This window comes from Clostridium sp. 'White wine YQ' (genome assembly GCF_028728205.1).
Lineage (GTDB): Bacteria > Bacillota > Clostridia > Clostridiales > Clostridiaceae > Clostridium_T.
Map to the genome: position 1 here is coordinate 922,742 of NZ_JAQYUU010000001.1, position 461,373 is coordinate 1,384,114.

The 461,373-nt window shown below is 29.5% G+C and carries 491 protein-coding genes, 2 tRNA genes, 4 pseudogenes, 1 riboswitch and 2 other annotated features (2 of these 500 only partly in view); of the genes and pseudogenes, 300 read left to right on the forward strand and 197 right to left on the reverse strand.

The genetic code is table 11. The features are described from left to right. On the reverse strand, positions 1–411 hold the 5' portion of the coding sequence (locus PTZ02_RS04530) for a DUF2935 domain-containing protein (protein WP_274226628.1). 531 nt of this gene lie to the left of the window's left edge; the window shows 411 of its 942 coding nt (coding positions 1–411); its start codon is at positions 409–411; the stop codon falls past the left edge of the window. Positions 412–647: 236 nt separating this feature from the next. On the opposite strand from PTZ02_RS04530, the gene PTZ02_RS04535 reads away from it, so the two are divergent. From PTZ02_RS04535 to PTZ02_RS04595, 13 genes are all read left to right on the forward strand, one after another. Beyond that, positions 648–887, forward strand: a complete 240-nt coding sequence (locus PTZ02_RS04535) for a CDGSH iron-sulfur domain-containing protein (RefSeq protein WP_274226629.1) — start codon at positions 648–650, stop codon at positions 885–887. A 254-nt stretch (positions 888–1,141) separates the two neighbouring features. Beyond that, positions 1,142–1,522, forward strand: coding sequence for an ArsR/SmtB family transcription factor (locus tag PTZ02_RS04540; RefSeq protein WP_274226630.1), 381 nt, complete (start codon positions 1,142–1,144; stop codon positions 1,520–1,522). Positions 1,523–1,533: 11 nt separating this feature from the next. Continuing rightward, on the forward strand, positions 1,534–2,589 hold the full coding sequence (gene arsB, locus PTZ02_RS04545; protein ID WP_274226631.1) for an ACR3 family arsenite efflux transporter: 1,056 nt from the start codon (positions 1,534–1,536) through the stop codon (positions 2,587–2,589). Positions 2,590–2,753: 164 nt separating this feature from the next. Further along, positions 2,754–3,611, forward strand: coding sequence for an isocitrate lyase/PEP mutase family protein (locus PTZ02_RS04550; protein ID WP_274226632.1), 858 nt, complete (start codon positions 2,754–2,756; stop codon positions 3,609–3,611). 28 nt (positions 3,612–3,639) lie between these two features. Next, complete coding sequence (locus PTZ02_RS04555; RefSeq protein WP_274226633.1) at positions 3,640–4,140, forward strand: GNAT family N-acetyltransferase; 501 nt, start codon at positions 3,640–3,642, stop codon at positions 4,138–4,140. 233 nt (positions 4,141–4,373) lie between these two features. Next, the gene (locus tag PTZ02_RS04560; RefSeq protein WP_274226634.1) at positions 4,374–4,703 is read left to right on the forward strand and encodes an ArsR/SmtB family transcription factor; all 330 of its coding nucleotides are present in this window, start codon (positions 4,374–4,376) and stop codon (positions 4,701–4,703) included. Positions 4,704–4,730: 27 nt separating this feature from the next. Then, the gene (arsD, locus tag PTZ02_RS04565; RefSeq protein WP_274226635.1) at positions 4,731–5,117 is read left to right on the forward strand and encodes an arsenite efflux transporter metallochaperone ArsD; all 387 of its coding nucleotides are present in this window, start codon (positions 4,731–4,733) and stop codon (positions 5,115–5,117) included. Positions 5,118–5,138: 21 nt separating this feature from the next. Further along, the gene (gene arsA, locus PTZ02_RS04570; RefSeq protein WP_274226636.1) at positions 5,139–6,884 is read left to right on the forward strand and encodes an arsenical pump-driving ATPase; all 1,746 of its coding nucleotides are present in this window, start codon (positions 5,139–5,141) and stop codon (positions 6,882–6,884) included. A 104-nt stretch (positions 6,885–6,988) separates the two neighbouring features. Beyond that, complete coding sequence (locus tag PTZ02_RS04575; protein ID WP_274226637.1) at positions 6,989–7,195, forward strand: DUF4177 domain-containing protein; 207 nt, start codon at positions 6,989–6,991, stop codon at positions 7,193–7,195. 51 nt (positions 7,196–7,246) lie between these two features. Then, a complete protein-coding gene (locus PTZ02_RS04580) occupies positions 7,247–7,666 on the forward strand; it encodes an arsenate reductase ArsC (protein WP_274226638.1) in 420 nt (139 codons plus the stop codon). A 178-nt stretch (positions 7,667–7,844) separates the two neighbouring features. Beyond that, a complete protein-coding gene (locus tag PTZ02_RS04585) occupies positions 7,845–8,096 on the forward strand; it encodes a kinase to dihydroxyacetone kinase (RefSeq protein WP_274226639.1) in 252 nt (83 codons plus the stop codon). Between the two features lie 51 nt (positions 8,097–8,147). Next, positions 8,148–8,405 carry a zinc ribbon domain-containing protein gene (locus PTZ02_RS04590; protein ID WP_274226640.1) on the forward strand — a complete coding sequence of 86 codons (258 nt, stop codon included), beginning with the start codon at positions 8,148–8,150 and terminating at the stop codon, positions 8,403–8,405. Between the two features lie 159 nt (positions 8,406–8,564). After that, positions 8,565–9,212: a hemerythrin domain-containing protein gene (locus PTZ02_RS04595; protein ID WP_337992983.1), complete on the forward strand. Its 648-nt coding sequence runs from the start codon at positions 8,565–8,567 to the stop codon at positions 9,210–9,212. A 184-nt stretch (positions 9,213–9,396) separates the two neighbouring features. Here PTZ02_RS04595 and PTZ02_RS04600 read toward each other — a convergent pair whose 3' ends face one another. Then, on the reverse strand, positions 9,397–10,002 hold the full coding sequence (locus PTZ02_RS04600; protein WP_274226642.1) for an NUDIX hydrolase N-terminal domain-containing protein: 606 nt from the start codon (positions 10,000–10,002) through the stop codon (positions 9,397–9,399). 377 nt (positions 10,003–10,379) lie between these two features. Between PTZ02_RS04600 and PTZ02_RS04605 the strand changes: the two genes are divergently transcribed. From PTZ02_RS04605 to PTZ02_RS04615, 3 genes are read left to right on the forward strand one after another with little or no spacing between them, the layout of a single operon-like run. Further along, positions 10,380–11,027: a TetR/AcrR family transcriptional regulator gene (locus PTZ02_RS04605; protein WP_274226643.1), complete on the forward strand. Its 648-nt coding sequence runs from the start codon at positions 10,380–10,382 to the stop codon at positions 11,025–11,027. A 25-nt stretch (positions 11,028–11,052) separates the two neighbouring features. Further along, positions 11,053–11,751, forward strand: coding sequence for an ABC transporter ATP-binding protein (locus PTZ02_RS04610; protein WP_274226644.1), 699 nt, complete (start codon positions 11,053–11,055; stop codon positions 11,749–11,751). Beyond that, a complete protein-coding gene (locus tag PTZ02_RS04615; protein WP_274226645.1) occupies positions 11,751–13,994 on the forward strand; it encodes an ABC transporter permease in 2,244 nt (747 codons plus the stop codon). Before PTZ02_RS04610 ends, PTZ02_RS04615 begins: the two co-directional genes overlap by 1 nt. 43 nt (positions 13,995–14,037) lie before the next feature. Here the strand turns inward: PTZ02_RS04615 and PTZ02_RS04620 are convergent, their stop codons facing one another. Continuing rightward, the gene (locus PTZ02_RS04620) at positions 14,038–14,688 is read right to left on the reverse strand and encodes a response regulator transcription factor (protein WP_274226646.1); all 651 of its coding nucleotides are present in this window, start codon (positions 14,686–14,688) and stop codon (positions 14,038–14,040) included. Beyond that, the gene (locus PTZ02_RS04625; RefSeq protein WP_274226647.1) at positions 14,681–15,853 is read right to left on the reverse strand and encodes a sensor histidine kinase; all 1,173 of its coding nucleotides are present in this window, start codon (positions 15,851–15,853) and stop codon (positions 14,681–14,683) included. Before PTZ02_RS04625 ends, PTZ02_RS04620 begins: the two co-directional genes overlap by 8 nt. 169 nt (positions 15,854–16,022) lie before the next feature. Here PTZ02_RS04625 and PTZ02_RS04630 point away from each other — a divergent pair, with 169 nt between their 5' ends. Further along, positions 16,023–16,610 (forward strand): VC0807 family protein, encoded by a 588-nt coding sequence (locus PTZ02_RS04630; RefSeq protein ID WP_274226648.1) that lies wholly within the window; start codon positions 16,023–16,025, stop codon positions 16,608–16,610. Positions 16,611–16,614: 4 nt separating this feature from the next. Here the strand turns inward: PTZ02_RS04630 and PTZ02_RS04635 are convergent, their stop codons facing one another. Then, positions 16,615–17,358: a cytochrome b5 domain-containing protein gene (locus tag PTZ02_RS04635; protein WP_274226649.1), complete on the reverse strand. Its 744-nt coding sequence runs from the start codon at positions 17,356–17,358 to the stop codon at positions 16,615–16,617. 269 nt (positions 17,359–17,627) lie between these two features. Between PTZ02_RS04635 and PTZ02_RS04640 the strand changes: the two genes are divergently transcribed. The 13 genes from PTZ02_RS04640 (at position 17,628) to PTZ02_RS04700 (ending at position 29,362) form a co-directional block, all read left to right on the forward strand. Beyond that, on the forward strand, positions 17,628–18,029 hold the full coding sequence (locus PTZ02_RS04640; RefSeq protein WP_274226650.1) for a DUF6608 family protein: 402 nt from the start codon (positions 17,628–17,630) through the stop codon (positions 18,027–18,029). A 201-nt stretch (positions 18,030–18,230) separates the two neighbouring features. After that, on the forward strand, positions 18,231–19,049 hold the full coding sequence (locus PTZ02_RS04645; protein ID WP_274228062.1) for a hydrogenase small subunit: 819 nt from the start codon (positions 18,231–18,233) through the stop codon (positions 19,047–19,049). Positions 19,050–19,071: 22 nt separating this feature from the next. Beyond that, positions 19,072–20,478, forward strand: coding sequence for a nickel-dependent hydrogenase large subunit (locus PTZ02_RS04650; RefSeq protein ID WP_274226651.1), 1,407 nt, complete (start codon positions 19,072–19,074; stop codon positions 20,476–20,478). Further along, positions 20,475–20,915 (forward strand): hydrogenase maturation protease, encoded by a 441-nt coding sequence (locus tag PTZ02_RS04655; protein ID WP_274226652.1) that lies wholly within the window; start codon positions 20,475–20,477, stop codon positions 20,913–20,915. Before PTZ02_RS04650 ends, PTZ02_RS04655 begins: the two co-directional genes overlap by 4 nt. Beyond that, the gene (gene hypF, locus PTZ02_RS04660) at positions 20,897–23,185 is read left to right on the forward strand and encodes a carbamoyltransferase HypF (protein ID WP_274226653.1); all 2,289 of its coding nucleotides are present in this window, start codon (positions 20,897–20,899) and stop codon (positions 23,183–23,185) included. Before PTZ02_RS04655 ends, hypF begins: the two co-directional genes overlap by 19 nt. Further along, on the forward strand, positions 23,178–23,519 hold the full coding sequence (gene hypA / locus PTZ02_RS04665) for a hydrogenase maturation nickel metallochaperone HypA (RefSeq protein ID WP_274226654.1): 342 nt from the start codon (positions 23,178–23,180) through the stop codon (positions 23,517–23,519). Before hypF ends, hypA begins: the two co-directional genes overlap by 8 nt. A gap of 5 nt (positions 23,520–23,524) precedes the next feature. After that, positions 23,525–24,205: a hydrogenase nickel incorporation protein HypB gene (gene hypB, locus PTZ02_RS04670; RefSeq protein ID WP_274226655.1), complete on the forward strand. Its 681-nt coding sequence runs from the start codon at positions 23,525–23,527 to the stop codon at positions 24,203–24,205. A 38-nt stretch (positions 24,206–24,243) separates the two neighbouring features. After that, positions 24,244–24,471 carry a HypC/HybG/HupF family hydrogenase formation chaperone gene (locus tag PTZ02_RS04675; protein ID WP_274226656.1) on the forward strand — a complete coding sequence of 76 codons (228 nt, stop codon included), beginning with the start codon at positions 24,244–24,246 and terminating at the stop codon, positions 24,469–24,471. After that, positions 24,455–25,534, forward strand: a complete 1,080-nt coding sequence (gene hypD, locus PTZ02_RS04680) for a hydrogenase formation protein HypD (RefSeq protein ID WP_274226657.1) — start codon at positions 24,455–24,457, stop codon at positions 25,532–25,534. Before PTZ02_RS04675 ends, hypD begins: the two co-directional genes overlap by 17 nt. 13 nt (positions 25,535–25,547) lie before the next feature. Beyond that, on the forward strand, positions 25,548–26,552 hold the full coding sequence (gene hypE, locus PTZ02_RS04685) for a hydrogenase expression/formation protein HypE (protein ID WP_274226658.1): 1,005 nt from the start codon (positions 25,548–25,550) through the stop codon (positions 26,550–26,552). Positions 26,553–26,794: 242 nt separating this feature from the next. After that, positions 26,795–26,959 (forward strand): hypothetical protein, encoded by a 165-nt coding sequence (locus PTZ02_RS04690; protein WP_274226659.1) that lies wholly within the window; start codon positions 26,795–26,797, stop codon positions 26,957–26,959. Between the two features lie 135 nt (positions 26,960–27,094). Next, positions 27,095–28,252: a DUF362 domain-containing protein gene (locus PTZ02_RS04695; protein WP_274226660.1), complete on the forward strand. Its 1,158-nt coding sequence runs from the start codon at positions 27,095–27,097 to the stop codon at positions 28,250–28,252. Positions 28,253–28,582: 330 nt separating this feature from the next. Beyond that, positions 28,583–29,362 (forward strand): helix-turn-helix domain-containing protein, encoded by a 780-nt coding sequence (locus PTZ02_RS04700; RefSeq protein ID WP_274226661.1) that lies wholly within the window; start codon positions 28,583–28,585, stop codon positions 29,360–29,362. A gap of 90 nt (positions 29,363–29,452) precedes the next feature. Here the strand turns inward: PTZ02_RS04700 and PTZ02_RS04705 are convergent, their stop codons facing one another. Beyond that, on the reverse strand, positions 29,453–30,109 hold the full coding sequence (locus tag PTZ02_RS04705; RefSeq protein WP_274226662.1) for a hypothetical protein: 657 nt from the start codon (positions 30,107–30,109) through the stop codon (positions 29,453–29,455). Between the two features lie 170 nt (positions 30,110–30,279). On the opposite strand from PTZ02_RS04705, the gene PTZ02_RS04710 reads away from it, so the two are divergent. From PTZ02_RS04710 to PTZ02_RS04740, 7 genes are all read left to right on the forward strand, one after another. Then, positions 30,280–30,693, forward strand: a complete 414-nt coding sequence (locus PTZ02_RS04710; RefSeq protein ID WP_274226663.1) for a hypothetical protein — start codon at positions 30,280–30,282, stop codon at positions 30,691–30,693. A 10-nt stretch (positions 30,694–30,703) separates the two neighbouring features. Next, positions 30,704–31,426 carry an HAD-IA family hydrolase gene (locus PTZ02_RS04715; RefSeq protein ID WP_274226664.1) on the forward strand — a complete coding sequence of 241 codons (723 nt, stop codon included), beginning with the start codon at positions 30,704–30,706 and terminating at the stop codon, positions 31,424–31,426. A 33-nt stretch (positions 31,427–31,459) separates the two neighbouring features. Then, complete coding sequence (locus PTZ02_RS04720) at positions 31,460–32,077, forward strand: NUDIX hydrolase N-terminal domain-containing protein (protein WP_274226665.1); 618 nt, start codon at positions 31,460–31,462, stop codon at positions 32,075–32,077. Between the two features lie 139 nt (positions 32,078–32,216). After that, positions 32,217–32,414, forward strand: coding sequence for a helix-turn-helix transcriptional regulator (locus PTZ02_RS04725; protein WP_274226666.1), 198 nt, complete (start codon positions 32,217–32,219; stop codon positions 32,412–32,414). Positions 32,415–32,417: 3 nt separating this feature from the next. Next, positions 32,418–32,861, forward strand: coding sequence for a hypothetical protein (locus PTZ02_RS04730; protein ID WP_274226667.1), 444 nt, complete (start codon positions 32,418–32,420; stop codon positions 32,859–32,861). A gap of 66 nt (positions 32,862–32,927) precedes the next feature. Beyond that, the gene (locus PTZ02_RS04735) at positions 32,928–33,068 is read left to right on the forward strand and encodes a hypothetical protein (protein WP_202767099.1); all 141 of its coding nucleotides are present in this window, start codon (positions 32,928–32,930) and stop codon (positions 33,066–33,068) included. A gap of 142 nt (positions 33,069–33,210) precedes the next feature. Beyond that, positions 33,211–35,166, forward strand: coding sequence for an elongation factor G (locus PTZ02_RS04740; RefSeq protein ID WP_274226668.1), 1,956 nt, complete (start codon positions 33,211–33,213; stop codon positions 35,164–35,166). 70 nt (positions 35,167–35,236) lie between these two features. Here the strand turns inward: PTZ02_RS04740 and PTZ02_RS04745 are convergent, their stop codons facing one another. Then, positions 35,237–36,100, reverse strand: coding sequence for a Cof-type HAD-IIB family hydrolase (locus PTZ02_RS04745; RefSeq protein ID WP_274226669.1), 864 nt, complete (start codon positions 36,098–36,100; stop codon positions 35,237–35,239). Between the two features lie 214 nt (positions 36,101–36,314). On the opposite strand from PTZ02_RS04745, the gene PTZ02_RS04750 reads away from it, so the two are divergent. From PTZ02_RS04750 to PTZ02_RS04790, 9 genes are all read left to right on the forward strand, one after another. Continuing rightward, positions 36,315–37,196 carry a GNAT family N-acetyltransferase gene (locus tag PTZ02_RS04750; RefSeq protein ID WP_274226670.1) on the forward strand — a complete coding sequence of 294 codons (882 nt, stop codon included), beginning with the start codon at positions 36,315–36,317 and terminating at the stop codon, positions 37,194–37,196. 58 nt (positions 37,197–37,254) lie between these two features. Further along, positions 37,255–37,437: a HEAT repeat domain-containing protein gene (locus tag PTZ02_RS04755; protein WP_274226671.1), complete on the forward strand. Its 183-nt coding sequence runs from the start codon at positions 37,255–37,257 to the stop codon at positions 37,435–37,437. Positions 37,438–37,440: 3 nt separating this feature from the next. Continuing rightward, a complete protein-coding gene (locus PTZ02_RS04760; RefSeq protein WP_274226672.1) occupies positions 37,441–38,031 on the forward strand; it encodes a DUF1349 domain-containing protein in 591 nt (196 codons plus the stop codon). A gap of 21 nt (positions 38,032–38,052) precedes the next feature. Further along, positions 38,053–38,367 carry a DUF3795 domain-containing protein gene (locus PTZ02_RS04765; protein WP_274226673.1) on the forward strand — a complete coding sequence of 105 codons (315 nt, stop codon included), beginning with the start codon at positions 38,053–38,055 and terminating at the stop codon, positions 38,365–38,367. Between the two features lie 14 nt (positions 38,368–38,381). Further along, entirely contained in the window at positions 38,382–39,224 is an 843-nt protein-coding gene (locus PTZ02_RS04770) for an MBL fold metallo-hydrolase (RefSeq protein ID WP_274226674.1), read from the forward strand. 258 nt (positions 39,225–39,482) lie between these two features. Beyond that, complete coding sequence (locus PTZ02_RS04775; protein ID WP_274226675.1) at positions 39,483–39,797, forward strand: PadR family transcriptional regulator; 315 nt, start codon at positions 39,483–39,485, stop codon at positions 39,795–39,797. A 16-nt stretch (positions 39,798–39,813) separates the two neighbouring features. Beyond that, entirely contained in the window at positions 39,814–40,425 is a 612-nt protein-coding gene (locus PTZ02_RS04780; protein ID WP_274226676.1) for a DUF2812 domain-containing protein, read from the forward strand. Between the two features lie 121 nt (positions 40,426–40,546). After that, positions 40,547–40,723, forward strand: a complete 177-nt coding sequence (locus PTZ02_RS04785; RefSeq protein ID WP_274226677.1) for a hypothetical protein — start codon at positions 40,547–40,549, stop codon at positions 40,721–40,723. Positions 40,724–40,828: 105 nt separating this feature from the next. Continuing rightward, positions 40,829–41,431, forward strand: a complete 603-nt coding sequence (locus PTZ02_RS04790) for a histidine phosphatase family protein (protein WP_274226678.1) — start codon at positions 40,829–40,831, stop codon at positions 41,429–41,431. Between the two features lie 70 nt (positions 41,432–41,501). On the opposite strand, the gene PTZ02_RS04795 is transcribed toward PTZ02_RS04790, so the two are convergent. Beyond that, complete coding sequence (locus PTZ02_RS04795; protein WP_274226679.1) at positions 41,502–42,383, reverse strand: MerR family transcriptional regulator; 882 nt, start codon at positions 42,381–42,383, stop codon at positions 41,502–41,504. A 234-nt stretch (positions 42,384–42,617) separates the two neighbouring features. Here PTZ02_RS04795 and PTZ02_RS04800 point away from each other — a divergent pair, with 234 nt between their 5' ends. The 11 genes from PTZ02_RS04800 to PTZ02_RS04850 all read left to right on the forward strand — a co-directional run bounded on the left by PTZ02_RS04800 (position 42,618) and on the right by PTZ02_RS04850 (position 50,423). Next, positions 42,618–43,298, forward strand: a complete 681-nt coding sequence (locus PTZ02_RS04800) for a DUF5680 domain-containing protein (RefSeq protein WP_274226680.1) — start codon at positions 42,618–42,620, stop codon at positions 43,296–43,298. A gap of 39 nt (positions 43,299–43,337) precedes the next feature. Continuing rightward, positions 43,338–43,709 (forward strand): nuclear transport factor 2 family protein, encoded by a 372-nt coding sequence (locus PTZ02_RS04805; RefSeq protein WP_274226681.1) that lies wholly within the window; start codon positions 43,338–43,340, stop codon positions 43,707–43,709. Positions 43,710–43,805: 96 nt separating this feature from the next. Next, entirely contained in the window at positions 43,806–44,258 is a 453-nt protein-coding gene (locus PTZ02_RS04810; RefSeq protein WP_274226682.1) for a hypothetical protein, read from the forward strand. Positions 44,259–44,282: 24 nt separating this feature from the next. Then, positions 44,283–44,822 (forward strand): GNAT family N-acetyltransferase, encoded by a 540-nt coding sequence (locus PTZ02_RS04815; protein ID WP_274226683.1) that lies wholly within the window; start codon positions 44,283–44,285, stop codon positions 44,820–44,822. Positions 44,823–45,114: 292 nt separating this feature from the next. Continuing rightward, complete coding sequence (locus PTZ02_RS04820) at positions 45,115–45,915, forward strand: MerR family transcriptional regulator (protein WP_274226684.1); 801 nt, start codon at positions 45,115–45,117, stop codon at positions 45,913–45,915. Positions 45,916–45,918: 3 nt separating this feature from the next. Continuing rightward, positions 45,919–46,560, forward strand: coding sequence for a GyrI-like domain-containing protein (locus PTZ02_RS04825; RefSeq protein WP_274226685.1), 642 nt, complete (start codon positions 45,919–45,921; stop codon positions 46,558–46,560). 119 nt (positions 46,561–46,679) lie between these two features. Further along, the gene (locus PTZ02_RS04830; RefSeq protein ID WP_274226686.1) at positions 46,680–47,582 is read left to right on the forward strand and encodes a 3'-5' exoribonuclease YhaM family protein; all 903 of its coding nucleotides are present in this window, start codon (positions 46,680–46,682) and stop codon (positions 47,580–47,582) included. Positions 47,583–47,604: 22 nt separating this feature from the next. Then, entirely contained in the window at positions 47,605–47,883 is a 279-nt protein-coding gene (locus PTZ02_RS04835; protein ID WP_274226687.1) for a DUF503 domain-containing protein, read from the forward strand. A gap of 138 nt (positions 47,884–48,021) precedes the next feature. Then, complete coding sequence (locus PTZ02_RS04840) at positions 48,022–48,897, forward strand: N-acetylmuramoyl-L-alanine amidase family protein (protein WP_274226688.1); 876 nt, start codon at positions 48,022–48,024, stop codon at positions 48,895–48,897. 161 nt (positions 48,898–49,058) lie between these two features. Then, the gene (locus PTZ02_RS04845; protein ID WP_274226689.1) at positions 49,059–49,385 is read left to right on the forward strand and encodes a PadR family transcriptional regulator; all 327 of its coding nucleotides are present in this window, start codon (positions 49,059–49,061) and stop codon (positions 49,383–49,385) included. A gap of 12 nt (positions 49,386–49,397) precedes the next feature. Beyond that, positions 49,398–50,423 (forward strand): DUF1048 domain-containing protein, encoded by a 1,026-nt coding sequence (locus PTZ02_RS04850; protein WP_274226690.1) that lies wholly within the window; start codon positions 49,398–49,400, stop codon positions 50,421–50,423. A 91-nt stretch (positions 50,424–50,514) separates the two neighbouring features. On the opposite strand, the gene PTZ02_RS04855 is transcribed toward PTZ02_RS04850, so the two are convergent. Then, positions 50,515–51,327: a hypothetical protein gene (locus PTZ02_RS04855; protein WP_274226691.1), complete on the reverse strand. Its 813-nt coding sequence runs from the start codon at positions 51,325–51,327 to the stop codon at positions 50,515–50,517. Positions 51,328–51,576: 249 nt separating this feature from the next. Here PTZ02_RS04855 and PTZ02_RS04860 point away from each other — a divergent pair, with 249 nt between their 5' ends. From PTZ02_RS04860 to PTZ02_RS04880, 5 genes are all read left to right on the forward strand, one after another. Beyond that, entirely contained in the window at positions 51,577–52,332 is a 756-nt protein-coding gene (locus tag PTZ02_RS04860) for a L,D-transpeptidase (RefSeq protein ID WP_274226692.1), read from the forward strand. 113 nt (positions 52,333–52,445) lie between these two features. Beyond that, positions 52,446–53,141 carry a response regulator transcription factor gene (locus PTZ02_RS04865; RefSeq protein ID WP_274226693.1) on the forward strand — a complete coding sequence of 232 codons (696 nt, stop codon included), beginning with the start codon at positions 52,446–52,448 and terminating at the stop codon, positions 53,139–53,141. Positions 53,142–53,154: 13 nt separating this feature from the next. Beyond that, a complete protein-coding gene (locus tag PTZ02_RS04870; protein ID WP_274226694.1) occupies positions 53,155–54,609 on the forward strand; it encodes a HAMP domain-containing sensor histidine kinase in 1,455 nt (484 codons plus the stop codon). Then, positions 54,602–55,759, forward strand: a complete 1,158-nt coding sequence (locus tag PTZ02_RS04875; RefSeq protein WP_274226695.1) for a hypothetical protein — start codon at positions 54,602–54,604, stop codon at positions 55,757–55,759. The genes PTZ02_RS04870 and PTZ02_RS04875 overlap by 8 nt, the downstream gene beginning before the upstream one ends. A gap of 146 nt (positions 55,760–55,905) precedes the next feature. Further along, positions 55,906–56,781, forward strand: coding sequence for a DegV family protein (locus PTZ02_RS04880; RefSeq protein WP_274226696.1), 876 nt, complete (start codon positions 55,906–55,908; stop codon positions 56,779–56,781). A gap of 50 nt (positions 56,782–56,831) precedes the next feature. On the opposite strand, the gene PTZ02_RS04885 is transcribed toward PTZ02_RS04880, so the two are convergent. Next, positions 56,832–57,275: an Lrp/AsnC family transcriptional regulator gene (locus PTZ02_RS04885; protein WP_274226697.1), complete on the reverse strand. Its 444-nt coding sequence runs from the start codon at positions 57,273–57,275 to the stop codon at positions 56,832–56,834. Positions 57,276–57,626: 351 nt separating this feature from the next. Between PTZ02_RS04885 and PTZ02_RS04890 the strand changes: the two genes are divergently transcribed. The 3 genes from PTZ02_RS04890 (at position 57,627) to PTZ02_RS04900 (ending at position 60,461) form a co-directional block, all read left to right on the forward strand. Beyond that, positions 57,627–59,048: an aspartate ammonia-lyase gene (locus PTZ02_RS04890; RefSeq protein WP_274226698.1), complete on the forward strand. Its 1,422-nt coding sequence runs from the start codon at positions 57,627–57,629 to the stop codon at positions 59,046–59,048. A 332-nt stretch (positions 59,049–59,380) separates the two neighbouring features. Next, on the forward strand, positions 59,381–60,010 hold the full coding sequence (locus PTZ02_RS04895; protein WP_274226699.1) for a class I SAM-dependent methyltransferase: 630 nt from the start codon (positions 59,381–59,383) through the stop codon (positions 60,008–60,010). Between the two features lie 22 nt (positions 60,011–60,032). Then, a complete protein-coding gene (locus PTZ02_RS04900) occupies positions 60,033–60,461 on the forward strand; it encodes a GNAT family N-acetyltransferase (RefSeq protein ID WP_274226700.1) in 429 nt (142 codons plus the stop codon). A gap of 119 nt (positions 60,462–60,580) precedes the next feature. Here the strand turns inward: PTZ02_RS04900 and PTZ02_RS04905 are convergent, their stop codons facing one another. Both PTZ02_RS04905 and PTZ02_RS04910 read right to left on the reverse strand, forming a co-directional pair. Then, positions 60,581–62,254: an ABC transporter ATP-binding protein gene (locus tag PTZ02_RS04905; protein ID WP_274226701.1), complete on the reverse strand. Its 1,674-nt coding sequence runs from the start codon at positions 62,252–62,254 to the stop codon at positions 60,581–60,583. Further along, positions 62,251–63,984 carry an ABC transporter ATP-binding protein gene (locus tag PTZ02_RS04910; RefSeq protein WP_274226702.1) on the reverse strand — a complete coding sequence of 578 codons (1,734 nt, stop codon included), beginning with the start codon at positions 63,982–63,984 and terminating at the stop codon, positions 62,251–62,253. The genes PTZ02_RS04905 and PTZ02_RS04910 overlap by 4 nt, the downstream gene beginning before the upstream one ends. 184 nt (positions 63,985–64,168) lie before the next feature. Between PTZ02_RS04910 and PTZ02_RS04915 the strand changes: the two genes are divergently transcribed. The 4 genes from PTZ02_RS04915 to PTZ02_RS04930 all read left to right on the forward strand — a co-directional run bounded on the left by PTZ02_RS04915 (position 64,169) and on the right by PTZ02_RS04930 (position 69,588). Then, a complete protein-coding gene (locus tag PTZ02_RS04915; protein WP_274226703.1) occupies positions 64,169–65,131 on the forward strand; it encodes a tocopherol cyclase family protein in 963 nt (320 codons plus the stop codon). A 107-nt stretch (positions 65,132–65,238) separates the two neighbouring features. Then, positions 65,239–66,477 (forward strand): hypothetical protein, encoded by a 1,239-nt coding sequence (locus tag PTZ02_RS04920; RefSeq protein WP_274226704.1) that lies wholly within the window; start codon positions 65,239–65,241, stop codon positions 66,475–66,477. Positions 66,478–66,929: 452 nt separating this feature from the next. Further along, positions 66,930–67,976 (forward strand): MerR family transcriptional regulator, encoded by a 1,047-nt coding sequence (locus PTZ02_RS04925; RefSeq protein WP_443112610.1) that lies wholly within the window; start codon positions 66,930–66,932, stop codon positions 67,974–67,976. A gap of 142 nt (positions 67,977–68,118) precedes the next feature. After that, positions 68,119–69,588, forward strand: coding sequence for a family 1 glycosylhydrolase (locus PTZ02_RS04930; RefSeq protein WP_274226706.1), 1,470 nt, complete (start codon positions 68,119–68,121; stop codon positions 69,586–69,588). 61 nt (positions 69,589–69,649) lie between these two features. Here the strand turns inward: PTZ02_RS04930 and PTZ02_RS04935 are convergent, their stop codons facing one another. Further along, positions 69,650–70,024, reverse strand: a complete 375-nt coding sequence (locus tag PTZ02_RS04935) for a YsnF/AvaK domain-containing protein (protein ID WP_274226707.1) — start codon at positions 70,022–70,024, stop codon at positions 69,650–69,652. 6 nt (positions 70,025–70,030) lie between these two features. Beyond that, positions 70,031–70,498, reverse strand: a complete 468-nt coding sequence (locus PTZ02_RS04940; protein WP_274226708.1) for a YsnF/AvaK domain-containing protein — start codon at positions 70,496–70,498, stop codon at positions 70,031–70,033. A gap of 171 nt (positions 70,499–70,669) precedes the next feature. Here PTZ02_RS04940 and PTZ02_RS04945 point away from each other — a divergent pair, with 171 nt between their 5' ends. Continuing rightward, on the forward strand, positions 70,670–71,170 hold the full coding sequence (locus PTZ02_RS04945) for a nitroreductase family protein (protein WP_274226709.1): 501 nt from the start codon (positions 70,670–70,672) through the stop codon (positions 71,168–71,170). 47 nt (positions 71,171–71,217) lie between these two features. Here the strand turns inward: PTZ02_RS04945 and PTZ02_RS04950 are convergent, their stop codons facing one another. From PTZ02_RS04950 to PTZ02_RS04960, 3 genes are all read right to left on the reverse strand, one after another. Then, complete coding sequence (locus tag PTZ02_RS04950; protein ID WP_274226710.1) at positions 71,218–72,489, reverse strand: ferredoxin reductase family protein; 1,272 nt, start codon at positions 72,487–72,489, stop codon at positions 71,218–71,220. Between the two features lie 75 nt (positions 72,490–72,564). Continuing rightward, complete coding sequence (locus PTZ02_RS04955; RefSeq protein ID WP_274226711.1) at positions 72,565–74,103, reverse strand: sensor histidine kinase; 1,539 nt, start codon at positions 74,101–74,103, stop codon at positions 72,565–72,567. Then, positions 74,100–74,789 carry a response regulator transcription factor gene (locus PTZ02_RS04960; protein WP_274226712.1) on the reverse strand — a complete coding sequence of 230 codons (690 nt, stop codon included), beginning with the start codon at positions 74,787–74,789 and terminating at the stop codon, positions 74,100–74,102. Before PTZ02_RS04960 ends, PTZ02_RS04955 begins: the two co-directional genes overlap by 4 nt. A gap of 193 nt (positions 74,790–74,982) precedes the next feature. On the opposite strand from PTZ02_RS04960, the gene PTZ02_RS04965 reads away from it, so the two are divergent. The 13 genes from PTZ02_RS04965 to PTZ02_RS05025 all read left to right on the forward strand — a co-directional run bounded on the left by PTZ02_RS04965 (position 74,983) and on the right by PTZ02_RS05025 (position 88,794). After that, a complete protein-coding gene (locus PTZ02_RS04965; RefSeq protein WP_274226713.1) occupies positions 74,983–75,960 on the forward strand; it encodes an FAD:protein FMN transferase in 978 nt (325 codons plus the stop codon). Between the two features lie 63 nt (positions 75,961–76,023). Further along, on the forward strand, positions 76,024–77,634 hold the full coding sequence (locus PTZ02_RS04970) for an FMN-binding protein (RefSeq protein ID WP_274226714.1): 1,611 nt from the start codon (positions 76,024–76,026) through the stop codon (positions 77,632–77,634). Positions 77,635–77,669: 35 nt separating this feature from the next. After that, a complete protein-coding gene (locus PTZ02_RS04975; protein WP_274226715.1) occupies positions 77,670–78,257 on the forward strand; it encodes a CDP-alcohol phosphatidyltransferase family protein in 588 nt (195 codons plus the stop codon). A 139-nt stretch (positions 78,258–78,396) separates the two neighbouring features. Next, entirely contained in the window at positions 78,397–79,305 is a 909-nt protein-coding gene (locus PTZ02_RS04980) for a hypothetical protein (protein WP_274226716.1), read from the forward strand. Positions 79,306–79,495: 190 nt separating this feature from the next. Then, on the forward strand, positions 79,496–80,662 hold the full coding sequence (locus PTZ02_RS04985; RefSeq protein ID WP_274226717.1) for an AI-2E family transporter: 1,167 nt from the start codon (positions 79,496–79,498) through the stop codon (positions 80,660–80,662). Positions 80,663–80,793: 131 nt separating this feature from the next. After that, positions 80,794–81,408, forward strand: a complete 615-nt coding sequence (locus PTZ02_RS04990) for a nucleotidyltransferase family protein (RefSeq protein ID WP_274226718.1) — start codon at positions 80,794–80,796, stop codon at positions 81,406–81,408. Positions 81,409–81,437: 29 nt separating this feature from the next. Further along, a complete protein-coding gene (locus tag PTZ02_RS04995) occupies positions 81,438–81,875 on the forward strand; it encodes a hypothetical protein (protein WP_274226719.1) in 438 nt (145 codons plus the stop codon). 155 nt (positions 81,876–82,030) lie between these two features. Beyond that, positions 82,031–84,142, forward strand: a complete 2,112-nt coding sequence (locus PTZ02_RS05000) for a bifunctional diguanylate cyclase/phosphodiesterase (protein WP_274226720.1) — start codon at positions 82,031–82,033, stop codon at positions 84,140–84,142. 129 nt (positions 84,143–84,271) lie between these two features. Beyond that, on the forward strand, positions 84,272–84,877 hold the full coding sequence (locus PTZ02_RS05005; RefSeq protein WP_274226721.1) for a hypothetical protein: 606 nt from the start codon (positions 84,272–84,274) through the stop codon (positions 84,875–84,877). 175 nt (positions 84,878–85,052) lie between these two features. Further along, positions 85,053–86,084, forward strand: a complete 1,032-nt coding sequence (locus PTZ02_RS05010) for an ROK family protein (protein ID WP_274226722.1) — start codon at positions 85,053–85,055, stop codon at positions 86,082–86,084. 15 nt (positions 86,085–86,099) lie between these two features. Then, positions 86,100–86,987, forward strand: a complete 888-nt coding sequence (locus PTZ02_RS05015; RefSeq protein ID WP_274226723.1) for a PHP domain-containing protein — start codon at positions 86,100–86,102, stop codon at positions 86,985–86,987. 25 nt (positions 86,988–87,012) lie between these two features. Next, positions 87,013–87,627: a sugar O-acetyltransferase gene (locus PTZ02_RS05020; RefSeq protein ID WP_274226724.1), complete on the forward strand. Its 615-nt coding sequence runs from the start codon at positions 87,013–87,015 to the stop codon at positions 87,625–87,627. A 93-nt stretch (positions 87,628–87,720) separates the two neighbouring features. After that, a complete protein-coding gene (locus tag PTZ02_RS05025) occupies positions 87,721–88,794 on the forward strand; it encodes a glycosyltransferase (protein WP_274226725.1) in 1,074 nt (357 codons plus the stop codon). Between the two features lie 34 nt (positions 88,795–88,828). Here the strand turns inward: PTZ02_RS05025 and PTZ02_RS05030 are convergent, their stop codons facing one another. Next, positions 88,829–89,467 carry a TetR/AcrR family transcriptional regulator gene (locus PTZ02_RS05030; protein WP_274226726.1) on the reverse strand — a complete coding sequence of 213 codons (639 nt, stop codon included), beginning with the start codon at positions 89,465–89,467 and terminating at the stop codon, positions 88,829–88,831. A gap of 143 nt (positions 89,468–89,610) precedes the next feature. On the opposite strand from PTZ02_RS05030, the gene PTZ02_RS05035 reads away from it, so the two are divergent. The 4 genes from PTZ02_RS05035 to PTZ02_RS05050 all read left to right on the forward strand — a co-directional run bounded on the left by PTZ02_RS05035 (position 89,611) and on the right by PTZ02_RS05050 (position 94,202). Beyond that, positions 89,611–91,275, forward strand: a complete 1,665-nt coding sequence (locus PTZ02_RS05035) for a DHA2 family efflux MFS transporter permease subunit (protein ID WP_274226727.1) — start codon at positions 89,611–89,613, stop codon at positions 91,273–91,275. Positions 91,276–91,409: 134 nt separating this feature from the next. Beyond that, the gene (locus PTZ02_RS05040; RefSeq protein ID WP_274226728.1) at positions 91,410–91,889 is read left to right on the forward strand and encodes a cupin domain-containing protein; all 480 of its coding nucleotides are present in this window, start codon (positions 91,410–91,412) and stop codon (positions 91,887–91,889) included. Between the two features lie 89 nt (positions 91,890–91,978). Next, complete coding sequence (locus PTZ02_RS05045) at positions 91,979–93,028, forward strand: sugar ABC transporter substrate-binding protein (protein WP_274226729.1); 1,050 nt, start codon at positions 91,979–91,981, stop codon at positions 93,026–93,028. 139 nt (positions 93,029–93,167) lie between these two features. Then, the gene (locus PTZ02_RS05050) at positions 93,168–94,202 is read left to right on the forward strand and encodes a sugar ABC transporter substrate-binding protein (RefSeq protein WP_274226730.1); all 1,035 of its coding nucleotides are present in this window, start codon (positions 93,168–93,170) and stop codon (positions 94,200–94,202) included. A gap of 60 nt (positions 94,203–94,262) precedes the next feature. Here the strand turns inward: PTZ02_RS05050 and fabF are convergent, their stop codons facing one another. Next, on the reverse strand, positions 94,263–95,498 hold the full coding sequence (gene fabF, locus PTZ02_RS05055; RefSeq protein ID WP_274226731.1) for a beta-ketoacyl-ACP synthase II: 1,236 nt from the start codon (positions 95,496–95,498) through the stop codon (positions 94,263–94,265). A gap of 123 nt (positions 95,499–95,621) precedes the next feature. Between fabF and PTZ02_RS05060 the strand changes: the two genes are divergently transcribed. Then, on the forward strand, positions 95,622–96,497 hold the full coding sequence (locus tag PTZ02_RS05060) for an AraC family transcriptional regulator (protein ID WP_274226732.1): 876 nt from the start codon (positions 95,622–95,624) through the stop codon (positions 96,495–96,497). Between the two features lie 229 nt (positions 96,498–96,726). On the opposite strand, the gene PTZ02_RS05065 is transcribed toward PTZ02_RS05060, so the two are convergent. Further along, positions 96,727–97,023 (reverse strand): hypothetical protein, encoded by a 297-nt coding sequence (locus tag PTZ02_RS05065; protein WP_274226733.1) that lies wholly within the window; start codon positions 97,021–97,023, stop codon positions 96,727–96,729. A gap of 170 nt (positions 97,024–97,193) precedes the next feature. Here PTZ02_RS05065 and sigK point away from each other — a divergent pair, with 170 nt between their 5' ends. The 21 genes from sigK (at position 97,194) to PTZ02_RS05170 (ending at position 118,089) form a co-directional block, all read left to right on the forward strand. Beyond that, the gene (sigK, locus tag PTZ02_RS05070; RefSeq protein ID WP_274226734.1) at positions 97,194–97,889 is read left to right on the forward strand and encodes an RNA polymerase sporulation sigma factor SigK; all 696 of its coding nucleotides are present in this window, start codon (positions 97,194–97,196) and stop codon (positions 97,887–97,889) included. 188 nt (positions 97,890–98,077) lie between these two features. Continuing rightward, the gene (locus PTZ02_RS05075) at positions 98,078–99,133 is read left to right on the forward strand and encodes a type IV pilus twitching motility protein PilT (RefSeq protein ID WP_274226735.1); all 1,056 of its coding nucleotides are present in this window, start codon (positions 98,078–98,080) and stop codon (positions 99,131–99,133) included. A 195-nt stretch (positions 99,134–99,328) separates the two neighbouring features. Further along, on the forward strand, positions 99,329–100,603 hold the full coding sequence (locus PTZ02_RS05080; RefSeq protein ID WP_274226736.1) for a glycosyltransferase family 2 protein: 1,275 nt from the start codon (positions 99,329–99,331) through the stop codon (positions 100,601–100,603). Positions 100,604–100,741: 138 nt separating this feature from the next. Then, on the forward strand, positions 100,742–101,968 hold the full coding sequence (locus PTZ02_RS05085) for a cell division FtsA domain-containing protein (protein ID WP_274226737.1): 1,227 nt from the start codon (positions 100,742–100,744) through the stop codon (positions 101,966–101,968). A gap of 14 nt (positions 101,969–101,982) precedes the next feature. Then, positions 101,983–103,089 (forward strand): cell division protein FtsZ, encoded by a 1,107-nt coding sequence (ftsZ, locus tag PTZ02_RS05090; RefSeq protein WP_274226738.1) that lies wholly within the window; start codon positions 101,983–101,985, stop codon positions 103,087–103,089. Positions 103,090–103,247: 158 nt separating this feature from the next. Beyond that, complete coding sequence (locus PTZ02_RS05095; RefSeq protein ID WP_274226739.1) at positions 103,248–104,051, forward strand: sigma-E processing peptidase SpoIIGA; 804 nt, start codon at positions 103,248–103,250, stop codon at positions 104,049–104,051. A gap of 13 nt (positions 104,052–104,064) precedes the next feature. Further along, positions 104,065–104,772, forward strand: a complete 708-nt coding sequence (gene sigE / locus PTZ02_RS05100) for an RNA polymerase sporulation sigma factor SigE (RefSeq protein WP_274226740.1) — start codon at positions 104,065–104,067, stop codon at positions 104,770–104,772. A 78-nt stretch (positions 104,773–104,850) separates the two neighbouring features. Then, positions 104,851–105,624: an RNA polymerase sporulation sigma factor SigG gene (sigG, locus tag PTZ02_RS05105; RefSeq protein ID WP_274226741.1), complete on the forward strand. Its 774-nt coding sequence runs from the start codon at positions 104,851–104,853 to the stop codon at positions 105,622–105,624. Between the two features lie 165 nt (positions 105,625–105,789). Then, on the forward strand, positions 105,790–106,050 hold the full coding sequence (locus PTZ02_RS05110) for a YlmC/YmxH family sporulation protein (protein ID WP_202766171.1): 261 nt from the start codon (positions 105,790–105,792) through the stop codon (positions 106,048–106,050). 59 nt (positions 106,051–106,109) lie between these two features. Then, entirely contained in the window at positions 106,110–106,565 is a 456-nt protein-coding gene (gene nrdR / locus PTZ02_RS05115) for a transcriptional regulator NrdR (protein ID WP_274226742.1), read from the forward strand. Positions 106,566–106,751: 186 nt separating this feature from the next. Further along, complete coding sequence (gene pgeF / locus PTZ02_RS05120; RefSeq protein WP_274226743.1) at positions 106,752–107,465, forward strand: peptidoglycan editing factor PgeF; 714 nt, start codon at positions 106,752–106,754, stop codon at positions 107,463–107,465. A 15-nt stretch (positions 107,466–107,480) separates the two neighbouring features. After that, the gene (locus PTZ02_RS05125) at positions 107,481–108,179 is read left to right on the forward strand and encodes a response regulator transcription factor (RefSeq protein WP_274226744.1); all 699 of its coding nucleotides are present in this window, start codon (positions 107,481–107,483) and stop codon (positions 108,177–108,179) included. A gap of 2 nt (positions 108,180–108,181) precedes the next feature. Continuing rightward, complete coding sequence (pnpS, locus tag PTZ02_RS05130) at positions 108,182–109,879, forward strand: two-component system histidine kinase PnpS (RefSeq protein WP_274226745.1); 1,698 nt, start codon at positions 108,182–108,184, stop codon at positions 109,877–109,879. Positions 109,880–110,107: 228 nt separating this feature from the next. Then, positions 110,108–110,998: a phosphate ABC transporter substrate-binding protein gene (locus tag PTZ02_RS05135; RefSeq protein ID WP_274226746.1), complete on the forward strand. Its 891-nt coding sequence runs from the start codon at positions 110,108–110,110 to the stop codon at positions 110,996–110,998. Positions 110,999–111,068: 70 nt separating this feature from the next. After that, entirely contained in the window at positions 111,069–111,959 is an 891-nt protein-coding gene (gene pstC, locus PTZ02_RS05140; protein ID WP_274226747.1) for a phosphate ABC transporter permease subunit PstC, read from the forward strand. Between the two features lies 1 nt (position 111,960). Continuing rightward, positions 111,961–112,845, forward strand: coding sequence for a phosphate ABC transporter permease PstA (gene pstA / locus PTZ02_RS05145; RefSeq protein ID WP_274226748.1), 885 nt, complete (start codon positions 111,961–111,963; stop codon positions 112,843–112,845). 12 nt (positions 112,846–112,857) lie between these two features. After that, the gene (pstB, locus tag PTZ02_RS05150; protein WP_274226749.1) at positions 112,858–113,607 is read left to right on the forward strand and encodes a phosphate ABC transporter ATP-binding protein PstB; all 750 of its coding nucleotides are present in this window, start codon (positions 112,858–112,860) and stop codon (positions 113,605–113,607) included. A 24-nt stretch (positions 113,608–113,631) separates the two neighbouring features. Continuing rightward, positions 113,632–114,288: a phosphate signaling complex protein PhoU gene (gene phoU / locus PTZ02_RS05155; protein WP_274226750.1), complete on the forward strand. Its 657-nt coding sequence runs from the start codon at positions 113,632–113,634 to the stop codon at positions 114,286–114,288. A 152-nt stretch (positions 114,289–114,440) separates the two neighbouring features. Further along, complete coding sequence (locus PTZ02_RS05160; RefSeq protein WP_274226751.1) at positions 114,441–115,775, forward strand: DUF512 domain-containing protein; 1,335 nt, start codon at positions 114,441–114,443, stop codon at positions 115,773–115,775. Positions 115,776–115,777: 2 nt separating this feature from the next. Next, the gene (gene der, locus PTZ02_RS05165; protein WP_274226752.1) at positions 115,778–117,094 is read left to right on the forward strand and encodes a ribosome biogenesis GTPase Der; all 1,317 of its coding nucleotides are present in this window, start codon (positions 115,778–115,780) and stop codon (positions 117,092–117,094) included. Between the two features lie 2 nt (positions 117,095–117,096). Next, a complete protein-coding gene (locus PTZ02_RS05170; protein WP_274226753.1) occupies positions 117,097–118,089 on the forward strand; it encodes an NAD(P)H-dependent glycerol-3-phosphate dehydrogenase in 993 nt (330 codons plus the stop codon). 50 nt (positions 118,090–118,139) lie between these two features. Here the strand turns inward: PTZ02_RS05170 and PTZ02_RS05175 are convergent, their stop codons facing one another. Further along, entirely contained in the window at positions 118,140–118,586 is a 447-nt protein-coding gene (locus PTZ02_RS05175; protein WP_274226754.1) for a GNAT family N-acetyltransferase, read from the reverse strand. Between the two features lie 216 nt (positions 118,587–118,802). On the opposite strand from PTZ02_RS05175, the gene spoIVA reads away from it, so the two are divergent. From spoIVA to PTZ02_RS05190, 3 genes are all read left to right on the forward strand, one after another. Continuing rightward, positions 118,803–120,281: a stage IV sporulation protein A gene (spoIVA, locus tag PTZ02_RS05180; protein ID WP_274226755.1), complete on the forward strand. Its 1,479-nt coding sequence runs from the start codon at positions 118,803–118,805 to the stop codon at positions 120,279–120,281. A 76-nt stretch (positions 120,282–120,357) separates the two neighbouring features. After that, complete coding sequence (locus PTZ02_RS05185) at positions 120,358–120,483, forward strand: hypothetical protein (RefSeq protein ID WP_274226756.1); 126 nt, start codon at positions 120,358–120,360, stop codon at positions 120,481–120,483. Positions 120,484–120,538: 55 nt separating this feature from the next. Continuing rightward, positions 120,539–120,614: transfer RNA gene (locus tag PTZ02_RS05190), tRNA-Pro, on the forward strand. A 96-nt stretch (positions 120,615–120,710) separates the two neighbouring features. Here the strand turns inward: PTZ02_RS05190 and PTZ02_RS05195 are convergent. The 7 genes from PTZ02_RS05195 to PTZ02_RS05225 form a co-directional block, all read right to left on the reverse strand. After that, a complete protein-coding gene (locus PTZ02_RS05195) occupies positions 120,711–121,820 on the reverse strand; it encodes a site-specific integrase (RefSeq protein ID WP_274226757.1) in 1,110 nt (369 codons plus the stop codon). Further along, positions 121,810–122,322: an ImmA/IrrE family metallo-endopeptidase gene (locus PTZ02_RS05200; protein ID WP_274226758.1), complete on the reverse strand. Its 513-nt coding sequence runs from the start codon at positions 122,320–122,322 to the stop codon at positions 121,810–121,812. Before PTZ02_RS05200 ends, PTZ02_RS05195 begins: the two co-directional genes overlap by 11 nt. A gap of 309 nt (positions 122,323–122,631) precedes the next feature. Continuing rightward, positions 122,632–123,354 carry a hypothetical protein gene (locus tag PTZ02_RS05205; protein ID WP_274226759.1) on the reverse strand — a complete coding sequence of 241 codons (723 nt, stop codon included), beginning with the start codon at positions 123,352–123,354 and terminating at the stop codon, positions 122,632–122,634. Between the two features lie 227 nt (positions 123,355–123,581). Beyond that, the gene (locus PTZ02_RS05210; RefSeq protein WP_274226760.1) at positions 123,582–124,280 is read right to left on the reverse strand and encodes a hypothetical protein; all 699 of its coding nucleotides are present in this window, start codon (positions 124,278–124,280) and stop codon (positions 123,582–123,584) included. Between the two features lie 12 nt (positions 124,281–124,292). After that, positions 124,293–125,015 carry a hypothetical protein gene (locus PTZ02_RS05215; protein ID WP_274226761.1) on the reverse strand — a complete coding sequence of 241 codons (723 nt, stop codon included), beginning with the start codon at positions 125,013–125,015 and terminating at the stop codon, positions 124,293–124,295. Positions 125,016–125,110: 95 nt separating this feature from the next. Further along, positions 125,111–126,196 (reverse strand): DUF4236 domain-containing protein, encoded by a 1,086-nt coding sequence (locus tag PTZ02_RS05220; RefSeq protein WP_274226762.1) that lies wholly within the window; start codon positions 126,194–126,196, stop codon positions 125,111–125,113. A gap of 92 nt (positions 126,197–126,288) precedes the next feature. Beyond that, entirely contained in the window at positions 126,289–126,648 is a 360-nt protein-coding gene (locus PTZ02_RS05225; RefSeq protein WP_274226763.1) for a helix-turn-helix domain-containing protein, read from the reverse strand. A 150-nt stretch (positions 126,649–126,798) separates the two neighbouring features. Between PTZ02_RS05225 and PTZ02_RS05230 the strand changes: the two genes are divergently transcribed. The 38 genes from PTZ02_RS05230 (at position 126,799) to PTZ02_RS05415 (ending at position 155,146) form a co-directional block, all read left to right on the forward strand. Next, positions 126,799–126,990 (forward strand): helix-turn-helix transcriptional regulator, encoded by a 192-nt coding sequence (locus PTZ02_RS05230; protein ID WP_274226764.1) that lies wholly within the window; start codon positions 126,799–126,801, stop codon positions 126,988–126,990. 51 nt (positions 126,991–127,041) lie between these two features. Then, the gene (locus PTZ02_RS05235) at positions 127,042–127,326 is read left to right on the forward strand and encodes a helix-turn-helix domain-containing protein (protein ID WP_274226765.1); all 285 of its coding nucleotides are present in this window, start codon (positions 127,042–127,044) and stop codon (positions 127,324–127,326) included. 103 nt (positions 127,327–127,429) lie between these two features. Beyond that, the gene (locus tag PTZ02_RS05240) at positions 127,430–127,870 is read left to right on the forward strand and encodes a helix-turn-helix domain-containing protein (RefSeq protein ID WP_274226766.1); all 441 of its coding nucleotides are present in this window, start codon (positions 127,430–127,432) and stop codon (positions 127,868–127,870) included. A gap of 33 nt (positions 127,871–127,903) precedes the next feature. Continuing rightward, positions 127,904–128,047, forward strand: a complete 144-nt coding sequence (locus PTZ02_RS05245) for an aspartyl-phosphate phosphatase Spo0E family protein (RefSeq protein WP_274226767.1) — start codon at positions 127,904–127,906, stop codon at positions 128,045–128,047. After that, positions 128,044–128,346: a hypothetical protein gene (locus tag PTZ02_RS05250; protein ID WP_274226768.1), complete on the forward strand. Its 303-nt coding sequence runs from the start codon at positions 128,044–128,046 to the stop codon at positions 128,344–128,346. Before PTZ02_RS05245 ends, PTZ02_RS05250 begins: the two co-directional genes overlap by 4 nt. Next, positions 128,347–130,293 carry an AAA family ATPase gene (locus tag PTZ02_RS05255; protein WP_274226769.1) on the forward strand — a complete coding sequence of 649 codons (1,947 nt, stop codon included), beginning with the start codon at positions 128,347–128,349 and terminating at the stop codon, positions 130,291–130,293. A 2-nt stretch (positions 130,294–130,295) separates the two neighbouring features. Then, positions 130,296–131,198 carry a recombinase RecT gene (locus PTZ02_RS05260; protein WP_274226770.1) on the forward strand — a complete coding sequence of 301 codons (903 nt, stop codon included), beginning with the start codon at positions 130,296–130,298 and terminating at the stop codon, positions 131,196–131,198. A gap of 2 nt (positions 131,199–131,200) precedes the next feature. After that, positions 131,201–131,947 carry an MBL fold metallo-hydrolase gene (locus PTZ02_RS05265; protein WP_274226771.1) on the forward strand — a complete coding sequence of 249 codons (747 nt, stop codon included), beginning with the start codon at positions 131,201–131,203 and terminating at the stop codon, positions 131,945–131,947. 9 nt (positions 131,948–131,956) lie between these two features. Beyond that, on the forward strand, positions 131,957–132,691 hold the full coding sequence (locus PTZ02_RS05270; RefSeq protein WP_274226772.1) for a DnaA N-terminal domain-containing protein: 735 nt from the start codon (positions 131,957–131,959) through the stop codon (positions 132,689–132,691). 24 nt (positions 132,692–132,715) lie between these two features. Then, a complete protein-coding gene (locus PTZ02_RS05275) occupies positions 132,716–133,141 on the forward strand; it encodes a DUF1064 domain-containing protein (protein WP_274226773.1) in 426 nt (141 codons plus the stop codon). Then, positions 133,132–133,767: a putative metallopeptidase gene (locus PTZ02_RS05280; RefSeq protein ID WP_274226774.1), complete on the forward strand. Its 636-nt coding sequence runs from the start codon at positions 133,132–133,134 to the stop codon at positions 133,765–133,767. The genes PTZ02_RS05275 and PTZ02_RS05280 overlap by 10 nt, the downstream gene beginning before the upstream one ends. Before the next feature lie 119 nt (positions 133,768–133,886). After that, the gene (locus PTZ02_RS05285) at positions 133,887–134,729 is read left to right on the forward strand and encodes a hypothetical protein (protein ID WP_274226775.1); all 843 of its coding nucleotides are present in this window, start codon (positions 133,887–133,889) and stop codon (positions 134,727–134,729) included. 194 nt (positions 134,730–134,923) lie between these two features. Continuing rightward, the gene (locus tag PTZ02_RS05290; RefSeq protein WP_274226776.1) at positions 134,924–135,577 is read left to right on the forward strand and encodes a hypothetical protein; all 654 of its coding nucleotides are present in this window, start codon (positions 134,924–134,926) and stop codon (positions 135,575–135,577) included. Between the two features lie 181 nt (positions 135,578–135,758). Further along, complete coding sequence (locus PTZ02_RS05295; RefSeq protein WP_274226777.1) at positions 135,759–136,322, forward strand: hypothetical protein; 564 nt, start codon at positions 135,759–135,761, stop codon at positions 136,320–136,322. 140 nt (positions 136,323–136,462) lie between these two features. Then, the gene (locus PTZ02_RS05300; protein ID WP_274226778.1) at positions 136,463–136,720 is read left to right on the forward strand and encodes a hypothetical protein; all 258 of its coding nucleotides are present in this window, start codon (positions 136,463–136,465) and stop codon (positions 136,718–136,720) included. A gap of 300 nt (positions 136,721–137,020) precedes the next feature. Then, positions 137,021–137,776, forward strand: a complete 756-nt coding sequence (locus PTZ02_RS05305; protein ID WP_274228063.1) for a DNA adenine methylase — start codon at positions 137,021–137,023, stop codon at positions 137,774–137,776. Positions 137,777–137,860: 84 nt separating this feature from the next. Further along, complete coding sequence (locus PTZ02_RS05310; RefSeq protein WP_274226779.1) at positions 137,861–138,592, forward strand: hypothetical protein; 732 nt, start codon at positions 137,861–137,863, stop codon at positions 138,590–138,592. 84 nt (positions 138,593–138,676) lie between these two features. Next, complete coding sequence (locus PTZ02_RS05315) at positions 138,677–139,387, forward strand: hypothetical protein (protein WP_274226780.1); 711 nt, start codon at positions 138,677–138,679, stop codon at positions 139,385–139,387. A gap of 102 nt (positions 139,388–139,489) precedes the next feature. Further along, positions 139,490–139,819, forward strand: coding sequence for a YjcQ family protein (locus PTZ02_RS05320; RefSeq protein WP_274226781.1), 330 nt, complete (start codon positions 139,490–139,492; stop codon positions 139,817–139,819). A gap of 68 nt (positions 139,820–139,887) precedes the next feature. Then, positions 139,888–140,754, forward strand: a complete 867-nt coding sequence (locus PTZ02_RS05325) for a terminase small subunit (protein ID WP_274226782.1) — start codon at positions 139,888–139,890, stop codon at positions 140,752–140,754. Continuing rightward, a complete protein-coding gene (locus tag PTZ02_RS05330; protein WP_274226783.1) occupies positions 140,751–142,004 on the forward strand; it encodes a PBSX family phage terminase large subunit in 1,254 nt (417 codons plus the stop codon). The genes PTZ02_RS05325 and PTZ02_RS05330 overlap by 4 nt, the downstream gene beginning before the upstream one ends. Positions 142,005–142,021: 17 nt before the next feature. Next, positions 142,022–143,464 carry a phage portal protein gene (locus PTZ02_RS05335; RefSeq protein WP_274226784.1) on the forward strand — a complete coding sequence of 481 codons (1,443 nt, stop codon included), beginning with the start codon at positions 142,022–142,024 and terminating at the stop codon, positions 143,462–143,464. A gap of 10 nt (positions 143,465–143,474) precedes the next feature. After that, positions 143,475–145,103 (forward strand): phage minor capsid protein, encoded by a 1,629-nt coding sequence (locus PTZ02_RS05340; RefSeq protein ID WP_274226785.1) that lies wholly within the window; start codon positions 143,475–143,477, stop codon positions 145,101–145,103. Between the two features lie 4 nt (positions 145,104–145,107). Then, positions 145,108–145,296 (forward strand): hypothetical protein, encoded by a 189-nt coding sequence (locus PTZ02_RS05345; protein ID WP_274226786.1) that lies wholly within the window; start codon positions 145,108–145,110, stop codon positions 145,294–145,296. 153 nt (positions 145,297–145,449) lie between these two features. Next, the gene (locus PTZ02_RS05350) at positions 145,450–145,917 is read left to right on the forward strand and encodes a hypothetical protein (protein ID WP_274226787.1); all 468 of its coding nucleotides are present in this window, start codon (positions 145,450–145,452) and stop codon (positions 145,915–145,917) included. A 331-nt stretch (positions 145,918–146,248) separates the two neighbouring features. Then, a complete protein-coding gene (locus PTZ02_RS05355) occupies positions 146,249–146,845 on the forward strand; it encodes a phage scaffolding protein (RefSeq protein ID WP_274226788.1) in 597 nt (198 codons plus the stop codon). A 26-nt stretch (positions 146,846–146,871) separates the two neighbouring features. After that, positions 146,872–147,771, forward strand: a complete 900-nt coding sequence (locus PTZ02_RS05360) for a capsid protein (protein ID WP_274226789.1) — start codon at positions 146,872–146,874, stop codon at positions 147,769–147,771. Positions 147,772–147,786: 15 nt separating this feature from the next. After that, positions 147,787–148,089 carry a hypothetical protein gene (locus tag PTZ02_RS05365; protein ID WP_274226790.1) on the forward strand — a complete coding sequence of 101 codons (303 nt, stop codon included), beginning with the start codon at positions 147,787–147,789 and terminating at the stop codon, positions 148,087–148,089. A gap of 12 nt (positions 148,090–148,101) precedes the next feature. Further along, complete coding sequence (locus PTZ02_RS05370; RefSeq protein ID WP_274226791.1) at positions 148,102–148,452, forward strand: hypothetical protein; 351 nt, start codon at positions 148,102–148,104, stop codon at positions 148,450–148,452. 5 nt (positions 148,453–148,457) lie between these two features. Further along, a complete protein-coding gene (locus PTZ02_RS05375) occupies positions 148,458–148,883 on the forward strand; it encodes a DUF6751 family protein (protein WP_274226792.1) in 426 nt (141 codons plus the stop codon). Further along, the gene (locus tag PTZ02_RS05380; protein ID WP_274226793.1) at positions 148,884–149,213 is read left to right on the forward strand and encodes a minor capsid protein; all 330 of its coding nucleotides are present in this window, start codon (positions 148,884–148,886) and stop codon (positions 149,211–149,213) included. Continuing rightward, positions 149,210–149,650 carry a chloramphenicol resistance protein gene (locus tag PTZ02_RS05385; RefSeq protein WP_274226794.1) on the forward strand — a complete coding sequence of 147 codons (441 nt, stop codon included), beginning with the start codon at positions 149,210–149,212 and terminating at the stop codon, positions 149,648–149,650. Before PTZ02_RS05380 ends, PTZ02_RS05385 begins: the two co-directional genes overlap by 4 nt. A 15-nt stretch (positions 149,651–149,665) precedes the next feature. Beyond that, positions 149,666–150,148 (forward strand): hypothetical protein, encoded by a 483-nt coding sequence (locus PTZ02_RS05390; RefSeq protein ID WP_274226795.1) that lies wholly within the window; start codon positions 149,666–149,668, stop codon positions 150,146–150,148. A gap of 11 nt (positions 150,149–150,159) precedes the next feature. Next, complete coding sequence (locus tag PTZ02_RS05395) at positions 150,160–150,510, forward strand: DUF6673 family protein (RefSeq protein ID WP_274226796.1); 351 nt, start codon at positions 150,160–150,162, stop codon at positions 150,508–150,510. Continuing rightward, the gene (locus PTZ02_RS05400; RefSeq protein WP_274226797.1) at positions 150,510–151,106 is read left to right on the forward strand and encodes a bacteriophage Gp15 family protein; all 597 of its coding nucleotides are present in this window, start codon (positions 150,510–150,512) and stop codon (positions 151,104–151,106) included. Before PTZ02_RS05395 ends, PTZ02_RS05400 begins: the two co-directional genes overlap by 1 nt. Positions 151,107–151,163: 57 nt before the next feature. Further along, complete coding sequence (locus PTZ02_RS05405) at positions 151,164–151,664, forward strand: hypothetical protein (RefSeq protein WP_443112611.1); 501 nt, start codon at positions 151,164–151,166, stop codon at positions 151,662–151,664. Positions 151,665–151,713: 49 nt separating this feature from the next. Beyond that, on the forward strand, positions 151,714–154,446 hold the full coding sequence (locus tag PTZ02_RS05410; RefSeq protein ID WP_274226799.1) for a phage tail tape measure protein: 2,733 nt from the start codon (positions 151,714–151,716) through the stop codon (positions 154,444–154,446). Positions 154,447–154,450: 4 nt separating this feature from the next. Then, positions 154,451–155,146: a phage distal tail protein gene (locus tag PTZ02_RS05415; RefSeq protein ID WP_274226800.1), complete on the forward strand. Its 696-nt coding sequence runs from the start codon at positions 154,451–154,453 to the stop codon at positions 155,144–155,146. A 148-nt stretch (positions 155,147–155,294) separates the two neighbouring features. Here PTZ02_RS05415 and PTZ02_RS05420 read toward each other — a convergent pair whose 3' ends face one another. Continuing rightward, positions 155,295–155,528 carry a hypothetical protein gene (locus PTZ02_RS05420; RefSeq protein ID WP_274226801.1) on the reverse strand — a complete coding sequence of 78 codons (234 nt, stop codon included), beginning with the start codon at positions 155,526–155,528 and terminating at the stop codon, positions 155,295–155,297. Between the two features lie 100 nt (positions 155,529–155,628). Between PTZ02_RS05420 and PTZ02_RS05425 the strand changes: the two genes are divergently transcribed. The 16 genes from PTZ02_RS05425 (at position 155,629) to PTZ02_RS05500 (ending at position 174,786) form a co-directional block, all read left to right on the forward strand. Further along, positions 155,629–156,012, forward strand: coding sequence for a hypothetical protein (locus PTZ02_RS05425; RefSeq protein WP_274226802.1), 384 nt, complete (start codon positions 155,629–155,631; stop codon positions 156,010–156,012). A gap of 32 nt (positions 156,013–156,044) precedes the next feature. Continuing rightward, positions 156,045–159,782: a phage tail spike protein gene (locus PTZ02_RS05430; protein ID WP_274226803.1), complete on the forward strand. Its 3,738-nt coding sequence runs from the start codon at positions 156,045–156,047 to the stop codon at positions 159,780–159,782. A 12-nt stretch (positions 159,783–159,794) separates the two neighbouring features. Beyond that, the gene (locus tag PTZ02_RS05435; RefSeq protein WP_274226804.1) at positions 159,795–160,100 is read left to right on the forward strand and encodes a hypothetical protein; all 306 of its coding nucleotides are present in this window, start codon (positions 159,795–159,797) and stop codon (positions 160,098–160,100) included. Between the two features lie 227 nt (positions 160,101–160,327). Then, on the forward strand, positions 160,328–160,588 hold the full coding sequence (locus PTZ02_RS05440) for a hypothetical protein (protein ID WP_274226805.1): 261 nt from the start codon (positions 160,328–160,330) through the stop codon (positions 160,586–160,588). A gap of 171 nt (positions 160,589–160,759) precedes the next feature. Continuing rightward, the gene (locus tag PTZ02_RS05445) at positions 160,760–161,218 is read left to right on the forward strand and encodes a phage holin family protein (protein WP_274226806.1); all 459 of its coding nucleotides are present in this window, start codon (positions 160,760–160,762) and stop codon (positions 161,216–161,218) included. Between the two features lie 32 nt (positions 161,219–161,250). Next, the gene (locus PTZ02_RS05450; protein ID WP_274226807.1) at positions 161,251–162,144 is read left to right on the forward strand and encodes a peptidoglycan recognition protein family protein; all 894 of its coding nucleotides are present in this window, start codon (positions 161,251–161,253) and stop codon (positions 162,142–162,144) included. 143 nt (positions 162,145–162,287) lie between these two features. Then, entirely contained in the window at positions 162,288–163,223 is a 936-nt protein-coding gene (locus PTZ02_RS05455; protein ID WP_274226808.1) for a hypothetical protein, read from the forward strand. A gap of 336 nt (positions 163,224–163,559) precedes the next feature. Then, positions 163,560–163,940, forward strand: a complete 381-nt coding sequence (locus PTZ02_RS05460) for a hypothetical protein (protein ID WP_274226809.1) — start codon at positions 163,560–163,562, stop codon at positions 163,938–163,940. A 26-nt stretch (positions 163,941–163,966) separates the two neighbouring features. Continuing rightward, positions 163,967–164,392 (forward strand): hypothetical protein, encoded by a 426-nt coding sequence (locus PTZ02_RS05465; RefSeq protein ID WP_274226810.1) that lies wholly within the window; start codon positions 163,967–163,969, stop codon positions 164,390–164,392. Positions 164,393–164,594: 202 nt separating this feature from the next. Then, on the forward strand, positions 164,595–165,680 hold the full coding sequence (locus tag PTZ02_RS05470) for a hypothetical protein (protein WP_274226811.1): 1,086 nt from the start codon (positions 164,595–164,597) through the stop codon (positions 165,678–165,680). 614 nt (positions 165,681–166,294) lie between these two features. Beyond that, positions 166,295–166,468 carry a hypothetical protein gene (locus PTZ02_RS05475; protein ID WP_274226812.1) on the forward strand — a complete coding sequence of 58 codons (174 nt, stop codon included), beginning with the start codon at positions 166,295–166,297 and terminating at the stop codon, positions 166,466–166,468. Positions 166,469–166,933: 465 nt separating this feature from the next. Next, the gene (locus PTZ02_RS05480) at positions 166,934–168,337 is read left to right on the forward strand and encodes an MBL fold metallo-hydrolase (RefSeq protein ID WP_274226813.1); all 1,404 of its coding nucleotides are present in this window, start codon (positions 166,934–166,936) and stop codon (positions 168,335–168,337) included. Between the two features lie 152 nt (positions 168,338–168,489). Beyond that, positions 168,490–169,122: an SHOCT domain-containing protein gene (locus tag PTZ02_RS05485; RefSeq protein WP_274226814.1), complete on the forward strand. Its 633-nt coding sequence runs from the start codon at positions 168,490–168,492 to the stop codon at positions 169,120–169,122. 480 nt (positions 169,123–169,602) lie between these two features. Continuing rightward, on the forward strand, positions 169,603–172,074 hold the full coding sequence (locus PTZ02_RS05490; protein ID WP_274226815.1) for a hypothetical protein: 2,472 nt from the start codon (positions 169,603–169,605) through the stop codon (positions 172,072–172,074). After that, complete coding sequence (locus tag PTZ02_RS05495; RefSeq protein WP_274226816.1) at positions 172,067–173,482, forward strand: HNH endonuclease; 1,416 nt, start codon at positions 172,067–172,069, stop codon at positions 173,480–173,482. Before PTZ02_RS05490 ends, PTZ02_RS05495 begins: the two co-directional genes overlap by 8 nt. A gap of 473 nt (positions 173,483–173,955) precedes the next feature. Continuing rightward, on the forward strand, positions 173,956–174,786 hold the full coding sequence (locus tag PTZ02_RS05500; RefSeq protein ID WP_274226817.1) for a histidinol-phosphatase HisJ family protein: 831 nt from the start codon (positions 173,956–173,958) through the stop codon (positions 174,784–174,786). A 259-nt stretch (positions 174,787–175,045) separates the two neighbouring features. On the opposite strand, the gene PTZ02_RS05505 is transcribed toward PTZ02_RS05500, so the two are convergent. Further along, positions 175,046–175,375: a hypothetical protein gene (locus tag PTZ02_RS05505; RefSeq protein WP_274226818.1), complete on the reverse strand. Its 330-nt coding sequence runs from the start codon at positions 175,373–175,375 to the stop codon at positions 175,046–175,048. Positions 175,376–175,522: 147 nt separating this feature from the next. Here PTZ02_RS05505 and murI point away from each other — a divergent pair, with 147 nt between their 5' ends. Together murI and sugE are read left to right on the forward strand one after the other, a co-directional pair. Further along, positions 175,523–176,305 (forward strand): glutamate racemase, encoded by a 783-nt coding sequence (gene murI / locus PTZ02_RS05510; RefSeq protein WP_274226819.1) that lies wholly within the window; start codon positions 175,523–175,525, stop codon positions 176,303–176,305. A gap of 210 nt (positions 176,306–176,515) precedes the next feature. Continuing rightward, positions 176,516–176,620, forward strand: a riboswitch (guanidine-I (ykkC/yxkD leader). Positions 176,621–176,676: 56 nt separating this feature from the next. Next, the gene (sugE, locus tag PTZ02_RS05515; RefSeq protein WP_274226820.1) at positions 176,677–176,997 is read left to right on the forward strand and encodes a quaternary ammonium compound efflux SMR transporter SugE; all 321 of its coding nucleotides are present in this window, start codon (positions 176,677–176,679) and stop codon (positions 176,995–176,997) included. A gap of 137 nt (positions 176,998–177,134) precedes the next feature. Here sugE and PTZ02_RS05520 read toward each other — a convergent pair whose 3' ends face one another. Continuing rightward, the gene (locus tag PTZ02_RS05520) at positions 177,135–177,452 is read right to left on the reverse strand and encodes a hypothetical protein (protein WP_274226821.1); all 318 of its coding nucleotides are present in this window, start codon (positions 177,450–177,452) and stop codon (positions 177,135–177,137) included. 23 nt (positions 177,453–177,475) lie between these two features. Next, positions 177,476–177,796, reverse strand: coding sequence for a hypothetical protein (locus tag PTZ02_RS05525; protein WP_274226822.1), 321 nt, complete (start codon positions 177,794–177,796; stop codon positions 177,476–177,478). Between the two features lie 168 nt (positions 177,797–177,964). Here PTZ02_RS05525 and PTZ02_RS05530 point away from each other — a divergent pair, with 168 nt between their 5' ends. Together PTZ02_RS05530 and PTZ02_RS05535 are read left to right on the forward strand one after the other, a co-directional pair. After that, the gene (locus PTZ02_RS05530; protein ID WP_274226823.1) at positions 177,965–178,516 is read left to right on the forward strand and encodes a GNAT family N-acetyltransferase; all 552 of its coding nucleotides are present in this window, start codon (positions 177,965–177,967) and stop codon (positions 178,514–178,516) included. Positions 178,517–178,747: 231 nt separating this feature from the next. Further along, positions 178,748–178,957, forward strand: a complete 210-nt coding sequence (locus PTZ02_RS05535; RefSeq protein ID WP_274226824.1) for a hypothetical protein — start codon at positions 178,748–178,750, stop codon at positions 178,955–178,957. A 39-nt stretch (positions 178,958–178,996) separates the two neighbouring features. Here the strand turns inward: PTZ02_RS05535 and PTZ02_RS05540 are convergent, their stop codons facing one another. Next, positions 178,997–179,404: a hypothetical protein gene (locus PTZ02_RS05540; protein ID WP_274226825.1), complete on the reverse strand. Its 408-nt coding sequence runs from the start codon at positions 179,402–179,404 to the stop codon at positions 178,997–178,999. Positions 179,405–179,492: 88 nt separating this feature from the next. Beyond that, positions 179,493–180,260, reverse strand: coding sequence for a potassium channel family protein (locus PTZ02_RS05545; protein WP_274226826.1), 768 nt, complete (start codon positions 180,258–180,260; stop codon positions 179,493–179,495). Positions 180,261–180,470: 210 nt separating this feature from the next. On the opposite strand from PTZ02_RS05545, the gene PTZ02_RS05550 reads away from it, so the two are divergent. Continuing rightward, positions 180,471–181,541, forward strand: a complete 1,071-nt coding sequence (locus PTZ02_RS05550; protein WP_274226827.1) for a GGDEF domain-containing protein — start codon at positions 180,471–180,473, stop codon at positions 181,539–181,541. 53 nt (positions 181,542–181,594) lie between these two features. Here the strand turns inward: PTZ02_RS05550 and PTZ02_RS05555 are convergent, their stop codons facing one another. Continuing rightward, the gene (locus PTZ02_RS05555) at positions 181,595–182,176 is read right to left on the reverse strand and encodes a hypothetical protein (RefSeq protein WP_274226828.1); all 582 of its coding nucleotides are present in this window, start codon (positions 182,174–182,176) and stop codon (positions 181,595–181,597) included. A 208-nt stretch (positions 182,177–182,384) separates the two neighbouring features. On the opposite strand from PTZ02_RS05555, the gene PTZ02_RS05560 reads away from it, so the two are divergent. Both PTZ02_RS05560 and PTZ02_RS05565 read left to right on the forward strand, forming a co-directional pair. Further along, positions 182,385–182,990 carry a hypothetical protein gene (locus PTZ02_RS05560; RefSeq protein ID WP_274226829.1) on the forward strand — a complete coding sequence of 202 codons (606 nt, stop codon included), beginning with the start codon at positions 182,385–182,387 and terminating at the stop codon, positions 182,988–182,990. 71 nt (positions 182,991–183,061) lie between these two features. Next, complete coding sequence (locus PTZ02_RS05565) at positions 183,062–184,270, forward strand: EAL and HDOD domain-containing protein (protein WP_274226830.1); 1,209 nt, start codon at positions 183,062–183,064, stop codon at positions 184,268–184,270. 60 nt (positions 184,271–184,330) lie between these two features. Here the strand turns inward: PTZ02_RS05565 and PTZ02_RS05570 are convergent, their stop codons facing one another. After that, positions 184,331–184,633, reverse strand: coding sequence for a hypothetical protein (locus tag PTZ02_RS05570; protein WP_274226831.1), 303 nt, complete (start codon positions 184,631–184,633; stop codon positions 184,331–184,333). A gap of 151 nt (positions 184,634–184,784) precedes the next feature. Between PTZ02_RS05570 and PTZ02_RS05575 the strand changes: the two genes are divergently transcribed. From PTZ02_RS05575 to spoVM, 18 genes are all read left to right on the forward strand, one after another. After that, complete coding sequence (locus PTZ02_RS05575) at positions 184,785–185,759, forward strand: asparaginase (protein WP_274226832.1); 975 nt, start codon at positions 184,785–184,787, stop codon at positions 185,757–185,759. A gap of 92 nt (positions 185,760–185,851) precedes the next feature. Beyond that, the gene (locus tag PTZ02_RS05580) at positions 185,852–186,733 is read left to right on the forward strand and encodes a YicC/YloC family endoribonuclease (RefSeq protein WP_274226833.1); all 882 of its coding nucleotides are present in this window, start codon (positions 185,852–185,854) and stop codon (positions 186,731–186,733) included. 14 nt (positions 186,734–186,747) lie between these two features. After that, the gene (remA, locus tag PTZ02_RS05585; RefSeq protein ID WP_202766202.1) at positions 186,748–187,017 is read left to right on the forward strand and encodes an extracellular matrix/biofilm regulator RemA; all 270 of its coding nucleotides are present in this window, start codon (positions 186,748–186,750) and stop codon (positions 187,015–187,017) included. After that, complete coding sequence (gene gmk / locus PTZ02_RS05590; RefSeq protein ID WP_274226834.1) at positions 187,017–187,655, forward strand: guanylate kinase; 639 nt, start codon at positions 187,017–187,019, stop codon at positions 187,653–187,655. The genes remA and gmk overlap by 1 nt, the downstream gene beginning before the upstream one ends. Beyond that, complete coding sequence (gene rpoZ / locus PTZ02_RS05595) at positions 187,636–187,854, forward strand: DNA-directed RNA polymerase subunit omega (RefSeq protein WP_274226835.1); 219 nt, start codon at positions 187,636–187,638, stop codon at positions 187,852–187,854. The genes gmk and rpoZ overlap by 20 nt, the downstream gene beginning before the upstream one ends. 1 nt (position 187,855) lies before the next feature. After that, positions 187,856–189,052, forward strand: a complete 1,197-nt coding sequence (coaBC, locus tag PTZ02_RS05600; protein ID WP_274226836.1) for a bifunctional phosphopantothenoylcysteine decarboxylase/phosphopantothenate--cysteine ligase CoaBC — start codon at positions 187,856–187,858, stop codon at positions 189,050–189,052. Positions 189,053–189,101: 49 nt separating this feature from the next. Continuing rightward, entirely contained in the window at positions 189,102–191,303 is a 2,202-nt protein-coding gene (gene priA / locus PTZ02_RS05605; RefSeq protein WP_274228064.1) for a primosomal protein N', read from the forward strand. A 9-nt stretch (positions 191,304–191,312) separates the two neighbouring features. Continuing rightward, on the forward strand, positions 191,313–191,753 hold the full coding sequence (gene def / locus PTZ02_RS05610; RefSeq protein WP_274226837.1) for a peptide deformylase: 441 nt from the start codon (positions 191,313–191,315) through the stop codon (positions 191,751–191,753). Between the two features lie 15 nt (positions 191,754–191,768). Beyond that, positions 191,769–192,704 carry a methionyl-tRNA formyltransferase gene (gene fmt, locus PTZ02_RS05615; protein WP_274226838.1) on the forward strand — a complete coding sequence of 312 codons (936 nt, stop codon included), beginning with the start codon at positions 191,769–191,771 and terminating at the stop codon, positions 192,702–192,704. Between the two features lie 11 nt (positions 192,705–192,715). Then, positions 192,716–193,399: a zinc metallopeptidase gene (locus PTZ02_RS05620; RefSeq protein WP_274226839.1), complete on the forward strand. Its 684-nt coding sequence runs from the start codon at positions 192,716–192,718 to the stop codon at positions 193,397–193,399. Between the two features lie 7 nt (positions 193,400–193,406). After that, a complete protein-coding gene (gene rsmB, locus PTZ02_RS05625; RefSeq protein ID WP_274226840.1) occupies positions 193,407–194,729 on the forward strand; it encodes a 16S rRNA (cytosine(967)-C(5))-methyltransferase RsmB in 1,323 nt (440 codons plus the stop codon). A gap of 2 nt (positions 194,730–194,731) precedes the next feature. Continuing rightward, a complete protein-coding gene (rlmN, locus tag PTZ02_RS05630) occupies positions 194,732–195,766 on the forward strand; it encodes a 23S rRNA (adenine(2503)-C(2))-methyltransferase RlmN (RefSeq protein WP_274226841.1) in 1,035 nt (344 codons plus the stop codon). Between the two features lie 11 nt (positions 195,767–195,777). Continuing rightward, entirely contained in the window at positions 195,778–196,494 is a 717-nt protein-coding gene (locus PTZ02_RS05635) for a Stp1/IreP family PP2C-type Ser/Thr phosphatase (protein WP_274226842.1), read from the forward strand. A gap of 1 nt (position 196,495) precedes the next feature. Beyond that, positions 196,496–198,229, forward strand: coding sequence for a Stk1 family PASTA domain-containing Ser/Thr kinase (gene pknB, locus PTZ02_RS05640; protein ID WP_274226843.1), 1,734 nt, complete (start codon positions 196,496–196,498; stop codon positions 198,227–198,229). Positions 198,230–198,426: 197 nt separating this feature from the next. Continuing rightward, on the forward strand, positions 198,427–199,290 hold the full coding sequence (gene rsgA / locus PTZ02_RS05645) for a ribosome small subunit-dependent GTPase A (RefSeq protein ID WP_274226844.1): 864 nt from the start codon (positions 198,427–198,429) through the stop codon (positions 199,288–199,290). After that, positions 199,284–199,934, forward strand: a complete 651-nt coding sequence (gene rpe / locus PTZ02_RS05650) for a ribulose-phosphate 3-epimerase (protein WP_274226845.1) — start codon at positions 199,284–199,286, stop codon at positions 199,932–199,934. The genes rsgA and rpe overlap by 7 nt, the downstream gene beginning before the upstream one ends. A gap of 1 nt (position 199,935) precedes the next feature. Further along, positions 199,936–200,571 (forward strand): thiamine diphosphokinase, encoded by a 636-nt coding sequence (locus PTZ02_RS05655; protein ID WP_274226846.1) that lies wholly within the window; start codon positions 199,936–199,938, stop codon positions 200,569–200,571. Positions 200,572–200,629: 58 nt separating this feature from the next. Then, entirely contained in the window at positions 200,630–200,701 is a 72-nt protein-coding gene (gene spoVM, locus PTZ02_RS19685) for a stage V sporulation protein SpoVM (RefSeq protein ID WP_373689038.1), read from the forward strand. Between the two features lie 136 nt (positions 200,702–200,837). On the opposite strand, the gene rpmB is transcribed toward spoVM, so the two are convergent. Further along, positions 200,838–201,029, reverse strand: coding sequence for a 50S ribosomal protein L28 (gene rpmB / locus PTZ02_RS05660; RefSeq protein WP_202766216.1), 192 nt, complete (start codon positions 201,027–201,029; stop codon positions 200,838–200,840). A 195-nt stretch (positions 201,030–201,224) separates the two neighbouring features. Between rpmB and PTZ02_RS05665 the strand changes: the two genes are divergently transcribed. The 6 genes from PTZ02_RS05665 (at position 201,225) to PTZ02_RS05690 (ending at position 207,098) form a co-directional block, all read left to right on the forward strand. Further along, complete coding sequence (locus tag PTZ02_RS05665) at positions 201,225–201,572, forward strand: Asp23/Gls24 family envelope stress response protein (protein WP_274226847.1); 348 nt, start codon at positions 201,225–201,227, stop codon at positions 201,570–201,572. Between the two features lie 13 nt (positions 201,573–201,585). Then, positions 201,586–203,214 carry a DAK2 domain-containing protein gene (locus tag PTZ02_RS05670; protein ID WP_274226848.1) on the forward strand — a complete coding sequence of 543 codons (1,629 nt, stop codon included), beginning with the start codon at positions 201,586–201,588 and terminating at the stop codon, positions 203,212–203,214. Between the two features lie 191 nt (positions 203,215–203,405). Continuing rightward, entirely contained in the window at positions 203,406–205,439 is a 2,034-nt protein-coding gene (gene recG / locus PTZ02_RS05675; protein ID WP_274226849.1) for an ATP-dependent DNA helicase RecG, read from the forward strand. Positions 205,440–205,505: 66 nt separating this feature from the next. Continuing rightward, on the forward strand, positions 205,506–206,063 hold the full coding sequence (gene rsmD / locus PTZ02_RS05680; RefSeq protein ID WP_274226850.1) for a 16S rRNA (guanine(966)-N(2))-methyltransferase RsmD: 558 nt from the start codon (positions 205,506–205,508) through the stop codon (positions 206,061–206,063). A 1-nt stretch (position 206,064) separates the two neighbouring features. Next, positions 206,065–206,547 (forward strand): pantetheine-phosphate adenylyltransferase, encoded by a 483-nt coding sequence (coaD, locus tag PTZ02_RS05685; RefSeq protein ID WP_274226851.1) that lies wholly within the window; start codon positions 206,065–206,067, stop codon positions 206,545–206,547. 11 nt (positions 206,548–206,558) lie between these two features. Further along, positions 206,559–207,098: an ATPase gene (locus PTZ02_RS05690; protein WP_274226852.1), complete on the forward strand. Its 540-nt coding sequence runs from the start codon at positions 206,559–206,561 to the stop codon at positions 207,096–207,098. On the opposite strand, the gene ylbJ is transcribed toward PTZ02_RS05690, so the two are convergent. Continuing rightward, entirely contained in the window at positions 207,082–208,122 is a 1,041-nt protein-coding gene (gene ylbJ / locus PTZ02_RS05695) for a sporulation integral membrane protein YlbJ (protein WP_274226853.1), read from the reverse strand. The two genes, PTZ02_RS05690 and ylbJ, sit on opposite strands and share 17 nt — an antisense overlap. 87 nt (positions 208,123–208,209) lie before the next feature. Continuing rightward, positions 208,210–209,442, reverse strand: coding sequence for a nucleotidyltransferase (locus PTZ02_RS05700; RefSeq protein ID WP_274226854.1), 1,233 nt, complete (start codon positions 209,440–209,442; stop codon positions 208,210–208,212). A gap of 205 nt (positions 209,443–209,647) precedes the next feature. Here PTZ02_RS05700 and pta point away from each other — a divergent pair, with 205 nt between their 5' ends. The 19 genes from pta (at position 209,648) to PTZ02_RS05795 (ending at position 227,132) form a co-directional block, all read left to right on the forward strand. Next, on the forward strand, positions 209,648–210,649 hold the full coding sequence (pta, locus tag PTZ02_RS05705) for a phosphate acetyltransferase (protein ID WP_274226855.1): 1,002 nt from the start codon (positions 209,648–209,650) through the stop codon (positions 210,647–210,649). Positions 210,650–210,671: 22 nt separating this feature from the next. After that, the gene (locus PTZ02_RS05710) at positions 210,672–211,862 is read left to right on the forward strand and encodes an acetate/propionate family kinase (protein WP_274226856.1); all 1,191 of its coding nucleotides are present in this window, start codon (positions 210,672–210,674) and stop codon (positions 211,860–211,862) included. 163 nt (positions 211,863–212,025) lie between these two features. Continuing rightward, a complete protein-coding gene (locus PTZ02_RS05715; RefSeq protein WP_274226857.1) occupies positions 212,026–212,523 on the forward strand; it encodes a YceD family protein in 498 nt (165 codons plus the stop codon). Between the two features lie 12 nt (positions 212,524–212,535). Then, positions 212,536–212,718, forward strand: a complete 183-nt coding sequence (gene rpmF / locus PTZ02_RS05720; protein WP_202766228.1) for a 50S ribosomal protein L32 — start codon at positions 212,536–212,538, stop codon at positions 212,716–212,718. A 164-nt stretch (positions 212,719–212,882) separates the two neighbouring features. Continuing rightward, on the forward strand, positions 212,883–213,881 hold the full coding sequence (gene plsX / locus PTZ02_RS05725) for a phosphate acyltransferase PlsX (protein ID WP_274226858.1): 999 nt from the start codon (positions 212,883–212,885) through the stop codon (positions 213,879–213,881). Positions 213,882–213,984: 103 nt separating this feature from the next. Further along, positions 213,985–214,215, forward strand: a complete 231-nt coding sequence (acpP, locus tag PTZ02_RS05730; RefSeq protein WP_202766230.1) for an acyl carrier protein — start codon at positions 213,985–213,987, stop codon at positions 214,213–214,215. Positions 214,216–214,498: 283 nt separating this feature from the next. After that, complete coding sequence (rnc, locus tag PTZ02_RS05735; RefSeq protein ID WP_274226859.1) at positions 214,499–215,188, forward strand: ribonuclease III; 690 nt, start codon at positions 214,499–214,501, stop codon at positions 215,186–215,188. After that, the gene (locus tag PTZ02_RS05740) at positions 215,181–216,224 is read left to right on the forward strand and encodes an elongator complex protein 3 (RefSeq protein ID WP_274226860.1); all 1,044 of its coding nucleotides are present in this window, start codon (positions 215,181–215,183) and stop codon (positions 216,222–216,224) included. The genes rnc and PTZ02_RS05740 overlap by 8 nt, the downstream gene beginning before the upstream one ends. Before the next feature lie 429 nt (positions 216,225–216,653). Beyond that, positions 216,654–220,211 carry a chromosome segregation protein SMC gene (gene smc / locus PTZ02_RS05745; RefSeq protein ID WP_274226861.1) on the forward strand — a complete coding sequence of 1,186 codons (3,558 nt, stop codon included), beginning with the start codon at positions 216,654–216,656 and terminating at the stop codon, positions 220,209–220,211. Between the two features lie 14 nt (positions 220,212–220,225). After that, on the forward strand, positions 220,226–221,134 hold the full coding sequence (gene ftsY / locus PTZ02_RS05750; RefSeq protein ID WP_274226862.1) for a signal recognition particle-docking protein FtsY: 909 nt from the start codon (positions 220,226–220,228) through the stop codon (positions 221,132–221,134). 149 nt (positions 221,135–221,283) lie between these two features. After that, positions 221,284–221,622 (forward strand): putative DNA-binding protein, encoded by a 339-nt coding sequence (locus tag PTZ02_RS05755; RefSeq protein ID WP_274226863.1) that lies wholly within the window; start codon positions 221,284–221,286, stop codon positions 221,620–221,622. 10 nt (positions 221,623–221,632) lie between these two features. After that, positions 221,633–222,982, forward strand: a complete 1,350-nt coding sequence (ffh, locus tag PTZ02_RS05760; protein WP_274226864.1) for a signal recognition particle protein — start codon at positions 221,633–221,635, stop codon at positions 222,980–222,982. A gap of 43 nt (positions 222,983–223,025) precedes the next feature. Beyond that, on the forward strand, positions 223,026–223,274 hold the full coding sequence (rpsP, locus tag PTZ02_RS05765; RefSeq protein WP_202766237.1) for a 30S ribosomal protein S16: 249 nt from the start codon (positions 223,026–223,028) through the stop codon (positions 223,272–223,274). A gap of 45 nt (positions 223,275–223,319) precedes the next feature. Next, positions 223,320–223,547 (forward strand): KH domain-containing protein, encoded by a 228-nt coding sequence (locus PTZ02_RS05770; RefSeq protein WP_202766238.1) that lies wholly within the window; start codon positions 223,320–223,322, stop codon positions 223,545–223,547. Positions 223,548–223,717: 170 nt separating this feature from the next. Next, on the forward strand, positions 223,718–224,215 hold the full coding sequence (gene rimM, locus PTZ02_RS05775) for a ribosome maturation factor RimM (protein ID WP_274226865.1): 498 nt from the start codon (positions 223,718–223,720) through the stop codon (positions 224,213–224,215). Then, on the forward strand, positions 224,205–224,915 hold the full coding sequence (gene trmD / locus PTZ02_RS05780; RefSeq protein WP_274226866.1) for a tRNA (guanosine(37)-N1)-methyltransferase TrmD: 711 nt from the start codon (positions 224,205–224,207) through the stop codon (positions 224,913–224,915). The genes rimM and trmD overlap by 11 nt, the downstream gene beginning before the upstream one ends. 124 nt (positions 224,916–225,039) lie before the next feature. Continuing rightward, complete coding sequence (rplS, locus tag PTZ02_RS05785; RefSeq protein WP_274226867.1) at positions 225,040–225,387, forward strand: 50S ribosomal protein L19; 348 nt, start codon at positions 225,040–225,042, stop codon at positions 225,385–225,387. 75 nt (positions 225,388–225,462) lie between these two features. Beyond that, entirely contained in the window at positions 225,463–226,308 is an 846-nt protein-coding gene (gene ylqF, locus PTZ02_RS05790) for a ribosome biogenesis GTPase YlqF (protein WP_274226868.1), read from the forward strand. Positions 226,309–226,319: 11 nt separating this feature from the next. Then, positions 226,320–227,132, forward strand: coding sequence for a ribonuclease HII (locus PTZ02_RS05795; protein ID WP_274226869.1), 813 nt, complete (start codon positions 226,320–226,322; stop codon positions 227,130–227,132). Positions 227,133–227,169: 37 nt separating this feature from the next. On the opposite strand, the gene PTZ02_RS05800 is transcribed toward PTZ02_RS05795, so the two are convergent. Further along, the gene (locus PTZ02_RS05800) at positions 227,170–227,535 is read right to left on the reverse strand and encodes a YraN family protein (RefSeq protein WP_274226870.1); all 366 of its coding nucleotides are present in this window, start codon (positions 227,533–227,535) and stop codon (positions 227,170–227,172) included. A 90-nt stretch (positions 227,536–227,625) separates the two neighbouring features. On the opposite strand from PTZ02_RS05800, the gene PTZ02_RS05805 reads away from it, so the two are divergent. The 39 genes from PTZ02_RS05805 (at position 227,626) to PTZ02_RS05995 (ending at position 271,476) form a co-directional block, all read left to right on the forward strand. After that, positions 227,626–229,140 (forward strand): YifB family Mg chelatase-like AAA ATPase, encoded by a 1,515-nt coding sequence (locus tag PTZ02_RS05805; protein WP_274226871.1) that lies wholly within the window; start codon positions 227,626–227,628, stop codon positions 229,138–229,140. Further along, a complete protein-coding gene (dprA, locus tag PTZ02_RS05810) occupies positions 229,137–230,210 on the forward strand; it encodes a DNA-processing protein DprA (protein WP_274226872.1) in 1,074 nt (357 codons plus the stop codon). Before PTZ02_RS05805 ends, dprA begins: the two co-directional genes overlap by 4 nt. A gap of 40 nt (positions 230,211–230,250) precedes the next feature. Then, a complete protein-coding gene (topA, locus tag PTZ02_RS05815) occupies positions 230,251–232,341 on the forward strand; it encodes a type I DNA topoisomerase (RefSeq protein ID WP_274226873.1) in 2,091 nt (696 codons plus the stop codon). 144 nt (positions 232,342–232,485) lie between these two features. Beyond that, on the forward strand, positions 232,486–233,262 hold the full coding sequence (gene codY, locus PTZ02_RS05820; RefSeq protein ID WP_274226874.1) for a GTP-sensing pleiotropic transcriptional regulator CodY: 777 nt from the start codon (positions 232,486–232,488) through the stop codon (positions 233,260–233,262). Between the two features lie 232 nt (positions 233,263–233,494). Further along, the gene (gene rpsB, locus PTZ02_RS05825; RefSeq protein ID WP_202766249.1) at positions 233,495–234,196 is read left to right on the forward strand and encodes a 30S ribosomal protein S2; all 702 of its coding nucleotides are present in this window, start codon (positions 233,495–233,497) and stop codon (positions 234,194–234,196) included. Positions 234,197–234,269: 73 nt separating this feature from the next. Further along, on the forward strand, positions 234,270–235,184 hold the full coding sequence (gene tsf, locus PTZ02_RS05830) for a translation elongation factor Ts (RefSeq protein ID WP_274226875.1): 915 nt from the start codon (positions 234,270–234,272) through the stop codon (positions 235,182–235,184). Between the two features lie 61 nt (positions 235,185–235,245). Then, positions 235,246–235,953 (forward strand): UMP kinase, encoded by a 708-nt coding sequence (gene pyrH / locus PTZ02_RS05835; protein ID WP_238882576.1) that lies wholly within the window; start codon positions 235,246–235,248, stop codon positions 235,951–235,953. Between the two features lie 20 nt (positions 235,954–235,973). Further along, positions 235,974–236,531, forward strand: a complete 558-nt coding sequence (gene frr, locus PTZ02_RS05840; protein ID WP_274226876.1) for a ribosome recycling factor — start codon at positions 235,974–235,976, stop codon at positions 236,529–236,531. A 68-nt stretch (positions 236,532–236,599) separates the two neighbouring features. Next, complete coding sequence (locus PTZ02_RS05845; protein WP_274226877.1) at positions 236,600–237,367, forward strand: isoprenyl transferase; 768 nt, start codon at positions 236,600–236,602, stop codon at positions 237,365–237,367. A gap of 13 nt (positions 237,368–237,380) precedes the next feature. Further along, positions 237,381–238,175: a phosphatidate cytidylyltransferase gene (locus PTZ02_RS05850; protein WP_274226878.1), complete on the forward strand. Its 795-nt coding sequence runs from the start codon at positions 237,381–237,383 to the stop codon at positions 238,173–238,175. Positions 238,176–238,377: 202 nt separating this feature from the next. Further along, positions 238,378–239,532 (forward strand): 1-deoxy-D-xylulose-5-phosphate reductoisomerase, encoded by a 1,155-nt coding sequence (locus PTZ02_RS05855; RefSeq protein ID WP_274226879.1) that lies wholly within the window; start codon positions 238,378–238,380, stop codon positions 239,530–239,532. A gap of 11 nt (positions 239,533–239,543) precedes the next feature. Next, positions 239,544–240,575, forward strand: a complete 1,032-nt coding sequence (gene rseP / locus PTZ02_RS05860; RefSeq protein ID WP_274226880.1) for an RIP metalloprotease RseP — start codon at positions 239,544–239,546, stop codon at positions 240,573–240,575. A 12-nt stretch (positions 240,576–240,587) separates the two neighbouring features. Continuing rightward, positions 240,588–241,637 (forward strand): flavodoxin-dependent (E)-4-hydroxy-3-methylbut-2-enyl-diphosphate synthase, encoded by a 1,050-nt coding sequence (gene ispG / locus PTZ02_RS05865; RefSeq protein ID WP_274226881.1) that lies wholly within the window; start codon positions 240,588–240,590, stop codon positions 241,635–241,637. Positions 241,638–241,691: 54 nt separating this feature from the next. Beyond that, a complete protein-coding gene (locus PTZ02_RS05870) occupies positions 241,692–246,017 on the forward strand; it encodes a PolC-type DNA polymerase III (protein ID WP_443112612.1) in 4,326 nt (1,441 codons plus the stop codon). Positions 246,018–246,272: 255 nt separating this feature from the next. Continuing rightward, positions 246,273–246,728, forward strand: a complete 456-nt coding sequence (rimP, locus tag PTZ02_RS05875) for a ribosome maturation factor RimP (protein WP_274226882.1) — start codon at positions 246,273–246,275, stop codon at positions 246,726–246,728. A 19-nt stretch (positions 246,729–246,747) separates the two neighbouring features. Continuing rightward, positions 246,748–247,800, forward strand: coding sequence for a transcription termination factor NusA (nusA, locus tag PTZ02_RS05880; protein WP_274226883.1), 1,053 nt, complete (start codon positions 246,748–246,750; stop codon positions 247,798–247,800). Positions 247,801–247,822: 22 nt separating this feature from the next. Then, the gene (rnpM, locus tag PTZ02_RS05885; RefSeq protein ID WP_274226884.1) at positions 247,823–248,092 is read left to right on the forward strand and encodes an RNase P modulator RnpM; all 270 of its coding nucleotides are present in this window, start codon (positions 247,823–247,825) and stop codon (positions 248,090–248,092) included. Then, complete coding sequence (locus PTZ02_RS05890; RefSeq protein WP_207753582.1) at positions 248,082–248,396, forward strand: ribosomal L7Ae/L30e/S12e/Gadd45 family protein; 315 nt, start codon at positions 248,082–248,084, stop codon at positions 248,394–248,396. Before rnpM ends, PTZ02_RS05890 begins: the two co-directional genes overlap by 11 nt. Positions 248,397–248,419: 23 nt before the next feature. After that, positions 248,420–250,501 (forward strand): translation initiation factor IF-2, encoded by a 2,082-nt coding sequence (infB, locus tag PTZ02_RS05895; RefSeq protein WP_274226885.1) that lies wholly within the window; start codon positions 248,420–248,422, stop codon positions 250,499–250,501. Between the two features lie 12 nt (positions 250,502–250,513). Next, complete coding sequence (gene rbfA / locus PTZ02_RS05900; RefSeq protein WP_202766263.1) at positions 250,514–250,864, forward strand: 30S ribosome-binding factor RbfA; 351 nt, start codon at positions 250,514–250,516, stop codon at positions 250,862–250,864. Next, positions 250,861–251,805 carry a DHH family phosphoesterase gene (locus PTZ02_RS05905; protein ID WP_274228066.1) on the forward strand — a complete coding sequence of 315 codons (945 nt, stop codon included), beginning with the start codon at positions 250,861–250,863 and terminating at the stop codon, positions 251,803–251,805. Before rbfA ends, PTZ02_RS05905 begins: the two co-directional genes overlap by 4 nt. Further along, entirely contained in the window at positions 251,805–252,683 is an 879-nt protein-coding gene (gene truB / locus PTZ02_RS05910) for a tRNA pseudouridine(55) synthase TruB (RefSeq protein WP_274226886.1), read from the forward strand. The genes PTZ02_RS05905 and truB overlap by 1 nt, the downstream gene beginning before the upstream one ends. Before the next feature lie 19 nt (positions 252,684–252,702). Beyond that, the gene (locus PTZ02_RS05915; protein WP_274226887.1) at positions 252,703–253,632 is read left to right on the forward strand and encodes a bifunctional riboflavin kinase/FAD synthetase; all 930 of its coding nucleotides are present in this window, start codon (positions 252,703–252,705) and stop codon (positions 253,630–253,632) included. 120 nt (positions 253,633–253,752) lie between these two features. After that, positions 253,753–254,016 carry a 30S ribosomal protein S15 gene (rpsO, locus tag PTZ02_RS05920; protein ID WP_202766266.1) on the forward strand — a complete coding sequence of 88 codons (264 nt, stop codon included), beginning with the start codon at positions 253,753–253,755 and terminating at the stop codon, positions 254,014–254,016. Positions 254,017–254,106: 90 nt separating this feature from the next. After that, positions 254,107–256,212, forward strand: coding sequence for a polyribonucleotide nucleotidyltransferase (locus PTZ02_RS05925; protein WP_274226888.1), 2,106 nt, complete (start codon positions 254,107–254,109; stop codon positions 256,210–256,212). 48 nt (positions 256,213–256,260) lie between these two features. Next, positions 256,261–257,559, forward strand: coding sequence for a M16 family metallopeptidase (locus PTZ02_RS05930; protein WP_274226889.1), 1,299 nt, complete (start codon positions 256,261–256,263; stop codon positions 257,557–257,559). A gap of 88 nt (positions 257,560–257,647) precedes the next feature. Continuing rightward, positions 257,648–257,923, forward strand: coding sequence for a YlmC/YmxH family sporulation protein (locus tag PTZ02_RS05935; RefSeq protein WP_202766269.1), 276 nt, complete (start codon positions 257,648–257,650; stop codon positions 257,921–257,923). 21 nt (positions 257,924–257,944) lie between these two features. Further along, entirely contained in the window at positions 257,945–259,141 is a 1,197-nt protein-coding gene (gene dapG, locus PTZ02_RS05940) for an aspartate kinase (protein ID WP_274226890.1), read from the forward strand. Between the two features lie 109 nt (positions 259,142–259,250). Beyond that, complete coding sequence (locus tag PTZ02_RS05945) at positions 259,251–259,988, forward strand: ClpP family protease (protein WP_274226891.1); 738 nt, start codon at positions 259,251–259,253, stop codon at positions 259,986–259,988. 95 nt (positions 259,989–260,083) lie between these two features. After that, positions 260,084–262,411 (forward strand): FtsK/SpoIIIE family DNA translocase, encoded by a 2,328-nt coding sequence (locus PTZ02_RS05950; RefSeq protein WP_274226892.1) that lies wholly within the window; start codon positions 260,084–260,086, stop codon positions 262,409–262,411. Positions 262,412–262,489: 78 nt separating this feature from the next. Continuing rightward, the gene (gene rimO / locus PTZ02_RS05955; protein ID WP_274226893.1) at positions 262,490–263,824 is read left to right on the forward strand and encodes a 30S ribosomal protein S12 methylthiotransferase RimO; all 1,335 of its coding nucleotides are present in this window, start codon (positions 262,490–262,492) and stop codon (positions 263,822–263,824) included. Next, a complete protein-coding gene (pgsA, locus tag PTZ02_RS05960; RefSeq protein WP_274226894.1) occupies positions 263,808–264,395 on the forward strand; it encodes a CDP-diacylglycerol--glycerol-3-phosphate 3-phosphatidyltransferase in 588 nt (195 codons plus the stop codon). Before rimO ends, pgsA begins: the two co-directional genes overlap by 17 nt. Before the next feature lie 176 nt (positions 264,396–264,571). Beyond that, the gene (gene recA, locus PTZ02_RS05965; RefSeq protein WP_274226895.1) at positions 264,572–265,642 is read left to right on the forward strand and encodes a recombinase RecA; all 1,071 of its coding nucleotides are present in this window, start codon (positions 264,572–264,574) and stop codon (positions 265,640–265,642) included. Between the two features lie 144 nt (positions 265,643–265,786). After that, complete coding sequence (locus PTZ02_RS05970) at positions 265,787–266,746, forward strand: hypothetical protein (protein WP_274226896.1); 960 nt, start codon at positions 265,787–265,789, stop codon at positions 266,744–266,746. A 215-nt stretch (positions 266,747–266,961) separates the two neighbouring features. Next, positions 266,962–268,500, forward strand: a complete 1,539-nt coding sequence (gene rny, locus PTZ02_RS05975) for a ribonuclease Y (protein ID WP_274226897.1) — start codon at positions 266,962–266,964, stop codon at positions 268,498–268,500. A gap of 182 nt (positions 268,501–268,682) precedes the next feature. Further along, positions 268,683–268,943 (forward strand): stage V sporulation protein S, encoded by a 261-nt coding sequence (locus tag PTZ02_RS05980; RefSeq protein ID WP_202766278.1) that lies wholly within the window; start codon positions 268,683–268,685, stop codon positions 268,941–268,943. 144 nt (positions 268,944–269,087) lie between these two features. Continuing rightward, positions 269,088–269,927 (forward strand): PHP domain-containing protein, encoded by an 840-nt coding sequence (locus PTZ02_RS05985; protein ID WP_274226898.1) that lies wholly within the window; start codon positions 269,088–269,090, stop codon positions 269,925–269,927. Further along, a complete protein-coding gene (locus PTZ02_RS05990) occupies positions 269,924–271,117 on the forward strand; it encodes a pyridoxal phosphate-dependent aminotransferase (protein WP_274226899.1) in 1,194 nt (397 codons plus the stop codon). Before PTZ02_RS05985 ends, PTZ02_RS05990 begins: the two co-directional genes overlap by 4 nt. 98 nt (positions 271,118–271,215) lie before the next feature. After that, positions 271,216–271,476, forward strand: a complete 261-nt coding sequence (locus tag PTZ02_RS05995) for an HPr family phosphocarrier protein (protein ID WP_202766281.1) — start codon at positions 271,216–271,218, stop codon at positions 271,474–271,476. A 33-nt stretch (positions 271,477–271,509) separates the two neighbouring features. Here the strand turns inward: PTZ02_RS05995 and PTZ02_RS06000 are convergent, their stop codons facing one another. Continuing rightward, the gene (locus tag PTZ02_RS06000; RefSeq protein ID WP_274226900.1) at positions 271,510–271,728 is read right to left on the reverse strand and encodes a DUF378 domain-containing protein; all 219 of its coding nucleotides are present in this window, start codon (positions 271,726–271,728) and stop codon (positions 271,510–271,512) included. A gap of 143 nt (positions 271,729–271,871) precedes the next feature. On the opposite strand from PTZ02_RS06000, the gene purB reads away from it, so the two are divergent. The 9 genes and pseudogenes from purB (at position 271,872) to PTZ02_RS06045 (ending at position 281,855) form a co-directional block, all read left to right on the forward strand. Continuing rightward, positions 271,872–273,302, forward strand: a complete 1,431-nt coding sequence (purB, locus tag PTZ02_RS06005; RefSeq protein WP_274226901.1) for an adenylosuccinate lyase — start codon at positions 271,872–271,874, stop codon at positions 273,300–273,302. A 256-nt stretch (positions 273,303–273,558) separates the two neighbouring features. Beyond that, a complete protein-coding gene (locus tag PTZ02_RS06010; protein WP_274226902.1) occupies positions 273,559–274,119 on the forward strand; it encodes a recombinase family protein in 561 nt (186 codons plus the stop codon). A 219-nt stretch (positions 274,120–274,338) separates the two neighbouring features. Further along, the gene (locus PTZ02_RS06015) at positions 274,339–274,476 is read left to right on the forward strand and encodes a hypothetical protein (RefSeq protein WP_274226903.1); all 138 of its coding nucleotides are present in this window, start codon (positions 274,339–274,341) and stop codon (positions 274,474–274,476) included. 208 nt (positions 274,477–274,684) lie between these two features. Beyond that, entirely contained in the window at positions 274,685–275,452 is a 768-nt protein-coding gene (locus PTZ02_RS06020; protein WP_274226904.1) for a DUF2089 family protein, read from the forward strand. A gap of 20 nt (positions 275,453–275,472) precedes the next feature. Continuing rightward, positions 275,473–275,904 (forward strand): hypothetical protein, encoded by a 432-nt coding sequence (locus tag PTZ02_RS06025; RefSeq protein WP_274226905.1) that lies wholly within the window; start codon positions 275,473–275,475, stop codon positions 275,902–275,904. A gap of 42 nt (positions 275,905–275,946) precedes the next feature. Continuing rightward, positions 275,947–277,350: pseudogene (locus PTZ02_RS06030) on the forward strand (DUF262 domain-containing protein). A gap of 21 nt (positions 277,351–277,371) precedes the next feature. Further along, complete coding sequence (locus tag PTZ02_RS06035) at positions 277,372–277,707, forward strand: HNH endonuclease family protein (protein ID WP_274228067.1); 336 nt, start codon at positions 277,372–277,374, stop codon at positions 277,705–277,707. Between the two features lie 126 nt (positions 277,708–277,833). Then, complete coding sequence (locus tag PTZ02_RS06040; protein WP_274226906.1) at positions 277,834–280,143, forward strand: GTPase domain-containing protein; 2,310 nt, start codon at positions 277,834–277,836, stop codon at positions 280,141–280,143. Further along, positions 280,143–281,855: a GTPase gene (locus PTZ02_RS06045; protein WP_274226907.1), complete on the forward strand. Its 1,713-nt coding sequence runs from the start codon at positions 280,143–280,145 to the stop codon at positions 281,853–281,855. Before PTZ02_RS06040 ends, PTZ02_RS06045 begins: the two co-directional genes overlap by 1 nt. A gap of 747 nt (positions 281,856–282,602) precedes the next feature. On the opposite strand, the gene PTZ02_RS06050 is transcribed toward PTZ02_RS06045, so the two are convergent. Next, on the reverse strand, positions 282,603–282,956 hold the full coding sequence (locus tag PTZ02_RS06050; protein WP_274226908.1) for a DUF1413 domain-containing protein: 354 nt from the start codon (positions 282,954–282,956) through the stop codon (positions 282,603–282,605). 277 nt (positions 282,957–283,233) lie between these two features. On the opposite strand from PTZ02_RS06050, the gene PTZ02_RS19690 reads away from it, so the two are divergent. The 9 genes and pseudogenes from PTZ02_RS19690 (at position 283,234) to PTZ02_RS06090 (ending at position 290,783) form a co-directional block, all read left to right on the forward strand. Continuing rightward, complete coding sequence (locus PTZ02_RS19690; protein ID WP_443112613.1) at positions 283,234–283,329, forward strand: DUF7768 domain-containing protein; 96 nt, start codon at positions 283,234–283,236, stop codon at positions 283,327–283,329. A 654-nt stretch (positions 283,330–283,983) separates the two neighbouring features. Further along, entirely contained in the window at positions 283,984–284,310 is a 327-nt protein-coding gene (locus tag PTZ02_RS06055) for a hypothetical protein (protein ID WP_274226909.1), read from the forward strand. Positions 284,311–284,980: 670 nt separating this feature from the next. Next, positions 284,981–285,397 carry a hypothetical protein gene (locus PTZ02_RS06060; RefSeq protein ID WP_274226910.1) on the forward strand — a complete coding sequence of 139 codons (417 nt, stop codon included), beginning with the start codon at positions 284,981–284,983 and terminating at the stop codon, positions 285,395–285,397. A gap of 14 nt (positions 285,398–285,411) precedes the next feature. Further along, positions 285,412–285,900 carry a hypothetical protein gene (locus tag PTZ02_RS06065; protein ID WP_274226911.1) on the forward strand — a complete coding sequence of 163 codons (489 nt, stop codon included), beginning with the start codon at positions 285,412–285,414 and terminating at the stop codon, positions 285,898–285,900. A 64-nt stretch (positions 285,901–285,964) separates the two neighbouring features. Then, positions 285,965–286,651: pseudogene (locus PTZ02_RS06070) on the forward strand (phage portal protein); the annotation flags it as partial. A 400-nt stretch (positions 286,652–287,051) separates the two neighbouring features. Continuing rightward, entirely contained in the window at positions 287,052–288,338 is a 1,287-nt protein-coding gene (locus tag PTZ02_RS06075; protein WP_274226912.1) for a B12-binding domain-containing radical SAM protein, read from the forward strand. A 45-nt stretch (positions 288,339–288,383) separates the two neighbouring features. Next, on the forward strand, positions 288,384–289,004 hold the full coding sequence (locus tag PTZ02_RS06080) for an HD domain-containing protein (protein WP_274226913.1): 621 nt from the start codon (positions 288,384–288,386) through the stop codon (positions 289,002–289,004). A gap of 15 nt (positions 289,005–289,019) precedes the next feature. Further along, on the forward strand, positions 289,020–289,829 hold the full coding sequence (locus tag PTZ02_RS06085; protein ID WP_274226914.1) for a phosphotransferase: 810 nt from the start codon (positions 289,020–289,022) through the stop codon (positions 289,827–289,829). Between the two features lie 93 nt (positions 289,830–289,922). Continuing rightward, entirely contained in the window at positions 289,923–290,783 is an 861-nt protein-coding gene (locus tag PTZ02_RS06090; RefSeq protein ID WP_274226915.1) for an alpha/beta hydrolase, read from the forward strand. 196 nt (positions 290,784–290,979) lie between these two features. Here the strand turns inward: PTZ02_RS06090 and PTZ02_RS06095 are convergent, their stop codons facing one another. Beyond that, a complete protein-coding gene (locus tag PTZ02_RS06095) occupies positions 290,980–291,858 on the reverse strand; it encodes a hypothetical protein (RefSeq protein ID WP_274226916.1) in 879 nt (292 codons plus the stop codon). 377 nt (positions 291,859–292,235) lie between these two features. Between PTZ02_RS06095 and PTZ02_RS06100 the strand changes: the two genes are divergently transcribed. Further along, positions 292,236–293,228, forward strand: coding sequence for a tyrosine recombinase XerC (locus tag PTZ02_RS06100; protein WP_274226917.1), 993 nt, complete (start codon positions 292,236–292,238; stop codon positions 293,226–293,228). Positions 293,229–293,363: 135 nt separating this feature from the next. Here the strand turns inward: PTZ02_RS06100 and PTZ02_RS06105 are convergent, their stop codons facing one another. Further along, complete coding sequence (locus PTZ02_RS06105) at positions 293,364–293,795, reverse strand: hypothetical protein (protein WP_274226918.1); 432 nt, start codon at positions 293,793–293,795, stop codon at positions 293,364–293,366. Between the two features lie 141 nt (positions 293,796–293,936). On the opposite strand from PTZ02_RS06105, the gene lexA reads away from it, so the two are divergent. After that, a complete protein-coding gene (gene lexA / locus PTZ02_RS06110; protein ID WP_274226919.1) occupies positions 293,937–294,536 on the forward strand; it encodes a transcriptional repressor LexA in 600 nt (199 codons plus the stop codon). A gap of 32 nt (positions 294,537–294,568) precedes the next feature. Here lexA and PTZ02_RS06115 read toward each other — a convergent pair whose 3' ends face one another. The 6 genes from PTZ02_RS06115 to miaB all read right to left on the reverse strand — a co-directional run bounded on the left by PTZ02_RS06115 (position 294,569) and on the right by miaB (position 303,142). Further along, entirely contained in the window at positions 294,569–295,855 is a 1,287-nt protein-coding gene (locus PTZ02_RS06115; RefSeq protein WP_274226920.1) for a methionine gamma-lyase family protein, read from the reverse strand. A 71-nt stretch (positions 295,856–295,926) separates the two neighbouring features. Next, a complete protein-coding gene (gene hfq / locus PTZ02_RS06120; RefSeq protein ID WP_202766298.1) occupies positions 295,927–296,163 on the reverse strand; it encodes an RNA chaperone Hfq in 237 nt (78 codons plus the stop codon). 52 nt (positions 296,164–296,215) lie between these two features. Next, entirely contained in the window at positions 296,216–297,142 is a 927-nt protein-coding gene (gene miaA / locus PTZ02_RS06125) for a tRNA (adenosine(37)-N6)-dimethylallyltransferase MiaA (protein ID WP_274226921.1), read from the reverse strand. 9 nt (positions 297,143–297,151) lie between these two features. After that, on the reverse strand, positions 297,152–299,047 hold the full coding sequence (mutL, locus tag PTZ02_RS06130) for a DNA mismatch repair endonuclease MutL (protein ID WP_274226922.1): 1,896 nt from the start codon (positions 299,045–299,047) through the stop codon (positions 297,152–297,154). A gap of 22 nt (positions 299,048–299,069) precedes the next feature. Then, the gene (gene mutS / locus PTZ02_RS06135; RefSeq protein WP_274226923.1) at positions 299,070–301,709 is read right to left on the reverse strand and encodes a DNA mismatch repair protein MutS; all 2,640 of its coding nucleotides are present in this window, start codon (positions 301,707–301,709) and stop codon (positions 299,070–299,072) included. Between the two features lie 98 nt (positions 301,710–301,807). Beyond that, positions 301,808–303,142: a tRNA (N6-isopentenyl adenosine(37)-C2)-methylthiotransferase MiaB gene (gene miaB, locus PTZ02_RS06140; protein ID WP_274226924.1), complete on the reverse strand. Its 1,335-nt coding sequence runs from the start codon at positions 303,140–303,142 to the stop codon at positions 301,808–301,810. A 179-nt stretch (positions 303,143–303,321) separates the two neighbouring features. Between miaB and PTZ02_RS06145 the strand changes: the two genes are divergently transcribed. Next, positions 303,322–303,486 carry a hypothetical protein gene (locus PTZ02_RS06145; RefSeq protein WP_274226925.1) on the forward strand — a complete coding sequence of 55 codons (165 nt, stop codon included), beginning with the start codon at positions 303,322–303,324 and terminating at the stop codon, positions 303,484–303,486. Between the two features lie 248 nt (positions 303,487–303,734). Then, positions 303,735–304,655, forward strand: a complete 921-nt coding sequence (locus PTZ02_RS06150; protein WP_274226926.1) for a hypothetical protein — start codon at positions 303,735–303,737, stop codon at positions 304,653–304,655. 28 nt (positions 304,656–304,683) lie between these two features. On the opposite strand, the gene PTZ02_RS06155 is transcribed toward PTZ02_RS06150, so the two are convergent. The 8 genes from PTZ02_RS06155 to PTZ02_RS06190 all read right to left on the reverse strand — a co-directional run bounded on the left by PTZ02_RS06155 (position 304,684) and on the right by PTZ02_RS06190 (position 312,903). Beyond that, positions 304,684–305,520, reverse strand: coding sequence for a GNAT family N-acetyltransferase (locus PTZ02_RS06155; protein ID WP_274228068.1), 837 nt, complete (start codon positions 305,518–305,520; stop codon positions 304,684–304,686). Between the two features lie 50 nt (positions 305,521–305,570). Then, on the reverse strand, positions 305,571–306,563 hold the full coding sequence (locus PTZ02_RS06160) for a hypothetical protein (protein WP_274226927.1): 993 nt from the start codon (positions 306,561–306,563) through the stop codon (positions 305,571–305,573). A gap of 110 nt (positions 306,564–306,673) precedes the next feature. Continuing rightward, positions 306,674–308,569 carry a bifunctional 4-hydroxy-3-methylbut-2-enyl diphosphate reductase/30S ribosomal protein S1 gene (locus tag PTZ02_RS06165; RefSeq protein ID WP_274226928.1) on the reverse strand — a complete coding sequence of 632 codons (1,896 nt, stop codon included), beginning with the start codon at positions 308,567–308,569 and terminating at the stop codon, positions 306,674–306,676. Positions 308,570–308,626: 57 nt separating this feature from the next. Continuing rightward, positions 308,627–309,271, reverse strand: coding sequence for a (d)CMP kinase (cmk, locus tag PTZ02_RS06170; protein WP_274226929.1), 645 nt, complete (start codon positions 309,269–309,271; stop codon positions 308,627–308,629). Positions 309,272–309,342: 71 nt separating this feature from the next. Beyond that, positions 309,343–310,566, reverse strand: coding sequence for an NAD(P)/FAD-dependent oxidoreductase (locus PTZ02_RS06175; RefSeq protein WP_274226930.1), 1,224 nt, complete (start codon positions 310,564–310,566; stop codon positions 309,343–309,345). A 79-nt stretch (positions 310,567–310,645) separates the two neighbouring features. Next, positions 310,646–311,548, reverse strand: coding sequence for a MurR/RpiR family transcriptional regulator (locus tag PTZ02_RS06180; protein WP_274226931.1), 903 nt, complete (start codon positions 311,546–311,548; stop codon positions 310,646–310,648). Positions 311,549–311,638: 90 nt separating this feature from the next. Next, positions 311,639–312,181, reverse strand: coding sequence for a tRNA (mnm(5)s(2)U34)-methyltransferase (locus PTZ02_RS06185; protein WP_274226932.1), 543 nt, complete (start codon positions 312,179–312,181; stop codon positions 311,639–311,641). Positions 312,182–312,192: 11 nt separating this feature from the next. Next, on the reverse strand, positions 312,193–312,903 hold the full coding sequence (locus PTZ02_RS06190; protein WP_274228069.1) for a pseudouridine synthase: 711 nt from the start codon (positions 312,901–312,903) through the stop codon (positions 312,193–312,195). Positions 312,904–313,054: 151 nt separating this feature from the next. Between PTZ02_RS06190 and PTZ02_RS06195 the strand changes: the two genes are divergently transcribed. Beyond that, a complete protein-coding gene (locus tag PTZ02_RS06195; RefSeq protein ID WP_274226933.1) occupies positions 313,055–313,870 on the forward strand; it encodes a TIM barrel protein in 816 nt (271 codons plus the stop codon). Between the two features lie 35 nt (positions 313,871–313,905). Here the strand turns inward: PTZ02_RS06195 and PTZ02_RS06200 are convergent, their stop codons facing one another. Further along, entirely contained in the window at positions 313,906–314,130 is a 225-nt protein-coding gene (locus PTZ02_RS06200) for a hypothetical protein (protein ID WP_274226934.1), read from the reverse strand. Positions 314,131–314,277: 147 nt separating this feature from the next. Between PTZ02_RS06200 and PTZ02_RS06205 the strand changes: the two genes are divergently transcribed. Next, on the forward strand, positions 314,278–314,661 hold the full coding sequence (locus PTZ02_RS06205) for a PadR family transcriptional regulator (RefSeq protein ID WP_274226935.1): 384 nt from the start codon (positions 314,278–314,280) through the stop codon (positions 314,659–314,661). A 45-nt stretch (positions 314,662–314,706) separates the two neighbouring features. Here PTZ02_RS06205 and PTZ02_RS06210 read toward each other — a convergent pair whose 3' ends face one another. Both PTZ02_RS06210 and PTZ02_RS06215 read right to left on the reverse strand, forming a co-directional pair. Next, positions 314,707–315,546 (reverse strand): DUF4037 domain-containing protein, encoded by an 840-nt coding sequence (locus PTZ02_RS06210; RefSeq protein ID WP_274226936.1) that lies wholly within the window; start codon positions 315,544–315,546, stop codon positions 314,707–314,709. 136 nt (positions 315,547–315,682) lie between these two features. Further along, complete coding sequence (locus PTZ02_RS06215; RefSeq protein ID WP_274226937.1) at positions 315,683–316,177, reverse strand: hypothetical protein; 495 nt, start codon at positions 316,175–316,177, stop codon at positions 315,683–315,685. Between the two features lie 172 nt (positions 316,178–316,349). Between PTZ02_RS06215 and PTZ02_RS06220 the strand changes: the two genes are divergently transcribed. Beyond that, complete coding sequence (locus PTZ02_RS06220) at positions 316,350–317,342, forward strand: sulfide/dihydroorotate dehydrogenase-like FAD/NAD-binding protein (protein ID WP_274226938.1); 993 nt, start codon at positions 316,350–316,352, stop codon at positions 317,340–317,342. Then, positions 317,339–318,616 carry an FAD-dependent oxidoreductase gene (locus PTZ02_RS06225; protein ID WP_274226939.1) on the forward strand — a complete coding sequence of 426 codons (1,278 nt, stop codon included), beginning with the start codon at positions 317,339–317,341 and terminating at the stop codon, positions 318,614–318,616. The genes PTZ02_RS06220 and PTZ02_RS06225 overlap by 4 nt, the downstream gene beginning before the upstream one ends. Positions 318,617–318,717: 101 nt before the next feature. Here PTZ02_RS06225 and PTZ02_RS06230 read toward each other — a convergent pair. The 19 genes and pseudogenes from PTZ02_RS06230 to PTZ02_RS06320 all read right to left on the reverse strand — a co-directional run. Further along, positions 318,718–319,004: pseudogene (locus PTZ02_RS06230) on the reverse strand (replication initiation factor domain-containing protein); the annotation flags it as partial. 288 nt (positions 319,005–319,292) lie between these two features. Then, entirely contained in the window at positions 319,293–320,084 is a 792-nt protein-coding gene (locus PTZ02_RS06235) for a hypothetical protein (RefSeq protein WP_274226940.1), read from the reverse strand. 52 nt (positions 320,085–320,136) lie between these two features. Continuing rightward, a pseudogene (locus PTZ02_RS06240) lies at positions 320,137–320,518 on the reverse strand (YdcP family protein). A 20-nt stretch (positions 320,519–320,538) separates the two neighbouring features. Further along, positions 320,539–320,697: a DUF961 family protein gene (locus PTZ02_RS19695; RefSeq protein ID WP_443112620.1), complete on the reverse strand. Its 159-nt coding sequence runs from the start codon at positions 320,695–320,697 to the stop codon at positions 320,539–320,541. A 622-nt stretch (positions 320,698–321,319) separates the two neighbouring features. Further along, positions 321,320–323,005, reverse strand: a complete 1,686-nt coding sequence (locus PTZ02_RS06250; RefSeq protein ID WP_274226941.1) for an SAVED domain-containing protein — start codon at positions 323,003–323,005, stop codon at positions 321,320–321,322. 327 nt (positions 323,006–323,332) lie between these two features. Then, positions 323,333–323,851, reverse strand: a complete 519-nt coding sequence (locus tag PTZ02_RS06255) for a Mov34/MPN/PAD-1 family protein (RefSeq protein WP_274226942.1) — start codon at positions 323,849–323,851, stop codon at positions 323,333–323,335. Beyond that, the gene (locus PTZ02_RS06260; RefSeq protein ID WP_274226943.1) at positions 323,832–325,478 is read right to left on the reverse strand and encodes a ThiF family adenylyltransferase; all 1,647 of its coding nucleotides are present in this window, start codon (positions 325,476–325,478) and stop codon (positions 323,832–323,834) included. The genes PTZ02_RS06255 and PTZ02_RS06260 overlap by 20 nt, the downstream gene beginning before the upstream one ends. Then, positions 325,456–326,514 carry a cyclic GMP-AMP synthase DncV-like nucleotidyltransferase gene (locus PTZ02_RS06265; RefSeq protein ID WP_274226944.1) on the reverse strand — a complete coding sequence of 353 codons (1,059 nt, stop codon included), beginning with the start codon at positions 326,512–326,514 and terminating at the stop codon, positions 325,456–325,458. Before PTZ02_RS06265 ends, PTZ02_RS06260 begins: the two co-directional genes overlap by 23 nt. Before the next feature lie 752 nt (positions 326,515–327,266). Next, complete coding sequence (locus PTZ02_RS06270) at positions 327,267–328,460, reverse strand: sugar efflux transporter (protein WP_274226945.1); 1,194 nt, start codon at positions 328,458–328,460, stop codon at positions 327,267–327,269. 65 nt (positions 328,461–328,525) lie between these two features. Next, positions 328,526–329,575 (reverse strand): ROK family protein, encoded by a 1,050-nt coding sequence (locus tag PTZ02_RS06275; protein ID WP_274226946.1) that lies wholly within the window; start codon positions 329,573–329,575, stop codon positions 328,526–328,528. 94 nt (positions 329,576–329,669) lie between these two features. After that, positions 329,670–329,987, reverse strand: a complete 318-nt coding sequence (locus PTZ02_RS06280) for a DUF1540 domain-containing protein (RefSeq protein WP_274226947.1) — start codon at positions 329,985–329,987, stop codon at positions 329,670–329,672. 36 nt (positions 329,988–330,023) lie between these two features. Beyond that, positions 330,024–330,569: an NADH peroxidase gene (locus tag PTZ02_RS06285; protein ID WP_274226948.1), complete on the reverse strand. Its 546-nt coding sequence runs from the start codon at positions 330,567–330,569 to the stop codon at positions 330,024–330,026. Between the two features lie 102 nt (positions 330,570–330,671). Continuing rightward, positions 330,672–331,244, reverse strand: a complete 573-nt coding sequence (locus PTZ02_RS06290; protein ID WP_274226949.1) for a hypothetical protein — start codon at positions 331,242–331,244, stop codon at positions 330,672–330,674. Positions 331,245–331,428: 184 nt separating this feature from the next. After that, a complete protein-coding gene (locus PTZ02_RS06295) occupies positions 331,429–332,295 on the reverse strand; it encodes an oligosaccharide flippase family protein (RefSeq protein WP_274226950.1) in 867 nt (288 codons plus the stop codon). Between the two features lie 106 nt (positions 332,296–332,401). Next, positions 332,402–332,800: a metal-dependent hydrolase gene (locus PTZ02_RS06300; RefSeq protein WP_274226951.1), complete on the reverse strand. Its 399-nt coding sequence runs from the start codon at positions 332,798–332,800 to the stop codon at positions 332,402–332,404. A 110-nt stretch (positions 332,801–332,910) separates the two neighbouring features. Next, entirely contained in the window at positions 332,911–333,798 is an 888-nt protein-coding gene (locus PTZ02_RS06305; protein ID WP_274226952.1) for a helix-turn-helix transcriptional regulator, read from the reverse strand. 208 nt (positions 333,799–334,006) lie between these two features. Then, the gene (locus PTZ02_RS06310) at positions 334,007–334,711 is read right to left on the reverse strand and encodes a hypothetical protein (protein ID WP_274226953.1); all 705 of its coding nucleotides are present in this window, start codon (positions 334,709–334,711) and stop codon (positions 334,007–334,009) included. 140 nt (positions 334,712–334,851) lie between these two features. After that, positions 334,852–335,874, reverse strand: coding sequence for a branched-chain amino acid aminotransferase (locus tag PTZ02_RS06315; protein ID WP_274228070.1), 1,023 nt, complete (start codon positions 335,872–335,874; stop codon positions 334,852–334,854). A gap of 296 nt (positions 335,875–336,170) precedes the next feature. Next, positions 336,171–337,256 (reverse strand): D-alanyl-D-alanine carboxypeptidase family protein, encoded by a 1,086-nt coding sequence (locus tag PTZ02_RS06320; protein WP_274226954.1) that lies wholly within the window; start codon positions 337,254–337,256, stop codon positions 336,171–336,173. 112 nt (positions 337,257–337,368) lie between these two features. Between PTZ02_RS06320 and PTZ02_RS06325 the strand changes: the two genes are divergently transcribed. Both PTZ02_RS06325 and ytfJ read left to right on the forward strand, forming a co-directional pair. Then, positions 337,369–337,920 (forward strand): DUF2953 domain-containing protein, encoded by a 552-nt coding sequence (locus PTZ02_RS06325; RefSeq protein WP_274226955.1) that lies wholly within the window; start codon positions 337,369–337,371, stop codon positions 337,918–337,920. After that, on the forward strand, positions 337,910–338,335 hold the full coding sequence (gene ytfJ / locus PTZ02_RS06330) for a GerW family sporulation protein (protein ID WP_274226956.1): 426 nt from the start codon (positions 337,910–337,912) through the stop codon (positions 338,333–338,335). Before PTZ02_RS06325 ends, ytfJ begins: the two co-directional genes overlap by 11 nt. An 80-nt stretch (positions 338,336–338,415) precedes the next feature. On the opposite strand, the gene scpB is transcribed toward ytfJ, so the two are convergent. From scpB to PTZ02_RS06345, 3 genes are all read right to left on the reverse strand, one after another. Then, positions 338,416–339,024, reverse strand: a complete 609-nt coding sequence (gene scpB / locus PTZ02_RS06335; protein ID WP_274226957.1) for an SMC-Scp complex subunit ScpB — start codon at positions 339,022–339,024, stop codon at positions 338,416–338,418. Further along, entirely contained in the window at positions 339,017–339,769 is a 753-nt protein-coding gene (locus PTZ02_RS06340; protein ID WP_274226958.1) for a segregation/condensation protein A, read from the reverse strand. Before PTZ02_RS06340 ends, scpB begins: the two co-directional genes overlap by 8 nt. A gap of 104 nt (positions 339,770–339,873) precedes the next feature. After that, on the reverse strand, positions 339,874–340,380 hold the full coding sequence (locus tag PTZ02_RS06345; protein WP_274228071.1) for an AAA family ATPase: 507 nt from the start codon (positions 340,378–340,380) through the stop codon (positions 339,874–339,876). A 187-nt stretch (positions 340,381–340,567) separates the two neighbouring features. Here PTZ02_RS06345 and PTZ02_RS06350 point away from each other — a divergent pair, with 187 nt between their 5' ends. Both PTZ02_RS06350 and PTZ02_RS06355 read left to right on the forward strand, forming a co-directional pair. Next, positions 340,568–341,287 (forward strand): DUF2161 domain-containing phosphodiesterase, encoded by a 720-nt coding sequence (locus PTZ02_RS06350; protein WP_274226959.1) that lies wholly within the window; start codon positions 340,568–340,570, stop codon positions 341,285–341,287. 60 nt (positions 341,288–341,347) lie between these two features. After that, complete coding sequence (locus PTZ02_RS06355; protein WP_274226960.1) at positions 341,348–342,712, forward strand: MATE family efflux transporter; 1,365 nt, start codon at positions 341,348–341,350, stop codon at positions 342,710–342,712. 45 nt (positions 342,713–342,757) lie between these two features. Here the strand turns inward: PTZ02_RS06355 and PTZ02_RS06360 are convergent, their stop codons facing one another. From PTZ02_RS06360 to PTZ02_RS06390, 7 genes are all read right to left on the reverse strand, one after another. Beyond that, positions 342,758–343,663 (reverse strand): sensor histidine kinase, encoded by a 906-nt coding sequence (locus tag PTZ02_RS06360; protein WP_274226961.1) that lies wholly within the window; start codon positions 343,661–343,663, stop codon positions 342,758–342,760. Positions 343,664–343,688: 25 nt separating this feature from the next. Then, positions 343,689–344,570: an ABC transporter permease subunit gene (locus PTZ02_RS06365; RefSeq protein WP_274226962.1), complete on the reverse strand. Its 882-nt coding sequence runs from the start codon at positions 344,568–344,570 to the stop codon at positions 343,689–343,691. Then, positions 344,563–345,486: an ABC transporter ATP-binding protein gene (locus PTZ02_RS06370; RefSeq protein WP_274226963.1), complete on the reverse strand. Its 924-nt coding sequence runs from the start codon at positions 345,484–345,486 to the stop codon at positions 344,563–344,565. The genes PTZ02_RS06365 and PTZ02_RS06370 overlap by 8 nt, the downstream gene beginning before the upstream one ends. Positions 345,487–345,571: 85 nt before the next feature. Then, positions 345,572–346,267, reverse strand: coding sequence for a response regulator transcription factor (locus PTZ02_RS06375; protein ID WP_274226964.1), 696 nt, complete (start codon positions 346,265–346,267; stop codon positions 345,572–345,574). A 116-nt stretch (positions 346,268–346,383) separates the two neighbouring features. Continuing rightward, positions 346,384–347,043 (reverse strand): ABC-2 transporter permease, encoded by a 660-nt coding sequence (locus tag PTZ02_RS06380; protein ID WP_274226965.1) that lies wholly within the window; start codon positions 347,041–347,043, stop codon positions 346,384–346,386. After that, entirely contained in the window at positions 347,043–347,903 is an 861-nt protein-coding gene (locus PTZ02_RS06385) for an ABC transporter ATP-binding protein (RefSeq protein ID WP_274226966.1), read from the reverse strand. Before PTZ02_RS06385 ends, PTZ02_RS06380 begins: the two co-directional genes overlap by 1 nt. 5 nt (positions 347,904–347,908) lie before the next feature. Beyond that, positions 347,909–348,280, reverse strand: coding sequence for a GntR family transcriptional regulator (locus PTZ02_RS06390; protein WP_274226967.1), 372 nt, complete (start codon positions 348,278–348,280; stop codon positions 347,909–347,911). A 256-nt stretch (positions 348,281–348,536) separates the two neighbouring features. Here PTZ02_RS06390 and PTZ02_RS06395 point away from each other — a divergent pair, with 256 nt between their 5' ends. Then, positions 348,537–348,683, forward strand: coding sequence for a hypothetical protein (locus tag PTZ02_RS06395; RefSeq protein ID WP_274226968.1), 147 nt, complete (start codon positions 348,537–348,539; stop codon positions 348,681–348,683). A gap of 479 nt (positions 348,684–349,162) precedes the next feature. On the opposite strand, the gene PTZ02_RS06400 is transcribed toward PTZ02_RS06395, so the two are convergent. From PTZ02_RS06400 to PTZ02_RS06425, 6 genes are all read right to left on the reverse strand, one after another. After that, entirely contained in the window at positions 349,163–349,351 is a 189-nt protein-coding gene (locus PTZ02_RS06400) for a hypothetical protein (protein WP_274226969.1), read from the reverse strand. 90 nt (positions 349,352–349,441) lie between these two features. Beyond that, positions 349,442–349,711, reverse strand: coding sequence for a hypothetical protein (locus PTZ02_RS06405; protein WP_274226970.1), 270 nt, complete (start codon positions 349,709–349,711; stop codon positions 349,442–349,444). A 182-nt stretch (positions 349,712–349,893) separates the two neighbouring features. After that, positions 349,894–350,763, reverse strand: coding sequence for a cation diffusion facilitator family transporter (locus tag PTZ02_RS06410; protein ID WP_274226971.1), 870 nt, complete (start codon positions 350,761–350,763; stop codon positions 349,894–349,896). Positions 350,764–350,848: 85 nt separating this feature from the next. Further along, a complete protein-coding gene (locus PTZ02_RS06415; protein ID WP_274226972.1) occupies positions 350,849–351,133 on the reverse strand; it encodes a DUF4491 family protein in 285 nt (94 codons plus the stop codon). A 30-nt stretch (positions 351,134–351,163) separates the two neighbouring features. Beyond that, positions 351,164–351,844 (reverse strand): SIMPL domain-containing protein, encoded by a 681-nt coding sequence (locus PTZ02_RS06420; protein ID WP_274226973.1) that lies wholly within the window; start codon positions 351,842–351,844, stop codon positions 351,164–351,166. 125 nt (positions 351,845–351,969) lie between these two features. After that, positions 351,970–352,656 carry a pseudouridine synthase gene (locus PTZ02_RS06425; RefSeq protein WP_274226974.1) on the reverse strand — a complete coding sequence of 229 codons (687 nt, stop codon included), beginning with the start codon at positions 352,654–352,656 and terminating at the stop codon, positions 351,970–351,972. Between the two features lie 154 nt (positions 352,657–352,810). Here PTZ02_RS06425 and PTZ02_RS06430 point away from each other — a divergent pair, with 154 nt between their 5' ends. Then, complete coding sequence (locus PTZ02_RS06430) at positions 352,811–353,464, forward strand: hypothetical protein (protein ID WP_274226975.1); 654 nt, start codon at positions 352,811–352,813, stop codon at positions 353,462–353,464. A gap of 58 nt (positions 353,465–353,522) precedes the next feature. Here PTZ02_RS06430 and PTZ02_RS06435 read toward each other — a convergent pair whose 3' ends face one another. Continuing rightward, on the reverse strand, positions 353,523–354,287 hold the full coding sequence (locus PTZ02_RS06435; protein ID WP_274226976.1) for a MerR family transcriptional regulator: 765 nt from the start codon (positions 354,285–354,287) through the stop codon (positions 353,523–353,525). Between the two features lie 206 nt (positions 354,288–354,493). Between PTZ02_RS06435 and PTZ02_RS06440 the strand changes: the two genes are divergently transcribed. The 3 genes from PTZ02_RS06440 (at position 354,494) to PTZ02_RS06450 (ending at position 358,751) form a co-directional block, all read left to right on the forward strand. Further along, entirely contained in the window at positions 354,494–356,209 is a 1,716-nt protein-coding gene (locus tag PTZ02_RS06440; protein WP_274226977.1) for a putative bifunctional diguanylate cyclase/phosphodiesterase, read from the forward strand. A gap of 44 nt (positions 356,210–356,253) precedes the next feature. Further along, entirely contained in the window at positions 356,254–357,477 is a 1,224-nt protein-coding gene (locus PTZ02_RS06445) for an NAD(P)/FAD-dependent oxidoreductase (RefSeq protein WP_274226978.1), read from the forward strand. 80 nt (positions 357,478–357,557) lie between these two features. Beyond that, complete coding sequence (locus PTZ02_RS06450; RefSeq protein ID WP_274226979.1) at positions 357,558–358,751, forward strand: MBL fold metallo-hydrolase; 1,194 nt, start codon at positions 357,558–357,560, stop codon at positions 358,749–358,751. A gap of 34 nt (positions 358,752–358,785) precedes the next feature. On the opposite strand, the gene PTZ02_RS06455 is transcribed toward PTZ02_RS06450, so the two are convergent. The 8 genes from PTZ02_RS06455 to PTZ02_RS06490 form a co-directional block, all read right to left on the reverse strand. Beyond that, a complete protein-coding gene (locus tag PTZ02_RS06455; protein ID WP_274228072.1) occupies positions 358,786–359,166 on the reverse strand; it encodes a ribosomal maturation YjgA family protein in 381 nt (126 codons plus the stop codon). A 21-nt stretch (positions 359,167–359,187) separates the two neighbouring features. Next, positions 359,188–360,054: an SDR family oxidoreductase gene (locus tag PTZ02_RS06460; protein ID WP_274226980.1), complete on the reverse strand. Its 867-nt coding sequence runs from the start codon at positions 360,052–360,054 to the stop codon at positions 359,188–359,190. A gap of 54 nt (positions 360,055–360,108) precedes the next feature. Beyond that, positions 360,109–360,519, reverse strand: coding sequence for an FMN-binding protein (locus PTZ02_RS06465; protein WP_274226981.1), 411 nt, complete (start codon positions 360,517–360,519; stop codon positions 360,109–360,111). 95 nt (positions 360,520–360,614) lie between these two features. Further along, a complete protein-coding gene (locus tag PTZ02_RS06470; protein WP_274226982.1) occupies positions 360,615–361,403 on the reverse strand; it encodes a flavodoxin family protein in 789 nt (262 codons plus the stop codon). 54 nt (positions 361,404–361,457) lie between these two features. Continuing rightward, on the reverse strand, positions 361,458–362,423 hold the full coding sequence (locus tag PTZ02_RS06475; protein ID WP_274226983.1) for a homocysteine S-methyltransferase family protein: 966 nt from the start codon (positions 362,421–362,423) through the stop codon (positions 361,458–361,460). 132 nt (positions 362,424–362,555) lie between these two features. Next, positions 362,556–364,184, reverse strand: a complete 1,629-nt coding sequence (glgP, locus tag PTZ02_RS06480; RefSeq protein ID WP_274226984.1) for an alpha-glucan family phosphorylase — start codon at positions 364,182–364,184, stop codon at positions 362,556–362,558. Between the two features lie 412 nt (positions 364,185–364,596). Further along, complete coding sequence (locus tag PTZ02_RS06485; RefSeq protein ID WP_274226985.1) at positions 364,597–365,151, reverse strand: hemerythrin domain-containing protein; 555 nt, start codon at positions 365,149–365,151, stop codon at positions 364,597–364,599. Positions 365,152–365,161: 10 nt separating this feature from the next. Further along, a complete protein-coding gene (locus PTZ02_RS06490) occupies positions 365,162–366,118 on the reverse strand; it encodes a methyl-accepting chemotaxis protein (protein WP_274226986.1) in 957 nt (318 codons plus the stop codon). 237 nt (positions 366,119–366,355) lie between these two features. On the opposite strand from PTZ02_RS06490, the gene PTZ02_RS06495 reads away from it, so the two are divergent. Further along, positions 366,356–367,567 carry an NAD(P)/FAD-dependent oxidoreductase gene (locus PTZ02_RS06495; protein ID WP_274226987.1) on the forward strand — a complete coding sequence of 404 codons (1,212 nt, stop codon included), beginning with the start codon at positions 366,356–366,358 and terminating at the stop codon, positions 367,565–367,567. A 46-nt stretch (positions 367,568–367,613) separates the two neighbouring features. Here the strand turns inward: PTZ02_RS06495 and PTZ02_RS06500 are convergent, their stop codons facing one another. The 4 genes from PTZ02_RS06500 to PTZ02_RS06515 form a co-directional block, all read right to left on the reverse strand. After that, positions 367,614–369,173, reverse strand: coding sequence for an FAD-dependent oxidoreductase (locus tag PTZ02_RS06500; protein ID WP_274226988.1), 1,560 nt, complete (start codon positions 369,171–369,173; stop codon positions 367,614–367,616). 123 nt (positions 369,174–369,296) lie between these two features. After that, positions 369,297–369,452, reverse strand: coding sequence for a DUF5670 family protein (locus PTZ02_RS06505; RefSeq protein ID WP_274226989.1), 156 nt, complete (start codon positions 369,450–369,452; stop codon positions 369,297–369,299). A 43-nt stretch (positions 369,453–369,495) separates the two neighbouring features. After that, the gene (locus PTZ02_RS06510; RefSeq protein ID WP_274226990.1) at positions 369,496–370,155 is read right to left on the reverse strand and encodes a manganese catalase family protein; all 660 of its coding nucleotides are present in this window, start codon (positions 370,153–370,155) and stop codon (positions 369,496–369,498) included. Positions 370,156–370,385: 230 nt separating this feature from the next. After that, positions 370,386–370,814 carry a hypothetical protein gene (locus tag PTZ02_RS06515; protein WP_274226991.1) on the reverse strand — a complete coding sequence of 143 codons (429 nt, stop codon included), beginning with the start codon at positions 370,812–370,814 and terminating at the stop codon, positions 370,386–370,388. 201 nt (positions 370,815–371,015) lie between these two features. Here PTZ02_RS06515 and PTZ02_RS06520 point away from each other — a divergent pair, with 201 nt between their 5' ends. After that, complete coding sequence (locus PTZ02_RS06520; protein ID WP_274226992.1) at positions 371,016–371,657, forward strand: HAD family hydrolase; 642 nt, start codon at positions 371,016–371,018, stop codon at positions 371,655–371,657. A 163-nt stretch (positions 371,658–371,820) separates the two neighbouring features. On the opposite strand, the gene PTZ02_RS06525 is transcribed toward PTZ02_RS06520, so the two are convergent. From PTZ02_RS06525 to PTZ02_RS06725, 41 genes are all read right to left on the reverse strand, one after another. Next, positions 371,821–373,329: a carbohydrate-binding protein gene (locus PTZ02_RS06525; protein WP_274226993.1), complete on the reverse strand. Its 1,509-nt coding sequence runs from the start codon at positions 373,327–373,329 to the stop codon at positions 371,821–371,823. A 198-nt stretch (positions 373,330–373,527) separates the two neighbouring features. Further along, positions 373,528–374,700, reverse strand: coding sequence for a D-alanyl-D-alanine carboxypeptidase family protein (locus PTZ02_RS06530; protein ID WP_274226994.1), 1,173 nt, complete (start codon positions 374,698–374,700; stop codon positions 373,528–373,530). Positions 374,701–374,804: 104 nt separating this feature from the next. Further along, positions 374,805–376,112 (reverse strand): pyrimidine-nucleoside phosphorylase, encoded by a 1,308-nt coding sequence (locus tag PTZ02_RS06535; protein WP_274226995.1) that lies wholly within the window; start codon positions 376,110–376,112, stop codon positions 374,805–374,807. 70 nt (positions 376,113–376,182) lie between these two features. Then, positions 376,183–377,061, reverse strand: a complete 879-nt coding sequence (locus tag PTZ02_RS06540; protein ID WP_202766374.1) for a tyrosine-type recombinase/integrase — start codon at positions 377,059–377,061, stop codon at positions 376,183–376,185. 143 nt (positions 377,062–377,204) lie between these two features. Further along, a complete protein-coding gene (gene spoIIM, locus PTZ02_RS06545; RefSeq protein ID WP_274226996.1) occupies positions 377,205–377,834 on the reverse strand; it encodes a stage II sporulation protein M in 630 nt (209 codons plus the stop codon). 302 nt (positions 377,835–378,136) lie between these two features. Next, positions 378,137–378,661: an NUDIX hydrolase gene (locus PTZ02_RS06550; RefSeq protein ID WP_274226997.1), complete on the reverse strand. Its 525-nt coding sequence runs from the start codon at positions 378,659–378,661 to the stop codon at positions 378,137–378,139. Between the two features lie 181 nt (positions 378,662–378,842). Then, on the reverse strand, positions 378,843–379,061 hold the full coding sequence (locus PTZ02_RS06555) for a hypothetical protein (RefSeq protein ID WP_274226998.1): 219 nt from the start codon (positions 379,059–379,061) through the stop codon (positions 378,843–378,845). Between the two features lie 77 nt (positions 379,062–379,138). Further along, positions 379,139–379,606 (reverse strand): hypothetical protein, encoded by a 468-nt coding sequence (locus PTZ02_RS06560; RefSeq protein ID WP_274226999.1) that lies wholly within the window; start codon positions 379,604–379,606, stop codon positions 379,139–379,141. A 427-nt stretch (positions 379,607–380,033) separates the two neighbouring features. Then, positions 380,034–380,849, reverse strand: a complete 816-nt coding sequence (gene spo0A, locus PTZ02_RS06565; protein WP_274227000.1) for a sporulation transcription factor Spo0A — start codon at positions 380,847–380,849, stop codon at positions 380,034–380,036. A gap of 257 nt (positions 380,850–381,106) precedes the next feature. Continuing rightward, the gene (gene spoIVB / locus PTZ02_RS06570; RefSeq protein WP_274227001.1) at positions 381,107–382,279 is read right to left on the reverse strand and encodes a SpoIVB peptidase; all 1,173 of its coding nucleotides are present in this window, start codon (positions 382,277–382,279) and stop codon (positions 381,107–381,109) included. Positions 382,280–382,446: 167 nt separating this feature from the next. After that, a complete protein-coding gene (gene recN, locus PTZ02_RS06575) occupies positions 382,447–384,147 on the reverse strand; it encodes a DNA repair protein RecN (RefSeq protein WP_274227002.1) in 1,701 nt (566 codons plus the stop codon). A gap of 18 nt (positions 384,148–384,165) precedes the next feature. After that, positions 384,166–384,618 (reverse strand): arginine repressor, encoded by a 453-nt coding sequence (locus tag PTZ02_RS06580; protein WP_238882780.1) that lies wholly within the window; start codon positions 384,616–384,618, stop codon positions 384,166–384,168. Then, positions 384,608–385,471, reverse strand: coding sequence for an NAD(+)/NADH kinase (locus PTZ02_RS06585; protein ID WP_274227003.1), 864 nt, complete (start codon positions 385,469–385,471; stop codon positions 384,608–384,610). Before PTZ02_RS06585 ends, PTZ02_RS06580 begins: the two co-directional genes overlap by 11 nt. A gap of 17 nt (positions 385,472–385,488) precedes the next feature. Then, a complete protein-coding gene (locus PTZ02_RS06590) occupies positions 385,489–386,298 on the reverse strand; it encodes a TlyA family RNA methyltransferase (protein ID WP_274227004.1) in 810 nt (269 codons plus the stop codon). Between the two features lie 10 nt (positions 386,299–386,308). Further along, positions 386,309–388,168: a 1-deoxy-D-xylulose-5-phosphate synthase gene (gene dxs / locus PTZ02_RS06595; protein ID WP_274227005.1), complete on the reverse strand. Its 1,860-nt coding sequence runs from the start codon at positions 388,166–388,168 to the stop codon at positions 386,309–386,311. Positions 388,169–388,184: 16 nt separating this feature from the next. Next, positions 388,185–389,054 (reverse strand): polyprenyl synthetase family protein, encoded by an 870-nt coding sequence (locus tag PTZ02_RS06600; RefSeq protein WP_274227006.1) that lies wholly within the window; start codon positions 389,052–389,054, stop codon positions 388,185–388,187. A 2-nt stretch (positions 389,055–389,056) separates the two neighbouring features. Next, a complete protein-coding gene (gene xseB, locus PTZ02_RS06605) occupies positions 389,057–389,269 on the reverse strand; it encodes an exodeoxyribonuclease VII small subunit (protein WP_274227007.1) in 213 nt (70 codons plus the stop codon). Positions 389,270–389,282: 13 nt separating this feature from the next. Continuing rightward, positions 389,283–390,488 carry an exodeoxyribonuclease VII large subunit gene (gene xseA / locus PTZ02_RS06610; RefSeq protein WP_274227008.1) on the reverse strand — a complete coding sequence of 402 codons (1,206 nt, stop codon included), beginning with the start codon at positions 390,486–390,488 and terminating at the stop codon, positions 389,283–389,285. A 1-nt stretch (position 390,489) separates the two neighbouring features. Further along, positions 390,490–391,326: a tetrahydrofolate dehydrogenase/cyclohydrolase catalytic domain-containing protein gene (locus PTZ02_RS06615; protein ID WP_274227009.1), complete on the reverse strand. Its 837-nt coding sequence runs from the start codon at positions 391,324–391,326 to the stop codon at positions 390,490–390,492. A 20-nt stretch (positions 391,327–391,346) separates the two neighbouring features. Then, positions 391,347–391,751, reverse strand: a complete 405-nt coding sequence (gene nusB, locus PTZ02_RS06620; protein WP_274227010.1) for a transcription antitermination factor NusB — start codon at positions 391,749–391,751, stop codon at positions 391,347–391,349. A gap of 110 nt (positions 391,752–391,861) precedes the next feature. Beyond that, positions 391,862–392,242, reverse strand: a complete 381-nt coding sequence (locus tag PTZ02_RS06625; RefSeq protein ID WP_274227011.1) for an Asp23/Gls24 family envelope stress response protein — start codon at positions 392,240–392,242, stop codon at positions 391,862–391,864. Positions 392,243–392,316: 74 nt separating this feature from the next. Then, the gene (locus PTZ02_RS06630; protein ID WP_274227012.1) at positions 392,317–392,826 is read right to left on the reverse strand and encodes a SpoIIIAH-like family protein; all 510 of its coding nucleotides are present in this window, start codon (positions 392,824–392,826) and stop codon (positions 392,317–392,319) included. 41 nt (positions 392,827–392,867) lie between these two features. Beyond that, positions 392,868–393,464, reverse strand: a complete 597-nt coding sequence (spoIIIAG, locus tag PTZ02_RS06635) for a stage III sporulation protein AG (RefSeq protein ID WP_274227013.1) — start codon at positions 393,462–393,464, stop codon at positions 392,868–392,870. A 10-nt stretch (positions 393,465–393,474) separates the two neighbouring features. After that, complete coding sequence (gene spoIIIAF, locus PTZ02_RS06640; RefSeq protein WP_274227014.1) at positions 393,475–394,047, reverse strand: stage III sporulation protein AF; 573 nt, start codon at positions 394,045–394,047, stop codon at positions 393,475–393,477. A 1-nt stretch (position 394,048) separates the two neighbouring features. Beyond that, positions 394,049–395,212: a stage III sporulation protein AE gene (gene spoIIIAE, locus PTZ02_RS06645; RefSeq protein WP_274227015.1), complete on the reverse strand. Its 1,164-nt coding sequence runs from the start codon at positions 395,210–395,212 to the stop codon at positions 394,049–394,051. Between the two features lie 9 nt (positions 395,213–395,221). Then, entirely contained in the window at positions 395,222–395,605 is a 384-nt protein-coding gene (gene spoIIIAD, locus PTZ02_RS06650; protein ID WP_274227016.1) for a stage III sporulation protein AD, read from the reverse strand. A gap of 8 nt (positions 395,606–395,613) precedes the next feature. Then, positions 395,614–395,811, reverse strand: a complete 198-nt coding sequence (gene spoIIIAC, locus PTZ02_RS06655; protein WP_274227017.1) for a stage III sporulation protein AC — start codon at positions 395,809–395,811, stop codon at positions 395,614–395,616. A gap of 13 nt (positions 395,812–395,824) precedes the next feature. Next, the gene (spoIIIAB, locus tag PTZ02_RS06660; protein WP_274227018.1) at positions 395,825–396,343 is read right to left on the reverse strand and encodes a stage III sporulation protein SpoIIIAB; all 519 of its coding nucleotides are present in this window, start codon (positions 396,341–396,343) and stop codon (positions 395,825–395,827) included. After that, positions 396,344–397,246: a stage III sporulation protein AA gene (gene spoIIIAA, locus PTZ02_RS06665; RefSeq protein ID WP_274227019.1), complete on the reverse strand. Its 903-nt coding sequence runs from the start codon at positions 397,244–397,246 to the stop codon at positions 396,344–396,346. Positions 397,247–397,412: 166 nt separating this feature from the next. After that, on the reverse strand, positions 397,413–397,772 hold the full coding sequence (locus tag PTZ02_RS06670) for a CD1247 N-terminal domain-containing protein (RefSeq protein ID WP_238882800.1): 360 nt from the start codon (positions 397,770–397,772) through the stop codon (positions 397,413–397,415). 60 nt (positions 397,773–397,832) lie between these two features. Continuing rightward, positions 397,833–398,390, reverse strand: a complete 558-nt coding sequence (efp, locus tag PTZ02_RS06675) for an elongation factor P (RefSeq protein WP_202766400.1) — start codon at positions 398,388–398,390, stop codon at positions 397,833–397,835. Positions 398,391–398,553: 163 nt separating this feature from the next. Next, positions 398,554–398,931, reverse strand: coding sequence for a hypothetical protein (locus PTZ02_RS06680; RefSeq protein ID WP_274227020.1), 378 nt, complete (start codon positions 398,929–398,931; stop codon positions 398,554–398,556). Further along, positions 398,931–399,341: a hypothetical protein gene (locus PTZ02_RS06685; protein WP_274227021.1), complete on the reverse strand. Its 411-nt coding sequence runs from the start codon at positions 399,339–399,341 to the stop codon at positions 398,931–398,933. The genes PTZ02_RS06680 and PTZ02_RS06685 overlap by 1 nt, the downstream gene beginning before the upstream one ends. Then, positions 399,338–399,964 carry a hypothetical protein gene (locus PTZ02_RS06690; protein WP_274227022.1) on the reverse strand — a complete coding sequence of 209 codons (627 nt, stop codon included), beginning with the start codon at positions 399,962–399,964 and terminating at the stop codon, positions 399,338–399,340. The genes PTZ02_RS06685 and PTZ02_RS06690 overlap by 4 nt, the downstream gene beginning before the upstream one ends. A 1-nt stretch (position 399,965) precedes the next feature. Beyond that, positions 399,966–400,337: a hypothetical protein gene (locus tag PTZ02_RS06695; RefSeq protein WP_274227023.1), complete on the reverse strand. Its 372-nt coding sequence runs from the start codon at positions 400,335–400,337 to the stop codon at positions 399,966–399,968. Positions 400,338–400,374: 37 nt separating this feature from the next. Next, positions 400,375–400,836 (reverse strand): hypothetical protein, encoded by a 462-nt coding sequence (locus PTZ02_RS06700; protein WP_274227024.1) that lies wholly within the window; start codon positions 400,834–400,836, stop codon positions 400,375–400,377. Further along, the gene (locus PTZ02_RS06705; protein ID WP_274227025.1) at positions 400,812–401,255 is read right to left on the reverse strand and encodes a hypothetical protein; all 444 of its coding nucleotides are present in this window, start codon (positions 401,253–401,255) and stop codon (positions 400,812–400,814) included. Before PTZ02_RS06705 ends, PTZ02_RS06700 begins: the two co-directional genes overlap by 25 nt. After that, complete coding sequence (locus PTZ02_RS06710) at positions 401,245–401,676, reverse strand: type II secretion system protein (RefSeq protein WP_274227026.1); 432 nt, start codon at positions 401,674–401,676, stop codon at positions 401,245–401,247. The genes PTZ02_RS06705 and PTZ02_RS06710 overlap by 11 nt, the downstream gene beginning before the upstream one ends. Continuing rightward, positions 401,673–402,707, reverse strand: coding sequence for a type II secretion system F family protein (locus PTZ02_RS06715; RefSeq protein ID WP_274227027.1), 1,035 nt, complete (start codon positions 402,705–402,707; stop codon positions 401,673–401,675). The genes PTZ02_RS06710 and PTZ02_RS06715 overlap by 4 nt, the downstream gene beginning before the upstream one ends. Further along, positions 402,697–404,100 carry a GspE/PulE family protein gene (locus tag PTZ02_RS06720; protein ID WP_274227028.1) on the reverse strand — a complete coding sequence of 468 codons (1,404 nt, stop codon included), beginning with the start codon at positions 404,098–404,100 and terminating at the stop codon, positions 402,697–402,699. The genes PTZ02_RS06715 and PTZ02_RS06720 overlap by 11 nt, the downstream gene beginning before the upstream one ends. A gap of 69 nt (positions 404,101–404,169) precedes the next feature. After that, on the reverse strand, positions 404,170–405,204 hold the full coding sequence (locus PTZ02_RS06725) for a hypothetical protein (RefSeq protein WP_274227029.1): 1,035 nt from the start codon (positions 405,202–405,204) through the stop codon (positions 404,170–404,172). A gap of 163 nt (positions 405,205–405,367) precedes the next feature. Between PTZ02_RS06725 and PTZ02_RS06730 the strand changes: the two genes are divergently transcribed. Then, a complete protein-coding gene (locus PTZ02_RS06730) occupies positions 405,368–407,089 on the forward strand; it encodes an Rqc2 family fibronectin-binding protein (RefSeq protein WP_274227030.1) in 1,722 nt (573 codons plus the stop codon). 44 nt (positions 407,090–407,133) lie between these two features. Here PTZ02_RS06730 and PTZ02_RS06735 read toward each other — a convergent pair whose 3' ends face one another. The 22 genes from PTZ02_RS06735 to ychF all read right to left on the reverse strand — a co-directional run bounded on the left by PTZ02_RS06735 (position 407,134) and on the right by ychF (position 427,059). Next, positions 407,134–408,249 (reverse strand): THUMP domain-containing class I SAM-dependent RNA methyltransferase, encoded by a 1,116-nt coding sequence (locus PTZ02_RS06735; protein WP_274227031.1) that lies wholly within the window; start codon positions 408,247–408,249, stop codon positions 407,134–407,136. Positions 408,250–408,263: 14 nt separating this feature from the next. Then, positions 408,264–408,800, reverse strand: coding sequence for a bifunctional pyr operon transcriptional regulator/uracil phosphoribosyltransferase PyrR (gene pyrR / locus PTZ02_RS06740; protein WP_274227032.1), 537 nt, complete (start codon positions 408,798–408,800; stop codon positions 408,264–408,266). An 8-nt stretch (positions 408,801–408,808) separates the two neighbouring features. Further along, positions 408,809–409,717: an RluA family pseudouridine synthase gene (locus PTZ02_RS06745; RefSeq protein WP_274227033.1), complete on the reverse strand. Its 909-nt coding sequence runs from the start codon at positions 409,715–409,717 to the stop codon at positions 408,809–408,811. Between the two features lie 26 nt (positions 409,718–409,743). Beyond that, positions 409,744–410,361 (reverse strand): TraR/DksA C4-type zinc finger protein, encoded by a 618-nt coding sequence (locus PTZ02_RS06750; protein WP_274227034.1) that lies wholly within the window; start codon positions 410,359–410,361, stop codon positions 409,744–409,746. A 242-nt stretch (positions 410,362–410,603) separates the two neighbouring features. After that, a complete protein-coding gene (locus PTZ02_RS06755; protein ID WP_274227035.1) occupies positions 410,604–411,200 on the reverse strand; it encodes a DivIVA domain-containing protein in 597 nt (198 codons plus the stop codon). A gap of 16 nt (positions 411,201–411,216) precedes the next feature. Continuing rightward, positions 411,217–411,984, reverse strand: coding sequence for a YlmH family RNA-binding protein (locus PTZ02_RS06760; protein ID WP_274227036.1), 768 nt, complete (start codon positions 411,982–411,984; stop codon positions 411,217–411,219). A gap of 3 nt (positions 411,985–411,987) precedes the next feature. Then, positions 411,988–412,239, reverse strand: coding sequence for a YggT family protein (locus PTZ02_RS06765; RefSeq protein WP_274227037.1), 252 nt, complete (start codon positions 412,237–412,239; stop codon positions 411,988–411,990). Between the two features lie 73 nt (positions 412,240–412,312). Continuing rightward, complete coding sequence (locus tag PTZ02_RS06770; protein ID WP_202766419.1) at positions 412,313–412,762, reverse strand: cell division protein SepF; 450 nt, start codon at positions 412,760–412,762, stop codon at positions 412,313–412,315. A gap of 14 nt (positions 412,763–412,776) precedes the next feature. Next, the gene (locus PTZ02_RS06775; protein WP_274227038.1) at positions 412,777–413,436 is read right to left on the reverse strand and encodes a YggS family pyridoxal phosphate-dependent enzyme; all 660 of its coding nucleotides are present in this window, start codon (positions 413,434–413,436) and stop codon (positions 412,777–412,779) included. Positions 413,437–413,744: 308 nt separating this feature from the next. Further along, the gene (locus PTZ02_RS06780) at positions 413,745–414,482 is read right to left on the reverse strand and encodes a DUF881 domain-containing protein (protein WP_274227039.1); all 738 of its coding nucleotides are present in this window, start codon (positions 414,480–414,482) and stop codon (positions 413,745–413,747) included. 13 nt (positions 414,483–414,495) lie between these two features. Then, the gene (locus PTZ02_RS06785; protein ID WP_202766422.1) at positions 414,496–414,834 is read right to left on the reverse strand and encodes a small basic family protein; all 339 of its coding nucleotides are present in this window, start codon (positions 414,832–414,834) and stop codon (positions 414,496–414,498) included. A gap of 12 nt (positions 414,835–414,846) precedes the next feature. After that, positions 414,847–415,569 (reverse strand): DUF881 domain-containing protein, encoded by a 723-nt coding sequence (locus PTZ02_RS06790; RefSeq protein WP_274227040.1) that lies wholly within the window; start codon positions 415,567–415,569, stop codon positions 414,847–414,849. A gap of 10 nt (positions 415,570–415,579) precedes the next feature. Continuing rightward, positions 415,580–416,335, reverse strand: a complete 756-nt coding sequence (locus PTZ02_RS06795; RefSeq protein WP_274227041.1) for a cell division protein FtsQ/DivIB — start codon at positions 416,333–416,335, stop codon at positions 415,580–415,582. Between the two features lie 110 nt (positions 416,336–416,445). Continuing rightward, positions 416,446–417,567, reverse strand: a complete 1,122-nt coding sequence (gene spoVE, locus PTZ02_RS06800) for a stage V sporulation protein E (protein WP_274227042.1) — start codon at positions 417,565–417,567, stop codon at positions 416,446–416,448. Positions 417,568–417,587: 20 nt separating this feature from the next. Beyond that, on the reverse strand, positions 417,588–418,559 hold the full coding sequence (mraY, locus tag PTZ02_RS06805) for a phospho-N-acetylmuramoyl-pentapeptide-transferase (protein ID WP_274227043.1): 972 nt from the start codon (positions 418,557–418,559) through the stop codon (positions 417,588–417,590). 24 nt (positions 418,560–418,583) lie between these two features. Further along, a complete protein-coding gene (locus PTZ02_RS06810) occupies positions 418,584–419,936 on the reverse strand; it encodes a UDP-N-acetylmuramoyl-tripeptide--D-alanyl-D-alanine ligase (protein WP_274227044.1) in 1,353 nt (450 codons plus the stop codon). A gap of 9 nt (positions 419,937–419,945) precedes the next feature. After that, complete coding sequence (locus PTZ02_RS06815) at positions 419,946–421,403, reverse strand: UDP-N-acetylmuramoyl-L-alanyl-D-glutamate--2,6-diaminopimelate ligase (RefSeq protein WP_274227045.1); 1,458 nt, start codon at positions 421,401–421,403, stop codon at positions 419,946–419,948. Positions 421,404–421,488: 85 nt separating this feature from the next. After that, the gene (locus PTZ02_RS06820) at positions 421,489–423,645 is read right to left on the reverse strand and encodes a stage V sporulation protein D (RefSeq protein WP_274228073.1); all 2,157 of its coding nucleotides are present in this window, start codon (positions 423,643–423,645) and stop codon (positions 421,489–421,491) included. 84 nt (positions 423,646–423,729) lie between these two features. Then, positions 423,730–424,224: a cell division protein FtsL gene (locus PTZ02_RS06825; RefSeq protein WP_274227046.1), complete on the reverse strand. Its 495-nt coding sequence runs from the start codon at positions 424,222–424,224 to the stop codon at positions 423,730–423,732. A gap of 26 nt (positions 424,225–424,250) precedes the next feature. Further along, positions 424,251–425,183, reverse strand: coding sequence for a 16S rRNA (cytosine(1402)-N(4))-methyltransferase RsmH (rsmH, locus tag PTZ02_RS06830; RefSeq protein WP_274227047.1), 933 nt, complete (start codon positions 425,181–425,183; stop codon positions 424,251–424,253). An 11-nt stretch (positions 425,184–425,194) separates the two neighbouring features. Continuing rightward, positions 425,195–425,623, reverse strand: coding sequence for a division/cell wall cluster transcriptional repressor MraZ (gene mraZ / locus PTZ02_RS06835; protein WP_202766431.1), 429 nt, complete (start codon positions 425,621–425,623; stop codon positions 425,195–425,197). 338 nt (positions 425,624–425,961) lie between these two features. After that, entirely contained in the window at positions 425,962–427,059 is a 1,098-nt protein-coding gene (ychF, locus tag PTZ02_RS06840) for a redox-regulated ATPase YchF (protein ID WP_274227048.1), read from the reverse strand. A gap of 143 nt (positions 427,060–427,202) precedes the next feature. Here ychF and pdaA point away from each other — a divergent pair, with 143 nt between their 5' ends. Then, positions 427,203–427,976 (forward strand): delta-lactam-biosynthetic de-N-acetylase, encoded by a 774-nt coding sequence (gene pdaA, locus PTZ02_RS06845; RefSeq protein ID WP_274227049.1) that lies wholly within the window; start codon positions 427,203–427,205, stop codon positions 427,974–427,976. Positions 427,977–427,997: 21 nt separating this feature from the next. Here pdaA and PTZ02_RS06850 read toward each other — a convergent pair whose 3' ends face one another. From PTZ02_RS06850 to PTZ02_RS06890, 9 genes are all read right to left on the reverse strand, one after another. After that, positions 427,998–428,642: a cyclodeaminase/cyclohydrolase family protein gene (locus PTZ02_RS06850; protein ID WP_274227050.1), complete on the reverse strand. Its 645-nt coding sequence runs from the start codon at positions 428,640–428,642 to the stop codon at positions 427,998–428,000. 33 nt (positions 428,643–428,675) lie between these two features. Beyond that, on the reverse strand, positions 428,676–429,929 hold the full coding sequence (locus PTZ02_RS06855) for an O-antigen ligase family protein (protein WP_274227051.1): 1,254 nt from the start codon (positions 429,927–429,929) through the stop codon (positions 428,676–428,678). Continuing rightward, a complete protein-coding gene (locus PTZ02_RS06860; protein ID WP_274227052.1) occupies positions 429,929–431,062 on the reverse strand; it encodes a glycosyltransferase in 1,134 nt (377 codons plus the stop codon). Before PTZ02_RS06860 ends, PTZ02_RS06855 begins: the two co-directional genes overlap by 1 nt. A 3-nt stretch (positions 431,063–431,065) precedes the next feature. Beyond that, positions 431,066–432,340: a glycosyltransferase gene (locus tag PTZ02_RS06865; protein WP_274227053.1), complete on the reverse strand. Its 1,275-nt coding sequence runs from the start codon at positions 432,338–432,340 to the stop codon at positions 431,066–431,068. Then, positions 432,340–433,869 carry a murein biosynthesis integral membrane protein MurJ gene (murJ, locus tag PTZ02_RS06870; protein WP_274227054.1) on the reverse strand — a complete coding sequence of 510 codons (1,530 nt, stop codon included), beginning with the start codon at positions 433,867–433,869 and terminating at the stop codon, positions 432,340–432,342. Before murJ ends, PTZ02_RS06865 begins: the two co-directional genes overlap by 1 nt. Then, positions 433,866–434,588, reverse strand: coding sequence for a WecB/TagA/CpsF family glycosyltransferase (locus tag PTZ02_RS06875; RefSeq protein WP_274227055.1), 723 nt, complete (start codon positions 434,586–434,588; stop codon positions 433,866–433,868). Before PTZ02_RS06875 ends, murJ begins: the two co-directional genes overlap by 4 nt. Positions 434,589–434,650: 62 nt before the next feature. Beyond that, a complete protein-coding gene (locus tag PTZ02_RS06880; RefSeq protein ID WP_274227056.1) occupies positions 434,651–435,748 on the reverse strand; it encodes a tetratricopeptide repeat protein in 1,098 nt (365 codons plus the stop codon). A gap of 64 nt (positions 435,749–435,812) precedes the next feature. Further along, entirely contained in the window at positions 435,813–437,546 is a 1,734-nt protein-coding gene (locus PTZ02_RS06885) for a phospho-sugar mutase (protein ID WP_274227057.1), read from the reverse strand. 252 nt (positions 437,547–437,798) lie between these two features. Beyond that, the gene (locus tag PTZ02_RS06890) at positions 437,799–438,389 is read right to left on the reverse strand and encodes a 50S ribosomal protein L25 (RefSeq protein ID WP_274227058.1); all 591 of its coding nucleotides are present in this window, start codon (positions 438,387–438,389) and stop codon (positions 437,799–437,801) included. 137 nt (positions 438,390–438,526) lie between these two features. Here PTZ02_RS06890 and PTZ02_RS06895 point away from each other — a divergent pair, with 137 nt between their 5' ends. After that, positions 438,527–439,990 (forward strand): aminotransferase class I/II-fold pyridoxal phosphate-dependent enzyme, encoded by a 1,464-nt coding sequence (locus PTZ02_RS06895; RefSeq protein WP_274227059.1) that lies wholly within the window; start codon positions 438,527–438,529, stop codon positions 439,988–439,990. Between the two features lie 44 nt (positions 439,991–440,034). Here PTZ02_RS06895 and PTZ02_RS06900 read toward each other — a convergent pair whose 3' ends face one another. The 11 genes from PTZ02_RS06900 to ytxC all read right to left on the reverse strand — a co-directional run bounded on the left by PTZ02_RS06900 (position 440,035) and on the right by ytxC (position 453,197). After that, positions 440,035–440,478 (reverse strand): DUF523 domain-containing protein, encoded by a 444-nt coding sequence (locus tag PTZ02_RS06900; RefSeq protein WP_274227060.1) that lies wholly within the window; start codon positions 440,476–440,478, stop codon positions 440,035–440,037. A gap of 31 nt (positions 440,479–440,509) precedes the next feature. After that, complete coding sequence (locus tag PTZ02_RS06905) at positions 440,510–442,867, reverse strand: endonuclease MutS2 (protein WP_274227061.1); 2,358 nt, start codon at positions 442,865–442,867, stop codon at positions 440,510–440,512. An 11-nt stretch (positions 442,868–442,878) separates the two neighbouring features. Next, positions 442,879–445,212, reverse strand: a complete 2,334-nt coding sequence (locus tag PTZ02_RS06910; protein WP_274227062.1) for a U32 family peptidase — start codon at positions 445,210–445,212, stop codon at positions 442,879–442,881. Positions 445,213–445,362: 150 nt separating this feature from the next. Further along, on the reverse strand, positions 445,363–445,908 hold the full coding sequence (gene zapA / locus PTZ02_RS06915) for a cell division protein ZapA (protein ID WP_274227063.1): 546 nt from the start codon (positions 445,906–445,908) through the stop codon (positions 445,363–445,365). A gap of 320 nt (positions 445,909–446,228) precedes the next feature. Further along, the gene (pheT, locus tag PTZ02_RS06920) at positions 446,229–448,613 is read right to left on the reverse strand and encodes a phenylalanine--tRNA ligase subunit beta (protein ID WP_274227064.1); all 2,385 of its coding nucleotides are present in this window, start codon (positions 448,611–448,613) and stop codon (positions 446,229–446,231) included. Positions 448,614–448,632: 19 nt separating this feature from the next. Next, on the reverse strand, positions 448,633–449,652 hold the full coding sequence (pheS, locus tag PTZ02_RS06925) for a phenylalanine--tRNA ligase subunit alpha (RefSeq protein WP_274227065.1): 1,020 nt from the start codon (positions 449,650–449,652) through the stop codon (positions 448,633–448,635). 88 nt (positions 449,653–449,740) lie between these two features. Continuing rightward, positions 449,741–449,992, reverse strand: a binding site (T-box leader). A 38-nt stretch (positions 449,993–450,030) separates the two neighbouring features. Further along, on the reverse strand, positions 450,031–450,822 hold the full coding sequence (locus PTZ02_RS06930; protein ID WP_274227066.1) for a TrmH family RNA methyltransferase: 792 nt from the start codon (positions 450,820–450,822) through the stop codon (positions 450,031–450,033). Between the two features lie 175 nt (positions 450,823–450,997). Next, the gene (gene rplT, locus PTZ02_RS06935) at positions 450,998–451,357 is read right to left on the reverse strand and encodes a 50S ribosomal protein L20 (protein ID WP_202766452.1); all 360 of its coding nucleotides are present in this window, start codon (positions 451,355–451,357) and stop codon (positions 450,998–451,000) included. Between the two features lie 27 nt (positions 451,358–451,384). Then, the gene (gene rpmI / locus PTZ02_RS06940; RefSeq protein ID WP_202766453.1) at positions 451,385–451,582 is read right to left on the reverse strand and encodes a 50S ribosomal protein L35; all 198 of its coding nucleotides are present in this window, start codon (positions 451,580–451,582) and stop codon (positions 451,385–451,387) included. A 19-nt stretch (positions 451,583–451,601) separates the two neighbouring features. Next, the gene (gene infC, locus PTZ02_RS06945) at positions 451,602–452,165 is read right to left on the reverse strand and encodes a translation initiation factor IF-3 (RefSeq protein WP_274227067.1); all 564 of its coding nucleotides are present in this window, start codon (positions 452,163–452,165) and stop codon (positions 451,602–451,604) included. Continuing rightward, positions 452,145–452,263 (reverse strand) — a sequence feature (ribosomal protein L20 leader region). (Overlaps the previous gene by 21 nt.) Before the next feature lie 40 nt (positions 452,264–452,303). Continuing rightward, complete coding sequence (gene ytxC / locus PTZ02_RS06950; RefSeq protein ID WP_274227068.1) at positions 452,304–453,197, reverse strand: putative sporulation protein YtxC; 894 nt, start codon at positions 453,195–453,197, stop codon at positions 452,304–452,306. Positions 453,198–453,340: 143 nt separating this feature from the next. Here ytxC and PTZ02_RS06955 point away from each other — a divergent pair, with 143 nt between their 5' ends. After that, the gene (locus PTZ02_RS06955) at positions 453,341–454,048 is read left to right on the forward strand and encodes a DUF6873 family GME fold protein (protein WP_274227069.1); all 708 of its coding nucleotides are present in this window, start codon (positions 453,341–453,343) and stop codon (positions 454,046–454,048) included. A gap of 121 nt (positions 454,049–454,169) precedes the next feature. Next, positions 454,170–454,243: transfer RNA gene (locus PTZ02_RS06960), tRNA-Cys, on the forward strand. A gap of 49 nt (positions 454,244–454,292) precedes the next feature. Here the strand turns inward: PTZ02_RS06960 and hslO are convergent. The 3 genes from hslO to PTZ02_RS06975 all read right to left on the reverse strand — a co-directional run bounded on the left by hslO (position 454,293) and on the right by PTZ02_RS06975 (position 456,247). Continuing rightward, positions 454,293–455,183 (reverse strand): Hsp33 family molecular chaperone HslO, encoded by an 891-nt coding sequence (gene hslO / locus PTZ02_RS06965; protein ID WP_274227070.1) that lies wholly within the window; start codon positions 455,181–455,183, stop codon positions 454,293–454,295. A gap of 12 nt (positions 455,184–455,195) precedes the next feature. Further along, positions 455,196–455,933: a class I SAM-dependent DNA methyltransferase gene (locus PTZ02_RS06970; RefSeq protein WP_274227071.1), complete on the reverse strand. Its 738-nt coding sequence runs from the start codon at positions 455,931–455,933 to the stop codon at positions 455,196–455,198. A gap of 62 nt (positions 455,934–455,995) precedes the next feature. Continuing rightward, positions 455,996–456,247: a small, acid-soluble spore protein, alpha/beta type gene (locus PTZ02_RS06975; RefSeq protein ID WP_274227072.1), complete on the reverse strand. Its 252-nt coding sequence runs from the start codon at positions 456,245–456,247 to the stop codon at positions 455,996–455,998. Positions 456,248–456,416: 169 nt separating this feature from the next. Here PTZ02_RS06975 and PTZ02_RS06980 point away from each other — a divergent pair, with 169 nt between their 5' ends. The 3 genes from PTZ02_RS06980 to dapB all read left to right on the forward strand — a co-directional run bounded on the left by PTZ02_RS06980 (position 456,417) and on the right by dapB (position 459,176). After that, complete coding sequence (locus PTZ02_RS06980) at positions 456,417–457,406, forward strand: aspartate-semialdehyde dehydrogenase (protein ID WP_274227073.1); 990 nt, start codon at positions 456,417–456,419, stop codon at positions 457,404–457,406. Between the two features lie 116 nt (positions 457,407–457,522). Next, positions 457,523–458,404 (forward strand): 4-hydroxy-tetrahydrodipicolinate synthase, encoded by an 882-nt coding sequence (gene dapA / locus PTZ02_RS06985; protein ID WP_274227074.1) that lies wholly within the window; start codon positions 457,523–457,525, stop codon positions 458,402–458,404. A gap of 10 nt (positions 458,405–458,414) precedes the next feature. After that, positions 458,415–459,176: a 4-hydroxy-tetrahydrodipicolinate reductase gene (gene dapB / locus PTZ02_RS06990; RefSeq protein ID WP_274227075.1), complete on the forward strand. Its 762-nt coding sequence runs from the start codon at positions 458,415–458,417 to the stop codon at positions 459,174–459,176. Between the two features lie 76 nt (positions 459,177–459,252). On the opposite strand, the gene PTZ02_RS06995 is transcribed toward dapB, so the two are convergent. Continuing rightward, positions 459,253–460,899 (reverse strand): peptide ABC transporter substrate-binding protein, encoded by a 1,647-nt coding sequence (locus tag PTZ02_RS06995; protein WP_274227076.1) that lies wholly within the window; start codon positions 460,897–460,899, stop codon positions 459,253–459,255. 52 nt (positions 460,900–460,951) lie between these two features. Further along, positions 460,952–461,373, reverse strand: the end of a protein-coding gene (locus PTZ02_RS07000; protein ID WP_274227077.1) for an ABC transporter ATP-binding protein. 553 nt of this gene lie beyond the right edge of the window; 422 of the gene's 975 nt are visible here — the last part of the coding sequence; its start codon lies beyond the right edge, outside the window; its stop codon occupies positions 460,952–460,954.

Consider the following 461,373-nt stretch of genomic DNA (forward strand, 5'->3'; position numbering starts at 1 on the left):
TAAAGCACTAACTAGTGACATAATTCTTTGGTTTAGCATATACACTCTTTGCTCAAGCTCAGATTTATTAATCATTATGTGGCCCGAAGCTAATCTGCTTTCAGCTTCAGTTATGCCAAGTGGAATATTTACTCCGGTATAATATGATGAGGCCATTTCAGCTTTCAATGTATAAGGTGTGAATACTTCACCAGATTGCAATACTTCAGGACTTACAACGCCATTTGAAAGGGATATAGCTTCAGATAAAAGTCTATCAAATCCCATACGAAAGTTATCTGCTTGTGAAATATAACCGGAACTAGTTGGTGTGAAATTAATTTGTAAAAAGAAGGAATGTTCTTTCATAATACGAGCAAAAAAAAGATGCAATTCGAGTGATTGCCTTATGAAGTCATCTCTAGACAACATATTTATATCTCCTAAAAATTAATTGAATTCACTATATATTATTAATAAGTTTGTGATGTGCTACTAATTTTGAGGAGTAAGGTCTGCCTCTATTGTGAACATGTTGAAGTATCCAGAAATAGAAAGTATATAGGAATGAGTAACAACATAAATAGAGTATAAAATATAAACCGATACATAAAATAAAATGAAGTAATTCTTGTAGAATATATTTAACCAGATAAGGAGAGATAAGTATGGATAAACCTGTTGTTGCAGGAAAAGCACCTATTCCTGTTGATTTGAAAAAAGGTGAAACTTATTATTATTGTACTTGTGGTAAAAGTGATAACCAACCATTTTGTAATGGAAACCATAAGGGTACTTCATTTGAACCACTAGCATTTACTGCTGAAAAAGATGAGACTGCATATCTTTGTGCTTGTAAGCACACTGGCAATCCACCATATTGTGACGGTTCGCACAAAAATCTTTAATAAAAATAAACTTTTAAGTTGCACTTCTAAATTTCAATGGAGTGCAATTTTTTTATGGGCATTTTAGGAATAAATTAATAATAATTAATACAATATTTCTTAAAATGTGCATTAGAGGAACTCATTGAAAAGTTCATCTAAAATATTGTGTATTATGTACACTGTTTCTTAAAAGAACCTAAAAATAAAGGTTGCAAATTCAATAGGATTGTCATATGATTAAAAGCGAATATAATCATATGAGAGGTGAAAGAATGGATTTAGTACAAGTGATGAAAGCATTATCAGATGAGACACGCATAAGAATATTAAATATTCTTAAAGACGAAGAACTCTGTGTTTGTGAGATTGAAGTTATACTAAATATCAACCAATCAAATGCGTCAAGGCACTTAAATAAGCTAACTAATGCTAAAATATTAGATTACTATAAAGTTACTAAGTATGTGTACTACAAAATAAATGAAGAAACAATAAAGGAATATCCTTTTATAAATGAAATCATTAGAACCCATGCAGCTAAAATGAATAAGTGTAATGATGACCATGAAAGACTTAAGAAATATAGAGAGAGTGGATTAAGTTGTGATGATTTAAAAGAAGGTAAAGTTGACTTTAATAATTATGCAAAATAGGAGTGATTTAAATGAGTAATAAAACATCAAGGTTATCTTGGTTAGATCGTTATTTAACGTTATGGATATTTCTTGCTATGGCAATAGGTATTCTTTTAGGTTGGGGTGTGCCTAGTTTATCAGAAGGGTTATCTAAGTTATCAGTTGGTACTACATCTATTCCAATTGCAATAGGGTTAATTGTTATGATGTATCCACCACTTGCAAAAGTAAACTACAAAGAACTAGGAAAAGTGTTTAGAAATCCAAAAGTTCTAGGATTATCAATAGTACAGAACTGGATTATAGGACCAATACTAATGTTTGTTCTAGCAGTAGTCTTTTTAAAGGGATATCCTGCATATATGACAGGCCTAATATTAATAGGACTAGCAAGATGTATTGCCATGGTCATTGTTTGGAATAGTTTAGCTGATGGAGATACAGAATATGCAGCTGCACTTGTAGCGTTTAATTCAATATTTCAAGTAATATTTTATTCAATATACTCCTATATTTTTATAACAGTTTTACCAACATTGATAGGCTTAACTGGTTATAAAGTAGACATTTCAATGGGAGAAGTAGCATCTTCTGTAGCAATTTATCTTGGAGTACCATTTGCACTTGGTATGTTAACAAGACTTTTCTTAGAGCCTAAAATGGGTAAGGAATGGTATACCAAAAAGTTTGTACCTAAAATAAGTCCATTAGCTTTAATTGCATTATTATTTACAATCATAGTAATGTTTACTTATAAGGGAAAGTATATTGTAGAATTACCTTTGGATGTTATAAGAATCGCAATACCACTTATGATTTATTTTGCAATAATGTTTTCAGTTTCTTTCTATATCAGTTATAAGTCAGGTATAGACTATAAGAAAACAACAACCTTGTCATTTACTGCAGCTAGTAATAATTTTGAACTTGCTATAGCTGTAGCAGTTGCAGTTTTTGGAATAGAATCAAAGGAAGCATTTACAGCTGTAATAGGACCACTTGTGGAAGTTCCAGTAATGATTGGACTTGTAAATGTAGCATTAGCATGGAGAAGAAAGTATTTTAGTTCTAAGAAAGAAGCATAATTAATATTAAAAGCGGAAAGACACATTCTCAAAATATTGAGAGTGTGTCTTTTTATATATAATTTATTTTCATATGATGGATTTGTGTTAAAATAATAGATATGAACACTGACGCAATTTAAAGAACTTGTATACGAAAATTTCAGTCTAGAATGAGGTGTAAAATGGATAGGGATAGAGTTTTAAAAGAACTATTAAATTCAGGAAATACAATTATAATGCCAGATGCCTATGATGGTATTTCAGCAAAAATAATTGAGTATGCGGGATTCCCAGCTGTTCAATGTTCTGGATATAGTTTTTCTATTGCAAAAGGTTATATGAGTGAAGAGGATATTGATTTAAAGAGGAATTTGAAAATTACAAAGGAAATTGTTGACGCAGTAAACATTCCAGTTATTGCAGATGCAGAAGATGGCTATGGTGATGGGGAATATTTTAGTAATGTAATAGAAGAATTTATAGGTGTTGGGGTATCAGGAATAAACATAGAAGATTTAAATCATCAAATGTTAGGAGACACTTTAAAAATATATAATGAAAGTGTAATGCTAGAGAAGATAGACACGGTTAAGAAGATAAAAAAAGAACTTAGCAAAAATGATTTTATATTAAATGCTAGAACTGATGCATTAAAGGCTTATGATAACAGAGAAAAAGCTATTAAAGTTGCAATAGAAAGGGCTAATAAATATATAAAAGCTGGTGCAGATATATGTTTTGTAGCATATGTAAAAACTCTTGATGAAATAAAGCTTCTTGCTAAAGAAATAGACGGGCCTATAAGCATAGCTGCAGGTCTCCCATATAACATACAAGAATTTTCAATAAATGATTGCATAGATTTAGGAATATCAAGAGTAAGTTTGCCGACATTTATGATTCTTAATTCAATAGAATATATGTCTAAAAAGCTTATTCACGTAAAAAAAACAGGGTCCTTTTTAGAGACAGTTAATGATAATACTTTATTATCAAATTTAAATACGTTAGACGACATCATAGGAATAAAAAAATATTAAAGTTTAAAAAAATTGGGGAGGAAATATCATGGAAATAAAAATTAGAAGTATGGTAGAACAAGACTGGAGATGTGTAGCAACAATATATCAGCAAGGTATGGACACAAATATTTCAACCTTTCAAACTGAGTGTCCATCTTATGAAGAATGGGATAAAGGACATGTTAAGAGTTGTCGTTTGGTTGCAGTAGATGGAGAGCAAGTTATTGGTTGGGCTGCATTATCTGCAGTTTCAAGTAGATGTGTATATGCAGGGGTAGGAGAATTAAGTATATATGTAGATAATAATTACAAAGGAAAAGGAGTAGGTTCGAAATTACTTTCAAGCTTAATAGCTGAGTCAGAAAATCATGAATTCTGGACAATTCAATCAGGTATTATGGAGGAAAATGAGGCAAGCTTGAATTTACATAAGAAATGTGGATTTAGAGAGATTGGATATAGAGAAAAAGTAGGAAAAGATAGGCATGGAAAATGGAGAAACACAATTTTAATGGAAAAACGAAGCTCCTTAGATAAATATAATTAAATAATATATAGATGATTATGAAAGTATATAAGAAATCCTTCTTATATACTTTTTAAATTTGGAGTGAGTTTAATAGTAAATATGAAGAAACAAATAGAGAATTACTGAATATAATATTGATATGCATATATATTGTGTTAATAAATGTTAAATATATATAAGACTTATTGACACTATATAGATGGATGTCTATGATTAATATATAGATAGTTATCTATATAAGAGGTGATTTAATGGATAAAAATTATGAAATAAATGCAAAAATTTTTAAAGCCTTATCTGACCCCAATAGATTAGAAATTTTAGATATTCTTTCTTGCGGAGAGAAATGTGCTTGTGATATATTAGAGAACTTTGAATTTACTCAACCTACATTGTCACATCATATGAAGGTTTTAATTGATTGCGATCTTGTTAAATGTAGAAAAGAAGGATTATGGAGTCATTATGCACTTGATAATACAAAGGCCAATAAGCTTATATTGTATTTAATGAACATTATAACTGAAACAGATGATTGTATATGCAAAAATGTAACTAAAAAAGGGAATTGCGAAAAATAGAATAAATGATTAAAGGAGTTGTATCTTATGAAAAAAATGATAATTTTTGATCCAGCTATGTGTTGCTCAACAGGAGTTTGTGGTCCAGGAGTAGATCCGGAGCTTTTAAGAGTGTCAACTGTATTAAATAACTTAAAGAGTAATGGAGTTATGGTTGAAAGATATAATCTAACAAGCAATCCGCAAGCATTTGTAGACAATAAAGTTATAAATGAATTGTTAAATAGCGATGGAGTAGATATTCTTCCAGTAATTATTGTAGAAGATAAGGTAGTTAAAACAAAAGGATATCCAACTAATGAAGAATTTTGTTCTCTTTTAGATATACCAGAAGATTATCTTAAGGTTGCAATAAAAAAAGCTACACTTAATGTTAAACCCAAGAGTTGCGGATGCAAGGGTGGATGTTGCTAATAGGCGAAGGGATGTGTAAATATGGCTACGCCATTTAATTTAAATGAGTTGGAATTAACTAAATATTTATTCTTTACCGGAAAAGGTGGGGTTGGAAAAACTTCAACTGCCTGTGCAACAGCTATGACCTTAGCCGATAGAGGAAAAAGAATAATGCTTGTAAGTACAGATCCAGCATCAAATTTACAGGATGTTTTTAATACTGAGCTTAATAATAAAGGAACTCAAATAAAGGAAGTGCCTAATCTTGTTGTTGCAAATTTTAATCCAGAAGATGCGGCTAAAGAATATAGGGAGAGTGTAGTTGGACCCTATAGAGGAAAGCTTCCCGATGTAGTAATAAAAAATATGGAGGAACAACTTTCAGGCTCTTGCACAGTTGAAATAGCAGCATTTAATGAGTTTTCAAATTTTATCACAGATGAAAAGATTCAAAAGGATTATGACTATGTAATATTTGACACTGCACCTACAGGTCATACCCTTAGAATGCTACAACTACCTTCAGCCTGGAGTAATTTTATAAATGATAGTAAACATGGAGCTTCATGTTTAGGTCAACTAGCAGGATTAGAAGAGAGAAAAGAGATTTATAAAAATGCAGTTAAAGCATTAGCTAATAAAGATTTAACAACATTGATTTTAGTGTCAAGACCAGAAGCTTCTCCACTAAAAGAAGCAGAGAGAGCATCTAAAGAGTTACAAGAAATAGGTGTGAATAATCAGCTATTAATTATTAATGGTGTGCTTCAAAATCATGATGATATGCTATCGACTGCATTATATGAAAAGCAGCAAAGAGCTTTAAATGAAATGCCTAAATATTTAACTAATCTTAAGACTTTTGAAATACCATTAAGACCTTATAATATAACAGGACTTGAAAATGTAAGGGCTTTTTTAAAAGAAGATAATGTAAAGCAAAGTGAAGAAAATTTAAATGTTGATGAGATTCCTAGACTAAAGGCTGTCATAGATGATTTATATAATTCTAATAAAAAAGTTATATTTACAATGGGAAAAGGTGGAGTAGGTAAAACCACAATAGCAGCAACTATTGCATTAGGATTAACAGAAAAAGGTGAAAAGGTGCATCTTACAACTACTGATCCAGCTGCACATTTGAAATTTGTTTTAGATGAAAGTTATGGTATAACTATAAGTAATATAGATGAGAAGAAAGAGTTAGAAAAATATAGAGAAGAAGTATTAAGCAAGGCAAGAGAAACTATGAGTGAAGAAGATTTAGAATATGTAGAAGAAGACTTAAGATCTCCTTGTACTCAGGAAATTGCTGTATTTAGAGCTTTTGCAGAAATAGTTGAAAAGTCGGAAAATGAAATAGTTGTAATTGATACTGCACCTACAGGTCATACTCTACTTTTGCTAGATTCAACTCAAAGCTATAATAAAGAAATACAGCGTTCTCAAGGTGATATACCAGAATCTGTTATAAAGCTTTTACCTAAACTTAAAAATTCAGATGAAACAGAAGTTGTTATAGTAACATTAGCTGAAACAACACCAGTTTATGAAGCTTTAAGATTAGACGAAGACCTAAAACGTGCAGGTATTAATAGTAAGTGGTGGGTTATTAACTCAAGTTTATATGCAACAAAAACCACCAACAAAATTCTAAAAGCAAAGGCGAGTAATGAAGTTCAATGGATTAATAAAGTGAATGAAATATCAAGTGGTAATTTTGCAGTTATTGAATGGAAGGCTGAAGATGTAAAAGGAAAAGAACTTTTAAATATAATAGACTGAAAATAATAAATAAAGGATAAGGACAAAATATTAATTGTTTAATAGAGTTAAGAACAGCTTTTGGTGACCTTAATCTCACAAATAATTAATAAAGAGGTGAACTTATGAATACTGAATGGAAATATAAAGTATTTACAGTAGATAAATTTATTAGTTTAGATAATGATTTATCCTTAGAAGAAGAGTTAAATAAATATGGAGAAGAAGGTTGGGAGCTTGTAGGAATTATACAAAAACCAATTACTTCACTAGGAAAGCCATCTAAGCTTAATGATAATTCAATTATATTTAAAAAAGCTTCTAAAAACTAAACAAAAACAACTAGATGAAAAGTAATTAAATTAGGAAGGTGTGTTATTTTTATGAATAAACCAAAAGTTGCCTTTATATGTGTACACAATTCTTGTAGATCACAGATGGCAGAAGCATTAGGAAAATTGTTTGCAGGGGATGTATTTGAATCATACTCAGCTGGAACAGAATTAAAGGATCAGATTAATCAAGATGCAGTTAGAATAATAAAAGATCTATATGGTGTAGACATGAATGAAAATCACAGATCGAAATTATTAACTGATATTCCAGACGTTGATATTGTAGTAAAGATGGGATGCAACGTAGTTTGTCCATTCTTACCAGCAAAGCTTACTGAGGATTGGGGATTAGATGATCCAACAGGCAAAAGTGATGAAGAATTCATAAAGATAGCCACAACAATTAAAGAAAAAGTTGAAGATTTAAAAAGTAGAATTTTAAATAATGAGATTGAGGGAATAAAGTAATTGAAAAAATAGTTAGAATTATGAATATAGTTCAAGAACATTCTCTATTAAATCTTTATCATTTGTAAAAGGTCGCACATGGTTTGCGACCTTTTTTATATAAAATTATATGGAAATTCTGAAAAAAGATATATATAATATAGTATATAGGAAGAATTACTTTTAAAGGAGAATAATTATGATTGAATATAAGTTTGATACACAGTTATTAATCGAAGGAGAAAATTTATCAGAAGATGATATAAATGAATATATAACAAAAAACATAGAAGGTGATTGTTTACTTGCAGTTGGAGATGAGGAATTAATAAAGATACATTTTCATACCAATACTCCATGGAAAGTTCTTGAATATTGCTCTTCATTAGGAGATATCCATGATATTGTTATAGAAAATATGGAAAGACAAGCCAATGGACTAAAGGGTTAATTTATAATTAATTTAGTATAATATTAAGTTATAACGAAAGGAATGAGGAAGATGACAGAAGTAACAATGTGTCAAAGCTGTGGTTTACCTTTTAATGAAGAACACGCACATTTCATATCAAAAGAACCAGATGGAAGTAAAAGTATTTACTGTACAAATTGCTATAAAGACGGAAAATTTATTGATCCCAATATGTCCATGGAAGATATGATTGAGCTAATTGTTCCTGTTTTAGGAAAAGCAATTGGAGAAGAAGAGGCAAGAAAAGAGATGACAGCTTTACTACCAACACTTAAACGTTGGAAGTAAGCATAAGCTACTTATAACTAAATACCAAATATAAAAAACAATCCATTAATTAAATTTGTTGGATTGTTTTTTTATTGATATCAATTAGTACTCCTTTTGTTATCAAATATAAATTTTAAAACATATATTAAACCAATGAGTATTTATTAATAAAAGGAAGTGATTGAAACGAGTTCAAATATCACGGAAAATAAAGAAATTGAGATTTACCCTACAGAAGACTTAATGCGTGAGCACGGTGTCATGCATCGTATGCTATTAATTTATAATGATGCATTGAAATATTTAAGAGGACAAAAAATGAATAGCGGAGTTAATATTTACACTATTATTTATAATACTGCTATGATAGCACAACATTTCATTGAAGATTATCATCAAAAACTAGAGGAACAATATGTTTTTCCGAAACTTTCAAGTAATTCTAAGTATAGCGAGCTTATAAATACACTTTTAAATCAACATAATGCAGCACGTAAATTAACAAATAATATAATTTATTCGTCAACAAAAAATACCTGTTATTTTGAAAATGACCTTCAATTGATTCGATTGTTATCACTATATATAAATATGTATGACCCTCATTCTGCACGTGAAGATACAGTTATTTTTCCAGCTTTTCATGAGTTAGTAAATCCTGAAGAATTTAAAGAACTTGGAGATCTATTTGAGAAAATAGAAGAGCAGAAATTTGGGGAGGATGGCTTTGAACGTATAGTTAGTGAGGTTACAAACATTGAAAAAGTATTAGGAATTTATAATTTAGATCAATTTACACCTATAGAAGTAAACTATATAATTTAAACAATTTCTAGTTAAGTAGACAGTTGAAAGAATAAACTCTTTTTATCTGTCTATTTTTTATTTAGCATTTCCCTCATTTGTTCCGTAGTCAGACCAAGATTATCTATCTTTAACACAACTATCAGAATTAATTATCTTACAAATGGTTACAATACAAATATATTTTTGATAACTCCTAAAATTATCATACATTGATGTTCTTATTATATTCATTTAAGAACTCTTTCGCTTTCTGAGCCATATCAAGATGGTCTCTATGCCATTCAGTTATCTTATTAAAGTCATGGAATCCAATCTCTATACTTTCAAATGATGCTTTTAAGCTTCCATCTATTACCTCGCAATAAAACAATATATGATATGATGTATGAGGTTGTCCGAAATCTCCTGGTATCCTCGTAAATATGTCTATGATTTCCTTAACTTCTACATTAAGCCCTGTTTCTTCATAAATCTCTCTTTTTATTGATTGTTGAGGGCTTTCACCTGTTTCAGTCCAACCGCCAGGAATGCCCCACAATTTATCGTCAGCACGTCTTTCTAAAAGAAATTTTCCTTCTTGTGAAATAATTACTCCATTTACGCCAACCTTAGGAGTTATATAACCTAACTCTTTTTTAAATCGTTCAACAATTATTTTCTCGTCAATATTACATATCTGAGAATATTCATTTGATGCTAATTCAAGTAATTTTTCGTATCTTTCATGGTCATATGGGTCTTTTGCATAACACAATCCAAGTTGTGCTATTGAGCGAATTTGTTCTAAAAGTAATAATATATTATCCATATTTCCCAACCTCCATACAATTTCTAAAAATTAAAACTCCGACGCAAAATTTTACTATTGTTCATTAGATTATAGTTTTTAATAGCACTTATTATAACATAATTTACAAAATATCACATTTGCTATACATACATTGGCTCTCTATTTTTCAAATCTTTTATTTTGATATATAAATGTGTTACATTGCTTTCAACTATAAAGGTCTTAGTCTTTATTTTAAATATTTATATTGACAATGTGACTCAAAAGTCATATTATATGACTAAGAGGTCACATGACTCATGAGTCACAAGGAGGGATGATAGTAATCAATAAAAATAAATTGATTGCTTAAGATAATAAGTAAATAGAGAAAATAACAATGAGGTGGTGCTAATATGCCAAAGGATACTTTTTTAAATTTACCTCTTGAGAAACAAGAGAAGATAATGAGAGCAGCAATAAATGAATTTATAAGTAATGGATTTGAAAAAGGGAATATAGGAACCATTGCAAAAAATGCTGGAGTAGCTAAAGGTAGCATGTATCAGTATTTTGAAAATAAACGAGAATTGTTTATGTTTTCAGTAAAGTGGTCAATAGAATTTCTAGTAAAAAAGTACAGTACCTATATGACACTTGGAAATAAAGAAATTAATTTATTTGAATTCCTTTATGCTAATGCTAAGGATGTATGGGTTCAAATGAGAGAAGAAAGAGAATTAGTTATATTCATTCAAGACGTATTTTTAGGAAAATATAGCGGGTTAACTGATGAATCAATGGAATATATGATGAAACTTTCAAATGAATATCTCTTAAAATTAATCAAAGATGGACAAAATAATGGTTCTATAAGAACTGATATAGACGATAATATTCTTACTCTTTTTATAACAGGAGTATCCTTTAAGATTAAGGAACACATGATGAGTAAGGCAAGAAGTCTTGGAGAAGATATTGTAGATGAAGATTTTTCTAAAAATGAAAGAGACATAAAGGCAATGATAGAGCTTCTAAAAAATGGAATGGGAAGTAAAAAATAAGACAAAATACACAGGGGGAATTTATATGTTTATTAAAGTTGAAAACTTAAAAAAGAGCTACAAAAGTGGAGATGTAACAACTCAAGTATTAAAGGGCGTAGGCCTTGAGCTTAATAAAGGTGAGATAGGAGTAATACTTGGACCATCAGGTTCTGGTAAGTCAACACTACTTAATATAATTGGCGGAATCGATAGAAGTGATTCAGGAGTAGTTAAAATTGAGGATACAGAAGTAACATCCTTATCAGATAACAAACTTACAGACTATAGAAGAGACAAAGTGGGATTTATATTTCAATTTTATAACCTTATTCCTAATCTTACAGTTGGTGAAAACATAGAAGTAGTTTCTAATATAAGCGATTCACCCCTTGAAGTTGATGAGGTATTAAAGGCTGTTGGAATGTTAGATAAAAAATATAGATTTCCAAAAGAACTAAGTGGTGGAGAACAGCAAAGAGTTTCAATAGCAAGAGCTGTGGTTAAGAATCCAAAGCTTTTATTATGTGATGAACCAACAGGAGCTCTTGATTTTACAACTTCAAGGGAAATATTAAAGCTGCTTCAAAAGGTTAATAAAGAATTTGGAACAACTGTACTTATGATTACCCATAATACCGCTATTAGTGCAATGGCAAATAGAGTATTTAAGGTGAGAAGTGGCGAGATAGTAGAAGATAAAGTAAATGAAACAATTATGCCAGCAGAAAGGATTGAGTGGTAATGATTATTAACAAGAAAATTAAGAAAACCATTCTAGAAAGTAAATCGCAGTATTTTGGATCCTTGGCACTCATTATTATAAGTTGTATTTTCTTTACTATGTTTAATTTGCTTTCAGTTAATATGGAAACTACCTTATCATCTTTTGGAAAAGAATATGTGCAAGAAGATTCAAACTTCATGGTAGATAAAAAAATAAATAATATTTCAGAAATAGAAGCTAAATTTAATATGAAGATAGAAGAGGGTAAAACCTTTGATTATGCAGTATCAAAAGATAAGGTGCTGAGGCTATTTTCAGAGAATACAAAGGTAAATACACCAGCAATTATTGAAGGAAATGCTTTAAGTGGTAATGATATTTTACTAGATCCTGCTTATGCAAAAGCAAATAAACTTAAGGTTGGAGATAGCATAAAGATATATGATAAAGAATATAAAATATCAGGATTTATGTCTTTGCCAAACTATATATATCCATTAAAATCAGAAACTGATCTTTTAACAGATGCAAATAATTTTGGAGTTGGTGTAATAAATAAAGATGAATTTAGCGCTTTAGATAGAGGTAATATTTTTTATTCAATAAAGTTTAATGGAGACACAAGTAATATAGATGATAGAATATCGGAGTTTAAGGATTACTTGAAAGGTCAAAATACTACCGTATTAAGTTGGACAAATACTTCAACTAATCCAAGAGTAACTTATGTGACTGCAAAATTACAAGGAATAAATCAAATGAGTTCCTCTATGCCTATAGTTATTTTAACTCTAACTTGCGTGTTAACTGGTATTGTAATGTGGAGATTAGTTAAAAGAGAAGCTTCCATAATTGGAACTCTCTATGCGCTAGGTTATAAGAAGAAACAAATTCAAAGTCACTATTTAAGATATCCATTAATTATTTCATTAATAGGAGGTATCGTTGGAACAATACTTGGAGCAGTTTTACTAAGACCGATGCTGAATTTTATGCTTTCATATTTTAATATGCCAGTAGGAGCCATTAACTATGATATTAAATACTTAGTTATAAGTGTATTATTACCAATAATATTCTTAGTAGTTTCAGGATATTTAGTAGTTAATAAATCTCTAAAAAGTTCACCACTAGAACTAATGAGGGGTGGAAGTGAAAAGAAAAAGGTTAGTTTCATTGAAAAGAATTTAAAATTAGATAGATTTAAGTTCTCTACAAAATTTAAAATAAGAGAACAGCTTAGAAGTATTGCAAGAAGTGGATTTTTATTACTTGGAGTTACACTTGCAACCATGTTACTGTTATTTGGATTTGCAGCAAAGAGTTCTCTAGATAAGTTGGTAAATGAAGGAATGGAGGATACCTTTAAGTATAACTATAGTTATGTGTTTAATTCATTACAGAAGGATAATCCTAAATCTGGAGAAGCTTTTTCTGAGATACCTTTTTCACTAAAATCAAATAGCAAAGTGGATGTAACAGTATATGGTGTAAGTAATAACTCACAATATGTTACTTTTAATGATAAGTCAGGAAGTAGGCTAAGTACGGATAAAGTAATTATTACAAGAGGATTAGCAGATAAACTAAATGTAAAAGAAAATGACAGTATTAAAGTAATAAGTAAATTAGATTCAAAAGAATATACTATAACAATAGACAGCATTGCAGAATCTTATGTTGGAAACTATGTATATATGCCGCTAAGTGAATTCAATACTATGCTAAAACTTCCAGAGAATAGTTACATGGGGCTATGGAGCACTGAAAAGCTTGACATTCCTCAGGATAAATTATTAACTACAGTAACAAAGGATGATATAAAAAATGCCTTTGATGCAATGACAGCACCTATTCAAGGTGTGGTTGGAACTATGGCGTTTATATCCTTTATAATTGGATTGATAGTTATTTATGTTGTAACTTCTATGATAATAGAAGAAAACAAAGAAAATATATCTCTTATGAAGATCCTAGGTTACAGAAAGAAAGAAGTATATTCTATGATTTTAAATAGTTCTGTATTTTTAGTAATCCTAGGTTACATTTTGGGAATACCATTACTTATAGTTTCACTAAATGCTATGTTTAAATCACTTACTAAAGAAATGAGTATATCACTTCCAATTTCAATAAATTATATTTATCTTGTAGTAGGTTTTGTAGTTATTTATGCTACTTATGAAATTTCAAAAGCCTTAAGTAAGAGAAAACTTAATAAAATTGCAATGGATGAGATATTAAAATCTAGATTAGAATAAAGAAAAAAAGAAGCAGAGACTATGACATAGTTAGTCTCTGCTTTTAGTTATATTGCTTTATATAAAGAGCTAATTCTGTTCTACTACTTAGCTCAAGTTTTTCAAGTATTCTTGTCACATAATTCTTTACTGTTCCTTCAGTTAAAAAGAGTATTTCACAAATGGATTTATTACTTTTTCCATCAGAAACCAACTTAGCTACTTCTAACTCTCTTGGAGTTAAGCTATCAAGTTTATTATCTTCTTTATCATATACATCATTAATAGAATGAGAAGTATTAGCTAATGCATTAACCACTTTATTAGCAACATCATGATTTAAAAGAATATTTCCATTATAGACTGTTTTTATAGCACCAATTATATCATCAGAACCGGAATCTTTTAATATATACCCATCTGCACCATTTTTTAAGCCTTTAAATATGTATTCATCCTCATTAAACGTAGTCAGTATAATTACTTTAATCTTTGGATATTTTTCTTTTATATATCTTGTAGCTTCAACTCCATCCATAATAGGCATCCTAATATCCATTAGTATAACATCTGGTGTTTTTTCAGATAAATTATTAAGTAACTCTTGTCCGTTAGAAGCTTCTCCAATAATATTTATCTCTCTATCAAGACTAAGTATCATCTTAATACCTTCTCTTACTATTTGTTGATCATCAGTAATTATCACCTTAATCATTATTATCCTCCTTAAATACAGGAATTTCAGCCTTTGTTAAGAAACCTGAGTTTTTGTTGCTACAAAAATTAATAGATCCACCTAATGCTAAAATTCTTTTTTCAATTCCATTTAAGCCATTTGATTTTATAATATTATCACTACCTAAACCATTATCCTTAATAATTAGGTTAACAAATTCATCATTCAAAGCTACTTCTATGTTAAAGAAGTTTGCTTTTCCATGCTTTATGCCGTTAGTTAGGCTTTCTCTGATAGTTTTATAAATGCATAGTTTAATATCAGGCTTCAAAGCCTCTAAAAGAGGATTCATAATAAAGTCAATTTTTATATCTTCAAGTAATTTGAAACTATCAATAAGTTCATTAATTGAATTTTTTAAATCCTCAATATTTCTTTCTTCTTTCATGGTATCAACAATAGTTCTTAAGGTAGCAGTACTATTTTTAGCAAGATTTTTTGCCTTTAAAATTATATCTTTAGATTTTTCAGGCTCAGAATCAAATATTTTTTCAGCAAACTCAAGATGCATTGTAAGTGCCATAAGAGAGTGACCAAGTGAATCATGTAACTCTTGAGCCATTCTTTCTCTTTCTTTTGCGACAGATAATTCTTCAACCTTTAAGGAATATTCTTTAAGTTTATTATTAGATTCAATTAATTCCACATTTAATTTTTTTGTTGCTTCTCTTTCTCCTCTAACACTATGAGATAAATATAGTGTACAAATAATTCCAAGATAGGTTAGGAACCCAGAACCGAAAGATTTTAAAAAATCATTTGTACTTAGGTTATTATTAGCTAAAATAGAGGAAGTTAAAAACGAAACTGCATGAAATATTAATAGTGGGACTTTGCTCTTAAATGGAGTATATAATATCTCAAGTACATAAATAAACATAAAAATATTAGTTTGAAAGCTATTTAAAAAGTATTTTAATAGTGAGACTAATAGTATTGATAACATTAGTGAAATTATATACCAAAGTGTACTGTTCTTAATAAGGTTTCTAATCAGATCATTTATTAGCAGAATAGTGCATATAGAGAGAAATGTAGTTATTGGGATATTCAGAGTATCATATCTTCGAAAAGCATTAGATAAAAGAAATATCATTAAAAAGAATTTTATAATGACTAGATATTTTTTGCTATATGTAAACATTAAATTTCTCCTTAGTTTAAGCTAGAATGTAATAATTGTATTATATCACTCAAGAGGAAAATTAATATATTACTTTAGTAACATAGCTTATGATTACTTAAGTGACTATGAAGAAAGTTGAGATGATAATATACTTAACACAGAAAATAAAACAAAGGATGTGTTAAGTATGGAAGCAAAGAAAAAATTAATTAAGAATTTAGGTATTAATATGATAGTTCCGTTTATTCTATATATGGTATTAAGCAAGGTATTTACTACTGAGACCATACCACTTACAATTGCATCAGCGTTTCCAATAATAAGAACTATAATTTTATTTCTTTGGAAGGGAAAAATAGATTGGATAGGAATATTTGTTGCTTTTGGATTCATAATAGCAGTGATTTCCTCAACAATTCTTGGTGGAGCTTCTTTACCACTTAAGTTAGTTCATCCAATGATTTTCAGTATAATAGGGATAGCATTTATAATTTCTGTTTTAATTGGAAAGCCCTTACTAGTGTTTATACTTAAATTTGTAAACAAGGGTAAGAATGAACATATAAGCAGTAAAATTGCTCATAAAAAATTTAGCCTTATGACTGGAGTTTTTGGTGGAATTTTTCTGGTTGGCTCTATAATTCACATTGTTTTAGCCATTATATTACCAACCAGTATTTATCTTGTTATTTCTCATTTTATAAGTTGGGGCACTATTGCAGCTCTAATTATAAGTGGAAAGCTTATAACTAAGATGATTACAGAGAAGATATAAATTATTATGATTTAAGTATTCCTACCTTAGGAAGTTTTGATAAGATTGGTGGGGTACTATGGCACTTTTCAAAATGTAAAGTTAAATCCATACCTGCTGATAAACCAAAATGAGTGCCTCCACCCCAGGAGGCTTCACTACTTAAATCATATACAATTCCATTAACAGCTACATATGCTGGATTTCCATTAGAACCATCATATCTTGAGAGCTCTTCTATGGTAAATTCTTTAACCTGTCTCAATCTTTTTCTATTAGATAAATTTCTTTCTAAGTTAAGGTAAAGTATATAGTCATACTTCGAAAGGTGAATAATGCAATCAGTTAACGCTTCGAGCATCATATCTTTATAATACTTATCAGTTAAACCAGCTAAAATATTTCTATATCTATATATTTTTTCAATCTCATTAAGTCTAGCTTTTTTTATTTGAGGGATATACGCTTCAGAATAGGTACAGTCAGAGCTTCTTAACCTAGAAGCACTTTGTTTTTTATAAAAAGCATATATTTCTCGTAAGAATCCATCATGTTTTAAATTGTCATTTCTTATGGATATAATTATAGATTTTTCTTCTTCAGTTGGAGCTAATGCCATTAAATAATTAAAGGCTATTTCGTCTTCCTGCTGATTCTCCAGGGATTTTTCAATTATTAAAAGAGCATCTTCCATAGAGTTATAGGGTTTTCCTATTTCATTAAGACTTAAATGATTATATGGGTCACTTAAGGGCATAAAATAATTCATTAAATCCTCCAATATTTAATTGTTTATTTATATTTAGATGAAAATAAAAGTTATGTATATGTTGGTATAACACGATAAGTTAAAATGTATTATAAATATATTATTTTGAAGAGGGAGCTATTACAAACTTAATTACATTATTCCTTAGAATTGTGAACATTAATGATTTAGTTTTGTTTACTCTAACATTTTTGGGAAAATATTGTAACATATGATATGATAATATTACGTTAATTTCAAGAAATGTAATTTTCATGAGGAGTGATGCTATGAAAAAATTAGTTAATTTATCTATTTTGTTTACAGTAATTTTCACATTGGTAACACTAGTTAGTTCTATTTATCAACTATTTAGTGGACAAGCAACTGATACCAATGCCCATATATTAATAAGGGCGTTATTCACCTTTGTCGGAGTAGGCTTTTATGGTATGTTTAGTTATATAAATATCAAAAATACTTTTGTAAAAATAACTGTGCAGTATGCAATCTCCATTCTATTTATATTTTTAATTGTATGGGGAATTGGATTCTTAGGAGAACTTTCTAAGACAGCTTACAGAGATGCTTTTTTAAATTGGAGTTTTATATTTTTAGCTGTAGTTGTGGTGCAGAGCATAGTTAATAAATTACGTAATAAAAAGAAGTTAGATATAGAAAATAATAATTAAATTAAATTAAATTTCCTGAAAAGAAAAGGCTCAGCAATTATTGCTGAGTTTTTTTGTTGCAGTTACATACATTTAAAAAGAATAAGTGGAATAGGTAAAACATAAATATAATAAGACGTTAGCTATTAAAATGGAGGAAATAAATTGGAGTGTACTGGCTTTTATTCTTTACTTAAGGATAAAGAGAATGACTCATATAGAATAGTTGCTAATGCAATAAATGATATTAAAGAAGCAAGAAAAGAAAAAATAAATGCTATATGGTTCGAGGCTACTGGGTGTTCAGGTAATATAATCTCTTTCTTAAATGCCGCAGATCCTGATGTGGAGTATCTTTTAAGTCAAATAATTAATTTAACATACAATAATAGCATAATGGCAGAGGAAGGTAGAAACGCATTTGATGAATTTCTAAAAACTTTAGATACGGAATTTATTTTGCTTGTAGATGGTGCAATTTCCTTAAAAAATAATGGGAAGTATACTATTTTAGCTAAGTACAATGGCAATGAAATCACAGCATATGAAGCAGTAAAGATGGCAGGCGCGAAGGCTAAATATGTACTAGCAGTTGGAACTTGTGCGTCTCACGGAGGCATGTCTGGAGCAAGACCTAATCCTTCAGAATGCGTAAGTCTTTCAAAGGCTTTAGGAAGAAATGTTATTAATTTGCCAGGCTGTCCATGTAATCCAGCATGGGTTGTTGGAACACTAGCTCATTTAATAACAAAGGGAGTACCAGAGCTAGATGAATTTAATAGACCAAAGCTATTTTACGGAATAACAATTCATGATACTTGTACAAGAAGGGGATATTTTGATAAGCAAATATTTGCTGAAAAACCAGGAGATGAAACTTGTATGTTTAAACTAGGCTGCAGAGGGCCGGTAACTAAAACTAATTGCCCAATAGAAAAATGGAATGGACACATAAACTGGCCTATTGGAGACAATACCCCTTGTATTGGTTGTGCACACAATACCTTCCCAGATGGAATGGAACCCTTTATTAGATATTAATTTAAAAGGAGTATAAGTATAAATGAGTACCACCATATCAATTAATCCTATAACTCGAATAAGTGGTTTTATGGAGATAGAAGTTAAGCTTGAAAATAACAAGGTAGTAGATGCTAAAAGCAGTGGCCTTTTATTTAGAGGCTTTGAAAAGATGATGATAGGCAAATCGCCTTTTGATGCAATATATTTTACAGAAAGAATATGTGGAATTTGTTCAACTGCACACGCAGTATCATCAAGTTTGGCATTAGAAGATGCATTTAAAGTATCTGTAAATGAAAATGATAGAATGCTTAGAGATATAATTCACGGTATGGAATTTATGCAAAATCATATAAGACATTTTTACCTCTATACACTTCCAGATTTTGTTGTAACACCAGATATTCAGCCAATAAGCTCAAAAACTAATTATGATTTAAGATTACCAGAGGAATTAAATAAAGAAATATCAGAACATTACTTAGAAGCCATAAGGATTAGTCGTTTAGCTCATAAAGGATGTGCAACCTTAGGGGGAAAAGCACCACATACTCACGGGATATTTTTAGGCGGTGTAACTGAAGGAATGGATGCAATAAGATATATAAGGCTAAAAGAGCTAATTAGTGAAATTAAAAATTTTATAACTAATAAGATGATTCCAGATGTTTATATAATAGGTGATTACTATAAAGACTATTACTCATTAGGTTATGGATATAAAAATTTAATGACTTATGGACTTTATGATAAATACAGCGAAAAAGAACTAACTTATGTAAAGTCGTCTGTACTTATAGATGGAAATAAGGGTGAATTTCAAGAAGGTAAAATAACTGAGAATATTTATAATTCTTGGTACAGTGGAGAAAGTATTCAAAATGATATGTTTCTAGAAAAAACAGAAGATGATATGAATAAAGAAAATGCTTATAGCTTTGTGAAATCTCCTAGGTATGAAGACAAACCGATGGAAGTAGGACCACTTGCAAGAATGATATTAAGTGGGAGTTATGAGAATAGGATATCTACCATGGATAGAACTATTGCTAGAGTATTAGAAGCAAAAAAGATGATAGAGATACTAGAAAAGCTTCTAGAAAGAGTTAATTATAATGAAGTTTCTCAAAAGAAATACATTGTACCAGACAGCTCTAAAGGCAGAGGATTAACTGATACTACTAGAGGGGCATTAGGACATTGGTTATCCATAGATAATAAACAAATAAGTCATTATAACATAATTACTCCAAGTGCATGGAACTGTTCTCCTACTGACTCAAAGGGAGTAAAAGGTGTAATTGAAAAAGCACTTATTGGAACAGAAATTCAAAATCCGAAGGAACCAGCTGAGATTGGAAGGATAGTAAGATCATTTGATCCATGTATTTCTTGTGCAACTCATGTAATAAGCGATAGGATGAGCCCTTTGGAAATAATAATATGAGTACAAAATTAATTGCAATAGGTAACAGATTAATGGGGGATGATTCTATAGCTATTAAGGTTACAGAAGCCCTATATGAAAGCTTAATTAAATTAGGATTGAATGTAATAATAGGGGAAACAGATTTTGAATTTTGTATAGCTGAGATTAATGAAGAAGATTTTATTATAGTTTTAGATGCAACTAAACTAGGACTTAAAGCTGGTGAAATCACACTCTATGATTTAAAAAATATAGAAAGTAAGAAGAATTCATTTACTCAGCATGGGTATAGTTTTGTAGATGCATTAATGAATTATTCAAAAAGGATTAATGGAAAATTCATTGGAATAGAAGGAAGCAGCTTTGATTTCTCATTAGAATTATCAAATGAATTAGAAAATAGATTTCAGGATATATGTAAGAAGGTTTTAAGGATATGCAAAGACTTTATATAGTAGTCAAAGGTCGGGTTCAAGGAGTAGGTTTTAGGCCATTTATTTATAGACTTGCTAATAAATATAACTTAAAAGGTTGGGTTAAGAATAGTTCACAAGGCGTACTTATAGATATAGAGGGGGATAAGAATCTAATTAAAGCCTTCCTTGAAGATCTTGAGAAGGAAAAGCCTCAAATTTCAAGTATCGAAGAGATAATTTTAGAAGAAAGAGGACCTAATAATTATCATTCCTTTGAAATAAAAGAAAGTGTAGAGGAAGTAAGTAAGGTTACATTTATTCCCCCTGATATAGCTCTCTGCAATAAATGTTTAAAAGATATTAAAGATCCAAGAAATAGGAGATATAAATATCCATTTACTAACTGCACAAATTGTGGCCCTAGGTTTTCAATAATAAAAAAAATACCATATGACAGAAATTCAACAACAATGAAAAAGTTCAAAATGTGTGGGAGTTGTGAAATTGAATATAAGAATCCAGTAAGCAGGAGATTTCACGCTGAGCCTAATGCTTGCAAAGTGTGTGGACCTAAATTGTTGGTTACAGATAGTGAAGGGAAAATTATAAATAATATAGATCCTATTGAATTTACAAAAGAAAAATTAAAAGAAGGAGCAATTTTTGCTATTAAAGGAATAGGAGGCTTTCATTTAGTATGCGATGCAAAAGATAAAAGAGCTATTAAAAATTTAAGAGATAGAAAGAGAAGACCGTATAAACCTTTAGCTGTCATGTTTAGGGATATTTATACAGCAAAGAAGTACTGTTATATTAATAAAATTGAGGAAGAAATTTTAACTGGTGATAAGAAACCAATAGTAATACTTAATAAAATCATTGGAGAGAAAATTTCAGAAGAAATAGCTCCAAATCAAAAAACACTTGGAGTAATGTTTCCATATACACCAGTTCATGAATTGCTATTTGATAAAGAGCTTGAAGTGTTAGTAATGACAAGCGGGAATATCAGTAGTATGCCTATAGAATATAAGAATGAAAATGCAATAAATAATCTAAAGCATATAGTAGATTATTTTTTATTAAATAATAGAGACATATATATATCAATTGATGATTCTATAGTTAAAGTTGTAGAAAATCAAACCATGGTATTAAGAAGTGGACGAGGATATGTTCCTATTCCATATAAAAGAGTAGGGAATAGAGAAATTTTAGCTTTGGGTTCAAATATGAAAAACACCTTTTGTATTTCAAAAGAAGGTTATTTATATTTAAGTCAGCATAATGGAGATATAGAAAATTTAGAGTCTTATGATAACTACGGAAAAAATTTAGAGCACTTTAAAAATATCTTCTCCTTTAATCCAAAGTTTTTGGCTTATGATTCTCATCCAACTTATATGGTTAATAGATATATAGATCTATATGACATTCCCAAAATAAAGGTTCAACATCATCATGCTCATATAGCTAGTTGTATGGGGGAAAATAAAATTGAAGGTAAAGTTATAGGTGTAGCTTTTGATGGTACAGGCTACGGATTGGATGGAAACCTTTGGGGTGGAGAATTTATGATATGCGACTTAGATAACTTTACTAGAGCTGCACATATGAAATATAGAGTTATGCCAGGTGGAGAAATGGCAATAAAGGAACCATGGAGAATGGGAGTCTCATATATATATAGCGCTTATAAAGAGCTAAAAGATGAAGGGGAAGGACTTAATATAATTAGAAGCCTATACGGAGATAAAGGAGAGTTTATTGTAGATTTAATAAAAGCTAATATTAACTGCCATAAAACATCAAGTATGGGACGCTTATTTGATGCCATAGCTAGCATTATAGAGATAAATCATATATCAACATATGAGGGACAGGCAGCATGTGAATTAGAAGCCTTAATTAAATTTACGAATAGTGAAAGTTATAGTTTTAAAATAGCTAAAAATGAAAACTATATTATTGATATGGATGAAATAATATTGGGTATATTACAAGATAAAAGCAAAGGGCTTAAAGCAAATGTAATATCACAAAAGTTTCATAATACAGTTGTAAAAATTACAGTTGATATGTGTATTTTGTTGCGTTCTGAATATAAGTTAAACAGAGTTATGCTAAGTGGTGGGGTATTTCAAAATGGATATATACTATCAAATATAATAAAGGAATTAAAAGTATGTGATTTTGAAGTTCATTCAAATAAACTTATTCCAATTAATGATGAGGGGATATCTTTTGGTGAGATTATGATAGCTAATTCAATTATTAATAAGAAGGAACAAGGAGAAATTAATGCATGAAGTTTCCATAATGGAAAGTACTTTAGAAATAGTTAAAAGCATAGCAAAAGAAAATAACTTAATAAGAGTTACGAATATAAAGCTTGAAATAGGTACGTTAACTGGAGTGATGGAAGAGGCTTTAAATTTTGCATTTAGTTGTTTAAAGCAAGATACAGTTGCAAAGGAAGCTAAGCTGGAAATTTACTATACTCAAGCAAAAGGGAAATGTAATAGATGTAATAAAGTTTTTGATATAGATCATTTAAATAAGCTTTGCCCTGAGTGTAAAAATTTTTGCACTTCAATAATAACAGGGTATGAGCTTAATATAAATTCCATTGAAGGAGAATAAACCTTATGAGCAAGATAAAAGTTTTAACTAACATATTTAAAGCAAATGAAGAGCTTGGGTCAGCAAATAGGGAAAAGTTTAGAGAAAAAGGTATATTTGCAATAAATTTAATGAGTTCTCCAGGTTCAGGTAAAACTTCAATTCTAGAAAGCTTAATTAGAAAAATGAAAGACGACTTTAATATAGCCGTTATAGAAGGAGATATATATACTGCAAAGGATGCAGAAAGAATTGATGCCTTAGGAGTACAAACCATTCAAATTAATACTCAAGGAGCTTGTCACTTAGACTCATCAATGATTAAAGAAGCACTCGATGAGCTAGATTTAGAGCCTGTAGATTTATTAATAATTGAAAATGTAGGCAATTTAGTATGTCCAGCGGAGTTTGAAGTAGGAGAAGATGTTAAAATTTCGGTGTTAAGTATTCCAGAAGGTAGTGATAAACCATCAAAGTACCCTCTGATGTTTGAAAAAAGTAGTGCTATTATACTAAATAAAATTGATTTATTACAGTTTACTAACTTCAATAAAGAGGAGTTTTATAGTGATATAAATTCATTAAATGCAAATGTAAAAGTATTTGAAACATCTTGTATAAGGAATGAGGGTATAGATGAAATATGTAAATGGGTAAGAGAGAGGATAGAGGATAAAAAACATTTTTATGATATTTATAAGGCCTAAAATAATGGTGTCCATTAATATTCGTAGGGGGAAAGCTAATGTGTCTCGGTGTTCCAGGTAAAATAATTTCTAGAAATGGTACTAGAGGAATGGCATTAATAGGGGGAGTTCAAAGAGAGGTATTCTTGCAATTAGTGCCAGAAGCCAAGTTAGGTGAATATGTACTAGTTCATGCAGGTTGCGCACTTGCAATAATAGATGAAGGAGAAGCAGAGAGTACACTATGTTTACTTAAGGAGTTATCTGAAAATGAAGTTCATAGATGAATATAGAAATCTAGAATACGCTGGAGTATTAATTAAAGAAATTGAAAAATTAAGTAATAAAGATATAACCATAATGGAAGTATGCGGAACTCATACCATGTCAATATTTAAGTATGGGATAAAAGACATTTTACCTAAAAACATAAAAATAATTTCAGGCCCTGGTTGTCCTGTATGTGTTACTCCTGAAAGCTATATCGATATAGCTATAAATCTATCAAAAAGAGAAGATGTAATTATTGCAACTTTTGGGGATATGCTAAGAGTTCCAGGAAAAGAAGGTACATTGTTAAATAGAAAATCCATAGATAATAATATTAGAATAATATATTCGTCAATGGATGCAATTAATATTGCAATAAAAAATCCTAATAAGAAAGTAGTATTTTTATCTTTAGGATTTGAAGCAACTATACCTATGGCTGCAATAACAGCTATTGAGGTTAAAAATAGAAAAATAAATAATTTTCTTTTCTTAACGTCTCATAGAAAAATGCCTCCAATAATTGAAAAGTTATCAAAAGATCCAGAACTTAAGACCAATGGTTACTTACTTCCAGGTCATGTTTGTGCCATTACTGGTATTAAAGAATTTGAAACTTTAAGCAGCAAATATAAAATTCCAGGTGTAGTTACAGGTTTTGAACCTATTGATATTTTACAAGGCATCAAAAAATTAATTGAAATTATAAATAAAAATGAGACTAGCGTAATAAATGAATATAAACGAGTAGTTAGGGAAAATGGAAATGAAAATGCAAAAAAATATATAAATAAAGTATTTAAAATTTCTGATGGTGAGTGGAGAGGGATAGGAAAAGTATTAGAAAGTGAATTTGTTCTAAAAGATGAATATGAGGCATATGATGCAATTAGGTATTTCAAAATAAACATAAAAAGAAATAATGAAATATCTATGTGCAGATGTGGAGAAATATTAACAGGAAAAATCACTCCAAAGATGTGTCCATTATTCAGAAAGGTTTGTACACCAGAAAATCCAGTAGGTGCCTGTATGGTTTCTACAGAGGGGACATGCTCTGCATATTATAAGTACAGTTAGGAGAGATGTAAAAGTGGAGAAAATTACACTAATTCATGGTGAAGGTGGCAAACAATCAAATAACTTAATTAAGGAATTATTTATAAAGCATTTTAATAATAAGACATTAAAAGAAATGGGAGACGCAGCATGTTTAACCCTAAGTTCAAAAAAAATAGCTTTCACTACTGATTCTTATGTTGTAAATCCTATATTTTTTAGCGGTGGTAACATAGGAAAACTTGCTTTATGTGGAACAATAAATGATCTTGCAGTAAGTGGAGCAAAACCAGTATACATTACAGCTGGATTTATAATAGAAGATGGATTTCCATATAAAGATTTAGAAGAAATAGTAAGTTCTATGGGGACAGAGGCTAAAAAAGCTGGAGTTCAAATCGTTGCTGGAGATACAAAAGTTGTAGAAAATGGTTTAGCTGATGGGATCTATATAAATACTTCGGGTATTGGAATTATAGAAGAAGACATAAATATAAACGCAAAAAATGTAACATCAGGGGATGTAATCATATTAAGTGGAACATTAGGAGATCACGGCACAACAATATGCTGTGAAAGAAATAATTTTGCAATAAAGGGAAATATAAAAAGTGATTGTGCAGCATTAAATTCTCTAGTAGAAGAGATGATTAATGTGTGTCCTAAAATTCATATGATGAGAGATGCAACAAGAGGTGGACTTGCAGCAGTATTAAATGAAATAGCAGAAATGAGTAATACTGAAATTACTATATATGAAAATAATATTCCAATAAGCGAAGGTGTAAAAGGAGTTTGTTACTTATTAGGATTGGATCCATTATACTTAGCAAATGAGGGAAAGTTGTGTGCAATTTTGCCCAAGGAACATAGTGAAACTGTACTAGAAGTTATGAAAAAACATCCTTTAGGGAAAGAGGCTGCAATTATTGGTGAGATAGCTGAAGGAAAGAAAGGAAAAGTATATCTAAAGACTATAATTGGAGGCACAAGGATTATAGATATGCCATCAGGAATACAGTTACCTAGAATATGTTAAAGACTCAAATTGAATAAAAAATTAACGTAAGGTAATACTAAATCTTGAATTGATACTTAGTTGTATTTAGTAAGTTACGTTTAATTTATTTTATGTCTGTAGCTTTAAAGGGTTTTTTATAGGAAACTTAACTTATTCTTACATAAATAAGTTATTAGTTAAACTTAAAACCCTTTATATAAATAGTAACTAAAATATTTGATGCAGCTAAGCATTCCTATGAACTAAAGGAGGAAGCTTTAATGAGTGATGAAAAGATTTTAAAAAAAGGCGAACATGAGAAAGCTATGGTTAGAGCTAAAGATATGCTTGATAAAGGTGTAGGAATTACAGAAATCATTGAAGAAACTCACTTAAGTGAAGAAAATGTTATGAAGGCAATGAAAAAGCTTGAAGCAAAATCTTAAAATATTTGTAATCTATGAGTATTAATAAGTTTAAGAGTAAAGTCTTAAACTTATTTTTTTATTTTGAAATTAATATAAACTTCTTATTTTTTGGAAAAAAGTGGTATAATCGGTATTAAAGGGGAGTGGTATAATATGGAAAAGGTTGCGCTTTTAAAGTGTACTGAATATGATGTAGATATTATTGAGAAAAAACTTAGAGAGGGTTTTGAACTTTTAGGTGGAGAAACATTCCTAAAAACACTTATACCTAAAGATAGTAAAGTGCTTCTAAAACCTAATTTATTAAGTGTTATTGAAAAGGGGTCACCAGTTATAACCCATTATGCTTTTTTTGAAGCAGTTATTAGAATAGTTAAGGAATATAGCAATAATATAGTTTTTGGAGATTCACCAGGTTCTGAAGATACTAGAAAAGCTGCAGAAAATTCCGGGCTAATGGAAGTGGCTAATAAATATGGAGTAGAGTTTGTGGATTTTAATGAGGAAGTTCATGTCGAACTTGAAAATCCAATTATGTACAAGTATTGGAATATAGCTAAAGCACCATATGAGGCTGATGTAGTTATTACTCTTCCAAAACTAAAAACTCACGCAATGATGTATTATACTGGAGCAGTTAAGAATCAATTTGGTTGTATTCCAGGTAGAAAAAAAGCAGAGTGGCATACAAAGTTGCCTGAACCAATAAAATTCAGTAAGATGCTATTGGATTTAAATTCAGTTGTTAAAACAAGTTTTGCAATACTTGACGGAATAATAGCTATGGAAGGAAATGGACCTAGAAACGGTACGCCTAAAAAAATGGATACTATAATAATGGGGAAATGTCTTTCAGCAGTAGATTCTACAGCCGTAAGACTAATTGGTTATGATATGGTATTGGAAGTACCTTTTTTAAATGTAGCTCATGAAACTAAATGGGGAGCAGTACTTCCAGAAGAAATTGAGGTATTAGGTGAGAAAATTGAAAAAATGAGATGCAAGAATTTTAAACTATCTCGTAATGCAAAGGTGGTTAATTTTTTGACACCAACATTAAACAATTTAGTTTCCTCACTAACTGCACCTAATCCAGTATTAGTTGAAGATAAATGCGTAGGATGCAAAAAATGCGATGAAGTATGTCCAGAAAGACCAAAAGTAATAACCTTTGTTGAAAAAGATAAGAAATTAAGACCTAAGTGGAATTACAGCAGCTGTATTAGATGCTTTTGTTGTCAGGAACTTTGTCCAAAAGGAGCAATTGAAACAAAGCATAAAGCTATAAGTAAAAGATTTGGTGTGAAATAGTTGCTGATTTTATTAGGTTAAAAACAAAAAATACCTATGAAAGTATACTGGCCCATGCATTCCTCAGTATATTTGGAAGATAGTTAATATTAAAAAGTTCTTTGGTAAAACCAAAGAGCTTTTTTAGTATACCCTAAATTAGGATAAGTTTCACGATATAGTGAAAAGAAAACGATAATAATAGTTAGAGGGTGAAAATGAGGGGTGATTTGATAATTAGACAGTATTTGAACCAAAGGAAAGTTATTTAATAATTGCAAGTTGTTAGGGGAAAACATATAATTAAATTGTCACTAGATAGTGAACAAGTAATAAGGGGTGAATTAAGTTATGAGTAATATCTGCATTATAACAATGGAGAATAGAAGACTTTATCCTGCTCAGGTTTATGAAACTAAAGATAACCAATTAGAGGTGCCGCTTTTAAGTATTGATGCTATTTATAATTTATTATACAAAAGAGAAAGTATATTGGTTTTAGCTAATCAGTATGATCAAATGGGAATGAAATTAGAGAACTTTAACGGACATTTAGAAAAGTCAGATATAAAAGCAATATTTATGATAAATGATGAAGAAAATATAAGAAAGATTAATGAAGTAATGACCTTATCAGAAGCAGCAAAAAAGTGGGGGCTATCTGATGGCTCTACAATTAGAAAAGCTATAGAAAGAGGCAAATTTGAACAAGATGAAATAAAGCAGGCTGGTGATGTATGGATTACTACCTATTCTGCTATGGAAAAAGTATTTGGAAATGTAAAAAGTGAAGAAAATGAGTTCATCATCTATGATGATTTAGAAAGTTGTATCTATAAACTTTATAATAAGGATGGTGCATTGGACTATCTTAAAGATGAAGAACTTGAAAGAAGAACAAAGGAAAATGATCATTTATATCAATATATAAAGGGAGTATTCGTTAGGGCTTTAGATGCCATAAAAAAAGGCCGTAAGGTGATAATTAAAAATAGCAGAAATAACAAGATAAAGCAGATAATGTGTACTGAAAAAGAGTTTTTTAGCTATATAGAACTCCTTCCACATTTAAGAATGATGTCAATGAAAAGAAATGAACAATTGATAGATGAACTTAAAAATAGTAAATGATAATAAAAGTACCGTAAATTTTTTTACGGTACTTTTTATATAATTATTTAATACTAGGTAAATGACAATTTGAATGGATTTCTCAAGTCATTAATAAATAAAGAATCTAAAAAATGGATCAAATTTATACATTGGATATTGATAGTTATATGACATACTATTTTGGGTATTATATGGCATAGTATTTTGGGTATTACATGGCATATTATTTTGAGTATTATATGGCATAGCATTTTGGGTATTATATGGCATAGCATTTTGGGTAGTATATGGCATATCACTCTGGGTATTGTATGGCATATCATTTTGAGTATTATACGGCATATCATTTTGGGTAATATATGGATTGTAATTATACATTGGGTTAAGGTTTTGGTGTTCATGAGACTGTTCATATGGGTGAGATTCATATTCAAAAGCATAAATTTCATAATTAATTTCTTGATGAGTATGGTCCTCTTTATGATGCTCTTTTTCGTGATCCTCTTTTTGATGCTTCTCGCAATGCTCTTCTTTGGATTTTTTATGTCTTAAATCCTCTGATTCAGTATTAGACTCTTCTATTGCAGCATCAGGGTCTTTAAAAAACTCCTCATCATAGTGAGTCCTAGCCATAAAATATGGATTGGGTATAAATGGCATTTGAGTAAAATCAGGATACTGATTTATGCTTCTTGGGAAATAGATATTTTCAGAATTAGGGTCATACACATTTTCATTATTTTCAATTAAATTATCAGCTTGCATTTTATACTCCATTAAAATATTTACTACACTAAATGATATATGAGAAATTAAATAAAAGGTGAATAATAAAGATTTTATGTATAATTAAATAAATTCATTTAAAGTGATATAAAAACTTATTTGTATTATAATATACTAGAAGGTAAAAATTAGGATTAAAGGATGAAATTATGAAGAAAGTTATATCAATTATGATAATACTAATGATTATTACACAAGGCATAGTTTTATATATGTTTTTTAGTGATAAACTAGCAAGTTATCATGAATATATTGTAAATATCATTTGGATAGGTTCAGCAATACTGGGAGCTCTTTTTGGAATTTTATATTTTAGGGTAAATAAAGAAATTAAAATACCAATAAATACAGCGTCAATAATAGCAATAGCAGGTATATTAGCATTTCCATTTCTACTTTTTAGATATTGGCTAGTTGTATTGGGCTTATTTATATTGGCATTGAGTTTACATTTTTATAAGTATAGAGAAAATAAATTCACCATTTTTCCAGTATTATCAACAATAATAGGTGTGTATTCAGGAGGTCTATATTTCTTAATGAGAGGGATAACTTCTATGTAGGTGAATTTTTATGAATAATAATATAAAAGCAATTTTATTAGATTCTGGGAGAGTATTAAATAGCCCAATAACTGGAAGTTGGTCTATTTCGCCCAATTTTTATAAATATATTAATAAGAAAAAGTTTAACTCGCCTTTTCTAAAAAATAAAAATAATGCAATGGAAAAAGCTTGGACATATATAAATTCACAAAAATTAGTTGTTACAGAAGAAGAGGAGTTCAAACTCTTCCTAAAATTCTTTGAAATACTTTCTAGTGAATTACCAGAGCTTGAATTAAGTAATGAAAAAGTTCAATTATTAGCAATGGATTTTGTATATAACTATGATAAATACAAGTTTTATGATGATGTTTTTAAGGTGATACCATTGTTGAGTAAAAGTTATAAATTAGCTGTAATTTCTGATGCATGGCCCTCATTAGAAAATGTATTTAGACAAGCTAGTTTAAGAAATTATTTTTCTTCATTTATTATTTCTTCTAAAATAGGAGTTACCAAGCCAAATGAATTAATGTTTAAATGCGCATTAGAAGAATTAGGTGTTAAACCAGAAGAAGCACTTTTTATTGATGACAATCCCTATAATTGTGATGGAGCAAGTAAGCTCGGTATTAAGACAGTTTTACTTAATAGAGAAAAATTGCTATTGTTAAGAAACAAAGTGATTATTAGAAGTAAACATAAAGTAATCAGAAATTTATATGATTTATTAAAGTTATTAGAAAAGTAACTTTAAAAATTTAGACAAAAGGGAGGAATAAATATGGAGCCAAAGTGGCTAACTTGGGCTAAAGAACTTCAATTAATTGCACAAGCAGGATTAACATATTCAACAAATAAGTTTGATATTGAAAGATTTCAGCAAATAAGAAATTTATCAATTGAGATACTAAGTGAATATACTGAAATTAGTAATGAGAAGATAAAAGATTTATTTTGTAATGAAGTCGGTTACCAAACGCCTAAAGTAGAAATAAGAGGTGCAATATTTAAGGATGATAAAATTTTATTAGTTAAGGAAAGTATTGATGGATGTTGGTCAATGCCTGGAGGCTGGGCGGAAGTTAACTTATCCATTAAAGAGAATGTAGCAAAAGAAGCTATGGAGGAAGCAGGAGTTAAAGTTATACCACAAAAATTAATAGCAGTTCTAGAAAGAAGTAAACACTATGAAGAGCCATTTCCATATGGCGTATATAAAGCGTTTGTACTATGTGAACTTATTGATGGTGAATTTAAAAAGAATATTGAAACAGAAGCTAGTGACTTTTTTGAGTTAGCTAATTTGCCAGATTTATCTTTAGGTAGAAATACTAAAAAGCAAATAGAGATGTGCTTTGAGGCCCATAAAAATAAAGACTTTATAACAATATTTGATTAAGAATATTTAAGCAGTATGAATTTATTTCATGCTGCTTAATTTTTACACTAATATTAAAATATATATTAATAAATGTAATATATATTTGACACAAGGTAATATATATTATAATATTATATATAGAAAGGACGGTGAGCAGATGGCAAAAAACTTGAGAATAAAAGCTGCTAGGGCAGCAATTGATATGACACAAAAGGACTTGGCAGAATCAGTTGGTATCACAAGACAAACTATGAATGCAATTGAAAAAGGTGATTATAATCCAACAATTAAATTATGCATTGCTATTTGCAAAGTCTTAGGTAAGAAATTAGATGATTTATTTTGGGAGGAATAGTTTATGAGAGATAATTGTGAATTTGATGAGAGACAATTGTGGGTTAGAGGAAATGTGTTTAAACATGTTGTAATTATCCTAGCTGTATCACTTTTACTAGATGCATTTTTAAAAAGTTCAGATATTTACTGGGCTGATGAAATGTACTCAAATATCATAATATTAATGTTCGCAATTATGGTAGGATCTGTAGAGATGATTCTTCAGGATGTATACTTGGGCAAAAGAAATAATCATAAAATTATTATTGGATTGATGGGCATAAGTGGAACAATAGCTTTTGTAATGTCAATATTTGAATTACTAAGTGGGAAAAGCAAATTTTTATTAAATGGTCAATTAACTAATGTAGGTTCAGGGTTAATAACAGATATATTTATATTAACCATTGCAATAACTTATATAATAAAATCAGTTTATAATAAAAAACTAGAATTAGAAGAATAACTTGAAATTATAAATATCAATTTACATGTGCATAATAACTCTATAACAACTAAAGGAGTGATTATTATGGCAGTAAATAAAAACCGTAAACCAGATAAAAGTAGATCACAATTTGAAAGGGTTGAATATGACATACCAACAGATGAAGTTCAAACAAATACTTCACATACAGCAAATAAACCACAACCTAAGTTTGTTAAAAAATAATATCATATTTTTTTAATGCCGTATATTCTTAAATAGGAGATACGGCATTTTTATTTAAACTTATTATTGATTATATTAAATATAATTGTAAAATTAATTATATCGATAGAAAATTAGTTTGTACCATATAATGGAGGACGCAATGAATAAGACAATAGGCATATTAGCTCATGTTGATGCAGGAAAAACAACTTTGGCAGAGCAAATACTTTATCATACAAAAAGTATTAGAAATAGAGGAAGAGTAGATCATAAAAATACTTTGCTAGATAATCATAATATAGAAAAGGATAGGGGAATTACGGTATTTTCTGACCAAGCCTTATTTAATTATAATGATTCAACATATTTTTTAATTGATACTCCAGGACATATTGATTTTTCACCTGAAATGGAGAGAGCTATTAATGCAATGGATTATGGAATTATTATATTAAGTGGAGTTGAAGGAGTACAAGGACATACAGAAACAGTATGGCAATTACTAAGAAAGTATAACAAGCCAACCATTTTTTTCATAAATAAAATAGATAGAACCTCAGCAAATACTGAAAGGGTTATAGAAGAAATTAAGAATAATTTAACGAAAGATGTGATTTTCATTTCAAAGGAATTTACTAAAAAGCCTTTAAATGAAGAAGTTATAGAATTTATAGCAGAGCGAGATGAAAAGCTACTTGAACTATATTTAAATGGTGATATTGAGGAAGCTTTATGGATAGATTCTCTTAAAAAGATGATTAATGAGAATAAAATATTCCCATGTTTTTGTGGTTCAGCTTTACAAGATATAGGAATTGAAGAATTTATATATGCTTTAGATAAGCTTACCTATACTCAATATAATGAAAATGATGAATTTGGTGGACAAGTATATAAAATTAGATATGACGAGCAAGGAAATAAAGTAACTTATATTAAAGCATTAACTGGTAATTTAAAGGTTAGAGATGAAGTAAAAGTACAGTCATCAAGAGAAGAATTCACTGAAAAGATTACACAAATAAGATTGTATAATGGTAATAAATTTAAACCGGTTGATAATATATCAGCAGGAGAAGTTTTTGGAGTTATTGGACTAAACGAAGCTAAGGTTGGTGACGGGGTAGGGAACTATTTTGAAGAAGTAAATTATGAAATGATACCAACCTTAAAATCTAAAGTGATTTTTGATAAGTCTTTAAATATAAAAGATGTGTTAAATAATTTTAGAATTTTAGAAGCTGAAGACCCTTCTTTAAATGTTGAGTGGAACGAGAAATTGCAAGAAATACAAGTTAATATAATGGGTGTAATTCAATTAGAAGTCTTAAAACAGTTATTAGAAGAGAGATTTAGGCTTAATGTTGAATTTGGGCCATGTGAGATTTTGTATAAGGAAACCATATTAACTGAAGGAATAGGATATGGCCATTTTGAACCCTTAAAGCATTATGCTGAAGTTCACTTAAAGCTTGAATCAGCTGTAAGAAATAGCGGAATAATCTTTGAAAATCAATGTCATGCTGATGACATGACAATAGGTCACCAAAATTTAGTGAGAACTCATATATTCGAAAGGGAACACCATGGCATACTAACAGGATCACCTTTAACAGATGTAAAAATAACTTTATTAACTGGAAGAACTCATAATAAGCATACATCTGGTGGAGACTTTAGAGAAGCCACCTATAGAGCATTAAGGCAAGGTTTAGAAAGTTGTAAAAATATACTCTTAGAGCCATTCTATAGATTTAAAATTGAAGCACATATAGATAATATGGGAAGACTACTATCAGATATAGAAAAGTTAAATGGAAGCTTTGAAACACCAGAAATTAATAATGAAAAAGTAATTATTATAGGAAGAGGCCCAGTTGCAACTTTTATGAATTATGGAACTGATTTTGTGGCTATTACAAAAGGAAAAGGGAAATTAAACTTCATATTTGATGGATATGATATTTGCCATAATGAGAATGAAGTAATTGAAAAAATAGGTTATAACAGAAATGCTGATATAGAATATACTTCAACTTCGGTATTTTGTTCAAAGGGTCAATCATTCTTGGTTGATGGAAGTGAAGCAAAAGATTATATGCATTGTTTAAAATAAAGATTTTGTTAATAAAAAACTGTTCATGAAATAATCTTCGTGAACAGTTTTAGTATTTTAATGCGATAATTTAAATTGCTGTCTCTAAATCTAAATTCTCAAAGTACTTACTTAATGTATAGGCAATACCATCTTCTTCATTAGATAAAGTTACTTCATCGGCAATATCTTTTAAATCATCTACCGCATTAGCCATAGCCACACCTATACCAGCATATTTAACCATTGAGGCATCATTATGACCATCACCAAAAGCTATCATCTCTTCTTTTTTATATCCCATAGGAGTTAGCACGGTATCTAAAGCCTTTGCCTTATCAATTCCTTCCGCAGTAAATTCAAAGTAAAAAGGTGCTGTGAATACACAGCATAAAGAATCTATAAATGGTTCCATCATTTCTTTATAATGCTCTTTAAGATAATCAGGGTCTCCAGCAGTTAATATTTTATTTAAAGGATAGTCAGCAAATGCTGCTAAGTCATCTTTCTCGCACAATTTGAATTTCCCTCCGCGAGATTCATATTGAATTATGTTAATAGAAGTACCATTGTTATTTATTTGATTGTTAAAAACATCATTAACATACATATAATCGCCTTTGTCAATCATAGGTCTAACATCAAATTTTTTCATATGCTCAAGCACCGCTTGTCCTTGTTCAATACTCATGGTTTCATTAAATAAAACTTCGCTTGTCTCACAATCAACAACCTTAGCTCCGTTAAAAGAAACAAGAATGCCATGATTTTCATCCATTTTTAATTCTTTAGCAAAATCCATTAATCCTGATGTAGGTCTGCCAGAGGCTAGAATCAGTATAGCTCCAGATTTTTGAGCTTTAATTAGAGCTTCTTTTGTCTTTTTAGTTATTTCTTTTTTACTATTTGTTAATGTACCGTCTACATCCATAATAATTACTTTTATATTACTCATATGTATCCCCCCTACCATTTTATTTGATTATATAGATTCTATTTTTAGAAATAAATAGGGGGAGCAAAGAATGAAAAGAATTTATCAAAAATAATTAAGTTTATAAATTAATTGTGAAATAAGCTTATCAAATGCTCGTGCATCATGAATTTGTAATTAAAGGAATATTTTGCTATGATTTAATAGAAAAGCTTTCTTTTGAAAAGGAGTAAATATGAGTGATTTTAGATATGAAGTTCGAGAGCTAAAACTAATTGAATTAAAGGATGCCAGAGAGCTTATCAAAAAAGTTTTTATGAAATTTGAAGCTCCTGATTTCCCAGAAGAAGGAGTAGAAACATTTATAAAATTTATTGAATCAGATTCATTAAAAGATGAATTTCAAAATGAATCCTTAAGATTCTTGGGATGCTTTGATAATAACAAAATAATTGGAGTTATTGGAACAAGGAAAGTAAATCATATATGTTTGCTTTTTGTAGATAGCGAATATCATAAACAAGGAATTGGTAAAAAACTATTTCAAAAGGTTAAAGAATCTATACAAGAAATAAAAATTACTGTAAATTCTTCACCGTATGCAGTTGGTTTCTACCATTCACTTGGATTTAAGGATAAGGATGTTGAACAATTAGTTGATGGAATTAGATTTACTCCAATGGAATACTTTAGAGAGAAAGAAATGAATAATAAAACAATATACTTTGCGACAAAAGCATTGATTATTAAAGATAATAAATTTATATCTGTTCACAAATCATCGGTGGATCATGATTTATATGAACTACCGGGTGGTAGGTTAGAATATGGAGAAACACCAGAGGAAACGTTAGATAGAGAAATAAGAGAAGAGCTTAGTTTAGAGGTAAATATTATAAAGATCCTTGATACTTGGTCATATATTACAGATGATTTTGAGATAGCTGGAATTATCTATTTATGTACAATTAAGGATGGAATATTAGCCTTATCAAATGAGCATGACAAATATGAGTGGTTACCTTTTAAAAAAGAATCTACTAAGTATATGAATTGTATATTTGAAGATAGGATGAACAAATGGGACTTTGAATCTATTTTAAAAGAGGTTCAATAACTCAATTATATGTTTTTGTAATAATCTACCAGAGAACAATGCATTAGAATAACTAATAATGGTTTTAGAAAAATATAGGGATTATGAAATTATAAGGTGGAAAGTAGTTAGGGCTTTTGAAAGCTATAAAACTGAAAATGCTATAAAAATTCTAAAAGAAATTATGAAAAACGATAATAATGAAATTATAAAAAATGTGGCAAAAAGATCTCTAGATATTATAAATAATTATATGAGGTGAAGTATGTTTAAATTTGATTTAAATAATTGTTTCTGGATTAATGAACCTCAAAAATATAAATTTAATAAGGATAGGATTATTATTACAACAGATCCTAATACAGATTTTTGGCAAAGAACTTATTATGGCTTTAGGAATGATAATTCTCCAGCATTATTAATTAAAACAGAAGAAAAATACTTTTCATTTACTGTAAGGACATATTTCAATAGTAAGAAGTTGTTTGATCAATGCGGAGTCATTATTTATCAAAACTCAGACAACTGGTTTAAGGCTTCAATTGAGTATGAGAATGAAGAATATCAAAGACTAGGTAGTGTAGTTACTAATAATGGATATTCTGATTGGGCAACTACTGATATCGATGGAAATATAAAAACAATGTATTACAGGTTAAGTCGTAGAGAAAGTGATTTTTGCATTGAAAATTCATATGATGGTAAAGTATTTAAGCAAATGAGAATTTTTCATTTGTTTGAGGGAAGTAAAGAAATTAACATTGGAATATATGCTTGTAGTCCTTCAGATTCAAGTTTTGAAGCAGTATTTTCTGAATTAAATATAAGTGAATGTTTATGGGAAGAACATAAATAAACTAAAATAGGGAGTAAGGTTATGGACAAAGATTTGATAGGAATGTGTGGTACTTATTGCGGAGTTTGCGAGTGGAAGGAAAAGACAAATTGCCCAGGTTGTCAAAAAAGTAAAGGACAACCTTTCTGGGGAAAATGTTCAATTGCAAGTTGTTCAATAGAAAAAGGCTTTAATCATTGTGGTCACTGTACAAGTGTACCTTGTGAAAAGCTAATAGATGCGTATAACGATGAAGAACATGGTGATAACGGTGAAAGATTAATAAATTTAAAAAATTGGGCAGAGGGTAAGGATATGTTTTTAAAGTTAAGAACAATTAATACAAAAGACAGGTAATAGGAGGAATACAGATGAATTTTACAATCTTAGGTAGTGGAGGATGTGTAGCATTGCCAAAACCTTTATGTCAGTGTAGGGTGTGCCAAGAAGCAAGAACAAAGGGAAAACCATATTCAAGATATGGCTGTAGTGTATATCTTGAGGATATAGAATTATTAGTTGATACGCCTGAGGATATAGTCCATGCCCTTAATTATTGTAATATTAAAGAGGTAAATAAAGTGTTATTTAGCCATATGGATCCTGATCATGTGCTTGGAATGAGAGTGTTTGAGCATTTAAGACTTAATTGGTTTGAAGTAGCAGAGAAGAAGGAATGCTCAAACTCTATAATGGTACTTGCTATGAAACATGTGATGGAAGATATAAATTCTATAAAATCTAAGTATGGTTCATATTTAGATTACTATGAAAAAGTCAGAAACTTAATTAAAAGAGAAGTTATAGAAGAGTATATATACTTAGAGCAAATTAAATTGACATTTATTAAAGCTGGTGCTGCAACAGTTTTTGTCTTTGAAGAGAAGAATAAAAAAGTTATATATGCACCATGTGATGTTAAGCCATTTCCTATAAATAATATATTTATGAATGCTGATGTTATGATAATTGGAAATACAATTGTTGGAGATGAGCTTAAGGATGGCTACATATTGAATAATGAGAGCAATATATTTAGTGAACTTTTTAGAATGAATGAAATTGAAGATCTAAAAAAACAATATAAAATAAAGAAAGTTATTATAACACATCTTGAAGAAGATTGGGGTAAGTCATATGATGACTATTTAAATTTGCAAGAACAATATGATGGAATACTATTTGCATATGATGGGATGAAAGTTGAAGTATAGTATATTTAGGCAGAGACGGTAGTCTCTGTTTTTTATTCTTTGGGAATTTATAAGATTTTAAGTTTGTGGATAACATTATAAGTTTCCTATAAAAAACCTATGGGCTCCCTTAAAGAGTAAAAAAAGAATTAGTTACCTTGACTATTTTTCATACCAAAATAAATCATTATATCCAAATGTTGACAATATACAGTTTGACTGTATATAATATAACTATACAGTTAAAATGTATAGTTTAACTTACTATTTGGAGGAACTATGAATAGAGATAAAAACCTACCATTAACAGAAACAACTTATTACATTCTTTTAGCCTTAATAGAGCCTTCACATGGATATATTATTATGCAGAAGATTGAAGAATTAAGTAATGAACAAGTAAAGATAGCTGCTGGTACCCTTTATGGAGCTTTAGAAAATTTACAAAAGCAAAAGCTTATAGAATCAGTTAAAAGTGATGATAGCAGACGAAAGGTTTATGTAATAACAGATAGGGGAAAAGAAATATTAAAGCTTGACTATGAAAGAATGAGCAGAATGCTTAGTGCAACAAAAGAATTGATGAAACTGTAATTAAGGGGGTATTGATGTGAAAAAAATAAAGTTTTTTATTGATTATGATAAAGAAGAAAAATGGTTAAATGATATGGCTAAAAAAGGTTATGAATTAGAGGATGTAATATTTACGTATAAATTTAGAAAAGTTAAGCCAGAGAATGCAATCATAAGAATTGATTTTAGAAAGTTTAAAAATCAAGAAGATTTCATTGACTATTCCACATTATTTGAAGATAGTGGTTGGAAGCATATAGCTGGTAGTAAATTTTATGGAGCTCAGTATTTTAAGAAAGTGAGTGAAAATAGCCAAGAAGATATTTTCTCAGATGCTATGTCTAAGGCAGGAAAATATAAAAGGTTATCAAATATGTGGGCATCATTAGCTATTGCATACCTGCCTTTTTTAGGATTTTTAATTTCTTTTAGGTCTATTAATGTTAATGCAATGATGAATCCTAAGCTATTATACCTAACTCCAGGACTTTGGGAAATGAGTGGTTTTAACTTTTGGAGACATTTCTTATTTGAAACACCCTTTGCAATTTCAAGAGGCTTTATTTGGTTATTAATACCTTTCATAATAATTATATATGTTGTTTGTGCTGTAAAAGCTGAACTTTTATATAGAAAAAAAGCAATGTAGATTATGAGGTGGATTAGCTTGAAAGTAAACAAATTAAATGTTTATTTCCAATAATGAATATAAAATATTAAAACATCCAAACTATTAAAAGTATATTTTAATAAAGTATGGAGTGATTTAAATGGCTGGAACATTATTTAACGAATTGAGTATTCACGAGAATCAGAATAAAAAAGAATTAGATAAAGATTTAAAGATTCTTGAGGAAAATGTTAGGGTTCTAGATGCAACCGGCGACATGTTAAGTGGAATAGTAGACATAAAACAAAATAATTATAGTTTTAAGAATAAGTCCTAGGAAAAAGGACTTATTTTTTTATAAAAATAATGTAATGAGAATATTTTTAATTAATTTAAATAATATGTAATAGGTTACAAAATATATAGGTTGTGGGGGATTAAAATGAGGATTTTTATAGTTAGACATGCGAGTAAAGAGTTTGGAGATTATTATAGTGATAAACTTAAGCATCAGGATTCACCTTTAAGTGATGAAGGAGTAGAAAAAGCTAAAAGATTAGTAGACTATTTTAAATATGAGAAAGTTGATAAAATTATTGCAAGCGAATATTTAAGAGCTTTTCAAACAGCTAAATATGTTGCAGAAAATAAAGGATTAGAAATAATAAGAGATAAAAGATTAAATGAAATAGATAATGGAATAATTGAATCCTTGAGTGATGAAGAAATAATAGAAAAATATCCGGATTTCTGGAATGACTTTTTTACATACGCAAAAGATGTGAGATTTCCTGAGGGAGAAACAGGAGAAGAGGTAAAGAAAAGGCAAGATGAACTTTTAGAGGAACTTAAAAAGGATAATAAAAATGTTCTTTTAGTTAGTCATGAAGGGTATATAAGGCTATTAATGTGTAATTTATTACAACTTCCAGTTTATAAAAGGCATCTGTTTAAGGTTGAGATGTGCGGAATTATGGAATTCGAGTTCGATAAAAGGTTAAATTCATGGAGAGTAATTAGATTTAATCAAAGTTTAGATATATAATTTTAAGCCTCATTAAGCTAAAAAAATAATCTTATTAGCTTAATGAGGCTATTTTAATAAATAAAGTCAATTAATTATTTTCAGAATAGAATTTAAAAGCTTCTCCAACAAACTTTGATGTGCCAGAACCATATTTTTTTTCAAAGATTTCTATATATACAGGATTTGAGGAGTAAAGATCAGCCATTAGCCCCCAGTAGTTCTCTCCCATATCCATATTTAAGAATTTATATTGTTCTATATTCATTTGATTTATTTCTTCTACAATTTGTTGAATTTCCTTAGATTTAGGATCTTTATTTAAATCAGAAATTAGTCTATTGAATAGTTCTGAAGATTTTTGAGTATATTCTTCTGAATAATCTTTTTTAAAATCTTCAATCTTCTCCATTATACTTGAAAAGTTATCAAGATTATTCTTCATAGCCTCTGTATACTTTTCTATACTTCCATATTGCTTTATTGCCATCTTTGCAATATTTTCTTCATTAGTTTTACATAGATCTATAAATTTACTAAACTCTTCTTTACTGCCGTGATACTTTATTATTTCATCCTCATGTTCATTCTTAAATTCTTCTAATACGCTAAGATATTGACTCATATCGAATTCTTTAAAACTCATTGCATTCTCTCCTCTTATTCGCTTATTTATAAGCTCTATTAAATCATTTAGTCTATCACGTTTTAAAATAAGCAGTTCTTTTTGATTTTTAAGAGCTTGTTTTTTATCAAAATTGGGATTAGACATGATATCTTTAATTTCTTTTAAAGAAATATCAAGTTCTTTGAAAAACAGAATTTGATGCAAGGTATCAAGAGTTTCATCATCGTATAGCCTATAACCTGAATCTGTAACTTTACTTGGCTTTAATAATCCTATTTCATCATAATAGTGTAGTGCACGTACACTTACTCCTGTTAAGTCTGATACTTCTTTAACTGTTCGCATAAATAACCTCCAATTTTGATTTGAGAGTTAGTTATTATCTAACGCTTGCCGGCAATGAATTTTTGACAATAAATTCTAGCTCTAATATAATATTACGCTATAACGTAATGTCAGAGTCAATAATTTTTTAATGATATAATATATTTAAATTGCAACTATTAGTTGTCAAGAATGTTAGTGTTAGGTGATAGGCATATATTTACTATTTTTGTATACTTATCTTGAGGTGATAAAATGAGTTTTGGAGCAAAGTTACAAGAACTTAGGAAAGAGAAAGGGTTATCCCAAGAACTATTATCTGAATATATTGGTGTTTCTAGACAAGCAGTTGCAAAATGGGAAATAGGTCAATCATATCCTGATATTGAGAAATTAATTTCTATAAGTGATATATTTAAAGTAAGTATTGATAAATTGGTTAAAAGTAGTGATGACCCATGTGGCTTAAGAGAAGATAGTTCACAAGAAATTAAGAAAAATGAAAAAGTTATAGAGTTTTTATGTAAAGCTAAAAAGAAAACATATGCAGGTAGAGGAGCTGAAGTTGAGCCTTCAAGACCAAGCTCACATGACTTACGTTATATAGAAGGAAATTTTAAATATATTGATACTTATTTAGGAGGAAGAAATTTTGCAGGTGAGGAAGCAATATGGCAAGAGGATGTTCCAATTTGGTCAATGAATTATATTGGACGAGTCTTATCAGAAGAATTTTCAGGAGGATTTCTAAAAGAAGTATTGTCTAACGTAAATAATAAATATCCTTATAGAGGACCACTAGTATATGAAAATGGAGAATATAAGTATCATGCAATAATAAATGGAGAATTTAGTTGGTTTCAAGGATATGAAGAAATTTATTATAATCATAAAAAAGTATATGAATGTTTTTTTCATGGTGGAAATATTATATAATTTTGTAAACTAAATAAGATATTTTAGGAGGTTTAATTAGTGGAGAAGTTAAAGAATCATATTTTAGAATTAGAAAAAGAATTACTTAAACCTAACATAAGACAATCTCCTGAGAAAATTAGTATGTTATTATCAGAGAATTTTATTGAATTTTGCAGCTCAGGTTATATTTATAAATATAAAAAAGGTGAAGCAATAGAAGATAATATAAGTCAAAAAGAATTAAAGTGGGAAATTATAAATTTTGATATTTCTATTCTTAGTGAGGATAGTGTACTAGCAACATATAAATTAATTAAGCATGATGAGATTGCTGAGAAGAAATACTCACTTAGAAGTTCTATTTGGAAAAGTATAAATGGTAAGTGGAAGATGATTTTTCATCAAGGAACTTTAATAACTAATATTTGATTTAAAAGGAAATATTTGAAAGAAAAAATAATTTCATATATAATAAAATAAACTTCATAAGAAGTTTATTTTATTATATAAAGGGCGTAAATTAATATGAAGAAAAAAGTTATTATTAGTATTTTTTCTATATTAACCTTGGCTGGATTAATTTCAGCATATGTTATATATGACTATGTTAAAGAGCGAAATATATATAAAAATATAATTAAAGCAAATTGGAAAATAATTTTACCTAAAGAGTATGATGAAATTTATGAAAAAGATGAAGGTCCAAGCTTTCTTGGTGATGGAGATAGATATCATATATTTCAATATAATGATATTAAACAAATTGATTCATCTTTAGAGTGGAAAAGTGAAAAAAATGAATCAATTGAAGCAGGTTCAGAAGAAATACTTAAGAACTTAAAAGTATCAAAAGAATACTATCCTAATTTTGAAAGCAGTTACAAATATTATTGGAAGATAAAAGATGATAATTCTAAGATATATTTTATATTCGATAGAGATAAGAAAGAAGTATATGTATTAGAACATTTTCAATAGAATTATATCAAAGGGGGAAATAAAATGAAAACATTAGAAACAGAGAGACTTATATTAAGGGACTGGAAAGAAGAAGATTTTTTAGATTTATACGAATACGCATGTGATGATAGGGTAGGACCTGTAGCAGGATGGCCAGTTCATAAAGATATAGAAGAGAGTAAGGCAATCATCAAGAGATTTATTAATGATAATGAATCTTATGCAATAGTATTAAAAGCAGAGAATAAAGTAATTGGTGGAACAGGACTACATAATAAAACTCCAGATGAAACACTTAAGGATTTAAAACAAAGAGAAATTGGATATGTACTAAATCCTAAATATTGGGGACATGAATACATTCCTGAAGCGGTAAAGGCACTCCTTAAATATGGATTTGAAGAATTAAATTTAGACTTGATATGGTGTGGACATTATGATTTTAATATGAAATCTAAACGAGTAATTGAAAAGTGTGGATTTAATTTTAGATTTAATCGTGATGTAAAATTAGCTTTATTTGAAAATAGAGTTGAAAATGAGTTATTCTATAATATTTATAGAGATGAATATTTTAAATAAAAATAAATTGAAATCAGTTTGTCATAATAATGACATATTTAATATTTATAATATAAACATAATAAGTTTTCTTTTTTACGAATCTCCTTTTTAAAGGCACTCACAATTGTGGGTGCTTTTTTATTTTATAGGAATTGCAGCGACTATTTTTTATTTTGGAAAAATTATGAGTTTTAAGGTAAGATAGAAATATATTTAAAATTAATATTGACTCTCCAGTGTGGAGGATAGTTTATACTTACTTTAAGATAATTAATCCTGTATTGGTTATCTATATAGAAGAGGTGAATAAATGTACAAGATAGGCGAATTTTCTAAAATAACAAGTTTAACAGTAAAAACACTTAGATATTATGATGAAAAAAATATCTTAAAACCATCCTATAGGAATGAAGAAAATGACTACAGATTTTATAGTGAAGAGGATTTTAAGAAAGCTGAGCTTATAATACTTCTTCGCAAATTTGAATTTTCAATTTCAGAAATAAATGATTTGCTAATAAATTACGAAACAGCTTCTGATCTCCCATATTTTCTTGAAGAAAAAAAGAAAATGATAGAGAAAAGAATTGAAGAAGAAAAAAGCCTATTAAAAAAGATTGACCTCTATGTTAAACCTAATAATAGGGAGGTATTTATGAACTATATTATAGAAAAAAAGGATATTGAACCAATCATAATTGCATCTATTAGATATAAGGGGAAATATAAAGATGTTGGGAAATATATAGGAAAACTATATAAGATAGTTAAGAGTAATGTAAATGGTGCTCCATTTAACTGTTATTACGATGATGAGTATAAAGAAGAAGCTGATATTGAGCTATGCCTTCCAACTTCTAAATTAGTTAGTAATAATGAGATAAGTTCAAGACAATTGCCTAAGATAAAAGCTTTATGTACAACACATATTGGCGATTATGAAAATTTGAATATGGCTTATAAGGCTCTGCTTGATTTCGCGAAAGAAAATAAATTAAAATGCTTAACACCATCAAGAGAAATATATGTAAAGGGACCTGGAATGATATTTAAAGGTAATCCTAATAAATATATAACCGAAATAATCATTCCTATAGAAGAGGAGGAATAATTAATGGCAGAGAATAAATTAGATTATAAAAAGGAATTCAAAGACTTATATTCACCAAAGATTGTACCAGGTTTAATAGATGTTCCAGAGATGAAATTCATAATGGTTGACGGTAAGGGAAATCCTAATGATAAAGATGGAGAATATCAAAAAGCAGTAGAAATAATATATGCCCTTTCATATACAATAAAAATGAGCAAAATGGGCAGTTTAAAACCTGAAGGATATTTTGAGTATGTAGTACCGCCGCTCGAAGGGTTATGGTGGAGAGAAGACTCAGAGATGGATTTTACTGAAAAAGATAAGTTCCATTGGACATCTATGATTAGACAACCTGAATTTGTAACTGAGGAAGTTTTTAATTGGGCTTGTAATGAAGTTAAAAGAAAGAAACCGCACATTCAAGTTGATAAAGCAAGATTTAGTTCTTTTAAAGAAGGTTTATGTGTGCAGATTATGCATATAGGATCTTATGATAATGAGGTAGAATCTATTAAAAAATTTGAAGAATTTATTAATAATAATTCACTGAAAAATGATTTTAACTTAAATAGAAAACATCATGAAATATATATATCAAATTATCTAAAAACACCAGCTGAGAAATTAAAGACAGTTATTAGACATCCCGTAGCAAAGATTTAACTTATAATTATACCTATGCTAAGCATAATTAGCATAGGTATTTTATATTATAAAAAGCTATAGTAAAAATAATTCTACACATACTACCATTAGAAACTGTTTATATCTAGGAGGGAAAAATGACTACAAAAAAGAAATATTTAAGTGAAATAAAAACTGGAAGCAATATGAAAATAGAGCTTATGGTAAATAGAATTATTGCAAGGGAAGCATCAAGGGTTATATGTATTATGTCTGATAAAACTGGCGATATTAAAGCAACAATTCCAAATAGAAGAGATGATATTAAAGAAGGCAAAGTATTAGAAATTGAAGGAATAAAAGATGGAACCTTAGAAGTCAAGAAATATGAATTCATTTCGGAATTTGACTATTCAGATTTTCTGCCAACCGTAAAAAGACCTATTGAGGAGATAATGGATGAGATTGAACTCTATACGGATGAATATATAATATCTCCAGAGGCTAAAGCTTTAAATGATTATTTTTTTAAGGATGAAGATTTTTTAGATAAGTTTAGAAGAGGAATAGGTGGAGTTTCAATGCACCATAATTATATAGGAGGGCTTGCTGAGCATACTTTAGGTGTAATGCAATTAACAGCAATGCTATGTGAAAAATATGAATGTAGAAGAAAAGAAACAGCAGTACTTGCAGCAAAACTTCATGATATTGGGAAGATATACGAATTATATTATGATGGACCATTTAAATATACTTTAAGAGGAGAATTAGAAGGTCATATTGTAATTGGTGTTGAATTAATAGATAAGGCAATAAGTGAAAATTCTTCAATATACACAGATGACTTTGTAAATAGAATAAAAGGATGCGTAGTACAACACCATGGAAAATTAGAGTTTGGCTCACCAAGAGAAATGAAAATGGAAGAATCATATATACTTAATTTTGCTGATTCCATAGATGCAACAATGAACAAAATATCACAATTAAAGGAGAAAACTGAGCCAGGTAATTGGTCAGAATTTGATAGGAAAATTTCAATGAAATTATATTTATAATAATGAAAAGTGGTGGGAGTTAATGAGAGTATTATTATTAAGAATTACACTTAGAGCATCATGGGTACATTCCCTAAAGGAAAAAAGAATGATTGTAAAGAGTGTAACTCAAAGACTTAAAAATAAATTTAATATTTCAGTTGCAGAAATAGATGAACAAGATGTACATCAAACTATTGTTATAGGGATTGCAGGTGTATGCGGTAGTTCATCTCAAATGGATTCAACAATGGAAAATATCATATCTTTTATCGAAGAAAACACAGATGCAGAAATAATAAATATCGAGAGAGAAGACTAAGTAATAACTTGTAATGAACCCTCAATCTATAAATTTTAGTTTGGGTATAATAAAATCTATATGATTATTTGAAAAACTCAATTATAATAAATTTATCAAATAATCATATAGAATGTTAATAATAGGAGAAAGAGAATAATGAAAAAACCTATAGCTTATTTAATTATTATAGCGATGACATTTACTTTTTTAGGTTGTAGTAAGGCAAAGGAGGAGACTCCTAAAAAACAAGAAGATACTGTACAAGCAACCCAAAAGGATACAACTGAAGAAAAGGTACAAGCACCTATAGTTGAAAGTACTAATGAAGATAGTAAAAGTAATGATAATAAAAATACCGAAGAAATTAAAAATAATAATGTTGAGGTAGCCAGCAATAAAAATGTAACTCAAAAGAAAAAAGTGGTTATTGACCCCGGACACGGAATAGGTGGAAATAAAGGAATGGAGAAGACATCTCCTGATTCAAATGTGATGAAAATTAAGGATCCTGGGGGAGCACAAGGAATAAATTCTAGAATCCCAGAGTATGTAGTTGCAATGCAGATTGCGTTAAAGTTAAAGACAAAATTAGAGAATAGTGGAATAGAAGTTGTTATGACTAAAACTGACAATAACCAAGATCCAGGAAATATAGATAGAGCAGAAGTTGGAAATAATAATAATGCAGATTTAGTAATAAGAATACATTGCGATTCAGCAGATGATTCTAGTGCAAATGGTGCTACAATGCTTGTACCTGCAGCAGTGGGATATGCAAAAAATATTAAAGATGTGAGTAAAAAAGATGGCGGGATAATACTAAGTGAACTAATAAAATTTGCGGGAATGAAGAATAGAGGTATATCTGAAAGAAGTGACCTTACAGGATTTAATTGGTCAAAAGTACCAGTTGTTTTAGTTGAAGCTGGATTTATGTCAAATCCTAATGAAGATAGATTGCTTAGTAGTGGTGAATATCAGGACAAAATAGCATCAGGATTATCTAGCGGGATTATAAAAGCTTTAAATTAGAAAAAAAAGTTGTACAAGCTACTATGTGAAGATAAGTATTTATAAAAGATGGAATCTCATTTTAATTTGAGATTCTATTTTTTTACACACTACTTGACAATGCTTAGTAGAGTGGTAAAATATAGTTACTACTATTGTTTGCATAGTAGGGAGGGATAAAGATGGATGAGTCACAATTACTAAAAGGAATATTAGAAGGTAATGTCCTTAGTATTATTTCAAGAGGAGAAACCTATGGGTACGAGATATTACTAGTTCTCAATAAATATGGATTTAAGGATATATATGAAGGTACATTATATCCAATATTAACTAGAATGGAGAAAAAGGGTATTATAAGCTGCAATATTAGGAAATCACCTTTAGGACCTAAGAGAAAGTATTATACAATTACAAGTTTAGGCGAAAGGTATTATGAAGATTTTATAAAAGTATTCAATGATATAACTTTTAAAACAAATGAAATTATTAATGCAGAGAATTTGTAAGGGGAAGATATTGTGAAAAGTGATAAAAATAATATTAGTGATATTGATAATTATAAAGACTATATCAATCAATTAGAAAATGAATATAAAATTCAATTTAATAAAGTTGAGGCATATATAAATATATCATCAAAATTAAAATATCAAGAAAAGAACAGTTGTTTATTACAAGTGATGGATAGTTTCTTATCAGCTCAAGAAGTAGGAAAGAATGTACTTGAAATAACAGGAGATAACTTGAAAAGTTACTGTGATAATATGATTTATGGAGAAAGTATTTATATCTACAAGGTTTCAAGAATATGTTCAACATTACTAAGCTCAGTTTACTTTGTTGCGTTTGTTCATTTATTTATAAGCTTTTGTAATAGAATATTCAATCGTGAAAATACAAGTATCTTTTCCGAAATGCGTTTTGGCTTAGGAGAAATAGTATTAATGCTAGGAATAATAATTTCACCAATACTTACTGATTTAATAACAAAAAAGTTTTTTGAAAATCCTAAGCTTTGTAAAAGAATTGGTAATTTGGTATCTTTCCTTATGATACTTATACCTATTACAGTGTACACATTTATTAATGAAACTTTTGATATCTATGGAGTAATAATAACTTTTAATAATTCAATATTGATACTCTTATATTTAACACTAATAAATTTTGTTGTATGGTCAATTACTCGTATAACTAATAACGAAAAATTAGAAAGTAGAAAAGAGAAATATATAGAATTCTTAAGTAAAGATTATAATAAATATATAAATAAATGTAATAATAAAAACAGAAATCCGTTAGATTGGAATAGCTATTTAATAAAAAAGAAAAAGCAAAATTCAATTTATACTAAACTTTATCTTATATATGGTATTATATTTTTGATTCTTTCTCTATTGATAGGGAAAGCAATGATTGAAGCAGGAAAGTTGGATTTCTTAGGTATAATTTTTATAACTTTTATTTCTCTATTATTTGTTATTATGTTTGGAGTAGTAATGGAGGGAATTAATAGAAATAAAATGTTTTCTGAATTTGAATAGAATTTATGGAGAATTTCTATATAGGAGATTCTTTAAACGAATAATAATTTAGAAGGATAAATAAAAAAAGGCTTAAAAAGCCTTTTTTTATTTATCCCACAGCATTTGCATCATACTTATATTCTGGTAGCTGATTTAGTTTTACTCCTGAAGTGTCAAATAGATTTCCTGCAGATTCAATATATTTAAATTCATATAGGGTAGTATCTTGAAGCTCAAATTTATCATTTTTTAATATATATGTTTCGATCCTTGTAGGAAGACCAGTATTTTCATCTAGGTATGCCACTTGTTTCATTTGAACTTTAGAATATGCTTGTGATTTATCTAAAGCTGGTTTTTTTTCTAATCCCATAAAAGATTTAGATACTTCTTTTAATGTTATTCCATCTTGAGTAATATTTCCTTCAGAAGTCCATTCAGATGACGCATATTGAGCTCTAATTGCTGTAAAAGAATTATTTTTTGAATATAATGAATTATTATATTCTGCGCCTTTTTCATCAACTGGTATATAATCTCCACTTGTAGCATTTCCATTAGAATCTCTTTGAAGGGTAATTATACTTCTTCCTTTATCCTTAGTATAAGAACTTGTGTAAAAATTAACTTTACCGTCATTCTTTGATATGTTATCCATTCTTGAGTTTAAAGTATTTGGATCCATCCAGGACTCGAAAATTAAGCCTTCTGAACCATCATCTCTTAATGAAGCAGTTTTAGTATATTCTATTTTGCCAGCTTTATTATCTGGATCCTTTGTGATATCAGAATATGCAGAAACTTTAGTTTCTATTGAAGGCTTCTCTTGAGGATTAACATTTTTGTTTGAAAATGCATATGCACTTACAGAAGTTCCTAAAAGTGTTGCGGCTAATGTAGCTGTAATTATGACTTTTTTCATAAAACTTTCTCTCCTTTTTTAGTATGTAAGATTAGCTAGTATTTCTAATCTCAGTACTTATTATAAAGATTAAATGTTTCATACTTTATGTCATTTGTATCAGACTTGTAAATTATAATAATTTATCTCTTGAAAATATCATTTAACAACATTGATACAATCTCGAAACAATCAATAGAAGATTAGAAACATGCAGCAAATATAATTACTCCTATAGAAAATATATTTTTCATTAGGAGGTTTATATTTATGAAAAAGAAAGTAGTTATGTTTCTTATAATTATATGTGCATTAGGAATTGGCTATAAGTTCACAAAAAATTCTGAAATAAATAGTAAAAAAAGCAAGGATACTGTAGAATATTTAAAAGAATTAACAGGGAATGGTAATATAAATACTAATAAGGACGTTAATGAATCATTTAGCTCATCAGAAGAAGAAATTACAGAAGAAACAACTCAGGTCAATAAAGAAATAAAAAATGAATCGCTTAATAATCAATCTACAAATAAAAGCAACATATTAGGAGAAAGTCAAAAAGATATGTCAAATATAAGTTCTCAAGGCAAAAAAAATAGTTTTCCAACTGATGACCCAATAAGAGCAATTCCCAACAATGGGCACTATACTGTAAAAGTAAAAATAAATGAACAAAAAATATATGTGTATAATGGAACGACTCTTATAAGAGCAATGTCATGTTCTACAGGTATAGAAGAAAGAAATTACGATACACCTTTAGGTCACTATAAAATAAATGGTTATTTTGGTCAATCATTCTTTAGCAATAAATATAATGAAGGGGCAAGGTATTGGGTAGGCTTTATTGGTTCACAATATTTATTTCATTCTGTGCCAACAGGAGCAAATGGTCAGATTATTACTTCGGAAGCGGAGAAAATCGGGAAAAAAGCTTCTCATGGTTGCATAAGAATGTCTGTTAATGATGCTTACTGGTTTTATGAGACTATTCCACAAGGTTCTGATGTAGTTATAGAAAATTAATTATGAGCCCGTCAGTTCACCTTTTTTTGGCATTTGTATCAAGGTTGTAAAATTTATTAATATTATTATTAAATCATATAAAATAAGTTATTATAAAAGAAGGAGGGTGAATTATGGAACAGAAAAAAATACTAATTATAGAAGATGAAGACTACATATCAGATTTATTGTCATACTCCTTGAGAAAAGAAGGATTTATAACAGAGATAGCTGAAAATGGAGAAATAGGAATGAAATTAATAGCTGAATATAAGCCGGATCTATTAATTTTAGATTTAATGCTTCCAGATATAAGCGGATTTGAAATATGTAAGAGGGTATCAAAGGAATATACAATACCTGTAGTAATGCTAACTGCAAAATCAGATACTATTGATAAAATATTAGGAATTGAGCTAGGTGCTGATGACTATATTACAAAACCCTTCGATATTAGGGAAGTTGTTGTTAGAATAAAGGCCATTTTTAGAAGAATAGGACAAATTTCAGAATCAACAGTTACAAATAAATTTGAAGTGATTAAGTTATCATCTGATACTGAAATATACAAAGATAAAAGAGAAGTTATAAAAGATAATTATAGAGTTGATCTTACTAATAAAGAGTTTGATTTATTATTGTTTTTAGCGGAGAACAGAGGTAGGGTTTTTTCGAGAGCAGAATTACTAGATAGAGTATGGGGTTTTGAATTTGTAGGGGATACAAGAACAGTGGATATTCATGTTCAAAGATTAAGAAAGAAACTTGATAAAAATAAAGGTATATCAATAATAGAAACAGTTTTTGGTGTAGGCTATAAACTGGTTTAACTAAGGTGATAATATGAAATATTCAATTCAAAACAAAATACTGTTGTGGTTCTCTATTATAATTTTTATAGGTCTATCTTCTATTATCTTTGCTTCTTATAAAATTACTGAGCAAAATACTGAGCGTATAATACAAAATGATATGATTACAGTTAAGAAAAATTTAGATCTATATTTGAAACAATATTCTTTAATCAGAAATATTGAATATAATGAGACCAAATTTTTAGATATTGCAGATGATGTTTCAAAAGAACTGAGTTCGGAAGTAGGAAGCAACGTGGACATTTATAATGCTTCAGGAGAGAAAATTTCAAATTTTTTAACCCAAGATAAGTTGAAAAGTGATGATATTTCAAAAGCAATTAAGGGTGAAATAGCATATTCAATTAACTATAGTGGAGGTAAAGTCATAGTTAGTTTATCCTATCCAATTGAAAAAGATAATAAGGCAATTGGAATTATAAGATACACTAAAGATTATTCAGAACTTTATGCATATAATAGCAGGTTTAAAAATATAATTAATATTTTTGCAGGTATTATATTCATTATAGTATTTATAGCGTCAATTATAATATCAAAGCAAATTGCAAAGCCTATAATTGAATTAACTAAAAGCTCAGAAGAGGTGTCTAAAGGAAATTTTGATATAAATATAAATATAAATTCAAGAGATGAAATAGGTGAGTTATCTAAAAGATTTAAAATAATGATAGATAGGATTAAAGAACAAATTAACATTATAAAGAAGGAAAGGGATAATTTAAAAGAAGCTCAAAGACAAAACAAAACCTTTTTTGACAATGTTACTCATGAGTTAAAAACACCTTTAACAACTATATTAGGATATGCTCAGATTATTAAAGAAAATGAATTTACTGATAAAGAATTTTTTGATAAGGGAACATCCTATATAATAAATGAAAGTAAAAGACTAAATGATATGGTAGTAGAAATACTAGAACTTTCAACTACAACTTCAAAGGAAATGATTTATGATTTTGAAAGAGTAGACTTATCAAAAAGTATTAAAAATACCTGCGAAGAAATGAACATTAAAGCAAGAAAATACAATATTAATGTTGTTGCACATGTTGAAGAAAATTTAATCATAAATGGGGACAGTTCTAAAGTTAAAGAAGTTTTTGTAAATTTAATCGATAATTCTATAAAATATGGTAATGTAAATTCAATAATTGTAGTTGAAGCTAAACATAAAGAAAATGATATTTACATAAGCCTAAGGGATAGTGGAGAAGGAATATCAGAAGAACATATTAATAATTTATTTGAACCTTTTTATAGAATTTCCAAGAAAAAATCAAGAGAAAAAGGTAGCGCAGGTTTAGGGCTATCTATTGTAAAAAATATAGTTGAAAATCATGGAGGAAGTATAAAGATTAATAGTGAGGTAGGAATAGGTACTGAAGTTATAATTATATTAAAGGGTGAAATAAATGAATGAGATAAGAACTGAAAGAAAGCTCAAAAAATATATTATAAGAATATTTATATTGTTGATATTTACGTCATCCTTCTATTTTTTAAACTATATATATACATTAGGAAGTAGAAATTCAAGAACAATAGTATTAGATAAGAAATCATTTGTAGGAACAGATGGTGATGAAATAAATAAAAAATTACAAGTGGGAAATGTATCTTCATATGATGCAGATTATATAATTATGGAACCTAAAATAGCTGAAAATAATAAAATTGTTTTTAAAACCTTAAGCGGAAATAGTTATATAGGAATTAGTATTTTTGATATGGAAAGTAAAAAAAATAATACAATACTAGCAAAGTATGATAGCAATATAAATAATTTATATGAAACAAATGATACAAATAAAGTGGTATATATTGAAAAGAGTGAGAGCAATGGTGAAACTAGAACTTATCTACAGGATATTTATACAAATAGAATAGATAAAATTTATGAAGGTGCATTAACTTCAGCTTTGTTCATAGATGATAATAGAATAGTGGGAATTGCAGATAATTCTATTATTATTAAGGAATTAAATACAGGTAAAGAAGAGAAACTAATGAATTTTGATGATAGTACAACTAATATGCTATATAAGAATTATAAAAACACTTACAACTTATTTATGACTAAGGATAGAAAAATTTTATATGCTATAGAACAAGGAATACGAAAAGAGAATGAAACTTATTTAAGCATAAAGGCAATAAATATCGATAGTAAAGAGATAACAGAATTAAAAATAAAAGGTTCTGTTTATAACGTTATTCCATTAAATGATGGAAACTTTATTTTTAGTGGAAGTGTAGATGGTAATAGTGGAATTTTTATTTATAATATGGCAAACAGCACATACAAGATTTTAAAGTCTGGAAATATATATGAAGTAAAACTAACGAAAGATGAGGATAAAATTTCATATATTTCTAGCGATGTTTCATCTAATAACAATGAGGTGCATGTAGCATTATTTGATAAAGATAAAATAGAATTAGATACTATGATTTATAGAAATGCACAATATGGAAATGAAATTCTATGGACAAATGAAGGAAATAATTTATTTTATATCAATTCAAATAATGGAAAGTCAAGAATATATAGATTTTCAATAAATAAATAGGTACTATTTCAGTGCCTATTTATTATATTTTCTAGAAAAACCAGAATATAATAATATGCTTAGTAATTGGACAAGAAATTAAATGATAACTATAATTATAATATATAAGGTATAATATATTAATTTATAAAAAGGTGATGATTTCAGTGGTTAAATTTATTGTGGACAGCACCTGTGACTTACCAGAAGATTTGATTATAAAAAACAATATTAGCATAATACCCTTAAAAGTACTTATTGATGATAAAGACTATTTAGATAAAAAGACAATAAATGTGGATGAGGTGTATTCCGCAATGAGAAGAGGAATTTTACCTAAAACATCTCAACCTAATCCAAAAGATATGTATGATACTTTTGAAGAATGCTGCCATAAAGGTGAGGATTTTATATTTTTATCTTTTTCCTCAGCACTTTCTGGAACATATAAATTAGCTAAAACTATAGTTCTAGAATTAAAGGAGAGATACCCCAAAATAAACATGGAAGTTATTGATTCTAAAAGTGGTTCGACAGCCATTGGATTAATCATTCTTGAAGCTATAAAATTCACTCAAGAAAGTGGCTATGATTTTAATGAAATAGTAGGGAGGATAAGGAGGCTAGTTACTCACATAGAACATGTTTTTACCATTACGGATCTAAATTGGCTAATTAAAGGGGGGCGTATTGGCAAAACACAAGGAGTTATTGGTAATATTTTAGAAATAAAACCTATTTTGAATGTAAATAATGGTGAAATGGAGCTAATTCAAAAGGTTAGGGGAAAGAAGAAAGCACTACATAGAATGGTGGATATTTTGGAAGAACGGGCTGGCAACTATAAAGAACAAATTATAGGCGTGAGTCATGCAGACGATTTTGAAACTGCAGAAGAACTTGTAAATATGATAAAAATAAAATTAGGATATAAACAATTTATAATTAATAAGATAGGAAGTGTATTAGGAAGCCATTTAGGTATAGGTGGAGTAGGAATATTTTTCTTTAATGAAGAAGGATTAGATAAAAGAAGTAATTAATAATAAAAGCAGAAGTCTAGATAGCTATAATCAAGATTTCTGCTTTGAATTTATCTAATATTAGAAATATCTATACCTCTATGTTCAACAGGTGTTGAGAAAACAATTTGAGTTTCAGTATGTCCATACTTTTGTAAATCACCAATAAAAGAATCTAACTCTAATGTTGTATGATAAGCTACCTTGATGAGCATAGAATATTTGCCTGTTACACAATTACACTCAAGGACATTTGGGCACGAAGCAATAAATGGGTAGAATTCAGGTTTTTGTTTTGGAGACATTTCTAAATTAATAAAGGCCTTAATATTATACCCTAATTTTAATGGGTCTAATTGTGCTGAGTAACCAGTTATTATTCCAGCCTCCTCAAGTTTAAAAATACGTGCTGATACTGCTGGTGTCGATAAAAACACCTCGTTAGCTAAATGTTTAAGTGAATAACGTGCATTTTCTTGTAAAAGTTCTATTAGTTTTAAATCTATTTCATCCATATTTATTGCTTAAGAGAGTTGAAATTTAAATTCAATTCTACTTAAACTAATCTCCCTTCTAAAATAAGATTACTACATTTATATATTATACTTAATATAATTAAGTTTTGCATCTGAATTTAAATAATAAATACAGCGTTTTAGTTTATAATATTAAGCTTAATGCCATAAAATGAGAAAAAAAGCTTCTTAATAAAATAAACTAATACTAGATAAAAAATAATTTTAATTAAGTAAAGCATGTCTTTTTTTATCTTTTATTAGCAAATTCACTATAAGGATTTACATTGAGAAAAAACAGTGTTAATCTCCAATTGGTAGGAATAATAAGAGATTAGAGGAGATTTTTACATGAAGACAAGAATAGAATATGATTCCATAGGAAATATGAAAGTTCCGGCTGATGCATATTATGGAATCCAGACACTTAGAGCAAATAATAATTTTAAGATTACTAATAAAACAATTCATCCGTTATTTATAGTTAGTTTAGCCCAAATTAAAAAAGCCGCAGCTATTACAAATAGAGATTCAAAAAAATTAGAGAAAAATATAGCAAATGCAATTATAAATGCTTGCGACGAAATTATTGAAGGGAAACTTCATAATCAGTTTATTGTAGATCCTATCCAAGGAGGGGCTGGTACTTCTGCAAATATGAATGCAAATGAAGTTATTGCAAATAGAGCTATAGAGATACTTGGAGGAGAAAAAGGAAATTATAGTGTTGTGCATCCAAATGATCATGTTAATATGGCCCAGTCTACAAATGATGTATTTCCATCGGCAGGAAAGCTTACAGTATTGAAGATGTTGCCTAAAGCTATTTTAGAGCTTCAACGTTTGTATGAAGCGACTAAATTAAAAGCTATAGAATTTGATAGTGTAATAAAGATGGGTAGAACTCAGCTTCAAGATGCCGTGCCAATAAGATTAGGACAATCATTTAATGCTTATGCTTCAATGATAAAACGTGATATTGATAGATTAAATAAAGTAAAAGAAGAGATGCTTATATTAAATATTGGAGCCACTGCAATTGGAACTTCAGTTAACGCAAGTTCTGAATATCTAAATAATATAATTAAGAATCTACAGATAGTAACAGGAGTAAAAGTATTCCAAGCAGAGGATTTAATCGACGCAACACAGAATTTAGACGGGTTTGTAACTATATCAGGAACCTTAAAAAGTTGTGCAGTTAACTTATCTAAGATGTCAAATGATTTAAGACTACTTTCAAGTGGTCCTAAAACAGGCTTAGGTGAAATTAACTTGCCAGCCAAACAAAATGGTTCATCAATAATGCCAGGTAAGATAAACCCAGTAATACCAGAGGTAGTTTCACAGGTAGCTTATAATATAATAGGTAATGACTTTACTATTACAATGGCTGCAGAGGCAGGACAGCTAGAATTAAATGCATTTGAACCTGTACTATTTTATAACTTATTTGAATCGATTGAAACTTTACAAAATGCAACAATAACTTTTATCGATAACTGTATCAGCGGAATAACTGCGAATAAAGAGAGATGTGAAGAATTGCTTAATAATAGTGTTGGAATAGTAACTGCTCTTTGTCCATATGTTGGATATAAAAAAGCATCAGAGCTTGCAAAGGAAGCCCTAATTACAGGAATGCCTATTAAAGAAATAATAATGGCTAAAGGAGTTTTAACATCTGAACAATTAAAAGAAGTATTAAATCCATTTACTATGACAGAAGTAGAAAGAACATCAAGTGTTAAAGTTAATAAGCACGCAGTGTAAGTTATTTTAGTAGTTTCCTAAAAACTTAGGAAACTACTATTTTTTCCTATAATGATTAATCAAGGATACTTTCTTCTGAATAACTCAAACTATTATATAAATATAGAAACTTTGAAACCTCATTATCAGATATTTTGTAACAAGTATTATCAATAGTTATTGCACTGCTAAGAACTCCATATTAAATCAAAAGGATACTATACTTAAAAATTAGGTATATATTTAGTATAATTAATTTACAAGCATTGGCAAATTTGAGATATAATTATAAGATGAAGTTTTATAGCGACTCTGCCTAAAGGGCTGAGTTTATACTATATGGAGGTGATCAAATGCACGTTAATAATAAAGCAATTAAGTTTGATAAGATGGTAAGAGAACGCGAAGATGATGAACTTGGCTTATTTGAGAAATATGATGAAATTCTATCTGAAATAAGAAATAAAATCACTAATTCTAAAGCAAAAAAGGTATTAGATATAGGTTGTGGAACGGGAAATTTATGTGGGGATTTAAGTGATGACATTTACATATTAGGGCTTGATCAGAGCTTAGAAATGATTTCACTTGCAAAAAAGAAATATGCAAACATGGACTTTAAAATAGGAAGTTTTCTAGACAAGCCATTTGTAGAACATGATTTTGATATTGTTGTAACTACATATGCCTTTCATAGTCTAAATGATGAAGAGAAGAAAGAAGCAATTAATAATATGTTAGGATTCCTAAAAGATAATGGAAAAATTATTATTGTTGATTTTATGTTTAAAAATGATTTGGAAAAAGAGGCACGTAAGAAAGAATTATTAGATAAGAAAAGAGAGGACCTATGGGAAGTTATAGATTATAAATACTATACAAATGTTGAAGAATTTAAAAAATATATTCAAGATTTAGGATATAAATTTAAGTGTGAGCATAAAGTGAATTTCACTTGGATTGTAAAAATTGAGAAAAAATAAGTTTTATAAAGGGGGATTATTTATGGAGGAGAGGGGCAGTTTAATTAAAAAACTTGATATAAAGGATTATGAAGAAATATATGAAATGTGGAATAGAATTCCTGGAATTGGGCTAAGTGATGCGGATTCTAAAGGTGCTATATCCTGTTATCTTGAGAGAAATCCTAATTTATCATATGTATATTTTATTGATGATAGAATAGTAGGTACTATACTTTGCGGTCATGATGGAAGAAGGGGATATATTCATCATGCCTGTGTATTACCTGAACATCAAGGGAATGGTATAGGTAAGGCTTTGGTTAATAAGGCACTTGATGAACTTAAAAAACAAGGAATAAATAAGTGTCATCTCTTTGCATTAGGGGATAATGAATTAGGAAAAGAATTCTGGAGTAAAGTAGGTTGGACAAAAAGAAATGATATAGTTACATTTTCCAAAAATATTTAAAATGAATTTATTTAAAAGAGAGTTTATCCTAAAACTAGAATAAACTCTCTTTTAAATTCCAAAAACTTAACTAGCAACATTTTGGAGTTCGTATAACTTCTTATATATTCCATCAATTTTTAGTAACTCTTCATGACATCCATTTCAATTATCTTTCCATTCTCCATAACAATAATTTCATCAGCGTTAATAATGGTTGAAAGTCTGTGAGCAACTACTAAAATGGTTTTCCCTTTCATTAATTCATTTAGAGCCCTCTGGATTTCCCCTTCAGACTTAAGGTCGAGAGCGGAAGTAGCTTCATCTAACAGAAGTATAGGTGAATTTTTGAGGAATGCTCTTGCTATTGAAATTCTTTGTCTTTGACCACCTGATAGTCTGGAACCATCTTCTCCCACAAGAGTATCATACCCATTAGGAAGCGACATTATAAAATCATGAGCGTAAGCTCTTCTAGCAGCATCAATAATCTCTTCTTTTGTAGCTTTCATATTTCCATATAATATATTTTCATATATAGAACAATCAAAAAGCATACTTTCTTGAGGTACATAGGAAATTAGTTTTCTAAGTGAGATTAAATCATACTCTTTAACAGGTATCCCTAATATATCCATACTTCCAGAATAGGTAACAAACTGCATAACTGTTTTAATTACTGTTGATTTACCGGAACCACTTTGTCCAACTAATGCAACTGTTTTACCTTTTTCAATATTATAGCTAAAATTATCTACAACATTTTTTTCTCTATAATTTACAGAAAGATTTTTAAAAGAGATCATTATATCATTACCATTAATAGGCTTTAAAGATCCAAAATCATTTCTATGGTCTTTTTTACTAAATACTTCGTATATACGCTCAATACCAGATATTTGCTTTGGAACATCTGTAGCAGAAGTTATCAAACTATTTGCTAAGAATCTTATTGCATAAGTGTATCTACTTACAAACATAACGTTTGGTAAGGCTATTATTCCTAATGTAACTAAATAACATCCTAGTATTATAGGGAAAGTTGAAAATGCATGCGAAAAGATATTAACAATTGACATATATTTAAATCTTAAAACTTGTTCTTCTTTTTTTGCTTCTAAAACCTGTGAAGATAAGTTTTCTATTTGTTTTTCCATTATATTTTCAAGCATGAATAATTTAACAACCATTGCACTAACTAGTGTATCTTGAAATTTTTCATTAAGAATGGCAAGTCTACTTTGTATTTTTTGCCCAACTTTATGAAATCTTTCAGTGAAAATAAAGTTTAGAAAACAAATAGGAATTAGTGTAACCACATAAAATAGTCCTATTTGAGGACTTACAGTAAATACAAGAATTAAATAAGAAAGCCCTTGTATTAGTGGAATTAATACATTATCAACGGAACTGTTTAATACATCGCAAGCTGTATCTACATCTTGATTTAATCGAGATAACTTTCTTCCACTATGTTCATCATCTTCTTCTATTTTTAAGTAACAAGATTTTTGAATAAATTCACCTTTAACTGTAGCTTTAAGTAGAGCATTAGAGTAGGTATTGCAATAGGATGTCAAACTTTTACCAATGGTATCTACAAGCATGGCAATTATATAAAAAACAACTGTTAGGTAAAGATCTTTTATGTCCTTGCTTATGAAGCATTGAAATAGTTGTTTAAAAGATAGAGCTTCAAATAGTTTTTCACTAAAATTAAAAATTAGTGGGGCAATCCTACTGAAAATCCATCTTAAGCGGAATTCTTTAGTGAAGGAAAACATCCAGTTTAATAGCATTATATTGTTTTTCATGCAGTTTCCTCCTCTTGATTATTTTCAAATTGCTTTTTATAAAGATTGTAATAATATCCTTGCTTAAGAACTAAATCTTCGTGTGAACCTTTTTCCTTAAGGGTACCTTTGTCAAATACATATATTAAATTAGCATTTATAATAGTTGAAAGTCTATGAGCTACTATAATTACTGTTTTACCATTCATAAGCTTATCAAGGGTATATTGAATATTTTTCTCAGATTCTGAGTCTAGTGCAGATGTAGGTTCATCTAGAATTAAAATATTTGCATTTTTAAGGAAAGCTCTAGCAATTGAAATTCTCTGACGTTGTCCACCAGACATATAAATACCTTTTTCACCAACAAGGGTTTTATATTTATTAGGCTGTTCCATTATAAAGTCATGTATATCTGCTTTTTTGCAAGCTTCAATTACTTCTTCATCTGAAGCATCTGGCTTACCGTAGCGTACATTCTCAATTACTGAAACAGGGAATAAATAAGACTCTTGAGAAACAATAGCTATTTGGTTTCTAATTGATGGTATATTTTCTTCTTTTATCTTAAAACCAGCAACTTCTGCATCACCAGAGGGTATATCATACATACCTGAGATTTCTTTAACTAAAGTACTTTTACCAGATCCGCTGGCACCTACAAAAGCAACAACTTCATTCTTGTTAATTTTTAAGTTAATACTGTCTAAGATTTTATGATTTTCGCTATATGAAAAAGATAAGTTAGATATATTTATAATTGGGTTATCTAATGATTCTTTTGCTTTAATCTCAAAAAGTTTTTCATCTTCATAAGCATAAATACCCATTAATCTTCTTGCCATAGCTTCACTATTTCTATAGGAGATAATATATCTTTGAAGATCATAAAGAACATTTGATACAAATCCAAAAGTGAAGGTGAATGTTAGATATTCTCCAGAAGTAAGCATATTATTTATGCTCATAATACCTGCTAATATAATAACTGCGATATTAGGACCATAATCAATTAAGGATCCAATAGCATAAACTTTAGCACTTGCAATTCCAACCTTCTTTTCAGCTTTTATAAAATCTTTGGAAGTCTCATTAAACTTTCTACTCATAATATCTTCTAGAGTAAAAGCTTTTAATGTCATCATACCCATTAAAATATTATGTGCTAAGGAATTCATCTTACCTGAAAACTTTCTTGAATCGTAGGATGCTTTTTCGACGATAGAACTAGTTTTGAAGATAATGTAGGATACTATAGGTATAAAAATGAAGCCAACTAATGTAAGCTTTAAACTAATATATAAACATACAAATAGACCAGTAGTAAAAACAAAGAAGTCCTGGAAAAGATTAATAAATGTATCGCTCCAAAATGCACCTATTCCATTTAAGTCACTCATTGTCCTAGAAAGTATATCACCAGTTGAAGCCTCATCATAAACTTTGTATTTTAAGTGAGAAATTTTTTGACTTAATGAATTTCTTAGATTAAACATTCCAATTTCAGAGAACCTAGCTACAGTATATTTGCTAACTATTCCTAATACATATTCAATAAGAGTTATAAGAAAAATAATAAATATTGCTGATTTAACTGAGCTTAAGCTTGTACCAGCAGCATCTAAAACTTTTCCAAAATATATACTCTCTATTACATATATAACTCCTAAGGAACCCATAATTAGTAATGATATAGTAAATAGAAACTGAGGGAGTTTTGCTTTTTTTGTTATTAAAAATAATTGACTCATACATTATGATTCCTTTCTAAAATACAATTAGCCTTATCAGAACATTATACCATAATTATGCAATTAATTTGAATAATTTTACATTAAGGCGATTTATATAATCAAAACAAGTGATATAAAAGCATAAAGGATTTATTTAATCAAATAATAAACATTATACTCAGTTTAAAAGGAGATTATTATAATGTTTAGAAAGATAAATAATCCAATAATTTTTCAAGGAAGTTATAAAAAAAAGCATTATTTCGAAGGTTGGTATTTTAAACAAATTTCCAGAGATGGGAAGTTTGTAATATGTATTATACCGGGAGTTAGTTTATTTCATAATGATTATCATAGCTTTATTCAATATATATTTATACGACTAGATAAAAAAAGAATAATAAGATCTGGGTATATAAGATATCCACTAAATGCTTTTAAGTTTAGGGATACACCATTTATGATTCAAATTGGAGATAATGTTTTTACTGAGTCAATTATTTCATTAAATATGAAAGATAAAAAAATAAAGATTCAAGGCACCTTAAAATTGGGAGCACTAACTGAAATAGAGAAATCAATTTTAAACCCTAATATAATGGGATACTTTGCTTATATACCAAAGATGGAATGTTATCATGGAATAATTAGCATGAATCATAAACTAAATGGAATATTAGCAGTAAATAGAAAAATAATAGATTTCACAAAAGGAAAAGGATATATAGAAAAAGATTGGGGAACGTCTTTCCCCAAAGAGTATATCTGGATACAATGCAATAATTTTAAAAATCAGACTACAAGCTTTATATGTTCCATAGCAAACATTCCTTTTTTGCATACATCATTTAATGGGCTTATATGTAATATATGTATAAATGGAGTAGAGTATAGATTTGCAACTTATAATAATAGTAAGGCTAAAATAGAAAGGATTACAAAAAGTAAAATAAATATTTCAATAGAAAATAATAAGGCGTTATTAAAGGTTGAAGCAAGCTTAAGCTCAACTGGTGTTCTGATAGCACCACAGAAGGGAAAAATGGATAAAAATATCAATGAGGAGTTATTAGGGAAATTAAAATTACAACTTTTTGATAAAAAGAATAACTCAAATTATATTGACTTTGGGACTTTAGCAGGAATTGAAGTAGTTGGATATTGAAAGAATGAGTAACTTTTACAATAATCTTAAAGATTAATTGAATTAATACGATAATATTCATGAGTATTTCCATAATAGTTATATTTTGGTACAAGGGAGAGAGGATTATGAATATTACCAATATAGATTCAATAAATTCGTTTATAACAAGTTATGAGAAAACTAATGATAAATATGATAATAAAACAGAAGATATAAATATAGCAAACACACGAAATAATAGTGATTATGTAGATTTTAGTATTAACTATTCCGATGATGAAGTAGCTTCAGTTTTAAATAATATTAGCAATGCTTATGATAGTGAAGATATTTTTGGAACAAATAAAACTATATTTAACTCTATGGATAAGTATGGAGAAATACTAAATGGAATAAATAATAATACTAATTTTGATGATAATACTAAAACTCAATTAACAAAAATCTTGGATAACTCTTTTGATTTTTATACTGATAGACAAGTAGCACAATTTACTGGTGAGGTTTCAGGACTTTTAAATAAAGCATATTATCAAGTGATATCTTATTTAGAAAATGGTAAAGACATCGGAATCAAAGGAGATAAATTAATAAATGGAGAAGAATTTCAGAAAAATCTTAAAGATATGATTCTTTCTGCAAAAAATTTTTATAGAAATAACGCAAATGCTACTAAAGATGATTTAGAGAAATTTTTAGGAGAGAAATATGCTCATACTAGTAGGGTAGAAAGTTTAAGTTATAGTGATATTAAAGAATTAGATAAAGCCATGAATACAATTAATAACAGCAATTTAGATCCAAGTAAATTATCTAGAGAGGAATATAAAAAGAAAAAAGAGGAAGCCACAAATGTAGCATTAGTAGGTTTAAAGGAGGATGGAGCTTCTTCAATTTTAATAGATACATTTGAAAAAGCTATAAAACAAAATAAAGGTAGTAATGCTAGAATCGATATATATAACAAACTAAATGATGGGTTTGATAAGCAGCTAAAAGAACTAAATAAATTGAAAACTAAGTATGAAGAAATGCTTAAAAGTATAAAAGAAGCAAAAGAAAAAATGGAAGAACAATATCAAAAGGCACTAGAAAAATTAAAGCATGATATTTTTGAAATGTATAAGATGAAGATATCATTGAATCAGGTTACTAAAAAAGATGATCCGGTTGAAGATTTAACTAAGCAGCATGCTGAAACTATGAAAGACCTTGAAAAAGAAAAAGTAGAAGTCGATAAAGATTTAAAAGACATAAATAAAAGTATTAAAGACATCACAAAGGAATATGATAGTTTCAATGAAAATCCAAGTTCTTATATAGATAAATATATAGAAAAAGAATTAAGAGGGAAAATAGAATAAAAGTAAAAAGTCACTAAAGTAGGTTACAAAGAATACTATTTTAGTGGCTTTTTATAATGTAGTTTATTTGCTTAATGTATAGCTAATCTTTTGGTTTCCAAAGCTTATAGCATTGGGAACTGCATTTGGATTATTTTCAAAATCGAAGAATATGTCAACCAAATACTGAGACTTTTGGAATGCTAAGTCTCCCTTATCTTGTACTACAAAGCTACTTTTATTTCCATAACCAGGTAGATATAGAGAACTAGTAGTAGTAATTATAGAACCAAAAGGAAAAACTGGTGCAGAGTAAGCATTCGTTTTATTAGATGGATGTACAGCACAAGTTGTATATGTAGTAGGAGAAACACCAGAGGAAGTTATTCCACCTACATATTAAACCCAAAATATAGTTGACTTTAACCTTAGGCAAAGGTTTAAAATGGAAGTTGAAAGGGGAGATGTCAGCTTTGAATACAGAATATAGCATAAAAAAGGTAGCAAAGTTATTTAATATTTCATCAAATAAAATAAGATTTTACGAAGAAAAAGGATTATTAAGCCCAAAAAGAGATCATGAAAATGAATATAGAAAATTTAATGACCAGGACATTATAAAGTTGCAGGCAATATTATTATATAGATCTATGGGGATTCCAATTGACCAAATCAAGGAGCTGTTAAGCAATAACAATAAGATGAATTTTTTAAATCATTTTAACAATCAATGGCAAGTAGTAAATAATGAAATACAAAGATTAAATGTAATAAGAGAGTCACTTGAAGAAGTATTAGATAATATTTATGAAAGTAAGACAAATGAAATAACTACAGAATTCTTAGAAATAATTGAAAAAGGAAATAAAATAAATAATATTAAGGATAGTTGGAAGGATAGATGGGATTTTAATGATTGGGCTAAAAGATATGATGACTTTATAAAAGAAGATAAAGGAAATTTAAATATATATAAGAATTACGAACTAATACTTGAAGATGTATATAATAAAGCGATTAATACAGAGCATATCATTAAAAATATATTAGAAATAGGCGTCGGAACAGGGAATTTAGCTAGTAAATTCTTAAATAAAGATATTAATATTATTGGAATTGATCAATCAAGAGAAATGTTAGCAGTAGCTAAAGAGAAGTTTCCTAGATTGAAAGTAAGATTAGGAGAGTTCTTAAAAATACCATATTGTGATAAATTTTTTGATGTAATAGTTTCTACTTATGCATTTCATCATCTTAATAATCAAGAAAAATGCATAGCCATAGTAGAAATGCTTAGAGTGTTAAAGGACAATGGCAAGATTGTTATTGGAGATTTGATGTTTAGAGATGACAAAGAAGAGAAGGAAGTGTTAAAAAACTTAGATTATAGAGAAATTGAAATCATAAAAGATGAATATTATTCCCATATAGACTTTTTAGAAAAAGAATTTATAAAATATGATAGAAAACTAAGCTATACAAAAGTTGATAATCTAAACTATATTATTGAAGTAAAATAATTTTTAATATGTTGAAAATATCAATTTAAAATATGCTAAAATAAAGATATAGACTTTTTAATCTAATGATATAATAACCTTAGGTTAAAGGTTGAACAAAAGAAGTTCATAATCACATAAAGTTTAGGGAGGAGAGAAATATATGGGATTTCCAAAAAACTTTTTATGGGGTGGCGCAACAGCTGCGAATCAATATGAAGGAGGGTATAATTTAGGTGGAAGAGGGCTTGCAACTTCAGATATTATAACTGAAGGAAGCTTGAATATACCTAGAAAGGCTTCTATTAGACTCATAGACGGAACAGTTACTTCGATTGGTCGTCATGATCCTATACCAGAAGGGGCAGTAGGATGTATTGATGACAATTACTATTATCCAAGTCATGTGGCTACAGATTTTTATCATCATTATAAAGAAGATATAGCACTATTAGCTGAAATGGGCTTTAAGTGCTTTAGAATGTCAATAAGTTGGTCTAGAATTTTTCCTAAGGGTGATGAAACAACACCAAATGAAGAAGGATTAAAATTCTATGATGATGTATTTGATGAATGTTTAAAATATGGTATTGAACCAGTGGTTACTATTTGTCATTTTGATATACCTAAATATTTAGCAGACGAAATGGATGGATGGTTAGATAGAAGAGTAGTAGATTATTTTACAAACTATTGTGAGGCAATATTTAAACGATACAAAAACAAGGTAAAATACTGGATGACCTTTAATGAAATAAATTTACTAAATGGGTATGCTACTTTAGGCACAAGGAAAACTGATGATCAAACACGTTTCCAAGCTATACATCACCTATTTGTTGCAAGTGCTAAAGCAGTTAAATTAGGGCATGAAATCAATCCTGATTTTAAGATTGGAATGATGGTTGCTTATATACTTTCATATCCTGAAACCTGCAAACCAGAAGATGTTCAAGAAGATTTATTTGCATCACGTGATTTAAAATACTTCTTCTGTGATGTTCAATGTAGAGGATATTATCCAGCATATAAACTAAAAGAGTTTGAAAGAAAAGGTATTATAATCGAAAAAGAACAAGGCGATGATGAAATTCTTAAAGAGGGTGTAGTCGATTATATTGGATTTAGCTATTACAATTCTTCAGTTTCTAGCGCGAGAAAGGATACTGAAACTACAGAAGGAAATGTAATTAGAGTAATGAAAAATAAATATCTTAAAGAGTCAGATTGGGGATGGCCAATAGATCCACTTGGAGTACGTACTTCATTAAATTACTTATATGATAGATATGAATTACCATTATTTATTGTAGAAAATGGTTTAGGAGCAAGTGATACGGTTGAAGAAGATGGCTTAATAAATGATGATTATAGAATTGAATATTTAAGAGATCATATAGCTGAGATGAAAAAGGCAATCGAATTAGATGGTGTTGATTTAATAGGTTATACTCCATGGGGGTGTATTGATCTTGTTTCAGCTGGAACTGGTGAAATGAAAAAACGTTATGGATTTGTATATGTTGACATGGACGATAAAGGAAAGGGTACCTTAAATAGAAGTAGAAAAAAATCTTTCTATTGGTACAAAAAAGTAATTTCAACAAATGGTGAAGATATTAGTTTAGAATAGAAAATTTAAAGAAAAAAGATAATGTATTTGAACTACATTATCTTTTTTACTTTATATAAAGTTATTTACTATAAATTATTTTTTCATTAACGTTTGAATCTATTTTAACATCTTCTTTTCTTATTTTTTCATCAACATTTACTATGTCTTGAATCTCTTTTACATAAACAGAAACCTCTTCCAAAGCAACTGGATGTTTAACAATTTCTAAGTCTTCTTGCCTTATTGGAATTCTAATAACATCGGAAGTGTTATTACTTTTATCGCTTTTAATTTTTTCTATTACTAACACTTCTTTTTTTAAAGAAACAGTAATATTTTTCTCTTCCGAAATTATTTCACTATGAATTTTCACTTCGCCATTTTTTACCCACTTCTTTACGATGTCAAGTTGTTCTTGGTGAAGCTGCATTATCTCTTCATTATAATTATCCATTATATTTTAATAAAATCCTCTTGTTTCTTCATCTGTTTGTGCATCTTCAGAAGCTAGGGTAGCAGAACCATCTTTATCTATGCGAGCTTCTTCCTTTTTTAGTGTTTCATTTATAGTTTTTGTATCTTCTATTTCACGTTTATGAGCTGAAACCTCTCCAGTTACAACTGTATGCTTTTCAACATCCACTTTTTCTTCACTCACTGGAATATGTATAGTTTCTCCAGAAGAAATAGGTGCATCTGATGGCTCATGGTTAAGAGCTTTTCTTTCTATAACAACTTCTTCGTGCATAACTGGCACATCAACATGCTTTTCTTCTTCAACAACCTCTTTACTTAAAGTCACTTCACCTGTTTTTACTTTATTTTTAGTAACATCTAATTCTTCTTGTCTAAGCTCAAGCTTTCCATCTCTTTTTTCATCATTACTATTTTCTTTAGTTCCAAATAAGTCATCTAAAAACTTGCCCATTATAATTACCTCCTGTAGTAAATTTATAAAACTACTTCAATAATAGGATGTCCAATTGTATTTGATATATACTTGGTTAATATTGGATAAGTTTTTAAAAAATAAATTTCAAAATAAAAAGCTATTAAAGTGCAAATAATATTTTAGATAAATAAAATTAGAGGTGATAAAATGGAAGTCATTAATAAAAGACGAAGCATAAGAGCATATAGAGATACAAAAGTACAAAAAGAAAAGATAGAAAGACTATTAAGGGCAGCTATGCAGGCACCATCATCATATAACCAGCAAGAGTGGGAATTTCTTGTAGTTGAAAATAAAGATACTTTAAAAAAACTAGAAGGTATGAGTTCCTATTCTAAGCCAGTTGGAGATGCACCACTAGCAATTATAGTATGTGCAAATAAAGATAATATGAAGTCTGCTGAATGCTGGGAACAGGATTTAGGAGCTGTGACTCAAAATATTTTGTTAGAAGCAGTAGAACTTGGGTTAGGTGGATTATGGTTAGCATGTGCACCGGTAGAAGAGAGAATGAACTATGTTAAGGAGATGTTCTACTTACCTAAGAGCATACTTCCATACTCAGTAGTTGCCATAGGATATCCTCTTGAAGAACCTAAATTTGTAGATAGATATAATGAGAGTAAAGTGCATTATGAAAAATGGTAATAAAGTAAAAAAGATCAGAAACATTGTCTCTGGTCTTTTTATTTTAATTATTTAAATTGAAAATGCTCATAGTGAAAGTTTGATATATTCATACTACTATTTTTAAATTGTTTCATTAAGCCTTCTCTCATTGGCTTTGGGCCACAAAAATATACATCAAAGGGTGCGTTTATTGTTACAAGTTCACTAATTTCTTTAACAGTTAAGAACCCTTTTTCTTTTGAATTAAATAAATATAATCTCACATTACTTAAATTTGAAGTTAATTCTTGTAATTCTTTTACATATGGTGCATCATCTTCGCTATTGTAAGCATAAAAGAAGTCTATGGAAAAATCCTCTGGTACCTCTTCTTGAGCAAAACTCCTAAAAGGAGTTATTCCAATACCACCTGCTATCCAAATTTGATTCTTAGCTCCACTCTTAAAATCAAATTTGCCATATGGACCTGAAACACTAAACTCATCACCAATTTTAAGAGTTTCAATCAATCTTTTAGTATCGTCACCTAAGGCTTTAATTGTAAATTGAATTTCCCCTTTTTTATGAGCCTCACTTAAAGTAAATGGATGGGAAGTAAAGTTAATATCACTATTTATTGCTTTTAGGAATGCAAACTGTCCTGGCTTATATTCTAAATCTTTACCTAGAGCACTTCCTGTTATTTCTAGGGTTCCTATAGCAACAGTTCTTAGCTTTTTAACCTTATATTTATATTTGAAAGATTTTTTCTCATAAATAAAGATACTATAAACTGCTGAAATAATCCCAATAAGGTTTATAAGATTCATCCAAAGACTAAAGAAATCTAAAGAAAAAGTAGGGTAGTTTGAACTACCATAATAGTGATAAATACCCAAAGAATAAGGAATAATCATTAACTTATGAATCACTTTCCACCGTTCATAATTTAACTTTTTAGCTACAAGAGCAACTAGTATAAGTGCTACGAATAAGTATAAACTAAAACTTCCATACATTGCATAGGGATCTTTGGGAATTCTAATTCCGGAAGTTCTTTGTAGCTTTTTCCCTATATCAATTGTCTCATTGTGAACTAATATAAGAATTAGTGAAAAAATACTTAAATATTTATGATATAAGTATGATTTATCTAACCCATTAAACATGTATTCAGCAAATTTATGGCGAGTAGAAATAAAATTAATTAAGCAGAAGAACACCATAACTATTGCAGCAATTAATTCAGAATATTGAGTTATTGCTGGGATATCTCTAGTAGGTTTAATAAAAACCCATGAAATATATGTTATTATAATGCTTATCATTATAATTATTAATCCTTTTTGTTTTTTCATTTTTAACACCTTCAATCATTTTAAATTAGCTGACAGTAAGGCATTTTTAATATTAGTTTAAAATCTTAAAAAAATTTATGAAGAGCTTACTTTTAAATAGATAGTAAAAGTAGTTCCTTTATTTAACTCACTGTCAACTTTAATACTACCGTTATTTGAATCAATTATAGATTTAACAATAGATAGTCCTAACCCATAACCACCATGTTTACGTGATCTATGAGATTCACTTCTAAAAAATCTATCGAATATTTCTGTTAGGTGCTCCTTAGGTATTCCAGTACCATTATCTGAAATTTGAAGTTTTAAGTATTCTCCTGTAGCACCATTAACAGAACTTGTACTTATAGTAATAACCCCACTTATTTCATCCGTATGTTGTACAGCATTTTGTACCAAATTAAATATAACTTGTTTAATTTGATTTTTATTAGTGTCAACAAATAAATCTTTATCTAATTGCAGATCAATTGATCTGTTACCAGACAAGATTTGAAGCTGAGGGAATACTTCCTGAATTGTTTCATTTATATTTTCTCTTTTTATTTCCACTTTAACTTTTTGATCAAGTTTAGTTAGTAATAATAAGTCATTTACTAATTTGGTAAGTCTATCGCTTTCTATTAAAATACTATTTAAGGCTAAATCTAACTGCTTTTCATTTTTTGCAGCGCCTCTTAATAAAACTTCTACAAACCCATGAATAGATGTAAGAGGAGTCCTTAATTCATGTGAAGCGTCTGAAACAAACTGTCTCATTTTTTCTCGTATAATTTGTTCTTGCTCAAAAGAAATTTCAATTCGTTCAAGCATATCATTAAAGGAATTTGAGAGCGTATCAATTTCAGCCTGCCCAGTATTTATAGGTAATCTCACATCTAATTGTTTAGCATTAATTTTACCTACTGTATCGGTAACATTATATAAGGGTTTTAAAGTGTACTTGAAAATAGTAACTCCAAGTAGCGAACCTATAAATAATACAAGTATTGAAGCTCCCACATAAATGTATATCTGGTGGAGCAGTATTTCTTGTACTTGCTTTGCTGAAGTACTTAGTTGAATCAAGCCAACAGGTGAATCCAGGCTTCCTACTTTACGCCATATAACGATTTGTAGATTGTTATCTTGATCATTAACTAAGCTATAACCTTCAAGATTTCCATTCATATGCAGTAATTTTAAATAATAATTACTTGAAAGATTAGGAATAGAAATTGGAACCTGATCATGTTCTTTTATATCGCCTGCATCTTGTAGAATATCTGAACTATTATGTCCATTTCCATCTTTGGTTTTACTGTCACCAGCTACAATATTACCTTTTGAATCAATAACGGCAACTGTAGTATAGTTATCTATAATTTTATCTATTATTTCTGAACTAAATGCTTTCAAAGAATCTGAAGATTGTATCTCACTTAATTTTTTTGTGTCAATATTATGAATTCTTGCTTCTAATACTTGCTCTTTACTTTTATAGAGATATTGCTTCATTGTAAAATATTGATATGCTCCAATAACTAATAGTAAAAAAAATAGAATTAGTAAAAAGCGCGATAAAAGCTTAAAACGTAAACTTTTAGTGTTAGGAAATTTAAAATTTATTTTCATTGTATCGCCACCTTATAACCAGCTCCTCGAACTGTGCGAATTATATTGTGATCTTTGTCTCCAATTTTATCTCTTAGGTATCTAATATATACCTCTACAATATTCATTTCTCCATTGAAATCAAATCCCCAAACATTTTCTAGAATAGTAGATTTACTAAGTACAAGACCATTATTTATTAGTAGGTATTTAAGTAAATTATATTCAGTGGGTGATAATTCAAGTAGTTTATCTTTATAGCAAATTTCATGAGCACCATTGTCTATAGAAAAGTCGCCTATTGATAGAAGATCAGCTAATTCAGGAAAACTATTTCTAAGTCTAACATTTATCCTTGCTAGAAGTTCTTTAAAGCTAAAGGGTTTAATCATATAGTCATCAGCACCTAAATCCAATCCTTTAACCCTATCATCTACATCATCTCTTGCAGTTAACATTATGATAGATGTTTTTATAAATTTTTTGATTTCTAAGCAAACTTCGTATCCATTAATACCAGGAAGCATTATATCTAAAATAATAATCTGAGGACTCACTTCTTTAGCTAATTTTATAGCTTCATTTCCATCAAAGGCTATATGAACTGTAAATCCTTCAGCTTCTAATCCCATTTTTATAAACTCAACAATACTTTCTTCATCATCAACTATTAGAATATTTATTTGTTTATTAAAAAGTGAAGGCATAATTTTTTCTCCTTTTGTTTGTTATTAAATTAAGTTTTAAATAAAAATACAAAAATTTCAATAGATTTCTGATAACTTTTTTATAATTCTAAAAATTTTAACAGGATTCTCAGCTTATTCTAAGGTTTCTCTCAGTTTAGTTTAAGCTAGCATGTTTATAATTTACATTGATGATAGGAAGGAGGTTTTAAATTTGTTATGGTTCAAAAAGAGTAAAGATAATATTCCTATTATTAAGTGTTCATATATGCTTGGCACAATAATTAACTTAAAAGTATATGGAGAAAATGCCGAAAAAGGTATCGACAAAAGCTTAAAAAGAATACAAGAGATAGACGATAAGATGTCGGTTTTTAAAGAAGATAGTGAAGTTTCAAAAATAAATAAAAATGCTGGAGTATATATGCAAAAGGTAAGCAAGGATACTTACTATGTTCTTGAAACTTCATTAAAATACTCAGATATGTCTAAGGGTACTTTTGATCCAACAATTAGGCCTTTGGTTGATATTTGGGGGTTCGGTAGAGGAATACAGGAAGTTCCTAATAAAGAGAAAATAGAAAAAGCCCTGAAACTTGTTAATTATAAGGACATTAGTATTAATAAAGATGAAAAATCTATTGGGCTTAATAACAAGGATCAATCAATAGACTTAGGAGCAGTTGCAAAAGGGTTTGCTGCAGATGAAACAAGAGATATTTTATTAAAAAATAAGGTGAAGAGTGCAGTTATAGATTTAGGGGGGAATATCTTTACACTTGGCAGTAACTTAGATGGAGATACATGGAGGATAGGAATACAAGATCCAGTAAAACCAACAGGAACATATATGGGGGTAATTTCTGTTAGAAATAAATCCATAGTTACATCAGGAAATTATGAAAGATTTTTTATATCTGGAGGGAAAAGATATCATCATATTTTAGACCCCAAAACAGGTTTTCCTTCTGAAAATGGAGTAATAAGCGTAACTATCGTCTCAGATAATTCCATTGATGGCGATGCGCTCTCAACCTGTGCATATGTTATGGGATTAGAGGAAGGGTATAAATTAATTCAATCTATACCAAATGTTGATGCGATATTTATAACCGAAGATAAGAAAATTTATATTACTGATGGTATCAAGAACAACTTTAAATTAGTTAATATGGAGTATATAGTAGCTTAGTTAAATTTATTTACGAAGAAATAGAATTTATTACACTATTCATAACAAACAGGGAGGAACAAAATGGCTAATTTAAGTAAAAAGATATATAAAATTCAAATAGCAAGAAAGATTGTACAAATCATTGGGTTAATACTTTTTCCGGGAGTATTTATTTTAACTTTTAGTGAAATAAGGGACATATATCAAGGAATAATAAGTGGAAATTTTAGTTTTATACAAATGATTGGAAAGTCTGTGGAAGTAATTACAGTAATTCCAATAACAATATTTTTGGGTAGATTTTTTTGCGGTTGGTTATGCGCTTTTGGAACTTTAAATGATTTTCTTTATCTAATCTCAAATAAGGTATTTAAGTTAAGGTTTAGAGTAAATGAAACCGTAGATACTGTATTAAAAACAATAAAATACTTGATACTACTTTTTATTGTCTATTTCATTTGGACTGAAAAAAGCACTTTATTTGAATCATCTAGTCCTTGGGATGCATTTGCTCAATTGCCTCAGTTTAGTGATGCAATATCACAGTATACAATAGGTTCAATAATTCTTCTTTTAATCATAATTGGCTCATTATTTATTGAAAGGTTTTTTTGCAGGTATCTTTGTCCACTAGGAGCAATTTTTACTTTTACATCTAAATTGAGAATATTCGACATTTCAAAGAAAAGAGATAAATGTGGAAAGTGTAGAATATGTACAAATAATTGTTCAATGGGAATACCCATGTATGAAAGTGACAAAATAAGAAGCGGTGAATGTATTAATTGCTTTAAATGCTTAGATGTTTGCCCAAGGAAAAATACAAAAGCTGAAATATGTGGTGAAAATGTAAGCCCAGCATTAGCTGCTTGTGTAGCAATAGGAGGGTTAACAGTACTATATGCGGGTGGAAATGCATTGAGTAAAACTATAGAAAATACATCAATAACACAAAGTCAGAAAAATAATATAACTAGTAGCTTAAAAACAAATAATCAATCTAAAAAATACAAGGATGGAACCTATATTGGGACTGGAAGTGGTTATAGACCAAGACTTCAAGTTGCTGTTACTATTAAAGATGGCAAAATATCTAATATTGAAATAGGCTCTAATAATGAAACTCCTAGATTTGCAGCTAGACCCTTTAACATAGTTCCTAGTGAAATAATTGAAGCTCAATCTACAGATGTTGATGGAGTATCAGGAGCAACAAGAAGCAGTAATGGAATTAAAGAAGCAGTGGAAGATGCATTAAGTCAGGCAGAAGATACATCAACTACAGTAGATACTAATATACAAAATAATAACGAAACTACAAATAATAGTTCAACAAATGATACAAGCTCTGTTTCAAATAATAAAAATACAAACTCAAACGCTCAAACAGGTGGAAATAATTCTACTCAAAATAGTCAATCACAATATAAGGATGGAGTGTATGAAGGAACAGGAAGAGGTTATAGACCAAACCTTCAAGTATCAGTAACAATACAAAATGGTAAAATTTCATCAGTTGAAATAGGAGACAATAATGAAACACCAAGATTTGCTGAAAGAGTATTTGAAAATTTACCTAGTGAAATTGTTAATGCACAATCAACTGATGTAGATGGGGTATCAGGAGCAACAAGAAGTAGTAACGGAATTAAAGCAGCAGTAGAAGATGCATTAAGTAAAGCGAAGATATAGTACTAAATTGAAAAAAATAATTGGAGATGGAAAAAATGAAAAAATCACTTTCAAAATTGCCTAACATTATAACTAGTTTAAGGATATTACTATCAATTGCATTTGCATATTTAATTTTAAATCAAAGTACAGATTTAAATAAAAATTTTGAAGCAATTAGCTTAATATTTTTAGGTATCTGTTTCTCAGATTTTATAGATGGTAAAATAGCACGAAAGACAGGAAATACTACTGTACTTGGAGCTAAACTCGATGTTTTTGCTGATTTATTTTACATGACACTTTCTTATTCAGCATTAATAATGGCAGAAAAGATTCACTTATGGTTTTTAGGTTTTATATTGATTAAATTCTTAGAATTCACAGTGACATCTAATTTTATGAGAAATTATAATAAGGAGTCAGAGAATCTATTTGTTTTTGATAAGTTAGGAAGAATTACTGCTGGTAGTTTTTATATAATTCCTGGAATTACATGTTTGTTAAGTTTTATAGCTCCTTATTATGGACAAAGCCTAATTAAGTATTTACTTTATCTAACATTAATAGCTGGAATTTATTCTTCAAGCCTTAGAATAAAAAAATGTTTAGAGGTTAAAAACATAAATGTTTTAGAAACATAAAATAGTCATAAATGGAAAATTTAGCATATCAGTATATGCTACTCCTCTAAAAATGTGACACAAATCTTCCCTTAAAACATATTATATATTAAGCAACGAATGATAAAAAAATAATTCACAATACAAGGGGAAGATGAAAATGAGTCAAGAGGATGAAATAGTTAGAATATGTAATCAAGAGTATTCAAAAATCATTGACTATGACAATATTGTTGGATTAGCTAATGGTACAAAAGTAGTTGGTGGAAAAAACACTGGCGAAAAGTGTATTGCAGTTTTTGTTAAAGAAAAACTACCCATTATCGATTTAGATCCATCAAAAATAATTCCAAAAACAATTAATGGTATACCAACAGACGTAGTTCAAGTTGGTGAAATAAAGGCTTTGGGATTAACTCAAAGAATAAGACCTGCAATGGGTGGATATAGTGTTGGAGTTGTAGGAATCACTGCTGGTACCATTGGTTGTGCAGCTTTTAACGGATATGGACTTGGAACTCAGCACTATATTTTGAGCAATAATCATGTATTAGCTGATGAAAATAGGGCACCTTTAGGGTCTCCAATTGTTCAACCAGGACCAATAGATGGTGGAGTAATTCCAGGAGATATTATAGGGAATCTAGTAGATTTTGAACCTATTAGGTTTATTTCTATAACTAGAATACCTATTAACATTGTAGATTGTGCAATAGCTTTATGTCCTAATGAAAATATATCTTCTGAAATTATGTGGCAAGGGTATATTAATGGAACAGCCAACCCCGTTGTAGGTCTTGCAGTAAAGAAAACAGGTAGAACAACTGGTTTTACTATTGGAAATATCTTATATACTAATGCAACAGTCTTAGTAGGTTATGATACTGGAGATGCTTTATTTGTAAACCAGATAATTACAAATAATATGTCAATGGGTGGAGATTCAGGAAGTCTTTTATTGGATAAAGAAAATAATGCAGTTGGGTTATTATTTGCAGGAAGTTCAGAGTTTACAGTTTATAATCCAATAGCAAATGTATTAAGAGTTTTAAATGTAAATTTAGCATAATATTAGGACAAGCATTTCATTAAATTAAAGAAAAGGCTACTATTACAAGATAAAATGTAATAGTAGCTATATTTATAGTATCATGATAAAATGAGTTTTTCTTTACCATTTAGTATAATTTTATTATAATATTAATTATAAGATAAATTTAACTTTAAATATTTATAACTAATTAGGAAGGCAGGTTAAGATGAAATTAGATAAGAGATTATTACAATATTGTTTATATGCTGCAGGAACTGTACTTCTAATTTATATGTGTATTTCAACTTTTAATAACTTAGGAAGTATTTTTTTATTAGTTTCAGATACATTATCAAAAGCAATTAATTTAGTAAAACCATTAATTATTGCTTTAGTAATTACATACTTAATAAAACCAGGTGTACATGCCATTGAAGGATTTTTAGAGAGTAGGAAAATCTTAAAAAAAGCTTCTTCAAGAAGGACAATTGGTATCTTGATTATGTATACCTTAGTCTTAGCAGTTTTCTTAGGTATTATCTCTGGAATATATGTGATGGTAGGAGGAAAACTTTCAAATAATACAACCATAGCAAACATGACAATTTATCTAACAGAGCATTTGAATAATTCTACTTTATCTGTAAACTCTGTAACAGAAAAATTAGAAAGTCTAAATATTTCAATTCCAGATGATTTAAATAGCAAAATAGCTCAAGTTGTTAGTTCAGTTCAATCTTACGTTTCAACAAGCATAGGAAGTATAACAAATTTTATAGTTAACTTAGGTGGAAACATTGCTACATTTTTTATTGCATTAGTATTGAGTATCTATTTAATTAAGGATTCTGAATATTTTAGTGATTTGTGGAATAAGACATTCAATCTTATATTTAAGAAAAGTAATGCAGGCCATAAACTCAAAGAAATATTTAATATAATTGATAATACATTTAATAATTACATTAGAGGCCAACTTTTAGAGGCTTGTATGGTAGGGATTTTATCCACAATAGTTTTATATTTTATAGGAATTGATTATGCAATTGTAATAGGGATAATTGCAGGTATTTGTAATATGATTCCGTACGTAGGTCCACTTGTAGGTACTGTTCTTGCCGTGGTTATGGCATTACTTAGTGGAGAACCAATAACAGCATTGTATGCAGTTATTGGAATGCTTGTGGTTCAACAATTAGATAATAATTTACTAGCACCTAAGATTGTTGGAGATAGCGTTGGATTACATCCTGTGTTTACTATGCTAGCAATACTTATTGGAGGTAATGTTGGTGGATTAATAGGAATGCTAATAGCAGTACCTGTTGCAGCCTCAATAAAAATTTTATTAAGCATGTGGTATTCATCATATATGAAAAAAGCACAAGAATAATTAAATAAATTAGTAATTAGAAAGTCTTGCAATTTAGTAAGACTTTTTAATTTATTTGTGAATAAAATAAACTAAGTTACTATGGTATAATAAGGTATAAATTATAAAAAAATACAGAGGTGAAGCATAAAGTGGAATGTAATGTACTTAAAGCATATAACTTAGATTTAAGTGTGCAATTAGATGCTTTAGAAAAAATACTTTATTCAAGTGATGTTATAAAAACTATAATAGAAAGGGCAGAAGAGTTAGATATAGAAAACTATTATATAGGGGCGGGGTGCATAGCTCAAACTGTTTGGAATTATCTATCAAATAAGTCTTTGTCATATGGAATAAAAGATTATGATTTTGTATATTTTGATAGTAAAAACTTGAATATCGAATATGAAAACAAAGTAATTAATAAGATAAGAAACTTATATACTGATATAGATATAGAAATAGACATTAAAAATCAAGCAAGAGTTCATCTTTGGTACATGAGCCATTTTGGTTATGATATTGCACCGTATAAAAGTCTTGAAGCTGCAATAAATACATGGCCGACTACGGCTACTGCAATTGGCGTAAGAAAAGACAAAAATAATAAACTTAAGGTTTATGCACCATATGGATTAAATGATTTATTTGGTAAGGTTATAAGAGCTAATAAAGCTCAGATAACTAAAGAAATTTATGAAGATAAAGTAGAGAAATGGATAGAAAAGTGGCCAGATCTAAAGGTAATACCATGGGAAAAATAAGTTATTAGAAAATTGTAGGAGGATTGAATATGAAAATAGTATATAGGTTTCTACTTGCTTTACATTTGTTTGTAGGTATTGGTGCAATGGCAGGAGGTTTAGCTGCAATACTTAATCCGCAATCACCAATGGGAGTTCCAACAGAGGCATTAAAATACTCGCCATTCACTGATTTCTTAATTCCAGGACTAACCTTGTTTACTGTAATTGGGTTAGGAAATATATTATGTGTAGCATTATTCTTGTTTAAAACAAAAGTGCAAGGATATATAAGTGGTGTTATAAGCTTTGCATTAATATTTTGGATAATAATTCAATGTATAATGTTAAATGATGTTGTTTTTCTTCATGTATTATTTTTTGGAATAGGAGTTGTACAAGCTTTTTTGTCTCTAGCAATTTTATTTGAGAGACGTCAATTTCCTACCAATATATTAATTGATCTTTACAGTAAACTTCATAAGTAATTACTAATTCCATTGAGAAATCTCAATGGCTTTTTTTTCACTTATTTACATATTACATATTTAAAGTAATCTAGGAAATCATAAATTATAATTAAGTAAATTCTAAATAAATATGCTTCATACTAACTATTAATTATAAAGTGGTGATGATATTTATGACAGTATTTAACAAAATCAGGGGATATGTGAGAAGTAATTCTAAAGAGAAAAATGATATAAATTATTACCTAAATGAAAATTATAAAATAAATCCTTTTACAGAATCGCTAAGAATATCAATTATATATGGAGTAGCTGGAGTATTGTGGATAGTTTTATCTGATCAGGTAGCAAGTATTATAGTTTCAAATATTACAGATTATAAAATTGTCGCAATGTATAAGGGATGGATTTATGTAATAGTAACAACACTTTTAATTCTATTATTAATCCAGCGAAGATTAACGCTATTTAAAAAAGCTATTGAAAAAATTTATAGCAATATGGATGAAATTAATGAAGCAAATGAAGAACTTATAGTGCTTGAAGATGAATTAATGGAGCAAAACGAACAGTTGAAGAAAAGTCAAAACTTATTAGCAATTAGTGAGCAACGTTATGAATTAGCAGTAGAAGGTGCTGACTGTGGTATTTGGGATTGGGATATTGAAAATGGAAAGTACTATTTTTCAGATAAATGGAAGTATTACTTGGGATATAGTAAGAATGAAATAGAAAATAATTTTGATGCGTGGGTGTCACTTATTCACTCAAGTGAAAGAGAATCTGTTGTTGAAAAAATAAATGAGTATATTTCTTCACAAGAAGGTTCTTATGAAAGTGTATATAGGATGAAAGATAAGAGTGGACAATATCGATGGATACTAAGTAAAGGAAAAGCAATATGGTCAGAAACAGGAAGACCAATAAGGATTGCAGGTTCTCATACTGATATAACAGTACATATAATAAATGAAAATAGACTTAAGTTCTTAGCACACTATGATTCCTTAACAAAATTGCCAAATAGGTTGTTTTTTGAAGAAAAGGTTAATGAAATAATCAAGTGTAATAGTGAAAACAATAGGTTTGCATTAATATATATGGATGTTGATAATTTTAAAAATATTAATGATACATTAGGACATGAAACGGGAGATTTATTATTAAAACACATTTCGGATATATTAATAAAAGAAATTAAAGAACCAAGTTTTGCAGCGAGACTAGGGGGCGATGAATTCGCTATAATATTTAGAAATATTATAGATAAAGATGAAGTTAGTAATAAAATAATTAATTTAATGAAGTATTTAAAAAAACCATGGTTTTATAATAAACAAAAGTTTTTTATTTCATATAGTATTGGTATTGCCTTCTATCCTGAAAATGGGGATACATTATCTAAATTACTTAAAAATGCTGATATTGCTATGTATAATATAAAGAAAAATTCAAAGGATAATCTGTGCTTTTATACTGAATCAATGAAAGAAAAGGAGACAGCATATGTAGAGATGGTAAATGACTTGATGAGGGCTGTAGAAAATAAGGAGTTTAAGTTAGTTTATCAGCCTATTGTTGATTTAAGTACATATGAAATAGTTGCAGTTGAAGCATTAATTAGATGGAATCATCCCCAAAAAGGAATGATTTCTCCTATGGAATTTATACATATAGCCGAAGAAACCGGGCTTATATTTAATATTGGTAGGTGGGCCTTTGAAACTGCAATTAATCAAAAAAAAGAGTGGGAAAATGAGGGTTTTCATAATATATTAATGTCAGTAAATATTTCAGGGAAGAGAGTTGCTAGCAAGAATTTAATTGAATATATAATAAAAGTAGTAACTGAAGCTGGCATAAGATTTGATGAAATTCAGCTTGAGATTACTGAAACGGCAATAATGCAAGATATTGAAATATCTACTGAGATATTTAAGAAATTAAGGGAAAAAGGAATTAAAATTGCACTTGATGATTTTGGAACTGGATATTCATCAATTACCTATTTGCAGAAATTGCCTATTGATGTAGTGAAAGTAGATAAGCGGTTTATTGAATCAATCTCAAAATCTAAAGAAGATAATATAATATTGGAAACAATAATAAAGCTTACACATGACCTAAACCTCAAACTTGTAGCTGAGGGGATAGAAACAGAAGAACAGTTAGAATTTTTAAAAATGAGAAAATGCAACTTCGGTCAAGGATATTTATTTAAAAAGCCAGTTGATAAAGAGGAAATCAAAAAGATGTTCATTATTTCAGAACTAGTTCATAGCTGATGATAAAATCTAAATTTATTTTGTTATACTATAAACTTATGAGAAATAATTACAATTTTGGAGAAAAGTGTTCCATTAATGATAAATAACTCATAAAATATACAAAGTTAATTGCAAGGGGAGATGTAAATGAGTTGTTTATGTATACCAAAGAGAAATATTAAATGCAAGCCTTTAAAAATATGTGTTGAAGAATGTGCATGTAAATGTTGTGGTTGTTTACCAGGATTAAGGGCTACATTAGGGTATTTATATAATTTAGGAGCAACTAATATAAGAGTTGAATCAATTGCTCCGGGACCATTATTTAATGCAGATGTTAGTATTACAAGATTTTATCCTGATGCAACTGATTCATCAACTGCAACATTAGTTGAATTCTCAAACGGTGTAATTGTATCAATTTGTAATATTGAAACAATTCAAAGTGATAGTTTAATTGATAATAGTGCAGATAGAATTCCAGATCAGTTAAAACAGTTATTGGATGCCTCTATTAGAGAAATACCAGAAACATGTGTGAATAGTTGTGAGAACCAGTTAAGACTTGTTTTTGAAGCTCACATAGGCCAACAAGCTAGAGACATCGATACGCATTCTAACAGCAGAATTGCTCTGGGTACAGTTAGAGGCACTGGAGCAGGAGTTGCTCTTTTAAGTCTGCCTAATAATACTACAGGTGTAGTAGTTAATTTATGTTTCGTAGGTGATGTAACGTTTGGAGCTCAACCTTAGTATTGAAAAAAAGATAAATTATATCTAAGATAAAAGGTTATGAAATATTTTGTTTCATAACCTTTTAGTTATAAATAAAAATAAATAATTAAGTTTACAAGGATAGTATTTACATCTATAATAATACTTAAGAAAAGACTTTAGATAAGTATTAACGAAAGTCTGAGGAGGATAAATGTTACAAATTTCTAATAATACAATTAGAGTAAAGCAAATAAATACTCAACTAATAAAAAATGCACTAAAAGCCTCAAGTTATGGAACAAAAACTACTATAGCTCAAGCCACTGGTCTTAGTATTGCAACCTGCGGAAATATTCTAAATGAACTTTTGGAGAAAGGTGAAGTACTTGAAATAGAATTAGAGGAGTCTAATGGTGGGCGTCCAGCAAGACGATTTGTATATAATGCTAATTATGCTTACATTGCATGTATGTATCTTAGAACTGAAGGTAAAGAAAATTCAATAAATTATGTAATAACAAATTTGCTAGGAGAGAGCATTGAAGAGAAAAAGATTATAGTAAAATCAATAAATTTCGAACTTATCGATTCTATCATTGAAGAATTGATTATGAGATATGAAAACATAATGGCTTTAGGAATAGGAGTACCTGGAGTAGTACATGATGGTCATATCGGAGTTTGTGATATCAGTGAATTAGTTAATTTCCCCCTTGGAGAAAAGTTGAAGGAAAGATATAAAATAGAAGTTATTATTGAAAATGATATGAATTTTACTGCTTTTGGTTTCTATAAAAAGCAGGAATATGACGAAGATAAAACTGTAGTTTATGCTCTTTTTCCGAAAGACAACTTACCTGGTGCAGGTATCATAATCGATGGACATATGTTTAAAGGTATTACCAAGTTTGCTGGCGAAATATCATTTCTGCCTTTTGATATGACAAGAGAAGAACAACTTGTAAAGTTAAATAATAATAGAGATTTTTTAAAGCTTGTAGTTAAGTCAATTACTTCAATCATTGCTATAATTAATCCTGAAACTATAGTATTAAGTGGTGACTTATTTAAAGGTAATGAGCTAGATGAGATTTACAAAGAATGCACAAAAATTATTCCAAAAGAACACATGGCTAATATTTTTATAAAAAATAATATACATGAAGATTATATGAATGGAATTGTTTCAGTTACGTTAGAAAGTTTAAATTATAATATTAAATTAGTTGAAAGAAAATTATAAGGTGGAGGGATAAAAATGAGTTATATAGACTTGCATATGCATTCAAATTACAGTGATGATGGTGAATTTTCACCTAAAACTATAGTGGATTTATGTTTAGAGAAGAATCTAAAATATTTTTCAATTGCAGATCATAATTCTGTTAAAGCAATAAGTGAAGCAAAAAAATATTGTGAGGATAAAAACATAACCTTAATTCCTGGAATAGAATTAGACTGCACTATTAATGGGGTTAATCTTCATTTATTAGGGTATGGAGTTGATTATAATAATCCAATATTTAATAAAATTGAGGAAGATATAATATCTCAAGAGCAATTTGCATCAAAAAAAAGAATGAAACTTGTTAGAGAACTTGGAATAGACTTTTCAGATGAATATATTAACTCTATTTCAAGAAATGGTGTTGTAAATGGAGAGATGATTGCTGAGGCTGCAATGGAATTTGATAAGTATAAGAAAAATCCATTGTTAAAACCTTATTATGAAAAAGGGGAAAGAAGTGATAATCCCTATGTTAATTTTTATTGGGATTACTGCTCTCAAGGTAAGCCTGCCTATGCAGAAGTTAAGTTTATAAGCCTAAAAGAAGCAATAAACATAATTTTAGAATGTGGGGGTGTACCTATACTTGCGCATCCAGGTAATAATGTTAAGGAAAAAGAGGAATTACTCAAGGAGATTATAGAAAGCGGAATACGAGGCATGGAAGTGTATAGTAGCTATCATAATGGAAAGCAGGTCGAGTTCTATAAAGAAAAAGCGTTAAAAAATAATTTAATATTAACATGTGGAAGTGATTTTCATGGAAAAACAAAGCCTAGCATTAAATTAGGAAGTACAGAATGTGAAGGTTCAGAAGATGAGATAATAAAAGGGTTAAGAAAATTTATAAAATTTTAGTTTAGCATAAGAGGGGGTAATAACTATGAATCATAAAGATAGAATGTTAGCAGGACTTCCCTATAAAGCCTGGTTAGACAGCTTGCCTGAAGAACGAATGGAAAATAAAAAGAAGATATATGAGTATAATCAATGTCACCCAGAAGAGAAAGAGAAAATTGATAAATTAATAAGAGAAATCCTTGGAAAAACTGGAGATGGTATTAATATTGAAGCGCCATTTCATTGTGATTATGGAAAGAATATTGAAGTTGGAGACAACTTTTTTGCAAATTATAATTGTACTATTTTAGATGTTGGAAAAGTCGTCATTGGAGATAATGTGCAATTTGCGCCAAATGTCTCTCTATATACTGCAGGACATCCAATACATCCTGATTCAAGAAATTCTGGATATGAATATGGAATAGGTATAACAATAGGCAATAATGTATGGCTCGGTGGAAATGTTGTAGTAAATCCAGGCGTTAACATAGGAAATAATGTTGTTATTGGGTCTGGAAGTGTAGTAACTAAAGATATGCCCGATAATGTAATTGCTGCAGGAAATCCATGTAAGGTAATTCGTGAAATTACAGAAGATGATCGTAAATATTACTATAAACAGAATGAATTTGATGTAGATGATTATAACGTGTAGATTAGACTTAAATTAAATAATAAGAACACTTATTAGGGTATACCTTCATATAGTTAAACATATTTTATAATGTTAACTTATATGGAGGTATTTATGATTACTATAAGTTTATGTATGATTGTAAAAAATGAAGAAAATGTTATATGTAGATGTCTAAATTCCGTCAAAGACATTGTGGATGAAATAATAATAGTAGATACAGGTTCATTTGATAAAACTAAAGAGTTAGTAAAATCATATACTAATAAAATATACGATTTCAAGTGGATTTATGATTTTTCAGCTGCAAGAAATTTTTCTTTTGAAAGAGCAACTAAGGAATATATATTGTGGTTAGATGCTGATGATGAAATATTAGAAGAAGATCGAATGAAGTTCTTAAAACTTAAAGAAACAATGATGCCTGATATAGATGAGGTAATGATGAAGTATAATGTGGGTTTAAACCAAAGAGGGGAAGTAACTTTATCATATTATAGAGAAAGACTTTCTAAAAGAAGTAGAGGATATAAGTGGCATGAACCAGTTCACGAGTACCTTGAAATTAGTGGAAAAGTAATTAATTCTGATATTTGTGTGACTCATAAGAAAGATAAGGAAAATGAAAAAGAAAGAAATCTATTAATTTATAAAAAGCATTTATCTGAAGGAAAAAAACTTACCACAAGAGGGACATATTATTATGCAAGAGAGCTTTATTATAATAAATATTATAGAGAAGCAATTGAAAGTTATAATAAATTTCTAGCGTCTAATGAAGGATGGTTGGAAGATAATATAAATGCTTGTCTTGACTTGGCTAAATGCTATAGCATTTTGAATGATAAGAAGAATAGTTTAAGAATTTTATATAGAAGTTTTGAATATGATACTCCAAGAGCTGAGGCATGTTGTAATATCGGCTATTATTATTTTGAAAAAAATGATTATAAGAGAGCAATATTTTGGTATGAGCTCGCAACAAGGCTAGAAAAACCAGCAAGTGGATGGGGATTTATTTATAATGATTATTGGGATTACATACCATACATGCAGTTATGTGTTTGCTACGATAGATTAGGCAAAATAGAAGATGCTATTAAATACAATGACAAAGCAGCGGAATGCAAACCCAATGATCCATCAGTAGTTTATAATAAAAAATATTTTAGCAGTATTCAAAGTTAACAAAAAAAGAGCTAAGTTAGTAGCTCTTTTTTTGTTAACTAATGTGTGTAGTAGATTTAAATAAAGAATAGATTATATCAACACCTTTATCAATGTAAGCATCTAATTCTTTTACACCTTTGTCATAAAGAATTTTATGGCAAATATCATCTATTATTAGATTGCAATAATGAAGAAAAATAGCTGAATCCTCTTCACTTTTAAAAGGTATATCAAGGATTTCAAATATTTCGTAAATTTTTTTCTTCCTTTCGACTTCTTGCTCTTGCTTTAAGTTTTTTATGTCTTCATCTAATAGCGTTAAGGCATCTAATTCATCATGATAGATTTTAGAAAAATCATGATATTTAATCATTAATTTTATAAATACCCTAAATAAATCTTTAACAGCTTTGACATCTTTTAAATCTATAATTTTATTTTCTATCCAAAAATCTTTTGTAGGGTATTCAAATCTGGCAGATACCATTTTCTGAACATGCAAATAAATATCTTTTTTGTCTTCAAAATATGCGTATACTGAACCAGTAGCAACCCCAGCTTCTTTTGCGATATCTGCAGTAGTAGTATTATAATAACCTATTTCATTGAAAAGTTTAAAAGATGCGTTTAAAATTTTATCCATCTTTTCTAAAGCTCTTTTTTGTGTTGGTTTTCGTATTTTTCTTTCCATATCATCACCTAATATTATATTAAAATAGCTAAAATAAAAAGTCAATAATATGAAATTCATTTCAGGTTATTGACAGAGTGAAATTCAATTGTTAATATATGAATATGAAGTTAATTTCATATTTTAATTAAAGGAGAATTATTATGAATAGAAAAGAAAAAGTTTTAGCATTTATCTCACTAGCAATTGCATGTTTTTTAACAGTTTTGGATGGAACAATAGTGAATGTATCATTACCATCAATGGCAAGTTACTTTAATACAAATATTACAGGAATCTCTTGGGTCAGCACATCATATTTAATTCCTTTTTCAGCATTACTTATTAATTTTTCTAAAATAGCAGATATTTATGGAAGAAAGAAATTATTTTTAATTGGATTATTTATCTTTGGAATTTCTTCTGTATGTTGTGGTCTTTCAACTTCATTACCAATGATTATATTCTTTAGAATAATCCAAGGGATAGGGGCAGCTATTTTAACCCCATTAGCAATACCTTTAGGGATTGAACTTTTTGGAAAAGATGCTATGGGAAAATTGGCAATTCTTATTGGAATGATTATATCTATTTCAGCAGCATCTGGTCCTGTATTAGGTGGTGTGTTAAATGAAGCTTTTAATTTTAAAGCTATTTTTTATGTGAATATACCCTTCATCTTAATAGCATTATTTTTAGGTAAAAAATATGTAGTTGAATGTTATGATAGAACAATTGAGAAAAAAGTTGATATTGTAGGTTCGATTCTTCTAGCATATGGCTTAGGTGCACTTACATTCTTGTTAGTTAAAGGAAATGAATACGGATGGAGTAGTAATAAAATTATTTTTTTAATGATAACATCGTTAGTATCTATAATAATTTTTTTAATATATGAAAGAAAAATTCCCAATGCAATGATAGATTTTAGTTTATTTAAGACAAAAAGCTATACTGCATCAATTATTTTAATTTCAATTATCTTTTTTGCATATATGCCTATTTCATACCTTATGAATTTTTATCTTGAAAATCAACTTGGGTATTCGGTTCTAAAATCAGGTTTAATTATTGGAATAACTAGTGCAACTTCATTTATAATGTCACCAATATTTGCACTAATTTCTAAGAAAACTTCTCCAAGAGTTGTTTCATTATTCGCAATTGTTTTTATTTCATTAGGAGATTTAATGTTTATATTTATGAATAGTAGCAACAATACTAAAATTATCTATATAGCATTTGTAATACTTGGATTAGGTATGGCTTCTACAACGCCACTATATCAAAGTGCATTTGAAGAGATTTCTATTGATAAAAATGGAATCGCTTCAGGCGTACTAAATAGCTTGAGACAATTAACAGCATGTATTGCAATTGCATTAGTTTCTACTTTAAGTACACATTATACAAATATAGCAATTGATAATACAAAAAATAAAATAATAGAAAAAGTAAATGAAAATGTAGTTCTAGAACAAGAAGTTAAGAACACACTCTATGATAAAATTAGTGATTCATCAGCTAGCAAAGGAGAAGGCTTTTCAAAAGAAATGGTACACAATTTAGTATCTCAGAAGGAAAAAACAATTTTACCTACAGTTCCACAAGATATGCAAGAGGCTGTATTAAAGAGATTTCAGGAGCAAGAGATTGAAATAAATAAAGTTTTAGGAGAAGCTACTAAAATAAAGGAAGATGAAAGTAATAAGGTTTTTATTAAGTGTTTTATGATAACTGGAATAATTGCTTTATTTGGATTATTTGTAGTGCCTTTTAATATTAGTAATGAAATTAAGAGTGGAAAAAAATCTAAGGCCATAGCATAGAATAAATAAAAGATATTATTTTATTATGTATTATGGAAATAATTAACTAATAAAAATTAAAATATGTTTAAGATAGGTTTATAATAGTAGGTATGAACCTATCTTTTTTTGTTAATTAAAAGGAGGAATGTAAAGTGGCACAAATTTTTAGGAAAGATACTATGAAGTTTAAGCTAAGACAGTCACCAATTCCAGAATTCTCTTGGCATACCAGTGAAAAGTTATCAGAATTAGCTAAATCTGAACATATGCAATTTAATGTAAGACTACTTGATCCAGGAAAATATTCATATCCCTATCATTTTCATAGAAATTCAGAAGAATTATTTATAATAATTAAAGGAGAAGTTACACTAAGAACACCTGAAGAATTCTTAATTTTAAATGAAGGTGATATTGTATTTTTTGAAATGGGGCCAAGCGGAGCACATCAGTTATATAATCACACAACTGAGCCATGCAAGTTTTTAGATATTAGGACAGTATTTGGACTAGATGTATGTGAATATCCAGATTCGGGGAAAATAAATATTTTGCCATATGAAGAGATATACGAAAGTAATGCAAAAGTAGATTATTATAAGGGCGAAGATAATGTAAAAGACAAATGGTAATTAAATATAAATTTAATTAGAATTATATACATAGCTTTTATGTAGCATGAATATTCTAGTTATATGAATAATAGTATTGAAGAGGCATTATGTACCAGTTAATACCAAAATCTTTATCTGCACAATTTAATTATGTAAGCAAAGATTTCTTGGACATAGAGAGTTTAATTTTAATGCAGGAGGAAGCATTATTAGACCATGATTTAAGACAGGGCACTATTGGAGTAGCTCTGCCTGATGGAATAGAAAAAAGATGGCTGAAAGATTTGTCAGCAATGGAAAAAGAAGCAAAAGATAAAGGTGTAACTATTAAAACTGAGTTGTCAAAAAACATTTTTGATGATCAAAATTCCAAGGTAGATAAATTGTTGTCTGAGGGTATAAGTATATTAATAATAGCACCAACAGATTCAGTCGCTGCTGCTTCAATAGTTGATAAGGCACATAAAGCTAATGTTAAAGTGGTTGCCTACGATAGAATAATAAAAAATAGTGATGTTGACTTATTTATTACCTTTGATAGTCAGCGAGTTGGAGAGATTCAAGGACAATATCTTACAAAAACTGTTCCGAAAGGTAATTATATTATTTTAACAGGAGATCCTGAAGATAATAATTCAGCACTTTTATTAAAAGGAGCAATGGAATTTATTCAACCATTAGTGACACAAAGAGAAATTAAAATTGTTACAAATTCTCCAGTATTAAATTGGGATCCTAAGAATGCCTATAAAATAGTAGCTGATTCACTAAAGGCTAATAAAAACAACATTAATGCAATACTATCACCTAATGATGCAATAGCAGGAGCAGCAATAGAAGCATTAAAAGAACAAGGATTAGCAGGAAAAGTCATAGTTACAGGTCAAGATGCTGATGTTGAAGCTGCAAAAAGGATAGTACAGGGAACTCAAGCAATGACTGTTTTTAAAGATACAAGAGCATTAGGAGCAGCAGCAATAGATGCAGCAATAAAACTCTCAGAAGGAAAAGCGTTAGATCTAAGTGGTACAACCAATAATGGTAAAATTGATGTCCCATCTATTTTATTGGATTCTGTTGCAGTGACAAAAGATAATTTAGAGGCAGTTTTAATAAATAGTGGTTTTATGAAAAAAGAGGATGTTTTTACTACCTAATAACTTGGGTAGTTTTTTTTGTTCTATAGTAATATAAATTATAAATATGTTTCTTAGTTTTTAATATATGAAAATATAACATAGATAAGTGATTACCTGAATAAATTTATAAATAAATAATTAGTTTATAGAGGTATTTATGTTCTTAAACTTTCCAAATGAGTTTAATGTGCCAATTAGGTTTATAAATAAAGATATTTTAGAATTTAGAGAAGTAAGTTTAAACTTTAGGCAAGCTCCAATAGGCGTATCTCTTCCATTACTGCAGGAGGAGAGGTGGATTAAAGATTTAGAGGCAATGAAGCAACGAGCTAAAGAAATTGGAGTTTCATTAGATGTAAGATTAGCTAAAGATTCAAATGAGCAAAAAGCACAAGTAGATGAATTAATCACCAAAGGCAGTATTGGAGTTTTAATCATAGCTGCTATTGATCCTATGGTTTTTGAGGACTTAGTAGATAAAGCACATAAGTCTAATATTAAAGTAATTGCCTATGATAGACTAATAAAAAATAGTGATTTAGATTTATATATTACTTTTAATAATAAAAGAGTTGGAGAGCTACAAGGAAGATACTTAATTGAAAAAGTTCCAAAAGGTAATTATATAATTTTGTCTGGAGACCCTAAGGATAATAATGCTAAGCTAGTTAAAGAAGGTGCAATCGAATTTATAAATCCACTTGTATCCTTGAGAGATATAAAAATTGTTACTGATAAATCAGTGGAAAATTGGGATCCTAAAATTGCCTATAATATTGTAAAAGAGTCATTGATTGCTAATAAGAATGCTGTAAATGCAGTGTTAGCACCAAATGATGATATTGCAGGTGGGGCAATTGATGCATTAAGGGAACAAGGATTAGCTGGAAAGGTTGCAGTAACTGGTCAAGATGCAGACTTTCAAGCAATTCGAAGGATCATAGAAGGAACACAATCTATGACTGTATTTAAAGATACAAGAGAATTAGGAAAAGCAGCTATCGAATCAGCAAAAAAATTAGCATTAGGAGAAGCTATAGATACAACTGATACAATTAATAACGGTAAAATAGATGTACAGTCTATATTTATTTCGCCTACATTGGTAGATAAAGATAATTTAGTTCAGACACTAATAAATAGTGGATACTTAAAAAAAGAAGATGTATATGGGAAAAATAATATTAAGTAAATTTTAATAAAAAAACTGCCTAGAGCTTAGGCAGTTTTTTTGAAATTCCAAGAAGGTTTACTATTTAAAAGCTTTCAAAACTATAGTTGCATTATGTCCACCAAAACCTAGTGAGTTTGATAGAGCATATTTTATTTCATTAGATATACCTTTATTTGGAGTGTAATTTAAATCACATTCTGGATCAGGTGTATTATAGTTTATTGTTGGAGGTATAAATCCATCTTTAAGAGCAAGAGCAGTTATAATTGCTTCAACCGCACCAGTAGCTCCTAACATATGTCCAGTCATTGATTTTGTAGAACTTATAGGTAATTTATAAGCATATTCACCAAAAACAGTTTTTATCGCAGCAGTTTCATTTTTATCATTAGCTGAAGTAGAAGTGCCGTGTGCATTTATATAACCAACTTCTGAAGGGTTTATTCCTGCATCTTCGATTGCAGTTTTCATTGCTCTTACAGCACCCTCGCCACCTTCTGATGGAGAAGTAATATGATAAGCATCATTTGTGCAGCCATATCCAACAACTTCAGCAATAATATTTGCTCCTCTTTTAATTGCATGTTCGTATTCTTCAAGAATTAACATTCCAGCACCTTCACCCATAATAAACCCATCTCTATCTTTATCAAAAGGTCTTGAAGCAGTATTTGGATCCTCATTTCTTGTCATTGCTTTGCTTGAGCAGAAACCAGCTAAACATAATCTTGTAATAGAAGCTTCTGTACCACCAGCAATTATTGCATCAGCATCACCTCTTTGAATAACCTTAAAGGCATCTCCTAATGTATTTGTAGAAGTTGCGCAGGCTGTTACAGTACATTCAACAAAGCCTTTTGCACCAAATCTTATAGCAATAAGACCAGAAGCCATATTAGATATCATCATAGGTACTAAAAATGGACTTACTCTCCCAGGCCCTTTTTCAATTAAGGTGTTATATTGATTTTCTAAAGTTTCGATTCCTCCAATTCCTGAACCTACAATTACGCCAAGACGTTCTTTGTTGACATTCTCTAGATCAAGTTTAGAATCTTCTATGGCCATTTGCGCTGCGGCAACTGCGTATTGTGAGAATCTATCCATTCTTCTTATTTCTTTTTTCTCTATGAAATTTTCAGGATTAAAATTTTTAATTTCAGCTGCAACCTTAGTAGGCATATCTGAAACATCGACTCTTTCAATTTTACTTATTCCACTTTTTCCTTCTTTTATGTTATTCCAAAATTCTTCAGTTCCCATACCAACTGATGAAACCACACCAGTTCCTGTGATTACTACACGTTTTTTCATTCTATAAACCTCCATATTATATAAAGTATTAATATTCACATATATTTACACTAAATAAAATATCATATATAATTTATTAAAAATGAACAACAATTGCTTTTTTAAGCATCAATTGAGGTTATTATGATTGATTTAAAGGATACAATAGAAGAATGCGTAGAATATATTGAGGATAATATCTATAATAAAATATCTTTAGATGAAATTTCAAAAGAAACTGGAATATCAAAATATTATCTTCATAGAGTTTTTAAATCACTAACAGGAGAGTCAATTATAGAATATGTGCAATCGAGGAAACTTACTTCCAGTATAAATGAATTGGTACATACTAATAAGAGAATTATAGATATTGCTATGGATTATGGCTTTAATTATGAACAATCTTATATTAGAGCTTTTAAGAAAAAGTTTGGACACACTCCACTAAAAGTTCGTACGGATGATGTTTCAATAGTTCTCACTGAAAAAATAAATATAAATGACATACTTGCTGTGGACAATTCAATAACATATAAACCTTCTTTTATATTTAAACAAAAATTTAATATTGTAGGTACAGAATATAAGATTATGAGTAAATCTGGGGATAATGCTGCTAATACTTATGGACGTGAATTTTTTTATAATCGCAAAAATGAGATTCCGAATCCTATAAATTCACACATCTATATTGGGTATACAGATTGGAGTCAAAATGATAACGGATATATATACTACATGCCATCTATACAAGTAACGGATTTAGAACATATACCAAATGGAATGAAAGGTGTAACTATACCTGCAAATAAATATGTTGTGTTTAGATTTGTTGGGTTTTTTAATCCTGATGAAATTAGGGGAAGACATATAGGGAGAGTACTAGCTCATTTATATAGAAAATGGATATATAAATCAGAATTTAAATTTGCAGATTCCTTTAGACTTGAGTATATAGATTCATCTTTAACAAAAGATAATTATTGTGAACTTGATATATATCAACCGATAGAATAAATAGAAGCAGCATAAATAGCTACTTCTATTTTTTATTCTTTAGGAATTTATAATATTTTAAGGTTAAGGATAAAATTATAAGTTTGAATTATAATCTAAGGATTTAATGGATACCACTAAAGAGTAAAAAAGAAATTAGTCGCCTACCAAATTTTCCTAACATGCTTTTGGAAAGGCAGATGCGAGAAAAAAATTGACAGCTCATAATCGCCTTGGCGATTTTTTTACTTTATGAAAATAGTAGAAGGGTGTAATTTACTATGGCATCAGTTCTTTTTTCAAATTTACTCCCTCTAAATCCAAAGGTAATAGTTACTTGTACCTCATATGGACTAATAACTTGTGACTTGCAATCAATTGTACTTCTAAAAAAAGGTCCTTCTTCATCTGAAAATCCATAATCAATTCCTTGAAGGGCAACTGTAGCTTGGGATACGTAGAAAGGATATGTTTTATAAGTCTTATTTAAAACTCTTCCTCCAGAAATTTTTTCCGGAAACCTGACAGAGTCATTAATTATTCTCATGATATCACCTCATAAAATATATATGATTACTAATATAATGTTTATACAAACTTAAAAGGGTTTTCTAAAATAAAATATGCATAATTATAAGAAAAAAATAAAAAAATATTAGTAAATAAGTACAGGCTTACCTCATAATATATTAATAAGCATTACTAGGAGGCAAGGCTTTGATTATTGTTGCAAATTTATTTGAGCTAATATGCAATTTACCTTTTCTAACAGGATATGTAAACAATAATACTTTCCCCAAACCTCTTTCCGAGGAAGAGGAGGAACTATATTTAAGAAAATTACGTGAAGGTGAAACTTCAGCAAAGGCAATACTTATTGAAAGAAACTTGAGACTTGTGGCACATATAGTTAAGAAGTATTCTGTACAAAACAAGGAGGTTGATGATTTAATCTCAATCGGAACTGTGGGATTAATTAAGGCCATAGAGTCTTTTGATTCAACCAAAGGAACTAGACTTGCTACCTACGCTGCTAGGTGTATAGAAAATGAAATTCTTATGCTTTTTAGAAATAATAAAAAAAACAAGGGAGAAGTATATTTACAGGATCCCATTGGTATTGATAAAGAAGGCAATGAAATTTGTTTAATGGATGTACTAAGTAGTGATAGTGATTCAGTAGTAGAGATTGTTGAAAATAATCTTCAAATTAAGAGTTTGTATAATAAAATGAGCAAATTTTTAACTATAAGAGAAAAAGAGATAATTGAAATGAGATATGGACTTTTAGATGGTAAGATAAAAACACAAAGAGAAATAGCTGCTCTCTTAGGTATTTCGAGATCATATGTTTCTAGAATTGAAAAAAAAGCTCTCAAAAAATTATATAAAGAAATGAATGGAAGGTACTAGTATAAGGCTAAAATCTTGTGATATATAATTAAAATTTTCACTTTCGACGTAGGGACAAAGTGTAAAAGAACTCTAATTATATAAAAAAACAGATTTTAGCCTTTTATGTTGAAATGGAGATTTTTTTATATGAAAAAAATGTTATAATATAATTAGAGTTACTATGCAAATTAGATTGGAGGATATTTATGTACGATTTAATGGATTTATTAAGGGATACTTTAGAAAGGGGAGCATCAGATTTACATTTAACTGTAGGAATACCACCTATAATAAGAGTTAATGGCGAATTAATTAAAATTGGAAAAGAGCCACTAACACCTGCAGATACAAATAGATTTACAATTGAAATTCTAGAGGATAAATATCCTATATATAGCGAGGCGGGAGAGTATGATACCTCTTATTCAATTTCAGGATATGGCAGATTTAGAGTAAATGCTTTTAAGCAAAGAAATTCAGATGCGTTAGCATTAAGAGTAATAGCATTAAAAATACCTACACTAGAAGAATTAAAACATCCTGAGATTGTAAAAACATTAACTGAGAAAAAGAGAGGGTTAGTCTTAGTAACTGGACCAACAGGAAGTGGTAAATCAACTACATTAGCAGCTATGATTAACCAAATAAATAATACAAGAGAAGAACATGTAATTACCTTAGAAGATCCAATTGAGTATTTACATAAGCACAAACAATGTATAATAAATCAAAGAGAAATTGGTAAGGATTCTCAAAGTTATAAAAATGCATTAAGAGCAGTTCTTAGAGAAGACCCAGATGTTATTCTAGTAGGTGAGATGAGAGATTTAGAAACTATTGCAATAGCTATAACAGCAGCAGAAACTGGTCATCTTGTATTTTCAACCTTACATACAATAGGTGCAGCAAAGACAATAGATAGAATTGTTGATGTATTTCCACCTCATCAGCAGCAGCAAATAAGAATTCAACTTTCAGCAGTTCTACAAGGAATAATTTCTCAACAATTAGTTCCAACAACTGATAAAAAAGGAAGAGTTGCAGCTCTTGAAGTAATGGTTACTACACCTGGTATTCAAAACTTAATAAGAGAGGGAAAAACCCATCAAATTGAATCTTCTATTCAAACTGGAAGTAAATATGGAATGAAGACCATGGATATGGCTTTAGCTGAATTGTATAGAAAAGGAATTATAACCTCAGAAACAGCATTAAGCTACGCAGTAGATAGTGAGACTATAAAGCGAATTATGCTATTGTAAAGAATCTTTTGGTAAAACTAAAATTATCCTTGTAAATCATAAGAATTTAAGATAAGATTTACAAGGTGTTTTATTTTTTGGGGATAAATAAAGGAAATAAGAAAACAATATTAATATTAGTTTAAATATATAACATTAAGTGGTAATAATCATTTTTTTGTGCTAAAATATGTATGAACTAGGGGGGAGCATTAAATGTATTATATTAAAGGTATCTTTAATTTTATTTCTGTAATATTTTCAAATTTAGTATTCATCATTTCCCTATATTTTTTGTTTCTTTCACTTTTTGGATTATTTAAAAAGAAATCAAAAGAACATAAACCTCCAAAAACTAGCTTTGCATTAATTGTCGCAGCACATAATGAAGAAAAAGTAATCAAAGGGATAATTGAAAGTTTTAAAAGACTGGATTATCCAAAAGAGTTGTTTGACATCTTTGTTATAGCTGATAATTGTTCTGATAGAACTGCTGCAATAGCAAGGGAAGCTGGTGCAAAAGTATATGAACGTTTTGATGAAACCAAAAAAGGAAAAGGTTATGCACTTGAATGGATGTTTGACAAGATATTCAAGATGAAAAAACAATATGATTCAGTGGGAGTATTTGATGCTGATAATTTAGTTAGCAAGAATTTTTTATTAGAAATAAATAATAAATTCATTGATGGATATAAGGTAGTACAAGGATATTTGGATTCAAAGAATCCTAATGATACATGGATTACAGCAAACTACTCAATTTCTTTTTGGCTTTCAAATAGAATGTTCCAGTTAGCCAGAAGTAATGTAGGATTATCTAGCCAACTGGGGGGAACCGGTTTCTGCATTAAGACAGATACTTTAAAGGAGTTAGGCTGGGGAGCAACTTGTCTAACAGAAGATTTAGAATTTTCATGTAAATTAGTTCTTAATGGACATAAGGTAGGTTGGGCACATGAAGCTGTAGTATATGATGAAAAACCACTAACTTTAGCTCAATCTTGGTCACAAAGAAAAAGATGGATGCAAGGATTTGCTGATGTTTCAAGTAGATATTTCTTTAAACTAGTAAAAAAGGGAATCACCGAATTAAACATAGTAGCTTTAGATTGTGCGTTATATAGTATACAACCAATACTACTTATTTTACTAGGAATAGCTTTAGCATTGAACTTATATAATCAATTTATGATGGTACCAAATATGGTAATCGGAATTATTTCATTTTTAAATTCGGCAAATGCAAATATAGCAAAGTTTGTTGGCTCAATTTTACTTTTATTACAAATATTATATAGTCCATTTATTCTTGCAATTGAAAAGAAAATTAGTTTTAAAATTATGCTATATTTTATACTTAACCCGATATATTCTTTAACTTGGGTTCCAATTTCAATACAAGGTATAATAGCAAAGAATGATAAAGAATGGTCACATACTGAGCATACTAGAAATATTGATATTACAGAGCTTGAAAAAGTGAACTAGAGTATATTGTAAAAAAACTTGGAAAATCCAAGTTTTTTTTTATTTTAATTTGATGGGAATTGTCAATAATTACATGAAGGAATTTAATGATGAGTGTTGAATATGAATATGTGATGAAACTTAAGGAGGAATCGACAGTTGAGAAATATAGCATTAATAGGAGTAGACATAGGTTCATACAATATTAGTATTTCATCAGGAATAATAGATTCATTAGGAGAATTAGAAATATTAAATAGTTATAATCAAGTTTCACAAGGTGTAGTTGCAGGAATAATTGAAGATAAAGAAATCCTAGCTAAAGTTTTAAAATCATTATTAGATAAAGCAATTAATGATACAAATTTTAAAGACTATATTATTCAAGTAGGAATAACTGCAAGAGAAAGCAGAATATCTTATAATAATTACGAAAGTGCTATTAAAGATGGCGAAATAAAAGCATCAGATATTAATAAAATTATTAAAAAAGCAAGAGAAAATTTAGTGTTAGGACAAAATGAAATAGTAGCTGATACAATAATTCTTGATTATATAATTGATAATAGAAGTATTAAAGAAAATGTTATTGGGTGGAAAAGTAGAAGACTGAAGGCTAATCTTTGTCATATAATCTGCAAAAAAAATATTGTAGATAGTTACTTAGAAGTATTTAATATGATCGGTTATAAAGTAAATAAAATATCACCTGATATAATTTATTCTAGAAAGTTTTTCTTAGAGAATAATTACAATGATGCAGCTCTTATTGATATTGGGGATGAAGTAACTGATATTGCTATATATAATAATGACATACCAAAAGAATTATTTTCAATTCCTATTGGTGGTAAACAAATTACTAATGATATTTCAATTGGTTTGGGTTTGACAAAAGGAGAAAGCCAAAGAATTAAAGAAATTTATGCCTTTAGTTATAAAACTTTAACAAACTTGGTCGATAATAATAATAGTAAAATTGGAACAATAGAAATTGATAAGGTTTTACTAAAGGAAATTATAGAAGCTAGAATTGAAGAAATACTTAAAATTGTAATTTTACAGTTAAAAAAAGCTTCATACTATGATAAAATAAGTAATGTAATAATCTTCGGTGAAGGAATTGTTAATTTTGAGGGCATTAGAGGTTTAGCTAAAACAATTATCGGTAAAAAAATTACAATTACAACAAAAAATAGTCATAATTTACAAAATTCTTCAACTATTTTATCCTTATCTATTGTAAAGGGTGCATATGATGATATAGAATTATTATGTGAGAACTTTAATACATTAGATTTTAAACAAAATGAAATTGAAGCAAATAGGAATTATAAGAATAAGAAATTGAACAAACTTAAAAATATGCTAAAGGGAATTTTCTAAAGGAGGAATAAATTTTGTTAGACTTTGAAGTAGATATACAAGATTTCACGAATATTAAGGTTATAGGTTGCGGCGGCGGTGGTAGTAACGCTGTTAATAGAATGATTGTTGAAGGATTAAAAAATGTTGAATTTTTAGCTATAAATACAGATAAACAAGCACTTATGCTTTCTCATGCAAATCAAAAAATCCAAGTTGGTGAAAAATTAACTAAAGGCCTTGGTGCTGGAGCTAATCCTGAAATTGGTAAGAAGGCAGCTGAAGAAAGTAGAGAAGAAATAGAAGAGGCAATAAAAGGTGCAGATATGGTATTTATTACTGCTGGTATGGGTGGCGGAACAGGTACAGGAGCCGCACCAGTTGTTGCTGAAATTGCAAAATCTTTAGGGATTTTAACTGTAGGAGTTGTAACAAAACCATTTCCTTTTGAAGGAAGAAGAAGAATGAAACATGCTGAAATGGGAATCGAGAACCTTAAAGAAAAGGTTGATACATTAGTTATCATTCCTAATGAAAGATTATTGACTATGGTTGATAAGAAGACAACCTTATTAGATTCTTTCAAGCTTGCAGATGATGTATTAAGACAAGGTGTACAAGGTATATCTGACTTAATTACAATACCAGGTCTTGTAAACTTAGACTTTGCTGACGTAAGAGCTGTAATGTTAGATAAAGGACTTGCACATATGGGTGTAGGTAAGGGAAGCGGAGATAATAGAGCACAAGAAGCTGCTAAACAAGCAATTTCTTCACCTTTACTTGAAACATCAATAGTAGGAGCAACAGGAGTTTTACTTAATGTTACAGGTGGTGCTGATTTAGGACTACTAGAAATTAATGAGGCAGCCGAAATAGTTCAAGATGCTGCAGATCCTGATGCTAATATAATATTTGGTGCAGTAATTGATGAAACATTAAAAGATGAAATTAGAATAACAGTAATTGCTACTGGTTTTGAAGATGAAGTAAGAAGTATGCCAAAAGAGGATGCTAAAAAAGAAGTAGCTAGTACTATAGTTTCAGAAAAAGCTGAAGAAGAAACAGTAGCTCAACATAAGGTTGAAGAGGATGAGGATGAGATTAACATTCCTACATTCTTAAGAAATAGAAAAAAATAATTTAATTAGAAAGAACCATTGTTTTAAACAATGGTTCTTTTTTTGTATATTAAATGTAGTTAATTGTAAATTATAAGAAAAAAATAATCATAAATATCCTTTTTAAAATGACAATATTTTCCTATGACTAGCTTTATAATTTATATGGGGTGATGATTATGATAATATACATAGATATTTTGCTTTTTGAGAATTTCATAATAAATTTATTTTTGTTAATGGTAATGACAAAATTATTAAAGGTTAAAAAGAGGAGAAAACAAGAAGTTTTTGCAGCAACATTAGGAGCCTTCTATGTTTTGGTCATGATTAGCCCAAGCTTGAAGTTTTTTACATTAATACCTTTTAAGCTAATTGTCTCAATAATTATGGTGTATATAACCATTGGAACAACGCATATTAAGAGTTTATTAAAAGGAACAGGGGTATTAATAATGCTATCCTTTTTACTAAGCGGAATGTGTTTCGGGTTATCATTTTTTTCAAATGGATATAGCTTAAATTCAGGATACACTGTAAATTCATATCCTATTAAATACTTGGTTCTGGCTATACTTTGTATTTTAATATTTACTGAAAGAATTGTAGACATAATTAAAGACAAATATTTTGTTAGTAATTACACTTATGACTTAACAATTAAAATTAACAATAAAGAGATTCATACAAGAGGGTTTTTAGATACTGGAAATGAGCTAAAAGAACCGATTACAAATCTACCAGTAATAATTATTGAAAAGGCATTATATGATGATGTGGATTTCGACCCGAAGAAACTACTTTATATAAATTTTAAAGCTGTTAATGGTGTTGACGGAATGTTGAGAGGAATAAGAGTAAACGAAATAATTATAGAGAATGAAAATTGTAAATTGTTAAGAGAAGGAATTGTATGTTTTACCGAACATTCACTGGCAGAGGATGGTGAATATAGAGCATTATTATCAAGAGGAATAGTATAGGGGTGTTGACGTTATGAATAAAATTCTAATTATAATAAATAGATTATTAAGCAAACTAAAATTATTTAGAAAAAAAGTATATTACGTTGGAGGAAATGATGCACTTCCACCTCCGCTTTCAAAGGAAGAAGAAGAAGAATTGGTTTCAAATTTAATGAGTGGAAATGAAAAAGTTAGAAGTACACTAATAGAAAGAAATTTGAGATTGGTAGTTTATATAGCAAGAAAATTTGAAAATACCGGTGTTGGAGTTGAAGACTTAATTTCAGTTGGAACAATTGGTTTAATAAAGGCAGTCAATACCTTTAATCCAGAAAAGAAAATAAAATTAGCCACCTATGCATCGCGCTGTATAGAGAATGAAATACTAATGTATTTAAGAAGAAATTCTAAGGTGAAGGCTGAGATTTCTTTTTATGAACCTCTAAATATTGATTGGGATGGAAATGAATTATTGCTTTCAGACATATTAGGTACTGAAAATGATATTGTATATAACTTAATAGAAGATGAAGTTGATAAGCAATTATTATTTATGGTACTAAAAAACTTGAATGATAGAGAGAAGGAAATAGTTAAATTAAGATTTGGATTATATGGCTCTAGAGAGAAAACACAAAAGGAAGTAGCTGATATGTTAGGTATTTCTCAATCATATATTTCTAGATTAGAAAAGAAGATAATTAATAGATTGAAAAAAGAAATGAATAAAATGATTTGATATGTTTAGTATAAAAAAACCTCCTAAGGGATATACTCTTAATGCAGTCATTTATTACGTCCTAAGGGGTTGGTCATTTTGATTATTAATAAGGTTGAAATCTGTGGAGTAAATACAGCTAAACTACCAGTGCTAAAGTCAAAGGAAATGAAAGAGTTGTTAATTAGAATGAAAAACGGCGATGAAAGTGCTAGAGAAGTTTTTATTAAAGGAAATTTAAGGCTAGTATTAAGTGTGATACAAAGATTTAACAACCGTGGTGAAAATGTAGATGACCTTTTTCAAGTGGGTTGCATTGGATTGATGAAAGCTATTGACAATTTTGATTTAGAACAAAATGTTAAGTTTTCCACTTATGCAGTACCAATGATAATTGGTGAGATTAGAAGATATTTAAGAGATAATAATTCAATTAGAGTAAGTAGATCATTAAGAGATATTGCTTATAGAGCTCTACTTGTAAGAGATAGATTAATTAATGAAGATAATAAAGAACCTACAATTTCTCAAATTGCAAAAGAACTAGAATTGCCAAGAGAGGAAGTTGTATTTGCACTGGATGCTATTCAAGATCCAGTATCGTTGTTTGAACCTATATATCATGATGGTGGAGATGCCATTTTTGTTATGGATCAAATTAGTGATACCAAAAATGGTGACGATAATTGGCTTGAGAACATTTCTATTAAAGAGGCAATGAAAAAGCTTAATGATAGAGAAAAATTAATACTTACATTAAGATTTTTTAATGGAAGAACACAAATGGAAGTTGCAGATGAAATTGGTATTTCACAAGCACAGGTTAGTCGATTAGAAAAAACTGCATTAAAGCATATGAGAAAATATGTTTAATAACATCTTAAATTGAGGGGATTCAGCATTATGAGTTCCCTTAATTTTATTATTAAAAATGAAGTTATATTACAACAAAATTTGAATATTATGTAGTATAGGGTTTTTGAAAGGAAACTTAACTTAAAACACTGTATAAGGTTTTAAAAATGGGGGGATTAAAAAATGGAAGAAATACTACATTCATTAAATGCTATAAGAACTATGGAAGTTATTGATATAGAAAGAGGAATAAAGATTGGCTTTGCGAGAGATTTTAAGATAAATTGTGATAACAATTCTATCGAATCTATTCTCATTCCAATACAAAAAGGAAATTGGTTCGGTAAAATGGAATATATAGAAATAGCTTGGGGTGATATTATTAAAATAGGTGAAGATGTAATACTTGTAAATCTCAAGGAAATTGCTCAAGAAATACTCTAGCAAATTTAGTAATTTATAGGTATAATATATTTACATCATATATGAGGGGCGTGAATAGAATGAGATGTCCATATTGTTCCTATGAAGAAAGTAAAGTAGTTGATTCAAGATCAACTGATGATTTTGCTGCAATTAGAAGAAGAAGAGAATGTTTAAGCTGTGGTAAAAGATATACAACCTATGAGAAGCTTGAAGATATTCCAATTCTTGTTATAAAGAAAGATCAAAGCAGAGAAAACTTTAATAAGGATAAAATAATTAATGGTTTAATAAAAGCATGTCAGAAAAGACCTGTTTCTAGAGCTCAAATAGAGGAAATTGCAAGTGATATAGAAAAAGCAATAAGTAATAAGATGATTTCTGAAATAAAGTCTGACCTTATTGGAGAAATGATAATGGATAGGTTAAAAGACATTGATGAAGTAGCTTATGTTAGGTTTGCATCAGTTTATAGACAGTTTAAAGACATAAATACTTTCCTTCAAGAAATTGAACGATTAATGTTAAATAAATAGTATATTAAGGACTACATAATTTAAAGCGTACTAAAAAGAGTTAATTATATATCTTTTAGTAACTTTGTAAGTAGTCCTTTTATTATATTAAAAATTTATGTTATAGTTTAGTTAAGACGTGTTAATTTTTGTTATAAATACAATAAGTTATCTATATAAAATGTTAAAATTAAGAGGTAAGAAAAAATGCAAAGTAAAACAATGAAGGATTTTATAGGTATAGTAGATGATAATTATGAAGTATATTTCTCAATTGGAGAAAAAAGTTATAGTAAAAGCACTGAGAATGGTAAAGCCAATATAAAAAGTTTAGAAGATATTTTCTCTATGGATTCAATAAAATATATATCTCAAGTACATTCTGATAGGATAATTAATTTGATAAATATTAAAGAAGATACTTCAAAATTAGAGGCAGATGCTATAATAACAGGCTTAAAAAATACTGGAATAGGAGTATTCTATGCAGATTGTGTACCAGTTATTCTTTATGACAAATCAACTGGAATAATTGCAGCGGTGCATAGTGGATGGAGAGGAACTTACGAAGAAATTGTTAAAAAGACAGTTTTATCAATGGAGAGTGAATACAGTTGTAAAGCATCAGATATAAAGGTAATAATAGGACCACATATTCATGATTGCTGTTATGAAGTAAGTGAAGAGCTTAAAACACAATTTATTGAGAAAGATTCATTCAGAGGAGTAAATTTATTCAAAGGTAGAAATTTATCTCTTAAAAAAGCTATTATAAAAGGGTTGAATGATTTAGGAGTAGAAGATGAAAATATATTAACATTAGATTACTGTACTTGTTGTGAAAAGGATATTAAATTGCATTCTTACAGAAGAGATGGAATTAATTCAGGAAGATGCTATGGATTTATAGTAAAAAAATAGCTGGAGGTATTAAAAATGTCAAGTGAGAAGATATTTATTGTTGATGACGAAGAACATATATTAGAACTACTAAAATTTAATTTTGAAAACGCTGGTTACAAGGTAGATACAGCTACGAATGGGGTTGATGCATTAAAAAAAATTAAAGCTGAACCACCTAAGCTTATATTGCTAGATGTAATGCTTCCGGGTATGGATGGCTATGACGTTTGCAAAGAAATAAGAAGGGAAAGTGCTACTCAAAATATTCCTATAATAATGATTACAGCAAAGAGTGAAGAACTTGACAAAATTCTTGGCCTTGAACTGGGAGCTGATGATTATATAACTAAACCTTTTTCGGTTAGAGAGATTCTTGCTAGAGTTAAAGCTGTATTGAGAAGAACAACATCAAGTACAACAACTGAAAGAGCATTTAATGTATATAATATATCAGTAGATTTTGTTAAACATGAAGTATTAAAGGATGGTCAAAAAGTGGATTTGACCCTTAAGGAGTTTGAATTATTAGAAATACTAATTAGAAATAGAGGAAAAGTTTTAACTAGAGAAACATTGCTAGATAAGATATGGGGATATGAATACATTGGTGAAACTAGAACAGTTGACGTACATATAAGACACCTTAGAAAGAAAGTTGAAGAAGATGATAAAAATCCTAAACTAATTGAGACAATAAGAGGTATAGGATATAGATTCTTCAGCGGAGATTAAATATGAGAAAAAAAATCTTATTTTCTATAATCGTTACTGTGCTATTTGCACTTATAGTTGTAAGTACAGCATTTATAACTATGGTAAATTACCAATATGTAAATAATGCAAAAGAAACATTAAGGATTTATAATGACCTAGTTAAATATTCAAATTTGAAAAATATAGAAAACATACCTAAGTTAGCTGCAGCTGATAAAAATACTCCTGAAATAAGAATTACATATATCTTAAAAGATGGAAAAGTTGTTTTTGACTCTGATGAAGATAGTTCAAAACTAGATAATCATAATACAAGAGAAGAAGTTCAAGCAGCAAGACTAAATGGTGAAGGTTCTGCGATTAGATTTTCAAATACATTACACAAAACTATGGTTTATTATGCCACTCAGTTAGATGATGGAAGTGTAATTAGAACTTCAATTCCATTAGAAAACACTAAGTTATTCTACAACGGATATTTTAAGTATTATATTTTAGTTTTTTTAATAGTAATATTAGTTACAATTTGGCTATCTTTTAAGTTAATTAAAGTTATAGTTGAACCAGTTAAGGAAATGGAATTTATAACCTCTAGAATTGCTCAAGGGGAATATAATAGAAGAGTTAGAATTTTTTCGAAGGATGAGCTTGGTTCACTAGGAAAAACTTTTAATAACATGGCTGAACAATTACAGTCAAAAATAAACGAAGTCGTAGAAAAACAAAATAGACTTGAAGCCATTTTGACTAGCATGGATAGTGGTGTAATTGCGGTTGATAGAATGCATAATATTATTATGATAAATCCTTATGCAAAAAATATATTCAGTATTAAGGAAGACATAATAGGCAAACCCCTATTAGATCATATTCGTGATTTTGAATTAGATCTTCTTTTTGAAGAGAAGTCTGAAGGCGTACATGAGATTAAAATTATTTGGCCGAGTGAAAGAATACTAAGAATAAGAACTACTGATATTATAAATGGAAGTGAATTCATAGGTACAGTTGCTGTATTGCAAGATATAACAGATATAAGAAGGCTTGAAAATATGAGATCAGAATTTGTAGCAAATGTTTCTCATGAACTTAAAACTCCACTTACATCAATAAAAGGTTTTGCTGAAACCTTAAAATATGTTGAAGATGAGGCAACTAGGCAAAAGTTTTTAGGTATTATTGATGATGAATCAGAAAGACTAACAAGATTAATTAATGATATCTTAACTTTATCAAACATTGAACAAAACAATGATATTGTTAAAGAAGAGTTCCATCCTAAAGAAATAGTTGAAGATGTAACATTATTGATGAAAAAACTAGCTGATGATAAAAAAATACAACTAAACACTTCTAATGTTTCTTCTGTATATTTATATGGAAGTAAAGACGGATTTAAACAGATGGTCATTAACCTTCTTGAAAATGCAATCAAGTATTCAGAAGAAGGAGATACAGTAAACTGCAGAAGTTATAGCAAAAATGGAGAATACTATTTTGAAGTAGAAGATACGGGTTGTGGAATACCTGAAAATGAATTAACAAGAATCTTTGAAAGATTTTATAGAGTTGATAAAGCTAGAAGTAGAGCTAAAGGTGGAACCGGCTTAGGTCTAGCAATAGTAAAACACATTGTAAAGAGCTATAATGGAACAATTGATGTTCAAAGTGAAGTGGGAAAAGGAAGTAAGTTTTTGGTTAAAATTAAACATTTATAATTAAAAAAGAGGCAATGGCCTCTTTTTTTTATTAAGAAAGAAGAATATGTAGGTAATTTAAATAAAGATTAAAAGGTAAAATTCCTTGTCAATATATCTAATGTTAATTTTAATTAACATTAGCATAATACTAATTTACATTAATCTAATAGTGGGTTAACTTTGAAGGTTTATTATTAATCTTGTAAGGAATAATAAATATGTAAATTAAGTTTTGGAGGAATAGAAATGAAGAGAAAAGGAATAAAAATAACCATTTTAGGTTTATCATTAGTTTTAGGACTTTCAGCTTTTGCTGGATGTGCAAAGAAAGATGATGCTTCAAACAAAGCAAATAATTTATCAGGAAGCATAACACTAGCAGGTTCAACTGCATTACAACCATTAGTTGAAGCAACAAAAGATGGATTTAATGAAGAATATCCAGATATAACAATTAATGCTCAAGGTGGTGGATCAGGAACTGGCTTAACTCAAGTTTCTCAAGGAGCGGTTGATGTAGGAAACTCAGACGTTTTTGCCGAAGATAGCTTAAAACCAGAAGATGCAAAAGCACTTGTAGATCACAAGGTAGTTGCTCAAGGTTTTGCTGTAGTAGTTAATAAAAACTTAAATGTTACTAACTTAACTAAGAAACAAATTCAAGACATATTTGCTGGAACAATTAAGAATTGGAAAGAAGTTGGCGGACCAGACAAGGAAATTATAGTTGTTCACAGACCAAGTTCTTCAGGAACAAGAAAGACTTTTGTAAAAGTTGTACTTGATGGAAACAAAGATTTAGAAAATGATAAAATTGGAGTTACTCAAGATAGTAATGGAGCTGTAGTTCAGGCTATGGAAAAATCAGATGGATCTATCAGTTATGTTTCACTTGCTTATTTGCAAAGTGATGAGGCTAAAAATAAATTAAGCGGAGTTAGCATTGATAATGTAGCACCAACTAAAGAAAATATAACAACTGGAAAATATATATTCTGGTCATGGGGACATATGTACACTAAAGGCGAACCAAATGAAGCAGTAAAAGCATTCTTAGATTACATTGGAAGCGATAAAAACAAAGAAGTTATTAATAAACAAGGATACATTAACGGATCAGATATGAAGGTTAAATAATAATTAAAAATAATTCTCCAAGGGCTGATTAGTTTCAGCCCTAAATTTGATGGAGGGGGATAATTAAAGTATGGAAGGCTCAAGAAGTTTTATAAAAAAATTAAGAACAGAATATACAGGAAAAATATATGCTTATTTATGTGGAATAATTATCATAATACTAACACTTTCGATAATGTTTTTTATTGCATCAAAGGGGCTTCAAACATTTATAACAGATAAACAAAGCATTAAAGATGTGTTACTTGGACTTACGTGGAAACCAGATGCAAGCACACCTAAGTATGGTGCTTTAGTGTTTATACTTGGATCGACATTTGTTTCAGTAGGCGCGGTTATAATTAGTGCACCTATTGCAATAGCATTAGCAATATTTATGAATCTTATTTCAAGTAAATTTGGTAAAAAGGTATTACAGCCTGCATTGGAATTATTTGTTGGAATACCATCAGTAGTTTATGGATGGATAGGTATTTCAATTTTAGTTCCATTAATTAAAAACTCCTTTGGAGGTTTAGGTTTTAGTTTGTTGTCAGGTATTTTAGTTTTAAGCATAATGATATTACCAACTATTGCTTCACTTGCCTCAGATGCAATCAGTACTGTACCAAGAGACTATTTAGAAGCTTCATATGGATTAGGGGCTACTAGGTGGCAAACTATAAGTAAGGTAATAATTCCAGCAGCTAAAAGCGGAATATTAACAGGAGTAGTTCTTGGAATAGCAAGAGCATTTGGAGAAGCCTTAGCTGTACAAATGGTTATAGGTAATAGTGCAAGAATCCCAGCTGGTCTTACAGACTCAACTGCAACATTGACTAGTATTATAACTATGGATATGGCTAATACTGCAACAGGAACTCCATGGAATAATGCTCTTTGGACACTTGCATTAATACTTCTAGTTATTAGTTTCTTATTCATATTAATAATTAGAAAGATTGGATCAAGAGGTGAGTAATATGAAAGCAAAAACTCAAGATAAGATTGCAACAGTAATTTTATATGTTATATCCAGCCTAGTAGTTTTACTACTAGTAGCATTTATGGGATATATAATTTATAGAGGAGCTTCCTCACTAAATATAAAATTCTTAACATCAGCTCCTAAAACTACATCATCAGGTGGCGGAATAGGACCTGAATTATTTAATTCATTATATATGCTTGTTATTTCATTAATTATTACAGTTCCATTTGGAATAGGAGCAGGAATATATCTAGCAGAATATGCTAAAGAAGGTAGATTTGTTCGATTTGTTAGATTATCCATAGAAACTATGGCATCATTACCTTCTATAGTAATAGGTTTATTTGGATTATTGGTTTTCGTAACATATTTTCAATGGGGATATTCTATACTAGCGGGGGCTATTTCAGTTTCCATACTAAACTTACCTTCTCTTGCAAGAGTAAGTGAAACAGCAATAAAAGCATCCTCAAAAAAAGTTAAAGAAGCAAGTTTAGGACTTGGAGCCACTAACTGGCAAACTATAAAAAAGGTTATATTACCTTCAGCAATGCCACAAATATTAACAGGAATAATTTTAGCTTCAGGAAGAATATTTGGTGAAGCAGCAGCGTTCTTATATACTGCTGGACTTAGTTCAGGAAGACTTAAGTTTACAGATATAAGCCTTGTAAATAATACATCACCATTTTCTTTATTTAAGCCTGCTGAAACTCTAGCAGTTCATATATGGAAATTAAACTCTGAAGGGTTAGTTCCTGATGCTGCAAAAATAGCAAATGGTACATCAGCAGTTTTAATCATAGCGGTACTATTATTTAATATTCTAGCAAGAGTTATTGGAAATGCACTATATAAGTCATATAGTGGTAAATAGGAGGAAAAAAGTATGGGAATTATAGATACTAAAAACTTAAATTTATATTATGGTAAATCTCAAGCGCTAAAAGATATAACATTAGAAGTTGATAAAAATTCAGTTACAGCTCTAATTGGACCATCAGGTTGTGGTAAATCTACATTTTTAAGAACTTTAAATAGAATGAATGATTTAATAGAAAGTGTAAATATAACTGGAGAAGTATTTTTTGAAGGAAAGAATATTTATAGCGACTATGATGAGATATTATTAAGAAAAAGAGTAGGAATGGTATTCCAAAAAGCTAATCCATTTCCAATGTCTATTTATGATAATATAGCATATGGTCCAAGAATACATGGAATAAAAAATAAAGCAGAGCTAGACGAAATAGTAGAAAATAGTTTAAAAGGGGCGGCTTTATGGGATGAGGTTAAAGATAGATTAAAGAAAAGTGCATTAGGGCTTTCAGGTGGTCAGCAGCAAAGACTTTGTATAGCTAGAAGTTTAGCTGTTGAACCAGAAGTACTTCTAATGGATGAACCAACTTCAGCTTTAGATCCTATTTCAACTAGTAAGATAGAAGAGCTTATGGATGAATTAAAAAAGAAATACACAGTTATTATAGTAACTCACAATATGCAACAAGCAGGTAGAATTGCCGATAAAACAGCTTTCTTCTTAAATGGTGAAGTAGTAGAATATGATTTAACTGAAAACATATTTTATAAACCAACAGATAAGAGAACAGAAGACTATATTACTGGTAGATTTGGTTAAAAACTGAATAAAGGAGAGATTTATATGACAAGAACTTCTTCAGATTTAAAATTAAAAAAAATACACGAAGACATAATAAAAATGGGTAGCATAGTTGAAAAACAAATTTTCCTATCAATCGAAGCATTAAAAACTAAGGATGTAGATTTAGCCAATGAAACTATTAAAAAGGATGATTTAGTTGATAATCTACAAAAGCAAATAGAAGAGGACTGTATTAAATTTATTGCTGCTGAACAACCTTTAGCTGTGGATTTAAGAGATATATTTACTGCAGCAAAAATCGTAACAGACTTAGAAAGAATGGCTGACCATGCAGTAGACATTTGTAAAATTGTAAAGAGAACAAAGGATCAAAAACATGTTAAGGAACTTAAGGATATAGGCGAGATAGCAGTAAAGGTTCAAAACATGATTAAGTTATCAATTGATGCATATATAGCTTTAGATGAGAAAAAAGCATTAAGTATATGTAAAATGGACGATGAAGTAGATGCTTTATATAAGAAGGTATTTGAAGAACTATTAGGTATAATGAGTAATCAATCTGAACACATTGGTCAATCAGCTCAATTATTATTTGTATGCAAATATCTTGAAAGAATTGCAGACCATGTTACTAATGTATGTGAATGGACTATTTACTTAAAGACTGGTAAATATGTTGATTTGAATGAATAAATGTGATTAGTATTTTTTAGGTAAGCAGAAACCAAAGGGTTTCTGCTTATTAATTTGTAGAAATTCATAATTCTTGACTTAATTTAGGAATTAAGTTAAGATTACATAATGAAAGAGTATGGGTTAATAAGCCAAAAAACTAGGAGAAAGTTATGAAAAATAAAATTTTAAAGGTTGAAGCTAATAGTTTAGGTGAAGAACTTGGAATTGAAGCTGGAGATTTTTTATTATCTATAAACGGTACTGCTATAGAAGATATTATGGATTATAAGTTCTTAATGTCTGATGAATATATAGAAGTTGAAATAGAAAAGCCTAATGGAGAAGTTTGGATTCTTGAGGCTGATAAGGATATACAAGAAGACTTAGGGGTGGATTTCGAAAGCTCCATAATGGATAGAGCAAAGAGTTGTTCTAATAAATGTATTTTTTGTTTTATAGATCAATTGCCAAAGGGTATGAGAGATACACTTTATTTTAAGGATGATGATTCAAGATTATCTTTTTTACAAGGAAACTTTGTAACCCTAACAAATATGAAAGAGTCAGATATTGATAGAATAATCAATTACAGAATAAGTCCTATTAATGTAAGTGTACATACTACAAATCCTGAACTTAGAGTTCAGATGCTAAATAATCGTTTTGCAGGCAATATATATGATAGACTTAAAAGACTTGCAGAAGCAGAAATTGTAATGAATGCTCAAATTGTAGTTGTGCCAGGAGTAAATAATGGAGAAGAGCTTAAAAAGACTGTAGAAGACTTATATAAGCTTTATCCGCATGTACAAAATATTGCAGCTGTGCCAATAGGAGTTACAAAACATAGAGAAGGTTTAGCAAAATTAAAAACTTTTGACAAAAATTCTGCATTAAAAGAAATTGAAGACCTTAAAGAATTACAAACAAAGTATATGAATGAGATTGGAGCACCTTTTGTACGTTTGTCTGATGAGTTTTACGTTATGGCAGGTATAGATGTACCTGAAGAAGATTTTTATGGAGAATATGAACAGCTTGAAGATGGTATAGGTATGATAAGATTATTTAGACAATATATTTTAGATAACTTAGACAGCTTAAATAAAAGCTCAAAAGGTAACTTTACCATGATAACAGGTGTTTCAGCTTATGATGAAATCTTATGGGCCTCAAATAAAATTAAAGAAGCAAATAATAATATAAATATAGATGTTTTTAAAATTAAAAATGATCATTTTGGTGAAACTATAACTGTTGCAGGTTTGTTAACCGGAAAAGATATAATTGAACAAATTAAGGGGAAAATTAACTCTAAGTATTTAATTATGTCTAGTAATATGTTTAGAAAGGGTTATGAACTTTCAAATTCAAAGGAATTAGTTATGCTTGATGATATTAAAATTAATGATATTGAAAAAGAATTAGGTGTTAAAGTTATTGTTGTGGACTATACTGGAGAAGACTTAATTCAAAATATAAATAAACATTTAGAGGAGGGTTAATAATGGGAAAACCGATTGTTGCCATAGTAGGTAGACCAAATGTAGGTAAATCTACATTATTTAATAGATTAGCAGGAAAAAGAATATCGATAGTACAGGATACACCTGGAGTTACTAGAGATAGAGTATATGCTGAAGCAGAGTGGTTAACTCATACTTTCACTATGATTGATACAGGTGGAATAGAGCCAGAAAATGAAAATATTATTGTTAAACAAATGAGAAGACAGGCACAAATAGCTATTGAAACTGCTGATGTTATTGTTTTTATAGTTGATGGAAAAGAAGGTTTAACTGGAGCAGATAAAGAAGTTGCTCAAATGCTAAGAAAAAGTAAAAAACCTATAGTTTTAGTTGTTAATAAAGTTGACTCATTAAAAGAAGAAGATAACGCTTGGGAATTCTATAACTTAGGAATAGGTGACCCTGTTACAATTTCAGCTTCGCAAGGTCTTGGTCTTGGAGATATGCTTGACAGAGTAGTAGAACACTTTAAATCTATCGGAGAAGATGAGGAAGAAGATGAATATATAAAGATTGCTATGCTTGGAAAACCAAATGTAGGAAAATCTTCTTTAATTAATAAACTATTAGGTGAAGAAAGAGTTATTGTATCAGATGTTCCTGGTACAACAAGAGATGCAATTGATAGTTATTTAGAAACTGATATAGGAAAATTTACTTTAATCGATACAGCTGGTCTTAGAAGAAAAAGTAAAGTAAAAGAAGAAATAGAAAGATATTCAGTAATTAGAACATATACAGCTATTGAAAGAGCAGATGTATGTATACTTATGGTTGATGCTCAAGAAGGAGTAACCGATCAAGATGAAAAGATAATTGGATATGCTCATGAACTTAAGAAGGCAATAATGGTTATAGTTAACAAGTGGGATTTAATTGAGAAAGATGACAAAACAATGGCTAACTACCAAAAAGATTTAATGGCAAACTTAAAGTTTATGTCATATGCTCAATACCTATTTATTTCAGCTTTAACTGGTCAAAGGGTTCATAAGGTATTAGAAGTTGCTAAATACTGTTATGATAATTACTCAAAGAGAATTTCTACAGGTATTTTAAATGAAGTTATAAATAAAGCAGTTCTTATGAAAGAGCCGCCAGTTGTTGGTTTAAAGAGATTGAAAATATTCTATGCTACACAAGTTGCATCAAAACCACCAAAGTTTATTTTCTTCGTAAATGATAGTAATGCTTCTCACTTCTCATATGAAAGATATCTTGAAAATCAGTTAAGAGAAAGCTTTGACTTTAAAGGAACTGGAATTGAGATAGAATATAGAGAGAGGAAGGAATAGTTATGGAGAAGGTTGCTTTTCTTGGAGGAGGTAGCTTTGGAACAGCCCTGGCTACAGTGATAGCAAATAAAGGCTATAATGTTAACTTTTGGCTAAGGAATGAAAAAATAGCTCAAGAAATCAATCAAAACCGAACTAATGAGAAATATTTAAAAGGTGTAAAGATTCCAACTAATGTTAAAGCCACTTGTGATTTGAAAGAGGCTTTAACAGAGGTTAAATATATAGTTCTTACAATACCTTCTTCATCTATTAGAAATGTTTGTGAGCAAATAAAAGAATATCTAAATGAGGAAAGTGTTATAATTTCCCTTGCAAAAGGTATAGAAGACGGCACTAATTTAAGACTTTCTGAGGTAATTGAGCAAGTTTTAGATAAAAAGCCGGTAGTTTTATCCGGTCCATCTCATGCAGAGGAAGTAGCTGCATTAATACCTACTACCATAGTATCTTCAAGCAAAGATATGCAGCTTGCTGAAGAAGTTCAAGAACTGTTTATGACACCAACACTAAGAATTTATACAAATGAAGACTTAATTGGTGTGGAAGTTGGAGGAGCTGTTAAAAATATCATTGCAGTTGCAGCAGGTATCCTTGATGGAATAGGGTATGGTGATAATACAAAAGCTGCTCTTATGACTAGAGGTATGAAAGAAATTTCTAGAGTTGGAATTAAACTAGGTGGTAAGGAAGAAACTTTCTATGGGTTAACAGGCATGGGAGACTTAATAGTTACCTGTACATCAATGCATTCAAGAAATAGAAAAGCTGGTATTTTATTTGGTAAAGGTAAAAAACTAGATGAGGTATTAAAGGAAGTTGGAATGGTAGTTGAGGGGGTAAAAGCTTGTCACGCATTCTATACTTTAAAGGAATCCTTAGGTGTAAGCATGCCAATAACGGATGTACTTTATAAATTTATATTTGAAGAAAAAGATCCAATTAAAGCTATTGAAGAGCTTATGCAAAGAGATAAAAAAAGCGAAAGCTATTAATATAAACTCCAGAAGGACAAAGTTTAGTTCCTCTGGAGTTTTATTTATTGTTATAAATTCTTCTGAAAGCAAATTGCTTCAGGATTATTAGTATATTTACCATAGTTCTCTATTGGGATATAGTTATTTTTCCTATAAAAGTTTACTGCAGCTTTATTTATAACTCTTGTTTCAAGTAATAAAGAGTCATAACCCATATTTTTAGCCTCTAATTCTAAATGTTTTAGAATTATTGTTCCAATTCCCAAACCTTTAACCTTTGCAAACATTCTTTTTACTTCTGCAGTGTTTTCACTAATTGGACGAAAAGCTCCGCAGCCTATAGCTTGTCCGGAATCATCATAAGCTATTACAAACAATGAACGAGGAACAAGAACATCGTTTGGATCAAAAGAATTTTTTCCACTAGCCCCAGTTATATTTTCTAAGCTTTCAGATAGCTCATCCATTAATTTAATTGCATCTACTTCACTCGGATTTTTCTTAATTATCTTCATTTTTCATACCCCAATTCTTAAAAAGATTAATAACTTAAAGAATATAAACATAATTATACTATAATTGTAAGAAAAAGCACCCAAGACTTGTAATAAAGTAACTGAAAATGATATTTGTTAAGTATCTAAATCCTTATAAATAATTTATAAAACCAGTATACTTTTTGTAGCTCATTAATATATATATATTGTTAATAATATTTTAGGAGGATTAGCTTGGAGGATTTTAATATCTATAAGGATATAGCAGAAAGAACCCAAGGGGATATATACGTTGGGGTAGTAGGACCTGTAAGAACTGGTAAGTCTACATTCATAAAGAGATTTATGGACCTTATGGTTATTCCTAATATCGAAAATACTTACAAAAAAGAAAGAGCAAAAGACGAATTACCTCAAAGTGGTTCGGGGAAGACAATTCATACTACAGAACCTAAATTTGTGCCAAATGAAGCTGTAGATATAACAATCGAAGAAGATTTAAAGCTTAAAGTAAGATTAGTTGATTGTGTTGGTTACATTGTAAAAGGAGCATTAGGATATATGGAGGAGGATACACCAAAAATGGTTCATACTCCTTGGTATGATAATGAGATACCTTTTGAAGATGCGGCAGAAATTGGCACAAGAAAAGTAATAACTGATCATTCTACTATAGGCTTAGTAGTAACAACTGATGGCTCAATAACTGGTATTTCAAGAGAAGACTATGTTGAAGCTGAAGAAAGGGTTATAGATGAACTTAAATCTATAAATAAACCTTTTATAATTGTACTTAATACTATAAATCCAAATTCAACAGAAACAAAAGAATTAAGAAAAAGCATGGAGTTAAAATACAATGTATCTGTTCAAATATTAGATGTTCAGAAAATGGATGAGAGTTCAATTCAAAAATTATTTAAACAAGTACTTAAAGAATTCCCTGTTAAAGAAATAAACATAGATATGCCGGAATGGATTGAAAAACTTGATGGTTCTCATTGGCTAAAGGCAAACTTTATAAACATAATCAGATCAATGTGTGAGAACATATATAAAGTTAGAGATATAAAAGGGTGTTTAGATAGTACCTCAGGAGAAGATTACTATGCACAAAGTGATATTTCAGAAATGAATTTAGGTGACGGTAGTGCAAAGATAATGATGAAACCTAAGGATGGAGTATTCTATAAAATACTTAGCGAATTATGTGATACAGAAATTAAATCTGATTCTCATCTAATGGAATTAATAAAAGAATTACATTTAGCTAAGGTTGAATACGATAAAGTATCGCAAGCCTTAATGGATGTTAAGAACACTGGATATGGTCTAGTAGCACCTCAATTAACTGAAATGAAATTTGAAGAACCTGAAATTGTTAAGCAAGGATCAAAATATGGAGTAAAATTAAAGGCTAGTGCTCCAAGCTTGCATTTAATTAAGGCTGATATTGAAACTGAAATATCACCAATTATGGGTTCTGAAAAGGAAACTGAGGAGCTTATGAAATCACTATTAAATCAATTTGAGAATGATCCATCAAAGTTATGGCAAAGTAATATGTTTGGTAAATCTCTAGAAGTTTTAGTTAAAGAGGGCTTACAAAATAAACTATATAAAATGCCAGAGGATGTACAAGTTAAAATTCAAAAAACTCTACAAAAAATAATCAATGAGGGCAATGGCGGATTAATCTGCATAATTTTATAGCGAAATGCTAATTAATATAGGCCTTAAGGTGAGTTTTAAATAGCTTTATGGCCTATTAATTTTTTAGGAGGATACTATGCCGGATAAAGGGAAAAGCAAAAGTGGTTCAGGTAAGAATAACAAAAATACTAAGACCACTAAGAACTCAAAAAATGATACAAAAAAGCCAATAAATAAGAATCAAGAAAAGAAGAAAAAGTAGGTTTTGTAAATTGATTTAACTGGAAATTTGGTATATAATATGCTGGTAATGATGTCTGGGTATAGCGCAGATGGTAGCGTACAAGACTGGGGGTCTTGGGGTCGCGGGTTCAAGTCCCGCTACTCAGACCAAAATTGGCATTTAACCCTGTAAACATGAGAGTTTGCAGGGTTCTTGTTTTTCTTTGGAATATAGAAAAGTGGCCAAAACGTGGCCGAAAATATTTTTTAGTTAAAAATGTTCTCTAATTTTTTTACTGCTTCAAGTTGCATATTAGGTAAAACATGAGAGTAAATATCTAAAGTCATACTTATATTTGAATGCCCTAATCTTTCACTAACTATTTTAGGATGAACACCTTGTTGTAATAGTAGAGTAGCGTGAGTATGTCTAAGATCATGAAATCTAATTCTTTTAAAGTTATATTTTTTTATTAACTTTTGAAAAGTCTTTGATACATAATCAGGTAACATATGTCTAGCATCATCATCCCATAAACAAACATATTCATATTCAAGTCCTTTAGATAATTTTAACTCAAGTTGTTTTTTTCTTACTTTCTTAAGCTCATTAACAGTCGTATCCATTAGAGCTATAGTTCTTACAGAACTAGCTGTTTTAGGTTTCTTTATAATAATTTCTTTCTTTATTAGACTTAAACTATTTCTTACAGTCAATGTCTTACCTAGAATATTTACGTTGTCCCATTTTAATGCTAATATTTCACCTAATCTCATTCCAGTTTGTAGAGCTAATAATATGGCAATATAAATATTATGTTCTTTAATCTTATCTAAAAATAGAGTAGCTTCTTCTGAATCCCAAACACTAAATTCGGATTTAACTGGTCTAGGGGGAGTAGCTGCAGTAGTTGGAATTGTAGAAGTTAATCTCCAAGCGTAAGCGTGTTTATAGGCTGTATGAAAAACTCTATGTACCTTTAAAATAGTAGCTGCAGATAAATCGCCTTCATCAAGAAGTCTATTATAGAATGATTGGATTTCTATAGGTTGTAATGTAGCAAGATTTGCTTTGCCTAAATGTTTTTTAATCGTATTACATAGCTCATTATATCTCTTAAGAGTTGAAGGGGCTAAATTACCAATACAGTAAGCTTCAATCCAGTAATCTAGGTACTTATCTACTGTCATTTTAGTTTCTTCTATAAAGGTTCCAGAGTTAACCTTATTAAGAATTTCAGCTAATGCAGCTTGTGCCTCTGCCTTAGTTCTAAATCCTCCTTTGGATTTTCTTTTTCTTTGACCAGTTTGAGGATCTATTCCTATATCGACACGATAATTCCATGCATTATTCTTTTTAAAAATACTACCTTTCATTTATACAAATCTCCTTTTCGTAATATATAGATTGATTAATAGGGAAAAGTAGATTGTCTACTTCCAAATTTGGTTTTTCAAGACTTAGGAAATAGAACCTATCTAAAATAAATATAGGCGTAACATTAAAATAGTCAGATAACTCAAAAATAGTTCTATAACCTTCCTTTATTGCATCTATAATTTTTTCATAAGGCATTATAAAATTAGTTGCCCAATTTCTAGCTTTTCTTTCTTGTTTAGAAATTTGAATTTTCTCGGAGTAGGTAAAGCATTCTGTGCTTAAATCTCCATAAGAAGTGAAATGATGTCCTAATTCTTCCGCAAGAACGGAAATAAGACGTTTAGAATCGCTTAGTATAGATTTATTTATTGCTATTGAAGGAGGCAGTCCAGGAGCCTTAAAATAGAGTCCTTCTATATAGCTATGTTTAAATTTAACTTCTTCTAATATTATACCTTCATTATCTATTATTTCATATATTTTTTCTAATATTTTCATAAGTAATTACCATCCTTATCTAAAGTATGAAAATATTATAACACAAAATAAGAACATATGTTCTTGTGAATATATTAAATAAGCTAACCATATTAAAATATCTTAATGGTTAGCTTATTAGCTTTTTGTATCTCTTAATTTTACTAAACTACAATAATTAGCGCTATATTATATGAAATCTTATAGGTAAAACTCCATATTTTTTTTAATCTTCAGCAGAATAAATTTTAAACAAATCATTAATTAATAAATCTTTTTGCAATATATCAATACCTAAAAGTATTATAAAATAATTAGATTAAATAGCAGTTATTCAAGATAGTAGTGAATATTTTCATCTTCACTATTTACTTTATTTTCTTTTAATGTCCTTTGATTTTGTATCTTTGCAATGAAGTAGTTAATCCAAGAATAAGCACATCCAAGCGAAGTGATAGAGATTTTAAGTAAATCATCTTTAGAAGTTATGATTGAAATAGTCAATAATATAGATGCATTTACTGAAGTACAAAAATTAAGAAGTTCTTTAATATAATCTAATTCTATTTTAGTTAAACATATATGATATAGAAACCATGTTATACTAAGAAATAAAATTAGAAAGTATAATGAATATGTTATAAAATTAAAACTAAAATTTATGTTAAATACAATAACTATTCCTGTGATAGCCATAGAAAAACAAATTAAAATATAGAACATGAATATAGTAATCAAATATATAAAAGATTTAGCTTTGAAATTTTTAAGAATTTCTATAGGCGTTAAAGAGCTTTTGAAGAAAGTCTTTAACAACAAACTACTATGCTTACTATGAATAAAACCAAAAAAAAGAAGAAATGAAATTCCAAGACATAAGACCATATATGCTAGCCCAGATATAAAGTCACTATCTTTATAAAAATAATCCCAAATTAAACTTGGTGCCAATATAATTAATAAAAAAATATATGGTTTAAATTTTCCTGGTCTACTTATTATATTTATAATTTGTGCTAACTTTTTAAATTGATTTATTATAAAATTCTCCATTTAAATATATAATGTCCTTTCAATTATGTAAAATTAGATAGTAATAAATATATAAAGAAGTGTCTACAAGAGCACTTTTATAAACCATCAGTATATTGTAGAGTATATGATTTGCGAAATCACAAAAACTAGATAGAATAAAGAATTTTAATTAAAAATTAAACGTAAAGATATTTATAAAGATTTCATTTCTATAAAGGTACATTTAATATCTACTAATAGATGACTTATTTTATTAGAGAAGTTTTGTATTCTTTCCAAACATCTTCAATAAACTCATTTATCAAAATATCATATGGGTCTCCATTTTCTCTATAGAATAGGTTTCGATTTTTAGGCTTATCATTAAATAATTCCTTAGCATAAACTTTTCTTAATTGAGCATTCGTGCACTTATGAAATTTTTCATCAGATAGAATTTGTTCACGCAATATTTTTCTTTTTTCTAGAATTTCATCTTTCTTATTTTTTCTTTTAGACATAATATTTTCTAAATTTTCAGTTATTAATTCTGCACAAATAGCTTCTGGAGTGCCAAAACCTTCATCAACAAACCAAAAATCTTCTTCCGTTGCTAATAGAAGAAATCCTTGATATATACAATAAACATATAAACAAATTGGTTTATTATAATCTAGTTTTGATAAGCTTTCATTATATTTATTAATTTCATCTTCCAAAACTGATAAGGCCTCTGAGTCAATATTAAACTTTGATAGTACATCATCATTTATTATTAAATCTTCTTGATCTATGAAGGTATAATAATAAAACATCACATCTATGCCATAGTTGATGGATAACTTAATTAAATCATCGATATTCATTATTGTAATAGAGTTAGCTGTTTCAACATTATTTTTAATTTTAAAACTATTTAAATTTGAATCATCAAATAACTTTAATAACTCTCGTTCAGTTTTCATACTTATACCACCTCAATAAATTTCATTGATAAAGGAATTTTTATCCTTGCTAGCTATTTGTTCTAATTTCAAATCTTTAATTAAATTTCTTAAAGATTTTAAGTCATTATAATAACTATTAACAAAATCATCTATATTTGGTTTAACTAAACTATATAAGAGGTACAGTGTTAATAATGTAAATGAAAAAATCAAGAAAAAATAAGTAGCTTCCATTCCACCATTAGCTCTTTTTTGGAAAAAGAATGTTACAAATTGAATCCAAACTGGGCCGATAATAGCAATTTTGATACTTGTGTCAATAACATATGGTGCCTTGCAATCAGCAATCTTTTCATCTAAGATTTCCATCAACAAATCATAAGCATCTGAATTTTCTAATAAGTTATACTTTCGATTTATAAAATCTTTGAAGGATTCTAATTTAATAGAATGAAAATCTTTAAAATTAGCTATTTTTCCTGGAGATTCGATTTTAAAGATATCAAAGAGTATTTTTTTTGCATAATAATTAAAATGTAGATAGAATATGATAAGTATACTTGGAAAAGAAAAGGGTATTGTTACTTGCAATACATATTTATTGCCAAATATAAAAATCATAATATTTAGGACTATAAAAATAATTATAGTAGGAATATAAAAAATGATTTTTTTCATAATTGGGATCTTTTTAAATATAACATTGTATAATCCCCACTTTTTAAAATAAACAGAATAAAGTTCATTAAGCATATATACCTCGTTAATGTAAAAATATGTTATTATTTATAAAATTATATAATTTATAGTAAATTATTATTTAGGTTACATATATAGAAAAAATCAATTTATATTTCAATTTTTTCAATGGGTTTAAATCCTAAAGTTTTTCTAAATTGCATATTGCACTTAAAATTACTCATTGAGTCAGATGGATCAATGCTATTTAAATTAAGACTGTATAATGTTTTCTTATCAATTTTTACGGATAAAATAGTTACTTTTTCATCGTGTCCAGTTACAGAGTTTAAGGTAGTATCATTTGCATGAATTATAACAGTTTCGAATGGAAGAATTGCAAACATATCTCTTGCAACTCTTAAAACACAGCTACATACATAATCTTGAATTAAATCTAACCTAGCACCTTTAGGCATATTTTTACTTGATACCTTGCCAGTTGAAGTTAATGATAAAACATAATCAGGAATAACCTCATTAGATAAGACTTCAAACTCAACTTCAGCTGTCTTAGGGTCTTCAATAAATATTTCAAATTCACTTCCATAAGCAAGTAAATCATCAAGAGGACGATTTTTCTCAATTACTTCTAGCATAGTATCAATATCACCACTTAGTATTTTTGAAGCAAGGCTGTTTTGGTAGAGCCATAACTCATAATTCCTTGTATCTTCATCTTTAGCTTTTGCAATATTTAGTTCCAAAGCTTTTCTTTTTGATACTTGCATAGACTTAAATATATTTGCAATAAATCCAGGTTTATAGTTTTCTAATATTCTTCTAGCATTAAGTTCATTTGGACCAATTGTTCCAGTTTCAAAAGGTTTTGGTATATTATAAAGCTTGACCCAACTAATTATAGGGTCTGATACTTTATGTATGGATTTAATTGATGTAATAAGAGAATTATATTCATCAACTTCTTCTTTCGCTGCTTGTAATCGAGCTTCTTTTTCAAGCACTCTCTGTGAAGAAACAGAAGACTTTGGATGTATTGAATTAGATTTCTTTGAAGTAGTAGTAGAATAGGATATTCCAGTTCCAGGAATTCCCACTGTAGTAGTACGTCTTCCACTTGAATTTATACTATACCTGGCACCTTTTGTTCCAAAGCTAACACCCATACTTTTCTTACCTACGTTCAATCTAACACCTGGAGCTAATTTGACGCTTCTCCTCATTTTCAATCCCATAAATTTACCCCCTCATAATATTGTAAATAATTATTTTAAATATAAAAAAATCCCAACAAAAACTTTAAAAGGAAGTGCCCCGAAGGACACTTTTATTTATCTTTATATTTATTTTTTATATACTCAATAAAGTTATCAATTTCTTTTTTAGCTTCCTCTGGAAGATTATCATCGTAACCTTTAGCATTATGTAAAGCTAAAGTATATTCAGTGTCTTTATTTTTCTCAATAATCTTTTCTGCAGGTTCTTTAATATCTGATTTACCAAGCAAGTAATCAATTGAAACATTAAAATAATCAGATAATATTAATAGTTTATCATAATCAGGTTGTTTTCCCTTAGTTTCATAACCAGCAATAGTAGGTCTTTCTACTTTTAATATATCTGCTAAATCTTGCTGAGTTATGCCCTTTGAGTTTCGTAAAATTTTGAGTCTTTCGCTAAATGACATATAGACACCTCCTACTTAAATTTTACATTGTATTGTTTCTATAATAAACATATGTGTCAATAATGAACAAAAAGTATATAAAAATATTGACAATGTTTCTAAAAGGAACTATTATAATATTAGAGTTCCTTTTAGAAACGAGGTGGTAAAATGAGAAAAGCATTAAAAGGCTTAAGAATTGAATCGGAATTAACGCAGCAAGAGATAGCTAATAGACTGCAAATAAGCAGATCAGCTTATACAAACATTGAACTAGGTAAAAAAAATCCATCATTTGAATTATCTATACAAATAAAGAAATTATTTAGATATGAAAATGATGATATTTTTTTAAACTCATAGTGTCGTAAGGGAACATATAAATTGAAAATTATTCAGAAAGGAAGGAGTTTTATGAAAGCATACTCAACAATAGAAGCAGCTGAAATATTATCAGTTTGCAAAGATACAGTGCTAAGAGAAATCAATAAAAACAATATTAAGGCATTTAAGGTAGGCAAGGACTGGAGAATTCATGAGAGTAGTCTCATGGAATATATGAATGTAGTTGAAAACAACTATAAAACAAAAAATGAGGTTGTATTAGAGAAGAAAGTTAGAGAATTGGAAAAAGAGAATAGTAAGTTAAGAAACATAATAGTGAGAATTAGTAATACAGTTGTTGAAATTAATAGTTAAGGGAAAAAGCAGAGCAAGTGGGAGCTCCGCTATTATAAGAGGTTTTGAATTAAAAGATATGATTAATATACTTTAATTCTAAATTAGAAAGGAATGAAATTGAATGAAGGAAAGATGCTTGAACTATTATAAAATCTGCAGAGAAAATGCGGGATTTACACAAATCAAAGCTGCAGAACTATTAAATATAAGTGATAGATCATTATCTGATTATGAAAATAGCAAGACTAAGGTTCCAGATGACATAGTTGACAATATGACAAGAATATATGAAGCTCCATTACTAGCATGGTGGCATATCAAAAACACAAGTGTATTAGGAAAGTACCTACCCAATATAGTTACTCCACAAACTAATGTAGATATGGCTTTTCAAACAATACTGGCACAAGATGAATTAGATCCAGCAGTAAAGGTAATTAAAAAGATAATGTCTGATGGAGTTATCTCTGATGAAGAGAAGGATGAATTTCACACAAGTATAGAGATGATAAATAACGTGGCAGGTAAACTCGTTTCAGTTGTAGCATATGCAAAAGAGTAATAAGAACTAAATAAATACTTATGGGGGTAATATATGGAGGAGCTAAGGGAAAAGTTATACAGATATATCAGTTTATACGGACCATTAGATCCGAAGACAATAGAGATAAGTCAAGAACTAGATGAGTTTATAGTACAAGCTATGAAAGGAAAATCAGAAATGGAGGAATGCCTATGATATTTTGTAGGGTTGATAAATGTCCTGTTGATGGTAGGGATTTATGTTGCTTACATTGTAGTAAAAGCAACTTATGTATTGAAGGCTGTAAGCGAGAAAATTCAGCCTGTTATATTAAAGATAAAAAAAGAGCACCCGAAGGCGCAATTAAATCTGTAAAAGTATGTAATTTAAGAATAAAGCAAAATAAGAAAGAATTCAAGAATAATATTGAAAATGGACAAGTTTATTCAGAACAAGAAGGCTTAAATATAGAGATAAAGCCTATGGGAATAAGAATGAAATTGGAGGAAGTATAAATGAATATAGAGTTAAAAAGTCTTAAAATAAAGAACTTTAAAGGAATAAAGAATTTTAATATAAACTTTTCAAATATTACAAATATATTTGGAGAAAATGCAACTGGGAAGAGTACTATTTTTGATGGTTTTACATGGTTGCTCTTTGATAAAGATAGTCAAGATAGAAGTAAATTTGATGTTCAACCATTAGATGAAAATAACAATGTAGTTCATATGTTAGAAACAGAAGTTGAAGCTTTTCTAGATATAGAAGGCAAAGAAATAAGATTAAAAAAGATTCTAAAAGAGAAATGGGTAAAGAAACGTGGAGAAGTTGAAAGTGAGCTTAAAGGAACAGAGACAAGCTATTACATTGATGAAGTACCTACAAAAATGAATGAATATAAGAAGAAAATCAATGAAATTATAGATGAAAATATCTTTAAGTTAATTACTAACCCTTTATATTTTAGTACAAACATGAAATGGCAAGATAGACGTGAAATAATTCTCAAAATTGTTGGAGATATAACTAATGAGAAAATAGTATCCTCAAATGAAGAGTTAACAAAGCTTAAGGATTTCTCAAACACAGATAGTATAGATGAACTTAAGAAAGTTACAGCAGCTAAAAAGAAAAAATTAACCGAAGATAAGAAATCCATACCCTATAGAGTTGATGAGCTAAATAACTCAATAGAGGAACATGACTTTGAAGCAATAGAGTTTCAAAAGAGAAGTTTATTAAGTGCGATTAACTCAATAGAAAGTAAGATATTAGATGGAAACAAAGTAAATGAAGAAAAGCTGCAATATCAAAATGAGATATATAAATTAAAATCTAAACTTAAAGAAATAGAGTTTTCAGAAATGAAAAACGCTGAAAAACCAAAGATTGAACTTCACAATAAATTAGAGTGGGAAGTTAAAAGTAAACTAGCAAGCCTTAATAGTGACTTAAATAGTACAAAGCGAGAGTTTCAAAATAACACATTAATTTCTGAAAAATTACAAAAAGAATTAGTAGATCTAAGAGTTAAATTTGAAGAAGTTCAAAAAGCTCCTTTTGAATTAGATGAAAGTAAGTTCATATGTCCAACTTGCAAAAGACCATTAGACATAGAGAATATAGAAGCATTAAAACAAGAGCTATCTGAAAATCATAATCAAAATATATCAAAGCAACTAGCAAATATAAATCTTGAAGGTAAAAGAAAAAAAGAAGAGCTTAATAAATATGAAGATAGATTACTAAAGAATAATGAATTAATTAGCTCATTAGATAGTGAGATTAAAGAATATACAGCTTTAAAAGTAGAACTTGAAGAAAAACTAAGTAATTTCACTATAGAAATAGATTTAGATTCAAACGAGGAATATCAAAAATTATTACTTGAGATTAAAGAGTTAGAAGACAAAATTAATGAGCCAGTAGAAAGGGATCAAGACATTCACCAACTTATGAATAAGAAGATAAACTTACAGATTGATCTTGAAGGGATTAACAATCAACTAGCGGCTAAAGAAAATAATGAAAAAGTAAAAAATAGAATAAATGAGCTTTTAGAAGATGAGAAGAAATTAGCTCAACAAATAGCAGATCTAGAAAAGACAGAGTATCTATGCGAGGAATTTATAAAAACTAAAGTTAACCTTTTAGAGCAAAGCATCAATGATAAGTTCAAGTATGTAAAATTCAAATTATTTGATGTTCAAGTAAATGGAGGAATCAATGAATGCTGCGAGGCACTTATAGATGGTGTTCCATTTAGTAATGCAAATACAGCAAGTCAATATAATGCTGGTCTAGATATAATAAATGCTTTGTCAAATTTCTATGATGTACAAGCACCAATATTTATAGATAATAGAGAGTCTGTAAATAGTCTTATAGATACAAATAGTCAAATTATAAATCTAATTGTTAGCAAAGATAAACCATTAAGAATCGAAAGTGGGGTATAGATATGTCAGATAAAAATACAGCTGCAGTAGCAGTTCAAGAAAAGAATGTAACAGATGAAGTTTTGAGTAGAGTACAGGATTTAAATAAAAAAGGTGATCTAGTAATACCACCAGGGTATAGTGCAGAAAACGCTATTAAAAGTGCATGGTTAATATTACAGGAAACTATAGATAGAGAGAAGAAACCAGCTTTACAAGTTTGTACTAAGTCAAGTATAGCAAATGCATTATTAGATATGGTTATTCAAGGTTTAAGCCCCTCTAAAAAGCAATGTTATTTTGTAGTATACGGAAATAAGCTTCAGCTAATGAAAAGTTATATGGGAACTGTAGCAGTAGCTAAAAGGATTAAAGGTGTAAAAGATGTTAAAGCATATTGCATTTATGAAGGCGATGAATTTGAACAAGAATTTAACCTTGAAACGGCAACACTTAAGATTACTAAATATAATCCTAAATTTGAAAATATAGATCTTAATAAAATTAAAGGAGCCTTTGCAATAGTTTTAGGTGAAGAGGGGCCAATTCATACAGAGGTTATGAATATAACTCAAATTAAAAATTCATGGAATCAAGGCTACGCAAAAGGTAAATCAGGGGCACATACTAACTTTACAGATGAAATGGCAAAGAAGACTGTAATAAATAGAGCATGCAAAATGTTTGTTAATACATCAGATGATAGTGATATTTTAGTTGAAGCCTTTAATAACTCAGATAAAGAACCATTTGAAGATAGAGAATTAGTTAGCGTAGATTATGAAGTTAAGCAGGAAATAAGTGAAAATGCAAACACTAAAGAAATTGATATTAAAGAAACCGAAGCAAAGGTTATAGATGTAGAGCCTATATCTACAAAGACAGAAACACTACAACAAACAAAACTTGAAGGACCAGGATTTTAATAATGAAACTAAAAGTATTAGGGAGTGGTAGTAGTGGAAACTGCTACTTACTCCAAAACAATGAAGAAACTTTAATTATTGAGTGTGGGTTACAATATAAAACAATCCTAAAAGGCCTAGATTTCAATTTAAGTAACGTAGTAGGGTGTTTAATCACTCATGAGCATAAAGACCACTCTAAGGCAATAAGGGAGCTATTAAAGGATGGAATTGATGTTTATACAAGCTTAGGAACTACAAGAGCAATTCTTAAAGAATGTGAGGCAATAGAAACTTATCACAGATTACATTTTATTAAATCAGAGAATCAATTTAAGGTTGGAAGATTTACAGTACTACCTTTTAGTACAAAGCATGATGCAGTAGAGCCTTTAGGGTTTCTTATTCAACATGAAAAGTTAGGAAAGCTTTTATTTATAACTGATAGTTACTACTGCGAATACAAATTCAAAAATATAAATCATATTCTTATTGAGTGTAACTATAGTCAAGATATTCTAGAAGAAAACCTAGATAATGAGATAATTCATCCAGTGTTAAGAGATAGATTAATTAAATCTCACTTTAGCCTAGAGAATGTTAAAGAGTTTCTTAAAGCAAATGATTTAAGCGTAGTAAACAACGTAGTGTTAATTCACTTATCAGATAGTAACAGCAACGCTAGAGAGTTTAAAAGTCAAATAGAGAGGCTTACAGGAAAGCCTGTATATATAGCAAACAAAGGATTAGAAATTAACTTAGAATTATAGGAGGCAAAAATGGATAAGGGAAATAGGGGATTTATTAAATTAGATAGATTAATATTTGAGCATTGGATATATCAAGATGCTGAAAAATTTCAAAAGTTTGTAGACCTTATTCAGCTTATGAGATGGAAAGATGAAACCCTACTAATTGGTAATAAAACAGTGACAATTCCTAGGGGAAGTTATTATACATCAGAGATCAAGTTAGGTGAAAGATGGGGATGGAGTAGGAAGAAGGTTAGGACATACCTTTTGTTATTAGAAAAGGAAGGTATGTTAACTAAAAATGGTACACCTAACGGTACAACTCTAACCATTGTAAATTATGAAGTTTATCAAGGTGAAGGAACAACCAAAAGTACAACAGAGGATACAACACAAGGTACAACGGAAGATACATCAGAGGAACAACACAAGGTACAACAAAGGGCCAACGGAGGGTACACAAAAGAAGAAATTAAAGAAATTAATAAGAATAGTAAAGAAATAAAAGAAAAGAAAGAAGGAGAAGATAAACCCCCAACCCTTCCTCCTCTTTCTAGCCTAACTGGATTTAGAAAAGCGTTTCTAGATCAGTTTAAAGAAATTGCTTATAGAACATGGATTGAACCATGTGAGGTTAACGAAGCAGATAACAAGATAATTATTAGGGCACCAGATGACTTTAAAAAGACATATATCGAGAGTAAGTATAAGCAACCTATGGAGTTGCTTTGTAAAAAATCAATAGATGTTCTTGAGTGTTAATGGTGCAAGCATGGAGGTGTTAAAGTGATAAATAGCAAATACGGAGCTAAAAAAATAGTTATCGATGGGATAACATTTGATTCTAAGGATGAAGGTAAATATTATGAGTATCTCAAAAGGCAAAAGGCTCAAGGGAAGATAATTAACTTTGAATTGCAGCCTAAATATGAATTACTCGGAAGTTTCAAAAAGAATGGTAAAACTCATAGAGCTATAACATACACACCAGACTTTCTTGTATTTCACCTAGATGGAACTACTGAGCTAATAGACGTTAAAGGGACAAACACTCAGCAAGGTGATATGAGAAGAAAGATGTTTGATTCTAGGTATCCAGAAATTAAATTGACATGGGTTGCAAGGAATTTAAAGCATGGGAATGAAGATGGATGGATAGAGTATGAAGAATTAAAAAAGGTTAGAAGGGAGAATAAAAAGAAATGCATATAAAAATTCAAAATGAAGTAACTGGAGAAGTACAAGAAATAAATTGCGTAGGTTTTAATTTGCAGTATGTTGAAGGTACTGGGAATGGCAAGATCCAAAAAATAAGGGCATTAAACAATGGAAAGTATGGCTTGAAATATTGGATTAAAAATGATTTTTACTATCCTAAAGCAAAGAAGATTAAAGAGGCATTCAAGGAAAAGGTCCCCGGCTTTATAAACATAAATGTTGAGAAGATATTATTCATAGAGGATCAAGATTATGTTGGTGATGAAATAAACAAGGATAAAGATTGGGTTATGAAAATTAAAAAGGTTCCAGTTCAAGTTGAAGAATTAACTGGATACAAATTCATAATCGAGAGTAGAGAGTTTTGGATATCAAGAATAAGCAACGAGCAAATTATTGCGCATCTCTACAGTGTTTTAAGACAGATTGACTGTGACAAGATAGTTGAACCAGATGTTAAGCAGTGGAAAGAAGTTTTAGGCGCCTTAGGATTAGGTTGGGGTACAACAATAACACCAATACCTAATTTACTTGAGGAAATAGCATTAGATGATGATGACTTTAAAATGCTAAAGAAAGCTGATAGGCAAATGAGAATTGATATGAGACAAGCTAAATAATAGTTTGATGATGTTCTTTGATAATTGAATAATGCGGTATTTTTTATGCTAGTTCTTAATTTATTGTAAGCATGATATAATTTTCTTATCGAAAGTATCTGTAAATAAAAGGAGTTTATATGGCGAAGAGAAAAATAATATATTTTATAATACTAACTATATTTTGTGTGTTATCAATTTTTATTTCAATAAAGTTTTGTGACATCCCGATATTAAGTATTATACCTTTAAAGATTGCCCCAATATTTATAAAACCCAATAATTCAGATATGTTATTATACAATTTAAGTGTTGGTTACATAGTAAGTTATATGTTTTATTTACTTGTAAACTTTATTCCTGAATTACTGGATGCTAAAGAAAAAGAGAAAGAACTGTTAAGATTAAAGTGTGCGATACATCGTGAAATTCAAGCAGTTATAGAAAACGTTCGTTCTATTTGGTATGGCATGGAGTTAAAAGTAGAACTTAGTAGTTTAATAAAAGATGAGCGTATTAATGATATTAATAATTTGTTTAGATTTGAAACTATAAAAAACATTTCAGAAGGTATTAAACTCTCAGACGACTCCAACTTAGCAACAATTGAACTTTCAATTAGTTGGAGTGAGCTATTGATAAATAGGTTTAATGAAATATCAACACAAATTAATATAATATTAACACGATATAAAAGTGATTTGAAGCCTGAGATATTTTATGAATTATTCTATCTTGTAAATGAAAGCTTGATAGTTGGACGATTACCAATGGTGATTGAAGATGGTGGAAAGATTCTAGGCAAGGATATATTTTTAAGTGAATGTATTCCTTGTAGCATAAAAGCAGTACAAGATAATATTGAGAAGACTTGCAAAATAATAATTGATTTATATAATTGGGTAAATAAGGAATATGATTACTTAAAAGAGAATATACAAGATGAAGAAGTTGTTATTCATAAAATAGAAAGTATCAATTAAAAAAATTAAGAGCAAGTACATTACTATTCAACGTTAATGAATTTTATGGTATTTCTTTCTTTGTAGTTTAAAAGCTAATCAAGCTAAAATAAACAATGAAATACTGTATATTTTTTGCAAACTGAATACTGTGATATTAGTAAATAGATTATTATATTTTATAGATGTTATGTAAAAGTATTAGGAGTGTTAATATGATAAATAAAAATGAGCCACTACCAAAATATATGAATAATGATTATTATGAATGCTATGCAAAAGTTGTACTTGAAGAACTCTATCCAGAAGAATTTGTAAATCTTGAAATCAAAGATAAACCTGATTTACAAACAAGTGATGGAAAATGTGGAATCGAGGTGACCAATGCAAGAGAGCAAGATCAAATAAATGCAGAAAATGTATATTCAGACATATGTTATAATCGAGTTCGGGATAAAAAAGGATCATTAGCAAAAATAAAAAAATGTGGAGGTAATCTAGAAGGAGGAGTTTTAGCAGGAAAACCTGGTAAAGATTCATTTGATTTAATATTAGAGGCTTTTAAAATTAAGTTAAATAAATTGAATGGCAACGGATATAAATATTTTAAGTGGAATTGGTTATTTATTTTTTCAGATATTTATGCAAATGATAGGATGATAATGAAAGCTACTCAAGAAATGCAAAATATTCAATTAGTTATGGAAAAGCAATTTTACAAGGTTGTTATCTTAGTTCCAGGATATTGCTATTGCTTGAAGTTATATAATGGAATTTATGAAATAAATACAATTGAGTCAAACGTACAAAGTATTCATGCCACTAAGGCTCGTGAACTTGTTGTTAAAAAGTATGAGAAAAAAGAATAGTAAAACCAACTCCATCAATGATCTTATTATATTTATATATAAACATTGAATTAGAATATCGCACTATTCGAAAAAACGAATGGACTTGCGATATTTTTTTATTTAACAATACAGAAATAATCTATAGTTAGTATATAAATATTAGTTCAAATTAAGTAAATTAACGATAGGAGGAAGATGAATGATTAATACAAATATTAATATAGATAAAGACATTCTTTCACTAATAGTAAAGGAGGTTCTTTATGAAAGTGAGAAGCAGCAAAAAGAGAAGGCAAAGAGAAAAAGAGATAGAAGATTTAGAAATACAGATTTATTACTTAGAAACTATGAGAATCTAATAACGCACATAGATTATGCAATAGAAGATGAAAATAAACTTGAAGAAGATCCAGAGGACGTATTAGATTTAATAGAGAATGACTTAATGATTGGTGAAGATGAAGAATATGAGGGAGTATATATTGGAGCAATAAAGAGAACTAAAACTAGGACAAGGATTATAGTTAAACATATAGAGACTGCTATCGAGTTCTATAAGCAAAAGGCAAAGTTATCAAAGAACTATAATGAGAAAAGAAGATATGATGTTATATATAAATACTATTTTGAGAAAAAGAGAATAGCTGAAATAGCTGAGGAGTTAGATTGCAGTGATAAAACTATTGGGAGAGATAAGAAGAGAGCTATTGAAGAGTTGAGTGTGTTGTTCTTTGGGATTGATGGGATTAAGTTTAGTTTGTAGAATTCATCAATAGATAAATAATACTTCTTAAAAGGATATAAGTAGCTAATTAGTTTACCAAAATTTATAAAAGTTAGAGAGTCTAGAACTATACTAAATTTTGTATAAAAGTGATAATATTATTTGGAGGGGGTGAGAATATGTTAAAAGAAGATGATTTGTTTTATAGTAATTATTCTAGAAGATGGTGTATAGGATTTAATATATCACAAAGAGATGCTATAAAGCTAGCAGGAATACTTAATTGTGAGTATGGATTTGGACAATCAATTTTTCAGGTATTATATAATGAATCAGCAAAGAAACATGGAGTGAATTATAATTTTATAATTAATTGTTATGAAAAACAAAAACTAATTGAAGTTCTACCATTAATTAGTAAAGTAATGTCATTATAAAAATTTAAGATAATTAAATAAAGTGAAAATTAATATTAAAAAATAAGAGAGAAAATACTGATCTGGATGTTAATATAGAACCATTATGATTTTATAATTATGTCTATTTTATGTCCTTGTATATCAAATATTAATAGTATAAAATGTTAATAGATATTATTATATAATGTTAAGTAATCAGGGACTTACAACGTGGTTACTGTGGTAAAACACTCAATTAATTTTGGGTGTTTTTTATTTTGGTGTAATGGGCGGTGTGAATTAACCTAATCATCAAAATAAGGAGTGAATTGAATGGCAATGTTAAAACCACCAATCCCACGTATGGGAGGAAAATCAAAACTAAGAAAAACAATAATTGAAATGATACCAGAGCATACATGTTATGTAGAATTATTCTTTGGAGCAGGATGGGTTTATTTTGGGAAGGATCCTTCAAAAGTAGAAGTGATTAATGACATAGACAAGGAATTAATAAACCTCTTTAAAATGATAAAATATCATGCTCCTGAGATTGAAAGAATGCTTGAATATGAGTTTTCAGGTAGAGATATTTTTGAGGAATATAAGAATCATAGCATTGCAAGTCTTACTGAGATAAATAGAGCTGTTAGGTTTTTATATTTGATAAGTCAAAGTTTCGCTGCTAAGGGGAAGGATTATGGATATGGAACTACTTCTAAGCCAAAACCTCAAATATTCTATAAAGGAGTATTAGCAGATATTAAAGATAGGCTTAGAAACACTTATGTTGAAAATCTATCTTTTGAAAAAATAATAGATAAGTATGATAGAGAGAATACTTTTTTCTTCGCAGATCCACCATATTTTGATTTAACTGGCTATGGTAATGAGTTTGGAGAAAAAGAACACTTAATGTTGAGGGACAGGCTCGCAAGTATCAAAGGAAAGTTTTTGTTAACTATAAATGATCATGAAAAAGTTAGGGAATGGTATAAAGGATTTAATTTAAAAGAAGTTGAAGTACATTATTCTGTAAGTAAAGAAAAGAAAGCTAGGAAAGGATATAAGGAATTGATAATTACGAATTATTAATTTGCCAGCAATATTAATTAAACATTGTAGAACTGTAAAGGAATTACAAATTTTATGTAGAAGTATTTATAAGGGGTGATGGTAATGGAAGTAACAAGTAAACTACCATTGTATTTTCTGAAATTTGGAAGAAAACAAGATTTAGAAAGTTTATGTAATGGAAGTATTTATACTAACAACGCAGATTACTTTTATAGATTGGAAAAAGAAACAAAAATAAAAAAATGCATTGGAGATGAACATGAATTAAAAGTTCCAATGAAAGCAAAAAAAGCAATATTAAAAAGTGATCAATTTGAAATTCCTTTTAATGATAGCAAATTAGAATTTTATTATAAAAAAGACATGACTAAAGCAATGTTTTGTCTATATTCTTTATATGACGACGATTTTATTTTTTGTGAGGAGGAAAACTGTTACAAATTAAATTTATCAGATGACAAGAAACGATATATGCTTAATTTTTTTTATGATGGCGAAAGAGATTCAGTGTTATTCATAAAAGCAGGAAATTTAATCAAAGAAATTGAGCAAACATGTCAAAAAGAAAATATAAATGTTATTCATGATAATGTAATTTTTTATGATGTAAATGTACCATATAAAGAGCAAATTGAAGACTTTATGAATAGACAAAATAGACGGTTCTTTTGGAAGGATATTTATTATAAGGAACAATGCGAATATAGATTTATATTCGATAAGGACATAGATGAAGGACAAGTATTATTTAATATTGGTGATATTTTTAAGGGGAATGTACCTATAAAAATTACTGATTTTATTCAAGTATACGAAGTAATTTTAAATCCTTAAAACTCTTAATTGATTAATTGTTTTATATAGTTTATTAAAGTAAATGTAATCTTAATGAACAATATTTTACATTGAGGTGATAGAATGAAGAAAAAAGAAAAAATCTATTATATAGTTTCTTCCATGACTTTTATAATATGTATAGGTCTTTTAGTTTGGAATGCAACATATCATAGTCCTTATGGAGATTATTACAGCTTTTTAGGAGGAATAATCGGAGGAATTGCTACATTAGCAGCAGTTATTTTATCTATCATTGAAACAAGAAAAATACAAGAAGAAAATAAAGAAATAACTAGAAAAATTCAAGATGAAAATTTAAGATATAGCAACAATTTATTAAAGATACAAATATTAAATGAAAAAATATTGGATTATAAGATATTACATAAATCGATAAGTGAATTTATGAATTATTTTGATGAGTTTGCAGATTTTTGCTGTATTATTCCCCCAAAAATAACAGTAGACTATAAAAAAGATTTAAATAGCCAGATTAATAAAATCACCAAACTAAATGATAACATAAGGATAAATGGCAAATGCGTTGAATCACTTTATTTTAATAAAAAACTGTGTGATTTGAATGGTAAAAATTTAGATTTCTTATCTTATGAAAAAAAGATATACCATGAAGCTCCTACACTTGATGAAGTTAGAAAAATACATTATGCTATGATTGATTTTTTAGAGAAGTGGATTTTAGAGTACAATGATTTTTTTATAGAATTAACTAACGAAATAAGCTCTTTATATGTTGAAAAATATAGTATAGCAAACCGAAAGAATCTTTAGTAGTTCCTTTATATCGAAAATGGTAAATTATAATTTGATATAAGTTTACTATAAAAGGATTTTCCTCGATAATGTAGAAATACATAATGGGGGTGAGAGTAAATGACTTTAATGGATAAAATTAAATATAGTATATTAAAAGAATTGGAATGTAATGAGGATAGACTTATTAAAGGTGAACAAATATTTATACCTCACCATAGTAAATACAGTACTGATGAGTATAAGTTAGATTGGGAAGCATTTGGTAAGATAATTAAAGATTTAGAAGATGAAGGATTAATTAATTGTGTTGCAGCAAAAAAGAAAGGGTTAACATCAGTAATAAAAAAAATATCTATAACAAGCAAAGGAAAACAATACTTAAAAGATAACTCTGCTCTATCAAGGATATATAAGGGCATAAAAGAAATAAAAGAATTTATTAAGTAATGAAAAGAGTAGCTACTTGTTACTCTTTTTTCATTTATAAAATCATGGGATGAGGTGGTGACTATGTAATGCCAAGGAGCAGAAGTCCAAATAGGGATAGAGCATTTGATTTATACAAAGTTAAAAAAGGCGCTATAACAAATAGAGAGATAGCAACCATACTAAATGAAGACGAAAAGAAGATTGCAGTATGGAAGCAAAGAGATAAATGGAATGAAAATATTAATGTTGTACAACAAAAAAATAAAAGTTGTACAACAAAATGTAAAACAAAGAAAAAAGAAGTTAATGAAAAGCCTGTTGTTGAGGAAGTTGAGGAGGTATTAAAAAATACTGAATTAACTGATAAGCAAAGGCTTTTTTGTATTCACTATATAAAATGCTTTAATGCTACTAAGGCAGCAATTAAGGCAGGATACTCAAAAGATACTGCAGGAGAGCAAGGATATCAACTGCTTCAAAAAACTTCAATTCAAACTGAGATTAATAAACTTAAAGCTTATAAGCTAAACAGAGCAATGTTAAGTGAAGATGACATATTCCAAAAGTACATTGATATTGCATTTACGGATATAAGTGATTACATGGATTTTGGACAGAGGAAAGTGCCTATGTTAAATCCGATATCAGGAGAACCACTTCTTAATGAAGATGGAAATCCAATAACTTATACAGTTGATTTTGCTCACTTTAAAGATAGTAGTGAAGTTGATGGTACTTTAATATCTGAAATTTCAAAAGGTAAAGATGGTGCTAAACTAAAGTTACAAGATAAAATGAAAGCCTTACGATGGTTATCAGATAGAATGGATTTACTTTCATTAGAAACTCAAAGAAAACTTGAGTTAGAAAATGAGAAACTAGAAATGATTAAAAAGAAATCAGAACCAAATGATGAAAAGAAAGAAACTGTAAGGATAGTTGATGATATATGATAAGCGTAAGTTTAAAAGAAATTGTAGCTTCGAGCTTTTATGACATCCACAAAGATTTAAAGAATGGCTTACACACTCATTATTGGCTAAAAGGAGGACGTGGAAGCACAAAGAGTTCTTTTATTTCTATTCAAATAGTATTAGGAATAATGAGAGATGCACAAGTGGGAAATCTTACTAATGCAGTGGTCATAAGAAGAGTCAAAGATACTTTAAGAGGTTCGGTTTACGAACAAATAACATGGGCCATATATGCTTTAGGAGTAGAAGGAGATTGGGAAATACCTGATAGCAAACTTCAAATAACATATAAGCCAACTGGACAAGTTATTTTATTTAAGGGTGCTGATAAACCTAAAAAGCTGAAATCAACCAAGGTTGCAAAAGGCTATATAAAATATATATGGTATGAAGAAGTAGATGAATTTGAAGGAAAAGAAAAGTTAGATAATATAAACCAATCTTTAATGAGAGGTGGACCTAAATTTATTGTTTTCTATTCATTTAACCCACCAGCAAGTCAAAGAAGTTGGTGTAATGAAGAAGTATTAGAGGTAAGAAGCGATAAAATTGTGCACCATAGTGACTATTTAGCAGTTCCTAGAGAATGGCTTGGAGAACAATTCATACTTGAAGCTGAACATATGAAAGAGACTAGAATAGTTCAATATGAGCATGACTATTTAGGAAAAGTTACTGGTACTGGTAGAGATATATTTGACAATGTTATTATTGGCACTATAACTGATGATGAAATTAAAAAATTCGATAGAGTTTACAATGGAGTTGACTGGGGTTGGTTCCCTGATCCGTGGGCATTTAATAGAATGCATTATGATGCAGCTAGAAAAAACTTATATATTTTTGATGAAGCACATGAGAATAAAAAATCTAATAAAGCTACTTATGATATTTTAGTCAATATGCATAGCATTAAGCCTAACGATAAAATCACTTGTGATAGTGCTGAAAATAAATCTATTGAGGATTATAAAAGTTATGGATTATTTGCTAGAGGAGCCGTAAAAGGACCTGGTAGCGTTGAATATTCAATGAAGTGGCTACAATCATTAAATAACATAATTATTGACAATAAAAGGTGTCCTCATACTGCAAAAGAGTTCTTGAAATATGAACATGAAATAGATAAGGATGGAAATATAATAAGTGGATATCCGGATAAAGACAATCATCATATTGATGCTGTACGCTATGGATTGGAAGAAATATGGAGAAGAAGAGGTCAATAAAAAAGAGGTGATTATCAATGTTTGATACTTTCAAAAACTTCGTCAAGGTGGTGATTAATAAGTTGTTTAACAAAGACTTAATACAACAGAAAACAAATGTAAGTATCGCAGTATCGAATGATATGAGTAATGCTATTGACTTATGGACAAAACTTTATATGGATGAAGCTCCTTGGGTAAATAATAAGACTATATTTAGTATGAACACAGCAGCCGGTATAGCAAGTGAGTTTGCCAGATTAGTTACGTTAGAATTTAAGTCAGAGATCTCTAATAATGAGTTTTTAAATAAAGAGTATCAAGTAGTTGTAGATAATATTAGAAATTATACTGAATTTGCTTGTGCTAAAGGTGGATTAGTATTTAAGCCCTACCTTAATGGAGATCATATAGAGATTGATTTAGTACAAGCAGATGCTTTTTTCCCTACTGCTTATAACAGTAGAGGTGAAATAACAGGAATTGTATTTATAGAGACAAAGGTAATAGGTGAATATACTTATTCACGACTAGAATATCATAACTTATCCAAAGATGGATATCTCATAAAGAACTCTGCATTTAAAAATAGAAATTATAATCAAGTAAATGCATCAATGAATCAAACATTGGGTCAAGAAATTCCATTAGCAGAAGTTGATGATTGGGCACAACTAGAACCTGAAGTGACTATAACAAATGTAGATAAGCCATTGTTTTCTTATTTCAAAATGCCACTAGCTAACGCAATAGATCCTTCATCACCTTTAGGAGTTTCTGTTTATGCTAGAGTTTCAAAGGATTTGTTAAAGAAGGTAGATGAGCAATGGTCAAGAATACTTTGGGAATATGAAGGGTCTGAATTAGGAATAGATATTGATTCAGATATGCTTAAAAGAGATGAAAGTGGAAATTCAATAATGCCACAAGGCAAAGAAAGACTTTACAGAAAATTTGATATAGATCCAAATTCAAGTGGTACAAGTCAATGGAATATATTTAGTCCGGAAATACGAGATAGTTCACTTTTCAATGGATTAAACCAGCTTATTAGGAAAGTCGAATTTCTATGTGGTTTAGCATACGGAACTTTAAGTGATCCAAATGATACAGATAAAACAGCTGAGGAAATCAAATCTAGTAAGCAAAGATCATATCAAACTGTTAAAGACATTCAGAAAGCTTTAAAAAATGCTCTTGAAGGTTTAGCTTATGCAATGAGTGTTTGGGGACAACTTGGAGGTTTATCAGTATCTCCAGTTGATGTAGATAAAGATATGAGTTTTGACTTTGATGATAGTATTGTAGTTGATAAAGAAAAAGAGCTAGCAGGCATGCAAGCAGATGTTTCTAGTGGATTATTAAGACCAGAAATATATCTTGCTAAGAAATATGGTATTAGTGAGGAAGAAGCTCTTAAAATGATGCCTGATACATCTACTACTATTAGGAATTCACCTTTTGAAGGTACTGTTGAGTAGGTGATTATTTATGTCATTAACTCCAGAACAATTAAGTAATATACCTCAGAATATTATTGACTTATATTCACAGTTAGAGAGCTTCATAATAGAGGATTTTGCTAGAAGAGCTGCAAAGACAGGAAGAATAACTTCTACTGCAGAATGGATATCAGAGAGAGCAAATGAGCTTGGAATATCAATGCAGTTAATAGAGAAAGAAACGGCAAGAATTTTAGGATTATCATTAGAGGAAATTCAAATAATTATAGAAGAAAGCGCTTCGGTATCTTTAGAAGCAGAAAATAAAATCTATCAAAAGGCTGGATTATCGACAGTTAAAATTAAAGGTAATTCAATTTTAGAAGGATATATAGAAGCGGCTATAAAGCAAACTAAAGGTGAATTAAGAAATATAACAAAGTCTTTAGGTTTTGCAGTTATGGAAAACGGAAAGGTAAAATATAAGCCTATAGCAAAGTTCTATCAAGATACATTGAATTTAGCACAAATGAAAATAAGTACAGGGGTACAAGATTATAATTCTGCAATTAAAGAGGCAGTCAAGAAAATAACTGATAGCGGATTAAGATATGTTGACTATGATAATGGGTGGTCAAATCATATTGATGTTGCAGTTAGAAGAAGTGTTTTAACTTCGACTAATCAAATGAGTCAAAAAATTAATGATAAAACAATTGAAGATTTAGATTTAGATATAGTAGAGGTAACAGCACATAGTGGAGCTAGAGATAAAGGAACAGGACCAAAGAATCATAAATCGTGGCAAGGCAAGTGGTATTCGCTTAGTGGAAAAAGTAAAGAATATCCTTCATTAAAAAAAGTTACAGGCTATGGAACTGGTGAAGGTCTTGGGGGATATAACTGTAGGCATCAATATCATGGAGTAATCCCAGATGTATCTACACCAACATATACAGATAGTCAATTAAGGAATATAGATCCTAAAGAGTTTGGTTATAAAGGTAAAAAATACACTGCATATGAAGCTGCACAATACCAGCGAAAAATAGAAAGTGCTATGAGAGATACCAAAAGACAACTTCTAGCATATAAAGCAGCAGGTTTAGATGATGAATACACTAAATCAAGTATATTATTACAAAGGCAGAAACAAGAATATAAAGAGTTCTCTAATGCTTCAGGATTAAGAAGGAAGAATGAGCGAAATCAAGTAATAGGATTTGACAAATCAAACAGCCAAAAGGCAGTTTCAACGTATAAGAAAGTTGAAAAAGAAGCTAATAAGTTGTATAATTTAGGAAATACTCAAGATAATATTAATGCATATATAAGAGATAAACCCATAAGAGATAAATTAAGTGAAAACAATATTGAATTCTTACAAAGAATAAGTGGCAAAGAGGTTATAGTAAAAAAATATATACCTCAAATTGAAAATGTAGCTCAACATGTAATAGATAATATGAATACTAAAGTTGATAGAGTTAATATGACTGAAGAGAATGCACAAGAATTTATTAATAATGCAAAGTTAGTATTATATGACACTGAACGGGAGACGATAAAATTCCTTTCACAAAATGGATATGCAGTATTAAATCTTGATAATAAACTTGTTACTGCAGTACCACAAAAATGGAGGAATAAATATAATAAATACATAAAGGGGGAGTGATGAAATGCCGTCTGCAGATAGCTTAAAATACTGTCCATTGCTTAAAAGAGAAATTAGAAGAGCGTATTGTTTAGAAATTGGAGATGTCAGAAATGATGACATGGATATTGAACACATAGAGGATAGATTTGATATTGACGTAGCAAATGAAATTTGTGAAAAATGTGGTTGGGATAGAACACCTATAAAATAAGAGCACTTACTAAGGTTAAATAGTAGGTGCTTTTATTTTTAGCTATGTTAATGAGAATTTATGAAACTAAAATTCTAATTTATATACAGAATTATCCATATAATATATAATATAATTACTTCGTAATTGTAAAATATTACGAGTTTGATTTGATTGGAGGTATTTAAAATAAAAAGAAAATATATTTCTAAATGGGAGTTAGAAGTTGGAGAAATATCAAATAACTATTGGGAAGGAATAGCAAGACGTAATTCTGGAAATATAGTTACTTGTCAAGGATTTGACCCTGAAGAGATAATGAAAAGATTGGAGGTTGATTTTTGGTGTATAGAACTAAAACTTACCAACAATACTAGTAATCTCATATCGACTTATTTGAACGAAAGAACTGCTTATGATGGTCAGAAAGTTTGTTTATTAGAACAGCCAGAGTATTTTGGGTCATGGACAATATCAAATGAAAGTAGACAGGTTATGTATGATGGCAAAGAACAATGGTTTGTTATGAGGTTCAAAAAAAATGAAGTAAATTGGATAGATCAAAATTTGATTAAGTTAAATGAGGTTTCTCCAGAAAAAATAAATCAGTTATATACTTGGCTTATAGAGTGTGTATACTAATAATATAGTTTCGATAATACGGAATATTCTTTTATGAGGAACTAAATATTTGCAGTTCAATTTAGTCAATACACTTATATAAAGCTCAAAAATAAAGTCTTAGAAATAAGGCTTTTTATTATGCTCAAAAATAGTTAGTTAGGTATTAAGTTTTATAAATCTATAAGTGAATGAGAGTGTACGTGGGCAAGGAGGTGGCACTCAGTAACTTCTATGGGACTTAATAATCAAATATAGGAGTCTTTTTAAAAGTTGTAAGACGTAAAAGAAACAAGTATCAATATCGAAAAAGTTAAATTCGTAAAAAACGTAATGTATTGGAGGAATGAATATGAAAAGAGAATTTTTAAAATCATTAGGAATTGAAGGCCTTTCTGATGAAGCTATAGACAAAATAATGAGTGAAAACGGAAAGGACTTAGAGAAAGCTAAATCAACAACAGAAAAAACAAACCAGGAATTAGAAAAAGTAAAATCTGAACTTGAGGTAAACAAGCAAACTCTAGCTGATGCAAATGCTCAAATTGAAAATTTCAAAGGAATGGACATTGAAGGTATCAAAAAGAGCGCGGATGATTGGAAAGCTAAATATGAAGCTGATACAAAAGCTTTTAAAGAGCAACTTGCACAAAAAGATTATGAGTTTGCAGTAAAAGAATTTACTGGACAACATAAGTTTACTAATGACTTTGTAAAAGATGCATTTATAGAAAACTTTAAAAAGCAAGGTTTCAAGTTAGAAGATGGTAAGTTCTTAGGAGCTGATGATTACATTAAAACATTTGGAGAAAAGAATCCAGGTGTTTTTTTAGTTGAAGAACCTCCAAAGGATCCAGTACCTCAAATTGTAAAGCCAACTGATGGACAAATTCAAAAAAACAATGTTATGAGTTTTAACTTTACACCAATTCATAACATACCAAAATAAAAAAAAAGAAATGGAGTGAATATTTTATGCCAGTATTAAATTATGCTACACAATATCAAGAAGTATTAGATCAAAACTTTCCTTATGTATTAAACTTTGGAGCTTTATATAACTCTCCAAGTAATTCATTATTTAAGTGGACAAATTCAAAAACAATCGAGATTCCAGTTATATCAACAACAGGAAGAAAGGACGCAAATAGAGATACAATAGGTTCTCCATCAAGAAACTTTGATAACACATGGGAGACAAAGACATTAACAAATCAAAGATATTGGGATACTTTAGTGCATCCAATGGATATAGATCAAACTAACATGGCAGCATCTATTCCTAATATTACACAAGTATATAATGAACAACAAAAGTTCCCTGAAATGGATGCTTACTTAATTTCAAAAGTTTATTCTGAATGGATATCAAAAGGGAAAACTGCGGATACAACTGTAATTGATGAAACAAATATATTAACTGTTTTTGATAATTTAATGCAAAAGATGGATGAAGCAAGAGTCCCAGTTAGAGGAAGAATTCTTTATGTAACACCAACCTATAAGACAATGCTTAAACATGCAACTCAAGTTAACCGTCAAGTTATGGTTGATGGTATGGCTGGAAATAGTGGTGCAATTAATAGAACAATAAATAGATTAGAAGAAGTTGAAATTGTTTCAGTACCAAGCGATTTGATGAAAACTATTTACAACTTCACAAGTGGTTGGGTTGCTGGTGTAGGTGCAAAACAAATTAACATGGTTTTAATCCACCCATTAGCAGTAATTACACCTCATACGTATACATTCGCAGCGTTAGATGAACCAACAGCAAAAACTCAAGGCAAGTACTACTACTATGAAGAGTCTTTTGAAGATGTATTTGTATTAGATAGCAAAGTAAATGCAATTGAATTTGTTATTTCAGCATAGAAAGAAGGGATATGAATGTTAATTGTACAAAAAGGTAATAAGCAATTAAATGTAGATGAAGTTCAAAAAGAATTTTATTTAGCATTAGGCTATAGTGTTATAAATGAAAAAGGCGAAGTTGAAGAAGCTGGACATGCTACAACATTAGAAGATTTAAAAGCTGAAAATGACACTTTAAAAGCTGAGTTAGCTAAATATCAAGATGCTAAAGAAAAGCTAGAAGATGTTGCTTCTTTGGAAGAAGAAATTACAACATTAAAAGCTGAAAATGAATCTCTAAAAGCACAATTAGAAGCAGCAACTAAAAAAGGTAAATAGGAGGATAAGGGAATGGCTTACGTAGATTTTACTTACTACAGAGATAGTTTCGGAGGAAAGACCATTCCCGAAGCTTCTTTTAAATCATATGAAAGAAAAGCAAGAATATTTTTAGATAATATAACCTTTAATAGGTTAAGAGAAGATGAAACATTGATAGATAACAATGTAAAAGACTGCTTATGTGAGATTATGGAGTGCGGTTTAAAGCTTGATAATGATGGTGGTATTAAATCATCTGAGAGCACAGGAAATGTATCTGTAAGCTATGTAATTAATCCAAATACTACAGAGTATAGTAAGTATTATAGTATAGCTAGAATGTACTTAGGTAATACAAGTTTACTATATAGAGGGGTGTAGTAATTATGATAATTAATGCTGATATAACTCTATATAATAGCTATGTTGATGATATGGAAAGAACTAAATATAAGAAAACTATAATTAAAGGTGTGAATTGGCAAGGAGCAGTAACTAAGATGATAACTAATAATACGTTGCAGAGTGCTGACTCTATTAATGTTTTCATTCCTTTTTTAGCTGATTTTAGTGGTAAAACATATCTTGAACCTAAAGAATGGTTTAAGCTTTCAGAGTCTGCAAAAGATAATTATTTTACTTTTAAAGCTACTGATAGAATAGTTAAAGGTCAATGTGACTTTGAATTTATAGGTATAAATACAGTAAAAAATCTAGACAATTCATATGATAATGTTATTTCTATAATGTCTGTAGTTAAAAATGATAATGGAAGTCCTTCTATGCAGCATTTCATGATAGGAGGTAAATAGATGGCTAGAGTAAGAATAAACTTAGACCCTGCTGATAAGATTTTATTAAAAAGAAAACTTAATAAAAATGGAGATGGACAAAGGCTTTTCACTAGTGAAGTTAGAAGAATATCTGATGCATATGTTCCTTTTGATAATGGATCACTAAAAAATACTGCAGTAGAGTCTGTAAATAAAATTACCTATGTGCAGCCTTATGCAAGAAAACAATACTATGAAAATAAAGGAAAAGGTTTGAGAGGGAAGATGTGGGATAAAAGAGCATGGGCAGATAGAGGGAAAGAAATAACTCGAACTGTAGCTAAATTTGTAGGAGGTAGGACAGAATGACAATACTTGAATCACTAAGGAATTATATAAAGCAATGTCCTTACTTAGAAGAATTTAATGGAGTTGTTAGGTTAAGAGTAGACTTTTCAGACAATAATGAAGCTACCACTTACAACATAGAAGAGGGAGTCACTTCTCAACCAATTATTAAAAGATACGTTGATGGTTCAACCATTAGGCAGTATCTTATTGTTTTTTCTAGTATAGAAGCCTATAGTGCAGATATTCAGCAAAATATAGATAACTGTGGTTTCTATGAAGATTTTCAACAATGGTTAGAAGATAACACAAACAATAATATTTTACCTATCATGGGACAAGGTAAAGAAGCACGGTCAATTGAAGCTTTAACAAATGGATATATATTTGATAATGCAGAGGATTCTACTACTGCTCGTTATCAAATACAAATGAGATTAACTTATTTTCAAAATTAGAGGAGGTATTAATAAATGGCTATTAGAAAAAGAAAAATACAAGCAAATTATCTAAAGGTAGATGCTGCTTTTGAGCTCTTAGGAACTGGATTTACAGAACTTAATGAAAGTCCTTCAGCTCAAACTACTTCTAAAAGATATATAAACCAATCAAGTTCTACTCAATCAATAACAGGTTATGAGTGGGCAACTTCATTTACTGCAGATCAAATAGTAAGTGAAAAGGTAATTGAACATATTCGTAATATTGGAGAAATGCAACTAGTAGGAGCAGACACCGAAGCAGAGTATATCATAGTAGACCTTGATAAAGCAGGACAAACAGAAGGTTCATATAGGGCAAGAAAATTCAAAGTTGCTATCAGTGTAGATAGTTTTGATGATAATGATGGAGAACTAGGAGTTTCAGGAAGTTTCCTTGGTCAAAGTGATCCTATCGAAGGAACCTTTAATGTAAGTACAAAAACATTTACTGAAGGATTTACAAATGTACCATAGGAGGAGATTAAATGTTTAAAATAAACGGAGCAGAATTAGAAGATTTAGATTTTTTCGATTCAGAAGTGCTAGAAAAGTATGAAAATGCACTAGATGATGTTATGAGTAAAAGTAAAAACGTTACTGGCGAGAAATCCTCAGAGATAATAAAGAAAGAGTGTCAAATAGTCTATGAATTTTTTGATAAACTATGGGGAGAAGGAACTGGCCAAAAAGTTTTTAAAGGTAAATACAATGTAATGACTAGCTTTAAAGCATTTGAGGAAGTTAATAATAAAGCTTCAGAGCAGAAAAAGGAATTAGATTCTATGCTTAATAAATATTCTGCTAATAGAGCAACAAGACGTTCTAAAGGCAAATAATGAATATAATAATAGACTTATTACCCAAAACTGTTGAAATTGACGGGATAGAGTATGAGATAAACTCAAACTTTAGAGTTTCAATGTTATTTGAATTATTAATGCAGGATCATGAAATAAGTGATAAGGACAAAATATATCAAGCGCTGGAACTTTATTATCCTATATTACCTAAAAATATAGATAAAGCTATAGAAAATATACTTTGGTTCTATAGGTGTGGCAAAGATATAGTTAAATCAAAAGATAGTGGTAAAGGGAAAAGTATTACTAATATTTACGATTTTGAATTTGATGATGATTATGTTTATGCTGCTTTTTTAGACCAGTATGGAGTAGACTTGCAAGATATAGACTATTTACATTGGTGGAAGTTTAAAGCTATGTTTAAATCTCTTAAAGAGGATAATGAGATAGTTAAGATAATGGGATATAGAGCTATGGATTTATCAAAGATAAAGGACAAGGAACAAAGAGCCTTTTATAAAAAGATGAAAGACTTGTATAAGATTCCTATGAGTAAGAATGAAACAGATAAACTTAAAGATATCGAAAGTGCTCTCATAAATAATGGTGACTTAAGTATATTATTGTAAGCAAATAAAATTAATGGTAACATATATAATACTAAGAAATTATGAGGGGTGTTTACTTTGATATTTGGTAAGAAAAATAAAAAAGGTAATATAGCTGTGAATTTATCTCTTGTGGATGGTATAGACTCATATATAAAAGGTGCAGCTGTTGAATTAAGTATTGATGATGAAAATGGGAGAATAGCTGTTGTACCTAGAGCTTATAAAAATTTGCCTACAGTATATATAAAAATTGAGCAACTAATAGCAGCCAATGTAGTAACTGAGGAAGAAATAATTGAAAAAAGTAAAAGTACAGTTGGTAGAGCTTTAGTTGGTGGTGTTATACTAGGACCATTAGGAGCTATTGTTGGAGGAATGTCTGGAATAGGCAATAAAGTAAAATCAAATACAAAATATTATATGGTTATAAATTATAATTCTTTAGAAGGTGAAACCAAAGTATTAAGCTTTGAAATCGTAGGAGCAAGTTTACATTGGGGAACATTTATTAAAGAATTAAGAAGTAGAGTCAACCCTAATTTACAGATGAATATCGAAAAAGAATTGTATTTATAAAATTAAGCACTTACATTTGTAAGTGCTTTTTACTTTGCATGAAAGGCAGGTGATATATACGGCTGATGGAAAAATTATTATCGATACAGAAATAGATAATAGTGGTGTCCAAAATGGGATTGATAAATTAAGCAGTAGTACTGATTCAGGGGCTAAAGTAATAACTCAAAACTTTAAGAGTGCTAGCATGAGCATTGCTAAAGATTTTGAAGATAGTGCAGAAGAAGCTAAAAAAAGTGTTTCAGGACTATCAGAAGAAACTAAAACTAGATTAAGTGATATGGCAAATACCGCTAAAATAGCAATAGTAGGAGGATTTGCAGCAATAGGGTCAGCTATTTTAGGTGCCAGTGTAACGACTGTAAAACTAGGAGAAGACTATCAAAAAGCTAGTAATACATTGCAAACCCAAACAGGTGCTACTGCAGATGAAATGGATAAGCTAAATGAAGCTATGACTAATGTATATGGCAATAACTTTGGAGAGAGTATGCAAGATGTAGCCAATAGTATGGCAACAGTTAGGACTTACTTGCAAGGTACTGGAGAAGATATTCAAGGAGCAACAGAAAATGCAATAGCTTTTAGGGATACATTTGGAGTAGAAGTGCCTGAAAGTATGAGATCTGTTACCACGCTTATGAATCAGTTTGGTATAACGAGTGAAGAAGCTTTCAATTTATTAGCGCAAGGTCAGCAACAAAACTTAAATTTTAGTGATGAATTATATGACAGTGTAAATGAGTATTCAGTTCAATTTAAAAAGCTTGGTTTAAATGCTGAAGATATGTTTAATATCTTTAATGATGGTGCAATTGATGGTGCTTTTAACTTAGATAAAATAGGTGATGCTGTTAAAGAGTTCAGTATAAGGGCCATTGATGGCTCAAAGACAACGCAAGAAGGATTTCAAGCTCTAGGGTTTAGTGCTGATGATATGGCTAAAAGATTTGCAACTGGAGGAGATACTGCACGAGATGCTTTTGTACAAGTAACAGAAGCAATTGCCAATATGGATGATCCTGTACAACAAAGCATTGTCGGAGTTAAGCTATTCGGGACTATGTGGGAAGATTTAGGTCCACAAGTTGTAAGTCAATTAGGCAATATAGGGGATAATTACAACCGAACTATAGACACAATGAATAAGATTAATCAAATTAAGTACAACTCTTTTGGTGAAGCTTTAAAGGGTATCGGCAGGCAAATACAAACAGAACTTTTATTACCAATAGCAAAAGATGTATTACCTAGTCTTAATGAAATGGCTAATCAATTCAAAGCTACTTTTTCAAGCAAAGATATTCAAGCCAGTATTAAAAACATATCAAATGGATTAAGTGACATTATTAAAAACGTAGCAGGTGCAGCTCAAGATGTTTTACCTAAACTTTTGAATGTTTTTGCGTGGATACTTGATAATACAAGTATAATTTCGGCTGGTTTGATTGGTATAGCAACTGCAATGGGTGTTATGAAAGTAGCATTTGCAATTAGTGCAATAATTTCTGCTTATACAAAGGCTGTTAAAGATGCTGCAGCTGTAGAAAAGACATTAACTGTAACTCAATGGCTTTTAAATGCAGCAATGGATGCAAATCCAATAGGTATTGTAGTTGGATTAATAGCTGGTTTGGTAGCTGCGGTAATATATTTATGGAATACTAATGAAGGTTTTAGAAATGCAGTTATTAGTGCATGGAATGCAGTACTTGAAGCAGGACAATTTGTTTGGGGTGAAATAAGCACACTCTTTACTGAGACAATACCTAGTGCATTCCAGTTTGTATTAGATACTATTGTTCAGTGGGGAGCTACTGTAAGTAATTTCTTTACTAGTACAATACCTACATGGATAAGTAATATTTTTACTTGGTTTAATGAACTTCCATATTTAATAGGTTTGGTCCTTGGATATGTACTAGCATCCATAGTTAAATGGGGCATAGATACATTTAATTATTTAACAACTAATGTGCCAATTTGGATAAGTAGTATTGGAACTTGGTTCTCAACTTTACCAGGAATCATATGGGCATGGCTAGTAAATGCATATAACAATATAGTTACATGGGGAGTTAATACTTATAACAATATGATACAGTCTGCTAGTAATGCAATTAATGGAGTAATAAGTTGGTTTTCGCAATTACCTTCTAGAGTATGGTCATGGTTAATAAATACAATTTCTAGAGTAGCTGATTTTGGAAGTAATTTAGGAGCTAAGGCAAGTGAAGCTGGCTCTAATATGGTAAGTAATATAATTAATGCTGTAGTTGGTTTACCTAGCAGAATGTCAGATATAGGTGCTAATATAGTGAGAGGAGTATGGAATGGTATTGTTGGCTTAGGTGGTTGGTTAGCAAGTAAAGTATCTGGTTTCTTTAGCGGAATTGTAGATGGTGCAAAGGCAGCTTTAGGCATTCATTCACCTTCGAGGGTATTTAGAGATCAAGTAGGTAAATACATGGCGCAAGGTGTTGGAGTAGGATTTGAAGATGAATCTAAAGATGTTCAAAAAGATATGCAAGATAATTTATTAAGCTTAACGGCTAAGTTACAAACCACAGTAGACTATGAAACTTCTAGAACTTCTACTGCAGTAGCTGCTAAAAATACTTACAAAGAATCAAGCACTGAAGATAATTCAGGATCCAATGGAATACCTGAAGGAAGTATATTTATTCTAAAAAATGATATTGACGGTAAAACCTTAGGAGAAACTGTTTATAAAGTTGTAGATGGTAAACTCGCTGTAGCAAGTAGAAGAAAAAGAGGGTGATAAAGTGAAAGTAAATAATATAGACATTAGCATTTTTAAAGCTAAGCTTATGGAAAGAAATATAAAATCAGCTAATTTTGAAGTAAAGAATTATTGGGGGAATGCTTCACTTTTACCTTTTATTAATAGCAACTATAAGCACCAATATAAAGAATTAACTTTTACATTAGATATTGTTTGTCTAAATGCTTGCGAACTTGAAACTATGAAAAGTAATATTATCAAACAATTAGAAGTTTCCACTATTAACTTTGATGATATAGCATATAGCTATATAGGGTTTTGTAGTGAGATACCTACGACTAGTTACGTTATGCCTGGTAATGAGATTTTAAGTGTAAAGATGCTTGTGTATTGTTGTGGAACTGAAAAAATAGAAACAGCCAATAGAGTAGCATCTAAAACAATAAACGTTAGTGGAAATATAGAAACACCAACTATAGTAGAAATAACTCCGAGCATCGCCCTTGTGGATCTTGTAGTGACTGGAATAGGAGAAACTTTTACTATTAAAAATTTAACTGTAGGACAGAAGGTTATTATAAGTGGTGAAGATGGTACAGTGCTTCAAAATGGAGTAAATAAATTTGGTGATTATGATAGTTGGGATTTCCCCCAATTAAAGCCAGGAGCAAATACAATTACTTTTAGTAAAAACTCATGTGATGTGAATATAAAATATAAACCTAGATATATTTAGAGCTAAAGCTCTTTTTTAATGTCTAAAAATGAAAGGATGACTAAAATGAATAAAAAGAAAAAAATAACTGCTCAAGATGTACCAGTTCAAGAGCAGTCAATAAGTAGTGTAGGCAATTCAACCATTATACAAACCAAAGACAAGGTTTCTATAATTTTACACTAAGTGTTCCGTCCGTGTTATCAATTAATTCCTTGTTAGATTTAACTACAATTTTATCAGAATACTGATACATGTCTAATACTAATCCATTTGGATATGTTGATAAATTCCGGATGCATTCAGGTGTTTGAGTTATCTCTTTTTTAATCTGGTTAAAGTCAATATTAAACGGGGTAAGAATTTTTACATTAGTACCTGGTTCAAATTTATATTCAAACATAAATAATCACCTCCTTTTAAAGGTGATTTCTACATAAAATTACAAATCCCTTTAATTGGATGATTAATTTAAAAGAAAAATAAGAAAGGAAGTAATATAAATGAAATTAAGTAATGAAAGAATAATAAATGATGCAGCAAAGTTAAAGGAAATAGCACAGAAGCAATTACCAATCAAGGTATCATATGCTTTGGCTAAAAACATAGCAAAAATTGATAGTGAACTCAAAATATATAATAAAGAGCGAGAAAAGCTTATAGATAAGTATGCTGAAAAAGATGAAAAAGGAAATATCATCTCTTACGAAAATGGGAATATAAAGATTAAATATGATTGTATTGAAGATTTTAATAAAGACAATAAAGAATTACTAGAAATAGAAAATGAGATAGAAATACATCAATTTAACTTTAGCTTATTGGATGGATATAATAATATCTCTGCAGCAGAGCTTATGGCTATTGACTATATGATAGAGGAATAAACCTTTTTTTTCTTTTAGAAAGGAGGGAAGTAATGCTTCAATTATATGACTTAAATAAAGTAAAAATAGCAGGATTAAAAAACTATAAAGATTTAAAAGTAGAGAGAGATCTTTCAGGTGATGAAGTTCTCTCTTTTTTATATCCTCAAAACGATTTTAAATACGATTCAATAAAAGAAGAATGCTATATTAGAACAAAGAAAAATGAGTATGTAATCAAAGAAGTAAATGTCGATAATGATTGGACTGGATTTGTAGGTAAAGTAAATGTTGAAAGCTTAAAAGGTACAACTATTCAACATTTTGAAGCAGTAGAACAAACTTGTACTAATTCAGTTAATTTAGCTTTAGCAGGAACTGGATGGACAATTGGATCATGTGATGTAACTAAAAAAAGAACAATTAGAAAAGCTAATTGTTCAAGTTATGATATTCTTCAGGAAATCAGAAAAGTCTATAGATGTGATTTTAAGTTTGATGCTATAAATAAGAAAATATACATTTATAAATTGATGGGAACTGATAGAGGATCTTATTTCTCAGAAAGCTTAAACATAAAGAAATTAGGTGTACAAAGTAGTTCGTATGATTTCGTTACAAGGCTAATTCCAATAGGCAAGAATGGACTTAAAATTACTTCTGTAAATGGTGGAAAGGAATATGTAGAGAATTATCAGTATTCTACTAAGGTTATAACTATTTATTGGGAAGATAATAGATACACAGATGCTCAAAGTTTATTAGAAGATGCAACTGCCAAGCTTGATGAATTATCTAAACCTATAAGAGCCTACAGTGCTGAGATATTTGATTTAGCAAACTTAAATGATAAATATAGTAATATTCTCGACTATGACTTAGGTGATACTATTACGCTTCTTTCCAAAGATAAAAAAGTTAAAGAAAAGCAAAGGATAGTTAAAATTATAGAGTATCCTGATGAGCCTGAGCGAAATTCATGTGATATTGCGAATAAGTCTTTAAGTTTTGAAGATATTCAAGCTGAGAATCAAGCTATCATAGATTCTGCTGATAATGTGATTACTAGTGATGGCGGTTTAGATGGTTCTAAGGTTGATGGTATAGACTGGAATAAGTTACAGAATGTACACATAATGATAGCAGATATACAAGATATGAGCGTTGTTACAGCAAGGATAGGAACTCTAGAGAATACCACAGCTCATATAACTAACGGTAACATAGATAACGCAAATATTGATGTTGCACATGTTAATAGATTATATGATAACTATGCACACATAGTTAATGGAGTTATAGATAATGCTCAAGTTGATACAGCTAACATTAAAACAGGGGCAATAGGAACAGCACAAATACAATATGGTGCAATAACACAGGCTTTAATTGCAAATAGTGCAGTTGGAAGTGAGCAAGTAGCTGACAGTAGCATAGGCAATGCAAAAATAATCGACTTAGATGTAGCCAAGTTATTAGCCGGAGACATATCAACTAATAAGTTTACGGTTGTTTCAGATAGTGGGAACTTAAAAATCCAAGGTAATACATTACACGTTTGGGATACTACAGGGAAAGAACGAATATCATTGGGGTTAAATGGAACTGATTACAATTTAACCGTTAGAGCTGCAGATGGAACAACTGTTATGTTTGGAGCAAATGGAGTGACTAACGCAGGAATAACTTCAGGGGCAGTAGATGATAGTAAAGTAGCTGCCAATGCTAATATTAATGGGAGTAAAATAGAAAAGGAAAGCCTAGTTGCCAGCATTAATGGAGCTACTACAACATTAAAAGCTTCTAAGGTTAAATTAGACACTGAAAATCAGACTTTAGATATAGCATTTTCTAGCTTGAAGAGTACAGTAACTACTACTGCCAATACAGTAAGTAGTCAAGGTACCTCAATTTCAACTATTCAAGGTCAGATAAGCTCTAAAATATGGAGTACTGATATTACAACAGCAGTTAATAATCTACAAGTTGGAGGAAGGAACTTACTAAAGAAATCCTCGATAGGTGGTACGCAGACAGCTGATTATTACGGAGGAAATAATGCCTATTATAAAAATATATCAACTTCTACGTGGAGAATACAGGGATTTACATCTCATGACATAGGCAATTATTCATTAGGATTTTGGGCAAAAGCAACGACTGCAGGTGTATTAACTGTAGATATATGTGACCAGTTTAGCACTGCTTTTAATGTAACTACAGAATGGCAATATTTTAAACTTGAAAACAAATATATTACATCCGTATATCTTAATCAAACCTATTTTGGATTTATAGATTTTAGTGGTGTATCGCTAGGTACTCTTTATTTAGGTAATGTTAAATTAGAAAAAGGTTCAAAGTGTAGTGATTGGGATTTAGCTCCGGAAGATGTGCAAGGACAAATCGATAGTATTAATACTAATATAACTACAAACTATAGTACAACTACACAAACAACTACACTGATTAATACTGCAGTAAGTTCAGTAACTACTGAACTTCATACAAATTATAGTACTACAACAGCTATGAATACAGCTATCTCTCAAAGTGCATCTGGTGTTTTAAGCACAGTTTCTAGTACTTATGCAACTAAGAATGATTTGACAGGAAAAGTAGATTTATCAACTTATAATTCTTATGTTTCGCAGACAGCAACTGCTATAAGTTCTAAAGTATCTAGTAGTGACTATACTGGAAATACAATAGCTTCATTAATTAATCAGAGTGCAACTACTATTAAATTAAGTGCTAGTAAAATTGACCTTTCTGGATATGTAACCATTTCAGCTTTAGGAACTGCTGGTTTAACTGTAATTAATGGCTCTAATATTACTACAGGTACAATATCAGCAAATAGAATAAGTGGTGGAACTATTTCAGGTGTAAATATAAATGTTGTAACAGATGTTAAGATAGGTAATAACCTTTATTTAAGAGGTGGAAATGCAGAAAATACATTGGGAGGATCAATATATTTTGGTACTGGATTTACAGATGGAGCAAGGATATACGCTATAGCAGCCTATGATGTTCCAGCTCCAGGTGCAGCAGAAGTCCACTATGTTTCTGGTGGTGGCGGTGCAGGTTGGCATGTGTTTCATGGTGATATATTTATAGGTGGTTTAATCTCAGCGGGTCAACAAATTTTAAATGGAAGGGATACATGGTTAAGGACTTATGGGCAAACAGGTTGGTATAATGGTACTTACGATGGTGGAATGTATATGATAGATTCCACATGGGTAAGAACATATTCAAATAAAGGTTTGGCATCCCCTTCTGCTGCTCATGACAGAGTGCAAGGCTTTAGCAACGCAGAGATTTCATATTTTGGTTCAGGAAGTTGCGGAGTAGATATGACTAGTGGTGATGCTAGATGGAGAAAAGATGCGTATAACTATATACTTCAAGCTGCAGGCGGTGTATATATTTATAGTGGCGGAGTAAATAGGCACACATTTAACTCGAACGGTACTAAGAGCGGGGGATCAATTGAAATAGATGAAATTAATTATGGATTATCTCCTATAGATTCTCCGAAAGTACTTATTGAAGATGTTTTATTTGATGTTGAAGTTAATGAAGAAGGAACACTTATAGAGCTGGATGAGAGGCTTACTAAAGCACTATATCAGTATGCAGTATTTCCTAGTAGCGGAAAGGTAGAGGTTGTAGAAAAAAATAAAAAAAACTTTAAGGTAATTGGATATAGTGGAAGAGTAGATTTCAAAATAATAGGAACGAGAATTGATTCTACAGAAGTAGATTGGCTAGTTTTATATTAGGAGGTAAGAAAGATGGCTATACAGAAAGAGATAGTAGCCCCAACAGGGGCGGAAGCAACATATTGGACGGTTCAATCAATAGCTATGAATTACTTGGAGAAAAGAGCCCAAGTAATCATATATGGGTATGCTAATGAGGAGGCTAGGAATAACGCTCCATCAAATTATGTACACAGAAAGATATACAATATTTATGGAGACCACTTTGAAATTTTTGGCACAGATGAGCTAAGTATCGCAGAAATGTGTCCAATTAAAGCTTGTTATGAGTATATAAAGACACATGATGAGGATTTTAAAGATGCGATTAATGTATAATGAGTGGATTAAAGTATATGGAGCACAAAGCTCTTTTTTTATTGCATAAAAATAAGGAAGGTTAAGTATATCACTTGGGGGTGATTATACGCTAAATGAAGCACCTTCCTTGTTATTTAGATTATTGACAACATTAAGAGTTTTATACAATTTAAAGAAAAAATATTCTAAAATCCATTGAGTAGGAACATTTGTTCGTATATAATATTCCATAGGAGGGATTTCTTATGAGAATAGTAAATAAATTATGTAATGTAATATGTTCTTTTAAAGAGAATGGTGAAGTGCGCCCACACCGAATTAAAATCGAAGAGAATGATGAATATAAAGTATTAGAAGTAAAGAAAATCATATATAAAGATGAAGAGAAAATAAATGGAGCGTGGATTAAATCTTTTACTTGTCAATCAGAAATTAATGGATACGAAAGAATGTTTGAATTAAGATTCAATAAAAGCGAATGCTTGTGGTATCTGTGGAAGATGTAGGTGAAGTGATATGAATTGTAGTAAGTGCAAATATACAAAATGCTTAATGCGTACAGATAAAGAATTTAAAATATGTCCAGTGGAATTAGCAAAACAGAAAAGAAACTAAGATTAAGGGAGTATGAAATTACTCTCTTTTTATTTAAAAAATATGAGAAAGAAGGTATTAAAGTGGAAAGATTATTAAGTATTAAAAACACAATTTTTGTAGTTGTTGGTGCAGTGGGTGGAACCATAGGGACTGTGTTAGGGGGATATAGCAGTATTCTTATAGCCTTGATTGGATGTATGATTATTGACTATGTAACAGGGTTAATTGTTGCATTAGTATTTAAGAATTCTCCTAAAACATCAACTGGAGCAGCACAAAGTAAAGCAGGACTTATAGGGTTGATAAAGAAGATATTTATTCTATTAATCATAGTGATGGTAAATCAAATTGATGTAGTTTTAGGATCTAATGGATTCTTACGAAACGCAGCTATGATAGGATTTATGGCAAATGAATGTTTATCTATAATTGAGAATGCTGGATTAATGGGAATTGATTTACCACCTGCAGTTAAAAATGCAATAGATATTCTTAAAAAGAAAAGTGAAGTAAATAATGAAAGTCAAGGAGCTCAATAAGAGCTCTTTTTATATTTAAGGAGGATTAAGATATGAGTATTAATGTTATTAAATCAGAATTAAGTTGGAATGGAGATTTACCCAATGGAGAAAATAAGCCAAGCAGAATAGTATTACATCATGCTGATGCATCAAGTTGTAATGTATTCGATATTCACAGATGGCATTTACAAAGAGGATATGCGGGTATAGGATATCACTACTTTGTAAGAAAAGATGGAACTATTTATCAAGGAAGACAAGAAGATCAAAGAGGCGCTCATTGTCCAAGTGCTAATTACAATAGTATTGGAATATGTTTCGAAGGTTCATATATGATAGAAGTACCACCTGCAGCACAGCTAAATGCAGGACTTGAGTTAATAGCTGATATTAAGAATAGATATGGCAACATGCCTATATATGGACATAAAGATTTATACGCCACAAGTTGTCCAGGAGATAACTTTCCGTTAGTATCTATAAAAAACTCAAAAGTAATTGCTCCAGTAGTTTCTGTACCAGTTCAAGAAGTTGCTAAGGGTGATTTTACTTATCCTAATAATGCAAGAATACAAGGAGATTGGTTCTATGTAAGAGATAAGGATGGAACAATTATTCCAGGTAGAAGAGTTGATGATGGTGATAATATAACTGTACTAAATGTATTTTACTCAAAGCAATTGGCAGAAGTTGAATATCCAACAACAACAGGAGTTAGAAAAGGATATATTACAAATAATAGATTGATTAAATATTATCATCCTTATAATTGGACTAATAATAATAGCAAAATAAATACACATGAAACACCTAATGGAGAAGTAATAGGCTCTTTAAATCCAAATGAAAAAGCTACCTTATTATATATGGTTGGAGATTGGTCGCATGTTGTTTATACAACGTCTTTAGGTGAATTCACTAAGAGTGGATATGTAAATATATAGCTGTATTATGAATTCCCATCAATCACATGATTGATGGGAATATTAAACTTAAAATTATTTTAGTAATGAAATATTTCTTCAATAGTTGTCCATAAAAGTATAAAGATGTATAATATAATAAATTTTATAGATAGGAGTATTATATGAGCGCTTATCAATCACCCAATAATATATATATAAATGGCCCATTATTGATAGATGAAAAGAAAATAAATGATTTAGAGGAGCTAGAGAAATCTATACTTGAGATACTTAACTTAGAATATGAAAAATTGTATGAAATAACATTGAAAAATTATTGTGATGAATTTAAAGTAGAAACTATACCAGATGATATAAGCAAGACTATTTTGAGAATATATTCCAGCACATTAAGAATTGAGCATGAAATACTCGCTAAGGATAAAAGTGGAAACTTATTTAAATTTCAAAGCATAGTTGCCTTGATAAGAAGTAGTGAGTTGAGTGATAAAAGAATAGTTGGAATAAAAATGCACTATCGTATGGGTGAAAATTCTGTAACTATCGAAATATCTGATACAAGTGGAACTAATTTTTCAGCTAATCTTGGAATACAGGATGATATAGTAAGAAATGAAGTTACATATTATATTACAAAATTCACTAATCAATTTTATAAAATTAAATTATTAAGATTTTGGAAGGAAGCTACGTTCTTTATTTGGCCAATTTTACTTTTTTTGATATTAGGAATGTTTTCTATATTGGGAAGTCAGGATTCTGGTATTAAGGATGCAATAAAACAGAAAATGATATCAACCATAGAAAAAGGCGTTACGCAAGAGAACATAAATGAATCAGTTCAATTGATAATGGAGTATGAGTCGAGTTATCCAAAGGATATTGAAATACAGCAAAATGGGCATTTAAAAACTGAAATTATAATTATATTAACACTTATGGCAGTTTCAGTAATGTTATCAATACACCCTAAAACAGTTATTGGAGTAGGTAAAGGCAAAGATGTAATAAATAGATGGAAGATATACACTAATCTTTTATTTATCACAGTACCTGGAATAATACTAACTGACATAATTATTCCGAAATTAATATAGAATTATATAATTAGAGTGGACAAGTTTAAAAATAGAGGAAAGTTTGAATATATTACTTTAATTGAATAGAAAGATTTTAAGCTTAGAAATAAAATTCTAGGCTTAATTTATTATTTACATGAAATTATTTAGTTTAAATTTGTAAATACTTGTTTAAATTAGTAGGTCATTATACAATTATATATAGAAATTAACTTAGTTTTTTATCATAAAGAAGAATAGGGTGAATAAATGAAGAAAAATAGAAATATAAAGTGGGATAAATTAGTTAATGAGGATATTAAGAACACAGAGGAACGTGAAATAATAATTAGAAGATAGAAGAATATAAAAGAAATGTATTTAAAGAGAATTAATGAAGGTATGAGTATCAATGAGGAATTGTATTACTTAGAAAAGAATCTTCTAAAGTATGTAACTAAGTCAGCTGAAATTAATATTGCAATGATAACTGGAATATCATTATCACTTATTGGATCAGTTATTGGAGCATCACTTAATGGGCTTAGTGGAAGCATGCTACTAGGAGGAACTTTAGCTATTGTAGTTTTAGTGATAATTTGGACATACTTTACTTTTGCAAGACCACTTAGAACTGAATCTATTGAAAGTCAATACTACAATATGTGCTTAAAAGTATTAGAAGAAATAAAGAATGAGATGAAAGAGGACAAGTTAGATAAGTTATTAGAGTTTTATGGAATTAATAAAAACTAATATAGATAAATCAAGGGGAATGTCATATGGAGGAATTATGGTTTAAAGGTAATACATTAGGTTCAAAAGAAAAGTTATTCATGTGGTCATATAATGGTGATGAACTACGAATAAAGAAAGAGCAGATAGATGGAAAGGAATTAAATTATACTTTTAGCAACTTTGAGTTAGAGAAAATAATAAAATATATAGAAAGTAGAAATAAAGTTGCATTAGCAAATAATGTAGAGAAGTTAAGTAATAAAACTGAAAAAGAAGGAATAGGCAGTTTTATATATAACAACTTAAAAAGTGATACAGGTATAGCTCAGTCATCTAGTCAATTAGTTTCAATATTCTATATGACAAGTATCATTTCTTATAATGGAAAGAAAAAAGATATGGAGTTTTGGATTAAGGATAGTAATTGGAGAGAGTGTCTAAGAAACTATGTAAAAAATCAAACTAAATAATAGTAAGAAAAGTTACGGTGGCAAAATTTGAATTTGCTACCGTATTTTTTATATTTTATACTCTAATATAAATTCTAATTGTAGATAAAAAGTTATTGTAGTAAAATTATACTATATTATGTATAATTTTATATATTATTTTATAACTAAGTCATATGTAGTATTATTTAACATTTTTATTTAGGTATAGGGGGAAAATTAAATGAAGAAAAGAATACTATCAATTTTATGTACAGGCTTAATAGTAACTAGTTTGGTTGGGTGTAAAAATACCAATACAGATACAAAGAAAAATGACTCAAATGCTACTGTAGAATATACTAAAGTTGAGGACTTACCAAAAGAAAATACTTCATTTGAGTATGCTGCAGATGGTACAATTGTAAAGAAAAATTTTAAGGAAGATTCAAATTACAAAGCTATAAGTGAAGTTGTTAATAACTTTTCAAAAGGACTTTTTACTGTAGATTATAATGATGATAAAACATTTTTTAAATTTAGAGATTACTTATGTTCAGAAGCTCTGAAATTACAAAATGATAGTGAAGATCAAAAGACAATAGATAAATTTAAACAAGATAAAGTACAATCTGATTTTGTTAAAACAAATTTAGATAAAGTTGTATATGACTCAAGTATAAATAATTATTTAGTTGAATGTACTGTATATACTTATGTTAAGAATGATCCATCAGTTTCAATACAAAATAGATATTATCAAAATAAGATTTATTACAAAGTGGAAAAAGAAAATGATAAGTGGGTTATATTATCGTGGTTAGTATATAATTCAGTTTTAGCAGAAGAAACGCCTTCATCACCAACAATATACATGCTCGATACTTCAGAAAATAAAAGCACATATATTTCAGAAAAAGATCTAAGTAAGATGAAAGATTTAGAAAGTGTAAAAGATATTATTAGTTCATATTTCAACAAATTTCTTAGTATAAAGTATCAAAGCGCTGGAAGTTTCAAAGATGAACAACTAAAATATATTGCAAAAGACGAACAACAAAGTTTTGCTAATGGATTCAAAGAAACTAGTGATTATTATGTAAAAAATAGGCTTGATGGAACTTTTAAAAATATAAATTTCGATTTAATAGATTATTCTAGTTTCAATAATGAATATTATGTTGAGGTAAGTATAGAGTATAGTTTAAGTAATGGAAAAAGCTACAGAACAAACTCAAAGATTTCACTACTTAATGAAGATAATACATGGAAAGTATATTCAGCTAAGATATTCAGGAATCCTATATTGATAAGTCAAACTGATAAGTAGAATAGTTAACTATATAAAATATAAGTAATAGTAGTAAAACATAAATAGCATAAGAAATTATCTTTACGAAATTAAAAAAAGTGGTTTTAATACTTTAAGAATAGACTGGCAAATTTGATTTCGCCAGTCTGTTTGCCAGTCTAACATAAAAATATGGAATTTCACATAAAAAATCTTTTAATACAAATAAGTATTGTAAGTGTAGTAATTTAGCCATTTCAAATAGATTTATATATATATATAATTTGCTTAATTTAGTGTGAAATACAATACAGAACTCGGATTATAGACTTATCTCGAATGAATATTAAAACAACCAAGATAAAATATATTGCTTTTTAGTCTAAATAATGTATTTTAGAAATTAAAAATATCAAATGGAACTAAATCAAAGATTAATTTTGTGATAAATCTAAAAATAAGATTAGTTCATTTATCCAAAGTAGATATAGCCCCATTTTAAAGTAATATTAATTAGGTGCATATATAAAGTTATTGCAACAATTATATAAATATAAGGATTTACAAAACTAAATAAGTTTCTAATAAATTTGAAAAAAACATTTTATCTGCATATATACCTATATGAAGAGATAAAATGAGGAGGGTTTATTATGAAAATAAATCTAGATGAAATGTTAACTATATTGTTATCACTAAAAGGCGCTTATTATTGCGAGCCAAGAGGTAGACAATCGGAATTAAGAAGCATTAAGAAACTTCACAATAAGTTACTTATGCAACTTCAAAATAGAGGAAAGTTTGAAGACATTTCATTAATTGAGTAGATTATAAATGTTAACGAATGAATAATTGAAAGCCATGAATTAGATTTTCTAGTCCATGGCTTTTATTTTTTTGCGATTAAAAGTATATTAAATATTAAATATTATACAGATAATCACAAATATATTTATTATAAGTAAAGCAACAAAAGATGCTGCTAGAAAAAAATAAGTTAATAATATATTAATAAAATCTTCATCCATAATTGTCACCTCATTAAAGTATTGACACGGTTTGTAATTATAAACAATAGTTCTCTGAATAAAGTGGAATTAATAGAAATAAAAAGAGGAGATGCGTGCACACATCTCCTCTTAAATCCCTTCTCTGTTAGAGAAAGGATCAAGTGACAATATAATTATACCTTATTGTGTAATTATAAGCAACTTTTGAGAGTTTGTTTTGGATATATTTACAAAAAATATAAAAGATATGTTACAATTTTATTAATAAAGGGGGAAGGAAATGTGAAGAACTTATTATCAAAAAAGTATATAAAAATACCATTAGGCATTATTATATACTTAATCATGTTTTCAACAATAACAAGAGTAACTTCATCACTCACCTGCATTGCATTTTTATTATTAGGAGCGTATCTTTTTATTAAAAGTGATAATTTCAAGAAAAGGATATTGCCTATAAAGGTTGTAACAGGAATATTGATTTTATTTGCTGCATTGTTTTTTGGAATAGGAGCCACAGTAACTAATGTAACCACGTTACCAAATAAAACAACTGAGGCTAAAACGGATTCACAATCAAAAAATGATGATACTGCAACTAAAGAGACACCAGATGAAAACAAAGATACTACACAGACAAGTAATACCGTTAGTGGTAATTTAAAAGTGACTTATATAGATGTTGGACAAGCTGATAGTATCTTAATTCAACAAGGAACTTCAACAATGTTAATTGATGGAGGAAATAATGCTGATGGACCAACAATTAAAGACTACATGGATAAACAAGGAATAACAAGCTTAGATTATATAATAGGAACGCATGCCCATGAGGATCATATAGGTGGGTTAGACTATGTTATAAATGCTTTTAAGATAGGAAAAGTATATTTTCCTAAGACAACTTCAACAACTAAAACCTTTGAGGATTTTATTAATTCAGTTAAAAATAAAGATCTAAAATTAACTGTTCCTCAAGTTGGAGATACTTTTAATCTTGGAGATGCTACTTGTACTATATTGGCACCTAATAGTAGCAGTTATACAGATGATAATGACTATTCAATTGTAGTAAAAGTTAAATTTGGAAATACTTCATTCTTATTTGATGGGGATGCACAAGTAACTTCAGAAATGGAAATGGTTAATAAGGGGTTAGATTTAAAAGCAGATGTATTGAAAATAGGCCATCATGGAAGCAAAACTTCAACATGCTCAAACTTTTTAAGTGCAGTTAATCCTAAATATTCAGTAATAAGTGTTGGCAAAGATAACTCTTATGGGCATCCAGCCCAAGGTACTATGGATAGACTTAAGGCTGCTAATGTACAAGTATTTAGAACTGACGAGAATGGGACTATTGTTGCAACATCAAATGGTACAGAAATAACCTTTAGTACACAACCCGGAACTTATAATGGCAAAACTTCAAGTGATAATTTAAGTAGTACAAATAGTTCAAGTAGTACAAATAATTCAAGCAGTACGAATAGCTCAAATAGTAATAGTGGCAGTGTTACTACAAATGAGCCAGCTCAAGGTAATAGAACAGTTTACTGGACAAGTGGAGGGAAATCATATCACTATGATAAAAATTGTAGAACGCTTGCAAGAAGCAAAAATATCTTAGAAGGACCTGCCTCAAGTTGCCCAAAGACGGATCCTTGTAATATCTGTGTAAAGTAATATTAAGATACATTTGTTTTCTTTTGCAAAAAAGAGGGAAGTTTTAATATATTACATTAATTGAATAGAAAATATAAGCCTAGGTTTTTATTCCTAGGCTATTTTTTGGGTTTATGGTATATTTTAGATATGAGAGTGATAGGAGGGGAATCATGGGTATAAGAGAGAATGCTATTGAAAAAAAAGCAATGTTGGATAAAATCAAAAAGCTTAAAAAGGAAGGCCGAAATTATTATTCTAGAACCAGCAAATATGTTGGAGGAGGAGCTTTACCGAAAGCATCAAGTGGAATTATTACAGTGAATTCAAACGGGGTTTTCTTTGAAATAGGATTTGCTGAAATAATACATATATCTTTGAGAGATATTACAAAAGCGGAATATCTTGATAATACACAAGTAACCAAGGATGTAACATTGACTAGAATGTTGTTAGTAGGACCATTTGCCTTTGCGCTGAAAAAAACTAAGAAAGCAGAACAATTTTTTGTAGTAATTAACTATAATGTTAATGGCATGGAGTCCAAAATAATATTTGAAGATAAGAGGGCTATGGAGGTAGTATCTGCTATAATAAAGGCTAAATCACAAAATAATAAAATTAAAGATGAATTAATAGAAGATAATAGTGAAAAACACATACAAAGTGATGAGTCTATAAATAACGAGACAGACAAAGATAATATAATTGATCTAATCAAAGAATTAGCAGAGTTAAAGGAGCAAGGAATATTAACAGAAGAAGAATTTTCTGAAAAGAAAAAGGAATTACTTGCGAGATTGTAAGAGTAATTATTTTATAAAATAAACTGAATAATGAAAAGAGAAGATGTGTGCATCATCTTTTCTAAAACCAACAGGTAATTAATAAACTAGGACTAAAGTAGTTTATAAAGTTAGATTTAAATTCATAACAAGTTACTTATGTATCTTCAAAGTACTGGAAGATTTAAGAATGTTGTATTAATTGAATGAAGAGATTTTAGCCTAGAAGTAAAAGTCTAGGCTATTTTTAAGTATATAAAATAAAAGTAAGGAAGAGAAATAATAAAATCTTTACATTATATAGAAAAATAATAAATATAATGCTGTCTATACAGAGATGAAAATTCAGAAGTATTACAAATAAAGAACTCCTAGTTTTGTCAAAGTACATAATGTACTTTTATGTAAAATGGTGGTATATTTTAAAGTGTTAGTATTCAAGAAGTTTAAAAGTGGTTTGAAAAATAATATGAGATTTAATTTAGTTATGGAGAGATAACCATGATATTAAGATATTTATTTATAAAAGAATATGATGATTTAATGGAAGATTTAGAATTAAATTTTGGTTCAAAATATGTAGTTAAGTTAGATAAATTTGAATTAACTATAAAATATAATAATAATTATATTGAAAACTTCTATGGAATCAGTAGCAGTGTAAAAGATGTTACTGGAATAATAGGTAAAAATGCGTCTGGTAAAACATCTATACTCAAAGCAATAAACTCTATTTTTGCAAATGCAAGAACAGATCTAGAATATATAATAATAGTTGAAAATAATGATAAACTCGAAATATTTAAGAATTTAGATTCAAAAGTTAGAATACGTTCTGATTTAAGTTTTACTATTAAAAGAAATATGAACTTGAGGGCATATAATACAAAACTAATATATTATTCAAGTATTTTTGATAAGTCAAAGAGTCTCTTAAGTAATAATAATCTAATAGATTCTTCAACAAATAATTTGTTACGAGATTATATTAATAATGAATATAAAAATCTATTTAATATATTTAATTTAAATAAAGATAAAATAGAAAAAGACTTAAATAATTTAGCAAGTAAGAAATATGTTGATGATGAAACATATAAAAATGATATTGAAACCCTAATAAAAAAAAATAATCAAAGAATTGATAAGATATATGCATTAAATTATGAAGACATTGAATTAATTGATGAATTCAAAAAATCAGAAATTATAAAAAAAATACAATGGTTTCATAATTATAAAGAAAAAATTAAAGGGACTAAATTTGATTTGTTATTTAAGTTTCCTAATAATTTGAAATTGTCTTTTGCAGATGATACTGTGAAGAAAACAGAGATATTAGAATATATGGGTAAAAAAGAATCTTTGTTGCAAGAGGAATATTTTTTATTTGATGATCTAAATATGCTTTACTGGGATTCCTTAGATCTCGAAGGATATGAGGATGAAATTAAAAAAGAAGAAAAGTTAAAGAATCAGTTTTTGCTTCTGATGCTTTTTGAAGTATTTTACAAAGTAACTACAACATTTGAAGTAGATATAAACGATGTAATTGAAACTTGCTTGAATGAATTAAATTCAGCTGAATTAAAAAATATAGAAGAAATTTCATTAAATGCAATTAACAAAATAATTAAAAGAAATATTGAAATAGAAGAACCAGGTAATGAAATTATAATAAAAGATTTTGATGACGAGTTATATAAAAAGGGTATTATAAACGATATCTATTTACTTTTTGAGAATATAAAGGAACATATTGATGAATATGATTTAACTCAGGACTCAATTAAATTTTATGAAGATCTAAATGAATTTAATTTAAATTTTAGTAGAATATTAGAAGATATATCTAATAATCATGAGATTATGGATAAAATTGATTTTAACATTTTAAAAGAAGTGAATAATTTAGAAATGAATGATTATTATAATCTAAATACAATTCGATTAGGTGAATTTGAAGAGTATGATATTGATGATGATTTTATCGAAAAAGTTAATGAAACAATAGTTGAATTAGAAAAAGTATTTATGATTCTAGTAGATACAATAAATAAGCAGGTATTAGTAATTGAAAACAATAAAGCAATTGAAAGAAAAGTGATCACAGGTGAATTTATTGAGTCAAATGAGCAAATAGTAAGTTACATTAATATAGCTAAAAAGGCGATACATAGCTTTTTAAAAATAATAAATAATGATATAGAAAATAATGAAGACTTAAATCTCGTTATTAAATGGCACGATATTAATTTATTGAACTTCATTAAGAATATTAATGAACTTAATATAGAAACGTTTTATATTGTGTATGATCACGAAGATTTAAGTTCAGGCCATAGAGCTTATTTAGATATGTATTCAAGATTGGATTATGTTATAGAAAATGAAATAGGATTAGATACTAAAAATATAATATTTTTAATAGATGAAGGGGATGTTTATTTACATCCAGAAATACAGATAGGCTTTTTAAAAAATTTCATTGATTTTCTAAATCTTTTTTATAACAACATAAACATTCAGTTAATTGTTACATCTAATTCACCTTTTATAATTTCAGATATTCCTAATACAAATCTAATATACCTAGACATTGTAGATGGAAAAATAAAGAATATTACTGATTATGTAACAGATATGAAGACCTTTGGTGCTAATATTCATAATTTACTTATGAATAGTTTCTTCATGAAAAAGGGGACAAGTGGAGAATTTGCTAAAGAAAGAATAGATAAAATAATTAAAAGAATATTGAACATTGAAAGCATTAAAGAAGATGAAAAAGAGTATATTTATAAGAATATTAACATCATAGGAGAGCCCTTAATAAGATTAAAATTATTAAACCAATGGGAACGGCATTTTGGGAAAAATTCACTTTCAATAGAAAAAGAAATTGAATTTCATAGAAATGAATTAAAGAGATTGGAAGAATTAAATATGAAGGGAAAGATTAATAATGATTAAAATTAACCTTTCAAAAGATATAATAAGAAAGCATGTGAATTATATAATAGAATCAAACATAAGAAAAAATATAGAGACCCTTAAAGAAAGTGAAGAAATCTTGCAGATATTGAGTGAAAAATATGGAGAAGATTTTAAAGAAGAGCATATAAAATTTTGTAAGTACATTCTTGAGCATATTACAAACCTTAATGAGATTGAAAACAATCTAAAAGATATAGAAAGCAATATATTTATCTCTAGTCCTAATGCCTTAAATGAAATTATTCATGATATAAATAATAAGTTTCCTATCATATTTAATGAGATTTATAATAATTCAGAAGATATATATAATAAATATATTTTAGATAGTTTTGGTTATAAAAAGTTTTCAGGAATGGATATGATAGGATATTATGATTTAGAAAATAATTTTTTGCAAAAATATTCATCTAAATTAAAAACAACAAATTTATTAGATTATTTAAGTGATGAAATTTATCATGAAAGGCTTCATGATACAAAACAAAATATCTTTATAAGAAATTTATTAAATGAGTTAGAGAACATAATATCATTAAATATTGACAATTATAAAATAAAAATAATTTTTGAAGAAATTAGAAATGAATTAAGGCGTTTGGATATAAACATGACAGAAAGAAAATTTATATTAAAAATCAACTCAATTTTTAAAACTTATAAGAAAAGTTTTTCAGAAGAAGTGCCTGAAAAAGTAATTAACTTACAAAATTATAATCTCTACTGCAAAAGAAATAATTTAGGCATAAATAATTGGAGTGCATATAGATTTTTATTAGAATTAAATTTGAAAGTATGCCCTTATTGTAATCGCCAATATATAACTCCAATTTATTCTGAAGCTGGCAAAATGAGAGCAGATTTAGATCATTTTTTTCCTAAATCACGATATCCATATTTATCAATGTCTATATTTAATTTAGTTCCAAGTTGTAAGTTTTGTAATTCAAGTCTGAAAGGTAAAAAAGAATTTACATATGAAAAATATATAAATCCATACGAACACGCAATCGATGATTTTTATTTTTTTGATTACATTCCACAATCTTCTGATTCATTTTTAGGAAAAGACGAGTTTGTAATAAAATTAATAGAAAAAGATGAAGTAGATAAAGATATTTCGGAGAGATGCCAAAATAACATAAATGTATTTAATTTAGAAGCAGTATACCAATATCATTCTAATGTTATAAAAGAGTTAATTTTAAAAAAATCTATATACACTAAGGAGTATATAGACTTACTGTTAAGTGAACATTCCAATTTATTTGAAACAAGAGATAAAATTATAGAGCTATTAATTGATCATAGAGACTTTGATAATACTATGGATTCAAACTTAAGTAAATTATATAATGACATAATAACTCAATTAGAATTTTAAACAACAATTTTGATAAAGGTCATAAAGATTTTAGCTTATGAATAAATAAAGTATTTACTATATAATTAATATTTTTAGATGCCAAAAAGGTGCCATAATTTAATAAAATATAGTATTTTTGAGTATTTTTATTATAATACAGACTAATAGATAACATAGTAAAATAGCCATTTAATAGCTTTTGATATTAGATAGTTTTCTATTCTAAGAGGCTCTTGGGGTCGCGGGTTCAAGTCCCGCTACTCAGACCAAAATTGGCATTTAACCCTGCAAACATGAGAGTTTGCAGGGTTTTTGTTTATTTTAGGAATATTCAAACGTGGCCGGAATTTTTATTTAGTAAAAAACCAAGTACATCATTTCAATGTTTTCAATATTTGAAATGAATATAAGTATTTAGAAATATATAATAATAGTATACTTATAAGGCTATTAAATAGATAAAAAATAAAGGTAAAAATGAGGGGTATTTTATGATTTGTGATTACCATGTGCATACAAATTTTAGTGATGATTCTGAATACATAATGGAAAGTGTCATTACTGACGCAATAAAAATGGGAATAAGTGAAATTTGTTTTACTGATCATGTAGATTATGGTATTAAGGTAGATTGGGAACAATCTGATATGATTAAGCATGATGAAAATACGCCTATTTATAATGTAAACTATCCTTTATACTTTAAAGAAATTGAAAGACTACAGATTAAATACTCTAATGAAATTAGAATAAAAAAAGGACTCGAGTTTGGGGTTCAAATGCATACAATTAAAAGTTTCCAAAAAATCTTTAATTTATATCCAATGGATTTTGTTATTCTATCAATTCATCAAATTAATAATAAAGAATTTTGGACTAATGAATTTCAAAAAGGAAAAACAGAGAAAGAATATTATTATGAATATTACCAAGCAATGTATGATATAATACAAAACTATCATGATTATAGTGTCATTGGTCATATGGATTTAATACGAAGATATGATAACAAAGATGGTTTTCCTTTTACAAATAATGAAGTGATGATTAGAGAAATTCTTAAATATATTATTAAAGATGGCAAAGGAATTGAAATAAATACAAGCTCCCATAGATATAAACTTAATGATTTAACACCATCACGTAATATACTAAAAATTTATAAAGAATTAGGAGGCAAGATCATTACAATCGGTAGTGATAGTCATGTCCATGAAGATTTAGGTGTATATATTAATGAAACGAGATTAGAGTTAAAGAAACTAGGATTCGAATATTATTGCACTTTTGAAGATATGAAGCCAATTTATCATAAATTGTAGGAGAAATACTATAAATTAGAATGAAATTCAACTTTTAGACGGTTTGTGGCGTGGGCTCAAGTACAGGAACCCATGCCTAAATTAGTATTTAACCCTGCAAACATGATAGTTTGCAGGGCTTTTATCTTTTGGTGGAATATTAAAAGTTAAAATGTGTTTATATTAATGAATAGAGATAATACTCAATATTTATTTAAAAGTAAGTAATAAATTTAAAATTATGCAGTGATTATAGGTTCAAAAATTCTATATTAGCAATTTATTGAACAGGAGAAAAAGATATTTCACCTGAGCCGACTATTACCATAAGATCACCTTCTTTTATAGGACCCAATTTTACAATTTCATTTGGATTAATAGATCTTAATAGTACTTTTTGATTGCCATTAGAATCAAGTACAATCACTGTAACAGGTGCATCAGGAGTTGTAAGTTTCGAGGTAATAAATTTTCCGGAATAGTGAGAGATATCATAGATACCTTGTTTGTAAGTGTTTGCTATAGGCGGTGGTTGAACCTGAGCTTGTGGGAATTCAACAAACGTAAATATTGATATCAAAAAGAGTAATAAAAATTTCTTTATATTCATAGGAACACCTCCATTGTATTATTATTTTGTTTTTTTAATCGCAATATTCACTTTATTTGCAATTAAAATAATAACATCTAATTTGCTGAAATATAATTTCATATATGTTAAGATTATTTATAGCTTTTAGTTATTGGAGGAATTGACATGAAAATAGGTTTTTTTGACTCAGGTATTGGTGGTGTGACTGTATTATACGATACATTAAAGATCCTACCTAATGAAGATTACATATATTACGCAGATACTATGAATGTTCCATATGGACCAAAGCCAAAAGAAGACGTTAAAAAATATATTTTGAATGCAGTAGATTTTATTATTAAGCAGGGGGTTAAGGCTGTAGTTATTGCTTGTAATACAGCTACAAGTGTAGCGATTGAAGAACTCAGGGCTAAATATGACATTCCAATCATCGGAATGGAGCCAGCAGTAAAGCCTGCTGTTGAAAATAATAAAGATATTAATAAACGAGTTTTAGTTACTGCTACAGAATTAACTTTAAAGGAAGAAAGATTACAGAATCTCATTAGTAAATTAGATAATGAACATGTTGTAGACTTATTGCCGCTTCCAGGGTTAGTTAAATTTTCTGAAGGCCTTCAATTTAGTGATGAAATAGTACTACCTTATCTTAAAGAACAATTAAGTAAATATGATATAGAAAACTATGAAACTATTGTTTTAGGATGTACTCATTTCTCGTACTATAAAGATATGTTTAAGAAGTTAGTTCAGCCACAGGTAAATATCATAGATGGAAATTATGGTACTGCGAATAATTTAAAAAGAATTTTAAAAGAATTGAATTCTTTAAATGAAGGTAACGGAAATATTTCATTTTATAATTCAGGAGTAAAGGTTGAAAAAGAAAATGAATTAGATAGATTTAATGTACTATTTAAAAGACTTGAGGACGTTAATGAATAAATCTAAAGTATTTTTACATTTGGTTAGGTGTTTGGGAACACAACATAAATGCCATAAAATTTTATGAAAAGCTAGGATTTGAAAAATTTGATACACATATTTTCAAATTAGGCGACGATGAACAGACAGAAATTTTAATGAAATTAATATTGTAAATTTACTTATTATAAAATCTATGATAATATTTATCTGTAAACAAAATATTAATATTTAAAAGTTTTATAGGGTTCCGCAGTTTTAAATAAATTACTGGACTGGTCCAAGATAAAACGTACAGTTAAACTGTATTCACGGAAGGATAAAAGCCTGGGAGATATTTTTATATCGACCTGGCTTTTCTTATTTTTATAGTGAAAAGGAGTGTAAAAGTTATGAAATGGTTATTTTTGATTTTAGCTGGTCTATTTGAAGTATGGTGGGCTATAGGGCTTAAATATTCGCAGGGATTTACAAAGTTTATTCCAAGTGTTCTTACAGTAGCAGGGATGATAGCAAGTTTTTATTTTTTATCTTTAGCATTAAAGAATATTCCATTGGGAACAGCTTATGCAATTTGGACAGGTATCGGTACAGTAGGTACTGTAATTTTAGGAATTATACTTTTTAAAGAGCCTTTTGAAATTATTAGGTTAATTTGTATTGGGTTTATTATTGTTGGGATAGTAGGATTAAAGATTGTGTCTCCAAGTTAATTTGACTAGGTGCTGCACTCATGATGATTAATTTATAATATTTTATTAGTATTTTGAAACTTTGAATGATAATCAAGTACATCTATTTAAAATAAAACAATATTTAACCCCTTTGAACAAGTGCGTTCATAGGGGTTTTATTCTATTTTTATAAGGCCCTTACCTATAATAACAATTTTATAATCAGGCTTCATAGGTGGTAATTTAAACTTAGGAGAGTTAGGGGTTAATTCATTTGATGTAAGTATTTCTTGAGTCCCATCAATTATACCAACAACGGCAGTATCTGTAGGTGAAATATTTTGAAATTCATATTCATTCTTTGATGGAAGAGATAAATCAGAAAATTTATAAATTCCTTCTTTAAGAACCATATGTGCATATGCAGGTTCAAAACAAAAAATGTTTAAGAAAAGAGATAAAAATAATATAAATAATAAAGTGGATTTTTTCATTATCAAACCGCCTTTCAATACTATCATGAAATATAGACCATTCCATCACCAACAATTATAAGTTTAAATGTCTCTTTAAGAGGCGTTAGCTTATATTTATCAGAGTTAGGTTCAAGTTGAATACATTGGATTCTATGTTGATTTTCATCATAAATAGCTATATAGATGCTTTTACTAGAAACATTTTGAACAGTATAAAAATTGTTTGGAGAAAAATTTAGATCAGATACCCTATATACCCCCTCTTTTAAGGTGTTTGTAGTTACAGCAGAAACTGGAATTGTTTTAAAAAAAATTAATACAATAATTAATAAAGATATGTTAACTGTACAAAGTTTTTTCATTAACATTACCACCTTTCAAGCATATTATGAGCAAAATACTTCATAATATACTTTTGTCTTTTATTATATATATCTTTAGATTAATTCAAGCAAGCTATATACTATATTTATATATAAGTTTTAAAAGCTTTTGAGAATATTATTTAAGTAGAATTAAGGAGGCTATAGATGGGACATATAAATTTTACCCCATTTCCTATATTAGAAACTGAAAGGCTGCTATTAAGAAGAGTTGAAAAACCTGATGCTAAATATATATTTAGACTTCGTTCAGATGAAACATATTGCAAATTTACAGGAATTAAAAAGTACAAGGATATTAATGAAGCTATAAAATACATAGATAGACTTCACAAGGATATTGCTAGTAGTGAATGTATCTTATGGTCAATTGACATTAAAAATACAGACGAATATATTGGTGGGATTAGTTTGTGGAATATTAAAGAAGAAAAGCAATCAGAAATAGGATATGATCTTCTTCCTGAATTTAGGGGAGAAGGCTATATTCAAGAAGCTATAAAAGCAGTAATTAGCTACGCATTTAATGAATTGAACTTTGACAAGATTGTAGCAGAAGAAGTGAGAACAGAAAATATTAAATCAATGAAAATCTTAGAGGGAAATGGATTTAAAATTATTAAGAAATATGAAGTTGTGACTAAAGATGGTAATAAGGAAGAGAGAGCAGATTATTCATTATTAAGAAATGAATTTTAATTTGTTTAATAAATTGGTAAGGCAAAATTAGTATAAAAATATTAAAGAGTACCTCTGTAAATAAGGTGCTCTTTTCGTATTTATATAAATAATTATTGCAGAAAAATATTTGATACTGATCACCATGGATGTCTAGTATGTAAAATTAAAGAATACTTAGTAAAGACAGAACAGTACATTATAAGCATAAACCTAAAAAAGTAGATGAGGAGAGATGGCAAAACAATGGATATGAGAGATTTGTTATACAAATGTTTAGAGTGTGATAAGCAAGAGATTGTTAGGGCAGATAATCATATGAAAAACGGAAGGAGATGTAGGATCTGTAAAGGGGAATTAGAACCGGTTGGTTATTTAGGAATAGAATCAGTAAATGGAGCAAACAAAAATTCAACGCCTTATCCCCATAGAGTGAAAAAGTCAAAAAGTTCAAGTCTTTAGTAGTATGGATAAAAAGGTAGTTTTATAAACTACCTTCTATTATTTTATTGCAGCTCCTAGTAAAAACCAAGGAAGTGGATTGAATCCATAGTTATAGTACATATATGGATTATAATATGGATAATAGTTGTAATATGGATAGTATCCGTAATAAAAATAAGGTGTACGAGAATAATTTGTCATTGGCATATTATAAGTTCCAATCTGAGTTCCAGGATACAAATTGCTATATGGATACTGCATAGGCATGTTCATAGGTTGTTGCATATTTTGCATATTTTGCATGTAATACGGATTTTGCATATATGGTTTAGTATATTGAATCTTAGTTTGGTTCTGTTTATCTTCTTCATCTTCTTCATCTTCTTCATGCATACCTTCTGGATTAACAGGAGGTATTAAAACTTCTTGAGGATAGTTTTGAGGATAGAATTGAGCATTATTCATTAATTTTCTCCATTAAAATTTATCACAATACTGGTATATGTTTCTATTTAATAAATGTGAAATATAAATTATTTAATGAATATTTTTTCTATCTCTTCAAAGCCAATAACGTCTTATGTATATTTTCAATATCTTCTTCAGTAAGCTCATCAAAGTTTTCTAACTTTGCACAGATATTCTGAATAGTTTCATCTTTATAGCTTGTACTATTTTTCTTTAGAAAAAAAGTTGCAATTGTTCCTGTAAGCATGCTTAAAAATCCAATACCAACTAACATAAGTATACTTGCAAGGACTCTCCCGATAGGAGTAGAAGGAGATATATCTCCATAGCCTACAGTAGTAATTGTAACAAAACTCCACCACAAAGAATTACCCAAGCTTAGTCCTTCAGTATAGTAAATTCCAAGTGTTCCAATTAATAACGTTAAAAACGTTATTACAAGCATATAATGAAAATTATTAGTTCTAATAAATTTATGAAGATGTTTTTTTAGCTTTAGAAGTAAACTTATAATTCTAAGTATTCTTAAAAACTTAAACAGATAAGTAAACTTTAATATTTTAGTAAACCCCAAAAGTCTAGCCGCTTGGAATGCAGAATTAAAAGGGATTATAGCTATTAAATCAATAATATTACTCCTAAAAAACTTCTTTTTATTCTCGGCTAAATAAAATCTAACCATATAGTCTATTATAAAAACCAATAAGATAATATTATTGATAACGTTAAAGAGTAAAGTGGTTTCATTATCTAAATCATAGGATAATTCTACTATAAGTAGTAATATAACAGTTAAAGAGAGTAACGCAAGTATAACTTCATAAGCTGTGCTTAAAGATTTTTCATTTTTCATTTATGCCACCTCATATATTAATCCTCTTACAATTTTATAATTTTTTACCAATTTGTACAATAAACTTAGAATAATTCATTTCATGATAGGTTTTTTTATAAATATTTTATAAATTAATGGAAAATTCAACTCTATTAATAATGATTATTTCTACATAATGTGGTAAAATTTAAATATAATCTTAAATATAAATTGTAAGGAGGGGTGCTTATGATTAGTTCATTATTCATAAATGCAACTATAGTTATTTCTTTTTTATACTTGGGAAGTCAAATCTTTAAAAATGAAAGTCTTCTAGAGAGTACCACAAATAAAAATAAAATTTTATTAGGAATTTTTTGTGGACTAGCCGGATGTTTATTAATTCTCTATAGCATCCAAACTTATAATAAAGTTTTAATAGATTTAAGGGTAATATCTGTAATGATCGCAGCTTTTTACGGTGGATTTGTTTCAAGCATAATAGCAACTTTTATAATTGCACTTTTTAGGGTAGGCTACTTTGGATTAAGTTACATATCAGTTATTGCATCAACCTCACTTATTATGGTAGCACTTATTTTTTCCTACATATCCAAAAGTAGATTTAGTTTTATAAAGAAATTTATAATTATGTCAGTTATAAATATCATATATGGAATTGTTCTATATTCTGTATTAATAAATGATTCAAAGATTATTTCATTAATTAATTTTAGTTTTACAATATCAACGATTATAGTATCGATTATAGTTTATTACACATTAAAGTATATTTCTAAAACTAATGAACTTTATAGAAAGCTTAGATTTGAATCAACCAAGGATTACCTTACTGGTCTTAATAATGTTAGAGAATTTGATAAGTTACTAAATAAACATATACACAGTGCAGTTGAAAAAAATGAAAACATATCTATTCTAATGATAGACATAGATTATTTTAAGAATATTAATGATACATATGGACATTCATCAGGAGATTTAATTTTAAAACAACTTTCAAATTTATTGGTTAAGTCTTGTAGAAGCTTCGATGTAGTTTCTCGTAACGGAGGAGAAGAGTTTACTACTATTTTACTAGATTGTGATTATGAACATGCATTTAATATAGCTGAAAGAATGAGAAAAGCTGTAGAAGAATATGCTTTCATAATAGAAGGTAATAAAGAAATAAATATAACTGTTTCTATAGGAGTAGGTACTTATCCATACCCTATACAAGAAATTAACACTATTTTAAAAGTTGCAGATGATGCACTATATAACGCAAAACGTTCAGGAAGAAATAAAGTTTGTTAATAATGAAAGCCTCATCATTGAATAGGTGAGGCTTTTGGTTATGTGTTTCTATCTTAATATCTTTTTACAAAAGATAAATTTTCATTATATCTATCTGAATCAATATTTTTAACTATATCTTCATAATTTTCATGAAGATATTTTGTAACTTCATCAACAGGCTTTTCATTATAAAGATTATTCAAGCCTAATGGATCGATAATAGTAACATTATTTGATTTAAGGAAGTTAAATATTATAGGAAGTTGCTCAAAGTCAGAGCATTCAAATGAATATGTTGTATTATCTTTATGCCTTATCTCTATAAATAACTTAAGGAAAGTTGCTGGAAAACCACCAAAAACAGCATCTAATTTTCTAAGTATACCAAGCTCAATAGATGATATGTCTTTATAATTTATGGTTTTAATAGTTTTAATACCTTTTTCAATCATAAAAGAACTTAACTCACGGTGTTTTAATATTATTTCGTCTTGTGTAAATTCACAAATACAACGTGCAAATGTTGTAGATGAAAGCTTTGGATAACGTTCTCCTTTAATCTCAATAATAGTTGCTACTGTTCCGCTTTTTAATGCCTCATCTAAGTTTTCTAAATGACTAATGAACTCTTGAGCGTGTGTTTTTTCACTCATAATAAATATCCCCTTTATTTTATATTTAACATGTGATTATCATGTATATAATCATAACAATATTGGGTATAAATGTAAATATAAATAGTAAAAAATACCATATAATTTATTTATAAATACCTCTTACATCCATCAAGCATTTATAATAAAGTTTTGAGTAGTTGGAAAACTAACAATTAATAAGCTTGTTATAATAGAGGTGAAAAATATGAATTTTTACGAGTTAAAGAACTATAGTGATAAAAATAAATATCTTTTAAGTACTATTCCCAAGGCTACAGAGGACTATATTTCAGCAAGATGCTTAATAATTAATGGAATTTTAAATAATGGGCTTATACTTGTAAAAGAGTCAATCGATAAATATCTTAAGGCTTATATTTGGATAAATGATGAAAAATTTGATCCTAGAGGAAAATCATTTAGTTTGGAGGAACTAGTGGAAAGAGCTAAGAAAAATAGATTAGATTTGTCAATTTATAACGGCTTAATTAGAAAAATATCTGAGTTTTATAAGTTAAGATACACGGATAATTTATTTAAACTACAGGAGTACAAACCTGAAGACCTATATGAAATCGATTCATTAATTATATATTTAAATAACAGCTTGAATTTACCACATGAAATTAAATTTAGAATTTTAGGCATAGAACATTATATTTCATTTGATTTAGCTAATTCTATTGATACACCAAAAAACCAATATTTAAAATGGCTTGAGGAAAATAATAAGCCGGTTAAAGGGTTAATTAAAAAATTAGAGCCTGAATATATTGCATTTAAAAGATCTTTAACACCATATCCTTTATAATTATAAAGAGATAAAATTATAAGTAAAATACATTACAGCTTTAATATTTGTTATTTAAAATGGAGGGGAATATGGAAGTTTATGTTGGAAGGCAACCCATTTTTGACAATAAAAACAAGGTAGTTGCATATGAACTTTTATTTAGAAATAGTTTGGAAAATGAATACAGTGAGGAAGATGGTGAAAGAGCCACCTTAGAAGTAATTTTAAATACTTTTTATACTCTAGGTTCTAATGAAGTAACAGAAGGAAAGAAAGCTTTTATTAATTTTACAGAGCAAATGATACATACGAATATTTTTTCAATTATTTCGCCAGATAAAGTTGCAGTAGAAATTTTGGAGAGTATTGAACCAACAAAAGAAGTAATTGAGATATGTAAGCATCTTAAGGAATTGGGTTATGTTATTGCTTTAGATGACTTTATATATGATGAAAAATATAAAGAATTAATTAATTATGTAGATATTATAAAAGTTGACTTTAGAGCTTCTGGACCAATAGAGAGAAAAGAAATTATGAAAAAGGTATCTAATCCTAGAGTAAAATTTTTAGCGGAGAAAGTAGAGACGCATGAAGAATTTAAAGAAGCTCTTAACCTTGGATATGATTTTTTTCAAGGGTACTTTTTTAGTAAGCCACAAATATTAGTAGGGAAGGATATTACGGAATCTGACTATGCAACAATAAATATTATGAATGAGCTTAACAGCAATTCTTTTAATATAAATTCAGTTGAAAAGATTATATTATCAGACGTTGCACTATCTTTTAAACTTTTAAAGTACATAAATTCTGCAGCCTTTGGCCTTGTTTCAGAAATTAATACAATAAGAAGTGCCTTAAATCTTTTAGGAGAGAAAGAAATAAAAAAATGGCTTCATTTTGCTTTATTAAGAGGAATAAATGAAAATAAGCCTAGTGAATTATATAATACAGCGCTTATTAGAGCTAAATTCAGTGAAAGTATTGCTCAATTAATTAATAGAGAAGAATTATCTTATGATTCATATCTTATAGGAATGTTCTCCTTACTTGATGCTATCTTCGATAAACCAATGAAGTATATATTGGACAAAATCGCAATAAGTGAAGATATTAAAGGCATTTTGCTTGGACAGAAGTCATTGCAAAACGATATATTGTCATTAGTTATAGCCTATGAAAGTGGTGCTTGGGAGAAAGTTGATTCACTAGTAAAGGAATTTAATATTAGAGAAAAGGAACTTACAAAGTCTTATTTAAACTCCATTAAATGGGTAAGTGATTTTAATATATAAAAAAGGTTTGTAGAAAGGATAAATTCATTTCTACAAACCTTTTTATATTAAGTAAACTAATTATTTAAAAACAACGTATTTCTTATTTATTGCAACTAGGTTGAAAATAAATGCTGCTACAGGTGAGATAATAAGAAGTAATAAAAACCTTACGTCTTTAGTGAAAAAAATAGAACTACCTGCAATTAGAGTACATAAACCATAGCACACTCTTTGATAAAAGAGAATGGTATTATATTCTGTCTTTTTCATAACTTTGTAATTGCCCTTCTTAGGAAGTGGCATCTTTTTTTTATTTATGATAGCGTTAGAAATTTGAGCAATTCCAGCTATCAGCAAAATTAAACTAATTATAGTTATCATTTTTACCCTCCAAACAAATAATTATCCTTAGTTAATTATAAGTTAAAGTAAAATTTTTTAAAAGAAAAATTATTTTTAATACATTTTAATGAGGCTTTTATGATAGAATTAATTAAAATTTATTTTTATTTGTTTTAGGAGGATATATATAATGAAAAAAGTAGCAGTTGTTTTTAATGGTGGAACCATTTCAATGAAAGTAGATGAAAGAATTAAAGCAGCAGTTCCATCCTTAACAGGTGAAGAAATTATGTCTATGGTTACTGGAATTGAGGAGTTTGCAACATTAGAAACTTATACCTTTTCCTCCTTACCTTCACCACATATGACTCCAAATATGATGCTTCAGCTTGCAAAATTTATTGAAGACTTACTTAAAAAAGAGGATGTTGATGGTGTAGTCGTAACTCACGGTACTGATACCTTAGAGGAAACTGCATATCTTTTAGACTTAGCAATTGCTTCAAATAAACCAGTTGTAATAACAGGTTCAATGAGAAGTAGCTCTGAACTTGGTTATGATGGTCCTTCTAATCTAGCAGCGTCAATATGTACGGCAATATCTGAAGAAGCAAGAGGACGAGGAGTTTTAGTATGTTTAAATGGTGAATTGCACACTGCAGCTGAAGTTACTAAAGCAAATTCTATGAGTTTAAATGCATTTAGAACTCCGAATTTTGGGCCAATAGGCATAGTCGATGATAATAAAGTTATGTTTTATAGGGATAAAATAAAAGGCAGGACCTTTGAAGTAGATGAAATTGAGGATAGAGTAGCATTAATAAAATGTGCAGCAGGAATGGATTCAAAACTATTAAAATTCCTAATAGAATCTGGGGAAAAAGGAATAGTAATTGAAGCACTAGGTAGAGGAAATGTTCCTCCAGCTATGGTTTCTGGTATTGAATTAGCTATAAAAAATAATATTCCAGTAGTTGTAGTCTCAAGATGCTTTGAAGGAAGAGTTCATGAATCTTATGGTTACTTAGGTGGAGGACAACAGCTACATGAGATGGGTGTAATATTTGGGGATACTTTACCAGGACAAAAAGCTCGAATCCTACTTATGATGTGTTTAAGTATTACAAAAAGAATAGAAACCATCCGAGGATATTTTGAAAAATAATTTGTAAACATTTTGTTAACAAACCATTGACCTACAAAATTAAATATATTATATTTCTTGTATGACATAATTAATTTAAGGGGGAGTATAATATGGCAAAAAGTATGACTGGATTCGGTAGAGCCACTAGTAAAGAAGGTAGTGAAAGAATTTTTACAGTAGAAATGAAAAGTGTAAATCACAGATATCTTGACTTAAACATAAGAATGCCAAAATCTATGATAAGCTTTGAGGATAAAATTAGAAGATGCATATCTAAAAAGATTAATAGAGGCAAAATAGATATTTTTATTAACTTGAAAGATTATCATAAGGGCGATCAGGTTACAAGATTTAATGAAACACTTGCTGATAGCTATTATAATTCGTTATTAGAAATTGAAAAAAGATATCCAGTTAAAAATGATATATCCCTTTCCTTAATAGCTAGATTTCCTGAAGTTATCACAATTGAAGAAAAGGAACAAAATTTACAGCAGCTTTGGGAAGAGTTAGAACCTTTAATTAATGAGGCCGTTGACATGATGGTAGATATGAGAGAAGTTGAGGGCTTAAAATTAAAGGAAGATATTTTAGTTAAATGTGATGACATTAAAGAAAATGTTAAAGTAATAGAAGCAGCATCACACAAGCTTGTAGAAAACTATAGGATAAAATTAGAAGAAAGAATTAAAGAATTAACTTCTAATATTGATATTGATCCAAATAGAATTGCTACTGAGATTGCAATCTTCGCTGATAAATCAGCAGTGGATGAGGAAATTACAAGATTATATTCACATTTAAATCAAATTTCTAAGACATTTTCACTTAATGAACCTATTGGAAGAAAGATGGATTTTATAATTCAAGAGTTAAACAGAGAAGCAAATACAATTGCCTCAAAATCATATGATATAGATATTACTAACATTGTTATTAATATAAAAAATACTATTGAAAAAATAAGAGAACAAATTCAAAACATCGAGTAATCAGGAGGAGAGAGATGGGAATAAAACTAATTAACATAGGTTTTGGTAATATTGTTTCAGCTAATAGATTAGTAGCAATAGTAAGTCCAGAATCTGCACCAATCAAAAGAATAATTCAAGAAGCTAGGGACAGAGGTATGCTTATCGATGCTACATATGGAAGAAGAACAAGAGCAGTTATTATAACTGATTCAGATCATGTAATTCTTTCAGCTGTTCAGCCTGAAACTGTTGCACATAGATTATCAGCCAAAGATGAAATAATTGACGAGGTTGATGAATAATGGTGAATCATAACAGAGGTTTGCTTATAGTGATTTCAGGACCATCAGGGGCTGGGAAAGGTACAATTTGTAAAGAGCTATTAGAGAAAAATGATAACTTGTTTATTTCTGTATCAGCAACAACTAGAAATCCTAGAGCAGGAGAAGTTGATGGAGTTAACTACTATTTTTTAGACAAAGATAGTTTTATTGAAAAAATCGAAGCAGGTGATTTCCTAGAGCATGCTGAAGTATATGGTAACTACTATGGAACGCCTAAATCAAAGGTAGAAGAAATGCTTCTAAGTGGTAAAGATGTCATTTTAGAAATTGATATTCAAGGGGCACTTAAAGTAAAAGAAAATTCTCAAGAGGGTATTTTCGTATTTATTCTTCCTCCATCAATGGAAGAACTAAAGAAAAGAATCATAAAAAGGGGTAGCGAAACAGAAGAATCCCTAATGACTAGATTTAAGTCAGCGTATCAAGAAATTAATTATGTTTCAACATATAATTATGCTGTAGTAAATGACGAAGTTCATGAAGCTGTTAAGAAGATAGAAAGCATTCTTACAGCTGAAAGATGTAGAGTAGATAGAATTAAAGAAAATATATTAGATTCGAAGGAGGGCTTAATTCATGAACAACTCTATGATTAATCCATCAATTGTAGACCTATTAGATAAGGTTGATAACAGATATTCTTTGGTAATTGTTACTTCAAAAAGAGCTAGACAATTAATAGACGGACAAGAGCCACGTGTAGATGTAGATTCTAAGAAACCATTAACAATTGCAATAAATGAAGTTAATGATCAAGAAATAACTTTTGAGCAAGTAAAAGAAGGTTATAAATAAAATGAATAAATATAAAGTACTAATTGGGGTAACTGGTGGTATAGCTGTATATAAAGCACTAGATCTTATTTCCAAATTAAGAAAACATGATATTGAAGTTAAGGTTATTATGACTGAGTCTGCAGAGAAATTTGTAACTCCTCTTAGCTTTCAATCATTAAGTCAAAATATGGTTACAACAGATATGTTTCAAGAACCAAAAGCTTGGGAAATTCAACATATTTCTTTAGCTAAGTGGCCAGACTTAGTACTTATTGTTCCGGCAACTGCAAATATAATTGGGAAAGTAGCTAATGGTATATCAGATGATATGTTATCTACTACTATTATGGCAACTAAAGCTCCCGTGTATTTTGCACCTGCTATGAATACAAATATGTATGAGAATCCTATAGTTCAAGGAAATATCTCAAAATTAAAAGAGTATGGATATGGCTTTATTAATCCAGATAGTGGAAGACTAGCTTGTGGTGATGTAGGAGCAGGAAAGCTTGCAGCTGTAGATGATATACTTGAAGTTACTTTAAGCCTTCTAAATAAAAATGAAGATTTAAATGGTAAGAAAATACTAATTACTGCAGGACCTACCATTTCACCTATTGATCCTGTTAGATTTATTACTAATAGAAGTTCTGGTAAAATGGGTTATGCAATTGCTGAGGAAGCTAGAGATCGTGGAGCTGAAGTAGTTTTGGTTTCAGGTCCAACAAATATAAAACCGCCTTACGGAATAAAATTCATAAAAGTTAATACTAATGAAGAAATGAAGGATGCTGTTTTAGATAATTTTGTTACAAGTGATATAGTAATTAAGGCAGCTGCTGTAGCTGATTATAAGATTGCTGAATACTCTGAAAAGAAAATTAAAAAGGGTGAAGGTAATCTAAATCTAGAATTCACAAGAGATAATGATATATTAAAAATCTTAGGTGAAAAAAAATCGGAAAGTCAAATATTAGTTGGTTTTGCTGCTGAGAGCCATGATTTAATTGAAAATGCAAGAAGAAAACTTGTAAATAAAAATCTTGATTTAATTGTAGCAAATGATATAACTTCTAATGAAACTGGCTTTGCATCTGATGATAACAGAGTCATATTTATCACTAAAAGTAATGAAAGTACCGTTTTAGATAAAATGAGTAAGCGCGAAATTAGTAAAAAACTTTTAGATGAAATAATTAAGATTAGTGAAAATTAAGTACAATAGACTCTCTATGTATTCGTAGGGAGTCTTTTTATAAAGGGTGATTTATTTGTATGCAAAAGTTGTTATAAATAGTGATGCAGTTAGTATTGATAAGCTTTTTACTTATAAGATACCAGAAGAAACTATTCAGGATATTGTTGTAGGTTCAAGAGTCTTAGTACCTTTTGGAATGGGAAATAGATCTTATGAAGCATTCGTATTAAGTATATCTTGCGAGCCTGATACTGAATATAAAAATCTCAAAAGTATTATAAAAGCTCTAGATGATACCCCTCTTATAGATGAAAAAGGTATATTATTATTTAATTATTTAGTTAATAATTATCTATGCAGAAAAATTGAAGCAATTCGTTTAATTATACCTACTGGAGTTATGAGAGGAGTTAAGGAAAAAAGTAAGGAAGTAGTTATATTAGGAAAAGAAATAGACGGCAAATTAAAAGAAAAAGAATCTTATATATCAATAATAAACTTCATTACTACCAATGAAGGTCTTTATACAAGAAGTGAATTAATTACAAAATTCAAACTATCTTCATATATGATTGGTAAGTTATTAAAGGAAGGATATCTTTCAGTAACAAAAGAAAAAATTGAAAGATATAATGACAAGGATTATAACTTCTACAAATCTTTTGAACTAAATGAAGAACAAAAAAAAGCATATGATGAGATAATCAATTCTGATGAGAGATTATTTCTTATAAAAGGTGTTACTGGCAGTGGCAAAACTGAAATTTACATGAAGTTAGTCAAAGAAATGCTCAGTAAAGATAAAACTAGCTTAATATTAGTTCCAGAGATTTCATTAACACCTCAGATGATTGAAAGGTTTAAAGGAAGATTTGGAAAAGATGTAGCTGTTTTTCATTCTAAGTTATCCTTAGGTGAAAGATATGATGAATGGTTTAGAGTAAAAGAAGGTAAGGTTAAGCTCGTTGTTGGTGCAAGAAGTGCAATTTTTCTGCCCTTTAAAAACCTTGGCTTAATTGTTATAGATGAAGAACATGAAGGTACTTATAAATCAGAGCAAAATCCTAAATATCAAACTAAGGAAGTTGCAGATTTTATAAGTCAAATAAATAACTGTAAAGTAGTATATGCTTCGGCAACTCCCTCAGTGGAAAGTTATTATAATGCATTAAATGGTAAATACAAATTAATTCAACTAAATAACAGAGTAAATAACAAACCAATGCCTAAAATGAAAATAATTGATATGAGACAAGAACTTAAAAATAATAATAGGAACATGTTTTCTAGAGAATTATTTGAAAAACTTTCTCATAATTTAGATAAAAAAGAGCAAAGTATAATATTTTTAAATAGAAGAGGTTTTTCAACTTTTGTATCCTGCAGAAGTTGTGGTTATGTATACAAGTGTCCGCATTGCGATATTTCTATGACATATCATAACAATGGATATTTAATCTGCCACTATTGTGGTACAGCTAAAAAAATAGAAAAATTATGTCCTAAGTGTGGTAGCAAATATATTAAGCATTTTGGTGCAGGTACTGAAAAGGTAGAAGGGGAAATCAAAAAATTATTCCCCAATGCAAGAGTACTAAGAATGGATGTTGATACCACAAGAAACAAAGATTCTCATGAAAAAATATATAATAGTTTTAAAAATGGAGAAGCTGATATTTTAGTAGGTACTCAAATGATTTCTAAGGGACTTGATTTTCCAAACGTCACCTTAGTAGGAGTAGTAGCTGCAGATACAACTCTTAATCTACCAGACTATAGATCTGGAGAAAGAACTTATCAATTAATAACGCAAGTAGCTGGTAGAGCTGGAAGAGGAGATAAACTAGGAGAAGTAATTATTCAAAGCTATACTCCAGAGCATTATTCATTAACAAATGCATTAAATGAAAATTATGATAATTTATATAATGAAGAGATAAGTGCAAGAAAGCTTTTAAAATATCCTCCTTTTGGAGATATACTTTTAGTGCAATGTACATCAAAGAATGAAGCATTGCTAAAAGATTTTATGAGGACAGTTAATAAGGAAGTGAGCTCATTAATTAATAAAGATGATGTAGACATTTTGGGACCAAGTCCATGTATAATAGGAAAAATTAAAGAAAACTACAGATGGCAGCTAGTTTTTAAGGGAAATTTGGACTTAAATCTATGTAGAAATATAAAAGATAGGGTTTATCAATTAGGCTCAAATGTATATAATGATATAAAGATATCTATTGATATTAATCCAAATAGTTTAATTTAGGAGGAAAAGATGGCAAAGAGAAACATCAGATTTGCAGGAGATGAACTTTTAAGAAAAAAAAGCAGACCTGTAGATGAAATTAATGAAAGAATTTTGACTTTAATAAAAGATATGTTTGAAACTATGTATGATAGCTATGGGGTAGGTCTTGCAGCACCTCAAGTTGGTATTTTGAGAAGAATATTTGTAGTAGATACTGGTGACAATCCACTAGTTTTTATAAATCCAGAAATACTTGAGACAGAAGGTTCTCAAATTGATGTGGAAGGATGTCTTTCATTCCCTAATAGACAAGAAATGGTGGAAAGACCTTTTAAAGTAAAGGTGAAGGCATTAAATGAAAAGGGAGAAGAATTTACACTTGAAGCAGAAGAACTATTAGCTAGAGCAATCTTGCATGAAAATGATCATCTAAATGGTGTTCTATTTGTAGATAAAATTAAAAAATAATTAGGAGGGAATAGAATGAATATTGTTTTTATGGGAACCCCAGACTTTGCTGTTCCTTCTCTTAAGGCTATTATAGAAAATCATGATGTAAAAGCTGTTTTTACTCAACCTGATAGACCAAAGGGAAGAGGGAAAAAATTAGCTATGTCTGCTGTAAAGGAAGAAGCAATTAAACATGATGTTAAAATATTTCAGCCAGAAAAGCTAAAAAATGACTTAGAGGCTATTGAATATTTAAAGAATTTAAAACCTGATTTTATTATAGTAGTAGCTTATGGTCAACTATTAACAAAGGAAATATTAGATATACCTAAATATGCATGTATTAATCTACATGCCTCTCTATTACCAAAATTTAGAGGCGCAGCTCCTTTAAATTGGGCAGTAATAAAGGGAGAAAAGTATTCTGGAAATACAACAATGTTAATGGATGTTGGACTAGATACTGGAGATATGCTCCTTAAAGATGAGGTTGAAATTACAGAGAATATGACAGCTGGTGAATTACATGATATCCTAATGGAAAGAGGAGCTAAACTACTTATTGATACAATAAGTGGATTTGCAAATGGAAGTATTGTTCCTGAGAAACAAAATGAAGAAGACACTTGCTATGCTTCAATGTTAAATAAAGAATTAGCTAAAATAGATTGGAATAAAAGTGCACTTGATATTCATAACATGATAAGAGGATTAAATCCTTGGCCAATAGCTTTTACCACTTTAGATAATCAAAATATGAAGATTTTTGAAAGTGAAGCTTTAGATAATGAAAAAGTAAATTTAAAAGCTGGTGAAATCATTGATGTAAGTAAAGTTGGCCTTAAGGTAAGTTGCGGAAAAGGAACTTTACTTATAAAGAAAGTACAATTTCCAAATGGTAAACCTCTTACAATAGAACAATATCTTAATGGTAATGAAATAAATAAAAATATAATTTTAGGAATATAGAGGTGATTTAAATGTTTTATTTTGATCCAACCATGATAATTTTAATACCAGGGATTATTTTAGCAATGTGGGCACAAAGTCAAGTATCTTCAACTTTTAATAAATATAGTAGAGTTCGTAGCTTTAATGGACTAACCGGAGCAGAAGTAGCTAGAAGCATACTAGATTCTGCCGGCTTATTTGATGTTTCAATTGAACAAGTTAGGGGTTCATTAACTGATCACTATAATCCAAGAACAAAAGTCTTAGCACTATCCGAGGATGTTTATAGCAGTACTTCTGTAGCAGCAATTGGAGTTGCAGCTCATGAAGTTGGTCATGCGATTCAACATAATGAGAAGTACGCACCACTATTAATTAGAAATGCAATAGTTCCAGTAGCAAATTTTGGAAATTATTTTTCGTGGATATTAATATTAATAGGTATATTCTTTGCTGCTACTAATCTTATGTATCTAGGAATAGTTTTCTTCCTTGCAGTTGTAATATTTCAACTTATAACTTTACCAGTTGAATTTGATGCATCAAGAAGAGCAATAGTTAAGCTTGAAGGTAGAAATCTCCTTATAGGTGATGAAATTAATGGAGCAAAGAAAGTTCTTAAGGCTGCTGCTATGACCTATGTAGCTGCTGCAGCAAACGCGATACTACAACTTATTAGATTACTTGCAATTGTAAGTAGAAACGATGATTGAGGTAAAAATGAATAGTAGAAAACTTGCAACTAAGGTACTGGACTCAGTATTACATGACGGCGCTTACTCTAATATAGCTTTAAATAATGCTTTTAAAACAGCGGATTTAGACGTGAAAGACAAAGGTTTAGTCACAGAAATTGTTTACGGTACTATTAAATATAAACAATCAATAGATGATATTATATCCTTATATGTTAAGGATATAAATAAAATTGATAAAGAGATAATTAATGTACTAAGAAGCGCAATTTACCAAATAAAATATTTAGATAAAATTCCGCCATATGCAGCTGTAAATGAAGCTGTTAATATCGCAAAAAAGCATTCCATGAGTTCCTCGAAATTTGTAAATGGTGTGCTAAGAAACTTTCTAAGAAATAAAGATAAAGAACCAAGCTTTAAAGATAATAAATCTAAAATGGCTTTTAATTATTCTTTTCCTAAATGGTTGGTTGAGTTTTTTATGAAGCAATATGGTGAAGATATAGCCATGGATATTCTAAAAGGGCTAAATATGACACCAAAGATAACTGTTAGGGTAAATTCCCTCAAGACAAATTATGAAGAGCTTTTTGAAGAATTAGAAACAGAGGGTTATGATGTTTCAGAAGGTTATGCTTCACCAGATGCTATAGTTATTAATAGGGGAAGCTCTATTGAAGGAAATAAAGCCTTTAGAGAAGGAAAGATATTTGTTCAAGATGAAAGTGCTATGCTGGTGTCTTCTTTATTAGATCTAGAAGAAAACATGAAAGTTGCTGATTTATGTTCTGCTCCAGGTGGAAAATCAACACATATTGCTGAACTTATGAACAACATAGGTGAAGTTTATTCTTTTGATATTCACTCAAATAAACTTTCGCTTATAAAAGATAATGCTAAACGACTTGGAATAGAAATAATAAAAACAGAAGAACAAGATGCAACAGAATATAACTCATCCTTAGAAAATACTTTTGATAGAGTTTTACTTGATGTTCCTTGTTCAGGTCTAGGAATAATAAGAAAAAAACCAGAGATTAAATGGCAGAAAGATTTAAAATCTCTTAAAGAAATTCAAAGCATTCAGAAAAAAATATTAGATAATGCTTGGAAGTACCTAAAACCAGGCGGGATAATGGTATATTCTACATGTACATTAAACAAGGCAGAAAATGAAGAAAATGTTAGATATTTATTAAATAATAATGAAGATTGTCAAATCGAAAAAATATATATTGGTACTCTTCCAAATTTTATATATAATGAAGAAGGAACTTTAACGATTTTACCAAATGAATACATGGACGGATTTTTCATTGGAAAACTAAGAAAAAGGCAGGTGTAAAGATGAAAAATCTATTAGGTTTAACTTTAGATGAATTTAAAAGTGAATTAATTTCTCTTGGAGAAAGTGGCTTTAGAGCTAAACAGGTTTTTGATTGGATTTACAAAGGGATATTCGATTATAATGATATGAAAAACATTCCTCAAGCCTTAAAAGGAAAACTTAAGGAGAATTTTAATATTGGAATTCCTAATGTGGTTGAAGAATATACTTCAAATGATGGTACAAAAAAACTACTAGTTTCCTTGGAAGATGGTAATTTAATTGAATGTGTTATTATGAAGTATATCCACGGAAACACCATTTGTATATCCACACAAGTAGGATGTAGAATGGGATGTAAGTTTTGTGCTTCAACTCTAGGTGGAGTTATAAGAAATATAACTTCCGGTGAGATGATAGGGCAAATTTTACTTGCTCAAAAAATACTTGAAGAGAGAATTTCAAATGTTGTGTTAATGGGTAGTGGGGAGCCGTTAGATAACTTTGATAATGTTATGAAGTTCTTAGAACTTGTTAATGCTGAATATGGATTAAATATAGGTCAAAGACATATTACACTTTCAACCTGTGGAATTGTACCTAAAATCTATGAATTAGCTGATAAAGATTTAAGTATAACATTAGCTATTTCTCTTCATGCTTTCTCTGATGAGAAAAGAAGAGAAATAATGCCTATTGCAAATAAATATTCCATAAAGGAAATTATGGACGCTTGTGCTTACTATATTGACAAAACTAATAGACGAATCACCTTTGAGTATTCATTAGTAAAGGGAGTAAATGATTCAAAGGAAGACGCAAAAGCTTTAGCAAGCTTATTAAGAGGAGTACTTTGTCATGTTAACTTAATTCCAGTTAATGAGATAAAAGAGAAAGAATATAGAAAATCATCAAAAGAAGATATAAAAGCTTTTGAAGCAATTCTTAAATCTCATGGAATTGAAGCAACTGTTCGAAGAGAAATGGGTTCTGATATTAATGCAGCCTGTGGGCAATTAAGAAGAAGCTATTTAGAAACTCGTAATTCAAATTAGGGGGAATACTCATGATTGGAGTAATAAGTGATGTGGGTAAAAAACGCATGATCAATGAAGATTGTGCAGATTATTTAATTTCACCAAACTATGAGCTCTATATTGTAGCTGATGGAATGGGGGGACATAACGCAGGAGAAGTAGCTAGTAAAATAGCTGTAGATGTTATTAAAGAATATATAAAAGAGAACTGGAATAATTATAGTGATGGAATTTTACTTAAAGATGCAATTCTAAAGGCTAATAAAAAAGTTTTAGAGTATTCAAGTAATAGCGTAGAATTAAATGGTATGGGTACAACTGTGACAGCATGTTTAGTATTAGGGGGATATACTTATATAGCTAACGTGGGTGATAGTGCGTGTTTTATTCTTGAAGATGAAAAACTAGTTAAGATTACTAAAGATCACTCTTTAGTTCAAGAATTACTTGATAGTGGTTCAATCACAGAGGAAGAAGCCATGAATCACCCAAGAAAAAACGTAATAACTAGAGCAGTAGGTGCTTATGAGGTGTTAGAGGTTGATATTTTTAAACTTCCGGATAGAAAGGGCATTAAATTTCTTATTTGCTCAGATGGCTTACTAAATGAGGTAAGTAAAGAGGAGATTACAAATGTATTGATTTCTTATAATAATGAAGAAGCTGCTAAACAATTAGTTATTTTGGCTAATGAAAGAGAAGGAAGAGATAATATTACAGTATTAGTGTTTGGAGGAGAGAATTAGTATGGAAACTATATTGTTGGGGGAAAGATACGAACTGCTTGAGCAAATAGGTGAAGGTGGAATGTCTTTTGTTTATAAAGCAATAGATAAAAAATTAAACAGATTTGTTGCGGTGAAGATACTAAAAAAAGATTTTATTAACAATGCAGACATTGTAGAAAAATTTAAAAAAGAAGCTACTGCTATCGCTAATTTAAGCGATCCAAATATAGTTAATGTTCTTGATGTAGGAACTCAAGATCAAGCTCATTACATTGTAATGGAATATGTAAAAGGAAGTACACTTAAGGAATTTATTAGAGATAAAGGCAGATTGTCTTACGATTTATCTATTAATATAGCTATTCAAGTTGCAAGAGCTCTTGATTGCGCACATAAAAACAATATAATTCATAGAGATATAAAGCCACAAAATATTTTAGTTACCGAAGACGGTACTATTAAGGTAACTGATTTTGGAATAGCTAAATCAACAAATTCATCAACAATAATAAATACTTCCAATATAATAGGTTCTGCACATTATTTTTCACCAGAACAAGCTAAAGGAAACTATATAGATTCTAGAACTGATCTTTATTCATTAGGAGTAGTAATTTATGAAATGGTAACTGGAAGACTTCCATTTGATGCTGATTCACCAGTTTCAGTTGCTCTTAAACATATACAAGAGGATGTCGTTCCGCCAAAAAATATAAATTCTACAATTCCAGATTCATTAAATAAATTGATTTTAAAAGCAATGGAGAAGGCTCAAATAAAAAGATACCAATCTGCTAAAGAATTAATTGGGGATCTTGAAAAAATAAAAAATGATCCTAATGTTGTTATTGGAAGCGTACCAGTGAATCAAGATGAGTTTACTAGAGTTATGGCACCGGTAAATGTACCAACAACACCAAAGCCAACTGCTTCAAAAATTGCTAATAATGATTGGGAAGATGATGAAGAAGATGAGTGGGATGATGAAGATGAAGATGAAAATAAAAGTAAAAAGACTAAGATTCGTATAATATTAGGCTTAGTTTTTGCTTTAATACTAGTTGCAGCTGGAGTAGGAACATATTTTATAACTAGAAATACAAACTCAAATGAGAGTATAACTGTTCCAACAGGCTTAGTTAATTCGCCTAAGGAAGATGTTCAGAAAAAATTAGAGGCTTTAGGCTTAGTTATGGATATAGGTGGAGAAGAAAAGAGTGATAAACCAGAAGGTACAGTGTTAAGTGTTACTCCAAATGAAGGTTCAGCAGTTAAGAAGAACGATCATATTAGAGTTATAATTAGTGGTGGAGTAACTAAACTTAAAGCTCCAGGATTAACAACATTAAATATTGAAGATGCGAAGAAGTTTTTATCTAATGAAAATATTCAATTAGGTAATGTAACTTATGAATATTCTGATTCAATACCAAAAGACCAGGTAATTTCACAAACTCCCGAAGCAGGAACAGAAATGTCACAAAATAATAAGATTGATTTGGTTGTAAGTAAAGGACCAGAAATTAAGAATACTAATGTTCCTTCATTAATCGGATTATCTGAAGCAGATGCTAGAAACGCGTTAACAGCAGCAAAGCTTCAAGTTAAGGTTAATTATCAAGATACAGATAACCAAAGTGAAATAGGAAAAGTAATAGCTAGTACTCATGCGGAAGGTATTAGTGTTAAAGAGGGTACACAAGTTACAATTACAGTAGGAAGAGCTCCTGCAAATCAAAACGGTCAAGGATAAATAGATGATGCTAAGTATTTAGTAATAGATTCTTATTTATTAAATTAAACATTTAAAAATTAAAGGATTGTAAAAAGCCTATAAATACTTCAAATTATAATGAAGTTAAGGTTTTTTACAAATCCTTTTTTATTTTATTGCATTTTATTAGAAAAAGTGTTTATTATAGATATGTGAATAAAATAATTGGAGGATATATGAAGGGAATAATAATTAAAGGTATTGGCGGCTTTTATTATATAAAAACGAATGAAGGAATCATTGAATGTAAAGCAAGAGGTAAGTTTAGACATAATGACTTAAAACCCATGGTTGGAGATTGGGTAGAAATTGAAGTTGAAAATAATAAAGGTGTAATTGAAAAGATATACGATAGAACTTCAGAATTAATTAGACCTACAGTTGCAAATGTAACTCAGGCTTTTGTGGTTTTTGCAGTTAAGAACCCTGATATAAATTATGAGTTATTAAATAAATTTTTATTACTTTGCGAATATAACAATATTAAGGCTATAGTATGCTTAAATAAAAGTGATTTAATTAGTGATGAAGAAAGAGAGTTCATTAAATCTAAAATTAATAATATAGGCTATGAAGTTATATTTATTAAAGCAAAGTTTAATGAAGGGATCTCTGAATTAAATGAAAGATTGAATGATAATGTTACTGTTTTATGTGGTCCATCAGGAGCAGGTAAATCTACATTAATCAATGTCTTTAGTAAAGAAACAAAAATGGAAACTGGAGAAGTAAGTGAAAAGATAGGTAGAGGAAAACACACCACAAGACATAGTGAATTACTAACTATCGAAAATGGATATGTTGTTGATACACCTGGATTTTCAACTTTAGATATATCATTTATAGAAAAAGAAAAACTAATGTACTATTTCCCTGATTTTGAGGAATACAATGATAACTGCAAATTTACAGGCTGTTTGCACCATAAAGAACCCAATTGTGCAGTTAAGAAAGCTCTAGAAGAAGGAAAAATAAATGAATTTAGATATGATTTTTATATTAGAACATTAGAAGAAATAGGGAGGAAAAACAAATGGTAAAAATAGCACCTTCAATTTTATCAGCAGATTTTGCTAAATTAGGGGAAGAAGTAAAAAAAGTAGATGAGGCAGGAGCAGATTTTATACATATAGACGTTATGGATGGTAGTTTTGTTCCTAATATTACATTCGGTATGCCAGTTATAAAAGCAATAAGAAACTACACTAAAAAGGTTTTTGATTTACATTTAATGATAGAAGAACCTTCTAAATTTATTGATGATTTTATTTCAGCTGGAGCTGATTTAATTACTGTTCATTATGAAGCAGATAAACATATCGATAGAACAATTAATTACATAAAGAGCAAGGGTATCAAAGCAGGGATATCTTTAAATCCTGGAACGCCTGTATCACTTATTAAAGACTTAATTCCATCACTTGACATGGTACTTATAATGTCTGTTAACCCAGGTTTTGGAGGACAAAAATTCATCACTTATTCAATAGATAAAATAAAAGAAGTAAAACAAATTAGTGAGAAAACCAATACGGATCTATTAATTCAAGTTGATGGTGGAATAGATAGTTCCAATATTAAAAGTGTTGTAGATGCAGGGGCAAATGTAATTGTAGCTGGCTCAGCAATATTTAAAGATGGGAAACTTAAAGAAAATATAGATTTACTTAGAGAGAGTATATAAAATGAAAGTTATTATTGTTGCAGGAGGTACCCCTCCTTCTAAAGAATTATTATTAGAAGCAGTAAAAGATGCTGAATGTATAATAGCCGCAGATAAAGGTACTGAGGTATTATTAACTAATAACATAGTACCTGATTATGTATTAGGTGATTTTGATTCCATTGATAAAAAATTTTTAGATGATTTATCCTTAAAAGAGGTTAATGTTATTAAACATAATCCAATTAAGGATTTTACTGATACAGACAGTGCTTTTAATAAAGCTTTAGAACTTAAAGCAAAAGAAATCACATTGCTTGGATGCACTGGTACCAGAATTGATCATTTGTTTTCTAATATAGGTTTGCTAAAAAAAGCCTTAGAGAATAATGTCCTATGTAAAATTATTGATGATAACAACGTAATTCAGCTAACTAATAAGCCAATGACCTTTAAAGGAAAAAGAGGACAACTTATTTCTTTCTACGCATACGAGGAAGTGGTGGAAGACTTTAGTATTTATGGAGCTAAATATGAATTATTTAAGCATAAATTAATTCCTTTTGATGGTCTCACTGTATCAAATGAATTTTTAGATGGGGATATAAATATAACATTTAATAAAGGTTTGGTTTTAATATTTTTTTCAAAAGATTAGTAACAATTTTTTATAAACCTCATAGAATAATATAGAACAATTTATGCCTGGAGGTAAAATGAAGATCGTTACAATAAAACTACCTAAGTTTCTTTCTAAGATAGTCAAAATTTTTTATAGACGTCATTAGAATAGAGCAAGAACATAAAATTTTACTTAAGAGTAGGGCTAAAATTTACTTAAATTAAATTACAATTCAAAAAAGAGATGGTATGACCATCTCTTTTTTCTGCAAAGAAAAAAAGCGCCAATTGACGCTTTCTATACTAAATAGCTCTTTGAACTTTTCCTGATCTAAGGCATCTAGTACAAACATGTACAGTTTTTGGAGTTCCATTAACTATAGCTTTAATCTTTTTTATGTTTGGAGCCCAAGTTCTCTTAGATTGTCTATGAGAATGGCTGAATTGTACTCCAGCGATAACACCCTTATTGCAAACTTCACACTTTCTTGACATCCGAAAACACCTCCCTGCTTCATGAAGATAGGCTTCTAAATAAGACCTTTATATTTTAGCATAATGTTTATATAAAAATCAAGTGAATTATCAAATAAAATGGAAAGAAGAAGAAGAAAGGAAATGAAATCCTTGAATAATGTAATTAATTAATATAGAATATACTATATGGATAATGATTAGGAGGAAAATTTTATGTTAGGATTTGAAAATAATAATGGAAATATAACATACAATGAAGAAGTCATTTCTAAAATTGTTGGCCTATCTACAATGGAATGTTATGGAGTAGTAGGTATGGTTTCTAAAAATGCTAGTGAAGGATTTTGGGAATTGATTAGAATTGAGAACTTAAGTAAAGGCGTTAAGATTTCTTTTAAGGAAGAGAAATTAGATGTAGAGGTTTTCGTGATGATAGAATACGGAACTAATATATCAACTATTTCAAATAACATAATACAAAAGATCAAGTATAATGTTGAGAACTACACAGGGTTAAAGGTCTCTTCTATAACTGTTAACGTTCAGGCAGTTAGGGTCTAGGAGGTAATATACAATGAAGTATACTAAAATTAACGGACATGAATTTTATCGCATGGTTATACATGCTAGTAATAAATTAGAGGAGCAAAGTGACTATGTAAACTCTCTAAACGTCTTTCCAGTTCCAGATGGAGATACAGGTACAAATATGTCAATGACATTTAAAGCTGCCGCTAAAGAAATTGAAAATATCAATTCAGATAATATTGGAGAGGTTTCTAAAAAATTAGCTAAAGGTGCTCTTATGGGAGCCAGAGGTAACTCAGGTGTTATCCTATCTCAAATATTAAGAGGTATATCAAAAGGCTTAGAGGGTAAGAAAGAAGTATCCTCAAAAGAACTTTCTCTTGCATTTCAAGAAGGTTCAAAAGCTGCATATAAGGCAGTTATGAAACCAACTGAAGGTACAATATTAACTATTATTAGAGCAGCAGCAGAATCAGCAGTAGCATCTTCTCAAAGTGATATAACTTCACTTATGAAGGAAATATGCAAAGATTCTGAAATAATGCTAAATAAAACTCCAGATATGCTTCCAGCATTAAAACAAGCTAAGGTTGTTGACTCTGGTGGAATGGGACTACTTATAATATTAAAAGGAATGCATGAAGCTTTAGCAGAAGATATAAAACCAACAATAGGTGCAGTAAGTAAAGCTCCTGCTGCAAATGTAAAAGCACAGGAACTTGTAAGTCAAGATATTAAATTTGGATATTGTACTGAATTTATTGTATTGGGTGATGCATCTAAAGCTAATAGCTTAAAAGAAAAGATATCTTCTCTTGGGGATTCAATGATTGTAGTTGGTTATGAGGATGTAATTAAAGTTCATATTCATTCAAATGATCCAGGTGCAGTTCTTTCTCATGCAGTTCAATTTGGAGAGTTATCTAAAATTAAAATTGATAATATGAGAGAAGAGCATAGAAGCTTATTAACTGAATCTTCTGATGGCGAAGAGGAAGTTGCATCAGTTTCTGAAAATAAAGAGTATGGATTTATTTCGGTTGCTATGGGAAGCGGTATCAGTGATATTTTTAAAGACTTAGGCGTTGATTATATTATAGAAGGTGGTCAAACCATGAACCCTTCTACTCAGGATATGGTTGAAGCAATTAACAAGATAAATGCAGAACACATTTTTATCTTACCTAATAACAAGAATATTCAAATGGCTGCTACACAAGCTGCAGAAATTTCAGATAAGGATGTTCGTGTAATTGCCTCAAAAACTATTCCTCAAGGGATAACTGCAATTACAATGTTCAATCCTGAAGCTAAAGTAGAAGAAAATGAAGCAGCTATGATAGAAGCATTAGGCATGGTTAAATCTGCTTCAATTACTTATGCTGTGAGAGATACTGAAATGGATGGTATAGAAATAAGAGAAGGAAATATACTTGGACTTTTAGAAGGAAAAATCAATCAAGTTGGAGAAGATATCTTTAAAGTTACTGAAGATGTTCTTAGTTCTATGGTTGACGAAGATTCTGAGTTAATTACTTTATTTTTTGGTGAGGAAATTACTAAAGAAAAAGCAGAGGAGTTTGTTTCTGTTTTAGAAGAAAAATATGAAGATTTAGATATCCAATTATATAATGGAAATCAACCTCTTTACTATTTTATTATGTCTGTAGAGTAATGGTATTTTATCAAAAGACTATCTATCGGGTTTTAAGTTCAACTAATACCTTATTTATTTAGGAAAAAATTAAGTTGCCTATAAAAACCCTATAAGTCTTTATTAAGCCTTATGCATATACTTAAAAGGGAAAAGCGACCATGTCGCTTTTTTCTTTTAAAAAATCTTGTGGCTTATTTTTAGGAGGAAAAATGAACCTATATAGTGATATTTCTACTTTAAAAGGAGTAGGGCCAAAACTAAAAGAAAAACTAAATAAGTGTGGAATATTTTCAATAATGGACTTACTTCTATACTTTCCTAGAGATTATGAGTTTGTTAACGGAAATAAAAGTATTGAAGATATGGATAAAGATGAAAAACAAATTCTTACATGTAAAGTAACTGGATTTAAAAGTGATGTTCGTACTAAAAATCGAAAAATATTATCTACTGTTATTTTTAAATATGGAGATCAAGTAGTTACAGGGATTTGGTTTAATCAGCCTTACATAAAGAGAAGTTTTATTATTGGAAAAGAATATAATCTTTTAGGTAAATTTAAAAAAAATAAAGATGTTCTTGAGGTTGTAAATCCATTAGTAACTTCTAATGATACTTTAAAATCTCAAATCATACCTAAATATCACTTGAAAGGTGATATAAACAATGCTGTTATTGTTAAATTAATTAACCAAATTTTATTTTCTATAAAGATTAATGATAACTTACCAAAAGAAATAATTGAGAAATATAAACTTTCATCATTAGATGAGAGTATTAGAAACATACACTTTCCAACTGAAAAAGATATTTTGAAAAAGGCTACTGATAGGCTAAAGTTCCAAGAATTATTTACATTTTCACTTAAGCTATCAATGCTAAAATATCATTTAAAGAATAATTCTACTGGAATTGAATTTACAATGAGTGAGGAGTTAGTAAAATTAAAAGAGAAATTACCCTATAGCTTAACTAACGCCCAAAGTAAAGTTGTAAGAGAAATTCTTCTAGATCAGAAGAAAAAGGTCCCGATGAATAGATTAGTTCAAGGGGATGTAGGAAGTGGAAAGACCATTGTAGCGTTAATAGCTATGTTTAATGTTTATAAAAATGGCTATCAAAGTGTATTAATGGCTCCAACAGAGATTTTAGCTAATCAACATTTTGTAGAAGCTCAAAAGTTATTAGGTGATTTTAATGTGGATATAGAATTATTAACTGGAAGTACAACTAATAAAGAAAAGTTAAGAATAAAAGAAAAAATCAGAAGCAATGAGCCATTAATTGTAGTTGGCACACACGCTTTAATACAAGAAGATGTGCAGTTTGGAAACTTAGGTTTTATAGTAACTGATGAACAACATAGATTTGGCGTAGAACAAAGAAGCAAGTTAATTAATAAGGGTAAAGAAGTGGATTGCGTTGTAATGAGTGCAACTCCTATTCCAAGAACCTTAGCTTTATATCTTTATTCTGATTTAGAAGTATCAATTATTGATGAGCTTCCTCCGGGAAGAAAAGAAATTAAAACTAGCTTTTATTCTTTGGAAAAAAGAAATCTTGCATATAGTCTTGCAAAGGAAGAAATTGATAAGGGACGTCAAGCTTATATTGTTTGTCCACTTATTGAGGAAGATGAAAATGGGAGTTTAAACTCAGTAGAAAAAGTGTTTAATGAATTATCACATGGAATATTTAAAGATACTGAAATAAGAATACTTCATGGAAAAATGCCTTCAAAAGAAAAAGATAGTATTATAAACGCTTTTAAAAATAATGAGGTTAAGCTTTTAATTTCTACTACAGTTATAGAAGTTGGGGTAAATGTACCAAATGCTACTATAATGATAATTGAGAACTCTGAAAGATTTGGATTAGCTCAACTACATCAGCTAAGAGGTAGAGTGGGAAGAGGAGAATTTGAGTCTAAATGTATACTCATAGGAAATGCAAAAAATCCAGTAACTAAAAGAAGAATGGAGATAATGGTTTCAAGTAATGATGGATTCTATATAGCTGAAGAAGATCTTAAAATTAGAGGTTCTGGTGAGATGTTTGGATATAGCCAAAGCGGTGAAACAGATTTACTCCTTGCAGATATTATAGAAGATATTAACATATTAAAATACGCAAATTATGAGGCTAAAAATGCAATTTTATGCAATGATATAGAGTATAAGAATTTGTGTATGGAAATACTTAAAACCCTAAAAAATAGCAGTAAATATATATGTTTTAATTAAATTAAATTGTAGAAAATATATCAATGTGTTAAAATGTTAAAGAAGTAAATAGGAGGAGGTTCTTATATGAGAATCATAGCAGGTAAGGCAAAAGGACGTAAAATACTTTCTCCAGCCACATATGAAACAAGACCTACTTTAGACCGTGTAAAAGAATCGATGTTTAGTATTATTCAAAATTATTTAATAGATGCAACTGTTGTAGATGTATTTGCAGGAACAGGTTCTCTTGGTTTGGAGGCTGCAAGTAGAGGGGCAAAGGAAGTTTTTCTAGTTGATAAAAGTCCTGTGACATTTCCGATTTTGAAACAAAATATTGAAAATTTAAAATTTGACGATTTTTGTCATGCTTTAAATAAAGATGCCTATGCAGCATTGAATTTTTTAGCCGATAAAAATAAGGTGTTTGATATTATTTTTATTGATCCACCTTATTTAAAGGATATGATCCCAAAAGCATTAGAAATTGTTAAAGAAAAAAATATGCTACATCCAGAAGGAATCGTTGTAACAAAAATTGATACAAGTGAAGAAATCTGTGATGGATACAAAGATATTAAGCTAGTAGATACAAGAAAATATGGTAATACTACTGTGTGCTTATATAAGTACAAGGAGGACTAATATGAAGATAGGAGTATATCCTGGAAGCTTTGATCCTATTACAAATGGTCATTTGGATATTATTGAAAGAGGATCAAAGGTCTTTGATAAGCTTATAGTAGGAGTTTTAGTTAATGTAGATAAAAAAGGTTTATTTGACTATCCTGAAAGAGTTGAACTTATACAAAGGGTAACAGAAAAATATAAGAATGTTGAAGTAAGATGTTTTGAGGGCTTACTTATTGATTTTATGAAAAAAGAAGAGGCGAGTGTAATTTTAAAAGGCCTAAGAGCTTTTTCGGATTTTGAATATGAATTCCAAATGGCACTTATGAACAATAAGCTAGATCCTGAGGTCGAAACTGTATTTATGATGACTTCCGCACAATATTCTTATTTAAGTTCTTCGGCAGTAAAACAGGTAGCAAAATTTGGTGGGCGTATTGAGGGATTAGTACCAGATGAGGTAATTGATGATGTATACTCAAAAATACTAAGTTTATAAGAGGTGTTAAAATGGAAAAAATGGATGTTAATATTATTGAACTCTTGGAATACTTGCAAGATTTAGTAGAGAATTCTGCTAAAGTTCCTATAACAGGAAAAGTAGTGATTGATAAAAAAGAAGTGATTGATGTAATCGAACAAATTGTTCATTATTTACCAGATCAATTTAAAAAGGCTCAGTGGGTTGTAAATGAGAGAGAAAGAATACTACAAGAAGCAAGTGTAGAACTTGAAACAGCTAGAAAAGAAACAGCAGAATTAATGCGTAAGAACATAGAAAATCATGATTACGTTAAGGAAGCTAAAGTTAGATCACAAGAAATAATAGCTCAAGCGCAAAGAGAAGCGAAATCTATTAGATTGGGTGCTAGGGATTATGCTGATGAAATTTTAAGTGATTTAGATAAACAAGTTGAAATTAAAAAAGAGGCCCTTATGAATGAACTAAAAGCCTCTGTAGAAACATTTGCACAAGGTCTTGATGGTACTTTGCAAAATGTAGGTGGGACTATTAAGGAAAATATTAAAGAGCTTAGAAGTATGAAATAGTTAAAAATACATAAGTAATAATGGTTGCAAAACTCCCTTGAAGCAATTTATACATAAAATACTTTTTTAATTTGACTCCATGGTGACTACAGAAAGAACTTATTTGTGCTAAAACTGAAAAACCACAAAAGGATGTTAGAAAACTAATAATACATAACTTCATATTTATGGACAGGCTACTAGTAGAAATAATTTTACATCCATTAGTTATTTCAATCATGCCTAGAACGGTTCCTTTCATTATTTCATAAGGAATACCAAATAGTGAAGCTATGCTATTTAGTGATGTATTAAAAAAGTAAGAATTACTTACTATGGATATAATAACGGAAAATATTATAATGTATCCTGAGATATTTAAGGTGCTCATAATGGCATTTTCTAAGGAGTTTTTAAAAATGGTTCCAAAATTCGCAGTTATGTTGATTTTGGAATCATTTTTTTTATAGCTAGAAATATTTTTAGTTCTAGTAATAAATGCTATCAAAATCATAGAAATATAATTTCCTAACAAAAGTATGTAACCATAGGTTTTATTTTGTAACATTACACTTCCTACTGAACCAATTAAAAACAATGGACCGGTATTTGATGCTATAGAGATTAGTCTTACATATTCATCAAATTGCACATGTCCTTTTTCATATAGTTCAGATGAATATTTAGCTCCAATTGGATTACCACAAATAATACTGGCTATAATGGGAAAACTACAGTTCTTACTTAATTTAAAGGGAGTGCATAAAAATCTGCCAAATAGCTTACTATATACAGAGATTCCACCATAAGCAATAAGTAAATTGCATAGAACCATAAAAGGGAGTACTGTAGGTAAAACTGCTTGTACAAATAACTCAGCACCTTTTAAGGATGCATCTATACACAACTTAGGATTAAGTAAAAAATATATTATTAGAATTGACAATAATACAGTTGGCATTATTGTTATTTTTCCCTTTATTTGAATGATTAACGAAGTAGTTAAAATGATTATTAATCCATATAAAATATAAATACTATACATAAGAACACCCCCATATATAGTATTTATATTATGTTTAGTCGCTAATTAGAATATTTAATAGGAATATTCTAATTAGTCCTTAATTTTTTATACTTCATCCATTTTAATTAGTGGTGACTGCTTAAACTCGTTGTCCGTTTTTATATTATTGCAAAGTAGACTATAAGCTTTTGAAGCTTGAATATCTAATGTATAGATATCATTAAAAGGTTTTTTTGGTTTATTTATAAATTCAATTGAACTTTCTTTTTTTATTAGTTTAAGTATTTCAGCCCCTTTTTTGTTTAAACCAAGGATTCTTACAGCACTAGGCTGTTTTTTTCTCAATTCTTTTATAGGATATTTCTCAAGTCCTATAAAGAATTGGGTTAATATTCGGCTTATTCTAGTATAAGTATATCTTTTGCTTTTACAGTTTAATATTAATTCATCTAAATTTTTAGAGTTCTGAAGCTCTTTTATTATTTTATTATCCAATCCCTCTGATGCGTCTGGAATTAAGCTTAAGGATTTTGGATCAGTTAGTATTTTATATTTAATATAGGAAAACATTTTTTCTTCAAAGGCAAAATCATAATTTTCTGAAGAAAGTTTACTTAAAATATCATATGTTTCCTTTGGAAGATGAGATTTTAAATCACCAACATCGTTAGTTGCTTTAAGGTAATTTCTTATTGATGAAGCAGAGGAGAAGTCATTATTTAATTCTCTATCATTATATAAAGCACCTTCCCTTTTAAGGGTGTAAGGTATTATGTTGCTTTTAAGTCTAAGTAGTGCTTTTACATATTCTATACCTAGTATATTGTTTGATGAATTTAGCTGCTTTTTTAAATATTCTTCATCATATGATAAATTTGAATTTTGCATAATTTCGAGAATTGCTTTGCTTCTAGAAACAGCAACAGGATAGCCCTTGTTTAAAAACTTCTTTATAGCTTCTTTAAATTCGCTGCTTTCATTAGACAGAATAGAGGATATTTGCTTTAGTAAATTTATATCCCCGCATTCACTTCCAAAAGCAATTGAATCTATAACATTCAGTGAGTTTAAGATAGAAACTGCGCCAGATGCAAAAAATTCTGCCGAAGATACAGCATAAACTGTTGGAAGTTCTAATATAAGGTCAACACCATTATCCAAGGCCATTTGTGTTCTAGTCCATTTATCAATTATAGCAGGCGCACCTCTTTGAACAAAATGTCCGCTCATTAAACAAACTACAGCATCACAATTTGTTAATTTTTTTGTTTTTTCTAAATGTAATTTATGCCCTAAATGAAAGGGATTATATTCAGTAATTATTCCAGCAATTTTCATAATTTCACCTCTTACAATAGGTATTATACATTATAATTCCATAAAATATCAAAATCATATTGAATTGTTAGAAAATTAATATTATTTATAATAATTAAATTATAATAATCTAGGCATTTTTTATCTTTAAAATATTGAAATGATTATATGAATAGGAGTATATTATAAGGTGTAGTATATCTACGCTTTGAAAGGAGAAATGAACATGGAACTTATGAAAAAAATATGGGAGATGGCAAAAACAGATAGAAAAAGAATTGTCCTTCCAGAAGGAGACGAGGAAAGAACAGTCGTAGCAGCTCAGAAAATAAAAGAACTTGGGCTTGCAGATGTAATCCTTGTTGGTAACGTTAGTAAAATTAAGGAGAAAGCTGAAAGTATAGGGGTAAATTTAGATGGAATATCTATTGAAGATCCTGAAACTTCTGCAAAACTTCAAGATTACATTAATGCATTCTATGAAATAAGAAAAAATAAGGGAATGACGTTAGAAAAAGCAGAAAAAATAGTTAGAGATCCACTTTATTTTGGAACTATGATGGTTAAAATGGATGATGCTGATGGAATGGTTTCAGGAGCTGTTCACACTACTGGTGATCTATTAAGACCAGGTCTTCAAATAATTAAAAATGCACCTGGCGTATCAGTAGTATCAAGTTTCTTTATAATGATGGTACCAGGATCTAAATATGGAGAAAGCGGTATGCTTTTATTCTCTGACTGTGCTGTAAATCCTAATCCAAATGCTGATCAATTAGCAGCTATTGCTATTGCTACAGCAGATACAGCAAAAAAATTATGTAATATAGATCCAAAGGTTGCAATGCTTTCATTCTCAACTATGGGTTCAGCTGATCATGAACTTGTTGACAAGGTAAGAACTGCAACTGCGAAGGCTAAAGAATTAAGACCGGATTTATTAATTGATGGTGAAATGCAATTAGATGCTGCTATTGTAAGAAAAGTTGCTGATCAAAAGGCACCAAGTAGTCCAGTAGCTGGTAACGCTAATGTGCTAGTATTCCCAGATTTACAAGCTGGAAATATTGGTTATAAGTTAGTTCAAAGATTTGCTAATGCAGAAGCAATAGGTCCTATATGTCAAGGTTTTGCTAAACCTATCAACGACTTATCAAGAGGTTGTAGCTCAGATGATATAGTTAATGTTGTAGCACTTACTGCTGTTCAAGCAATAACAAATAAATAATTGCATAAGGAGAGATCATACAATGAATATATTAGTAATTAACTGTGGAAGTTCATCTTTAAAATATCAATTAATAGATATGAAAACTGAAGACTCATTAGCAACTGGATTAGTTGAAAGAATCGGAATTGAAGGTTCAATACTAACTCAAAAAGCTAATGGTGAAAAATATGTTGTTGAATCACCAATGAAAGATCATAAGGATGCGACTAAGCTTGTTTTAGATGCTTTGGTAAATGATGTTCATGGTGTTATTAAATCAATGGACGAAATCCAAGCAGTTGGACATAGAGTAGTTCATGGTGGAGAAAAATATGCTAAATCTGTTTTAATTACTGACGAAGTAATGAAAGAGTTAGAAGATTGTGCTAAGTTAGCACCACTTCATAATCCACCAAATATAATTGGAATAAATGCTTGTAAGGCACTTATGCCAAATACACCAATGGTTGTTGTTTTCGATACAGCTTTCCATCAAACTATGCCAGAAAAAGCGTATTTATATGCAATTCCATATGAATTATATGAAGAAAAACATATTAGAAAATACGGATTCCATGGAACTTCACATAGATATGTATCATTAAAGGCTGCAGAAGCTTTAGGAAAAGATATAAAAGATCTTAAAATCATAACTTGTCATTTAGGTAATGGTGCATCAGTTGCAGCTGTTAAAAACGGCGAATCAGTTGACACTTCTATGGGCTTTACTCCATTAGAAGGATTAGTAATGGGTACTAGAACTGGAAATATTGATGCTGCAGTAATTACATACTTAATCAAAGAAGAAGGGTATACTGCAGAACAAGTAGATGAAATCTTAAATAAGAAGTCAGGTATACTAGGAATTTCAGGTGTAAGTTCAGACTTTAGAGATGTAGAAGATGCTGCATGGAAAAGAAATGAGCATAGATCTATCTTAGCGCTTGATATGTTTGTATATAGAGTTAAACAATATATTGGTTCTTATGCTGCTATAATGGGTGGCGTAGACGCTATAGTATTTACAGCTGGAGTAGGTGAAAACTCACCAGAAATGAGAGAGAGCATTTTAGAAGGTTTAGATTTCTTAGGTGTTCAATTTGATGCTGCAGCAAATAAGGTTAGAGGTAAATTAACTGAGATAACAAAACCTGAATCAAAGGTTAAAGCTTTCTTAATTCCTACTAACGAAGAACTTATGATTGCAAAGGATACTTTAGCATTACTTTAAAATATTTGCCAAGTACCCTTGACTTTTAATCATCTCCTCTATATAATAAATTGTGGTTATGGACTAATTTCTAACTAAGGAGAGTGAAAAGAAGCTTTGACTCAAGCTATGTATTACATAATGCGCCCTAAGGGTGTGAGGAAGCAATTCCAGAGTCTTATTTATGATTATTAATCTATTAGATTTATTCAGTAAAAATGATAAGGTTAAGAATATTAGCTTTGAATTTACTCATGAACCATTTAATTTTGAAGGAGAAATAATTACTCCTTTGGAATCCATTAAGGTTAGTGGATTAGTTAAGGCATATGGAGATATATTAGAGCTTCATTTAGATGTTAAGACAGTTCTAGAAGCTTCATGTTCCAGGTGTTTAGAAAACTTTTCATTCCCAATAGATTTAACTATTGAAGAGAAGTTTACAAATAAATCTACTGCAGAAGATGAAGAGTTAATCTTCATTGAGGGTGATAACTTAGATATCACTGAAGTAGTTATAAATGATATTATATCAACCTTGCCTATTAAGAGACTTTGCAGTGAGAGTTGTAAAGGGCTTTGTTTAAATTGTGGAACCAATCTAAATAAGAGCACATGTAATTGTGAAACTTATGAAGTTGATTCTAGATTAGAAGCTTTAAAGAACTTTTTCACAGAATAAGGAGGTGTAGCAATGGGAAATCCAGCTAGAAAAACTTACAGAGCTAAAAGAGATTCAAGAAGAGCACAAACTTTCAAACTAAGCTTACCTGGCATAGTTGAATGTCCACAATGTCATGAAATGAAGCTTGCTCATAGAGTATGTAAAAAATGCGGATATTACAAAGGTAAAGAAGTTGTAGCTTCTGAAAATTAAAGAAAGTCTTATGACTTTCTTTTCTTTACTTTATAATGAATTTTTATAAATTGCATTTATACAACCTTATATAGGGTTTTTTATATGGAACTTAACTTAAAACCCTATAGTTTACATAATCCAATGCAATTTATTTTATAATTCTTAAAAATGGGGTGTGGTTTATGAAATTTGTTATTGATGGAATGGGCGGAGACAATGCTCCTAAAGCTGTAGTTGAGGGTGCTGTTGAAGCAATAAAGAATTTTTCAGATATTGAGATCTATATTACTGGTCCAGCTGAAAAACTAACAAAGGAATTGGAAAATTACACTTATGATAAGTCAAAAATAAAAGTAGTTAATGCAAGTGAAGTAATTTCACCTAATGAGCATCCAGTTATGGCTTTAAGGAAGAAAAAAGATTCTAGTATGGTAAAAGCACTAAATCTAGTTAAGTCAGGCGAATGCGATGGTATTATATCAGCTGGAAGCACGGGTGCTTTTTTGGCTGGTTGTACATTGATAGTTGGAAGAATTGCAGGTATTGAAAGACCTGTACTAGCTCCGATTATGCCAGGAAAGAATGGAAATTTCATGGTTATTGATGCTGGTGCAAACGTTGACTCAAAACCACACTATCTACCACAGTTTGCACTTATGGGAAAAGTATACTATAAAAGTGTTACTGGGGTTTCTGAACCTTCAGTTGGACTAATTAATATAGGTACTGAGGAAGAAAAAGGTAACGAGCTTACAAAAGCCGCTTATCCACTATTAAAGGAAACAGATATTAATTTTGTAGGAAATGTTGAACCAAGAGAAGCACCAAAAGGCGATGTTAATGTATTAGTTTGTGATGGATTCGTAGGTAACACATTACTTAAAACATATGAAGGTGTTGCATCAACACTATTAAATATGCTTAAAGATGAAATAAAAGCCTCAACTCTTGGGAAAATTGGTGCTTTATTTTTACTTCCAGTATTTAAAAAACTTCAAAAGAAGTTTGATTATAAAGAAGAAGGTGGTGCACCTTTTTTGGGAGTTCAAGGAATTTGTATTAAGGCACATGGAAGTTCTGATGGTAAGGCGTTCAAAAACGCAATAAGGCAAGCAAAAATTTTCTATGAAAATGATATTTTATCTAAGATAAAAATAGAAATTGAAAAAATAAATAGGTAAAATACTTTTATATTATTAAAATAACAGGATATTCTAATTTAGAATATTGACGTCAAAAAATATATATAATATTATCTAAGTAGACGGAAGTGGAGGTGAAAATATGTTTGAGAAAATTAAAGAAATTATAGCAGATAAGTTAAGTGTTAATGTTGATGACATTACTATGGAATCATCTTTTATAGAAGATTTAGGAGCTGATTCACTTGATATAGTTGAATTAATTATGGCATTAGAAGATGAATTAGAAATGGAAATTCCTGATGAAGATGCTGAGAAGTTTACAACTGTAGGAGATGTAGTTAACTACATTAAAGCACAGGGTGATGAATAAATAAGATCCCGCAAATTGCGGGATTTTACTCTTTAGGATTTAATATTAGTTTAAGGTTATGGATAACATTATAAGTTTAGACTAAGTCTAAGTATTTACTAGATTCCCTAATGAGTAAAAAGTAGAATTAGTAGCCTGCCAAATTTTCCTCACATGAGTTCGGAAAGGCAGACGCGAGAAAAAATCAATGGCTTATAATCGCATTGCGATTATTCTATAAACTAGTGTATTCTTGAATTTGTTAGATGAACAACTTGAAGAATATACTTCGAGGAGAGATAATATGGAGTTAATGAACTTTGAAAAAAAGATTGAAATTTTTTTCGCTGATGAGAATTTTTTAAGAACAGCCCTTACACATTCTTCTTTTGCTCACCAATATAAAAATGTTGATCATAATGAAAGACTTGAATTCTTAGGAGACTCTGTATTGCAGTTGACTATAACTGAGTACTTATTTAAAAAATATAGTCATAAAAGTGAAGGAGAGTTAACTAAAATAAGAAGCTTAATAGTTTGTGAAAATTCACTTTTTCAAATTGCTAAGACTTTAGAATTAGCTTCATTTATTAGAATGAGCAAAGGTGAGGAATTGACGGGTGGTCGAGAAAGAGCTTCGCTTTTAGCTGATGCTGTAGAAGCTGTAATTGCAGCAATCTATTTGGATAAAGGTTTAGAAGTTGCAAAAAATTTTATTTTAATTAATTTTGATCCAATAATAAAAAAGGCTATTAAGAATGAAATTATTTTAGACTTTAAAACACGATTACAAGAGCTACTTCAGAAAAAGGGTGAGGTGGAAATTTCTTATCATCTAATTAAATTTGAAGGTCCACCACACAGAAGAAAATTCTTTATAGATGTATTTATAAATAATGAAAACTTTGGTTCAGGTGAAGGATACTCAAAGAAAGAAGCAGAACAAAATGCAGCAAGAAAGGCTTTAGAAAACTTGGAGGAAAGAAATGGGTAAGAACTACTATATTATTCCTTTATTTGTTCCACACGAAGGGTGTCCACATAATTGTGTTTTTTGCAATCAGTCAAGAATAACTGGAGAAAGCGAAAGAGTTACTAGAGAAATTGCTATAAAGACCATAGATGAATACCTTGAAACGATAAATAGTAATAACTCAACAGTGGAAGTATCTTTTTTCGGAGGAACTTTTACTGCAATTAGAGAAGAAAATCAAAAAGAATTGCTTCAGGTTGCAAAATACTATAAAGATAAAGGTATGATAGATAAAATTAGATTAAGTACTCGTCCCGATTATATAAATGAACATATACTTGACTATTTAAAAGAATATGGAGTAGATATTATTGAACTTGGTGTACAGTCTCTTAATGAGGATGTATTGAAACTTTCTGGGAGAGGACATTCAAAAGAAGATGTTGAAAATGCATCACGTTTAATTAAGAATTATGGGTTTACATTAGGTCACCAATTGATGATTGGACTTCCTGGAGATACTTTAGATAGAGATATTCAAAGTGTAAGAGATTCTATTGAGATGAAACCGGATATTGCAAGAATATATCCTGCCTTAGTAATAAAAGATACTCCAATGGAAATAATGTATAAAAGAGGAACCTTTATACCATATACATTAGACGAAGCTGTAGAAGCTTCAAAGATTGTTTTTAAAGAATATAAAAGCAGTGGTGTTAAGGTAATTAGAATAGGACTTCAGCCTACAGAAAATATTACTTTAGGAAAAGATATAATTGCAGGTCCATTTCACCCAGCTTTTAGGGAATTAGTTGAAGCAAGTATATTAAAAGAAAGCTTACTGGCAATTGCAAAAGAACAAATTAGTTCGAACGCTTTTGATATACTAATAAACCCTAAAAATTTATCTAAGTTATATGCTGATAAAAAGAGATATTTTAATGAATTAAAATCAAAATTAAAAGACAAGAATATTAATGTAGTTCAAGATTCAGCTTTAGATAGACATTCAATAATTATAAAATGGGATGCAAATGAATTTAAAATTATTTTATAAACTTTAATACATAGTATAGGGTTTTATTGGAAACTTAATTTATTCTTACAGGAATAATTTATTAGTTGAATTTAAAACCCTTTAGTTGTGTAAAATAGCCTTAGTAAACTAGAAATAATAAATTAAGGGCATTTTACACGACTTTTTTTACTCTTTAGGAACTTATGATTTTTTAAGGTATAGTATAACATTACTTGTTTGAATTATTATGTAAGGTATACTTTAGAGGTTTAAGTTCAACTACAATGACGATTTTTTATTGAAATTATTTACTTTTTACCAATATTATTTTAAACTTATTAAAGAATAGGAGTGAGAAAATGAAAAAGCAGACAAGAGATAAGGTCAAATATATATTAATAATTTTTATGCTTTTAACATTTATACTTAGTTTACTTCCAAATTTCTTAACAAGATAGGAGTGTCAACATGTTTTTAAAATCTCTAGAAATAAGAGGATTTAAATCTTTTGCAGATAAAACTGAATTAAAATTTAAGAAAGGGGTAACTGCAGTTGTTGGTCCTAATGGTAGTGGTAAAAGTAATATATCCGATTCAGTAAGATGGGTTTTAGGTGAACAAAGTGTAAAAACCTTAAGAGGCGGAAAGATGGAGGATGTTATTTTTGCCGGCACACAATTTAGAAAACCTGTTGGACTAGCACAAGTATCTCTAACTTTAGATAATTCTGACAAGGAGCTTGGAATAGATTTTTCTGATGTAACAGTAACCAGAAGAATCTATAGATCTGGCGAAAGCGAGTATTTAATAAATAATTCTGTATGTAGGTTAAAAGATATAACACAATTATTTATGGATACTGGTATAGGTAAAGAAGGATATTCTCTTATTGGACAAGGTAAAATTGATGCTATCTTAAGCGGTAAAGCGGAAGAAAGAAGAGCATTATTAGAAGAAGCAGCTGGTATAGTAAAATATAAATCTCGAAAAGATGAAGCTGAAAAGAAACTTTCAAATACTGAAGAAAATTTAGTTAGAATTAATGATATTCTATCTACCTATGAAGAAAGAATTGAACCTTTACGAATTGATAGTGAAAAGGCTGCAAAATTCTTAGAACTATCAAATGAGTTAAAATCAAGGGAAATTGATCTTTTAGTTTATCATATAAAAAGTGTTGAACATAGCATTAAAACGTATAATTCCGAGCTTATTGAGGTTAAAAATAAAAGTAATTCTTTAAGAGAAGAGATTAGTAAAGCTAAATCTAAACTTTCTGAACATCAAAATGAAATTGAAGTACTTGAAGGCAAAACTACTGAAGAAAGAATTGAATACTATAAAAGTAAAGAAAATATTACAGAATTAAATGCTGAAATAAACTTACTAGTTGAGAGAATTGCCAATATTGATGAACAGGTAAGAAATAATAATAAAGAAAAGACTATCATAACAGATAAAATAGAAAATCTTATTAACTTACAAGATAAGCTTGCATTAGAAGTGGAATCTAAAAAGCAAGAATTATTAGATTTGCAATTTAACATTTATGAACTAGAAAAAGATGCAAATATAATAACTGATGAAATTACAGAAAATGAGGACAAAGTTGGAAAACTAAAGTTATCTGAAATAGAAGAATATAAAAGAATAGCAGAATTAGAAAATGAGAAAAAAATTATAGAAAATACCCTAGAATCTTTAAGTACAAATTTACTTGAAATTGAAGAAAATAGCGTTAATCTTAAAAACTCTTCAACTATAAATGCAAATACTAAGATATTACTAGATGAAAAGCTAGAAGAACATAAAAAATCTATCTTAGAACTTGAAGAAAAGATAAGATTAAATAAAAAAGAGATATCAAGAATTCAAGCTGAAATTGTAAAAAAAGAGCAAGAATTTAGAGATGTAAATAGTGAGCTTACACGATCAGATGCAACCTTTAAGATGATAAATAACTTAGAGAAACATTTTGAAGGATATAATAAATCTACAAAGGTTCTTATGGAACATATGTCAAAAGGTTTTGTAGGAAATTTAAATTCTAAAGTAACAATTCTAGGAGAAACAATTCAAGTTCCAAAGAAGTATGAAGTCGCTATAGAAATTGCATTAGGTGCAGGTATTTCTAATATTATTACTGAAGATGAAAATACTGCTAAGAATCTTATAGATTATTTAAAATCCAATAAGTTAGGTAGAGCTACATTCTTGCCTTTAACTATAATTCAAGGTAAAAAAATCAATATAGATAATAGAATAAAAGATATACCAGGATATATTGGAATAGCTTCTGATTTAGTTAAATATGACAATAAATATGAAAGTGCAATTCAATATTCTCTTGGAAGGACTTTAATTGTTGAAACTATGGAATCAGCTTTAAAGGTTGCCAAGATAGGAAATTACTCTTATAGAATTGTAACTTTAACTGGTGAGGTTGTTAATCCAGGTGGAGCTCTAACTGGTGGTAACTATGGTGGAAAAAATAGTTCAATAATAAGTAGAAAAAGAGAACTAGAAGAATTAAAGGAAAAGATAACTTCTCTTGAGGAGAGAGCCGAAGTATTAAAGAAAGAAATTTCTGAAATAAAAGAAAAAGCTATGAAATATGATGAAGATAATCTTAATAAGAGAGATGAAATTCATTTTAATAACATAGAAATAGCCAAGCTTCAAGGTGAAATTAAGAACATCCAAAATGAATGGCTTAAGATTAACGATTTCCTTGTAACAGCAGCAAACCAAAAGAAAGAAATTGAAAATAGAACAGTTGAGCTAAAAAACAAAATGGACTCAATTGAGAAGTTAATCAATGACTCAAAATCTTCAACATTTAAGAACAAGGATTTAATTAAAGAGATAGAAGAAAAAATCAAAGATTTAAACGCAGTTGTTATTGAAAAAAGAGATAAAACAACTGACTTTAAAATAAAGAAAGCAACTATTGAAGAGGTTATTTCTAATAGATCATCTGAGAAACAAAGACTTGAATCTGAATATAATGAAGCTATGGCTAAGATTCAGGATTTAGCTGACTATGTTAAAAATGGGAATGAATCTAAAATACTATTTAATGAAAAAATTGTTTCTAATAAAAAACGAATAGAAGAATTAACTTTACATATTAATGCATTTGATGAAAAGTGGAAAGAAACAGAAGCACTTAAAGCTTCTCTTAAAGAAAAGATTAATACTATTGAAAGTGAACAGGAAACTTTAGTTAAGCTGCTAGAAAAGAATGAAGATGAATATCATAAGAAAGAAATGGGAAAAGCTAAATTTGACATTGAGAAGGATAGCTATTACACTAAGTTAAATGAAGATTTAAACTTAACTTATGCAGAGGCTGTTGACCTTGCATCAGAAATAGAAAATTTAAATGCTCATAAAGATGAAATTAATAAATTTAAGAGAGATATAAATTCTCTTGGAGTTGTTAATGTTAGTTCTATAGAAGAGTATAAAGAAGTTAAAGAAAAATTTACTTTTATGAATTCTCAAAAAGATGATTTAGAAAATGCAAAAAAAGATTTATTAGATGTTATCGATGATATGACTTATAAGATGAAGGAATTATTTAAAGATAATTTTAAAATTTTAAACTTATATTTTAGTGAAACATTTAAAGAATTATTTAAAGGTGGTAGCGCTGAACTTATATTAGGGGAAGGTGATGAACTTACTGCCAATATAGATATCAATGTTCAACCACCCGGTAAGAAAGTTCAAAACATAAATCTAATGTCTGGTGGAGAGAAGGTTATGTCTGCAATAGCATTATTATTTGCTATTTTAAAGATGAAGCCTACACCATTCTGCATCTTGGACGAAATTGAAGCAGCATTAGATGATGCAAATGTTTATAGGTATGCAGAATTTTTGAAAAAATTCTCAAGCAATATTCAGTTTATAGTTATTACTCATAGAAAAGGAACAATGGAAGCATCTGACATTATGTATGGAGTAACAATGGAAGAAAAGGGAGTATCAAAAGTAGTTTCAGTTAATTTAGAAAATTAGTAGGAGGTCTTAATATGTTTGGAGGATTTTTTGATAAATTAAAAAGTGGATTATCAAAAACTAGAGATAACTTAACAGATAAAATCAATGAGGCATTAAAATTAGCAGTAGCAATAGATGAAGATTTATACGAGGAATTAGAAGAGATTCTTATTACATCTGATATTGGAATGGATACGACTTTAAATATAATTGAAAGATTAAGAGCGAAAATAAGAAAAGAAAAAATTTCAGATCCAGCTATGGTATGGCCAACGTTAAAAGATGTCATAAAGGAAATTCTTTTGGAAGGTGCACCTGAAAAAACAGAACCTGAGAAAAAAATCATATTAATAATTGGTGTTAACGGAGTTGGTAAAACTACATCAATCGGAAAACTTTCTGCGAAATTCAAATCAGAAGGGCATAAGGTATTAATGGCTGCGGGTGATACTTTTAGAGCTGCAGCAATTGACCAATTAGAAATTTGGAGCAATAGAGCTGGTGTAGATATAGTTAGACATCAAGAAGGTTCTGATCCTGCAGCTGTAGTTTTTGATGCACTTCAAGCATCAAAATCTAGAGGAGTTACTAGACTTTTAATAGATACTGCTGGTAGACTTCATAATAAGAAAAATCTTATGGATGAATTAGCTAAAATTAATAGAGTAATTGATAGGGAAATGGATGGAGTAGCAAGAGAAACACTTTTAGTTTTGGATGCTACAACAGGGCAAAATGCTGTAGTTCAAGCAAAACAGTTTATGGAAGCTTGTCCTATTGACGGTATAATCTTAACTAAGTTAGATGGTACTGCAAAAGGCGGAGTAGTAATTTCAATAAAACAAAATCTTAATTTACCGGTTAGATATATCGGAGTAGGTGAAGGTATAGATGACCTGCAAGAATTTAATGCTGAGGATTTTGTAGAAGCTCTATTCTAAAATATGATAAAGGGGTTTTAAGTTCAACTAATAACTTATTCGTGTAAGAATAAATTAAGTTTACTATAAAAACCCCTATAGTGTTAAGTAAAAATACTTGACACTATTTTTATATTCTGATATTATAATATTCGTGGTCGGGTGATGATATGGAAGATAGATTTGAAATATCACTTTTGTTAGACTTTTACGGCAATTTATTAACTCCAAAGCAAAAAACTATTATGGAGTTATACTATAATGAAGATCTTTCGTTAGGAGAAATTGCTGAAATTAATAATACTTCAAGGCAGGCAATTCATGATCTAACTAAAAGGTGTTATAAATTATTATTAAACTATGAAGAAAAGCTTTCGCTTTTAAGTAAATATAATATTAGAGAAGAGAAATATAAAATTGCAATAGAAGACATAGAAGATCGCTTTAAGCTTTCTGACGAAGCAATTAATTATATAAAAAAATTATTTGAGGATATAAATAATTCTTAGGAGGATTTACATGGCTTTCGAAAGTTTATCAGAAAAATTACAAGATGCCTTTAAGAAACTTAGAGGTAAAGGAAAGTTAACTGAAAAAGATATAAAAGAAGCCATGAGGGAAGTTAAACTAGCCCTTTTAGAAGCAGATGTTAACTACAAAGTTGTTAAAAGCTTTGTTTCAAACGTAAGTGCAAAATGTGTAGGAGAAGATGTTTTAGGAAGCTTAACTCCTGGACAACAAGTTATTAAAGTAGTTAACGAAGAACTAACTGAACTTATGGGTAAATCGGAAAGTAAACTAAATACTTCAGATTCAGGACTTACAGTAATAATGTTAGTAGGACTTCAAGGTGCAGGTAAAACTACCATGTGTGGTAAGTTAGCTCTTTCCTTAAGAAAGAAAAATAAGAAACCTTTATTAGTAGCATGTGACGTTTATAGACCTGCAGCTATTAAACAATTAGAAGTTGTAGGAAAAGGTATTGATATTCCTGTATTTACTATGGGAGATAAAATCAGTCCAGTTGATATAGCTAAAGCTGGTATAGCTAAGGCAAAGGAAGATGGACATAATGTTGTAATCATAGATACAGCTGGTAGACTTCATATTGATGAAGCATTAATGGATGAATTAAAGAACATTAAAGCAGGGGTTAACCCAAATGATATTCTATTAGTTGTTGATTCCATGACTGGTCAAGATGCAGTAAATGTGGCTGAAAGCTTTAATAACACTCTAGATATAACAGGTGTTATCCTTACAAAACTTGATGGTGACACAAGAGGTGGTGCTGCATTATCTATTCGTAGTATTACTGAAAAGCCAATAAAATTTGTAGGTATGGGAGAAAAGATGAATGATCTTGAAGTTTTCCATCCTGATAGAATGGCATCAAGAATACTTGGAATGGGAGATGTTCTTTCACTAATAGAGAAAGCTCAAGCATCTATAGATGAAAAGGAAGCAGAAGATTTAGCAAAAAAAGTATTTGGTTCAGATTTTAACTTTGAAGATTACTTAACTGCTATGGAGCAGATGAATAAATTAGGACCAATAAATAAAATACTTGAAATGATGCCAGGAATTAATGCGAAACAACTTCAAGGAGTTGACTTTGCAGCTGGTGAAAAACAAATGGGAAGAACAAAAGCTATTATTCAATCAATGACTCAAAAAGAAAGAAGAAATCCTCAGTTAGTTTCAGGTTCTTCTTCAAGAAAAAAGAGAATAGCTCACGGTTCTGGAACAAGTATACAAGAAATAAATAAGTTGTTAAAAGGCTTTGAAGCCGCTAGAAAACAAATGAAGCAAATGAAATCATTGACTAAAAACTCTAAAAAAGGCTTGTTTGGAAAACTTCCTTTTTAGATAATATATATTAGTATTTAATCCCTTAAAGGAGGTGAAATTAATGGCAGTAAAAATCAGATTAAGAAGAATGGGTGCTAAAAAAGCTCCTTTCTATAGAGTTGTTGTTGCAGATTCAAGAAGTCCAAGAGATGGAAGATTCATCGAAGAAATTGGATACTACAACCCAGTTGCTCAACCAGATGCAGAAATCAAAATAGATTCTGAAAAAGCAGCTAAATGGTTAGGAAATGGTGCACAACCAACTGATATAGTTAAAAAGTTATTTGTTAAAGCAGGAATCAATAAGTAATATCTGGGAGGTGAATCTGTTAAGGGAGTTTTCTTAACAGTTACTATGAAAGATTTAGTTGAAATTATCGCCAAGTCTTTAGTTGACAATCCAGATGCTGTTGAAGTTAAGGCGGTTGCTGGTGAGCAATCCCTTATCCTTGAACTTAAGGTTGCCCCAGAAGACATGGGTAAAGTAATAGGTAAGCAAGGACGAATAGCAAAAGCAATAAGAACAGTAGTAAAAGCTGCAGCAATCAAAGAAAATAAGCGTGTAGTTGTAGAGATTATCTAAGAGAGTTAGGTTTGTGCCTAGCTCTTTTATTTTACGCTTTTGAAATTTATAATGTTTGAATAATGAGGATTTTTATAAAAAAACCTTATAATTCCTAAGATTAGTATACAAAGTTTAGTTTTTATGCTTTAATATAACTTAGGAATTTTTTAATATAAGGAGTGATAATTTTGAAAGAATTTTTTAATATAGGTCAAATTGTAAATTCACACGGTATTAAAGGAGAAGTTAAGGTGTTTCCTTTAACTGATGATGTTATGAGATTTAAAAAGCTTAAATCTATACTTATTGGTGATATAGAGTATAAGATTGAGTCCTGCAAATTTCAAAAAGATAGAGTGATATTAAAACTTGAAGGCGTAGAAGATATGAATGCTGCATTAAAGCTTAAAACTAAATATCTTAAGGTTCCAAGAAAAGATGCTGTTAAGCTACCAGAAGATACATATTTTATTGCTGATTTAATTGGTTGTAATGTATATGATACTAATGATGCTTTAATAGGGAAGATATATGATGTAATTAAAACAGGCAGTAATGATGTTTACTGGATTAAAGAACCTAAAGAAGTATTAATACCTGTGTTGAAGGAAATAGTATTAGATATAAATATAGAAGAGTCAAAGATAGTTATAAAACCTGTAGGTGAATGGCAAGATGAAGATTAGCATTTTAACTCTCTTCCCTGAAATGTTTAATATCTTTGATCATTCTATAATTGGAAGAGCTAAAGAAAATAATATACTTTCAATAGAAGCAATTAATATAAGAGATTTTACTGAAAATAAACATAAAAAGGTTGATGATTATCCATATGGTGGTGGAGCTGGAATGGTAATGAGTGCGCAACCTGTTGTTTCAGCTATAAAGAAATTAAAAGAAACTAATGATGGTAAAGTAATATTTCTTGGACCAAGAGGAAAAACCTTTACTCAATCACTAGCTAAGGAATTATCAAAAGAAGATAACTTGACTTTTGTATGTGGTCATTATGAAGGAGTCGATGAAAGAGCATATAAATACTTTGATATGGAGATTTCCCTAGGTGATTTTGTATTAACTGGAGGCGAAATGGCTTGCATTCCTATAGTTGATAGCATTGCAAGATTAATTCCTGGAGTGCTAGGAAAAGAAGAAAGCTTTCAAGAGGAATCCTTTTATGAAGGTCTCCTTGAATATCCTCAATACACTAGACCAGAAACCTTTGAAGATGAGAAGGTTCCTGAAGTTCTTTTATCTGGACATCATGAAAATATACGAAAATGGAGAAGAAAAATGTCTTTAGATATAACTAAAAAAAGACGTCCTGATCTATTTAAAAAAATTACTTTAACAATAGAGGATATTAAGCTGCTAAAAAAAGAGTAGCATTATAAATTTATGTTGCATGAATATACTCTTTATGGTAAAATAATCGTTGTGCTAGTACGGGCGGTCCTCTGACAAACACTATTGTTAAGAACGTCACATTAATATTTAGGAGGGAATGCACATGAACGAAATTATAAGAGCTATAGAACAAGAACAATTAAGAAGCGATCTTCCAAACTTTGGTATAGGTGATACTATTAAAGTTCACGTTAAAATCAAAGAAGGAAACAGAGAAAGAGTTCAAGTTTTCGAAGGAACTGTTATTAAGAAACAAAACGGTGGAGCTAGAGAAACTTTCACTGTTAGAAGAGTAGCTTACGGTACTGGAGTTGAAAGAACTTTCCCTATAAACTCCCCAATTATCGATAAAATCGAAGTTGTAAGATACGGTAAGGTAAGAAGAGCTAAACTTTACTACTTAAGAGATAGAGTTGGTAAGGCAGCTAAAGTAAAAGAATTAATAAAATAATTCAAATAGAAATGGGGCTTTATAAGTCCCTTTTTTATTTATAAAATATTATATAAAGTGTAGAGGAGTGATTATATGGCTATTAACTGGTTTCCTGGACACATGGTTAAAACAAAAAGAGAGATAAAAGAGAATTTAAAACTTGTAGATGCAGTTATAGAAATACGTGATGCAAGAATCCCTAAAGCATCTGCAAATCCAGATATAGATGCATTATGCAAAGACAAACCAAGAGTAATTATTCTGAATAAAAGTGATTTAACAGATACTGCTACAACTAGAAAATGGATAGATTATTTATCAAACGAAAATGTAAAAGCCATCGCATTAAATTCATTAAAGGGTGATGGAATTAGAAGTATTAAGCCAGCTCTCGACGAATTATTAAAAGAAAAGCATGAGAGACAAAGAAGAAAAGGTTTGGTTAAAATAATTACAAGAGTAATGGTTGTTGGAATACCTAACGTAGGAAAATCGACTTTTATAAATAAAATGGCTAAAAATAATATTGCAAAAACTGGTGATAGACCAGGTGTAACAAAAAGCAAACAATGGATAAAAACTTCAATTGGGATTGAACTTATGGACACCCCAGGAGTACTTTGGCCTAAATTCGAAGATGAAGATGTTGCATTAAACTTAGCTTTTACTGGTGCCATTAAAGATGAAATAATGGATATTGAGGAATTAGCTCTAAAACTTGTTGAAAGACTTCAAATTCATTATTCCGAAAACTTAAAAGCTAGATATAAAATAGAAAACCTAGGAGAAACGCCTTTAGAAACTCTAGATTTAATTGCTAAAAAAAGAGGATGTATAGTTTCTGGCGGAGAAATCAATTATAATAGAATTGCTGTTATTTTATTAGATGAATTTAGAGGCGGAAAGATAGGGAATATTACGCTAGAGATTCCTGATTAGGAGAAACTAATATGTTTATATTAAATAAAACTATAGGTGAATATTCATTTAAAGATATAAAAGAAATTGTGAAAGATATTTCAATTAAAGAAATTCTATTAGATGATAAGTTTGCTGAATTTATTGAATTACTGCTAAATGATAGCAGAAAGAATTTTAATGATTTAGGTAAAAAGTTCTTAAGAGATATTGATAAATATAAGCAAGAACAAGCTCGTGTATCTAAATTATACGCTTTTGACAAAAGTCACGGAAATTATAATATCATTGCTGGAGTAGATGAAGTAGGTAGAGGACCACTTGCTGGACCTATTGTTTCTTGTGCTGTAGTTTTAGATTTAAATGTAGATATCTCTGATATTATACTTGGAATTAAAGATTCTAAGGCTTTATCTAAAGAAAAAAGAGAAGAATTAAGTGAAATCATTAAAGAAAAAGCTCTTTCTTACTCAATTGCCATGTGTGACAATTTGGAGATTGATGAAAAAGGCATTGGAGTTTGCAACAATAAAGTGTTCATAGAAGCTTGCAGGGGCTTAAAATATAAGCCTGAATTTATTTTATCTGACGGTTATCCAATAAGAGGTATTGATATAAAAAATACTGGCGTTGTAAAAGGTGATACAAAGAGTGCATCAATTGCCTGTGCTTCAATTGTCGCTAAAGTATTCAGAGATAATCTTATGGAAGAATATCATAATAAATATCCTATGTATTATTTTAATGAGAATGCTGGTTATGGCACAGTTAAGCATGTAGAAGCCATTAAAAAGCATGGTCCATGCGAAATACATAGATTAAGTTTCTTGAAAAATATATTGTAATTAATTATATAGGGTTTATTATAGGAAACAAAAAACCCTATAAGCTAAAGGCATCCTCGTAATATTGGATGCTTTTTTTATTTTTATCTATATCTAAAGTTATTGTTATTACGTCAAATCTTACATTTAAATGATATAAATTATTTTTATGTATGTAATATTTTGCAGTTTTTATACATTTTACTTTCTTAAAGTAATTCACTGACTCTTCTCCTAATCCATAATTTGAAAAACACCTTGTTTTAACCTCAATAAAAATTAAAACATCCTCTTTCAATGCAATAATATCTATTTCTCCATTTCTAGAAAAATAATTTTTCTTTAAAATAGTATATCCTTTATTTTTTATATATTCACATGCATAATTTTCTCCATAATTACCTATACTTTTCTTATTTATCACTTAAATCACCTCAAATAATATTATTGACAATTTTTAAAAATTTCGTAATGATATCAATATTTTTGTCAATAATGACATTGAGGTGATAAAATGGCTGTAATAATCAAGAGTGGAACAGTACTAAATCTTCAAGGAATAGTAGTTGATGTTGAAATAGAAATATTTAAAGGACTTCCCTCCTTTACAATAGTAGGTTTAGCTGATCAATCAATTAAGGAATCAAGAGAGAGAATTAAGGCTGCAATAATTAATTCTGGCTTTAAGTTTCCTCTCGGAAAAATAGTTATAAATTTAGCTCCAGCCAATATAAAAAAGATAGGTTCAGTATTAGACCTCCCAATGTCTATAGGCATTTTGCTTGCCAGTAATCAAATCTCAGTAGAGAATATAGAGAAGTTCCTAATCGCTGGTGAGTTAAGTTTAGGAGGAGATGTAAAAGAAATCAAAGGATTGTTTCCTATTTTACAAGAAGGAATAGATAATGGTATTGAAAAGTTCATTATTCCAGAAGAAAATTCTTATCAAAGTAATTTTTTCTACAAGGGTGACATTTATTTAATGAATAATCTTAAAAATACAGTCAATTATCTTATTTATAGAGATCAATTACCTTCAGATAAATCTGATTTTAAAATTAGCTCTGCAATAAATGGAAACTTTGATGATATTATTGGGCAAGAAGGGGTTTTAAGGTCTATAGAAATATCTGCAGCTGGATTTCATAATATTGCTTTATATGGTTCACCAGGGGCAGGTAAAACTTTGATTGCTAAAAAAATTCAAGAGATTTTGCCTAGTATGAGTTATGAGGAGGCTTATGAGGTCTTCAAAATATATAGTATGTCGGAAAATTCCAAAGAGCTTTTTGAATCATTAAAAAGGCCTTTTCGAAGTCCTCATCATTCCTGCACTGTTGCATCCTTAACTGGAGGTATTAAAGGTAAAATTGGTGAAATAACTTTAGCTCATAATGGGGTTCTTTTTCTTGATGAATTTTTACATTTTAAAAAAGAATGCATTGAAGAACTTAGAGAACCTTTAGAAAATAAAGAAATTAATATTAGTAGACTAAATTGTAATATTAAGCTTCCTGCAAAGTTTCTTTTATTAATCGCCTTTAATCCATGTCCATGCGGAAATTATCTAAGCCTTACACGTAATTGTACCTGTACTGAAGGTGAAAGAATTAGGTATTTAAATAAAATAAGTAAACCGATCCTAGATAGAATAGATATGTTTACATATGTTCCTAGAGTTGAATTCAAAGCACTTTCAAAAAACAATAAAAAACTCTTAAGCAAATCAATATGCGAGGACATAAAATATGCAACTGAAGTTCAATATGATAGATATTCTAAATGTAAGGATAAATATAATGGATTAGTAAATACTAAAGAACTTATGAGAAATATAAACATTGAGAAATCTGCTTTAGAAAAATTAAATCTCTTATATGAAAGTCTTGGACTAACAATGAGAGGATACTATAAAATTTTAAGACTTTCTAGAACAATAGCAGATCTGCAAAGAGAAGAAAAACTAAATGAAAATCATATTTTTGAAGCTATAAATTACAGGAAATTTATAGGGCAGGAGGTAATATGAATAATGAAAATAACGAGGCTTTCTATAAGCTTTGGTTAGCTACTATTAATATACCTAACGCACAAAAGATATATTTAAAAAATAAATTTAAGAGCGAAAAAAATATATATCAGTTCTATAAAAGTTTTGAAGGAGACTCTTTTAATTATAAATTTACAGACAAAATATTATCAACTAAAGATGAAGATGTATATAATTTAATGGAAAGCTTAAATAATAATTCTATATCCTTTTTTACATACAACGACATGGATTATATTAAAGATTTTGAACATCTCAAAGAACCTCCTTATATACTATTCTATAAAGGAGACTTAAACAAACTTTCAAGCAGACGAAGAATATCTATAGTTGGCTCTAGAAAACCTACTGCTTATGGGGCTCAAATTACTAAATTAATTGCTATTGAACTAGCAAAGAATGATATAGCCTTAGTTAGTGGTGGTGCTTATGGAGTTGATACAATAGTTCATAAGTGTTCTGTCACGTATAATAGTCCTACATGTGCAGTTTTAGGCTGTGGTATTGATATAGTCTATCCTAAGGTTAATCAAAAACTATTTGAAAGTATATTAGAAAATGGCGTAATCATGTCAGAATTTTTACCTGGAACGCCACCATACGCTTATAATTTCCCCAGAAGAAATAGAATAATTAGTGCTCTTGGAGATTCATTAATTGTTACAGAAGCTACAGAAAAAAGCGGAAGCTTAATAACAGTAGGCTATTCACTAGAACTTGGTCGGGATATTGTTACTGTTCCTGGGAATCCATTAAGTCAAAATAGCAAAGGATGTAATCAACTTATAAAAGATGGTGCTAAAATACTTATAGAAATCGATGACTTGTATGAGCTATTAAAAATTAAAAAAACTGCTAAAAATAGTAATAAATATACTGGGGAAAAGGCCATTCTATTTAACATGATCGGAAAAACTCCTATTCACATTAATGAGTTGGCACAAAAATGTAATATTGACATAAATGCAATTTATGGTTTATTATTTGAATTGCAACTTGATAAAGTAGTAATTAGTTTAAATGGAAACTATTATGCTAGGATAAGTTAAATTTTTAAGGGGGTGAACACCTCTAGCATAGAGGTAAGTAATGGGACAAAATTTAGTTATTGTTGAGTCACCAGCTAAAGCAAAAACCATTGGCAAATATTTAGGTAAAAACTACGTAGTTGAAGCATCAATGGGACATGTACGCGATCTTCCTAAAAGCCAATTAGGCGTAAGTATAGAAGAAAATTTTTCCCCTAAGTATATTACTATTAGAGGAAAAGGGGATTTACTAGATAAATTGAAAAAACTTGCTAAGAAGAGTGACAAGATATTTCTTGCAACTGACCCTGATAGAGAAGGGGAAGCTATTTCATGGCATTTAGCAAATATTTTGAAGATATCCAGTGAAGAGTCTTGTAGAATAGAATTTAATGAAGTAACAAAAGAAGCTGTTAAAGCTTCTATAAAAAAGCCAAGACCAATAAATCAAAATTTAGTAGATGCACAACAGGCAAGAAGAGTATTGGATAGACTTGTGGGATATCAAATAAGTCCAATATTATGGAAAAACGTAAAATGGGGATTAAGTGCAGGAAGAGTTCAATCAGCTGCCCTTAAACTTGTTTGTGACAGAGAAAATGAAATTAAAGCATTTGAACCAAAGGAATTTTGGACTGTTGATTGTTTTTTGAAAAAGAACAATAAAAAATTTCAAGTAAAGCTATCACAATACAAAAATAAAAAAATAGAAATAAGTACTGAAGAAGAAGCATTAAAAATAATTGAGGATTTAAATAAAGGAAATTATTTAGTAAAAGAAGTTAAAAAGGGCAGTAAGCTAAAAAATCCATTGCCACCTTTCACAACTTCAACTTTACAACAAGATGCCAATAAAAAACTTAATTTTATGACTAAGAAAACAATGTCTGTAGCTCAAAAGCTTTATGAAGGTGTTGAAATAAAAGGAAGAGGTACAATAGGTCTAATTACCTATATGAGAACTGACTCAGTAAGAATTTCTTCTGAAGCTCAAGAAAAAGCTCTTGAATTTATTAAAGAGACATATGGAGAATCATATTCTCCAAAAACACCAAGAGTTTTCAAAAGCAAAAAAAATATTCAAGATGCTCATGAAGCTATTAGACCAACTTATGTTGAAATAACTCCAGAGATAGCAAAGGATAATCTTACACCTGAAGGTTATAAACTATACTCACTTATATGGAAAAGATTTGTTGCAAGCCAAATGTCTTCATGTGAATTAAACACTATTTCAGTTTTGATTGAAAATGGAGATTATAAATTAAGAGCATCAGGTTCTAATATAAAATTTGATGGATTTATGAAAATATATGAATATACTACAGACGAGGAAAATGAAGATGTTACTATTCCAGAAATAGAAGCAGGGGAAGAACTAAAAGAAGACTCAATCGCGCCTAAACAACATTTTACACAACCTCCTAGTAGATATACTGAAGCATCTTTTGTTAAATTATTAGAGGAAAAGGGCATTGGAAGACCAAGTACCTATGTTCCAACTATATCAACCTTAATAGATAGAAAATATGTATTAAGAGAGAAGAAAAACTTAATTCCCACTGATTTAGGATTTATAGTAAATACTATTATGTCAGATTATTTTAACGAAATTGTGGATACTGATTTTACAGCAGAAATGGAATCGAAATTAGATAATATAGAAGAAGGTAAAGACAACTGGAAAAAAATTGTTGAGGAATTCTTTACTCCATTGAAAGTTTCAATAGAAAAAGCTGAAACTGAAGTATCTAAGATTGTAATTGAAGACAAAGTTTCTGATGTTCCGTGTGATAAGTGTGGAAGAATGATGGTGATTAAACATGGACGTTTTGGAGATTTCCTTGCATGTCCTGGTTATCCTGAATGTCAAAATACAAAACCTATTGTTCATGAAATAGATGCACCATGTCCAAAATGCGGTGGAAAAGTATTGCTTAAGAGAAGTAAGAAGGGCAACAAGTTCTATGGTTGTTCAAATTACCCAAATTGTGACTTTGTAAGTTGGCATGAACCTGCAAAGGAAAAATGTGACAAATGTAATTCACCAATGGTTTACAAATATTCTAAATCAAAAGGTAAATATTTAGAATGTACTAACTCAGAATGTGGAAATAAGGTACCTGTAACTACAGAAAATGAAGAACAATAATGTCGAAATATAAAAGAGTAGGTTGAAAATGATATTTTCTTGTGGTATATTATAAATAGTACAAATAATCGTAAAATTTCAACTATTTGAAATTTTCAAATAATATTAATATATTTATAGTTTAAAACTATTAGGAGGAGCTCTATGTCAACCCTACTCTCAAAAACAAGAAAATTAAATAAAATACTACAAAAATCAGGTACTGAGCCAGTTGCTTTTGAAGATATATGTGAAATGTTAAGTGATGTTATGGAATGTAATGTTTATGTAGTAAGCAGAAGAGGAAAAATTCTTGGGCATACATTTTCAGTTGGATTCGAGTGCGAAATAATGAAGAAAAAAGTACTTGAAGAAAAGAAGTTTCCTGAGGATTATAACAACAAATTGCTTAACATTCATGAATCTTTGCCTAACTTACATAATAAAGGAATATGTGTTTTTGATGGACAAGGCGGTTGTAATTTAGACAATAAGATTACCACTATTGTGCCTATCATAGGTAACAGGGAAAGACTTGGAACTCTTTTACTTGCTAGATTTGGAACACCTTTTAATGATGAGGATTTAGTTCTTGCTGAATATTCTGCAACTATTGTAGGTATGGAAATGCTAAGAGCAAAGCAAGTTGAACTTGAGGATGAAGCTAGAAAGAAAGCAGTGGTTCAATTAGCTATAGGAACACTATCATATTCAGAGTTAGAAGCAGTTGAACACATCTTTGATGAGTTAGAAGGAAATGAAGGACTTTTAGTAGCATCAAAGATAGCTGATAAAGTTGGGATTACAAGATCTGTTATTGTTAATGCACTTAGAAAATTTGAAAGTGCTGGTGTAATAGAATCTAGATCTCTTGGTATGAAGGGAACTCATATCCGTATACTTAATGATAAGTTATTAGAAGAGTTAAAAAAGATTAAATAATAAACTAAAAGGAATTTAGTAATTACTAAATTCCTTTTTTATGTCTGTACATATTTAAATTTGTCAAAAAAAAGTAATATTTTTAAATTTTATATTGCTACTTAAAATCCTCTATGTTATACTATCTAAGGTAAGAAAATACACACATCGTCTTATTTATAGAGTGGTGCCCTAAGGGAAGATCTGTAAAAATGCGGATGATGGAGGTTAAACCAATAGGAGGTAACAACAAATGTCAGTAATTTCAATGAAACAATTATTAGAAGCAGGTGTTCACTTTGGACATCAAACAAGAAGATGGAACCCTAAAATGGCTCCATATATATTCACAGAAAGAAACGGAATATATATAATAGATCTTCAAAAAACAGTTAAGAAGGTAGAAGAAGCTTATGACTTCATCAAAGAAGTAGCAACAGAAGGAAAAGATATACTTTTCGTTGGTACTAAGAAACAAGCTCAAGAAGCTATTCAAGAAGAAGCTATAAGATCAAACATGCATTTCGTTAACAATAGATGGTTAGGTGGAATGTTAACTAACTTCAATACTATAAGAACAAGAATCAGAAGATTAGCTGAATTAGAACAAATGGAACAAGATGGAACTTTCGAAGTTCTTCCTAAGAAAGAAGTAACAAATCTTAAAAATGAAAAAGAAAAGTTAATCAAAAACTTAGGTGGAATGAAAGAAGTTAACGTTTCTAACATAGGAGCAATGTTCGTTGTTGACCCTAGAAAAGAAAAGAATGCTATTTCTGAAGCTAAAATTCTTGGAATTCCTGTTGTAGCTATAGTTGATACAAACTGTGATCCAGATGAAGTTGATTATGTAATACCTGGAAACGATGATGCTATAAGAGCAGTAAAATTAATAACTGCTAAATTAGCTGATGCTATAATAGAAGGAAGACAAGGCGAACAATTAGCTGAATAATTTAAGAAAATAAAGGTAGGTGAAGAATTTCTTCATTTACCTTTTGACTTAATAAATTTAAGGAGGAATTACGATGATAACTGCACAATCAGTTAAGGAATTAAGAGAAAGAACTGGCGCAGGTATGATGGACTGCAAAAAAGCCTTAACAGAATGTAATGGAGATATGGATAAGGCTGTTGAAATATTAAGAGAAAAAGGTCTTGCAGCTGCTGCTAAAAAAGCTGGAAGAGTTGCTGCAGAAGGTATTGTTAAAACTTACATTTCTGCTGATAAGAAAAAAGGAGCTATAGTTGAATTAAACTGTGAAACAGATTTCGTTGCTGCAAACGATGAATTCATATCTTTCGCTGATAGATTAGCTGAAATGGCTTCAACTACAACTGCTGCTGATGTAGAAGCTTTTGTAAACGAAAAATTCAATGATGAACAAACAATCCAAGAAGCTTTAACAGCTTTAATCGCTAAGCTTGGAGAAAACATGACTGTAAGAAGATTCAAGAACTTATCAGTTGAAAACGGTGTTGTAGCTAGTTACATACACGGTGGCGGAAGAATCGGTGTTTTAGTTGAAGTTGGTTCAGAAGTTCAAGGAAATGTTGTTGAAGAAGTAGCTAAAGATGTTTGTATGCAAGTTGCTGCTGCAAACCCAGCATTCTTAAATAAAGATCAAGTTGATAACGAATCACTTGAAAAAGAAAAAGAAATCTACAGAGTTCAAGCTTTAAATGAAGGAAAGCCTGAAAACATAGTAGAAAAAATGGTTATGGGAAGAATCCAAAAATACTACAAAGAAGTATGTCTTTTAGAGCAAGCTTGGGTAAAAGATGGAGACAAAACTATAACTAAATATCTTCAAGAGAAATCTAAAGAAGTTGGTTCTCCAATTACTGTAAACTCTTTCGTAAGATTCGAAAGAGGAGAAGGTATCGAGAAGAAAGAAGAAAACTTTGCTGAAGAAGTTGCAAAACAAATTGGCGCAAAATAATTTAAAAGAGAACACAAAGTGTTCTCTTTTTTTAAAATAATATTCAAATGGAGGATGAAATATGTCAGAGTGTAAATATAAAAGAGTAATGCTAAAGTTATCTGGAGAAGCATTAGCTGGAGCTAACGGATTCGGAATAGACTTTAACGTAGCACTAAGAATTGCCAGTGAAATTAAGGAATTAGTTGATATGGGAGTAGAAGTTGGTGCTGTAGTTGGTGCTGGAAACATATGGAGAGGCAGACAAGGTGAAGATATGGACAGAACTACTGCTGATTATATGGGAATGCTTGGAACATGTATAAACGCATTAGCATTGCAAGATTCTTTAGAAAGTTTAGGTGTAATGACAAGAGTTCAATCTGCCATTGAAATGAAAGAAGTTGCTGAACCTTTTATAAGAAGAAGAGCAATGCGTCATCTTGAAAAGGGAAGAGTTGTAATATTTGCTGCTGGTACTGGAAATCCATATTTCTCAACTGATACTGCTGCTGCTTTAAGAGCTGCAGAAATTGAAGCAGATGTTATTTTGTTAGCTAAAAAAGTTGATGGAGTTTATGATAAAGATCCTCATAAGCATGACGATGCAGTTAAATTCGATGCTTTAAGTCATTTAGAAGTACTAGAAAAAGGACTTCAAGTTATGGATTCTACAGCATCATCACTTTGTAAGGATAACAATATTCCAATAATAGTATTCGCTTTAGATGAACCAGGAAATATTAAAAAGGCCATAACTGGTGAAAAAATAGGAACTATAGTTTCTTAATAATATAAGGAGGCATTTTTATGATTAAAGACGTTATTAAAACATCCGAAGAAAAAATGAATAAGACAATAAGTGTTTTAAGATCAGATTTAGCTACTTTAAAAGCAGGAAGAGCTAACCCTACTATGCTTGACAGAATAGAAGTTGACTATTATGGTAGCATGTGCCCAATAAGCCAAGTAGCAAACATATCTGCACCAGAACCAAGAGTGCTTATGATTACGCCTTGGGAAAAGTCTATGTTAAAAGAAATAGACAAAGCTATATTAAAGTCGGATTTAGGAATTAATCCTTCTAATGATGGTCAAGTAATAAGATTAGTTGTTCCAGAATTAACTGAAGAAACAAGAAAGAACTTAGTTAAAACAGTTAAAAAATACGGGGAAGAAGCTAAAGTTGCAATAAGATCTATTAGAAGAGATGCTAACGAAAAAATTAAAGCCTTAAAGAAGGACGGAGAAGTATCTGAGGATCAAATAAAAAAAGGCGAAGATGATGTACAAAAAATAACTGATAACTTTGTAAAAGAAGTGGATAGTATAGTTGCACATAAAGAAAAAGAGATTATGTCTATATAAACCTGCTCTTAAGCAGGTTTTTTTACTCTTGAGGATTTTTTGCCATATTTATTATGGGAGGATATATTATGTTTAATTTTTTAAAAAAGAAAGAAAGTAGCTCAAATGAAAGCTTAGATATTGCTTTAGACTATGATAACATTCCAAAACATATAGCTATAATAATGGATGGAAATGGAAGGTGGGCAAAACAGAAGGGTCTACCAAGAAGTTTTGGACACAAAGCAGGAACTGAAACAGTAAGAAAAGTAATTAAAGAATGTAATAGACTTGGTGTTAAATATCTTACACTTTATGCATTCTCAACAGAGAATTGGAAAAGGCCTAAAGATGAAGTAAATGTATTAATGAACATCCTAGTTGAATATCTAAGAAAAGAATTTAATGAGTTAAATGAAAATAATGTTGTTATAAATCATATTGGAGATATCACTGGATTACCTTTAGAATGCCAGAAAGAGTTAATATCTGCTTATGAAAGAACAAAGAATAATACTGGAGTTACCATGAATTTAGCTATCAATTATGGTGGAAGAACTGAAATAGTTGATGCTACTAAAAAAATAATAGAAGAAATAGAAAATGGTATACTAACAATAAATAATTTAAATGAAAAGATGTTTTCTTCTTATCTATATACAAAAAATATGCCAGATCCAGATTTAATTATAAGACCTTCTGGAGAGCAAAGATTAAGTAATTTCTTATTATGGCAATGTGCTTATTCAGAATTCTGGTATTCTAACATAAATTGGCCTGATTTTAACGAAAATGATTTACGTAAGGCTATTTTTGACTATCAAAATAGAGATAGAAGATACGGTGGAATAAAATAGCGGAGGTATCTTTATGAAATCCAATAATAGGTATTTGGGAGCAGTAATAATTGCACCTTTTATAATATTTATTTACTTAGGGGGAGATTATTTAAAGTATTTCACAATAGCCTTATCGGCAGTTGGGTTATACGAATTTTATAAGACATTGAAGGTAAAGGAGTTTAATCCAATAATCCCAGCCGGATATGTACTTTTAATTCTATTCTATTTATTTAACAACAATTTTGAAATATTAATGTACATAATAATAATTAGTTCCTTCATATTATTATGTATCCCTATAATTGATTTAAAAGTAACTTTTATAGACGTTGCATTAACTTTATTAGGATTTATCTATGTAGGAGTGTTTTTCTCATTTATTTATCTAGTAAATAAAAAACCAGGCGGAGAATTTTTAGTATGGTTAATATTTATAGGATCTTGGTTATGTGACACTAGTGCATATTATGCTGGAAGACTTTTTGGAAAGCATAAATTAATACCTAAAGTAAGTCCTAAAAAAACTATTGAAGGATCCATCGGTGGACTTATAGGTGCATCTATCTTTTGTGGTTTATTTGGAATTTTTGTACAAGGATATTTTACAGAAGTTCAATTATATCATTATTTTATAATAGGTGCTTTATGTGGAATATTCTCTCAATTTGGTGATTTAGTTGCATCATCAATAAAAAGATATGCAGGAATTAAAGATTACTCAAATCTAATTCCTGGTCATGGCGGAATATTAGATAGATTTGACTCAATTTTATTTTCAGGAATAATTGTATTTTATTATTTAACTTTTATTGTAAAATTATAAACTATATACGATATATGTAGTGCCTCATACCAAGTGAGGCACTTTTTTTCTGCAAAAAATAGTTACTATTTGTACTTGGTTGCTATAATTTTCTACTTATACAATAAGTTTATTAAAAACTTCATTGATATGATTTATATGTTTGATATAATAATACTATGAATGAAGACACTTAAGTTCGACGTATTTTAGGAGGTAAATAATGAAAAATGTAAGTATTTTAGGCGTTACAGGTTCTATTGGAACTCAGACACTAGATGTTATTAAGTTTCATAAAGATTCCTTGAAGCTTGTTGCAGCCTCAGCTCATAAGAATTGGGAAAAAACTATTGAAATTATAGATGAATTTAAACCTAATTATATAGTTATGACTGATGAATTTGCATATGAAAAAGTAAATGAGTATATCAAGAAAAACAACATATGCATAAGCTTGTTGTTTGGGATGGAAGGACTAGAAAAAATTGCGTCATTAGAAGAAATAGATGTAGTTTTGACATCAATTGTGGGAATGATAGGATTAAAGCCAACTTTAGCTGCAATTAGAGCTGGAAAAGATATAGCTTTAGCTAATAAAGAGACTTTAGTAGTTGCAGGTGAGTTAGTAATTGCTGAAGCTAAAAAACACGGTGTAAAAATTTTACCGGTTGATTCTGAACACGGTGCAATTTTTCAATGTCTTCAAGGAAAAGCAGATAATAAAATAAAAAAGGTTCTTTTAACAGCATCAGGCGGACCATTCAGGGGTAAGAAAATAGAAGATTTAGAAAATGTAACTTACCGGGACGCACTTAAACATCCAAAATGGAATATGGGTCAAAAAATTTCAATAGACTCTGCTACTCTAATGAATAAGGGGTTAGAGGTAATAGAAGCTCATTTTCTTTTTGATGTTTCCTATGAAGATATACAAGTAATTGTACATCCTGAAAGTATAATTCACTCAATGATTGAATATACTGATTCAAGTGTGATAGCACAATTAGGAAGTACAGATATGCGTTTGCCTATTCAATATGCTTTAAACTACCCTGAGAGAAAAGAAAATATATCTGAAACTTTAAACTTTTGGGAAATAAATAAATTAACCTTTGAAAAACCTGATTTTGATACTTTTAAATGTTTATCCCTAGCTTATAAAGCTGGAAAAGTAGGTGGAATTATGCCTACAATATTAAATGGAGCAAATGAAGTATTGGTAGAATTATTTTTAAAGGATAAGATTAAATTTTTAGAAATTCCGGAAATAATTGAAGAATGCATGAATAAATTTTATGTAGAGAGTCCTTTAACCTTAGATTTAATTTTAACAAAAGATAAAGAAGTTAGAACTTACTTATATAGCATTTATAGTTAGGAGGAAAATCTGTGTATATAATTTTAGCGATATTAGCATTTTCTGTTTTGATAATTGTACATGAATTAGGTCATTTTATAATGGCAAAAGTTAATGGTGTAAGAGTAGATGAGTTTTCCATAGGCTTTGGACCTAGACTCATAGGTGTAAAAATTGGTGAAACAGATTACTGCTTAAGAGTTCTTCCTTTTGGAGGTAGAGTAGCTATGCTCGGGGAAGAAGGTAGTGATGATGAAGCAGAAGGAGTAGATTATAGCAGAAGTTTAAATGCTAAACATCCTTTAAGAAAAATTTCAATAATAATAGCTGGTGTAGCAATGAATTACCTATTAGCAATTATTATTTTCTTAGTTATGGCTTTAAACTTGGGTATTACTTTACCAGAAATAAAAGAAGTTATCCCAAATTCAGCTGCAGAGCAAGTTGGATTAAAGCCTGGAGATAAATTTCTTAAAATAGACGATGTTAACATATTAACAGCTGATGATGTTACTGTGGCAGTAGCTATGTCTAAAGGTAATGAAATGAAAGTTAAGATACAAAGTGAAAGTGGTATAAAGGATTTAGCATTAACCCCTAAATTAAATAAAGATACAGGGTCCTATCAAATAGGTTTTTACTTTAATGGTATAGAAAAGCCTTCATTTGGCCAAAGTGTTACTTATAGCATGAAAGAAACAGTATCTTTAGTAAAACAAACTTTCTTAGGCTTTAAGCAAATTTTCTCTGGAAAAGCAAATCTTAAAACTGATGTTGGCGGACCAGTGACTATAATTAAAATGAGTGGAGCTGCTGCGAAAGCTGGTATATGGAATCTTTTATTCTTTGTTGCATTAATATCAGTGAATTTGGCAGTATTAAATTTATTACCATTTCCAGCATTAGATGGTGGTTGGGCCTTCTTTATATTAATTGAATTAATAACTGGAAAGAAAATACCACCTAGATTCCTAAACGCAGTTAATTCTGTAGGATTAATGGTTCTTTTGGGATTGATGGTCTTAGTAACAATTAAAGATATAATTTTTCCAGTTAATTTTTAGGAGTGTAAATAAATGAATAGAAAAGAAACAAGAAAAATAAAGGTTGGTAACATATATATCGGTGGAGATAGTAGAATTACTGTTCAATCCATGACCAATACAGATACAAGAGATGCTGAAAGTACAATTAAACAAATAAGAGAGCTACAAATAGCAGGTTGTGATATAATAAGATCTGCAGTACCTGATATGGAGGCAGCAGAACAAATTTCTAAAATTGTTAAAGGAATTAGCATTCCTTTAGTAGCTGATATTCATTTTGATTATAGATTAGCTTTAGAGTCTATTAAAAATGGTGTTTCTGCTATAAGAATAAACCCTGGTAACATAGGTTCAATGGAAAGAGTAAAAATGGTTGCTGAAGCTTGCAAGGATAAAGGAATTCCTATAAGAATCGGAGTAAATTCTGGCTCTTTAGAGAAGGAACTTTTAGAGAAGTATGGAAAGCCATGCCCAGAGGCATTTGTTGAAAGTGCTCTAAAAAGTGCTGCAATCTTAGAAAGCGTAAATTTTAGAGATATAGTAATATCCATTAAATCATCTAATGTAAATACAATGATAGAAAGCTATAGATTAATGAGTGAAAAATCTGATTATCCGTTGCACCTTGGAGTAACTGAATCAGGTACGCCTTGGAGAGGAACAATTAAATCCTCTATTGGTATAGGCACACTTTTATCTGAAGGAATAGGAGATACTTTGAGGGTATCCTTAACAGGAGATCCTATTGAAGAAGTTAAAGTTGGTAATGAAATTCTTAAAGCACTTGATATAAAAAAAGGTGGGATAGAATTCGTATCATGTCCTACTTGCGGAAGAACTCAAATAGACCTTATAAAGATAGCCAATATAGTTGAACAAAAGCTAGCTGAATGTAAGAAAGATATTAAAGTTGCTATAATGGGATGCGTAGTAAATGGTCCTGGTGAAGCAAGAGAAGCTGATATTGGAATAGCTGGTGGAAAAGGCGAAGGTATTATATTTAAAAAAGGTGAGATTTTAAAGAAAGTAAAAGAAGAATATTTAGTTGAAGAACTAATGAAAGAAATTGATAAATTATAATTTAAAGAAGGGTAACCCCTTCTTTAAATATTTTAACTATGGGAGGATTTATTCTTGAGTAAGGAATTTATTGATTCAATAAAAAATGAAATAGAAAAAATAGAAGCCTTAGAAGATAAGAATATTCGAATTTCTGGTTTTCAATTTATGAAGAAAAGCAATAAATTGAAGGCTGTAATTAGAAGTAGTGAATCTCTTTCAAATGAGGAAGAAAAGATACTAAAAAATATAATAACAAAAAAATTAAATCTTAGTTTACATATTGATGTAATAACATTAATAGATATTTCTAACATAACGTTACAAGAAGTGGTTAATAAACATTGGAATGAATTAGTTCAAGAGATAATAAAGAAACATCCTCTAGCTAAAGAGATACTTTTATCAGGTAAGAAAGAGGTTAATGATAATTCTATAGTTATTTCTTATGGTTCAGAAATATTAATAAAGGTTGCAAAGTCTCAAAAAATCCAAGACTTATTAAAAAGGTATATTTCATATCTTTTCGGCATAACGGCACTAGTATCGTTTAAATTTGATGAAAATATAGATGCTGCAATAAGTAAGGAATACGAATCTTTTAAAAAGCAAGAAACTGAGAAGATTATAAAAGAAATTAAAACTGTAGTTGCAACTTCAGTTACTAAAGACTCAAAACCAAAAGAAAATCAACAAAAGTATTCTAATCAGGAAAGTAAGGATACAAAAATTGATAATGAAAATCTAATAATGGGTAGAGTTATTATGGAAAACTCTGTTCCTATAAAGAGTATAAGTGAAGAGTCTGGAACCGTAGCGATTACAGGTGAAATCTTTAAAGTTGAAGCTAGAGAAACTAAAAGTGGTAAAATACTACTTACTTTCTTTATTACTGATTATTCCTCTTCTATTATTGCTAAAGCCTTCCTTAATTCAAAAGTACAAGAAAGAGTTTTGGAAAATGTTAAAAAGGGATTATACTGCAAAATACGAGGAGAAGCTAGATATGATAATTATTCAAGAGAAGTAACCTTCAATGTTAAAGATATAGTTAAAATGCAAAAAATACAAAAGCAAGATCTAAGTGATGAAAAAAGAGTAGAGTTACATTGTCATACTACAATGAGTACAATGGACGCTGTTACTTCAGCATCAAAACTAATTGAAAGAGCAGCCAAATGGGGACATCCAGCTATAGCCATTACAGATCACGGTGTAGTTCAAGCATTCCCAGAAGCTATGGATGCTGCAAAAAAACATGGTATTAAAGTAATCTATGGAGTTGAAGGATATTTAGTTGATAATGGTGTACCTATTGCACTTAATGAAAAGGGAGAATCTTTAGATGATACTTATGTAGTTTTCGATTTAGAAACCACAGGTTTCTCCTCAAAAAATGATGAAATTATTGAAATAGGTGCCGTAAAAGTTCAAAATGGTTCAATAATTGATAACTTCTCTACATTTGTTAATCCTGGAAGAGGTATTCCTTATAATATTACCGAATTAACTTCAATTACAGATGACATGGTAGCAAATGCACCTTCAATTGAAGAGATTCTACCTAAATTTTTAGAATTTTGTACAGATAGTGTTCTAGTTGCACATAATGCTAATTTTGATACATCTTTTATAAAAACAAGCTGCAGTAAATATTCATTACCTTTTGATTTTACTATTATAGATACAGTTCCTTTAGCTAGATTCTTATATCCTGAGCTTAAAAGAGTGAAGCTAAATATAGTAGCAAAACATTTAGGTATTTCACTAGAAAATCATCATAGAGCTGTTGATGATGCAAAAGCTACAGCTGAAATATTATTAAAATGTTTTGAGAAGATTAAAGAGGACTTAAACATATTTGATTTAAAGAAATTAAATGAAGAATTTTTAAGTAATGTAGATATTAAAAAACTTCCAGCATACCACATAATATTATTAGCCAAAAATCAAGCTGGACTTAAAAACCTATATAACCTTATAAGTATTTCACATTTAGATAATTTCTTTAAAAGACCTAGAATACCTAAAACATTACTAGAGCAGTATAGAGAAGGACTAATTATAGGTTCTGCCTGCGAAGCCGGTCAAGTCTATAAAGAGATTCTTTCTGGTAAGAGTGATGAAGAGTTAGAAGATATTGTTAGATCTTATGACTATTTAGAAATTCAGCCTATAGCTAATAATAATTTTCTTATTGAAAAAGGAAATGTAAAAGATGAGGAAGAGCTTAAAAATATAAATAGAAGAATTTATGATTTAGGTAAAAAGTATGGAAAGGATACAGTTGCAACCTGTGATGTTCACTTTATAGATCCAGAAGATGCAATCTATAGAGCAATTATACTTGCTGGACAGGGTTTTGGTGATGCTGATAGTCAGCCACCGTTATATCTTAGAACTACTGATGAAATGCTTAAGGAATTTAGCTATTTAGGGGCTGATATAGCAAAAGAAGTTGTTATTACAAATCCAAATAAGATTGCAGACTCAGTTGATTCATGTAAGCCAATTCCAGATGAAACATATCCTCCTAAAATTGATGGAGCAGAAGATGATATTAAAAATATGACTTTAAATAAAGTTCATAGTATTTACGGTGATAACCTACCTGAAGTAGTTCAGAAGAGATTAGATAAAGAATTAAATTCTATAATTTCAAATGGTTATGCGGTACTATATTTGATTGCACAAAAGCTTGTTGCAAAATCAATTTCAGATGGATATCTAGTTGGTTCAAGAGGATCTGTAGGTTCTTCCTTCGTAGCTACAATGTCAGATATAACTGAGGTTAATGGATTACCTCCACACTATGTATGTCCAAATTGCAAAAAATCTGAATTCTTTTTAGACGGATCTATAAGTTCAGGTGCAGATTTACCTGATAAAAATTGTCCGGATTGTGGAACTCTCTATAAAAAAGATGGTCATGATATTCCATTTGAAACCTTCTTAGGTTTTGAAGGTGATAAAGAGCCCGATATAGATTTAAATTTCTCTGGAGATAATCAGGGAGTCATCCATAGGTATACGGAAGTTCTATTTGGAAAAGGGTATACATTTAAAGCAGGTACAATAGGTACAGTTGCTGAAAAAACTGCATACGGATATGTAAGAAAATATCTAGATGAGAGAAATATTATTACATCATCAGCAGAAATAGAACGTCTAACTATAGGGTGTACAGGAATAAAAAGAACTACAGGACAGCATCCAGGTGGAATTATGGTTGTTCCTAGAGATAATGATATCCATAATTTTTGTCCCGTACAGCATCCAGCAGACGATAGTGAATCAGATGTAGTAACAACACATTTCGATTATCACTCAATAAGTGGTAGACTTCTAAAGTTAGATATACTTGGTCACGACGATCCAACCGTTTTAAGAATGTTACAAGACTTAACAGGCTTAGATCCAAAGACAATCCCTCTTCATGATGACAAAGTTTTAAGCTTGTTTACTAGCCCTGATGCGTTAGGAGTAACAAAGGAAGAACTTGAATGTGAAGTAGGTACTTATGGACTTCCTGAGTTTGGAACCAAATTCGTTAGACAAATGCTTTTAGATACTAAACCACAAACCTTTGCCGATTTGGTTAGAATTTCAGGCCTTTCTCATGGTACTGATGTATGGCTTAATAATGCTCAATATTATATAAAAGAAGGATATACTACATTAGGCGAATGTATCTCTACAAGAGATGACATTATGGTTTACTTAATTTACAAAGGAGTTCCCCCTAAAACTGCATTTAACATAATGGAGAAAGTAAGAAAAGGAAAAGGTGTATCAGAGGAATATGAGCAAATAATGAAAGAAAATAATGTTCCTGAATGGTATATTGAATCTTGTAAAAAGATTAAATACATGTTCCCTAAAGGCCACGCGGTGGCTTATGTTATGATGGCAGTAAGAATAGCTTACTTTAAGGTTTATTATCCATTAGCCTATTATGCAACCTACTTTACAGTTAGAGCTGATGATTTTGATGCGGATTTAATTTGTAAGGGAGAAGCTGCTATTAAAAATAAATTACAAGAACTTTATGAACTTGGTAACAATGTTACTCAAAAAGATAAAGGTTTGACTACTATTTTAGAAATTTCCTTTGAAATGATTAAGAGAGGCTTCAAATTCTTAAAAGTAGATCTATATAAATCCCATGCTACAAAATTCTTAATTGAAGATGGATTTATAAGACCACCAATAAATTCTTTACAAGGTGTTGGTGCAAATGCAGCAAAGAGTATAGCTGAATGTAGAGAGAATGGTGAATTTATCTCAAAAGAAGATTTAAGATTACGAGCCAAGGTTTCTAAGACTGTAATTGAAACCTTATCTAATCATGGTTGCTTAGAAGGATTAGGTGAAACTAATCAAATATCCTTATTTGGTTAAATTTCTTTCTAAAGGGTATTGTAATAAATTTCTACCTATGATATTATAACTTATGAAGCTTAATTAATAGAAACAGGAAGGGAGTGGACAATTGTCCGCTCTTTCTATTTTATGAAACGCAACTCCTAAGGTTGCGTTTTTAGTTAGGTTTCATAGTTTATATTCAATATAGTCGTAAATAAAGTTTCTCTATTAAAACCCTTAGCTTAGGCTATACTAAATGTAAACTATAATAAATTTTTAAGGAGGTACATTATGAGTGAAATAGAAAACAAATTACATGAACTAGTTAAACCAATAGTAGAAGACAACGGATATGAGCTATATCATGTAGAATATGTTAAAGAACAAAATGAGTATTATTTAAGAATATATATAGATTCTACTAATGGAATATCACTTAATGACTGTGAAACAGTAAGTAGAGCAGTAAGTGATATGTTAGATGTAACTGATCCAATTAAAGACCAATATTATTTAGAAGTTTCTTCTCCAGGTATTGATAGACAATTATTTACTGAAGAACATATTGCAAAAAGCATAGGTTTACAAGTTTTAGTTAAGCTATCAAAAGCTGTTGATGGTCATAAGAACATAAAAGGAAAATTACTTGAAACTACTGAGAATGAAATTATTGTAGAAAACGATAATGATAAAGTTACAATACCTAAAGAAAAGATTAAAACCATAAATATTATAGGTGAGATATAAATTAAGGGAGGGTATATTAATGAATGAAGAATTCATTACAGCATTAAGAGAGATAATTAAAGATAAAGGGATTAGTGAGGATTTGATTTTTGCTACAATTGAAGATGCTCTAATAAATGCCTATAAGAAAAACTATTCATTTGGTAGTGATAGAGGAGCTCAAAACGTAAGAATTAGTATCAATAAAGACACTGGAGAAATTCATGTTTACTCACAAAGAGAAGTAGTTGAAGATGTATACGATGCACTTACTGAAATTGAACTACCTGATGCAAAGGAAATTAATCCTAATTATGAATATGGTGATATAGTTGAAATTGAAGTTACTCCAAGAAATTTTGGTAGAGTAGCTGCTATGCAAGCTAAACAAGTTGTTTTGCAAAGAATTAAAGAAGCAGAACGTAAAATTGTTTACAATGAATTCAAAGAAAAAGAATTCGACATTATCTCTGGTACTGTTATAAGAAAAGATAGAGGTAACGTTTTTGTTGATTTAGGTAAATTAGAAGCAATATTAGGACCTAATGAACAAATGGCAGGAGAAGCTTATAATTTTAATGAAATGTTAAAGTTATATATAGTTGAAGTTAAAAACGGTTCAAAAGGACCTCAAGTATTAGTTTCAAGAACTCATCCTGGATTAGTTAGAAGACTTTTTGAACTTGAAGTTCCTGAAATATATTCAGGTGTTGTTGAGATAAAATCAATAGCTAGAGAAGCTGGTTCAAGAACTAAGATTGCTGTATACTCAAATGAAGAAGATGTTGATCCAATGGGAGCTTGCGTAGGTCCTAAAGGTCAAAGAGTTCAAAATATCGTTAATGAACTAAAAAATGAAAAGATAGATATAATTAAATGGAGCAAGGAACCTGAAGAATTTATAGCTAATGCATTAAGCCCATCTAAAGTTCTAGATGTTCAAGTTGATGAAGATAATAAATCAGCTAAAGTTGTAGTTGACGATTCCCAGCTTTCACTAGCAATAGGTAAAGAAGGCCAAAATGTTAGACTTGCTGCAAAATTAACTAACTGGAAAATTGACATTAAAAGCAAATCTCAAGTAGAAGAATAAAAAGAATAGAGAGGTGTTTTTAATGAAAGTTAAAAAGATTCCTATGAGAATGTGTAATGGATGCATGGAAATGAAACCAAAAAAAGAATTGATTAGAATCGTTAAATCTCCAGAAGGTGATGTTTCAGTAGATCTTACTGGAAAGAAAGCTGGTAGAGGTGCTTATATATGCAAAGACTTTGAATGTCTTGAAAAAGCATATAAGTCTAGACGACTTAATAAGAACTTACAAAATGAGATAAGTAACGATGTCTATGAAAAGCTAAAGGATGAAATAAATAATGATAAATAAATTTTTTCAATTCTTAGGTTTGTCAAAAAGAGCTGGAAAATTACTTGAAGGATATAACAAGTGTAATGATGCATTAAATAAAAGAGAAATCTTTTTATTTATTCTATCTCTTGATATATCGGAAAGAACTAAAAAGCTTTTTATAACTTATTGTGAAAAAAATAATATTCCCTATATACTAGATTTTTATAAAGAAGATCTTGGGAGTGCAATTGGTCGTGCAGAAGTTAATATAATTGGAGTTACAGATGATAATATCTCAAAGAAGCTATTATCACTATATGAAGAAAATAAACAAATTTAACCAAAATATTCGGGGGTGAATATATGTCTAAAATTAGAGTATATGAATTAGCAAAAGAATTAGGTGTTTCAAGTAAAGACTTAATTACTTTGTTAGAAGAAGAATTTTCAATAATTGTAAAGAATCACATGAGTGTTATAGAGGATGAAGATGCTGAACTTATAAAAGAACTTTTATCAGGAAGCTCAAAATCCGAATTAACTTCTGATTCTTCTGAACCAAAAACTATTGTAGACGAATATGAAGATATGGTTGCTGAAGAAGTAAACAATCAATCGAAGAAGAAGAAAAAAGGTAAAGGCAAGAAAAATGAAGAGGATTCTGAAAATGGTGAATCTGCTGGTAGCGATAAAATTATTGAAATAGGCGATAGTATCACTGTTAAGGATCTTGCTGATAAACTTAATAAACCAAGTACAGAAGTTATAAGAACTTTAATGTTCTCTGGTGTAATGGCTGCACTTAATCAAGAAATAGATTTTGAAACTGCTGAAAAGGTAGCTGAAAAATTTGAAATTATGGTAGAAAGAAAATCTGATGATCTTACTTTAGAAAAAGTTGAAGAAGAAGTTGAAGAATCAGAAGAGAATCTTAAGAAAAGACCTCCTATTATAACTGTAATGGGACACGTTGACCACGGTAAAACTTCTTTACTTGATGCAATAAGAAAATCAAGTGTAACAGAAAGAGAAGCTGGTGGTATTACACAACATATAGGTGCTTATACAGTTACAGTTAATGGAGAAAAAATAACATTCTTAGATACTCCAGGCCACGAAGCATTTACTGCTATGCGTGCTAGAGGTGCACAAATTACTGATATAGTAATTCTAGTTGTTGCTGCAGATGATGGAATAATGCCTCAAACTAAAGAAGCTATTAATCACTGTAAAGCTGCTGGAGTTCCTATGATAGTTGCTATAAACAAAATGGATAGACCTGGTGCTAACCCAGATAGAGTTAAACAAGAATTAACAGAACATGGATTAGTAGCGGAAGACTGGGGTGGAGATACTATATGTGTAAATGTTTCTGCCAAAACTCATGAAAACCTTGATACCTTATTAGAAATGGTACTTCTTACTGCTGAAATGCAAGAATTAACTGCAAATCCTGATAGAAGAGCTAAAGGAACAGTTGTAGAAGCTGAGCTTGATAAAGGTAGAGGAGCTGTTGCTACTTTATTAGTTCAAAATGGTACATTACATGTAGGAGATTCTATTATTGTTGGTTCAACATACGGAAGAATCAGAGCTATGTTTGATGATAAAGGTAAGAAGATAAAGTCAGCTGGACCTTCAATCCCAGTTGAGATACTTGGTCTTTCAGAAGTTCCTGCAGCAGGTGATAGATTTAACGTTGTTAAAGATGAAAAGACTGCTAGAACTATGGCTGAATCAAGAAAAGAAAAAGTTAGAGATGAACAACTTAATTCAAACCATAGAGTTTCATTAGAAGATTTATATTCTCAAATAAAAGAAGGTAAGATAAAAGAACTTCCAGTAGTTGTAAAAGCTGATGTTCAAGGTTCAGTAGAAGCTATTAAATCTTCACTTGAAAAACTTTCTACAGATGATGTAAAAGTTAGAGTTATTCACGGTGGAGTTGGAGCTATTACTGAAACTGATGTAACTCTAGCTGCAGCATCAAATGCAATAATTATAGGATTCAACGTTAGACCTGATACTAATGCAAGTATTGTTGCTGATAAAGAATCTGTAGATATGAAAACTTATAGAATAATCTATGAAGCAATAGAAGATATTAAATCTGCTATGATTGGAATGCTTGATCCAGATTACAAGGAAGTTGTATTAGGTAAGGCAGAAGTTAGAATGACATATAAAATCTCTAATGTTGGTACTATAGCTGGTTCTTATGTACTTGATGGTAAGTTAGTAAGAAACTCTGATGTAAGAATAATAAGAGATGGAATCGTAATTTTTGAATCTACTTTAGGTTCTTTAAAGAGATTCAAAGATGATGTTAAAGAAGTTAATGCTGGATATGAATGTGGTATTACAGTTGAAAAATTCAATGACATTAAAGAAGGAGATATTGTAGAAGCATTTACAGTAGAAGCAATAAAGAGAAAAGAACTATAAAGAGGTGATTTTATGGCTAATTACAGAGGCGGAAGAATTAATGAAGAAGTTAAAAAAATTATTTCTTCCCTAATTCAATACGAGATTAAAGACCCTAGAATGTCAGCCATGGTTTCAGTTACAGATGTTAATGTAACAAAGGATTTAAGATATGCTAAAGTTTTCGTTTCAATCTTTACGAATAATGAAGAGGAAAAGAAAGCAACGTTGCAAGCACTAAAGAGTGCAAGTGGTTTTATTAGAAGAGAGTTAGGACATAAAATAAATCTAAGATATACTCCTGAAGTTTTATTTGAAGAAGATTCCTCAATATCTAATGGTATGTATATCGATTCTTTAATTGAAAAGATTAAGGAGAAATAATCATGGATGAAGTAATAAAAAAAATAAATGAATCCTTAAATATAGGCATAACTTATCATATTTCACCAGATGGTGACGCATTAGGAAGTGCATTAGCATTACTAATGGGACTTAAGAAATATGGAAAAAATGCATATATAATTTCAAAAGACATAGTTTCAGATGACATGGGATATTTACCATGTTCATCTGAAGTTAATGGCTTTCAAGTAACACCTAAGGAAGATACAGACTTAGTAATAGTTGTAGATTGCGGTAATTTAGAAAGAATTTCAGCAGATTTAGGTAATTACTCTGGTACTATAATAAACATAGACCATCATTTGTCAAATGATGAATATGGCACTATAAATTATATAGATGTAAATGCTGCAGCAACTGCTGAGATAATATATTCCCTTTTAAAGACTATGAATATAATTATAAATAAAGATATAGCTACATGTTTATATACTTCCCTGGTTACTGATACAGGTTCATTTAGATTTTCAAATGTTACTAAGAGAAGTCATGAAATAGCTGGTGAGTTAATTGAGCTAGGCATTGATAACTCCTCAATACATTCTGAAATATTTGACAATAAACCATTAAATAGCCTTAAAATTCTTGGAGAAATACTAAAGAATATTAAAGTGTATTTTGATGGGAAAGTTTCTTATCTTGAGTTAACAAAGGATATTTGTGATGACTGCGAAGATGTATCAGATGTTGTTAATTTCGGACTTAAAATAAAAGGTGTAGAAGTTGCAGTTTTTATTAAGGAAATAAAAGACGGCGTCAAAGTTAGCTTAAGAAGTAAACATGATTTTGATGTAAGAAAAGTAGCTGAAGTTTTCGGCGGTGGAGGACATACCAAAGCTTCTGGAATTACATTTAGAAATAAAACTATTCAAGATGTTAAAGAACTTATTTTAACATCTATAGAAAATGAGTTGGTTTAATGAATGGCGTAATTAATATAAATAAACCTAAAGGAATTACTTCTTTTGATGTTGTTTATAAGATTAAGAAAATCTCTGGAGAAAAAAAAATAGGTCATACCGGAACACTAGATCCTTTGGCAACTGGTGTTCTACCTATTTGTCTAGGAAAAAGTACAAAATTAATTGACTATATAATGTCAGGTAAAAAGAAATACAGAGTAAAATTTCAATTAGGTATAATTACTGATACCTATGACTCAGAAGGTACCATATTAGAAGAACATGATGCTTCCTTCATAACAAAAGAAGAGGTTTTACATGTCATTAGTTCCTTTAAAGGTGATATAATGCAAGAACCACCAATGTATTCTGCATTAAAACAAAATGGAGTAAGACTATATGAGTTAGCAAGAAAAGGCATTGAAGTTGAAAGAGAAAAAAGACCAATTTCTATCTTTAATATTGAGAATATTGAGATAGATTTGCCATATATAACTATGGATGTAAGTTGTTCTAAAGGCACATATATTAGAAGCTTATGCTATGATATAGGTAAAAGTCTTAATGTAGGTGCTGTAATGAGGGAATTAACTAGAATGGCATCAGAACCTTTTGATATAAAAGATTCCGTAGATTTAGAAAGCTTGGATTTAGAAACTTTATTAAGCCATATGATTTCTTCTGAGAAAGCACTTTCAATGTATGAAAGTGTTATATTAGAAGAAGGCTATGAAAAATTACTCATAAATGGTGTGAAACTTCTAGATCCTAATTTTACAAAGAGCTTTTTTGAATTAGATGAAATATATAAAGTATATAATTCCAAAAATGAATTCTTAGGTTTAGGAAAAGGAACTGACCAGGGATTCAAACTACTTAAAAATCTTATGGAGTAACAAAAAGGGGAATATATAAATGATTATAATTAATGAAATTAATAATGAAGCAATCAAAGAAGATACTTATATTGCATTAGGCAGTTTTGATGGTTTACATAAAGGACATTTGACTTTAATAAATAAGGCTAGAGAATTAGCTAACGCAAATAACGGGAAAAGCATGGTATTCTCTTTTAAGAATCATCCCCTTTCATTAATTAGACCTGAATTAGCACCTAAGCTTTTAATGAGTAATGAAGAAAAGGTTAAAATACTAAGTGATTTAAAAATTGATATATTTACTTTGGTTGATTTTAATGAAAGCTTTATGAAAATTGAACCAGAAGATTTTATTTCTTTATTATGTACAAAATATAATGCAAAAGGAATAGTTGTTGGATTTAATTATAGATTTGGTTATAAAAACAAAGGTAACATAGAGCTTTTAAAAAGTTTAGAAGGAAAATATAATTTTAAGTTACATATATTAGATGCTTATACATATAAAGACGAGATAGTAAGTTCATCAAGAATTAGAGAAGAGATAAGTAGCGGAAATATTGAAGATGCCAATGAAATGCTTTCAAGAGCTTATTATATTCAAGGGAAAGTGATTCATGGTAAAAAACTTGGAAGACAGCTTGGATTTCCAACTGCAAATCTTGAATATTCTTCAGACTTTATCTTACCTAAGATAGGTGTCTATTATACAAATGTAGTTATTAATGAAAAACAATATAAAGGAATTACATCAGTTGGATATAACCCTACAGTAAAAGGTGAAAATTTAACTGTAGAAACATATATATTAGATTTTGATGAAGATATATATGATAAGATACTAAAAGTTTATTTTATCAAAAGAATAAGAGATGAGGAAAACTTTGCATCTTTAGATGAATTAATAGCACAATTAAATTCTGACAAAGAATTTGCTGTAAAAGAGTCTTTAAGTATTAATTTGTAAAAATTCATTTACAATGGAAAATTCTTTTGTTATAATACTCTTTAGGAACCTACTTCTAAGAGTTAAGACTAGCCGACTTTCTTCTTGGAAATAGGGGATAAATTACGGAGGTGTATTTACATGGATAAAACTAAAAAGGCAGAAATTATTGCAAAATATGCTAGACATGAAGGAGATACTGGTTCTCCAGAAGTTCAAATTGCTCTATTAAGTGAAAGAATAAACTCTTTAACTGAGCATTTAAGAACACATAAAAAAGACCACCATTCAAGAAGAGGTCTTTTAATGATGGTTGGACAAAGAAGAGGTTTATTAAACTATCTTAACAGCATCGATATCGAAAGATACAGAACAATCATCCAACAATTAGGATTAAGAAGATAATTATAGAGCGGTATATCCGCTCTATTGTTTTAGAAGGGCAAAATTTGTAAAATTATGTAGATACTTACATAACCTAAAGGAGGTTAATTTATGAGCCATATTTATTCAACAACTGTTGCCGGAAGAGAAATGAAAGTAGAATTTGGTAACATTGGTATGTTATCTGATTGTGCTATGTTTATGAGTTATGGTGACACAGTTGTTTTAACAAATGTAAATGCTTCAGAAAAACCAAGAGATGGAATAGACTTCTTTCCATTAAGCGTTGAATATGAAGAAAGACTATATGCAGTAGGTAAAATACCTGGTGGATTTATTAAAAGAGAAGGAAGACCTTCTGAAAACGCTATTTTAAATGGTAGAGCAATCGATAGATCATTAAGACCTTTATTTCCAAAGGGTTTCAGAAATGATGTTCAAGTAGTTTGTACAGTTGTATCTGTAGAAAACGATAATCTTCCAGAAATTTTAGCAATTAATGCAGCTTCTACTGCATTAGCATTATCAAGCATTCCATTTACGACTCCAGTTGCAGGTGTTCAAGTAGGATTAATTGACGGAAACTTTGTTATAAATCCAACATCAGCTCAAAGAGAAAAATCTGAAATGTTCTTAACAGTTTGTGCTACAAAAGACAAGGTAATGATGATTGAAGCTGGTGGAAATGAAATACCAGAAGAAACTATGATCAATGCTATTAATTTTGGATTTGAAGAATGTAAGAAGATTGCATTATTCCAAGAAGAGTGTGTTAAACAATTCGGTAAAGAAAAGATAGTTCCTGAATTACACAAGGTAGACGATGCTCTAGCTCAAGATGTAAGAGATTACTCATATGAAATATTAAAGACAGCGATGTATATTATTGATAAAAATGAGAGAAACTTAGCAGTAGATGAAGCTAAGGCTAAAGTTCTTGATGCATTTAAAGAAAAATATCCTGATAACATGAGTGATGTTGGTGAAGTAGTATACAGCATCCAAAAAGAAGTAGTAAGACACATGTTATTAAAAGAACATAGAAGACCTGATGGAAGAAGATTTGATGAAATAAGACCTATAAACTGCGAAGTTAATGTACTTCCAAGAACGCATGGAACTGGTATCTTTACTAGAGGATTAACTCAAGTAATGACTGTTGCTACATTAGGTGCAATTGGTGATGTGCAAGTTCTTGATGGTATAGGTGAAGAGCAATCTAAGAGATACATGCATCATTATAATTTCCCTGCATATAGTGTTGGAGAAGTTAGACCATTAAGAGGACCAGGAAGAAGAGAAATTGGTCATGGAGCTTTAGCAGAAAGAGCTTTAGAACCATTAATACCTTCTGAAGAAGAATTCCCATATACTATAAGATTAGTATCAGAAGTTTTAAGTTCAAATGGATCTACATCTCAAGCTTCTGTATGCGGATCTACATTAGCATTATTAGATGCTGGTGTACCAATAAAAAGACCAGCTGCAGGTATTGCAATGGGATTAATTACTTCAGAAGACTTAACTGAAGAAGGCGTTATAACAGATATTCAAGGAATAGAAGATTTCTTTGGAGATATGGACTTTAAAGTAGCAGGTACAGAAGTAGGTATTACTTCAATTCAAGTTGATACAAAGCTAGCTGGACTTTCAGCTTATGTTATAAGAACTGCTATAGAAAATGCTAAGAAAGCTAGAATGGAAATTTTAGATAAAATCAATGCTTGTATATCTGGTCCAAGAGAAGAAGTATCAGAATTTGCACCAAAGACTTCAGCTATGCAAATAGATCCTGATAAAATTAGAGATGTAATTGGAGCTGGTGGTAAAGTAATTAATAAAATAATTGCTGACACAGGTGTTAAAATTGATATTAAAGATGATGGTAAGATATTTATATCTTCTTCTGACTCAGCAGGGGTTAAGCAAGCAATTGGTATAATTGAAGGTTTAACAAAAGAAGTTAAGGTTGGAGAAGTTTACTTAGGTAAAGTAACTAAGATAGCTGCATTTGGAGCATTTGTAGAAGTTTTACCTGGAAAAGAAGGATTAGTTCACATTTCAAAACTTGATGTAAATAGAGTAAATAAAGTTGAAGATATTGTATCAGTTGGGGATGAAATATTAGTAAAAGTTACTGAAATTGATGCTCAAGGAAGAGTTAACCTTTCTAGAAAAGATGCGATTGTAGATACTGAAAAAAAAGATGAAGAATAAATAGAAGGGCAATTATAGTTGCCTTTTTATTTTTTAAATGGAGGCATTATGTATAACTTATATACTTTAAAAAATGGATTAAGAATTGTAACTGAAAAAATCGACTACATTAATTCCATTAGCATTGGTGTTTTGGTTAATAATGGTTCTAGAAATGAGAATCCAAGTATTAATGGAATATCTCACTTTATTGAACATATGTTATTTAAAGGTACAAATAAAAGGACTGCCAAGGAAATCGTAGAAGAAATAGAGAATGTTGGTGGTCAAATAAATGCATATACTAGTAAAGAATCAACATGTTATTATATTAAAGCTTTAAATACACATTTAGAACTTTCTATAGACATTTTAGCTGATATGATTCTAAACTCTAAATTAGATGACGAAGAAATATCTAAAGAACAAGGAGTAGTAATAGAAGAAATCAATATGAACGAGGATACTCCTGAGGAAGTTTTAGGCGATGTATACGCTAAAGCAGCCTTTGGTGATGACTCGTTATCCTATGCAATTTTAGGTACTCCTAAAACTGTATCAAGCTTTAATTCAAAGAAGCTAAAAGATTTCATAAATAACAACTATACTACTAAAAATACTGTCATTTCAATATGTGGAAATTTTGATGAATCTGAATTAAAAGCTTTAATAGAAAATTACTTTGGTATTTGGGAAGAAACTTCAAATAGATCTTTTGAATATTCAAAGTCTAAATTAGAAGAAAACTTTTTATATACTGAAAAAAATATAGAGCAACTTCATATTAACTTTGGACTAAAAGGTGTTCCTAATGGTGATGAAAGAGGTTATAGTTTAGTTCTTCTAAATAATATACTTGGTGGTGGAGCATCCTCTATTTTATTCCAAAAAGTTAGAGAAGAGTTAGGTTTATGCTATTCAATATACTCATATCTGCTACCATTTCAAAATGTTGGTGCATTTAATGTATATACTGGTTTAAGTCCAACATACGCTGGTAAAGCTATTTCTGTTATTAAAGAGGAGTTAAATAAATTTAAAACAAAAGAATTTACGCAAGAAGAGATAAATATAAATAAAGAGAAGATTAAAGCACATTATATTTTGGGATTAGAGAGTACCTCTGCAAGGATGTTTAATAACGGTAAATCCGTGCTATTCCAAAATAAAATAAATACTCCAGAAGATATAATTAAAAAAATAGATAGAATTAATAAAGATTCCATAAAAGAAGTTCAAAGTTTTTGTTTTGATGATGGAATTATAAATGGAGCATTTGTTGGAAAAAGTATTTCTCTTGATGAATTATCTGCTCAATGCGAGAAGGAAGTTTTTGCTTATAATTCTCTAAAGGCAACATTAGTATAGTTACAATATAATATTATGTAAATTTTAAGAATGTATTTAGTTATAAATTACCTCCTTAATTCATATTATGTTTTAAGGGGGTAATGCTATGAGTGAAAATATTAAAACATTAAGTGAAATGGAACGTTTTGAAATAATTAACGTAAATGACGGAGAAAAATATAGTTATTTATCTAATAATGATATTATAATTGATGATGATGGAAATCTTAAGTTTTTAATCATTAATTTAAACAACTCAAAATTTTCATTTTTCGGAGGTAGTGAATATTTAGAAATACCTTGGGAGTATGTAAAGAAAATAGGATCAAAAACTATAATTCTAGATGTAGAAGAAGAGAATATAAAACGTGCAAGGTTATAAAATTAAGAGGAAGTGGATATTTTGAAATTTTTAGTACAAAAATTCGGTGGCACATCTGTATCAACTGAAAGTAGAAGAAAGTTTGTAGTAGAAAAAGTAAAAGCAGCTATAGATGAAGGCTTTTCACCTGTAGTTATTGTTTCTGCTATGGGTAGAAAAGGTGAACCTTATGCAACAGATACATTGTTATCTTTGCTTGATGATAAATTTAAAGAAGAAAATAAACAGGCTACAGACCTATTAATGTGTTGTGGTGAAATAATAAGTGCAGTAGTAATGAGTAATGAATTAAATAAAATTGGTCTTAAGGCTATGCCATTAACAGGTGGACAAGCTGGTATCGTAACTAACGATGACTTTACTAACGCTACTTCAACTAATGTGGATATTAAAATGTTAAGTGACATAATTTCTAAGGGATATATCCCAGTAATAACTGGATTTCAAGGAGTGACAAAAGAAGGCTTTATAACTACCTTAGGTAGAGGAGGAAGTGATACATCTGCTTCCTTAATTGGTGTTGCTTTAAATGCTCACGAGATCCAAATATATACCGATGTAGATGGAATAATGACTGCTGATCCAAGAATTGTAGAAGATGCTTCTTTAATAGATGTAATCAGTTATAGTGAAGTTTTCCAATTAGCAGATCAAGGTGCTAAAGTAATTCATCCTAAAGCAGTCGATATTGCAATGAGAGGAAATGTGCCGCTAGTAATTAAGAATACAATGAATAATTGTTCCGGTACATTAATAAATAGTATAGGAGATTCAAATAGCTCAAGAATAATAACTGGAATTACATATTTGAACAATAGAATACAAGTTTCTATTAAATTAGAGGATAATCAAGGCAATCCTCATTATAAGGAGCTTTTAGATATTGTTGCAAATAATGATATCAGTTTGGATTTAATAAATATATTTCCAAAAGAAAAGATTTTTACAATTGATAGCAGTAAGAAAAACATGCTAGAAACAATATTTAAAAATATTAATATTAAATATTCCTTAATTGAAAATTGTAGTAAAATCTCAGTTATAGGCTCAAGAATGGCTGGAATACCTGGTGTAATGGCAAAGATAATAAAAGCATTAAGTGATAGTAATATAGATGTACTTCAAACTGCTGACTCTCATAGCACTATTTGGTGTTTAATCGAAAGCGATAAGGTAAGTGAAGCTACTAATATTTTACACAAGACTTTTCAATTATAAGATTTTAAGTTTTACAAATAACTTATTTAAACAAGAATAAATTGAGAATCCTATAGTATAAAAATACTCCTCTTGTACAAAATATAAAGGTACAGGAGGAGTGTTTGTTATGACTTATGATAATCCTATAAATTTAAATAAAAAAAATCCTAATGAAAATAATTTTTATTCTGCTGAATCCCAAGCTGAAGAAAAAAAAGAAAAGAATGAGGAAATTGAATCAATTAAAGAAGTTGGTAATACAGAACCTGTAAAGCCTGATGAAAGAATTCAAGTTATTTCTATAATTGGTCAAATAGAAGGGCATATGATTTTGCCACCAAACACCAAAACTACAAAGTATGAGCATTTAATACCTCAACTTTTATCCATTGAACAAAACCCAAATGTTAAAGGTGTTTTATTCATACTTAATACCGTTGGCGGAGATGTAGAGGCTGGGCTAGCAATAGCTGAAATGATTAATAGCATGTCTAAACCAACTGTTTCATTAGTAATTGGTGGTGGTCACTCTATAGGTGCTCCATTAGCTACCTCTGCTAAAGCATCATTTATTTCTCCGTCAGCAACAATGATTATTCATCCCATAAGGATGAACGGACTAATAATAGGAGTTCCTCAAACCTTTAATTATTTCAATAAGATGCAACAAAGAATAAATGATTTTATTGTTAGAACTTCTAAGATAGAAACAGATGAATTAAAGCGTTTAATGTTGCAGACAGATGAACTTCTTAATGATATGGGTACTATACTCATCGGAAAAGAAGCAGTTGATATTGGATTGATAGATGAAGTTGGTGGAGTAAAATCTGCTTTAGATAAACTTGAGTCTATGATAGAATAGATATGTTAAATAAACCATAGGAAAAATCCTATGGTTTATTTGTGTAAAAAAGGATATTAAATTATAATATAGAATAGAGAGATAGGGGTGGTAAAATGGCAAGGAGAAAGACTAGATCAAGAAAGAAGAAAAAAACAGAGATAAAGCAATATTCAGAGATAAAAGGTTTTATGTGGATTGTTATAGGATTCATTTTAGCAATAGGTATATATACTAATTTAGCAGGATACTTTTCTGCATTTTCAAAGAATGTTTTATTCTCTCTTTTAGGAATTGGAGCATTTGTAATGCCATTATATCTAATATATTTTGGTGCTATGATCATATATCACAAAGGTGAGCTTCAGCTAGGGTATAAATTTTACCCAATAACCTTTTTAGTAATTAATACATTACTATTAGTTGCTTCAATAAATATGGACATACGTAGTAATAACACATCTGACTTTTTTACAATTATAGGAGACATAATTAAACTCTCCTCACCATTAGATGGTGGAATTTTAGGTTTTACATTAGCATATCCTATATATAAAATTTTAGGATTTGTAGGTTCAATAATTGTTTATATGGCTATATATGTTATATGTATAGTAATAACATTTAATCTTTCAATTAGAGATATGGGGAAAAATATAAAAGATAAAGGTAAAAGAGTTAAGGAAGATTTAAAAAATAAAAATATTCAATTAAAAGAAAGAGAACCAGATATTAATTTAGAAGTTGATAAAAGCAAGGTTGAAAATGAATATATAGATGGTATAAATAAGAAGATTAAAATATTAGATTTTATGAAAAATGCTGAAATTCATAATGAGCCGTTGGAGGAAGAGAAAAATAAAGAAATTGCAGTGTTTCAAATGGGTGACATAGCTTCTGATATTTCTAATGTTAAAAGCGAGCCAACTAAAAGCAAAAAACTTGAAAATAATGTTAAAGAAGATGTAAATAAAGAAATAGTTGAAAAAATATCTGAAGTAAAAGCAGAAAAGGAATATATTATACCTAATTTAGACTATTTAAATGCTAATAGTGGGCTTAAGATTAATAAGGAAGATAAAAAAGAACTTATAGCTTCAGCTAATAAACTTGAAGAAACTCTTAGTTCATTTGGGGTTGAAGCAAAGGTTTTACAAGTTACAAAAGGACCAGCAGTTACAAGATATGAACTTCAACCTAATATCGGAGTTAAGGTTTCAAAGATTGTAAATCTATCTGATGATATTTCATTAAGTTTAGCTGCTTCAGGAGTAAGAATAGAAGCTCCAATACCGGGAAAATCTGCTGTAGGTATAGAGGTTCCAAATAAAAAGGTAACCCCTGTATTTTTAAGAGAAGTACTAGAATCCAATGAATTTAAAAATTCTACAAGTAATGTTGCTTTTGCATTAGGAAAAGATATTGCAGGACAGTGTATTGTAACAGACTTAAGCAAAATGCCTCACTTATTAATTGCCGGAGCTACGGGCTCGGGAAAATCTGTATGTATTAATACCTTAATCATGAGTATATTATATAAATATTCACCAGAGGATGTAGCACTGCTTATGATTGACCCTAAGGTTGTAGAGTTAAATGTTTATAATGGAATTCCTCATCTATTAATACCAGTAGTAACAGATCCTAAAAAAGCTGCTGCAGCATTAAATTGGGCTGTTAATGAAATGACAAGAAGATATAAGTTGTTTGCTGATTTAGGTGTAAGGAATGTACAATCATATAATGCACTTTTAGAAAAAGGACAAATTGAAGCAAAGCTTCCTTATATCGTTATAATTGTAGATGAGTTAGCAGATTTAATGATGGTATGTCCAAATGATGTTGAGGAATACATTGCAAGATTAGCACAAATGGCGAGAGCTGCAGGTATGCATCTAGTTCTTGCGACTCAAAGACCATCTGTAGATGTTATAACTGGCGTAATTAAAGCTAACATACCATCTAGAATATCCTTTGCAGTTTCTTCACAAGTTGATTCAAGAACTATACTAGATTCTTCCGGAGCTGAGAAATTATTAGGTAAAGGAGACATGTTATTCTACCCAGTTGGTGAATCGAAACCTCTAAGGATACAGGGTGCTTTCATTTCTGAAGAAGAGGTTGAAAAAGTTGTTTCTTTCATAAAATCAGATGAAAATAACATACAATATAAAGAGGAAATAATTGACCATATAAATAGTGAATCTGTAGAAAATAATAAAATTTCTGATGATGATACTGATGAACTTCTTGATGAAGCAATAAATATTGTAGTTGAAAGCGGCCAAGCTTCTGCTTCATATATACAAAGAAGATTAAGAATTGGCTTTAATAGAGCAGCTAGAATAATTGAGCAATTAGAAGAAAGAGGTATTATATCAGCAAAAGATGGAACAAAACCAAGGCAGGTATTAATATCAAAAAGCGAATTAGAGGAGTATTAAACAAAAAAAACACTTGTTTTAAAATATAAAGAGTTTTAAAATTAAATTTGTAATTTATCTAACATAGGAGGAATAATTTTGACAAAATATAAGGTAGGTTTAGTAAGTTTAGGTTGTGACAAAAATAGAGTAGATTCTGAAATCTTACTAGGTGAAATGAAAACAAATTATGAATTTACGAATAATCCAAAAGAAGCTGAAATAATTATTGTAAATACCTGTGGGTTTATTGAGAAAGCTAAACAAGAATCTATAGATACAATACTTGAAATGGCTAAATATAAAAATAAATATAACTGCAAACTTTTAATTGCAACTGGATGTTTAACGCAAAGATATGGAAAAGATTTAGAAGAGCTTATGCCTGAAATAGATATAATGCTTGGAGTAAATGATTATAAAAAAATTAATCAGTATATAGAAGACTTCATTGCTGGTAATGAGAGAGTGGTCTCAATAGATTATTCAGACGAAAATATAAATGAAGGCAATAGAGTTATAACTACTGATAAAGCAACAGCTTATTTAAGAATTGCTGAAGGGTGCGATAATTTTTGTACCTACTGTATAATTCCAAAAATAAGAGGAAAGTTCAGAAGTAGATCAATAGAAAATATTTTAAAAGAAGCAGAAGCTTTAGTAAGTAATGGAGTTAAGGAAATAATTCTTGTAGCTCAGGATACCACACGTTATGGTATAGATTTATATGGTGAGAAAGCACTTCATAGGCTACTTAAAGAACTTTGCAAAATAAATGATCTTAAATGGATTAGACTTATGTACTGCTATCCAGAAGAGATAACTGAAGAGCTTATAAGTGTTATGGCTTCAGAAGAAAAGATTTGTAAATATATAGATATGCCATTACAACATATTTCTTCTAATATCCTTAAACTTATGGGAAGAAAAACATCAAAGGAAGATGTACTAGATAAAATTAATACTATAAGAAAATCCATTCCTAATATAACTATTAGAACATCATTAATCGTAGGGTTCCCAGGTGAGAGTGATGAAGACTTTGATACCCTAAAGGATTTTCTTCAAGAATACAAACTGGAGAAGGTTGGAGTGTTTAGATATTCTCAAGAAGAAGGTACTCCAGCTGCGACAATGAGTAATCAAATTTCTGAAGATTTAAAGGCTAAAAGGGAAGAGGATATCATGCTTATACAACAGAATGTTTCTTCTGAAATAAATAGTTTGAAAATTGGAAGAATCTATGATATTCTTGTGGAAGGATATAATGGAGAATATTTCTTTGGTAGAAGTGAAGAAATGGCTCCTGAAATTGATGGAAATGTATTTATAAAAGATCAAGACCTGAAGGTTGGAGAGTTTGTTAAGGTTAAAATTACCGAGGCTTTGGAATATGATTTATTAGGGGTTGTTTGTGATGAATCTTGCAAATAAATTGACACTTATTAGAATTGTTTTAGTACCAGTATTTTTACTGTTTATTGCATTGAAAATTGATTATGGAACATATATAGCTACTTTTATATTTATACTAGCATCATTAACTGATAAGCTAGATGGATATATTGCAAGAAGTAGAAATCAAATTACTAACTTTGGAAAATTCATGGATCCGTTAGCAGATAAGTTGTTAGTTACATCTGCACTAATTTCCTTAGTTGAATTACAAATCATACCTAGTTGGGCTGCTGTTATAATTATAGCTAGAGAATTTGCTGTTTCTGGTTTAAGAACTATAGCGGCTGCTGAAGGAACTGTTATTGCAGCTTCCTGGTGGGGAAAGATTAAAACTGTAATTCAGATTATTGCAATAATAACACTATTACTTAAAGTAAATATAAATAATTCAAGTATGCTTTTAAATACTTTTATGACTAATAGTACACTTCATGCTTTATATGATTATTTGCCAGATATATTATTATATATAGCTGTAGCAATTACTATCCTTTCTGGAGTTGACTATTTTAACAAAAACAAAAATACAATAGATACAAATAAGTAGTATATTAAAAAAATAAATGACAATAATTTAGATAAAAGTTCCAATTCTTATTGGAACTTTTATGTTATAGGGTTTTAAGTTTCCTATAAAAAAACACTATATCCCTTGTTGACATAAATAAAAAAGTAACATATAATTAGTATATAGAACAGATGTTCGAGAAAGGATGGAACTTCATGGCAAATTTAGATATGGATAAACTAAAAGCAATAGAGGCTGCAATGGGCCAGATAGAGAAACAGTTCGGAAAAGGCTCAATAATGAAATTAGGCGAGCATACTAACAGCGGGATAGAAGCTATATCAACTGGATGTCTTGATTTAGATATAGCCTTAGGAATAGGCGGAGTACCAAAAGGAAGAATAATAGAAATATACGGTCCTGAAAGTTCAGGTAAAACTACAGTAGCTTTACAAATAGTAGCAGAAGCTCAAAAAGCAGGTGGAGCCGTTGGATATATAGATGCAGAACATGCATTAGATCCTAATTATGCGCATAACCTAGGAGTAAATACTGATGATTTAATAGTTTCACAACCAGATACAGGAGAGCAAGCATTAGAAATTGCTGAAGCTTTAGTGCGTTCTGGAGCAATTGATGTTATAGTTGTGGATTCTGTAGCTGCTTTAGTTCCAAGAGCTGAAATAGAAGGCGAAATGGGAGATTCTCATGTAGGTCTTCAAGCAAGATTAATGTCACAAGCACTTAGAAAACTTACTGGAACTATAAGCAAAACTAAATGTGTAGCTATATTTATAAACCAATTAAGAGAAAAAGTTGGTGTTATGTTTGGTAACCCAGAAACTACTCCAGGTGGTAGAGCTCTTAAATTCTATGCTTCTGTAAGAATGGATATTAGAAGAATCGATTCTATAAAACTTGGTGATAACATAGTTGGTAATAGAACTAGAGTTAAAGTTCTTAAAAATAAGGTGGCACCACCATTTAAGCAAGCTGAATTTGATATAATGTATAATGAAGGTATATCAAAAGAAGGTAACATAGTTGATGTAGGTGTTAAAGAGAACATAATACAAAAAAGTGGAGCTTGGTTCTCTTATGGCGATATTAGACTAGGACAAGGAAGAGAAAATGCTAAACAGTTCTTAAAAGATACTCCAGAATTATCTTTAGAAATAGAAAATACAATTAGAAAAAAATATGAATTACCATTAGCTGCAGCTCCTGCTAAGACTGAAAAGGATAAAGCTAAAGCTAAAGAAACAACTAAAGAAGAAGCAAAATAATTTTGATTTTTTAAGATGACATAAAGGCTAAATCATGCTAAAATTAATATCATATAATGGTGTTGCAAAGGAGCAGTGAAATTCACTGCTCCTTTTTGTTATATAAAATTATATATTTTTAGATAGATAAAGGAGGTACATTATATGGAGTTAAATACAAAGTACGGTGTTATTAAAGGAATATCTTCACCCATATATTATAATAATGGTCAATTGAAAGAATGTATTTTAACTGAGAAAAACATCTTAGAAACCTCTTATGGAGAATTGATCCCACAATATGAATATGATGAGGTAAGAAAGAAATATATTAATTCACTATCTTTCTATGAAAATGGAAATCTAAAAGTAATATCATTAAATGAGAATACAAATATAAAAATTAAGGACAAATATTTTTCTGCAGAGAAAATAACTTTTTATGACAATGGTTATATAAAAAGATTATTTCACTTAAATGGCAAACTTACAGCATATTGGGGTGAAGAAAATGAACATGATCTTGCTCAAGAATATGATTTTAATTTTAGCTTTGGATCTTTTAAATCCAAATTTATGACTCTTCAATTTTATGAAAATGAGAAAATCAAAAGTATTACCTTATGGCCAGGGGATAATATATTAATTAATGCTAATGAACAAGATATTAAAATAAGAATAGGCGTATCTTTATATGAAAATGGGAGTATTAAATCATGCGAACCAAGTGATATAACAAAGATAATCACACCAATAGGCAATATAAATGCATACGATTATAGTGCAATAGGAATACATGGAGAAAATAACTCTCTAGAATTCTATGATAATGGTAATATAAAATCAATAAGTACATCTACTGATAGCATAGAAGTATATGATACTTATTGTAGAAAAACAATATATACACCAGTAGAGAAAGATAATCTATTTAATAAAAATATTAAGGATTTACTTCCACTAGCAATAAAATTTTACGAGGATGCAGTTTATATAAACGGAGACGAATATAAATTGAATAAGTATAGATTTATAGTTAATAATAATTACAGAAAGCTAAAAATTAAAAACTATGATTGCTCAAGTTGTGAATTTTCAAATGTAGGAATTGAAATTAAAAAATAACCAAATTTTTTGCTAGGTATATTATGCTTATAATACCATAGTTAATTCACCTAGCAATTGTTGTCGCTTGACATAAGAAAAAAATTGCTATACAATAATAACAAATACTGGTTTATCAAATTCACTAGTTTACAGTGAGAATATATATGACACCTTTCTACGCTATCTTATTTAAATTTTATATACATTGAAATAGATGCGAAGGAGGTGTTTAAATGGAAACGAAACTTATATTAATAGATATTGTAGTATTAGCTGTTTTAGCAGTTGCTACATATATGGTTGTGAAAAAAGTTTCAAAAAATAAAGTTGAAAATTTAGAAAAAGAAGCACATGAACTTCTTGAGAATTCCAAAAAAGATGTAGAATCTTTGAAGAAGGAAGCTATTTTAGAAGCTAAAGAAGAAGTTCATAGATTAAGAAATGACTTTGAAAGAGATTCAAGAGAAAGAAGAAATGAAATTCAAAGACTTGAAAGAAGATTAATTCAAAGAGAAGAAACACTTGACAAAAAGGGTGAAGTGTTAGAAAAGAAAGAAGACGTTGTTAACAAAAGAATGCAAGAAATTGATGTAATGGAAGCTAATATTCAAGAATTATTGAAGCAAAGAAGAGAGGAACTAGAAAGAATATCTGGTTTAAGCTCCGAAGATGCTAAAAACATTTTACTTGAAGAAGTAAACAAAGAAATTAAACATGAAGCTGCCATTATGATTAAAGAGGTTGAAACTAAGGCCAAGGAAGAAGCAGATAAGAGATCAAGAGAAATAATTACAACTGCTATTCAAAGATGTGCTGCAGATCACGTTTCTGAATCAACAGTGCATGTTGTAGCGCTTCCAAATGATGAAATGAAGGGCAGAATTATAGGTAGAGAAGGTAGAAATATTAGAACACTTGAAACACTTACTGGGGTAGATTTGATTATAGATGATACTCCTGAAGCAGTAATATTATCAAGCTTTGATCCTATAAGAAGAGAAGTAGCAAGATTAGCTTTGGAAAAATTAATAGTAGATGGTAGAATACATCCTGCTAGAATTGAAGAAATGGTTGAGAGGGCTACAAAAGATGTAGAAAACGATATAAAAGAGGAAGGCGAGCAAGCCACTTTTGAAACTGGGGTACATGGATTACACCCTGAGATTATTAAGTTGTTAGGTAGATTAAAATACAGAACAAGTTATGGTCAGAATGTTTTAAAACATTCTATAGAGGTTGCTTATTTAGCTGGATTGATGGCTTCTGAGTTAGGACTAGATGTTAACATTGCAAGAAGAGCTGGTTTGCTACACGATATAGGAAAAGGTGTAGATCAAGAATACGAAGGTCCTCATGCATTAATAGGTGGAGATTTAGCTAAGAAATATCATGAATCAGCTGTAGTGGTAAATGCTATTGCGGCTCACCATGGAGATGTTGAGATGATTTCGTTGGAAGCAGTATTGGTTCAGGCAGCTGATGCAATTTCAGCAGCAAGACCAGGTGCTAGAAGGGAAACACTAGAAGCTTATATTAAGAGGTTAGAGAAATTAGAAGAGATTGCAAACTCATATGAAGGCGTAGAAAAGTCATATGCCATTCAAGCTGGAAGAGAGATTAGAATTATGGTTAAACCAGATCAAGTCGATGATGCAGTCGCAACTGAGATGGCACGAAATATTGTAAAGAGCATTGAAGAAGAATTGGAATATCCAGGTCAAATAAAAGTAAATGTAATTAGAGAAACTCGTGCTGTAGAGTATGCAAAATAATCGATAATAAATACATTTTGTGAAAACAAAATGTATTTTATTTTTTCTTAATAAAAATTTAATTTTTTTTGTTTATGAAGAAGGAATTTATTGAAATATATAGAATATATAATATGGTGTAAAGTATTTATTATGCAATATGTAAACGTATGCTAATTTAGTAAGACTAGGAGGTCAAAATAATGGAAGTATTAAAAGTTTCAACAAAATCTAATCCGAATTCAGTAGCAGGTGCACTGGCAGCAATTATAAAAGAAAAAAATATAGTTGAAATTCAAGCTGTTGGAGCCGGAGCTATTAATCAAGCAGTTAAAGCCATTGCTATAGCTAGAGGTTTTGTTGCCCCAAGTGGAAAGGATATCGTATGTGTTCCTGCTTTCACTGATATTGTAATTGACGGAGAAGAAAGAACAGCTATAAAACTAATTGTACAACCTAGGTAATAATATTATTTATAAATTATTTTGAATTTAACTCGACAATGTCGAGTTTTTTCCTTTTAATAAGACTTTCACATATTAAAGTTTACAATATAATGATAAAATGATATATTTTTTATATATAGTAAGAGAAATCAGGTGAAAGTTATGAAATACGCTGATTTACATATTCACTCAACATATTCTGACGGCAAATTAACTCCTGAGGAAATTGTTGAATTAGCAATGAGGCGAAAAATTAATTACATTTCCATAACTGATCACGATACCCTAGAATCACAATACATAACGGAAAATATGTATGATGACCTATCTATAATTCCTGGTATAGAATTATCTACTGAATTTAATGGAATGGAAATACATATTTTAGGGTACTTCATAGACATAAAAGATAGTCACTTATTAGGATTAATGGATGATTTAAAGGTATCGAGATCAAAAAGGGTTGAAGGAATATTAGATAAGTTAAAAAAGATTGACATAGAAATTGATTTTTCAGATTTAAATACTAATAAATTATGCTCTTTAGGTCGGGCACATATTGCTTCTGCATTAGTAAAAAAAGGATATGCAGACTCATTTAAGTCTGCATTTATTAATTATCTTATTGAAGGAAAACCAGCCTATGTAAAAAGAGAAAAACTTCCTTACAATGATATCTTAGATATTATAGAATACGCTGGAGGAATTTCTGTTTTGGCACATCCAGGTGAAATGAATCGACCAATGGAACTGGAGAATACTATCAAAAGATTAAAGTGTCATGGACTTAAAGGCATAGAAGTATTTCATCCGAGTCATAATTGCGAAAAAATTAATTGCATTTATAATATTGCTAGCAAATACAAACTTCTTGTAACTGGGGGAAGTGATTGTCACACAATCATTTCAAAGGAAGAAAGTATTATTGGTGAATATGGCATCAATGAAAGTCAATTAAATAAACTATTAATAAGCAAAAGTAAAAATGGAGGTACATTATGATTTTATCAAAAAAAGGGGAAGCAATATCGCCGTCAATTACATTAGCTATTACAGCAAAGGCTAAAGAAATGAAAGCTAATGGAATAGATGTAGTAAGTTTTGGAGCAGGTGAACCAGATTTTAATACTCCTAAAAATATTAGAGATGCAGCAGTTAGGGCTATGGAAGAAGGATTTACAAAATACACACCAGCAGCTGGTATAACAAATCTTAAGAAAGCTATAGCTACTAAGTTATATAAAGATAATAATTTAACATATGATGAATCTCAAATAATAATTTCTACAGGAGCTAAACAATGTTTAGCAAATGCTTTTCTTGCAATACTTAATCCTGGAGATGAGGTTCTTATACCAACACCATATTGGGTTAGTTATCCTGAATTAACTAAATTAGCTGATGGTGTTCCAGTATTTATTGATTGCAAAAAGGAAGATAACTATAAATTTAAAGTTAGCATTCTAGAAAAGTATATAACTGAAAAAACTAAGGCAATTTTGATTAATTCTCCTAATAATCCAACTGGAACTATATACACAAGAGAAGAATTAAAAGAACTTGCAGATTTTGCTGCAGCGCATAATTTATTTATAATTTCTGATGAAATTTATGAAAAATTAATATATGGCTCTGAAGAGCATGTAAGTATTGCAAGCTTAAGTAAAGATGCCTACGAAAGAACAATAGTTATAAATGGAATGTCCAAATCATATTCAATGACTGGCTGGAGAGTAGGTTATGCAGCAGGTCCTAAAGAAGTTATAAAAGTTATGAGCAATATCCAAAGTCATATGACCTCCAATGTATGTTCTATATCTCAATATGCGGCTCTTGAAGCTTTAGAAGGGCCACAGGATGATTTATATTCTATGATCAAAGTTTTCCAAGAGAGACGTGATTTAATGAGTTCGATGTTAGATAAAATGGATGACATAAGCTATATTTATCCTCAAGGAGCTTTTTACATTATGGTGAATATAGAAAGCTTTATTGGTAAAAGCTATAAGGGTAAAACAATAACTGACTCACTAACATTTTCAAACATCTTGCTTGATGAAACTAAAGTCGCAGTGGTACCTGGAGCCGGATTTGGGCTTGAAAATTATATTAGATTATCCTATGCTACTTCAAATAGTATTATAGAAGAAGGACTTAAGAGACTATCTTTATTTGTTTCTTTAATAAAATAATTCGTTATTTTTATATTTCAGTTGAAATTATCTAGAAAACAATATATAATTAAGGAAGTTATTATGTTTATAACAAAATATACAAAGAGGTGAATGTAATGGTAGTTAAAGAAGTATTAGTTAAAAATGCTACAGGTTTACACGCTAGACCTGCAACTTTATTAGTTAAGAAAGCATCATCATTTAAGTCTGATGTTCAAATTGAGTACAATGGAAAGAAAGCTAATGTTAAGAGCTTAATCGGAGTTCTTTCTTTAGGAGTTACTAAAGACGCTTTAGTAAAAGTTATCGCTTCTGGTGATGATGAAACTTTAGCTGTTGAAGAAATCGTTAAATTAATCGACAGTTTAGAAGAATAATAAAAAAAGGTTCGATAGAACCTTTTTTTTATTTTAAGCTTTTTTCATAACGAATTTACTTCTAACAAAAATAGCTATTAAATTTATTCCTGCGACAAATACTAATATATAAATTATTCGTTCTATAATGGGTAAGATACCAAATAGAAAGTGAACTAAGTTAAAATTCAATAACCCAATTGTCCCCCAATTTACAGCCCCTATAATTACTAAAATGAAAGAAATTTTGTCTAACATACTTATTTTATACATATTCATACAACTCCCAACTATTTTTATACTAATTTATATTCAACTTTTTTTCTTAATATAACTGATATTATGTAGAAATTATGATATAATAATAGCGAACTATATTAGATAAATTTTAAATTTTATTCGTATGGAGGTTTTTTATGACAAACTTATATAGTACACCTTTAAATTCTAGATATGCTTCAAAAGAAATGAGTTACATATTTTCTGATGATATGAAGTTTTCTACATGGAGAAAACTATGGGTTGCACTAGCAGAATGCGAAAAAGAACTTGGTTTAAACATAACTGACGAACAAATAAATGAATTAAAAGCTAATATCTATAACATTAATTATGAAGATGCTATAAAAAAAGAAAAAGAAGTTAGACATGATGTTATGAGTCATGTTTATGCATATGGCTTACAGTGCCCATCAGCTAAAGGAATCATCCACTTAGGAGCAACTTCTTGTTATGTTGGAGATAATACAGATGTTATTATAATGAGAGATGCACTTTTACTCGTAAAAAAGAAAATTGTTAATGTATTAAAACTATTAAAAGATTTCTCACTAAAATATAAAGATATGCCAACACTTGGCTTTACACATTTCCAACCTGCTCAATTAACTACAGTTGGTAAAAGAGCTACACTTTGGATGCAAGATTTAGTAATGGATATAGAAAATATAGACCACTTATTAAGTACTTTAAAGCTAAGAGGAGTTAAAGGTACAACAGGAACTCAAGCAAGCTTTATGACTTTATTTGAAGGCGATGAAGAAAAAGTTAAAGCTCTTGATACAATGGTAGCTACTCAAATGGGCTTTAAGAAGAGTTTTGGTGTAACAGGCCAAACATATCCAAGAAAATTAGATTCAATAGTTTTAAACACTTTATCAGAAGTAGCACAAAGTGCATATAAATTTTCAAATGATTTAAGATTACTTCAAAGCATGAAAGAAGTTGAGGAGCCATTTGAAAAGAATCAAATAGGTTCATCTGCTATGGCATATAAAAGAAACCCTATGAGATCAGAAAGAATAAGTGCTTTAGCTAGATATGTAATTGTTGATTCTTTAAATCCTGCTATTACTGCAGCAACTCAATGGTTTGAAAGAACTTTAGATGACTCTGCAAATAAAAGAATAGCTGTTGCTGAAGCTTTCTTAGCTCTTGATGGTGTTTTAAATCTATATATGAATATAGCTGAGAATATGGTAGTATACGAAAAAGTAATTGCTGCTCACGTTAATAATGAACTTCCATTTATGGCAACTGAAAATATAATGATGGAGTCTGTTAAAATAGGTGGAGATAGACAAGAACTTCATGAGAAAATAAGAGTTCATTCTATGGCTGCTGCTCAAAGAGTAAAAGGAGAAGGCTTAAATAATGATCTTATAGATAGAATTCTAGCTGATCCTGACTTTAAGTTATCTAAAGAACAAATTATAGATATAATAGATCCAATGAAATTTATAGGAAGAGCTCCTAGTCAAGTTGTAGAATTTATTGATGAATATATTGATCCAATATTAAATAATAATTCAGAGATGCTAGGTGCAAAAGCTGAAATAAATGTATAATAATGTAGTGATAATAAGAAGACCTTAATAGGTCTTCTTATTTTTTTGTTGAAAAAACTTGGTTTGAAAATAGGAGGGTTTTAAAACAATGTGATGTAACTTTACAGTTATTTAAACATCTTATAGAGAAAAGATTAAAGTTAGATATTCTAAAACTGTTATTGAAGCATAGAGATGAATTTATGCCTCTAGAGTTCTCCAAGGAAGTTTGTTTTGGATGCGACTTGAGTATTATTTATGAGTTCGTTATTTGCATATGTTTCCTAATACTACACAGGACGAAAGCCGCTCTATTTCAGAAAACTCCTCCTGGGGAATTAGAAGAAGGTTTGAGCAAGGCAAGGTGACAGTAAACTATACGAAATTCATGTGCTACGATAAAGATGAGGAAGGAAACCTAATAATTGATGAAAAGCAGGCTAAGATTGTAAGAAGGATTTACAAGGATTTCCTTGATGGCAAAGGGTTAAACAGAATAGCAAGAGAACTTGAAGAAGATGGAGTGCCAAATTGGAATGAAAAAGCGAAATGGTATGAAAGTACAATAAGAAAGATGTTAACCAACGAAAAGTACAAGGGTGATGCCCTGCTCCAAAAGACATACACAGTGGACTTTCTTACAAAGAAGAGAGTTGAGAATAAAGGAGAAGTTCCTCAGTATTATGTGGAAGAGAGCCATCCTGAAATTATTGATAAGGAAACATGGGAGGCAGTTCAGCTTGAAATGGAGAGAAGAGTAATCTTTGCAGAAAAGTATGGTGTTTACAAACTTGATTATGCTTCAGAAAATAATCCCTTTGCAGGAAAGGTAATATGAGGATGATGTAGCAGCCTATTCGGAAGAAAAGTATGGAACTCTAATGATGAGAGGTTTAGACGGGTTTTTTGGAGATGCAATAACTGATATAAGGTAAAGGGCCAAAAGGGCTGTGAAAACAAGCATATAAATTATAGTACTTTATATAAACCCTTTATAAATACCTTCAATGCTATGATTGAAAATAAAGTATTCTTCTTGGGAAAATGGAAAGACAACTTGAAGAGTGAGAATGCCTTGGTAAGGTATAAATCAAATCAATTGATAGAGATGCTGAAGAAGGAGGAACCGATACAAGATTTTGATATAGATTTATTTTATAGCATTATTGAGAAGATGACTGTGTCTGAATGGTAGAGGATTATTGTAACTCTGCTTGATGGCACAGAGATAGATGTTGTACTTGAATAATGAATGTACGGAGAGCCAGTTGATGTGAATTTGATGTAATCACTTTGACTGCTCTATTTTTATTTTATAAAAGTAGTATGTAATAATATTAATAACTATATTGACAGAATTATCAATCTTATATACAATTACCTTATATGGGAGGAGGAATATTATGGAAAGAGAACTCGTGGCTACATGCCCAAGATGTAATGAAAGGTTATTAGCAACAAAGCTTGCCTGTGATAATTGCGAATTAGAGTTAAATGGTGATTTTCCTCTTAGTAAGTTTGATTATTTGTCAACTGATGAACTTGAATTTATAGAATGCTTTCTGAAGTATCAAGGAAACTTTAAAGCAATTCAAAATGAGAAAAGTATGTCTTACCCTGCAACAAAAAAGAAACTTACAGATATATTGGATAAATTAAAGTTGACTCCACTAAAAAATGTCGAAAGAGGCGAATTGCCTATGCCAATTATAAAAAGCCTGTCTGTAAAAGATACAGATAGTTTAGTAGTTAGAAAAATAAAGGAAAAGCTTAATGCTGAAGGAGGGCAAGCAACTGTTACTCTTTACAATGGAGATGGTTGCGACATATGGTTTAATGAAAACGGTAAAGGCCTTGTATCTCCTAAAATACCTCCGGCAAATCAACTGGTATGGGAAGCTTTAGAAGCTGCAGTTGAGGTTGTAATAAATAACGGTGGTAAAGCAAAGAAAGGAAATGCTCAGTCCGGTGCAAAGTTAGGCACCGAAAAGCTAATGTTAAATTCAGTTGAAGGATACATTGCACATAAGGTGCATGGTGTACAGGAGGGTGAGACCGCATTTGGTCCAGGATTTGTTATTTGCGCTATCCTTGATTGGGCAGAGATTTGTAATAATGAAAGAGGTTACCTTTCTATTAAACCAGCATTTATGGCTGAATTAAAAAGATAATATAGGTGAGGGAATGAGAAATGAATACAAATAGCGAAAATCCAAAGGTAGGTAGGCTTTTTCAAGAGCAGGTAGCCAAAATTTTGAGTTCATATTATAAGAAAGAGTTCTATAATGAAGTTGCTATACCTATCGGTGAACCTGCTAAAAACCATAAATTTGATTGTGTATCAAAAGATAAAATTATAATAGCTGAATGTAAGTGTTATACTTGGACTGAAACAGGAAACATTCCTAGTGCCAAGATGGGATTTATTAATGAAGCTGTGTTTTATATGAATTACTTGCCGAAAAATACTAATAAGATCATTGTGCTGAAGAAAGCAACACATGCAAGACGAAATGAAACATTGGCTGAATACTACTGTAGGACAAATTATCACCTGCTTAAAGGAATAAAGATATTTGAAATAGATACGGACACAAATATGATAACTGTTATTAAAGAGTAAAGTTGTATGAAATTATTATTTAGATTATGAGGTGTTAAAGGGATGGAGAATGGACAAAAGACATTAAATGATTTGTTTGATGGGAAGAAAATTTTCAAGGTACCTGAATATCAAAGGGCATATGCCTGGGGTGAGAAACAACTTTCTGATTTCATTGATGATTTTAAGAATCAGAAACTGAATAAGGATTATTTTTTTTGAACAATACTTTTTCAAGAAACAGGTAAACGTGGAGCCTACGATATAATTGAAATAGTTGATGGACAGCAGCGAATTACAACACTGATAATATTTTTAAATTCCCTATTGTCAAAATATACAGATTGCGATGCAGATACAAAAGAACTATATTTGGAGACATACATAAAATATAAATCAGCATTCAAACTTGAGGTTTTATCTGAAGACAATGAATTCTTTACAACATATATTCTTGAAGGTAATGATATGCCAGCTGAAATAATTTCCACCCCTTCTCAAAAGAAACTCTTATTTGCAAAACAATATTTTGATTCGAAAATTATCGGTGAATTTACACAATCTCAACTAAAAGAATTACTACAAAAGGTAGAAAGTACTAAAGTGCTAACATACTCCGTTCAAGATAAAGCAGAAGCTACATTAATATTTGAAACAACTAATGATAGTGGAAAACAACTTACTAATTTAGAAAAAACAAAAAGTTTTATGATGTACAAAACATACATATCTTCGGATGAACCAGAGTCCTTACTTTCTAATATCCAATCTCGCTTTAGCGAAATATATAAGGCTTATTCGGATATAGATAATTTTATTGATGAGAATTCAATCCTTCAATATAATTTTATAGCTTATGAGGAATGGAAGATTACACAACAAAGGAAAGAATATCAAATTTATATGGAGATGATGAAAAATAAGGTAAATGAACTTATTAAAGCTGATAAAAAGGACAAGACATTAAAATATATAGATGGATACACTAAAAATCTAAGAGAAACGTTCTCTGTTATGCAAAATATTTTAAAAAGCGATTTAGAGGAATTAATGGATATACAGGTGCTAGGAAATGTGGCTAATTTCTATCCATTACTTATTAAGGCTTACCGTTTTGACGGTTCTGATAAAAAGACTAGTTTTAAAAGGGTTTGCAGGTTAGTTGAAATATTCAGCTTTAGAGTTTACAGCATATTTGGTGGGATGGCAAACAAGGGTCAGTCCAGATTGTACACCCTTGCGAGAGAATTTAATGGTGACTACGAGAAATTATGCAGTGATTTAAAAACTGCAATTAAAGATTTTAGTTCTGATAAGGATTTTATAGAGTACATAGGTGATAGCCCCTTTTTTACATATTACTCTTCAACAATAAAGAATTATTTCTTTTGGAAGTATGAAAATTATTTAAGAGATTCTGAACAGCCGGTTGCAGCACCAATTCCTCATTCAATTTTTAAAACTTAGAATAAGAGATATAAATTTTCAATTGAGCATATTCTGCCACAGAATCCAAAGGAAGAGGATCTGAAGATTATTACAGAAGAACTCAAGCATGACAAAATTAATGAGAGTTTTGTGGAAACATATCTTCATTCAATAGGAAATCTTACAATAGACCCAATATCGGCTAATTCAAGTAAGGGTAATGCTGATATAAAAGTTAAGAATACGGTATATTTTAAAAAGGCTCCTTTTAAAACACAAAATGAACTTGAGCAATTCCTTGATAAAGGGAAATGGACGCACAAATCAATTGAATCAAGAAAGGAAAAGCTTATTAATTTTGCAAAGGAAATGTGGTGTGATTACGAAAGTATGTAAATCTCCGATAGTTTGGAGCGAGATAATGTAGTCATAAATGGCATCTAAAAATAGAAAGTTACTGTTCGGAGATGACACCAAACAGCTCTTGCTGGTAAAGTATTAAAAAGATTAGAGAGGATAAAGATGAGTAGATATAATCAAGATACGCAAAGGATTGCTGAAGCTATAAGGATAGCTACTCAGACAGCAAAAGTACACTATAATTACTTAGAAAAAATAAATAAAAGAGTTCTTGAAGACATAGAAAAATATCTGAATAATAGAAATTTTGACAGTCTATATAAGGATATAGCTAAATATGATAAAAAACTTGCGCACCAAATAAAAGAATTAATTAGAGAAAGAAACTCTGTTATTGAAGGGTTTCAGATAACTCGAGAACAGATATTTGATGAAAAGTTACATAATTTGAATAACTTTACTATAATGCTCTTTGGAAGAACAATGTCCGGTAAAAGTACAACGATACAAGCTTTCCTAGGAGAGGATTTAAAAATAAACGGAAATGGAACACCTGACTGGACAAAGGATATTTTTGAGTATAATTGGAATGGAATTCGTTTGGTTGATACACCAGGTATTGAGGGCTTTGATGAGAGTAATTTTCATTTAGCTAATAACTATATGGAACAAGCAGACTTGATATTAATGGTTATAAGTGATGACCATATCGAACCAAGTTTAATTGAAAAATTAGCAGAACTACTCAAGGAGAACAAACCTTTTGCAGTTATACTAAATGTAAAAGCAGGCAATCCTAAAATAGTTTTAAAATGTCCTGAGCGTGTCATTAGAGACGAAGAAGTTGAGGGGCATGTTCATAGGATAAAAGATTATTTAAAAAAGGAGTTTTCAATTTTTCAGAGTTCTCAACGAGTATCAGAAATACCTATATTTCCAGTGTTTATGGAAGGTGCGTTTAGATCACAGCTTGCACTTAAAAATAGCGAATTATCAATTGAAGAGATAGGGATGCATGAAAAATTATATAAGTGTAGTAGATTTGATTCAGTTATTAAATATATTTGTGAAACTGTGGTTGCAGATGCAGCTGTTATAAAAACACGTTCAGCATATGATTCATTCATTTATAGATTAGAAGAAGTAGAAGATGTGCTTAGGTCAAAAGTTTTTCCGCTCAAGGCACAGGCAGATACACTAGCAAAGAAAAGGCCCAGAATTATTAAAGATATAAGAAATATTAAAGAAAAGCTATTTGTGGATTTTGAAATAATTAAGGAAATATTTGATGAAAAAATATTTGGTGTAGATGCTTTTGTAGAGAAATATATTTCAGAAGGGGCAGATGGTAAGATTCATAAAAAATACGAAAACTATTTGGATTGGGAGAATGTTAGAAAAAGACTGCTTCAGTACCAAGAAGACTCAATAAAAGCTATAAATATATATATGTCTACCTTTGAAGAAGATATGGGTTTTGATTTGAATATTGTTGCAGAAAATGTAAGCAGAAATATTGGTTATGAGACAACGATTGATATTGGTAAGCTAAATTCCGCTAAGTTCAAGAAGACCACTGCAAAAGTAATAAAAACGGTTGGAAGAACTGCTGCAGGAGTAGCTCCATCTGCATTACTTGGGTGGTCAGTTACCAACTTCTGGAATCCTACTGGATGGGTAGCATTGGCAGCTGGTGCTGGAGTATTGGTTGCTGGTGGTGTAGTAGGTTATATTGGTTCTGAAGAAGTGAAAAATATAGGAAATGACTTAGAAAACAGCGGTAATAGAGATATCCAGCAAGAAAAGAATAATACTATCAGAGAACTAAAAAAAGATTTAAGTAAAAATTATCAAAACTTAAAAGATAAGAATGAAAAATGGATTAATGCAGTTATTGAAACCACAAGAAAGAAATTAATTGATGGTATGGATTTATCACTAAAGGAATCAGATGTATACATTAATGAAACCTTCAGCTTAATGAATTCACTTTCTAATATTAGGATTGATGTTCTAAAAAAAGAAATGGAGTACATCTTTAGTACAATTATGGATGATGAGCACATAATCCTGTTTAATATACATCGTGTGGTTCGAAAAGTTGGGCACAGGCTGAAAATTGGAATAATACCCGCACAAGATGCTGATGTCGATATTGTAAAAATAGCAATTGGTTTAGATGGGCGATATATTAGGAAAATTCGTAAGAATTTTGGCCAAGAAATAATTAATATTGTTGGATATAAGGATATTTGGGGGAAATGGGGTGAAAAACAGGTTGTTGAAGCATTGGGTGTAAAATCTATCACAGAAGAAAGGGTACGAATAGAGGAAAAGAATTCTCGTAAAATCGTTTTTGTAAAAGAATGTACCAGACAGGAACTTGGACTTCTGTATGATAAGAAAAAAACAAATCACTTTTTATCAGAAGCATTGCTAAGATGTAAGATTAATTTTGAGGAGGTGCAATAGTGAAAGAAGTTAATTATATGAAGGTTTCCACTATGACTCAAAATATTTGCAGAAAAATGTTGAGCATTTTGGACAATCTCTCAACAACAGAATTTCCACAGTGTAGCAAATGGACTGAAAAGTTAAAATCAGTCATACCAGATTCAGATGCCCCGCTTACTATAGCTTTGGTTGGAGAATATGATGTGGGTAAATCTTCTATTATAAAAGCTTTAACAGGTAAAGATGTTTTAATTAATTCAAATGTAGCAACAAGTGAGGTTAAAATTTTTCAATATCAAGGACTCAAGCTAATAGATTTGCCAGGTACCCTTTCTGGTCTTGAGGAACATGATGAAATGGCCTTTAGAGCAGCGGCAGATAGTGATTTACTAATATATGTTATTACAAATGAATTATTCAATTCATACAATATACAGGCTTTTTTTGATACTATGAATTTACTCAAAAAAAGTAAACAGTGTATGTTAGTTATTAATCAGATTGATAGAGTTAATTTAATGGATAGAAGTATAGATGAAGCAATAGGAATAATGAAAGAAGAGTTAACGATAAGATTACAACCATATAACATTGAGCAATTCTCACCCATATTTATTTCTGCAAGGAATTATATTGATTCACTAGAAGAAGATGATGATGAGATTAAAAGCGAACTTTATGAAAGCAGTAGAATTACATCTCTTATTGATGGACTAAATACCTTCTGCTTTAATAACAGAATAATAGGTAGACTTTCAAGCCCCTTACAAAGTATATTAGCAATTCTTGATTCTATCAGAATAGCTTCAAGTGATGAGGGTAACGAATTTGATATACTCAACAACTATTATTCGAGACAGAAGAGAATTTTTAACGAATGTGAGAATAAGATTAAGGGAAACTTTAATAAGCTTAGAATTCAAAAAAAACAGGATATTTTGGGGTTATGCTTGCCTATTGTGCAAGCTTTTGAAAGAAAAGCGGATCCTACTGAAATAGAGGAAGTATATGATGAAGCAGATGAAAGACTCCAGGAAATGATTGATAGCATAGCAGATGAGTTGCAAAAATCACTTAAGGAACCAATAACTGAGTTACAAGAAAAACTTGAAGAATTCGAGAATAGCCCTGTAAGTGGAGAAGTTAAAGAGATTATTTATAATGCAGAATTGAAAATTGACGGACTTGAAATGGGTAAAAAACCGGTGAAGATACCAGAGGAGCTTAAAGGAAATATTAAAAGAGGTATAGATGATCTTGGTAAGGCTATAGGTGATAATGCAGATGATTTGGCAAAACACTTTGTTGAGATATATAAAAACATGACTAAAACTAAGTTTAAACCTTATGGTAAAATAAAAATGACAGACAAGGTAGGGAAAGTACTCGGTAAAGCAGGAAAAGTACTCGGTTGGCTTGCAGTAGGCTGGGATTTATATTGTAATGTTAAAGAAGAGTTGGATAGAGATAAGTGGGATAAACAGTTGAGGGAGTTTAAAGCTGAAACAAAACAAAAATTTGTTGAAGTTGCTAAAGACTTCGAACAAACAATAATTGCCGCCACAGACACTTTTCTAAAAGATGAGATACAAAGCAAAATTAAATCTATAGATGCAAAACGAGATGAGTTGCTAAATACTAACCAGAATAATAAGCAAGCTAAGAAAAAGATAAAAGATATTGAAGACGAGATAAATGCAGCATTAATGGAAATTAACACGATTGCTTAGATATTAGTGGTTTAAAGCAGCACTCTAATGGGGGTGGAAGATTATAATTCTGCATATAGGTATAAATAAAAAGTGTTTCACGACCCCCAACCCCTTAAAGCACCCCCTACTTTTAAAGCACTAATTGTGCGTTTTAGTATCAATAAACTGTCAAAACACACGTGGAGTGTGTGGCGTTGATAGAGAGGAAATAGGGTGATATCAAAGGTTTTTAAGTGAAAATTGAAGTGTGTTTTATGTTCCCTCAGACTTAGTGTTTGGGGGGATTTTTGTGTTAGGGTGTCTAACAAATACGCAGAACTAGGGATATTTGCATTAAGGTTTGGGTTTTGCGCATTTATCTAGAATAAGAAAGTGATTAACTCATTGTTGATATGTTTTGATAGACATTTCACGTTGAGAGTGTTGTATTGATAACAAAAGTAAAATAATATAGGGAAATAAACCTTGAAAACAAGCTGTCTTAAGAGGATTAGCACTATTTAAGATGACAAATCGAACAAAAAAAGACCGGCTGGTATTGCTACCAGTCGGTGGAGGAGCTGTTAATACATTATACTATGCGGTTTGTTTCGATAAATAGTAATGGAACCTTCAATACAGTTCTTACAGCTGATGTTTCCAGATATGCGCTGCTTGGTAGTTTGAAAGGCCTTAGTAAACTTATTGATCATTACGCGAGTATATTGCTTTCCATATCTTTTTATATAGTTTAGCATTGTTCTTCTTATCAATTTATTATTCATTCTAGTGAACATCCTTTAGCTTATACATTGCGCGACGCCCGTATTTTCCCATGTCTAAAAAAACAATTCCTACTTCATTATCACTGATGTAGTTGTAGAATCTTTTTCCGAAAACACCTGCCGGACCTCTTTCGATATTCCAATCCTCACCATACACATCAGGTAGTGAAAATTCTTGTCCATTTGAAAAACGTCCATCATGTGCACGTCTTACAGCTTCTTCTGGGGTGAAGATTGTATTCTCTGGAAATAGTTTGTTACGTATTAAATCTTGAATACTCATTTTCTCTGCTTGAGCCATTTCGCTTAGCTTCTGATAATACTCGTCATTTAAAGTTAATTTTACAATTGGCATACATTAGTCCTCCTTTACATGTTGGGTACCTGTTCTATAAATATAGTATAACATGTAAGGTACCAACGTGCAATACTTTTGAGAAAATTTTATTTTCACCGTAAAATCAGTCGCTAGTTATACTTAGGAAGTTGAAGGAGTAGGTCTCCTTACTTTCTATAGAAATGAGGTGAAGCCTTATTGGGTAAGTTACAAGTATCAGTAAGGAAATACTAATCCGACAGTATACCAGGCGCTGACGCAGATAAAAAATGATTCGAAGAGGTATCGACCACTTGTGTATATCTGTTCACAGTTTTCTGGTGATGTGGAAGTAAACACAGGCAAGGCAATGAGGTGCAGTAGATTTGTAGTTGATGCAGACGGAGATTAACAAAGCAAAAAAGAAGAACATGACAATCCGTTATTTTACGGAAGATTTAGTGGAGGCATAAGAAATGCAACTAACATTATTTACAGCAAACTGTGCCAGCGATAAAGCAAATTACAGTTATCCCAATCAGATGCATGTCACCTGTCCAAAGGAGCTGCAAAAAGCAGTAAGAGTCAACCACCTATGCAATGTACAAAGAGAATTACACAAGCATTGATAATTTTATAAGCTCAGATTGTATGGTGATGGATATTGATAATGACCATTCGGAAAATCCGATAGATTGGATTACAGCAGAAAAAATTGAATCTCTTTTTGAAGATGTGGACTACATGCTCACGGACAAGCCGCCACCACATGATTTCAAAAGAAGGAAAAACTGCAAGACCGAAATACTATATTTATTTTCCTATTGAGGAGTGCAGTGATGCAAATATCTATGGTGCTATGAAGGTTTCACTTCAAAAGAAATATACTTTCATTGACGATAACGCACTGGATGCAGCCTGATTCCTATTTGGCGCAGAAAGTGATGATGTTGTTTGGCATGAAGGCTGGCTAACTGTAGATGATTTGGTGGAACCGGAGACGGATTTTGATGAAGAGGATACTTCATCAAGTGGTCCTATTTAAGAAGGAAGTCGCAACAATACCATGTCTCACTTTGCAGCAAGAGTTCTAAAACGTTACGGAATTACAGAAAAGGCTCGTGACGCATTTTGGGAACACGCAAAGAAATGTGATCCGCCACTGCCAGATGAGGAGCTAGATACCATTTGGGCCAGCGCAGTTCGTTTCTTTAATAAGAAGGTCGTAAGTCAGGATGGATATGTTCCACCTGAAGAATATAATGCAAATTTTGAAGGTTATTCTTTGAAACCGGAGGATTACTCTAATATTGGAGAAGCTAAAGTGCTGGTGCGTGAGTATGGAAATGAACTGAAATATACCAATGATACGGACTATCTTCGTTATGACTGAGATTGCTGGCAGGAGGATAAACAGTTAGCTATCGGTGCAGTTGAGGAGTTTTTAGATTAGCAGCTGGCGGATGCTCAGGATGAACTCCAAAAGGAAACTGAGGCTCTAATTGGTGCTGGGGTTCCTTAAGAAATCGTAAAAGCTGGTGGAGCTACACTTGCAAAAGAAGTATCAGGTAATCAGATGAGACCATATTTTAGGTTTATTGGTGCCCAGACTTATTTAAAATTTGTATTAAAGCGTCGTGATTATAAGTTTATTATGGCAACGGCAAATACTGCCTAGCCAATGCTCTCTATTTCAGTATCGGATCTAGATAAGGATTAGAACCTCTTAAATACACCAGTAGCAACATACAACCTAAAAAAAGGACTTGCTGGTGAGCAGCCACATGATCCGCATGACTTAATTACCAAGATGACTACCTGCTCTCAAAGAGATAGGTAACAGCTATGGCTAGATACCTTAGATTTGTTCTTTTGTAAGGACCAGGAGCTTATTGATTACGTGCAGCAGGTTGTTGGAATGAATTTAATAGAATTCTTTACTGAATAAATCTTAGTTAATAGAATTTTAATTTTTTAATTAGAAAAATAATAATTTAAATAAGTTCTAAATCCATTTCTCAATCATATTGTAGAATATAAGTTAAATTTAAGAGGTGGAATTTATGGCTTACGAGAAGAGTTGGACTGAAGGGGTCTATAGTAATGATGATGTTAAGAGAATAGGGGAAACATTAATTAAAAAGATTAAAGAAAATAAAGGAACGTACACTGCAAAGCTTGGAGAGATAGGCGAAATATGTGGATACAAATTTAATGATGATGGAATGCTTGAAAACTATGGTGGATTATTTAAAGCTATACAAGTAGCGAAAAGACAATATAATATTCAATCAATTAACAAAGGAAGAAAAGGGAATATGTACTGTTTAAAGGAAGTCTCAAAAGAGAAAAGTGCTTATGATGAAGATTTAGAGGTACTAGAATCTATTAAAAGTATTATGGAAACAATAGACTTTGAAAAAATTACCACGGATAAAGCTATAAGAATGTTAAAGTTAATAAAAAAAATATTAGTTTAAAGGGGGAGTTTATATTGATAAACAATAAAAAACCAGTAAATGTTTATGTGATACTTGGAGAAGCTAATATGAGAAAATCATCTACAATGAGGTGCTTATCTGGAATAGATAGAAAAAATGTTTATGAAATTCAGCATATAAACGGAAGTATAAGAGACACATTTGTTAGAATTTCTTCTCTTCAAGAAGCTGATTGTACTGAATTTGAATTCGTAACATATGTAACTAAAGAAGTTAAAAAACATTATGATGATATATTTATAAGTCTTAGGATTAAAGGATTTATTCATCCAAAATCCAAAAGACCATTAAATTCAGCACAAGACTATATTAATCATTTTGTAAGTATTGGATGGACTGTTATTAAGATTGTTGATTTTCAAGATTCAAAAAATATAGTTTCACTCGGAAATATAACACCAACTTTAACCCTAATAGATACTGATAAAAAGACATCAAATTATACAGCTTCTATAGTAAGAAATCACTTCAATTGGATATAGTTTAAGTGCATGGCAATAAACTTCGCTCTTTTCTACCCATTTTTAGGAGGTAAGCCAAATGAAAATACCAATAATAACAAGACTTTTGGTGTCTAGAGCAGGTCCTAAAAATAGTTTTTTGGGAAGTATCTATGGCTTTTTATTTGGTAGCACCACAAGTGGGAAAACAGTACTTGCAGATGCACCAAATCCTGAGATGACATCATTTGTGTTCAGAGAAACATTAATGGGTCATCTTTTACTTTCGGATTAGTTATTCTTCGATAGCTATGGCTAAAAATACAATTGATATGACAATAGCTACTGAGGAATATGGTGCTAAATTCTTTGTAAATGGTGCTAATCCTGGAGGTGTACTTGAGGCATCCAAGGGTATTAAAAGACCCTGCAAGAGTTAGAGAAATTTGGAACAGTATGCATCAAGGTAGGTCCAACGCGCATAGGGTGCAGTTTTAGAAGAAGGAATGAAGTTTCAAAGCATAGTTATTCCATCAGAACAAGCATAGTTTTTACAGACTAGAAAATTTCAAATAGATGAGATAGCAATGATATTTAGAATCCCACCTCATATAATTGGAGATCTTGATAAATCATGTATTTGCAACATAGAACAGCAATCACTTGAATTTGTTATGTACACACTTGATCCGTGGGTGGTTAGGTGGGAACAGGCTAAAAAAGAGCTTTATTTAATAAAAGTGAAAAGAAAGAATACTTTGTTAAGTTCAATGTTGATGGCTTGCTAGATGGTACTGAGATAGAAGTTATAATTGAGTAAATAATTAAAAAATACTGATTGTGGTGATTTTATCATAATTGGTGTTTTTTGTTTTGCCAGTGATTTGCACAGAGAATTTCTTTTTTTATTTTTAACTTAGGAAACGATGAAATTAATGAAATACCCAAATATATTAGAGTGGAACATGATGCATATATTTTTCTATCCTATGGATTAATTAATTAAATTCCAGTTTATTGAATATTATGTAGAATTGTGTTAATGATTATTATAAAATTAATATAAGCATAAAAAAATATTTCCTTTTATCCATATGATTGGATATCGTGAAGAAATATAGATGGGAAAAATTAGAACTAAAAATTTCTACTAAGTTACTAAGCTATATGACATTGTTATAGGAGATTTCATTATGAAGAAAAAAATACTTTTAATAACACCTGAGAATGAGGAAATAAATAAATTTAGAAAAAATCAATTCAATAATTTTATTCAGATTACTATGCCATATTTAGCAGCTTTTATAGATGAAAATAAATATGAAATAACTTTAGTAGATGAATATAATCAACCAGTTCCATATGAAGATAAATTTCATTTAGTTGCAATAACGGTAAATACATCAAATGCTACGCATTGTTATGATATCTCTAAAAAATTTAGAGATAAAAATACTAAAGTTGTAATGGGAGGACCTCATGCGACATTATTACCAGAAGAGGTAAAGAAACATTGTGATTATATAATGGTTGGAGAAGGAGAAATTATATGGCCAGAATTTTTACAGGATTTTTATCAAGATAAAGCAAAATCAGAATATATTTGTAAAGAAGTACCTACCCTTAAAAATATACCTATAGTAAGAAGAGATTTAATCCATAGGAGGCACTTTACAAAGGGAGCAGTTATCTCTTCAAGAGGATGTCCTTATAAATGTAGCTATTGCAATTTAAAGCAGATTTATTGTGAGCAGTTTAGGACTAGACCTATTGATGAAGTCATTTTTGAAATAAAGACTATGAAAAATAAATTTTTTGTATTCTGGGATGATAATTTTTTTGGAGATATAAACTATGCTAAAGAATTATTGATGGAATTAAAAAAGCTTAATAAAAAATGGGCGGCTCAAGTAACATTAGAGCGATGTAAAGATGAAGAATTATTAAAATTAGCTAAAGAGGCCGGTTGTGTATACTTCTTTGTTGGAATAGAGTCTTTTTCTCAGGAAAGCTTAGGTAGTGTAAATAAAGGTATAAATGATGTGAATAGATACAAAAGTTTAATAGACAAAATTCATAATAATAATATTTGTGTACAAGCAGGAATAATATTTGGATTCGACACAGATAAAAAAGATGTATTCAAGAAAACATTAGATGCTTGCAATGAGTTAGGGATAGATGGGGCCACTGTAAGTATATTGACACCTTTACCTAAAACACCAATATATGCTCAGTTAAAAGAAGAAAATAGGTTAATAACAGGGGATTGGAGTTATTACAATGGAAAAACTAGAGTAGCTTATATTCCTAAAAATATGAGCAGGGAAGAATTATTCGAAGGTTACATGTGGTTTAGAAGAGAATTCTATTCATTGAAATCTATTTATAAAAGAATGAGAAAATCTAAAACTAATATAATCTATAACTTAATTGTAAATTTGGGGTATAAGATAAGCCTTAAAGGTACAAAAAGTTAGTTTTAGTATAATTAATCTTTTAATAAGCATAAGGAGGATACAAAAATGACAACTAATAATGGTGGTATCCCTACATTACAAGAAGCAGAAGCCTTACTCCATGAAGCTTCAATTTTAAATCCAGGACAATGGGTTGACCATTCTAAATATGCTGCTAATTCAGCAAAGCTTATAGCTGAAAATTGTGATGATATAGATCCAACTACAGCTTATATATGTGGTTTATTACATGATATAGGTAGAAGATATGGTGTAACAGATCTAAGACACATACTAGATGGCTATAACTTCTTAATGGGAAAGGGATTTGATAGAGCTGCAAAAGTATGTTTAACTCATTCTTTCGATTGTAAAGATATAAAGACTGCTTTTGGTATATGGGATTGTTCTAAAGAAGAATTTAACTTTGTAAAAACGTATTTAGAGAATATACAGTATGATGATTATGATAGGCTCATTCAGCTATGCGATGCATTAGCATTTACAAATGGGTATTGTCTTATAGAAAAGAGGATGGTTGATGCTGTTTTAAGACATGGAACAAACGAATATACAACGCTTAAATGGAAGGCAACCTTTGAAATAAAAGATTATTTTGAACGTAAGATGGGAAAATCGGTCTATAGTATACTTCCCAGGGTAATAGAGAATACCTTTGGATTATAGGAAAGGGAATTTATTATGCATAACAATGAAGAAGTTCTTCATGGAGGTAACGTTAATGAAGTAGTTCGAAAAGGAAATGCTGTTCATCGAAGTACTAACTGGAGTCCCTTTGTTCATGAACTTCTTATATATTTAGAAAAGAAAGAATTCCAAGGTGCTCCGAGGTTTCTAGGTATAGATGATAAAGGTAGAGAAGTACTATCATTTATTTCAGGCGAAGTACCTGGTGATTATTACCCAGATTTTAAGCCGTATATATGGAGTGACAATTCTGTTATAAAGAGCGCTGAGTTATTACGTAAATACCATGATGCAGTGATACATTTCAAAATATCTTCTACAGAAACTACATTCGAAGTTAAACAACCTGCAAAAGAGGAGTGGAAAGATGAAGTGATTTGTCATAATGATGCTGCTCCATATAATATTGTTTATAAAGATGAAGAGCCCATAGCACTAATAGATTTTGATTTAGCTGCTCCTGGCCCACGGATTTGGGATATTGTATATATGCTCTATACTTCTGTTCCCCTTGCAAGCTTTGCAATAGACTATACTACAGGAAAATCCATACCTTATATTAGTGAATTGCATGGAGTAGAGCGTAAACGTAGAATTCATCTATTCTTTAATGCATATGGAATGAGAATCCCTAACAATCTTAAAGAGTGGACTATATGCCGAATCAAAGCAATGTGTGATACATTAACTTCTGGTGCTAAACAAGGAAACATAGCATATGAAAAGATGATAGAAGAGGGGCACTTAAAGCATTATGAGAAAGAAATTATTTTCTTAGAAGAACACTTTGAAGAATGGGAGTAATAAGTATCGTTCTTCGATTATCGTTATATAAAGTTAACGCAGAAAAAAGCCGTGGTCATCCGAACCGCAGATTAAAATGGGAGGATAATATCGATGGGATTAAAAGATATAAAACTTTGGGAAAAAAATGTTCCTGATGCCGACTTAATTTCTACTATTGGGGATTTGAATAACGAAGGGTTACCTACCCTTACCCCTTATTTATTAAAAGGGGAGAAAACCCGCCCTGCAATTATTGTTTGCCCGGGCGGATCATTTCAATTTAGAGCGTCTAATGAAGGAAAACCAATTGCAAAATGGCTAAATCAAATAGGAATAAATGCTTTTGTTTTAAATTATAGGGTTGCTCCTTTTACTCCATTTACGTCAACCAAAGATGCAGTACGAGCAGTTAGGTATATTCGGTATCATGCCCAAGAATTTAATATTGATCCGGACCGGATAGGCATGATAGGATTTTCAGCTGGCGGTTATCTCACCGCTTTTGTAGGAACTCGTTTTGATAATGGAATTATAGAACCGGATAGTCGAAATGCGCAAATTATGACGATGCTTTTGGGAGAACCAGATTTTAACGATCCGATTGATCAAACGAGTTCTAAACTTAATGCGATCATTTTATGTTATGCTGAGACATCCCCATTTTCTAAGGAAAATTTGCCACCAGATTCTCTATTAACAAAAGATATTACAGTGGATGAGTTTATAGACTTTACTTCAAATCATAAACATGTTACAGCGAAAACACCACCGACTTTTCTATGGATTACAGCGACCGATCACTGGAATTTTCAGCGCCAAAACTTACTTTTTGCTCAAGCTCTAAATGAGCTAAATCTACCATTTGATTTTCATATATTCTCCAAAGGTCCCCATGGTTTAGGATTAGGTGAGGATGAACCTACGGTAGCAATCTGGCCAAAACTTTGTGAAAATTGGCTTCAAGGATTATAATATTCCGTTTATTAATTCCATAAATAACAAATTAAATTAAACTTGGGTGAGCTTAATTGCTCATCAAAGTCTTTTTATATTCAGCTATAATTTCTAATAATAGAGAAGAGTAGTCCGACTCATATATTTGTACCAAAAGCATTATAAATCTATAAAATAAAGTAGGGAAGTGTAGTACACCTCCCCAAAAGTTCACTTATTTGTTATTCTTAAAACCTTCTAATTTATCTTGTAAGTTTTTAATTTCTGTATCTTTAATTAATTTTATATGTTCAATTTCCATTTCAATTTTTCTAGAGTAGTATTCCTGCAAGTTTTCTTTTTGTTGTTTTAAAGAATTTTCTTTATCTAAATTATGAACTTTAGATATATTTTGAATTTCTTCTTTATGTTCTAACCTTATAGCTTTAATATCACTTGTAGAGTGTTCTAGATTTGATTCTAGAAAAGAGATCTTATCTAATAAAGATGATATATAAATATCTTTCTCAGTCAGTTTAGAAGATAGAGTAGAGAAGTCACCATTAAGTTTTTTATTCTCTAAACTAAGACTAGAAAATTTGTCTTCTAAACTTTTAAGTTCATCTATTTTACTATATAACAATTCATTTTCTTTATTAACTTGATTTAATAAGAATTTATTTTGTGCATTTAATTCTTCTGTAGATTTTGTAACAGAATCTTTTTCTTTTAAACTTTCCTCAAGTCTTTTATTAGTTTCTTTAATTTCTGATATTTGATTTTTTAAATTATTTATTTCTTTATTTAATGATAGTATAACCTCATTTTTTTCATTAAGTTTTTCAGATAGCTCTTTACTTATTTTTTCTTCAGCCGTAACATTCATTTCTAAAGAAGCTAAGTAAAGATTCTGAAGTCTAGATACATATTCCTCAAAGGTTTCGATTTCTCTTTTTCTATCTTTTAGAGTACTTTTAGCTTGCTGCATTTCAAACACTTGAAGCAAACTAGCCATACATTGTTCTTGAGTTATACCTTCTTTTTCAGCTACCTCTCTAAAATTCTTAATTGTTTCTTCTGATAATCTCATTGTTGTTGCCTTTAAATCTGCCATGTTTTCCTCCTATGTAATACTGTATACTACATTATAATACGTATGTATTACATGTTCAAGAATTCTCGAAAATATATGATTAATTATTTTTTTATAAGCATCAATTCTGACAAATTTTCAAATTTGAACGCATTAAAAAGCGTGCAAATGTACATTTGGATATTTTCAAAATTATTTTTCTATTAAAATGAATTACACATAAAAGAAGATAGATTTTTAAATCAGGTGTAAAAGCGCATGAATTAAGAATTACATCAATTTCTCCTAAAAACTCATATAAAAATGTTCGCTAAATATACATTTAGCGAACTTATTGTTGTAATTTATATAAAATTCCTGTAAAATTATATTAATGACATTATTAGGAGGTTTTTCACTTGAAATATCACATAGAAACCATGAAAAATAACGATTTACCGCCAGATTTAAATGACTTTTTAAATTATTTAGAAACAATCAAAGGCAAATCTTTAAACACAATCGACGGCTATAGGATTGATTTATCTATGTTTTTTAGATTTTTAATGATATACAAAGGTCATTCTGAGCAAAATATCGAATTCAACCAAGTAAATATCAGGAATATAGATGCCGATTTCATAAATAAAATAAGACTTTCAGATATGTATGCTTTCTTATCTTTTACAGAAAAACAAAGAGAAAATGGTACATACGCAAGAGCTAGAAAGGTTGCAGCACTAAAATCTTTCTTTAAATTCTTAACAGGTAAGGCAGGTATAATAAAAGATAACCCAGCATTAGAGTTGGAATCCCCTAAAATCAGCTCTAGACACCCTATTTACTTAACTTTAGATCAATCTCTTACTCTACTGGATTCAATGGATAAAACGTATAAATACTACACCAGAGATCACTGTATGATTACTTTATTCTTAAATTGCGGATTGCGAGTATCTGAACTTTGCAGCATCAATATTTCTAAACTAAAAGGTGATACTTTGAATATAATCGGTAAGGGTAATAAAGAAAGAACTGTTTATTTAACACCTGCAGCACTTAAATCCATCGATGATTATATGAAGGATAGAATTAAGTTGAAAACAAAGACACCAGATGACGCAGATGCCCTATTTATCAGCTCTTACGGTACCAGAATCACTAAAAGAAGCGTTGAAAAAATAGTTAAAAAATACACCCAAACTGCAGGTTTAACAGACGCAAAATACACCCCTCATAAATTAAGACACACCGCCGCAACGCTAATGTATAAGCATGGAAACGTTGATATTAGAAGCTTACAAGATATTTTAGGTCACGAAAACATCTCCACTACACAAATCTACACCCATGTAGACGATGAAGACTTGAGAAAAGCTGTTAAATCTAACCCACTTGCAAACTTAAAATAATTCATGTAATACATGATACTACATTGTATTACTTTGTATTCAAGGCATATAGTGATTTTAAAATTTATCGAATGTACAAAAATAAAATAAAAATAAAAAAGGTGTACTTAAAATACTAAGCACACCTTATAACTTCTATATATTTCCTTTTATTCTTCTCAAGCCTGGAAAAACCTCATTTGAATTCTCTTCTAAATAAGTTTCATCTTCCACTAACCCATCTAAATCTTCTACATATTCAATATGATCCCAAGCATCTTCGTACTCTTCATCAGATTCAGTATATGCTGTTTCCACATCTTCTTCAAAATCAGCCTCATCATCTTGATTTTCTTCAGACTCTTCTATTTCCACGAATTCGTCTTGAACAAATTCATTTTCAATGAATTCATTCTCTTCAATATTTTTTGCTATCTCTTCTATTCTAATTGCTTTTATATCTATTCCTTCATCTTCTAAACACTTACCACAATTGTTGCAAAGCTTTTTATTATCATAAACGCAATAATCGCATTCACCACAGTCATTACACTTCTTTTTCGAATTAAATATACAAATTTCTCTCATGTACACTACTCCTCTTTAAATCACTCTTTAGAGATTATAACAAATAAGCTCAATATAAGCAAATTTTTTTATGAGAACATAAGTTTGATTAATTAGATATACTATGCTATAATGGGAGCATAAGTTAGAGAGGTGTTAATAATGTCTAAGGATAAACAAACTGAAATATATGATTTTCTTAAAAATTATACAGAAAATAAAGGGTATCCGCCTTCAGTAAGAGAAATATGCGATGCCGTAAGTCTTAAATCAACTTCAACAGTACATGGACATTTAAAAAGACTTGAGAAAAAAGGTTTAATACGTAGAGATCCTACTAAACCTAGAGCCTTAGAGATCCTTGAACTAAACTCTCCTAAAAGGGAAATGATCAACATACCTTTAGTAGGAAAGGTTACTGCTGGAGTACCTATTTTAGCAACTGAAAATGTTGAAGACTCTTTCCCTATCCCAATAGATTATATTAAGCATGATCGTGAACTATTTATGCTTAAAGTATCCGGAGAAAGTATGATTGAAGCTGGAATCAATGATGGAGATTTGGCCATAATTGAACAATGTCAAACTGCTTTAAATGGTGAAATTGTTGTAGCATTAATCGATAACGAAGCTACAATCAAGAGATTTTATAAAGAAAAAGGAAGAATAAGATTACAACCTGAAAATAGTACAATGAGTCCTATTATAGTTAATGATTGTTCAATTTTAGGTAAGCTTGTTGGACTTTTTAGAGCATATTAAAAAAATACTGGCATTTAGCCAGTATTTTTTATTTATTTTATTTCCAAAACCTTTGATAAAGCAATCATTATTCCAAGCTTAGCGTGATCAAAAGTTAAACCACCTTGTAAATAAGCTATATACGGTTCTCTAATTGGCGCATCTGCTGATAATTCAATACTTGAACCTTGTATAAATGCTCCAGCCGCCATTATTACTTGATCCTTATATCCTGGCATATCCCATGGTTCACATTCTACAAATGAATCTATTGGAGAACCTTTTTGAATTCCCTTACAGAAAGCAATAAGCTTTTCCTTATTTCCAAACTTAACAGCTTGAATTATATCACTTCTTCTATGATTATATTTAGGTAACACTTCAAATCCTGCAAGTTCCATTATTCTTGCACAGAATACTGCTCCCTTTACTGCTTCCATCGCTACATGTGGTGCTAAGAATAATCCTTGATAAAAACTTCTCATTACACCAAAGGTAGAACCACACTCCCCTCCTATTCCAGGGATAGTTAATCTATATGAACTTTGAACAACACACTCTTCTTTTCCTGCAATATATCCTCCTGTAGGAGCTATACCTCCACCGATATTTTTTATTAATGAGCCTGCAATTAAGTCTGCACCAACATCAGTAGGTTCTAATGTTTCTATAAATTCACCATAGCAATTATCAACAAAAACTATAACGTCCTGTCTTATGCTCTTTATATGTGATATAGCAACTTCTAAATCTTTTATATTAAATGAGTTTCTCCAACCATAGCCTGTACTTCTTTGCATATGTACCATCTTAATTGATGGATCATTTTTTAATTCATAAGCTATTTTATCTAAATCAAAATATCCATCTTTTAAATCTATTTGCTTATAATTAACTCCATAATCCTTTAAAGATCCAATATTCTCTTCTACTTCAATTCCTATAATGTTATGTAAAGTATCATAAGGAGTTCCTGTAACTGTTAGCAAAGTATCCTTTGGTCTTAAGTTACCAAATAAAGCAGCTCCAATTGCATGTGTTCCATTTACAAAATGAGGTCTAACAAGTGCACTTTCACAATTAAATATTCTTGCATAAACCTTATCTAATGAGTCTCTTCCTATATCTCCATATCCATAACCTGATGAATTAGTGAAATGAGAATCACTTATTCTCTCTTCTTGAAGAGCTTTTAGGACTTTGAATTGATTATATTCTCTTATTTCATCATATATCTCAAACTCTTTCTTTATATCCTCCATTGCCTTTGAATATAAATCTAAAGTCTCATCATTGATCTTATATTGTTCTTTTAAATATTTTACTGTTAAATCTAGCATTAAAAATGTCCTCCACTTAATTTATTCCCAGACTCAAATAAAAGCTCTCTATGCAGAGCATAGAGAGTATTTTATACTGTTGTTTCATTATTAAACAAAATTGGTTTAGCTGGGTTTATAGTTGAAATTGCATGTTTATATATCATCATTTGCTTGCCATCAGAATCTAAAACTACAGTAAAGGAATCAAAACCTTTTACATATCCCTTTAATTGAAAACCGTTTGTTAAGTATACGATAACTGCAATTTTATTCTTCCTAGCACCATTTAAAAATATATCTTGCAAATTATTACTTTGCTTATTCATTCAACTCATCCTCCATATTCATTACCGAATTAATTCTATTATACTCTTTACTTTACATAATGTCATTAGTTATTTTGGTTACAATTTCATCTTGATTCTTAAATTCTTCTCTATTAATAAACTCAGCTCTTGGGTCTTTTCTAAACCATGTAAGCTGTCTTTTTGCATAATTTCTACTGCCTTGCTTAATGTTTTCTATAGCATCTTCTAGTGAGACTTTATCATTTAAATACTCAAATAATTCCTTATATCCAATACCTTTCATAGATTGCATATTCTCATTTAACCCTCTATCTTTTAAAAGCTCTACTTCCTTTAAGAGACCTAAATCCATCATTATGTCAACTCTTTGATTAATTCTTGAATATAGTTCATTCCTTGGCATATTTAAAACATAATAATATAAATCATATTTACATGTATATATACTATCACCCATATCAAATGAAGAAAAAGGCTTCTTAGTTAGATGAAAAACTTCTAGAGCTCTAATTACTCTTTTTCTATTATTATAATGAATAGTATCTGCGCTTACTGGGTCAACTTCTTTTAGCATATTGTGTATATGCTCATTCCCATTACGTTCAGCTAAATCATTTAAATAAGCTCTATATTCCTCATCCTTTTCTCCTTCTGCAAAAGTCATGTTACAAATTATAGAATTTATATACAATCCAGTCCCACCAACAATAATAGGTAACTTACCTCTTGAGTGTATGTCTTCAATTATATTAATCACAGCATCTTTATACTCAGAAACTGTATATTCTTCCCGCGGGTCTAAAAAGTCAATCATGTAATGAGGAATACCGTCCATTTCTTCTTTAGTAATTTTAGCTGATCCAATATCCATATACTTATATATCTGCATTGAATCTGCTGATATTATTTCCCCATTTAAATTTTTTGCTAAAGTTACAGCAGTCTCACTCTTTCCTACTGCTGTTGGCCCAGCAATTACTAAAAGTTTATTATTCATATATACTCCTTAGGTTATTCTTCTAAATCGCTTTTCTAATTCATAATTAGTTAACTTAATAATTGTTGGTCTACCGTGAGGACAATGGTATGGATCCTCCATCTCTCTCATGTCATTAACCAAACTTTTCATTTCTTCAATGGTTAATTCATTATTAGCTTTTACAGCAGATTTACATGAAAGAGTGGCTATTCTATTGTATTTTACCTCAACAGTCTGACCAGTACCAAGATTTTTTAAGTTATCTAAAATACTTAAAAATAATCCTCTAGGATCAAGCTTACCTAAGAAATATGGAACCTCTTTAACTGATACAGTGTTAATTCCGAAAGGTTCTATTACAAAGCCCGCATTTTTAAATATTTCCATGTTGTCTTCATAATATACATAATCATCTAAAGTAAGTTGAATTATACTTGGTATTAATAATGGCTGAATTTCTACATGTCTATTTTTTATATCTTTATAGTATTTTTCAAAAAGATATTTTTCATGTGCTGCATGTTGATCAATTATATATAATGTGTCAGCATACTCACATAAGATATAAGTTTTATTAAATTGACCAATTACATTAAGAGGTGGTATTTTAGGTGTTATTGGAACCCTACTTTCATAAGTTACATCAGAAGTGCCCTCACTAATAGAAGATGAAGTTTCATTTATCTCCTCATTTATAACTTCTATTATTTCCTTAAATTCACCCTTGTCTTCATCTCTTACTACATCATTTTTTAAATCAACAGGTATTTTAACCTCAACTATTTCTTTTGGATTATCATAGTAAGTGTTTTTAAAATATGATGGTTTCTCTATTTCAACACTTGCTTGCTTATCATATTCAAGGGAAAAACTTAAATTTTCAAGTTTGTCTTCTGAATCACGTCCTGTATCTTCCTCCATAAAGGATGATCTTACATTTTCTTTAAGTTTATTATGTACTGTATCAAATATTATCTTAAATAATTCTCTCTCATCTTTAAACTTAACTTCTGCTTTTGTTGGATGTATATTAACATCTACAAATTCAGGATAAGTTTCTACATTTATAATGAAAAATGGATACTTATTGACTGTAGCAAAAGATTTAAAAGCAGTTTCTACAGCTGCAGTAATAGTTTTGTTTTTAATATATCTTCCGTTAATATAAATACTTTGATTATTTCTGCTGCCTCTTGATATTTCTTCGTTTCCTATATATCCGTGAATTGTTAGGGTATCATTTGCACCTTGAAAATACGTTACATTCTCTAAGATTGTTTTACCATAAATATTTCTTATTACATCTTCTATCTTTCCATTACCATAAGTGTTAAGCATCTTCTTTCCGTTTGCAGTTAATGTAAATGATATATCAGGATTAGATATTGCAATTCTAGTAATTATATCATTAATTAATGCAGCTTCCCTAGAAGAGGACTTAAGAAACTTCTTTCTAGCTGGCACATTATAAAATATATCTCTAACTTCTATTGTAGTTCCATAATTAACTCCACTTTCAGTAATATAATCAATATTACCACCAGTTATAGATATCTCAGTTCCAGTTTCAATATCCCTTGGTTTTGATTTTAGAAGAGTTTTAGATACTGAAGCAATCGATGGCAATGCTTCCCCCCTGAAACCTAAAGTACTTATAGAATATATATCCTCAACAGTTTTAATCTTTGAAGTTGCATGGGGAAGAAATGCTTTTGAAATATCTTCTGGATGTATTCCATCTCCATCATCTATTACTTTAATAAGAGTTTCTCCGCCATTTTCTATCTCTATTATGATATTCTTGCTATTAGCATCTATTGAGTTTTCAACTAGCTCCTTAACCACAGAGGAGGGTCTCTCAACTACTTCTCCAGCTGCTATTTTATTTGAAGTATTATCATCTAAAATATTTATTCTCTTCAATCCCCATCACCTCACATTTAATTTATTGTATTTCCTTTGCATCCTTGATTAACTTGTATAGTTTATTCATAGCATCCATTGGAGTCATATTTAAAACATCTAATGAAGCAACTTCATTTATAAAGCTATCCTTTTCTATAGCAGTAAAATCCAGCTGCATTGTTTCAGCCTTTTTAACCTTTTCCTTTGGTTTAGCTTCTGAAGTATCTATTTTATTAGTAATTACACTATTACTACTTACGCTGATTTCTTCTTTAGCTTGCATATTACTTTCTAAGTTAAGTAAGATTTCTTTAGCTCTATCAATTACATTCTTAGGTAGTCCTGCAAGCTTTGCAACCTCAATACCATAAGACTGATCTGCGCCACCTGGTATGATCTTTCTTAGGAATATTATATTATCTTGAAGCTCCTTAACAGCTACAGAATAGTTCTTAACTCCTGAGATTTTATCCTCCAGTTGTGTTAATTCATGATAATGTGTTGCAAAAAGAGTTCTTGGTTTTATGTTTCCTTTAGATAAGTGTTCAATAACAGCCCACGCTATACTTAGTCCATCATAGGTAGAGGTACCCCTTCCCACTTCATCTAAAAGTACCAGTGAATTCGAAGTTGTATTCTTAAGAATATTTGAAACTTCCCACATTTCCACCATGAAGGTAGACTTTCCACCAGCTAAATCATCTGATGCACCTATTCTAGTAAATATCTTATCGCATATACCTATATTAGCTTCCTTAGCTGGAACAAAGCAGCCTATTTGAGCCATAAGAGTTATTAATGCTACCTGTCTCATATAAGTAGATTTACCAGCCATATTTGGTCCAGTTATAATTAAAAGTTGATTATCTTCTGAGTTTAACTTAGTATCATTTGATATAAACTCTCCAGAAGGAATAACCTTTTCAACTACTGGATGTCTTCCTTCAATAATATTTGTTATTCCACCTTCATTTAAGACTGGTTTAACATAATTATTTTCTAAAGCTATCTTACCAAATGTACTTAAAACATCTAGTTCAGAAATAATTCTAGCTGTTATTTTAAGTCTTTCTATAGCTGAATCAACTTTATCTCTAACATCACAAAAAGCTTTATATTCTAAGTTTACTAATTTCTCTTCAGCACCAAGAATATCATCTTCAATTTTCTTTAGCTCATCAGTTATAAATCTTTCAGCATTTGCAAGAGTTTGCTTTCTAATATATCTGCCTTCAGGAATAGAACTAAAGTTAGCTTTACTTATTTCTATATAGTAACCGAATACCTTATTATAACCTACCTTAAGGGATTTAATTCCAGTTACTTCTCTTTCATTATTCTCAAGAGAAGCTATCCATTCCTTACCTCTAAGCTTAGCATTCTTTAATCTATCTATTTCTTCATCATAGCCATCTTTTATTATTCCACCTTCTTTAATAGTAAGAGATGGATCATCTAAGATAGCCTTCTCAAGAAGTTCTTTTATATCTTTTAATTCATCAATTTTCATATAATATTCTTTGAAAAGTAACGCATCAAAGTTAGATATTATATCTTTTATTTCAGGAACTTTATTTAAGGATAGTTTTAAACTGATTAAATCCTTAGGAGTTACATTTCTATTTGATATTTTTCCTATGATACGTTCTATATCGTATATAGAATCTAATGCTTCTCTAAGTTCTTCAAGCATAGAAATAGAATCTGTAAGTTCGTGAACTACTTGTAATCTACTTTCTATTCTATTTTTATTTATTAATGGTTCTTCAATAAATCGTCTTAAGGTTCTAGAACCCATTGCTGTTTTAGTTTTATCTAAAACCCAAAGAAGTGAACCCCTTTTATTCTTTTCTCTTAGGCTTTCAGTAAGCTCTAGATTTCTTCTAGAAGAGGAATCCAATGTCATATAATCTTCAATTTCATAGATTTCAATAGAAGTTATATTAGATAAAGTAATTTTTTGTGTTTCATTTATGTACTTTATTAATCCATTAGCTGAAACCTTAATAAATGAATTTAATTCATTAGTTTCAGTATTCTTAAATTGGTTATCAAAGTCAGTATAATCTTCTGAAAAGTATTCTTCAGCTTTTACTGTAATTAATCCTTGATATGCCTCTGTTAATTTACTTCTTAAGTTTTCTTCAAATAATTTATTTATTATGATTTCTGACGGCTTATATTTAGCTATTTCATCTTGCACTAGTGCAAAGTTATTAGAGAACTTTGTGCATTTAAATTCTCCCGTAGATATATCAGATGAAGAAAGTGCAAATTCATTATTATTAAAATAAAGTGCCATTATATAATTATTTTTACTGTCGTCAATAAAAGCAGTATCATTAAAAGTACCCGGTGTTATTACTTTAATAACATCCCTTTTAACTATTCCTTTAGCTAAGGCAGGATCTTCAACCTGTTCGCATATAGCTACTTTATACCCTTTAGTTATAAGTCTACCTATATAGTTACTAGAAGCATGATAAGGTATACCACACATTGGAGCTCTATTTTCTAGACCACAATCTCTTCCAGTAAGAACTAATTCTAATTCTTTTGAAGCAATTTCAGCATCTTGGAAAAACATTTCATAAAAGTCTCCAAGTCTAAAAAACAGAATGCAATCCTTATAATTCTCTTTAATCTCAAAATATTGTTGCATCATTGGAGTTAATCCCATACAAACCTCCTAATAAATATAAAAGCCCTATGAAAGAGCTTTTATTATAGGAACTCTAAGTATGCTTATACATAACTTAGAATTCCTTAGTTATAAATTTATTTATACTCTTCTCCAGTAAGTGAAAAGGATCCAGCTTTTGTTATTTTTACATTAACAAGCTTGCCTATATTTTCTTGACTACCTTCAAAATTAACAAGTCTTCCGTTTCTTGTTCTTCCCATTAATCTATCTTCTTGGTTTTTACTCTTACCTTCTACAAGTACTTCTACTACTTCTCCATTATATTCCTTATTTCTCTTTTCAACAATCTCATTCACTTGCTTAACTAGTCTATTAAATCTCTCATGCTTTACTTCTTCAGAAATTTGATTTTCCATTCTATCAGCTGGTGTATTATTTCTTCTAGAATATATGAATGTAAATGCAGAGTCGTACTCAACTTCTTTAACTAAATCTAATGTATCTAAGAAGTCTTCTTCTGTTTCTCCAGGGAAGCCTATTATAATATCAGTAGATATTGAAACTCCAGGAATTTCTTTTCTTATTTTTTTAGCAAGTTCTAGATATTGTTCTTTAGTGTAGCTTCTATTCATTTCCTTTAATACTCTAGATGATCCACTTTGAACTGGTAAGTGAATTTGCTCACATAACTTATCACATTCTTTTACTGCTTGAATTACATCGTCAGTTAAGTCTTTAGGATGAGAAGTCATAAATCTTACTCTTTCTATTCCTTCAACTTCATTTACTACTCTTAATAATTTAGCGAAGGTCATATCATCCCCTAAGTCTTTTCCATAGGAATTAACATTTTGTCCAAGTAAAGTTACTTCTTTATAGCCTAAGCTAACTAATTCATTAACTTCTTTAAGTATATCATCAACTTTTCTACTTCTTTCTCTTCCTCTAACGTAAGGAACTATACAATAAGTACAGAAATTATTACATCCATACATAATAGTTACAAAAGCTTTTACATCGCTCTTTCTATCTATAGGAAGTCCTTCTACTATTCCTTCTTCCTTATTTATAATTTCTTTAATTTGAACTCCTTCTTTTTGTACCATGTCTAAGTACTCAGGGAACTTATATGAGTTATGAGTTCCAAATATTATGTCTACATATGGGAAGGTCTTAAGTACCTTATCTGCCATGTCTTTTTGCTGCATCATGCAACCACATATAGCTATTATTAAATTTGGTTTCTTTTCCTTCATTGCTTTTAATAAGCCAAGATTACCGAAAACTTTATTTTCAGCATTTTCTCTTACACAACATGTGTTAAATATAATAATGTCAGCTTCTTCTCTTACTTCAGTATTAGAATAGCCAATTCTTTTAAGCATTCCAGATAATTTTTCGGAGTCTTCCTCATTCATTTGGCAACCCCAAGTTTCAATATAGTATTTTAATTCAGTATTTTGTAACATCTTTACACTCCTTATACAATAATTCAAGGTTTATCCTTTAATCTTTCGATTATAAAATTTGTTCATTAAATAATTATATATAATTTAGAGAGATTTTAAAAGAGTTTAATAAAATTGATGTATAAATTATTCATAAAAAATATAAAAAAGAAGAATACTATCATAAAAGGAGTGATAGTATGTACGATGCTAAAGTAACAGATCATCCAGATAAGTATGTTAATCCAGAAAATACAAAGGATAAAAAACGTGACATAAGTGATAGGGGATATTTTAGTGATAAACTAACATCATCTGTACTAGGTACTAAAACTTCCTATGTACCAACTGATGATTTGTTATAATCCCCAGTATATTATTTAACTAATTTTATAATTATTTAGCCTATGGAGATACTACGCCATAGGCATTTTTAATTCTATAATATGTAATAATTGTAATATACTGTAAAATCATTATACAATAGTAATATAAACCTATGTAACAGTAATATTGTTATAATTTTCAATTCATTATCTTGTATAGTAAAAAAAATATATATCTATTTATTAAAATATACGATAAATTTTATACTTTAAGGAGATAGAATTAAATGGCACTTTCAAAACTTAAAGAATTTGCTTCACTAAAAGGTTGGAAATTCGAAAAGAACATTGCATCTGGAGAAGAGAACAACTACTTATTTACTGTGATATCTGGACAAGGAGTGAAAATTTTTATTTGTCCATTACCATCCATTAGTGAAGAAAATAAGAACCAGGTTTTAAATCACTTAACTTATAATAAGAAGCTATTAAAAATTAGTAGTTTTTTATTCGACCATGATATGCTAATTATAAAATTTAAAGAGAATTATAGACGCACTAAAATTGAAACCATGAATAACTTACTAATTAATCTAACTAATCTTTTAAACTCTTTAGGAATAAAAGGTAAGGAATGCTGCATATTCTGTGGTCATGATAATGCAAATGAAACTATATACTTTGAAAATGTAATGTATTCAGCACATAGTGAATGTTACACCCAACAGGTCGAAATGATTGAGACAGCAGCAAGAGAATATGAATCAGAAAATAAAAATTATCTTAGAGGAGCTATTGGTGCGTTAATAGGTGGTATTCTAATCTCAATACCTTGGAGCTTTGCTCAAGTGTATTTATCTAATAATTTAGCAGCGATTTTCTCTACTTTATTAAGCCTTGGACTATTAAAATCTTATTATCTTTTTAAAGGAAAATTAGGTAGTGCAACAAGATGGATTATAGCTGCATGTACTTTTATTTCAGCAATAATTTCTCAACTTTTGGTTGTTGAAATTATGATGCTACAGCATGGTACCACCATAGAATATAGTGACTTAATAGGACTATTTGGTATTTCTGGACTAGCAGCAATGTTTAGACTAAACGTAAAATTAAGTCTATTCATTGCATTTATAGGTTTTTTACTTTTTGTTTTCCCAATAAAAGGTAGTACAAAAAGTGTTTTGCCCAAAATAGAAAAGAAATAAAAAGAGGTAGGAATAATCCTGCCTCTTTTTATCTAATCCATCCAACAACTTTATTATAATAATTAAAACCTACTGAATTATATAGGTTTACTGCTGGAGTATTTTTTTCAGAAACTCTAATATATAAATCCTTAATATTTTTATCAGCACATGTTGCTATTATTCTGTTTAAGAGTATTCGTCCGTACCCTTTTTTTCTATATCCATCGATTATTCCAAAATTAACAACAAGATATTGTTTATTCAAATATATCACTTGTCCATATCCTATTGCTAAGCCTTTATGCATAATCAAAATAGACAGATCATCGATATAATAAGACTGCTTCATATCATTAACTATATCTGCTACCTTTAAATCTGATCTATTTACATCCTTAAAGATAGAATTTTGTATTTCCACACGAGTCTTTATATCTACATTGCTTTGAACTACTTTAAACTCCACATCCTCAGCTTTTATCAGATTAACTTTTCCTAATTTTTTAAGGAGAACGATGCTCTCATCTGAAATTTGAAAACCAATCTTATTTAATAGTTCTGTATTATCTTCAGTTGCAGTAGTTTCAAAGGAATAGAATTTATTTGATTTAAACTCATTTAGAGGAAACTCTTCAAAACCATCTTGAAAGTATAAGCTGCGTAAATTCACATAGTCATCTCTTAAATTTTCTTTCCATATAATACCTAACTTATCTTCATAGCTATATACCTTTAGATTTGTTCTAAGCACTAATTTATCTAATATATTTGCTTTTGAATATACTTCCTCAAAGTCTTCATTTAATGGATTCATTTCTATTGCTTCATCTGATATTTTCTTTATAAGATTCAAATCAAATTTTTTAACTTTTTTGATTTTCATTTTAATCACATCTCTCCACCAAAATATAATTATTATATCATATATTAAATCTACATATTATACTTTTCCTCAAATTTGTCAATCCATAAATCAAGATTTTCTTTTATTTCTATTAAATAATCAAATTCATTTCTTAATATATTTATGTTGCTTGTATTTTGCTTTTTATATATACCTTTACAAATATCATATAGCCTATAGGGGAATATGGTAAAGCAATAAAGCAAATAAATTTCTTCGTCAATAAAGGTTTCTCCTTTATTATAAACATTAATTAATTCCTCAAAAAAACTATAACTCCATTTGATAGAAGGACTATTTTCTATGCTATTTAATAATGATCCTAAATCAGTAAGATAGTAGGACTGCTTTATTTTAGGTATATCTCTAAGCAATACCTTTCCTTCAACTTCCCCAAAGTTATTTAATGCTAAATTTGAAATGCAAAACTTATACCTAAGTAGTTTTTGAGAACTCTTAGGTACTACACTTCTTAATATCAATAAGCATCTTTCAAATATATTATCGTAAGCATTTAATATATCATAAACCGTAGAATCTAACGGAGCCTTAATAATTTTCATATTTAATTCTTGTTTTAAATTAGCAAGGAAAACTAATCTTCTAATATATTTATCTATCGTTTTTCCATATTCTCTTCTTAACCTGTATTTTTCAGGGTGTAATTCTCTAGTGCACTTATGAAAATTTCTGAGTACTTGTATAGTTGATTTGTAAAACTGATCTGGTTCCATTTTATTCTCATTCTCAGTAAAAGTAGTTAAATAATAAATTCTATCTTTTGTTATTATATAACTATTTCCATTGTTACTTTTAATTACTCGTGAAGTTTTCCTAAAACCATTATTGTATATATCTTCTTTAAACTGAAACAATTCCTTAATTCCTTTTTTATTTCTTCTATAGGAATTTAAAATAAATTTATCTTCTCCACAATCAATTATGTAACACTTTCCATTCTTAACAGCATTATATCCAATAATATTATAATTTAATAGTACACGCTGAATGATGTGCTCCATAAGATTCCTCCTAAAATATTATTACTAATTAAATATATTCATTTAATTCTCGTATAATAACAAAAGAGTTCTTTCTATATGAAAGAACTCTTTAATATACATTTAAATTATTAATCTATAACCTTTGAACTTAAACCAATTTTCTTTTTCTCGCTATCAACGCTTAATATTTTAGCTTTAACAACATCATTAACTTTTAATACTTCTGAAGGATGGTTTATTTTTTTTCTAGAAATTTGAGAAATGTGAAGTAATCCATCTACTCCTTTTTCTAGTTCTACAAAAGCACCAAAATCAGCTATTCTTACTACTTTACCAACTACTATTGTTCCTTCTGGATATTTTTCTTCTATGTTTATCCATGGATCTTCTAGTAAATCTTTAATACTTAATGTTAATTTATTATCTTCTCTATTTAATGCAATTATTTTAGCTTCAACTTCTTCACCAAGCTTTAAAAGCTCTTGTGGCTTTGAAACTTTGCCATAACTCATAAGTGATAGTGGAATTAATCCATCTAGACCTTTAACATCTACAAAAGCACCAAACTCTGCAAATCTTAATACCTTAACCTTTAATACATCACCTTCATTTATAGAACCCCATGCTGCATCTTCTCTTTCGTTTTTAGCAGCTTCTTCAATAATTCTACTAGAAGCAATTACATTACCTTCTTCTAGGTTTAGTATCTTAACATTTAATACTTTTCCTACGTAACTAGCTGGGTCCTTTACAAATGCAACTGATATTTGTGATTGAGGTATAAATATTCTTACACCCTTATAATATGCTACTAATCCACCTCTAGCTGCATCAGTTATTTCAATATCTAATGTCTTTTCAGTTTCTTTAGCATCTTTTAATTCCTCTAAGGCTTCTTCTCTTTGAATTTCTTTTCTTGATAATAGAACATAACCTTCAAAATTATAACTTAAAACCTTAGCTTTTATTTCATCGCCAACTTTTACAACTTCTAATATATCTTCTGATTTATCAAAAGTAAATTCACTCTTTGGAATCTTACCATCTAACTTATATCCTGGAATTGCTACATATGCAGCATCAAAATCAACTTTTAAGACTTCAACCTTTATAACTTCACCAATAGTTAATTTTCTATCCATTTCGTTCATCAAATCTAATTGATTAACTTCTGAGTTGTTATTGTTTTCCATAATCTTAATTACCTCCTTAATTACCCAGTCAGGAGTAGATGCTCCAGCAGTTACTCCAACTAACTCTATATCTTTATCATTAATTAAATCTAAGGGTATTTCCTTAGCATTTTCAACATAGTATGTTCTCTCACAATTCTTCTTGCAAATCTCATACAACTTTGTTGTGTTAGAACTATTCTTACCACCGATAACTAGCATTACTTGAACTTGTTTAGATATTTCATCAGCACTTTTTTGTCTTACATCTGTAGCTGAACAAATGGTATTAAAAGAAAGAACTTCCTTTGACCTATTGCTAATATTATTTAAGGTTTTTTCCCAATTTTCTTTTTTTTCAGTAGTCTGTGAAACTAAGCAAACTTTTTCAAGATTAGACTCATCAATTTCTCCATCTTTAGTTATGATTGCCTTATTATCGCACCAACCATTTATGCCTACAACTTCCGGATGCTTTTCGTCTCCCATAATAACTATTCTATATCCATCATCACTATATTTCTTAGCCTTTTTTTGAATATTAGTAACAAAGGGACATGTAGCATTTATTATTGTAAGTCCTCTATTTTCTAGTTCATCATATACCTTCTTTGATACTCCATGGGATCTAATCACTACAACGTCATCTTTTGATAAATTAGAGATATCATCAAAATTAACAGCATGAATATCATTGCTTTCAAGCATTTCTACCACATCATTATTATGAATAAGTGGTCCTAAAGTATATATTTTCTTATTAAATACTTCTTTATTCTTAAGTGCTTCATCAACTGCTCTTTTTACACCAAAGCAGAATCCTGCATTTTCTGCCAAAATTACTTTTCTCATTCCATCACCTTTATAAATAGAGTATAAATCTAAAATAATATATTTATAATTAGTTCATTATTTAATATACTCTAAAATTTTATTTACAACGCCATCTATATCTAATCCTGTAGTATCTATTTCGATAGCATCGTCTGCTTTTCTTAATGGATCTGTTTCTCTATTAGTATCAATAAAATCTCTCTTTTTCATATCTTCTAAGATTTCATTAAACTCTACCTTCATCCCTTTAGATATTAATTCTTCATATCTTCTTCTAGCTCTTTCCTCTGAAGAGGCAGTTAAGAAAAATTTATATGGAGAATCTTTTAAAACCACTGTGCCAATATCTCTACCATCCATAATAACATTAAACTTTTTACTCATTTTTTGTTGTAAATAAACTAGTTTCTCTCTAACTTCAGGTACTTGAGCATAGTTAGAAACATTACTACTTACTTGTAGTGTAGATAACTCCTCTTGAATATCTATTCCATTTAAGATTAAATTATCCCTTTCAAAATGCATCTCCATCTTGTCAATTAATGAGGAAAGTTTATCTATATCATTAAAAGAAATATCACTTTTTATGGCTTCAAGTGTCACTGCTCTATACATAGCACCAGTATTTATGTACATTAAATTAAGCTTTTTTGCTATTATTTTTGCAATGGTACTTTTTCCTGCACCAGCTGGTCCATCTATTGCTACTGAAATTCTCAAGTCAAAACTTCCTTTCTTTTTTAAAACATTACCAATTTCTATTATATCATATTGGAAGTAAAAATAAATTATTAAATTGAAGTTCCAGCTATATAACCAGTAGATAATGCAATTTGAACATTATATCCACCCGTAAATGCATCTACATCCATAACTTCACCAGCAAATGAAATATTTGAAATTAATTTTGATTTCATTGTAGATGGATCTATTTCCTTTGTATCTATCCCACCAGCAGTTACAATTGCTTCTTCAATAGGTCTTAGACCCTTTACTGTAAAGGTTAAGTTTTGAATTAACTCCACAAGCTTTTTTCTTTCTTCTTTGGTAATTGAGTTTACCTTCTTATTTTCATCAATTCCTGATAATTTTATTATTATAGGAATAAGTTTTTTAGGCAGTAATTCATCTAAAGAGTTCTTAAAGTCCTTATTTAAAAACTTTTGGAAATCTTTTTGAATTCTTTTGTCTAGTTCTTGATTATCTAAAGCTGGTTTTAAGTTTATTGATATCTCCATAGGTATATTATCTTTTACATACCTAGAAGCACTTAATATTAATGGACCAGATATGCCAAAATGAGTAAATAGCATTTCTCCTTGTTCTTTATATTGAACTTTTTTATCTTTGGAATTAATTAATTTAACTTGAACATTTTTAAGACTTAATCCCATAAGCTCTTTTACCCAATCTTCCTTTAGTTCAATAGGTACAAGAGAAGGTTTTAATGCAACGATTTTATGTCCTAACTTTTGTGCAAATTTATACCCTTCACCTCTAGATCCTGTAAGTGGATAGGATTTTCCTCCAGTTGCTATAATAAAATGATCTCCAGTTATTTTTTGATTGTTTTCTAAAATCACTGCTTTAACTTCATCATTTTCAATGATAATATCGCTCACTTTAGATTTAAGATATATTTTTACTCCTAAATCGTTTAATTCATTTTCAAGACCTTTTATTATATCTGAACTTTTATCTGATAAAGGAAATACTCTATCTCCTCTTTCTACTTTTAATTTTATATTCTTTCCTTCAAAAAAATTCATAACATCTTGATTTGTGTATGTATAAAGAGCACTATATAGGAAATAAGGGTTACCTGGAATATACTCAAAGAATTCTGATATATCCTTTGCATTTGTTACATTGCATCTTCCCTTTCCAGTTATAAATAACTTTTTCCCAAGTCTATCGTTTCCTTCTATTAAAATTACTTCATTACCATTCTTAGCTGAAGTAATTGCTGCCATCATTCCAGCTGGACCTCCGCCTATCACAATAACTTTTTTCAAAATATCACCTCTAAACTTTCTTAAGGATATTATAACATCTTATTTAATAGAAAAAAGAGGCAATGCCTCTTTTTTGAAATTATTCATCTAACACATTACCCCTGTTATATGAATAAACATTATATTCTTTCCAAATACTTTCAAGATTATTAAATGTATTTGCTATAGTTTCTTTTTCTCTCATACCTACAGCTATAATTAATGCATTAATAACTGATAGCGGTGCCACAAGTGAATCAACAAAACTCGCCATGTTACTTTGAACAATTAAGCTATAGTCTGCTTGTGTTGCTAAAGGTGATAATAGCGAATCAGTTATCGCAACTACCTTTGCATTTCTACTTTGTGCGAATGATAAAGCATCAATTGTTTTTGCTGCATATCTTGGGAACCCTATACCTATTACTAAATCCCCTTCTCTGATATTAATCATTTGCTCGAATATATCTGAAATACCATAAGCTACAATGTTTACATTATCAAGAATTATATTTAAATAAAATCCTAAAAACTCAGCTAAAGCTGTTGAACTTCTTAATCCTATAATATATATTCTCTTTGCATCGAATATTGACTGAACTACATCTTCAAAGGTTTTGTGATTTATTTTTTCAAGTGTTGCTCTTATATTTTCTATATCTGCTTTTAAAACTCCTTTTAAAGCATTTTCTTCTGAAATATAATCATTTGTAAGTTCTAATCTTTGCACAGTTGTTAACTTATTCTTTATAAGTTCTTGTAATTCCTTTTGAAGCTTAGGGTAACCACTAAATCCAAGCTCATTTGCAAATCTAACTACAGTGGATTCCGAAACACCTACTGAAATCCCTAACTTAGCTGCAGTCATAAAGGCTGCCTTATCATAATTCTTTAATATGTATTCTGCAATAAGCTTTTGCCCTTTACTTAATCTTGGAAATTTTAATTGAATGATTCTCATTAAATCTTGATTTGCTTCTAGCTTTTCTTGGAAATAATCCATTTACCCTTACTCCTATTCTTTTTGCAATTTATTTATAATATAAATTCATTTTAACATCAATAATTAATTACATCAACCTTAATTATGAAATTACTTTTTTTCTATGCATAATAGCATCGGAGGATTATTATTACGATTGACATACTCAAATTTCATTACCCCATATTTATTCTTAGGTAAGTTTTCAGCAAATTCTAAAATGCAAGTTTTTTCTTTTGCACCTTCATTATGTCCTGAATAGATAGCAATTAAAATAATTCCCCCAGCATTAATTAAATCCAGTGCCTGAATTATGGAGTTCATTGTACTGTCTTTCATTGTTGTAATCTCTTTATTTCCACCGGGTAAAAATCCCAAATTATATATTATACAATCTGCACTTTCCTTAGCATATTCATTAAGTTTATCATGAGAATCTTGTATAAGGTAAACATTATCTTTATTTTTATTCTTATAATTAGTAATCGCCATTTCTTGAATATCAAAAGCTATTACCTTATTAAAGCTTTCAGATAAGAAATCAGAATCGTATCCATTTCCTAGTGTACAATCTATTGCTAAGTTTTTGTTTTCAATATATTTATCAATAATATCATGGGATAAGGAACTAATATCCTTTACTAATTTAAACATACTAATTACCCTCACAGAGATTTAATATAGTTAAGCTCAGAGTCTGTAAGTTCTCTAAAGCTACCTACCTCTAAATCACCTATATTAATTTCTCCAATAGCAACCCTCTTAAGTGATACTACTTCATGATTTAAAGCTGCGCACATTTTTCTTATTTGCCTATTTTTACCTTCGTGTATTTTAATTTCAACTTTACAGTTATTTTGATCTTTCCAAAGAATTTTAATACTTGATTTAGCTGTGATATATCCTCCTATATCAACTCCATTTTGGAAAGTTTCCATTTCTTTATCTGTAAAAACTCCTCTAACCTTAACAATATAGGTTTTATGAATTTCTCTTCTCGGATGTATTATTTTATTATAAATTTCACCATCATTTGTAAGTAATAAAAGCCCAGAAGAATCATAATCAAGTCTTCCAATTGGATATATTCTCTCCTTAGCATTTATAATATCTATTATAGTTTTCCTACCTTTTTCATCACTAACAGAAGATATTATTCCAACTGGCTTATTAAGCATGATATATCTCTTAATCTCCTCAGCCTTTACAACTTTCCCGTTATATTCTACTATATCTTTTTCTATATCAATTTTAGTGCCTAATTCTCTTATGATTTCTCCATTAACTTTAACATTTCCAGCTAAAATTAACTCTTCACATTTTCTACGTGAAGCTACTCCGCAATTTGCCAAATATTTTTGTAATCTTTCCATTATAAAATCACCTATCCTGCAGTATTCTTAATAATTATAAAGACTTAACATAAAAAAATCAAATTGGAATTTCCTGGGAAATTATAGGAGATTGCTGAAATCTTATATTTTTGTTATACTACTAACCAATAATAAAAAATAAAGGGTGATAATCATGGAAAAACTATTGTTTGGAATCTCAGGAATTCCACTGGGCAAAGGTGAAAAATTTAATTATAGTACTGGATTAGAGTATTTACATAATATAGGACTAGATGCCATGGAGCTACCATTTGTACGTTCTGTTAATGTTACTTCAAAAAACAAAGATTCTATTATTAAGGTTAAAGAAGATACAGGTATGTATTTATCTGCACATGGTTCATACTTCATCAACTTAAATGCTAATGAAGATGAAAAAATTGAAAAATCAAAGGAAAGAATTTTAAAGGGAGCTGATGCTTTAGAATCTGTTGGAGGAAGAAGTTTAGTATTCCATGCTGGATTTTATTTAGATTCATCTAGAGATGATACATTAAATAATATTAAAGCCCAGTTAAGTACACTCCCTAAAGGAAATGTTACATATAGACTTGAAACTACTGGAAAAGCTACACAATTTGGTGACATATATGAATTAGTTAATATTGCTAAGGAAATTCCAAGTTGTAATATATGTATAGATTTTTCTCATGTACATGCAAGGGGAAATGGAGCTTTAAAGGATTATTCTGACTTTGCCAAAATATTAGATTATGTTGGAACTAATCTAGGAGATGCTGCACTAAAAGATATGCATATTCATTTATCCGGAATAAACTACACTGCAAAAGGTGAAAGAAATCATCTACCATTTGAAGAAAGTGACTTTAACTATAAGGCTTGTCTTAAAGCCTTCATAGATTTTAATATAAAAGGTTGTATTATTTGTGAAAGTCCTCTTTTAGAAAATGATGCTTTGCTTTTAAAAGAAACTTATAATAGTCTATAGTTAAATCCTTGCCCAATTCGGGCAAGGATTTTTTTCTAACACCTAAAGAATCTGTTGTTGCCTAGTAATAGTAGTGCTATTAATAAAGGACTATTAAATAAGCAGGTATTTCCTATAAGTGAATTGTAAGGGTAACCACAACCGCCTGAGTAGCAGCCACAGTTATTAAAGCCTCCAAATCCTCCAGGATATCCTCTAAATCCGCACCCTGGATAACCTCCGTAGTAACTATTACAACAGCAATTTCTCCTTCTTGACATGTTTATCACTCCTTCTCTTCTGTATATTACATTCTATTCCGTCCTATTGATTATTGTTAATTAATCTCAAATTTAAGTTTTTTTAGAACATAATACTCATTTACGAGGATATCATTTTAGTGTATAATAAGTGCAAGAGGTGATATTATGAGTAGAAATAGATTAGTTGCACCTAGAAACGTTGTTAATACTAAGCAACTTTATATATTTTATATACTAGGAGAGCTATATAAAGGTAATTCTATATACGGAAATAAGGTTTTAGAAGAGTTTAAAAGCAGATTTGAGAGTTCTTCAATGCCTTTCCCTGTCTCTTCATCAACGGTATATGATACACTATTTTATTTAGAAGAGATGGGCTATGTTAATTCTACTTGGCTTGGGGATGAGTTTTTAAATAAAAGAAGCAAGAAGATATATTCAATTACCGATGCAGGTATTGAATATTATAAAAAACATATAGCTGACTATATTGATAATCTTAATAAAACTAAGAGCACTTTAGATATTATGATTAACATGATTAAATAAAAATCACATATTTTGAAATGCAAAAACAGCACTAATAATAATATATTAATGCTGTTTTAATACGTTGTTACCCAATTCCATTAATTCATTAACCATATTGCTCCATATTATAAAAGATTCATTAATTCCTTCTGGAAAACTACCCAATCTAATAACTTCTAATATATTTTCTTTACATTCTTTTGGTTTAATACCAAAGGTTTCAATATAATCAAGTGTTCTCTTTCGACTTGGAAAATATGTTTTATTAATAGCAAATAATGCTTCAAGGAAATGATCAATTGAAATATCAATTGCAAAGTGATAAAACAATACATCTTTTCTTACTACAGCTCGTTCCAAGTCCTCTGTATCTTCAAGTTCTGTCAGATGATACTGTACAAGTGTTTTAGCTAATTCCTCAGGGTACTTAGATAGCCTCTTCTTCAAATTATATAGAAAATTATTTTTATCAACTAGAACCTGAATATTGCCAAGCATAGCACATCTCCCTATTGGATAATAGTAATTATCTAATTTATCAGGTTGTTCACCTTTAAGTATCGACTCTACATCAGTTAAGGTTTCAGTTTCAGTAAAATACATTAACCATGTTTCAATGCCATTTATTAGTATAAAATCTCCTACTCCCCAGTGACCTCCTTCAAATGTATTCAATTTGTATTCCTGTATCATGTTACCTAAATGATTTATTATTGATTGCCTCTTTTCAAGATTAGGTATCATATCACAATATATAAAAATATCAATATCCCCTTCTCCAACCTTTGGAAGAGATGTTTTACTACCACTAATTCCTATCGATTGCACTTCACCTATTTTTGAAATATTATTTATTAATGTGTCAAGAATTTTTTCTGTTTTATAACCCACTATAAACCTCATTAAAATCCTCCGTAAAAGTACCAACTGTAACTTTTTTCTTATATTGTATCATACTGCCTAGTCTGTATCATCCAAAAGAAAAAAGGATAGCTTAAGGAATTAACCTTAAACCATCCTATATAATTCAATTATTTTCTTATACGTTATAATAGTCAGAAATTGTACTTAGAATAAATAGTATGTACTCTTTATCGTAGCAACCTTTTTCAATTGATGTAGTTTCATCTAACTGAACTTTTAAATATCCTCTTGGGCCATCATAAATAAGTTCTTTCTTAGCTTTATTATATATTACATCAAAAGTATTGTTATAATAATGTGTTCCTGACATACTGTCTTTATATCTAAAGAAAACTGTATTATCTAGAGTTTCCTTATCAGCGTCTTTAAGTATTGCAATTGTTTCTGCATGTGGTATGTATAAATCAATATCTTTGTATTCTTCTAAATTAATTCTTAGGAAAGGTCTATTATCCCATAGAACTCCATATTCATGCTTTGGGTCTCTATTATCTAAGCTTCCTTGTACTTGATCAAATAATGCATCAAGATCCAATTGTTTTAAGTTCTCAACAAATATGTTGCTGATTTGTGTTTTATATTTATTATAGTTATCGATACGTTTTCCCATAGTTTCTCCTCCTAGATCTAATTAATAGCGCATATGTATACTTCGGTCTACCTATATTATAGCACTATTTTCCTAACCTACAATAAGTTCTATGAAAAACATTATATTTATTTGTAACAATTGAAATAAATCTAAATACTTTAATAATAGAATAATCTCTTTTGGAGGAATAATGAAAGGTGAAAAAATTGATTGTATAGATAGTGGGAGTAAATTTTGTCCTTGCCATCTAGCGGAAGCAAATGAATGCTTATTATGTTCCCAATTACATGGAGAATGCTTTTGTGACTGTCTAAACTGGAAAGGAGTTTGTATTTATCAAGGATGGATAGCTAATGGCTCTAAACCAAAGGAAGGAAGAAAAACTTACTCATGTAAAATAGAAGACTGGATATTACTTCAAAAGGATCTATTACTTATTAAATTTAAATTACCTGAAGATCTTGCACTTGATTTAACAACACCAGGTAGTTTTATTTTTCTAAGAACTGATGATAATTTTTATTTTGATATACCAATTTCTATAATGGAATGTGATACTGATGCTAACACAGCAAGTATATTAATTGAGATAAGAGGTATCAAAACAAAACATCTTATAAATACAAAATCAGTTGAGAATCTTGTAATAAGGGGTCCCTATTGGAATGGAGTCTTTGGGCTAAAAAATATAAAGAACACTACAAATTCTAAATGTTTAGTTCTAGCCAGAGGTATTGGAATGGCTCCTATGATACCAGTAATAAAAGCTCTTAAAAATCAAGGAAATGAGCTTGATATTCTTATTGATAAAGCTCCTTTTGATGATGTATATGTTAATGATATATTATCTAATCTTGGATTATCTTATAGCGAAATGTCTTTACTTGATGCTGGAAAGCTTTCTGATAAATGTAAAGCCTATATAAAAGATTCCATTGAAAATAATAATATCAAATTAATACATTGCGGAGGTGCAGATATATTAACCTTTAAAGTAATGCAATATTTAGATACTATCGGTGAGAAAAGTGTTAAATTATCCTGTTGTAATAATTCTAAAATGTGTTGCGGAGAAGGAGTATGTGGAAGTTGCACTGCAAGATTTGCTGGTCACAGAGTAAAAAGACTATGTAAAGTTCAAGCAGATCCAAGAGATATTTTTGAAGGGAGAAGATTTATATGAAGGTATTAGTTGTAGGTGGAGGATGGGCTGGAGTTTCTTCTGCAATATCAGCTAGAAAAGCTGGTGCAGAGGTACACGTTTTTGAAAAGACAGATTTACTTTTAGGTTTAGGTAATATCGGCGGAATCATGCGTAATAATGGACGTTTTACTGCTGCTGAGGAATTAATTGAACTTGGCTCAAGTGAACTTATGGAAATATGTGATAATAACTCTAAACATAAGAATATAAAGTTTCCTGGACATGAACATGCCTCATTATATGATGTTACTTCAATTGAACCTGATGTAAAAAAATTGCTCTTAGACATGGGAATTAATTTACACCTAATTACACGTGTTACAGATATAGACCAAACTGATAAGACCATAAAAGGTATACATCTTTCTAGCGGAGAATATATTGAAGGAGATGTAATTATAGAAACCACAGGCTCAACTGGTCCTATGGGGAATTGTCAGCGCTTCGGAAATGGCTGTGCTATGTGCATACTTAGATGTCCTTCTTATGGCCCTAGAATATCTATAAGTGAAAGAGCTGGAGTTAAAGATTTTTCTGGAGAAAGAAATGATGATAAATTAGGTGCTTTCTCTGGTTCTTGTGAAGTTGCAAAAGATAGTCTTTCAGAAGATTTAAAAGAGGTTTTAGAAAAAGAAGGAGTTGCTGTATTAAAGGTTCCCCCTGAAGATGTTAACTATGGAAAGCTTGAAGCTAAGGTATGTCAGCAATATGCTTTAAAAGAATTTGCTGAAAATATTGTTTTATTAGATACAGGACATGCAAAATTAATGACAACCTATTACCCACTAGAAAAACTAAGAAAAATACCTGGACTTGAGAAAGCAAGATATGTTGATCCTCTAGCTGGTTCTATAGGAAATTCTATAAGATATCTTTCAGTTGCACCTAGAGATAATAATATGAGAGTTATAGGCGTTGATAATTTATTCTGTGCAGGTGAAAAATCTGGTTTATTTGTAGGACATACTGAAGCTATGTGTACTGGAGCACTTGCTGGACACAACGCTGTTAGGTTAGCTTTAGGTATTCCACTATTAACTCTCCCCTCTTCACTATGTGTTGGGGATTTAATATCCTATGCTAATGAAAGATCTAAAACTCGTGAAGGCAGAAAAACAAGATATACCTTCGCTGGTTCTGATTATTTTAACAGAATGAAATCATTAAATTTATATAGCACTAATGTTGAAGAAATCAAAAACAGAGTGAGAAAAGTTAATTTGGATGGTGTGTTTAATCAAAAGCTTATATAAATTTTTAAAGGAACCCTTTTGGGTTCCCTTTGTTTTTATTAAGTAATAAACCTTCTAATATCTATACATTACTCGCTTCATGATCTATTCAATGATTATAACTCTGGCTTTGTAGTAAGCTTCATGTATTCTCGATTTTCTCCAGTAAACCAAGTCCATTCATCACTTAATGTTCAATCACTACGTGGTTTTTCATCCTCCTTGTCCTCAAAACGGACATAATGATTAATAATTTTGAAAGCTGTGCCTTCCGGATTGTATAAAACATCAAATTTTTAAGTGCATAGTAAGCTCTTTCATTTTTAAGTATTATTTCAAAACGATTCTTTACTTCTGCATCTTCTATAGGAATATTGTTTTTCTTATACTGTTCATAATCTTTTTCATAAATTCAGAAGTAACTTACACTTTTCCAATTTATATGCAATATTTGTTTTACATTAAGTAACAAAAACACCATACTAAAATTGTTGTTAATGAAGTAGTTGCAAAATTTAAAACCAACGATTTATCGCTGGCTCTAATTTTTTTCCTTTATATTCATAAAATTTCATTCTTTTTACTCCAGAATCCAAAAGCAGTATACTTATAAAAATTTACAGCTTTTAATAGGATAGCTTTTTTAAACTTTTTACCAATTATTATATTATTACTGTCTTAATAAATACAAGAGATTTTAATCGCATTCACGATATTTAACACCATGTATATTATCTAGTTCAATTTGCCAAGATTTCTCGCCAACTCGTCCTATAATTGCAATGTAATATATAGCATCTTCCTTTATATTATCTTTAATTTGTCCCCTATATAAGCTTGTCCTAAACTTCCATCCACCATCTACTTTATTATTAGGATTATATATTTCCAATATATTATATTTTTTAGACTCTCCGCCATATTCATGCGTTTTCTTTTCCTTTTCAGCTACCTTCAATTTAACCTTTCCATAGAAAACATAATACTCTCCACAATCAGTTTCATCAATCCAAGCATTTAGGCGTTTCCTTCTAATCGATTTAATTATGTCTTCTCTTTCCTTTTTTTCATTTATCACCATTGGATTATTGGTTATACCTTTTGAAGATTCGCCGCCACTATTCTCCCCTGCATCTTTGACTGGTCTGCATAGCATATTTATTATGGAATTTAGTTTATCTTGAATTCTATCATAACTAAGAGAAATGATATGTGATTTAACAAGTTTTCTTGACGCATATACATAATTGTAGGAACAATTTTCTTCATGATTTGCTGTTGGACATTTTCTTAAATGTGCACGATTTCTAGATGTTTTATGCACAAAATATAATTCTGCCTTACGACATTCCGGACAAAACATTTCTCCATTATATTTACCTATGCTACCTTTGTGTAAATCAACATATTCAGTTACTAACTCTATATCTAAAACATCTTTCTTTGTTATATAATAAAATTCTTCAAAACTCTTTCGTTTATCTGCCATAATGATACCTCTCTTTCTTAACAAATATTATATCAAATATGGAATAATCTTTCTATTTATCTTTCTGACTTGAATCTACTGGTTTATTATTTCTATTAGTAAGACTATGTTTATTCTTCAACACAAAATCATCTGCCTTTATATACCAGTCCACATCTGCTCCTTGAAAAGTGGCATTAACAACTGTATCGCAATAGGTTTAATAATTTCAACTTCTGCGTTATAATCAAACTCCTTTAAAGGTACCGTTGCTAGAATGCTAACTTGAATCATTCTTCCTTGCCCTCTTAATTTTAAATCATAAGTACGCTCCTTTATTTCATCTGATAAAATACCATCTTCATTTTGTAAATGAACCTCACGTCTTAAAGCAGAAAACTTAAATTTCCAAATGTAGCTTCCTTATCAATAATAATTTCATTAGCTAATCTCATTTAATTCTACCTTCCTTTCCTTATGCTTCTATCATGTCATCTGCATGAAGAATATAATTTGTAAACCTACGCTTACCAATTTTATAGCCTTCTGCAGTAATTGTTGGATTAATTAGTTTTATCCTTATTTCAACTTCAAAATGCTTTTCGCATGCTTCAACTGGAAGAATCACAACAATATCATCTGCTCTCTAAATATCTGATTATAAATTGTAGCTACATGATAAAATTGTATTACGTCCATTTAGCCTTCTTTATTCAATCTTACCTCCTCCAACATATTCCAAATTTCCAAATGTCTTATCCATGTTTGTGACTACATATTTTAACTCCATACTTTTTACCTATCTTCTTTTTATATTTAAAACAATAAATTTACTTATGACTTTTCTATTCTGACACATAAAAATACCTAAATAACTCAATTTTATCAAGAACAAGCTTTGTGCTGCGCACCCTTGATAAAATCCATTCATTTAGGTAGATAGCAATTAGGCAAAGTAAGTAAAATTGTATTGTCTTTTAATGGTAGTGAACGTTCCTTAATTTTCTTTTGTACCTAAATCAAATTCTTTCTAATTTTCTTCATAAAAAATAGGCGTTCATTTTTGAATGCCTAAACTAAAAAGTAATCCAATAGAGATTGCTTTTGTTATATAATGAGGAAGATACGAAAGAGCTGATTTCAAAACTATATACCCTCAGCCCCTAAAATTTGTATTTATAAGTATCTTCCTTATCTTGAATTTTATATCTATTATTCCCCTTATCAAATATTGATTCATTTCATAAATTTTTCTATTAGTTATTTCGTAACTTTTTTAAATTACAAACCTGTGTATAATGTATTTTATCATCTCTATTATAATTATAAGTATATGTATCAGGATACATACTCTCCCTTATTATTCTTCCAATCTCTATGCACATTCCTGCAGGTGCCGCAACAAATAAATGAATCTCTTCATATTTGTTATATATACTATCTAATTTATTTTTAATAATATTTTTTATCCTTAATACATCATTTCTGTAATTCAAGTATCCTAACCTCGGATTATTAATTTTATATGATAATAAATCATATTTTTTCTTTATAACTTGAGTAATATCTTCCTGTTTTACTTCTGAGCTTACTTCTAATGCTACCGCCAGAGTATCATTATTACTATTAATGAAATTCTCTTTTACTGATATATTATCATCTTTTTCATCAAATACCCAATTCCCTTCATTTTCACTATATTGATATATCTTTATATTGGGTGAATCGTTTTGCATTAAATAGCCTAATGAAATTAGTAATGGTATGTGTGCTATAGGAAATATATGAACATTATCATTTGTTATTTCAGCTATTATAGAATCATAAAAAATCACTAAATCTTTTAAATATTTATTCCAATCATTGTCTGATTTCGGATAAATATTTTTATGTCCAAATTTATAATTAGATGTATTTTTAAGATTATATCTCCTTTTTATTTCTTCATAATCTAAAGGGATACCCATCAACTTAAAATCAATAATTGTATCTATCTTTTTTGATTTTTCCTTATTATACTTCTCTCCTCTTAAATAATATTTACCATGCTTGGCTGCCTCTACTGAATAATCATACATCCATTTTGCAAATGATGTGCTCCAATTATAAAACATATAATAACTTTGATTATTATCAACATCAATGTTACCTAAAATAAAACCTGCCGGATAATCATCAAACTCTGCTCTTGCTTGTTTACAAAAGCATAATTCCATATCCGCAATTCTATCATGCTCTATAATAGCTTGATGGCAATGCCCTCCTAAATACATATCAATCCTATTATCTCTAAATATAGATTTAAGGTTATTTCTTTCTTGTGGATTTAAATCGTCTAATCTATGATGTCCTATTACAATATTAAGATCTTCATTATTTATTGTTTCTAAGCACTTATATACACTATTTAGACCAACATGAATTCTACCATCCTCTACGTTTGAATCATAGCACATCCATGACGTATTTAAGTGAATAATATTTACTCCTTTAATTACTTTCTCAACAAAATGTAAATTTTCTTTTGGATAATCTCTACCTAAAATATTTTTGTATGTCTTAAAAAAATTATTTTGAGCATCTATCAATAAATTTATATTATTACTCTCACTTTCTTCATCTAATATACCACTTTCCCATAATTCTTTTACAATCTCTTCCCTATTATCTGGAACACTTCTACTTAAATCATGGTTACCAGGTACTATAAATACTTTTTCTTTAGCTATATCAAGTCTATAAATTAGATTTAATATAAATTCTTCTGCTAAATCATATCCATAATCTTTATCACTTATATCTCCAGTTATAATAATAAAGTCAAACTTTTCTTCATTATTTAATTCTTCTACTTCATTAATAAGAGCATCTCTCATTATCTTCGTTTTTATCCCATTACAATATGAGTGTAAATCTGATAAGTGTAACCATCTATATTTCATATTCTTTTCTCCTAATATAATTTTATAAAGTCAGCTTTACTTCTTTCATTTATTTTGCATTAATATCACCACTCCATACCCTAATTTCTGTTATCCCAATTATAATAAAAAAGAATATCGACTTTCTAAGGATTTACACTCTCTCAAATTTTCCCCGTGACATTATATCTATCCAACAAGAATCTGATGTATTAACTGTATGGATATGCCCATTTCCTTCCGAAGCCATAAATTCTATATAAAATCATAAATAATATTTTTATACTAAGTATTAACTTTCCACTATTTACAAAAGAACCTATAATGAATTCCCTTTTTAGTTTGTACTTAGATTTTTTTATATAAATTACCATCTTTTTCACATTCAAATATTTCGACTATGTGTTTTGTCTCAAAATCACCAACCCATACTCTAATGCATTTTGTACCAGCTATAAGGAAAAATATATATTTACTAGCAGTTCTATCTTTTATCAATGTGTCATTCCAATCATCCCAATCTACTATCGATGGATCAGGAATAGTTTGTGGGTGAGTATGCCACACTCCCATATAAAAGCTTTTTCTGACTCGTGCCTTAAATAGCAATAGCTTATGGATAGGATCTCTTATTTTAAAATGAACTCTGCTACAAATATCTAATGGGTGAGGATATGTTACATACTCCAAGGAAATATTCCCAGTCATTTCATGCTTGTATCCTAATATAAAACCTCCACCTTCAGGTGCATAATCATCATTTTGAGTCCATTTGCTTATTTCCTGAAATACTTCTGGTAATATATCTACTACTTTTCCGTTAGGAAGTTTCATTTTTATACATCTATTAGCTATCTCTATCGCCACAACATTGACACTTCCCTTCTTTAAAAGTATTTCCTTGATTGATTACACAAGTAGGTTCTACATCTATTAAACAATTATCTTCAAATTCACCTCTAAAGATTCTCTTAACCGTATCTAATATAACACTCGTCGTTCTTAATAGAATTTCAGTACCATAAGCAACTCTTGTAGCTCCGCAGCCATTTCTAATAGTGTTTTGTGTTACTAATTCTTCAGGTAATTTATTTGCCCTATTATTTACTAAATCTCCTTCTTTATTGGTATATAAACATTCAAAACATCCTTTCTTTGAGTAGTCAACTTTCAAAATGTGGCTATTTGTTCCTCCTGCTTCAAGCCAAGAATAAATTACTGGTTTATCATAGTTAGACTCTTTAAAATCATTATTAGCCATAAGTTGTACATCGCTGCTGCCTACCGTAAAAATTATCATATCAAAAGCATGCATATCTTTTTTTAGAATTTCTTGAGTGAGGTATTCATTTTTTTCATTTACAATAATTTCTGGATGCATTAATTCCAAATCATATTTCATAGCTGCCACTTTACTGATATTACTCCATGAAAGCCTTGCTCTATGACGCATTATATTTGCTTCTTCTAATGTGTCTTCATCATATAAGGTTAAATTCCTGATTCCTAATTTCGCCAATTCTGTTGCTAAGTAGCTTCCCAACGATCCAACACCAACTATTGCAACCTTTTTATAAACTATTGATGTATCATTTCCGATTTGTTCATTTAAAAATAAGTAATCGCAACGTTTTGTTTGCACTAGTTCAATTTTTCCAATTTCATTTGCTAATTTACACATAAGTGTTTCTGTTTTTAAACTTTTAAAATATACCAAGCAACAAAAGTTAATTCTATTATTTAAAACCATCATTTCAAATATAAGAAATGCTCTATTAGATTTAACTTTTACTTTTTTTATAGATTCATATGTCTCATGGCTTATTCGTGCTACATCTCTTCCTTTAACAATTTTCAAAATATCATCAATTTTCCAATGCTTATCTTTTGCTGGTGGCAATATCCTTCTATTATCAGTAATTGGAATATAGAATGCACATATATTATGTACAAAGCTCCATGCATCTTTGTCATTCAGTTTAATTCCATTTGTTACGGCTCTAAACATCTTATCTTTATTTTGGTAAACATTCATACTTTGAAACACTCTATCAGGAGCAACATATAATCTCAAAGGGATATCATAACTTACTTGTTCATTCCAATAGTATAAAAATTCTTTTTGAAACTCTTCCTCTATTTCCAATGGTGATAAAGATAATAGATGAATAAGACTGTCTATGATATCAATTATTTTTTCTTCGTATGACATTAAGTAATTAATTATATCTCCTGATTCATGAAGACATACTAAACGATATTTCTGCTTATCTTTACCTATTGGAATTTCAAATTGCATTATATGCGGATAATCATATTGACCATCATTCTTTACTAAAATAAATGGTTTACTAGTCCTTTTTTCTTCTTTTAAATACCAAATTCCATATTCCTTACCCTTGAGTTTGAAAAATATAATATCATCTTCTTCGCATAAAATCTCTATTTCATCATATGTAGATAATATCTCTTTAATAATTTGATTCTCTGCCAAAATTATGCTCCTTTTTACTAGATGCATTTAATGAAGTTGATATATTTACTTGCTTTGCAGGCACTTTAAATTCATCACCAAAAACTTTTTGAACACTTACAGCTGCATCATGTTCAGATTCTTCATTACATGCATCAGTTAAATTTTGTAATGCCGTATTTAATCTATTATAAAATTTAACTCCATATGTATCACTACTGTCTTTCATCTTCTCAAAAACATCTGTCCATGGCGTTACAGGTAAAGATCTTGAAATATCAGCTTTTACAAGTACTCCTTTTTCATATGTTAAAGAAAATTCATTAATAATGCTTTGAATTGTTTTTTGTAAGGATGATAAATCATCATCTCCTTCGGAACTTGTACTTGCAGTAAAGCAATCACATGCAAGAAGAGTTAGTCCTATACTTGGTGGCACTTCGTGATCCAATGTTGAATTATAATATTTCTCTAATTTCCACTTCTTAATATATCGAATAATTCTTCTTAGTTGATTATTACCATTAATCCTATCCATAAGATAGTCGTTTAATCCTTTAGGATCTGCCAGTTCCCACGAATAATTACCTTCAGTTGCAAATTCCTTACCTCTGGCGATATATATATTTCCATTATGCTTTGCATATAATGGTAGATCTATATGCATCCATTCAGTTCCATTTTCAACATAAGATACATTTAAACATGGTTCTTTAATAGTAACAGATCTATTCCATAAATTTATTGCATCCCTACCATATCCTTTAATTTTTCTTGGATCGCTATTTTGAACAATATCAAGTGGAAACATAACTGCAACATCTCTATCAATACTTCCACCATGATTATTTTTAATTGTAGTATGCAACTTATAACTTCCCTGATCAAATATTTCAATATCACTCTTTTTTACTTCAATATCATGTTTCTCGCATTCAGATGGAAAATTATTCCTAAAATTATTCTCCAAAGTTTCTCTTTTTTCTATAAGTTCTTCAACCTCTGTGTCGATTGTGATTTCTTTGTAGAAATCTTCAAACTGCTTTTTTAATTTCATGACGTAACTCCTCCTAACTTTTTATTACCAATCATTTTTTAGAACAATTATTGAAATGAATAAAATTTCTACACCTTTACTTGAGAAGAATTCTTCATTTCAGATCTGCTATTCAAATTTTCACTTAATATAGAACTTATAAATATTCTTGGCTTAAAATCATTAAAACACCACTTTTCATAACTAAATAAAATAAAATTTTCAAGTTACATCGATAATGAACTGTTATCAATCATTTAATACCTTCTTAAAATTCCGATTGCAGACATAATTTACTTTATAAAAATTAACAATTATAAAATAACTTAGAACTATTATTTATTCTTTAATTTTAATATTCTACAAAATTCTAAATATCCCTCTTCTTTTCCACAAAGATACTAAAATGTATTTTTATTTCTTTTTCACTAAAAGTGAAAACTCCTTATTTTTCGTTGAAGCAACACGCAAGTCTCCACATGAGCTATATGTGGAAATACATAAATAATAACATTTGCTTATGTTACAGTTCACCTTCACATATACTAAATTTCTTAACATTTTTACTTTCAACATGATATTTTCTTATAGAATGATATATGTACAACTTTTCTTTAACCTTACAAACAAAAACAACCCACGAAAATCTCAAAATCTGATTTTCGTGGGTTAAATTGTCTATAAACTATAATATTTCAATGTTGTACTTTATGCTTTTATAAAAATTTAAATTAACTAAACAAAAATATATAGTTCTCTTATTTCTTATAAGCTTATATATCTTGTCCTACAGTTGTTTCCACCTTAACATTCACTTCTGTTCTCAAAAGGATAATTAGTGAGATAACCACAACTCCCAAGCACACCAAATTAACATTACGATATCCTGCAAATTGTGCAACCATACCTCCACCAAGAGTTCCTATAAGTCTTCCGATAGTAGAACCGTTTGAATACATTGTTGCTGATAATCCCGGTGAATGAGGCAATAATTCAGCAAAATAGCCTAATCCATTTCCAAATACTACAGCTACAGTTGTTGCCTGAAGTATCTGTGCTGCGATAATCTGCCAAGGTTGTGTAGATATACTTAATACACCATAATAGGCTAATGAGACAAAACAGCTGTAAATCATAAGTTTATGGTTTGATATTTTCTTTGCTATAGCTCCTAATGCAAGCATTATTGGTATTTCCAAGCCTGCAGAAATACTAGCTACCAGTCCAACGTTTTCAATAGAACCATGAAGACTATTTACAATAAAGAGAGGTGTATTGATTCCATTAATAGCATTCAATCCAAATAAAATGGTAAGTGCAATAAAAGGCATCATTATCTTCCTGTTTTTTAACAAGGAAGATTCTGCACTTTCTTCCTTACTAATGTTATTTTGAACAACCTTTCGCTTTTGCAGAAACAGTAATACAATAACTGCAATAATTATAAATACGGAAACTGTTCCTAAAAATAGTCCTTTATAGCCAATACCATTAAAAATCAATGCCCCTACTAATGGCCCTATTAAAAATCCAAGAGAAAAAAGAGAGCGTAATGCAGACATAGCAAAAGTCTTATTATCAGACTTGCTTTCATTGGCAGATTCCTGTGCGTAAGCGAAGATTTGAGGCATTGAGGCTGCCCCTAATCCATTAAATAGAGTTACAGTTATGATTAGTATAAAGAAATTATGAAACAATATAAATGATGTATATCCCATAGCTGATGAAATCATAGCCAAAATAATGACTCTTTTACGATCCATTCCACTGTCTGAACGTTTAGCAATAAGAGAATTCACAATAACTCCACTTATTGAACTAAACGCCATAAAAACACCAAATGATCCTGCACTCATTCCAAGCTCTTCTGTACAATATAATGACAAATATGGCATTGTAACAGAGACTCCTATACCCATCAGTAACATACAAATCGTGAGTAAAGCATATCCTTCGATGCCAAACATACTTTTTAATTTTTTAAACAATTCCCATTCCCCCTTAAGTAAAAAACAATACGTTCATTTTTATTTTATAACCTTTTTGTTGTAACTAATTTGATTCCAGAATTCATTTCTTCAATTGTAATATACATTACTCCAGCAATATAATCCTTAAGAGGATCCTCTACAGGTATAATTTCTGGTCTAATATTTTCCGGTATATATCGAGAACAATTGCTTTCAATTAATTCAAGGTTATTGAACTCAAAACCTTCTCCTCCTATAACAACATACTCAGGATTTATAATGCAATTTATATTAGCAATTGCCGTAGCAATGGCATCTGCATATTCCTCATCTGTATGTTCTCCCTTAACTACTTCATAAAGGGTTTTACCATTACCAAGTTGAAGAAAAGAAACTTCCCCAGCATAATGAGAAAAACCTCTTACAAGCATTCCGTTTGTAATAATACCTGCCCCTATCCCAGAGGTTGTAAAATTTATATAAACCATATTTAAAGCATATGAAGTAGTGACTTCAGCTTCTTTAAGCCTATTATGAGCAAAGCCTGTAGCAATTGCATTAAGGTCATTTTCCATTATAATTGGCAGATTATACTTATCTTCAAGATGAGTTTTAACATTAAAGCTATGCCATTCCTTGAGTTTCATCCCAGTAAATAGCTTTCCATTATATACAGCTGAAGGTACCCCTATCCCAATACATTTAATTGAATCGAATCTTGAAATCAAGGACTCAATAAGTGCTTCTACAGCTTCAGTATATTTAGGTTCTTTAATCTCCACCCTGCTCTCTTCAAATATGTCTCCAGTGGCGTTCCCTACTGCAAAATTGATATGTTTTTCTTCCACACAAAGAGCAGCTACAATAGAATGATTAACATTTATGGTATACCTCTCAGCTCTTCTTCCCCCACTTGACTCATCATATCCTTGATTTAGAACTTCACCTTCAGCTACAAGTGAGCTTAGTATAAGCCCAACCGTTGTGAGACTTATACCAGTTTCTTTAGCTAATTCTGCTTTAGTGGCTGAACCTAATTCTTTTAAGGTATTTTTTATCAAATCGCTATTTAATCTTTTTAAAATATTAGGTCTTCCTGAAATCTCCTTCATATAGTTCCTCCAGAATACAAAAAACTTATTACACAAACTTTATAAAGTTTATGTAATAAGTCTATCATAGTACTATTTAGTATTCAATATTTATTCACGCTCTGTCAAAACTAGAACACTCAGTTTCAGTATATATATGAGCCTCAGATCCTTCTACTTTTATTGAGTCTAAATTACAAAGTTTATTTTCATTATGATCACAACTTACAACATTGCAAGTAAGAGCATCACATGGTCCTGAAGCATTAGTATTATTAGTTAAATCGCTATATTCATATCTATTTAAGAATGAACCGCATACAGTACCACTCTCAGTGGATGCAGTAACACCTCCAATATCAACTCTGTTTGAATAACAAACGCCAGTTTTATTATGTGAACAACTTGTAACGCTACAATTTATTTTTTGCACAAAGACACACTCCTTTATATAAATTTAAGAATATTTTTATTTATTGAAGTATCTATCAAGTAAGCCTTTAAAGGCTCTTCCATGTCTTGCTTCATCTTTACACATTTCATGAACTGTATCATGAATGGCATCTAGATTATTTTGTTTAGCTATTGTGGCTAGCTTCTTTTTACCTTCGCAAGCACCATATTCAGCTTCAACTCTGGCTGATAAGTTAGATTTAGTATCTGCCACCACAACTTCACCTAAAAGTTCAGCAAATTTAGAAGCATGCTCTGCCTCTTCCCATGCAATTCTCTTATAAGCTTCAGCCACTTCAGGATAGCCTTCACGATCAGCTTGACGAGACATAGCCAAATACATTCCGACCTCAGTGCATTCACCCATGAAATTAGCTCTTAATCCTTCTAGCAATTCATCATCACAACCCTCTGCAACACCAATTCTATGTTCATCTGCAAAGTTTAATTCATCGGTCATTTCTTTAAATTTGTCAGAACCGGCTTTACAAATAGGACAAACTTCCGGTGGTGTATCCCCTTCATGGACATAACCACATACAGTACAAATAAATCTTTTCATTCAAAATTCCTCCATAACAGTAATTAGTTATTATAGGTGTATTAAACCTTGATTACTATTATCTCCTATTTAACAAAAACTATTTATAATATAAAAAGAGCCCTAAGGCTCATATTTACAATTAGGATAAAACCTTATAGCTCCAGCTAGGCTAAATAACTTTATTTCTGTTTTCTTAACATAGTCTTCTTTTAAACTTCTATGCATTAATAATGCTTGATGTATATCAGACGGAACTTCACTTGCAATATTAATTAATTTTTTCATCTCTGGATCTAGTTTATATTTCTTCAGTTCTCCATAAAAAAATCTTCTATTGTATTTTATTATATCCATTAGTTTTTCATAATTTGAACCTTTAAATCCATCAGACAGAGAATATCTAATACTGATTAAATCCATAACAACTTCATTTAATAGCTTTTGCATTTCGATATCCTTATCTATTTTCCTAAAATAATCAGTTAGTATTAATCCTGAAATAAGCCCTGTTGATATTCCGATTATCATATTACCTCTTTGATTTCGAATAAACTCCCATACGCTATAGTTATGTTTAGTAATCATAGAACCCACTAATACTGCTACAAGAAATAACGACATCAAGACAAAAACATTAACCTCAACTTTTTTCTCAACCATTTTAGTTAATTTCTTAATTATCCTATTAAACATTCATTCACCCCATTCTCTCATACTAATTTACCCATCAAAAGTAAATCAACTTTAATTTCATTGGTACGAAAAATTGAAGCTTTCTTTATTTAATAACTTATCTTATTTATATTAGCATTTCTTTAGCTATAGACATTTTTCTAGAAAAAAATAAAGCTAGGGAATTCCTAGCTAAGATAATGCACTATAAAAATCCACGTTGCTTAATAACTCCTACAATAAAAAAGAATACCCAACCGGGAGTAAAGGAGTTAAGCAACTTTATTAATGTACTTGAATTTTGACCATTTGATAATTGAAGTATGGTAACCATTAATTTACTAAAATACCCACTCAGATATGGAATAGTGATATTGTTATCTTGAAGTGTAACAAATATTGCTAACAGAAAAATTGTCAAAACTATACCTTGAATAAAACTTGAAAAGATCAATGAAAGAAAAGACTTTCTTGTTTTACTCTTGGTAAAAATCCATCTTATAAACGATAACACACCAAATACAAATACAACAATAAAAATATATGAAAATATAACATCCACATTAATAGATGGATCTGGCATAATATCTATATTTAGTTTTTTCTCTAAAATATATAGAAAAAAAATAGTAAGTATTGATAGGATTAAAGATACTGATGTATAACTTGGTAAAGACCTTTTAGATTGGATTTCATTCCTTATATATTTACTATTAGCTTTTTTAATATTTTCATAATCTATTGAATTAGTTTGCTTTGTCCAATTAGCATTTTCTGAATTAGAAGAATCATCATATGGGTTAATAAATGGCTCACCATAGCCGTAATTATAATATGTTTGACTTTGTGAATTATCTTCTGATACTTCATTACTATTCGCAGTATAATCTTTTTGAAAGTAGTTATTTTGTTCTTCTTGTCTTTGATCATAATTGTTTATGCGATCACGCAATACATCATCATAATTCTTTTCACTATCACTAACATACCCTAAATTTTCACCATTTCTTCCGTATAGTGTATTCCCTTCAACATATGATCCTCCATCGCCATAAACATATTTTCTACTCAAAAAATTTCCTCCAGTACTTATTTAGTTCTATTTATTATTATGAATTAAAATTCAAAATTGATAATAATATTTAATATAAAAAAGCTAGGAATTTTCCTAGCTTTTTTTACTTTCTTATCGCTGATACAATTATATAAATTAGTATTAAGGATATAAATAAATCCTCTGCTCCACCAGTTTTAAATAATTTAAGTCCTTGATATTTTTTGTGGAATGGATATAATAATGGAACCCCTGTCTTTGTTAAGGAATCTAGTAATAAATGTGTTAAATAATTAATTCCCCAAAGCACACCTAGTTGTTCATTAAATGTAAATAGTAAGTAAGAACTACCTACTAATGCAATTAGTGAATGAGTTAAGGTTCTATGCTTTATTCCAAGATATACATCCCAATCTGGTGCTATGGATCCTACTAATGCTATTGGAGCTATTAGCATATTATCTTTTGTAATAAAAGTTATTGTAGTGGCAATCCCCATAGCTAAATGTGTTTTCTTTAGCATGTTTGATTTACCTCTTATTTTGCTATTTTTCTCTTATAAATTATAGCATCTATTAGAACTATTGCAATAACTACTATTGTTCCTTTAATTAAAAAAGTTCTTAACTATAATTATACACATGCTTCTTCAAAATCAGAATTCAATATATGTTCTGGAAAGGTTTCTTCTGCAACAAAGTCTGTTGTAGGTACAGTTTCATCTACTTCGTCTAAACTGACATTGTCTAACCAAATTTGACCTTTTCCAGTTAATAAAACACCAACATTAAGAATTTCTGCACCATTAGGTACATCTAATACACAGGAATAGAGATTCCACTCTGTAGACCCAGAAATTGCTCTACTTTGCATATTATCAAATTTCAATAGTTCTCCGTGCTTTCCATCTATTCGAAACCACAATCCACACCATTTTTCTACATCTTTAGTTTTTACAAAACCTTTAAAGCACATTCTTTTGCCATAATAATTTTTTGCACTAACTTGCTGCATAATGGTACCAAATTCTTGGTCATAAATATCATCAGATGCCGAATAAAGTGTTGCTGATTTTGATCCCATATGAAAAGTTTTGGAATCAATGCATGCCACATATTTTTCTGGAGAACCTCCTGTAACAATCCAATTTTTAATTTGATTTTGTTTATCCATAAATAATCCTCCCGTAATTAAGTTTTTATTGATAGAACGATATTTGCCTGGAGGTAATTGATATACACTTTTAAACGCTCTTGTAAATGCTTCCTGCGATTCAAAACAAAGTGTTTGAGCAATTTCTAAAATTGAAAAATCAGTTGTTCTTAAAAAAGATGCTGCATGAGAAAGTCTTCTTTTTCTAATATATTCGTATAAAGATGTTCCAACTTCTTTTTGAAATACTCTTATAAAATAATATTTTGAATACCGAACTTCACTAGAAATTTCATCTACGGTTAACTCTTTATACAAATTTAATTCTATATATTCCAATGCTTTCCGTACTGTATCGCTGTGTATCATCAACCTCACCTCCTGTTTAAGTAAATTATAGCATGTATTTCCTTTTCATTTTTGATTAATCTTGCTCTCTTATTCAACCTTTTCAGAATTTTTATTATAATTCCTCAATAAGTGGTGAGTTTAAAAAGAAAAGGACATTTTTCAGTAAATCGATTCACTGAAAAATGTCCTTTTAATGTTTCTGAAAAATCTAATCTTAAAGTCACCCTTATTTCGCAATTTTTCTCTTATAAATTAGGGCAGCAATTATTGAAATTGCAAGAATTACTCCTATAGTTATTGGTAAAATATAATTTTTCTTAACTATTCCATCGGTAGTGTATGTAAGAGTTATTTTTGTGTTTTGATCTATTTGTCCTAATTTATACTTCCATATAGCTGTATTATCTCCTGATTTATCTGTAGCATTACTACTTACTATTCTTCCAGGAACAGTTATTTGATTAGTAATTTCTACGTTTTTAACATAATTAATTAAAGTTGCATCATATGCACTGGTTCCGCCAGTTTGATTTATTGCATCATCTACAAGCGAGCTATTAACACTAAGATTTATTGTAACTTGATTTTCTGTAACTCCTTTTGCTTCATTAACGCTTATAGTAGCATATCTTTTATCTGCTAGTAACTTATTTACATCATTTAAATTATTAAACTTAATGCTAACTTCCTCAACATTATTATTATCTTTTACATACTTAGATGTTTCAAAACCAAGTTTTTTCATCTCATCTGCATTGATAAAATCTCTACCAACAAGTCTAGCTACAACATTATCATATAATACTTGAAACTTAAAATCTCCGGAACCATCTTTATTTATATTAGTAAATGAACTCATCTTTACAATTCCGCAGCCTACTAAAAACAAGGATAGTAGTAATATAGCCATTATCGAAATTCTCTTTTTCATATATAACACACCTTTATAATTTAATAATTATAGTATTTACTTTGAACTCGGAAAAATTCATTAATACATATCTTTGATATAATAAAAAAAGATGATTTCTATTAAATAATAGAAATCATCTCTCTTAACTCTATAAAATACTACACTTCAAAAATCCAACCTTCTGGCGCTTTAACATCACCTATTTGAATTCCATATAGTGTATCATATAATTTCTTAGTTATTGGACCTACTTCAGTTTCGCTATAGAATACATGAAGTTTATCTTTATACTCTATACCACCGATTGGAGTTATAACTGCTGCTGTACCACATGCGCCAGCTTCCTTAAACTCATCTAGATTTTCAACAAAAACATCTCTTTCCTCTGTTTCTAAACCTAAATATTCTTTTGCTACATGTAATAATGAATACTTAGTTATACTTGGAAGTATTGAAGGTGATATAGGAGTTACAAATTTATTATCCTTAGTAATACCAAAGAAGTTAGCTGAACCAACCTCTTCTATTTTTGTATGAGTTGCAGGATCTAAATATACACAATCTGCATATCCTTTCTTTGCAGCAATCTCATGAGGCATTAAACTTGAAGCGTAATTTCCTCCAACCTTTTCTCCTCCAGTTCCATAAGGAGCTGCTCTATCATAATCTGCAATCATAAAGTTAACTGGAGTCATTCCTCCTTTGAAATATGGACCAACTGGTAAACAGAAAATACAGAATAAGTATTCTGGAGCTGGTTTAACACCTACATTATCTCCTACACCAATAACAAAAGGTCTTATATATAAAGTTGCTCCTGTGCCATAAGGTGGAACATAAGCCTCATTTGCCTTTACAACTTGCTTTACAGCATCAATAAACTTTTCTACTGGTACTTCAGGCATAAGTAATCTTCTACAACTTCTGTTCATTCTTTTTGCATTTTCATCTGCTCTAAAAAGTTGTATTTTTCCTTCTTTAGTTTTGTATGCTTTTAGCCCCTCAAAGCATTGTTGTCCGTAATGTAGTGCAGTAGAAGCCTCACTAATTTTTAACATATTGTCTTCTACTAAGCTTCCTTCATCCCATTTTCCGTTTTTCCAAGTAGAAATATAACGGAAGTCTGTTTTCATGTAAGCGAACCCCAAGTTCTGCCAATCAATATTTACTTCTTTCAAAATAAATTACCCCCTGTCTTATAGTTTAAAAATTATTGAAATCTAGTGAGTACATTTAAAATCTTATATTTAAATGCATTCAGCAAACTTAACATACTACCATTCTACAACAAAAATCAAAATTTTTATACTTATTGAAATAATTTTTTGAAACTTTTTTCCTATGAAGACAGGTTTTATAGGGTTTTTTATAGGAAACTTAACTTATTCCTATTTTAAAATGTCGGCCTCTGGACATTTTCAATCATGAATAAGTTATTAGTTGAACTTAAAACCCTATAGGGTTTTTGTTTTAATATTTAACTAATTAAATCGTTAAAACTCTCTTTTTTAAAGTTTCTATTTGAATATAGGTTTTTTCTATAAATCTCCTTACCATCCTTTTTACTCTTTATCCTAACAAAGCCAATGTAGTCACCTTTTAAGATATTTTTCTTTGGCTTTATAAAATAAATTTCAGAATCAATTCCGTCCTTAGGTACTTCCATGGAAACTTCATTTAATTTTAATAATCCTGATGTTATTAGTTTTTCATTTGGAATACTTACTTTAAATAAATCTTTGCATTCACTATAATTTGCCTTTACATATTGATAAATTTCATTAGTTTCGTTCCACCTATTAGGACAATTTAATACCACAATTATTATATCTCTATCTTCATATCTAACTGAAGATACTAGGCATTTTCCTGCTCCACCAGTATAACCTGTCTTTACTCCATTTGCTTCAGGTATGATGGATAAAATCTTATTTATATTAACGTAATCTCTGGTAAAATTAAACTTATCTTTCTTAATTTCTTTTGTACCAACTATCTCCCTAAAAACTTCATTTTCCATGGCCTTTCTTGTTGCTAATGCTAAATCATATGCAGTAGAATAATGATTTTGAGTATCTAATCCATGCGGAGAATTAAATGAACTATTAACTAATCCAATATTTCTACTACATTCATTCATATAAATATAGAAGTTATCTAAGGTTCCTCCAATATGCTCTGCAATAGCAATTGCTGCATCATTTCCTGATCTATACATAAGCCCATAAAGTAATTCTCTAAGCGAAATTTGTTCTCCTGCTCTATATCCAACAGTTGAGCCTTTAATATTAGCAGCACTTTTACTTATCACTACCTTTTCATCAAGCTTTCCCCTATTTATTGCTACTAGTGAAGTTATGATTTTAGTTGTACTAGCCATGGGCACGATACTATGAGCATTTTTTTCATATAATACAGCCCCACTTTTACCATCAATAGCTACTGCTGCTCTTGCATCAATTCTCATTACTTTTTCTTTTGCAGCTGGTTTTACTTTTGCAAATACACCTTGCTGTATAACTAACATAAAGATTAACATAAACGAACCTATTTTATACTTCATATAATCACCCCATTTATATTTTGCATATAAAACAAATTTTAATTCATGTGTTATATGTATAATTATGGAACAAATGGTTAAAATAATTATTAAATCCTAGGTGGTGAATTATATGTTTTATGCTCTTTTTACTTTATTTCTAATAATAATATTATTTCCTATTCCAATAAAATTTAGAGTTGAAATTGATGAGTTTAAGATTAAAGTCTTTTTATATAAAAAATTAATTTTAGATAAGGATATCTTTTCATTAATAAAAAAAGAGAAAGCAAAACCAAAAACAAAAGAAAAGAAGAAAGACTCAAGAAAATATAAATTAGATTATTTAAATATAGTTAACTCGTTAAAAAAATCGACCTTTAAACCTATATTAAAATATAGACTCCAAATAGATTATGATTTATCTGATGCTTATCCAACTGCAATTTTAAATGGATTAATTACTCCAATAGCATATGTGATTCATGGTCAATTAATTAGATTTTTAAAAGTTACAAATTACAAAATTAAAATCACACCTAAATTTAATAATAGTTTTTATTTATATTTTTCATTTAAAGGAATAATTTATGTAAATTTAGTTAAAATAACTATTATTGGTTTTAAAATTTTGAAAAGTATTAAAAAGGAGGTGTCCCCTTTAAGGGAAGCATATGGACAATAGTCATCCAATTGAAAACTTAATGAGATGTACCATGGAAAATCTAATTCAAATGATAGATGTTAATACAGTAATAGGTGATACAGTTCAAACTAATGATGGTAGCTTCATAATACCTATATCAAAAGTAAGCTTTGGTTTTGCTTCTGGTGGAAGTGAATTTGGTTCTGAAAAAACTAATAAAGCTACAAACTCAGATTTTCCATTCGGAGGAGGTTCAGGTGCTGGTGTGTCTGTGAAGCCTGTAGCATTTTTGGTCTTAAGAGAAAATTCTATTAGACTCTTACCAGTTGATGTAAATAATACTTATGATAGAATTGTAGATACAATTCCTCAAATTATTGAGATTATAAAAGAAAGTATGAACAAACAACCAAAAACCAATTGTTATTCAAGTGAAACTCCTAAAAATGAATAAACTAAGAGCATCATAAATTAATTTTTATGATGCTCTTATTTATTGGGTTTTTATAGGAGACTGAACTTAAAACCCTATTTTTACTCCATAGATTCAAATTCTTCTTTAATTTCTTCTTCTTCCTCATCTGCAGCTACAAAAAGATCTATAGATGGCATTTCTTTTAAGTCTTGTAATCCAAAAGCTCTTAAGAATTCTTCAGTTGTTCCATATAAAATTGGTCTTCCTGGAACATCTAATCTTCCTATTTCTTTAATTAAGTTTCTCTCCTGAAGCTTTTGAAGAGCTGAATCACTCTTTACACCTCTTATATCATCTATATCAATTCTTGTGATTGGTTGCTTATATGCAATTATAGCTAAACTTTCTAAAGAAGCTTGAGATAAAGATTGTCTAATATTTTTCTTTAATAATTTTTGTATGTAATCACTATATTGAGGCTTAGTTACAAATTGATACGCATTTTGGATAGATATTAGCTTAATACCTCTTCCTTCATCTTCAAATTCCTTTTCCATTTCCATAAGTAGAAGTTCGCATTCTTCTAAGCTGCATTCAATTATATTTGCTATATCTCTTGCCGGTAATGGCTCTCCAGCTGTAAATAATAACGCCTCAATAATAGATTTTAAGGTTTCCTTTTTTGAAACCTGCTTAAATTCAAACTGATTTATGTCAATACTACTCATTATCCATTCTCCTTTTAATAAGAATTTCACCAAAACTGCCTGTTTGGAATACATTTATAACCTTTTCTTTAATTAACTCAAGTAGTGCTAGAAATGTAACTACTGTTTCCATTTTACATTCACTTGAACTTATTAGATCATCAAAGGAATATGTCTTCCCTTCTAGTATGTAATTTGTTAAATCTATCATTTTATCTTCCATTCTATATCTATCAAGTTGAACAGTTTTACTCATGTTTGAGTCTGAAACATCGTTTCTTCTATTTCTTACTCTTTCCATGAGTTCATTATATATTTTGTATAAGCTTAACATTGTTACATTCTTAAGAATATCTTCATTTGATACATCTGACTTTTCTTCAGGAATAATCTCAGGTTTCTTAGAAAAAACTATCCCTGTATATAAGCTTTTTTCTCTTAAGTACTCAGCAGCTGCTTTAAACTTTCTATATTGAACAAGCTTTTCAACTAAAGATAACTTAGGATCTTGATCATCATCATTTTCATCCTTTGCTTTAGGAAGGAGCATTTTTGATTTTATTTCAATCAAAGTGGCAGCAATAACTATGAATTCAGAGGTTATTTCTAAGTCCATCTCTTTCATACTTTGCAAATGCTCTAAGTATTGATTAGTTATTTCAAAAATCTTTATATCATATATATCCATCTTATTTTTTCTAATAAGATGGAGCAATAAATCAAAAGGACCCTCAAAGTCCGCAATTTTTACTTTTAAAGCTTCCATTAAATATCTCTCCTAAATTATTTATGAACACATTATATAATACCATCTCATTAGTTATTTAACAATTAGGAATGTAATTTAATGGTACCAAACAAAAATGCCATTTACGCATTTATAATCTCTTTTATTTTTTCTACAGTTTCACTTACAGTAAGATTACTTGTATCAATCTTAATTGTATCCATATCTTTATATAGTTTAAGACGGTCTAAGCTTCTATTTATGCAGTCTTCATCCCTTAGATTATTTTCTACATCTTTTCCTATCCTCTTTCTTAAACCCTCTTCTGAACACATAAGAGTAATTTTATAAACCTCATATTCTATATTATCGAGATTTTTTAAAATACTTTCAAATATCTCTTCTAAATGAATCACCCAATTAAATACTATATATTCTATAGAAGAATTATTTAAAAAACTATTAAGTAAATAGTTTATGTTTTTCTGTACCATTTCTATATTTTCTTCATTAGCTACAAATGGATTAAGCATCCAGCACCAATCACCATCTAGCCATACTGAGTTATCAAGACTTTTATATAATTCTCTACAGGTAGTAGTTTTGCCTATACCCATTGCACCATTTATGATTATTAACTTCTTCATTATCTTACCCTCCATTATCAATTACCCAAAATTAATTATATCATATTCTCTATATTCCTTGAGTAACTCTTATTAATTAGTTAAAATGGATTGTATAGGTTTTTTATAGGAAACTTAACTTATGCTTACATAAATAAGTTAATAGTTGAACTTAAAACCCTATGTATAAGTTTCAAAAGGAGACATAAAAATGAGTGATATTGTTCTTGAAAGAGATATGTATATCCCTGTCAGAGATTTTTTTATAAGTAAAGGATATGAAGTAAGAAGTGAAGTTAACAATTGTGATGTTTGTGCCATGAAGGGTGATGAGCTCATTATAATAGAACTAAAGAAAAATTTAAGCGTTGATCTTTTAGTTCAAGGTGCAAAAAGACAAAAGACAGCTGATCTTGTATATATTGCTATTCCAAAGCCTAAAAAGCGTACAAGCTTTTCTAAATGGAGAGACATCTGCCATTTAATTAAAAGATTAGAACTTGGTTTAATTTTGGTTTCAAGTAGAAAAACTATTGAAATAGCTATTCATCCTGAAGCTTTTGATAGAGATAAAAGTATTATACAAAATAAAAGAAAACGTGATAAGCTTATAAAAGAATTCAATGGCAGACATTTAGATATGAATGTTGGAGGAAGCACTGGAGAAAAACTTATGACTTCATATAGAGAAGATGCTTTATATATTGCCTGTTGTTTACATATGTTTGGTCCACTTTCTGCTGCTAAGTTAAGAAAACTTGGTGCTGATGCTAAAAAAACCTATTCTATAGTTTATAATAATCACTATGGGTGGTTTAGAAAGATTGATATGGGAGTCTATTCTCTTACAGATGAAGGCATTAAAGCTCTTACTACATATAAAGAAATTATAGAAATATTAAAAACTAATATTCAAAATTTCAATGGATAGATTTTTATAATACTATCCATTTATTTTAATTAGATTTATTTCATTATTAAGGGGGGAATTATGATGAAATTAATAACGTTATTTTCTGATAAGAAGTTTTTTAAAGAAACTATTAAGTTAGCTCTACCTATAGCAACCCAAAACTTTATATTATCCTCATTAAATCTTTTCGATAATATAATAATTGGTGGATTAGGTGAAGTTGCTATTGCAAGTGTTGGCCTTGCAAATCAATTCTTTTTCTTATTAAACTTAGTTTTATTTGGAGTTGTAAGTGGTGCTTCAATATTTACAGCTCAATATTGGGGAAAGAAGGATACAACTAATATAAAAAGAGTACTTGGGTTATGTCTTATTACTGCAATAATTGCATCTGCTATCTTTACACTTTTCGCACTTATAATTCCAAATACTATTTTAAGCATTTTCTCAAATGACCCTGAAGTTATAAATATGGGCGGAAATTATCTTAGAATAATTTCTTTAAGTTATATCTTTACTGCTATTTCCTTTGCTTATTCTGTTACTTTAAGAAGCATTGGACATGTAAAAGCACCAATGATCGTAAGCGTAATCGCTCTTGGCATAAATACAATCTTAAACTTTGCCTTAGTTTATGGAGTAGGAAGCTATAAAGGTATTGGAGTTTATGGATCAGCTATAGCTACACTAATAGCAAGATTGCTTGAATTTGCAATGATGCTATACATAGTATATAAGCTAAAAACTCCAGTAGCAGCTTCTATAAAAGAACTATCTGATTTATCATTTGAGTTTATTAAAAAGTTCTTTAAAATAACAATACCAGTTATATTAAATGAAAGCTTATGGGCACTAGGAGTCACAGTATACTCAGTAATATACGCACATATGGGAACATCAGTAATAGCTGCAACTAATATAGTAAGTACAATTGATAGACTTGCAATGGTAATTTTCTTTGGCTTTGGTAATGCTGCTGCAATTATGATTGGAAATAAAATTGGTGAGAAAGATGAAAAAAGTGCATTTTTATATGCTAATAGATTTATAATATTAAATCCACTTCTTGGTATATTAATGGGCGTTCTAATTTATATAGGTGCTCCATCAATACTATTTGCCTATAATGTATCAGCTGAAGTTCATAATTATTCAAATTCCATGTTACATGTTTTAGGTATATTTTTATGTTTTAAGGTATTTAATTATACAAACGTTGTTGGTATATTAAGAAGTGGCGGAGATACAAAGTATTGTCTCTTCTTAGATATAGGTGGAATGTGGCTAGTAGGAGTTCCACTAGTAGCATTAACTGGATTATACTTTCACCTTCCTATAGAAAAAGTATATATATTTGTATTCATGGAGGAGATTGCTAAATTTATAGTAGGACTTCCTAGAATTGCTTCTAAGAAGTGGATAAATAATCTTGTTGTTCATTAGTTAAATAAAAGCAGGTATTTCAAAATAAATTTGAAGTACCTGCTTTTAAATATTATTAAATTTAATCTTCCATTTTATCTTAATTGTCAAAACCCCATGATATAAAAGAGCTTCCACTTCGTGTCCTAACTGTTCTAGTAAAGCCTTAGTAATACATAAACCTAACCCAGAATTTTTTTCACTTCTAGCTAAATCTGCTGTAAAAAATCTATCAAATATATGAGTAACATTTTCCTCATTTAAATTCGGTGCATCATTTTTAAACTCTGTTATAATATAGTTTTTTTCTTGCCTTAGGTTTATATCTATTCTGTTCTTTCCATGCTCTAAAACATTATTAATTAAGTTAGAAAATATCCTTGTTATAGCTTTCTCATCTGAAATAATCTTTGGAACATTTTCTTCAATATTAATATTGGGTTCAATGTTCTTATTTATAAAATCATCATAAAATAACGCTAGGGTTTCACAGAGCATATCCCCTAAACTAACTGCCTTCAAATCAAATTTATACTCTTTACCCTCAATTCTAGATAAATCATAAAAGCTTGTAATTAAACTTTGAAGAGTTCCAGTTCTTCTTTCTACTATCTCTAAGTACCTATCCTTTTCTTCTTTGGATATATTCCCATCTTTTATTAATTGTATATATCCCATTATAGAAGTTAACGGTGTTCTTAAATCATGAGATAAGTTAGCTATACTTTCTCTAAGTTTTTCTTCATCACTTTTAATTTTTACATTTATCTTTTGTTGGATTTCATATAAATTATTTATATTTACAACAAGATTTTCAACGTCCTTATCTAAGCCTGTCATTTTAACATTAGAGTAATCTCCTTTGCTTTTATTAACTTGCTTTGAGATGTACCTAATGTCATACTTTAGTCTTAAAATATAAGAGAGCAAAATGATTACAAATATTATTAATATAGCTATTATCCAAATCATTTTACCCTCTCCCTTCAAAATTATCTTATCTAATATCTTGCTTTTTAAATATCATTATACCACTTAATGTAGCAATTAATATAGTAATTATAGATACTATTATTGCCTTAGTGAAATCTCCGCTTGTAGCATGAGTAGAAGTTATCACTGCCCAATTATATGCTGGTGTAAGTTCGTAAAGTCTATCAAACCAATTATATTTCCCATAAAAATTCGATATTATGGTTGGTACAACTGTAAATAAGACTATACCAATTCCTATTGTTGTTCCATTACTCTTTGCTAAAGTTGCTATTAGCATTATTAATGAAGATACAGAGGTTCCTACAATTAAGGCTGCAATAAATGTCTTTAAGACTTCGATTATACCGATATTACCTCCCCATCCATACATAATTGATGCTCCTATAGATGCAACACTAACCATTATTCCAAGTAGCACTCCAACTGCTATAGAAATCGCAATAAGCTTTGATAAATAATAATGTTCTCTCCTTTTGCCATAGGCTAATATATTCTTTATAGTTCCTGAGGAATATTCTCCCGCAACTACGGCTCCAATTAATACAGCTATTATGATTTCCATTGTACCTGCTCCATAGGAGGCATAATATATCTCCTCTCCCTTTGGATTAAATATATCTTTAGAGGCTATGTGAAATCCCATGCCTCCACCAGGTTGAACTATAGTAGAATCAGCATTGCTCACACTTTGAAGCTGATTCATAAATTGTTCTTGCTGCGCCTCTGACATCCCTTTTAAGCTGCTTTTAATAAAATCTTCTGAAGATAAAAGTTTTGAAAGTCCTAGTAACATAACTGCAAGAAGTATCATAATAACGCATAGTACCTTTATTACTCTTGTTTTATAAACTTTATATATTTCTGCTTTTATTAATCTAGTCATTCTTAACACCCCCTATAGTATTTAAGAAATATTCCTCTAGGTTTTGTCCTTTTAGTCCTATTTTATCTACTATAACTCCATTAACTGAAAGGAGTGTATTTATTTTTCCAACACTATCTAAATGACTATATACCTTAACAATGTTATTTGGATATACCATATAATCTGTAATATCAAGTTCTTTTTCAAGTAAAACAACACTTTTCTTAGTATCACTTACTAGAATCTCGATATATTGCTTGCATTTTTCTCTTAAGTCTTTTGCAGAAATTTCTTCAATTAAGTTTCCTTTATCAATTATTCCATAATTGGTTGCTAGTTCAGAAAGCTCACTCAATATATGACTAGATATTAAAATAGTTACATCCTTTTCTTTATTTACTTTTTTTAACAACTCACGAATTTCCACAATACTAACTGGATCTAAACCATTAATTGGTTCATCAAGAATAAGAAATTTTGGATTTCCAAGCAGTGCATTAGCTATTCCAAGCCTCTGCTTCATTCCTAATGAAAAATTCTTAAACTTTTTCTTTCCAGCATCCTTTAATCCGACCTGCTCTAACACTTCATCAATGGATTCTTTTCCAGCAATATTTCTAACTAGCCTTGAAACTTCTAAGTTTTCTCTTGCAGTCATATTTGGATAAAAGGATGGGCTTTCAACTAAACTTCCTGTAATCTTTCTTGCTTCATCTATATTATTATCTGAGGCTTCTGGTAAAAGTTCCACTTCTCCACTTGTTTTATGAATAAGTCCTGTAATTAATCTAATTAAAGTGGTCTTTCCTGCACCATTTTGCCCAATAAATCCATATATTTGTCCTTTTTCAATAGTCATATTAACATTATTTAATGCATATTGATCTCCATATCTCTTTGTAAGATTATGGGTCTTTAAAACTACTTCATTCATAAACTTACTCCTCCTTTTCTTTAGTTATATTATTAAATACATTTGATAATATAAGCTTAATTAAATATTAAGAAAGTATTAAGTGTTATTCTTGAAGCTTAAAGCCTATTCCCCAAACAGTTTGAATATATTTTGTTTCACTATCCACATGGGCTAATTTAGAACGCAAATTGCTCATATGTACATTTACAGCATTATCATCTCCATATAATTCATCATCCCATAATGCCTTAAATAAATTTGCCCTAGTAAATACTTTCTTTGGATTGCTCATTAAAAGCTCCAATATCTTATATTCCATAACTGTTAAAACTATAGTTTCATCCCTTACTAGTACTTGCTTTGCTTCAGTATCTAAGACAATATTTTTATACGTTAATTTGCTATTTGAGATCTTTGGCATTGAGAACTCTTTATATCTTCTTAATTGTGCCTCAACCCTTGCTAAAACTTCATGAATATCAAAAGGCTTAACTATAAAATCGTCTGCCCCTAGCTTTAAAACATTAATCTTGTCCTCTTGAGCTGTTTTAGCTGAGATTACGATTATAGGCATTATTTTAAGCTTTCTTGTTTCAGAAATAAGTTCCTCACCACTTATTCCAGGCAGCATTAAATCAAGTAGCATAATATCATAATCATACTGTTCTATACACATTTTCCCCTCTGTGCCTGAGTATGCACTTCTAACTAAATAACCTTCTCTAGTTAATATATTTGTAAGTAAACTATTAATATCGCTATCATCTTCAACTATTAATACATTTGCAATTGGATTCATATCTTTAAAAATCCCTCCCACTTAAACTTATAAGAGTATTAATTAAATTGTATCATGAAATTCCATAAATTGATAAAAGCTTAAACCATATTTTTTAGTTTAAGCTTAATATTACTTTATAATTCTTTATTCTTGCATATAGAACAGGAAACCATATAGGATATAACCCCTACTAAAACTACAATCAAACCTCCAAGAATAGGTAAGATATATGGTTTTTCTTGTGAAATAGATATTGTTTTATTAATTAAGTTAATCATAACTGCATTTTTGCCACTTAAAAATGTTGGTAGTAGAAAGACTATAAATGCAGGAACCATATATATTATCATTGATAACATTTTACCTTTCTCTAATCCAAATTTATAATAAATAGGATATTGAACTAAACATATAATTGACGCAGCAATTCCTGAAATACATACAATTGATAATTCTAAATTACTTAATAAATTATTAGAATAGAAGTACCAAATAACGCCTCCATTAATTCCCCATATAATTATTATTAAACTAGATAAATATAAAAATCTTCCTAGCACCATATGGGATATCTTTGAGGGTAACATATAATACATCTTAGTACACTCCTCATTTACTTCTGCTGAAAATGGCACCGTTCCAACTATTACTAAAAAGAAAAACATATACCCAATTCCCATTATAGGAGCCTCTTTCATAAAGAAAATTAGAAATATTGCAGGTAGTAATAAAAAATATCTAAAAATACCTTTCATCATCCTAAAATCAAGTTTTAAAAAGCTTAAAGATTTCATTATCTCTTCCCCCTAACACCTTTTATATGAAATACCACAATATCATCCACTCTTGGCTTCTCAATTAAAAAACCATCATTAAAATACTTAGCGTCACTTGAATGAATTAATCCTTCAAAGCCTATATTCGATTTCTTACATCCAATAAGCTTCTTTTCTCTTTCATCTGTTAAGTCTTCATTTCCACCCTTTACAATTAAATAACTCTCCACTATATTATCTTTTGAGTCATAAAAAATAGTTTTTCCTTTATCTATAAAATATAGATAGTCTGCTATCTTTTCTAAGTCGCTCATTATATGTGTTGAAAACATAACACTTCTTTCTCCATCAGATATATAATCCTGTAATATTTCAAGAATTTCACTTCTTATAACTGGATCAAGTCCACTAGTAGGTTCATCAAGCACTAAAAGTTTAGTATCTCTTGATAAAACGGTAGCAAACATCAATTTAAGCTTCATACCTTTTGAAAATTTCCTAAGGGCTGTCTTCCTTGGCAGTTCCCACATATTAACGTAAGATATAAACTTCTCCTCATCAAAAGTTGGATAAAAATCTTTTAAACTACCCAGTATATCATTTATATTAAAACACTCAGGATAATAACATTCATCAGCTATATAACCTATCATTTCTTTATATGCTTCCTCATTATCAATATAACTTTTCCCCATAACTGTTATTTGCCCGCTGTCTCTTTTTAACTGTTCCATAATGAGCTTAATAGTTGTTGTTTTTCCTGCTCCGTTTTGTCCTATATATCCTAAAATATATCCTTTAGGTAATTCTAAGTTTATATTTTCAAGTTTAAAGGATCCAAAGTTCTTACTTAGATTTTTAATTTCAAGTGCATTCACTTTTCTCACTCCTCCATCAAATTTTCTAATATTTCTATAAGTTCTTTATTAGATATGTTTGCAATCTTTGCATCTTCAATAGCTGATAAAAATGACTCTTCTATTCGTCTTAAGTACTGTTCTTTTACCATCTCATTATCCTTAGGTAAAACTACACTACCTTTACCTTGTATTGTTGCTATAAATCCTTCAGCTTCTAAATCTGAATAAGCTCTAGTTGTTGTAATAACACTTATGCCTAACTCTTTAGCTAATTGTCTTATTGAGGGTAAAAATTCATTTTCAGGAATATTTCCTGATAGAATCTGCTCTTTTATCTGAACTTTTATCTGCTCATATATAGGTAAATCAGATTTATTTGAAATTAATATTTTCAATAATTCTACCTCCTTTGTTAATACTGTATATATTATAATATATACAGTATATACACTATTGTCAATAAAAAAATATAAATTTAATAAAAATAAACACCTACTAAACTAAGCGGTGTTTATAAATAAAAGCTTTCATTTTTTATAGCACATATAAAGATATCAAACTAGTAATTTGTTATAAATATGTTAAAATGTAGAAGAATGAGGTCGTGAGAATTACTTGAATGCTAATTTAATTATAGGAGAGGTGTTTATTATGAAAAAGTTGATTAACCTATTACCTCTTATGGTAATATTACTTCTAACTTTTACAAACTTATCTAAACCAATTAAAGCTATAGCTATTATAATAACTATGTTGTTCTATATTTACAGCATTAGAAATAATACAAATAGTAACTGAGTAAATCAAAAATGTAAGAAAACTAATGGTTTGCCACAAAAAGTAAAAAGCCCTGCAATTGCAGAACTTTTACTAAGATATCAACTTAAATATTAATTTTATAGAGTAATTTCTAGCTATTTACCATGTTAGTTATCTTAATCACTAACAATATAACATTTTTCCTTTCAATCAATTTCTACATTACAGATAATTTTTCAGGTTATATTCTCTTTCCTTTATCCCTTATAAAATTATCAAATACAAATTTCAAAATCACTAGTTGGGGAAATAAAAGGAATAGCATTGGTATCTTAATTAAAATGTTATACTTTAGTGATATACTTATCAAAATAAATAAAGTTAACAATACTATAGCCTGCATTATAATGCAGCTTACAAGTTTAATATCTTTTTTCATAATTACCTCTTTAATAACATATTTTAAAAGAACATTGACCTTAAATAACTGTTCTTCGCCCAGACATCCTAATTTTAGGCTATGATTTTTTTATTCTTATCCTTATCAATAATACCGCAATTAGTGCAATTGAAAGAACAGCAATTATTGGAACTAATTTACTCGTGTCAACTTTATCCTTGATATTATCATTTGTTATAACTATCATTGCAATAAATAGTCCTAAAGATATTATCAAAAAAATAATTTTAATTACATTATCTTTCAAGTTGCTGAAATACCTCCTTATGTTCCTTCAATCAATAAAATACTAGATATCCTAAGCATTATGATAAAACTAATTTTTATAAGTATTTTTTTATTTTCTATTCTCATTAATATATTTCTGATACTTTACTTCTGAACTATTCCATGAAAATTTACCAATTATTATACCACCTATAATACCAATTATAGTATCTATAATGATATTTTGAATATTAAACATAATCTTACCTTCCATTAGTCTTCCTATTCCAATAAACATATTTATTAAGAATACAAAATATATGATCCATAATACGGTATACTTACTTTTTCCTAACTTACGAAACTTGGACCAGGATTTAAAATTCTTATCTATTAGCACTTTCTCCCCCTAAATACAACTACACATATTACAATAACTTACAATTGTCTATTGGTTTTATTATACAGTATGCAAGTGCCCAATTACAATATCTTGCATTTTTCTTTAACATAATATGATTTTAAGTAATATAAAAAGCCATCTTAAAAGTAACTAAATACCTTTAAAATGACTTTAATCATCTAAATATCAGGCTCTACATGTACAATAGCCTCACTTATATTGAATTTATCTATTAGCATTTTCTCAATTTCTACTGTTATACTATGCCCTTCTACAACGGTTAATTTTGAATCAACTGTAACTACTACATCTAATAGAATAATGTTTCCATGGGCTCTACCTCTTACACTTTTAATACTTAGAACCCCATTAACAGTACTTATACTTTTAGCGATATTATCTAAATCTTCTTTTTTAAATCCATCAGATAGATTATGGGAGGCTTCACTAAAAATTTCCCAACCAGTCTTTATTATAAGTATTCCAACAATTACAGCAGCTAGTGGATCTATCCATGGAAAACCAAATTGAGATGCGAAAATACCAACTGAAGTTCCTACACTTACCCAGGCATCAGATAGATTATCTTTAGCAGCTGCCATTAATCCCGCACTATTTATTGAAACTGCAATTTTCTTATTATATCTATAAACAAAATAAATAGCTATTGCACAAATAATTGCAGTAATGGCTGCAACTATATCTGGTTTTTCTCCTTTAAAATATATTATTGATTTTGCAGCAGTATAAAGAACATTTAGCCCTACAACTATCATGATTAGTGATGCTACTAAGGACGCTATGGTTTCTGCTCTTAAATGTCCATATGCATGATTTTCATCTGCTGGTTTTCTTGATATTCTAAGTCCAATTAAAACAGCTAATGATGCTATTATATCTGTGGTATTATTAAGTCCATCAGCCATTAAGGCTTCAGACTTTGAAAAATACCCTACAACTAATTTGAACATTGCAAGAGCTATATATGCTAATATACTAACACGTGCACCTTTTTCTGCTATCTTTAAGTTTTCATATTTATCATCCATAATTTTAGCTCCCCGATATAATTTATTGACTTATAAACTATAGTATTTATTTTTCACTTAAATAATATCCAAGGCTAACTTTAGTTTATTTTCTTTTATTATTTCTAGGATACCAGCCTTTGTTAACCCGGTTCTCTTGTTCGAACAATTCCATTATACCCCAAAAAAGAGCAAATCCCAATATTCCTAGTAGAACTGAGGCTATTTCTTCTTTAATGCTTATTGAGCCAACTAAGCATATAATCCCGCCTATTAAAAATAATGGCCAAATTCTCTTTCCAAAATAAAATTCAGATTTTACAACTAATGGATGTAAAAAACCAATAATAAAAAATGCCCCAATGCCAATTATTATTCCATAATAGTTCATAGTTTCACTCCTTTAAAATATGATTATATGTTATTTAAAATATTGAAATATTGCTTCTATATTGGCTTTTACACTATATTGTCCTGGCTCAATTGGTGCTGCGGAACTTGCTTTATATACTGCATTCATTGGGGCTATTCTATTAACTGCTTGTTCTGTTATTTTAATAGGTACAACATCCAATCTTACATTTAAGCTTCCTGCCATAACCATGGCTTTATCTTGTGCATCCTTAATTGCTAATTTTAGAGCACTTAAATATACTTTGTTTTCATCTGATACAAGAAAACCAATATTTCCTATGTTATTTGCTCCATTTGCAACTGCTGTATCTATTACCTCTCCAATTTTATCTATATCTCTTACAAGAACTCTTAAATTATTTCTTACCTCATAACCTCTAAAGACTTGTTTTCCATCCACATAATCATTTCTAATATTGATATTATAATCTTGAGTTTGTATATCCTTTAAATCTACTCCTAGCTGTCTTATACTTTCTATAACACTATTTGATATCTTTGTATTTTCTTCTTGGGCTGATTTTATGTCCATATTCTCTGTTATTACACCAATAACTACTTCTGCCATATCCGGTCTTACATATACTTCACCTTCACCAATTAAATTGAACCTATTTTTAACATCTTCTTCTCTAATAATTCCATCATATAAATCATTAAAAGCATATCTAATATCATCTTGAAACATAATTTTTTTCCCTTCAAAATAATTACTATTTTATATTATGAAACTAATAATAAATGGTACACTAAATAAATTTAAAATCCAGGCTCAAAAATTCAATTTTAAACCTGGATCTAATATATAAATATTTATTTAATATATTCTCTTAATTCTTGAAGTTCATCATCAGTTATATTTCTCCACTTACCTATTTCAATGCCATCAATATTTATGTTAATTATTCTTATTCTTTCTAATCTTATAACGGTATAACCAAAGGTTTTTGTCATTTTTCGTATCTGTTTATTTAATCCTTCAGTCAAAATAATTCTAAAAGTATTGTTGTCTATTTTATTTACTTTGCATGGCTTTGTTAATTTTTCACCTAGTTTAACGCCTTTAGACATTCCATTAATAAAATTATTATCTATTGTTTTATCAACTGTAACAATATATTCTTTTTCATGGCTATTCTCTGAGTTTAATATTTTATCTGCTAGCTCCCCATCATTTGTCATTATAATTAAACCTTGTGATTCCTTATCTAGTCTTCCAACAGGAAAAATATATTCAGGATAATTAATATAATCAATTATATTATCTTTAACATCTTTTGCCGCAGTGCAAGTTATTCCTACTGGTTTATTTAAAACTATATATATTCTTTCTTTTCTTTTAATAGGTACACCATCTAAAAGTATTATATCTGTTTCCTCTACCCATTGTCCTGGCATTGCAAGCTCACCATTTATAATTACCCTTTTATCATTAATAAACCTATTGGTTTCAACTCTAGAACAATATCCATAATTACTTAGTAGTTTATTTATCCTCATTTGTTGCTAGTAATCCCCTTTGCAATTTAACTTAATATAATAAATTTATCACTTAAATTAACATTTGTACAATTTACATTTTTTCTTGCTTAACTCTTATTATTATGTAATCACAAATAATCAAAGGTTGAATATACTATAATGAGGTGATAATATGTCTAATTTACAATTTGATCTTAATGTAGAACAAGTAGAAACTCCCTCAACTGTTGTTCCTAACCCTGAACTAGTCGCAAAAACAAATAGATTTTATCAAGTTCCAGTATTTTTAAGCCATCCAACAAGTACTACCTTAAATAATCTTCAAATAAGATTTCTTCTTAGATTAATGGATGAACTTAAAAAAGTACTACTTTTCCCAAGAACTCTTCCAAACACAGAACAATATCCAGAATCAACTATGACAAGCATAAGAAGAATGATTAACTCTAGCTTTGGAATGATAACCTTAAATCTTGCTAGAATAAAGGTAAGAGTTATAGATACCAATGGTGCAACTGTTTATGCAAATGAAATCGGTAGAGAATATTGGACAGGCTCAACCTTCTCATTTATAGAACCGGCAATGGCCTTTCAACGTGGTCTACCACAACTTTTCATTACAGAGAATACAGAATCTGGCCAAGATGTTTTTGAAGCTGGAGGAATTACTCCTTTCAGAGTATTAGTTTGGGATTCTTCAAAAGGAATCGACTTTTTCTTTAGCAGTGTTGAATGGAAAGAAGCTCTTCAAAACTGGTCTGCAGAAGTTAGAAGCGGTTACTTCTTACAAACTCAACCCACTTATGATTATGTTTCTGAAAAATAACAGCGAATAAAACTTTAAGGACGAAAACTAAATGTTTTCGCCCTTTTTAGTAAAATTATTATTTTTTCATTCCAGTATAAATTAAAATTGCATCTCTTAAGAACTCTGCAGCTCCTTTAGTTATCTTATCATAATATGCTGTAAATCTTTCATCATCAACATACATTTGAGCTATACCTGCATGAGCTTCTTTGCTATATGAATCCCAATAAAAACTTAACCATTTACGATGTAAATCAGCTGTTTTTTGAGCTAGCTCTCCTGCTGGATCTCCCGTTTTAATAGCTTCCTCAAGAGTTTCTAATACTTCATTAGATAGCTTAGTTATTTCGTCATACTCCTCTTGGGTCATATTCTTCAATTTTTGGTTAGACTTATTTATTGTATCATCACCATATTTTTCACGAATTTCTTTTCCGTATTTCTTTTCATTTTCATTTATCAAATTTTGTTTAAATCCTTCAAATTTCTCTTTATCTGACATTATAGTTCCTCCTTCAGTTTGAGCAATAGTTTTATTAACATTTTCAATTAATAAATCCAATTGTGCTCTTTTTTCAAGAAGCTTTTCACGGTGTTCCTTCAGTGCTTTAGCTGCATCAAAGTAAGGTGAAGTCATAATATCTCTTATATTTTCTAAGCTTACTCCAAGCTCTCTGAAAAAAAGAATTTGTTGCAGCCTATCTACTTCAGCTTTACCGTATATCCTATATCCTGATGAGTTTATTCTTGCCGGCTTAAGAATACCTATCTCATCATAATACCTTAATGTTCTGGTACTTACTCCTGCTAATTTTCCAAGTTTCTGCACTGTGTATTCCATGTTTACGCCTCCTTACAAACTAAATATACACCTTGCCGTAACGTTAATGTCAATAAGAATTTAAATTTTTTAATTTAATTTTTTTATTAGGCTTAAAAGGTAAAAATTGAGTAAATTGTGATTTGAATCATATTAATAAATTCATTTCCATAATAAACTATTAAACAATCTACTAAATAATTGTAACAAATTAGGGGGAGTATATGATGTTTATTTACTTAATACTGTTCATATCAATTGCACTAATTATATATATGTATGTAAAATACATTTTACTTAATAATGAACTTAAAAATTCCAAGAAATTAATGAATTTAATCTTATCTCATATTGGTGATGGGGTTATTATTTCAGATAATAATGGAAATACTATTTCAACTAATTCAATAGTTAATAGTATTACAAATATAGATGAAAAGAATCTAAAAAATCTCTCTTCTGATTCAGTTTTAAAGACTATATCTAAAATTATATATCAAAATTCCCAAGATGAAAATTCTAAAGATAGTACAAACTTAATTTGTGAGGATGATTGTATTAACAAGTCAGTATTATTTACTAAGAAAAGAAATGGAAAAACTTATAACAAAGTAACAATATTACATAACCTATTTGAATGCTCTACTGCACACCAAATAATACATAAAATGGCTCACTACGACTCATTAACTGGTTTAGCAAACAGAAGTTATATAAATGAACTCTTAAGCTTAGAATTAAAAACATCTAAAGAAAACAAAACACAAACTGCTGTTGTATTTATAGACCTAGATAATTTTAAAATTATTAATGATACTTTGGGCCATGATATTGGAGACCTTGTTTTAAAAGAAGTTAGTTCAAAAATTCAAGAACATTTAGGCAACGAAGCTCATACTGGACGACTGGGTGGAGATGAGTTTTTAATTATTTTACCTGCAATTAAAAGCCCTAAAGATTCACTAAATAAAATCAATAACCTTTTAAATGATCTAAATGGTTCAATTACCATAGATAATAAAGAAGTTTTTATAACTGCTAGTGCTGGAATATCTGTTTGTCCCTTGCATAGCTATGATGCAAAAACTTTACTAAAAAATGCTGATATCGCTATGTATAATGCCAAAAACAAAGGAAAAAACCAATGTCTTTTATTTAATGAGGAAATGAGTATAGAGAGATCTACAAAGCTTGAAATTATTGAAGATTTAAAAAATGCGATTGAAAATAATGAATTTAAACTTTTTTATCAACCAAAGGTTGACATAATAACTAACAAAATGATTGGAGTGGAAGCACTAATAAGGTGGTTTCACCCCAAAAAAGGAATTATTCCACCTTCTAAATTTATACCTATTGCTGAAGAAACTGGTTTAATACTCCCAATAGGAGAATGGGTGTTATTAGAAGGATGTAAGCAAAATAAAATATGGCAACAATCAAACTATTCACCTATTGGTATGTCAATAAATTTATCTACCCATCAATTTGAGCACCCTAGTATTATTAATACAATAAAAGATACATTAAGCAAAACTCAGTTAGATCCTAAGTGGCTAGAACTCGAAATTACTGAAAGTATTGCTGTAAAATCTTTTGAGTATGCCTCAAAAAAATTAGCCAAATTAAAAGAAATAGGAGTTTCAGTAGCAATGGACGACTTTGGAACAGGGTACTCCTCCTTTAGCTACCTAAAACACCTGCCTATTGATACTTTGAAAATTGATAAAACTTTTCTAGATGATGTAGCTAAGGACACAAATGAAGAATTAATTACAGCTTCAATGATAAATTTAGGAAAGAGGTTAAATCTCACAGTGGTAGCAGAAGGTGTTGAAAACAATGAACAACTATCCTTTTTAAAAACAAATAAATGTAACATTGCGCAAGGATATCTATTTAGTGAGCCTATTCCCTCCACTGAAATTGAAAAATTATTTTAAAATGCTTTATTTTCTATAATAAATAATATTTAGAGGTGATATATATGAAGGATCGAATTATTATAATTGGTAGTGGTACTGCTGCTCTTTCTTCGATAAAGGCAATACGAGAAATAAATACTGATAGCGAAATTTTAGTACTAGGAGAAGAAAACTTTTATCCATATTATAGAACTAAAATTTCTAAAGGTCTTTTAGATGGATTAAACGAAGACAAGCTTTTACTTAAAAAGAAAGATTGGTATTCTTCTAATAACGTTAAAATTCATTTAGGTCATAAAGTAATATCAATAGAACCTGATAAAAAGGCTATAACCTTGGAAAATGGAAAGACTGTGATTTATGATAAATTACTTATTACTACAGGCGCAACTAATAATATTCCACCTATTAATGGAATAAATAAAACCGGAGCCTTTACACTCAGGAATTTAAATAATGCTTACGATGTATTAGATTACATTAATGTGTGTGAAACTATACTACTTATTGGTGGAGGAATTCAAAATCTAGAGGTAGCTAATATATTATCTAAAGAAGGTAAAAAAGTTATAATTGCAGAGTTTGCAGCTAGATTAATGCCCAAATTACTTGATGACTATGCGTCAAATTATTTAAAAGAAGCAATGGAATCACAAGGTGTTAAAATCTTACTAAATACACAAGTTGAAGAAATTCAAGGAGATGAAAAAGTACAAGGTTTTAAAACAAAGTCTGGTATTGAGTATTCTTGTGATATGATAATTTACTCTACTGGAATAAAGCCAAATGTTGAAATAGCTTATAATACGCAAATTGAAATTAATAAAGGTATCATTGTTAATGAAAAAATGGAAACAAATATAAAAGATATTTTTGCTGCAGGAGATGTAACTGAATTTAATAGTAGGGTTTATGGTTTATGGAACATTTCATCTGAACAAGGAAATGTCGCTGGAGCCAATATTTGTGGCGAAGATAGTATTTTCACCCCTCCTATTCAATTTTCTTCAATGAATGCCTTTGATTTATCTCTTTTTTCAATTGGAGATATTGAAGAATCTAATGAAACAAATTTGTTTACTCAAATAGATTTAGATAAGGAAAACAGTAAATATTATAAAGTTTTAGTTAGAAATGACAAGATAGTTGGTGCTATAATTCTTGGCGATCAAAAAAGGGCAATGATTATAAAAAAACTAATTGAAAATAAGGTTGATATTAAATATGATGAATCTTCTTTTACCTCAATAAATGACTTTATAGAAATAATTAAAACCTTAAAATAAGTTAAAATACTATGTATTGTATATTTTTACAAACCTTCGCAGATACTACCTTCATGAATATATGAATGGAGGAAATAAGTATGAAGGAATTAAAAAAAGGAGTATATTGGGTAGGGGCTACCGACTGGAAAGTACGTCATTTTCATGGATATGAATTATCAACCCACCGCGGGAGTACTTATAATTCTTATTTAATTAAAGATGAAAAAACGGTTCTTATTGATACCGTATGGGAACCTTTGACTGATAGATTTCTTGAGAACTTGCGTGAGGTAACAGATATATCAAAAATTGATTATGTAGTCATGAATCATTTTGAACCAGATCATTCTGGTGCTTTACCAGTTATTATGGAATATATACCAAATGCTACTGTGATAGTTTCAAAAGGCGGTTTAGAAACAGCTACAAGGCATTATCATAAAAATTGGAACTTTAAAGTTGTAAAAACTGGCGATAAAATAAGTATTGGTAAAAATGAGCTTGTTTTTATTGAAGCAACTATGCTCCATTGGCCTGACAGCATGTTTACATATCTAACAGGTGAAAATATATTATTTTCAAATGATGCCTTTGGACAACACTTTGCATCCTCAAGTATTTTTAATGATGAGGTTGACGAATTTGAGGTAGATCAAGAGTCTCTTAAATATTATGCAAATATCTTAACCCCATTTAGCAGATTTGTTACTAAAAAAATTGATCAAATTAAAGGACTAGGATTACCAGTCGATATGATTGCTCCAAGTCATGGTATCATCTGGAGAAAAGATCCTATGAAGATTGTTGATAAGTATTATGAATGGGCAAAAGGTAATTCAGAAAAAAGTGTGGTAATTGTTTATAACTCTATGTGGGGCGCTACATATAAGATGGCAGCATTTATTGCAAAAGGATTAGAAGCTTCCGGTGTAAGTTATAAAATACTCAACGCAGCCACTGCTGATAGAAATGATATCATAGCTGAAATATTTAAATCCAAAGGAATTTTACTTGGTTCTTCTACTGTAAATAATGGACTTCTCACATCTCTTTTGCCAGTTATTGAAGATTTAATTGGTCTTAAGTTCATAAATAAGGTTGGTGCTTCTTTTGGAAGTTATGGCTGGAGTGGGGAATCTCCAAAGATTCTCTCTGATTATTTATTAAAAGCAAATATAAAAGTACTACAAGATGAATTAAAAATTAAATACATGCCTGATGAAAAAGAATTAGACGATTGTATTACCTTTGGAAAAAACTTTGCTGATAAATTACTTCAAGAATTTGTATAGCATACTATATTAAAAATAGGAATTCTTAAAAGTTTTAAGAATTCCTATTTTTAATCCCATAAATTATAAGTTCTAGAATAACTCCGGCTCCTATTCCAACTAAATAGGCTAATAAATCTGGCCAAGAAAATACATACCCTAATATCAATCCACCTAAAGTATTTTGCCTTATCTTATCAATCCAATCTGCATGATATAATTGACTAAATTCTATGATAAAACAGAAAGAGGTTGCTATTAATGCTGCTATTTTCAGCTTTATTTTTATAAAAATGAAGCCCACAATAAAAAATATCATAAGAGCCCATAAAATATCTCCTAAATATAAATTTTTGAATCTTCTTGTCATTAATCCTAAAACTATTACTAGAATTATTATAATACCATATAGAGTTCTATTACGCTTATAGATAATATCTCACCTCTACTCCTGCAATTACAAATTTAAATAAGAAAATTCCTTTAAACAATTAATAATAGCTTCTTGTGTATCTGGAAAGCTTACATCCATATTATTTAGTTTTTTATTTGATATCCTTAAATCTCTCTTACTATCTTTATATCTATCTGTATCTTTTATTAAGATATCTTCTACTCTATTACTTAATCCCATCTGTTCTATAATGCTCTTCCCTATTTCATAAGTACTTAAGTTATTTTCACTTCCTGCATTATATATTCCACCTGGAATATTAATTATCTTACTAATGTTTCGTATTAAATCATAAACGTAAGTAATACCTCTATACTCATTTGCAGGCAAACTAATGCTTTGATTTTTAACTGCGGCTTTTATAATATTCCAAATTATATTTGAATTAACCTTTTTATTTCTCTCTGGTAAACTAAAAAGCCAAGTTAATCTTAAAATTACAGCATCATCTACCATTTTCGCTATATGATTTTCTGCCTCAATTTTATGTTTTCCATAAACAGTATTTGGTACGACTATGCATTCTTCACTATAAGGGCCGCTTTGAATATTTGCATTATATACTTGATCAGAACTAAGGTATATTAGTTTTGCTTTCGATGCTTCACAGCCCTTAGCTACATTTATTGAACCTTCTACATTAACTTTATATGATAGTTCTGGATTTCTCTCACAAAGCCCAGTATCAGATATTGCCGCCGCATGGACAACATAATCCGGATTTATATATTTTATTTGTTCTATGCTTTCTTCTTTTGTTATCTCTAAATCCTTCTTATTTAAAGCAACTATATTAAACTCATTTTTATAATATTCAATAAATCTTGAAGCAAAAAACCCTTCTGCTCCTGTAACTAATATTTTTTTCATTTAAGTCATTCCTCTCATTGATTTTTCTCATCATCTACAAATTGATATTATTTTTTATTTACCTGCACTTTCTAATGCTTTTTCTATAGACTTTAATATTACTTTACTGCTAACAGTTGCACCAGATACGGTATCTACTTTAACCTTTTGATCTTCCACCACCTTGTCCACCAATACTTCTGCTGGCTTTCCTCTATCATATTTATGTTTTACAAGGTCAATTTTAGTTATTTTATGATCCTTCACCGTTACCTTTACTTCAGCTGCTACCCATAAGGTTTCTGTACTTCCTTCATAAGTGCCATCTGGAACTTTTGTAAGATCTACTTCAGAAATTACTATATCATTCACCTGTTTTTGATAGGTTTTTAAGTCCATATATGACTTAATACCTTTTACCCCAAAGTAGATTGCTATAATAGCTGCAATTCCTATTATAGAAACAATTATTTTTCTTTTACTCATTCTCTCTCTCCTCATACTAATATTTCTACGTTATCTTTATTATAATATAAATTATGAATTTTCTACCAGTTAACATATGTTAAAACTAACTTACTCTATATAAAGAATTTTGAAATTACTCCACCTACAAATCTAGCAGCAACGGTTTTTATACAAAGTGAATTATTAGGAATATAATAAGTACATTCCTTATTTAGCCATCCATTTTCTCTCCAATACAAATAATCTAAATTATCTTCTTTACTATATTGCTGCCAATTTTTTTGCTGTATTTTAAATATCATAAGAGAATAAAATGTGGGAATTAGTTTCTTATTAGTATAAAGAGAATCAAAGAATTTTTTAGCTATTGCATTAATTTCATTACTATATTCTAATTCAACTTTCTCCTTATCAATAAGTGCTCCAGTTCTAAAGTTTCTTTTGGCAGATATATAAGCCCCCCAGCTTTGAATAGCTGAGCTTATCGTTCTTATAGCATGGCTAGTTGCACCTCCACCTGAAGTTGTAATGATAATAGATGCCTTCCCTGAAAATGCTGGTCTATGGCAAATGAATGCCATTCTATCTATAAAATTTTTCATTATTCCATTAGCATCTTCAACATAAACCGGACTTGCAAAAATAACACCATCTGCCTCAATTATCTTGTCTCTTATATTAAGCAACCCATCATTTAGTGGACAATACTTTTCTCCCTTATTAAAGCAAATTCTGCATCCCAAACATAATTGTAATTCATAATCAAATAAATTTATCCACTCAACATCTAAATTTACACTTAGATTCATAGCATATTGTACTATTTCATTTTCTATGAATTTTACAATAGTCGCAGTATTACCCTTTTTTCTAGCACTACTTATTATTACAACTATCCTCAAAATTATCTCACCTCTATATTGGGAAAATATATCTGATAATTTTATGTTAATAAATTACATCCATTTCTTTATTTTTCTAGCAAATTCCTCTACATGTCTATTATCCGTTCCACAACATCCACCAATAACTTTTATTTTATGTTTATTATGAAGTTCTTCTATACTTAAGGCTAAATCTATTGGCGAATCTGATTTTATAGTCTCTAGGTTATCTAGCTCTTCTGGCTCAAGAGGAGATGCATTTGCTTGAATACCTAAGAAACGTTCTTTAACTAGGTTTGTTCTATTTACATCACTCCACAAGGCCTCACTTAATATACTAGGATGTACACAGTTAACCATATATCCTAGTGGTTTTCTATCTGTTGCTAAATCAATAGCACTAATAGCATGATTGATTATTGTTCCATCCAATAATGCCCCATTTCTTCTTATCATAAAGCTAATAATATAAGGTATATTTGTGCATTCCATTGCTTTTGCCATTCCAATAGCCTCAAAAATTTCTGGCATTATACCCGCAAACAAATAATCAACCTTTGATGACTCAAACTCTTTTGCTTGCCAAAGATGAAATCTATACCCCTCTTCTTTTGAGAGTGCTTCTTCATAATTGTATGCATCACCTTTGCATCCCATTAGTCCTCCGATAAATATTTTATTTTTATGAGAAGGATATTTTTCTCTAATATCTTTTAGAAAATCTACATTGTCCTTTATAATATTTTTATTATTATAAGAAGAATTTGATATTTTGGTCTTATTTGCTCTTCTGGTGGGTGTCATAATCATTATTGGCAAATCATATTTCTCTGAGGTCTCTATATACTCCATGTATATATTTCTAAGGACAGAAGCTTGTCTATCATTATAAATTAACCCCGCATGCATGATTTCTTCATCTAATTTAACATTGTATTCTTTCTTTAATCTTTCAACTATCGCCCCTTCTGTAAGTATATATTTATATTTATAAAAAGATGAAAGAAATGTATTATCATTATTCATTTCACAACTCATATTTTCGCCCCCTAAAATATGTATAATTAGAATATAACTTATGTTAAAACATATGTAAATATATTACTACTATACTATATTATGAAAGCTATTAACATAAAAAAGCCTAGCATAAAAGCTAGGCTTTAACATTTATTTTTGATACATTAATTCATAGTATTCTTTAAGCATTCTCTCCACTGAAAAATATTCTTTAGTACTATTAATGCTGGCTACCATCATATCAATCCATTTTTCTCTATTATCATAGTAAGTAGGAATAACCTTTGCTAGTAAAACCTTATATAAAGCATCCTTGTCATGCTCATCTAATTCCTCAAAATCCTCACTCTCAAAGCCATCTCCAAACTGCCAACCATTTACACCATCTTCACAAGCTTCTGGCCACCATCCATCTAATATTGAGCAGTTAATTACTCCATTCATTGCTGCCTTCATACCAGATGTTCCACTTGCTTCTAATGGTCTTCTTGGATTATTAAGCCATATATCAGAACCCCTAGTTAACATTTTACCTATGGTCATGTCGTAATTTTCTAGGAATACAACCGAATTTGGATAAAGTTTTGACATTTTAACTATATTCTCTACTATTTCTTTGCCTGTATCATCTAATGGGTGAGCTTTACCTGAAAAAACAATTTGAATCTTTCCTGATTTTAATAATGGTTCGATTATTTCTTTATCTGAAAAAATCAAGTTACTTCTTTTATATGGTGCTGCTCTCCTTGAGAATCCAATTAGTAATTTATCCTTATCTAATTTAACTTTATTTCTTTCATATACAAATTCAATTAATGCTTCTTTATTAAGCATATGCGCATTCCATATATTATTTTTACTATCTTCATCTCTATTAAAATCCTTAGCTGCCTTAAGCATTCTCTCATCAACCCAAGTCTTTAAATGAATAGCATTTGTTACTCCGATTATATCTGATTTTCCTTCTACATTCTTCCACATCTTATTAGCTGTGTCTTTGTGAAGCTGAGCTACTCCATTAGATATTTTTGATAGTCTTAATCCTCCTACTGTCATGTTAAAAGGTGACCCACCAATCTCTACAAGCTGTTCTATGGTTAACCCGCAATTAGCTCCCATGTACATTAATCTATCTATATAATGAGATTCATTTCCTTGAATTATAGGTGTATGTGTTGTAAATACTATCTCTTCTTGAGTCTTTTTAAATGCCTCATTGAAAGTTAATCCATCATCCATTTTCTCTCTTATTAATTCAAACCCTGCAAAAAGTGCATGTCCTTCATTAAAATGATATATATCTGTTTCTATTCCTAATGCCCTTAAGGCTTTAATTCCACCTATCCCTAGAACCATCTCTTGAGCTATTCTTTCTTCACCAAACCAACCATAAAGCTGACCAGTTATCCATGCATCTTCATTCTCTGGCAAATCAGTATCTAATAAATATATAGGTGCATTATCGTATTTATCAACTAACCATACCTTACATACTACATCTCTTTGGCGTATTTTTACCGTAACTTTAACTCCAGTATCCTTCAAAAAGTCATACTTATAATTATGATAAGCATCGTAAGGTTTATTATCCGCTCCTATAACTTGATCTGAATATCCTTGTTTCCAATTGATTCCTATTCCAACTATAGGGTAATTATATTCTTTTGCTCCCTTTAAATAATCTCCAGCAAGAATACCTAATCCCCCTGCATATGTTCTCATTTCAGTATCTAGAGCATATTCCATACAGAAATATGCAACACTTGGCAATTTCTTCATAAAATAACCACCTCTCAAAGCTATGAAAATAATATTACATTGTTATGAATAAGCTTACCCCTTTACAATTGTTTCTACAGCCATATTATACCATGTTATTTTATAAGCCAAATCAACTTTTTACCTTTATATATTAACTTTGTAAGTTCTCACAAAATTAAGAGTGTTACATTGTAAGTAAAACATAAAAAAATCCCCAAGGCGATTATGAGCCGTCGATTTTTTTCTCGCATCTGCCTTTCCAAACGCATGTGAGGAAAAATTGGCAGGCGACTAATTCTATTTTTTACTCTTTAGGGCAGTCTAGCAATCCTTAGGTTATGATTTAAACTCATAAAATTATTCTAAGACTAAAAATATTATCATTCCTAAAGAGTAAAAAATAGACCTAAAATAGGTCTATTAAAATTAACTAAAGATATTTCTCCTCTAAGTTTTCTAAAATATCTATATATAGTTTACTAACTTCATCTTCTATTGCATTATTTTCAAAATCTTCACATTCCTTATTTATTTGTTCAATCGTCTCTTTTGATAATTTTCTTTGTGCAAAAGTATAGACTGTATTGTCTTCTTTTTCAATATGTCTTGTAAGTAAGTGAGTATAGGACATTGCATTAGCGATTACATCTAGTTTACTTTCTTCATCTCCAGCTTTAACCCTATCTAAAGCTAGTTCAAGTTCCCTCATATGTAGTCTTCCTAAGTCATGTTCTACTAGCATACCTTGATTAACTAATTTATCAGCCACTCCTCCGATTTCACTTACCATTCTATTGAAAAGAATCTTTTCCTCTTTACCATGGTGATGATTATCAGCATAATTTCTTACAAAATCAATTATCTTAGAAAAGTCCTCATATGATATGTCCTCACCTTTTAAAATTCCAAAACAAACCTTTCTTACTACTACAAGCATTCTTTTAATATATTTATGTTCATCTACCATTAAACTAATTGCATCCATAGTTATCCTCCTAAATATTTTTTATTTTTAAACCGTAAAACCCTACCTTTTCCTTTGTTTCTGCTAGTTGCTTATCAACTACGCTAGCTTCGTTTATATGGTCAATTATTGTATCTGCTGTTATTTTAAGAATCTCGTCTACATCGCTTATCTCTAAGCTCATATTTTCGATGTGCTTCTTTTGAACTATTAATGTGTCCATTACTTCTTTAACTTCACTATCAACCTTTGTAACTGCAATTAGGCTTTCTTCAATTTTATGTACAGCTTTTTGAGTTGCCTTAACTCCTTCTTCTATTGCCTCATTTGATTTACTTGAATTCTCAAGCACCACTCTTGTTTCTGTTTCAATACTTTCAATTAAGCTTGAAATGTCAGTGATACTTTTCTTAGTCATTTCTGCTAGCTTTCGTACTTCACCAGCAACTACAGCAAATCCTTTCCCTTGCTCTCCAGCTCTAGCTGCTTCTATTGCAGCATTTAATGCTAGCAAATTTGTTTGTGTAGCTATACTTGTAATTAGTCCAACTACCTCATTTACTTTTCCAAACTTAACTACTAACTCGTTTATACTCTCCATGCTTTTTTTATTTTCTAATTCTAGAGATTTAATTATATTAGCCATTTCTTCAATAGTTTGCTTACCTTCATTAGATTTATTCACAGTATCTTTAGTAAGCGTATCAAGACTTTTGCTTTCCAGATATAATTTATCAGTAGATTCATTAGTTGTAACAGTTAGATTAGATATCTTATTCATATGTATTTTAATATCACTTGCAAGTTCAGCTAGTCCATCATGTTGTTTATTTACTATATGATGTTGATCAACAGTCTTTGAAATTAGATTATTAATAGAATCTATGAATTCAATAGCTTCTTCATTTACTTTTATATCATTTTTCATTGTATTTTGTTCTTTAGTCAGATATACTGCTTCATTATTTCTCTTTTTAAAATTTAACATCCGATGCCTCCAAATACCTCAATTTTATTTATATAGATTAATTATAAATTCTTAGGTTTAGGAATTAATATGATTCATATCACACTTTGTTTAATAATAACAAATTTTTCTTATTTAATATGTAACCATTGTTACATAATCCTAGTTAAATATTCTAAATTTTTCTAATGTTCATGTATAATCAGTATATAGAAATTGGAATACTATAGTAGATTTCTTAAATAAGAGGTGATTTCCTTGAAGGAAAAAATTGTTATAGTCGGTTGTGGTGCTGCTTCAGTCTCTGCTATTAAATCAATACGTTCTATTGATTCTGATAGTGAGATTCATGTATACAGTGAAGAAGCTTATTTTCCATATTATCGTCCGAAAATATCTAAAAAGATCTTAGATAACTTAAATGAAGAAGAAATATTAATTCAAAAGAAAGATTGGTACAAAAATAATAATGTAGATCTTCACTTAAATTCAAAGGTAACAAAATTGTCTCCCGAAAGTGAGGAAATTATTTTAAGCAATGAGGGTACTGTTTCTTATTCAAAGCTTCTTTTGGCTACTGGTGCTGATAACATAATCCCTAATATTCGAGGGATACATAAATTAGGGGTATTTACATTAAGAAGCCTAAACAATGCTTATAAAATTATAGATTATATTAAAAGAAGTGACACAATTTTATTGATTGGTGGTGGGATTCAAAACCTTGAAATGGCTACTTCTTTAAGTAACTTTGGGAAAAAAGTGACAGTCAGCGAACTTGCACCAAGACTAATGCCAAGACAACTTGATATATTTGCATCAGAAAAACTTAGGAGAACCTTAGAAAGCAATGGAGTTAAGGTTATGCTTTCAAGTGAAATAGATGAAATTCTTGGCGAAGATAAAGTCAAAGGATATGTAACAAAATCAGGAATAAAAGCTAATTGTGATATGGTCATTTACTCAATTGGAATTTCACCTAATACAGAAATTGTTAAAAATACAAATTTAAAAATAAATAAAGGCATTTTAGTTAATGAGAGAATGCAAACTTCATTTGACAATATATATGCTGCAGGTGACATTTGTGAATTTAATAATAGAATCTACGGACTTTGGGACATATCCACTAGACAAGGTAAAGTCGCTGGGCTTAACATTTGTAATGAAAATACTATATTTCAGCCCCCTCTTCCAGTAACTTCTTTAGAAACCTTTAATATGTCTATATATTCAATCGGTGATGTAGAAGAAAAATCAGATAGTCTACTCCTAGTAGAGACTGATGCTAGTAAAAATAGATATTATAAAGTTCTTCTTCAAAACAATCATATTATTGGTGCAATAATAATAGGTGATCTTAAAACCTTTTTAACAATAAAAAAACTTATTGAAAATAGCACAGAAGTTAAACTTAGTGAATTTAATAATATTTCCGTACATGAGTTTATTGATAAAATTAAAAGCTAAATATAAAATCAAATACCTGCATTATATATATGCAGGTATTTGTATGTTACAAATTAGGATCTATTGTATTTTTTCCTTCCTTATAGTGCATCAATTTATGTGTAGCCGGGCCTTCTAAAATTTCACCATCATAGGAAAATCTTGAGCCATGGCATGGGCAATCCCATGAGTGCTCTGCGTCATTCCATTTTAATTCACATCCAACATGAGTACAAGTTGTATTTACTATATGTATATTGCCTTCCATATCCTTATACGCCCCATATTTATTATTATCTAGTTCAACAACTTTTCCTTCACCACATTCAAGTTTTAATCCATCCTCACCTTGTTTTATCTTGCCAGCAACAAGTTCTTTGGCAACATCAAAGTTCTCAACAATTAGATTTTTATATGCTTTCATAGTAAAAGCTCTTGATGGATTATATACATCTTTCCAAGGATTCTTTTTATCAAGTATTATATCGCATATTATTCTTGCAGCTGTAGTGCCATTAGTCATGCCCCATTTTCCAAACCCTGTTGCAACGTAAATATTTTCTTTTGTCATAGTTAGCCTTCCAGCATATGGTACATCATCAATTGTTATATAATCCTGAGTAGACCACTGGTACGGGAAATCTTCAACAGTAAATATAGATTTTGCAAACTCTTTTAAGGTGTCATAATGCTTATTAAAATCCTCACCATGTGCTACTTTATGACTTTCTCCCCCAACTAAAATTAGTTGTTTTTCCTTATCCCTCTGCGCTCTTAGAGAACGTGTTGGTTTCTCTGCATTTATAAACATAGCATTAGGGAATTTCTCTTTTATTATTGTTCCTACTATATAAGATCTTTCAGGTCTAAGCCTTGCAAAATACAATCCTAATCCATCGTAAAAAGGAAAATGCGAAGCTATAATGACCTTTGGTGCCATAACCTTCTTTCCATTTCCAGTTACAATATTAATAGGATTACCCTCTTCAAGTTCACATGCCTCTGTATTTTCAAATATATAGCTTCCATCCCCTTGAATCTCTTCCGCCATAGGTAAAATATATTTTCTAGGATGAAATTGAGCTTGATTCTCGAAAATAACAGCAGCTTTTATTTTATAATCAAAAGGTAATTCTTCTGTGTATTTTGCTTTTATTCCAAGCTTTGATGCAGCTTCTACTTCTTTTTCAATTTTATTTATATAGCTTTCATCATTTGTATACACATAAGATGGTGCTCTTTCAAAATCACAATCTATATTAAGTTCATTTTTAATACTTTCTATAAAATCAATAGAGGACTCATTTGCTTCTGCATATTGTCTTGCCTTTTCTATTCCCATAGAATTAATTATTTTGTTATATATTAGATTATGTTGTGAAGTAACTTTTGCTGTGGTATGACCTGTTGTTCCTGTACCAATTCTACTAGCTTCTATAACTGCAACCTTAAGTCCCTGTTTTTTTAGAATATAAGCAGATGTGATACCCACTATTCCTCCGCCTATAATGACTACATCAACTTTAATATCTTCTTTTATTGAGTCATAATTAGTTTTATTGGTTGAATCAATCCAATAAGAATTTATTCCTTCAAGTAAGCTCGAATCACTTGTTGTTTTATTCATGATTCTCCTCCTTTCATTATTACAATGTTAGTATTTGAAACTCTTGCCAAATTATTCATATGATAATAACAATATAGAATAAAAAAAGACTTACTTTAAAAAGTAAGTCTTCCTGTTATAAAATCATAATTTTTCTTTTCTGCCAACAAATAAATCTACTATAAATACAATTGCAGCTGCTAGAAGTAACCAATGTATGAGTACTCCACCAATTCTAAAGATTAAACCTAAAAGCCAAACTGCAACAACAATAGCACCTAGCCATCTAAGAAGAGTCATAGCATTCACCCTTTCACTTTTAAATTTTTATATAATTAATTCATTATACAAATTCAGGTTTTTTTACTTCAGGAGAATCAAAATATTTTCCTGGTGTTGATAAATCGAAATAAAGTTTAGAATCTTCAGTAACACCAAAGTCTTTATTTGAGCCTGTATCTTTTACTCTATTTAATGCTTCCCTAAATAAGGCATTATGTGCCTCTTCACGGTTCAATAGAAAATCTATAGTTTCCTTTACATATTTATCATTTATTTGTCTATATAAATATTCATAAACCACCTTAGCTCTTTGTTCTGAAGCTATGTTGGAGAGTAGATCAGCAACTAAATCACCAGTGACTGTTACATAATTAGCAGTCCATGGAGCACCTGAAGAATTTATCAATACAGGCGATAAACCAGATAACACATGTGATTGTATTTCTCCTACATCCACACCATTATAGTTAACATCATGGCCATTTAATAAATTTATTGTTTGTGATACCATTTCCATATGACTTAATTCTTCTGCACCTATATCTAAAAATAAATCTTTTATTGCTTGATCCTTTACTCTAAAGCTTTGTGATATATATTGTAAAGCTGCTTTTAATTCCCCGTTGGCACCACCTAATTGTTCTTGCATCAATACAGCATATTGGGGATTTGGTTTCTCTACTCTAACGTCTCTTAGTAACTTCTTTTCATGCTTAAACATTTATACACCTCCCACACATATCATGTATTCTATATTAGTTTTTCTATTTTTTAATAATATATACATTAATAAAAAAACAGCTGGTATAGGGCTTAAGTTTAACTAATAACTGATTCATGTAAGAACAAGTTAAGTTTCCTATAAAATACCTATGAGTACCAACTGCATAAATGGAATATATATGAAAAATGAACTTATAATTATTTAATTTAAACATAATATATTGGACTTTATAGAAAGCCTTTTAATTCATCAACATTTCTCTCCTCAAATTTTAATAGTCTATTTGCAACATCAAGAATTTGTTTATCTTGTTGCTTATAATCTTTTATTCTCTTTGTAATATCTATAATACCCATGGTACTACCTCTTATTAACATTTCTGCAATATGAGAAGGAGTTTTGTTAACAAGTGTATTTATGTTAATCATTATATATGTAGAAACCTTAGTTAATGTACCAATTCCTTTTGACTCACTATTAAGCTCTTTAAGCTTTCTATCAGCAATATCAAATATTGTTTTATACTCATTTAATTGTGATTGCAGATTGTTTTTAAATGCTTGATCATTTACCATAGGAATTAATTGTTTTATTGTACTTTCACCCATCTCAGCATTTTGATAAATATAATTTAATAACTCATTATTTGCATCCATAAATATCACCTCCTATAATAATTTGTGTAAATTTCAAAAAATTTATTCTTACATTTCAATAGATATATTAAAGCTAATTATGTATAAATCCACGAACAAATACGAATTTGTAATATTATGGTATTATTAAATATATGAACTGTTGCAAATTATTAAGCTCTGTAAGCTAACTTAAAAATAATGATAGGAGATGTATGTTTAATGATACAATCGAAACTTGTTTGTTTTGATTTAGATGATACTCTAATTAAAGAAATTCATTCTGTTATGTTACCATGTATTTTAAATGGTAAAGAAAAAGAACACTCTCTCATTCAACAACAGGAAGAGGAAGGGATTCTTGACTACATTTTAGCAGATTATCATAGAGCTGAATTACTATTAGGTCTTGAAGAATATAAAATAGCTGAATCTTTTCTAAAAATTGCAAAACCTATAAAAAATATCAAAAGTGTAGTTGAAGCATTGCATGAGCAAAATATAAAATGTATTGTAATTACTGTCGGTCCAAAGCAAGTAGCCAAAGTTGTATCTAGTATTTGGGGATTCGACTATTATTATGGGAGCGATTATGAGGTAATTGAAGGGATATTTACTGGTAAAATTCTGAATTATATTTCAGCAGAACAAAAGATCTCTTGTTTACAAGATTTCTGTAAAAATAATGGTATTAAACCAGAAGAGTGTATTGCTATTGGAGATGGTTCAACAGATATTCCAATGTTTGATTATTGTGGAAAATCCATAGCCATAAATAGTCCTTCAAAAGTCAAAATGAGAGCAAAGTATTCAGTAGATACAGATGATTTAGCGGATATTCTTAAATATATATTATCTAGATAATTCAAAAAATGTATAATTTGCATTTAATTAATACGAACTAAAGTCCAGCAAATAAACTTGCTGGACTTTTAAACACACCCTACTATATTTACACATATAAAAATCTATAAAAAAGGAAGCCAGAATTACTGGCCTCCCTAACGTTAAATATTTACAATAAAATCTACTGGGCTTTCCAAAGGGCAGGAACATTTGGTGGTTCCCAGCCTATTAGAGAAGTATGACCTTGTAAACAAACATAAGTTATTCCGTTATAAGTTACTAAATCTCCAACCTTATATGCTGTATTTGGAGCCCATGCTAGTACACCACCTGGGTTTGTATTATCTGCTTGCGTTTTAACTGTAATTGATGATGACCAAGCACTTGTGCCTGCAGAATTCACTGCTCTTACCATATACGTATGATTTGAATCTGCTACTAAATTTTTATTTTGATATGGACTAGTTACATTTGTAATTATATTACCATCTACACTAATGTCATAGCTAGTTGCATTTGAAACTAGATTCCAACTTACATTTATTTGCGATGAACTAACTGAAGCTCCTGACAAACCTGTTGGCACTGCCGGAACAGTAGTTACAGGTGGTGGATTTACACCGTCAAAATATGCTCTATAATTGTTTGAGAATTCATAATTATTTTTTGCATCCCAATTTATTGACCAAGTCATTAGTCCTCTAAATCCAGTATATCCACTTGAATTAACAAGTTTATAGGTTCCTCCATATGAAACACCCTTAATTATATAATCTAGAGCTTTTTTCATTTCAGTTGGGCTTATATATCCTCCACTTGGAGCTGCTGCAGCGCTTGCTGGAAGACCAATCATAACTTGATCTTGTCTAAGTGCAGGAAATACATTACTTGAGTTTCCTGCTATAGGAAATCCATGAAGTAACATCTCTGCCATGGCAACTTCATAATCTGCTGTACCTTGAGTATAAGTTTTTCCGTCAAGACCTGCTCCACTACCTGCATTATAATGCTGAACATGAATGTAGGTAAGCTTGTCCCTTATACCATAAATAATTGGTAAATATGCTCCCCATATATTCCCGTAGGCTGTATATCCACCTTGCACATATGCAGTTTCAGGAGCCATACTAACTATGAAATTAGAACCATAATGATCACTGATTTCTCTAATTGCTGATATTAGATTTACTATCTGAGGAGTATTAGGATTTTTAAAATCATTATCTCCTCCGTTTAATACGATACCAGATTCAAGGTCAATATCGATACCATTAAACCCATACTTGTCAATAATTGAAATCATAGAGTTAACGAATTTTTGTTTTGAAGCACTATCAGGTAAAAGAACTACTCCATTTTGTCCCCCTATTGAAAGGACAACTTTTTTACCTAAGCTGTTTAGATAAGCAATGTCAGACTTGAAATCTGCGTCAGAACCTGTAACCGGAGAGAATTGCATGGTGCATCTATCTCCACCTGATTCTCCAAATGCTACATTGATAACATCCCATTTTGAGGATACATTCCTAAGGTTTATTATCCCTGTACCATTATCAAAATTGTGCCAATAACCAACTAAGAGTCTAGTATTAAGAGAAGTGGCTGCAACAGTACTATAGCCAGGTATTAAAGTAAATAGTAGTATTACTGCTAACAACGTGGGGAATAGTAGTTTAAGACCTTTTTTCATTTTAATCAAACTCCTTTCATTTTTATTTATGTCAATATTTTAAGTTCTAATTAATTACTATCCCATGCGTACACTATACCATTATTATACATAATTTACAATATGTTTCTGGCAATATTTTAAAGTTATTTAATTTTTTATTAAAAATTTTGATAAAATAAAGCCCTAAGCATTTATAAAAGCTTAGGGCCTCCATTATTAAACTCCACCTTTAAATAAGTTTTTAAAATTATATTTTAGATTATCAAAGAATCCACCTTTCTTAACGTCCCTATCTGAATATATCTCAACTTCTCCAACTTTATCTTTTCCAAGATAATATTCACAAGTACCTATGGTTTCTCCTTTTGCATATGCTTTCTTACTTTCATCTAATACAATCTTTTGTTCTAGTTTTTCATTAACTCCTCTTGGTAATACAACCACTAAATCAGCTTTGGCTTTTGCTATAAAGAATTTATCTCCTGCTTTATTTAATGGTACCTTCACCACATCTCCATCTTTATCAAGAACTTTCTTACCCTCAAATTTTGAAAAACCAAAATTTAATAACATTGAAGCGTCTCTATTTCTTATTTTGAATGTAGGTGCTCCCATAATAACTGCAAGCATTCTTACACCTTCACGAGATGCTGTTGCAGATATACAATATTTTGCTTCTGCTGTATATCCAGTTTTTAATCCATCACAACCTTTAAAAAATCTTACTAGTTTATTATGATTTACTAGTTCGATTGGGCTTTTTCTTCCCTCTGATATTGTCTCCATATATATTCCAGAGTATTTTAAAATTGTTGGATGCTTTAATAATTCCATTGACATTATTGAAATATCATTTGCAGTTGTCATGTGTCCATCTGCTGGCAATCCTGTACAGTTTTTGAAAGTTGTATCTTTCATACCTAGTTCTTTTGCTCTCTCATTCATTCTTCCTACAAATGCTTCCTCAGTACCTGCAAGATATTCTGCCATAGCAACTGCAGCATCATTTCCAGATGCAATTGCAATTCCTTTTAAGATTTCTTCAACAGTTCTTACTTCACCAGTATCTAGTAGCATAGTGCTACCACCCATTTTCTTTGCATTTTCAGAAGCTGTAATTTTATCAGATAATTTTATCTTTCCTGAATCAATAGCTTCCATAGCAAGCAGCATAGTCATTATTTTAGTTACTGATGCTGGTGCAAACTTTTCGTGAGAATTTTTTTCAAAAATCACTTTTCCTGTAGTTGGCTCAATTAGCATAGCGCTTTTTGCTTCAACATTTATTCCTGACTCCGGCTCTGCTGCCATAGCTGGAATACTTATCATTGAAAAGATGCTTGTTACAATTAATATTTTTGCTATTAGTTTATTGTTGAACTTTATCATTTGCAATCCTCCCTTCAAAAAGTATTTTTACCAAAAAAAAAATAATAATACCAAAAATAAAAAGGCTATAATAGCCTTTTTATTTTTATATATTTAAAATTATATTATTCAGTAATCACATCGTAAATTAATGTCTTAGTCACATTTTCGCCTTGCTGAATTTCATAATTATTTAGTAGGTCTTCTACAGCCTTATCAGCTTTTTCTTTATCATTTGCGTAGATTTCAGCGAGTACATCTCCACTCTTAACATAGTCACCTTTTTTCTTATGAAGTACTATGCCTACTGAAAGATCTATAGTTGCTTCTTTCGTAGCTCTACCAGCACCTAATTCCATAGCAATTAGTCCAACTTTTTCTGCATGAATCTTATTTATATATCCTTCTTTTTTAGACACCACAGGAATTATGTATTTAGCATCAAGTAGTTTTTCTGGGTTATCAATAAGTTCAGAATCTCCTCCTTGAGCTTCAACAAATTCTTTAAATTTATCTAAGGCTTTACCATTTTCTATATTTTTAATTAATAGCTCTTTTGCCTCGTCAACTGTATTAGCTTTGCCTGCAAGAACGACCATATAACTTCCTAAGGTTAAACATAACTCTTCTAAATCCTTTGGACCGTTTCCCTTTAATGTGTCAATGGCCTCTTTTACTTCAAGAGCATTGCCTATACCATATCCAAGTGGCTCATCCATATCTGAAATAATTGCTACAGTTTTTCTTCCTACATTCTTTCCTATTTCAACCATTTCTTTTGCCAAATATCTTGCACTTTCAATATCCTTCATAAAAGCGCCTTCTCCAACCTTAACGTCTAATACAATTGCGTCAGCACCTGCTGCTATTTTCTTAGACATTATACTTGATGCAATAAGAGAAACATTATCTACAGTAGCAGTTACATCTCTTAAAGCATATAATTTCTTATCTGCTGGAGCTAAGTTTCCTGTTTGAGCTGCTAATGCAATTTTATGTTTATTTACATTTTCAATGAATTTATCTTTACTTAAATCCATTGAAAAACCTGGGAAGGATTCTAACTTATCTATAGTACCACCAGTATGTCCAAGACCTCTACCAGACATCTTTGCTACAGGTATACCTAATGAAGCTACAAGAGGTCCTAAAACCATTGTAGTAGTGTCTCCAACCCCTCCAGTAGAATGTTTATCTACCTTAATTCCTTCAATAGCATTAAGATCTAAAATGTCTCCTGAGTTTACCATTGCCATTGTTAAATCAGCTGTCTCTCTTTTATTCATCTTCTGAAAATATATTGACATAAGTAATGCAGATACCTGATAGTCTGGAATTGATCCATCAGTATACCCATTTACGAAGAAATCTATTTCCTCCTTTGTAAGCTCATTTCCGTTTCTCTTTTTTTGAATAATATCGTACATTCTCATATATAATTCCTCCTTATGTGTAATCGCTAACATATTATTATCTAATAAAGGGACAAAATAAATGTCCCATTTATGCTCTTGGATGTGACCTTTTATAAATTATATTAAGTCTGTCAGAGTTAATTATTTCATAATAGGTATCCATATAAGTTAACACTTGATTGCCTAAAAGTTTTTGTACTGCCCTTACATTAGCACCATTTTGCAATAAATGAACCGCAAAAGAATGTCTAAAGGTATTTAAGTTTACTGTTTTACTTATCCCTGCTCTTTCGCAATATGATTTTACAATTCTCCAAACACCTTGTCTTGTAAGCTTATTCCCATTTAAATTAATGAAAACATATGGGGAATTTAAATAGCTAATCCTATCTCTTTCAGCCAAATAAACTTTTAATGCTTTTACTGCAGATGAACCTATAGGAATTAATCTCTCAGTATTTCTATTATCTGTACAATTTACATATGAGAGTTCCATATTAATATCTTGTAATTTTAATGAAGTTAACTCGCTAACTTTCATACCAGTTGCATACATAACTTCTAAGAGAGCCTTGTCTCTAATACCTTTAATACTATCGTTCTCTACAATATTGATTATCCTATCAATTTCTTCAACTGTCAATATTTCTGGAATTCTTTTAGTCAAATTTGTTGTTTTATAATTAATTTCTGGTATTTCTTTAATCAATGAACTCTTTTTCATAAAACCGTAAAAGTTTCTTATAGAAATAATTATTCTATTTATACTTCTTTCACTTTTACCTTCTTGTACCAAAAAATTAATATAATTAGTGATAGTTTTTTCATCTGTATCTAACAATTCAATCTTTCTGTCTCTTAAGAATTTATTATACAGGGTAATATCTGTTACATAAGCTAAAACCGTATTCTTGCTTTTTGAACTTTCCCGTAAATATTCCTCATATTTTTTTAATATCTCCTTCATTTTACTCTCCCATAAAATTGATTGAATTAAAGATCTTAAGAGTTTTAGCAATAAATTTCAGTCTACGTTGCATAAAAATTGAGGGCTAGAAAATTTTTATGTTCCCATAAACCAATATTTCAACTTAAACCCTGAAACATATTTTAACTGTAAAATTGGGTAATAATAAGTTTTATTAAATTAGGGCTGATAAAAGTTTCAATAAATATTCCTATACCCAATAATATGGAAAAAATTATCAATATATTCCCAAACTCTCTCATTTCAAAAGATATTTTTTTACCTTTATTCCTTAAAGCTACCAACTTTCCTATTGACATATTTAAGAACATAGAACTAAAAAACAGCATTACCGGCACTATAATTATGTTCTGGGGAATTACGGCACCAATAGCTAGTCCAATACCTTTATATTCATAGGTAGTTAATAGAAATGAAAATGTAAACCCTACCGTGTACCCTTTCCAAAGGTTAGCTAATAGCAAAAAAGGAAAACCTAATATAAATATTCCGGATATAAAAATTATTCCAAATAGTGTAAAATTACTTTTAAATGAGGATAGAAAAATTTCATTATAATTAATTGATTTATCTCCTAATGAAGAAATAAATGTTGAAAAATATTTATTTAATTCAGTTGTATTATTTTCTCCCATGTATTTAATAGTATAGGCACCTAAAACTACACCTATTGAAAAAAATAGAAAAGTTGCTAAATATGCCACTTTATTATTCCTTATGTTATCTTCCATTATATTTTTTATCTCACTCATCATACCCCTCCTTGTTACCATAATTATTTTTATGAGTACCCATTAAGATTTATTCTCTACATAATAAAAAAATTGCTAAGGCGATTATGAGCCGTCAATTTTTTTCTCGCATCTGCCTTTCCAAACGCATGTGAGGAAAAACTGGCAGGCGACTAATTCTTTTTTTACTCTTTAGGGATATGAATTGAATCCTTAGATTATAATTCAAACTTATATTTTTATCACAACATTAAAATATTATAAATTCCTAAAGAGAAAAAAAAAATACAGACTCAAATTATGAGTCTGTATTTTAAAACAGGTTAAATCATTGTATATAATAATGCTGCTAAAGTTTTGCCATCCTTAATTATTCCTTGTTTTATCATATCTTTTAGTTCTTCTAAAGAATACTCTTTAACATTAATAAATTCGTCTTCATCACCTTGCTTAATTCCATTTCTTAAGTCTTTAGCAGAATATATATATAAATATTCATCGCAAAAACCAGGCGCAGTTGCAATTTTCCCTAAAAATTCTATATTATCTGACTTGTATCCAGTTTCTTCTTCTAGTTCCCTTTTTGCAGTATGCAAAGGATCTTCACCTTTATCTATTTTTCCTGCTGGAATTTCTAATGTTATTTCATCTAGCGGTTTTCTATATTGTTCTACTAAAAGAATTTTATTATTATCTGTGAAAGCTATTATAGCTACTCCACCTGGATGTCTTAAAATATCTCTTGTCGCAATATTTCCATCTGGTAATAGTACTTCTACATTTTCATAAACCAAAAAACTACCCTTATGTATTAATGTGGTTTTTAATGTTTTTTCTATTAAATCCATAACCTATCTCCTTAACTTTAGCCATATAAGTACTCGATTGCTATTAATATTAAAAAGCCAATTTATGCTATTATTTTTCTTATATAGGGTTTTAAGTTCAACTATTAACTTATTCATGCCTGAAAATGTCTAGAAGCCGACATTTTCAAACAAGTATAAGTTAAGTTTCCTATAAAAAACCCTATAGTTGTTCAATAGAAGAAATATGACTAGTATGAACTGCAGTATTCATATCAATATTAAAAAACTTATTGGTTTTTTTATTAATTGAAATTATATTTCCAGCTTCATCTTTAACTTCTTCCTTTTCATAACAGATATCTATTATATCAGATACAGTTATATTTTCATTACTCAAAACATATTCTTTACCACTGTCCATTATTAATTTTACAGCCATAAAAACCCCTCCACTTTATACTTATATATTATTCATTTAATCTTTTCAATAACCTTTATAATTTATAATTTAATATTTCATTTTATAAGCTCTTCTAAAGCCTTAATCTGTTTCTCTTTATTTTTTATCGCTAACGACAATATTCTGTATGTTTCAGATTTTACATCCTTTTCGCTTTTTACAAATCTTCCTTGAACGTCTATAAATAATGCCTTAAGATCTTTGTTAAGATTAAGAGAAGATAACAAAAATTCATTTACATTATGAATTTCTGGCACATCAAGTTTTTTGCTGAATTCATTAATTATGAAGGCTATTTTGTCATAAACATAAAAGTCTATTTCATCTAATTCTAATCCCTTAGCTTCCTCTTTAACAGCCTCATAATACTCGATGGTCTTTTTAACTTGTTTAATTAATACCTTTGATATAACTTTTATAGAAGGAACTTCAGCATTCTCTTTAGCTATATTTTCATACATTTTTATTCTTCTCTGATCAATTAAAATTGCTTTATCAATTAAATCAATTACGTTATATGCCATATTTCCTCCACCTTTATTTTTTTGACTTTATCTTTTGTAACTTTAAACATCATTAGTAATATGCTTTTGTATAAAAAATACATATATAAAACTAATACAAAGTAAAATTTAGCTATTTAATTCTAATCCTAAAAAGTTAAAACATCAACACTTTTTCTCATTTTTATTAATTGACTTGCGTTAATAAAATAATACTGGCATTTAAAGTTAACTTATTTAAATATAGCTTTTAAGCTTTTAATTTGATTTTCTATCATACAATAAAACATCCCCTATCTTCTTAATCAATTGAATAACTAACTAAGATAACAAGGGATGTTTTTCTCTTATATCCTCAAATATGTTGCAAAATTTAGATTTAATTTAATAATTATTGCTTTTTATCTTAGCACTCTATACCCTCTAAAAAATTGCTATGCATTACTTTTTAACTTACTTTGTTTTTAAGCCTTAACTTATCAGCTACCATTGCAATAAATTCACTGTTTGTTGGCTTGCCTTTGTCGTTGTGTATTGTATACCCAAATAGCTTGTTAATAGTATCTACTTGACCTCTTCCCCAAGCTACTTCAATTGCATGTCTTATTGCTCTTTCTACTCTGGAAGCAGTAGTATTATACTTCTTCGCAATAGATGGATATAATTCCTTTGTCACTGCAGATAATAATTCCATATCATTAACAACCATAGTGATTGCTTCTCTTAAATACATATATCCCTTAATATGAGCTGGAACTCCAATTTCATGGATAATATTTGTTATTTCTGTTTCAAGATCGATTGGTTCTTTTCTAGTTTCTAATTTTACTTCTTGAGATTCTGCTACAGGCATTTTTTTCTTAACATCTTCACTTGAGATTGTATTATTAAACATTTGTCTTATTCTCTTAGTGAAAACATCCATATCAAAAGGCTTTACTACATAGTAATCTGCACCTAGTGTAATAGCTCTTTGAGTTATCTTATCTTGTCCAACTGCACTTAATACAATAATTCTTGGCATTGGATCTAAATCCATTGCTCCTAGTCTCTCTAGAACTCCTAGTCCATCAAGATGAGGCATAATAATATCCAAAACTACCAAATCTGGCTTCTTTTCTTGGATCAACTTTAAAGCCTCTATTCCATCTTTAGCAATTCCTGTAACAATAATATCCCTTTGGTTTAATAGATAGTCATTTAAAATATTACAGAATTCTTTGTTGTCATCTGCTATTAAAACTGATATTTTTGAGTTTTGCATAACATTCTTCCTTTCAATTTATCTACCATAATTTTACATTAATTATTATTCGACAAAGGTTATTAGTTTCCTTCTAAATTATAATAAAAATTTATTTTTTTATAGAATTACTACTGTTTTAATTAAATTATAACATATATTAAAAAATTATTACTATATTTTTATAAAAATTATACAAATAACTCTATTAAATATTATCCATAAAAATAAAAAGGTTCATATGTTTTTTTATTTACATATGAACCTCTTTTCTACTATTATTTTAATATGTTTGAATCTTGAAGCATCCACTCGATATATATACCATAACCAACCTCTGGGTTATTTATTAATACGTGTGTTACTGCTCCTATTAACTTTCCATTTTGAATAATTGGTGAACCACTCATTCCTTGAACTATACCACCTGTCTTTGAAAGTAATCTTGTGTCAGTTACCTTTATTATCATACTTTTAGGACCAGGTTTATCTTGCACAAGCAATTTACTTATTTCAATGTCATATAACTGAGGACCATTTTCATCAATTGTAGTAAGAATTTGTGCTTTACCTTCTTTTATTTCATTTCTTAATGCTATCTTCATAGGCTTATTATTTATATACTGATTATTTTCTTTTAATTCTCCAAATATTCCACAGTATGTATTTTGATTTATTGTTCCTAATGGTTCGTTTTCTTCAACAAAAATTCCTCGTAATTCACCTGGGGCACCCTTTTCGCTTTTTCTTAAGTTTATTATTGATGATTTAAGTAAACTTCCACTTTTTATTTCTATAATAGAATTCGTATCTCCATCAATAATCGCATGACCTAGTGCTCCATACTTATTGGTTTTCTTATCATAAAATGTTAATGTACCTACACCAGCTGTTGAATCTCTAACCCACAAACCAATTTTATACTTATTGTCTACTGAGGATTTAACTCTAGTTATTTGCTTATTTATCTTTTTTCCTGACTTACTTATCTCAAAATCTAACTTATCATCCCTGCTATTACTAACTTTTCTTATTAGATCTTGAGAGTCTTCAACCTCTTCATTGTTTATTCTTAATATTACATCTCCTATTTCTATTCCTTCTTCTTTAGCTGGCGATACTACTTTATTTTCTTCGATTTGTATATCTGAATAACCTACTACCAATACACCTTTTGAGGATAGCTTTATTCCTACAGGAACGCCTCCAGGATAAACTTGAATTTTATCGGAATCTTTTAAGCTTACTTTATTAACTGTTAAGCTATTTAATGAACTTGTTAGCTTATTATTTATTCCGGCATCAGTTGGTAAAAATGCCATTTGAGAATTACCATTCGACGAACTAAATAAACTCTTATCTATCCCACTTCCTATATTTAAGTTAACCATTAATAGAAGTATTAGGGGAGCGAAAACTAAATTTTTCAAAGATTTTTTTTGATTTTTCATTTTTTCTCCTCCTTTCGCCTCTATCTTTAAATTACCCTTGTATAGATTACAATATGCTGTGATAACTTTGTTATAAAGTCAAAAATATTATAGTTATCCCTTAAATTTTCTAAAAAATAAAACTGATAACAATGTTATCAGTTTTATTTTGGCTATTTTTGCTAATTTTATGCATTTTTTATTTCCATTTTATCTTTTAAAGCATCTGCCATTTTTATTATTTCTTTTGAATGTTCAATGGTAACCTTAGTAATTTCAGCTCCACCAATCATCTTAGCTATTTCATTAATTTTTTCATCTTTATTTAATATTTTGATATTTGAATAAGTTTTGCCCATTTTTTCTTCTTTAGTTATATAGTAGTGACTATCAGATAAACATGCTATCTGTGGCAGATGTGTGATACATAGAACCTGATGCCTATTTGAAATTTCATATATTTTTTCACCAACAGCCTGTGCTATTCTTCCACTAATTCCAGTATCTATTTCATCGAATATTATTGTTTCAATATTATCCTTTTCAACAAATACAGCTTTCAATGCTAGCATTATTCTTGATAACTCTCCACCTGATACTATCCTATCTAAAGACTTCAAAGGTTCACCAATATTTGTAGAAATTAAAAACGTAACTATATCTTTTCCTTTATAGTTAAAATTCTTATCTTCGTCTATTGAAATCTTAAAGGTGCATTTTTCAAGCCCCAAAAACTTCAATTCCTTTGATATTTTTTCTTCTAAATATTTTGCAAATATTATTCTCTTTGTCCTAATTTTATCCGTTATTTTATGTAATTCTTCAATTATTTTATTGTTTTCTTTTTCTAATAATTTTACCTTTTCTTCAATATTTATCATATCATCATATTGTTTTTTAATTTTCTCATAGTAAGATAAAATCTCTTCAATTGAAGGACCATATTTCTTTTTATATCCAGCAATTTTGTAAAGTCTTTCATTTATATAAGACAACTCATCTTCATCATAAACAACATCTTCTATAAGTGCACCTATTTCTCTAGAATTTTCTTCTAATAAATAAAATGCCTCATTTATGCTTTCATTTATTTCTTTTATTTTAGAAATATGTTTCTCTACACTTGTCAATTCTTGTACAACATGACCTATATTATCTAATATTGATTTACCATCCATTTGATCTTTCAGTAGAGAATATGAGCTATTTAGTGCTAAACGTATCTTCTCTGCATTTGATAATACACTTAGCTTTTCTTTAAGCTCCTCTTCTTCATTTTCTTTTAATTTTCCCTCTTCAATATCACTTATTTGATACTTTAAATAATCAATTAGTTTATCTTTATCTTCAACACCAACTAATTTTCGTATTTCATTTTCTATATTTAAGCTCTTACTTCTAAGTTCCCTATAATCATCTATAAGTGTGTATAGACTATCATCTCCAAAGCTATCTAAATAAGTGATATGCTTATTTTTATCTAATAAGTTTTGATTTTCATGTTGTCCATGTATATCAATAATCTTTTCAGATATTTTTTTCAAATTCGAAATAATTATACTCTTACCATTTACTTTAGTAATACTTCTGCCATTTATAAATGACTCTCTAGAAATTATTATTACTTCGTTTATATCTATACCATTTTCAAGTAAAATTTCATTTACCTTTTCATTTTCTACTGAAAAAATTGCTTCAACATAAGCCTTTTCTTCTCCAGTACGAATAATATCCTTATTAAATTTTCCACCTAATACAAAGTTTATCGCATCAATTAAAATTGATTTTCCAGCACCTGTTTCACCTGAAATTATATTAAATCCATCTGAAAAATCTACAGTCATTTTTTCTATTAACGCAAAATTTTTAATACTTAATTGTAATAGCATCTTACACCACCTTACAATTTACTCATTAATTAACTTTCTTAAACTACTTACTATCTCTTCTGCATTTTCAATTGTTCTAACAAGTATGAAAATCGTATTATCTCCTGCAATTGTTCCTGCTATATCTTTATAATCCAATGTATCTAATGCCTCTGCTGCAGCATTTGCTGAGCCAGATATGGTTTTCACTACTACAATCTTATCTACATTTTCTACATGTAAAACAGAATTTTTTAATATTGATGTAAGCTTATCAACTATTGAATTTTTATCATTGGTAGGCATAACGTATTTATATCTTCCAGATGAACTTTGAACCTTAATTAATTTTAAAAGTTTAATATCCCTAGATACTGTAGCTTGTGTTACATCAAATCCAGCATCTTTCAAAGCTTCTGCTAATTCTTCTTGAGTTTCTATATCTACCTCTTTAATAATCTCAAGTATTTTCTGATGTCTATTAGATTTCATCATCATCACCTTCACAATAATTATTTGTATTTAAAAGTTTAGTCTTAAGTAATTTAAAATAATCATAGTCATTAAATAAAAGTATCTTACAATTACTATCAGATCTTTTTATCTTAACTTTTTGCTCTTTGTCTAACTTTATAGCTTTCTGTCCATCTATTGAAAGATATATTTCTTCATCATAGCTTTCACTTAAAATAGTTATTTCCGAGCTGCTTTTTAAGATAATTGGGTGCATATTCTTTGTATGCGGACATATAGGAGTTAAAAGTATTATGTCTAATGTAGGAAAAATTAGTGGCCCACCTGCTGAAAATGAGTATGCTGACGATCCTGTTGGTGACGCAACAATTATTCCATCTCCTTTAAAAGATGTGAATTCAACTCCATCAACAAAAATCGTAAACTTCCCCATTCTAGAAAGTGTTCCCCTCGCAATTACTAAATCATTTAGAGCTATTCGAGTAAATTCTTCTCCTGCTTTTAAAAGACTTCCTTGTAACATAATTCTATCTTGAATAAAATAATCCTCTTTTTTAAGCTTATCAATTATATTATCCAAGTCAGTTATATCTGCAGAAGTTAAAAATCCTAAGTTTCCGATATTTATTCCTATAACTGGACACTTAATATAACCATTTAGTCTTCTAGAAGCCCCTATCAATGTTCCATCTCCACCTAATACAACAAGCAAATCTAAATCTTCATCTAATTTTTCTATAAGATTTTCAGAATTATATGCCACTTGCACCTGTGAATTTTCATATGCTTTATTTAATTTTGTAACAACTTCATCCAATATCTTTCCATCTTTGTCTTTTGAAGGATTAATGATTACCCCTATTTTTTTCATAAAATCTCCAATCTATTTTAAAGTTCATTATGTGCTCTATCTACTATTTGTTCAATTTTCTCTAGATTAAAATTACTTTGAACTTCTGAATTTCTAGTAAAATATATTAAAAATTCCATGTTACCTTCTGGTCCCTTTATAGGAGAAAAGCTTAAATCTAATATATTTAAGTTTTCATCGTATAAATAATTTACAATTGATGTTATAACTTCTTTATGAGTGCTTTTTTCTCTTACAACACCTTTTTTACCAACCTTCTCTTTTCCTGCTTCAAATTGTGGTTTTATTAGTGCAATTACTTCACCATTATCACTAAGTAATGAAACAACTGCTGGCATAATCTTTTTAAGTGAAATAAAAGATACATCGATTGATGCAAAATCTGCTTTTTCTCCTAAATCCTCTGGAGTTACGTATCTGATATTAGTTCTCTCCATACAAACGACCCTTGGGTCTGTTCTTAGCTTCCACGCAAACTGACCATAACCTACGTCTATGGAAAATACCTTTTTCGCTCCATTTTGTAGCATACAGTCAGTAAAACCGCCAGTTGATGCTCCAATATCTAAGCAAGTTTTTTCTTTTAAATCCATAGAGAATTCCTTTATTGCTTTTTCTAGCTTATAGCCACCTCTGCTAACATAAGGCATTTCTTGGCCCTTAAACTCTATTTCTGCTGTAACTTTTATTTTTTCTCCACACTTATCAACTCTTCTGCCATCAATAAAGATCTTTCCAGCCATTATTTGAGCCTGAGCTTTTTCTCTTGATTCAAAAAAACCTTTTTGAACCAACAGAACATCTAATCTTTCTTTAGTTTCAGCCATTGTATACTCCTTATTTCATATTATATATTATTTGTTCACTTATACTCTGAGGATCTAACCTATATTTCTTATATAATATGTCAACATCTCCATGAGGTACAAAATCATCATTATACCCAAAAGTAGTAACCTTTACTGAAGAACTAACCTTACTTATATATGAAAGTACTGTTTCTCCAAATCCACCTCGTATAACATTATCTTCCATTGTAAAAATCATCGTATTTTTCTCTATTAACTTATCAATCAATTTAGTATCAATTGGTTTTATGAATGCTGCATTTATTACGGTAGGATTATATCCCTGTTTAACCAAAATATCTTTAGCCTGCATAGCAAAATCAACCATCTTACCTACTGCAATAATAGCAATGTCTTTACCTTCATTTAATGTTTCCCACTTTCCAAGTGAAAAACTCTCTAAAGGAGTAAAATCGGTCTTTCCATCTGCTCCTCTTGGATATTTTATCGCAATAGGTTCTTTTTGACTTAATGCATATTTAAGCATTGGATAAATTTCTGATGTACATTTTGGAGTCATTATATTTAAGTTAGGAATATGCGAAAGATATGATATATCAAATATCCCTTGATGTGTTTCTCCATCTTCGCCTACCAAACCTGATCTATCAATAGCAAAAATAACTGGCAACTTTTGTATACATACATCATGCAATACCTGATCATAGGCCCTTTGCAAAAATGTTGAGTACACTGCAAATACTGGTCTTAGTCCTCCCTTAGCTATTCCTGCTGCTAATGTCACCGCATGTTGCTCTGCTATACCAACATCAAAAAATCTATTTGGGTATCTTTTTGAAAATTCCTTTAGTCCAGTTCCATCTGGCATAGCTGCAGTGATTGCCACTAAATCATTTCTTTCTTCTGCTATATTAATCATGGCTTCACTAAATGCATTTGAATAAGTAATTTCTTTCTTGACAATAACTTCTCCGCTTCCTAAATTAAATGGTCCTATTGCATGAAATTTATTCGGATTCCCTTCTGCTAATTCATAACCTTTTCCCTTTTGAGTAATAGTATGTATTATAACTGGCCTTTTTAATTCTTTTGCTTTTGAAAGTATAAAGTTAAGTTCTTTAATATCATGTCCATTTATAGGGCCTAAATATTTCCACCCCATATCTTCAAATAACATAGAAGGGACAACTAATTGCTTTAAACTATCTTTGATTTTTCCTATTGAGTCAGCAATTGTATTTCCTAACTCAGAATTTCTTAATGTATAATTTATGTCACTTTTTAATTTATTATATCCTGGTTCGGATCTGAACTTATTAAGGTATGAAGATAATCCACCTACATTTTTGGATATGCTCATACCATTATCGTTTATTATCACAATTATATCTGTTTTTCTATATCCAGCATCATTTAAAGCTTCTAAAGCCATACCACCAGTTAATGCACCATCTCCAATTACTGCAATAACCTTATTGTGTTCTCCTTTTATATCTCTTGCTCTTGCCATGCCAAGAGCTGCAGAAATAGAGGTTGATGAGTGTCCGGTATCAAAAAAATCATACTCACTTTCCCAAGCTTTTGGGAAACCACTTATTCCTCCATATTTTCTTAATGTATTGAACTTATCTTTTCTTCCAGTTAATATTTTATATACGTAAGATTGATGTCCTACATCCCAAACAATTTTATCCTTTGTAAAATCAAAATTTTTAAATAAACTTAATGTTAATTCTACAACACCTAAATTTGATGCTAAATGACCACCTGTCTTAGACACACTCTCGATCAAAAATTTTCTGATTTCCACTGATAATTCTTCTAGACTTTTCAATGACATATTATTTATGTCCTTTGGTTCTTTAATGTTATCTAATAAATTAAACATATTATCATCCTTTAGATTAATTTTCTCTATTTAAAAGCATAAAAGTTAATTCTTTTAAGCTTGTTGTATTCACTGTTAATGATTCTAAAATATCAACACATTCATTAGTTAATTTTTTGCAAATCTCATTACATTTTTCTATCCCGTATGTTGTAATAAAGTTTGTTTTATTATTATTCTCATCGCTTTTAATCTTTTTTCCTAGTTTTTCTGTATTTCCTACAACATCTAATATATCGTCTTTAACTTGAAATGCTAACCCTAGTTTTTCACCATATAATCTTAATTTATCAATATCATCCTCACTAGCCTCAGCCATTACTGCTCCAGATAATATTGATGCCTTTATAAGTTCACCCGTCTTCTTTTTATGCATATATAATAATTCATCTTCAGAGATAACTTTTCCCTCATTTATTATGTCAACTACTTGACCACCAATCATTCCCTCTGAACCCGACGAATTTAATATAATTTTAGATGCCGCCAAAGCATTACCGTCATTTTTCATAGAATAATCAATTAGTAAATTACAAGCTTCATTTAGTAAGGCATCTCCTGCTAAAATTGCAATTGCTTCACCATAAACTATATGGTTTGTTGGTTTACCTCTCCTTAAATCATCATTATCCATAGCTGGCAAGTCATCATGAATTAATGAATACGTATGGATCATTTCTAATGCTAATGCTAAAGGTAATACACTTTCATAATTATCCTTATACATATTATAAGTAAGGAGACAAAGAATTGGCCTTATTCTCTTTCCACCAATATTTAAACTGTAATTTTGAGAATCATAAATAATTTTATTTAATCCATTTCTTTCTTTAAAATAATTCTTTAATTCTTCATTAAAGTAATCCCTAATTGCATTAATACTCATAGCTACTCCTTTATCTTTTCCTCAATACCTTCATTTATAACTTTTAACTTTCCTTCCATAGAATCCAATGTTAAATAAAGTTTATTAACTAATTTTACACCTTCTTCATAAATTTTCATAGATGTTGAAATATCTACTTGATTGCCTTCAAGCTCTTCAATTATTAATTCAAGTCTTTTAATCATATCCTCATAATTTTCTGATTTTTTTGCCATTAAATCACCTACTCTATTCCTTAATAATATTTATTTCTGCCCTCTTATAACCATCCTTAAAATTAATTTTATATTCACCTGAAGTAAATTCTTCTTTAGATTTTATAAGTTTACCTTTATCGCTTTCTAAAATTACATATCCTCTATTTAAGACATTAATAGGACTCTTTGCTTCTAGTACATTCTTTAATTTTATCAAGTTTTGTTTTTCTGAATTTATTTTTAAACTTATACCTCTATCAAGTAAGCCCTTTAAGGTTTCAACTTCTTTATATTTATTTATTAAATAATTTTTTGGGGAATTTAATTTTAGAACCTTCTCTAAATGTTCTATTCTTATACGAGAATTATAAATCTTATTTTCTATAGCTGAATTTAACTTATTTTCTATATATGCTATTTCCCCTAACAATTCTTCTTTATCTGTACTTATTATTTCTGCAGCCGCAGAAGGAGTTGCTGCTCTTACATCTGAAACAAAATCACATATAGTAAAATCTACTTCGTGACCTACTGCCGAAACAACTGGTATCTTTGATTTAAAGATTTCTTTAGCAAGCTCTTCATTGTTAAAGGCCCATAATTCTTCAATAGAACCACCGCCTCTTCCAATGATTATTACATCAACCTTTTCTTTTGCTCTTTCATTAAAATACTTTAATCCTTTTATTAAGGATTCAGGTGCTGATTCTCCTTGAACTAAAGAAGGATACAAAAATATATCAATAGAATTGTTTCTTCTATGAACCACATTAATAATATCCTTAATTGCTGCACCAGTTTCAGAGGTTATTACACCTAAATTTTTAACGTAACTTGGTAAATTCTTTTTATGTTTCTCATCAAATAAACCCTCATCTTTGAGTTTATTTTTAAGATTTTCAAATTGCGAATAAAGATCACCAATTCCTGCATCTTGGGCTTCTCTAACATAAAGTTGATAATTACCTTCCTTAACATATGATGAAAGTCTTGCCTTAACAATAATGTTTTGGCCTTCTTTCATTCTAAACTCATTCTTAGACGCATCACTCTTAAACATAACACAATTTACTTTTGAGAACTCATCTTTTAATGAAAAATAGATATGACCTGAAGAGTGATATTTTAAGTTAGAAATTTCACCCTTTACAGATAAATTATTAAGTATAAAGTCATTATCAAAAATTCTTTTTATATAATTATTAACATCAGTAACACTTAAGGTTTTAATATTCATATTATTCTAATGCCTCACATGCATTTTTAATAAGTAGTGTAGTTGTTAATGCACCAACTCCTCCAGGGACTGGTGTAATATATTCTGCTATATCTATTACATCTTCAAGTTTTACATCTCCTGTTATCTTCCCATTAAATGAAGAAGTCCCTACGTCAATAACTATTGCTCCTTCTTTAACAAATTCCTTACCTACAAAGTTTGGTCTGCCAATCGCGACTACAAGTACATCAGCCGTTTTAGCTATTTCCTTTAAATTTTCAGTTTTTGAGTGGCATACAGTAACAGTCATATCTTCATTTAAAAGAAGTTGAAAAACTGGTTTCCCTACTATATCACTTCTACCTATAACTACTGCATTTTTTCCTTTAAGGTTTATTTTTAGAGATTTTAAAAGAGTAATAACACTGTTTGGGGTACAAGGAAGAAAACATCTTTCTCCTTTATAAAATCTCCCCATAGATTCATTGGTTAAACAGTCAATATCTTTATCTGGCTTAATAATTGATGTCACTCTCTTCTCATTAATATGCTTTGGAAGTGGCAATTGAAGTATTATACCTTGAACTTCAGTATCTAAATTTAATTCATTTATTCTTTCTATGAGAAAATCTTCTGTAATGTTTTCTTCTAGTAAAATTTTATCAAAATTAACTCCAAGGCTTAAAGCAACTTTTTCTTGAGCATTTTGATAGTATATAGACCCACCATCGTTTCCTACTAATATAGATGCTATCTTAGGAATTTGAAGATTTTTCTCTTTTCTATCTTTTATAAAATTTGAGATTTCTTCTTTAATTCCAGCTGCTATTATTTTTCCATCTAGTATTTTTCCCATAGTTTTCTCCCCCTAAGACATTAAATTTCTTTGTTAATACTGTCTAATACTCCATTTACAAAAGAAACAGATTTTTCATCAGAGTATTCCTTTGTAAGTTCTAAAGCTTCATTTATTGAAACTTTATTCGGTATATCTTCTATAAATAATATTTCTGCTACTGCTATTCTTAAAATAGATAGATTTACCTTCGATATTCTATCTAATTTCCATCCCCTTAAATTAGGTTCAATCTTCTTATCAATCTCTTCCTTATGGGCATTAACTAGATTTAATATATCCAATATGTAGTTTGTTTCAAGAACAGTTTTATCCTCATTATAATTATCCAAGAAACTTTCAAATATTTCTTCTGGACTTTCTTTGGATATTTCCATACTGTAACAAAGCTCCATTGCTACTTTTCTCGATTTCTTTCTATTCATAAGTACCTCCAACATATATCTTTATTATTGTCCTTTTCAAATTGTTTAAACACCATTAATATATTCTATCACATAGAAATGCCCTCTGAAAACCAGAGGGCAAAAATTAATTATTTTTCTTTTTGTTCCTTTTCTTCCTTAGGCACAACTATATTGTGAACGCTTATGTTTACACTAGATACCTTAAGTCCAGTCATAACCTCAACGGTCTTCTTAACATTTTCTTGAACTTGAGAAATAATCTCTGGTATTTTTACACCATATGAAACAGCTAAAACCATATCTATTACTGCTTCATCTTCATTTACTGTAACCTTTACACCCTTACCAACATTTTTTTTACCTATTTGAAATATAGGAATTGAAGCAACGTTTGATGTATATTCGTATACTCCATTTATTTCGGAAGCTGCTATTCCAGCAATCACACTTACTACCTCGTCAGATATTCTTATTATACCTAAACTTTCGTCTCTTACCATTTCTTCCATGATAAATAACCTCCTGTTAGCTTTTAGCCTTTATCTTATGATAATTATACCAAAATAAGAATGTCAATACAATGTTATTGCTTAACTTCTATTGAAACATCTTTAATATTAGAAATATTTATAACTGCTTCTAAAATTTCATTTGCTTGTTTTTGTGATAGTTCATCCTTACTTTTAACAGTAACCTTTGCTTTATTTCCATCAATTGAGCATAATGCATCTTCATATCCTTTACCTTTTACTGCTAATTCAATCTTAGATGCATAATTTTTACTCATTACGAGTGTACTTAACTGTTTAGATGCCTCATCTTTTTCTTCTTTAGGAGTATTAGGGTTGTCTATAACTTTGTTAAGTGAATCAATAGTAGTTGAATCAATCTGTTCCTTCTGATTTCTTTGATCATAAAAATAATCATTAGCTTTTGTAGCATCCTTATCCTTGTCCTCATTATTTGTATTGATTGTTGGATTTAAAGCAGTTGGTGAGTCAGGAAGTGATCCGTTCACTTTAGCAGCTAAAACTCCCACACATACGATTAATGCTAAAAGTGTAAAAATAATCCCAAATTGTTTTTTTGTCATTTTTCTCTCCTCCCATCTATTTTCTATAAAATTATATGCTGCTATTTCATTGGATATACATTTATCTTATCCATTGATATATCATAAAGCCCAGCACATGCTTTTGTGATATCATACTTTACCTTTGAACTATCTGCACCTTGCGCAACTATCACTATTCCTGTTACTTTCGGTTTTTCAGTTTTAAGTATAAGTGGATCGTTGCCATTATTGGCCATTACAACTTTGCTATTGCTATTTTTCTGATTTGTTACCCTTTCACCAGAATCCTTATCCTTTTCTTCTGTTACACTAGTTTGATCCGTGGTATCCACGGCTGGAACCTTTGACTCACTCCCTTCAAAATACATCATTACCTGTACATCACCAACACCTTTTATATTTTGTAGTATATTTCTTAAGGATTCTCTTTGCGCATCTTCATAAGTTGATAGCACTTTATCATCTTGATTTTTAACTATACTTTTCTCTTGATTACTAGAATTATTAAACATTGTTAGTTTTGAGGAACTCCCTTTATTAAAAAAGCTTAATACAATAAGTGCAAATAAAGCTATAATTACAACTGCAATTACATTCATTATCCTTTGATCTTTTATCATGGATAATATTTTTTTCTTCAAATCATCCTTATTCATAACATCCTCCTTAACTTTTATAAAATACTTTTATTTTATCTTTTTTTACTCCAAATTCTTCGCTTATTGTGTCTTTTATTCCATCCTTTTCTTTAATGTTTGCTTCTTCTTTATCCGCTTCCTCTCCTATCTTGATTTTACTTATTGGCTTTACCTTCTTTGAACTTATATAAATATTCACATTTTTAATCTCAATATTATATTTTTCTAGATCTATATCTCCTTGAAATTCACTTTCAAAATCTATATCTTTATATTTTTTCTTTAAAATAGAATTAGCATTATCTTGAAGATTTTTTATTACCTTATCTTTAGTTTCCTTATTTGAATTTAAAATCTTTGAATTATCTAAGTTGCTACTACTTTCAAGCTTTGCTTGATTATTCATTATTTCATTAACAAAGTTAGTATTTCCACTTCCAAAAATCTGAAGTATTGGTTTTAATAAGACCACTATTAAAACTAGCCCTAAAACAAATTTTACGTACTTTTTAAAAGAATTATTTACTATTAGCATCTCAATTGCCGTCATAAAAACTAGAGTAAAGGCTATATCAATAACCCATTCTTTAATTAACTCCATTTTATCCTCCTACTACAAACTTGCCTGTAGAAGCCATTATTGCGATCATAACAAAAAACATTAATGATATTGAAAGCATACATGAGATAATCATTACAACAAAGTCTCCTACTGAAGCGATACAATTAGTTATTCTACTATCGCATATTGGTTCAACTAACGCTGCTGATAGCTTGTACATGACAGTGATCATTATAAGTTTAATAATAGGAATAAGCACAATGAAAATAACAACTAATAACCCCAAGGATGATATTGCATTTTTTAATAACACAGCATATCCAGCAACAGAAGCAATTGCATCAGAAAAAGCTTTTCCTACAATAGGAATAAAATTATCAACAGCAAATTTAGCAGTTTTTAATGTTACAGCATCAATTGCAGTTGAAGTAATACCTCTAATCGTAAGAAGTCCAATTAAAATTGTTACAAGAATTCCTTGTACCCACAGAGTTATTTGTTTAAACAGTTTGCAAATATTCGTTATTTTATGATCATTGGATAGATTATTTACAAAATTTAAAACAAAACTCATTAGTATCATTGGAATAATAAAGTCAACATATACCCTTGGCGCAATTGTGACTGCTCCCATTAAAATTGGATCCATTGTAACAGCCTCTGTAATTCCGCCCACTGAACCAATCATAAATACTAATACAGGAATTAATGCCATCATAAAATCCGTTAAATTCTGGATGGTCGTTTTTGCTAAATCAATAGTTATCAAAAAGCTTTTAGAAATTATTATTATTAAAATTGCATAACAGGCATAGAAGGCAATATCTCCATGGGAACCCTTAAAAGCATCTTGTAGATTTCTAAGTAATGAGCATAAAATTGCTATAACTATTATTGATATCAATAGTTGTAAAACACCTTTTGCTTCTTTAAAAACTGCACTTAACAATGCTTTTGATAACTCTTTTGTAGATAAGTCTCCTTTACCTTGAGTTATATAAGTTTTTATATAGTTTCCAACATTAAGCTCATTCATTAGTTCACTTTCACTTTTCATTTTAGTTACATAATCATAAAGTTCTTGAACATTACTGCTTTGCTCCAAATCACTTGTATTGTTATCTAGTTCTTTTGCCATTGGAGTCATTACAAGAAAAATATTTATAAAAATTGTTACTAACAAAACTTTTATTATTTTTTTCATTTTATACTCCTACATAATTTTTAATATAGCATCTAGTACCCCCATAAGTATTGGCATTGCAATTACCATAATCAATATTTTAGCTGCAACTTCTATCCTGGAAGCTATTCCATTTGCTCCTGCCTCATTACACACTTCCATTGCAAAGGATGCTAGATAAGTAATACCAACAATTTTTAATACAAGTGTTACATAAAATGTATCAACATTTGCCTTACTAGATATATCTCTCAAAAAATTAATTACTTCTGTCAAAGGGTTAAGTAGAAATAATAATATTATTACTCCACTTACTAAAGAAATCAGTGCTGCAATATTTTGTTTTGTCTCTTTAAAATATAAAAACAAAAATAGTGTTACTAGCGAAAATGCTACTATTTTTACAATTTCCATCTTTCCTCCTAGAACATAAACATAGTTTTAATAGAATCAAATAACTTTGCAATTAAATTTACAAGCATAAGAAGTATTATCACTACTCCAGCAATATTAGTTAATGTCGCAACATCATCTTTTCCTGATGACTTTAGTACTCTTTCTAAAATTACAATTAAAAGACCAGCTGCTCCTATTTTAAATAACAAAGAAATATCTAACATCATACCCTCCCGCTTACATTAAAAATATAACTATAGCTGCTCCAAGGCTCATACCTAAGCATCTATACATCTTACAGTTTTTATTTTTTAAATCTTTAGCTTCATTTATTTGTTCTCGAATATTCGATAAAACTAGTTTAAATATCTTCTCTTGTCCAAAAACACCTGATTCACCTAAAGATTTTGAGAAGTCAAGTAATATGTTTTCATCTTCATCTTTAAAACACAACTGTTCCTTATAAGTATTAAGTGAATTAAGAAAAGCACCATAAACCTCTTCAACATTATTTTCTTTTAAGTCTTCTGCAATATTACTAAAAAAACTCCTCCATTCACCTGTATATTTATGACTTATTTCTTCAAAAGTTTCTGGCAAAGGAGTATTAACATATAGTATTTGATTTTCCATATAGACTATAGATTTTTCTAAAATCTTAAGGCTTTCATATCTTTTTACATATCTTTGAGCAAAATTAAAGCCAAGATATGTAGAACATAAAAATATTCCTAAAAACAAAACATATCTGATCATTTAATCTCTCTCCTCTATTATCCTTACATTTTCAATAGTTCCAGGTCCCCTTCTATTACTTAGTTCAATTACTCTTTTTAATATCTTATTATCTAGTAGCCCCCTAAATATTTTTCTATTATATAAGTCATTTATGTCGTAACCATGTATTGTAGTTATTATATTAACTCCAGAATTATAAGCTGAAATTAATGCTTCTACATCTTTATCTGAACCAATTTCATCACAAATCAGAACTTCTGGAGACATACTTCTAATAGCCATGAGCATTCCTTCACTCTTAATACAGTTATCAAATACATCAGTTCTTATGCCTACATCCATCTGAGGTATACCTTGAAACGACCCCGCTATTTCACTTCTTTCATCAATTATAGAAACCTTTCTACCAGGTATCCCTTTTCCTTTCATACCATTTGATATATTCCTTGAAATATCTCGTAATAATGTTGTTTTGCCGCATTTAGGTGGGGAAATAATTATTGTGTTTAAAATTCTTCCCTCTTCAGTAATTAATGGAATCAATCCATCTGAAACTCCTTTCAGTTCTTTTGTAATTCTTATGTTTACAGAAGATATATTCCTAAGAGTTTTTATTTTATTGTTATCTATAACCCATTCTCCAGTTATCCCAACCCTATGCCCGCCATTTATAGTTATAAATCCTTGTTTAATATCTTCTTCAAAAGCATAAAAGGAATAATTGGCCATTCTTTTTGCAACTATCTTGATATCATCTAGTTTACATATATAATTTGATATAAATTCTCTATGGTTTGTTACTATAATCAATGGTAAGTTTGCTCTCATCCTAATTTCTTGTACTTCATCTATTTTAAATTCAGTAATGCGTCCCAAAACTTCCTTTGGTAGTATATCCAATACTGAACTATATTTGTTCATATCATCACCTCCACTTACAGTAAATTGTATTTACCAAATCACAAAAATATAACTACATAAATAAAATATGTAAAACTGTTAATTAAAATTTTTGATTCTTCAAAAATGAAAAAAGCATATCAAATGGTTCTTAACCATTTGATATGCTTCTGCTTTGCTATTTTATTTAATTTATATTTTCCCCACAGAAAGGACAAGGGATTGAGATACCTGATTCTAGCGCACTACTTTCAATAAAAATAGGTTTGTTACACTTAGTACATGTTACTTCTTTAAAATCATCCTCAATATCTTCTAAATCTTCAATTGACACTTCTTCAAACAAGTCTTCTTGTATTTCAGAAATATCATTGTCTAAGAATTCAACATTCTCTTGTATTGTTTCAACATTAACTTGAATTCCCTCAACTCTATCATTTAAATTATCCATTAATAGCAACAATGATTTTATTATTTCTTTATTTTCTGAGTCTTTTAGACTTTCCACGGCTTCTTGAATTTTATAGAATTCACTTTTAAAATCCATTTTTGCACTTCCTTCTTAATAATAAAAGTGCTAAGTCAATCAATGACTTAGCCACAAATACTAAACTCTTTCCATGTAATCCCCAGTTCTTGTGTCGATTCTGATAACATCACCTTCGTTAACAAACATAGGAACCATTACTACAGCATTAGTTTCTACTGTTGCTTGTTTTAAGGAATTTGTTGCAGTGTTACCTTTTACACCTGGCTCAGTTTCAGTAATTAAAAGTTCAACAAAGTTTGGTGCTTCTACAGAAAATGCTTGACCTTTGTAGAATTTAATAACAGCAAACATGTTCTCTTTTAAGTATTTTATTGCTTCTTCAACTTTTTCATAGTTAAGAGGTATTTGTTCAAATGTTTCTTGATCCATGAAGTAGTATAATTCACCATCAGAATATAAATATTGCATTTCTTTTCTTTCGATAACTGCTTCTTGGAATTTTTCAGTTGGGTTAAAAGTTCTATCAGTAACTCCACCTGCTATTACGTTTCTTAATTTTGTTCTTACGAAAGCTGCACCCTTACCTGGCTTTACATGTAAGAAATCTACAACGTTATAAACTTGTCCATCATATTCAAAAGTAGTACCTTTTCTTAAATCACTTGCTGAAATCATTAAGTATCCCTCCAAATTGTATTAATCATTATATATTATAACCCTATAATCCAAAATAATACTTTCATATATCCTAAAAAAGGGTTACATTGTCTTTTTACAACAATGATATTTTATCAAAAGTATTGATTAATTGCAAATATTTTAGCTAAATTATTGAATTTCACCTATTATAAGTATATTCTATGTATGAAGAAAATTCAACAAAAGCAGACAAATTCCACTTTTCATTAATTTTCTCTATTTTTAGATTATTTATTCCTTGTATAAATTTATTTGAATTAAATTCATCTAGCATTTTTAGTAGTTCTTCTTTTGTACCTATATAGGAGATTCCAAAGTTTATGCTATCTTTTGCTTTTGTTTCTTTTAATATTATTATGTCTTTATATTTCTCTAATATATTTAATGCAATATTATGATTTATGCTTATTTCATTTTTTCTTATTTTACTTTCAGGAAGATTTATATTTATTAAAAAACTCTGTCCTAAAGATAAGATAAGAAAGATAATAAACTTAATAATTATGGATCTTTCCATTAAAGTTCTCCCTTAATCTCTATATTATCTTTGTTATAATTAATATCTTTAATATTAATTTTCCCCTCTTCATCTATTTTTTTAATCTTATTCATAGCTAAACTTGAAGAGTCTACATTTAATATGTTTATATAAAAACTATTATTATCTATTCGCACATTTATATTTTCTTCTTTTGATAGCTCTAATATGTATTTTATTTTTTCATTATTAAAATTATTTTTAGATTGTTTTACTTCTGGCTTACTTTCCTTAAATGAAGTAAATTGTATAACTTTTTTTGCTGCCATAGGTAAAAGTAGTATATTAAGTATAAGAAGTATGTTAATTAAGTTTTTAAATCTTTTTGTACTTTTTTTCTTCTCTTTAATACTAATTTCTATTGGTATGAAGTTTTTATATAGCCTCATATAAGTTCCTTTCTTAATTCTTCTATATTAAAGGAATTTAGTTCTCTTTCATCACTTTTTATCATTAATTCCATCTCTTTAATTTTTTCTTTAATCTTAAAATCATTAATTACACTAGCTAATCTTTCTTTTTCTATTTTATCTACTTCTTTTAGAAAAACAATGTATCCATTTACTATACCTATAGCAATTGCAGAACTCTCTTCAATATAACAAATCATTCTACATTTATTTTTACTTCCTCTTTTATATTTTTCAAACAAAAACACTTCATAAGGTATTATTTTTTTAATACTTGCCCTTTCAATTATTTTATTTAATATAAAAGGTTTTACAATAGAGTATATAATAAGTGTTTTATTTTTCTTATCATAAATATAATGAAATAGTTTATCCTTAGAATTAAAAAAGTTACTATTAATTGTTTCATAAATAAATTTCTTATCTGGTCTCTTATTTGTATTTATTTTAGTAATCATTAGTGTTTCACCCTTGATTACTATACTGATATTTCCTTTTATAAGTGATTCATACTTATTGCTTTCTCTTATATAGAACTCTTTGTTTTCATGAATAAATGAGATTTTGTCTTTATTGATTAACACTTTTTTATTTAGTGCCATACTACATAACTCCTTCATAATATGTATCCTCAATCAAATAAATTTCTCCCCCATTATAGTCGAAATCAAATCTATACTTTAATTTGCCCCCCTCTAGTTTACGTATGTATATAATTTTATTTTGAGTTATATCATAATAAACTTGATTCTCTCCACTCTTTGCACTTATGCTATTATTTTTCAAGAAATCTTCTATGTCTTTCTTTTCTTTAATACTGTTTTTATTAATTTGAGATATGTAATTATTAATTAGTTTAATATCATTCTCCCCCATAGTTTTTATTTGATTTTCTTTGAAAGGATAGATGTATTCTTTTAAGATATTAATTGATACTAATTTATATATTGAGACAACAAGTATTGAAAAAATCATAATGTAAATCAATAATATAGCAGAGATTTGTCCCTTCTTACAAGCTAAACACCTCTTCATAATTTTTATTATTTACTTTAACAAAAAAATAAATCAATTTACCCTTTTGTATAAATTTTACCTCCTTAACATCCTCCATAATTTTATTTACTGTGGTTAATTTTCCATCTGTATAATAAAAAACTCCTAATGCCTCACTCTTATACATTGCTATTTCCTCATACTTGTTTTCTACTCCATAATTTATCTTCAGTTTATTATCTAAAACCTCATATTTTTTAACCTGAGTTCTATTTATATTGCTCTCAATTGCTATTATTCCATTTGAGAACTTATCCTCATCTAGACTATTTTTGCAATAACTTTTCTTAAAATCTATTAAGTCCACAATTATCCTAAGCATAAAACATAGCAATATGCTTGATATAAATAAATATATTATAGTTTCAATCAGGATTACTCCTTTTTTCATTTCTATCTTACATTTCTTGATATACAAACCTCCTCACTGACCATATTACTATTAAATTTACTAACCTTTTGCTCAATCTTTACCTTTATAGTATTCTCACTATTTAATTTTTGAATTTTTATGTATTTATTATTGCTATTTATTGAAGCATCAAATAAATCTGTAATATTATTATTTATAATTCTATCAATATCTAAGTTTTCAGAGTTTATATACAAGGTTTCATTATCCTTAAATGCTGCTAGAAGATTATCATATCCTGCATTATAGAGTAATTCCTTTTTAATACTCTTAAAAATCACAGTCTCTTTTCTAATTTCTTCTCTATAAGCTAAAACCTTTTTAGCACTACCATAGCACTTAATTGAAATTAAAAATAAAATGCATAAAATTGCTATTACTATAGGAATTTCTATTAATACTAACCCTTTATTTTTATTTAACATTTATATACTCGCTTCCTGCTGTAATAGATAATACATCTTTCTCTAGCTTCCCTTTTTTGACTGAAATTGTAGTTGATATATTGGCTTCTCCATTAGGATCAAGTAAAAATATGTTCTTACCATTTGAATACTTATATACATAACCATTTGGCAATTGATATTTTTTAATTAACAATCCTTTTTTATCATATATATTTATTCTTTTATCTGAAAAAGCTACTTTAATATATTGATTTGTATACTTACTCTTTAGTTTTCCAAAACAAATACTATCCTCTGTAAATACTTTTATTTCATCTATTTTATCTTCATTTATTATTTTTACTAAAGGTTTTATAAAAACAAAAATTGTACTTATAATTACCACAAGTATTGCAACCGAACAAAGTAATTCGATTAATGTAAATCCTCTTTTCCTCACAACTTAACTCCATCATATATTGGTAGTAAAAAAATAATAAACATAGAAATAATTACTGTGCTTAAAATTAAAATAATTGTCGGTTCAATTATAGTTGTTATGCTATCTGTTTTATATGTTATTTGTTTTTCTTTTTCTTCAGCTAATGATTTTAGTCTTTCACTTAATGTTCCAGTTTCTTCGCCAACTTTTACAAAGGAAATTGTATATAATGATATACAGCTCATTTCATCAAGAACTAAACTTAAAGCTTTACCTTGGATTAAGTTTTCATAAATATATAGTACTTTTTCCTTTACAACTGGAATATTAACCTCGTTTCCAAACTGATAAAGTGCATTTTGGACATTAACTCCACTTTGAAATATCAAATAAAAAACTTGAATAATATAAAATTCAATAAATTGATTAAAGAATTTAAATTTTCCAATGATCTTCATAATTCTGGTATTAAAAATCTTAAAACACAAAATATATGGAATTAATACTCCATAACAAACTACATTAATGCAGCTAACGACGGGCATTTTATCGAAGCTTTTTCTCAAATCGAAAATCATCTTACAAATACCCTTGGGAACAATTTCTAGTGAAGAATACATATCAATAAATTGCGGTAGTAAATAAATGAACATTATCACTGAAATTAATATAATTAACGAAATTAGTATCATAGGATAAATAAGTGCATTAACTATTTTTTTCTTAATTGTGTGTAAATTTTTATAAAAGTTTCCTAGAGAATCAAGAGTTTCTTGTAGCTTACCAGTATTCTCACCTATCAATATCATTTCTTTAAATATTACAGGGAAGATATTTAAGCCTCCCATTGCTTTAGAAATGCTATACCCTTCTCTTACCTTATCTCTAACTAAAGTAATTGCTTCCTTATGATATTTATTTTTCAAATTAAGCTTAATCATTTCAAATGCTTCATCTATTGGTATGCCACAATTTATTGTGTTTCCTAAGGATTCAGCTATATAACTTAATGTTAGATTATCAATTCTATGTGCTTTACTACGCTTCAATATTCTCTCCTTCAAGAAAATTTATATAAGTATCTAAGCTAATTACTCCTTCCTCTAGGAGATTTTTAAGTCTAGTAAAAAAATTGCTGCTAAACTTAGAGCCTACTTCCCCTCTTAAGTATTCTTTTATATTTGCCTTTTCTATGTCCTTAATAAACAACATGTCGTAAATTAATATTCTCCCTTGAGTTCCAGTGTAATTACACTCTTCACAGCCAGTGCCCTTATAAGAAACTTCCATACTAATCTTGTGTTTATTTCTAATTTCATCACTGATTCTATTAACAGTATTACAATTGCTACAATTCCGTTTAACTAATCTCTGAGAAATCACTAATATCATTGAATCCATTAGTAGATATTCCTCTATACCCATCTCTTTTAATCTTGAAAAAACTTCATATGGGCTTTTCGTATGAATTGTTGTATATACCTTATGCCCTGTAATTGCTGCTCTTACTGCAATTCTTGCAGTTTCCTCATCACGTATTTCCCCAATCATTATAATATCTGGATCTTGTCTTAGAATACTTCTTAATCCATTTGAAAATGTTATTCCAGCTTTGGTATTTACTCCAACTTGGTTTATCCCATTTATTAGCATTTCTACTGGATCTTCAATTGTTGTAATATTTACATCTTTACTTTTTTCTTCATTAAGTATTGAATACAATGTGGTTGATTTTCCAGAACCTGTAGGCCCATTTACCACTATCATCCCATTCCTTACAGCAAGGGCTCTTTTAAGCAAACTTAAATCATCTTTAGAGAAATTAAGATTTTCTAGATTATATTTATCCCAATTGTTATAAAGCACTCTTATTACTATTTTTTCACCATAATATGTCGGAAGTGTTGAAACTCTTAAATCTAATAATTCTCCATTTTTCATGTTATGCAACATCTTTCCATCTTGAGGTCTTAATTTATCTGAAAAATCCATATTACTTTTTATCTTAATTCTAGTAGCAATATTTAAATATTTTTCCTTATCAATCTTAAATGCTAATATTAACGAACCATTTAATCTATATTTAATTAGTACCTCTTTTTCAAATGGCTCAAAATGTATGTCTGATGCTTTTTTGCTAATTGCGTCGTTAATTATATTTCCCTCGGTATCTATGTCTTTTTTATATATTCTTACTCCAAAACCAGCCTTTATTAATTTCTTAATATTACTCTCTGATGATTTTATAGGAACAATCCCTGTAGAAAAGTTTTGTTCTAGATATTTTACCATTTCATCTGATACATTGCTCATAGCTACATATATTTTCCCATTGTATCTACCTATAGGAATAATATTATACTTCTCACATATATCTAATGGAACTTCCTTAAGTAACCCTATATCGATGTTGTCTAATGATAATTCTCCACCTAGGTTCATTTAATCACCCCCAGTTCAGATTATTATCATATTTCTATTTTTTTAATCAAAAAAAGAAACAAATTATCGCTAATTTGTTTCTATAAAAGAGTATTGTCCAGTTTTTTTAGATTTTATTTTTACTGTTCCATCAACTGAAACAAGTTCATATACGTCTTCTTTTGAAGATGAGTCATCATAACCTATGAAAAGTATATTACCCTCTAGATCTTTTTCTATGCCCTTCTCTAAATCAATATTCTTAGGAAAATCATAAACCAATTTTTTTAACTTACCATCACTTAAAAGATATAGTGAAGATAAACCATCTTTCCTTTTACCTAATATAAACATTTTATTTTCTAAAACAATTATGTCATTTATATTCTGTACTTCTGTAGTTAATACCTTCACTTTACTATTATCAATATCAAAGGAATTTAGTGATTTATTACCATCAAAATCAGATGTCAAATAAATAATTTTATTACCTTCTACTTCTATGTATTCTATTGCTCCTTTCTTTATATCAAGCAAAAGTTTTTCATTATTGGTTTTAGTATTATAAAGAAATATTCCATTCAATTTACTTTCATCTTTAACACCATAATATATAATTGAATAATTATCTAGCCAAACGTAATTATTTCCAGAAATAAGCGTATTAGTTTTTAGTTCTGCAAACTTTTTATTTGACGAATCATAAATACCTAAAGCAACATTATTTTCTTTTATTTCTTTTGAATAAAAAACCTTATCACCACTTGGAGACAACTTAACATCTTTTATATCTTTCCAAGAATCTATCGTATTTTCTTTATTCTCAATACCCAAAATAAGATTTTTAGAATTATCCACATTTTTTTCTCTCAAATATCTATTTTCTTTTTTATTATAATTTATCAAAGCTCCTTCTTCATTATCTGAAAACTTTATATTTTTATCTAAATCTAATATAATTTGCATTTTTCCGTTATTATAGTAATTAACACTACCTTGTACTACTTTACTATAATCCTTGAATGAACTTTTATTTTTATCTGATTTTACATTATTATCACAAGAATATAAATTTAAAGATAAAACTGCAAGTACTAAAGGGTATGTTATTTTTTTAATTTTCATAACTTAAACTAAATATCCTCCTATTTATAAAAAGTGATTTATATGTTATATATATTTTTCTATTAATTTACTCCCTTAAATAGTTCAGCCTATAGAAATTCTTGATACAAATGTTTTAAAAATGTTATACTAAATTTATCTTTTTAATGAAAGGAAGATTTCTATGGCTTTAGACGGTATTTTTTTACACTATTTTGTTGATGAATTAAAACCATCATTAATTGGTGCTAAAATTGATAAAATAAATCAACCTGAAAAGGATGAAATAATATTAACCTTAAGGACTAGTGGAGAAAATAAGAAATTTCTTATCTCTGCATCAAGTAAACACCCTCGTTTTCATTTTACTAAAGAACCTAAAGCAAATCCACTAAAAGCCCCAATGTTTTTAATGGTTTTGAGAAAATATCTATCTAGTGGCAAAATTGTAGATGTCACTCAATATAAGAATGATAGAATAATAACCCTCCACGTTGAAGCAATGGACGAACTTGGATTTAACTCCCTATATAAGTTAGTTATTGAAATTATGGGGAGACATAGTAATATTACTTTAATAAGGGACAGAGATAATAAAATCATGGAATGTATAAAACACATATCATCTGACGTAAATTCGTACCGTGTTTTATTTCCTGGTGTAACATACGTATTCCCTCCAGATAGTAATAAACTAGATCCATTTAATTTTAACAAGGATGAGCTTACTGAAATATATAGAGAAAAATCAATTGAATTAGATAAAAATATGTTTTTCAATTTATTTACTGGTATAAGTAAACTTCTTAGTTCAGAAATGTTTGACATTTATTCAAAAAACACCGCAGATAATTCAATTGATACAATTTCAGATTTTACTATAAACTATTTTAAAAATCTTGATTCTCAAATTAAGTTCTTACTTTTTAAAGATAATGACGAATTTAAAGATTTTTATATAACATCTATAAAAAATTATATGAACTTATATTGTGAAGAGTTCCAAGATCCTTCTGAGCTATTAGAATTATTTTTTAAAGGTAAGGATAAACAGGATCGAATTAAATCTAAATCAAGTGGCCTTCAAAAAATCATCAATACTAATATCGAAAGATGTAATAAAAAGTTAAGTATATTAACCTCTACATTAGATGAATGTAAGAAGAAAGATAGCTATAAAATTAAAGGTGACCTACTTACAGCATACATTTATAGTATAAAAAAGGGTGACAATTCAATTAAACTTTTAAATTTTTATAATGAAAATGAAGAAGAGTATTTGGATATAGATCTTGATACAAATAAAACTCCTTCAGAAAATGTTCAATATTATTATAAGAAATATAATAAATTAAAAAAATCTGAAGAAAATGCACTGGAGCAGTTAAGTAAAAATGATGAAGAATTAGAATATCTTAAATCTGTACTTTCAAATCTGGAAAATTCGGAACAGTATTCAGATATTGATGATATAAAGAAGGAATTAATTGAAACAGGATATATAAAATTCAAGAAAAATCCTAAAGATAAAAAGGATAAGGCAACTAAACCACTTCATTTCATTTCAAGTGATGGATTAGATATTTTTGTTGGTAAGAATAATATCCAAAATGATTATCTTACATTAAAGTTTGCACATAAAGAAGACACTTGGCTTCATACAAAAGAAATCCCAGGTTCTCATGTAATAATCAAAGGAGGAAATGTACCTGATAGTACCCTTAGGGAAGCAGCTAACCTTGCTGCCTATTATAGCAAAGGAAAGCTATCTTCAAATATTCCTATTGACTATACCAAAGTTAAATATGTAAAGAAACCAAACTCAGCTAAGCCAGGAATGGTTATTTATACAAATAATAAAACCCTCTATGTTAACCCAAGTGAACCTAATTTAATTAGAAAATAAGAAGCAGGGCATTAAATATTTAATGCCCTGCTTTCATATGAACTTTATTTTCTAAAATATTCATAATAATAACATTTTAATCTACCATTGTATAATTTTCTGTTCTTATCTGATTTAACTCCAAAAAGCTTCTGAAAATCTTCATATGAAGTTAAGATATTCATTTGAAGATTTGGATTACTTTTTTTAAGTTCACCTAGTTTCTTATATAAAATTTTAATTTCTTCTTCCTCACCAATTCTTTCTCCATATGGAGGATTAGAAATTATAAATACATCATCCTTTTTAAGTTCAAAATCCATAAAATCCTGCTTATGGAATTCAATATTACCTGAAACCCCAGCAAGTCTTGCATTATCTTTTGCAACAGATAATAATCTGCCATTTATATCATAACCAAATAATTTGATATTGTTATTCTTTATTGACTTTCTTGCACCATCCCTCACTTGATCCCAAAGAGATTTAGGCATATTAGGCCATTCTTCACTAACAAATTTTCTATTTAATCCTGGTGCCATATCCCTAGCAACCATTACAGCCTCAATCAATATTGTTCCTGAACCACAAAAAGGATCTATTAAAGTTTCTTTACCTGACCACTTAGATAAAAGAACCATTGCTGCTGCAAGTGTTTCTTTAAGTGGTGCCTCACCAGCTTTTTCTCTATATCCTCTTTTATGTAATCCAAGTCCAGATGTATCAACTGATAATGTTGCCTTGTCTTTTAATAAGGATATTTCTGTCTTATAAACAGGACCATCCTCTGAAAAAATTGTTCTATTGTACTTCTCTTGCATACTTGTAACTATAGCCTTCTTAACTATTGATTGGCAATCTGGGACTGAATGCAATGTAGATTTAACTGATTTACCGGTTACATGCATCTTACCATCTACTGGTATAAGTGCCCCCCAATTTATAGCTTTTGTACCTTGAAATAGCTCTTCAAAGCTTCTAGCTTCAAATTCTCCCATATTAATTAATATTCTTTCTGCAGTTCTTAAATGTATGTTAGCAATGACAATATCTAACTCATCTCCTGTGAAATGCACCTTACCATTTTCGAGTATTAATTCATCATATCCTAAAGATTTTAGTTCCTTTGCTACTACTGATTCTAGTCCAAAGGCAGATGTTGCAATTAAATTATAATCCATTAAATATGCTCCTTTTACTTTTCATATATTTTAACAGAATCTTCCTTATCTATTTCCTTAATTTCCACTGCAATTATCTCAGAGCTTGAAGTCGGAATGTTTTTGCCAACATAATCAGCTCTTATAGGAAGTTCTTTATGTCCTCTATCAATAAGTACAGCCAGTTGTATTGATTTAGGTCTTTGATAATCAATTATTGCATCTATTGCAGCTCTAGCTGTTCTACAGGTAAATAGAACATCATCTACTATAATAACCTTTTTATTTCTTATCTCAATACCTATATCATTGTCGGATACAGATGGAGCTTGACCAATTTCACCTAAATCATCTCTATAAAGAGTAATATCTACCATTCCTACTGGAACCTCAAAACCTTCTATATTTTTTATTTGTTCAGCAATTCTCTGTGCTAAAGGATATCCTCTTCTTTTAATTCCTATAAGTACTATATCTTCAACACCTTTATTTTTTTCTATAATCTCGTGAGATATTCTAATCAAGCTTCTTCTTATTGCATTTTCATCTAATAAGATTGATTTTAATTTCATTTTTTCACCTATCCCCTTAATTTTTTAATTGCTTCTTGAAAATATTCAGGAAGTTCTGAAGAAAATTCCATATATTCTTTTGTACTTGGATGTATAAAACCCAATAACCTTGCATGTAGCATTTGCCCATTAGTTGAAGTTTTTTGCTTTTTAAATCCATAAACTGGATCTCCAACTAAAGGGTGTCCTATTTTGGCCATATGCACTCTTATCTGATGTGTTCTACCAGTTTCCAAATTACATTTAACAAGTGTATATCTATCATACACTTCTATAACCTCATAATGCGTAATTGCTTCCCTTCCATCTTCAACAATTGCCATCTTGATTCTTTCTTTTGGATGTCTTCCAATAGGTGCATTTACAGTTCCTTTTAATTCTTTTATTCTACCTTCAACTAATGCAATATATTCCCTTTTCATAGAATGATCCTTTAATTGCTTTGATAAAAAACTATGACTTTGATCATTTTTAGCTATTACTAATACTCCTGATGTATCTTTATCAATCCTATGTACTATTCCAGGTCTGATTACACCATTTATTCCTGAAAGATCTTTACAATGAAATAGCAATGCATTAACTAATGTCCCTGTATAATTACCAGGAGCAGGATGTACAACCATCCCTTGTGGTTTATTCACTACTATTACATCTTTATCTTCATAAATTATATCGAGTGGAATATTTTCAGCTTCAACCTGAAGATTTGTAGCTTCAGGTAACTCTACGCTGACTAAATCATTTATTTTTAATTTATAACTACTTTTTATATTCTTACCGTTTACTAAAACATTTTTAGAATCTATCAATTCTTGAATAAAGCTTCTTGACTTATCCGTTAAAACTTCGGATAAGTATTTATCTATTCTTACATCAACAAACTCTTCATTTACATTTAAAGTTCTTTCTTCCATAATAATTATTGCCTCTCCCACCAAAACTAATCTGGTAAACTTGCTTTATATTGAGCGTTGCTAATCTTTTCTATTGGATCAACATATTCATCGTCATCATTATAAAGATTATCTGAATTATCAATGCTATAATAATCATCCACTTTATTATAGTTATATACATCTTGATAATTATCAATAGTTCCATCTACTATATTTTCTTTTCTATCTGCATGATCGAAATAAAATGGATTCCCTAAAACCTTTTCTTCTACAGGTCTCTCTATTTCATTTGTTTTAGAAGAAATTTTCTTTTGACATTCAATACAATACTCTGCATAAGGTATAAAATCTAATCTTTCCTTAGATATCTCAGTTCCACAGTATTTGCACTTACCATATGTACCATTTTCAATAGCATCTAATGATCTTTCAATTTGAGAGTAAATTTTATCCTCTCTTGCTTTTAATGCAATCCCTGTTTCCATAGTGTAAATTTCACCAGCTGTATCAGCAGGATGATTATCATAATGAGATATTTCAGATGCTACCTCTATGTTAGTATATACCATATCATTGTCTCTTAGATTTTTTATAATTTTTTTAACTTCTTCTTTTTCACTCAATAGTTTCTTTTTATAAAGCTTCATTAAGTTGTCGTCCATAATACCACCCTCTTTTGATTTTTTAAATCTAACTTCAACATATGTATTTTCTACCAGTCGTTAATAGATATGTTGTCGAATAGAATTACTCATATATATTCTTATCAAAATCAAGCAATATTATTATTACAATACACTCTTAATTTACATATTATAAAGTATATGATAAATTTAAGCTACCTAAATTTCAAGAGATTTCTAAAAAAAAAGAAGCAAAATCCTTACAGATTTTGCACTTGAAACTATTTATTTGCAAAAAAACTTTTTATTTGATCAAGATCAGTATTACTAACTTCTTCTTCAATTGATTCATTAGTTATTGGATCCTCTTCAATGGTTCTTTCTTCTATAACTTCTTCTACAGGAGTTCCAATGCTGTAATTTTTAATTACTTCTTTTTCCAAATCATCAAAAGTTTCTAGTTGTGTATTCATAAAATTTCTAAACTTAGCTCTAAATCTTACAAATTCTTGTTTTACTTTATCATATTCATCATTAATTTGTATTACATCTCCATGAGCCTTATCTAATATTTTTTGTGCTGCATCGTTTGCATTTTTTACAATTAAATCAGCCTCTTTTTGCGATGAAGATCTTGCTTGTTCAGCTGCATTTTGAGCTAATAAAAGAGTATTTTGAATTGTATTTTCAATCTTATTATAGTGATCTAACTTTTCAGTTAAATTAGTTACAGTATCCTTAAGGTGAGAATTTTCTTTGTAAATTTCTTCATAGTTTTCAACTATTTCATCAAGAAACTCATCTACTTCTTCCGGACTGTATCCTCTAAGCCCTCTTTTAAACTCCTTATTACTTATGTCTGCTGGAGTAATTTTCATACGTATCACCTCTACATTATGTATATTTTTTTATTTTAATTCTTAATTTATCACTTTTTGTTTTTCCAACTATTTCACTAATTATATACTTACCTTTGCCTCTTATAGTGATTCTTGAATCTAATTTTACCTCTGAGCTCTTATTAATGTCATCTGAATAATCTATAAGTACTTTCCCAGAATCAATAAGTTTCACAGCATTTGCTCTTGAACAATTAGCAATTTCGCTTACTAATGCATCTGCTCTAAGTGAAGCTACATTAATAATAGACTCAGTAAAATCTATGTGTGGTAATTCTTCTAAATCAGTTATAAATTCAACAGTGCAAGGATTTTTGCCTACAGAAATAAGATTTTCAATTATAAACTTGCCAATTTCCTCACAAACTACAAAATAGCATTTATTATCTTTGATAACTAAATCCCCAATCTTATTTCTCTTTATTCCTAAAGATAATATAGCACCTAAATAATCCTTGTGCTCTAAAACTTTAAACTTTGAATTATTTATTATTTTTAGCATTGAAATAGGATATGGGGTATTATAGCCATTGTTGAATGAAATCATTCTTCTTTCGCTTTCCTCAAATACACCGTTGCACTCTATTTTCATTATATGAGATAACCTTTTGTAAAAAAAGTTCCATATATTAGGGGTTAAAAAATCCTGTGTAAAAATTGTAGTTTCATATTGCATAGAAATATTAGCCTTCTCCAAAACAGATTGAGCTAAATTTAATTCTTCTCCAGAAAAATGTGCAATTAATTCTTTTTTATCAATCATTTATTATAATACCCTAAATAATAAGGATTGTATGAATTGTATTGCAAGTAATGCCAATAATGGAGAAAAATCGATCGGTAGATTTAAATTAAGTCTATCTTGTAGTCTTCTAAAAGGCTCAAGTATAGGGCCAGTAAATTTATTTAATGATCGATATATATTAACAGCATAACCCATCTGAGCTGCCATAGATAATATAACATCCAAAATTATAGCCCACTCTAATATTTTAAAAAGTAAAAGTATAGCTATCACACGATTTCAATCCCTTCTTTAATAGTAATTATATTCTTAAAACTTAGTACAAATAAGAGTACTCTACACTATACTATTTACTCCAATTAAATATTCCCTTAGATGATAATTCGCTTTTCAATTCATTTGTTACTTCAACATTTGAAGGTGATAGTATATATACCCCTTTTTCAACTTCTTGAAGTTCCCCAGCTAATGCAAAACATGCACCAGAAACGAAATCTAATAGTCTTTGTGCAATTTTAGTTTCAAGAGCAGTAGAGTTTATAACTACTATTCTTCTTGCTTTTAATGCCTCACAAATTTCAGTAGCATCATCATATACTGTAGGTTTTTTAATTGTTACCTTTGCTGAAGAAGAAGTATGTATATTAACTACTTTATTACTCTTTTTATTAGAGATAATTGGTTCAACTTCTTCCACCTCATCCATTAATTCATCATCTTCAAAATCTTCGTATTCGTCATCATATTCTCCAAATCCGAATAATCCTTTTACTTTATCAACCATTTTAGCTGCCATCTTTTATTTACCTCCTAATTATATATTCTTTGGCCGAATATTCCTTCACCGATTCTAACCATATTACTGCCTTCTTCAATTGCAGTTTTATAGTCTTTAGTCATTCCCATTGAAAGATATTCCATTTGTACATTTTTGTAATTCTTTTCACTTAGGACATTCCAAATTCCCTTTGTTTTTCTAAAGTAGAGCCTATTACTTTCTACATCTCCTTTTGGTATTATTACCATAATCCCTAAGGCTTTAACATAGTTACACTTTTCAATTTCTTCAATGATATTTTCAATATCCTCTTCAAAAATACCTGTTTTACTTTCCTCTTTACCAATATTTATCTGAATAAGAACTTTTGCAATCATATTTTCAGCACTATATACCTTTTCAATTTGATGCAAAAGCTTAATTGAGTCGAGCGAATGTATTAAGTGTACTTTTCCAACAAGGTATTTAACTTTATTGGTTTGAAGATGTCCTATGAGATGCCATCTAACATCCTTATGAAATCTATCGTACTTTTCCATAAGTTCTTGAACTTTGTTTTCTCCAAAATCTCTCATTCCACATTCATATGCATCTTCTAAATCTTGTAATGGTTTAGTTTTTGATACGGCTATAAGTGTTACTTCATCTGGTATTTCCTTTTGTATACTTAATATATTTTGTCTTATACTCAACCTATCAGCCCCTTACCCTAATTATATTCTCCAAAACATAGCAATTTCCTTCAAATTTACATATTTATTATACTATATAGTAGTGATTTTTTCTATAAATATTATAATATATATAATTCACATTAAAATAACTTTTGCTACACCACTTACCTTTTATAGTTAAATGTAGAAAAAAAAATCGTCAAGGCGATTAATTCTTTTTTGACTCTTTAGGGAACGCTAGTAAACTCTTAGATTATATTCTAAACCTATAATGTTACCTAAACCCTTAAAATATTGTAAATTCCTAAATAGTAAAAAAGCACCTTCTACTTAATATAAGGTGCTAAAAAATTTGGTGCTATTGATTTTTTTTCAATGGCAGGCAAAGTAATATTTGTTTCTTCTTCAATTACTACCCTTAGCCCTCTGTTCTTTAAAAATCTTAAATATCCATTTTCATCCTGAAGAGATTCCTTCATTAACTTCGCATCACCTATAATTTCTACAACAAATGGTGCTGGAAGCTGAACATCATCGATATTTAAAAACGCGGCATTACAAATAATAAAGGAGTTTGGTAAAACTCTCTGCTTATTTATAGCTATTGCTTCTCCGCCGGCATTTCTAATTTCATTTACTACATTTGCCATATCTTCATCATGAAGTATTTTTAATTTTGTAAGCATTGGATCGTATACTCCATTTTCATCAATGCTTAAATCCCCATCATTTAAAGTTATTTTAAGTCCAGGTCCTGTTACTGCCTCAAAACCATCAACCATTTTATTTAATTTAAGCTGAGCCTTCAAATCCTCAACTACCTTATCATCTTTTTTTCCAGCTGAAGAATATTCATTTATCTTTTGAATAGTCTTATAGTTATCATCTTTTAAGTCACTTACTTCTTTTCTTAGCTTATTTCTTTTCTCAACAGCATCACTATATTCTTTGGTAGTTAATTGTATGTTAGATGAAACTTTTGAAAAATTTATGTTTAATGCAATTAGTATTCCAACAATAATTGATGCTATAAAGACAAATATGCTCGATTCATTTTGCTTCATAATTAAACCTCCACTAGTGAGATTTTGCTTTTTCTAATAGAAGTCTTCTTATAATTGCAAAATTATCGAATATTCTACCTCCAAAAACAATAACTGCTGCTATATATATTGGTATACCTAGTTTATCACCCAAGTATGCAAGTGCAGCTGCCAACGCTGCATTACCAAAAAATCCCGAAATAAAAACATCGGCTTGAAAGTTCTTTGATAATGTTGCTCTTATAGCTCCAAAAACAGAATCTAAACATGCAAGTATAGCCACAGACATATAAGGTGAAAACTTATCTGGTATATTGATTTGAGTAGTTATTCCTATTATAATTCCAACTAGTAATCCTAAAAATGCTATCATCTAAACACCCCTTTATTGAACAGGTTTTATAAAATTAGTATTTAAACCTTTTGTACTTTTATTAACGACAATCTGGTCCTCTGGGACAATTTTTTTATTATAATTGTGTAAACTTCCAACCTCTAATGTTCCTCCAAAATTAAGTATAGATTGTAATTTTGTCTTATCTCCTACTGCTTTAATAGTAATTTCAGTTTTTGGATCAACTTTACCTTCACTGCCAATCCATATATAATTGTTGGAGAACTTTATTCCTGTTTGAGGAGTTATTCTATAATCATTTATTGATATAGCTTCAGCCCCAGCATAAAGTAAGTTGTTAACTATATGAACTAAATCTGTCTCACCTAATGCTGTATTATCCATATCATTTTGAGTGGAGAATATATCCTTTTTAGGATTAATATATAAAGTTATACCTGTACCTTTAACGTCAATTGAGCCAGTAATCATTCTAGTATCATCTAAATCTTTCTTAAGTTGCTTATCTAAATTACTAGAATTTGTTGATGCATCCTCAATTTTCTTTAATTGATCTTGAAGATCTCCATTACGTTTATTTGCATCATCTCTTTCTTTCTTTAACTGTTCAATTTCAGCTAATACATCTGTTTGATTATAATTTTGTTGAGTAGATTTCTCCTTATTGCTAATAAGCTTAAACTGATATGATAAAAGGAAGCCTAATAGAGCGCAAACTACTGCTACTGCAAGCTGTGAATATATTTTTTTCATACATGACCTCCTATTCTTCTACGATAATCGGATTTGTATTAAATCTTACATCTATGTAACCCTTTTTCATATTATGACTCTTTAAAATATTTATTGCACTGTTGAGCTTATTTTGTAAAGTATATTCTGAACCTATTTTAATCATTACTTCACCATAATAAATATTTATATTAGCTGTATCACTTAAATCTAGAAATGAGAATTTTATATTAGATGTGTTAGCAGCTAAAAGCTTTCCAAAGGAATCTATTAATTTTTCCATCTTTTCATCTTTAGTAATATAACTTCCTACATTTTTGTTATTTACGCTAATACCTTTAAGATTTATTAATGTATCATTTTCCTTTTCATTTTTTATTTCTATTATCTTACCTTCTTCATCTAAAACATAGAATTCCCCATTATCTTCAATTGAAAATGTTGGCTTCTTTTCTATAATATCTATACTTACTTTATTCGGTAATTTTTTAGTAACCTTTGCTTCTTTAACATAAGCTTCTTTTTCTAGTTCTTCCTCAATAGTTTGTCTTTTTACCGAAAAAATATTTTTTCCTTTAAAAATATTCAATTTCCCACTTATATAATCTTCTTTTAATATAGGATTTTCATTATTATTTTTAACACTTATTTGAGAAATATTAAAAGTTGGAGCTTTTAATAAAAACAAAATAAATAACCCTAAAAATAATATAAATAAGGCTACTAATTTTTTTATCTTCTGTTTTTTTCTTCTCACTTCTATATATTTGTTATTTTGTGGTTGCACTTGAATTCTCCTTAATTTCCTTTTACTTAATAATATCACTTTACATTACATATTTCATTACAATTTTCTTAATTTTTAGTTGAAAAAAACTTAACTTTGCAAATGCAAAGTTAAGTACTACTTTTTCGTTCAATTTGTCTAGATATATTTAGCAATATACCCAGTGCAGTCATATTTATAATTAATGACGATCCCCCGTAACTAATTAAAGGAAGTGGCACTCCAGTAACTGGCATAGAACCAGTTACAACTGCGATATTAATTAACGCCTGTACTGCTATAATACCTGTTATACCTGTTGCTAACAAGGTACCATAAGTATCCTTAGCTCTCATGGCTATGGAAATTCCTCTCCAAACTAAAACCACAAATAAAATTATTATAAAAAGACAACCTATAAGACCTAACTCTTCACCAATAATTGAAAAAATAAAATCATTATGTGGCTCAGGCATATATAGAGTTTTTTGTCTTGATTGGCCAAGACCTAAGCCTGTAACTCCTCCTGCACCCAATGCTAAAAATGATTGTATTAACTGATATCCATTATTTGCTGGATCTTTCCAAGGATCTAAGAAGTTTAATAGTCTTTCTCTTCTATATGATTCTGAAAAAATAAAAAATACTCCACCTGCAAAAAGCACTGGTATTATTGTTGCAAAATCTCTAGGTCTAGCTCCTCCAACAAAAAGCACAATAAGTGTTACTATCATAATAACTGAAGCAATAGATAAATTCTTTTCTAAAAGTACTGATCCTGCAAAAAAGCCTGAGAAAACGATATAAGGTAATATTCCAGTTTTGAAATTTTTAATACCTTCACCCTTTTTATCAATACTAAGTGCTAAAAATGCTACTACTGCATATTTCGCTATTTCTGAAGGCTGAAGTGAAAACCCAGGAAGTGGTATCCATCTTTGGGCCCCATTAGTTCCTTCAAAAAGAAACACAACGTATAGTAAAGGAATTGTTATTATTATTAATGGTACAGTCAATTTCTTAAGTTTGTGATAATCAAATGACATCATGAAAAGCATAGCTATAACTCCAACTATAGCGGAAAATCCTTGTTTCTTTAAAAAATACATATTGTCATTAAAATTATACATCGCATAAAAAGATGATGCAGAGTATACCATTACTACCCCTATGGCAAGCAAGAAGAATATTACATAAAATAGTATATAATCTATTTGCCCCATCTTAACTGCTGCTTTTTTAATTTTTTTCATTCTCTACCCTCCATGAATTACTAAAGAGAAAGGAACCCAATAAAACATAAAATTAAAGTAATAATTGAAAATACTGTAACTACCTTAGTTTCTTTCCAACCTAATTGTTCAAAATGATGGTGTATAGGAGCCATCTTAAATACTCTTTTTCCAGTAAGTTTAAATGATGCAACTTGAATTACTACTGATAATGCTTCAAGTACATATATACCACCAATAATCACTATCAAAAACTCAACTTTTAGTAGTAACCCAACAGTTGCAACAGCTCCTCCTAAGGCTAAAGAACCTGTATCCCCCATAAAAACTCTGGCAGGGAACGCATTAAATCTTAAGAATCCTAAAAGCGCTCCAGCTAAAATCACACAAAAGATTGATAAACTATAGTGGCCTAAATTAAAACTTAATATTGATAAAAACGTCATAACTAGTACAGTGATAGAAGTTGCCAATCCATCTAATCCATCTGTTAAGTTTACCGCATTAGTCTCTGATGCAAAATAAAAGATTATAAATGGTATGTAGAAAATTCCTATATCAATTTGTGCATTTACAAAAGGTATATTTATTTTAGTACCAACATTCACATATCCATAATAAGCTAATAGAGAAGATACTAATAATAATAATATCATTTTTTGGTACGCTCTAAGTCCAAGATTATTCTTTCTTATTATTTTTAAAATATCATCCAAGAATCCTATAAAACCAAAAGCTACAAAAGCAAGTAAAGCTATAATAGCTTCATCCTTTATATTGCTTATCATAATAAACGTCGCAATTATAGTAGAAAAAATAAATATTAATCCACCAATTGTAGGTGTACCAGCTTTTTTTAGATGTGTTCTTGGTCCATCTTCTCTAATATTTTGTCCAAATTTTAACTTATATAATAATTTGATTATTGGTCCCCCAATTATAGTTGCAATTGCGAAACCCAAGACTATAGCCATAATTATATCTGGATTAAGCATACTTTTCATATTTTCCATATCTTTTCCCCTTTTTAATGAACTTTAGTTATTAATGGAATGTACTATTTCTTCAAATTTCATCCCTCTAGATGCTTTAATTAAAATACAATCCTCTGAATCAATAAATTCATCTAAAAATTTTATTAATTCCTCTTTTGATTTAAAACTTCTAATTGAATCCCCAAATCCTTCTTTATAAGCAGTTGAATATTCACCTGTTACTAAAAGTTCATCAATCCCAATTTCTTTAGCATATTTGCCAACTTCTTTATGTGCTTCAAAAGACATCTGCCCTAATTCAAGCATTGTTCCTAAAACAGCAATCTTTCTTTTGCCTTTAGTATTTTTTTGAACATCTAATGCTGCCTTCATTGACTGTGGAGATGCATTATAACAATCATTTATAATTGTTATATCATTTTTTCTTATAAACTCTAATCTCATTGAAGTTCTTTCTAGATTATTAAGTCCCTTTTTCATTTCTTCAAAAGTAAGACCTAATTCTAATGAGCATGCAATACCTAAAAGTCCATTTAGGACACTATGTTCTCCAGGTGCATCTATTTTAAATCTACAGAAATTGTCATTATGCCATATCGAGAATTCAACATGTTCCTCCATTAAATGGATCTCAGCAGCCTTTAAGTCTGATGATTCGTTAACACCACACCTAATTATTCTAAAATTTCTGTCTTTTACAGTATTTAAATACTTGTCTTCAGAATTTAATATTAGTATACTCTTTTCATTAAAATAATCGGTGATTTCCATCTTAGCCTTTAATATACCTTCTTGAGTACCTAAGTTTTCTATGTGAGAAATCCCTATATTAGTTATTACAGAAATATCTGGTCTTGCAGCCTTAGCTAATCTATGAATTTCTCCAAAGTCACTCATACCCATTTCAAGTACTGCTACGTCATATGAATTATCTAGTTCAAAAATCATTAATGGAACTCCAATTTCATTATTAAAGTTCCCTTTAGTTTTAAAAACCTTAAATTTCTCAGATAATATTGCAGCTATTATATCTTTTGTAGAAGTTTTTCCTGTTGAGCCGGTTACCCCAATTACCTTTAGGGATAATTTACTTCTATAATACTCAGCTAGATCTAATAATGCTGTTCTAGAATTGTCAACCTTTATAATACTGCAGTCTATATTTTCATCAAATGTTACATCTTCATCTACTACACATAATTTTGCACCATTTTTAATAGCAGTTCCAATATATTCATTACCGTTAAAATTCTCGCCCTTTAATGCGAAAAATATACTGTCCTTTTCAATTTTTCTACTATCAGTAGTAATTTTATCAAAAATTTCAAGCGTACCATTACTTAAAACTTTTCCATTAACAGCAGTTATTATCTCTTCCAATCTTAATTTTTCCATTATAATCACCTATCTTCGTTCCAATATTTCTTTTACCACTTTTCTCTCATCAAAGTCAATTACCTTATCTTTAAGAATTTGGTAAGTTTCATGTCCCTTTCCAGCAATTATAAGTACATCACCATCTTTACAAATAGAGATGCCTTTCTCTATTGCATTATACCTATTTTCTATAATTTCATAGTTAGTTGCTTTTAACTCCCTAACGATATCATTAATTATTTCAATAGGTTCTTCGCTTCTTGGATTATCTGAAGTTACTATAACATAGTCGCATAACCTTGTAGCTATTTCGCCCATTTCTCCACGTTTCTGTTTATCTCTATCTCCACCACATCCAAAAATGCAGAGTAGTCTATTCTTAGTAAATTTTCTAGCTGTTGATAATATATTTTCTAACCCATCTGGTGTATGTGCATAATCATTTATTATTTCAAAGTCTTTATTATATTCATACCCAATTCTTTCACAACGACCTGTAACAACAGTTTTCTTTAATGCATTTATAATACTATCCCAACTAATACCTAAAATCCTAGTAGCTCCAATTGCTCCTAAAGCATTATGAACATTATAATCTCCTGGAATTTGAAGAGATATTTTATGCATATCATTTTTATTTATAACATTGAAGCTTGAAAGTACACCATCAATAGTGATATTCTTTCCCATAAAATCAGCTTCTTTGTTTATGGAGAAACTTAAGGTTCTTTCCTTCTCACCTTTATTTAAAAGTTCTCCCATAATTCTTTCTCCGTATTTATCATCCATATTGATGATCTTATAGTATGAGTTTTCGAAAAGCTTATATTTCGCTTTATAATAATTTTCAAAGGTCCCGTGAAAATCCAAATGATCTCTTGTCAAATTTGTAAATATACCAACATTAAATCTAATACCATACACTCTATCTAACTCTAGTGAATGTGATGATACTTCCATAACGCAACATTCTACATCCTCATCTACCATTTGTCTAAATAATTGATGTAATTCATAGGATTCTGGAGTTGTACGTTCAGTCTTTATTTCTTTATTTCCAATATAATTTGCGATGGTTCCTATTAATCCAGTTTTTATATTTTCATTTTCTAATATTGATTTAATCATGAAAGCTGTAGTTGTTTTTCCGTTTGTCCCAGTAACTCCAATTAGCTTTAACTTTTCTATTGGGTTTCCAAAATAATTAGCACTAATAATCGCTAAAGCTTTTCTACCATCTTTCACTACAATTTCTGTATAGTCAGAATTTATATTTAATTCTTTTTCTGTAATAACAACAGAAGCTCCTCTTTGAATTGCATCAGTTGCAAAGTTATGTCCGTCTACCTTTGTACCTTTGATACAAACAAACACGTCTCTCTTTGTAACCTTTCTATTATCATACTTCACATCGTTTATTTGGATATTTAAATCTCCTTTTGTAACACAATAATCAATATTACATAGTAGTTTTTCAAGTAACATAAATACACTCCCTAAATATTATGCTAAAAACATAATCTTAATAACTTATTTTTTTACAAAAGATGAGCATGTGGAAAACCACATGCTAAAATCCTCCATCTCCAGTTTCATTTGATAATCTTAGTTGTACAGTAGTACCTTTTTTAATAATTTCACCAGCTTCTACACTTTGGTAATCAATTAATCCAACTCCCTCATATTTTGGAGTTATTCCTAATGAACTCAACAATTCTGAAGCAGCAGCTTGACTATATCCAGTTACATCTGGCATTATTATATCCTTATTATAGTTCGCATCAGAACCAGTGTAAAGATTTAATTTACTTCCCTCTTTAACAGAATATCCAGGCTTTGGCGATACATCAGTAACATAAGTTCCATCACCATCAATTTGGAAATCTAATTTAAAGTCTTTTAGTTTCTTCTTAGCATCCTCAACCTTAAGTCCTCTTATTTCTGGCACAACTACATCCTTAACTACGCTAGTAGAACCGATTTTATCAAAATCACTTTCCATATAATTAAATATATCTGTAAATAACATATTTGCAATTGGTGTTGCTATAACCCCTGCGAAATATTCACCAGCGCTTGGCTCATCTATAGATATCATAACTGTAACCTTAGGATCATCTGCTGGAGCCATACCAACAAATGTTGAAATATACTTTCCATTCTCATATGTCCCATTTTGAGGATTAACCTTTTGTGCTGTACCTGTTTTACCTGCTATATGATATCCTTCTATGAATGTTCTTTTAGCTGAACCCTCTGATACAACTCTTTCTAGATACCCTCTTAATTCTTTTGTTTTCTCTGGTGTTGCCACTGTTTTTGTTGCAGGAGTAAATTTCTCATCAATTATTTCAACACCATTTGTATCCTTATGAGATATTTGTTTCATAAGGTGCGGTTGAATTAACGTCCCACCATTTGCAACTGCATTAACAGAAGCCATAAATTGTATTGGGTTTACTGTATTAGTTTGTCCAAAAGAAATTGTTGCTAAATCTACATCTGAAATTTGATTTGTAGGTTTTATTATACCTTTTGCTTCACCAGGTAAATCTATCCCTGAAACTTTACCTAACCCAAATTCTGCAATATGCTTATTTAGATTTTCTTTACCTATTTTTTGACCTAATTGTATAAATCCAACGTTACACGAATTCTTTAATATATCTGCGAAAGTTTCAGTACCATGTCCGCCAGACTTCCAACATTTTATTGTTCTTCCGCCAACTACAGTAGATCCACCGCATGTATAAGTATCATTTACTCCTACACCTTCTTCAAGAGCTGCTTCTGCAGTAATTATTTTGAAAATAGATCCTGGTTCAAATGAGTCAGATACGCTTCTATTTCTCCACATTTTTTGAAGTTTATCTCCAGAAGTCTTTCCGTCAAATTTATCTGCACCTTCATATGGTTTATTCGGATCAAAATCTGGCTTATTTGCCATAGCAAGTACTTCTCCATTTTTAGGATTAGTTATTATTACACTAACCGCCTTTGCTTTATTATCATTTAATGCTTGTTCTGCTGCTTTCTCAGCGAAATATTGCATTTTCTCATCAATAGTTAGTGTTACATCTTTTCCATCTACTGGTGGCGTAAACTTAGAAACTGTATATGGTAATTCTTCACTTTTTCTATCCAATTCTGCTATTCTCATACCTGGCACTCCAGATAATTCTTTATTGTATTGTAATTCTATTCCACCTAGACCTTGACCATCTGTATTGGTAACCCCTATTGTTTGAGCTAAGAAGTTATTGTTTGGATAATATCTCTTTGTATCTGGTGATACTATAACCCCATTTATTTTTAAATTTTTCACCTTATCTGCTGGTTCTTTTTCAATTCTTCTTACAAGTGTAGCAGATCCAGCTGCTGCTCCTGACGGCAACTTAGTCTCTAGCTTTTTAACTACATCCTGCTTGTCCATTTCTAATGCTTCTGCTATTTTTTTAGCAATATCATCTGTAACTAAATCATTATTTTTCAAGTAAGTTCTAATTGCATTTAAATCAAAATCAACCCTATACACATTTGCAGAAACAGCTAATTCTGAACCATTTCTATCTAATATTTTTCCTCTTTTTGCATCAATTTTTACTTCACTAGTCCATTGTTCGATAGCCTTTGCAGAGTAATCTTTTCTTTTAACTATCATTATATAAGACAATCTTATTGATAATATAAAGAAAACTAAACTAAGCATAATAAAGACTATTCTCATTCTCTTCTTTATCGTGGCACTATCTCTGTACTTTTTTTTCACAGTTTAACCTCCGTGTAAATTGATTTAAAAACTAAGATGCACCTACCAAAGTGCATCCATCATCTTTTCTAATAAAGTTGTATCTCCCACTTTTGTATTATCTACTTGTTGTAAGTTAAAATTATTTTGACTTAAATCAACTTTTATTATATCTCCTTTTTTAGGTATTGTCATACCTAAATTTGTTTCAGCCTTTTGTTTAACATTTCCAAGAGAAGATGCTTTTAGTACATCTAAGTTAAGTGCTTCATTATCTGCCTCTACTGATTTAATATTGGAATCTATCGAAGCCATAGATTTTTGAATTTTATAAACTTGTGAATCTCTAAATATTGTAACCATGCCTAATATAAACACCAAAAATATTATTTGTGTCATTCCTGCTCTTAACTTAGCTTTTTTATTGTTAATTATTACTTGTCTTTGCTTTCTTGCTCTTTTTAACTTTTCATATTCTTCTCTATCAGGCTCTCTTAACTTTCTTTGTGGATTTAAAGCATTATTCCCTTTTATATAATCATATTCTCTCATTTTCAATTTATTCACATCCCCATTTTATATAACTAAATTTTTTCGAAAATTCTAAGTTTAGCACTTCTGCTTCTTGGATTTCTCTCAACCTCTTCTTCTGTTGGCTCAATTGCCTTTCTTGTAATTACCTTGCCTTTAGACTTTTTACCACATGCACACACTGGAAACTCTTTAGGACAAGTACATGGATTGGCTAAATCTCTAAATTTATTCTTAACAATTCTATCTTCTAATGAATGAAATGTAATTATTGCTAATCTTCCACCGGGATTTAACTTCTCCACACTATCTTCTATAGCTTTTTCAAGTATTTCTAATTCCCCATTTACTTCAATTCTTATAGCTTGAAAAGTTCTTTTCGCTGGATGAGGCCCTTCTCTTCTTGCTTTAGCTGGAATTGCTCTTTTTATTATGTCAACTAATTCCAAAGTTGTTTCTATTGGCTTTTCTTTTCTATTCTCTTGAATAAAGCCAGCAATTCTTTTTGCGAATTTCTCCTCACCATATTCTTTTATAATTCTATAAATCTCTTCTTCAGAGTAATTGTTTACTACTTCATACGCACTCAAAGAATTATCTCTATTCATTCTCATATCAAGTGGAGCATCTTTCATATAACTAAACCCTCTGTCTCCATTGTCTAACTGATACGAAGAAACTCCTAAATCCATAAGTATTCCATCTACTTTTGGAATATGTAATTCTTCTAGAATCTCATATATATTATAAAAATTATTATGAACATATCTTACATTATCAAAAATTTTAAGTCTTGCTTTAGCTGCATTTAGAGCATCTGTATCTTGATCTATACCTATTAATTCGCCATCTCTTCCAAGTCTAGTTATTATATGAAAAGAATGACCTGCACCACCCATTGTGCAATCTACATATTTACCACTTTCTTTAATTTTTAATGCATCTATACATTCGTTTAATAAAACTGATAAGTGTTTGAACTCCATTCTATCACTCCTTATATTCCTAAATCGCTCATTTTTTCAGCTATACTATCATAATCAATATTAGCGTCATTATATTCTGTCCATTTCTCTTTGCTCCATATTTCAATTCTGGTTAACACACCTATGCTAACTATTTCTTTTTCAATATTTGCATACTCTATAAGATTTTGAGGTATTAACCCTCTCCCTTGCTTATCTAACTCCACTTCGCAAGCACCTGCAAAGAAGAATCTTACAAAAGCTCTAGCATCCTTATTAGTAAGTGGTAGGGATTTTAGCTTCTCTTCCAAAATTTTCCATTCGCTCATAGGATATGCATATAGGCATCCATCTAATCCCTTAGTTAAAATGAACTTATTTCCTAGCTCTTCTCTTAACTTAGAGGGTATGATCATTCTGTTTTTAGAATCAAGACCATGTTGGTATTCACCTATAAACATTTTTCACCTCTCCACAAATCTATTCCTCTTAAACTATTATACACCACTTTGCACCACTTTTAACCACTTTATATATATATTCTATAATAAAAGTTAAAACCCTTCAAGATTTTAGAAGGATTTTTAACTATTTTTTAAAATTAGTCAAATTTTTCATTATATGTTCATAATGATTTAAAATAAAAAAAGAAGTGATTCATTACTTTGAATCACTTCTTTACAAAACCCTATATAGGGTTTTAAGTTCAACTAATAATTCATTCATGCCTGAAAATGTCCAGAAACCGACATTTTCAAACAAGAATAAATTGAGTTTACTATACAAAACCCTATTTTATTTACACATTAAATCTAAAGTTAACTACATCTCCATCTTTCATTACATATTCTTTTCCTTCAAGTCTATATAATCCCTTTTCTTTGGCAGCAGCTTCAGAACCTAATTGTACTAAATCATCATATGAAACTATTTCTGCTCTTATAAATCCTCTTTCAATATCTGTATGTATCTTACCAGCTGCTTGAGGTGCCTTAGTTCCATTGATAATTGTCCACGCTCTTACTTCTTGAACTCCTGCAGTTAAATAACTAATTAATCCAAGTAACTTATAACTAGCTTGAATTAATTTATCTAGCCCAGATTCATCTAAACCATATTCATTAAGCATTTCATTTTTCTCATCATCATCTAATCCTGAAAGCTCTTCTTCTAGTTTAGCACAAACAATGATTACTTCTGCATTTTCAGCAGTAGCATATTCTTTAACTTTTTTTACATATTCATTTTCTAAATTACCACTCATTACTTCTTCTTCAGATACATTACAAACATATAAAACTGGCTTAGAAGTAATTAAGAATAGGCTTTTTATAAAATCTTGTTCTTCTTCAGTTGCTTCTAAGGTTCTTACTGGCTTATTATTCTCCATATGTTCTTTAATTCTTTCCATTAAAGAATATTCTTCCTTTGCCTTTTTATCGCCAGATCTTGAAAGCTTTACAGTCTTTTCCATTCTTCTCTCTAAAACTTCTAAATCAGAAAATATTAATTCTAAATTTATAGTTTCTGCATCTCTAATTGGATCAACGTTTCCTTCTACATGAACTACATTTCCATCATTGAAGCATCTAACAACATGACATATAGCTTCAACTTCTCTTATATGTGATAAGAACTTATTTCCTAAACCTTCACCTTTTGATGCACCTTTTACTAATCCAGCGATATCATAAAATTCTACTGATGTATATACCTTTTTCTTACTATTATATATTCTTTCTAATTCATCAAGTCTTTTATCTGGAACTGCTACAACTCCAACATTTGGTTCTATCGTACAAAATGGATAATTTGCTGATTCAGCTCCAGCTTTTGTTATAGCATTAAAAAGAGTACTCTTTCCTACATTTGGTAACCCAACTATTCCTAACTTCATTCTATGTACATTCCTTTCTTTCCTTTACTCATCCTTAAAATTATACTTTATATATTTCTTTATTTCAACATTATACCCAATGTTGGAATAAACTACTTTACTATTTTTTTTAAAACTACAGAACATAAAATTGAGGTGATTTTATGAAAAAGTTTATAAAAATTTTTTTAATCTTTTTTCTATCTTTAATTTCTTTTGTAACATATATACCAACTGTTGCTTCGTCCACAAAGGAATTAGATTGGTATTATGCTTCAAACGGTAAGGGAAACATTCCATCTTACCCTAAAGAATGTAAAGATTTTATAGCTAAATACCCAGCCTACTTTTTAGGTAATACAAATGAGAAAGTTATTTATCTTACTTTTGATCAAGGATATGAAAATGGATATACTCCAATAATTCTTGATATACTAAAAGAGGAAAATGTACCAGCTGCATTCTTTGTAGTTAAACCTTATTTGAAGGATTGCCCAAATCTAATAAAACGAATGGTTGATGAAGGTCATTTGGTATGTAATCACAGTGCTAGACATCCTTCAATGGCAAAAATACATGATGATGCTAAGTTTAAAAAAGAATTTGAAGATGTAGAAATATTATATAAAGAAATCACTGGTAATGACATGCCTAAATTATTTAGACCACCTATGGGCAAATACTCTGAAGAAGTACTTGATAAAACAACCAAACTAGGCTATAAAACTATCTTTTGGAGCTTTGCTTATAAAGATTGGGTAGTGGATGAACAGCCAAATGAAGATTTTGCTTTTAAGAAAATAACAGAAAACTTCCATCCTGGTGAAATAATGTTATTGCACTCAGTTTCAAAAACAAATGCTAAAATATTAAAATCTGTTATACAGGATGCAAAAGCCAAAGGCTATACCTTTAAATCTTTAAATGAAATTCAATAAAAAAAGGCTCAAAGCCTTTTTTTATTTTCCATCCATAATATTATTAATTGTTCTTATTAGTTTATCTTTTTTATAAGCTGATTCAACCTGAATGTAATTAATTTCTCTAGAAATAGAATTTTTATATTCGCCTTCTGGAATATTAGCTAAGTTGATTTTAACATTCAATCCAGCACTTTCAATGGCAGCATGTATTAAAATTGCTGCTACTCCAGCATCAGATATAGCTCCCCTATTTCCATACCTCGTAGCAATTTCAATCTCATTAAATAAGTTAATTGCAGTTCTTGCAAAATTTAATGGAGACTCAAGTGCTCCCTTTGTATTCTCTAATATTTTTTCTTCTCTAATTTTTATTTCTTCTTCATTCCCTTTGGGCAATTTATATGCACCCATCAATAGTTCAAAAACTTTTTTGTCTTCTTCCATAAATTCATAGAACTTATTTATATATCCTTTTGTTCTGTTAGCGGAATCATATATCTCTTTTTTGCATTCCTCTTCAAATTCATTAAACTTCTTCTTACCAAATGTTAAGCTATAAACCATACTGTTTAATCCAGCTGATAATACTCCAACAAATGCTGCAACACTTCCACCACCAGGTGTAGGATTACCAGATGCTAATTCATCTGTAAATTCTCTCAAGCTATAATTTTCGAACATTATTTACACCCCAAATCTGATTATTATATTATTTTATCTATCTTTTTCTACTAATTTTAATAGGTAGCCTAAATAAACCCAGAATAATATTGAAATAAAGCTGATTATATATATTAAATTACTTTCAAAGAAATTAACACATATTACACCTACACAAATTGAAAAAAGTATAGTTGCTTTTAACTTTTTTGAACCGCGTAGCTTATCTATCTTTAATATAATATGAACAAATGTCATTAAAATAAAACAGATAAATATTAGAAGCATCGGAACTCCATATACAGTCGCAATCTGTATGTAGATATTATGTAGGCCCCCAGCCTCAATACCTGGCAAACGATCAATTCCACGTGAAGTTAATTTTGGCATTAAATCTGTTAAAGTTGGAATCATTGCTGTATTACCAACCCCTGTTAATGGATGCAATTTAATTGACTCCCATGCAGTAATCCATAATTGATCTCTACCACTTAACACCTTATCTAAGAAATTATCCACTTTTACTGTTGCTCCAATTACAGCTAAAATTGATAATAATATCATACCAATTCTTAAAAAAATATTTTTAGCATAAATAAATACAAGTATAAATACAAGCATCATTAACATTAAAAAACCACTTCGCCCACTAGAAAGACATAATGCAATTCCATTAGGAATTATTGTTAACAATACTATTGCTTTAAATATAATCTTTTTATAGTCAATTATCAAATACACTCCGATAACTATAGCTAATGCTGCAGCTATACCTAGTGCATTTTCATTAAAGAATAATCCAACATTTCCTTCTCCACCACCAATTGGGTTAATACCATAATTGTGTCCTTTTAAGGTAAAGTTAAGTTTTGCTAAAAATAGAAATGTAGATCCCATACACAAAATTGAAGCAATAACATAATAGATCGTTGAAATTACATTGATTTCTTTCAATAATTCCTTATCAGTTTTTTTCTTATCAACTGATAACATCGCAAAGAATATTATTAAATTTACTGAGAATATTTTAATATTTTCGCCTGTTCTATATTTAAAGAGAACTAATAAAAATGAACACAATATAAAAATATAGAGAGGTATCTTATAATATTCAACACCCTCATTTATTAATGTTATTGCACTTATTACAACTAAAATTATTCCCCATACAATAAGTGCTTTATTCAATAAACTTAGTCCAGGTATTTCTGAAAATATAGAAACAAAAGATATACTCATTAGTAGATAAAGAATTTTGAAGTAAAATTTATTGTTTATAAAATTGATTCCTTTAATTAATGTATCCATTATATTAACTCCTTATAAACTCTTATGATTTGGTCTATTATAACATACTTTGAATATCTTTCGATGCACTCATTACGTATTTTTGTTGCATCATATTCATGAATATTATTTTTCATTTTTTGTAATGCCTCAATTAAATATTTCTCTTCATTCTCTATTAGAAGTCCATTTGTACTAGTAACTATATCTTCAGAACCTCCATTTTTTGTAGCTATAATAGGCTTTCCATTAGCAGTTGCTTCAATATATACTACTCCGAAAGTTTCATATTCTGATGCTAAAACAAATGCATGACATTTAGCCATCTCACTTGCAACTTCATTTCTATCTAGTGTTCCTAAAAAAGAAATTTTATCTTCTGCCCCCAGGCTTATGACAAGCTCTTCTAATTTTTTCTTTATTGAACCATCTCCACCTATAACTAGTTTGCATTTATTATCCTTAAATGCTTTAGAAAATGCTTTTATTAGTAGCTCCATTCCTTTACCTTCTTCTAAGTATGCTAAGGAAAAAAATCTAAATTCACCTGAATGCTCAGTATTTTCAATTTTAAACAAATCTAAATTTACTAGATTATGAATTACACTAACTGGATTTTGGGTATACTTTGATAATTCCTTTTTTAAGCCGTTTCCAACTGCAATTAATTTATCGCACCCATCATAAGCCTCAAAAATATGTTTTTTATAACTATCTTTTACATATTTACTATGCTCTAATGAGGTATGCTCAGTAATTACTAATGGGATATTATATTTTTTTGAAATATAATTTGCTGCTATCCCTCCCCAAAAACATGAGTGAGCATGAATTATATCTACTTTGCCCTGCTCCTTTAGGATTCTATTAAAAAGCTTATCCATTCTTTTGTTAAATGATTTAAACATAATTGGATTCTTAGGAAAATAGTTATAATCTTTATATCTATATGTTGTTAGTCCAAATTCTTCTTTTAAGGTTATTCCTCTTTTTTCATTAGTTTTACCTATCATTGTAATAGGCCAAATTTCATTGTATGCAACTGTTACCTTAATCCCTGATTCTTTTAGGGCTTTAAATTGTTCAATAAAAAAAGTTCCATGGACCTTCTTTCTCTCTGATGAGTACCATGATGGTATAACTAAAACATGCATATATTAATCTTCTCCTAGAATTTTATTTAATCTCTTCGCAACTGTTTCCCATTCATAGTTTAAGTCTTCTGATGGATATTCTCCATCATCAATTTTACGAGCCAGCTTAACAATTGCTTCTTTTATAATTTCTTTTTCATTATTAACACCTATGCACTTATAATGGTTTTCTACCAATGGAATTATAGGGTCTTTATCATCCCCGTATATATTTAAAATCCATGCATATGTTCCAAAATAATCGTATATCTTTCCTGGAATCTGCTTAGAATTTTTATTTCCGAATAATAACAATACATCGCTATTAAGCATATATTTAAGAGCTTCATTATAAGGTATTCTTCCAGATACTTTTACAATTTCTTCTGAAATCAAATCATCTTTCACCCTATCATCATCTATGTTTCCGAAAAATAAAATATTAAGCCTATTATATACATCAACATTTTCATCTTTAAGTTCTTTTATAGCGTTAATAAACGGATTAACATCTCTTAATCTAGTAAAAATTTCACCTGCATATACTATATTTATTTTATTTTTATCAATTAATCTTGGTACTTCCTCTTTTTTAAGCTTATCATAGATTTCTTTATCATATCCCCTATTAAGTACATGACACTTGTCAGGATTTAAATTATAAGTACTAATATAATCTTCCATATTTTCTTTAGTTACAAAAATAAGCCTATCTGTATTATTAACCACTTTGTTCTCTAAATATTTTTCAAAGCTCTTCCTAATTATATTTGCTTTCTCTCTAGTAGAATCTTTCACCCAAGGATCACTCCAATATGTAATCCATGGTATATTTTTGAATTCCTTTTTAATTAAATAAGCACATAAATGCGATGAAGGTGGCTCATGCATAGAAAAAATTACATCAAAACTATTTTCTTTAAGAAGTTTCTTTCCATACTTTGATGCTTTCAATGCCCAAATACTATACATATCAGGCACTGCAATCATGTTTTTAATTTTTCTTAAAAATAATCTTCTACCAGTTTTATTACTAGTATTTGATGCTGTACTACTAGATTTCTTAGGCATTATTTTATTAAAGATTTTCCCTCCATCTATTGCATGAATACTAATTCTACTATCCATCATTGAAAGAAGATATTCATCATAATATATTGAATTTTTAGGAAAATTCACTGTTAATAAGTGAATTTCATTGCCTTCAATCTTATTTAACTTATTTAAATATTGTAGTGTTTCTATAGATGCCGAATTATTAATAAGTGGAGAATAGCATGCAATAAATAATATCTTCATTATTTCCTCCTAATCTTCTTCAAAAACAATATGCTTATTTCGTTAATTTCATTTATTCTTAATATCATGCTGAATACGTAATATATTAACATTCCAATTAATGTTATAGGAATTACTGTTTTAATATTTAAAACAACATTAAAGGTATTATTAATAAACATTAGAATAGCTCCCATTACAATAGATGCAAAAAGAATCTTAAACAATTTTATTATAAGTTCTAACATATTAAAATTACTTACTACCCTATTTATATTTGATAGTAATAATACTGAAGTAATTATAAGTGCACTAGATGTTGCAATTGAAATACCTATAATTCCAAATATCTTAGAAAGTACAATATTAAATAAAATATTAGCGATTACTCCTATTACTCCATTAATTGTAGTATCTTTTGTTCTTCCCATTGAAAACAATGTTGAATTTAAGATATCCCTAATTCCATAAAATGCAAGCCCTATTAAATATCCTAAAAATGCTAACCTTGTTAAATCTACTGAATGTAAAGTAAATTCATTCCTCATATATATCATCTTTATAATGTCTTGATTATATATAATTGCTGCTATAGCAATTGGAATCAATAATAGCATTGTATATATAATGGTTTTTTTAACATACTGTATAAATCCCTCTTTATCTTCAGAATTTTTACTATTTGCCATTAGAGGAAATGTTACTGTAAGAATAGAAGATGTAATTATAGTGTTTAGAAAAACTATTAATTTTTGTGAATAATTAAGAGCTGCTACACTTCCTTCTTCTAAATATCCTGCAATTTTAATATCAACCATCATATTTATTGAATTTGCACCTGCTCCTATTATAACTGGTGCTATTAACAATAGTACCTTTTTGATTCGTTCATCCTTAAATTTAAAATCTGGTTTATAAATATATCCATGTTTTATTAGAGATGGAATCTGTACTAGTACCCTTGCAATATTTCCTATAACATTTGCTATTGTTAACCCTATAATGCTGTATCCATTAAAAAACACCAAATATATAATCATTGGAGCATTGAAAAACAACCCTAGAATCGATGGGACTATAAAATCTTCATTTACTTGAAGTATAGAACTAAAACAAGCATTTACAGCTAAAAATAGTAAATTTAGCATTGTAATTCTTGTAAGAAAAATAGTTAGTTCTAATTTTTCACCACTATATCCTGAAGCAAAAAAAGGAACGATTTGCCTTGCAAAAATAAAAGAAACAAGAAATACTCCGATTGAAATAACTACTAACAATGTTATTACTTTGTTAGCAAATTCATGCATTTTACTTTTACCATTTTTAATTAATTGTTCACTTAAAACTGGTAAAAAAGATGTTGAAATAGCAAGTCCTATTATCATAAATAAGCTTTCAGGAATAGTAACTGCAACTGAATATGCATCGGCATATAAACCAGTACCGAAGCTACTTGCAATTAACATATCCCTTATAAAGCCTATTCCCCTACTTAGTATAGAAACTGCCATAATGATAAAAGTAGACTTCAATATTTTTCTGCTATTCATGAATTCACCTTGCCTTTGTTCATAAGAACCATCCAAAGAAATTTAGGTATTGAACCAAGTCTTTTTATTCTCCAAGGCTCTTTCGATACCCTATATAGCCATTCTAATCCAAGTTTAATCATCCATTTTGGAGCTCTTTTAGTATTTCCAGCTATAACATCAAAACTGCCACCTACTCCCATATAAATCTTACAAGGTAGCTCATTCATATACTTTGCAATAAATTCTTCTTGTTTCGGGCATCCCATTGCAATAAAAATTGCATAAGGATTACCTTTTTTAATATCAGAAATTATATCTTCACAATTATATATATCAAAATATCCATTATGTCTACCAGTTATTTTTATTCCTGGAAAACTTAACTGCAAATTATTACAACACTCATTTAAGACTTCTTCTTTAGCACCTAATAAATAAATTCCTTTACCGTCTTTCTCACATTTACTGATTATATCATGCATAAGTTCAATTCCTGCTATTTTTTCTTCTACAGGATCCTTAACCATTTTAGATGCAATTACTGTTCCAACTCCATCGGGAATTATTAAGGTTGTCTCTTCATGAAAATTTTTATAAAGAAATTCATTTTTTAATCCGTTAAATAGAACTTCTGGATTACCTGAAATTATGTTAACCTTTGGATAACTATCAATATGCTCTAAAATCTGACTCTTCTTTTTTTTATATATTTTAAATCCTAATATTTCTACAAACATATTATTTCTCCTAATTTTCATTCTCTTTACATAATACCATAAAGGATTTTAACTGTGAAATTCTATTTATTAGGTAAATTATTAATATAATCTTTTAACTGCTTTACTATCTCATCATCTTTATTTATCTTTTCTGCTATTTCCAAATGTAGCTTTGCTTGTTTTAAATCACCTGAATTAATATAAGACATTATTAAATTTGTACAAATCTCTACATCTCTTGTTGCTTCAAATGCTTTCCTGAAATATTTAATTGCATTATCATAATCTCCAATTGAGGCTAAGTTAATACCCATTTCATTTACAGTTTCAACAATGGCACTATCTAATGCTAAGCTTTCATTTAGATAATAAATTGCTTTTTCAAAATTATTAACTTTTCTATAACATAAAGCAATATAATAAAATAAAGTTGCATCATCACCAAATCTATCAATTAGAGGTATAAGTTTTTTAATTGCTTCTTCTGGTTTATTTTCTATTAAACCTTTTCCTTCTTCAAAATTAATAATATCTTCGATGTTTTGATATATTTCAATGATTACATCATTTTTTTCTCCACCTAGTTTAAAATACTCCTTGAATGCTTTATAAGCTTCATTATATTTTGAGTCATCTCTAAATATTAAAGCATCATATAAATATGGCATTGGATTTGTGCTGTTTATTTCTCTATATCTATCAATATCTTCCTTAAATATTGTTGCAAATTCTTTATCAGTTTCCCTAATTGACTCTCCTAGTGATAATAGTTTTGTGAATACCTCATCTGAGTAATCAACGTGAGATAAACCTCTTAACATTATGTAAGCATCATCTAATTTGTTTTCTTTAACTTTTTCTGCAACTCTACTTTTAATGAATTTAATTGAATCTTTAATATTTAATAGTAAGACTTTATAATCATCATTATACTTCAAGTTTTTGTCAGAACCTAATGCAAAACTCATTCCTTCAACAAACTCATATATAGGCAAATTTTTTATTTTGTTCTCTCGCTCAATATTTTTTGCAAGATAATCCGGACTTATAGGTAAATATAATTCCTCACTTTTTAATTTCACATTAGATATTTCTAATGCATTTAAAAATCCATTTTTATTAATTTCTAAAAATAGTAATTTTGATAGTTTTTCCTTAAAATAAATATTGTAATTCAAATTCAATTCTCCTTTTCATATAAAATTAAAGCTATCATCTAAGGATGATAGCTTTAAATACAGATTAGTTTAAATTATCTTCAATAAGCTTTGTTAGAGAAGCTTTAAATTCATTAATCTTATTCTCTGAATCCTCTATAGAACTACCTTTTACTGCAACATACAACTTCATTTTAGGCTCTGTTCCTGAAGGTCTTACAACAAACCATGATTCATCCTCGAATATAAATTTTAATACATTTGATTTAGGTAAATCAATAGTATTCTGAATTTTATTAACTAAATCTTTTTGAATTCCTAATTTATAATCTTCTTTTAAGCTTAATTTAACTCCATTAAGTTCTTCGAAATCAGTTTCTCTTAATCTTTCGATGCATTTAGCTATCTTTTCTTGCCCTTCTTTTCCGGTAAGTTCAAATGAAACTAAAGATTCTAAGAAATATCCATACTCTTCATATAATGCTATTAGTGCATCATATAAACTCATTCCTTTTTCTTTATAATATAATGTCATTTCAGCAATAAGCATTGCTGCTACAACTGCATCCTTATCTCTTGCATGATTTCCAGCTAAATATCCATAACTTTCTTCAAACCCAAATAAATATTTTTTACTATCATCTTTTTCAAATTCAGTCATCTTTTCCCCGATGTATTTGAAGCCTGTTAGTACATTAATTAATTCAATATCAAAACTCTTAGTTATGTTTTTAGCTGACTCAGTAGTTACTATAGTCTTTATTATTACTCCGTTACCTGGAAGCTCATTTCTTTCCTTTAATGAACTTAGAATATAATGTGTCAATAACATTCCAGTTTGATTTCCTGTTAAAACTTTATATTCTCCTAAGCTATTTTTAACTACTACACCTATTCTATCACAATCTGGGTCAGTTCCGAATATTATATCTGGCTCTGAGGTTTTTGCCATTTCTAATGCAAGTTTAAATACTTTTGGATCTTCTGGATTTGGGTATGGTGCAGTTGGGAAATTTCCATCTGGCAATTCCTGTTCTTTAACAACGCTAACATTTTCATACCCTAATTCTCTTAGTACTCTTCTTACAGGAATATTTCCTGAACCATGTATCGGCGTATAGATTATTTTTAAATCTTTAGCTTTTTCTTTTACTAATTCTTTTCTTATAGTTGATTCTTTTACGGCATCAATGTATGCCTTAACAACATCTTCACCTATATAATTAAGAAGCTCTTTCTCTACTGCTTCCTTCTCATCTATAGTCTTTATTCTATCAAATGACTCTATCTCGTTAACATACTTTAATATATTGGCAGCATCATTATCTGTAACTTGTCCTCCATCAGGTCCATATACCTTATAACCATTGTATTGCTTTGGATTGTGTGATGCTGTAATAACAATTCCACCTATACATTTTAAGTGTCTCACTGCAAATGATAATACAGGAGTTGGCTCTAGAGATTCAAATAAAAATACTTTTATCCCATTTCCACATAAAGTTAATGCTGCGGCCTTAGCAAATTCCTTGGACATATTTCTTGAGTCATAGGCTATTGCTACTGATGTAGTTCTATCATTATATTCACTATTTATATATTCTGCAAAACCTTGTGTTGCCTTACCTACGGTATATATATTCATTCTATTACTTCCGAATCCTATTATACCTCTAAGACCACCAGTTCCGAATTCTAATTCCTTATAGAAGCGATCTTCAATTTCTTTATCATCGCTTATCTCTTTTAGTTCATTTTTAACTTCTTCTCCAATTATACTAGAGTCTAGCCATTCCCTATACCTTACTTTATAATCCATAAATATACCTCCAATCATCTATTATAATTATATACAATTTTTTCATATCTTCAAGTATTTTACCACATATGCAAAATATAAATGCCAATGAATTTTACCTTCATCAGCATTTATATTACAATAATTTCAATTTATTCTAAGTTTATATAATTTTATTTATATATAATGCTATAATCATATTACATCTCATGTAAACTCTTAGTTGAAACGTCTAAGAGTTCTAAGACATGAAATTCTTCAATGCATTATATATCATTCTCTTTTTTCTCTAATTTCTTCTTCCTTTAACTCCATATCTAAAGATACAGTTTTACGTTCATAGCTTATTGCTGCAATAACTGTATTAAGATCCTCAAGTATTGATATTTCCTCTCCAACTTCTACATCACTAAGTTTATATACAGAGCCAATTCCACCGTGTGAAATATCAAAGTATATTGCTTTAGGTAAATTTTCTGGAGTACATTTAACTTTAACGGATTTTTTCTCTTTTTGTACTACTGCTCCCGACTTAGTTACTAAGTCTTCTCCAGTAAATTGAATAGGTACATAGGAAGAAATTTCATTGTTTCCTTTTAATTCTTCTAAATCAATATGAATTATTTTTCTTGTAACTGGGTCTCTTTGGACTTCTTTGATGATTGTTTTATGTGTTTGCCCATTAAAATTAGTTTCTAGAAAACCATGCTCACCATGTTTAAATATCTCTTCATTTAACTCCAATTCTGATACTTCAAACATGAAGTTTTGAATTGCTCTTCCATATACAATTCCAGGTACATTTCCCATCCTTCTTATTTTATTCGCATTATTGTGAAGTTTTTCTCTCTGTTTAAGTTCCATTTCAATCCCTCCTATTGTGTATTATTACCATTGATAAAATTTTTATACTTTCTTTACAAGCTTTTTATTGAAATGGACATAATAGTCAAATATAATAATATTGTTTCTAATTTATTTATGTTACGAAGGAGTTTGATATGTACAGATTAAATCAAGATGAAACCCCACTATTTAATGCCTTAATGGAATATGTAAATAATGATACCATTCCATTTCATGTACCAGGCCATAAAAAAGGTGTTGGTATTGAAGATAGTTTTAAAGAATTTATAGGAGAAAATGCTTTTAAGATAGATGTTACGGTATTTAAACAAGTAGATTCCTTACATCATCCAACTGGTGCTATAAAAAAAGCTCAAGAATTAGCAGCTGATGCTTATGGTTCAGAAGCGACATTTTTTTCTATTCATGGAACTTCTGGCGCTATACAAGCAATGATTTTATCAGTAGTTGGAGATGGGGATAAAATACTTATACCTAGAAATGTTCATAAATCAGTTACTTCAGGAATAATTTTAAGTGGTGCAACACCAATTTTTATGACTCCTGAGCTTGATAGAAAACTAGGTGTTGCTCACGGAGTTACCCCAGAAACTGTTGAAGCTTCATTAAAGGAACATCCTGATGCTAAAGCAGTTCTTATAATTAATCCAACTTACTATGGTGTATCTACTGATATAAAGAAAATATGTGAAATAGTACATAGTCATGGGATACCACTAATAGTTGATGAAGCACATGGACCACATTTAAAATTTAATGAAAAACTACCAATGTCTGCTCTTGAAGCTGGTGCAGATATCTGTGCTCAAAGTACACACAAAATAATTGGTGCACTTACTCAAGGTTCATTACTGCATGTTAACAGTAAATATGTAAGCCCTAAAAGAGTACATCAAGTATTAAATTTACTTCACACTACTTCCCCATCATATATTTTGATGGCAAGTTTAGATTGTTCAAGAAAACAAATAGCTCTTGAAGGAAAAGAACTTCTTGATAAAACCATTGAACTTGCAAACTATACAAGAAATGAAGTAAATAAAATTCAAGGCTTATACTGTTTTGGATCAGAAATACTAGGAAACCCTGGTATCTTTGCGTTAGATCCAACAAAATTAACTATAAACTGTAGAGAACTTGGGATTACCGGCTATGAACTAGACAGAATTCTTGCAACAAAATATCATATACAAGTGGAACTTTCAGATCTTTATAACGTATTAGCTGTTGGTTCTTTTGGAGATACTAAAGAAAATTTAGATGCTTTAATTTCTGCTTTAAGAGAAATTTCTCATGAGCATATTGAGAAAAATAATATTAAACCTGATTTTCTTGATATTCCTGAAATACCAGAGATGAAAGTTAATCCTAGAGTTGCTTTTAATGCAAATAAAAAGAGTTTGCTTATGGAAAATTCTATAGGTGAAATAAGTGGAGAATTCCTTATGGCATATCCACCTGGAATACCAGTTTTATGTCCAGGAGAAATAATAACACCTGAGATAGTAAATTATGTTAAGGATCTTAAAAGAGCTGGACTTTATGTTCAAGGAACTGAGGATCCTAATGTAGAATATATAAATGTTTTAATTGATTAATTTAAGAATAATAAAAACTCTTGTCACGTGACAAGAGTTTTTTATTATTCTAATGGCTCAGAAAACATTTCTTTAAAGTTCTCTTCATTATATATTTTGATATTATTTTTATTTAATAATTCTGCAGTTATTCCGTTGCCACACTTTTTTACCCCTTGAAAAGTCCCATTATATATTTCACCAAAGCCACAGGATGGGGAATTTTTCTTTAAAATAGCTGAATTAACATTATATATCTTAGCAATTTTTAATGTCTCCTCTGCCCCTTTAATAAACTCTTTAGTAACATCAGTACCATTTTTAGTTATTACAGTACCTGACTCATCAATTTCTGCAGGAGGTCTTGGAGTTGTGAGTCCCCCTAATTGTTCTGGACAAACCAAGACAATTTCTTCTTTGTCTATAAATTTCAAAATATCTTTCACTTCATTATTTTGTCCGCTATACTTACAATTTACTCCTAGTAAGCATGCACTAACTATTATCACTTCTCCACCTCCTACTCTAGGTAAAATTTTTTTAGCTAAGTTTAACTACCGTTACACCACTTCCACCTTCACCATATTCTCCTAATCTATATTCTTTTACGTGAGGATGGTGTCTTAGCATATCATTTATTGATTTCCTTAGTACTCCAGTTCCTTTACCATGAATTAACGAAACTTCTCCCAGGCCAGCTAAATAAGCCTCATCTAAATATTTATCAGCCGTATAACAAGCTTCTTCTGAATCCATTCCTCTTAAATCTACAGATGAGCTTACTGATTTTAAGTTTAAGCTCACTTCCCTCTTGGATTTTTTCTTTTCTTCTTTTACATCTCCAGTTGCAACTAAATCCTTAAGTTTTACATTTATCTTCATTATACCTGCTTCAACTTTTACTTCACCTTTGTTATCAGGCTTTGATATAATTATTACTTTTTGATTTAAAGAAGGTAAAAATGCTTCCATTCCAAGCTTAACTTCTTTAATTTCTTTACCATTACTTTTAGCTAGCGGTGTTGCTTTTTCCTCAGTATTATCAAGTTGATTTCTTAATTTTCCTCTTTGTTCTTCAAGCTTTCTCCTTACATCAGATGATCCACCTAACTTTTCTAATTCTCTCATATTTTTTAGGATTTCATCAGCCTGTTCTTTTGCATCTCTTAAAAGCTGTTTTGCTTCTCTCCTAGCTTCTACAAAAGCATTTTCCCTCATTTTATCTAACGATTCTAATTTACTATTATATTTATCTCTTAATTTTTCTGCTTCAACTCTTAATGCATTAGCTTTTATTGCTTCAGATTCAGCTTTTATACTTTTTTCTTGTAAATTTTGAATTAAATCTTCGAATTCCAACGATTCTGAGGATATTAATTCTTTAGCACTATGAATTATATTCTCATCTAAACCTAACTTTCTAGAGATTTCAAAAGCATTTGATTTCCCTGGTATACCAATTAGCAATTTATACGTTGGCTTTAATGTCTCTACATCAAATTCCACTGACGCATTTTCTACACCAACCGTTTTAAGTGCATAGGCCTTAAGTTCACTATAGTGAGTTGTGGCAACTATTTTACAATTTCTTTCTCTTAAACACTCAAGAATCGATATAGCAAGTGCTGCTCCTTCCGTAGGGTCAGTTCCTGCTCCAAGTTCATCAAATAATACTAATGCATCACTTGAAGCTTCATCAATTATTTCTACTATGTTTTTCATATGAGATGAAAATGTTGATAAGCTTTGTTCTATACTTTGTTCATCTCCTATATCCGCATATATATTTTTATAAAAGCTTATAACTGAATTTTCTTCCGCCGGTATAAGTAATCCACTCATACCCATTATATGAATTAATCCAATAGTCTTTAGTGTAACTGTCTTACCACCTGTATTAGGTCCTGTTATTATAAGTGATGTAAAGTCACTACCTAAATAGGATGTAGAAGGAACAACCCTTCTCTCATCAATAAGCGGATGTCTTCCTTGTATTATGTGAAAAGCTCCATCTTCTCTAACCTCAGGAGAAATAGCTCTAATAGAACTTCCATATTTAGCTTTTGCAAATATAAAATCTAACTCTATTAAAATATCTAAGTTTCTTTTTACTTCTACCTTGTTGTTATATATCATACTTGAAAGAGCCGATAAAATTCTTTCAATTTCAGCCTTTTCCTTTAACATTAGCTCCTTAATCTCGTTATTTAAATTTACCAAGCTCATAGGCTCAATAAATAATGTAGCACCTGAAGAACTTTGATCATGTACTAATCCATTAACCTGCCCTTTATATTCAGCCTTTACTGGAATTACATATCTATCGCCTCTCATACTATATAGATTATCTTGAAGATACTTGGAATTTTCTCTTATTAAAGAATTTACTTTTTCTCTAATAGATGCATTCTTCTCCTTTAAGGATCTTCTAATGTTATATAATGTGGCACTTGCTTTATCTGCAACCTCATCTTCAGAAACAATCGCATTGAATATTTGATCTTCTATATTTTTTAATGGTCTTATATTTTCACATATTTCTTCAAGGATTTTATGCTGCTCTTCCCCCTCTTTCCTTTTTATATATTCTAAAAAGTTTCTAGAAGATTTAAGTACATTTCCTATTCTTAATAATTGAGATGGATTTAATGTAGCTCCCTTAGCTGCTCTTGATACCCCATCTCTGACATCATAAAATCCTTCAAAAGGAGGATTCCCTTTTGTTATAAGTAAATGAACGGCTTCCTTTGTTTCTTGAATGTGCTCACGCACTTCATATATATTTTCATACGGTTTAAGCTCATCAATTAGTTCTCTTGAAGCTTCAGTTATTGCATATTCTTTTATTTTATCTTTTATCTTATTAAACTCTAGTACTCTTAAAGATCTCTCTTTCATTTTATACTCCTTTATTCAACTCCTCTTCTATAATGACCCTTCGTATATTCACCACTTAGAGAAATTGAGTTGTTATTAATCGATTTAAGTATGTTATTTACCTCTTCTTTAGATTCATCTATAAAATCGAATCTAAAGCTAGTAACTCCTTTTTCTTTTAACTCATCCATTTCACTTATTAAATTTAATGTATCTGGGTTATATATATATGCTCTGCAGAATTTATCTGTAAGTACCCTAAAATCTTTATTCATTCTGTCTCTTAATATAAATTCCTCATTAATACATGGTGCCGAACAGTTATTACAAGAGCTTTTTCCTCCAACAGTTGATCCAATTGGACAATATTCTGATATCATTACTTCTGTTTTGCCGTATACGCTCATCCCAAAGTTTTTTTCTTTTCCCAATACATTTAAAATTTCTTTCCTATTTAATTCTTGACTAATATATGGATATACGTTGTTCTCCTTAAAGAATCTGATAGTATTTGAGTTAAACATATTGCTTTTATAATCACTTATTATATTGATTTTTCCATTAAACCTTTTAACTATTCCTAAATTAGAAGTAATAATTCCGCTAAATAGTGAAATATTCTCCTCAATATCCTTTACGATTTGATTATATTCATTTTTTATTATATGAGGAAGTTTTAAGTAAATATCTTTATTCTTAACCTTTTTTACATCTTCAATTGAAATTCCTTTATTGCTTTTATTGTATATATTAACACCTATATTTTGTTCTCCAGAATCAAGAAGTGCTTCTAGTTGCTCCTTAGTATTAACAATGAATAGCTTTTCGGGAGCCATTACTTCAACTTTAGAATCCCTAGAACTAGTTATTTCATTAGAAGTTTTTAAGGTTCTTTTATACTTTGATATTTCGTATGCCTGGATTTTCTCAATTACTTTTCTTCTTATTTCATTTAATGCAGAAATAGGCATGAAGCCTTCATCATATTTTTCAAATATAACATTAACTATTTTAAATGGATTATCACCAGATTTAATTATAGCGTCAATAATTCTCTCTTTGGATAAGGGCCTCTTTTCAGCCTTTTGAATTATTTCTCCTTTTTCTGAAAAAGTTTTATCTGCATACTTTACTATAATCTCTATTGGCTTTCCTATTTCAAATATAACAATGCAATCTAGATTTATTTTTTTGCCATAAATATTATTATATGATTCACTTAACTGCTTTAACAATAGAGTATCTGAGGTCTTAAACAATTCATCCCCTCTATTATATTGCTTCGGAAAAATTATAGCCTTTTCCCCTTTATATGCATTTTCTCTTTGTTCTCCGTTAACTTGTATTTTCGAAACTATAAATCCACTCTCACCAATACGCACGCCATCCTTAAGAGATAAGTCATCTTGAAGTACTACTTGATTTTTTTCATCTACTCTTCCAAGTAATACCCCTGTATTCTTAGGGAACTTATATGCCATCATATCTTTTCCTTCATTTTTGTATAGATATGCCTTAGAAAAACCTTCTCTATTAAATAGCTTTAATAAAACATCCTTACCTTTTTTATTTTCTCCTTCGCTTATGGCTTTTCTATATTCCTTAACCACACCTGCAACATATTCAGGTCTTTTCATCCTACCCTCAATTTTTAAAGAACTTGTTCCCGTAGAAATGATATCTTTAATATCTTCTATTGTACAGATATCCTTTGGACTTAGCAGATATCCTTTAAATTCCTTACCTCCGTTCAAAGATTTTAGTGTATAAGGTAATCTACAACTTTGGGCACATCTACCTCTATTACCGCTTCTTCCGCCAATCATTGAACTCATTAAACACATTCCTGAGTAACATACACATAGTGCACCGTGAACAAATATTTCTGTTTCAATATCCAATTCCTTTGATATATATTCAATTTCTTTAAGTGAAAGTTCTCTTGATAAAACTATTCTCTTAAATCCCTTTTCTTTTAAAAATAATGCTCCATCACCATTGTGTATAGTCATTTGCGTAGATGCATGTAGTTCAAAATCAGGTAATATATTTCTAACTACATTAAATAGGCCTAAATCTTGTATTATTAATCCATCTACTCCAATTTCATATAAAAACTTAACATATTTAATTGCTTCTTTTATTTCATTTTCTTTTAAAAGCGTGTTAATAGTAATATATATCTTTAGTCCATACATATGAACATAGTCTACAGCCTTTATCATGTTTTCTTCATCAAAATTAGAGGCATAAGCTCTTGCTGAAAACTTATCTCCTCCTAAATACACAGCATCTGCACCATTGTTAATAGCTGCATATAAACTTTCAAAACTTCCAGCTGGTGCAAGTAATTCTACTTTTTTCATTTTTTTCATCTCTCCTGTTAAGATTCATTTATAGGGTTTATATATGAAACTTAGTTTATTATTGTTAGATAAGTTGTTAGTTGAATTTAAACTCCTTACTTTTTCTAAACAAATTAATCTTATGAAAAAAAGGAGCATTATTTACTCCTTTTATTTCAACTTATTTTTATTCTTTAAAAGTAAATTTTCTTTTCCTTTTTCGCTTACTAGTTTAAATTGTATATCCATATACTTTTTTTCCAAATCTAAAACTTTATATTTATAGGTATGAAGCTGTTGACTTATTTCTTTATTCCTATTAAATAATATCTTGTTCTTATCTCTTAGCTCTTTATATTCCTTTTCTATCTCTTTACTTTCTAGCTTTTGTCTTTCAGTTTCTTTTTTTAAATCTTCTATAGCATCCTTAGCCTTATTTAATTCTAAAATCTCATTCTTTAATTGTTCATTTTCTTTTTTTATACTTTTATATTTTTCAGCTAATGCTTCGTATTCCATATCACTTTTATATAGTTCATCTGATATATTTATTGCTGCAAGCACTGTAGCTGAAGGTTGATTTAATTTAGGGTTCTTATCTAATAACTCCATGATTTTAGTATTAACATATTCTGCAACACTTTTCATATATTTTTCATCTTCTTGACCCTTTAAGTTGTATTCAATTCCATTTATTTTAACTATTACAGAACTCATATTCCACCTCTTTTTAAGGTAATAACTTCTTTACATAATACAAACTAATTTTAGCATATAACCTTGCATTTATCAATGAATCAAGCATTTACTTTATGAATAAATTATATTTTTTTACTTTAGGGTTTTAAGTTTAACTAATAACTTATTCATGCCTGAAAATGTCCAGAAACCGACATTTTCAAACAAGAATAAGTTAAGTTTCCTATAAAAACCCTATATATTACTGAGGATTCCCTCATATTTTATATTTATTACAGTAAATAGCCCTGGAATGTTCATTACACTCCAGGGTTAATATATTTACATTGTACATTATTTTAATTATCTCTTAACTGTGCCCCTAATTTATATTCTAAGCTTCTTAATATCTTATCATGTACCTTATTTACTTCTTTATCAGTTAAGGTTTTATTTTCATCTCTATAGGCAATAGCATAAGCTATACTTTTCTTACCTTCAGGTATTTGTTTACCTTTATAGATATCGAATAGTGTTACTTTCTCAACTAAGCTTCCACCTGCTTTTCTAATTGTATCTTCAATTTCTCCAACTAATACAGCATCATCAACTAATAATGCAATATCTCTAGTAACTGCAGGGAATTTTGGAAGTGGTTTATATGCTTTTATTGTATTTGATGCTTCATATAGTACATCTAAATTTAATTCAGCCATATATCCTAGAGTATCTATACCATAGTTATCTAATAAGTCTGGATGAATTTCTCCAAAAACTCCTGCCTTTTGCTTTCCAACGAAAAGTGCAGCTGTTTTACCTGGATGATAACAAACATTATCAATTTCTCTTACTAATGTAGTTTTCACAACTCCTAAAGCATCAAGTATGTTTTCTACTACTCCCTTAAGATCTAGATAATCACATTCTCCATACATTCCTATAGTTAAAATATTATTTTCCTTAGGTAATGCATTCTCATTTTCATTAGGTATATAGGTTCTGCCGATCTCAAATAATCTTACATAGCTATTGTTTCTTGAATAGTTTCTTTTTAATGATTCCATCATTGAAGGAATAGTAGTTGTTCTCATTATGCTATAATCTTCACCTAATGGATTCTTTATCTTTACAACATTTCTTAAAACACTATCCTTAGGTAAATTTATCTCATCAAATACCTTTGGCGATACAAATGAATAACTTATAGATTGATTAATACTTGATGAAAGAAGTGTCTCTATAACTAAATCATCAAGTCTTTCTTGTCTATACTTAGGTTCTCTTTCAGTTGTACTAGTACTTATAGTCATAGGAATATTGTTATAACCATATATTCTTGCGATTTCCTCTGCAATATCTTCTTTAATATCTATATCTATTCTAAAAGTAGGAACTTTAATTACAAGTTCATCACCGCTAATATTTGTATTTAATTCCAGTCTATCTAAGAATTTCTTCATATCTTCACTAGATATTTGTGTTCCTAAGAACTTATTTACCCAACTTGAAGAGACCCTAAGTTCCTTCTCTTCTTTAATTTCTTGATAAACATCTATAGTTCCATCAATTATTTCTCCGCAACCAAGTTCTTCAACCAACGAACATGCTCTATCAGCTGCTAAAAGTGCTAAATTAGGATCTATATCTTTTTCAAATCTAGATGATGCTTCTGTTCTTAAGTTTAACTTTTTAGAATTTATTCTGATATTGGTTCCATCAAAATTTGCGAATTCAAATATTACTTCAGTAGTATCTTCTTTTATTTCAGAATCCAAACCACCCATAATGCCAGCTAAAGCAATAGTAGTTTCTCCATTTTTAATGCAAAGCATTGTATCATCTAAATTTCTTTCGATCTCATCTAGTGTTGTGAATTTTTCTCCGTCCTTTGCTCTTTCAATTACAATATGATTTGAACTAATTTCTCTCTTATCAAAAGCGTGCATTGGTTGACCTAACTCAAGCATTACAAAATTAGTTATATCAACTATATTATTAATAGGTCTTACCCCAGCATCAAGTAGTCTTTCTTGCATCCAAGCAGGTGATGGAGCTACTTTTACATTCTTTACACCTCTTGCTAGATAGCGTCTGCAAAGCGAATCATTTATTGTAACCTTAAGCTCATCATTAATATTTTTATCTTTTGCAACTGAATATTTTAAGTTTGGCATTTTAAATGATGTACCTAATGTTGCAGCAGTTTCTCTTGCTATTCCGATTACGCTTAAACAATCTGGTCTATTAGAGGTTATCTCAAAATCAATAACTTCCTTATTAAGGCCTAATACATCCTTAATATCTTTTCCAAGTGGAGTTTTAGGATCTAAAATCATTAAACCATGTACTGGTTCATCTCCTGCGATACCTAATTCTTCTTCCGAACACATCATTCCATTTGAAACAACACCTCTAAGCTTACCTTTTTTAATTTTTAGATCATTAGGTAATATTGCACCATGCAATGCTACAGGAACAACATCTCCCTCTTTCATGTTATTTGCCCCTGTTACAATTTGAACTAGTTCTTCAGACGCTACATCTAACTGACATATTACTAACTTCTCTGCGTCAGGATGTGGTTCTATTTTAACTATTTTCCCTGTAACTACATTCTTAATTTCATCTCCTGAAATTATTACTTCTTCAACCTTCGAACCAGATAGTGTTAATCTATCTCCTAATTCTTTTCCATTAATATCTATATTTATATAATCTTTTAGCCAATAAACTGGTACTTTCATATAATTACTCCTCTCTATTCTAGAACTGATTTAAAAATCTCATATCACTTTCATATAGAAGTCTAATGTCATCTATGCCATATTTAAGCATAACCATTCTATCTACTCCGAAACCAAACGCAAATCCACTATATACCTCAGGATCAATTCCACAATTTCTTAAAACTTGAGGATGAACCATTCCACATCCAAGTAACTCTATCCAACCTGAACCTTTACAAACTCTGCATCCTTCTCCTTGACATACAAAGCATGTAGCATCCATTTCAGCTGATGGTTCTGTAAATGGGAAATGGTGAGGTCTAAATTTAGTTTGCACCTTATCACCAAACATCTTCTTTGCAAATAATTCTAATGTACCTTTTAAATCTGCAAATGTGATTCCTTTATCTATAACCAAACCTTCCATTTGATAAAATATAGGTGAATGTGTAGCATCTACTGCATCACTTCTATATACTTTTCCAGGTGATATCATCTTAATCGGAGGTGTTTGCTTCTCCATAACTCTTATTTGTACTGGAGACGTTTGAGTTCTTAAAACTAATGAATCATTAATGTAAAAAGTATCTTGTTCACTTCTAGCTGGATGATTCTTTGGAATATTTAAAGCTTCAAAATTATAATGATCTAATTCAACTTCCGGACCATCTTCTATTGTAAATCCCATTGATATAAAGATTTCCTTCATTGATTCCAATGTTAAATCTAAAGGATGTCTTTTTCCAATAGTATTTTTCTTACCTGGCATTGTTATATCAATAACTTCATTAGCTATTTTTTCATTTTTTTCTTTCTCTTTAATTACTTTTGTAACTTCTTCTAGTTTTGTTTCAATCTCAGCTCTTACTTCATTTGCGAGTTTACCAATAAGTGGTCTTTCCTCAGCTGAAAGCCCCCCCATTCCTCTTAAAATAGAAGTTAATTCTCCTTTTTTTCCAAGAAACTTTACTCTTAAATTTTCAACTTCTGATGAAATTTTTGCATTTTTTAATTCAGCTAAAGCAGCCTCTTTTATTTCAACTAACTTATCTTTCATTAAAAATTCTCCTTTCTTTCTTAAAAGTTATATATTAGGTTTTAATATTAAGCCTTATAATAATACAAAATAAAATCCCCGTCCCAAACAAAGGGACGGGGTATCCGTGGTACCACCCTAATTAGCATATGCTCACTCATTAAATAACGGTTTCCCGCTAACGACTACTCTTCTGTATTTCTAAAACTTAAATTTATAATTTAGTAAAGAAAACATACTTTTCACCATTAGGACTCCTGAGGGAACTTCAATATAGACACTACTAAGAAGGCTCTCAGTCTATGACCTTCTCTCCCTGAAGAAGTTTACTTATATCTACTTTCTCATTCACAGTCTTTCTATATAAATTTCATAATAAAGATTATACTCATAATTTTACTAAAATTCAATACCTTTTAGCATATTTTGTCTTATTCTTTCATAAATCATTATTGCTGCAGCTGTAGAAACATTTAATGATTCGGCTCCACCTGGCATTGGAATCTTAACTAATTTATTTGATAAACTATAAATATAATCACTTATTCCATTACCTTCATTTCCAACACATATTACTAAATTATTCGTTATATCCTCTTGAAAGAAATTTTTATCTGTATCTAAACTTGAAGCAAGTATATCGTATCCTTCATTTTTCAACCTATTTATCACTTCAAAATTCATATCTTCTATAATCGGTATATGAAATATTGAACCCATTGTTGATCTAAGTGTTTTATCATTATATGGATCAACTGTCCCTTTTGTGATTATAACTCCTGATGCTCCTGCAGCATGAGAGGTTCTAATAATAGTGCCTAAATTTCCTGGATCCTGCACTTGATCACATAGTACGTAAAATCCGTTTTGCTTCATTTCAGGAACTTTAATACTAACTACACCTACTACACCTTGAGGTGCTTCAGTAGAACATAGCATTTGTATCAATTTAGAATCTAATAGAAAAATCTTTGTATTTTTTAGTTCATCTTTATTAAAATAAATATTAAATTTTTCTATTTCGTTTTCCGCAAGAAATATAATGTCCACAGAACAAGTGCTTTTAAAAGCTTCTGATAAAAATCTAAAACCTTCAACTAAAAACTTACCTGTTTTCTTTCTTTCTTTCCTATTTCTTAAATTTTTAGCATCTTTAAAAATAGAATTTTCTTTACTTTCTATTTTAATCAAAATTTAAGTACCTCTCTTACTTTTTATTATGGTTATAGGGTTTTAAGTTCAACTATTAACTTATTCGTGCCTGAAAATGGCCAGAAGCCACCATTTTCAAACAAGTATAAGTTAAGTTTCCTATCAAAAACCCTATATATAACGCAAAAATGCGACCTAAGCCGCATTTTATATATTATCCGTTAATTTGTTTTTTTGCTATTTCAACTAAATCTGCAAATGCTTTTGGATCATTAATAGCAATTTCAGATAACATTTTTCTATTTATATCAAGTCCAGCTAACTTAATTCCATTCATGAACTTTGAGTATGAAAGTCCATTTATTCTTGTAGCTGCATTTATTCTTGCTATCCAAAGACTTCTGTAGTCTCTTTTCTTTAACTTTCTTCCTACATAAGCATTTCTTAATGCTCTAATTACTGATTCATTAGCTGTTCTAAATAGTCTGCTTTTTCCACCGTAATATCCTTTTGCAAGTTTTAAAACTTTTTTATGATTCTTACGAGCGTTCACAGCTCTCTTAACTCTTGCCATATTTTAAACCTCCTACGATCTACTCTATTATAGATATGGTAATAATTTCTTCATTACTTTTTCTTGTGCTGGTGATACATATGCTGTAGTTCTAAGATTTCTCTTTCTCTTTGAGCTTTTCTTTGTTAAGATATGGCTCTTGAAAGCTTTAGCTCTCTTTAATTTTCCTGTACCTGTCTTCTTAAATCTCTTTGCTGCACCTCTATGAGTTTTCATTTTTGGCATGATAAAATCCTCCTCTCAGTTACACTTTCTTTGGAGCCAAAATCATTGTCATATTACGGCCCTCTAACTTAGCTGCTTTTTCTATCACACTAACCTCTTCTAATTTTGAGAAGAAGTTATCTAGTATTTTTCTACCTACGTGTGAATAATCAGCTTCTCTTCCTCTAAATCTTACGGTAATCTTTACTTTATCTCCATCATCTAAGAACTTACGCGCATTATTTGCTTTAATATTAATGTCGTGTTCCTCAATTGTTGGACTCATTCTTACTTCTTTCAAATTAATAACGTTTTGCTTTTTCTTAGCTTCTTTTTCTTTTTTAGATTGTTCATAGATGTACTTTCCTAAGTCCATGATCTTACACACTGGTGGATTCGCAGTTGGTGAAATCATAACTAAGTCTAAGTCCTTTTCCTCAGCAATCCTTAAAGCTTCCTTAGTAGATATTACTCCTAACTGTTCACCGTCATCAGCAATAACTCTAACTTCTTTTTCTCTAATTTCTTCATTAACAGCAAAATTCTTATTAATATTGTTCACCTCCGATAAATATACCCATAAAAAACAATAAAAGGACGGCATACGCCGTCCTTAATTATCCAAATCAAAAAATTATATGGGATAACATAACCCTACTAGCAATGCTGTAAGGTGAGAAACGGCTGTTTCTTCTTTACTCAAACTATTATATTCTGATATCCCAATATTGTCAACACTTTTTTATTTTTTAATTTTCACTCTACTAGAAACACATGATTTGCAGCCTTCACAATATATAACTCTGCTCTCAAATACTTGCTCAATTGTTTCTAGAAACTCAGGATTTTGGCAAAATTCTCTTCTATGGATAATGATATTTTGTGGAGCATTAGTTATAAGACCACTAATAATAACATCTTCCATATTTGTATTACTACCTAGTTTACACTCGCCAATTTCTTTTAGAAAATCTTCATATAAGTCTTTTCCACTTTCATCGATTATTCTATAAATTCCTTCATCTTGAGCTATTAAATTTACCTCTTTAATTTTACTCTCTTGAATATCAACAAAATACTTAAGAAGCTTGATAAATTCTTTATATTCTTTTTCAACTAAGTACTTCTCTACCACTTTGTCAATAATATCTTCTATATCTAACGCTAATTCCTTCATTCTGAAGGTTATAAATCCATTTATATTTATATCGTGATTTTCTTCCATGCATATTTTAATCTTCTCAATTATATTATTTATTCTATTATAACAGTATATAGAATTTTCGTCCTTAATTATTTCTTCTCCGTTAAGAATTTTCATTATTCTATCTTCAACTTCTAATATCTCATCATGCTTTAAAAAGAAAAAAGTATCATTTAAATATTCAAATAAAGCTTTGTTTTTATACGTATTTATTACTAACTTATAAAGTATATTACTTATATATAATTGAATTAAATTTAATATCTTCTTATCTTCTTCTTCATCACAAAAAATCTTTATAAAATGAGTCTCTCCTTCAAGACTCTCTGAAACACCTAAATGGATATTTTTCTCTTTAAAAAGGGCTCTTATTTCTTGTATATCTTCTATGAAATTCACTTCACCATCATATGCTAAAGAAAGAACAAGCATTATATTCACTCCCTTCTTACCTATAGTATGTATTAATTTTCATAGCATATACAGAAATAAATTATCAATTATCGACAATACTATTGATTAAATCCTTATATGACATTATCCTTAAATTAAGAGATTTATTAGGATGTGAGATAATGAATATAGCTTTTGTCGACTATAGAACTTCTGATGAAGAAATGACTAACCTATCAAAATATGTAGATAATATAATAAGTGTTCCAAAATTTTCTAAATTGTATAGTGCTATTGATGGTCATCCAGATATTCAGCTTTCATTAACTAATTCAGAAGATTTTTCATTAATTGTTAATAAGGATATAGATTTAGCTTTTTTAGACCAATTAAATAACCTAGATATTAAATTCAAACTTTCTAATGGATTTATAGGTTCAGCGTACCCAGAAAATATTTCTTTAAATGCTATAGTTCTAAAAGACTATTTAATTCATAATCTAAAGTATACAGACTTTTCCTTATTAGATTTTTCAAAAGATAAAGTAAAAATAAATATAAAACAAGGATATGCTAAGTGCTCTACAGTAATCTTAAGAGAGAAAGCTTTAATTACCTCTGATAAAGGAATTTATAAAACTTTAATAAAATATGGTTTTGATATACTTCTATTAAATCCAGGTGATATTCTTCTTCCAGGTTTGAACTATGGATTCATTGGGGGGGCGACTGGGCTATTATCTTCTAACAAACTTGGCATTTTCGGTGATTTATCTTATTATAATCAAGGGAATGAGGTTCTAAAATTCTTGAAAAAATATGATATTGAACCTATAAGTCTCAGAAAAGGACCCTTAGTAGATCGTGGGTCTCTATTCACTTTATCTTAAGCTATATTATTTTATGTATAAAGCTAATACATGTTGAATATAATTTTAAGTTGCAAAAAAAAATATATATTCCTTTATTGACATTTATATTTCAAATCTCTAAAATAGATTTATAAATTATGGCGCTATAGCCAAGTGGTAAGGCAGAGGTCTGCAAAACCTTTACCCCCGGTTCAAATCCGGGTGGCGCCTCCAAACAGAAAAAGCAGAGTGAAAACTCTGCTTTTTCTGTTTAAATAATTTTCTATTTGTCTTTCTTAACTTGCTTTAAAAGTTCTCCTACTTCTTCATTGGTAAACTTATAAGCTGTATTACAGAAATGACATATTAACTCTTCTTCTTTACCTTCTTCGTAAATTTCAGTTAAATCTTTTTCTCCAATACTTAAAAATGCTCTTTCCATTCTTTCTCTTGAGCAGTTACACTTATACTCTGGGTAAATAGTCTCATTTATTTTTAGGTCCATATCCTCAAATATGTATTTAATTATATCCTCTATACTCTTTCCTTGTGAAAGCATAGATGTTAGTTGAGGTATTTCTTCAAGTCTATAGGTTATTATATCAGCAATAAACTCATCTGCACCTGGCAACATTTGAATAATAAATCCGCCTGAAGCCTTAATTGAATAATCTCTATCAACCAACACTCCTAACGCTACTGCTGAAGGGGTTTGTTCTGAAACAGTAAAATAATAGGAAAGATCTTCTGCAATTTCTCCAGAATGAATCGGAACTTGTCCAACGTATGGATCCTTTAATCCAAGATCTTTAATAACTGTTAGACTACCATTTTTCCCTATAGCTCCTCCAACATCTAGTTTACCTACTGAATTTAAAGGTGGGTTAACATATGGATTTCCAATAAATCCTTTAACTGTAGCGTCATTATATGCTGTAACAGTAACTCCTTTAGCTTCTCCTCCCCCCTTAATTTGCAATGTGATTACCTCTTTATCAGACTTTAGCATTGTACTCATAAGAGCAGCTCCAGTTAGCATTCTCCCTAGCGCAGATGCAGCAGTTGGTGTACAATCATGAATTCTTGCACCTTCTTGAACTAAATTTGTTGTCTGACCTGCAATTATTCTAACATAACCACCTTTTGCAGTGGCTTTAATGATTCTATCTTCCATATATAATCCCTCCTATTTTTTTAATATATACACAATTCTTTCTGATTTAGGTATAACTGAAGCTTCGGTGTAATCATCATGCTTGCCTAAAATTTTGAATCCAATAGATGATATAGTATCCTCAAGCTCTTTTTCTTCATAAGCTCTTTCTCTGTGATATTCCTCAAATCTCCTATAATAGTTTCCCTCTTTAACAAAAAAAGTAAGCTCCATTTCAACTATATCATCCTCTATATAATTTTCCCAAGAATAAAATATTTCATCAGTATTGTAATTAAAAATATTATTCCCCAATACTTCTTTTATCTTATAACTAGAATTTATATCGAATATAAAAATTCCGTTATCCTCAAGATGATTATATACTCCATTAAAATAAAGTTTTAAATCTTCTGTAGACAGAATATAATTTGTAGAATCTAAAACGCAAGTTATTAGATTAAACTTTCTATTTAATTCAAGGTATCTCATATCTTGCAATACTACTTTAGCATTACTTTTGTTTTTTCTTACTTTTTCTCCTGCTTCCATTAGCATTTCTTCTGATAAATCTACAAGGAAATTTTCTCTAAAATGTTTGCAGATATATTTTGCTACATTTCCTGTACCAGTTGCTAAATCTAAGTACTTATCATGATTAATATTATGTAACTTAGCAACTTTCATTATAAAATCTGATATTTTTTCATAGTCTATGTCCTCATATATTAAATTATCATATATATTGGATAAATTTTTATATTGACTCATAATATGTCCCCCAAAGAAAATCTTACTAAATTATATTATAAATTATAATATCATAAGTCAACTTATTTTCTACCTAAAATTTCATCATTACTAGGAATTTTTAGCATCCTTTTTCTTTTTGTCATTATACCGCCAATTCTCCCTGTTTCTTCTGCTGTAAGTCCTGGCCAGCCAAATTCATCCACTTTATCTTTAAGTCCTAGTTCCTCAGCAATTTCATATTTGATTTTTTCTCTTAAAAGTTCTGCTTCAGTTAATTGTTTATTAGCTTTAATTTTAGACTTAATTATCTTTTTAAGTGGTGTTTTTGTCATAATTTACCCCCTTAAAGTTATTTCATCTTCTATTCTGCTATTAAATTTTAAAAAATATACCTATATATGATATAAATTTTCTAAAAAACTTGATATTTATACGACATTTCACTATAGTAAAGTTATGATGATTTTAAAATCATTTTATAATATTTAGGAGGGGATTATTTTGTATAACGTAGCAATAGTTGGGGCTACTGGAAACGTAGGTAGAAAATTCATAGAAATTCTTGAGGAGAGAAATTTTCCAGTAAAAGAACTTTATCTTTTTGCTTCTGAGAGAAGTGAAGGGAAAACTTTAAAGTTCAAAGGACAAGATATCCTTGTAGAGGCTACTGTAGAAAAAAATATAAAAGATAAGAAAATTGATTTTGCTCTTTTTTCTGCTGGAGGAGATACTTCAAAAACATTTGCTCCTATCTTTTCAAAATACGGGGCTACAGTAATTGATAATTCAAGTGCTTGGAGAATGGATCCTGAAGTACCTTTAGTGGTACCTGAAGTAAATCCTGAAGATATTAATTGGCATAAAGGAATTATAGCGAATCCAAATTGTTCAACAATTCAAGCTATGGTTGCTTTAAAACCAATTCACGATAAGTATGGTATTAAAAGAATTGTTTATTCAACTTATCAAGCAGTTTCTGGGGCTGGTGTTCAAGGTATTAAAGATTTAGAGGATGGAATAAAAGGAGCTTCACCTAAAAAGTTCCCGTATCCAATAGCAGGAAATGTTATTCCTCAAATCGATGTATTTTTAGAAAATGGCTATACTAAAGAAGAAATTAAGATGATTGAGGAAACAAAAAAAATACTTCATAATCAAGATTTAAAGATTACTGCTACTACTGTTAGAGTTCCAGTATTAAATTCTCATTCTGAGAGTATAAACTTAGAACTTATAAATGATTATAAAATAGAAGATATTTTTTCTCTTCTAAGCAACTCTACTGGCGTAGTTGTATATGATAATATCAAAGAAGATAAATACCCTACCCCACTTTTATTTAGTGGAAAAGATGAAGTATTTGTTGGTAGAATTAGACGAGACTTTTCCATAGATAATGGTTTAAATCTTTGGGTTGTTGGTGATAACATAAGAAAAGGTGCTGCTCTAAACGCTATACAAATTGCTGAACTTATTATTTCAAAAAAATAAGAAACCATAAAGGGTAAAGGTATTAAATATTTTTACCCTTCTTTATTGAAATATATTTATAATACATACATAGGATAAAAGTCTTTCCTATGAATATGAATTTGGAGGTAAACCCCATGTCTATTTTTACTGGTGCAGGCGTTGCTATAATAACCCCCTTTAATAATGAAGGCGTTAATTTTAATAAACTAGAAGAACTAATTGAATGGCAAATACAAGAAGGAACAGATGCTATTATTGTTTGTGGCACAACTGGTGAAGCTTCTACCATGACGGAAGCAGAACGTAAGGCTACTATTTCATTTACTGTAGAAAAAGTGAATAAGCGCATTCCTGTAATTGCAGGTACTGGAACAAACAATACAAAAGCTTCCATTGAAATGAGTGTTTGGGCAGAAAGCATAGGAGTTGATGGTGTTTTAGTTATAAACCCTTACTATAATAAGACTTCAAAAAGAGGACTATTTGAACATTTTAAAGCCATAAACGATTCTATCAATATACCAATCATAGTTTATAATGTTCCATCAAGAACTGGTATGAATATTACCCCTAAATCTTTAGAGGAACTTACTAAGCTCAAAAATATTGTAGCAGTTAAAGAAGCTTCAGGTAATATAAGCCAAATTGCAGAAATTGCATCTAAATTAAGAGGAAAAATAGATATATATTCAGGAAATGATGATCAAATACTCCCAGTATTATCTTTAGGTGGTAAAGGAGTAATATCTGTCTTATCAAATATTGCACCTTCTGTTGTTCACACAATGTGTAGTCGTTATTTTGATGGAGATTTACAAGGTGCCTTAGAATTACAATTAGATTATCTAACTCTTACAAATAATTTATTTATTGAAACAAATCCTATACCTGTTAAAACAGCCTTAAATTTAATGGGTTATGAGGTTGGTAATCTAAGACTACCACTTTATGATATGGAAGAAGAAAACAAGAAAAAATTATTAGAATCTTTAAAAGAACATGGTCTTGTAAAGTAGGAGGACTATTATGATAAAAATATTACTACATGGATGTTCAGGAAGAATGGGAAAAGTTATTACTGCTACAAGCGAAAACTTTCCCAATTTAGAAATTGTAGGTGGAATTGATAGGTATGCAGCTCCAGAACTTAAATACCCAGTTTTCTCATCTTTAGATGAATGTAATTTAGAATATGATGTTTTACTAGATTTTTCATCTGCTGCAGCTCTAAATAATTTGCTCAACTTTTCTGTAAAGAACAATAAACCAATTGTTATATGTTCAACAGGCTTTGATGAAGAAGCCTTAAAATTAATAAGTACTACATCAAAAACTATTCCAATATTCCGCTCAGCTAATATGAGTATAGGAATTAATTTAATAAATAATATATTAAGAAAAGTAACTCCATTTTTATATGATAATTATGATATAGAAATTATTGAAAAACATCACAATCAAAAATTAGATTCTCCATCTGGTACAGCTGTATTATTAGCTGATACTATTAAGGATTCAATCAAGGAAGAGGCTCATTTTGTAAATGGCAGAGATGGACTTGCAAAAAGACAACATTCAGAGATTGGAATTCATGCTGTAAGAGGTGGTGGTATTGTAGGAGATCATGAAGTTATTTTTGCAGGTACAGGAGAAGTTATAGAACTTACCCATAAAGCAATATCAAGAGAAGTATTTGCTGTTGGTGCTTTAAAAGCTTGTGAATATATGGCTGGCATCTCTTCACCTTCGCTTTATAATATGGATGATGTATTGAATCTTAATTTTTAAAAAGTACTGCTATATGCAGTACTTTTTTATATATTACCAAAATAAAAAAGAGGCCAAAAGCCTCTTTTTATTAATATTAATGTTTAGCTATAGAAACTTTGTCAAAGTATACGAATCCTAATGGAGAAACTCTTAATCCTTTAACATAGTCTTTAACACCTTTAACTGCAGTATAGTAGTAAATTGGTGCTATTGGAAGATCTTTCATTAATAGATCTTCTGCTTGATGCATATAATCTGATCTCTTAGCTGCATCTGTTTCTGATTTAGCTTTTTCAATTAAAGCATCATAATCTGGGTTCTTGTATCCAGAGTCATTTTGACCTGAATCAGAAGTCCACATATCTAAGAATGTCATTGGATCAACGTAGTCACCTAACCAACCACCTCTAGCAAGTTCATAGTTCTTTTGCTTTCTAGTAACTTGGAATACTTTCCATTCTTGGTTTTTAAGTTCAACATTAATTCCTAAGTTCTTCTTCCACATATCTTGTATAGCTTGAGCTATATCTTTATGACCACCTTCAGAGTTATATAATAATTCTAAAGTTGGGAATCCTTTTCCATCTGCATAACCAGCATCAGCTAATAATTGTTTAGCTTTAGCAACGTCACCTTCTGGATTAAAGTATTGCTTACCAGCGAAGTCTTTTCCATTTGCATCTGAAATACCTTGTGGTACGAATGAGAATGCTGGAATTTGACCACCCTTAGTTACTTTATCAGTTATATCTTTTCTATTGATAGCAAGGTTTAATGCTTCTCTAACCTTAACGTTTGCTAAAACTTTAGCAGCATCTGCATTTACATTTTTAGCATTATCAGAAACATTGAAATGATAGTAGTATGTTCCTAAGTTAGGGAAGTTTGTAGCTGTTTTATCAGCTAAAGCATTTTGTACTTCTACAGATGGAACTGTATCAGTCATATCAAGATCTCCAGCTTTGTATGATGCCCAAGCAGAAGTTTCATCTTGGATTAATTTATAGTCGATTTCAGTTAAGTTAACATTTTTAGTATCATAATAGTTATCATTCTTAACAAAAGTGATAGAATCCTTTGGCTTCCATTCTTTCATTTTAAATGCTCCATTAGTGATATAAGTTTCAGGTTTAGTTGCCCAATCCTTATCCTTTGAAACTACATCTTGTTTTACTGGGAAGTAAGTTGGGAATGCCATTAATGATAAGAAGTATGAAGTTGGTTTTTCTAACTTAACTTCAAGAGTTTTATCATCTATAGCTTTAACTCCTACATCTTCTTTCTTAGCTTTTCCAGTGTTGAATGCTTCACCATTCTTTAGGTAATACATTTGGTAAGCATATTCAGCAGCTGTAGCTGGATCTAATGCTCTTAACCAAGCATATTCGAAGTCCTTAGCTGTTACAGTTGAACCATCTGACCACTTAGAATCTCTTAAGTGGAAAGTATAAGTTAACCCGTCAGCACTTACATCATATTTTTCTGCAACTCCTGGAATTGGTTTATCCTTATCATCTAGTTTCATTAATCCTTCAAATGCATTAACCATAACGATTGAACCATCAACCGCAGAGTTTAATGCTGGATCTAAAGTTTTAGGATCTGAGCCTAAGTTATATTTAATAACTTGAGCAACGTTAGCTGATGCATCATCTTTCTTTCCACATCCAGCTAAAACTGATAAGCTTAATGCTACTGCTAAAGAAGTAGCAAAAACTCTTTTTAACTGAGTCTTTTTCATAAATTTTCCCCCTTAATAAATTATTTATAATAATTGCTTTGCAATTATAAGCTTAATATAAGTGACAGGCAACAAAGTGACCGTCTCCAACATCCTTCATTTCTGGATCTACTTCAGCACAAATAGGCTTAGCATATTTGCATCTTCCTCTAAATCTACATCCTGGTGGAGGATCAATAGGTGAAGGAATATCTCCTTCTAAAACTATTCTCTTCTTCTCCTTAGCTTCATCTGGATCAGGAATTGGAATTGCTGATAATAACGCTTGTGTATAAGGATGAAGTGGTTTAGCATAAAGTTTATTGCTCTCCGCTTTCTCAACCATTCTACCTAAATACATTACCCCAATATGAGTAGAAATATGCTTAACCATTGACAAATCATGTGCAATGAATAAATAAGTTAATCCTAATTCTTCTTGTAATGTCTCAAGCATATTAACTACTTGTGCTTGAATTGAAACATCCAAAGCTG

Excerpts from the sequence above, each read along its gene's own strand:
- PTZ02_RS05850 (WP_274226878.1), top strand. The coding sequence starts at position 237,381 with ATGAAATCCAATAATAGGTATTTGGGAGCAGTAATAATTGCACCTTTT.
- ispG (WP_274226881.1), top strand. The coding sequence starts at position 240,588 with ATGAATAGAAAAGAAACAAGAAAAATAAAGGTTGGTAACATATATATC.
- sigE (WP_274226740.1), top strand. The coding sequence starts at position 104,065 with ATGAATAAAATTCTAATTATAATAAATAGATTATTAAGCAAACTAAAA.
- PTZ02_RS06630 (WP_274227012.1), bottom strand. The coding sequence starts at position 392,826 with ATGACAAAAAAACAATTTGGGATTATTTTTACACTTTTAGCATTAATC.
- PTZ02_RS04905 (WP_274226701.1), bottom strand. The coding sequence starts at position 62,254 with ATGAAAAACAATATAATGCTATTAAACTGGATGTTTTCCTTCACTAAA.
- PTZ02_RS05425 (WP_274226802.1), top strand. The coding sequence starts at position 155,629 with ATGAAATTAAGTAATGAAAGAATAATAAATGATGCAGCAAAGTTAAAG.
- PTZ02_RS04650 (WP_274226651.1), top strand. The coding sequence starts at position 19,072 with ATGAGTACCACCATATCAATTAATCCTATAACTCGAATAAGTGGTTTT.
- PTZ02_RS05980 (WP_202766278.1), top strand. The coding sequence starts at position 268,683 with ATGGAAGTATTAAAAGTTTCAACAAAATCTAATCCGAATTCAGTAGCA.
- PTZ02_RS05990 (WP_274226899.1), top strand. The coding sequence starts at position 269,924 with ATGATTTTATCAAAAAAAGGGGAAGCAATATCGCCGTCAATTACATTA.
- PTZ02_RS04985 (WP_274226717.1), top strand. The coding sequence starts at position 79,496 with ATGAAATTAGATAAGAGATTATTACAATATTGTTTATATGCTGCAGGA.
- spoVE (WP_274227042.1), bottom strand. The coding sequence starts at position 417,567 with ATGAAAAAAATTAAAAAAGCAGCAGTTAAGATGGGGCAAATAGATTAT.
- rpsP (WP_202766237.1), top strand. The coding sequence starts at position 223,026 with ATGGCAGTAAAAATCAGATTAAGAAGAATGGGTGCTAAAAAAGCTCCT.
- PTZ02_RS04945 (WP_274226709.1), top strand. The coding sequence starts at position 70,670 with ATGGAAGTCATTAATAAAAGACGAAGCATAAGAGCATATAGAGATACA.
- PTZ02_RS06060 (WP_274226910.1), top strand. The coding sequence starts at position 284,981 with ATGGCTTACGAGAAGAGTTGGACTGAAGGGGTCTATAGTAATGATGAT.
- PTZ02_RS06790 (WP_274227040.1), bottom strand. The coding sequence starts at position 415,569 with ATGAAAAAAATATATTCACAGCTTGCAGTAGCAGTAGTTTGCGCTCTA.
- PTZ02_RS04865 (WP_274226693.1), top strand. The coding sequence starts at position 52,446 with ATGGAACAGAAAAAAATACTAATTATAGAAGATGAAGACTACATATCA.
- PTZ02_RS05270 (WP_274226772.1), top strand. The coding sequence starts at position 131,957 with ATGGATAAGGGAAATAGGGGATTTATTAAATTAGATAGATTAATATTT.
- PTZ02_RS06770 (WP_202766419.1), bottom strand. The coding sequence starts at position 412,762 with ATGGCAGCTAAAATGGTTGATAAAGTAAAAGGATTATTCGGATTTGGA.
- PTZ02_RS06220 (WP_274226938.1), top strand. The coding sequence starts at position 316,350 with ATGAAAGGTGAAAAAATTGATTGTATAGATAGTGGGAGTAAATTTTGT.
- PTZ02_RS06285 (WP_274226948.1), bottom strand. The coding sequence starts at position 330,569 with ATGAAAAGATTTATTTGTACTGTATGTGGTTATGTCCATGAAGGGGAT.
- PTZ02_RS06290 (WP_274226949.1), bottom strand. The coding sequence starts at position 331,244 with ATGTTTAATAGGATAATTAAGAAATTAACTAAAATGGTTGAGAAAAAA.
- PTZ02_RS05230 (WP_274226764.1), top strand. The coding sequence starts at position 126,799 with ATGAGAAAAGCATTAAAAGGCTTAAGAATTGAATCGGAATTAACGCAG.
- PTZ02_RS06550 (WP_274226997.1), bottom strand. The coding sequence starts at position 378,661 with ATGGATTTAATAGAAAAAACATTAAAAACCACATTAATACATAAGGGT.
- dxs (WP_274227005.1), bottom strand. The coding sequence starts at position 388,168 with ATGTTTAATTTATTAGATAACATTAAAGAACCAAAGGACATAAATAAT.
- PTZ02_RS06160 (WP_274226927.1), bottom strand. The coding sequence starts at position 306,563 with ATGGAGCACATCATTCAGCGTGTACTATTAAATTATAATATTATTGGA.
- infB (WP_274226885.1), top strand. The coding sequence starts at position 248,420 with ATGTCTAAAATTAGAGTATATGAATTAGCAAAAGAATTAGGTGTTTCA.
- rnpM (WP_274226884.1), top strand. The coding sequence starts at position 247,823 with ATGAAAGTTAAAAAGATTCCTATGAGAATGTGTAATGGATGCATGGAA.
- PTZ02_RS06370 (WP_274226963.1), bottom strand. The coding sequence starts at position 345,486 with ATGAATGAAGTAGTTTTAAAGACCCATAATCTTACAAAGAGATATGGA.
- PTZ02_RS04775 (WP_274226675.1), top strand. The coding sequence starts at position 39,483 with ATGAATAGAGATAAAAACCTACCATTAACAGAAACAACTTATTACATT.
- spoIIIAE (WP_274227015.1), bottom strand. The coding sequence starts at position 395,212 with ATGAAAAAAATAATAAAAGTTTTGTTAGTAACAATTTTTATAAATATT.
- PTZ02_RS05690 (WP_274226852.1), top strand. The coding sequence starts at position 206,559 with ATGGAAAAAATGGATGTTAATATTATTGAACTCTTGGAATACTTGCAA.
- nusA (WP_274226883.1), top strand. The coding sequence starts at position 246,748 with ATGAATGAAGAATTCATTACAGCATTAAGAGAGATAATTAAAGATAAA.
- PTZ02_RS06205 (WP_274226935.1), top strand. The coding sequence starts at position 314,278 with ATGAGTAGAAATAGATTAGTTGCACCTAGAAACGTTGTTAATACTAAG.
- PTZ02_RS06085 (WP_274226914.1), top strand. The coding sequence starts at position 289,020 with ATGCATAACAATGAAGAAGTTCTTCATGGAGGTAACGTTAATGAAGTA.
- PTZ02_RS06445 (WP_274226978.1), top strand. The coding sequence starts at position 356,254 with ATGAAGGATCGAATTATTATAATTGGTAGTGGTACTGCTGCTCTTTCT.
- PTZ02_RS05710 (WP_274226856.1), top strand. The coding sequence starts at position 210,672 with ATGAATATATTAGTAATTAACTGTGGAAGTTCATCTTTAAAATATCAA.
- PTZ02_RS06200 (WP_274226934.1), bottom strand. The coding sequence starts at position 314,130 with ATGTCAAGAAGGAGAAATTGCTGTTGTAATAGTTACTACGGAGGTTAT.
- ytxC (WP_274227068.1), bottom strand. The coding sequence starts at position 453,197 with ATGCTTGTTCTTTCTTTAGCATATGATGGTGAAGTGAATTTCATAGAA.
- rpmI (WP_202766453.1), bottom strand. The coding sequence starts at position 451,582 with ATGCCAAAAATGAAAACTCATAGAGGTGCAGCAAAGAGATTTAAGAAG.
- PTZ02_RS06320 (WP_274226954.1), bottom strand. The coding sequence starts at position 337,256 with ATGAAGTATAAAATAGGTTCGTTTATGTTAATCTTTATGTTAGTTATA.
- PTZ02_RS06375 (WP_274226964.1), bottom strand. The coding sequence starts at position 346,267 with ATGAATCCAATTGCAAATGTATTAATAGTTGAAGATGATAGCGATATT.
- PTZ02_RS05135 (WP_274226746.1), top strand. The coding sequence starts at position 110,108 with ATGAAGAGAAAAGGAATAAAAATAACCATTTTAGGTTTATCATTAGTT.
- PTZ02_RS06300 (WP_274226951.1), bottom strand. The coding sequence starts at position 332,800 with ATGCTAAAGAAAACACATTTAGCTATGGGGATTGCCACTACAATAACT.
- PTZ02_RS06720 (WP_274227028.1), bottom strand. The coding sequence starts at position 404,100 with ATGAACCTAGGTGGAGAATTATCATTAGACAACATCGATATAGGGTTA.
- PTZ02_RS05335 (WP_274226784.1), top strand. The coding sequence starts at position 142,022 with ATGTTTGATACTTTCAAAAACTTCGTCAAGGTGGTGATTAATAAGTTG.
- zapA (WP_274227063.1), bottom strand. The coding sequence starts at position 445,908 with ATGAGTTCTGTAATAGTTAAAATAAATGGAATTGAATACAACTTAAAG.
- PTZ02_RS05260 (WP_274226770.1), top strand. The coding sequence starts at position 130,296 with ATGTCAGATAAAAATACAGCTGCAGTAGCAGTTCAAGAAAAGAATGTA.
- PTZ02_RS05245 (WP_274226767.1), top strand. The coding sequence starts at position 127,904 with ATGGAGGAGCTAAGGGAAAAGTTATACAGATATATCAGTTTATACGGA.
- spo0A (WP_274227000.1), bottom strand. The coding sequence starts at position 380,849 with ATGCAAAACTCAAAAATATCAGTTTTAATAGCAGATGACAACAAAGAA.
- PTZ02_RS05635 (WP_274226842.1), top strand. The coding sequence starts at position 195,778 with ATGATTGGAGTAATAAGTGATGTGGGTAAAAAACGCATGATCAATGAA.
- PTZ02_RS06685 (WP_274227021.1), bottom strand. The coding sequence starts at position 399,341 with ATGAGGCTATATAAAAACTTCATACCAATAGAAATTAGTATTAAAGAG.
- PTZ02_RS06690 (WP_274227022.1), bottom strand. The coding sequence starts at position 399,964 with ATGGCACTAAATAAAAAAGTGTTAATCAATAAAGACAAAATCTCATTT.
- PTZ02_RS05225 (WP_274226763.1), bottom strand. The coding sequence starts at position 126,648 with ATGTCATTTAGCGAAAGACTCAAAATTTTACGAAACTCAAAGGGCATA.
- PTZ02_RS04755 (WP_274226671.1), top strand. The coding sequence starts at position 37,255 with ATGGTTTTAGAAAAATATAGGGATTATGAAATTATAAGGTGGAAAGTA.
- PTZ02_RS06745 (WP_274227033.1), bottom strand. The coding sequence starts at position 409,717 with ATGGAAGAAAGAACTTTAAATGTAAATGAAGAGTTTGTTGATGTAAGA.
- PTZ02_RS04795 (WP_274226679.1), bottom strand. The coding sequence starts at position 42,383 with ATGCGAACAGTTAAAGAAGTATCAGACTTAACAGGAGTAAGTGTACGT.
- PTZ02_RS04655 (WP_274226652.1), top strand. The coding sequence starts at position 20,475 with ATGAGTACAAAATTAATTGCAATAGGTAACAGATTAATGGGGGATGAT.
- PTZ02_RS05770 (WP_202766238.1), top strand. The coding sequence starts at position 223,320 with ATGAAAGATTTAGTTGAAATTATCGCCAAGTCTTTAGTTGACAATCCA.
- PTZ02_RS04725 (WP_274226666.1), top strand. The coding sequence starts at position 32,217 with ATGGCAAAAAACTTGAGAATAAAAGCTGCTAGGGCAGCAATTGATATG.
- PTZ02_RS05020 (WP_274226724.1), top strand. The coding sequence starts at position 87,013 with ATGAATCATAAAGATAGAATGTTAGCAGGACTTCCCTATAAAGCCTGG.
- PTZ02_RS04970 (WP_274226714.1), top strand. The coding sequence starts at position 76,024 with ATGGCTAATTTAAGTAAAAAGATATATAAAATTCAAATAGCAAGAAAG.
- pstB (WP_274226749.1), top strand. The coding sequence starts at position 112,858 with ATGGGAATTATAGATACTAAAAACTTAAATTTATATTATGGTAAATCT.
- PTZ02_RS05385 (WP_274226794.1), top strand. The coding sequence starts at position 149,210 with ATGACAATACTTGAATCACTAAGGAATTATATAAAGCAATGTCCTTAC.
- dapA (WP_274227074.1), top strand. The coding sequence starts at position 457,523 with ATGTCTATTTTTACTGGTGCAGGCGTTGCTATAATAACCCCCTTTAAT.
- PTZ02_RS05945 (WP_274226891.1), top strand. The coding sequence starts at position 259,251 with ATGACTTATGATAATCCTATAAATTTAAATAAAAAAAATCCTAATGAA.
- PTZ02_RS06525 (WP_274226993.1), bottom strand. The coding sequence starts at position 373,329 with ATGAAAAAAGGTCTTAAACTACTATTCCCCACGTTGTTAGCAGTAATA.
- pknB (WP_274226843.1), top strand. The coding sequence starts at position 196,496 with ATGGAAACTATATTGTTGGGGGAAAGATACGAACTGCTTGAGCAAATA.
- PTZ02_RS06275 (WP_274226946.1), bottom strand. The coding sequence starts at position 329,575 with ATGAAGGAGATTTCAGGAAGACCTAATATTTTAAAAAGATTAAATAGC.
- pta (WP_274226855.1), top strand. The coding sequence starts at position 209,648 with ATGGAACTTATGAAAAAAATATGGGAGATGGCAAAAACAGATAGAAAA.
- PTZ02_RS06365 (WP_274226962.1), bottom strand. The coding sequence starts at position 344,570 with ATGACTAGATTAATAAAAGCAGAAATATATAAAGTTTATAAAACAAGA.
- PTZ02_RS04730 (WP_274226667.1), top strand. The coding sequence starts at position 32,418 with ATGAGAGATAATTGTGAATTTGATGAGAGACAATTGTGGGTTAGAGGA.
- pyrR (WP_274227032.1), bottom strand. The coding sequence starts at position 408,800 with ATGAAATTAAAATCAATCTTATTAGATGAAAATGCAATAAGAAGAAGC.
- PTZ02_RS05490 (WP_274226815.1), top strand. The coding sequence starts at position 169,603 with ATGATATTAAGATATTTATTTATAAAAGAATATGATGATTTAATGGAA.
- PTZ02_RS06270 (WP_274226945.1), bottom strand. The coding sequence starts at position 328,460 with ATGTTTGGCATCGAAGGATATGCTTTACTCACGATTTGTATGTTACTG.
- hslO (WP_274227070.1), bottom strand. The coding sequence starts at position 455,183 with ATGGAAGATAGAATCATTAAAGCCACTGCAAAAGGTGGTTATGTTAGA.
- PTZ02_RS05755 (WP_274226863.1), top strand. The coding sequence starts at position 221,284 with ATGGAAGATAGATTTGAAATATCACTTTTGTTAGACTTTTACGGCAAT.
- PTZ02_RS04835 (WP_274226687.1), top strand. The coding sequence starts at position 47,605 with ATGAGAGTATTATTATTAAGAATTACACTTAGAGCATCATGGGTACAT.
- rpsB (WP_202766249.1), top strand. The coding sequence starts at position 233,495 with ATGTCAGTAATTTCAATGAAACAATTATTAGAAGCAGGTGTTCACTTT.
- PTZ02_RS06430 (WP_274226975.1), top strand. The coding sequence starts at position 352,811 with ATGTCTAATTTACAATTTGATCTTAATGTAGAACAAGTAGAAACTCCC.
- PTZ02_RS06490 (WP_274226986.1), bottom strand. The coding sequence starts at position 366,118 with ATGTTAAATTTTAAAAAGAGAAATAATGAAGCAGTATATCTGACTAAA.
- PTZ02_RS06510 (WP_274226990.1), bottom strand. The coding sequence starts at position 370,155 with ATGTTTAAGCATGAAAAGAAGTTACTAAGAGACGTTAGAGTAGAGAAA.
- PTZ02_RS06025 (WP_274226905.1), top strand. The coding sequence starts at position 275,473 with ATGAATACAAATAGCGAAAATCCAAAGGTAGGTAGGCTTTTTCAAGAG.
- pheS (WP_274227065.1), bottom strand. The coding sequence starts at position 449,652 with ATGAAAGATAAGTTAGTTGAAATAAAAGAGGCTGCTTTAGCTGAATTA.
- PTZ02_RS05550 (WP_274226827.1), top strand. The coding sequence starts at position 180,471 with ATGATTAGTTCATTATTCATAAATGCAACTATAGTTATTTCTTTTTTA.
- PTZ02_RS06075 (WP_274226912.1), top strand. The coding sequence starts at position 287,052 with ATGAAGAAAAAAATACTTTTAATAACACCTGAGAATGAGGAAATAAAT.
- spoIIIAC (WP_274227017.1), bottom strand. The coding sequence starts at position 395,811 with ATGTTAGATATTTCTTTGTTATTTAAAATAGGAGCAGCTGGTCTTTTA.
- PTZ02_RS06995 (WP_274227076.1), bottom strand. The coding sequence starts at position 460,899 with ATGAAAAAGACTCAGTTAAAAAGAGTTTTTGCTACTTCTTTAGCAGTA.
- PTZ02_RS06785 (WP_202766422.1), bottom strand. The coding sequence starts at position 414,834 with ATGATAGCATTTTTAGGATTACTAGTTGGAATTATAATAGGAATAACT.
- PTZ02_RS05045 (WP_274226729.1), top strand. The coding sequence starts at position 91,979 with ATGTACCAGTTAATACCAAAATCTTTATCTGCACAATTTAATTATGTA.
- PTZ02_RS05340 (WP_274226785.1), top strand. The coding sequence starts at position 143,475 with ATGTCATTAACTCCAGAACAATTAAGTAATATACCTCAGAATATTATT.
- PTZ02_RS04555 (WP_274226633.1), top strand. The coding sequence starts at position 3,640 with ATGGAAATAAAAATTAGAAGTATGGTAGAACAAGACTGGAGATGTGTA.
- sugE (WP_274226820.1), top strand. The coding sequence starts at position 176,677 with ATGAAATGGTTATTTTTGATTTTAGCTGGTCTATTTGAAGTATGGTGG.
- PTZ02_RS05315 (WP_274226780.1), top strand. The coding sequence starts at position 138,677 with ATGAAGAAAAAAGAAAAAATCTATTATATAGTTTCTTCCATGACTTTT.
- PTZ02_RS05380 (WP_274226793.1), top strand. The coding sequence starts at position 148,884 with ATGGCTAGAGTAAGAATAAACTTAGACCCTGCTGATAAGATTTTATTA.
- fmt (WP_274226838.1), top strand. The coding sequence starts at position 191,769 with ATGAATATTGTTTTTATGGGAACCCCAGACTTTGCTGTTCCTTCTCTT.
- PTZ02_RS06325 (WP_274226955.1), top strand. The coding sequence starts at position 337,369 with ATGTTTTATGCTCTTTTTACTTTATTTCTAATAATAATATTATTTCCT.
- PTZ02_RS05015 (WP_274226723.1), top strand. The coding sequence starts at position 86,100 with ATGAGTTATATAGACTTGCATATGCATTCAAATTACAGTGATGATGGT.
- PTZ02_RS06680 (WP_274227020.1), bottom strand. The coding sequence starts at position 398,931 with ATGGAAAGATCCATAATTATTAAGTTTATTATCTTTCTTATCTTATCT.
- PTZ02_RS05355 (WP_274226788.1), top strand. The coding sequence starts at position 146,249 with ATGAAAAGAGAATTTTTAAAATCATTAGGAATTGAAGGCCTTTCTGAT.
- PTZ02_RS05655 (WP_274226846.1), top strand. The coding sequence starts at position 199,936 with ATGAAAGTTATTATTGTTGCAGGAGGTACCCCTCCTTCTAAAGAATTA.
- PTZ02_RS04770 (WP_274226674.1), top strand. The coding sequence starts at position 38,382 with ATGAATTTTACAATCTTAGGTAGTGGAGGATGTGTAGCATTGCCAAAA.
- hypB (WP_274226655.1), top strand. The coding sequence starts at position 23,525 with ATGAGCAAGATAAAAGTTTTAACTAACATATTTAAAGCAAATGAAGAG.
- PTZ02_RS04940 (WP_274226708.1), bottom strand. The coding sequence starts at position 70,498 with ATGGGCAAGTTTTTAGATGACTTATTTGGAACTAAAGAAAATAGTAAT.
- PTZ02_RS05985 (WP_274226898.1), top strand. The coding sequence starts at position 269,088 with ATGAAATACGCTGATTTACATATTCACTCAACATATTCTGACGGCAAA.
- spoIIIAA (WP_274227019.1), bottom strand. The coding sequence starts at position 397,246 with ATGAACAAATATAGTTCAGTATTGGATATACTACCAAAGGAAGTTTTG.
- hypD (WP_274226657.1), top strand. The coding sequence starts at position 24,455 with ATGAAGTTCATAGATGAATATAGAAATCTAGAATACGCTGGAGTATTA.
- PTZ02_RS06695 (WP_274227023.1), bottom strand. The coding sequence starts at position 400,337 with ATGATTTTTTCAATACTTGTTGTCTCAATATATAAATTAGTATCAATT.
- PTZ02_RS06475 (WP_274226983.1), bottom strand. The coding sequence starts at position 362,423 with ATGAGTTGTGAAATGAATAATGATAATACATTTCTTTCATCTTTTTAT.
- PTZ02_RS06180 (WP_274226931.1), bottom strand. The coding sequence starts at position 311,548 with ATGGATTATTTCCAAGAAAAGCTAGAAGCAAATCAAGATTTAATGAGA.
- PTZ02_RS05995 (WP_202766281.1), top strand. The coding sequence starts at position 271,216 with ATGGTAGTTAAAGAAGTATTAGTTAAAAATGCTACAGGTTTACACGCT.
- PTZ02_RS06420 (WP_274226973.1), bottom strand. The coding sequence starts at position 351,844 with ATGTTTCAAGATGATATTAGATATGCTTTTAATGATTTATATGATGGA.
- PTZ02_RS05345 (WP_274226786.1), top strand. The coding sequence starts at position 145,108 with ATGCCGTCTGCAGATAGCTTAAAATACTGTCCATTGCTTAAAAGAGAA.
- PTZ02_RS05795 (WP_274226869.1), top strand. The coding sequence starts at position 226,320 with ATGTTTATATTAAATAAAACTATAGGTGAATATTCATTTAAAGATATA.
- PTZ02_RS05060 (WP_274226732.1), top strand. The coding sequence starts at position 95,622 with ATGATTGATTTAAAGGATACAATAGAAGAATGCGTAGAATATATTGAG.
- PTZ02_RS06080 (WP_274226913.1), top strand. The coding sequence starts at position 288,384 with ATGACAACTAATAATGGTGGTATCCCTACATTACAAGAAGCAGAAGCC.
- rpoZ (WP_274226835.1), top strand. The coding sequence starts at position 187,636 with ATGAACAACTCTATGATTAATCCATCAATTGTAGACCTATTAGATAAG.
- PTZ02_RS05240 (WP_274226766.1), top strand. The coding sequence starts at position 127,430 with ATGAAGGAAAGATGCTTGAACTATTATAAAATCTGCAGAGAAAATGCG.
- PTZ02_RS04920 (WP_274226704.1), top strand. The coding sequence starts at position 65,239 with ATGAATATTACCAATATAGATTCAATAAATTCGTTTATAACAAGTTAT.
- PTZ02_RS04640 (WP_274226650.1), top strand. The coding sequence starts at position 17,628 with ATGAAAAAATTAGTTAATTTATCTATTTTGTTTACAGTAATTTTCACA.
- PTZ02_RS06305 (WP_274226952.1), bottom strand. The coding sequence starts at position 333,798 with ATGATACACAGCGATACAGTACGGAAAGCATTGGAATATATAGAATTA.
- PTZ02_RS06750 (WP_274227034.1), bottom strand. The coding sequence starts at position 410,361 with ATGGACGACAACTTAATGAAGCTTTATAAAAAGAAACTATTGAGTGAA.
- rsmH (WP_274227047.1), bottom strand. The coding sequence starts at position 425,183 with ATGGAGTTCAAACACTTATCAGTTTTATTAAACGAATGTATAGATGCA.
- PTZ02_RS06195 (WP_274226933.1), top strand. The coding sequence starts at position 313,055 with ATGGAAAAACTATTGTTTGGAATCTCAGGAATTCCACTGGGCAAAGGT.
- PTZ02_RS04700 (WP_274226661.1), top strand. The coding sequence starts at position 28,583 with ATGAGTAATATCTGCATTATAACAATGGAGAATAGAAGACTTTATCCT.
- PTZ02_RS04605 (WP_274226643.1), top strand. The coding sequence starts at position 10,380 with ATGCCAAAGGATACTTTTTTAAATTTACCTCTTGAGAAACAAGAGAAG.
- PTZ02_RS05455 (WP_274226808.1), top strand. The coding sequence starts at position 162,288 with ATGAGCGCTTATCAATCACCCAATAATATATATATAAATGGCCCATTA.
- spoIIM (WP_274226996.1), bottom strand. The coding sequence starts at position 377,834 with ATGAGTGAGATAAAAAATATAATGGAAGATAACATAAGGAATAATAAA.
- PTZ02_RS05465 (WP_274226810.1), top strand. The coding sequence starts at position 163,967 with ATGGAGGAATTATGGTTTAAAGGTAATACATTAGGTTCAAAAGAAAAG.
- PTZ02_RS05670 (WP_274226848.1), top strand. The coding sequence starts at position 201,586 with ATGAAGTATACTAAAATTAACGGACATGAATTTTATCGCATGGTTATA.
- PTZ02_RS04855 (WP_274226691.1), bottom strand. The coding sequence starts at position 51,327 with ATGAAAAAAGTCATAATTACAGCTACATTAGCCGCAACACTTTTAGGA.
- PTZ02_RS06355 (WP_274226960.1), top strand. The coding sequence starts at position 341,348 with ATGATGAAATTAATAACGTTATTTTCTGATAAGAAGTTTTTTAAAGAA.
- spoIVB (WP_274227001.1), bottom strand. The coding sequence starts at position 382,279 with ATGAAAAATCAAAAAAAATCTTTGAAAAATTTAGTTTTCGCTCCCCTA.
- PTZ02_RS06520 (WP_274226992.1), top strand. The coding sequence starts at position 371,016 with ATGATACAATCGAAACTTGTTTGTTTTGATTTAGATGATACTCTAATT.
- PTZ02_RS05325 (WP_274226782.1), top strand. The coding sequence starts at position 139,888 with ATGCCAAGGAGCAGAAGTCCAAATAGGGATAGAGCATTTGATTTATAC.
- PTZ02_RS04635 (WP_274226649.1), bottom strand. The coding sequence starts at position 17,358 with ATGAATTATTTTATGCCCTTAAGTGACCCATATAATCATTTAAGTCTT.
- PTZ02_RS04830 (WP_274226686.1), top strand. The coding sequence starts at position 46,680 with ATGACTACAAAAAAGAAATATTTAAGTGAAATAAAAACTGGAAGCAAT.
- PTZ02_RS04935 (WP_274226707.1), bottom strand. The coding sequence starts at position 70,024 with ATGGATAATTATAATGAAGAGATAATGCAGCTTCACCAAGAACAACTT.
- rimP (WP_274226882.1), top strand. The coding sequence starts at position 246,273 with ATGAGTGAAATAGAAAACAAATTACATGAACTAGTTAAACCAATAGTA.
- PTZ02_RS05700 (WP_274226854.1), bottom strand. The coding sequence starts at position 209,442 with ATGAAAATTGCTGGAATAATTACTGAATATAATCCCTTTCATTTAGGG.
- nrdR (WP_274226742.1), top strand. The coding sequence starts at position 106,110 with ATGAGATGTCCATATTGTTCCTATGAAGAAAGTAAAGTAGTTGATTCA.
- PTZ02_RS04760 (WP_274226672.1), top strand. The coding sequence starts at position 37,441 with ATGTTTAAATTTGATTTAAATAATTGTTTCTGGATTAATGAACCTCAA.
- PTZ02_RS04740 (WP_274226668.1), top strand. The coding sequence starts at position 33,211 with ATGAATAAGACAATAGGCATATTAGCTCATGTTGATGCAGGAAAAACA.
- PTZ02_RS05580 (WP_274226833.1), top strand. The coding sequence starts at position 185,852 with ATGGCAAAAAGTATGACTGGATTCGGTAGAGCCACTAGTAAAGAAGGT.
- PTZ02_RS05220 (WP_274226762.1), bottom strand. The coding sequence starts at position 126,196 with ATGGGATTGAAAATGAGGAGAAGCGTCAAATTAGCTCCAGGTGTTAGA.
- PTZ02_RS06250 (WP_274226941.1), bottom strand. The coding sequence starts at position 323,005 with ATGAAATATAGATGGTTACACTTATCAGATTTACACTCATATTGTAAT.
- PTZ02_RS05505 (WP_274226818.1), bottom strand. The coding sequence starts at position 175,375 with ATGAATATAAAGAAATTTTTATTACTCTTTTTGATATCAATATTTACG.
- pdaA (WP_274227049.1), top strand. The coding sequence starts at position 427,203 with ATGAAAAAGTTTATAAAAATTTTTTTAATCTTTTTTCTATCTTTAATT.
- arsB (WP_274226631.1), top strand. The coding sequence starts at position 1,534 with ATGAGTAATAAAACATCAAGGTTATCTTGGTTAGATCGTTATTTAACG.
- PTZ02_RS05210 (WP_274226760.1), bottom strand. The coding sequence starts at position 124,280 with ATGAAAACTGAACGAGAGTTATTAAAGTTATTTGATGATTCAAATTTA.
- PTZ02_RS04950 (WP_274226710.1), bottom strand. The coding sequence starts at position 72,489 with ATGAAAAAACAAAAAGGATTAATAATTATAATGATAAGCATTATAATA.
- PTZ02_RS05970 (WP_274226896.1), top strand. The coding sequence starts at position 265,787 with ATGGAGTTAAATACAAAGTACGGTGTTATTAAAGGAATATCTTCACCC.
- PTZ02_RS04550 (WP_274226632.1), top strand. The coding sequence starts at position 2,754 with ATGGATAGGGATAGAGTTTTAAAAGAACTATTAAATTCAGGAAATACA.
- PTZ02_RS06310 (WP_274226953.1), bottom strand. The coding sequence starts at position 334,711 with ATGAAAAAGAGAATTTCGATAATGGCTATATTACTACTATCCTTGTTT.
- PTZ02_RS04810 (WP_274226682.1), top strand. The coding sequence starts at position 43,806 with ATGAAGAAAAAAGTTATTATTAGTATTTTTTCTATATTAACCTTGGCT.
- spoIIIAG (WP_274227013.1), bottom strand. The coding sequence starts at position 393,464 with ATGAATAAGGATGATTTGAAGAAAAAAATATTATCCATGATAAAAGAT.
- PTZ02_RS05255 (WP_274226769.1), top strand. The coding sequence starts at position 128,347 with ATGAATATAGAGTTAAAAAGTCTTAAAATAAAGAACTTTAAAGGAATA.
- PTZ02_RS06780 (WP_274227039.1), bottom strand. The coding sequence starts at position 414,482 with ATGAAGCAAAATGAATCGAGCATATTTGTCTTTATAGCATCAATTATT.
- PTZ02_RS05535 (WP_274226824.1), top strand. The coding sequence starts at position 178,748 with ATGAGAGATTTGTTATACAAATGTTTAGAGTGTGATAAGCAAGAGATT.
- PTZ02_RS06095 (WP_274226916.1), bottom strand. The coding sequence starts at position 291,858 with ATGGCAGATTTAAAGGCAACAACAATGAGATTATCAGAAGAAACAATT.
- PTZ02_RS06360 (WP_274226961.1), bottom strand. The coding sequence starts at position 343,663 with ATGATTTGGATAATAGCTATATTAATAATATTTGTAATCATTTTGCTC.
- PTZ02_RS06615 (WP_274227009.1), bottom strand. The coding sequence starts at position 391,326 with ATGGGAAAAATACTAGATGGAAAAATAATAGCAGCTGGAATTAAAGAA.
- PTZ02_RS06410 (WP_274226971.1), bottom strand. The coding sequence starts at position 350,763 with ATGGATGATAAATATGAAAACTTAAAGATAGCAGAAAAAGGTGCACGT.
- topA (WP_274226873.1), top strand. The coding sequence starts at position 230,251 with ATGGGACAAAATTTAGTTATTGTTGAGTCACCAGCTAAAGCAAAAACC.
- PTZ02_RS06040 (WP_274226906.1), top strand. The coding sequence starts at position 277,834 with ATGAGTAGATATAATCAAGATACGCAAAGGATTGCTGAAGCTATAAGG.
- PTZ02_RS04580 (WP_274226638.1), top strand. The coding sequence starts at position 7,247 with ATGAATAAACCAAAAGTTGCCTTTATATGTGTACACAATTCTTGTAGA.
- PTZ02_RS04540 (WP_274226630.1), top strand. The coding sequence starts at position 1,142 with ATGGATTTAGTACAAGTGATGAAAGCATTATCAGATGAGACACGCATA.
- PTZ02_RS06885 (WP_274227057.1), bottom strand. The coding sequence starts at position 437,546 with ATGGATTATAAAGTAAGGTATAGGGAATGGCTAGACTCTAGTATAATT.
- PTZ02_RS05200 (WP_274226758.1), bottom strand. The coding sequence starts at position 122,322 with ATGAAAATATTAGAAAAAATATATGAAATAATAGATAATGAAGGTATA.
- PTZ02_RS05205 (WP_274226759.1), bottom strand. The coding sequence starts at position 123,354 with ATGGAGAATTTTATAATAAATCAATTTAAAAAGTTAGCACAAATTATA.
- PTZ02_RS04620 (WP_274226646.1), bottom strand. The coding sequence starts at position 14,688 with ATGATTAAGGTGATAATTACTGATGATCAACAAATAGTAAGAGAAGGT.
- recN (WP_274227002.1), bottom strand. The coding sequence starts at position 384,147 with ATGCTATTACAATTAAGTATTAAAAATTTTGCGTTAATAGAAAAAATG.
- PTZ02_RS05565 (WP_274226830.1), top strand. The coding sequence starts at position 183,062 with ATGGAAGTTTATGTTGGAAGGCAACCCATTTTTGACAATAAAAACAAG.
- PTZ02_RS05035 (WP_274226727.1), top strand. The coding sequence starts at position 89,611 with ATGAATAGAAAAGAAAAAGTTTTAGCATTTATCTCACTAGCAATTGCA.
- PTZ02_RS06600 (WP_274227006.1), bottom strand. The coding sequence starts at position 389,054 with ATGAGTATTAATGCAATTAGGGATTACTTTAATGAAGAATTAAAGAAT.
- PTZ02_RS05915 (WP_274226887.1), top strand. The coding sequence starts at position 252,703 with ATGATTATAATTAATGAAATTAATAATGAAGCAATCAAAGAAGATACT.
- PTZ02_RS04675 (WP_274226656.1), top strand. The coding sequence starts at position 24,244 with ATGTGTCTCGGTGTTCCAGGTAAAATAATTTCTAGAAATGGTACTAGA.
- PTZ02_RS06115 (WP_274226920.1), bottom strand. The coding sequence starts at position 295,855 with ATGCTAGATTTAACAGTAAAATATTTAAAAGAACAATATAAGATCAAT.
- PTZ02_RS06875 (WP_274227055.1), bottom strand. The coding sequence starts at position 434,588 with ATGTTTGTAGAAATATTAGGATTTAAAATATATAAAAAAAAGAAGAGT.
- PTZ02_RS06755 (WP_274227035.1), bottom strand. The coding sequence starts at position 411,200 with ATGAAAATTACTCCAGCAGACATAAGTAATAAGGAGTTTAAAAGAGGG.
- PTZ02_RS04900 (WP_274226700.1), top strand. The coding sequence starts at position 60,033 with ATGGAGGAGAGGGGCAGTTTAATTAAAAAACTTGATATAAAGGATTAT.
- infC (WP_274227067.1), bottom strand. The coding sequence starts at position 452,165 with ATGCCGTCCTTTTATTGTTTTTTATGGGTATATTTATCGGAGGTGAAC.
- PTZ02_RS04615 (WP_274226645.1), top strand. The coding sequence starts at position 11,751 with ATGATTATTAACAAGAAAATTAAGAAAACCATTCTAGAAAGTAAATCG.
- PTZ02_RS05715 (WP_274226857.1), top strand. The coding sequence starts at position 212,026 with ATGATTATTAATCTATTAGATTTATTCAGTAAAAATGATAAGGTTAAG.
- PTZ02_RS06890 (WP_274227058.1), bottom strand. The coding sequence starts at position 438,389 with ATGGAACTTAAACAGAGAGAAAAACTTCACAATAATGCGAATAAAATA.
- PTZ02_RS05280 (WP_274226774.1), top strand. The coding sequence starts at position 133,132 with ATGCATATAAAAATTCAAAATGAAGTAACTGGAGAAGTACAAGAAATA.
- PTZ02_RS06340 (WP_274226958.1), bottom strand. The coding sequence starts at position 339,769 with ATGGAAGCTTTAAAAGTAAAAATTGCGGACTTTGAGGGTCCTTTTGAT.
- PTZ02_RS06735 (WP_274227031.1), bottom strand. The coding sequence starts at position 408,249 with ATGGATTATAATTTAATTGCAACATCTGCCTTTGGACTAGAATCAGTA.
- PTZ02_RS05185 (WP_274226756.1), top strand. The coding sequence starts at position 120,358 with ATGCCGGATAAAGGGAAAAGCAAAAGTGGTTCAGGTAAGAATAACAAA.
- PTZ02_RS06235 (WP_274226940.1), bottom strand. The coding sequence starts at position 320,084 with ATGGCAGATAAACGAAAGAGTTTTGAAGAATTTTATTATATAACAAAG.
- PTZ02_RS05300 (WP_274226778.1), top strand. The coding sequence starts at position 136,463 with ATGTTAAAAGAAGATGATTTGTTTTATAGTAATTATTCTAGAAGATGG.
- PTZ02_RS04840 (WP_274226688.1), top strand. The coding sequence starts at position 48,022 with ATGAAAAAACCTATAGCTTATTTAATTATTATAGCGATGACATTTACT.
- PTZ02_RS06860 (WP_274227052.1), bottom strand. The coding sequence starts at position 431,062 with ATGCATGTTTTAGTTATACCATCATGGTACTCATCAGAGAGAAAGAAG.
- PTZ02_RS06585 (WP_274227003.1), bottom strand. The coding sequence starts at position 385,471 with ATGAAAAAAATAGGGGTAATCATTAATCCTTCAAAAGACAAAGATGGA.
- PTZ02_RS05545 (WP_274226826.1), bottom strand. The coding sequence starts at position 180,260 with ATGAAAAATGAAAAATCTTTAAGCACAGCTTATGAAGTTATACTTGCG.
- PTZ02_RS06010 (WP_274226902.1), top strand. The coding sequence starts at position 273,559 with ATGTTTCCTAATACTACACAGGACGAAAGCCGCTCTATTTCAGAAAAC.
- PTZ02_RS05665 (WP_274226847.1), top strand. The coding sequence starts at position 201,225 with ATGTTAGGATTTGAAAATAATAATGGAAATATAACATACAATGAAGAA.
- PTZ02_RS04690 (WP_274226659.1), top strand. The coding sequence starts at position 26,795 with ATGAGTGATGAAAAGATTTTAAAAAAAGGCGAACATGAGAAAGCTATG.
- PTZ02_RS05330 (WP_274226783.1), top strand. The coding sequence starts at position 140,751 with ATGATAAGCGTAAGTTTAAAAGAAATTGTAGCTTCGAGCTTTTATGAC.
- PTZ02_RS05360 (WP_274226789.1), top strand. The coding sequence starts at position 146,872 with ATGCCAGTATTAAATTATGCTACACAATATCAAGAAGTATTAGATCAA.
- PTZ02_RS04860 (WP_274226692.1), top strand. The coding sequence starts at position 51,577 with ATGAAAAAGAAAGTAGTTATGTTTCTTATAATTATATGTGCATTAGGA.
- PTZ02_RS05495 (WP_274226816.1), top strand. The coding sequence starts at position 172,067 with ATGATTAAAATTAACCTTTCAAAAGATATAATAAGAAAGCATGTGAAT.
- nusB (WP_274227010.1), bottom strand. The coding sequence starts at position 391,751 with ATGAATAGAAAGAAATCGAGAAAAGTAGCAATGGAGCTTTGTTACAGT.
- ylbJ (WP_274226853.1), bottom strand. The coding sequence starts at position 208,122 with ATGTATAGTATTTATATTTTATATGGATTAATAATCATTTTAACTACT.
- PTZ02_RS06485 (WP_274226985.1), bottom strand. The coding sequence starts at position 365,151 with ATGGATGCAATTAGTTTAATGGTAGATGAACATAAATATATTAAAAGA.
- PTZ02_RS05025 (WP_274226725.1), top strand. The coding sequence starts at position 87,721 with ATGATTACTATAAGTTTATGTATGATTGTAAAAAATGAAGAAAATGTT.
- efp (WP_202766400.1), bottom strand. The coding sequence starts at position 398,390 with ATGATTTCAGCAAGTGATTTAAGAAAAGGTACTACTTTTGAATATGAT.
- PTZ02_RS06670 (WP_238882800.1), bottom strand. The coding sequence starts at position 397,772 with ATGGATTTTAAAAGTGAATTCTATAAAATTCAAGAAGCCGTGGAAAGT.
- lexA (WP_274226919.1), top strand. The coding sequence starts at position 293,937 with ATGTCTAAGGATAAACAAACTGAAATATATGATTTTCTTAAAAATTAT.
- PTZ02_RS04980 (WP_274226716.1), top strand. The coding sequence starts at position 78,397 with ATGAGTCAAGAGGATGAAATAGTTAGAATATGTAATCAAGAGTATTCA.
- PTZ02_RS06865 (WP_274227053.1), bottom strand. The coding sequence starts at position 432,340 with ATGAAGATATTATTTATTGCATGCTATTCTCCACTTATTAATAATTCG.
- ytfJ (WP_274226956.1), top strand. The coding sequence starts at position 337,910 with ATGGACAATAGTCATCCAATTGAAAACTTAATGAGATGTACCATGGAA.
- PTZ02_RS04625 (WP_274226647.1), bottom strand. The coding sequence starts at position 15,853 with ATGTTTACATATAGCAAAAAATATCTAGTCATTATAAAATTCTTTTTA.
- PTZ02_RS04820 (WP_274226684.1), top strand. The coding sequence starts at position 45,115 with ATGTACAAGATAGGCGAATTTTCTAAAATAACAAGTTTAACAGTAAAA.
- PTZ02_RS06820 (WP_274228073.1), bottom strand. The coding sequence starts at position 423,645 with ATGAGAATAGTCTTTATTATGCTTAGTTTAGTTTTCTTTATATTATCA.
- rny (WP_274226897.1), top strand. The coding sequence starts at position 266,962 with ATGGAAACGAAACTTATATTAATAGATATTGTAGTATTAGCTGTTTTA.
- PTZ02_RS05005 (WP_274226721.1), top strand. The coding sequence starts at position 84,272 with ATGAGTTGTTTATGTATACCAAAGAGAAATATTAAATGCAAGCCTTTA.
- PTZ02_RS05460 (WP_274226809.1), top strand. The coding sequence starts at position 163,560 with ATGTATTTAAAGAGAATTAATGAAGGTATGAGTATCAATGAGGAATTG.
- PTZ02_RS05030 (WP_274226726.1), bottom strand. The coding sequence starts at position 89,467 with ATGGAAAGAAAAATACGAAAACCAACACAAAAAAGAGCTTTAGAAAAG.
- rplT (WP_202766452.1), bottom strand. The coding sequence starts at position 451,357 with ATGGCAAGAGTTAAGAGAGCTGTGAACGCTCGTAAGAATCATAAAAAA.
- PTZ02_RS06760 (WP_274227036.1), bottom strand. The coding sequence starts at position 411,984 with ATGATTGATAAAAAAGAATTAATTGCACATTTTTCTGGAGAAGAATTA.
- PTZ02_RS06215 (WP_274226937.1), bottom strand. The coding sequence starts at position 316,177 with ATGGGAAAACGTATCGATAACTATAATAAATATAAAACACAAATCAGC.
- PTZ02_RS05855 (WP_274226879.1), top strand. The coding sequence starts at position 238,378 with ATGAAAAATGTAAGTATTTTAGGCGTTACAGGTTCTATTGGAACTCAG.
- PTZ02_RS05935 (WP_202766269.1), top strand. The coding sequence starts at position 257,648 with ATGAGTGAAAATATTAAAACATTAAGTGAAATGGAACGTTTTGAAATA.
- PTZ02_RS04630 (WP_274226648.1), top strand. The coding sequence starts at position 16,023 with ATGGAAGCAAAGAAAAAATTAATTAAGAATTTAGGTATTAATATGATA.
- scpB (WP_274226957.1), bottom strand. The coding sequence starts at position 339,024 with ATGAGTAGTATTGACATAAATCAGTTTGAATTTAAGCAGGTTTCAAAA.
- PTZ02_RS06265 (WP_274226944.1), bottom strand. The coding sequence starts at position 326,514 with ATGAAATTAAAAAAGCAGTTTGAAGATTTCTACAAAGAAATCACAATC.
- PTZ02_RS05195 (WP_274226757.1), bottom strand. The coding sequence starts at position 121,820 with ATGAAAGGTAGTATTTTTAAAAAGAATAATGCATGGAATTATCGTGTC.
- PTZ02_RS05500 (WP_274226817.1), top strand. The coding sequence starts at position 173,956 with ATGATTTGTGATTACCATGTGCATACAAATTTTAGTGATGATTCTGAA.
- PTZ02_RS04765 (WP_274226673.1), top strand. The coding sequence starts at position 38,053 with ATGGACAAAGATTTGATAGGAATGTGTGGTACTTATTGCGGAGTTTGC.
- PTZ02_RS06910 (WP_274227062.1), bottom strand. The coding sequence starts at position 445,212 with ATGAAAAAAGTAGAATTACTTGCACCAGCTGGAAGTTTTGAAAGTTTA.
- PTZ02_RS05520 (WP_274226821.1), bottom strand. The coding sequence starts at position 177,452 with ATGAAAAAATCCACTTTATTATTTATATTATTTTTATCTCTTTTCTTA.
- PTZ02_RS04705 (WP_274226662.1), bottom strand. The coding sequence starts at position 30,109 with ATGCAAGCTGATAATTTAATTGAAAATAATGAAAATGTGTATGACCCT.
- hypA (WP_274226654.1), top strand. The coding sequence starts at position 23,178 with ATGCATGAAGTTTCCATAATGGAAAGTACTTTAGAAATAGTTAAAAGC.
- PTZ02_RS05320 (WP_274226781.1), top strand. The coding sequence starts at position 139,490 with ATGACTTTAATGGATAAAATTAAATATAGTATATTAAAAGAATTGGAA.
- PTZ02_RS04785 (WP_274226677.1), top strand. The coding sequence starts at position 40,547 with ATGGCTGGAACATTATTTAACGAATTGAGTATTCACGAGAATCAGAAT.
- ylqF (WP_274226868.1), top strand. The coding sequence starts at position 225,463 with ATGGCTATTAACTGGTTTCCTGGACACATGGTTAAAACAAAAAGAGAG.
- PTZ02_RS06165 (WP_274226928.1), bottom strand. The coding sequence starts at position 308,569 with ATGAGAAAAGTAATTTTGGCAGAAAATGCAGGATTCTGCTTTGGTGTA.
- PTZ02_RS05620 (WP_274226839.1), top strand. The coding sequence starts at position 192,716 with ATGTTTTATTTTGATCCAACCATGATAATTTTAATACCAGGGATTATT.
- PTZ02_RS05555 (WP_274226828.1), bottom strand. The coding sequence starts at position 182,176 with ATGAGTGAAAAAACACACGCTCAAGAGTTCATTAGTCATTTAGAAAAC.
- PTZ02_RS04915 (WP_274226703.1), top strand. The coding sequence starts at position 64,169 with ATGTTTAGAAAGATAAATAATCCAATAATTTTTCAAGGAAGTTATAAA.
- PTZ02_RS06895 (WP_274227059.1), top strand. The coding sequence starts at position 438,527 with ATGTACAGATTAAATCAAGATGAAACCCCACTATTTAATGCCTTAATG.
- rpsO (WP_202766266.1), top strand. The coding sequence starts at position 253,753 with ATGGATAAAACTAAAAAGGCAGAAATTATTGCAAAATATGCTAGACAT.
- PTZ02_RS06970 (WP_274227071.1), bottom strand. The coding sequence starts at position 455,933 with ATGAGTCAATATAAAAATTTATCCAATATATATGATAATTTAATATAT.
- dapB (WP_274227075.1), top strand. The coding sequence starts at position 458,415 with ATGATAAAAATATTACTACATGGATGTTCAGGAAGAATGGGAAAAGTT.
- PTZ02_RS06905 (WP_274227061.1), bottom strand. The coding sequence starts at position 442,867 with ATGAAAGAGAGATCTTTAAGAGTACTAGAGTTTAATAAGATAAAAGAT.
- PTZ02_RS05375 (WP_274226792.1), top strand. The coding sequence starts at position 148,458 with ATGATAATTAATGCTGATATAACTCTATATAATAGCTATGTTGATGAT.
- PTZ02_RS06465 (WP_274226981.1), bottom strand. The coding sequence starts at position 360,519 with ATGAGTAAAAGAAAAATAATTGTTTCTATAATAGGAATTGCAGCTATT.
- codY (WP_274226874.1), top strand. The coding sequence starts at position 232,486 with ATGTCAACCCTACTCTCAAAAACAAGAAAATTAAATAAAATACTACAA.
- PTZ02_RS04535 (WP_274226629.1), top strand. The coding sequence starts at position 648 with ATGGATAAACCTGTTGTTGCAGGAAAAGCACCTATTCCTGTTGATTTG.
- PTZ02_RS04610 (WP_274226644.1), top strand. The coding sequence starts at position 11,053 with ATGTTTATTAAAGTTGAAAACTTAAAAAAGAGCTACAAAAGTGGAGAT.
- mraZ (WP_202766431.1), bottom strand. The coding sequence starts at position 425,623 with ATGTTTATAGGTGAATACCAACATGGTCTTGATTCTAAAAACAGAATG.
- PTZ02_RS06730 (WP_274227030.1), top strand. The coding sequence starts at position 405,368 with ATGGCTTTAGACGGTATTTTTTTACACTATTTTGTTGATGAATTAAAA.
- PTZ02_RS05890 (WP_207753582.1), top strand. The coding sequence starts at position 248,082 with ATGATAAATAAATTTTTTCAATTCTTAGGTTTGTCAAAAAGAGCTGGA.
- phoU (WP_274226750.1), top strand. The coding sequence starts at position 113,632 with ATGACAAGAACTTCTTCAGATTTAAAATTAAAAAAAATACACGAAGAC.
- PTZ02_RS04890 (WP_274226698.1), top strand. The coding sequence starts at position 57,627 with ATGAAGACAAGAATAGAATATGATTCCATAGGAAATATGAAAGTTCCG.
- PTZ02_RS06515 (WP_274226991.1), bottom strand. The coding sequence starts at position 370,814 with ATGGATGCAAATAATGAGTTATTAAATTATATTTATCAAAATGCTGAG.
- PTZ02_RS06850 (WP_274227050.1), bottom strand. The coding sequence starts at position 428,642 with ATGTTCGAAAATTATAGCTTGAGAGAATTTACAGATGAATTAGCATCT.
- PTZ02_RS06425 (WP_274226974.1), bottom strand. The coding sequence starts at position 352,656 with ATGAGGATAAATAAACTACTAAGTAATTATGGATATTGTTCTAGAGTT.
- PTZ02_RS05525 (WP_274226822.1), bottom strand. The coding sequence starts at position 177,796 with ATGAAAAAACTTTGTACAGTTAACATATCTTTATTAATTATTGTATTA.
- PTZ02_RS05430 (WP_274226803.1), top strand. The coding sequence starts at position 156,045 with ATGCTTCAATTATATGACTTAAATAAAGTAAAAATAGCAGGATTAAAA.
- PTZ02_RS05420 (WP_274226801.1), bottom strand. The coding sequence starts at position 155,528 with ATGTTTGAATATAAATTTGAACCAGGTACTAATGTAAAAATTCTTACC.
- PTZ02_RS06530 (WP_274226994.1), bottom strand. The coding sequence starts at position 374,700 with ATGATAAAGTTCAACAATAAACTAATAGCAAAAATATTAATTGTAACA.
- remA (WP_202766202.1), top strand. The coding sequence starts at position 186,748 with ATGGGAATAAAACTAATTAACATAGGTTTTGGTAATATTGTTTCAGCT.
- recG (WP_274226849.1), top strand. The coding sequence starts at position 203,406 with ATGAACCTATATAGTGATATTTCTACTTTAAAAGGAGTAGGGCCAAAA.
- rnc (WP_274226859.1), top strand. The coding sequence starts at position 214,499 with ATGGAGTTAATGAACTTTGAAAAAAAGATTGAAATTTTTTTCGCTGAT.
- pstC (WP_274226747.1), top strand. The coding sequence starts at position 111,069 with ATGGAAGGCTCAAGAAGTTTTATAAAAAAATTAAGAACAGAATATACA.
- PTZ02_RS04745 (WP_274226669.1), bottom strand. The coding sequence starts at position 36,100 with ATGAGTAATATAAAAGTAATTATTATGGATGTAGACGGTACATTAACA.
- PTZ02_RS05540 (WP_274226825.1), bottom strand. The coding sequence starts at position 179,404 with ATGAATAATGCTCAATTCTATCCTCAAAACTATCCTCAAGAAGTTTTA.
- PTZ02_RS06000 (WP_274226900.1), bottom strand. The coding sequence starts at position 271,728 with ATGTATAAAATAAGTATGTTAGACAAAATTTCTTTCATTTTAGTAATT.
- miaA (WP_274226921.1), bottom strand. The coding sequence starts at position 297,142 with ATGAATAATAAACTTTTAGTAATTGCTGGGCCAACAGCAGTAGGAAAG.
- PTZ02_RS05450 (WP_274226807.1), top strand. The coding sequence starts at position 161,251 with ATGAGTATTAATGTTATTAAATCAGAATTAAGTTGGAATGGAGATTTA.
- PTZ02_RS04575 (WP_274226637.1), top strand. The coding sequence starts at position 6,989 with ATGAATACTGAATGGAAATATAAAGTATTTACAGTAGATAAATTTATT.
- PTZ02_RS05930 (WP_274226889.1), top strand. The coding sequence starts at position 256,261 with ATGTATAACTTATATACTTTAAAAAATGGATTAAGAATTGTAACTGAA.
- PTZ02_RS06380 (WP_274226965.1), bottom strand. The coding sequence starts at position 347,043 with ATGAAATCTTTAAGCTTTTTAAAACTTGATTTTAGGATGATGAAAGGT.
- PTZ02_RS04870 (WP_274226694.1), top strand. The coding sequence starts at position 53,155 with ATGAAATATTCAATTCAAAACAAAATACTGTTGTGGTTCTCTATTATA.
- PTZ02_RS05235 (WP_274226765.1), top strand. The coding sequence starts at position 127,042 with ATGAAAGCATACTCAACAATAGAAGCAGCTGAAATATTATCAGTTTGC.
- PTZ02_RS06225 (WP_274226939.1), top strand. The coding sequence starts at position 317,339 with ATGAAGGTATTAGTTGTAGGTGGAGGATGGGCTGGAGTTTCTTCTGCA.
- rpmF (WP_202766228.1), top strand. The coding sequence starts at position 212,536 with ATGGGAAATCCAGCTAGAAAAACTTACAGAGCTAAAAGAGATTCAAGA.
- PTZ02_RS04695 (WP_274226660.1), top strand. The coding sequence starts at position 27,095 with ATGGAAAAGGTTGCGCTTTTAAAGTGTACTGAATATGATGTAGATATT.
- PTZ02_RS05475 (WP_274226812.1), top strand. The coding sequence starts at position 166,295 with ATGAAAATAAATCTAGATGAAATGTTAACTATATTGTTATCACTAAAA.
- PTZ02_RS06540 (WP_202766374.1), bottom strand. The coding sequence starts at position 377,061 with ATGAAGGAGATATTAAAAAAATATGAGGAATATTTACGGGAAAGTTCA.
- PTZ02_RS05310 (WP_274226779.1), top strand. The coding sequence starts at position 137,861 with ATGGAAGTAACAAGTAAACTACCATTGTATTTTCTGAAATTTGGAAGA.
- PTZ02_RS06450 (WP_274226979.1), top strand. The coding sequence starts at position 357,558 with ATGAAGGAATTAAAAAAAGGAGTATATTGGGTAGGGGCTACCGACTGG.
- PTZ02_RS05305 (WP_274228063.1), top strand. The coding sequence starts at position 137,021 with ATGTTAAAACCACCAATCCCACGTATGGGAGGAAAATCAAAACTAAGA.
- PTZ02_RS04955 (WP_274226711.1), bottom strand. The coding sequence starts at position 74,103 with ATGAAAATAAATTTTAAATTTCCTAACACTAAAAGTTTACGTTTTAAG.
- PTZ02_RS05805 (WP_274226871.1), top strand. The coding sequence starts at position 227,626 with ATGGCTGTAATAATCAAGAGTGGAACAGTACTAAATCTTCAAGGAATA.
- PTZ02_RS05400 (WP_274226797.1), top strand. The coding sequence starts at position 150,510 with ATGAATATAATAATAGACTTATTACCCAAAACTGTTGAAATTGACGGG.
- fabF (WP_274226731.1), bottom strand. The coding sequence starts at position 95,498 with ATGAAAAAACGTGTAGTAATCACAGGAACTGGTGTGGTTTCATCAGTT.
- pyrH (WP_238882576.1), top strand. The coding sequence starts at position 235,246 with ATGTCAGAGTGTAAATATAAAAGAGTAATGCTAAAGTTATCTGGAGAA.
- rpe (WP_274226845.1), top strand. The coding sequence starts at position 199,284 with ATGGTAAAAATAGCACCTTCAATTTTATCAGCAGATTTTGCTAAATTA.
- PTZ02_RS05390 (WP_274226795.1), top strand. The coding sequence starts at position 149,666 with ATGGCTATTAGAAAAAGAAAAATACAAGCAAATTATCTAAAGGTAGAT.
- PTZ02_RS04720 (WP_274226665.1), top strand. The coding sequence starts at position 31,460 with ATGGAGCCAAAGTGGCTAACTTGGGCTAAAGAACTTCAATTAATTGCA.
- PTZ02_RS04845 (WP_274226689.1), top strand. The coding sequence starts at position 49,059 with ATGGATGAGTCACAATTACTAAAAGGAATATTAGAAGGTAATGTCCTT.
- mutS (WP_274226923.1), bottom strand. The coding sequence starts at position 301,709 with ATGGGATTAACTCCAATGATGCAACAATATTTTGAGATTAAAGAGAAT.
- arsA (WP_274226636.1), top strand. The coding sequence starts at position 5,139 with ATGGCTACGCCATTTAATTTAAATGAGTTGGAATTAACTAAATATTTA.
- rlmN (WP_274226841.1), top strand. The coding sequence starts at position 194,732 with ATGAAAAATCTATTAGGTTTAACTTTAGATGAATTTAAAAGTGAATTA.
- PTZ02_RS06855 (WP_274227051.1), bottom strand. The coding sequence starts at position 429,929 with ATGGATACATTAATTAAAGGAATCAATTTTATAAACAATAAATTTTAC.
- pgsA (WP_274226894.1), top strand. The coding sequence starts at position 263,808 with ATGAATCTTGCAAATAAATTGACACTTATTAGAATTGTTTTAGTACCA.
- PTZ02_RS05175 (WP_274226754.1), bottom strand. The coding sequence starts at position 118,586 with ATGAAGATAATTAAGAAAAATCCGAGTGAAGTAGATGCAATTAAATTA.
- glgP (WP_274226984.1), bottom strand. The coding sequence starts at position 364,184 with ATGAAGAAATTGCCAAGTGTTGCATATTTCTGTATGGAATATGCTCTA.
- pstA (WP_274226748.1), top strand. The coding sequence starts at position 111,961 with ATGAAAGCAAAAACTCAAGATAAGATTGCAACAGTAATTTTATATGTT.
- PTZ02_RS05080 (WP_274226736.1), top strand. The coding sequence starts at position 99,329 with ATGTATTATATTAAAGGTATCTTTAATTTTATTTCTGTAATATTTTCA.
- PTZ02_RS06440 (WP_274226977.1), top strand. The coding sequence starts at position 354,494 with ATGTTTATTTACTTAATACTGTTCATATCAATTGCACTAATTATATAT.
- spoIIIAB (WP_274227018.1), bottom strand. The coding sequence starts at position 396,343 with ATGATCAGATATGTTTTGTTTTTAGGAATATTTTTATGTTCTACATAT.
- PTZ02_RS04895 (WP_274226699.1), top strand. The coding sequence starts at position 59,381 with ATGCACGTTAATAATAAAGCAATTAAGTTTGATAAGATGGTAAGAGAA.
- PTZ02_RS05250 (WP_274226768.1), top strand. The coding sequence starts at position 128,044 with ATGATATTTTGTAGGGTTGATAAATGTCCTGTTGATGGTAGGGATTTA.
- hfq (WP_202766298.1), bottom strand. The coding sequence starts at position 296,163 with ATGAATAAGCAAAGTAATAATTTGCAAGATATATTTTTAAATGGTGCT.
- xseB (WP_274227007.1), bottom strand. The coding sequence starts at position 389,269 with ATGGCAAAAAAATCAGAAAATTATGAGGATATGATTAAAAGACTTGAA.
- PTZ02_RS05110 (WP_202766171.1), top strand. The coding sequence starts at position 105,790 with ATGGAAGAAATACTACATTCATTAAATGCTATAAGAACTATGGAAGTT.
- PTZ02_RS06145 (WP_274226925.1), top strand. The coding sequence starts at position 303,322 with ATGTACGATGCTAAAGTAACAGATCATCCAGATAAGTATGTTAATCCA.
- PTZ02_RS04930 (WP_274226706.1), top strand. The coding sequence starts at position 68,119 with ATGGGATTTCCAAAAAACTTTTTATGGGGTGGCGCAACAGCTGCGAAT.
- PTZ02_RS05925 (WP_274226888.1), top strand. The coding sequence starts at position 254,107 with ATGAGCCATATTTATTCAACAACTGTTGCCGGAAGAGAAATGAAAGTA.
- rsmB (WP_274226840.1), top strand. The coding sequence starts at position 193,407 with ATGAATAGTAGAAAACTTGCAACTAAGGTACTGGACTCAGTATTACAT.
- PTZ02_RS06505 (WP_274226989.1), bottom strand. The coding sequence starts at position 369,452 with ATGACTCTTCTTAGATGGCTAGGTGCTATTGTTGTTGCAGTTTGGCTT.
- pnpS (WP_274226745.1), top strand. The coding sequence starts at position 108,182 with ATGAGAAAAAAAATCTTATTTTCTATAATCGTTACTGTGCTATTTGCA.
- PTZ02_RS04995 (WP_274226719.1), top strand. The coding sequence starts at position 81,438 with ATGAAAATAGTATATAGGTTTCTACTTGCTTTACATTTGTTTGTAGGT.
- murJ (WP_274227054.1), bottom strand. The coding sequence starts at position 433,869 with ATGAATAGCAGAAAAATATTGAAGTCTACTTTTATCATTATGGCAGTT.
- spoIIIAF (WP_274227014.1), bottom strand. The coding sequence starts at position 394,047 with ATGGAGTTAATTAAAGAATGGGTTATTGATATAGCCTTTACTCTAGTT.
- murI (WP_274226819.1), top strand. The coding sequence starts at position 175,523 with ATGAAAATAGGTTTTTTTGACTCAGGTATTGGTGGTGTGACTGTATTA.
- rsgA (WP_274226844.1), top strand. The coding sequence starts at position 198,427 with ATGAAGGGAATAATAATTAAAGGTATTGGCGGCTTTTATTATATAAAA.
- PTZ02_RS06460 (WP_274226980.1), bottom strand. The coding sequence starts at position 360,054 with ATGAAAAAAATATTAGTTACAGGAGCAGAAGGGTTTTTTGCTTCAAGA.
- PTZ02_RS05570 (WP_274226831.1), bottom strand. The coding sequence starts at position 184,633 with ATGATAACTATAATTAGTTTAATTTTGCTGATAGCTGGAATTGCTCAA.
- PTZ02_RS06810 (WP_274227044.1), bottom strand. The coding sequence starts at position 419,936 with ATGGAAAAATTAAGATTGGAAGAGATAATAACTGCTGTTAATGGAAAA.
- PTZ02_RS04910 (WP_274226702.1), bottom strand. The coding sequence starts at position 63,984 with ATGAGTCAATTATTTTTAATAACAAAAAAAGCAAAACTCCCTCAGTTT.
- PTZ02_RS06955 (WP_274227069.1), top strand. The coding sequence starts at position 453,341 with ATGAATATAGCTTTTGTCGACTATAGAACTTCTGATGAAGAAATGACT.
- PTZ02_RS06815 (WP_274227045.1), bottom strand. The coding sequence starts at position 421,403 with ATGTTACTTGAAAAACTACTATGTAATATTGATTATTGTGTTACAAAA.
- truB (WP_274226886.1), top strand. The coding sequence starts at position 251,805 with ATGAATGGCGTAATTAATATAAATAAACCTAAAGGAATTACTTCTTTT.
- def (WP_274226837.1), top strand. The coding sequence starts at position 191,313 with ATGGCAAAGAGAAACATCAGATTTGCAGGAGATGAACTTTTAAGAAAA.
- PTZ02_RS05530 (WP_274226823.1), top strand. The coding sequence starts at position 177,965 with ATGGGACATATAAATTTTACCCCATTTCCTATATTAGAAACTGAAAGG.
- PTZ02_RS04825 (WP_274226685.1), top strand. The coding sequence starts at position 45,919 with ATGGCAGAGAATAAATTAGATTATAAAAAGGAATTCAAAGACTTATAT.
- PTZ02_RS06725 (WP_274227029.1), bottom strand. The coding sequence starts at position 405,204 with ATGAAAATTAAAAAAATAACATACCCTTTAGTACTTGCAGTTTTATCT.
- PTZ02_RS06705 (WP_274227025.1), bottom strand. The coding sequence starts at position 401,255 with ATGTTAAATAAAAATAAAGGGTTAGTATTAATAGAAATTCCTATAGTA.
- PTZ02_RS04875 (WP_274226695.1), top strand. The coding sequence starts at position 54,602 with ATGAATGAGATAAGAACTGAAAGAAAGCTCAAAAAATATATTATAAGA.
- PTZ02_RS04715 (WP_274226664.1), top strand. The coding sequence starts at position 30,704 with ATGAATAATAATATAAAAGCAATTTTATTAGATTCTGGGAGAGTATTA.
- rplS (WP_274226867.1), top strand. The coding sequence starts at position 225,040 with ATGAACGAAATTATAAGAGCTATAGAACAAGAACAATTAAGAAGCGAT.
- PTZ02_RS05170 (WP_274226753.1), top strand. The coding sequence starts at position 117,097 with ATGGAGAAGGTTGCTTTTCTTGGAGGAGGTAGCTTTGGAACAGCCCTG.
- PTZ02_RS06395 (WP_274226968.1), top strand. The coding sequence starts at position 348,537 with ATGAAAAAGTTGATTAACCTATTACCTCTTATGGTAATATTACTTCTA.
- PTZ02_RS04735 (WP_202767099.1), top strand. The coding sequence starts at position 32,928 with ATGGCAGTAAATAAAAACCGTAAACCAGATAAAAGTAGATCACAATTT.
- PTZ02_RS05095 (WP_274226739.1), top strand. The coding sequence starts at position 103,248 with ATGATAATATACATAGATATTTTGCTTTTTGAGAATTTCATAATAAAT.
- PTZ02_RS04885 (WP_274226697.1), bottom strand. The coding sequence starts at position 57,275 with ATGGATGAAATAGATTTAAAACTAATAGAACTTTTACAAGAAAATGCA.
- PTZ02_RS06975 (WP_274227072.1), bottom strand. The coding sequence starts at position 456,247 with ATGACAAAAACACCACTTAAAAAGATAATTAAGTCTAAAATTAAAGCT.
- ffh (WP_274226864.1), top strand. The coding sequence starts at position 221,633 with ATGGCTTTCGAAAGTTTATCAGAAAAATTACAAGATGCCTTTAAGAAA.
- tsf (WP_274226875.1), top strand. The coding sequence starts at position 234,270 with ATGATAACTGCACAATCAGTTAAGGAATTAAGAGAAAGAACTGGCGCA.
- PTZ02_RS06150 (WP_274226926.1), top strand. The coding sequence starts at position 303,735 with ATGGCACTTTCAAAACTTAAAGAATTTGCTTCACTAAAAGGTTGGAAA.
- PTZ02_RS04560 (WP_274226634.1), top strand. The coding sequence starts at position 4,374 with ATGGATAAAAATTATGAAATAAATGCAAAAATTTTTAAAGCCTTATCT.
- PTZ02_RS05440 (WP_274226805.1), top strand. The coding sequence starts at position 160,328 with ATGAGAATAGTAAATAAATTATGTAATGTAATATGTTCTTTTAAAGAG.
- PTZ02_RS05160 (WP_274226751.1), top strand. The coding sequence starts at position 114,441 with ATGAAAAATAAAATTTTAAAGGTTGAAGCTAATAGTTTAGGTGAAGAA.
- PTZ02_RS05295 (WP_274226777.1), top strand. The coding sequence starts at position 135,759 with ATGATTAATACAAATATTAATATAGATAAAGACATTCTTTCACTAATA.
- ftsY (WP_274226862.1), top strand. The coding sequence starts at position 220,226 with ATGTTTGGAGGATTTTTTGATAAATTAAAAAGTGGATTATCAAAAACT.
- acpP (WP_202766230.1), top strand. The coding sequence starts at position 213,985 with ATGTTTGAGAAAATTAAAGAAATTATAGCAGATAAGTTAAGTGTTAAT.
- PTZ02_RS05950 (WP_274226892.1), top strand. The coding sequence starts at position 260,084 with ATGGCAAGGAGAAAGACTAGATCAAGAAAGAAGAAAAAAACAGAGATA.
- PTZ02_RS05435 (WP_274226804.1), top strand. The coding sequence starts at position 159,795 with ATGGCTATACAGAAAGAGATAGTAGCCCCAACAGGGGCGGAAGCAACA.
- PTZ02_RS05560 (WP_274226829.1), top strand. The coding sequence starts at position 182,385 with ATGAATTTTTACGAGTTAAAGAACTATAGTGATAAAAATAAATATCTT.
- PTZ02_RS05740 (WP_274226860.1), top strand. The coding sequence starts at position 215,181 with ATGGGTAAGAACTACTATATTATTCCTTTATTTGTTCCACACGAAGGG.
- smc (WP_274226861.1), top strand. The coding sequence starts at position 216,654 with ATGTTTTTAAAATCTCTAGAAATAAGAGGATTTAAATCTTTTGCAGAT.
- PTZ02_RS05075 (WP_274226735.1), top strand. The coding sequence starts at position 98,078 with ATGTACGATTTAATGGATTTATTAAGGGATACTTTAGAAAGGGGAGCA.
- PTZ02_RS05290 (WP_274226776.1), top strand. The coding sequence starts at position 134,924 with ATGATAAATAAAAATGAGCCACTACCAAAATATATGAATAATGATTAT.
- PTZ02_RS04710 (WP_274226663.1), top strand. The coding sequence starts at position 30,280 with ATGAAGAAAGTTATATCAATTATGATAATACTAATGATTATTACACAA.
- miaB (WP_274226924.1), bottom strand. The coding sequence starts at position 303,142 with ATGTTACAAAATACTGAATTAAAATACTATATTGAAACTTGGGGTTGC.
- PTZ02_RS06535 (WP_274226995.1), bottom strand. The coding sequence starts at position 376,112 with ATGAGAATGTACGATATTATTCAAAAAAAGAGAAACGGAAATGAGCTT.
- PTZ02_RS06560 (WP_274226999.1), bottom strand. The coding sequence starts at position 379,606 with ATGGCATATAACGTAATTGATTTAATTGATAAAGCAATTTTAATTGAT.
- PTZ02_RS05050 (WP_274226730.1), top strand. The coding sequence starts at position 93,168 with ATGTTCTTAAACTTTCCAAATGAGTTTAATGTGCCAATTAGGTTTATA.
- PTZ02_RS06090 (WP_274226915.1), top strand. The coding sequence starts at position 289,923 with ATGGGATTAAAAGATATAAAACTTTGGGAAAAAAATGTTCCTGATGCC.
- PTZ02_RS05265 (WP_274226771.1), top strand. The coding sequence starts at position 131,201 with ATGAAACTAAAAGTATTAGGGAGTGGTAGTAGTGGAAACTGCTACTTA.
- PTZ02_RS06350 (WP_274226959.1), top strand. The coding sequence starts at position 340,568 with ATGAGTGATATTGTTCTTGAAAGAGATATGTATATCCCTGTCAGAGAT.
- PTZ02_RS05845 (WP_274226877.1), top strand. The coding sequence starts at position 236,600 with ATGTTTAATTTTTTAAAAAAGAAAGAAAGTAGCTCAAATGAAAGCTTA.
- PTZ02_RS06105 (WP_274226918.1), bottom strand. The coding sequence starts at position 293,795 with ATGAGAGAAATTTGTATATTTAATTCGAAAAAGAAGTGTAATGACTGT.
- pgeF (WP_274226743.1), top strand. The coding sequence starts at position 106,752 with ATGCAAAGTAAAACAATGAAGGATTTTATAGGTATAGTAGATGATAAT.
- PTZ02_RS06500 (WP_274226988.1), bottom strand. The coding sequence starts at position 369,173 with ATGAATAAAACAACAAGTGATTCGAGCTTACTTGAAGGAATAAATTCT.
- PTZ02_RS05215 (WP_274226761.1), bottom strand. The coding sequence starts at position 125,015 with ATGCTTAATGAACTTTATTCTGTTTATTTTAAAAAGTGGGGATTATAC.
- PTZ02_RS06580 (WP_238882780.1), bottom strand. The coding sequence starts at position 384,618 with ATGAAATCTAATAGACATCAGAAAATACTTGAGATTATTAAAGAGGTA.
- PTZ02_RS05365 (WP_274226790.1), top strand. The coding sequence starts at position 147,787 with ATGTTAATTGTACAAAAAGGTAATAAGCAATTAAATGTAGATGAAGTT.
- purB (WP_274226901.1), top strand. The coding sequence starts at position 271,872 with ATGACAAACTTATATAGTACACCTTTAAATTCTAGATATGCTTCAAAA.
- dprA (WP_274226872.1), top strand. The coding sequence starts at position 229,137 with ATGAATAATGAAAATAACGAGGCTTTCTATAAGCTTTGGTTAGCTACT.
- PTZ02_RS06185 (WP_274226932.1), bottom strand. The coding sequence starts at position 312,181 with ATGTTTAAATTAGTAAAGGATATTAGTTCCTTATCCCATGATATTATT.
- PTZ02_RS04975 (WP_274226715.1), top strand. The coding sequence starts at position 77,670 with ATGAAAAAATCACTTTCAAAATTGCCTAACATTATAACTAGTTTAAGG.
- xseA (WP_274227008.1), bottom strand. The coding sequence starts at position 390,488 with ATGAATATTAAAACCTTAAGTGTTACTGATGTTAATAATTATATAAAA.
- PTZ02_RS04750 (WP_274226670.1), top strand. The coding sequence starts at position 36,315 with ATGAGTGATTTTAGATATGAAGTTCGAGAGCTAAAACTAATTGAATTA.
- PTZ02_RS06055 (WP_274226909.1), top strand. The coding sequence starts at position 283,984 with ATGTCTCACTTTGCAGCAAGAGTTCTAAAACGTTACGGAATTACAGAA.
- PTZ02_RS06050 (WP_274226908.1), bottom strand. The coding sequence starts at position 282,956 with ATGCCAATTGTAAAATTAACTTTAAATGACGAGTATTATCAGAAGCTA.
- PTZ02_RS04600 (WP_274226642.1), bottom strand. The coding sequence starts at position 10,002 with ATGGATAATATATTATTACTTTTAGAACAAATTCGCTCAATAGCACAA.
- PTZ02_RS06555 (WP_274226998.1), bottom strand. The coding sequence starts at position 379,061 with ATGGCTGTAAAATTAATAATGGACAGTGGTAAAGAATATGTTTTGAGT.
- coaBC (WP_274226836.1), top strand. The coding sequence starts at position 187,856 with ATGAATAAATATAAAGTACTAATTGGGGTAACTGGTGGTATAGCTGTA.
- PTZ02_RS06435 (WP_274226976.1), bottom strand. The coding sequence starts at position 354,287 with ATGGAATACACAGTGCAGAAACTTGGAAAATTAGCAGGAGTAAGTACC.
- PTZ02_RS06415 (WP_274226972.1), bottom strand. The coding sequence starts at position 351,133 with ATGAACTATTATGGAATAATAATTGGCATTGGGGCATTTTTTATTATT.
- PTZ02_RS04815 (WP_274226683.1), top strand. The coding sequence starts at position 44,283 with ATGAAAACATTAGAAACAGAGAGACTTATATTAAGGGACTGGAAAGAA.
- PTZ02_RS06020 (WP_274226904.1), top strand. The coding sequence starts at position 274,685 with ATGGAAAGAGAACTCGTGGCTACATGCCCAAGATGTAATGAAAGGTTA.
- rpmB (WP_202766216.1), bottom strand. The coding sequence starts at position 201,029 with ATGTCAAGAAAGTGTGAAGTTTGCAATAAGGGTGTTATCGCTGGAGTA.
- PTZ02_RS05065 (WP_274226733.1), bottom strand. The coding sequence starts at position 97,023 with ATGAGAATAATTAATGACTCTGTCAGGTTTCCGGAAAAAATTTCTGGA.
- PTZ02_RS06155 (WP_274228068.1), bottom strand. The coding sequence starts at position 305,520 with ATGAAAATCAAAAAAGTTAAAAAATTTGATTTGAATCTTATAAAGAAA.
- PTZ02_RS04585 (WP_274226639.1), top strand. The coding sequence starts at position 7,845 with ATGATTGAATATAAGTTTGATACACAGTTATTAATCGAAGGAGAAAAT.
- PTZ02_RS04800 (WP_274226680.1), top strand. The coding sequence starts at position 42,618 with ATGAGTTTTGGAGCAAAGTTACAAGAACTTAGGAAAGAGAAAGGGTTA.
- ychF (WP_274227048.1), bottom strand. The coding sequence starts at position 427,059 with ATGAAGTTAGGAATAGTTGGGTTACCAAATGTAGGAAAGAGTACTCTT.
- PTZ02_RS05285 (WP_274226775.1), top strand. The coding sequence starts at position 133,887 with ATGGCGAAGAGAAAAATAATATATTTTATAATACTAACTATATTTTGT.
- PTZ02_RS05575 (WP_274226832.1), top strand. The coding sequence starts at position 184,785 with ATGAAAAAAGTAGCAGTTGTTTTTAATGGTGGAACCATTTCAATGAAA.
- PTZ02_RS06625 (WP_274227011.1), bottom strand. The coding sequence starts at position 392,242 with ATGGAAGAAATGGTAAGAGACGAAAGTTTAGGTATAATAAGAATATCT.
- mraY (WP_274227043.1), bottom strand. The coding sequence starts at position 418,559 with ATGGAAAATATGAAAAGTATGCTTAATCCAGATATAATTATGGCTATA.
- gmk (WP_274226834.1), top strand. The coding sequence starts at position 187,017 with ATGGTGAATCATAACAGAGGTTTGCTTATAGTGATTTCAGGACCATCA.
- PTZ02_RS04960 (WP_274226712.1), bottom strand. The coding sequence starts at position 74,789 with ATGCCTTCACTTTTTAATAAACAAATAAATATTCTAATAGTTGATGAT.
- PTZ02_RS05010 (WP_274226722.1), top strand. The coding sequence starts at position 85,053 with ATGTTACAAATTTCTAATAATACAATTAGAGTAAAGCAAATAAATACT.
- PTZ02_RS05370 (WP_274226791.1), top strand. The coding sequence starts at position 148,102 with ATGGCTTACGTAGATTTTACTTACTACAGAGATAGTTTCGGAGGAAAG.
- rsmD (WP_274226850.1), top strand. The coding sequence starts at position 205,506 with ATGAGAATCATAGCAGGTAAGGCAAAAGGACGTAAAATACTTTCTCCA.
- PTZ02_RS05470 (WP_274226811.1), top strand. The coding sequence starts at position 164,595 with ATGAAGAAAAGAATACTATCAATTTTATGTACAGGCTTAATAGTAACT.
- plsX (WP_274226858.1), top strand. The coding sequence starts at position 212,883 with ATGAAATTTGTTATTGATGGAATGGGCGGAGACAATGCTCCTAAAGCT.
- PTZ02_RS05125 (WP_274226744.1), top strand. The coding sequence starts at position 107,481 with ATGTCAAGTGAGAAGATATTTATTGTTGATGACGAAGAACATATATTA.
- trmD (WP_274226866.1), top strand. The coding sequence starts at position 224,205 with ATGAAGATTAGCATTTTAACTCTCTTCCCTGAAATGTTTAATATCTTT.
- rbfA (WP_202766263.1), top strand. The coding sequence starts at position 250,514 with ATGGCTAATTACAGAGGCGGAAGAATTAATGAAGAAGTTAAAAAAATT.
- PTZ02_RS05000 (WP_274226720.1), top strand. The coding sequence starts at position 82,031 with ATGACAGTATTTAACAAAATCAGGGGATATGTGAGAAGTAATTCTAAA.
- coaD (WP_274226851.1), top strand. The coding sequence starts at position 206,065 with ATGAAGATAGGAGTATATCCTGGAAGCTTTGATCCTATTACAAATGGT.
- der (WP_274226752.1), top strand. The coding sequence starts at position 115,778 with ATGGGAAAACCGATTGTTGCCATAGTAGGTAGACCAAATGTAGGTAAA.
- PTZ02_RS05395 (WP_274226796.1), top strand. The coding sequence starts at position 150,160 with ATGTTTAAAATAAACGGAGCAGAATTAGAAGATTTAGATTTTTTCGAT.
- PTZ02_RS06590 (WP_274227004.1), bottom strand. The coding sequence starts at position 386,298 with ATGGCTGAAACTAAAGAAAGATTAGATGTTCTGTTGGTTCAAAAAGGT.
- PTZ02_RS05485 (WP_274226814.1), top strand. The coding sequence starts at position 168,490 with ATGGGTATAAGAGAGAATGCTATTGAAAAAAAAGCAATGTTGGATAAA.
- spoIIIAD (WP_274227016.1), bottom strand. The coding sequence starts at position 395,605 with ATGGAAATTGTAAAAATAGTAGCATTTTCGCTAGTAACACTATTTTTG.
- PTZ02_RS04790 (WP_274226678.1), top strand. The coding sequence starts at position 40,829 with ATGAGGATTTTTATAGTTAGACATGCGAGTAAAGAGTTTGGAGATTAT.
- arsD (WP_274226635.1), top strand. The coding sequence starts at position 4,731 with ATGAAAAAAATGATAATTTTTGATCCAGCTATGTGTTGCTCAACAGGA.
- pheT (WP_274227064.1), bottom strand. The coding sequence starts at position 448,613 with ATGAAAGTACCAGTTTATTGGCTAAAAGATTATATAAATATAGATATT.
- PTZ02_RS04590 (WP_274226640.1), top strand. The coding sequence starts at position 8,148 with ATGACAGAAGTAACAATGTGTCAAAGCTGTGGTTTACCTTTTAATGAA.
- frr (WP_274226876.1), top strand. The coding sequence starts at position 235,974 with ATGATTAAAGACGTTATTAAAACATCCGAAGAAAAAATGAATAAGACA.
- recA (WP_274226895.1), top strand. The coding sequence starts at position 264,572 with ATGGCAAATTTAGATATGGATAAACTAAAAGCAATAGAGGCTGCAATG.
- hypF (WP_274226653.1), top strand. The coding sequence starts at position 20,897 with ATGCAAAGACTTTATATAGTAGTCAAAGGTCGGGTTCAAGGAGTAGGT.
- PTZ02_RS06210 (WP_274226936.1), bottom strand. The coding sequence starts at position 315,546 with ATGAGGTTTATAGTGGGTTATAAAACAGAAAAAATTCTTGACACATTA.